Below are 450,347 nucleotides of genomic sequence, written 5' to 3'. Positions count from 1 at the left end.
GCGCCAGGGCCCCGTGCGCCCGAACAGCTGAGGAGCTCCCCGTGGCAGAACCCACCACCACCCTCGACAAGGTCATCACCCTCGCGCAGCACCGGGGGTTCGTCTTCCCCTCGGGAGAGATCTACGGCGGCACCCGCTCCGCCTGGGACTACGGGCCGCTCGGCGTCGAGCTCAAGGAGAACATCAAGCGCCAGTGGTGGAAGGCGTTCGTGCAGGGCCGCGGCGACGTGGTCGGCCTCGACTCCGCCGTGATCCTCCCGACCGCGATCTGGAGCGCCTCCGGCCACGTCGGCGTCTTCTCGGACCCGCTGACCGAGTCGCTGATCACGCACAAGCGCTACCGCGCCGACCACCTCTTCGAGAAGTACGAGGAGGACAACGGGCACCCGCCCGTGAACGGCCTCGCCGACATCCCCGACCCGGAGCACCCCGACAAGGTCGGCCAGTGGACCGAGATCAAGCAGTTCTCGGGGCTGATGAAGACCTACCTCGGCGTCGTCGACGACGAGTCGGGACTGCACTACCTGCGGCCCGAGACCGCGCAGGGCATCTTCACCAACTTCGCGAACGTGCTGCAGAGCGCCCGGAAGAAGCCGCCGTTCGGCATCGGCCAGATCGGCAAGGCGTTCCGCAACGAGATCACGCCCGGCAACTTCATCTTCCGCACCCGCGAGTTCGAGCAGATGGAGCTCGAGTTCTTCGTCGAGCCCGGCACGGACGAGGAGTGGCAGGAGACCTGGATGAAGCTCGCCTGGGACTGGTTCATCGACCTCGGGATCAAGGCGGACAACATCCGCCAGTTCGAGCACCCGAAGGACAAGCTCTCCCACTACTCCAAGCGCACCGTCGACATCGAGTACCGCTTCAGCTTCGCCTCGGGCGAGTGGGGCGAGCTGATGGGAGTCGCGAACCGCACCGACTTCGACCTCAAGACGCACATCGAGCACTCGGGCAAGGACCTGTCGTTCTTCGACCAGAACAAGAACGAGCGCTACGTGCCGTTCGTGATCGAGCCGTCCTTCGGCCTGACGCGCGCGCTGATGGCGTTCCTCGTCGACGCCTACGAGGAGCAGGAGCTGCCGCCGAACGCCAAGGGCAAGGTCGAGACGCGCACGGTGCTGCACCTCGACCCGCGGCTCGCGCCGGTGAAGGTCGCCGTGCTGCCGCTCTCGCGCAACGAGGCGCTGTCGCCGCTCGCCCGCGAGGTGGCCGACCGGCTCAGGAAGCTCTGGAACGTCGACTTCGACGACTCCGGCGCGATCGGCCGCCGCTACCGCCGCCAGGACGAGATCGGCACGCCTTTCTGCGTGACCGTCGACTTCGACTCCCTCGAGGACGACGCCGTCACGGTCCGCGACCGCGACACCATGAAGCAGGAGCGCATCCCGCTCGCCGACCTCGAGTCGCACCTCTTCACGGGCCTGCGCGGCGCGTAGCGCGCGGGCGCCTGCCGGCCGACTGCCGGCAGGGCCCCACCCGGGCTGGTCGAGCAGCTCCGGAGGGGCCCACCGTGCTGGTCGAGCAGCTCCGGAGGGGCCCCACCGTGCTGGTCGAGCAGCTCCGGAGGGGCCCCACCATGCTGGTCGAGTAGCCCCGCAGGGGCCCACCGTGCTGGTCGAGTAGCCCCGCAGGGGCGTATCGAGACCCATCAGCGTCAGCAGGTCAGGCCGATGATCCGGTCTTCTGACGCTGGTGGATCTCGATACGCCCGCTGCGCGGGCTACTCGATCAGCGAGGACCGGGCCACGGGATCTGCGAAGACCGGGCTGCGGGCTCGATCAGCGAGGAGGGTGCGCTCTGCGACTGCGCGAGGCAGCACGGCCTCCGGTCGGCACCAGCGCGTCATACCGCGCCGCGCTCGCGCTCCAGCAGGGCGTAGACGAGGGTCGAGGTCCACTCGCCCTTGCAGTGCTCGTCGTCGACGTGGTGCGCCTCGAGGCGCATACCGAGTCGCTCGCAGAGGCGGGCCGAGGCGGTGTTGCGCGCATCGAGCTGCGCCACGACGCGGTGCGCGTCGAGCCGGTCGAACGCCAGCGCGAGGAGCGCTCGGGCGCCCTCGGTCGCGTAGCCGATGCCCTGCGCCTCCGGGAGCAGCACCCAGCCGATCTCGACGGTCGCCTGCGGGGCGGAGGCGGCGATCAGCGTGAGGTCGCCGACGACGTGCCCCGCGAGCGGCCCGTCGGTCGGCACCATCGCCAGAACGACGACGTCGCCGTCGGCCGCGAGGCGGTCGGAGGGGAGTCGCACGCGCAGGTGCTCTCGCGACTCCTCCGGCGTCCTCACCGGCCAGCGGAGGTAGCGCACCGCCTCCGGATCGCCCTGGTAGCGCGCGTGGTCGTCGGCGTCGTCGAGACGGAGCGGACGCAGCAGCAGCCGTTCGGTGCGGATCGGCTCGGCCTCGTACGGGAGCCGGAGCGCCGGGCTCACGCGGTGGCGGCCGTGCCGTCGACGGGCCGCGCCGCGACGGGCTCGGCCGGCACCGCGATGCCGAAGAGCGCCTCGAGCCCGGTGAGGTACGCCTCCTGCTCGCCGTTGCGGGCGTAGTCGCGCGCCCGCACGCTCGGGGTGTGCAGCAGCACGCCGGCGAGGTGGCGGAGGGCCTGCTCGGTGCGTCCGTCGTCGTCGCCGCGGGAGCGGGCGCGCTCGATCTCGGCGTCGAGGGCGTCGAAGACGTGGGCTCGGAGGGCGACGACCGCGGGGGTCAGGCTCTTCTCGTCGGCGACGTCGGAGAACTTGCGGACGGCCTTGTCGACCAGCGCGCGCGCCTGGGTGGAGGCGTCGAGCACCTCGAGCGGCGCGTGCAGGCTGATCGTCTCGAGATCGAGCAGTTCGACCCCCGAGAGGCCGGTGACGTCGCCGGCGACGTTGCGGGGGAGCCCGAGGTCGATCACGAGCTGACGCTCGCGGAAGGCGGTGAGCCGGCGCCCCTCGGCGAGGAGCGCGGCGTCGAGCACCGGCTCCTGCGTGGTGGTGCAGGTGATCACGACGTCGGCGGCGACGGCCTCGGCGGCGAACGACGCCCCGTCGATCGCGCGGAGCGCACGGCGGGCGGCGAAGCCCTCGGCGCGGCCGGAGGGGGAGTGGACGGCGATCTCGACGACTCCGCGATCGCGCAGCGCGGCGACGGTCGCGCGGGCGTAGCTGCCGGTGCCCACCAGCAGCACGCGGGCGGCGCGCCAGTCGGTGATGCGGCTGGAGGCGAGGTCGAGGGCGAGGCGGACGATCGAGCGTCCGGCGCTGCCGAGCCCGGTGCGGTTCTTGATCCCGCGCGAGGTCTGCGACGCCCGCTGGAACAGGCGCTCGAGCTCGGACGACGTGGTGCCGAGGCGGCGCGCCTCCTCGAGCGAGCGGCGCACCTGGCCGGCGATCTCGCCCTCGCCGACGACGACCGACTCGAGCCCGCTCGACACGGCGAAGAGGTGCTCGGCGACCCGGTCGCCCGAGACGACGTCGACGCTCGTGCGGAGGTGCTCCTGGTCGACACCGGTCGCCGCGCTCACCGCTGCGGTGGCGGCCTCGACGGCCACGGCCTGCGCAGCGGTCAGCGGCTCGTCGATGTCGAGATAGGCCTCGAAGCGGTTGCAGGTCGCGACGACGACGGCTCCCGAGACGAAGTCGATGCCGTCCGCCAGAGCGGACGCCACGACGGAGGAGTCGACGGAGAGCTTCTCGAGGAGATCGAAGCTGGCGTTCTTGTGCGACGCCGTCAGACACAGAAGCACCCGAACAGTCTACGCGCGCTCTCCGAGGCCCCGCCCCGGAACGGGGGAACAATGCACGGATGCGCCTGGAATAATGCCGCGGTGACCTCCCCCACCACCGGCCTGCTCGATCCGTCGCACCCGCTCGCCTCCGGGCGCACCGCGGACTCCTCCCTCGTCAGGGCCTACCGCTCCGACCGGCCGGAGTCGACCCCCGTCTGGTTCATGCGCCAGGCCGGCCGGAGCCTGCCCGAGTACCGGGCGCTGCGCACGGACACGCAGATGCTCGACGCCTGCCTCGATCCCGCGCTCGCCAGCGAGATCACGCTGCAGCCGGTCCGCCGGCACGAGGTCGACGCCGCCATCTTCTTCAGCGACATCGTCATCCCGCTGCGACTCGCGGGCGTCGGTGTCGACATCGTGCCCGGCCGGGGCCCCGTGCTCGAGAAGCCGGTGCGCACCTCCGCCGACGTCGACGAGCTGTGCGCGATCGACCCCGCCGTGCTCGACGAGACCCTCGAGCCGATCCGGGAGGGTGTGCGCCGGACGGTCGCCGGACTCGGCGACACTCCGCTGATCGGCTTCGCCGGCGCCCCGTTCACCCTCGCGGCGTACCTCGTCGAGGGCGGACCGTCGAAGGACCACATCCGCGCCCGCACCCTGATGCACGCCGACCCCGAGGCGTGGTCGCGCCTGATGGAGTGGACCGCCGAGGTCACCGGCCGCTTCCTCCGCTCGCAGGTGCTCGCCGGCGCCAGCGCCGCCCAGCTCTTCGACTCGTGGGCGGGTGCGCTGTCGCTCGCCGACTACACGGCCCACGTGGCCCCCGCCTCCGCCCGGGCGCTGACGCACGTGCGCGACCTCGCCTTCGATCACGGCGGGGCGGGCGAGGAGGCGACGCGCCGCAATGTGCCGATCGTGCACTTCGGGGTCGGGACGGGCGAGCTCCTCGGCGCGATGCACGGCATCGGCGTCGACGTGGTGGGCGTCGACTACCGGATCCCGCTCGACGAGGCGAACCACCGGCTCGGCGGCTTCGTCCCGGTGCAGGGCAACGTCGATCCGGCCCTGCTCTCGGCCCCGTGGAAGGTGCTCGCGGCGCACGTCGACGACGTGCTCCGCCGCGGGCTCACCGCACCGGCCCACGTCCTCAACCTCGGCCACGGCGTGCCGCCCGAGACCGACCCCGACGTGCTGACGCGCCTCGTCGCGCACGTGCACGCCTGGCGGCCGTGACCGAGGAGCGGACGGGCGAGCCCACCGCCGCCTACGACGTCGCCGTCGTCGGCGGGGGAGTGGCGGGCCTCGCCGCCGCCGCGCACTGCCTCCGCATCGGCCTGCGCGTGGTCGTGCTGGAGGCGGGCGAGCGGGTCGGCGGCTCCCTCGCCCCGCTCGAGCTCTCGGGAGTCGTGCTCGACGCCGGCGCCGAGAGCTTCGCCACCCGGGGTGGCCACGTCGAGGCCGCACTCGCCTCGCTCGAGGTCGACGGCCGCCCGCTGTCGGAGTCGGTCGTCGAGCCGAGCACGGGCGGCTCCTGGCTGCACCTCTCGGGCGGCCGCACCGTCCCATCGCCGCGCGCCGGCCTGCTCGGGATCCCCGGAACGCCGCTCGCCTCGGACGTGGTCCGCGCGATCGGACGCCGCGGCGCTGCCCGGGCCTGGCTCGACACGCTGATGCCGGTGCTGCGCATCGGGCGCGCGCACTCCCTCGCCGAGCTCGTCCGCACCCGGATGGGCGTGCGCGTGCTCGAGGACCTGGTGGCCCCGGTCGTGTCGGGCGTCTACTCCTCCCGTCCCGAGGACATCGACGTCGACCTCGCCGCGCCCGGTCTGAACGGGGCGATCACGCGACGCGGGTCGCTGGCCGGCGCCGTCGCCTCCCTCCGTGCGAACCTCCCGGCCGGTGTCGCGGTCCGCGGGATCGACGGGGGGATGCACCGCCTCGTCGACGCGCTCGTCGAGCGGATCGACTATCTCTCGGGCGAGATCAGCACCGGAGTCGCCGTGTCGGCGCTCGAACGCGACGGCGACGCCTTCCGCCTGTCGCTCGGCGACGGGACCCTGTCGGCCCGTGCCGTGATCGTCTCGACGCCCGAGCGCGACGCCCGCGCCCTGCTCGCCGGGCTGGTGCTCGCTGTCGCCGATGCCGACGAGCGCACCGACGGCGACTCCGTCGAACTCGTGACCCTCGTCGTCGACGACGCGCGTCTGGACGCGGCCCCGCGCGGCTCCGGAGTGCTCGTCGCGCCGACCGCCGGCGACGTGACCGCCAAGGCCCTCACGCACGCGACCGCGAAGTGGGAGTGGCTCGCCCGCTCGCTGCCCGCCGGTCGGCACGTGCTCCGCCTCTCCTACGGCAGGCCGGGCGAGCGCCCGCCGCTCGAGGGGGCGAGCGATGCGGAGGCGGCGGCCGTCGCGCTCCGGGACGCGTCCGTCCTCCTCGGGATCGCGCTCGACCCGGCCTCGCTCGTCGACTCCGCGCGGGTGCGCTGGGCGAACGTCCGCCCGGCCGCCGCCCTGGGGCGCCGTGAGCACCTGGAGGCGTTCCGCGAGGCCCTCGCCCCGGTCGAGGGAGTCGTGGTCACCGGCACCTGGCTCGCCGGGACCGGGCTCGCCTCGGTGCTTCCGCACGCGACCGAGGCGGCCGCTCTTATCCGCCGCCGGTTGGCGCGTCAAGGCGTCGGCATTCCGCGCGAAGGATATGACGGCGACGACTACTCTGGGTCGCAGGCATCCGCGTGAGTGCGGTGTGCCCCGACACGAGTGGTCATCGACCGCGTAGGCGAGCCGCACGAGCGGCTCAGGACGAGGAGTAGGCGTGAAGGGCAAGATTCTTTTCGTGGCAGGAGCCGCAGCCGGGTACGTGCTGGGAGCACGGGCCGGTCGCAAGCGGTACGAGCAGATCGCCGCGGCGGCGAACCGGTTCTGGCAGACGCAGCCGGTCCAGGACGTGGCCGGCGCGGTCGGCGGAGCGGCGAAGACGCAGCTCAGCACCGTCTCGGACAAGGCCTACGAGGTCGTCCGCTCGGTGGTCGTCAAGGCCGTCTCCGGCGGCAAGAAGAGCCAGGGCGCGAGCGACGCCGAGGCGACCGCCGCCGCCCGCAAGGCCGCGGCCAAGGTCGACGAGGCCGCTGCCGCTGCAGGCACCTCGCCGTCGCCCTCCTCCAGCAAGGCCTAGTCCGCATCCCTTCGGCCCTGCTCGGCTCCGCGCCGGCACGTCCCACCCTCGAGGAGCTCCCGTGGTGAACGAACGCAATCCGAAGAACGCCCGGTCACTGGGCGAGCTGGTCGGCGACCTCCCCGGTCTCGTGATCGAGCTCGTCAAGGCCGAGGTCGCCTCGCTGAAGAACGAGCTGACGGGCAAGGCGAAGAGCGCCGGCGTCGCCGTCGCCCTCTTCGCCGTGGCGGCGTTCTTCCTGATCACCGCGTGGGCGACGCTCGTCGCCTTCGCGATCATCGGCATCGCCTCCTGGCTGCCCGCCTGGCTGTCGGCGCTGATCGTCACCGTGTTCTTCCTGCTGGTGGCCGTGGTCCTCCTCCTGATCGGCGTCAAGTCGATCAAGAAGGCCGTGCCGCCGGTGCCGCAGGAGTCGATCGAGAGCATCAAGAAGGACGTGCAGGCGTTCAAGGGAGTCGGGAACTATGACAACTGACCGCGCAGTCTCGACCACCACCCCCCGCTTCGTCGACCCCGCAGAGCTCAAGCCCGGCCAGCTGAAGGCCGACATCGAGCGCGCCCGCGCCGAGCTCGCTGCGACGCTCGACGCCATCGAGTACAAGGTCAACGTGCCGCGCAAGTTCCGCAACGCCCAGCGGACCATCGAGCGCAAGGTCCAGGTCGTGCGCCGGCAGAACCCCTCGGCGCTGATCGCCGGTGCCGTGGGCGCCGCGGCCGCCGTCGGCCTCGTCGCCTGGGGCGTCGTCCGCGCGATCACCGAGGACTGAGCGGTTCCTATCGCTAGCGCCCCGGGGCCCGTGGCGCCAGAGCCTCCGCCGCTTTTGTGCATCGGCACGGGCGGAGGGATGATGGAGCAATGACCGATCAGACCGCCGACTCGGCGGGTCCCGTTCAGTCCGCCCCCGACACGAGCGCCGCCGCTCCGGCGACGCAGCCCCCCGCCGATCAGGCTCCCGCCGATCAGGCCCTGGGATACACGCTCTGGGCGGTTCTCCGCAGGGATCCCGCACGTCCGTTCACCCTCTCCGACGAGGCCGTCGCGCCCGCCGTGGAGCAGTACGAGCACACCGTCGCCCGGCTCGCCGGTGAGGGCGTGACCGTCCGGGGCACGTACGACGTCTCCGCCCTGCGCGCCGACGCCGACCTCATGCTCTGGCTCACCGGATCCGAGCCCGAAGAGCTGCAGCGCGCCTACCGCGAGCTGCGCCGCACCGAGCTGCTCGTCGGCCTGCTGCCGACCTGGAACGCGATGGGCGTGCACCGCGACGCCGAGTTCAGCTCGAACCACCTGCCCGCCTACATGCGCGGCAAGGCGCCCGCCCGCTGGCTCACGGTCTACCCGTTCGTCCGCTCCTACGAGTGGTACATCCTCCCCGAGGAGGAGCGCCGCGCGATGCTCGCCCAGCACGGCCGTCAGGGCTCGCGCTTCCGCTCCGTGCTCACAAACACCGTCGCCTCGTTCTCGCTGGGCGACTACGAGTGGATCCTCGCTCTCGAGGACGAGGAGCTCGTCAACCTCGTCGACCTCATGCGCGACCTGCGTGCGACGGACGCGCGCATGCACGTGCGCGAAGAGGTCCCGTTCTACACGGGTCGGCGCATCGACGCCGACCAGATCGCAGAGGTGCTCCGATGAGCGACACGACCCCCGACTCCCCGCAGATCCTCGTCCGCGGGGCGACCCCCGGCGCCGCCTCGGGACCCGAGCACGTGACGGAGCCCTTCGCCTACGACGCGATCCTCCTGGCCGGCTTCGGCGGACCGGAGGGGCAGGACGACGTCATCCCCTTCCTCCGCAACGTCACCCGCGGCCGCGGGATCCCCGAGGAGCGCCTCGAGGAGGTCGCGCACCACTACCGCCACTTCGGCGGTGTGAGCCCGATCAACGCGCAGAACCGTGCGCTGAAGGCGGCCCTCGAGGCCGAACTCGCGAACCGCGGGATCGACCTGCCCGTGATCTGGGGCAACCGCAACTGGGAGCCCTACATGAAGGACGCGGTCGCCGAGGCGAAGGAGCGCGGCTTCTCGAACCTCATCGCGATCGCGACCAGCGCCTACTCCTCCTTCTCGTCCTGCCGCCAGTACCGCGAGGACTACGCCGCGGCGCTGGACGCCACCGGCCTGGAGGGCGAGCTGCGGATCGACAAGGTGCGCCAGTTCTTCGACCACCCGGGCTTCGTCATGCCGTTCGTGAAGGCGCTGCACGACGGTCTCGAGGAGCTGCAGGGGCGCCTCCCGGGTCTCGACCTCGCCACCGAGGTGGAGGTGCTGTTCTCGACGCACTCGATCCCGATGGCCGACGCCGAGCGCAGCGGACCGCACGAGCGTCACGAGGACGGGACCGTCGTCGACGTGCACGGCTTCGGCGCCGGCGGAGCCTACGAGGCCCAGCACCTCGCGGTCGCCGAGGTCGTCATGGCCGCGGCCACGACCGCCGACATCCCGTGGCAGCTGGTCTACCAGTCGCGCTCGGGGCCGCCCACGCAGCCCTGGCTCGAGCCCGACATCAACGACGCGATCGCCGAGCTGCCCGCTCGGGGCCGCAAGGCCGTCGTCATCGTGCCGCTCGGCTTCGTCTCGGACCACATGGAGGTCATGTGGGACCTCGACAACGAGGCCCTCGAGACGTCGGAGGAGAACGGGCTGGTCGCGATCCGCGTCGCGACTCCGGGAACCGACCCGGCCTACGTGGCCGGGCTCGTCGACCTCGTGATGGAGCGCGTCAACGGCACTCCGGTCGAGGACCGTCCGTCGTTGACCGCCCTCGGCCCCTGGTACGACGTCTGCCGACCGGGCTGCTGCGAGAACGTCCGGGCCGGGTTCAAGCCCGCCCTGGCCGGAGTCGCCCCGTGACCCGCGGCACCGCTTCGTGAGCATCCGCGTCGGCACCCGCGCGAGCGCTCTCGCAGTGGCGCAGACCCGGATGACGGCCGACCTGATGGCCGCCGCGGCGGGCGTCCCCGTCGAGCTGGTGCGCATCGAGTCGGACGGCGACCGCATGCGCGGCTCCCTCGCCTCCCTGGGCGGGACGGGCGTGTTCGTCAGCGCCCTGCGCGATGCGCTGCTCGCCGGCCGCTGCGACGCCATCGTGCACTCGCTGAAGGATCTGCCGACCGCTCCGGTCGAGGGGCTCCTGCTCGGCGCCGTTCCCGAGCGCGAGGATCCGCGCGACGCCCTGTGCGCGCGCGACGGCCGCACCCTCCTGACGCTGCCGGCCGGCGCCCGCGTGGGCACCGGCTCGCCCCGTCGCCGCGCCGCCCTGCTCGCCGCCCGACCCGACCTCGAGGTCGTCGACATCCGCGGCAACATCGACACGCGCCTGCGCCGGGTGACCGACGAGAGCGACGCTCCGCTGGACGCGATCGTCCTGGCGGTCTCGGGCCTTCGCCGACTCGGGCGCACCGAGGCGATCACCGAGCTGCTCGACTTCGACGTCTCGCCGCACGCACCCGGGCAGGGTGCGCTGGCGATCGAGGTGCGCGACGAGGAGCCGACGGACGAGCTGCGGGCCGCCCTCTCGGCGGTCGAGCACGTCGGGACGCGGGCGGCCATCACGGCCGAGCGCGCCCTGCTGTCCGTGCTCGAAGCGGGCTGCGCCGCGCCGGTCGGAGCGAGCGCGACCGTCCGCGACGACGAGGTGGCGCTGACGGCCGTCGTCTTCGCGACCGACGGATCCGCGTCCCTCGCACGGGAGGTCGCGGAGCCGATCGATAACGGTTCGGTCGGCAGAGGTCGACATCGTGCGGATTCGCAGTATGGTGGTCGCGAACTGCCCGTCGTCGAAGCCGCGTTCCGCTGCGGCTCAGTGCTCGCTGACGCGCTTCTCGGTGCCGGTGCCGCCGACCTCGCACCCCTGGGAGCCCCTTCGTGATCGTCCCCGCCGCCTACTCCCAGTGGGAGAAGCCGTTGCAGGGGTGGCGCGTCCTCGTCCCCCGTGGAGGCCCCTGGGGTGATGGAGTCGCCGCCGCGCTCCGCGCCAAGGGTGCGTCTCCGGTGGTCGCGCCGATGATCAACTTCGCGCCGACCGACGACTATCCGGCGCTCGAGCGAGCGCTGGCCGACCTCCAGGCGGGCGCCTTCGACTGGATGACCGTCACGAGCGCCACCACGGTCGACGTGCTCTCCCTCCTGCGCACGACCGTGCCTGCGACCACGAAGGTCGCCGCGGTCGGCGAGACGACCGCCGCCGCGCTCGTCGCCGCCGGCTACGCGGTCGACCTGGTCCCCTCCGAGGACAACTCCGCCCGCGGCCTGCTCGCCGAGTGGGCGGAGGCGACCGGCGGCCGCCACCCGCTGCGGATCCTCACGCTGCGCTCCGAGATCGCGAAGCCGCTCCTGACGGAGGGTCTCAAGCGCATCGGCCACGACGTGCGCTCGGTGGTCGCGTACCGCACCGTCGGCGTCCCGGTCGAGGACCGCGTCGTGGCCGACGTCGCGAGCGGTGCCGTGCACGCCATCCTCGTCACCTCGGGGAGCGTCGCCGAGCAGGTGCAGCGTCAGCTCGGCCCCGTCCCCGAGACGACGCTCGTCGCCGCCATCGGTCCGCAGACCGCGAAGGACGCGCGGGCCTCGGGCCTCCGCGTCGACGTCGTCGCCGACGAGCGCTCGGCGTCGTCTCTGATCGACGCGGTCGCCCGCGTCGCCTCGGAGCGCGCGAACCGCTGAGCCCGTCGGCTCGCTGAATCCGCTTCGGCTCGTGGAATCCGGTCCGGCTCGCTGGATCCGACGATTCCGGCGCGCCGAAACCGATTCTGCGAGCCGAAGATGCTGCCGAGGGGCCGTCCAGACGGCCCGGCCTAGGCTTGAGGGCATGACCGCCATTCGTCCTCGGCGACTCCGCACGACCCCGGCCCTGCGCCGGCTCGTGCAGGAGACGCGCATCCACCCGGCCCAGCTCGTCCTCCCGCTCTTCGTCGCCGAGGGGATCACCGAGCCCCGCGCGATCGGCTCGATGCCGGGGGTGCTGCACCACTCGCTCGACAGCGTGCGCGGCGCCGTGACGGAGGCGGCGGAGGCCGGCATCGGCGGTGTCATGCTCTTCGGCGTGCCGACGACCCGCGACGCGGTCGGCTCCGGTGCCACGGATCCCGACGGCGTGCTGAACGCGGCCACGCGCGCCGTGGTGGCCGAGGTCGGCGACGACCTGGTCGTGCAGACCGACCTGTGCCTCGACGAGTTCACCGATCACGGGCACTGCGGCGTGCTGGATGCGCGCGGGCGAGTCGACAACGACGCGACGCTCCTCCGCTACGAGGAGATGGCGCTGGCGCAGGCCGATGCGGGATCCCAGCTGCTCGGCCTCTCGGGGATGATGGACGGGCAGGTCGGCGCGATCCGCACCGCGCTCGACGCCGCCGGGCGCCTCGACACCGCGATCCTCGCCTACTCGGCGAAGTACGCCTCGAGCTTCTACGGGCCGTTCCGCGAGGCGGTCCAGTCGACGCTCGAGGGCGACCGGCGCACCTACCAGCAGGATCCGGCCAACCGCCGCGAGGGCCTGCGCGAGGCGACCCTCGACCTGGCCGAGGGTGCGGACATCGTGATGGTGAAGCCCGCGATGAGCTACCTCGACGTGCTGTCGGACGTCGCCGCCGTCTCGGACGTGCCGGTGTGGGCGTACCAGGTGTCGGGGGAGTACGCGATGATCGAGGCCGCCGCCGCGAACGGCTGGATCTCGCGCGAGCCCGCGATCCTCGAGTCGGTCACCGGCATCCTTCGTGCGGGCGCCGACGCCGTGCTCACCTACTGGGCGGTCGAGATCGCCAGGGACCTCCTGAAGTAGCCCGCCCGGGATCCGCTGAGGTACGCCCCGTATCGTGGAGTCGTGACTGCCTCCGCGAACGACACCCTGTACGAGCGTGCCCGCCACGCGATCCCCGGAGGCGTGAACTCGCCGGTCAGAGCGTTCCGCTCGGTCGGCGGCACCCCGCGCTTCATGGTGTCGGCGGCGGGACCGTACATCACCGACGCCGATGGTCGCGAGTACGTCGACCTGGTCTGCTCCTGGGGTCCGGCCGTGCTCGGCCACGCCCACCCCGAGGTCGTCGCGGCGGTGCAGGAGGCGGCCGCGCGCGGTCTCTCGTTCGGTGCGTCGACGCCCGCCGAGACCGATCTCGCCGAACTGGTGGAGGCGAGGATCACCGCCGGCGGTGTCTCGCCGATCGAGAAGCTCCGTCTCGTGTCCACGGGCACCGAGGCGACGATGACCGCGATCCGCCTCGCCCGCGGTGTGACCGGGCGCGACCTGCTGGTCAAGTTCTCCGGTCATTACCACGGCCACTCCGACGGCCTGCTGGCCGACGCCGGCTCGGGCCTCGCGACGCTCGCTCTGCCCGCCTCCGCCGGCGTGACCGCGGCCACGGCTGCGCAGACGATCGTCCTGCCCTACAACGACCTCGAGGCAGTGCGGGCGGTGCTGGCAGAGCGCGGCTCCGACATCGCCGCCGTCATCACCGAGTCGGCCGCCGCGAACATGGGCGTCGTCGCTCCGGAGCCCGGTTTCAACGCCGCCCTCGCCGACCTGGTCCACGCGAACGGCTCGCTGCTGATCATGGACGAGGTGCTGACCGGCTTCCGCGTGAGCGCCGGCGGCTGGTGGGGGCTCGAGAACCGCGACGCCGAGGAGCCCTACCGCGCCGACCTCTACACGTTCGGCAAGGTCATCGGAGGCGGCATGCCGGTCGCCGCGCTCGGCGGCCGCGCCGACGTGATGGACCACCTGGCCCCGCTCGGGCCGGTCTACCAGGCGGGCACGCTGTCGGGGAACCCGGTCGCTGTCGCGGCGGGGATCCGCACGCTGCAGCTGGCCGACGACGCGGTGTACGCGGCGCTCGACGCCACGGCGCTGACCCTGCAGCGCGAGGTGTCGGCCGCGCTCTCGAAGGAGGGCGTGGCGCACACGGTGCAGACCGCGGGCAACCTGTTCAGCTTCGTGTTCTCGGACCTCGGGCGTCCGATCCGCGACTACGCGGAGGTGCAGGCGCAGGAGGCGTTCCGCTACCCGGCGTTCTTCCACGCGATGCTCGACGCCGGCGTCTCGCTGCCGCCGTCGGTGTTCGAGGCGTGGTTCGTCTCGGCCGCGCACGACGACGCGGCGATCGCCCGGATCGTGGACGCGCTGCCCGCCGCCGCGAGGGCCGCGGCGGCAGCGACGGCGTAGCCCCGGCGCTCAGCCCCGGCGCGACACCGACTTCGGCAGCACGAACACGAGCGCGAAGGCCGCGACCGCCATCAGCGCGCTGACGAGCATCGCCGGCGCCGCGGCGTCGAGGAAGCCGGAGGCGACAGTGTCGGGCCCGGTGATCACGAGCCCGCCGAAGAGCACGCTGCCGATCACGGCGATGCCCACGGCCGAGCCGATCCGCTGGATCGCCGAGATCACTCCGCTCGCCGCTCCCGCGTCCTGCGGGTCGACGGTCGCGACGATGAACTGCACGTTCGGAGCGATGAAGAAGCCGTTGCCGAGCCCGGCGATCAGCAGCGGAGCGAGCAGCTGCCAGTTGGTGATCGAGTCGGGAGTCGCGTTCAGGAGCACCAGCCACACCCAGAGCAGGCCGATCGCGACCAGGGCGCTGCCGATCACGAGCACGTTGCGGCCCAGGCGTGCGGTGAGTCGGTTGCTCTGCGACGAGCTGATGATGCTGCCGATCGCGAACGGGATCGAGACGAGCCCCGACTCGAGGGCGGAGTACCCCAGCCCCGACTGCCAGAGCAGCGAGATGGTGAAGAAGATGCTCGTGAAGGCCGCGAAGTAGACCAGCGCGAGGATCACGCCTCCGGTGAACGCCGGGTGGCGGAACAGCGACGGCGGCACGAGCGGAGTGCGCCCGCGGCGCGTGTAGACGAGCTCCCAGGCGCCGAACGCCGCGAGGAGCACGACGCCGCCGATGATCGAGAGGATCGTCCAGAGCGGCCAGCCCTCGTCCTCGCCCTGGATGAGCGGCACGAGCAGCGCGACGAAGCCGGCCGAGAGCAGCACGAGACCCAGCCAGTCGACTCCGCCGCTCTTCGCGCGCTCGCCGGTGGCGAGCTCGCGGCGGGCGGGGAGCAGGATCGCCGCGGCGATCAGCGTGACGATCCCGATGGGCAGGTTCACCCAGAACACCAGGCGCCAGCCGTTCTCGTCGCCGAAGGCCTGGATGATGAGGCCGCCGATGATCGGACCGAGCGCCGACGAGACTCCGAGGACCGCGCCCATGACGGCGAAGGCCTTGCCGCGCGCGGGCCCGCGGAACAGGAGCTGGATGTACGCGTTGACCGCGGGCACGAACATGCCGCCGGCGAGGCCCTGCACGACGCGGGCGATCACGAGCTGCACGTCGTCGGCCGCGAGACCGCAGGCGAAGCTCGCGACGGTGAACAGCGCGACTCCGCTGACGAAGACCCACTTGTGGCCGAACCGGTCGCCGAGGCGGCCGGCCGGGATCAGGGCGAGCCCGAACGCGAGCGCGTAGCCCGAGATGATCCACGAGAGCGTCGACTCCGAGGCGTCGAGCGTGGTGCGGATGGTGGGCAGCGCGACGTTGACGATCGTCGTGTCGAGCAGGGCGATGAACATGCCCGCGAGGAGCACCACGAGGGATCGCCAGGCGCGGCGGTCGGGAGCGGGAGGGGCGCCGGCAGCGGCGTGCTCGGTCGACGTCTCGGTCATGCGGAGGGTGCCTTTCGAGCGGAGGGGGAGGTGCAGCGCTCAGCGCCCTCCGTTCGAGGGGCGGCAGCCGCATGTGAACTCTCGCAGGACTAGCCGCGATTCGCGCAGTCGCCACCTGTGCTCGTGCTCAGGCGGGCTCGGACAGGGCCTCCTCGAGGGTCGTCGTCGGGCGGCCGAGCAGCTCGCCGAGCGTCGGATCCACGATGCCCAGCCGGCGCTGCCGGGAGGCGCGGACGATGCCGAGCATCATGGCGGCACCGAACTCGGGGACCCCCGCGGCGACGAGCCCCGCGAGGTAGTCGTCATCGCTCACCTGCTCGTGGCGGATCGGTCGCCTGAGCACCGCGGAGGCGGTCGCGACGAGCTCGGCGAGGTCGGCCGAGCGGTCGGAGGTGAGCGTGACCACCGGCTCCGCGAGCGACTCGTCGAGCAGGAGGGAGGCGATCCCCGGCGCGAGGTCGCGGTGGAACGTCCATGACACGGGCGCGTCGACGGGGACGCTGAGCACGCCTGTCTCGGCGGCGGTGCGCAGCAGGCGGAGCGGAGTGTCGGCGTAGAAGCCGTTCCGCACCGCGGTGAACGCGAGCCCGCTGTCGCGCAGCATCGTCTCGGTCGTCGCGTGCGTGACGGCGGGCGGGAAGGGCGAGAGCGCGTCCGAGCCGACGTGGCTCGTGTAGAGCACGCGACCGACACCGGCGGCGCGGGCCGCCTCGATCGCGGTGCGGTGCGCGTCGAGCGCTGCCGTGCCGTGGCGCGGGGCCGAGACGACCAGCACCCGATCGGCGCCCTCGAAGGCCGAGGCGAGGGACGCCGGGTCGTCGTAGTCGCCGCGCCGCACGCGCACACCGCGCTCGGCGAGGGCGGACAGCTCGTCGGGCCGGGTGGTGCTGACCCCTATGGTGCTCGGGTCGGTGCGCTCGAGCAGTGCGTCGACGACGGCGCCGCCGAGACGGCCGCCGGCTCCTGTGACGATGATCATGAGGTCCTCCTGGTAACTGCGCTACCCAGGTGAGTGGTAGCGCTGTCATCACGACGCTACCACTCTGATCGGTAGCATGGGAACCATGACGTCGGACGCGCCCTCCGCCCACGAGCGGATCCTCCGCGCCGCCCTCGAGCTGCTCGACGAGGGCGGAGCGGAGGCGGTCTCGACCCGCGCGGTGACGGCCCGCGCCCAGGTGCAGGCCCCCGCCCTCTACCGGCTCTTCGGTGACAAGGAGGGGCTGCTCGACGCGGCCGTCGAGCGCGTCCACGCCGACTGGGTCGCCGCGAAGAGCACGCGGACCCTGCCCGAGGACCCGGTCGAGGCGATCCGCGTCGGCTTCGACGACGCGGTGCGGTTCGGTCTCGACCACCCCGCGGCGTACCGCCTCGCGCAGGCGCGGGCCGATCCCGGAGCGGCGATCGCCCTCGGCATCGCGATGCTGCAGGAGAAGGTGGCGACGGTCGCGCGAGCCGGGCGCCTCCGCGAGACCCCGGAGCGCGCGAGCGCTCTGCTGCACGCGGTCGGCCGCGGAGTGACGCTCTCGCTGCTCGACACGCCTCCCGAGCAGCGCGACCTGCGGGTGGCCGAGGTCGCCCGGGAGTCGGTGATCGCAGCCGTCACGACCGAGGCGCCCCCCGGCGACCGCGTCACGCTGACCTCGACCGCGGTCGCTCTGCGCGCCCTGCTGCCCGAGGCGGAGGCACTGCTGCCGGCCGAGCGTCAGCTGATGGAGCTCTGGTTGGAGCGCATCGCGAACGTCTGACGCCCCGGATCGCGCAGAACGCGCCGAGGGCGCTGTTTTCGATTATTTCGAATATTCTCGGAGAATGCTCGCCTCAGAGACCTCCCGTCGGACTCCCCGCACCTTCCTCCCGCCCGACGGGTCGCAGCGACGCGACGTCGTCGACTTCGCGCGCCGGCTCTCGATCAGCGGATCCGGGGGTCACGACACTGCCGTCCTCATCTCGCCCGACGGTGAGTCGGTGCGGATCCCCGGAGAGATCTTCGACGCGCTCGTCACGGTGGCCGCGGCGCTCGCCAACGGCGACGGAGTGACCGTGATGCCGTCGCGGGCGCGGCTGACGACGCAGGAGGCCGCTGACTTCCTCGGAGTGTCCCGGCCGACGTTCGTCAAGATCCTCGAGGCCGGCGGTCTCGAGTTCGAGCTCGTCGGCAGGCATCGGCGGGTCATGCTCAGTGCGCTGGTCGAGTACCAGGAGCGGATTCAACGCGACCGGCTGCGTGCTCTGGCCGACCTGACCGCATCGTCGCAGGAGCACGACCTCTACGGGGCCGACCTGCCCCCGTTCGAGCGGGCCTCGCCGAGCGAGGCGTAGTCGCCCGTGCGGTTCCCGGTCTTCTTCGACACGAACGTCCTCTACAGCGCAAGTCTCAACGACTTCCTCCTCCGGCTGGCAGCGCGCGGGGCCTTCCGGCCACTCTGGTCGGCAGACGTGCTGGACGAACTCGGACGGAACCTCCGGCGCAGTCTTCCTCCGCGGGCCGTCGACCGGCGGATCGACGCGATGCGGCAGCACTTCCCGGACGCGATGGTGTCGGGCTACGACTCCCTGATCGGGGTGATGAGGAACCATCCGAAGGACCGGCACGTGCTCGCCGCGGCGGTTCGAGCGGACGCCGCGGTCCTGGTCACGTTCGACCTCGCAGACTTCGGCCCTGCTTCGGTCGTCGGTTTCGACCTCGAAGTGAGGCATCCGGATGCGTTCCTCCTCGATCAGCTCGATCTTCTGCCCGAACTCGTGCTCGAGGCGCTCCACGAGTGGTCCGACGCCTGTTCGGCTCCTCCGCTCACTCCCCTTCAGCTCGTCTCGGCACTGGAGAGAGCGGGCGTCCCACGATTCGCGAGGATGCTGCGGCAGGCTCTCGAGGAGTGATCCTGAACGGCTGACCCCGGCTCACCGCCGCCGCGACTCCGCGAGGCGGGCGCAGTCGATGCAGAGCTCGGCGGTCGGGCGGGCCTCGAGGCGGGCGGCGCCGATGGGGCGGCCGCAGTGCGCGCAGACGCCGTAGTCGCCGGCGGCGAGACGCTCGCGGGCCGACGCGAGTTCGCGGCCGGTCAGGGCGAGGGCGTCGCGCACCCCGGCCATCCGCGACCATTCGGCCGAGAGCGGGGTCCCCTCCGGGTCGTGCTCGTCGTCGGCGGTGCCGTCGCCGCGGGCGAGCAGCAGGTCGGTGAGCGCCTCCTCCAGACGCTCGGCCTCGAGCCGGGTCTGCGCCTGCTTCTCGACGAGCATCGCGTCGAGGAGGCGCTGCTCCTCCTGATCCATCGGCATCCGACCATGCTCCCATCGCGGGGCGCGGAGGACGATCGGTCCGGGCAGACTAGGGGCATGCCCGTCGTGACCGTGCTCCCCGACCGCCTCGAACTCCGCCTCACCCCGGCCGAGCGGATCCTGGCCTTCCACCGCGGCGATGTCGTGGTCGACCGCTCGAGCATCCGCTCGGCGACCGTCACGGAGGATCCGTGGATCTGGGTCCGCGGCATCCGCGCCCCAGGGACGGCCGTCCCGCTGACGATCGCGGTGGGGACCTGGAAGTTCCACGGCGGCAAGGACTTCCTGCTGATCAAGCGCAGGCCGTCGGCCGTCGTGATCGATCTGGCCGACGAGGACTACTCGCGCCTGATCATCAGCACCCGCCACGCGCAGGAGCTGATCGCCGCGCTGCAGCTCGGCACGGGGACGGCGGCGATCCCGGTGATCGAGACGGACGACCTGGTGATCGTGCCCGAGGTCGCCGAGCAGGCCGCGGCCCGTGTCGCGGCGGCGAGCGCGAACGCGCAGGAACCGGCGGCGGAGCCGACCCCGGAGCCGACCCCGGAGCCGACCACGGAGCCGACCCCGGAACCGACTCCGGAACCCGCCCCCGCCCCGAAGGCGAAGAAGAAGCCCGCCACCCCGCGCACCCGCACTCCGCGTCCCGACTCCTCCGTCGGTCACGCCTCGGCCGAGCCCAGCGGAGCGACCGAGGCTGCGGAGTAGAGCCCTCAGGGCCTCAGCGCCTCACAGCTTCAGCCGCACCGCTGTCTCGAGCGCCGCCTCGATGCTGAGCCGCCAGCCCTGCGCCAGCCGGTCCTTCGTGCCGGAGTAGGGGCTCGCGCCGTCGACGAGGTTGCTCGAGCACGCGCAGACCATGCCGGCCCGGAGCCCGCGGAGCCGTGCCACGACGTAGAGCGCGCTCGACTCCATCTCGACGTTGAGGATCCCGTGCTTCTCGAGCGTCGCGATCCACTCCGGAGTCTCGGCGTAGAACGCGTCGTCGCTCGCGTTGATCCCGGAGTGCACGGGCACTCCCTCGCGCTGCGCGATCTCGCGGGTCGCGGCGAGCAGCGCCGAGGTCAGCTCGAGGTCGGGCACCGCCGGGAAGCCCGGGTGCGCGTAGGCGGCGCTCGTGCCGTCGTTGCGGAGCGTCCCCTCGCTCACGAGGAGCGCCCCCGGCTCGATCCCGGGCTGCGTCGCGGCCGAGCTGCCCACGCGGATGAACGAGGTGACGCCGACGCGCGCGAGCTCCTCGACGGCGATCGCGGTCGACGGGCAGCCCATGCCGGTGCTCGTCGCCGTGATCGGGTGGCCCTTGTAGGTGCCGATCATCGTCAGATGCTCGCGGTTGGGCGCGATCTCGCGGGCGTCGTCGAGGAACTCGGCGATCATGGGCACGCGGAAGGGGTCGCCCGGCAGCAGCGCCACCGTCGACACCTCGCCCGGTGCGATCCCGATGTGGTACCTGTGCTCGTCTTCTATTGGCGCTCGCCGATGCCGGCTGCGGTCTTGTCGACGGTTGTGCTCATCCCGCGACCCTACGCAGGCGCTGTTTCGCGCCCGTTTCGGCGAGACGCCCGTTTCGACCTGTGAATCAGGCGCGGACGTCGACCAGGGTGCGGCCGCGGACCCGCCCGCCGAGGACGTCCTCGGCGATCTGCAGTGCGCCTCCGAGCGACACGGTCGACGTCAGCGCGTCGAGCAGGTCGAGGTCGAGGTCGTGGGCGAGGCGGCGCCAGGCCTCCTCGCGGAGCTTGCGCGGAGCCTCCACCGAGTTGATGCCCGCGAGCGTGACGCCGCGCAGGATGAACGGCATCACCGTCGCGGGCAGGTCGGCGCCCTGCGCGAGACCGCAGGCGGCGACGGTGCCGCCCCAGCGGGTCTGCGCGAGCGCGTTGGCGAGGGTGTGCGAGCCGGCGGAGTCGACGACTCCCGCCCAGCGCTCGGACTGCAGCGGCTTGCCCGCCTCCTGCAGTGCGGCGCGGTCGACGACCTCGGCGGCGCCGAGACGACGGAGGAAGTCGCCGTGCTCGGCGGCGCGGCCGGAGGAGGCGACCACCTCGTGGCCGAGTCGCGCGAGAAGGGCGATCGCGACGGATCCGACCCCGCCGGCGGCTCCCGTGACGAGGACGGGCCCCTCGCCCGCCCGGACGCCGTGGCGCTCGAGTGCGAGGACGGCGAGCATCGCGGTGAACCCCGCCGTGCCGATCGCGCCGGCCCGCGCCGACGAGATCGCCCCGGGGACGCGCAGGAGCGACTCCGACTCGACACGGGCGCGCTCGGCGAACCCTCCGTCGTGGCGCTCGCCGAGACCCGCACCGTTCAGCACCACGCGGTCGCCGGAGTCGAAGCGCTCGGCCGCGGCGCCGTCGGCGTACTCGACGGTGCCGACGACGTCGATCCCGGCGATCAGCGGCGTGCGGCGGACCACTCCTGGGCGGCCGGCGAGCGCGAGCGCGTCCTTGAAGTTGACGCTCGAGTACTCGACGGCGATCGTCACGTCGCCGTGCGCCCGATCGGGTTCGTCGCGATCGACGAGTCGTGCGCGGTTCGGGGTCTCGGAGGAGTCGTGCCGTTCGACGACGATGGCTCGGAACATGAGCCCACGCTACGCCCGAAGGGCCCCGCGGATCAGGGTCAGTTCAGGTCCTCGTCAGTTCAGCGCCCGCGTCCCCTCGGGCAGCGCGCCGCCGGCGTAGAGAGCCTCCGCGGTCTGCTGCAGCGCCGTCAGGGCGACGCGCTGGGTCCACGGGCCGTAGGAGATCCGGGCGAGGCCCAGCTCCTCGAAGCGGGCGGGCGACTGCGAGCCGGGGACGCCGATCACGCTGACGCGCTGGCGGCCGAGCGCGGCGACGAGGGCCTCGAGCTCGGCGTCCTGCAGCAGACCGGGAACGAAGAAGCAGGTGGCTCCGGCGTCGAGGTAGGCGCGGCCGCGCTCGATCGCGTCGGCCAGCACCTCACCGCGGTCGCGGTCGCCCGCCTTCACGAAGGCGTCGGTGCGGGCGTTGAGCGCGAAGGGGACGGCCTCGGCCTCGGCGGCCGCGACGGCCTTCTCGACCGCGCGCAGCGCCTCCGGGAGCGGCTTCAACTGGTCCTCGAGGTTCGCGCCGACGACGCCCACCTCGATGGCGCGGCGGACGGTCTCGCCGGCGTCGCCGTAGCCCGCCTCGAGGTCGGCCGACACGGGCACCTCGACCGCGGCGACGATGCGCGCGATCATGCTCAGGTGCAGGTCGAGGGGGATCCGCTCGCCGTCCTCGTAGCCGAAGCTCGCGGCGATGGAGTGGCTGGCCGTGGCGAGCGCGCGGGTCTCGGGGAGGGCCGCGACGGTGGTCGCCGAGACGGCGTCCCAGACGTTCACCACGCTCAGCAGCTCGGGGGCGGTGTGGAGGTCGACGAGGGTGCGTCCGCGCGCTTCGATGCTCATGAGGCGAGCGTACGGCTCGCATGCACGGCACAGGCGACGGCGTCGCAGCCTTGACAGACCACGAGCTGGGTTCGGCACGACGGATCGACGCAGTTGCGCATCCGGCTCGTCGGCGCCTCGCAGGCGGTGCAGCGCCCGATCACCTCGGCATCGGGGGAGAAGGTGAGCGAGCCGCGGCCGTCGAAGACGTAGAGCGCACCCCGCCAGTGGCCGGCGTCGCGCCGGGCCTCGGCGTAGCGGACGATGCCGCCGTCGAGCTGGTACACCTCGCCGAAGCCGCGCGCGGTCATCAGGCTCGACAGCACCTCGCAGCGGATCCCTCCCGTGCAGTAGGTGACGACGGGGCGCCCCTTGAGGTGGTCGTAGGCGCCGGAGTCGAGCTGCTCGACGAACTCGCGTGTGCTCGAGACGCCGGGCACGACGGCTCCGTCGAACCGGCCGATCTCGGCCTCGAACGCGTTGCGGCCGTCGAAGAAGACGACGTCCTCGCGCTCGGCGACCAGCGCGTCGACCTCGTCGGGCTGGAGCCTCGTGCCGGTGCCGACCACTCCGTCCGCGTCGACGCGGAGCTCGCCGGGCGCACCGAACGACACGATCTCGTCGCGGACCTTCACCGAGAGCCCCGGGAAGTCGACGCTCCGGCCGTCCTCGTCGAGGCCCGAGCCCTCGCTCCACTTGACCTCGAGCCCGTGGAAGGCGGAGTGCTCGCGGGTGCGGCGGACGTAGCGCTTCAGCGCCGTCATCTCGCCGCCGAGGGTGCCGTTGATGCCGTCCTTCGAGAGCAGGAGGCGACCGCGCAGACCGAGGGACTCGCAGAGCTCGCGCTGCCACAGCCGCATCGTCTCCGGGTCGGCCAGCGGCACGAAGCGGTAGAACAGCAGGATCTTGGGCAGCACCGGCACAGCCTACGAGGGTGCCGACCCCGGGCGAAACGGCGGCGCAACATGCCTGTGCCAGCATCGTCGGATGTCCGACGCCACCAGCACCGTGCCGCACTCGCGCGTCGAGGACGTCTTCGGACTCGTCACCGGCGCCTTCGTCGTCTCGTTCGGCCTCTTCCTGCTGCGGGCGAGCGAGGCGGTGACGGGCGGGACGGCCGGACTCGCGCTCCTCCTCGGCTACCCGCTGCCGATCCCGTTCGGCGTGATCCTCGTCGTGGTCAACCTGCCGTTCCTCGCGCTGTCGCTGTGGAAGAAGGGCTGGCGGTTCACCCTGCGGACGATGTTCTCGATCGTGCTGGTCTCGGTGCTCGCGGGGCTGCACCCGCTCGCGTTCGGGTCGCTCCGCATCGACCCGGTCTACGGGGTGCTGACGGGCGACATCCTCGCCGGGATCGGCCTGCTGATCCTCTTCCGGCACGGCTCGAGCCTCGGCGGCTTCAGCATCGTCGCGCTGATCGCGCAGGAGCGCCTCGGCTGGCGGGCGGGCTACGTGATGATGGCGCTGGACGCCTGCGTGGTGGCGGCTGCCCTGCTGGTGGTGCCGCCGGTGAACGTGCTGATCTCGGCGGCGGGGGTCGTCGTGCTCAACCTCGTGCTCGCCTTCAACCACCGGCCTGGGCGCTACCTGGGGTCGTGATCGCAAGCCCTGGATCGGCGGCCGCCCCTTCGTAGGCTGGTCGAGGCTCGCGGATCGCGGGCCCCCCTCGAACGGAGAACCGGATGTCCGACTGGAACTACGACCCCTACGCCCGACTCGGCGAGGTGCCGACCTTCGCGCTCACCAGCGACGACATGGCCGACGGCGAGCCGCTGGCGGCGCGCCACTACGGCGAGGGCGCGGGCGGCGAGGACGTCTCGCCGCACCTGGCCTGGTCGGGAGCGCCGGAGGGCACGAAGAGCTTCGCCGTCACGGTCTTCGACCCCGACGCGCCGACCGGCTCGGGCTTCTGGCACTGGGCCGTCTACAACCTCCCGGCCGACACCGCCGAGCTGCCGACCGGCGCCGGGTCCGCCGGCTTCGAGCTGCTGCCGGCCGGCGCGCAGACGCTGCCGAACGAGATGCGGCTGCGCCAGTTCATCGGAGCGGCGCCGCCGGACCGCGAGCACCGCTACTTCTTCGCCGTGCACGCCCTCGACGTCGAGGCGCTCGAGCTCGACCCCGAGTCGACGCCCGCGATCCTCGGCTTCAACGTGCACTTCCACACGCTCGCGCGCGCCGTGATCGTGCCGACGGCGACGCCCGGCGGCGCCTCCTAGAGACGCCGATGCCGCGGAGGCGCGCTACCCGAAGAGGGTGCGCGCCTCCTCGTAGCGGTAGTCGGGCACCGTCTTCAGGGTGCCGAGCGCCTCGGCGAAGTCGACGTGGTAGATGTCGGTGCCGCGCAGCGCCACCATCCGGCCCCAGTGCTCGGCGACGACGGAGTCGATGGCGGCCATGCCGAGGCGGGTAGCGAGGACGCGGTCGAAGGCGGTGGGGGTTCCTCCGCGCTGGATGTGGCCGAGGGTGGTCGCGCGGGTCTCGATGCCCGTGCGCTCCTCGATCATCGGGGCGAGCATCTCGCCGATGCCGCCCAGGCGCGGGCGGCCGAAGGCGTCGAGGCCGCGCTCGGAGTGCGCGTCGTCCATGCTGTCGAGCGAGAAGCCCTCGGCGACGACGACGAGGGGAGCGCGACCGCGGTCCTGAGCGCTCTTCACCCACTCGACGATCTGCTCGATCGAGGTCTTCTTCTCGGGGATGAGGATCACGTGCGCGCCGGCGGCCATGCCCGAGTGGAGGGCGATCCAGCCGACGTGGCGTCCCATGACCTCGGCGACCATGCAGCGCCCGTGGGAGTCGCCGGTGGTGCGGAGGCGGTCCATCGCGTCGGTCGCGATGCCGACCGCGGTGTCGAACCCGAAGGTGTAGTCGGTCGCCCCGAGGTCGTTGTCGATCGTCTTGGGGACGCCGACGATCTTGAGCCCGGCGTCGGTGAGGCGCTTGGCCGCGGCGAGGGTGCCCTCGCCTCCGATCGCGATGATCGAGTCGATGCCGTTGCGCTCCATCATCCCGGCGATCTTCTCGGGGCCGCCGTTCTCGCCCTCGAAGGGGTTCGTGCGGCTCGTGCCGAGGATGGTGCCGCCCTGCTTGGCGATGCCCTGGATGTCCGCGCGGCCGAGGGGGAGCAGGTCGCCGTCGACCACGCCGCGCCAGCCGTTGCGGAAGCCGACGAACTCCTGGTCGTACACCTTCATGCCCTTGTAGACAGCGCCGCGGATGACGGCGTTCAGCCCGGGGCAGTCGCCCCCGGAGGTCAGGATCCCGATCTTCACCCGCTCAGAGTAGAGGACGCGGGGGCGCGCTCGGGGCAGGAACGACGACGGGCCCCTCCTCGCCGCCTCGAGGAAGGGCCCGTCGTCGTACCGGACTAGTTGGCCTGGCTCGTGTTGACCACGCCGTTGACGCCCTCGGGGAAGAATCCGCCCTTGGTGGTCGCCTTCGGGTTCAGGTACACGACGTTGAGGACCTGGCCGGGGTTGCGGCTGAAGGCGATGCCGTTGGCGTCGGTGGGCTGGATGTTGGCCTCACCGCCGACCTTGACACCCTGGTCGAGATCGGTGGCCCCGTCGAGGCTGTCGCGAGCGTCGGAGAGCTTGCCCGCCTGCACGTCGAGACCGGCGCTGTAGATCGCCGAGCGGATGGCACCGGCGTGGTACGCCTCGACCGCGAGGATGCCGGCGGCCGCCTCCAGGTAGACCTTCGACTCGATGAGGGGAGCAGCGCCCTTGTAGGCGGTGACTCCGACGTCCTCGAAGACGTAGGCGCCGAGCAGGAAGTTCTGCTCGTTCAGGAACGGGTCGAAGGACCCACCGGCGGGGATCAGGCCGGCCGCGGTCGCGGCGGCGTTGAAGCTCTCGGTGAGGTTGATCGACGGGCGTGCGACAGCGGCGCCGCCGAGCTGGGCCCGGAGGAACTTGACGTGCGCCTTCTCGTCGTTGGCGACCTCGCGGGCGAACGACTTCAGCCACGGGGTCTTGAACGGGACGGCGCGGCCGCCCTTGACTCCGCCGAGACGGCCGACGCCGCCGGTGTCGCTGCTGTTGAGGCCCGAGCCGGTGACGGCGCGGAGGTAGAACTCGGCCTCGAGGTACTCGAGGTTGAGCGCGAAGTTGAGGACGGCGGGGTCGCCGGGGCCGGCGGCCGCGACTTCCTCGGCCGAGGCGGAGGGGGCGGCGAGGGCGGCTGCTCCGATGCCGAGGCCGGCGATGCCGGTGGCCTCGAAGAAGCGACGACGATCGAGGGCCGTCTCGGAGCTCCTCACGATCGCGTTGCGGATGAAGGTCGTGTCGAACATGTGCGCATCTCCAGTGATAGGCGGATGCCGGACGACGTGGTTCGTCGCCGCGACAGCGCGAAGCTACGCCCGGGAACCGAGCACTGACCAGCGAATTCCCGACATCGGATCTGCGCATGTGGTCATCGCGGTTGGACCAATCCGATGCGGGCGCGGCTCCGAACACGTCGTGGATGGCGGTTCTGCGGAGAGGCTTCCGGAGCCGATGTCGGAGGGCGCTATTAGCATCGCTGCGTGTCGATCACCCACCCTGCTCCCGTGCCCGCCAGGGCAACGGTGTACGCGCCGGCCGTGCCGGTGAGCCTCGCGCTCACCGTGCGCACGCTGCTGCGGGGCTCGGGCGACCCGACGATGCTGATCGACGCCTCCGGCTACTGGCGCGCCTTCCGCACGCCGCTCGGGGCGGGCACTCTGCAGCTGCGGCAGGCCTCCGACGGCGCGGTGCACGCGCGGGCGTGGGGCGAGGGCGCCGAGTGGCTGATCGACAGGGTGCCCGAGCTGCTGGGGCACGGGGACGACTGGAGCGGGCTCGACCTCTCGTCGCACCGGCCGCTGGCCGAGGTGCTGCGGCGCTCCAGCGGGCTCCGGCTCACGCGGGCCAACCTCGTCTTCGAGATGCTCGCGCCGTCGATCCTCGAGCAGAAGGTCACGAGCACGGAGGCGTGGCGCGCCTATCGGGTGCTGGTGCGGCGCTACGGCGATCCGGCACCCGGCCCCGTGCCGCTCCACGTCGCGCCGACGGCCGAGCAGTGGCGCCGCATCCCCTCGTGGGAGTGGCACCGGGCCGGCGTCGACCCGCGGCGCTCGCGCACCCTCCTCACGGCGGCCCTCGTCGCCCCCGGTCTCGAGCGCACCCTCGCGCTCGGCCGCGGCGGCCCCGAGGTCGCGGCGCGACTGCAGTCGGTCCCCGGGATCGGCGCGTGGACGGCCGCGGAGGTGATGATGCGCGCGCACGGCGACCCGGATGCGGTGAGCGTCGGCGACTACCACCTGGCCGCCTCCATCGGCTTCGCTCTCACGGGGCGGCACGGGGTCGACGACGACGGCATGCTCGAGCTGCTCGAGCCGTGGCGCGGGCACCGCCAGCGCGTGATCCGCCTGATCGGCACGAGCGGGGCGCGCAAGCCCAGGCGGGGCCCGAGGATGACGATCGAGGACCACCGCCAGCACTGAGGCGCGGCATCTCGGACTTGTTCAGCTCGTGGGGACTGTCTGCTTGTTGATTTTTAGAGCGCGCAGTTTGCCAATAGCAAAATCACGAAGTTCCGCCGGCGCTAATATGGGGGAGTCTCGCTCCGAAATCTCATAGTTCAGCGTGTCGTCGCTGGCGGGAAGGGCCGCTTGGCAGCTTTCCGTGAATGCTCCGCCCGTCGCGAAGCGAAATTCATCCTCGTAAAACTTTAGCGAAAAATGAATCGATGCGCCAGACCATCGATTATAGCCGACAAATTTCTCTGCTATTGCAATCAGGTCATCGACGCTCGATACTCCTGGTTCGAGCAGGCCTGCTCCAATTTCTAAACCAAAGCGTCGACAAATCACAATCATTCGAACAAACTCTGGGCGAATTATAATGACCTCGACCTTTTCGCTCCGAACTTCTTCAATCCATTCTCGAACAATCCTTGTAAAGGCCAGAATAAGCCGCTTCTCTTCGTCGTCTTCGAGCCAACGATAATTCAGCGCAAATGTAGCTAGCTGGTCATACCCGAACATTTGCACTGCGTCGTAACCGCTTAGAACCTCGCCGTCAAGTGCGAGAATCACTTCGTGTTCAAGCCAGCTCTCAAGCGGAGGAAGTCTGAAGTCCTGTTGACTTTGCCGTCCCTCCAATTTTTCCCGGATAACCCGGAGAAAGTTGACAAGTTCCATACTAGGCTCTGTGTCGTGACGCGAACTTCTGGCTACGCGAACGGCCAAGGCGGCCAATTCTCCGTCTTCTCCGAGGAGAACTTCAGTGAAAGTAGCCGTCTGTGTGGTTATTCTATTTTCAATGATATGAGTGACAGCCAAGATTGTGCTGGCGTCGCTAATGTCGTCTTCCGCAAGGCTAAGTAAAAAGTAGCGGTCGTAGTAGCGATCTTCACGCATTCGACCACTCCGAACGCTTAGGTCGTTCGTCTGTCTCGGCTCTTCGAAGAGAAAGCGGACACCGGACCAAACGACTTTCGCCGCGCCCCGATCGACGCGCTCCTCAACTCCCTGTTCGCGGACGCCCTGTAGCTGCTCGACATCGTCTCTCGACCATCCTTGATAACTACTCGAACGAGTTCGAATATGGTTCCAGACTTTGTGATGCGCGATTCTCAACCATGAGATCACGACGAAGTCAAGACCATCCAGTTCCGCATTGACCGCAAGGCTTTTGAAACTCTTCACTTGCTCCTCGAGTCGCCTTGCGGCTCGAGGAGTTTCGATGCCGTCCGCGAGGATGCTGACAAGTTCATCCGTGGCTGATCGCATTGGGCCCGAGAGCTGATCGGCCTCCGGTACTACAATAGAGATGATCGATCGCGCCCAACGACGTCTCACAATTGCTGGGGCAGGGGGGACCTCGAAGGGGTGCTGAACAATCTTCTCCATGAAATCGGACCTGTGGCCAGCAATAGAGCTACCTGTAAGAAGTTGCTCTATCGTTTCTTGGTCGTACGCAAGAAGATAATGAACATTATCGAATCGGCCGAGTAGGCGGATGACTCGAAGGAGCGCCCGCAACTCTATTGCGTCGAGGCGATCAACGTCGTCGACGATTACGAGTACTCTTTCTCCCTGTGCGCCGATTTCCTTCGAAATCACCTCAAACTCTTCGTGCCACGCCGGTTGAATTGATAGCTGGTCAAGAAGGTTTCCCGAGACTTCGGCCGCCGCGTCACCCAAGTACGGGACTAGCTTGAGGGCGGGTAGGCCAAATCGCGCGTAATGGAGAAGTTTTCTCTTCAAGTCACCTTTTTCAGAGAATGCGGTCGCAAGAGTCACCACGAACTCGGTTGTGATGGCTGAGACGTCAGAGGCGGACCACGGACTAAACCAAACAGTCTTCCATCTTAGGCGTTCTTCGATGTCATTTAGAAGCGTGGTCTTTCCGCTGCCCCACGGCCCTATAAGACCGTAAACGGTCGAGCTCGTATCTTTTCCGGTTTGGTCCACTTTCGCGGCGACGGCCGCCGCAAATTCTGAGCGACCACCGATGTCGGTTTGTAATTTCGGATTGTCAGACCACTGGGAACGCTGCCGATTAGCCATAGCCATATCCAAGCACGAGTGTCGGTTGCAACAGTGGCGCGAGCATCTTCACGCCCCGAGCTCCTCCAGGACCGCCATCGCCGCGTTGTGCCCGCCGAGACCCGAGACGCCGCCCCCGCGCCGGGCGCCCGCACCGCAGAGCAGGATCCGCGGGTGAGCGGTCGCGACTCCCCAGCGCTGGGCGGGGGTGTCGAGCGGCTCGTCGTCCTCGGCGAACGGCCACGACAGCGGACCGTGGAAGATGTTCCCGCCGGGGAGCCCGAGGCTCGCCTCGAGGTCGCGCGTGGTCCGCGTCTCGATGCACGGCGCCCCGTCGGCGTCGCGCATCACCAGGTCGCGGATCGGCTCGGCGAGCACCGAGTCGAGGGAGTCGAGGATCTCGGCCTCGAGGCGCGCCCGCGTCTGCTCGTTGTTCTCGGCGGTCAGCCAGCGGTCGGGCGTGTGCAGGGCGAAGACCGTCAGGGTGTGCGCTCCCGAGGCGGCGAGCTCGGGCGAGAGGATCGTCGGGTCGGTCAGCGAGTGGCAGTAGATCTCGCACGGGATCGGGCCGGGAGCGATTCCGCGGGACGCCGCCCGGTAGGACTCCTCGAGGTGCCGGTAGCCCTCGTTGACGTGGAAGGTGCCGCCGAAGGCCGCCTCCGGGGTCACGCTGTCGTCGCGGAGGCGGGGGAGCCTGGTCAGCACCAGGTTCACCTTGACCTGTGCTCCCTCCGGTCGCTCGGCGCCGACTCCCGACCCGCCGCCCATCAGAGAGTCGAGGACGAACGGCGCCGCGTTCGAGAGCACGAAGCGGGCGCGGACCCGCCGCGTGCGGGGACCGCGGCGATAGGTCACCTCGCCGTCGGCGCTCACCGAGGTGGCCTCGGTGGCGGTGAGGATCCGCGCGCCGGCGTCGAGGGCGGCGCGCTCGAGAGCGCCCGACACGGCGCCCATGCCGCCCACGGGGACGTCCCAGTCACCGCTTCCGCCTCCGATCACGTGGTAGAGCAGGCAGCGGTTCTGCGCGAGGTCGGCGTCGAGAGCGCCGGCGAAGGTGCCGATCAGCGCGTCGGTGAGGAGGATGCCGCGGGCCGCATCGTTCGTGATGTTCCGCTCGATGACCTCGCCGATGGGCCGCTCGATCATCGCCCGCCAGACGTCGTCGTCGCCGACGAGACGCCGCGCCTCCCCTCGGCGCAGCAGCGGCTGGGTCAGCGTCGGCCAGAGAGCGCGCGCCATCCGCGCGGTGTGCCGCGAGAAGTCGGCGAACGGGTCTGCGTCGCCGGCGGCGCCGAGCCGGGCGAACGAGGCGGCGGTCGCCTCCGCATCGCCCGTGTCCACGAGGAGGCCGCGGGTCGGATCGACGGGGTCGGGCGTGTAGGAGGAGTAGCGGCGGCGCACGAGCGGGACGTCGACGCGCAGATCGGCGAGGATCGACGGTGGCAGCAGGCTCACGAGGTAGGAGTACCGGCTGAGGCGCGCCTCGACGCCGGGGAAGGGGTGCTCTGAGACCGCCGCTCCGCCGGCGTGGGCGCTCCGCTCGAGGACGAGCACGTCGAGTCCGGCCTGGGCGAGGTAGGCGGCGGCGACGAGTCCGTTGTGGCCGGCGCCCACGATCACGACGTCGACGGCGGGGTCCGAGGGTGCGGGGGCGCTCGATCGCCGCGGACCGGGCGCGGTGCCGCTGCGCTCGCTGACGTCCTTCGGGCGGTGCCGGTCGCGACGGGCGGTGCTTCTGGCCATGCGCTCCAGTGTGCTCGGCGTTCGCGCGGGGCGCGAGTCAGCCCCCGTCGCTGCGCAGCGCCTCCGTGACGAACTCGCGCAGCGAGAACAGGATCTCCTCCCGGGAGCGGCCGCTCGACTCGACCAGGCGCCCGGTCAGCCAGGTCAGGCAGATGACGGAGGCGCCGGCGACGTCGGACGCGGTCGGCACGACGATGCCGTCGTCGTCGAGCACCCCCTCCTCGATGGGGCTGAGGGCGCGCTCGAGGGTCAGGCGGTTCATCGGGCCGGTCGCCTCGCCGTCGAACGCCGCCGCGCTGTCGATGAGCGCCTGCGCGGCGATCATCGCGGCGTGCGGGATGGGCAGCTGGTCCATCGAGGACTCCGATCGGGGGAGGCGGGTCCGCTCATCGTGCACCCCGGGGCGGGGCTCGTCCACACCCCGCCCTCGGCGCGGAGTCTCCCCAGAGGCGTGCGACACGCCACGCTCGCATGCCGACTCGGGCATAGCCTCGACGCATGGAGCAGTCGACGTCCTCAGCAGCGCCCGGGAACGAGCCGGAGCGCGACGACGTGCAGCCCGAGGAGCAGGCCGCCGAGCAGCCGGGGGAGCAGCCCGAGGAGCAGACCGCCGATGACGCCCGGCACGACCGGGGCGCCCTGAGCGACACCGGGCAGTACCACACCGGGATGCCGCTGCGGCTGCCGCGGCTGAAGCCCGAGTTCGACACCGACCAGCCGATCCTCGACAGGGTCGAGACGCTGGTGCGCCGCTGGCTCGTCCGCAGCCGGGCGTTCCCCGCCGACCCGGCCGCCCAGCGCCTCGCCGGCGTGCTGCAGGACCCGAACGGCCTCGACTTCACCGTCGGCTTCGTCGACGGCGTCGCCCGGCCGGAGGACCTCTCGGTCGCGGCCGAGAACCTGTCCGCGCTGACGGCGAGGACCCCCGCGTTCCTCCCCTCCTATCTGCGCGCCGCCGTCGCCACCGGAGGAGCGGTCGGCCCGGTGCTCCCGTGGATCGTCGTGCCCGCCGCCCGTCGCGTGCTCCGCCAGATGGTCGGCCACCTGGTGGTCGACGCCTCCGACTCCCGCCTGGGCGGTGCGATCCGGAGCCTCCGCGCGGGCGGCGACCGGCTGAACCTGAACCTGCTGGGCGAGGCGGTGCTCGGCGAGCGCGAGGCGCGACGGCGCCTCGAGGGCACCCACCGGCTGCTCGAGCGCGACGACGTCGACTACGTGAGCATCAAGGTGTCGAGCATCGTCAGCCAGCTCTCGATGTGGGCCTTCGACGAGGCCGTCGACCGGGTCGTCGAGCGCCTGACGCCGCTCTACCAGCTCGCCGCGGCGAGCCCGATCCCCAAGTTCATCAACCTCGACATGGAGGAGTACCGCGACCTCGACCTCACGGTCGCCGTGTTCCGCCGGCTGCTCGAGCAGCCGGGCATGGAGGGGCTCGAGGCGGGGATCGTGCTGCAGGCCTACCTGCCCGACGCCCTCGGCGTGCTGCAGGGCCTCACCGCGTGGGCCGCCGAGCGCCGCCGCGCCGGTGGGGCCCCGATCAAGGTCCGCGTCGTCAAGGGCGCCAACCTCGCGATGGAGCGGGTGGACGCGGCGATCCACGACTGGCCGATCGCCACGGTCGGCAGCAAGGCCGAGGCCGACACCAACTACAAGCGCCTGCTCGACTGGGCGCTCCGGCCCGAGCGCACCGACGCGGTGCGGATCGGCGTCGCCGGGCACAACCTCTTCGACATCGCGTTCGCCTGGATCCTGGCGAACGAGCGCGGGGTCGCCGAGGCGGTCGACTTCGAGATGCTGCTCGGCATGGCGACGGGTCAGGCCCGCGCGGTCCGGGAGGACGTCGGCCGGCTCCTCCTCTACACGCCCGTCGTGCACCCGCACGAGTTCGACGTCGCGATCTCGTACCTGATCCGTCGGCTCGAGGAGAACTCGAGCCCCGAGAACTTCCTGTCGGCCGTCTTCGAGCTCGAGGACGAGAGCGTCCTCCAGCGCGAGCTCGAGCGCTTCAGGGTCTCGCTGGAGGCGCTCGACGAGACCGTGCCGACTCCGAACCGCAGCCAGGACCGCCTGCGCGAGTGGGCGTCCGGCTCGGGGCTCCGCCTCGTGCAGGAGCACGCCGGGGCGGGCGAGCACGCCCACGATCCCGCGGAGGAGGGGCTCACCCAGGCGGTCCTCGGCCTCAGTCGCGGCTCCGGTGCCGCGGCCGCGACCGCGGGCTTCCGCAACGAGCCCGACACCGACCCGTCCCTGCCGGGCAACAGGCGCTGGGCGCGCCTGATCACCGAGCGCATCGCCACCTCGCGCATCGGCACGTCGACCGCCGACAGGGCGCGCGTCTCGACCGCCGAGGAGCTGCAGGAGGTGCTGCGCGGCGTCGCCCGTCGCGCCGAGCGCTGGGGCGATCGCCTGGGCTACGACCGCGCCGCGATCCTCGACCGCGCGGGCCTCGCCCTCGCCGCCAACCGCGACCGCCTGATCGAGGTGATGGCCTCCGAGACGGGCAAGACTCTGGCCGAGGCCGATCCCGAGGTATCGGAGGCGATCGACTTCGCCCACTACTACGCCACCCGCGCGCGCGAGCTCGACGCGGTCGGCGGAGCGACCTTCGTCCCCGGGCGCGTGACCGTCGTCGCCCCGCCCTGGAACTTCCCGATCGCCATCCCGGCCGGCTCGGTGCTCGCGGCGCTCGCCGCGGGGTCGGGCGTCGTCCTGAAGCCGGCGCCGCAGGCCCGCCGCTCCGCCGCGGTCCTCGCCGAGGCGCTCTGGGATGCGGGCATACCGCAGGACCTCCTCGCGCTCGTCGACCTCGACGAGGAGGCGCTCGGACGGGCGCTGATCACCGATCCGCTGGTCGACCGCGTCGTGCTGACCGGCTCGTACGAGACCGCGAAGCTCTTCCGCTCCTGGCGAGTCGACCTGCCGCTCCTGGCCGAGACCAGCGGCAAGAACGCGATCATCGTCACGCCCCACGCCGACTACGACCTCGCCGTGGCCGACATCGTCAGGAGCGCCTTCGGACACGCCGGCCAGAAGTGCTCGGCGGCGTCGCTGGTCATCCTGGTCGGCTCCGTCGCGCGCTCGAAGCGGTTCCGCGCGCAGCTCGTCGACGCCGTCACCTCGCTCCGGGTCGGGCCGCCGAGCGACCCCGCCGCGGTGATGGGTCCGCTGATCGAGGCGCCGACGGGCAAGCTCGCCCACGCCCTGACCACGCTCGGCGCGGGGGAGTCCTGGCTCGTCGAGCCCCGCCGACTCGACGAGGGCGGCCGGCTCTGGTCGCCGGGCGTCCGCGAGGGCGTCGCCGAGGACAGCTACTTCCACCTCACCGAGTTCTTCGGGCCGGTGCTCGGCATCATGCACGCGGCGACGCTCGAGGACGCCATCCGGATGCAGAACGCGACCGACTACGGGCTCACCGCGGGTCTGCACTCACTGCACGCCGACGAGCTGGCGGTCTGGCTCGACTCGGTCGAGGCGGGCAACCTCTACGTCAACCGCGGCATCACCGGCGCGATCGTGCGGCGGCAGCCCTTCGGCGGCTGGAAGCGCTCCTCCGTCGGCGGCGGCGCGAAGGCGGGAGGGCCGAACCACCTCATCGGGCTCGGCTCGTGGAAGCCCTCGCCCGCCCGGCCGTCGAGCACCCTGCACCTGCGCGGACTCGACGACCGCGCCCGGCAGTTCATCGAGGCCGCTCAGTCGTCGCTGCAGTTCGAGCAGTTCGACCTGCTCCGCCGCTCCGCCCTCTCCGACCAGCTCGCCTGGGCGACCGAGTTCGGCGTCGTCACCGACATCTCCAAGATCGGCGTCGAGCGCAACCTGCTCCGCTACCTGCGGGTGCCGGTCGCGATCCGGCTCGCCGACGGCGGTGATCTCGGCGAGCTGCTCCGGGTGATCGCCGCGGGACTGCTCACCCGCTCGCGGATGGACGTCTCGAGCTCGATCCCGCTCCCACCCCGGGTGCAGGAGATGCTCTCGGGCGACGAGCTCCAGGAGATGGCCGGACTCGTGCCGAAGGTCGTCGTCGAGTCGGACGCGCAGTGGCTCGAGCGAGCGGCCGCCGGACGGATCACGGCCTCGCGCGTGCGCATCGTCGGCGACATCGTCTCGGACCGCGTCGACGCCTTCGGCGGCCCGCAGGGCGGCACGGCGCCGTCCCTCGGGCGCGACGCGGCAGGCGCGCCCGCGCCCGCGTCACCCCATGCGACCCGGTCCTTCACGGACGTCCTCAGCGGGATGACCCGCGGCAGCACGGGCAAGCCCGTCCCGCTCGTCCGCGCCGACGGCTCCCGCATCCCGCTCTCGACCGCTCTCGCCGAAGCGCTCGGCGGCTCACCCGACGTCGCGATCTACGCCGACCCGATCACGCCCGCCGGTCGCGTCGAACTGCTGCCGTTCCTCCGCGAGCAGGCGATCTCGATCACCAACCACCGCTTCGGCAACCCGATCGCGCTCAGCGACGAGGTGGTGTGAGCCGCCGTCAGGGCGCCAGGGACTCGAGCAGCTCGGCGGGCGGCGCGAAGAAGAGGGCGCCGGTGGTGGCGCGCGAGACGTCGAGCATCCGGTCGTAGGAGCCGGCCGGCTCGCCGACGAACATGCGGTGCAGCATCTGCTCGATGACGCCCGGGTCGCGGGAGTAGCCGAGGAAGTACGTGCCGAACTCGCCGTGACCCGGCCGGCCGAAGGGCATGTTGTCGCGCACGATGTCGTGCTCCACTCCGGAGTCGTCGACGATCGTCGCCAGGGCTCGGTGCGAGGGGCGCTCGCCGGCCGGCGGCTCGAGCTCGACGTCGTCGATCTTCGAGCGGCCGATGATGTGCTGCTGCACCTCGAGCGGGATGCTCTCCCACGCGACCAGATCGTGCAGGTAGCGCTGCCCGACGAGGTAGCTGCCTCCCGCATCCGGACCGTCGGCGACCACCGTCGACGCCAGCGCGTCGGTGCCCGTCGGGTTCTCGGTGCCGTCGACGAAGCCCAGCAGGTCGCGCGAGTCGAAGGAGCGGAAGCCCACCGTCTCGTCGACCACGTCGACGTGCCCGCCGAGCCGCTCCATCAGCAGCCGCTCGAGCTCGAAGCAGAGGTCGCCTCGATCGGCGCGGAGGTGGAACAGCAGGTCGCCAGGGGTCGCGGGCGCCGTGTGCACCGACCCGTGCACGGGCGCGAGCGGATGCAGCAGTGCGGGGTGGGGGAGCCCGGTCAGCCGGTCCCACACGTCGGAGCCGATGCCCACGACGCACGAGAGCCGCTCGTCGGGCTCGCGGAAGCCGACCGCGCGGACGAGTCCCGGCAGTGCGCCGAGAGCAGACCGCACCGCCTCCTCGGCCTCCCGGCCCTCGCGCACGGTGGCGGTCAGGAAGACCGCGGCTCGGGTCAGCGGCGCGTCGACCGCCTGCGGGGTGCTCATCGGGCCGTGCCCGCGGGTGTCGTCATGATCGGTCCTCCGCTCGATCGGCGCGGTCGGGGCCGAGGCGCGGATCGCCTCTCCCCGGAGACCGCCGCCGGGGCTAGATTCGACAATTGTCGGGCCGGCCGGCGACGACCGGAAGGCGCGGAGACGACGATCCGGCTCCACCTCCCGACACTCCTGCGATCCGACATTCCTCACCGCCCGACACCCCTCACCGCCCGACACTCCTCACGGCCCGGCACTCCTCACGATCGAGAACGGAGGCACGTCCCATGCCCCACTCCACCGTCACCGACGGATCCGAGATCCACCCCGAGGTGCCGCCGAGCGGCACCGGCTGCGTCGAGTGCGAGCAGGAGCAGCTCTGGTGGGTGCACCTGCGCCGGTGCGCGGCCTGCGGGCACATCGGCTGCTGCGACGACTCGCTCGCGAAGCACGCGACCTCGCACGCCCGCGCGACCGGGCACCCGATCATCCGCAGCTTCGAGCCGGGCGAGGACTGGTTCTGGGACTACCGGACCGAGGACTACACCGACGGCCCCGCGCTCGCCCCGCCCGAGAGCCACCCCGCCGGTCAGACCGTGCCGGGCCCGGCCGACCGCGTGCCGGCCGACTGGCAGGAGCGGCTCGAGCGCGACCGCGAGCGGGGCGACCGGCGGTGAGCGCCGCCTCCGCGCCCGTCGACCGCGTCGAGCTGCACGGCTCGACGCACAGCCGGCGGGCGTGGGAGGTGCGCGACTTCCTCGCGCGCAGCGTCGTCGACTTCCGCTGGCACGACGACCGCGACGCCTCCGAGCCGCTCGTCGTGGTGCTGCCCGACGGAGCTCGGCTCGAGGAGCCGTCGCTCGCCGAGATCGCGGGGCGGCTCGGCTGGGCGACGCGCCCCGCCCTCGCCGAGTACGACCTCTCGATCTACGGGGCGGGGCCCGCCGGACTCTCCGCGGCCGTCTACGCCGCGTCGGAGGGGCTGCGCGTCGTCCTGCTCGAGCGCGAGGCGGTCGGCGGCCAGGCCGGGTCGAGCAGCCTGATCGAGAACTACCTCGGCTTCCCGCACGGCGTCTCGGGAGCGACGCTGGCGGAGCGCGCCCGCCAGCAGGCCGTCGCCTTCGGCGCCGAGCTGGTGAGGATGCGCCGCGGGGTGCTGGGCGAGTTCCGCGACGGACGGATCCACGCCAGGCTCGACGACGGCACGACGGTCGTCGCCCGCGCCAACATCTGCGCGACCGGCGTCGACCGGCGACGGCTCGGCCTCGCGGGGGAGGACGAGCTGCTCGGCTGCGGCCTCTACTACGGCGCGGGGACGAGCGAGGCGATGCGCTGCGGAGGCGAGGACGTCTTCGTCGTCGGGGGAGGCAACTCCGCGGGGCAGGCCGTGATGAACCTCTCGGCCCACGCCCGCCACGTGACGATGCTGGTCCGCGGCCCCGATCTCTCGAGCACGCTCTCGGCCTACCTCGAGACCCGCGTCCGCGCGCAGCCGAACGTCGAGATCCGCACCGGCGCCCGGGTCGCCGCGCTGCACGGCGACGGCTACCTCACCGGCATCACGATCGAGGAGTCGGTCGGCGGAGCCCGAGAGGAGCGCGCGACCGAGAACCTGTTCGTCTGCATCGGCGGCGACCCCGACACCGCCTGGTCGGCGGAGACCGCGATCCAGCGCGACCCGCACGGCTACCTGCTCACCGGACCGGACCTCGACGCCGCGGCCCTCGCCTCCGCTTGGCCGCTCGATCGCCCGCCCTTCTACCTCGAGACGAGCGTGCCGGGGTCCTTCGCCGCCGGAGACGTGCGGCACGGCTCGGTCAAGCGAGTCGCCGCCGCGGTCGGCGAGGGCGCCATGGCGGTCACCTTCACGCACCGCCACCTCGCCGAGACGTTCGGCTGAGAGGATCCCCGCGCCTTACTTGTCGCGGCAACCACTCGGTAGACTCCGAGCATGACCTCCGCTCCCCGCTGGCTGACCCCCGATCAGCTCGACGCCTGGATGCGTTTCATCGCGGTGGTCGAGCTGCTGCCCGGCGCACTCGACACGCAGCTGCAGCGCGACGCCGGCCTCACCCACTTCGAGTACATGACGCTGGCGATGCTGTCGGAGGCGCCCGACCACGCCCTGCGGATGACGACCCTCGCCACGCGCACGAACTCCACGCTGCCCCGCCTGTCCCACGTCGTGACCCGCCTCGTCGCTCGCGGCTACCTCGAGCGCCGGCCCTGCCCGACCGACGGGCGGGCGACCAACGCCGTCCTCACCGACGCGGGCCGGCAGAAGATCGTCGAGACGGCTCCCGGCCACGTGTCGACGGTGCTCGCCGACGTGATCGACCCGCTCGCTCCCGAGCAGATCGGTCAGCTCGCCGACATCATGGCGCGGATGCTCACTCGGCTCGACCCGGAGGGGCGGATGACGGTCGACGCCGTCCGCTCGACGCTCGCCGAGAACCCGGGCCCGCGCGCCTGCTGACGCGAGCCCCGCTCACGCCGAGTCGCGCGCGCCGGGTGCCGGCACGCGCAGGCTCAGCACCGTCTGGTCGCGACCGGGTGTCAGCACCACCTCGCCTCCGAGCGTCGCGGTGGACTCCCGGAGACCGCTGAGTCCCCGTGTCGTCGACGCAGCGCCGGCCGTCGCCTCCCCTCCCGGTGAGGTGACCGCGGCGACGACCGAGCCGTCGTCGTCGACCCTGACGGCGACGACGAGCGGTCCGGCGGCGGCGTGCTTGAGCGCGTTGGTCAGGCCCTCTCGGCAGAAGCGCACGAGCGCCGCGGTCGCCGCGGTGTCGAGTGCGCCGGGGTCGCCGTCGATCCGCACATCGAGTTCGCGGCCGGTCGAGGTCACGTCCGAGAACAGCCGGTCGAGATCGGCCGCCGCCTCGGTCGAGCCCGCGACCGGAGCCGCCCGGAGGGTGGCCGTCAGCGAGTCGATCGCCGTGCGGGTCTGCCGGTCGATCGACTCGGTGAGGATCCTGACCTCCTCCGGCGACAGTCCGTCGAGGTCGCGCAGCGCCGCCGAGTGAAGGCTCAGCAGCGTCAGCGAGTGGCCGAGGGAGTCGTGGATCTCCTCGGCGATGCGCTCGCGCTCGGCGTCGAGCGACCGCGCCAACGCCGTCCTCTCCCGGTCGAGCGCGCTGATCAGCCGACGATCGGCCTCGCGCTCGCTGCGCCGCTTCGCGCCGGTCAGTATGCCGAGCACGCCGATCGTCACGGTGACGGCCACCGAGAACAGCCCGACGAGGATCGACGCGCCGAGGATCTCGGGGCGTGCCCACCGGACGATGAAGAGCCCGAGGAGGAACGCATCGGCGAGCGCACCCGCCGCGACGAAGCGCCATGCCGTCCGCGCCGGCAGGCGTCGCCCGATGAGCACGAGCGCGGTCCAGAGGGCGGGCGTCGCGATCGGGGTGAGCGCGGCGCCGAGGCAGGCGGCGACCCCGGCGGTCCGCGGGCGTCGTCGCTGCCAGCCGAGCGGGAGGATCGCGCCGAGCCCGATCGCGAGGGTCAGCAGCAGATTCCACAGCGGCAGTCGAGGGGCGACGAGCGCGAAGATCGCGAGTCCGACCGCGAGGTTCGCGGCCAGGAGGATCGGGCCGGCGGAGCGCCGGTCGAGCCACGGGGTGGTGTGCACGGGGGTGCGGGGACGGGACACGGCGTACTCCGGGGGCGGGCGCCGGGGGTCGGCGCTCCGCCACGATAATGGATCGCCGGCACCCCCTCTCCCGGTCCACCTCACCGCGCCGGGTGCACGCACGGCGGCGCGCGCACCCCTTGGAGGCCGACGGTGTCGATCCCGCCCGCGGAGGACTCCGCGTCGTCGTCCCCGACGCCGGTCAGAGTCCTGCTCGTCGACGACGATCCGCTCGTGCTGATCGCCCTCAGGAACGTGTTGCGGACCGACCCCGCCGTCGCGGTGGTCGACGCGATCGACGACGGCGCGCTGGTCCTGCCCGCGGTCCGGCGCACCCGCCCGGACGTCGTCCTCCTGGACGCGCGGATGCGGTCGGTGTCGGGGCCGGAGGTCATCGGACCCCTGCGGCGCGCGGCTCCCGAGGTGCGCATCATCGTGATGTCCTCGTTCATCGGGCCGGAGTCGGAGGCGGCGGTGCTGGTCGCGGGCGCCGACGCGTTCCTGCCGAAGGTGTCGTCGCCTGAGCGGTTCGCGGCCGAGGTCCGCCGGGTCGCGGGTCTCGCGCCCGCTCCGCGGGACGTCGCTCTGTCGGCCCGCGAGCGCGACGTCGCGCGCGCGCTCGCTCAGGGGATGACGAACACCGCCATCTCGCGCTCGCTCGGGCTGACCGACAGCACGACCCGGACCTACGTCTCGAGGCTGCTGGAGAAGACCGGAGCCGGCTCGCGGGTCGAGCTCGCCAACCTGGTCAATGCGGGCAGGCTCGACGCCTGACCCCCGTCCCGTCAACGGGGGGTCCGGGTCGACGTAGACGCTTGTTGACGGTCGGAGGCGGGCACCGACCGCCCCTCCGTAGCGTGCGGAGCGCTGCTCGGAGTGCGCCGGCACCCGAAGACGGCGCACTCCGAGAGCGCCTGCCCCCGGCCGCCGCCGAGAGGCCCCCTCCCGCAGAAAGAGCCCCATGACCTCGCTCGACCCGTCCCTCTCGCGCCGCTCCGTCGTCTCGGCCGGAGCCTGGACCGCTCCCGCGATCGCCGTCGCGATCGCCGCCCCGCAGGCCGCCGCCTCCGAGCCCGTCGCCGAGGCCGAGCGCTGGGAGAACAACCTCTTCCCGCAGTTCGCCCTCGGCGCGTCCGACCTCGTCTGGGCGCGCACCACGGCGAACGTCCTCGGCCAGGGCCCGAAGCAGGCCCGCCTGTTCAACTACTCCTCCGCCGAGGACGTCCCCGCCGGTGCGGCGACGATCACGATCGAGGTCGCGCAGACCTCGGGCCCGACCCTCCCCGCGAACTCGCTGGTCATCACCTCCCTGACCGGACCGACCGCCGTCACCGGCCTCGGGACGTCCTTCGTGTCGTTCCTGAACCCGGCGCTGATCGCCCGCGACAACGGCTCCGCCGTCTTCCCCATCGCCTTCCGGGTGAAGACCGGCACCGTCGGCGTGAACGCGGCGACCGGCTGGTCGATGACCATCACCTCCTCCGCCGGCGAAGGCACCTACAGCCAGGGCAAGCTCGGTGCCTGGTCGGGTGCGAGCACGCTCTGATGATCCGACCGCCACGGGCTCTCGCTTCGGAGCGGGGCCCGTGGCAGTCTCCTGCCATGCGCTTCACGACGACGCTCTTCCGGATCGGGAACAACACCGGCATCGAGGTGCCGCCCGAGGTGCTCGACGCGCTCGGGGGCGGTCGCCGACCGGCCGTGAGCGTGGTGGTGAACGGGTTCGTCTTCGCCGGCACCGTCGGGGCGATGGCAGGCCGCGCGCTGATCTCGTTCTCGGCCGACAAGCGCGCGGCGACCGGCCTGACGGGCGGCGAGACGATCGAGGTCGACCTCGAGCTCGACACGTCCCCCCGCGAGGTCGCCGTACCGGAGGATCTTGCGGCAGCGCTCGCTTCAGCAGGTCTGAGCGACGCGTTCGCGGCCCTCGCGCCGAGCGCGCGCAAGGCGCACGCGACGGCGGTCGGCGGCGCGAAGACGCCGGAGACCCGCACCCGGCGGATCGCGGCGATCGTGGGCAAGCTCGGCGGCTGAGCCCGCGCGCCTCCTCCCGTGTCATCACGAGCCGTCCCCCTCGAGAGCGACGCGGGGCGGCTCGACTGCTCGATAGGCTGCCGTTCGGTGCGCCAGGGGGCGAGGCCAGCAACGCGTGGCGCGGAGTCGGGGGACAGCATGGGCACGGTTCGACGATGGGTGTTCCCGATCGTGTGGATGATCATCCTCGGCGCGGCGAGCATCGCGCTGGTGAAGATCGCGTTCTTCCCCGACAGCAGCGCCGACGCCGATCCGACCGTCCCGACCGGTGAGCTGACCGAGCCGACCGTCGCCGTCGGGCGGGGCACGATCACGAACGACCTCACGCTGCAGGGCACGGTCGCGGCCGACCCGGCCGTGCCGATGAAGGCCACGGCGGCCGGCACCGTCGACGACGTCTACATCGCGCAGGGTGCCGTGGTGGCGACGGGCGATCTCGTCTACGACATCCGCGTCGAGACTCCGCGCGATCCGGTCGAGACCACGAATCCCGACAGCACGGTCACCGTCACCCAGCCCGAGCCGTCGGTGCGCTTCGAGCGCGTCTACGCGCCCACCTCGGGCACGCTCAGCGCGCTCGGCGTCATCCACGACCAGGCCGTGACGGTCGGAGAGGTCACCGGCCAGGTCGCGCCGCCCACCTTCGCGGTCACGGGCTCCATCGACGCGCAGCAGCTCTACCGGATCCAGGACCGGCCGACCGAGGCGCAGGTCGCGATCACCGGCGGGCCGGCCGGCTTCACGTGCACCGGGCTCACGATCACCACGCCGCTCGCCGGCGAGGGCGAGGCTCCGGCCGGGGACGGCGCGACCGGTGCGACGGGGAGCGGCACCAGCTTCCGCTGCCAGGTGCCTCCCGAGGTGACCGTGTTCCCGGGCCTCGCCGCCTCCGTCACCCTCGCGGGCGGCAAAGCCGAGAACGTGCTCGTGGTGCCGACGACAGCGGTCGAGGGCTCGGCGCAGTCGGGCGTGGTCTACCGCCAGGCCGACGACGGGACGACCGAGGAGGTGCCGGTCACGCTCGGGCTGACCGACGGCGTGAACGTCGAGATCACGGGAGGAATCGACGAGGGAGCGCTGCTCCTGCAGTTCGTCCCCGGAGCCGCGGCCGGCGAAGAGGTGCCGCTCGAGGGCGACTGCATCGCGAACCCCGACGGCTCGGTCATCTGCTCGTGACGATCCTCCGGCTCGAGGGCATCCGCAAGGTCGTCCCCCTGCCCGACGCCCCGCCGCTGACGATCCTCGACGGGGTCGATCTCGAGGTGGGCGAGGGCGATCACGTCTCGGTCGTCGGGCGCAGCGGCTCCGGCAAATCGACGCTCCTGAACATCCTCGGTCTCATCGACGAGCCGACCGACGGCCGGATGCTGCTCGAGGGCCGCCCGACCGAGACCCTGTCCTCCCGCGCCAGAGCGCGGATCCGCGGCGGGAGCATCGGCTTCATCTTCCAGCAGTTCAACCTGCTCGAGGGGCGGACGGCGCGCGAGAACGTGATGACCCCGCTGCTCTACGCCACCGGATCCGAGTTCTGGAAGCGCGCCTCGCTCGCGGCCGACATGCTCGAGCGCGTCGGCCTCGGCCACCGGGTCGACTCGATGCCGGGCCGCATGTCCGGAGGCGAGCAGCAGCGCATCGCCATCGCGCGCGCGCTCGTCCGCCGCCCCCGCCTGATCCTCGCCGACGAGCCCACCGGCGCCCTCGACACCGACACGGGAGAGAGCGTGATGAGCCTGCTCGACGAGATCGCCCGCGAATCGGGATCCGCGCTCGTCACCATCACCCACGACCCGGCGATCGCGGCCCGCGCCGAGCGGCACTACCGGCTCGACCGCGGCCGGCTGGGCGCGGCGTCCGGATCGACGTCGGAGCCCCGGGTCCCCGCCCACGCGGCCGTCGAGGAGGCGCTCTGATGGGCGGTCTCGTCGGCATCGCCGGTGCGATCGTCGAGGCGTGGACCGAGCTGCGGATCCACCGGGGCCGGGTCCTGCTGTCGCTCATCGGCGTGGCCGTGGCCGTCGCCGCGCTCACCGGAGTCGTCGCCGCGGGCGGCATCGCGCGCCAGGCGAGCATCGAGCAGGCCGAGCGCTCGAGCGGACGCCCGGCGAGCCTCTACCTGAGCGCCTACTCGACCGGCCCCGACGGGGTCGTCGACAACGCCGCCCTGCAGACCGCGTGGGAGACGGTGCTCGAGCGCTACGGCATCGACTACGCCAGCCGGACCACCTACGGGAGCGCGCGCGTGCAGTTCGCGGACGGAGCCGTCGACGTGCCGGTCACGGCCGTCGACCAGCCCTACGCGGTGATGCACCGGCTCGAGATGGAGCAGGGCAGCTGGTTCGCCGAGGGCGACGAGCGCCGCCTCGCCCCCGCTCTCGTCGTCAGCGAGCTCCTCTGGCAGCGTCTCGGCAGCCCGGATCTGCGCACCCACCCGGTCGTCACCCTCCTCGGCGGAGAGCACGACACGACGGCGGTGATCGTCGGCGTCACTCCCGTGTCGCAGTGGGAGACCGAGCCGACGATGATGATGCTCGCCGACGCCTATGCGGACCTGGAGGTACCGGTCGACCCGGCCCTCGGCGGATCGCAGACCCCGAACTACGAGATGTGGGTCCCGCTGGACATCGCCGAGCCGCTCGCCGCCGCCCTGACCCGTGACGTCACCGCCGCGCTCGGGCCGGGCATCGAGGCCAGCGTGAACCGTCAGGACTACCTGACCTACGACTCCGACCCCTTCGGCGTGCTCACCTGGGTCATCGGCGGGGTGGCGGGTCTCGTGCTCGCGCTCGGCGCTCTCGGGCTGCTCAACATCGCGCTCGTCACCGTGCGGCAGCGGATCCGCGAGATCGGCATCCGCCGCAGCTTCGGGGCGTCCTCGGGCCGGATCTTCTTCTCGATCATGATGGAGAGCGTCGTGGCGACCGTGGTCGCGGGAGTCGTCGGGGTCACCCTCGCGGTGATCCTGGTCACCAATCCGTGGACGGTCGACTGGATCCGCCAGAACGGGATCGACGACATCCCGCCGTTCCCGGTGGAGGCGGCGCTGCTCGGACTCGGCGCGGCGACGCTGGTCGGCGCTCTCGCGGGACTCGTGCCGGCGATCGTCGCCGTGCGCGTCAAGGTGATCGACGCGATCCGGTACTGACTGATCGGGTGCGGGGCGATCCGGTACTGAGTCCTCCGCGTCCCCGGTACTGAGTCCTCCGCGTCCCGGGCGCTCAGCCGAGCGCGATGACCAGGTCGTCGCCGTCGATCTCGACGCGGGCGTCGGAGTAGTGCGCGATGCGCGGGAGGCCGGCGGTCGTCGCGCTCTCGTGCGCGCCGACGACGACCACGCGCATCCCGGCGGCGAGACCCGCGCGGATGCCCGCCTCGGCGTCCTCGAAGACGATCGCGTCGGCCGGGGCCGCGCCGAGGCGCTCGGCGGCCAGCAGGTAGCCGTCGGGCGCGGGCTTGCCGTTCGCCACGTCGTCGGCGGTGACGACGGTGTCGGGGGAGGGGACGCCCGCCGCGGCGAGGCGGCCGGCCGCGAGTGCCGGGCTCGCCGAGGTGACGAGGGCGACGGAGGCGCGCGGCAGTGCCGCGAGGAAGGCGACGGCCCCCGGGATCTCGAGGGTGCCCTCGGTGTGCTCGAGCTCGTACGCGTTGAGCTCGGCGACGACGGCTGCGACGTCGGTGCCGGCCGGGGCGAAGCGGCGGACGCTGTCCTCGGCGCGGACGCCGTGCACGGCACCGAGGATCATCGCGCGGTCGAGCTCGAATCGGTCGGCGAAGTCGCGCCAGATCGTCTCGACGACCGCGGTCGAGTCGACGAGCGTCCCGTCCATGTCGAAGAGGACGGCGCGGGCGCGGAGGAGGTGGGGCATGCGTCCATCCTGACGGGTGGAGCGGGGTCGACGGAGCGCCCGGACGAGGCGGGTCGGAGTCCGAGGAGCGGGCGTGCAGCGCAGGGCGCGCTCAGCGGCCGGTGACGTGCTGCCGGATCGCTTCGGGGCTCGGTGGACGCTCGGTTCCTCCGACTCAGAACGGTGGTGGTGCGTCGGTGAAGCGGGGCCGGGGTGGTGGGGCGGGTGGGCTGCCGGGGAGGGCGGGTGGTCGGGTGGTGACGTGGCGTCCGGTCGGGGTTGTCCAGTCGGCGGTGCCGTCGGCGTGGAGGACGTAGGTCCAGCGGTCGCCGTGGCGGACGTGGTGGTGGGCAGTGCAGAGCGACGCGAGGTTCTCGAGGGAGGTCTCGCCTCCGTTGCGCCACTCGATCGTGTGGTCGGCTTCGGCGGTGGAGGCGGGGCGGGTGCAGCCGGGGAAGCGGCAGGTCTGGTCGCGCAGCTGGAGGTGCAGCCGCATCTGCGCCGGCGGGACGCGGTGGGTGCGCCCGACGGACGTGACGGTACGGGTGTGCGGGTCGGTGAGGACCCGGGTGAAGGATGCGCCGCGATCGACCAGGGCGCGGGCGACATCGGCGGGGATCGGGCCGTACCCGTCGAGGTCGGCGGCGGCGTCATCGAGGCCGGCGGCCGTCGTCGCGGGCAGCGTGAGTCGAACCTCCGCGCGCACCCCGGGAACGAAGGTCGGCGCGGGGGCCTGCTCGTCGGAGACGGGCGTGGTGCCGAGGATGTCCCCGTCGCAGAGCAGGTCTGCGAGGGCGTCGGCCCGAAGCTGCGCGAGGGTGCGCTCGTCCCCAGACCCGTCGTCCCCATCGCGGAGACTCCGGGCGATGCGGTCGAGGCGGTGGTAGGCGCCGAGAGCGGCCGGAGCGGGTAGGCAGGCGGTCAGCGTCGCCATCCCGTCGACCTCCGGCGTCAGCCACACGGCGCGGTCCTCGCGTGCGCGGGCGTGCCGCTGGGTGAGCGGCTGCTCGTGCAGCTGCTCCCGCCACCGCGCGAGCGCGCGTCGCAGCTGCGTCGGCGTCATCGTGAGGGCCGCATCGGCGGCACGCTCGTCGAGCGTGGCGCGCGATTCGGGCGGGAGGGTCGAGGCGGTCCGGCAGATCAGCTCGCCGGACTGCCACAGGATCCGCGCGCCCGCCAGAGCGGCGCGGGTGAGCGGGAGGTCCTCGACGAGCAGCTGCGCGTGCTCGAGCCGGCGCGACACGGCCCACTCCGACGTGCCCAGGGCGACGGCCAGCTCGGCCCGGATCGAGCGCTCGGCGAGGTCGTTCGCCTCGCTCCGCGAGAGGCGCAGCCCCCGCGCGAACGACTCCTGAGCCTCCAATGCTCTGCGGTGCCCCGCATACAGGCGCTCGGCCGTCGCGAGCAGCCGCGGCGCCATCGCGCGGTCCTCGCCCGCAACACCGTCACCGCACTCGCGCACCGCGGCGAGCACCGCCTCTGCAGGCACTGCCTCCGCGGGCGCCGCCTCCGCCGTTCCGATCATCTCCATACGAGGAGTGAATCAGCGACCACTGACATTCCCTCACGTCTGCACCTCACCCTGTATGACTTTCGGCGCGCGCACGGCGGGCTCATCGGCGGCTCTTCGCCGACGCTCAGGCGTCGCGCGAGGTCGCGGCGATACGCTTCACGGTGATCACGGGCAGAGCGCTCGGAGGGGAGCAGAGGACGCGATGACCGACGAGAACCAGACCGATCCGACCGGCAGCGGCGCGCCCTCGGGGCCGCGAGCGGGCTGGTACCCCGACCCGGCGGGCTCCCCGCGCCAGCGCTGGTGGGACGGCTCCGGGTGGACGGACTCGCTCCGCGATGCCCCCGCCGCGACCACGCCGGTCGCTCCCGTCACCCCCGCTGCGCCGGTCACCCCCACGCCTCCGGCCGTGGCCCCCACGCCGCCCGCCGCTCCCGCGCGCCCCGCCTACGGCGAGACCTCGAGCGGACAGGCGACCAGCTACGGCCAGTCGGCGTCCGGCCAGTCCGCTCCGGAGCAGCAGGCCCCACAGCAGCAGAACCCGTACGCGCCGCAGAACCCGTACGCGCCGCAGCCACAGCAGGGCCCCTACGGCCAGCAGACCAACGCGCAGAACCCCTACGGCCAGCAGGCCCAGAACCCCTACGGCCAGCAGCCCCAGCAGCCCTACGCCGCCCAGCCCGCCCCCGCCGCCGCCGCGCAGCAGCGCGACCCGAGCATCTCCAGCTCCACCCCGTGGATCTGGGTCGTCGTCCTCCTCCCGCTGCTCTCGGCGCTGTCGCTCTTCCTGCTCTCGCCGAGCGCGATCGTCGACTCCTCGATGGCCTCCACCTACGGACCGCAGGCGTCGATGGGCATGTCGACCGCCTACCTCCTCGGGCTCGGCGCCGTGCAGGTCCTCGGCTTCCTGATCTACGCGGGCGAGGTCGTCTTCGCGTTCCTCGACCACCGCCAGCTCAAGAAGGCCGGTGTGCAGAAGCCGTTCCACTGGGCCTGGGCCTTCCTCGCGGCGCCGTACGTCTACGTCATCGGCCGCAGCGTGGTCGTCAAGCGCGTGACCGGAGGCGGCCTGCTGCCGCTCTGGATCTTCATCGGCGTCGTCGTCGTCAGCTTCGTCATCGCGATCGCCTGGTCGGCCGCGGTGTTTTCGGAGATGATGCAGGCGTTCCCGACCGCGGGGCTCTGACTCCTGGAACCACCGCACCACCCGCACGACCCCGAGGGGCCCGTGGAGCCGACGCTCCCGGGCCCCTCCGTCGTCGGACCGGACTGCGCAGCGCCCCCGCCCCGTGGCATCCACGGACCCTTTGGGAACCGTAACGCGTTGTTTACAACGGTTTCCATCGCTCATCGCCCGATCTGCGCTTGAATGCGAAGCACAGTTCGACGTGCGATCGCGCGCGTCCGACCGATGGGAGCCCTCTCCGGTGCCAGCGACCCCGCTCATCACTCCGCCCACGACCGGCTCGGCGGCGCCCGCCGGCGCGGCCGGCTCGGTCGTCCTCGAGGGCGTCCGCAAGCTCTACGGCACCTCGGTCGCCGTCGACGGCGTCGACCTCCGCGTGGAGCCGGGCGAGTTCCTCTCGCTGCTCGGCCCCTCCGGCTGCGGCAAGACGACGACGCTGCGGATGATCGCCGGCTTCGAGCACCCCGACGCGGGCGACATCCGCATCTCGGGGCAGTCCGTGCTGCGCCGGGCCCCGCACCAGCGCGACGTCAACACCGTGTTCCAGGCCTACGCGCTGTTCCCGCACATGACGATCGCCGAGAACGTCGCCTACGGGCTGCGTCAGCGCCGCACTCCGAAGAGCGAGATCCGCGGACGCGTGAGCGACGCCCTCGACATGGTGCGGATGCGCGGCTTCGCCGACCGCAAGCCCACGCAGCTCTCGGGCGGGCAGCAGCAGCGGATCGCCCTCGCGCGCGCCCTGGTGAACCGCCCCTCCGTGCTGCTGCTCGACGAGCCGCTCGGCGCCCTCGACCGGCAGCTGCGCGAGGAGATGCAGATGGAGCTGAAGCTGCTGCAGACGCGGCTCGGCATCACCTTCGTCTTCGTCACGCACGACCAGGGCGAGGCCATGTCGATGAGCGACAGGATCGCGGTGATGCGCGACGGTCGCATCGAGCAGCTCGCCGACGCGAACACCGTCTACCACCGTCCCGCCTCGGCCTACGTGGCCGCGTTCGTCGGGCAGCAGAACTTCCTCGCGGGAGTCGTCGGCGACTCCGGTGCCCTGGTCACCCCCGTCGCGACGATCAGCGGGACGGAGGCGGCCGGGCGGCCCGGCGAGAAGCGGCAGGCGGCGATCCGGCCCGAGTCGATCCGGATCCACGCAGCGTCCGAGCGGGAGGCCGGCGGCGTCGACACCGCGAGCGGGCGCGTGCTCTCGATCGCGAACCTCGGCGAGACGGTGCAGTACCTCGTGCACCTGGACCCCGAGCACTCCGTCCTCGTGCGCAGGCCCGCCCCCGACGCCCCGGCGCTCTCCGTCGACTCCGCCGTCACGCTCAGCTGGACCAGCGCGAGCACCCTGTTCTTCCCCCTCGACGAGGCGGCCCGTGCGGCCGGCTACGTCGAGCCGCCGACCGTACCCTCGAGCAGCTCGGAGACATCATGACCGCGAAGCACCCCGTGAACATCCTCGCTCCCGCCCAGGCCGTGCCGATCATCCGGCGGGAGCTCTCGCGCCGTCGCCTCTTCGGCGTGGCCGGCGGCGTGGGGGCCACCGCGTTCCTCGCCGCGTGCTCCTCGCCCGGTGCGGGCTCCGCTCCCGAGGCGACGGGCGGCGCGCTCGAGGGCGACCTCTCGATCTACACCTGGGGCGACTACGACTCGCCCGACGTCATCGCCGCGTTCACGAGCGATCAGGGCCCGCAGATCACCCTCGACTCCTACAGCTCGAACGAGGAGCTGCTCTCGAAGCTCGGCGCCTCGAAGGGCACCAGCGGCTACGACATCGTGGTGCCGACCGGCATCTTCGTCCCCGGGATGATCGAGAACGGCCTGCTGACCAAGTTCTCGAAGGACCTGATCCCGAACCTCTCGAAGGTCGACCCGCAGTTCCTCGGGCAGGCCTGGGACCCCGACAACGAGTACACGGTCTGCAAGAACTGGGGCACCACCGGCTTCGCCTACGACACCACCGTGATCACCCGCGACCTCGTCACCTGGAGCGACTTCCTCGACGCGGTGCAGAACGAGGGCAGCGGCAAGACGTCGTTCCTCGACGACCCGATCGAGATCGTGGCGCCGTACTTCTGGGCGAACGGCATCGACTACACGACCGAGTCCGAGGACGACTACGCGGCGGCCGAGACCTTCCTGGTCGAGAAGATCGCTCCGCACATCGCGGCCTTCGAGTCGTACCCGGGCGGTTCGATCATCCCCCAGAACACCCAGGTGCTCGTGCAGTCGTGGAACGGCGACGCGCGCCTGGGCAAGCTCAACAGCGAGGACCCGGAGCGCTGGAAGTGGGTGCTCGGCTCGCCGACCACCGAGCTCTGGATGGACAACTGGGCCATCGCCGCCGGCGCCCCGCACCCGGAGGCGGCGCACGCGTTCATCGACTACGTGCTCGACCCCGCGAACGCGATCCAGGAGCTCGACTACATCGGGTACAACACGGGCACCCTCGACATCGAGACGCTCGCCCGCGACGCCCAGCTCGAGTTCCTCGACGGCTACATCTTCTATCCGGAGGAGACGGTCGCCACGATGCAGACCGGCACCGTCACCAATCAGATGACGCTCGACGTCTACAACAAGGTCAAGGCGGCCGCGGGGGCGTGAGCGCACTCAGCACGGCGACCCGCCCGATCGACTTCCCCGCCCGGCGGCGCGGGCCGCGGTCGCCCTTCGCCCTCGCGGTGCCGGCCTGGCTCTGGCTCGTGGTGTTCTTCGTGGCGCCCGTCCTGCAGGTCGTCTGGTTCAGCTTCGGCTACAAGCCGGGCGTCTTCGGGACGCACGCCAACGATGTGCTCTCGTTCGACCGCTACGTCGAGGCGTTCTCGCCGACCTTCTTCCAGACCTTCGCCAACACCCTCTGGGTGGGCGTCCTCGGCACGGTGCTCTGCCTCGTGATCGGGCTGCAGGTCGCCTACTGGATGGCGGTCAAGGCCGCTCCGAACCGCCGCGGTCTGCTGATCGCGCTGGTCATGGTGCCGTACTGGACGAACTTCCTCGTCCGCACGATCGGCTGGCAGGTGATCCTCGCTCCCGAGGGCGTGCTCTCGCAGGCGCTGCAGGCCATCGGCGTCATCCCCGGCCCGATCGACCTGCTCTACACGCGACCGGCGGTGCTGCTCGGCGTGGTCTACAACTACCTGCCGCTGATGATCCTGCCGCTCTACGTCGCCTTCGACCGGGTGGCGCCGGCGCTGCGCGAGGCGAGCGGGGATCTCGGGGCGTCGAGCTGGCGCACCTTCCGCGACATCACCCTGCCGCTGGCGCGTCCCGGCATCATCGTCGGCACGCTCCTCGTCTACATCCCGCTGATGGGCGACTACATCACGGCCACCGTGCTCGGCGGCGCGAAGGGCAACATGGTCGGCCAGATGGTGGCGAGCCAGTTCCAGGTCGGCCAGAACTGGGCGCTCGGCTCGGCGATGGCGGTGCTGCTGATCGTCGTGATCCTGGTGACGGCGGCCCTCGCGGGCGTGCTGGTGTGGGCCGTGACGCTGCCGCTGCGGCGCAGTGCGCGCCTCCGACTGGGGGACGGCGCATGAGCGACGTGAAGGTGCACCGGAGGCGCCGCTCTCCGATCGACGTCGGCCTCGCGGTCTGGAGCACCGCGGTCTTCGTCTTCCTCTTCCTCCCGATCATCGTGATCGTGATCTCGTCCTTCAACACCGGGCGGCTGCTCGTGGCGTGGGAGGGCTTCGGGTTCGACGCCTTCGCGACGATCCTGAACAAGCCGGCGGTGCAGAGCGCGGTGATCGTGTCGATCCGGACGGGGCTCATCGCGGCCCTGCTGGCCACGCTGCTCGGCACGCTCGCCGGCATCGCCCTCGCCCGACGGCCCGGCCGCTGGGCGGTCTGGTTCATCACCCTGCTGCTGCTGGTCTCGGTCACGCCCGAGATCGTCGACGCGGTGGCACTGCTGCCGTGGCTGGTGTTCCTCGGGCAGGATCTCGGGCTGTCGGTCTTCAACGACGGCACCGCGCGCCTGGTCGTCGGGCACTCGCTCTTCGCCGTGGCGGTCGTCTCGTACCTCGTTCGCGCCCGCCTGATCGGCCTCGACGAGAAGCTCGAGGAGGCGTCGGCCGACCTCTACGCGACGCCGATGCGCACCTTCTGGCGCGTCACCTTCCCGCTCGCCATGCCCGCCGTGCTCGCGGGCGGCCTGCTCGCCTTCACCTTCAGCCTCGACAACACCGTGATCGCGGCGTTCGTGCAGGTGTCGGGGTCGACCCCGTGGCCGGTCTACGTGCTGAGCGCCGTGCGCAGCGGGCTCAGGCCCGAGATCGCGGCGGTGTCGACCGTGATGCTGCTGCTGACCCTGATCGCCCTCGCCGCCGTCGCGCTCGTGCTGCGCCGCGCCGGCGACTCCGCCTCGCAGATCGCCAAGACGCTCGCGGGCGGCTGAACCCCTCTCTCGACAAGGAACCGCCATGCCCCACGCCGACCTCGTCCTCTCCGGAGGCCCCGTCTTCACCGCCGACGCGGTGCGCAGCCGCGCGAGCGCGGTCGCCGTCGTCGGGGGGAGGATCGCGGCCGTCGGACACGACGCCTCCGACTGGATCGGCCGGCGCACCGAGGTGGTCGACCTCGGCGGGCGGATGCTCGTCCCCGGCTTCCAGGACGCGCACGTGCACCCGGTCTGGGGCGGGTTCGACATGATGCGCTGCTGGGTCGGCGACGGAGCGACATCGGGCGACTACCTCGCGACGATCGCGGACTACTCGGCGCGGAACACCGACGAGGAGTGGATCCTCGGCGGCGGCTGGAGCATGTCGGCGTTCCCCGGCGGCACCCCGACCGCGGCGGCGCTCGACGCGGTCGTGGCCGACCGCCCCGCCTTCCTGACCAACGCCGACGGGCACGGCGCGTGGGTCAACTCCGCCGCCCTGCGACTCGCCGGTATCGACCGCGACACCCCCGATCCCGCCGACGGGCGCATCGAGCGGCTCCCCGACGGCACTCCGTCCGGCACCCTGCACGAGGGGGCGATGGAGGCGGTGCGGCGCCTCCTGCCCGCCTCGACCGACGAGCAGATGCGCCAGGCGCTGCTGCTCGGGCAGCGCTACCTGCACTCGCACGGGGTGACCGGCTGGCAGGACGCGATCATCGGCTCCTACGGCGACGTCGGCGACCCGGGCCCGGCGTACGTGCGGGCGGCGGAGGCGGGGGAGCTGACCGCGCGGGTCCGCGGCGCGATCTGGTGGGACCGTGCGCGCGGCGTCGAGCAGATCCCGGAGCTGATCGAGAAGCGCGAGCAGTGGACGGCGGGCCGCTTCGCCGCGACGAGCATCAAGATCATGCAGGACGGCGTCGCCGAGAACTTCACCGCGGCGATGCTCGACCCCTACCTGGACGGCCACGGGGCGCACACGCACAACGACGGGCTCTCGATGGTCGACCCGGCGGTGCTGAACGAGGCCGTGCCGCTGCTGGACGCGGCGGGCTTCCAGGTGCACTTCCACGCGATCGGCGACCGCGCGGTGCGCGAGTGCCTCGACGCTGTCGAGCACGCGATCGCCGCGAACGGCCCCAGCGGCAATCGCCACCACCTCGCGCACCTGCAGGTCGTGCACCCCGAGGACGTGCCGCGGTTCCGGCGGCTCGGCGTCGCGGCGAACCTGCAGATGCTGTGGGCGGCGCTCGAGCCGCAGATGGTCGAGCTGACCCTGCCTTTCCTCGGCGAGGAGCGCGCGGCGTGGCAGTACCCGTTCGGCGACCTGCAGCGCTCGGGCGCGGTGCTCGCGGCGGGCAGCGACTGGTCGGTGTCGACCCCGGACCCGCTCGCGGCGATGCACGTCGCCGTGAACCGGCTCTCGGCCCCCTCGGAGCGCGGGGCGGCCGGGAACTACGACGTGTTCCTCCCGGAGCAGCGGATCGACCTCGCGACGGCCCTCACCGCGTACACCGCCGGCTCGGCCTGGGTGAACGGCGCGGAGGCGGTGAGCGGCTCGATCGAGGTCGGCAAGGACGCGGACTTCGCGGTGCTCGACCGCGACCCCTTCGCGCACGACCCGCTCGAGATCGGCGAGACCCGCGTGCTCGAGACCTTCGTCGGCGGGACCCGTGTCTACAGCACCTCCGAGAGGACGACCTCATGACCTCCCTCCTGATCACCGGCGGGCACGTGCTCACCCCGGCCGGCGTCGTCGAGGAGCCGGTGCTGCTCGTCGACGGCCTGATCGCCGCGATCGGCGGCGAGGCTCCGGAGGGCGTCGAGACGCTCGACGCCGCGGGCGGGCTCGTGCTGCCCGGCTTCCAGGACAGCCACGTGCACCCGCACCACGCGGGCCTCGACATCCTCTCGTGCGACCTCACGCCCTACACGACGCGCGAGGAGTACCGCGGGGCGATCGCCGCGTACTCGGCGGCGAATCCCGACCTCGAGTGGATCGTCGGCGGTGGCTGGTCGATGGACTCGTTCCCCGGCGGACTGGCGACCGCGGCCGAGCTCGACGAGATCGTGCCCGATCGCCCGGCGTACTTCCCCAACCGCGACGGCCACGGCGCCTGGGTGAACTCGCGGGCGCTCGCGATCGGCGGGATCGACGACTCCACTCCCGACCCCTCCGACGGCCGCATCGAGCGCGACGGCGACGGGCACGCGCTCGGCACGCTGCAGGAGGGGGCGATGCAGATCGTCGCGCGGCACATCGAGCTCCCCACCGAGGACGACCTCGACGACGCCATGCTGGTCGCGCAGGAGCGCCTCTTCGCCTGGGGCGTCACCGGCTGGCAGGACGCGATCGTCGGAGCGACCAACGACGTGCCGGACACGCTCGACTCCTACCTGCGGCTCACCGCCTCCGGGGCGCTGAAGGCCCGCGTCGTCGGCGCGCTGTGGTGGGACCGCGGGCGCGGGATCGAGCAGATCGACGAGCTGGTCGCCAAGCGCGAGCGGGCGGCGGCCGCGGGGTTCCGCGCGACGAGCGTCAAGATCATGCAGGACGGCGTCGCCGAGAACTTCACGGCCGGGATGCTCGAGCCCTACCTCGACGAGTGCGGCTGCCCGACCCACAACGCGGGCAAGAGCTTCGTCGACCCGACGTCGCTGCAGGAGATCTCGATCCGGTTGGACGCGCTCGGCTTCCAGATCCACTACCACGCGCTCGGCGACCGGGCCGTGCGGGAGGCGCTCGACGCGATCGCCGCCGCGCGCGCCGCCAACGGAGACTCCGACCTGCGGCACACGCTCGCGCACATCCAGGTGATCCACCCCGACGACGTGCCGCGCTTCGCCGAGCTCGGCGTCGTGGCCAACATGCAGCCGCTGTGGGCGCGGCACGAGCGCCAGATGGACGAGCTGACGATCCCCTTCCTCGGGGCGCAGCGCGCGCGGCGGCAGTACCCGTTCGGGTCGCTGTCGCGCGCGGGTGCCGCCCTCGCCTCCGGGAGCGACTGGCCGGTCAGCACCGCCGACCCGCTCGAGATCGTGCACACGGCGGTCAACCGCGCCAACGTCTCCGCCGACGGGAGCTTCCGCCGTCCGTTCCTCGGCGAGCAGGCCCTCTCGCTCGCCGATGCGCTGGCCGCGCACACCGCCGGCACCGCGTACCTCAACCACGACGAGGACGCCTCCGGCACCCTCGCGCCCGGGCTCGCGGCCGATGTCGTCGTGCTCGACCGCGACCCGTTCGAGCGGCCGATGAGCGAGATCGGGCTGGCCCGGGTCAGCGCGACGATCGTCGGCGGCGAGATCGTGCACCGCGCCTGATTCCCGCACCTCCCCGCACCGCCTACCGAGAAGAGAAGCGATGTCCTCCTCACGACCCCTGCGCGCGCTCGTCCCCTCCGCCCTCGAGTCCCGTCTCGCGCGGCGCACCTTCCTCGGCGGCTCGGTCGCGGCCGCGACCCTCGGTCTCGCGGCGTGCGCGAGCCCGTCCGGTGGCGGTGGCGACTCCGGAGGCGGCAGCCTCAGCATCTACACCTGGGGCGAGTACGACGATCCGGCGACGCTGACCGACTTCACGGCCGCGCAGGGCCCGTCGGTGATCGTCGACTCGTACAGCTCCAACTCCGAGCTCGCCGCGAAGCTCGGCACGGCCCGCGGCACCAGCGGCTACGACATCTGCGTGCCGACGCACTCGTACGTGGCCGAGATGGGCTCGGCCGGGCTGATCAAGGAGCTCGACCTCTCGCGCATCCCGAACTTCGCCAACCTCAGTTCCGCGGTCGTCGACACCCCCTTCGACCCGGGCAATAAATACAGCGTCTGCAAGGACTGGGGCTCGACCGGCTACGTCTACGACACCAGCGTCATCACCCGCGAGCTGACCTCGTGGGCCGACTTCCTCGACGCCGCGCAGAACGAGGCCTCGGGCAGCTTCTCGCTGATGGAGGACCAGGGCGAGGTCTCGTACACCTACTTCTTCGCGAACGGGATCGATCCGAACACCACCGACCCCGACGACCTCGCCGCGTTCCGCAGCTACTACCTCGACAACATCGCCCAGCACGTGCAGGCCTTCGAGTCGTACTCGAGCCAGTCGGTCAGCGCGTCGGCGCGCACACTGATGCACGCCTGGAACGGCGATGCGCGCCTCGGCATCCTGAGCAACCCCGACCCCGAGCGCTACCGCTTCGTCTGGCCGTCGGAGGGCGCGAACCTCTGGCAGGACAACTGGGCCATCGTCGAGGGCGCCGAGAACGAGGACGCCTCCTACGCCTTCATCGACTACGTGCTCGAGCCCGACGCGTCGCTGAAGGAGCTGGCCTACATCGGCTACAACACCGGCGTCGAGGGCATCGAGGAGGCGGCGACCGCGGCGGGAGTGGAGCGTCCCGATCTGATCTTCATCGACGACGAGCGGATGTCGAAGCTCGTCTACAGCCAGATGACGAGCGCGACGCAGGACGTCATCGCGATCTTCGACGAGATCAAGGCGAAGGCGGGGCAGTGACGGAGCTCACGAACGGCGACGTCTCGTTCTGGTGGTCCTCCCTCGGGCGACCGGAGCCGCGTCCGTCGCTCCCCGAGTCGATCGACGTCGACGTCTGCATCGTCGGCGCCGGCTACACCGGCCTCTGGACGGCGTACTACCTGAAGAGGGCGGCGCCCGAGCTGCGCGTCGCGATCCTCGAGCAGCGCTTCGCGGGCTTCGGCGCCTCCGGCCGGAACGGCGGCTGGCTGACCAACGAGATCACCGGAGGCGTCTCCTCCTACGCTCGCAGCCACGGTCCCGAGACGGTCGACCGCTTCCAGCTCGCGGTGAACGAGACGGTCGACGAGGTGATCGCCGTGGCGCTCGCCGAGGGGATCGATGCCGACATCGTGAAGGGCGGCGAGTTCCAGGTCGCCCGCGGCGACGCGCAGAAGGCCCGCCTCGAGGCGACGGTGGCGGCGGCCCGCGCCCGGGCGCACACCGACGTCGAGCTGCTCGACGCGCGGGAGGCGTCGGCGCGGATCGCGGTGAGCGGCACCTCCGCCGGCATGTGGCACCCGCACTGCGCGCGCATCCACCCGGCGAAGCTCGCAGCAGGGCTCGCCCGCGCGGTCGAGGCGCTCGGGGTCGAGATCTACGAGGACACCCGGGTCGACGAGATCCGGGCCGGGGTGGCGGTCACCGCGCGGGGGAGCGTGCGCGCCCGGTTCGTGCTGCGCGCGACGGAGGGGTTCACCGCCCGGCTGGCCGGCCACGAGCGGGAGTGGCTGCCGATGAACTCGTCGCTGGTCGCGACGGAGCCCCTCGGCGCGGAGGTCTGGGGCGAGCTCGGCTGGGCGGGTCGCGAGACGCTCGGCGACTTCGCGCACGCCTACATGTACGCGCAGCGCACCGCCGACGACCGCATCGCCATCGGCGGGCGCGGAGTGCCCTACCGCTTCGGCTCGGGGATCGACGACGACGGTGCGACCGATCCGCGCACGGTCGGGATGCTGCGCGAGATCCTCGAGCGCTTCTTCCCGGTGCTGCGCGGAGTCGGCATCGAGCACGTCTGGTCGGGGGTGCTCGGCGTGCCGCGCGACTGGCACGCGACGGTCGGACTCGACCGCGCCACCGGCCTCGGCTGGGCGGGCGGGTTCGTCGGCACCGGTGTGACGGCGACCAACCTGGCGGGGCGGACCCTCCGGGACCTGGTTCTGCAGGAGCTCGGCCCGGGGGAGCGGACGCCGCTCACGGAGCTGCCCTGGGTCGACCACCGCGTCCGCCGGTGGGAGCCCGAGCCGCTGCGCTGGCTGGCCGTGAAGACGCTCTACACCGCGTACGGCCTCGCCGACCGGGCGGAGGAGCGGGGCCGGCCGACGACGTCACCGCTCGCGAGCCTCGCCGACGTGGTCGCGGGGCGCTCGCACTAGGGCGTCACGACTCCCCGCGTTGGACGAGCCGCGACAGCACGATCGCCGAGCGGGTGTGGTCGACGTTGGGGGCGATGCGCACCTTCTCGAGCGCGAGCTCGAGGCTCGGGATGTCGCGCGAGCGGATGTGCACGATCGCATCGGCCGAGCCGGTGACCGTTCCGGCGTAGACGACCTCTGGCACGGCCGAGAGGATGCGGCGCAGCTCGTCGGGCGCGACGGTGCCCCGGCAGAACAGCTCGACGTACGCCTCGGTGCTCATGCCGTCGACCGCCGGGTCGACCTTGATCGTGAAGCCGCGGATCACGCCGTCTGCCACGAGGCGGTCGACGCGGCGCTTCACGGCGGAGGCGGACAGACCGACCACCCCGCCGATGTCGCCGTAGCCCGCGCGGGCGTTCAGGCGCAGCAGATCGAGGATCTTCCGATCGATGTTGTCCATGGCTCGAGGATAGGCGGGGAGGGTCGGCGGACGCCTTGCTCGCTGATCGAGTAGGCCGCGGAGCGGCCGTATCGAGATCCACCTCCGTCAGAAGGCGAGGTGTGCAGACCGCTCGTCTGACGCTGGTGGGTCTCGATACGCCCCTGTGGGGCTACTCGACCAGCATGGGGAGGCTGGCGAGGTCTGTGCGGACTCCTCGCCTGACGCTGGTGGGTCGCCCAGGAGAAGCGACCTCCTGAGCGGGGTCCCTCCTCGCTGATCGAGTAGGCCGCGGAGCGGCCGTATCGAGATCCACCTCCGTCAGAAGCCGAGGTGTGCAGACCGCTCGTCTGACGCTGGTGGGTCTCGATACGCCCCTGCGGGGCTACTCGACCAGCGGGCTGACTGGCTGGCGAGGTCTGTGCGGACTGCCCGCCTGACGCTGGTGGGTCGCCCAGGAGAAGCGACCTCCTGAGCGGAATCCCCCTCCTCGCTGATCGAGTAGGCCGCGGAGCGGCCGTATCGAGATCCACCTCCGTCAGAAGGCGAGGTCTGCAGACCGCTCGTCTGACGCTGGTGGGTCTCGATACGCCCCTGCGGGGCTACTCGACCAGCATGCTGTGAGCGAGCGGGCGACGCTCGGAGGGAAGGGTAGCCTTGCCTCAGACAGCCGACCGAGCCGGAGGGAGCCGCGTGCCCGCGTTCCTCGACGAGCTGGGCTTCGTGGAGCTGCTGGCGGCGCTGTTCGTCATCGTCTTCCTCCGCGCGCAGGCGACGTACTGGGCGGCGCGCGCGATCGTGACCGGCGCCGCCTCCCGCCGCGGGGGCCGCTGGCTGGAGTCGCCGGCGATGCGGCGGGCCTCGGCGCTTCTCGCGCGCTACGGCGCCCCGGCCGTCACGCTCAGCTTCCTCACCGTGGGGTTCCAGACGGTGCTCAACGCCGCGGCGGGGGCCTCGCGGATGCGCTTCCTCGTCTACCTGCTCGCGATGCTGCCCGGCTGCGCGGCCTGGGCGCTGATCTACGCGACCGTCGGCTTCGCCGTGCTCTGGGCCGTCATCGGCGCCGCGGCCGGGTCTCCGCTCGGGATCGCCTCAGTCGTCGTGCTGCTGATCGCCGTCGTCGTGGCGGTCGTGCTGCTCCGCCGCCGCAGCACGACGCACTGACTTCGCGCACCCCTCGCCAAACAGGCGAGCCGGGCTATATAGTTGCTCTCGGTCAATAGTTGACGCAGGTCAACCAGTGCACGCCGGTCATCCAGAGCCGGCCGGTGCGGACCGCATCGTCACGAGGAGCAGAATGTCCCGCCCAGAACGCGCCGCCACTGTGGAGCGCACCCCCGCCGGCCCCGACGGGGCCATGTCGCACCGCCAGGTGCTCGAATCCCTCAGCGGACTGCTGCTGGGGATGTTCGTCTCGATCCTCGCGGGCACGGTCGTGTCGACCTCGCTGCCGCTGATCATCTCGGACCTCAAGGGCGACCAGAACGCCTACACCTGGGTCGTCACCGCGACGCTGCTCGCGACCACGGTCTCGACTCCGCTCTGGGGCAAGTTCGCCGACCTCTTCAATCGCAAGCTGCTCATCCAGCTCGCCCTCGCGATCTTCGTGATCGGATCCGCGGCCGCCGGCTTCTCGCAGGACACGAACATGCTCATCGTGTTCCGCGTCTTCCAGGGCCTCGGCGCCGGCGGACTCGCGGCGCTGAGCCAGATCATCATGGCCGACATCATCAGCCCCCGTGAGCGCGGCAAGTACGCCGGCCTCTTCGGCGGAGTGATGGCGATCGGCACGGTCGGCGGCCCGCTCCTCGGCGGCGTCGTCACCGACGCGTTCGGCTGGCGCTGGAACTTCTTCATCGCGCTCCCCGTCGCGATCGTGGCGATCATCCTGCTGCAGGTGACCCTCCGACTCCCCGCGCACCCCAAGCGCACGGTGAGGATCGACTACCTCGGCGCCGTGCTCATCGCCGGCGGCGTCTCGCTGCTGCTGATCTGGGTGTCGCTCGCCGGCAAGAACTTCGAGTGGGCCTCGTGGGAGACCGCGGTCATGGTCGGCGGATCCGTCGTCCTGCTCGTCGCGGCCGTCATCACCGAGCTCACCGTCGCCGAGCCGATCATCCCGATGGGCATGTTCAAGAACCGCACCTTCAGCCTCGCCGTCGTCGCGAGCATCTCGGTCGGCGTCTCGCTCTTCGGCACCGCCGTGTTCCTCGCGCAGTACATGCAGCTCTCGCGCGGTGCGACGCCCACCCAGTCGGGCCTGCTGACGATCCCGCTGATGGCGGGCCTGCTGATCGCCTCGACGATCTTCGGCGGCATCATCTCGCGCACCGGCAAGTGGAAGGCGATCATGATCACCGGCGCCTCCTTCTCGATCATCGGCACGGCCCTCCTGAGCCAGCTGCGCTACGACACGAGCTTCGTGTACGTCGGCATCTCGATGGCGGTCCTCGGCGCCGGCCTGGGCATGCTCATGCAGAACCTGGTGCTCGTGGTGCAGAACTCGATCGAGGTCAAGAACCTCGGAGTCGCGACCAGCGCGGTCACCTTCTTCCGCAGCCTGGGCGGAACCATCGGCGTCTCGGTCCTCGGCTCGATCCTCGGCACCGTCATCGCCGATCGCACCGCCAGCGGTATCGCGGGACTCGCCCCGGCCGACCAGGCCGCGGCCGCGCAGGCGCTCGGCAGCGGCACCATCCCGCAGGTCTCGACCCTGCCCGACGCCGTGCGCGTCGTGGTCGAGGGCGCCTACGGGATCGGCGTCGGCGACGTCTTCCTGTTCAGCATCCCGCTGGCGATCGTCACCCTGATTGCGGTGGCCCTGCTGCCGAATGTCGACCTCGGCACGAAGAACGCCGTGCAGTTGAAGGCGACTCCTGTCGAGGCCGCCGAGGACGCGCTGATCGGCGCCTCCGATGGACAGGCGGGACTGCGTCCCGTCGGCCAGTCGCAGGCCACCGACCAGGCGACGCACTCGGAGGCGCGCCACGTGGCGCACGCCCGTCACGCGGCGTCCGCGGCTCAGCCCAGGCCGACCGGCTCGATCGACGTGGTCGAGCGACGCTGATGACGCCGACCGCGCCCGCTCCGACCAGCGCCCTGCTCGAGGTCGAGGAGCAGATCACGGCGCTCGCCGTCCAGGTGCGGGCAGCGGTCCGCGACGCGGCGGCGGCGATCGATCCGTCCCTGCCGCCGTTCGGGCTCCGGCTCCTCCGGATGCTCGAGCGCTGCGGACCGGTCCACTCCAGCGCCGCGGCCGACCAGCTGGGGGTGGACCGCAGCGCGATCAGTCGCCAGGCCCGCCAGCTCTGCCGGCTGGGCCTGGTCGAGATGACCGCCGACCCGGCCGACGGGCGGGCGCGCTTCCTCGCGCTCACTGCGGAGGGTCGAGCGCGGATGGCCGACCTCGGCGGCCTCCAGCGCCGCCGGATGCAGGAGGCGCTCAGCTCCTGGCCCGAACCGGACCTCCGCGCCTTCGCCGGCTACCTGGAGCGGCTGACCTCCGCGAGCTGAACACAGCGGAGTGCCCAGTAGCGTCACCGGGTGCACGACGGGGGTGAACTGTATAGGCTCCTTCAGGGAATCGTGATGGAGAGTTCAAAACGATCCTTGAGGATCAGTACGTCAAGCACTCTAAATCGACTGGGGAGATATGTTCGCCGCATTGCTTCCTGGGATCAGAGAACTGCGGGTTCCGCTGGCTGTCGGATTTCTCTGGATGGCTGTTCTTTGGACCGCGACGTCGGCATTCCTCCGAAGTCCGCCCGAAGAGTCGTTTCTCAGCGACTTAGCATCGCTAGCGGAATGGATATCGGCGCCAGTTTTTCTCGTCGCACTTTCCTTCGTAGCCTACCTAGTCGGAATCGGTCTGCGACCTCTTGTGCTCACTCCGCTCGTGCGGAAAGTGTATTCGGGCGATGACTCGGCGGCGATGACTGACCTGACGCGATTTGTCACATTAGAGCTCACAAAGGCTCAGAACCGTGGAGTAAAGGCCAGGGAGGTGTTGAAGAGCTTTCCCGTGCTTGAGGAGCAGGAGCGAAGCCGGTTCTCGGATGAGGCGCGCGAAGAACTAGTGTTGGAGAGGGCTGCCGAGATCAGCACCCAAAACTACCGCCCTGCGCTCGATGACGTCGATAACGCTGAGCGGTGGGAATGGCTTCTAACTAAATCGTCTGAGTTGGCAAACGATGCTGTTGAAACGAGCGCGCGCTTCGCAGACTACTTGTTGATGAATCACCGAGATGCATTCGATAAACTGGATCGAAGCCTTGCAGAGGCGGAATTTAGGGAGAGTATTGCCGTACCGCTCGTGTTCGCGGTTTCGGCGATTGCTACGCGTGTCTCGTTCGAGACAGGGGTTGATTGGGCTCTCTTTGCGATCCCGGCAGTGATAATACTATCGCTTGGATTGTCTTATTCAGCGCTGCTGATAAAAGATGAAGCCGATCAGACTATGTCGCGTTACATTGTCTCTAAAAACTTCAGTTCTCCGGTAATTGATATTATCTCGAATAGCCAGCCGAAGGATTTGTGATCGCTGCGAGAGATCGCCTCTCATCAACGCAACTACCTGCGCCTGGAATTTTTCGTCACCCTCGCATCGCGGGCGGCTTGCCAACCACTCCCGCGACGTGCACCACGAAGGCGCGCCGCCGGTCGCGGGTGCCCTCGCCGCCGCGCTCGGCGAACGGCGTCAGGTGCCAGATCTCGCACAGGCCGAGCAGCGCGATGAACAGGTCGTCGGGCGCCCAGCTCGCGTCCACGACTCCGGAGCGCTGCCACTCGAGAACCCGCGCCTCGGGGGCGGGGATGCCGCCCAGGCGCTCGCCCGCCTCCTCCCAGAAGCCGGAGCCCTCGAGGCGCGCCCAGGTGAGCAGGCGGAGGAACTCCGGGTGCTCCCAGACGTGGTCGAACATCCGCCCGGCGAGGTCGGGCAGATCGGCCGCCTCGGCGAGCAGGGTGTCGTCCAGCGCCTTCAGGGCCTCGACCACTGTCGAGACGAACAATCCCCGCTTGCCGCCGTAGTAGGCGTAGAGCCGCTCCTTGTTGAGGCCGGCGGAGGCGGCGACCCGGTCGACCCTCGCCCCCGCGAACCCGTGCGCCGCGAACTCGGCGGTCGCGGCGTGCAGGATCCGCTCGCGCGCGGATGTCTTCTCGATGTTCGTCTGATCCACGCTTACACCTCCGGGCGCTCGAACAGTACACTCGTCAACGCCCAACCAACCAGTTGGGGTGGTTCAGTCTCAACGATGCGGCTCGGATCCGGACCCGCCGGTCCCGCTCCCTCCGCTTCGAAAGGCTCTGCAATGCCCGCGCCCTCCTCCTCCCGCCGCTGGTGGGTCCTCGTGATCCTCGCGATGACCCAGCTCGTCGTCGTCCTCGACGGCACCATCGTCACGATCGCCCTGCCCGCCGCGCAGGCCGACCTCGGTCTCACCGACGTCGAGCGCCAGTGGGTCGTCACGGCGTACGCGCTCGCCTTCGGCGCCCTCCTGCTCATCGGCGGCCGCATCGCCGACTACACCGGGCGCAAGCGCACCTACCTCATCGGCATGATCGGCTTCGGCGCCGCGAGCGCCTGGGGCGGCGTCGCCTCCTCCGGCACCGAGCTCATCGCCGCGCGCGGCCTCCAGGGCGCGTTCGCCGCGCTCCTCGCCCCCGCCGCCCTGGCCCTCCTGACCGTGTCCTTCCCCGGCGGACGCGAGCGCAACACCGCGTTCGCCGTGTTCGGCTCGGTCGCCGGAGCCGGCGCCGCGGTCGGCCTCGTCCTCGGCGGCCTGCTCACCGAGTTCGCCGACTGGCGCTGGTGCCTCCTGGTCAACGTCCCCGTCGTGATCGTCGGCGTCGTCGCCGGTGCGCTGCTCGTGACCGAGAGCCGCGCCGAGGGCCGCAACCGCTTCGACATCGCCGGCACGATCACCGTCGCGCTCGGTCTCGCCAGCGTCGTCTACGGCTTCACCCTCGCCGAGCAGGGCTGGCTGCGCATCGACACCCTCGGCTTCCTCGTCGCCGGCGTCGTGCTGCTCGCGGTCTTCGTCCGCATCCAGGCGCGCTCCGACCACCCCCTGCTGCCGCTGCGCATCGTCGCCGACCGGGTCCGCGGAGGCGCGTTCCTCATCCAGGCGATCGTCGGCAGCGTCATGATCGGCTCGACCCTCTACCTCACGCTGCACCTGCAGCTGGTGCTGGGTCTCGCACCGCTCGAGGCCGGCCTCGCCAACCTCTCGATGACCGTCACGATCATGATCGTCGCCGGGATCGCCACGAAGCTGCTCCCGAGCGTCGGCCCCCGCGTCCTGATGATCGTCGGCCCGCTGATCGCCGCCGCCGGCCTCGTCTACCTCAGCCGCATCACCCCCGACGGCTCCTACCTCGTCCAGGTCCTCCCCGCGCTGATCCTGCTCGGCGTCGGCATGGCCATGATCTTCGTGCCCGTGCAGAACGTGGCACTGACCGGAGTCGCCGCGCACGACGCCGGCGCCGCCGGAGCGACCGCGAACGCCGCGATGCAGATCGGCGGCTCGATCGGCCTCTCGATCTTCACCACGATCTACGCCGGAGTCGCGGGGGAGCAGGGCTCGCCCGTCGAGTTCGTCGACGGCTACTCCGCGGTGTTCGTCGCGGCCGCGGTCGGCCTGGTGCTGGCCTCCGTCATCGCGTTCTCGATGATCCGCATCAAGAAGGAGGAGTTCCTCGCGCAGGCTCCCCAGGAGGCCGTCGCCCACCTGGGCTGAACGCGTACTCTGGAGGAATGAGCATCCAGGAGGTCGTCGGCGGTCGCACCGCCGTCGTCAGGTAGCAGCCGCTCCCGGTCCGTCCTCGGACGACCGGGCAGCGGCGCCTTCGGAACCCGGCCCCCGGGGTCGGTCTCTTCCGTCGTGCCTTCACACTTCCGGATCCGCCCGCGTCGTCGGGCCCCATCGAACGGTGCTCCCATGCTCCCCCTGACCGACCAGACCATCCGCGACTCCTTCGTGAACGCCTCCCGCAAGGAGGTCTCGGACCTCTCGCTGCCCACCGGCTTCGACACTCTCGACTGGGAGGCGATCGACCACCTCGGCTGGCGCGACCGAAAGATCGGCCGCCGTGCCTACGTCGTCGTTCCGCTCGAGGAGCGGCTCGTCGGCGTCGTCCTCCGGCAGGCCGACGCGAACCCGCGCTCGAGGGCGCAGTGCTCGTGGTGCCGCGACATCCGCCTGCCCAACGACGTCGTGTTCTTCGGTGCGAAGAAGGCCGGACCGGCCGGCCGGGCCGGCGACACCCTCGGCACGCTGATCTGCGCGAACTTCGAGTGCTCGGTCAACGTCCGCACCCGCCCGTCGGTCGCCTACGTCGGGTTCGACGTCGAGGCGGCGAAGGCCGAGCGGATCGCGACGCTGCGCGCGAAGACCACCGGCTTCGTCCGCGAGGTGCTCGGCGAGGCCTGAGGAAGGGCGGGCGGAGGCGCTCAGCGCGCGGTCGACGCGCGCACGTGCATCCGCTCGCCCTGGCGGCCGAACAGGCTGAGGAACTCGACGGCCCTCTCGTCGGCCCGCCCGAACCAGTGCGGCACCCGGGTGTCGAACTCGGCGGCCTCGCCCGGCGGCAGCACCAGGTCGTGCTCGCCGAGCCTCAGACGCAGCCGCCCGCTGATCACGTAGAGCCACTCGAAGCCCTCGTGGGTCCGCTGCTGCTCGGGCGCGGGCACCGGACCCGCGGGGATCGTGGTCTTGAAGGCCTGCAGCGCGCCCGCGTCCCTGCTGAGCGGCTGGATCACCATCCCGTGCCGGGTGAAGGGCCGGCCGTGCACCCGCGGATCCTCGGGAGCCGCCCCGACCAGTTCGTCGAGCGGTGCGCCGAGGGCCCGCGCGATCGGCAGGAGCAGCTCGAGCGTCGCGCGTCGCCCGCCGCTCTCGAGGCGCGAGAGCGTGCTCGCCGAGATCCCCGTCTCGGCGGCGAGCGACGCCAGGGTGCGGTCGCGCCGGGTGCGGAGGCGCCGCAGCCGCGCACCGACGGCCGCCACGATCTCGTCGTCGGAGGGGGAGTGCGCGGGATCCATGCTGCGAGCCTCCCACGCTCGGGGCGTGGTCATGCCATTACGGCACGGATCCTCGCCCTCGGATGCCGTCTCGCGCACTCTCGAGTCATGACCGACACCAGCACCCCCTCCGACGTCCTCATCATCGGCGCCTCGTTCGCCGGCCTCGCCGCCGCCACCGCGCTCGGCCGGAGCCTGCGCGACGTGGTCGTCGTCGACGGCGGCGCGCCCCGCAACGCGCCCTCTCCCGGCGCCCACAACGTGCTGACCCGCGACGGCACCCCGCCCGTCGAGCTGGCCCGCCTCGGCCGGCTCGAGGCCGAGGGCTACGGCGCCCGGGTCGTGACCGGCCGCGTGATCAGCGCCTCCGCCTCCGGCGCCGGCGTCTCCGCCACCCTCGAGGACGGCACCGTGCTGCGCGCCCGCCGCCTCCTGCTCGCGACCGGCGTCCGCGACCACCTGCCCGCGATCCCCGGCCTCGCCGAGCGCTGGGGACGCGACGCGCTGCACTGCCCCTACTGCCACGGCTTCGAGGTCCGCGGGCAGCGGATCGGCGTGCTCGGCAGCTCCTTCTCGGGCCACCAGGCGCAGATGTTCCGGCAGCTGAGCGACCGCACCTCGATCCTGTCGAACGGCGTGTGCGTGCCCTCGGCGGAGGAGGCCGCGGCCCTCGCCGCGCGGGGCATCGAGCTGATCCCCGGCGTCGTCGAGCAGGTCGTGGTCGAGGACGACCGCGTCGTCGGCGTCCGGATCGACGGACGCCTGCACCCCCTCGACGCGCTCGTGGTCGGCCCGCGCGTCGAGGCCGTCCTGCCCGAGGGCCTCGGTCTCGAGCTCGTCGACCACCCGTCCGGAGCCGCCCGCCACCTCGCCGCCGACCCGATGGGCCGCACCGGAGTGCCCCGCGTCTTCGCCGCCGGCTCCGTCGTCGAGCCGATGGCGCAGGTGATGGCCTCGGCCGCCGACGGCCTGCGCGTCGCCGCCGCGATCAATTACGACCTGATCGAGGAGGAGATCGCCGCGGCGCTCGGCGCAGCCGCGGCCTGAGCTAGCGCCGCCGGTACTCCAGCTCCGGGCGCCCGGGGGAGCCGTAGCGCGGGGCGCGCTCGGCGACTCCGGTGTCGGCGAGGTGCTCGAGGTAGCGCCGGGCCGTCACCCGCGAGACGTCGAGGCGGGTCGCGAGCTCGCCCGCCGAGAGGCCGACGGGCCCGAGCAGTCCGGTGACCGCCTCGAGGGTCTCGGCCGAGAGCCCCTTCGCCAGGCCCGGCGCGTTCGAGGTCCGCAGCGCCGCGAACGCACCGTCGACCTCGAGCTGGCTCGCGACGTCCGCGCCGTGCATGCGTTCCCGATAGGAGCGGTAGCTCGCGAGCTTCGCCGCGAAGACGCTGAAGACGAACGGCTTGATCAGGTACTGCACGATCCCGGCCGAGACGGAGGCGCGCACCACGGCCGCGTCGCGCACGGCCGTGATCGCGATCACGTCGACGTCGAGCCCCGCCGTGCGGACCGCCCGGCAGAGGTCGAGCCCGCCCATGTCGGGCAGGTTCATGTCGAGGAGGATCAGCGCGATCGCCGGGTCCGCCCGCAGCGCGCGGATCGCCTCCGCCCCGCTGCCGGCCACCGCGGCGACCTCGAACCCGTCGACCCGGCGCACGTAGTCGGCGTGCGCGCTCGCGGTCAGCGGCTCGTCCTCCACCACCAGCACGCGGATGCTCATCGCGTCGCTCCCTCGCGCAGCGGCAGCTGCACCGTGAACACCGCACCGACGTGCCGCGACACCTCGATGCTCCCGCCGAGCCGCTCGACCACCTGCTGCACGAGGGCCAGGCCGATCCCGCGGCCGAACGCGTCCGACTCCTTCGTCGAGTAGCCGCGGGCGAACACGTCGGCGGCCTCCTCGACTCCGGGGCCGCTGTCCGAGACCTGCAGCACCAGGTCCCCGCCGTCGCCGAGACCCAGGTAGACCTCGACCCACGGTTCGCGGTCGAGCGCGGAGGAGGCGGCCGCGTCGAGCGCGTTGTCGATCAGATTGCCGAGCACGGTCACCAGGTCGCCCGGCTCGAAGCCCTGGGTGCCGGGCTCGAGGTGCGTCTCGAGGTGCAGCTCGACGCCGCGCTCGCGGGCCTGCGCCGCCTTGCCGAGCAGCAGCGCGGCGATCACCGGCTCCTGCACCGAGCTCAGCACCCGGTCGGCGAGCCGCTGACTCAGGTTGAGCTCGCCGGCCGCGAAGGCGAGCGCCTCCTGGGGGCGGCCGAGCTCGATCAGCGACGCGATCGTGTGCAGGCGGTTCGAGAACTCGTGGGTCTGCGAGCGCAGCGCATCCGAGAGGGTGCGCATCGACTCCAGCTCGCCGCTGACCCGCTGCAGCTCCGTGCGGTCGCGGAGGGTCGTGACCGTGCCGAGCGGACGGGCGCCCGGCGAGGCGGCCGGCCGCTCGTTGACGACGAGGATGCGCTCGTGCGCGACGACCAGGCGGTCGGCGATCGGCTCGTCGGCCTGCAGCAGCTCGCGCAGCGCCTCGGGGATGTCGAGATCGGCGACCGGGATCGGCGTCTGGACGCCCTCGAGCCCGAGCAGCTCGAGCGCGTGGTCGTTGGCGAGCACGAGCCGCCCGCGATCGTCGACCAGCAGCAGCCCCTCGCGGACCGAGTGCAGCACCGACTCGTAGTACGCGAAGACCTGGCTCATCTGCTCCGGCCCGCGCCCGCCCGTGACCCGGCGGAGGTACCGGGCGAGCAGCCACGAGCCGACGCCGCCGAGCGCGACCGCGCCGAGCACGCCCCAGGCCACGACCTGCACGCGCGAGACGAAGGAGGCGTCGACCGCCGAGAGCGTCACGCCCGCCGAGACCAGCGCCACGACGGTCCCGTCGGCATCGAGGATCGGCGCGACCGCGCGCACCGACGGGCCGAGCGTTCCCGTGTAGGTCTCGGTGAACGTGCGCCCCTCGAGCGCGGGCGCGATCGTGCCGAGGAAGGGGAGGCCGATCTGGTCGCGGTCGCGATGCGTGAGGCGGGTGCGGTCGGGATCCATGATCGTGAGGAAGTCGACGCCGGTGTCGGCCATGATCTCCTCGGCGTACGGCTGGAGCGATGCCGACGGATCCGCCTCCTCGGTCGCCTCGAGCACGAACGGGTTGTCGGCGACGGTGCGGGCCACCACCAGACTCCGCTGGGCCGCCTCCTCGCCCGAGCGGCCGCGGGCGTCGATCGCGAGCACGACCACGGCGGCCGCGCCGACCAGCAGGATGCAGAGGAGCTGGATCACGAACAGCCGCGCGGCGATGCTCCCGCGGGGACCGCGCGCGGCGACCGGCCTGACCATCGCGAACCTCCTCGTCCGTGAACAGTATGAACGCAACCTCCGACCCCGACCGCGGCGGGTTCAGCATCGTCCTGTGCCGGAGCCCCCGCTCCGCCGACTCGACGAAGAGACAGGACACGCTCATGGCGAAGACGCCCGGCAGCCCCAGGCCCCGCACCGATCGGCTCAGTCCCGCGGCCACCCCCGCGAAGACCCGCAGGCGGATCGACCGCAATCACTGGCTCTACATCGCGGTGATCATCGCCGTGGTCGCGGGCGTCGTCGTCGGACTCGTCGCCCCCGCCTTCGCCGCGACGCTCGAGCCCGTCGGCAAGGCCTTCGTCGGCCTGATCAAGATGATGATCGCGCCGATCATCTTCTGCACGATCGTGATCGGCATCGGATCGATCGCGAAGGCCGCCACGGTCGGCAAGGTCGGCGGGCTCGCGCTCGGCTACTTCATCGTGATGTCGACCTTCGCGCTCGCGATCGGCCTCGTCGTCGGCAACCTGCTGCACCCGGGCGAGGGCCTCGACATCTCGAGCGCCACCTACGACACGAGCGATCTGAAGGCCGAGACGACGTCGGAGTTCATCCTCGGCATCATCCCCGTCTCGCTCTTCTCCTCGCTGGTCGACGGCAGCATCCTGCAGACCCTCTTCGTCGCCCTCCTGGTCGGCTTCGCCCTGCAGAAGATGGGCCCCAAGGGCCAGCCGATCCTCGGAGCGATCAAGCAGCTGCAGGTGCTCGTCTTCCGCATCCTCTCGATGGTGCTCTGGGTCGCCCCGATCGGCGCCTTCGGTGCGATCGCGGCGGTCGTCGGCAAGACCGGCTGGGGCGCGGTCGTCGCCCTCGCCACGCTGATGATCGGCTTCTACCTCACCTGCGCGATCTTCGTGGTCGTCATCCTCGGCCTGCTGCTGCGCCTGGTCACCGGCGTCAGCATCTTCTCGCTGATGAAGTACCTGGCCCGCGAGTACCTCCTGATCGTCGGCACCTCCTCCTCCGAGGCGGCTCTGCCCCGCCTGATCGCCAAGATGGAGCACCTCGGCGTCTCCAAGCCCGTCGTCGGCATCACCGTCCCGACCGGCTACTCGTTCAACCTCGACGGCACCGCGATCTACCTGACGATGGCCTCGCTCTTCATCGCCTCCGCCACCGGTGCGCCGATGTCGATCCCGGAGCAGATCGGCCTCCTCCTCTTCATGATGATCGCGTCGAAGGGCGCCGCCGGCGTCACCGGAGCCGGCCTCGCCACCCTCGCGGGCGGCCTGCAGTCCTTCCGCCCCGACCTCGTCAACGGAGTCGGCGTCATCGTCGGCATCGACCGGTTCATGTCGGAGGCGCGCGCCGTCACCAACTTCACCGGCAACGCGGTCGCCACCCTGCTGGTCGGCACCTGGACCAAGCAGATCGACATGGTGCAGGTCCGCGAGGTGCTCGGCGGCCGCCTGCCGTTCGACGAGGCCACCCTCGGCGCCGACGACCACGGCTCCGACGGGCACGGTGCGCCCGCCTCCGGCACCTCGATCACCGAGGGCATCGCCTCGATCCAGGACTCGGACGAGGCCGGCCGCACCCGCGCCGAGCTGGCGGCCAAGCGCTAGCCGACACGCACGACGAAGGCCCCGCCGGAACTCCCCGGCGGGGCCTTCGTGCGTGTGGGCGTCAGCGGGAGGAGCCGGCTGCGCCCGCGTCCCCCCCCCATGCTGGTCGAGTAGCCGCCGCAGGCGGCGTATCGAGACCCACCAGCGTCAGCAGATCAGGCCTGAGCCCTGCGCTTCTGACGGACGTGGATCTCGATACGCCCGCTGCGCGGGCTACTCGATCAGCAGCGGGGGGACGCGGGCTTGCAGGCTCGGTCGATCGGCGGTCTGGTCGGGGCGTCCGCGGTCACTCAGTGCCGCCGCACCCCGAACAGCGGCAGGGTGACCGAGCAGAGCGGGCCGATCAGGGCCGCGAAGAGCAGCGTGCCGAGGCCGACGTCGCCGCCGAGTGCCCAGCCGGTGAGCAGCACGGTGACCTCGACGCCCGAGCGCGCGATCCAGATCGGCAGCCCGGTGCGCGCGTGCAGCCCGGTCATCAGACCGTCGCGCGGGCCGGGCCCGAGGCGCGCGCCGATGTAGATGCCGCTGGCGATCGCGAGCAGCAGCAGTCCGCCGGCGAACATCAGCGCGCGGCCCCACCACAGCTCCGGCGCGGGGAGCACGGCGATCCCGACGTCGATCATCGTCCCGACGACCAGCACGTTGAGCACCGTGCCGAGCCCCGGCCGCTGCCGGAGAGGGATCCACAGCAGCAGCACGAGCAGGCCGATCACGTTGGTGAGCAGTCCGATCCCCAGTCCGGTCTGGCGTGAGAGGCCCTGCGAGAAGACGGTCCACGGGTCCACTCCGATTCCGGCGCGGATCATCATCGCGTCGGCGAACCCGTAGAGCATCAGCCCGATCAGCAGCCGCGGGACGGGTCGCCAGCGCCACTGGCTCAGGGGAGGGGCGGCGACGAGCGTCGGGGCGGTGCTGGCGGTCATGGCCCCATCCCACCCCACGATTGGCCTTCCCGGCGCGGTCCAATCCGGCTACCTTGGACGCATGGCTGATGTCCACTTCGGCGTGCGCGCCCTGCGGACCCTCCTCGGCGACTGGCGCGAGCAGCGCGGCACGCGACCCGCGTACCTCGCGCTCGCCGACCGCATCCGCCTCCTGAGCATCGACGGGCGGATCCCGACCGACAGCCGGCTGCCCGCCGAGCGCGAGCTGTCGACCCGGCTCGGCGTCAGCCGCACCACGGTGGCGGCCGCCTACCGGGAGCTCCGCGAGAGCGGCTACCTGGTCAGCGTCCGCGGCTCCGGCAGTGTGACCCGCCTCCCGGGGGCGGCCGTCCACGCGGTGCCCTCGCTCGCGCCCGACTTCCTCGACTTCACCAAGGCGGCGCTCCCCGCCGTTCCCGAGCTCGCCGAGGCCTACGGCCGCGCGGCCGATCGGATGGCGGAGCACTTCGACGCCGGCTCCTACGACACCGTCGGCCTGCCGATCCTCCGTCGCGCGATCGCCGACCGCTACACGCAGCGGGGGCTCCGCACCGAGCCCGGCCAGATCATGGTGACGATCGGCGCCCAGCACGCCATCGCCCTCGTCGCCCGGACCCTGCTCGCCCGCGGCGACCGCGCCCTGATCGAGGCGCCAACCTACCCGCACGCCTACGAGGCGCTGCGTCTCGCGGGTGCCCGGCTCGTGCCGGTCAACGTCGACGGCGCCGACGGCTGGGACGGCGAGGGCCTGCTCGCCGCGCTCCGCGGCACCAGCCCCTCGCTCGCCTACCTGATGCCCGACTTCCACAACCCGACGGGCCGCTCGATGGCTCCGGAGCTGCGCGAGCGCGCGATCGCCGCGGCGGCGCGCCAGGGCACGCTGATCATCGCCGACGAGACGACGGCCGAGCTCGACATCGACCGGCGGATGACTCCGCTGCCCTTCGCGGCCTACGGGCCGGAGGGCACAGTCCTCTCGATCGGCTCGGTGGGCAAGACCCTCTGGGGCGGCATCCGCATCGGCTGGATCCGCGCCGATCGCAGCGTCATCCGCAAGCTCGTCGCTGCGCGCAGTGCGGGGGATCTCGGCAGCCCCGTCCTCGAGCAGCTGCTGGTCGCCGACATGCTCGGGCGGATGGACGGCGTGCTCGAGCTGCGCCGCGCCCAGCTCCGCGCCGGCCGCGACCACCTCGAGGAGGCGCTCTCGCGCGCGATCCCGGAGTGGAGCGTCCCGCGGGTCTCGGGCGGCCTCTCGACCTGGGTCGGCCTCGGCCGCCCCGCCAGCTCGCAGCTGGCGCTCGCCGCCCGCACCTCTGGCCTGCTGATCACCGCCGGTCCGCGGTTCGGGATCGACGGAGCCTTCGAGCGCTTCCTCCGCATCCCGATCGGCTACTCGCCCGAGACGACCGACCGCGCGGTCGAGGCGCTCGCCGCCGCGTGGGCGCAGGTCGCCCGGCACCCGGCGGCCGAAGTGGGGTACCTGGCGGACGTCGTCTAGTCGGCGATCATCCCCCGGGGCGACGAATACTCAGCTGGCTGATGGAAGACTCTTAGCGTGCATCTCCTCGCCGTTCTGAGCATGAAGAACCGGGCCCTCATCGCCCTCGTCACCGTCGTCATCGCCGTGTTCGGCGGTGTCGCTCTCACCGGTCTGAAGCAGGAGCTCGCTCCGTCGATCTCGTTCCCGCAGCTCGCGGTGATCTCGAGCTACCCGGGTGCCGCGCCGGAGGTGGTCAACGACGACGTCTCGACGCCGATCGAGACCGCGATCCAGGGCGTGCCGGGGCTCGAGACGACGAGCGCGACCTCGTCGACGAACTCGTCGCTGATCTCGGCGTCCTTCGTCTACGGCACCGACCTCGCGACCGCCGAGCAGAAGATCCTGCAGGCGATCAACCGCATCAAGAGCACGCTGCCCGAGGGCGTCGACCCCCAGGTCGTCACCGGCTCGTTCGACGACCTGCCCGTGCTGCAGCTCGCGGTCTCGAGCGACGGAGACGCGAAGGCACTCGCGAGCACCCTGCGCACCTCCGTCATCCCCGATCTCGAGAAGGTCGACGGAGTGCGCGAGGTCGCGCTGGTCGGCGAGAGCGCCCAGCGCGTCACCATCACTCCCGACGATGCGCAGCTGGCCGCAGCCGGACTCACGGTGAACGACATCCGCACCGCCCTGCAGCAGAACGGCGTGCTCGTCGCCGGCGGCGAGATCACCCAGGACGGCTCGACCTTCTCGGTGCAGTCGGGCGTCAAGCTCGGCTCGACGGACGACATCGCCTCCCTCCCGCTGCTGCCCTCGCTCACGGGAGCCTCCGCGCTGCAGGCCGCGCCCACCGTCACGACCGTCGGCGCCGTCGCCGCGGTCGCCCTGACGGACGCCCCGATCACCTCGATCTCGCGGGTCAACGGCCAGCCCGCGCTCACGCTCTCGATCACGAAGCTGCCCGCCGCGAACACCGTCGACGTGTCGACCGGCGTCACCGCGCTGCTGCCCGACCTCGAGGCCTCCCTCGGCGACGGAGCGACATTCACCTCGGTCTTCGACCAGGCCCCCTACATCCAGGACTCGATCGAGTCGCTCGCGCAGGAGGGGGCGCTCGGCCTCGTCTTCGCCGTGCTGGTGATCCTCGTGTTCCTGCTGTCGGTGCGCTCGACGCTCGTCACCGCGATCTCGATCCCGACCTCGGTGCTGATCACCTTCATCGGCTTGCAGACCGCGGGCTACACGCTGAACATCCTCACGCTCGGCGCCCTGACGATCGCGATCGGCCGCGTGGTCGACGACTCCATCGTGGTCATCGAGAACATCAAGCGGCACCTCGACGCGGGGGAGGAGCGCGCGGCCACGATCGCCGTCGCCGTGCGCGAGGTCGCCGGAGCGATCACCGCCTCCACCATCACGACCGTCGCCGTGTTCCTGCCGATCTCGTTCGTCGGCGGCACCACGGGCGAGCTGTTCCGGCCCTTCGCCCTGACCGTCACGATCGCGCTGCTCGCCTCCCTGGTCGTCGCGCTGACGATCGTGCCGGTGCTGGCCTACTGGTTCCTCCGCCCCTCCAAGCGCGCCGGAGTGCGCGAGGCGGCCCAGGCGGCGCTCGCCGAGGAGCGCAGCGCGGCGGGCGAGCAGACCGCGCACGAGGAGGCACCGCCGCGCCACGGTGCCCACGCCGCCCCCCGCCGCGGCTCCGCGCTGCAGCGCGTCTACGGACCGGTCATCGGCTGGACGCTGCGCCACTCCGTCACGACGGTGCTGCTCGCCCTGCTCGTGCTCGTGGGCACCGGCGCGCTCTACCCGCTGATGAAGACGAACTTCCTCGGCTCCAGCGGCCAGAACACCTTCACCGTCACCCAGACCGTCCCGGTCGGGCAGAGCCTCGACGCGCAGGATGTGACCGCCCAGCAGGCGAGCGCCGCGATCCTCGACGTCGGCGGGGTCGAGACCGTGCAGCTCTCGATCGGCTCGTCCGGCGGCGGCCTGCAGAGCGCCTTCGGCGGCGGCGGAGGCGGCTCCTCCATCCGCTACTCGGTCACCACCGACGAGTCGGCCGATCAGGAGGTCGTGCAGTCCGACGTCCGCGACGCGCTCGGCGCGATCGCCTCGCCCGACGACATCAGCGTCGCCGCCTCGTCCGGCTTCGGCGCCTCCTCGGACATCGAGGTCGACCTCTCGAGCGCGTCGCAGAGCGATCTGCAGGGCGCGAACGACACCCTGCTCGAGGCGCTGCGCGGCACCGACGGCATCAGCCAGGCCGAGAGCAACCTCTCCTCCTCGCTGCCCTACATCGCGGTCCGCGTCGACCGGGCGGCGGCGGCGGAGGCGGGACTCAGCGAGGTCGCGGTCGGCACGCTCGTCAGTCAGGCCCTGCAGCCCACCCAGGTCGGCAGTGTCGTGATCGACGACCGGACGCTCTCGGTCTACCTGGCCGACGCGCAGCCTCCGGCGACCCTCGACGCACTGTCGGCCCTGCCGATCCCGACCCGCGCCGGCGAGGTGGCGCTCTCGACGCTCGCCACGGTCGAGCAGACGAACGGCCCCGCGAGCATCACCACCGAGCGCGGGCAGCGCACGGCGACGATCACCGTGACCCCCGAGGGCGACGACCTCGCCTCCGCGAACGTCGCCGTGCAGTCGGCGATCGACGACACCGACCTGCCGGCCGGCGTCTCGGCCTCGCTCGGCGGCGTCACCGCCGACCAGAGCGACGCGTTCTCGCAGCTCGGGATCGCGCTGCTGGTGGCGATCCTGATCGTCTACGTGGTGATGGTCGCGACCTTCCGCTCGCTGCTGCAGCCGCTGCTCCTGCTGGTGTCGGTGCCGTTCGCGGCGACCGGGGCTATCGCCCTGCAGGTCATCACGGGCGTGCCGCTCGGCGTGCCGTCGCTGATCGGCGTGCTGATGCTGATCGGCATCGTGGTGACCAACGCGATCGTGCTCGTCGACCTGGTGAACCAGTACCGCGAGCGCGGGATGCCGGTGCGGGAGGCGCTGCTGCACGGCACCGAGCGGCGGCTCCGCCCCATCCTGATGACCGCCCTCGCGACGATCTTCGCCCTGCTGCCGATGGCGCTCGGGATCACCGGTCACGGCGGCTTCATCTCGCAACCGCTGGCGATCGTCGTGATCGGCGGACTCGTGTCCTCGACCGTGCTGACCCTCGTCGTGCTGCCCGTCGTCTACAACCTGGTCGAGGGGTATCGTGAGCGGCGGCGTGCCGCTCGCGCCGAGGGGGCATCGGCATGAGTCGCATGAGCACGGCCGACACGACCACGATCGGCTCCCGCTGGAAGAGCGGTCCCGAGCGGGCCGCTGCGGTCCTGGCCGAGGTGGGCCCCGAGCGCTTCGTCGATCCCGACTTCCGCCCCGGCACCCTCCGGCACATCGTGCTCTTCCGCTTCCGGCCGACGGCGCTCGTCTCCGAGGTCGACGCGGTGACGGAGCGCTTCGTGGCGCTCGCCGATGAGTGCGTCCGCGACGGGAAGCCGTACATCGTCTCGCTCGAGACCGGTCCGCAGCTCAGCTCCGAGGGCGCGGGCGAGGGCTTCGACCGCGCGTTCCTGCTGACCTTCGCGTCGGAGGGCGACCTCAACTACTACCTCGGCCGCCCGGCGGTCGACGGCCCCGGCCTGTTCGATCCGGCGCACGACGCCTTCAAGGCGTTCGTCGGGCCGTTCCTCGACACGGCGGGCGTCGTGGCGTTCGACTTCCGGCCCGAGTCGCGCCTGGACTGACTCGGATGGCGACCCCCGAGTTCATCCTGCGGCTGCGCGAGCGGATCGGCACCGAGCTGCTCTGGCTGACGGGCGTCACCGCGGTGATCCTCCGCGAGGATCACGTGCTGCTCGTCCGCCGCTCCGACACCGGCGCGTGGACCCCGGTGACCGGCGTCATCGACCCGGGTGAGACCGTCGCCGCGACCGCCGTGCGCGAGGCGCTGGAGGAGACGGGCGTCGTCATCGAGGTCGAGCGCCTCGTCTGGGTGCACACCCTCGCGCCGATGCAGTACCCCAACGGCGACCGCGCGCAGTACCTCGACCACACCGTCCGCGCCCGCTACGTCTCGGGCGAGGCGCACGTCGCCGACGAGGAGTCGAGCGAGGTCGGCTGGTTCGCGCTCGACGCGCTGCCGCCGATGTCGGCGGACCACCGCGAGCGGATCGCGCGGGCGCTGTCGGACTCGGGGGAGTGCGCGCTCGACTGAGGCGCGAGGCGGCTCGAGCCGACAGGGCTCGAGCCTTCGTCGTGCGGCTCGACCGCGTCAGACGTGCTCCGACACGAGCACCGCGGTCGTGCCCGGCTCGAGGGCGTCGAACACGTGCTGCTCGTCGCCCGGGTACGAGAGGTAGTCGCCCGGCCCGAGCTCGACCGGCTCGTCGGCCGGGCCGACGCGGGCGCGGCCGGTCGAGAGCACGACGTGCTCGACGGTGCCGCGGGCGTGCGGGGCGGAGTCGCGCGCGGTGCCGGGCCCGCCCGCGACGAGGTAGACGTCGCGGCGCGCTCCGGGCGGGCAGGCGCTGAGCAGGGTCGCGACGTAGTCGGCCGTCGCGGAGGCGATGCGCGGCCCGTCGCCCGCGCGGATCAGCTGGACGGTGCGCCGCGGCGGCTCGACGAGGTGCGAGAACGGGACTCCGAGGGCGCCGCCGAGCGCCCAGAGCGTCTCGAGGTTCGGGTTTCCCTCGCCCGCCTCCAGCTGCGAGAGGGTCGACTTCGCGATGCCGGCGCGGCGCGCGATCTCGGAGATGCTCAGGCCGAGGCGGCCGCGCTCGCGGCGGAGGGCGGCGGCCACCAGGTCGCGGGGGGATTCGGTCACTTCGTTCGGCTTCCTGATCGAGCGTTCGACTTGACGAACGCAAGGGGCGACGGCACGATGGCCGCATGTCCATCATATGCGCCGCGCGTTCGCTCCTCCGAACACTCACAGTCGCCGATCGGCGCGCCATCGCCCTCGTCGGTGCCTCCGTCGCGGTGGTCGGCGTCTCGTACGGGCTCGGCGCGGCCGGCGCGGGCTTCCCGCTCTGGCAGATCCTGCTGCTCGCCGTGGCGGTCTTCGGCGCATCCGCCGAGATCCTGTTCGTCGGAGTGATCGCCGCCGGAGGCGCACCGCTCGCCGCCGCGCTCGCCGCGCTGCTCGTCAACGCGCGCGCCCTGCCCTACGGGATGACAGTGGGCGCCTTCCTGCCGAGCGGTCCCCTCCGCCTCGTCGGCGCGCACCTGGCGAACGACGAGACCGTCGCGCTGGCGATGTCGGGCGGGACGCGCGAGCGCCGCCGCGCGCTGTTCTGGACGTCGGGCGCGGTCGTCGCGCTCGCCTGGCCGCTCGGCGCTCTCGTCGGAGCCCTGCTCGGCGCCGTGGTCGCCGACCCGGCAGTGCTCGGGCTCGACGCCGTGTTCCCCGCCGTCCTGCTCGCCCTCGCGCTTCCGTCCCTGCGGCGGGCGCGGACCGCTGCCGCAGCGACGGCCGGGGGAGTGGTCGCGCTCGCGGTCCTGCCGATCGCTCCGCTCGGCCTCGCGCCCGTGCTGGCCCTCACCGGCCTCGTCGTCGCGGGGAGGCGCGCGTGAGCACCGCGGCGGTCACCCTCGGCATCGCGGTCCTCGCCGTCGGCAGCTTCGCCCTCCGCGCGGGCGGCGCCGCGTTCGGCGACCGGGTCGACCTCGGTGAGGCGACCGGGCGCCTCCTCGACCGCGGCACGGTGGTGCTGCTCGTCGCCGTCGCCCTCGTCTCGACCCTTGCCGACGGCACCGAGCCGGCCCCCGCCTCCCGGGCGGTCGGCGTCGCGGCAGGAGTGGCGGCCGCGCTGCTGCGCGCGCCGCTCGTCGTCGTCGTGCTGACGGCGGCACTGGTGACCGCGCTGCTGCGGTGGTGATTGCGCGTCACCCCGGTGCTGCCGGTCAGATCGCCTTCGCGAAGCAGACGCCCGAGACATCGCCGACGTGGGCCCCGAATCCGTCGATCTCGATGAAGCCCAGTGCGGAGGCGGTGGCGATCGCCTCGGTCGCCCCGACGGGGACGCGGAACCGCATCGTGCGGATCCGCTGGACCCTCGCCCAGGCCTCGGCCGCGGTGACCAGTCGCCGGGCGACTCCCGCGCGTCGCGCCGCGGGCAGCACCGTCGCCGCGAGCAGCTCGGCGAAGTCGTCGGGCCCCGGCGCGAGCGCGAGCGCACCGAGCAGCTGCCCGCCGGAGTCGCGCGCCGCGAAGGCGCGGGCGTGCCGCGGGGGAGGCGGCGTCAGCAGCGCCGCGAGATCGGCCGCGTCCCCGCGCTCGAGTCGGACGACGATGCCGGCCGTCACGACTCGGGGTCCGTCACTCCGGCGTCGAGTGACAGGGTCTGCTCGGCCGGGGCGTCGAGCTGCGCGTGCAGGAACTCGACGATCGTGCCGCGCAGGGACTCGTCGAGCATGGCGATCGAGTGCGCCGCTCCGGGGACGACCACGAAGTCGACGCTCGCGCCCGCCGCGTCGAGAGCGTCGGCGAACGCGCTCGACTGCGAGAGCGCGATCCGCTCCTCGGCCGAGTGCGCGATCAGGAAGGCGGGCTCCGTGCCGTCGACATGGGCGAGCGGCGACGCCTCCGCCGCCGCGGGGCACGCGGCGAGGTCGGCGCAGTCGAGATACGTGCGCACAGCACCGGCGACCCCCACGACCGGGTCGTCGTCGGCGAGGCCGGCCGCGGTCAGATCGGAGGGGCCGCTGAGGTCGACCACCGCGGCCAGGCGGGACGAGGTCGACTCCCGAGTGCCGAGGAGCGAGACGAGATTGCCGCCGGCCGAGCCGCCGAACGCCGCCACCCGATCGGGGTCGATGCCGAAGCGCTCGGTCTGCGCAGGATCGAGGATCCAGTCGAGCGCGGCCGACACGTCGTCGATCTGCGCGGGGAACACGGCGTCGGGAGCGAGGCGGTAGTTCACCGAGACCGCGACGAAGCCCTCCGAGGCGAGCCACTGGCAGAGCGGCCGCCAGTTGACGTCGGCCTTGTCGCCGCGCGCCCAGCTCCCGCCGTGCACCACGAGCACCGCGGGGAGGGGCGAGGCACCGGCGTCGACCGGCGAGCAGACGTCGAGCGCCTGGCCCGTCGCCTCGTCGTAGACCAGGTCGGCCTCGACCGGGACATCCGGGTACGCGGCGACCGGAGCCGCCCCGGGGGCCTGCGCGATCGGCTCCGACACGGGAGCACTCGAGCATCCGGCGAGCAGCCCCGCGGTGAGCGCCAGGATCGCCGCAGACAGGGCGAAGGATCGCGTGGGTCGGAGAGGCTCGCGCATGGGTGAGACGAGCGTATGCGCCGACAACCCCCCGCGCCTAGAGCAACCCCCTGCTCAGGGGGTGTACAACGGCGCGACCGGCTCGCGCTCCTCGGCCGGAGCCGCGCTCGGCGCCTCCGACTGCAGCCGCACCAGCACCACGCCGACGAGGATCAGCGCCCCGCCCGCGAACTGGATCGGCGCGGGGAGCTCCCCCAGCAGCGCCCAGGCCGCGACGATCGAGAACAGCACCTCGGTGAGCCCGACGAACGAGGCGATCCGCGTGCCGAGCCGCGATCCGCCGGCGATGCCGAGCAGGTACGCGGTGACCGTCGACATGCCCAGGATCACCGCGGCGGGCACCAGCCACGACACCTCCGAGCCGACGAACAGCACGTCGCCGAAGCTCGCTCGCAGCGGCACGATCCCGATGGCTCCGAGGGCCAGGAGGAGCACCGCGCCCACCGTCATCGCGCCGGCCGTGAGGGCGATCGGCGGCAGCTCCGCATCGATCCGCCCGGCGATCACGTAGTAGACGCAGAGGCCGAGGGAGGCGGTGAGCGCCCACGCGACGCCGACCAGCTCGGGAGTGGCCTGGCCCGACAGGTCGAGCACGAGCACCAGCCCCAGCAGGGCGAGCGCGGAGCCCGCGAGGGTGAACCGTCCAGGGTGCCGGCGCGTCCGCGCCCAGGCGAAGAGCACGAGGAACACCGGAGCGAGGTACTCGATCAGCAGGGCGACTCCGACCGACATGTGCTCGATCGCGCTGTAGAAGCAGAGCTGCGCGGCGATGACGGCGAACACTCCGTAGAGCCCGATCGTGCCGACGTTGCGGCGCAGCACGTGCCAGCGGCCCCGGAGGGAGAGGACCGCGGGGACCGCGAGGATCAGCGCCGCGCCTCCCGCTCGCCAGAGCACGGCGGCCGCCGGGGTCCAGCCCGCCTCGAGCAGCGGCTTCACGAAGGGGCCGCCGAGCCCGAAAGCGGCGGCGGCCGCCAGTGCGAGCACGAGGCCCGAACCGAGGCGGCGTGGCTGCGCGGTGGTGGACATGGCTGGCCCTTCATGAGTCAAAGCCGGTTTGCCGGTGACAAGCGGTATGCTCGTGACACTAACCGCCCGCGCTGTCAGGAGTCAACATGGTCTTCGCTCATGACGTCGAAGCGGCCCTCACCGCGACCGCCGTCCTCGTCAACACGCTCCCCGAGCTCTCGCCGTCGGGTGAGGACGAACTGGTCACCCTCGAGCAGCTCGAGGACTTCGTGCTCGACAACCGCTACACGGGCAGTCGCGAGCACTCGCCCGACGAGCTCGAGGCGGTCCGCGGAATCCGTGCGCCGCTCCGGGCGCTCTGGCTGAGCCTGGCCGAGGAGGACCTCGTCGCCCTCGTCAACGCGATGCTCGAGGACGCGCCGGCCCTTCCGCAGCTCGTCCGCCACGGCATCTACGGCTGGCACCTGCACGCCACCCGCGACGAGAGCCCGCTCGCCACCCGCATCGTCGTCGAGGCGGCCATGGCGTTCGTCGACGTCGTCCGCGGTGACGAGCGCGACCGCATCCGCCTCTGCGCCGCCGACGACTGCGAAGCCGTGCTCGTCGACCTCTCGCGCAACCGCTCCAAGCGCTACTGCGACACCGGCAACTGCGGCAACCGCGCGAACGTCGCGGCGTACCGGGCGCGGCGGGCCTCGGAGTAGCGGGACCTAGCCAGCGGCAGCCTGCGCCTGTAGACTCCTGCGGTCGGCTCTTGACTCCGTGCGCTGACGCGCGGATGGGTTTGTCAGTCAAGCGGGCCGGATCCACGACAGTCGTCGTCGGATAAATCACATGTGTGAATCGGCCCCGATCAGCGATCGCCCGCTCGGCACTCTCGTCCACGAGAGCAGGAGCGGCCTGTCGCCCGGGTTCTCGCAGGCCTGCGCTCGAACGCCCCCACGAGGGTGCTGATCGCCGCAGTCTGCTCGCGCACGACCTGAACCCAGGAAGCAGCAGTCATGCCCAAGAACAAGAAGCCCGCCGGCGGGCGCCCCGCCAAGAACTTCGAGCCCAACCGCTTCGGCGCGTCCAGCGGCAAGTCGCAGCTCGGAGGCCGCTCTCGCTTCCCCGCCGCGAAGCCCGGTGCGCGCAGCGAGGGCCACCGCGGCTACCGCCCCGTCGACGAGAACGCGCCCAAGAAGGCGCGCTGGAACGCCGACGAGCGCGCCGAGCGCGCGTCCGAGCGGAGCGAGCGCCCCGAGGAGCGCCGCAGCTACGACCGCAGCGAGCGCCCGGCGCGCTCGTTCGACCGCGACGCCCGGCCCGCGCGCTCGTTCGACCGCAGCGAGCGTCCTGGGCGCTCGTTCGACCGCGACGAGCGCCCCGCGCGAAGCTCCGACCGCACCGAGCGTCCGGCGCGCGGCTACGACCGTGACGCCCGTCCGGCGCGTTCGAACTACCGTGATGAGCGCCCGGCCCGCTCGTACGATCGCGATGCCCGCCCGGCGCGCTCCAACGACCGTGATGAGCGGCCCGCCCGCTCCTACGACCGCGACTCCCGCCCGGCGCGTTCGCACGACCGCGCCGAGCGCCCGGTTCGCAGCTACGACCGCACCGAGCGTCCGACGCGTGGCTACGACCGCGACGCCCGCCCGGCGCGTTCGCACGATCGCGATGAGCGTCCGGCGCGCAGCTACGGCCGCGACGAGCGCCCCGCGCGTTCGAACGACCGCGATGAGCGACCCGCTCGCAGCTACGACCGCGATGCCCGCCCCGCCCGCTCGTTCGACCGCGACACCCGTCCCGCCCGCTCGCACGATCGCGGCGACCGCCCGACGCGGAGCTTCGACCGTCACGACAAGCCCTCGCGCCGCGACTCCGGTTCGGACTTCTACCCGAGCCGCACCTCGCGCTCGGGCCACCAGGCCGACGACGTCGTGCTCGAGCGCCTCGAGGCGACCTCGACCCTCGCGGTCGACGTCGAGGGCGTCACCTTCGGCGACCTCGGCCTGGGTGCCAACATCGTTCGTCAGCTGACCGAGATGGGGGCGGCCGCGCCGTTCCCGATCCAGGCCGCGACCATCCCCGAGGTGCTCGCCGGCAAGGACGTCCTCGGCCGCGGAAAGACCGGCTCGGGCAAGACGATCGCGTTCGGCGCCCCCGTCGTCGAGCGCCTCATGGAGAACAACGGAGCCAAGGGTCGCAAGCCCGGCCGCGCACCCCGCGCGCTGATCCTCGCGCCCACCCGTGAACTGGCCATGCAGATCGACCGCACGATCCAGCCGATCGCGCGCTCCGTCGGCCTCTTCACGGCGACCATCTACGGCGGCGTCCCTCAGTACAAGCAGGTCGGCGCCCTCCAGCGCGGGGTCGACATCATCATCGCGACGCCGGGTCGCCTCGAGGACCTCATCGAGCAGGGTCGCCTCGACCTCTCGAGCATCACGATCACGGTGCTCGACGAGGCCGACCACATGTGCGACCTCGGCTTCCTCGAGCCGGTGCAGCGCATCCTCCGCGGCACGGCGACCGGCGGCCAGCGCCTGCTGTTCTCGGCGACCCTCGACAAGGGCGTCGCGACGCTCGTCGAGGAGTTCCTCGTGACGCCGAGCGTGCACGAGGTCGCGGGCGAGGACCAGGCGTCCTCGACCATCGACCACCGCGTCCTGCTGATCGAGCACCGAGACAAGGGCCGGATCATCGAGGAGCTCGCCGCTCGCGCAGGCAAGACGCTGATCTTCGCCCGCACGCGCGCGTTCGCGGAGCAGCTCGCTGAGCAGCTCGAGCACGCCGACATCCCCGCGACGAGCCTGCACGGCGACCTCAACCAGTCGCGTCGCACGCGCAACCTCGCATTGCTCACGAGCGGTCGCGTCGACGTCCTCGTGGCGACCGACGTCGCGGCTCGCGGCATCCACGTCGACGACATCGACTTGGTCATCCAGGCCGACGCGCCGGACGAGTACAAGACCTACCTGCACCGCTCCGGCCGCACCGGCCGCGCGGGCAAGAAGGGCACGGTCGTGACGCTCATCACCCGCAACCGCCGCCACCGCATGGAGGAGCTGCTCGAGCGCGCCGAGATCGAGGCCGACATGGTCGCCGCGTTCCCGGGCGATCGCGTGCTGGCCGAGATCAGCGCGCCCGCCGAGTAAGGGCGACAGGCACGGTGAACGGCGCGGATCCTGCGGGGTCCGCGCCGTTCGTCGTCTCGCCGACGCTGGGACCCGGTCTCAGACCGCCGGCGGTGTCTCGTCGAAGCTCGGTCGCGGCGGTGGCCCCGGCGCCTTCCCGAGAAGCACGGTCGGCCGGGTCGTCACGCGTCTCCCGGTCGGTGTCGTCCAGTCCGCGACGCCGTCGGGATGGAGGACGTACGTCCAGCGATCGCCGTGGCGGACGTGGTGATGTCCGGTGCAGAGCGAGGCCAGGTTCTGCAGGGCGGTCTCGCCTCCGTTGCGCCATTCGATCGTGTGATCGGCCTCCGCGGTGGAGGCGGGTCGGGTGCAGCCGGGGAAGCGGCAGGTCTGATCGCGGAGCTGCAGGTGCAGTCGCATGCGCGGCGGAGGGACCCGGTGGGTCCGGCCGACGGAGGTGACGGTCCCGGTGTCCGGGTCGGTCAGGATGCGGGTGAAGGAGGCACCGACTCCGACGAGGTCGCGGGCGACGTCGGCGGGGATCAGTCCGTAGCCGTCGAGGTCGGCCGGCGCGTCGTCGGCAGTGGTGGCGGTGCTCGCGGCGAGCGTCAGCCGCACCTCGGCGCGCACTCCGGACACGAACGTTGCAGCGGCGGTCTCGGGCCCGCTCACGGGGGTCGTGCCGGCGATGTCGCCGTCGGTCAGCAGATCGGCGAGCGCGTCGGCGCGCAGGTGTGCAAGTGTCCGCTCTTCGCTGTCGGTGTGGTCGCGGAGGGTTCTGGCGATGCGGTCGATGCGGTCGAAGGCGCCCATCGTGACCGTGGCCGGCAGCACGGCGCAGAGTGTCGCCATCCCGTCGATCCTCGGGCTCACCCACACGCTCCGATCGGCGCGGGCGCGCACGTGCCGGGCGGCGAGCGGTTCGTCGTGCAGCTCGTCCCGCATCCGCATGACAGCCCTCTGCAGCTGCGAGGGAGTCGCGGTCAGCGCCACCTCGGCCGCGCGCTCGTCGAACTCGATCAGCGACGCCTGCGGGAGGGTGAGTGCGGTGTCGCAGATCACCTCGCTCGCCTCCCACAGGATCGCGCCGGCCGCGAGAGCGGCGCGGGTGCGCGGGAGCTCCTCGGTCAGCAGCTGCGCATGAGCGAGAGTGCGCGTGATGAGCCGTTCGGTGGTCCGCATCGCGACCGCCAGATCCGCCCTGATCGACCTCTCGAACAGATCATCGGATCCCCTGCGGGGCAGGCGGGTACCGAGCGCGAACGCCTCCGGGATCAACCGCGCCGCCCGGTACGCCGCGTACAGCCCTGTGGCGCGGGTGAGGGATGCGAGAGACGACATGACGCCCGCGGCGACGGCGACGTCGGTGAGCGCTCTGACCGTGTCGGGCGTCACCTCCGGCGCTGCTTCCTTGCCTGTTCTCTCCATGTGGACATCGAATCAGAGAGGTCCGCCACCGGACCGGCCGCCGGCTCCGAACGGGACGACTCGCCCTCGCATCGTGCCTGTGGAGGAGTCCGGGCGCCCTAGCCGCGCTCGACCTGCGACAGCTCTCCCGAGACGTCCTCGCCCGGCACCCGCGCCGTCCGCCAGGTGTCGATCGCGATGACCGATCCGAGCATCACGAGCGACAGCGAGAACGACGCGAGGGTGTCGGTCAGCCAGTGGTAGCCCAGGTAGAGGCGGCTGACGATCTGGCAGACGATCATCCCGAGGGCGAGCGCGTACGCTCCGATCGCCCAGAGGGGCGACGAGCGTCGCGAGGCGAGCAGGAACGTCGTGATCAGGAAGAAGTCGCAGACGCCCATCACGTGTCCCGACGGGTACGAGAAGGTCAGGTCGGGCCCGAGCAGCATGGTCGCGATCGGCGGGCGGGAGCGCTCGACGAGGAACGCGGCGAGCTGCACGCTGATCACGCCGACGAGCATGAAGACGGCGAGGAGCACCGGTCGCCAGAGGTGGCGCGCGAGGGCGATCCACAGCACGAGCACGACGGCGATGATCCCCGGCAGGTAGACCGGCCCGAAGACCGTGGCGAGCACGTCCATCACGACGGTGCCCTCGGCGAACCGCCGCTCGCGGAACCACTCGGCGATCGAGACATCGAGGGCGGCCAGCCCGGAGCGGGTCATCACCTGGGCGGTGAGGGCCGCGAAGGCGAGCAGCCCGACGGCGATCAGCGATCCGGCGGACCTGTTCAGCCGCCTCCGCGCCGGGGCGGGCATGTACCGCTCCTCGACGATGAAGCGCTGGTGGAACCGGGCGCGGCGCGAGAGGGCGGAGTCGGGGGACTGCATCCGCACACCGTAGGGCGGTGCGGCCCCGGGCACACGGAAGGGGCGGACGCTTGCGCGCCCGCCCCTGTCGGTGTTACTGCCGTGGTGACTAGCTGGCCGGGGGGGTCAGCACCGTGTCGATGAGGTACACGGTCGCGTTGGCGGTCTGGACGCCTCCGCAGATGACCGAGGCGTCGTTGACCTTGATGTCGTCGCCGGAACCGGTGACGGTGACGTCGCCGCCCTGGACGGTGGTGTGCGTGCCGTCGATGTCGTCAGGGGCGATCTGGCCGGGGACGACGTGGTAGGTGAGGATCGACGAGAGCGTCGCAGCGCCCTCGGGGGTCTTAAGCGTCTCGAGGGTCGCGGCGTCGAGCTTGGCGAACGCGTCGTCGACGGGGGCGAAGACGGTGAACTCGCTGCCGTTCAGCGTGTCGACGAGGTTGACGTCGGGGTTGAGCGCACCCGAGACCGCAGCGGTCAGCGTGGTGAGCAGCGGGTTGTTCGACGCGGCGGTGGCCACCGGGTCGAGGGCCATGCCGGCGACCGAGCCGGAGCCGTCCGGGACCTGCTCGGCATAGGCGGCGCAGCCGGAGCCGACGAGGTTGGCGGCCGGGTCCATCGTGGCCGACGAGGTCGCCATGGGGGTCGACATCTCGGTAGCGGCGTCGGAGGACTCGGTGGTGCTTCCGCTGCCGCTCGAGCAGGCGGTGAGGCCGAGGGTGGCGGTGCCCAGCAGGGCGAATGCGGCGAACATGGTGCGCTTGGTGGATCGCATGGGGTTTCTCCTTCGTGAGACGGTCTCCACGGGGGAGCGGAGGACCTGAACTGTGTGGACCGTTTCGCGGCCGTTGTCATGTCTTCGGAGCCCTCCGTGAGGGGGTTTGGAATTCGCTCGTTCATCTAGGTAACGGCTTCGTAACGCGGCCGGATCCCCGGAAAGACGCGGGTCCGGGTCTGCCCCGGCGTCGATTACCCTGGGAGAAGGCCTGCGCACGGTGCGCTCATCGGCCGTCGGACGCAGGAGGCGGGCAGGTGCAGACGCGAGGAGCACGAGTGGCACGCGGCTCCGTCGCGGCCCTCACGGCGACCGCTACGGCCGCCGCCTCGCACACGCTCGCCGGGGCCGAGGCTCCCTCTCTCGCGATCCTCGCCCTCGCGATCGCCTTCTCGGCCGTCGTCTGCGTGCTCCTCTCGGGTCGGCGCCTCTCGCTGACCCGCCTGGCCGTCTCGGTGCTGCTCAGCCAGCTCGCCTATCACGGCCTCTTCCTGATGACGGGCGGCAGCGGAGACGTCAGCGTCGCGGGCTCCACGTCGACGGGCGCGCACTTCCACGACGGCGGCACCGTCGAGCTGATCGCGGCGGGCGGCGGCCACGCGGCGCACTCGCCCGGCATGCTGGGCGCGCACCTGATCGCGGCCGTGCTCACCATCGCCGCCCTCCGGCGCGGCGAGCGCCTCTTCTGGACGCTCGGCGCGGGCCTCCTCCGCGCCGTGGTGCGGATCGTCGCGCGCGCCTCGGCCCTCCTCGCTCCTGCCTCCCCGTCGATCGCCCTCGTCGGCACGCCAGAGCCGCGCGCTCCCCGCGCCCTCGACGCGGTCCTGTCTCTGCTGCGGCACCGCGGCCCGCCCGCGCGCGCACTGCTCGCCGCCTGACGTCGCTCCCGCGCGGGACGACTCCGGTCGGCGTTCCCGCGCGCACCGCGATCCCGCGCTGCGTCCTCCTCTCCGGCGACCCGCCGGTCTCTCTTCAAGGACTCCGCACTCATGACCACGTCTTCCTCCTCCTTCTCCCGTCTGTGCCTCGTCGGTGGCGGCTCGCTCGCCGCAGCCGGTGCACTCGCCGTCGCGCTCTCGGCCCCCGCCGCCGCGAACGCCCACGTCACCGCCGCGGCGAGCAGCACGGCCGCGGGGTCGTACACCGTCGTCACCTTCTCGCTCGCGCACGGCTGCGACGGCTCGCCCACCACCGGGCTGACGATCACGATGCCCGACGGCGTCGACTCGGTCAGCCCGACCGTCAACCCCAACTGGGACGTCGTCAAGAACGAGGTCGCGATCGCCGACCCGGTGACCGACTCGCACGGCAACACCGCGACCGAGCGCGTCTCGGACGTCGTCTACACGGCCAGGACCCCGCTCGCCGACGGCTACCGCGACACGGTCTCGCTGCAGCTGCAGATCCCCGAGGACGCCGCCGGGCAGACCCTCGAGTTCCCCGTGCTGCAGACCTGCGAGACCGGCTCGACCGCTTGGGACCAGCCGACCGTCGAGGGTGAGGACGAGCCCGAGCTGCCCGCGCCGGCCGTCGTCGTGACTGCCGCGGAGGAGGGTGCCGGCCACCACGACGACGACGGCGACGGGGACGACGCGGTGGCGACCGCCGCCTCCGCCACGACCGCCGTGTCCTCCGGTGACGACGTCGTCGCGCGCGTCCTCGGCGTCGGCGGTCTGGTGGTCGGAGCCGTGGGCGTCGCCGTGGCGCTCGCCTCGCGTCGCCGGGGCCCGAAGGCGTCCGCGTGACGCGCAGTCCCCGGAGGCGCAGTCCCCGGAGGCGCAGTCCCCGGACGCGCGGCCGCCTGCTCCTCGCCGCCACCGCGATCGGCCTGCTCGGCTCGGTCGCGGTGGCGACGCCGGCGAGCGCGCACAACTACCTCGTCTCGAGCACCCCGGCGGCGGACTCCACCGTCACGGAGCAGCCCGAGACGCTGTCCCTCACGACGAACGACGACCTGCTCGTGCTCGGCACCGACGGCTCGGCGGCGGCGCTGCGCGTGGTCGGACCCGACGGTCTGTTCTACGGCGACGGCTGCGTCACCGTGCGCGGGCCGGAGGCGTCCATGCCGCTCGAGCTCGGCGCCGCCGGCTCGTACGAGGTGACCTGGCAGGTCGTCTCGACCGACGGCCACCCCGTCTCGGGGGAGTACTCGTTCGACTGGCAGCCCGGTGCCGGCGTCGCATTCGCGGAGGGATCGGAGTCGGTCCCCGACTGCAACGGCACGGTCGACGTGTCGAACCAGTCGGCCGAGGGCTCCGACGACTCCGCGAGCGCCTCGGCGGCGGACCCGGCACTGCTGGGCGACGTGCTCTGGATCGGCGGCGCGCTGGTCGCGGTCGTCGCGGCCGTGGGAGTCACGCTTCTGGTGCTCCGCCGCCGACCGCAGGGCTGAGGCGCCGCGGGCCTCCTGAGCGCGTCAGCTCAGGAGGCTCGCGAGCGGCCCGGAGTCGAGGTCGGCGAGGACCGCTGCGGCGTCCTCGTAGACCGCGACGGCGCCCGCCTCGCGCAACTCGTGCTCCCCGGTCCCGCCGGACATCACGGCCACCGTGGCGAGCCCGGCCCGCTCGGCGGCGATGACGTCCCATGTCGCGTCGCCGACCATGATCGCGTGGTCGGTCGTGACTCCGGCTCGCTCGAGAGCGATGTTGAGGAGGTCGGGGCTCGGCTTGGCCGTCTCGACGTCCTCGCCACTGGTGATCGCGTGCACCGAGTCGCCGAGGTCGAGGACGCGCAGCAGCACGTCGAGCTCCGCTTGCGGCGCCGAGGTCGCGAGCACCACACGGGCGCCGCGGTCGGCGATCGCCGCGATCAGTGCGCGGCCTCCGGGCAGCGGTTCGATGCGCGCCGACAGCTCGGCGTAGTTCTTGGTGTGCAGGGCCTTCAGCTGGGCGCGCGTCGTCTCGTCCACGTCGTCCTCGACGAGCATCCCGAGGAGTTCGCCCGCGTCGGCGCCGATCGCGCGCTGGATCCGCCACGACGCGACCTCGAGGTCGCACTGCCAGAACGCCCGCGCCCACGCCTCGATGTGCAGGAAGTTCGAGTCGGCGAGAGTCCCGTCGATGTCGAAGAGCACGGCGGTGGCCGTCGCGACGCCGGTCGAGTCTGCTGTCATGAGTGTTCCTCTCTTCGTCGGTGCCCGCAGTCACCAGGCCGAAGGTGGGAACGCTACGCCGTCGCCCCAACGCCAAAGGACCCCCTTGACGGCGTTCGATGGGATGACGCCCGTCGACGGGCGGAGTCGCGTCGCCCGTCTCCGGAGGAGCACCTCGCGCGAGCCCGCGGACGAGCGCCGCCACCCGCAGGGTACCGGTGGGGTCCGCGGGCAGGATCCCCCTCGCGTACTCGAGGTTCACGAAGATCTGCTCGGGTCCCGCGGCCCAGTGCACGGCTCCGGCTCCGGTCACCACAGGGAGGAGACTCGCCTTCCTGCCGCCTTCCACCGGTCGGATGCGCACACGGTCGCCGTACTCGGAGTGGAGCGCACCCAGCAGCGCATGCAGACCGGCGACCACCTCCCCGGGCGCCGGCGGGGGCACCTGCCCAATCGCCGGTGTGCGCGGCTCCCGAGGCGGGGGCAGCTCCTCGTCCGCGCCGATCTCGAGGGCGGCGCGCAGGGTCCAGCTGCCGCGCGATCCGTCGAACCCGTCGAACCGCCTCAGGATCCGCTCCGACCGGTCGGACGTCTGCTAGCCTTCGCCGATCGCGAGCCGCCTGCCGGTGACCAGCAGCCCTACGAGCGACCTCACGACCCCTGTCACCTCGAGGACGGGAAGCGAGGATCCGTGCCGTTCCTCGAGGTATCGGATCGGGCCGGCCGTGCGCTGCGGGAGGGTCGCCAGTATCCAGGTGACCTCGTCGCCGACCTGGAACGGCTGCCCGCAGCAGTCCAGCGACCAGCCCTCGAGCTCGACCTCGATCAGTCGCGTGGTCTCGATCGTCACCGTCCTCCCCCCTTGGCCGGCTCCGGACTCCGTTCCCCGGACTCCGTTCTCGCTTCGATCCTTCCATCGGCCCTTGCGGAAGCACCGCTGTGCGACTCCCTCTCCGGCAGAACCTTCTCCGGCAGAACCTTCTCCGGCAGAACCTTCTCCGTCAGAACGGCGGCGGCCCCTCCGCTCCGGGCCGGTCTCGCTCCATTTCCCTTCCTCCTTTCGGTTCTCGTCCTCCTTCCGGTTCTCCTTCTCGCGCGAACGGCTGCTCCGGCTCGACCGGGCGGGTGAGGTGCCTCCGGCCGGTGGGGCTGGTCCACTCCAGGACCCCTCCGGGCCGATGCCGAAGCGTCCAGGTGGTCGTGTGACGGAGGCGGTGGTGGTGCCGGCAGAGGTGGGCGAGGTTCTCGACGTCGGTCCCGCCGCCGTTCTGCCACTCGATGCCGTGGTCGACGTCGCTGTCCGCCGCCGAGCGGACGCAGCCCGGGAAGCGGCAGGTCCCGTCGCGGTGCTGCAGGTGCCGCCGGAGATCCGCGGGGACGCGGTAGGAGTCGCGCCCCACGGAGAGCACCGCCCCGGACTCGGGGTGCGTGAGGATCCGGGTGAACGAGGGAGCGTCCGCTGCGAGCCGGCGTGCGGTCCCGGGGTCGATCGGCCCGTACCCGTCAAGGGTGCCCGGCTCCTCCGAGCGCCCGAGGAGAGTCAGCACGGGAACCGTGACCGACACGCGAGGTCGGATCCCCGCCGGCACGGACGTGATGGTGGTGCGGTGCTCGTCGTCGGACGAGGTCTCGCCGTCCAGCAGGAGCGAAGCCGCGATGTCTGCCCGCAACTGTCCGACCGTCCGCGCCTCCGCCGGCGCCGCTGCGAGCGCACGTGCTGCCCGATCGACGCGGTCGAACGCGCCGTGCGCCTCCGGGGCCGGCAGGTGGAGGTGGAGGGTCGCCATCCCGTCGGCCTCCCCACCGAGCCACACTCCTCGGCGTTCCGCGCACCGCCGGTGCCGCGCCGTCGCCGACTCCGGATGCAGCCGCTCCCGGACCGTGCGGAGCCGGCGCCGCACCTGCCCGGCGGTGAACGCCACCGCCAGCACCGCCGCCTCCTCATCGAGGCGCTCGCGGACCTCCGCGGGGACGTCCCACGCGGCCTTCACGATCACCCGGACGTGCTGCGGGGTGCAGCGCCCCTCCCGCAGCGCGGTCAAGGTGTCGGGCAGCTCGTTCACGAGCAGCGCGCTCTCCTCGATGAGTGCGGCGGCGTCGGCCTCCGTCATCCGCATGCCCGTCGCGATCTCCGCGACCAGCGCACGCTGCGCCGCCTCCATCACCTCGACATGCCTCTGCACGCTCGGATCGACGAGCGCCTCGGGCAGCGCGACCGCCGCCAGCCGCGCGAGCTCGACCAGCTCGTAGCGCTGCGCCTGGGCCTGCGACAGGAACGCGTCCACCGCGCAGGCCGCACCCACCGCCGACACGAGCGCGTCGTCGAAGCGCTCGCGCACCGACACCCCGCCCGGCGGTCTCGCATCCACATCCAGAAGAACCATACGAGGATGACACCACGGACCACTGACACTGGACCGACCGCACAGATCGACCGGTGCATGATTCCGATGAGTCGAGTCTGTGGAGGACGACCGCCCGCTCGCGCTCGTCAGCGCACCGAGAAGTCCCCCGTCGGGCTCGCGCAACTCGCCGAGTCGGGGCAGTGCGAGAAGTCCCACCCGTCGATCCCGCCGAACGCCTCTCCGGCGGGGAAGCCGGGCGGCAGCGGGATGGCGACAGAGAAGCCCTCGTCCAGGTCCGCCGCGACGGTGCTCCGGATCGCGGACTCGAACCGCCCCACCGGTGCGACCATCACCTCCCACCCACCCTCCGGCGCCTCGAGATCGCAGTCATCGTCGACGATCACCGTCACCGTGTCGCCCGGAGAGGCGACCCGCGGCTCGATCCGCACGAGCGGCACGCACGCCGCCGCCCCGGCGTCATCGACCGGTGGCGAGGACGTCGCGCACCCTCCGAGCATCAGCGTGCAGGCGAGCAGGCCCAGCACCCGGACATCCGCGCGACTCCGCATCGTCCCAGGCTACGAGGCCACTCGCCGCGGCACCGTGAAGACCGTCTCGACGCCCGCGGAGTACAGCACCGAGTCGGGCGCGCGCCCAGCGAGCCCGGGGAACCCGGCCGCGTCGAGCAGGCCGTCGTCGAGCGCCAGGAGGGACGCGCGCTGCAGCGGCCACGGGCGGTGCAGGTTGCGGCCGTACCAGGTCGAGCCCAGGTGGGTCTCGTGGTAGGCCCATCGCGAGGTCAGGAACGAGGCGAGCGGATCCTCCGACGCGTCGCTGCCCGGGGTGGGGCGCACCACGATGCGCGAGCGGGCGGCCGGGTCGCCGATGCGCTCGGTGGAGTAGACGACGGCGCCGTGGCGGTGCTCGATGCCCATCCGCGCCCAGCGGTAGGGCAGCCCGAAGACGGCCTGCGCGGTGAGCACGGGCAGCAGGTGCGAGGCGTCGAGCGAGACGAACACCACTCCGCGGCGCCCCTGCTCGTCGACGGAGTAGAGCCGCACGTTGACCTCGGGGAAGGTGCCGAGCCACGGCACCCGGGGGCCGCCGAGGAAGGCCGTGCGTGAGAGCCGGAAGGGGATCAGGCCGACCCAGGACGAGCCGTCGTGCTCGTCGGGTCGCACGCCGCGGGGGAGGTGCGGCGCGACCAGCGACGGGTCCACGCGCCAGTGCAGGAAGGACGCCTCGGTCCAGCGCTGACGGAGGATGCGCGGCCCGCCGAGCGCGGGCGCGGTGCGGGTCAGCGGCTCGACAGGGGTCAGCGGCTCGACAGGGGTCAGCGGCTCGACAGGGGGCACCGGATCGACGGAGGTCACCGGCTCATCGTGCTCCGCGCTGCTGCGAGGACACCTGGGCGGGCGCGGAACGCGGGGCCGCGGGCACGAGACGATAGGGACGTGACCAGCACCACGACCCGCTCCAGCTCCTCCCTGCACGGCGCCACGCTCCTCTGGCTCGCGATCGCGACCACCGTGATCCTCTGGGCGTCGGCGTTCGTCGGCATCCGGATCGCGGGCGAGCACTTCGGCGCCGGCGCCCTCACGCTCGGCCGGATCGCGATCGGCTCGGTGGCGCTCACGATCGTGCACCTCGTGCTCACGGCGCGCAGGTCGGCGGAGGAGCGCCGACCCCTCCCGCGCGGGCGCCTCCTCGCCCTCGTGGTCGTCTGGGGAGTCGCCTGGTTCGGGCTCTACAACCTCGCCCTCAACGCCGCGGAGCAGCACGTCGACGCGGGCACCGCCGCGCTGATCGTCAACATCGCCCCGATGATCACCGCGGTCCTCGCCGGCCTCCTCCTCGGCGAGGGCTTCCCCCGGCGACTGCTCGGCGGGATGCTCGTGGCGCTCGTCGGCGTCGCCGTCATCGCGATCTCGACCTCCACCGGGCAGTTCGACGCGATCGGGGTCGTCCTGGCGCTCGCGGCGGCCGTGCTCTACGGCGGCGCCGCGACCCTCCAGAAGCGGCTGCTCGGGCGGATCGACGCGCCGACCATGACCTGGATCGGCTGCCTCGCCGCCACGGTCGCGTGCCTGCCGTTCGCGCCGGAGCTCGTCCAGTCGCTCGCGGACGCCCCGGTCGCCTCGATCCTCGCCGTCGTCTACCTCGGCGTCTTCCCGACCGCGATCGCCTTCACGACATGGGGCTACGTCCTCGCCCGCACCAGCGCGGGACGCACCGCGGCGACGACCTACGCCGTGCCCGCGGTGGTCGTGCTGCTGTCGTGGCTCGTGCTCGCCGAGACTCCACCGCTCGCCGCTCTGATCGGAGGCGTGATCGCGCTCGGAGGCGTCGCCGTCGCGACCCTGCGTCGTCGCTGACCGGGGCCCGCTCGCACCGCCTCGGGATACACTGTCCCGACGTTCATCCGCAGTCGGCGCCGAGCGCCACAGAACGGTGAGGATCCCGATGACCGAGGCCCTGCAGCCGCCCCAGAACGCCCTCTCGCTCACGCCGCCGGCCCCGGTCGACGCCGTGTCGAGGACGTCGGCACCGTCGATCGCGCCGAAGGTGCCCGAGCAGGCTCTGCCCGGCCTCGAGGCCAAGGTCGAGGGCTACCTCGACTCGCTGATGGCGACCGAGGCGCGCAGCCCCGAGTTCGCGGCGAAGGCCAACGACATCCGCACGATGGGCGACGCCGACATCCGCTCGGCCGCCGACTCGTCGAACCGGCTGCTCAAAACTCCGGTGCGCGCCCTGCAGGAGGGCGGCCTGAGCGAGGGCTCGAACATCGGGAAGACGCTGCTGGAGCTCCGCCGCACGGTCGAGGACCTCGACCCCTCCGAGGACAACATCCAGAAGAAGATCCTCGGATTCATCCCCTTCGGCAACAAGATCACCGACTACTTCCGCCGGTACGAGAGCGCGCAGTCGCACCTCAACGCGATCATCCAGGCGCTGTACGACGGGCAGGACGAGCTCCGCAAGGACAACGCGGCGCTGAACCTCGAGAAGCAGAACCTGTGGGACACGATGACGCGTCTCAACGAGTACATCTACGTCGCCGAGCGGCTCGACGTGAAGCTCTCGGCCAAGATCGCCGAGCTCGACGCGACCGACCCCGACCGCGCCCGTGCGCTGCGCGAGGACGTCCTCTTCTACGCCCGCCAGAAGCACCAGGATCTGCTGACGCAGCTCGCGGTGTCGATCCAGGGCTACCTCGCGATCGACGTGGTGATCAAGAACAACGTCGAGCTGATCAAGGGCGTCGACCGCGCCACCACGACCACGGTCTCGGCGCTGCGCACGGCGGTCATCGTCGCGCAGGCGCTCGCCAACCAGCGCCTGGTGCTCGATCAGATCACGGCGCTCAACACGACCACCTCGAACATGATCGAGGCGACCTCGCGGATGCTCGCCGAGCAGTCCGCGAGCATCCAGTCGCAGGCGGCGTCGGCCACGGTCGGACTGCCCCAGCTGCAGGCGGCGTTCGCGAACATCTACCAGACGATGGACTCGATCTCGGACTTCAAGATCAAGGCGCTCGACAGCATGGCCCAGACGGTCGGCGTCCTGCAGACCGAGACGGCGAAGGCCGGCGAGTACGTCGAGCGGGCTCGCCGCAGCAACTCCGACATCGACGCGACCTCCGCGCTCGATCTCGGCCGCTAGCCGATGGGCTGGCTCTCCCGACTGTTCGGCGGCGACGAGCCGGCCGCTCCGGTGGAGACCGCGCCGGCCCTCCCGCGCGTGCCGTCGAGCGACGACATCCTCGCCGCCCTCGACCGGGTCGCGGCGACGACGGCCGGCCGCGTGCCGCCGCTCGTCTCGGCGCGCATCCGCCGGGTCGACGAGACCGTGCGCGAGATGATCCCGCGTCTGGACCGCCTCGTTGGGATGAGCCAGCAGGGGCACACCGTCGTCGCGACGGCCACCAGCTACCTGCCCGAGGCGGTCGAGGGGTACCTCCGCCTGCCGCGCGACTTCGCCGATCGCCGCGCCGTCTACAAGGGGAAGACCTCGCTGATGATCCTCTGCGACCAGCTCGACCTGCTCGGGGCGACGCTCGACCGCATCTCCGACGCCGTCTCGCGCCAGGACGCCTCGGCGCTGATCGCGCACGGGCAGTTCCTCGCCGAGAAGTTCACGGAGTCGTCGCTCTCGCCGAGCGGGCTGGACGCGTCGGGCACCCCCGGCGCGCCGAGCACCCCCGGCTCCCTCCAGCCGCCGAGCGCCTCGTGACCGCGCTGTCCGCGGCGCTCGACGCGCTCGTGCTCACCGGATCCGCGGCCGGCCTCGACGCCGCCGCCGTGCGCGAGGAGGGCGGCCGGCTCGCAGCCGCGGTCGCCGAGTCGATCACCGGCGCGGGCCAGGACTGGCTGGCGCAGACCGGCGCGTCCGGCGGTCTCGAGGCCTTCTTCACGGCGGCCTCCCGCGGGCGACGCTGGCGCAGCTCGCCCACCGATCTGCTCGCCTCGCTCGTCGCGGCGCGCTCGGAGCACGCGGCCGCCTACGCCCGGGCGCTCACCGAGGTCGTCTCGGCGGCGAGCGCGCTGGGCGAACCCGGCATCGGAGGCATCGCCTCCGCCTCCGCGACCGCCGCGGCCCAGCTCGGGGCGCTGCCGTCGACGAGCACGCCGCCGCCGCGGACACCGTCGCCGACCTTCCCGACGCCGTCGCTCCCGACCGATCTGCCCGCGGGGGTGCCGGGCGTCGACGAGATCCTGGCGCGCCTGCGCCGCACCGAGCACGACGGACCGCAGGACGAGCCCGACCCGGCGGGTCCCGCGGCCGCGTCTCCCGTCGCACCCGCCACGGAGGAGGAGCCCGAGCCTCTCCCGCCGCCCGAGGCGATCGAGGACCTCCTCGCCGAGCTCGACGCGCTGATCGGGCTCGACCGGGTGAAGAGCGAGATCAAGCGGCAGACCCAGCTGCTCCGCATCGACACGCTGCGCCAGGCCGCCGGCCTCACGACGCCCACGCTCACCCGCCACCTCGTCTTCACCGGCAACCCGGGCACCGGCAAGACCACGGTCGCGCGGCTCGTCTCGCGGATCTACCGCTCGCTCGGCATCCTCTCGAAGGGCGTGCTCGTCGAGGTCGACCGCTCGGAGCTGGTCGCCGGCTACCTCGGCCAGACCTCGATGAAGACCGCGGAGGTCATCGCGAGGGCGCGCGGCGGCGTCCTCTTCATCGACGAGGCCTACGCCCTGGCACTCGACCAGTACGGCGCGGAGGCGGTGACCACGCTCGTCAAGGACATGGAGGACCACCGAGGCGATCTCGTCGTCATCGTCGCCGGCTACTCCGGCCCGATGCAGGGCTTCCTCGACACGAACCCGGGTCTCGCGAGCCGCTTCTCGACGACGATCGACTTCGCCGACTACTCCGACGACGAGCTGTCGGCGATCTTCGGGCGCCTCGCCGCCTCCGCCGATTTCGAGCCGACCGAGGAGGCGCTCGCCGCCTTCGCCGAGCTCGCCGCGGCCCAGCAGCGCACCGAGGCGTTCGGCAACGGCCGCTGGGTGCGCAACGTGCTCGACGCCTCCATCGCCCGCCACGCGTGGCGCCTGCGCGACACGGAGGAGCCGACGCTCGACGAGCTGCGCATCCTCGAGCCGGAGGACGTGGTCGAGGCCGAGCCGGACGAGCCCGAGTCCGCGCCCGAGATCGCCCCCACGGAGGAGACCGCATGAGCACCGCTCCCGTCGCGACGGCGACCGCCGCGCCGCCCGCGTCCGCCGCCGCGCAGCAGTCCGCCGCGCAGCCCCCGGCCCGGGCCGGGAAGCCGACCCTGCTCGCCCGCGCGACGTCGACCACGCCGCGCACCCTCCGCCTCCTGCTCGTGCTGACGGCCGTCGCCGCGGTGCTCTTCGGCCTGTTCGCCCAGCAGGCGGGCGCGCTGCAGGCCCGAGCCGCCGCCGAGGCGCGCGAGCAGTCGGCGCAGATCGTCGGCGTGCAGGAGGTGCGGAACCTCCTGGTCGACGCGAACGCGATCGCGGCCAACACCTTCCTCGTCGGCGGGCTCGAGCCGGCCGATCAGCGGGAGGAGTTCACGAGCTCCGTCCAGGCCGCGGCCGCGCAGCTGGCGACGCTCTCGTCGTCGGAGCCCCGCGACGCCGAGGCCCTCGCCGCCGTCGCGCGCGACCTGACCACCTACAGCGGCCTGATCGAGCAGGCCCGGGCGAACAACCGCCAGGGCTTCCCGGTCGGCTCCGCGTACCTCGACCAGGCGTCGGCCGTGCTCACGGCCGAAGACGGTGTGCTCGCCGACCTCAACGAGCTCGTCGAGACGGGCGCCGACCGCGTGGCGAGCGCCTACGACACCGTGCGCTGGAGCGTGCTGCTGCTCGTCGGCTCGCTCGCGATGCTGCTGCTGATGGTCGGCGCTCAGATCTGGCTGGCCCGGCGCACGCACCGCTACCTCAACCGCCCGCTCGCGACGGCCACCGTCCTGCTGCTCGTGCTCGGCATCGCCGGCGGAGTCGCCTTCGGCACGACCTCCTCGAACGCCGCGGCCGTGCGCGGCGACTCCTACCGCGCGACCCTCGCGGTCTCGCAGGCGCTCACCGCGGCGAGCGAGGCGAAGTCGCTCGAGAGCTTCACCCTGATCAAGCGCGGTTCGGGGGCGGCCCTCGAGGCGCAGTTCCAGGCGTCGGCGACGGAGGCGACGACGAAGCTCCAGGACGGCGTCGATGAGGGCATCGTCGACACCGCGCTGGTCACCGAGCTCGAGGCGTGGCTCGAGCTGCACAGGGCGATCCGGGAAGCGGACGACGGGGGGACCTGGGAGAGGGCCGTGCAGCTCGCCGTGTCCACCGAACCCGACTCGGCGAACGTCGCCTTCGCGGCCTTCCAGGAGGACGCGAAGAAGGCCGTCGAGGACGGCGCCACCACCACCCGCGCCACGCTCGGCACGTGGGGGGCGATCTCGTCGATCGCCTCGTGGATCCTGCTGGCCGCCGGCCTCGTGGGCGCCGGCCTCGCCTGGCGCGGGGTCTCGCAGCGACTGGAGGAGTACCGATGAACCGCCCGAGCCTCACGCGACTGCGCACCGCCACCCTGGCCCTCGTGCTCGGCGCGACCCTCGCCGTCTCGGGCTGCACGACCGGCGCCGACGACCTCGGCGCGGTCGCGGTCGGCACCGCGACTCCGACCGCGGCACCCACCGCGACCGCGAGCGCCGCGCCCGCAGCCACCGAGTGCTCGCCGTCGGCGGTCACCTCCTACGCGCCCACCGGCGTCACCGACAGCACGCGGCTCGCCGAGATCCGCGCCAACGGCGCCCTCCGGGTCGGAGTCTCGGCCGACACGCTGCTGATGAGCGCGCGCAATCCGCTCACCGGCACGATCGAGGGCTTCGACATCGACATCGCCCGCGAGATGGCCCGCGCGATCCTCGGGAACCCCGACGCGATCACCTTCGTCGTGATCACCTCGGCCCAGCGCCTGCCCGCGCTGACCGGCGGCGAGGGAGCACCGCAGGTCGACATGGTCGCGCGCACCCTCACGATGACCTGCGACCGCTGGAGCAGCATCGCCTTCTCCTCCGAGTACTACGACGCGGGGCTGAAGGTCCTGGTGTCAGAGGACAGCGACGCCACGAGCATCGACGGGCTCGCCGATCAGAAGGTCTGCGCCCCGCGCAGCACCACGACGCTCAGCCGCCTCGAGAACGACTACCCCGATGTCGAGGCCGTCGCCGCCGACACCCACACCCAGTGCCTCGCGCAGTTCCAGGAGGGATCGGTCGACGCCATCGCCGGCGACGACACGATCCTGGCGGGCTTCGTCGCGCAGGATCCGTACGCGAAGGTCATCGGCGAGCCCCTCAGCTCCGAGCCGTACGGCCTCGGCATGCCGGCCGACGACCCCGACTACGTGCGGTTCGTGAACGCCGCGCTCGAGAGCCTCCGCGCCGACGGGCGCTGGCAGAGCATCTACGACCGCTGGCTGGGCGAGCTCGGGGCGGCGTCCCCTCCCGCGGCGACCTACGGGCGATGAGCGTCACCGGAACCGCCGAGGGGAGCCCGGTCGCGCCGGGGCGTCTCGGTGAGGCGGTCCCGCAGCGCGAGCTGTTCGAGTACCTCGCCGCGCTCGGGCGCTGGCTCGACCGCACCACCCGTGAGCTCTCGCGCCTGGATGCGGCCGCGCTCGCGTCCCCGCAGGCCGACAGCTACACCTCCGACGTCGTGCTCGCGCAGTCGCTGCGCGAGGCCGTGACGCGACGCCTCGCCGAGCTCGAGGTCGTCTGGGACTCGGGGCGGGTCGACGTCGTCGCCCGCGAGCGGATGTCGCAGCTGATCTGGGGCCGGCTCGACTCGTCCGGCTCGGGCGCGAGCGCCGCGGTCTCGCTCGTCGAGGCGGTGCGGCTCTGCGACGCCGTCGTCGGGCAGCTGAAGTCGCGCCTCGAGCTCGATCCCAGCGGCACCGATGTGGCGGGGCGGATCGTCGGGGTGCGCGCCGAGATCGAGCGCTGCCGCGACCTCACCCGCGACAACCGGGGGACCGTCGACCAGGACGCCGCGAAGCGCGTCGCCGTGCTGCGCTCGCGCCTCGACGCCCTGGCCGAGAAGGCCGGCAGGGGAGCGGATGTGTCCGGCCCGCTCGGGCAGCTCGAGAGCGACTCCGCCCGCCTCGAGCGCGACCTGATCATCGCCGCCTCCGAGCGGCGCGGCCTCGATCGCGACCGCCGGCGCGCGATCGAGCTGGCCGAGGCGGCCGAGAGGCGCGAGGCCCCGCTGCGCGAGCTCGTCGCGCGCTGCCGGCGCGAGATCGCCGACCCCCCGCGGCTCGCGGTGCCCGATGTCTCGAGACTCGGCGAGCCGCCCTCGAACCGGCAGGCGCTCGACGCGCACCTCGCTCGGCTCACCGCGGTGGGGCGCGCCTTCGACGCCGTCGAGGCCGCGTACACCTCGCCGCTGCGCGAGCGGGCGGCCCTCGGGTTCCGCCTCCGCGCCCTCCGCGAGCGGGCCGCCGCGAACGGCCGCGCCGCCTCTGCGGTGGGAGTCGCCGCCGACGAGGAGGTGCGCGCCGCCCTCGACGCCGTGCCCTGCTCGGTGCCGCTCGCCCGCCATCTCGTCGAGCAGTACGACGTCGTCACCCGCGATCTGCCGAGCCCCACTCCCACCCGGAAGGCCACCCCATGAACGGCGCACCCTGCACCTCGACCCCGGGCTGCACCGGAGTCATCGAGGACGGCTACTGCAACGTCTGCGGGCTGCCGCCCGAGACGGGCACGGCACCCGCCGCCTCGGCTCCGACCGCCCGCCGCTCCGCTCCGGCTCCCGCGACCGCCTCCGCCGCGTTCGGCACCGGCTTCGTCGAGGGCACGCCCGACGCCTCGGCCGCACCGGACGCCGAGGAGGCGGCGACCGCCCGGAGCGGACGCACCTCCTCCGCCCGCCTCGCGACCGCCGCGCTCGGCTCGGCCCGCACCGCCCAGACCGGCTCGAAGGTGACCCGACGGGTCGGCACGACGTCGACGCGCCTGCGCGGACCGCGCCTGGGCGCCGGACTCACCACCGTCCCCTCGCGCCCCGCCGCCGACCCGATGGCGGCGCTGATGAGCGAGGCGGTGCTCCCCGAGCGCAAGCGCTTCTGCTCGAACTGCGGCACCGCCGTCGGCCGCGGCCGCGACGGCAAGCCGGGGCGCACCGAGGGCTTCTGCCCCAACTGCCGCACGCCGTTCTCGTTCACCCCGCAGCTGAAGCGGGGCGACGTGGTCGGCGGTCAGTACGAGGTCGCCGGCTGCCTCGCCTACGGCGGACTCGGCTGGATCTACCTCGCCCGCGACCAGAACGTCTCGGGCCGCTTCGTCGTGCTCAAGGGCCTGCTCAACTCCGGCGACCCCGACGCGTACGCGGCCGCGATCACCGAGCGGCAGTTCCTCGCCGAGGTCGAGCATCCGCTGATCGTCGAGATCTACAACTTCGTGATGCACGACGGCGCCGGCTACATCGTGATGGAGTACGTCGGCGGCCCGAGCCTCAAGCAGATCCTGAAGGAGCGGCTCGACGCCAACGGGGGAGCGGCCGACCCGCTGCCCGTCGACCAGGCGCTCGCGTTCGTGCTCGAGGTGATGCCCGCGTTCGCCTACCTGCACGACCACGGGATGCTCTACTGCGACTTCAAGCCCGACAACATGATCCAGGTCGGCGACCAGGTGAAGCTGATCGACCTCGGTGGAGTGCGGCGGAGCGACGACGAGGAGTCGGCCATCTACGGCACCATCGGCTACCAGGCGCCGGAGGTGCCGGAGGTCGGGCCGTCGATCGCCTCGGACGTCTACACGATCGGGCGCACCATCGCCTCGCTCGTGCTCGACTTCCGCGGCAACCAGACCACCTACGTCGCCTCGCTGCCGCCCGTGTCCGAGACGCCGCTGTTCCAGCGGTACGACTCCTTCTACCGCCTGGTCGCCAAGGCGTGCGCGCCCGATCCGCAGGACCGCTTCGCCACCGTCGACGAGATGCGCGGGCAGCTGCTCGGCGTGCTGCGCGAGGTCGTCGCGACCGACCGCGGGCCGGGGCACCCCGCACTGCACTCGACCGAGTCGGCGCTCTTCGAGGCGCCGGTGGCCGACGTCGTCGACCGGCCGCTGCCGTGGGACGCGCTGCCGCTGCTCAAGATCGACGAGTCGGACGCGGCGAAGGCCTGGCTGGCCGGCGTGAACGTCGCCGACCCGATCGTCCGCCTCCGTGCGCTCGCGCTGGCACCGACGGTCACCGTCGAGGTGCGCCTCTCGCGCGCCCGCGCGGCGATCGAGGCCGAGCGCTGGGACGACGTCGCGCGGGCGACCGGCGAGATCCTCACCGAGGACCCGTGGGAGTGGCGCGCCGTGTGGATGAGCGGGCTCGCCCAGCTGGCGCGGGGCGACTCCGTCGGTGCCCGGGCCTCGTTCAACACCGTGTACGGCCAAGTGCCCGGCGAGCTCGCGCCCAAGCTCGCGCTCGCCGCGGCGTGCGAGTCGAGCGGTGAGCCCGAGGTCGCGGAGTCGCTCTACGTGATCTGCGCGCGAGCGGATGCGAACTACACGGCCCCGGCCGCCTTCGGCCTCGCCCGCGTGCGCCAGCACCGCGCCGATCTCGACGGGGCGCTCGATGCCCTCGACATCGTCACGCCCACGCGCTCCTCCTACGTCGACGCGCGCCGCCGCCGGGCGGAGCTGCTCGCGGGCTCGGGACGCGGTCTCCCGTCGCTCTCGGCGGCCCTGTCGAGCATCGACTCCGTCGCGATCGACCAGCGCACCCGGCTCGAGCTGACGACGGGCGTTCTCGAGTCCGCCCTCGAGCTCGTCCGCCGCGACGGACCCGCCGAGGGCGCGTCGATCGGCGGAGTCGAGGCGAACGAGGCCGCGATCCGCGACGGCCTCGAGGCGTCGTACCGCGCCCTCGCGAGCTCGACGCGCGAGAAGGACGAGCGGCTCCGACTCGTCGACCGCGCCAACGACGTCCGCCGCTGGACACTGACGTGAGCGCCGAGCTCGCGACCGCCTGCCCGGTCTGCGGCGAGCCGGTGACCACCGGCGACGCCTTCTGCGAGGCCTGCGGGAGCGCGCTGATCGTGCGCGCGCCCGAGCCGCCGGCGCCCGCCGCCGCGGCGGCCCCGTGCGTCTACTGCGGGGGAGCGGTGGCCGACGACGGCTACTGCGAGCAGTGCGGGCAGCGGGCGCCGACCGAGCGCGAGCACTGGGCCGAGGCGCCGCACCCGCTGGTCGGCGGAGTCTGCGACCGCGGGATCCGCCACGCGGCGAACGAGGACGCGATGGCACTCGGCGCGGTCGACGCGGAGGGTGCCCTGCGTACCGCTCTGCTGGTCGTCTGCGACGGCGTCTCGTCGACTCCCGACTCCGATCGCGCCTCGCTCGCCGCGGCACGCGCCGCGCTCAGCGCTCTGCAGGCCGAGGTCGCCGAGGAGGCCCGCGGGGCCGAGCGCTGGGGCGCGCTGCTGCAGATGGCGGTCGCCCGCGCGGCCGGAGCGATCGACGCCGCCGTGCCGGAGAAGCGCGAGAACCCTCCGTCGTGCACCTTCACGGCCGCGATCCTCGACGGAGCTCTGCTCGTCACCGGCAATGTCGGCGACAGCCGCAGCTACTGGATCCCCGACGCCGGGGAGCCCCGGCAGCTGACCGTCGACGACTCGTGGGCGCAGGAGCAGATCGCCTCGGGCACGAGCCGGGAGGAGGCGGAGTCGGCTCCCGACGCGCACGCCATCACCAAGTGGCTGGGCGCCGACGCGCACGACGAGTCGCCGACCATCGCCTCCACCGTGCTCGACGAGCCCGGCTGGGTGCTCGCGTGCTCGGACGGGCTCTGGAACTACGCCTCGCCCGCCGACGACCTCGCCCGCGTGCTGCACGAGGCCGAGGCCCGGGTCGGCAGCGATCCGGTGACGCTGGCGGAGGCGCTGGTCGCCTGGGCGAACGAGCGCGGCGGCCACGACAACATCACGGCGGCGCTGGCGCGCTTCGCGCCGGACACGAGCTCGCTGATCGAGTAGCGCGCGCAGCGCGTGTATCGAGATCCGTCCCCAGCGCGGATCCGTCCACCGGACCCCAGCCGCACTGTACGAATCCGCCGCACTGCCCTGGGGCACCCCCGCCTACAGTCGACCCCATGAGCATCGCCGAGCCCCGCACCACTCCGTCCACCGACGGCCTGTCCGTCGTCGGCCACTGGATCGACGGGGCGCCGTCGGCGTCGTCGTCGGGCCGCACCTCCCCGGTCTACGACCCCGCGCTGGGAGTCGTGACCAAGGAGGTCGCACTCGCCGACGCCGCCGAGATCGACGCGGCCGTCGCCTCCGCCAAGGCCGCGTTCCCCGCCTGGCGCGACACGTCGCTGGCGAAGCGCCAGCAGATCGTCTTCAAGTTCCGCGAGCTGCTCGAGGCCAAGAAGCAGGAGCTCGCCGAGATCATCACCTCCGAGCACGGGAAGGTCGTCTCGGACGCGCTGGGCGAGATCACCCGCGGCCAGGAGGTCGTGGAGTTCGCGACGGGCCTCGCGCACCACCTCAAGGGCGAGTACTCCGAGCAGGTGTCCACCGGCGTCGACGTGTACTCGACGAAGCAGCCGCTCGGCGTCGTCGGCATCATCTCGCCGTTCAACTTCCCGGCGATGGTGCCGATGTGGTTCTTCCCCATCGCCATCGCCGCCGGCAACACGGTGATCCTCAAGCCCAGCGAGAAGGACCCGTCCGCCGCGATCTGGATGGGCGAGCTGTGGAAGGAGGCCGGCCTCCCCGACGGCGTCTTCACCGTCCTCAACGGCGACAAGGAGGCCGTCGACGGCCTGCTCACGCACCCCGACGTCCGCTCGATCTCGTTCGTCGGCTCGACTCCGATCGCGCAGTACGTCTACGAGACGGGCACGAAGCACGGCAAGCGCGTGCAGGCTCTCGGCGGGGCGAAGAACCACATGCTCGTGCTCCCGGACGCCGATCTCGACCTCGTCGCGGACTCGGCGATCAACGCGGGCTTCGGCTCGGCGGGAGAGCGGTGCATGGCGATCTCGGTCGTCGTCGCGGTCGAGCCCGTCGCCGACGAGCTCATTACGAAGATCCAGGAGCGCGCGTCGAAGCTGCGCATCGGCGACGGCCGTCGCGGCTGCGACATGGGTCCGCTGGTGACGCAGGTCCACCGCGACAAGGTCGCCTCCTACATCGCGATCGCGGAGGAGGACGGCGCGAAGGTCGTCATCGACGGGCGCGGCATCGAGGTCGACGGCGATCCGAACGGCTTCTGGCTGGGCCCGACGCTGATCGACGACGTGCCGATCACGTCGAAGGTGTACACCGAGGAGATCTTCGGCCCGGTGCTCTCGATCGTGCGCGTGCAGTCGTACGAGGAGGGTGTGGCGCTGATCAACAACGGCGCGTTCGGCAACGGCACGGCGATCTTCACGAACGACGGAGGCGCGGCACGGCGCTTCCAGAACGAGGTCGAGGTCGGCATGATCGGCATCAACGTCCCGATCCCGGTGCCGGTCGCGACGTTCTCGTTCGGCGGCTGGAAGTCGTCGCTGTTCGGCGACACCAAGGCCCACGGCGCGGAGGGCGTCCGCTTCTTCACCCAGCAGAAGGCGATCACGAGCCGCTGGCTCGACCCGTCCCACGGCGGCATCAACCTCGGATTCCCCCAGAACTGACCGCTCGCCATCTGACGCTGGTGGATCTCGATACGCCCGCTCCGCGGGCTGCGGGCTAGATCAGCATGCAAAGGCGCCCGGCAACGGGCGCCGCAGCCCGCGGCCCCGCCGCCCAGCATCCTGGTCGAGTAGCCGCCGCAGGCGGCGTATCGAGACCCACGTCGTACGGACGCCGGGAGGCAGGGCCCCGCGCCCGCGTCCCGACGACGAGGGAACCCCGGACCGTCGAGGGGGCCCGCCCTTCCAGGCGGCCTCGACGGTCCGGGGCTCCCTCGCCCAGGAGGTACCGCCGTCAGCTGCGGATGAAGGCGAGCAGGTCGGGGTTGATGGTGGCGGCGTGCGTGGTCAGCATGCCGTGCGGGTAGCCCTCGTAGATCTTGAGGGTGGCGTTCTGCAGCAGCTCGGCCTGCTTGAGGGCGGCGTCCTCGTACGGCACGACCTGGTCGTCGTCGCCCTGGGTGACGAGGACCGGGACGGTGATGTCCTCGAGGTCCTGGGTCTGATCGGTCTCCGAGAACGCCTTGATGCCCTCGTAGTGCGCCAGCGCGCTGCCCATCATCCCCTGACGCCACCAGTTGTCGATCACGGGCTGCGACACGGTCGCTCCGTCGCGGTTGAAGCCGTAGAACGGGCCGGCGGCGACGTCGCGGAAGAACTCGGCCCGGTTGGCGGCCAGCGCCTCGCGGAACCCGTCGAACACCGAGATCGGCGTGCCGTCGGGGTTCGCGTCGGTCTGCACCATCAGCGGAGGCACGGCCGAGACGAGGATCGCCTTCGCGACCCGGTCCTGCGGCTGTCCGTACCGGGCGACGTACCGGGCGACCTGTCCGCCTCCGGTGGAGTGGCCGATGTGGACCGCGTTGCGAAGGTCGAGGTGCTCGACGACGGCGGAGACGTCGCTGGCGTAGTGGTCCATGTCGTGGCCGGTCCCGATCTGGGAGGAGCGGCCGTGCCCGCGGCGGTCGCTGGCGACGACGCGGTAGCCCTCGGCCAGGAAGAACAGCATCTGCGCGTCCCAGTCGTCCGACGACAGCGGCCAGCCGTGGTGGAACACGATGGGCTGCGCGTCGTGGCTTCCCCAGTCCTTGTAGTAGATCTCCGCACCATCGTCCGTGGTCAGAAACGCCATGATCAACCTCCACGCTCGCGTCGCGACGAGCCGTCGCGACGATCTCTGCTCGACTCACGATCCCGTGAGACGTGGCCGCGCGCCACGACGGTGGAGCGCTTTCACGACCTCCACCAGCGTGTCCTCGTCCGCTGCGGCGGCCCGCGGAATGCGCGTGACGTCACGCCTCCGTTCGCGCAGGGTCACGAGGTCGAGCGGTCTCGGACCGCGGCGGAGGAGCCCGCATCGTCCCGCCAGGAGCGCGGCGAGCGGCCCGAGTGCTGGGCGAACGCCCGGCTGAACGCCGACGCCGACCGGAAGCCGCTGCGCTCGGCGACCGCGCGGATGCTGACCGCCTCGGGAGCCGAGCGCTCCAGCAGGGCGCGGGCGCGGGCGAGGCGGGCCGACAGGATCTCGGCGGCGACGGTGGATCCTTCGCGCTCGAACAGCTTCTGCAGCGTCCGCACCGACACCGCCATCTGCTCGGCGACGACGGAGGGCGTCGTGGACGGGCTGGCGGCGTGGCGGACGATGTAGTCCCGCGCCCGCCCGAGCAGCAGCCGGCGCTCGATCGACGGCTCCGTGCGCTGGTCGAGGACGTCGTCGACGAAGGCGCGGGTCAGGTCGATCACCGATTGCGCGAAGGCCGCCTCCGATGCCGGGCCCAGCGGCGTCCGGAGGGACATCACGTACGACGCCATCGACCCCAGCAGCCGGGGCGCGCCCTCCTCGACGAGGAACGTCGTCGTCGACATCGCCTCGACCTCCGTGGGGGACAGCGGCAGGGCCGTGCTGGCGATCCGGATCGACAGGCTCCGGAAGTCCGGGGTGAGCTCGAACCCCGACACCTGCGGCATGTGACTCACCGCGAGCTGTCCCGCCTCGCACGGGATCTCGAGCGACCCGCGGTGGCTGATGATCGCGCCCGAGGTGACGAACGCCCACACGAACGCGTCCTTCGGATCGCTGTACCCCGACCCGGCGTCGTCCCGGCCCTTCGGCGCCGTCACCTGCGCGAGCTGGACGGGCCCCAGGGTCTTCGACGCCTTCATCCGCGCCGCCGCCGGCGAGAAGCCCTGCGACGAGCGCTGGGCCTGCTGGAGGAAGACCACCGCCATCTCCTCTCTCCGGAGCCGCTCGCCCCGACGGACGAGGGTCACCCCGCCGGGCCACCAAGAGAAATGTGCCACGTCCGCCGGGGCGCCTCCACTCCGCGGATCGGGGCCCGCGCCGTCAGAGGAAGCGCATGGCGGTCCAGAGCTCGCTGCGGGCGCCGAAGTCGTCGAAGTCGATGCCGAGGGCCCGCTCCACCGCGGTGATGCGGTTGCGGAGCGTGTGCCGGTGCACGCCGAGCTCGCGGGCGGCCGGGTCCCAGGCGCCGTTGCGCCGGAGCCAGACGCGTGCCGACTCGAGCAGCACGGTGCCCTCGGGCGTCAGCAGCGGCTCGAGCATCCGCCGGGCGAGCGGCTCTGCACCGGAGGCGGCGAGCAGGCCGAGCATGCCCTGCTCGGCCACGTCCTCGAAGCGCAGCAGCGGGCGGTCGGGGGTGGCGCGCTCGGCCGCGCGCCGCGCCTCCGCCAGCCCTCGATCGAGGTCGGCCCAGACGATCGGGGCGGATGCGCCGGCGGTCGCGCCGTGGCGCTCCAGCACTCCCGCGATCAGGTCCAGATCGTCGGCGCCGGTGACGACCACGAGGGCGGAGTCGCGCTCGGCGAAGAAGAGGCGCGCACCGTCGTCCTCGGCGAAGACCTCCAGCTCGTCGAGCAGCGAGTCGCCGAGGACCGGCTCGCTCAGCACGCTGATCCGCACCGGCTCGGCGGGGAGCGTGCCCCAGAGCTGTCGCGCGGTGCGGGCGGCGACGTCGAACGCCCCCGCGGCGAGCAGCTCGAGCAGACCCGAGCGCAGCTGTCGGCGGGAGGTGTCGAGCGCCCGCCGCTGCTCGAGAGCGATGCTCGCGAGTCCGATCACACTCGCGACCAGGTCGTTGCCCGCCGGGTCGAGCGGAGTCCCGGTGCCCACCGCGAGAACGCCGCGCAGGTGGTCGCGCTGCCCCAGGGTCTGCAGGGTGACCCCTCCGCCGTCGTCGAGGCGCAGGCCCGCGCGGCTGCCGCGGGAGAGGGCGTGCCGCACCGCCGCGGCGACCGACGCCTCCGCCGCCTCCGGCACGTCGAGTCGCGTCGGCAGGTGCACGCGCTGCCCGACCGCGTCGTAGAGCGCGACCCAGCAGTCGAGCTGGCGCTCGAGCTCCGAGAGGATCGCCGCGAGCCCGTCGGGGCGCAGCGCCGCCCGCGCGACGCGCCGCTGCGCCTCGAGCGACCACTCGAGCCGTTCGCGCTGCTCGCGCGAGATGACGTCGGCCACGAAGCGGATGATGCCCATGAACGGGGTCCGCTCGGCGACCTCGAGCAGCGGCAGGCCCTGCCGCTCGCACGCCGCCACGAGGCGGGCCGGCACCTCGTCGTGCACGATCTCGGTCGCGAAGCCGAGCGCACGGATGCCGCGGCCGCGCAGGCGGGCGACGTAGCCCTCCGAGAACTCGGCCGGGTGCTCGCCCGTGAAGTGCACGCCGTCGGTGAGCAGCAGCTGTCCCGACTCGAGCCACGGAGTCGGGTCGACGAGGTCGGACGAGTGCGCCCAGACCAGCGGGGCGTCGAGCGCCGCCTCGTCGTGCACGCCGGCGAGGATCCGGAGCCGGAAGGCCGGCTCGGCGAGCAGATCGCGGACGGTCGCGGGCATGGGCGGCTCCAGTCGTGACGGTGTGTCCATCGTAGAGCTGCAGGTTGGACGGATCCGGCAGTCGCTGCGTGGCCCCGAGGCGGCACGATGGAGTCATGACCCTCTCGACGACTCCGAACGACGTCCACGACGGCTCCGTCCGCGACAACGCCTCCGTCAGCGCCGCCGACCGCTCGCGCGTGTTCCACTCGTGGTCGGCCCAGGGCTCGCTGAACCCGCTGCCGATCGCCGGCGGACTCGGCTGCGAGGTCTGGGACGTCGACGGCACGCGCTACCTCGACTTCTCGAGCCAGCTGGTCAACGTCAACATCGGCTACCAGCACCCGAAGGTCGTCGCGGCGATCCAGGAGCAGGCGGCGATCCTCACCACGGTCGGCCCCGCGGCCGCCAACGAGACCCGTGCCGAGGCCGCGCGCCTCATCACCGAGCGGGCCCCCGAGGGCTTCGAGAAGGTCTTCTTCACCAACGGAGGCGCGGACGCCAACGAGAACGCGATCCGCATGGCGCGCCTGTACACCGGCCGCGACAAGGTCGTCTCGCTCTACCGCTCGTACCACGGCAACACCGGAGCGGCCATCGTCTCGACCGGTGACTGGCGCCGCATCCCCAACGAGTACGCCCGCGGACACGTGCACGCCTTCGGCCCGTACCTCTACCGCAGCGAGTTCTGGGCCGAGACCCCCGAGCAGGAGTGCGAGCGCGCGCTGCACCACCTCGAGCGCGTCGTGCAGGCCGAGGGTCCGGAGTCGATCGCCGCGTTCCTGATCGAGACGATCCCCGGCACCGCCGGCATCCTGACCCCGCCGCCCGGCTACCTCCCCGGCGTCCGCGCGATCGCCGATCGCTACGGCATCCAGCTCATCCTCGACGAGGTGATGGCCGGCTTCGGCCGCACCGGCGAGTGGTTCGCCTTCGACGCGTTCGACGTGCGCCCCGACCTCATCACCTTCGCGAAGGGCGTCAACTCGGGCTACGTGCCGATCGGAGGCGTCGTCATCTCGGACCCGATCGCGCACCACTTCGACGAGCGCGTCTTCCCGGGCGGGCTCACCTACTCCGGGCACCCGCTCGCTGCGGCGAGCGTCGTCGCGACGCTCGAGGCGATGGCCGAGGAGGGCATCGTCGACAACGCGAAGACCATCGGATCGGAGCACCTCGCTCCCGGCCTCGCGGCCCTCGAGGCGAAGCACGACGTCATCGGCGAGGTCCGCGGCTCGGGCGTCTTCTGGGCGCTGGAGCTGGTGACCGACCGCGCGACCCGCGAGCCGCTGCCCGCCGCCGCCGTCGGCCGCCTCAAGGCCGACCTGCTCTCGCGGGGCCTCCTGCCCTTCACCGCCGACAACCGCATCCACGTGGTGCCGCCGGCCGTCGTCACCCCGGAGGAGGTCGCCCGCGGGCTCTCGATCCTCGACGACGCGCTGACCGCCTTCAGCGGCTGAAGGGCGCGCTCCGAGGCGCACCTCCGGCTCGCCGAATCTCGTTCGGCTCGTCGATCCGGCCGATTCCAGCGAGCCGAACCGGATCTCACGAGCCGGAGCTCCCTCCCCTGCCAGCAGTGCGCTTCCCGGCTCAGCTCCTCGACGAGCGGGCAAGCCGTCCAGACTGCGGGGGAGCGCACACCATCAGCTGAGAGGGGGCGGCCTCCGCTGTGGGGCGACGCGCTCGGCTGATGGCGTGCGCCGCTGCCTGCTGATCGAGTAGCCCGCGGAGCGGGCGTATCGAGATCCCCGTCGTCAGTGGGCGAGGTCTGCATACCCGCTCTGCTGACGGTGACGGGTCTCGATACGCCCCTGCGGGGCTACTCGACCAGCGAGCTACCCGAGGCGCCGTACCCAGCAGACCTCCCTTGCAGACCAGCCCTCACCCACGAGGCGCATCCGGAGATCCGCGTCTCAGCGGATTTCCGTCGCCGCAAGCGGGACGCTCTGCGGGAAACGGCCACCTGCTCCGCCGACCGCGGAACGCCGTTTCGCGGCGTTCAGATCGAATGCAGCGTGAACGCGGTGACGAATCCGAGCACGGAGTACAGCCCGGTCAAGACGTCGTCGCGGTCGAACGCTTCCGGGATCATCGTGTTCGAGATCATCGCGAGGATCGCGCCGGCGGCGACCGTCGTCACGAACGCGACCACCGCTCCCGGCGCCGTCGCGAAGACGAGGAAGCCGACGAGCGCGGCGATCGCGGACAGCCCCGCGATGCCTCCCCAGACCGTGAAGACGTAGCGGGCCGAGCGCCCGTCGGTCTTCATGCCGACGGTGGAGGAGAGGCCCTCGGGCAGGTTCGAGATGGCGACGGCGGCGACGATCGGCACGCTGATCGCGGCTCCGGCACCGCCCTGCGCGACGGAGAGGCCGAGCACGATCGACTCGGGGATCCCGTCGATCAGCGCGCCCGCCGCGATCGCCGCGCCGCCGCCTCCGCCCGTGCCCTTCGAGCTCTTGCGGTCGCCGGCTCCCGCGCGGGTGAGCAGGGCGTCGGCTCCGACGAAGACGAGGGCGCCGACGAGGGTGCCGAGCACGGTCGGCAGCAGCCCACCGTCGTCGGCCGCCTCTTCGACGAGTTCGTAGGCGAGCGCCGAGATCAGCACGCCCGCTCCGAACGCCGAGATCGCGGCGGTGAGCTTCGGAGGCACGCGGACGAACCATGCGAGTGCGGCGCCGATCAGGAGGGTGGCGCCGCCGATGGCGCCGCTGAGCAGGGCGAGGGACCAGGGAGGCACGGCCGACAGCCTGTCAGGCCGCGGCGGCCCGCGGTCCGGGCTTGACGGAGGAGTCATCTCACGTCGGCGTGTACAAGGAACAGGCGTATCCGGGAATCCGCGTTCGAGCGGATTCACGTCGCCGGACGCAGGACGCTCTACGGAACGCGGCCATCCCGGGAAGCCGACTGCGGGGCGCCGCTCTGCGGCGACCGAATCGGCACAGCGAAGGCGACCAGCGCGAAGGCGACGAGCAGCGGCATTCGGTGCGTCCCGCGGTGCACGCGGTAGACCATCGTCGTCCGGAACCACAGCAGGGCCACGAAGACGAGGATCAGCCAGCGCGCGTCGGGCAGGAAGTGGTGGTTGAAGAAGTTGACGTAGATCAGCACGGCGGCCGTCGCCGTCAGCCAGCCGGAGGGCCAGCGGTCGAAGCGCAAGTCGAAGAGACGGTGGATCCGCACCATGTACGAGCCCACGGAGGCGTAGAGGAACCCGCTGAACAAGGGGACCGCGCCGATCCGCAGCACCCCGTCGGCCGCGTAGCTCCACGAGCCGACGTCGGTCTCGAAGAGCTCCATCCCCGTGCCGACGAGGTGGAAGATCACGATCACCCACAGCTCGCGTCCGGTCTCGAGGCGGGTCGCGATCATCACGATCTGCAGTGCGACCGCAGCCAGAGTCAGCGCGTCGTTGCGGGCGAGGGCCGCGTCATCCGGGTACCAGAGCCGCGCGGCGACGATCACGACCAGCAGCGCCGCACCGAACACGCAGGCCCAGGCCTGCTTCGCGCCGAACACCAGGAACTCGATCACTCCTGCGCGCAGCCCGGAGGCGGGCCCGCGGGCGAGCAGGCGCCGCGCGACGTCGTCGATCCGCTGCTCGAGTGGCGTGTACTGCCGCATGCGACCCCCTGTCGGAGCCGCCGATGCTACCGGTCGCGGTCCGCCGGGCCCTGGTCAGGCGACGACGCCCGGGATCGAGCTCGCCAGCGCGCGCACCTCGTCGGCCGTCAGGTCGTCGGCGTAGTAGCGGTAGATGGTGCGGCGCGAGATGTCGGCCGCCTCGCGCGGTGAGCGCCTCCGCAGTGCGTCGACGAGGGTCTCGCCGTCGGCGGCGCTCTGCCGCATCCGGGCGAGCCGGTCGGTCTCGGTGACGAGCCGCCCGTCGGCGAGGTGCGCCATCACTCCGCCGACGACGTTGCCGCAGACCTCGATCAGCTGGTTGCCGGAGGCGTGCCGGATCGCCGCGTGGAAGCGGTTCACCCGCTCGCCGAAGCCGTCGGCCTCGCCGCGGGCGACCTCGTGCAGGGCGGCCAGGTGCTCCTCGATGAGCGCGAGATCCTCCGCGGTGCGGTTCTCGGCCGCGAGCAGGCACGACTGCCCCTCGAGCAGGAGGCGGAACTGGAGCAGCTCGACCCGGCTGATGCTCTCGAGGTGGGCGAGGCGCGCCATCGACTTCTCGAGCATCCGGGGGGAGTAGGCGGTGATCATCGGACCGCGGGGGTCGCCGGGTCGCGACTCGAGGATCCCGGTCGCCTGGAGGACGCGGAGCGCCTCGCGGACGGTGGCGCGGCTGACCGAGAAGTCGGCCATCAGCTGGCGCTCGCCGGGCAGGCGATCACCCGGCTTCAGGTCGCCGGCTTCGACCGCCCGCTCGATCTGCTCGACGATCGACTCGTAGGCGCTGACCTTCTGCACGGCGATGAACGTCATGGGTCTCCCTCTCATCGACGGGGTCGGGCACGTTACATCTTTGTTTCCTCGCTTGACCCGCGTCGCAGCGCCATCCTACCGTTCCTTCTACTGGTCAGACCAGTACCGCGCCACCCTGACGACCCCCTCACCTCCCTGCACCGCCCGACCCCTCGGAGCCGCTCCCGTGACCACGACACCCCGCCGCCTCGCGCTCGCCGCGACCGCCCTCCTCTCGGCCCTGGCGCTCTCCGCCTGCAGTGCCGGCGCCGGCAACTCCTCCTCCTCCGGAGCCGGCACCGAGGCGCACGACCCGACCGCGATCGTCGGCCTCACCGGCGAGCCGGCGAACTTCGACTTCACCACCACGGCGGGCGCCGCCATCCCGCAGGCGCTGATGAACAACGTCTACGAGGGTCTCGTCGCCGTCGACCAGGACGGCGAGCTGCAGCCGAAGCTCGCGACGTCGTGGACGGTCAGCGACGACGGGCTCGAGTACGACTTCGTGCTCGAGGAGGGAGTCACCTTCTCGAACGGCGCCGAGTTCACCGCCGACGACGTCAAGTTCTCGCTCGAGCGCGTGAAGACCGACTGGAAGATCAACCAGGCCAAGATGGCGGTCCTCGACCGCGTCGACGTCGTCTCGCCCACCGAGGCGAAGGTCGTGCTCACCCGGCCCAGCAACTCCTGGCTCTTCGACATGGGCGGCAGCGTCGGCCTGATGTTCGACGAGAGCGGTGTTGCCGACCTCGCCAACACGCCCGTCGGCACCGGCCCGTACACCGTCACCGAGCGCGTGACCGGCGACCACATCTCGCTGGCCGCCCGCGACGGCTACTGGGGCGAGGCCCCCGCGGTGACCGACGTCACCCTCCGCTACTTCGCCGACGCGGTCGCCTCGACCAACGCGCTGCGCGCCGGCGACGTCGACATGCTCTACAACATGCAGGCGCCCGACCTCGTCGCGCAGTTCGAGACGAACGACGAGTACCAGGTCATCCAGGGCACCTCGAACGGCGAGATCATGCTCTCGATGAACAACGCCGAGGCGCCGTTCGACGACCTGCGGATCCGCCAGGCCATCGCCTACGCCCTCGACCGCCAGGCGATCATCGACACCGCGTGGGCCGGCTACGGCGAGCTCATCGGCGCGATGGTCCCCCCGACCGACCCGTACTACGAGGACCTGACCGAGGAGTACGCCTACGACCCCGAGAAGGCCCGCGAGCTGCTCGCCGAGGCCGGCGCCGAGGACCTCTCGATCACCTTCGACGTGCCGACCCGCCCCTACGCCACCGCCGTCTCCGAGGTCGTCGTCTCGCAGCTGGCCGAGGTCGGCATCGACGCGACGATCGCGTCGGACGAGTTCCCCGCCGTCTGGCTCGACAAGGTGTTCACCCGCCACGACTACGAGATGTCGGTCATCCTCGCCGTCGAGCCGCGCGACTTCCTCGCCAACTTCGGCGACCCGGAGTACTACCTCGGCTACGACGACCCCGACGTGGTGACGAAGGCCACCGCGGCCGACGCCGCCTCGCAGGAGGAGTGGGTCGCCGGCATGAAGGACGTGGTCGCCGAGGTCGCCGCCGACGTGCCCGCCGTGCCGCTGTTCCTCTTCCCCAACATCGTGATCGCCGACTCCGGTCTCACCGGCATCGCCGGCAACTCGGTGACGGAGTCGCTCGACCTCACCGGTCTCGCCTGGTCCTGACCACCCGGCGGCGGTGCCGAGAGGCGCCGCCGCCCCACCCGTCCCGACCCCACTGAAAGGAGGCGACCATGGCGCTGCGGATGCTCGCACTCGTCGGCAACTTCCTCGCGACCGTGCTCATCTCGACGATCGTCGTGTTCCTCCTCCTGCGCGTGATGCCGGGCGACGCCGCGACGGTGGCCCTCGGGATCGAGGCCACTCCAGAGCAGCTCGACGCCTGGCGGGCCGCGAACGGCACGGACGCCCCGCTGGTCGTGCAGTACCTCGACTGGCTGGCGGGGCTCCTCCGCGGTGACCTCGGCACCTCCGCCGTCACGGGCCAGGCGATCTCGCCGATCGTGTCCGACCGCTTCCAGGTGACGCTGATCCTGGTGGTCGTCGCGATGCTGATCGCGCTGGTCGTCGCGATCCCGCTCGGCACTCTCGCGGCCATGCGGCAGCGGCACGCGTCGGGAGTCGTCATCTCTGGTGTCTCGCAGATCGGCGTCGCCGTCCCCAACTTCCTCGTCGGGGTGCTGCTGATCGCGTTCTTCGCGATCGGGCTCGGCTGGTTCCCCTCCGGCGGGTGGGTGCCGCCGTCCGACCCGGCGTTCCTCTCGCACATCGCCCTGCCCGCGATCGCGCTCGGCTCGGTGCAGGCGTCGATCCTGACGCGGTACGTCCGCTCGGCCGTCCTCGAGATCATGCGCGAGGACTTCCTCCGCACCGCCCGCTCGAAGGGGCTCACCGCCGGTGGCGCGCTCGTCCGTCACGGGCTGCGCAACGCCGGGATCCCGGTGCTGACGATCGTCGGCGTGCAGCTCGCCGGCCTCTTCATCGGCGCCGTCGTGATCGAGCGCGTGTTCAGCATCCCCGGGCTCGGCAGCTACCTCGTCGACTCGGTCGGCAACCGCGATCTGCTCGCCGTGCAGGCGGTCGTCGCCGTGCTCGTGGTCGCGATCGTCGCGATCAACTTCCTGGTCGACCTCGCCTTCACGCTCCTCGATCCCCGACTCCGGAGGGCCTCATGACCGCCACGCTCCCGCCGGGCACCGAGCCCGGCCGTCCGGTGCCCCCGCGCACCCGGCTGATCACGCAGGTCCCCGGCCGGTTCCGCCGGTTCCGGCCCGGAGCCGACGCCCAGCTCTGGATCGGCGCCGCGCTGATCCTCCTGGTGCTCGTCACCGCCCTGGTCTCGCTCGTCTGGACGCCGTACGACCCCGAGCGCTCGGTCGCCGCCGACCGCCTGCTGTTCCCGAGCGCCGCGCATCCGTTCGGCACCGACCGCTACGGGCGCGACGTGCTCTCGCAGATCATGGTCGGCGCGCAGATCACTCTGCTGGTGGGCACCGTGGCGGTCGCCATCGCCGCGGTCATCGGAGTCCCGCTCGGGATCCTCGCGGGCATGCGCCCCAAGAAGACCGGCGCAGTGATCATGGGCGGCAGCGACGTCGTGATGGCGTTCCCCGGCCTCCTGCTCGCGATCGTCTTCGGCGCGGTCTTCGGCGCCGACACCACCACCGCGATGGTCGCGCTCGGCATCGGAGCGGCTCCGGCCTTCGCCCGGGTCGCCCGCGCCGGCACCCTGCAGGTGATGAGCACCGACTACGTGTTCGCCGCCAGGGCCGCCAACCGCTCCGGCTTCGCGATCGCGATCCGGCACGTGCTGCCCAACATCGCCGGCATCCTCGTCGTGCAGTGCTCGGTCAACTTCGGCATCGCGGTGCTGGCGGAGGCGGGGCTGTCGTTCCTGGGGCTCGGCACCAAGCCGCCCACCCCCTCGTGGGGTCGCATGCTGCAGGACTCGCAGCAGTTCCTCGGCGCCTACGACTACCTGGCCGTCGTGCCCGGCCTGGCGATCGCGCTGGCGGTGCTCGGCTTCAACCTGCTCGGCGACGGTCTGCGCGACCGCTTCGACCCGAAGATGAGGAACCGCTGATGCCCGCTGTGCCCACCGATCCCCGTCCCTTCGCCCTCGACGTCGCCGGCCTCTCGGTGCACGCCGGCGAGCGCCTCCTCGTCGACGACCTGACCTTCCGCATCGGAGCCGGCGAGCGCGTCGGCCTGATCGGCGAGTCGGGCTCGGGCAAGTCGCTCACCTCGCTCGCCGTGATGGGCCTGCTGCCCGACACGGTGACCGCGACCGGCCGCGTGCGGGTCGGCGGCGCCGAGACCGACATCGTGGGCCTGGGTGAGCGGGCCGCCGCGCGCCTGCGCGGCTCGTCGATGGCGATGGTGTTCCAGGAGCCGATGACCGCGCTCAACCCGCTGATGCGGGTCGGCCGTCAGATCGCCGAGGTGATGGAGATCCACCGCACCCAGCCCGATCGCCGCGCGGCCCGCCGCCGGGCGGTCGAGCTGCTCGCCGACGTCGGCCTGCCGTCTCCCGAGGAGGCGGCGCGCGCCTACCCGCACCAGCTCTCGGGCGGTCAGCGGCAGCGCGTCGTGCTCGCCATCGCGCTGGCGAACGATCCCGCGCTGCTCGTCGCCGACGAGCCGACGACCGCGCTCGACGTCACCGTGCAGAAGCAGGTCCTCGACCTGGTGCTGCGCACGGTGTCCGAGCGCGGCACCGGGCTCCTCTTCATCACCCACGATCTCGCCGTCGTCGGCGAGACCTGCGACCGCGTGCTCGTGATGAACGCCGGCGTCGTCGTCGAGGAGGGTCCGATCGACCGGGTCTTCACCCGGCCGGAGCACCCCTACACGCGCGGTCTGCTGGCCGCCTCCGACCTCGACGCCACCGACTCCGCCGGCCGCCTCTTCACCGTCGCGACCTCGGAGGGGTACACCCCCGGGATCTCGGTCGACCGGATGGACGCGGGCCGAGCCGAGCGCGAGGCCGCCCCCGCCGCACCCGCCGTGGTGCGCGCCTCCGGACTCACCAAGACCTACGACCGCGGCCGCTCCTCCCTGTTCGCCGCGTCGCAGAAGGTGCACGCCCTCCGCGGCCTCGACTTCGAGATCCGCGCCGGCGACCGCTTCGGCATCGTGGGGGAGTCGGGATCGGGCAAGTCGACGCTCCTCCGCCTGCTCTCGGGGCTCGACACCCCGACCGCCGGGGCGCTCGAAGTCGTCGGCCGCGACCTGAGCACCCACCGGAAGGCCGACCTCGCCGAGGTGCGCCGGAGTCTCCAGATCGTGTTCCAGGACCCGATGGCCTCGCTCGACCCGCGGATGCGCGTCGGCGACATCATCGCCGAGCCGCTGCTGAACGCCGCGAACACGGGGGAGGCGGTCGGCAGGGCCGAGCGCGCCTCCCGCGTCGCCGAGATGATCGCCGCGGTCGGGCTGCCCGCCGACTCGGTCGACCGCTACCCCCACCAGTTCTCGGGCGGGCAGCGCCAGCGGATCTCGATCGCACGCGCCCTGGTCTGCCGCCCGAAGATCCTCGTCGCCGACGAGCCCGTCAGTGCGCTCGACGTCTCGGTGCGCGCGCAGGTGCTCAACCTGCTCGCCGACCTCGTCGAGGAGTACCGGCTCACCCTGATCTTCGTCTCGCACGACCTCGGCGTCGTCCGCTACCTCTGCGATCGCGTCGCCGTCATGCGCCAGGGCGAGATCGTCGAGCAGGGCGCCACCCGCGCCATCTACGAGAACCCGGCCGACGACTACACCCGCGCCCTGATCGCCGCGACCCCCTCGATCCGCCACCGCCAGGAGATCCGATGACCCCCGCCACCCGCACTGCTCCGTCCCGTTTCGACGGCGCCCGTCTCGCTGCCGGCTACGAGTCCGGCGAGCTCTCGCCGGTCGAGGTGACGGAGGAGATCCTCGCCGACATCGCGGTGCGGAACCCCGCGATCAACGCGTTCAGCGACCTCGACCCCGCGCTCGCGCTCGCCGCGGCCCGGGCGAGCGAGCAGCGCTGGCGCTCCGGCGAGCAGCGCGGACCGGTCGACGGCGTGCCCGTGACCGTCAAGGAGAACCTCTACCGCGCCGGCCTCCCCGCGCGCGCCGGGACCGCCGCCGCCGCGGCGACCGTGCCGACCCACGACTCTCCCGCCGTCGCCCGCCTGAACGAGGCCGGGGCCGTCATCCTCGGCTCGACCACGATGCCCGACTGGGGGATGCTCTCCTCCGGTGTCTCGAGCGCGCACGGCATCACCCGCAGCCCGATCGACCCCGCCCTCACCGTCGGCGGCTCGTCGTCGGGAGCGGGCGCCGCCGCGGCCGCCGGCTTCGGCACCTTCCACGTCGGCACCGACATCGGCGGCTCCGTCCGCCTGCCCGCCGCCTGGCTCGGCCTCGCCACGCTCAAGCCGAGCGACGGGCGCATCCCGCTCGACAACCCCTACCAGGGCCGCGCCGCCGGACCCCTCGCGCAGTCGGTCGCGGACGTCGCCCTCGGCATGTCGGTGCTCTCGCGCCCCGACGCCCGCGACTACACCTCGCTGCCGCCCGAGACCATCGACTGGAACGACCTCGACCTCGACATGCGCGGCCGCCGTGTCGCCGTGCACGTGGACCCCGGAGCCGGCATGCCGGTCGACCCCGAGATCCGCGCCGCCGTCCTCGCCGCGGCCGACGCCTGGTCGGACGCGGGCGCCGAGGTCGTCGAGCTGCCCGCCTTCATCGACGACGGCGTGCTCGAGCAGGTCGACCTCTTCTGGCGCGTGCGCTTCTGGCGCACCTACTACGAGCTGCCGACCGAGGCGAAGGCGCGCGCCCTGCCCTTCATCACCACCTGGGTGCACGGCGGAGCCGACGTCTCGGGACGCCGCGTGCTCGAGGCCACGGAGGCGATCAGCGAGCTGCGCCGCCGCACCGTCGAGGCGACCCTGCCCTTCGACGCCGTGCTCTCGCCTGTCGCCCCGGTCGCGGCGTTCCCAGCGGAGTGGCCGATGCCGTGGGGTCACGAGGACCGCGGCATGGCGCACATCGCCTTCACCCTGCCCTACAACATGTCGGGCCAGCCGGCCGCGAGCATCAACGCGGGCACCACCTCCGACGGCCGCGCCATCGCGCTGCAGATCTCGGGCCGCCGCTTCGCCGACCTCGAGGTCCTGCGCCAGGCGGCGTGGTGGGAGGCGGCGCGCCCGGCGTCGGCGGTGCAGGCCTTCCCGGCGGGCTGAGCGGTCAGCAGCCCTCCGAGGCGAAGCCGGGGTCGCCGGGGGTGAGCAGGTCGCGGTCGCGCTGCAGCACGCCGATCCGGTCGCCGCGGAGCGAGCAGGCGCGGTCGAACACCGCCTCCGCGCCGGGCTCGTCGGTGTACTCGACCTCGTAGACGCGCTCGCCGTAGACGTCGGTGTACGCGTCGCACTCCTCGAACACCTCGCACTCCTCGGTGATCGCGAAGTCGAAGCCGAGCCCGCGCATCTCCTCCACCCGCTCCGAGGCGTTCTTCTGGCCGATCGCGAGACCGGCGTCGTGCGCCGCCTCGACGAGCGCCTCGGCGAAGGCGCCGGTTTGCTCGTCGCTCAGCAGGCCGTCGGAGCGGGTCGCGGAGTCGAGGTTGTCGGCCTCGACCGCGTCGAAGCCGCTCGCGGCGCAGCCCTCGATCCAGCCGCCCACGATCGCGAGCAGGGCGTCGCGCTTCGCCGCGGTCGACACGTCGAGGAGGGTCTCGTCGGGCCAGTCCGGATCGACGACCGGCGCGCCCGCCCCGTCGCGCAGCAGCAGCTCGGCCCGCTCGCCCGTCCACTGCGCCTCCTCGCCGGGCTGCGTCTGGAACGCGTTGACGTAGCAGACCGAATACGCGCCCGGTGCGGGCTCGTCGGAGCGATCGCGCACCACGAGATCGACGCCCTCGGTCGGCGGGTAGCCGCCGCCCAGCTGGTAGTCGAAGCGAGCGCCCGCGGGAGGCGGTGCCGGGCTTGCTGCGCATCCGGCGAGGAGGGCCACGACGGTCAGCCCGCACAATAGGCTGAGCGAATGGCGGAGTTCAGCGCGAGTGTCTTTCAGAACGAGTTCCTCTCGGACGGCGCCACGGATGTGCACGCGATCGTGACGGTGACCGCGTCGGGCACCGGCGTGGCCGGCAGCGACGGTGCGGCGGCCGAGATCATCATCGTCGACTGCTCCGGGTCGATGACCGGCGAGAACATGACCGCCGCGAAGCGCGCGGCCGCCGTCGCGGTCGATCAGATCCTCGACGGCACGTTCTTCGCGGTCGTCGCGGGCTCCGAACGCGCCGACCGCGCGTTCCCGTACCCCAACGCCTCCGTGCCGATGGTGCGGATGGAGCCGGGCGCGCGCGCCGCGGCGAAGGAGGCGATCGGCTACCTCCAGGCCGATGGCGGCACCGCGATGGGCACGTGGCTCACGCTCGCCCGCCAGCTCTTCTCGAGCGTCCCGGAGGCGTCGCAGCGCCACGCGATCCTGCTCACCGACGGCAAGAACGAGCACGAGTCGCGGATGCAGCTCGACGCCGCGATCCGCGCGGCGGGCGGTGTCTTCCAGTGCGACGTCCGCGGAGTCGGCTCGCGCTGGGTCGTCGAGGAGGCGCGCACCATCGCGAGCGCGCTGCTGGGCACCGTCGGTCTCATCGCGAACCCCGCCGACATGGCCGCCGACTTCGAGCAGCTGATGCAGGCGTCGATGGGCCGCGGAGTCGCGAACGGCGAGCTGCGCGTCTGGACGCCGCAGGGCGCCCAGCTCCTCTTCGTCCGCCAGGTCGCGCCCACCCTCGAGGACCTGAGCTCCCGCCGCACGTCCGTCAATCCGCTGACCGGCTCTTACCCCACCGGCGCCTGGGGAGACGAGTCGCGGGAGTACCACGTGGCCGTCCGCGTCGCCTCGAAGCCCGTCGGCGCCGAGCAGCTCGCCGCGCGCGTGCAGCTCAGCGTGCGCGACGAGGTCGTCGCCTCCGCCCTGGTCAAGGCCCGCTGGACCGACGACTCCGCGCTCACCGCCCGCATCGACCCTGCCGTCGCGCACTACACCGGCCAGACCGAGCTCGCCTCGGCGATCCAGGACGGCCTCGCGGCGAAGGCCGCGGGCGACGACGCCACCGCGACCGTCAAGCTGGGTCGCGCCGTGCAGCTCGCCGCCGTCACCGGCAACGACGAGGCGACCGCCAAGCTCCGCAAGGTCGTCGAGATCGACAACCCCAACGAGGGCACCGTGCGTCTCAAGCGCGGCGTCGCCAAGCTCGACGAGATGGCGCTCGACACCGCGTCGACCAAGACCACGCGGGTCCGCAAGTGAGCTTCCGCTGCCCCGAGGGGCACACGTCGAGCTCCGGCGACTACTGCGACGTCTGCGGTACTCCGATCGCCGCCGCGCAGGCTCCCGCGCCGGCCGCCTCGAGCCCCGCCGCCCCGACCACGGCGATCCCCACCGGGGCCGCGGTCTGCCCGAACTGCTCGTACCCGAACGAGGCGGGCGCGCTGTTCTGCGAGAACTGCGGCTACGACTTCACCACCGGCTCCCTCCCCGAGGCCGACCCGTTCACCTCGTCGGGCGCGGTGCGCTCGCCGGCCGAGGTCGGCGGCTCCGCCTCGCCCGCCGGCGACCCCGGGGCCCACCTCGGCGAGGTCCCCGCGGCGGCGGCTCCGGAGTCGGCGGCTCCTCCGACCGAGCTGGTGCCGGAGGAGGAGGCCGGGTTCGACGTTCCCGTCGCCACCGCGCCGCCCGCTCCGGCGACCGAGGTCCTCGCGGAGGCGGTGCCCGTCGAGGCTGCTGATCCGTCGAGCGCTGATCCCTGGATCGCCGAGCTCTGGATCGACCCCGACTGGTACGCCGAGCAGCGCGCGGAGGATCCGATGCCCTCTCCCGGCCCGCCGACGACCGTCGTGCTGCGCGAGCGCTCCCTGCTCGTGGGCCGCCCCTCCGTCTCGCGCGGCATCTCGCCGCAGATCGACTGCGGCACCGACTCCGGAGTCTCGCGCCGGCAGTGCCAGCTCACGACCGACGGACTGCGCTGGTGGGTCGAGGACCTCCAGTCGGCGAACGGCACCTACCTCGCCGAGGCCGGCACCGGCCTCCCGCAGACGCCGATCCCGGCCGGCCAGCGGCGCGAGGTCGACGAGGGCGACCGCCTCTACGTCGGCGCTTGGACGCGCATCGTCCTCCGCCGCGCCCTCCCCGGCGAGGTCTGAGGGAGAAGTCGGCGCTCGCGCCCTCCAGCATGCTGGTCGAGTAGCCCCGCAGGGGCGTATCGAGACCCACCAGCGTCAGCAGATCCGTCTTCTGTCCTCGCCTTCTGAAGGACGTGGATCTCGATACGCCCGCTGCGCGGGCTACTCGATCAGCGAGGGAGGGGCCACAAGCAGATGCACCCGCCGCGCAAGCTACGTGCTCGATCAGTGAGGCTTGTCACTCCGCAGAGCGCTCAGCGCTCAGCGCCCGGCGAGCACTCCGAGCATCCACGACAGCGCGGCCACGGCGCCGACGCCGACCACGCTCGAGCCGATGATCACCGTACGGCGCACGCGCGACGACGGCGTCAGCGACACCGGCGCCAGCGCCATCGGCGCCGTCGTCCCCGAGGCCAGACCGCCCCGCAGACGCTGCGCGACCTGCTCGGCCGTCGGGCGCTGCGCGGGGTCGCGCTGCGTCATCGCCGTCAGCAGCTCGCGCCACGCCGTCGGCAGCGAGTCGGGCACGGAGGGGCTGCGGTGCAGCCGCGCGATCGCCGCCTCGAGGACCGTGCCCTCGTACTCCCGGTGGCCGGTGAGCGCCTCCAGCAGCACCAGCCCGAGCGAGAACACGTCGCTCGCGCCGCTGATCGGCTCGCCCGCGACCTGCTCGGGGCTGACGAAGCTGGCCGTCCCGATCACGATGCCGTCGCTGGTCAGTCGCGAGCCGTCCATGAAGTGGGCGACGCCGAAGTCGGTGAGCTTGGCCGTGTGTTCGTAGCCGCTGGATCCGACGTCGCTGACGAGGATGTTCGCGGGCTTCACATCGCGGTGCACGACGCCGCGCGCGTGCAGGTAGGCGAGCGCCTCCGCGAGCTGCGCACCGATCGCACCGACCTCGTCGGCGGCCATCGGACCCGCCTCGAGCCGGCGCTCCATGGTCGGATCGGCGACCAGCTCCATGACGACGTAGCGGCGCACCTCGCCGCCGAAGTTGTGCAGGCCCGCGTCGAAGAGGTTGACGATCCCGGGGTGCGCGAACGACGACAGCATCCGCACCTCGCGCTCCTGGCGCGCGACGTCCTCGGGGCTCGAGGCCTCGGCGCGGAACACCTTCACGGCGACGTCGCGCTGCACGGTCTCATCGCGTGCGCGGTAGACGGAGCCCATCCCACCGGAGCCGATCCGCTCGATGAGGTAGTAGCGGCCCGCGACCTTCTGCTGGGCTGCGTTGGCGGCGATCACACTCACGACGACCTCGCCTCTCGCTGGACAACCCGTCACGGGACGCCCCGACAGGGGCGCCTGTGGTAGACGGTACCGCGCGCACCCTTTCCTGTGGAGTCACAGGTCGGGTCTTGACAAGAGTGGCCAGCCGGGGTGCTCTCAGCGCAGTCCGCTGCGCGCGAACCCCTGCACGAAGTAGCGCTGGAAGACCAGGAAGAGGATGACCATCGGCGCCACGTTCACGAGTGCGAACGCCATCGTCGCCCCGTAGTCGCTGCCGAACTGGCCCTGGAGGAACAGCAGCCCGATCGGGAGGGTGAACAGCACGTTCTCCTTCAGCGCGATCAGCGGCCAGGCGAAGTCGTTCCACGAGCCGAGCAGCGTCATGAAGAACAGCACGGCGATCAGCGGCTTCGAGAGCGGCAGCACGATGCGGGTGAAGACGCGGAAGTGCCCCGCGCCGTCGATCCGTGCCGCCTCGATCAGATCGCGGGGGATCGCGAGGATGAACTGCCGCGCCAGGAACAGCCCGAACGCCGACGCCGCCGTCGGCAGGATCACCGCCCAGTAGCTCCCGTAGAGCCCGAGGTCGGTCACGAGCCGGAACAGCGCGACCATGATCACCTGCACCGGCAGGGTCAGCGTCGACAGCGCGAGCAGGAAGAGCGCCCCGGAGCCGCGGAACCGCAGCTGCGCGAAGGCGTAGCCGCCGAGCAGGTTGATCGCGACGGTGATCAGCGCCGTCACGAGGCTGATCGCGAGGGAGTTGCCGAACCAGGTCGCCACCGGGAACGACGAGAAGACGCGGTCGAAGTTGACGAGCGTCAGCTCCCGCGGCCAGAGGCGCAGGGTCCCGCCGAGCAGCTCGGCCCGCGACGAGAACGCGACGACGACCATCCAGTAGAGCGGGAAGAGGATGACCAGCGACACCACGATCGCGAGGACCAGCCGGAGGAAGCGCGTGCTGCGCGAGGCGGTGCTCATTCGACGAGGTCCCTGCTGCGGTTGGTGCGCCACTGCACGGCGGTGAAGATCATCGTGACCACGAGCAGCACGATGCCGATCGCCGCCGCGTAGCCCTGGTCGCGCGTGACGAATCCGGTGTCGTAGGCGTAGGTCACCAGCACCGAGGTGGCGTTCTGCGGCCCGCCGCCGGTCAGCACGAAGACGATGTCGAACACCTGGAACGAGTAGATGACGTTGAGGATCAGCAGGAAGAACGTCGAGGGGCCGACCATCGGCACCGTGATGTGCCGGAACTGCTGCCAGCCGTTCGCCCCGTCGAGGCGGGCGGCCTCGTACAGCGCCGGGTTCACGCCCTGCAGCCCCGCCAGGTAGATCAGCATGTTGAAGCCCATGCGCCACCACAGGGTGACCAGGACGACCGAGGCGAACGCCGCGGCGCCGCCCGACTGCCACGCGATCCGCGGCAGGCCGACGGTCTGCAGCAGCCCGTCGAGGACTCCGCTGTTCTCGTCGAAGATCAGCACGCCCATCAGCGCCGTCGCGACGCCCGACACCGCCATCGGCAGGATCAGGATCGACCGGAACACCGCTCGCGCCGGCAGCACCGAGTTCAGCAGTACCGCCGCGCCCAGCCCGAGCGCCATCGACAGCGGAGTCACGATCAGCGTGAACAGCGCCGTGTTGAGCGTCGAGCGCCAGAACAGCGGATCCGAGAGCAGCCGTGCGTAGTTGTCGAGCCCGATGAAGACGCCGTCGCCGAATCCGTTCGTGCTCTGGAAGCTGATCAGGAACGCGCCGCCCAGCGGCACGAACACGAACAGCCCCAGCATCAGGAGGTTCGGCGCGAGGAACGCGTAGGCGGCGGCGGTCTCGCGCGCCGCCGGTGCTCCCGAGCGGCGCCGGGGCGGAGCGGAGACCGGCGCCGGTGGGGCGATGCTCACTGGGTGGCGGCCGCGATGCCGGCCGTGAGCTTCGCGATGGTGTCCTCCGTGCTCTGCCCGCCGACGAAGGCGGCCTCGAGCTGCTCCTTGAGCACCGCGATGATCGCCGCCATGTCGGGCGAGGCGACCTGGGCCGAGTCGGAGGCCTGGACGGTGCCCGCCTGACCGAGGAACACCTCTGCCAGCTCGGGGCGCACCTCGAACTCGATGCCCGACTCGGTGAGGTCGCGGCGGGTGGGCAGCAGCGAGGCGCCGGCGCAGAAGTCGCTCATCGCCTCCTCCTCGGTCACGAACGCCAGGAACGCGGCGGCCAGCTCGGGCTGCGCCGTCGCCTTGGTGGCGACGAGGGCGTTGCCGCCGAAGTCGCCGCCGCCGCGCACGTTGCGCGGCGAGTACGTCGCGCCCCACTCGAAGTCGAGAGTCGCGTCGGCGTCGGGGACGAGGAAGGCGCCCGCGAAGGTCATCGCGGTCGTCTGCGAGTACCAGAGGTCGCTCGCGTAGGTCGTCGCCTGGATCGAGCTGCTCGGCGGGACCAGCCCGTCGGTGAAGAAGCTGCGGCTGAAGTCGATGGCCGCGCGTCCCGCCGCGCTGTCGATGGCGGGCCCCGAGAGGTCCTCGGTCAGGAACCGGCCGTCGGCCTGGAACAGCAGGCTCAGCCAGCGGGTGACCCCGTTGCCCTGCCAGTTGTAGGCGAACGGATAGCGCTCGGCGGGCAGCGAGGCGCGGAGCTTCGCGCCGACCTCGGAGAACTCCTCCCAGGTCCACGCCTCCTCCGGCGAGGACGGGAAGTCGGTGATGCCCGCGGTGGCCAGCGCCTCGGTGTTGTAGAGGATGAGCGACGTGTCGGTGTGGTGCGGCACCCCGAACGGGCTGCCGTTGCTCTGCACCGCGGCCCAGGCCGCGTCGGTGAAGCGGTCGGCGACGTCGGCCTCGAGGTGCGGGGTGAGATCGAGCAGCTGGTCGCGCCCGGCGTAGCTGCCGAAGGTGTAGTACGGCACGCGGAAGACGTCGGGCGGGTTGCCGGCCTGCAGCTGCGCATCGATGTTCGTGAACATCTGCTCGTAGGGCACGGCGTTCAGCGTGACCGTGGCGCCGGAGTTGGCCTCCTGGAAGCGGTCGATCGCGCGCTGGAACCCGGCGAGCTCGGCGTCCGTGCCCCAGGTGGTGAAGGTGAGGGTGCCGCTGTCGGCGCTGGCCTGCGGGCCGGCCGGCGCGAAGCCGCAGGAGGCGAGCACGGGCACGGAGGCGGCGACGCCCAGGGCGCCGAGGAACCGGCGCCGATCGAGAACGGCCCGCTCGAAGACGGATCTGTCGGCACCGGTGCTGTTGCGGACCACGAAGGCCTCCCCTCCGGGGGCCACGGCGGGCTCCCCGGGAGGGAGGCTAGCCCGGGCGAGCGCCCGGGCACCGGTACTGGACGAATGCCGGTTCCTGTGAGAGAAGCGGCCGGTCAGCCGCGCTTGCCCAGCAGCCCCTCGAAGTCGCCGTCGAGCGCCCACGGGTCGCGCACCGCGCCCGAGCGGGTCGAGCGGGCGGCCTCGTCGGCCAGCTCGCGGCCGGCGCGCTCGATGCGGGAGGGGAGCGCCCTGCCGTCCTCGGTCGCGCCGCCCCAGTCGTCGGTGGCCGCGAAGACGGAGGTCGACAGGGGAGCGGCGTGCAGGTAGCTGAACAGCGGTCGCATCGCGTAGTCGATCGCGAGCGAGTGACGGGGCGACCCGCCGGTCGCCGCGAGGAGCACGGGGAGCGAGCGGAGCGCCTCCGTGTCGAGCACGTCGACGAACGACTTGAAGAGGCCGCTGTAGCTGGTGGTGAAGATCGGCGTCACGGCGATGAGGCCGTCGGCGCCGGCGACCGCGTCGAGCGCGGTCTGCAGGGCGGGGCTCGCGAAGCCGGTCAGGAGGTTGTTCGTGACGTCGTGCGCGAGGTCGCGCAGCTCGATCACGCTCCGCTCGACGGCGAAGCCCTGCTCGGCGAGCGCGGCCTCGGTCGCGTCGCCGAGGCGGTCGGCGAGCAGGCGGGTGGAGGACGGCTGGCTGAGGCCGGCCGAGAGGACGGTGAGGCGGCGGGTGTCCATGGGGCGTCTCCTAGGCGTTGACGGCGACGGGCTGCTGGTCGCGGGCGGCGACGAGCGAGGTGTGGGTGGGGGCGTCCGGCACGTGCGCAGGGCGTCCCTCGGCGAAGCCCGCGCGCAGCGCCGGCAGGATCTCGCCGAGCATGTCCATCTGCTCGAGCACCGTCTTCAGCGGCAGGCCCGCGTGGTCGATGAGGAACAGCTGGCGCTGGTAGTCGCCGACGTACTCGCGGAAGCCGAGGGTGCGGTCGATGATCTGCTGCGGCGAGCCGACGGTCAGCGGGGTCTGCTCGGTGAAGTCCTCGAGCGAGGGTCCGTGGCCGTAGACCGGGGCGTTGTCGAAGTACGGGCGGAACTGCTTCACGGCATCCTGCGAGTTCTTCGCCATGAAGATCTGCCCGCCGAGGCCGACGATCGCCTGGTCGGCGCTGCCGTGGCCGTAGTGCTCGAAGCGCTCGCGGTAGAGCTGCACCATCTTCTGGGTGTGCGAGGCGGGCCAGAAGATGTGGTTCGCGAAGAAGCCGTCACCGTAGTACGCGGCCTGCTCGGCGATCTGGGGCGAGCGGATCGAGCCGTGCCAGACGAACGGGGCGATGCCGTCGAGCGGGCGCGGGGTCGACTGGAAGCCCTGCAGCGGAGTGCGGAACTGGCCCTCCCAGTCGACGAACTCCTCGGTCCAGAGGCGGTGCAGCAGGTCGTAGTTCTCGATCGTCAGCTCGATCCCGCGGCGGATGTCCTTGCCGAACCACGGGTAGACGGGGCCGGTGTTGCCGCGGCCGAGCATGAGGTCGACGCGACCGCCCGAGAGGTGCTGGAGCATCGCGTAGTCCTCGGCGAGCTTCACCGGGTCGTTGGTGGTGATGAGGGCCATCGCGGTGGTGAGGAGGAGGCGCTCCGTGCGCGCGGCGATGTAGGCGAGGGTGGTCGTCGGTGAGGACGACCAGAACGGCGGGTTGTGGTGCTCGCCGAGGGCGAAGACGTCGAGGCCGATCTCCTCGGCCTTGTCGGCGATCGCGAGGGTGGCCGCGATCTTCTCCGACTCGGTCGGGGTCTGCCCGTTCGTGGGGTCGGTGGTGATGTCGCTGACCGTGAAGATGCCGAACTGCATCAGGCGCTCCTTCTCTCCTGGCCCCGTCCTGGCGAGACCTTTTCCATGCGTTTGCATGTACATCACCATTCAACCATCCCGCGTCCGATCTATTCCCACGGGCGCACCGGTCTGGTGGTCCTGCTCCCGATCCCCGAAACATCCCCGCAATACGGCCCGCACTAGAGTCGTGCCATGGGTGACCTCTTCGACGGATACGGGTCCCAGAAGGTCGAGCGGCGCCGCGCAGGCGCGCCACCCTGGGACGAGATGTTCGCCGATGTCGCGGCGGCCGGCGGCCCCGACGGCGTCCGCGACGCCTACCGCGACATCTACTCCTCACTGGCCCGCATGACCCAGGAGGAGCTGCGCGGACGCACCGACGCACTCGCCTCCTCCTATCTCGCGCAGGGCGTGACCTTCGACTTCGCGGGGGAGGAGCGGCCCTTCCCGCTCGACGCCGTGCCGCGCGTCATCGAGAGCGCCGAGTGGAACGAGGTGCAGAGCGGAATCAAGCAGCGCGTCCGCGCGCTCGAGGCGTTCCTCGCCGACGTCTACGGCCCGCAGAACGCGGTGAAGGACGGAGTGATCCCCGCCGGCCTCATCTCGAGCTCGAGCCACTTCCACCGCCAGGCCGCGGGCATCGTCTCGGCCAACGGCGTGCGGATCCAGGTGTCGGGCATCGACCTCATCCGCGACGAGGTCGGCGGCTGGCGCGTGCTCGAGGACAACGTACGGGTCCCCTCCGGCGTCTCGTACGTGATCTCGAACCGCCGGGTGATGGCGCAGACGCTCCCCGAGCTGTTCGTCTCGATGCGGGTGCGCCCGGTCGGCGACTACCCCAACCGGCTCCTCCAGGCCCTGCGCGCCTCCGCGCCCGAGGGCGTCGACGACCCGACAGTGGTCGTGCTCACTCCCGGCGTCTACAACTCGGCCTACTTCGAGCACACTCTGCTCGCCCGCCTGATGGGCGTCGAGCTCGTCGAGGGCCGCGACCTGTTCTGCACCGGCGGCAAGGTGTTCATGCGGACGACCTCCGGCCCGACCCGCGTCGACGTGATCTACCGCCGGGTCGACGACGAGTTCCTCGACCCGCTGCAGTTCCGCGCCGACTCGATGCTCGGCTCGCCGGGGCTCATGCTCGCCTCGCGGCTGGGCAACGTCACGATCGCCAACGCGGTCGGCAACGGCGTCGCCGACGACAAGCTCGTCTACACCTACATGCCCGATCTCATCCGCTACTACCTCTCCGAGGATCCGGTGATCAAGAACGTCGACACCTGGCGCCTGGAGGATCCGGGAGCGCTCGAGGAGGTGCTCGACCGCCTCGACGAGCTGGTCGTGAAGCCGGTCGACGGCTCGGGCGGCAAGGGCCTCGTCGTCGGCCCCGATGCGTCGGCGAAGGAGCTCGCCGAGCTGCGCTCGCGCCTCCAGGCCGATCCGCGCGGCTGGATCGCGCAGCCGGTCGTGCAGCTCTCGACCATCCCCACCCTCGTCGACGACGGGATGCGCCCGCGGCACGCCGACCTGCGGCCCTTCGCCGTCAACGACGGCACCGACATCTGGGTGCTGCCGGGCGGGCTGACCCGGGTCGCGCTGCCGGAGGGGCAGCTCGTCGTCAACTCGTCGCAGGGCGGCGGATCGAAGGACACCTGGGTCGTCGGCCTCGAGTCGCAGACCCCCGACCGCGACGCCCACGACATCCAGGGCCTCGTCGCCGAGCAGGCCGCGGTGACGAGCTCGATCCCGATCGTCTACCCGCTCAACCACACCCCCGACCACTCGCCGCAGGACGCCGGCAACAGCGACCAGGAGCAGCAGCAGCAGCAGGGTCGCTCGGCGGAGGAGGACGCCTGATGCTCTCCCGGATCGCCGAGTCGCTGTTCTGGATCGGCCGCTACATCGAGCGCTCGGACGGCACCGCGCGCATCCTCGACGTCCATCTCCAGCTCCTGCTCGAGGACCCGTGGATCGACGAGGACACCGCCTGCCGCTCGCTCCTGTCGGTGATGGGGTCGACCCCTCCCGACGACATGAGCGAGATCACCCGCGCCGATGTGCTCACGATCCTCGCGATCGACCGCACGAACCCCGCCTCCATCGCCTACTCGCTCGGCGCCGCCCGCGAGAACGCCCGCCGCGCTCGCGAGATCGTGTCGACCGAGCTGTGGGAGTGCCTGAACACGACCCGCACCCGGATGCCGCGCCGCGTCACGGGCGACCGGGTGTCGGAGTTCTTCAGCTGGGTGCGCGAGCGCTCGGCGCTCGCCGTCGGCATCATCGAGTCGGCGACCTCGCGCGACGAGGCGTGGCAGTTCTTCACTCTCGGGCGCTCGATCGAGCGCGCCGACATGACGGCCAGGCTCCTCGCGACCCGGTCGCTGACCGAGGCGAGCGGACCGTCGTGGACGACGATCCTCCGCTCGTGCGGCGCCTACGAGGCCTACCTGCGCACCTACCGCGGCGTGCCGAGCGCGCGCAACGCCGCGGAGTTCCTCCTCCTCGACCGCCTCTTCCCGCGGTCGATCCTCTTCTCGGTCTCGCGGGCCGAGATGTGCATGCGCGACATCGAGCCGCGCACCGGGCGCGTCGGCCACACCGGCGACGCCCAGCGGGTGCTCGGCCAGATCCGGAGCGAGCTCGAGTACCGGCCGATCGCCGACATCCTCGATGACCTCCCGCGGCACATGGACAGCGTGCAGGAGGCGACCTCGGCCGCGTCCGAGGCCATCCGCCAGCGCTACTTCCCCACCAACGTCATGCCGAGCTGGATCGGGGAGGCGCTGTGAGCAGGCTGCGCATCACGCACACCACGGGATTCACCTACCGGGGCGACGTCGTCGCGTCCTACAACGAAGCGCGGATGCTGCCGGCCTCCTCCGACGGGCAGCTCGTGCTGTCGTCGCACCTCGACATCCGCCCGCTCACCTCGGTGCACACCTACACCGACTACTGGGGCACCAGGGTCGCCTCGTTCGACGTGATGAACGCGCACCAGGAGCTCTCGCTCACCGCGACCTCGCTCGTCGAGGTGCGGCCGAAGGCGCACCCGGACCACCCCTCCGGCTGGGAGCAGCTCGCCGAGCAGGTCGAGACTCTCACCGAGTACGTCGAGCAGTCGAAGCAGACCACCCGCACCGCGCCTCCGGAGGATCTCGTCGAGCTGGCGCACGCGCTGGCCGATGAGGCGGCGGGCCCCTGCGAGGCGGCGCTGAGCATCGCCGAGCGGATCGGCCGCGAGATGACGTACCGCCAGGGCGTCACGGGCGTGCACTCGACGGCGACGGAGTCGTGGACCGCGCGCGAGGGCGTCTGCCAGGACATCACGCACATCGTCCTCGGGGCGCTGCGCTCGGTCGGCATCCCGGCGCGCTACGTGTCGGGCTACCTGCACCCCAAGCCGAACGCGCCGATCGGCGAGACGGTGACGGGGGAGTCGCACGCCTGGGTCGAGTGGTTCTGCGGAGGGACGTGGCGCGGCTACGACCCGACCAACCTGATCGACATCGGCGACCGCCACGTGATCGTCGGGCGCGGGCGCGACTACAACGACATCGCGCCGCTGCGCGGGGTGTACGCGGGGCCGACCTCGTCGAAGCTGTTCGTGAAGGTCGAGATCACGCGCGAGGCGTGAGCACCTGCTGATCGAGCTCCGGCTCGTCGGATCCGGTTCGGCTCGCCGGATCCGCCGGTTCGGACGAGCCGAACCCGATTCCGCGAGCCGGACGTGCCCCGGCGGCGCTGCGGCGCGTGCGCAGATACCAGCCGAGGCCGATCGCGGCGGCGACGGCTCCGGAGGAGGCGCCGACCAGCATCGCCCAGCGCGGCCCCGCGGCGTTGGCGACCCAGCCGATGAGCGGCGCGCCGATCGGGGTGCCGCCCATGAAGATCGCCATGTAGAGCGCCATCACGCGGCCGCGCATCTCGGGCGCCGTCGAGAGCTGCACGTACCCGTTGGCCGAGGTCATCAGCGTCTGCGCGGCGATGCCGACGAACGGCAGGAGGATCGCGAAGGCCCAGACGGTCGGCATCACGCCGGCGAGCGCGAGGGCGACGCCGAACGCGGCCGCGGCTCCGACGATCAGGCGCAGGCGCGGGCGGTCGCGGCGGGCCGAGAGCAGCGCGCCCACCACCGAGCCGACGGCGATCGCGGAGGACAGCAGGCCGAACTCGCTCGCCCCCATGTCGAACTCGACGGTCGCCATCGTCGAGGCGAAGATCGGGAAGTTGAGCCCGAAGGTGCCGATCAGGAAGACGATCGACAGGACGACGAGGATGTCGGGCCGCTTCGAGACGTAGCGGAAGCCCTCGAGGAGCGCGCCGGGCCCCCGGGTCGCCCGCGGTGCCGAGCGCAGCTGGTCGCGGTGCAGGAAGCGCAGCGAGAGCAGCACCGCCAGGAAGCTGACGGCGTTGAGCAGGAAGACCCAGCCCGAGCCGATCGCGGCGATGAGCACACCCGCGAGGGCCGGCCCGATCATCCGCGCGGAGTTGAACGAGGCGGAGTTCAGCGACACCGCGTTCGAGAGGTGGCTCTCGTCGACCAGCGCCGAGACGAAGGTCTGGCGGACGGGCGCGTCGATCGCCGCGGCGAAGCCGAGCAGCAGGGCGAAGACGTAGACCATCCAGAGCTGGACGACGCCGGTGACGACGATGAGGCCGAGCGCGAGGCCGAGGACGCCCATCGCCGCCTGCGTCGCCATCAGGAGCTTCCGGCGGTCGAAGCGGTCGGCGATGAAGCCCGAGAAGGGGACCATCAGCAGCTGCGGTCCGAACTGCAGTGCCATGGTCACGCCGAGCGCGGTGGCGTCGTGGTCGGTCAGGTCGTTGATGACGATCCAGTCCTGGGCGGTGCGCTGCATCCAGGTGCCGATGTTCGAGACCATCGCCCCCGCGAACCAGATGCGGTAGTTGGGCACCGCGAGCGAGCGGAACATCGCGCTCAACGATCGGCCACCTCTCGGAGCAGCGCCGCGGCGTCGTGCAGCAGGGCGCGCTGGTCGGGGGAGAGCTCGCGGAGGCGGGCCACCAGCCACGCGTCGCGGCTGCGGCGGACGTCGAGGACGAGCTCGGTGCCCGCAGAGGTCGGGCGGATGCGCGTGACGCGGCCGTCGGCGGGGTCGGCGAGGCGCTCGGCCAGGCCGTCGTCGACGAGGCAGGCGACGGTGCGGGTCATCGACGGCGGGCGGACCCGCTCGGCCTCGGCCAGCTCGCCGAGGGTCTTCGGGCCGTCGCGGTGCAGCAGGGCGAGGACGCCGAACTGCGCGTCGCTGAGCTCGTGCTGCGCCTTCTCCTGGCGGAGCCGCCGCGCGAGTCGTCCCACGGCGACGCGCGTCTCACCCGCGAGCGCGGTCAACGCCGTCTCGCCCGCTCTGCCCTCATCCACATAGTTAGCCTAACAAAAGAACCGGCCTGCGGGTGGGGCGGCGGCGTACTGCCTCGCCGCTCGCCGCTCGCCGCTCGCTGCTCGCTGATCGAGTAGCCCGCTTGCGGGCGTATCGAGATCCACGTCCGTCAGAAGGCCGGGGCAGAAGCCGCGTCTGCTGACGCGGGCGGGTCTCGATACGCCCCTGCGGGGCTGCGGGCTCGACCAGCATGCTGGCGCCCAGCGCCGACTTCTCCCTCACCACTGAGACGCGAAGCCCCCTTCTCGGTGATCGAGCAGCCCGCGGAGCGGGCGTATCGAGATCCACGTCCGTCAGAAGGCGAGGTCGGCAGACCGCTCTTCTGACGCTCGTGAGTCTCGATACGCCCCTCCGGGGCTGCTCGACCAGCAGGGGGAGGGGCGGACACGGTGACGCGGCGGCGTCACGGCCGCGCCGTGCGGACGGCGCCGACGCTCGCGGCGACGACCAGGGCGATGCCGATCGCCTCCACGACGCTGAGGCGTTGCCCGAGCACGAGGAAGCCCGAGAGGGCCGCGGCGCCCGGCGACAGCGCCATCAGGATCGAGAACGTCGACGAGCGCAGGCGCCGCAGCGCGAGCAGCTCGAGCGCGTAGGGGATGGCGGAGGAGAGCACGGCGACCGCGAGCCCGAGCAGGAGCACGGGCGGCAGGACGAGGGCCGGGCCCGCGGAGGCCATCCCGAACGGCAGCGAGACGATCGCGCCGGCGGTGAGCGCGAGCGCGAGTCCGTCCAGGCGCGGGAAGCGCCCGCCCGTGCGCCCCGCGAAGACGATGTAGGTCGCCCAGAGCGCCGCGGCGCCGAGCGCGAAGGCGACCCCGACGGGATCGAGCGACGAGAATCCACCCTGCGAGAGCGTGACCACGCCGGCCAGGGCGAGGAGCGCCCAGAGGAGGCTGAGCACGCTCCGCCCGGCGATCACCGAGAGGGCGAGCGGACCGAGCACCTCGAGCGTCACCGCCGCTCCCTGCGGGATGCGGGCGATGGCCTCGTAGTAGCACGCGTTCATCCCGCCGAGCGCGAGGCCGTAGACAGCGACGGTGCCCCAGTCGGCCCGTGTGTAGCCCCCGATCCGCGGTCGGCAGACGATCAGCAGGACGGCGGCCGAGAAGACGAGCCGGAGCGTCACGGTGCCGATCGGCCCGGCCGCCGGGAAGAGCAGCACCGCGAACGACGCCCCGAGCTGCACGCTCGCGACCGAGCCGAGCACCAGGGCGATGGAGCCCGCGCCCTGCGGCGCGCGCCGGCCGGCGTTCAGCTCGAGCGCCGCTGCTTCTGCACGGGCGGGACGTTGTAGCCGAGGAGGCCGATGCCCGTCTCGTCCCAGCGCAGCGTGGTCAGCGAGACGTTGTCGACGACCGGGAAGATGTGCCGGTACGACTCGGGGTTGATGCCGAGGTAGGCGCAGAGCAGCAGCCGGATCAGCGTGCCGTGGGCGACGATGAGCACCCGGCCGTCGGGGTGCTCGCGGTGGATCCGGGCGAGCGAGGTGTTGGCCCGCGCCACCGCGTCCAGACCCGACTCGCCTCCGGGCATCGGCTGGATGGCGGGGGCCGCGACCCAGGCCCGGTAGGCATCCGGGAAGCGCTTCTCCATCTCGGCGGTGGTGAGGCCCTCGCCCTGGCCGAAGTCGACCTCGACCAGCGCGGGGTCGGGCTGCACCTCGAGGTGCGCCGCGCGCGCGGCGGGGACGGCGGTCCTGACCGCCCGGACCAGGGTGGAGGAGTACACCGCCTCGAGGTCCGCGTCGACGGCCCAGGCTGCGAGCGTGGCCGCCTGGTCCTGGCCCCGGGGGGTCAGCGCGATGTCGGAGGAGCCCGCGAAGCGGTTCTCGGAGTGCCAGACAGTCTCTCCGTGCCTGGCGAGGATCAGCGTCGTCACCCCCCGAGCCTACCGACCGGCGGCCGAGTGCCGGACGGGGTTGCCGCTCAGGCGGCCGGGATCTCGTAGTGCGCGTCGACGAGCACGGGGAGGTGATCGGAGAGGCCCTGCGGCAGGGTCGAGACGCGCTGGATGCGGACGGAGTCGCTGATGGCGAAGTCGAAGTGCCCGCTGAAGTAGCGGTAGCGGGCGTAGGTGGGGGAGTCGCTCCGCGACACCAGGTAGCCGTTCCGCGTCATCTTGCGGTCGAGTCCGCGGAAGAACCAGGGGTAGTTGTAGTCGCCGACCATGAGCGACGGAGTGTCGGGGGCGTACTCGCGGAGGCGGTTCAGCGCCTCGTCGATCTGCTTGCGGCGGAGCGCGTTGCCGGCGGACAGCGGAGCCGCGTGGAACGACGAGACGGCGATCGAGCCTCCGGTGACGTCGTTGAGGCGGACGGCCAGCAGCCGCTCGTGAGCGGGGGACATCACCCGGTCGTGCATCGACTTGCTGAGCTCGAAGGCGGCGCTGCCGGCGAGCTCGAAGCGCTCGTGGGAGTAGTAGATCGCGAGGCCGAGGCGGTTGCGCGCGGTCACGGTGGCGAGGCGCAGGTCACCCAGCTCCTCGGGGAGCCTGGTGGTGTCGCACTCCTGCAGGCAGAGGACGTCGACGTCGTGACGGGCGGCGAGAGGGGCGATCTCGACGTGCGCACGGTGCTCGCGGAGGTTGTACGAGATCACCCGGAGTGCGCGTTCATTCGGCTGCATTGCGCCAGTGTAGGGCCGCCGCGGCGGCGCTCCGGCGTCGTTCCGGCGAACACGGAGGGACCTCTCCGAGTCGAGTCCGGCGTACTCGCCGAGCGGCTGGAGAGGTCCTTCCGAGGTGCGCGGTCAGGGCGTGGCGGTGCCCGAGGCGTCGGTCTCGGCGTCGGTGCCGTGGACTCCGTCGGTGGGTCCCCAGTCGGGAAGCGGCGGGTTCACCTCGTCGCCGTTCGCGTCCACGCCGGCGGCGCCGTCGGGGGAGGAGCCGCCGACCTCGTCGAGACCCGCGGGGGTCTCGGGGGAGGTCGCCGGGTCGGCCTGGCGGGTGGTCTCGTCGGTCTCGATCAGGGTCGGTTCGATGTCGTTGTCGGAGCTGCTCATGAGGGCCACGCTAGGACGCTCGGATCGCGGACGACACCCCCTTGCGCCGCCCCCTGGCCCACGTGCGGGGGACAAGCGGATCGGCCTTCCCTCCTGCGATCCGGATCGGCAGCATCGGCCCAGCACCACCTTCCGAGCACCGCCGCCGGCACCACCCTCCAGGAGGGCCGTCCTCGCCGGGCGGCACCTCCGGGGAGGCGCGGTGCTTCCGACCGAAAGGCACCTCCGTGTCCCACGACTCCACTCCCGCGCCCCTCGACGCCGAGCGCGTCGTCTCCCGCCGCTCCGTCGCCGCCGCCGCCTGGACCGTGCCGGTCGTCGCCGTGGCGATGACGGCGCCGTCCGCCTCCGCCTCGGGCGACGTCGATCTCGGCGCCTACACGCTCACGGGTGACTGCGGCATCCTCAGCGTCATCGGTCCCGGCTTCCTGCTGAAGGCCGGGCCCACGACTCCGCTGCCCGTCGGCACCACGGTCACCATCGTGGGCAGCGGTGTCGGCAACATCGGCGTGTTCAGCGCGTCACCGCTGATCGCGAGCGTCGCGTTCCTGGGCCCGAGCTCCCGCCAGGTGACGCTGACGCAGGCGCTGGCCGCGGGCGCGACTCTCCAGATTCGCACCACACTCTCGATCTCAGTGGCCTTCACCCTGAACGGTGTCACGACGCTGCCGATCGGCTACACGGCGACCGGCGCGAAGCCTGCGGGAAACGTGAACTCGACGCTGATCCTCTGCAGCGAGAACTGATCACGAGCCTCACGGGAGAAGGCCCTCGTTCCCTCCGGGAGCGGGGGCCTTCTCCGTCGTGAAGGCGAGGCCACATCGGGGGGTGCGGATCGACGGCCGGCCGTCCGCCGCGCTGGAACGATCGGAACGACGGCTCCTCCGCCGGATCGCCCCCTCGATCGAGCGGTCTCCGGAGCCGCGTTCTCTCCAGAAAGGCATCCCCGTGTCGCACCACTCCGCTCCCCCTGCCGCTCCCGCCCGCGTCGTCTCACGCCGCTCGGTCGCTGCCGCTGCCGCCTGGGTGGTGCCGGTGGTCGCGGTCGCCGTGGCCACCCCCTCCGCCGCGGCGTCACTCACGGATCTGCGCGCGTTCCAGCTCACCGGGACGTGCGGGACCCTCGGCGTGGTCGGCCCCGGTTTCCGCTTGACCGCCGCGACCGTGCCACTCCCTGTCGGTACGACGGTCATCATCACGGGGTCGGGAGTCCGCAACATCGGTGTCTTCAGCTCGACGGGCGACGCGACGGCGACCGTCATGTACCTCGGCCCGACGAGCCGCCAAGCCGTGCTCACCTCCGAACTTCCCGCTGGCGGCACGATGTTCCTCCGCACCACGCTGTCGATCTCGGTCCCGTTCGTGCTGAACGCGGTCGCGTCACCGCCGGACGACGCTCCGGCAACCGGAGCGAAGACGACCGCCGTCGTCACCTCGACCTTGATCGACTGCACGGGAGCCTGAGCTCTTCACGCTCCTGCATCGCGCCGGTCCGTCTGTACTCCCTCACGCGACGAAGGCCCTCCCTCTCCTGTGCGGAGGGGGAGGGCCTTCGAGGTGAAGGGAGCCGGGACTCAGCGGCCGTAGGCCGAGGCCGCGGGGCAGTCGAACGGGTCGCCGCCGGCCGAGAGGCCGACGTTGTTGAGGTAGCGGATCACGATCGCGTAAGACTCCCGGAGCGAGGTCTCGGTGTACGGGATGTTGTGGGTCGTGCAGTACTCCTTGGCGATGACCTGCGCGTGGCGCAGCGCCGGGCGGGGCATGTTCGGGAAGAGGTGGTGCTCGACCTGGTAGTTGAGACCGCCCATGTAGAGGTCGGTGACCCAGTTGCTCTTGATGTTGCGCGAGGTGAGGACCTGGCGGCGGAGGAAGTCGACGCGCGCCTCCTTGGGCAGCAGAGGCATGCCCTTGTGGTTCGGCGCGAACGAGGCGCCCATGTAGAGGCCGAAGACGCCCATCTGCACGCCGAGGAAGGCGAAGGCCATCCCGAGCGGCAGGGCCCAGAAGATGACGGCGAGGTAGAGGCCGACGCGGGTGACCAGCATGGCGATCTCGACCCAGCGCTTGTCGACCTTGCCCTTGCCGAAGACGGTGCGGAAGCCGTGCAGGTGCAGGTTGACGCCCTCGAGCAGGAGGAGTGGGAAGAAGGCGTAGCCCTGACGGCGGGTGAGCCAGGCGTAGGCGCCGCGCGAGCGGGCCGCGTCCTCGGGGGTGAAGGAGACGACGTCGCGCTCGATGTCGGGGTCCTTGCCGAGGACGTTCGGGTTGGCGTGGTGGCGGCTGTGCTTGGTCATCCACCACGAGTAGCTGATGCCGACGAACAGGTTCGCTAGCGTGCGGCCGGCGATGTCGTTGGCCTTGCCCGACTCGAACACCTGGCGGTGCGAGGCCTCGTGGGCGAGGAAGGCGAACTGCGTGAGCACGATGCCCAGTGCGGCGGCGAGCAGGAGCTGGAACCAGGAGTCGCCGAGCAGGACGAACCCGGTGACGATGCCGCCGGTGGCGAGCACCAGGGCCGAGAACATCAGGTAGTAGAAGCCTCTGCGGCGGCGCAGCAGGCCCGCGTCGCGCACGGTGCTGAGCAGGCCGGAGTACTCGGTGGTCGGATTCACGCGGCCATCGGTACGAGGGCGGGTGCGGACGACGCGGGGCTTCGCAGCGCTCGACGTGTCGGTCAGGGTGGTGGGGGTGCTCATCGGCGCCTCGCTCTTCTGGGTGGCCATCGGAGATCGACGGCCGCTCGGTGAGCGGTCCCCGGCTGGGCCCGGTCCGCTCCTGGTTCGCCGCGTCCATATGCCGGACGAGGCATGAATCGACCGGTGTCAGGGGCCTTCTGGAAGAGTAGGGGGTCGGCGGTCCCCGGCGCATCAAGACGATTGCCAGTCTTCGCGGCGTGCCGTGTTCAGGGGGCATTCCGGCGCCCTGCGACGGCGATCCGGCTCCGTGCGACAGACGAGCGCCTCCGGCGGGGGTTGACTTCGCACCCCGCCGGAGGCGCTCGTAGAAGCGGTCAGGAGCCGACCGAGTCCTGAGCGCGCGGTGACTTCAGCGCGGCGAGGCGCGCCTCGACCTCGGTCATCTCGCCGAGGTCCTCGAGCGACTCGAACTGCGCGTCGAGGCTCGAGGACGCGAGCTCCTCGGCGCCGCGGACGCGGGCCTCCTCGCGGCGGATCTTCTGCTCGAAGCGGCTCACCTCGCTGGTCGGATCCATGATGTCGATGCTCTTGATCGCGTCCTGGACCTGGCTCTGCGCCTCGACGGTCTTCGAGCGGGCGATCAGCTCGTCGCGCTTGGACGAGAGCTGCTGCAGCTTCTCCCGCATCTGGTTGAGACCGGTCTTGAGCTTGTCGACGACCTCGGTCTGGGAGGCGATCGTCGGCTCGGCGTCCTTCGCCTCGCGCTCCGACTGGATCTGGCGCTGCAGGGCGACCTTCGCGAGGGCGTCGAACTTGTCGGCGTCGGCCGTCGTGCCCGAGGCGCGCAGCTCGTCGGCCTTGCGGCTCGCCGCGAGCGCCTTGCCGCCCCACTCGTCGGCGTTGCGGACGTCCTCGCGGTAGTCGTCCTCGAGCAGCCGCAGGTTGCCGATGGTCTGCGCGATGGCGGCCTCGGCGTCGCGGATGCTGTCGGTGTAGTCGCGCACCATCTGGTCGAGCATCTTCTGCGGGTCCTCGGCCTGGTCGAGGAGCGCGTTGATGTTGGCCTTGGCGAGCTGCGCGATGCGGCCGAAGATCGACTGTTTCTGAGCCATGCTGTCTCTCCTTGCGTGGTGGGTGAGGGGGATTCGAAGATCTCGCGGGTCAGAAGCGTCCGCCGCCGCCGCGACGTCCGCCGCCGCCGCCGCTGCGGCCACCGCCGAAGCCTCCGCCGCCGCCGGACCGGCGGGACGAGCCGCCTCCACCGAAGCCGCCCGAGAAGCCGCCGCCGCCGAAGCCGCCGGAGCGGTAGCCCGAGCGGCGTCCGCCGCCGCCGAGCAGCGAGTCGACGAGGATCCCGCCGAGGAAGGCCCCCGTGGTGTTCCCGCCGAAGGGGCTGCCGACGGCGTTCGGGGCACTGTAGGCGCTCGCCTCCGAGCGCGCCCGGTCGAGGGCCTGCTGAGCGAGGGAGGAGGCGCGCTGCGCGGACGCGAGCGCCTCGCGCGGGTCGGTCGCGGCGATCTGGGCCGCGTACTCGGCGGCGCGGGCGGCCTCCGCGACCCGGGTGCGGGCCTCCGAGCCGACGGCGCCGCGGCGGGAGGCGATGAAGTCCTCGGCGGCCGAGACCCGGCTGCGAGCGGCGGTGAGCTCGGCCGTCAGCGCCGCGCGCTCCCGCTGCTGCTGGGCCTGCGCGTCGCGGTAGCCGCCCACGGCGGTGTCGATGGTCGCATCGGCCGCGGTGAGCCGCTCGAGCAGGCCGAGCGGGTCGCGGGGAGTGGCGGAGGCGTCGCGCTCGATCCCGTCGAGAGCGGCCGTGGTCTCGGCGACCGCGGCTCCGACGTTCTGCGCGAGTGCCGCCGACTCCGGGTCGGTCGACGCCGCGGCGAGCGCGCGGCCCTGGGCGACGTCGGCGCGGATCTCGGCGAGACGGGCGGCGAGCGACCCCTCGGCCTCGCGCAGATCCGTCGCTCGGGTGGCGACCGCGTCGAGCAGGCCGGACGCCTGCTCCGCCGCCTGCTGCCCCGCGCGCAGGAGCACGGCGGCGCGTCCCGTGTCGCCGGACGAGATCGCCTCGAGCGCCGAGCCGGCGCCGTCCCGCGCGAAGCGGAGGCGGTCCTCGGCCTCGTCGGCGTCGTCGCTCACATCGTCGATGGCGGAGGGGGCGTAGCGGGCGGCGAGGTCGGCGAGGATCGAGCGGGTGGGCGAGAGGCGCTCCGAGACGGTCGCGACGCGCGCGGAGAGCTGGGCGGCCACCTCCGGAGCGTTCTTCTCGAGGGCCCGGAGCTGCTCGAACGCCTCGGCCTTCTCGTCCAGCACCCGGTCGATCCCGGCGCAGAGCTCGAGGATCCGCGCGTAGCCGTCGCGGCGCTCCTGGTCGGTCTCGGGCTCGGAGTCGTCGAGGCGCTGCTGCAGGCTGAAGGCCTCGCCGAGCACGCCCTTGGCAGTGACGAGCGCCTCGCGGAACGGGCCGGTGGCGTCGCTGCCGAACTGCGCCTCCGCGAAGCCGACCTCCTGCTCGCTGGTGCGGACGGCGTCGTCGGCGTGGACGAGCGCCGAGCCCGCCTGCGTCGCGAGCTCGTCGAGAGAGGCCTCGACCGCCTCCGCGGCCCTCCTGCGCCGGGAGCGGCCGACCAGCAGCCAGACGACGACGCCCAGCACGACGAGCGCGGCCAGGATCCCGAGGGTGATCAGGAGGCCGGAGCCGAGGGTCTCGCCCGCGGTCGGGGCGTCGAGGCGCGTGCCGATGCCCTCGGCCGCGGCGACCGCGGCTCCGGCCCAGTCGCTCTCGACGAGTCGCGGCTCGATGTCGTCGGTCTGCAGGGAGGAGACCTGGGCGTCGTCGAGCGCGAAGCCCTGGGCGACCGAGACCTGGTACTGCCGCTGCTCGACGGCGACGGCCAGCAGGACGTCGTCGGTGCCGAGCCCGTTGAGGGTCGCCGTCTCGTCGGCCCACGCGGCGCGGTCCGACGGGTCGGAGAAGTCGTCGACGAACGCGACGAAGAGCTGCACGCGGTGCTCGTCGTAGAGCGTGGACGCCGCCTGCTCGACCGAGGCGACGTCGGCGGGGCTGAGCGCACCGGCCGCATCGAGCACAGGGGAGGAGGCGAACGAGACCGGCGACTCGGCGGAGGCCGTCATCGCCGGGGCAATCACGAGGGCGACGGCTGCGGCGAGCGCGAGGAGCGCCTCCGGGAGCCGGCGGCGGTGCTTCGCGGGGTGCCCGCGGAGGGGGGACTCGTCGATCGGTCTCGCCGGCATCGCGCACACTCCTTCGTCGTTCGCCTCCCGAGTGTAGACAGCCCGCGCGTCGCGGAACCGGTCGCGGGCCCGGTGGATGGGAGAACGCCGGGAATCGGAATGCCCCGGCGCCGGGTGCCGTTGCCGGACCGGGGTGGGAGTGCTGCTCGCCGCCCCCCTGTCCTCCGACGAAAGGCGATCCGTGGATCCGTTCTCCCCCCTCACCGCAGGTGACCTCGAGCTGCCCAACCGCATCGTGATGGCGCCCATGACGCGCCTGCGCGCCGACGAGATGGGCATCCCCGGTGCCCTCATCGCCGAGCACTACGCGCAGCGCGCCAGCATCGGCCTCATCATCAGCGAGGGAGTGTTCCCGAGCGCGGAGTCGAAGGGCTACGCGGGCCAGCCCGGGATCGCCACCCCCGCACAGGCCGAGGGCTGGCGCGCCGTCGCCGAGTCCGTGCACGCCGCCGGCGGACGCATCGTGATGCAGCTGATGAACGCCGGGCGCGTCTCGCACACCGACATCACCGGGACCGACCGGATCGTCGCGCCGAGCGCGATCGCGATCGCCGACGAGGTCCGCGTGCCCGACGGCGACAAGAAGCCGTTCCCTGTTCCGCACGCGCTGACCACCGAGGAGCTCGCCGACGTCCGCGACGAGTTCGTCGCCGCCGCGCGCCGCGCGATCGACGCGGGCTTCGACGGGGTCGAGGTGCACTCGGCGAACGGCTACCTGCTGCACGAGTTCCTCTCCCCGGCGTCGAACGTCCGCACCGACGCCTACGGCGGAAGCCCCGAGGCGCGGGTCGCGTTCCCGCTCGAGGTCACGCGCGCCATCGCCGACGAGGTCGGAGCCGGCCGTGTCGGCATCCGCATCTCGCCGAGCCACAACATCCAGGACGTCCTCGAGACCGACGCCGACGACGTGCGCGCCACCTACGAGGCGCTCGTCGACGGCCTCGCGCCGCTCGGACTCGCGTACCTCAGCGTCCTGCACGCCGAGCCCGCCGGAGAGTTCGTGCAGGATCTCCGCACGCGCTTCGGCGGCGTCCTCGTCGCGAACAGCGGCTTCGGCAACCCGACCAGCCGCGAGGAGGCGACCGCTCTCATCTCGGACGGTCACGCCGACGCCGTCGCCGTGGGCCGCCCCGTGATGGCCAACCCCGACCTCGTCGAGCGCTGGCAGGGCGGGCACGCCGAGAACGAGCTCGACCAGGCCACGGTGTACGCCAACGGACCCGAGGGCTACATCGACTACGAGAAGCTCTCGGCGTAGTCCGAGCATTCGGAAGGCCCGCTCCCTCGAGGGGGAGCGGGCCTTCCGTGCGTCAGGAGGGTCAGTCCTGACCCTTGAGCTTCTTCTCGATCGCGGCGTCCTCTTCGGGCGTCAGCTTCTGCTCGACGTCCTCGGGGCCGGCCGTCTCGCCGACGCGGCCCTCGCCGAGGTTGAGGATCGAATCGATCTCGTCGCCCAGGGCCGGGTCACCGGAGCCGCTCACGACTCGTCGCCGAACTCGCCGGCCGAGACCGCCTCGGCGTACTTGCGGAGGTCCGGGCCGGGCTCGAAGTCGATGAAGCGGTCCTTGAGGCGCGCGTTCAGCTCGGCGAAGACGTCCTCCCAGGGCTCGCCCTTCTTGGTCTTCGCCAGATCGAGGACGGCTTCGCGGAGCACCGCGTCGGAGTCGTCGAGGATCTTGGCCCGTGCTTCGTCGTTCCAGCGGATGTCCTGTGCGTCCATGCTCCGACCGTAGGCGGGGCGGCCTCGGCCACGCAGGGACTTGCGCCGCCGCGACGCGAGGCGTAGGCGGGGGATGCCACCTCGCGCGTGCTCCGCCCGCCGCCCCGTCGCGCGAGCCCGCAGCCCACGGCGCCAGTGAGTCTCCCAGGGGCGGCGACTCGCGGATGTGCGGCATCCCTCGCTGATCGAGTAGCCCGCGCAGCGGGCGTGTCGAGATCCATGTCCGTCAGAAGGGCAGGGCTCGAGCCTGATCTGCTGAAGCGGGTGGGTCTCGACACGCCCCTGCGGGGCTACTCGACCAGCATGGAGGGGCAGCGGCTCCGCTGCGAATGCGACCTGGCCCCGTCCTCGCTGATCGAGTAGCCCGCGCAGCGGGCGTATCGAGATCCACGTCCGTCAGAACGGCAGGGCTGAAGCCTGCTCTGCGGGTGGGTCAGCGGGCGCCCCGTCAGGACAGCTTCGACTGAACTTCGCGCTCGAACAGCTCGATGCCCGAGCGGTCGTAGGCGGCGTCCGGGAAGTAGAAGATCCCGTAGTCCATCCCGCGCGACTCCATGTCGCCGAGGCGGTCGAGGATCTGCGCGGGCGTGCCGACCGCGAGCGCGTCGGGGCTGCGGTACTCGCCGACGAAGGCCGCGGCGCCCTCGGCTCCGAGGTACGGTGCCACGCGCTCCTCGAGGCGCTGGAGCCCCTGCTCGACCTCGGCCTCGGTCTCGCCGATCATCACGTTGTAGTTGGCGCTGCGGGTGATCGCCGAGTAGTCGGTGCCCAGGCGCTCGCAGTGACCGCGCAGCACTGCGCTCTTCTGGTCGAACGCCTCCGGAGCCCCGGCGAAGTTGGTGTACTGCGCGTACTGCGCGGCGATGCGCAGCGTGACCTTCTCGCCTCCGCCGGCCACCCACAGCGGGATGCCGTCGCTCTGGAGGGGGAGCGGCCGGTTCTGCGCGCCGTCGACCTGGTAGTGCTCGCCGTCGAGGGTCGAGCTGCCCGTGGTCCACGCCTGACGCATGATCTGCACGCCCTCGTCGAGGCGGCCGAGGCGCTCGCCGATCGACGGGAAGCCGTAGCCGTAAGCACGCCACTCGTGCTCGTACCAGCCGCCGCCGATGCCCATCTCGACGCGGCCGCCCGAGATGATGTCGACCGTCGTCGCCACCTTCGCGAGGTAGGCCGGGTTGCGGTAGCTCATGCAGGTGCACATCTGGCCGAGGCGGACGCGCGAGGTGGTGGCGCCGAACGCGCTCATCAGCGACCAGGCCTCGTGCGTCGCCTCCTCGGTCACCTTCGGGACGGTGTGGAAGTGGTCGTACACCCAGATCGACTCCCAGGCGCCGGCGTCGGCGTGCTGAGCGAGGTCGTTCATGGTGCGCCACTGCTGGGCGGGGTCGATGCCGACGAGGTCGTGGCGCCAGCCCTGGGGGATGAAGAGTCCGAATCGCATGCCGCCGACCCTAGGGCGGCACCGTCGCCGAGTCGAGGGGGTCGACGCCCTCGCGTACGCTCGCAGAAGTGCTCGACTTCACCTCCGACCCGGGTCTCCCGATCATCGCGCTCATGATCCTCGCCGCGTTCGCCGCGGGCTGGATCGACGCCGTGGTGGGCGGCGGCGGCCTGCTGCAGCTGCCCGCGCTGCTCCTCGTCCCGGGGATCTCGCCGGTCCAGGCGCTCGCGACCAACAAACTCGCGTCGATCTTCGGGACGACGACGAGCGCGATCACCTTCTACCGGCGCGCGAAGCCCGATCTGCGCACGGCGCTGCCGATGGCGGCCGTGGCCCTCGCGGGCAGCTACGGAGGCGCGACGCTCGCGGGGCTGCTCCCCTCCTCCGTCTTCAAGCCGATCATCGTCGTGGCGCTGATCGTCGTGGCCGTGGTCACGATCGCCCGGCCGACGATGGGAGCGGCGACGGCGCTGAAGCACGCGGGCCGCCGGCACCTCGTGACCGCGGCGGTGCTCGGGCTGGTGATCGGCTTCTACGACGGGCTGATCGGGCCCGGCACGGGGACGTTCCTGATCATCGCGCTGATCACGGCCCTCGGGTACGACTTCCTGCTGGCGAGCGCCAAGGCGAAGATCGTCAACGTGGCGACGAACCTCGGCGCGCTGCTCTACTTCATCCCCGGCGGCCACGTGATCTGGGTGCTGGGCCTGTTCATGGGCCTCGCCAACGTGGCGGGCGCCTACCTCGGCTCGCGGATGGCGGTGGCCAAGGGGAGCCGGTTCATCCGGATCGCGTTCCTCGCAGTCGTCGGCGCGCTCATCCTGAAGCTCGGGTTCGACGTGTGGAACGAGAACATCGCGCCGCTGCTGGGCTGACGTCACGAGGTCGAAACGCCCGTGACGCGAGGGTGCAACACGCGTCGGACTCAATGGAGGCTCCGCTCACCGGCTCGGGATCGCGTCGGTCCGCCCTCGTCCGACGGAGACTCCGTGAAGCTCGGCATCCTCAAGCACCCCGCCTCCCAGATCGGCATCGCCGCCGTCGCCGGCGTCGTCTTCGGCCTGATCGCCGGCGAGTGGGCCGGGAACCTCGAGTTCCTCGGCCAGATCTTCATCCGTCTCATCCAGATGGCGATCGTGCCGCTGGTGATGGCGTCGGTCATCGTCGCCACAGGATCCATGGGCGGAGTCGGGACGGGGCGCCTGGCGGCCCGCACCTTCGCGTGGATGATCGGCTTCTCGATCGTCGCCGCGTCGCTGGCCGTCGCGCTCAGCGTGCTCCTGCAGCCGGGAGCGGGTGCCACCTTCGAGGGCGAGCTCGACCCCGCGCTCGAGCAGTCGGCGACGGAGGCGGTGGGCTGGCAGGACACCGTGCTCGGCTTCTTCTCGACGAACATCGTCGCGTCGATGTCGACCGCCACGATGGTCCCCATCATCGTGTTCTCGCTCCTGTTCGGCGTGGCGCTGAACAGCTACGTCGCGTCGACGGGCAGCCGGCTCGTGCTCCAGGGCCTCGAGCAGCTCCAGCAGATCCTGCTCGTGCTGATCCGGCTCGTGATGCGCATCGCTCCGATCGGCGTCTTCGCGCTCCTCGCGTCGCTCACCGGCGAGGTCGGCCTCGCGGTCGTCACCACGGCGCTCGCCTACCTCGGCACGACTGCGCTCGGAGTCCTGATCCTGACCGTGGTCTTCGTCGCGGTGGTGGCTCTGCGCACGCGCCTGGATCCTCGTCGCCTGCCGCGCAAGCTCGCCGAGCAGACGGTCATCGCCGTCACCACCACGAGCTCGGCGGTGACGTACCCGACGGTGCTCAGGAACACGGTCGAGAGGATCGGGGTGAGCGAGCGCGTCGCGAACTTCACGCTCTCGATCGGGCTGACGATGGGGTCCTACGGCGCGGTGCTCAACTACACGATCGTCGTGTTCTTCCTCGCCCAAGCGGGGAACGTGACGCTGTCGCCCGCGCAGGTCCTGCTCGGGATGGGACTCGCCATCCTCCTGAACATGGGCACGATCACCGTGCCGGGCGGGTTCCCCGTGGTCGCGCTGTTCCTCGCGAGCACGCTCGGACTGCCGGTCCAGGCCGTCGGGCTGCTCATCGCGGTCGACTGGTTCACCGGGATCTTCCGCACCTTCCTCAACGTGAACGGAGACACGTTCGTGGCGATGCTGGTCGCGAACGCGGACGACGAGATCGACCGGGACGCCTACAACGGCACCCGCGCTCCGGTCGAGGCCGCGCACAACGTCGGCTGAGACCGCTCGTCGCGCACGACGGTGCGCGAGAGGCGGTCCCAGCCGACGATGTGCTGAGGCCGGTCAGCCGAAGGGGATCGCGCCGACCACCACGCCGACCGCGAGCATCACCAGCGAGACGACCACCGCGCGCCAGAGCACCTTGCGGTGGTGGTCGCCCAGGTTGACGGCGGCGAGGGACACCAGCAGCAGGATCGCCGGCACGAGCGGGCTCTGCAGGTGCACGGGCTGCCCGGTGATCGAGGCGCGGGCCATCTCGACCGGGTCGATGCCGTAGTTCGCGGCGCTCTCGGAGAGCACCGGGAGGATGCCGTAGTAGAAGGCGTCGTTCGACATGAAGAAGGTCATCGGGATGCTGAGGATGCCGGTGATGACGGCGAGGAACGGTCCGAGCGCCGGCGGGATGACGTCGACGACCCACTCCGCCATCGCGTCGACCATGCCGGTGCCGTTGAGCACGCCGATCAGGACGCCCGCCGCGAGCACCATCGAGACGACGCCGACGATGCTCGGGGCGTGCTTGACGATCTCGGACGCCTGGTCCTTCATCTTCGGGAAGTTGATGAGCAGCGCGACCGCCGCGCCGACCATGAAGACGTAGGCGAGGGGCAGCACATCGGCCACCAGCAGGGTCATCACGGCGAGGGTCAGCACGAGGTTGACCCAGATGAGCTTGGGGCGGAGGGTCTCGCGCTCGGGGTCGAGCATGGTGTCGGCCATCGCGGTGTCGGCGTCGTCGGCCTGCACGCGGGCGGCGACGGCGACCTGGGCGCCGCGGAGCGACTCCGGGCCCCGGAGGAACGAGAAGCGCTCGCGGGCGACGGTGCGGATGCCGCCGGTGAAGGCGGCGATGCCTCCGCGGGCCTTGTTCGAGGCGCCGACGAGCTCGCGCTCGAGCATCGGCTCGGCGAGGGCGAGCGAGCCGAGGCGGCGGCGCTCGCCGAGTCCGAGGAACCAGGCGAAGACGAGGGTGACGACCAGGCCCACCGCGAGGGAGGGGAGCATCGGCACGAAGATCTCGCTCGGCGAGACCTGCAGGGCGGCGGCGGCGCGCACCGTCGGTCCGCCCCAGGGGACGATGTTGAGGGTGCCGTTCGCGAGACCGGCGACGCAGGTGAGCACGACGGGGTTCATCCCGAGGCGGAGGTAGATCGGCAGCATGGCCGCGGTCGTCACGATGAAGGTGGTCGAGCCGTCGCCGTCGAGCGAGACCGCTCCGGCCAGCAGCGCCGTGCCGAGGACGACCTTGGCCGGGTCGTCGCCGAGCGCGCGGACGATGAAGCGGATCAGGGGGTCGAAGAGTCCGACGTCGATCATGATCCCGAAGTACATGATCGCGAACATCAGCAGCGCGGCGGTCGGGGCGAGGCTGCCGATCGCCTCGAGCACCATGTCTCCGATGCCCAGACCGGCGCCGGCGAAGAGGCCGAAGATCGTCGGCACGACGATCAGGGCGACCATGGGCGTCAGCCGCTTGGTCATGATCAGGGCCATGAAGGCCAGGATCATCGTGAATCCGAGTACTACCAACACTGCTGACTCCTTCGTCGTCGTGCGTCCGGCCGCCGGGGGAGCGTCGGCTCTCCGGGTCGTGGACACACTAGGGAGGCGCGGCCGGGCCGCCGGGGTATCGCTCGTTTGCGCGCGATCTGCGCATAGTGTGGGTTCTGCGCATTCTGCGCAGTGACGACCGGCGAGGAGGCCCGATGCGCTTCGCGACCCACGTGCTCGTGCTGCAGCTCGCGACCGTCTCGGCGGCGGTGCTCGTCTGCGCCGGACTCGTCACGGCGCTCAGCGTGCAGCAGCTCCGCGGCGAGGCGGAGGAGACGGCGCTCGCCATCGCCCGCACCGTCGCCGAGGACTCGGACGTGCGCGACGCCGTCACCGCCTACTCCGCCGACCCGGGGACGCCCTCGCGCGAGCAGCTTCAGGACGGCGTGCTCGAGGACGTCGCCGAAGCGGTCGAGCGGCGCACCGGTGCCCTCTTCGTCGTCATCACCGACGACGAGGGCATCCGGCTGGCCCACCCCGACCCGGCGCGCCTCGGCGAGGTCGTCTCCACGAGTCCGGAGGAGGCGCTCGCCGGCCGCGAGACGGTGTCGTGGGGCACGGGGACGCTGGGGGAGTCGGCGCGCGCGAAGGTGCCGGTCTTCGCGCCGGAGGCCCCGGACGGGGTCGTGGTGGGCGAGGTCAGCATCGGCTTCGCGCGCTCGAGCGTCTTCACCGATCTGCCGACCGCGCTGCTCGGGGTGCTGGCCGCGGCGCTCGCCGGGCTGGCGCTCGCCGTCGTCGCCTCCGTCTTCATCCGTCGCCGCCTGCTGCGGCTCACCCTCGGGCTCGCCCCCGAGGAGCTCACCTCGCTCGTGCAGGACCAGGCCGCCGTGCTCGACGGGGTCGACGAGGGCGTGCTCGCGTTCGACCGCGACGGGCGGATCGGCGTCTGCAACGCCCGCGCCGCCGCGATCCTCGGCTCGGAGGACCCGACCGGGCGCGCCCTGCACGGGCGTCCGCTGGCCGAGCTCGGGCTGCCCACCCCGCTCGCCGACGTGATCGAGGCGTCGCTGCGCTCGCCCGAGCCGCCGGCGGCCGCCGAGGGCTTCGTGGTGCGCTCCCGCATCGTCTACGTCGACATCCGGAGGGTCACCCGCGGCGACCGCGATCTCGGCATCGTGGTCGTGCTGCGCGATCGCACCGATCTGGCGGCCCTCAGCCGCCGCCTCGACGCGGTCGGCGCCATGACCAACGCACTGCGCGTGCAGCGGCACGAGTTCGCCAACCGCCTGCACGTGGTCGCGGGGCTGCTGGACGCCGGCCGCACCGAGTCGGCGCGCGACTACCTCGGCGAGGTGCTGACGCGCGGACCGCTGAAGTACCCCGTGCAGCACGCCGACCGGCTCCAGGAGCCGTACCTCCAGGCGCTGGTCGGCGCGAAGGGGATCGAGGCCGCCGAGCGGGGCGTTTTGCTGACGCTCGGCGAGGAGACGCTCGTGCGCGGAGTCGTCGTCGAGCCGGAGGACGTCGCGACGGTGGTCGGCAACCTCGTCGACAACGCGGTGCGGGCGGCCGTCGAGGGGCGCCGCGACGTGCGCTTCGTCGAGGTCGAGCTGCTCGACGACGGCGAGACCCTGTTCGTGACGGTCGCCGACTCCGGCGACGGGGTGGCCGATCCGGAGTCGCTCTTCTCCCGCGGGGCGACGAGCGGCATCGACGACGACAGGGTGCACGGCCGCGGCTTCGGGCTCCCGCTCTGCCGCGAGGTCGCGGCGCGGCGGGGCGGCGAGGTCTGGCTTGCCGACGCGGGCGGCGACTCCGGGGGAGCGGTGCTCTGCGCCCGCCTGCCCGGGGCCGTCCGGCCGCCCATCGAGGAGGACGACGCATGACGACCGAGGAGCGCACGGTGCTGGTGGTCGACGACGACTTCCGCGTCGCGCAGCTGCACGCCGATCTCGTGGACGCCCGGCAGGGCCTCCGCGCGCTGCCGCCCGTGCACACCGCGAGGGCGGCCAGGGCGGCGGTGCACGAGAGCGCCCCGGATCTGCTGCTGCTCGACGTGCACCTGCCGGACCAGAGCGGGATCGCGCTGCTCCGGGAGCTCGACACCGACGCGTTCGTGGTGAGCGCAGCCTCCGACGGAGCGACCGTCCGTCGCGCGCTGCACGCGGGGGCGCTCGGCTACCTGATCAAGCCGTTCGACGCGCGGCTGCTGGGCGAGCGGCTCGACGCCTACGTCCGCTTCCGCAACGTGCTGCGCGAGGACCGCGTGGCCGATCAGGAGGCGGTCGAGCGCGCGCTGCGCATCCTGCACTCGGGCGACGCGACGGCGGCGCAGCCCTCGCGCTCGGCGACCGAGCAGCTCGTGCTCGCCCGGCTCTCCGACTCCGGCGGCGAGCTCTCGGCCCTCGAGGTCGCCGAGCGCGCGGGCATCTCGCGCGCGACGGCGCAGCGCTACCTCTCGGGGCTCGCGGGGCGCGGTCTGGTCGAGATGACCCTCAGCTACGGCTCGACCGGTCGGCCCGAGCACCGGTATCGCGCGAAGTAGCCGCACAACGAAGGCTGGGACGCGCGATCCGGTCGATCTCTCGACGAATCGGCGTCCCAGCCTCAGTTGTGCGGAGGGATCAGTGCTTGGCGTCCGCGTCGGCACCGGCCGCTGCGGCGACGCGCTGGCGCTCCGCGGCCTCCGCCGCCATCTTCCGGCCCTTCGGGCTGAGGAGCGACGCGATCACGGTGACGGCGAGGACGCCGATGATCACCGTCAGCGAGAGGCCGGTGCTGATCTCGAAGACCTCGACGTGCTCGCCGCCGTTGATGAACGGCAGGGTGTTCTCGTGCAGCGCGTGCAGGATCAGCTTCACGCCGATGAAGGCGAGGATCGCCGCGAGTCCGATGCTGAGGTAGACCAGGCGGTCGAGGAGCCCGTCGATCAGGAAGTAGAGCTGGCGGAGTCCGAGCAGCGAGAACGCGGTCGCCGTGAAGACGAGGTAGACGTCGTTGGTCAGACCGAAGATCGCGGGCACGCTGTCGAGCGCGAACAGGATGTCCGTTCCGCCGATGGCCGCCATGACCAGGATCATCGGCGTGAGGACCTTCTTGCCGTCGATGTGCGTGTAGAACTTGTCGCCGTCGTACTTGTCGCTCGTCTTGAAGAGGCGCTTGGCGAGGCGGACCATCACGTTGTCGCCCGCGTGCTCGTCGCCGGGCTTGACCAGGTTGAAGGCGGTGAGGAGCAGGATCAGGCCGAAGAGATAGAAGACCCAGGCGAACGAGTTGATCAGTGCGGCGCCGAGGAAGATGAAGCCGGTGCGGGCGATCAGCGCGAAGACGATGCCGAAGAGCAGCACCTTCTGCTGGTCGGCGCGGGGCACCTTGAAGCTCGCCATGATGATCAGGAAGACGAACAGGTTGTCGACCGAGAGCGCCTTCTCGGTGATGTACCCGGCGAAGTACTCGGAGCCGGGGGTCGCTCCGCCGAACACGAGCACGCCGATGCCGAAGGCGACGGCGATGCCGACGTAGAGGGCCGACCACTTCGCCGACTCCTTGAGAGTCGGCTCGTGGGCCTTGCGGACGTGGAAGAAGAAGTCGAAGAGCAGGAGCAGGACGATGAAGACGATCGTCAGTGTCCAGATCAGGGGCGACACGGTCATGGGGGGCTGGCCTCGCTCGAGATGGGGTCGGGGACGGTCGCAGGGGTCGATACGTCGCTAGAACGCTAACGATCCCGCTGTTCGGGCACGGTGTCACCGGCTCGATCGTGAGTATCTTCTCAGGTCTCGGTCGCTTAGCGGCGCTGAACGGCCGCGCGGGACGTCCGCCGGGGTGCGCCACACTGGTCGCATGCCCGACACCGCGGTCGACAGGACCTACCAGGACGCCCACGGCGTGACGATCCACTACCGGCACTGGCCGCTCCCGCGGCCCCGGGCGATCGTGCAGCTCGCGCACGGAGTCGGCGAGCACTCCGGCCGGTACCTCGAGGTCGCCGAGACGCTGGTCGCCGCCGGCTACGCGGTCGCCGCCGACGACCACCGCGGGCACGGCCGCACCGGCTTCGAGCAGCACGGCGGGGACGCGTCGCAGCTCGGCCGCCTCGGTCCCGGCGGTCTCCGCGCGACCGAGGACGCGATCACGCTCCTCACCCGCCTGCTCGCCGCGGAGTCGCCCGGCGTGCCGATCGTGCTGCTCGGCCACTCCTGGGGCTCGCTGATGGCGCAGCGGATCGTCGACCGCGACGGCTCCGACTACGCGGCGTTCGTTCTCAGCGGCACGGCGTACCGCCTCCCGGGCTACATGAACGGAGGCGACCTGACCCGCCGCCACCGCGTGCCCGGTGGCCTGAGGCTCGAGTGGCTCTCGCGCGACCCCGAGGTGTGGCAGCGCTTCCAGGACGACCCGCTCACCTTCACCGATCCGCTCGCCAAGCGGGTCGGGGTGCGCGAGACGCTGCGACTGGTGGGGCGGCCTTCGCGGCACCTCGAGCCCGACCTGCCGCTGCTCATCATCGGCGGCTCCGAGGACACCCTCGGCGGCGAGCGCTCGATGCGCGCGCTCGCCCAGGCGTACCGGCGCCGCTCCGGGCTCACCGACGTGAGCGTCCGCGTGTACCCGGAGGCGCGGCACGAGCTGTTCCAGGAGACGAACCGCGCCGAGGTGCTCGCCGACGTGGTCGCCTGGCTCGACGAGCGCTTCCCTGAGGCCCCCGTCGGTCCTCCGGCCTAGGCTGGCGTCATGCATGGCGAGTACAAGGTCCCCGGTGGAAAGCTCGTGGTCGTCGACCTCGACGTGGTCGACGGGAGGTTCGCCGGCTTCCGCCTCGCGGGCGACTTCTTCCTCGAGCCCGACACGGCGCTCGACGACATCGACCGCGCGGTCGTCGGCCTGCCCGCGACGTCCGACGCGAAGACGATCGCCGCGGCCATCCGCCAGGCGCTGCCCGCCGACGCGGTGCTGCTCGGCTTCACTCCCGAGGCCGTGGCCGTCGCCATCCGCCGCTCGCTGCAGCAGGCGACGAGCTGGCGCGACTACGACTGGCGGATCGTGCACGCGAAGGCCGTCTCCCCGGCGATGCACCTCGCTCTCGACGAGGTGCTCACCGCCGCGGTCGGCGAGGGGCGCCGCGAGCCGACCCTCCGCATCTGGGAGTGGGACCAGCCCGCCGTCGTGATCGGCAGCTTCCAGTCGCTCCGCAACGAGGTCGACCTCGAGAACGCGGCGAAGCACGGCGTCGAGGTCGTCCGCCGCATCTCGGGCGGTGGCGCGATGTTCATGGAGGCGGGCAGCGTCGTCACGTACTCGCTCTACGTCCCCGGCGATCTCGTGCAGGGGCTGACCTTCGCCGACTCCTACGCGTTCCTCGACGAGTGGACGATCAGCGCGCTCCAGTCGCTCGGCATCGACGCCGTCTACCAGCCGCTCAACGACATCACCTCGCCGTCGGGCAAGATCGGCGGAGCCGCGCAGAAGCGCCTGGGCTCGGGCGCCGTCCTGCACCACGTGACCATGAGCTACGACATCGACGCCGAGAAGATGGTGCAGGTGCTGCGGATCGGCCGCGAGAAGCTGTCGGACAAGGGCATCGCCTCGGCCGTCAAGCGCGTCGACCCGCTGCGCAGCCAGACCGGGCTCAGCCGCTCCGAGATCATCGACCGGATGAAGGCGACGTTCGTGCAGCTGCACGGGGGCACGGCGGGCGATCTGACCGCCGAGGAGTACGCCGAGGCCGAGGAGCTCGTCCGCACCAAGTACTCGACCGAGGAGTGGCTGCGCCGGGTGCCGTGAGGCGGCGGGCTCAGCTCGCCAGCAGCTCCTGGTAGTCGGGGTGCTCGGCGATGAACTCCGCGACGAAGGGGCAGGCGGGGACGACGTGCCCGCCGAAGCGCTCGTGCGCATCGTCGAGGGCGGCCTCGACGAGCCTGTCGCCGAGGCCCTCGTGCCGGTGCTCGGGGGCGATCTCGGTGTGCAGGAAGACGACGTCGGAGCCGCGGACCGCGTAGTCCGCGAGGCCGACGTTCTCGCCGTCGACCCACAGGGTGTAGCGGGACCGGTCTTCGTCGTGCAGCACCTCTGAGATCATCGCGTCACTCTACGCCGGAGGCTCCGCGAGCCCCGTCAGGGCCCTCCCGGGTTCGGCGGCGTGTCGGGCGACTGGCACACTGGCACGATGCCCAGGACGATCCAGATCGCGGACGGCGTCCCGGAGTCGCGGAGCGCGGTGATCCACGCCGACAACCTCGAGGTCCTGCCGCAGCTGGCGGACGGGGCCTTCACGGTCGTCTACCTCGATCCTCCGTTCAACACGGGGCGGGCGCAGGTGCGCACCTCGACCACCTCCGTGCGCTCCGCCACCGGCACGATCGCGGGGTTCAAGGGGCGCAGCTACGAGCGGATCCGCGGCGATCTCCTCCGCTACGACGACCACTTCGACGACTACTGGTCGTTCCTCGAGCCGCGGCTCGCCGAGGCCTGGCGGCTGCTCGCCGACGACGGCACGCTCTACCTGCACCTCGACTACCGCGAGGCGCACTACGCGAAGGTGCTGCTCGACGCGCTGTTCGGGCGCGAGTGCTTCCTCAACGAGATCATCTGGGCCTACGACTACGGGGCGAAGGCCACCCGGCGCTGGCCGACGAAGCACGACACGATCCTCGTGTACGTGAAGGATCCGCGCGGCTACCACTTCGACTCCGTCGCGGTCGACCGCGAGCCGTACATGGCGCCCGGCCTCGTCACGCCCGAGAAGGCCGAGCGCGGCAAGCGGCCGACCGACGTGTGGTGGCACACGATCGTCTCGCCGACCGGCCGTGAGAAGACCGGCTACCCGACGCAGAAGCCCGAGGGGATCCTGCGCCGCATCGTCCAGGCGTCGAGCCGCGAGGGCGACGCGGTGCTCGACTTCTTCGCAGGCTCCGGGACGACGGGCGCGGTCGCGCACGCCCTCGGCCGCCGCTTCGTCCTCGTCGACGAGCACGCCGACGCCATCGCCGTCATGCGCCGCCGCTTCGCGGCCCTCGACCCGGCCCCCCTCTTCCTCTGACCCTGCGCAGCCCGCGCCGGTCTCGCCGCGAATCCGCGACCCGCCCCATTCCTCAGAAGTTGCGGTAGTCGCGCGCCGCTACCGCAACTTTCGGAGGGTCGGTCGGGCGCGCGACGGGCGACGGCTCCTCCACAGGGGCGTGTCGAGTACGGAGACTGGGGAGAACGGTTCCTGGGGGTCGCGGCGCGGCATCCTCTCGGGATGGATGACGCAACGAACCCGCTCGGCGCCTTCACTCGCGGCGCCGCCATCGCCGCCGGCTGGACGGAGGACCGGGTCCGGAGTCGCATCCTCTCCCGCCCGTTCCACGGAATCCGCACCGTCGTGGAACCGCGCACCCATCTCGATCGGGCGCGGGCCTACCTGCCGCGGCTTCGTGCGGGTCAGTACTTCTCGCACCTGACCGCGGCGATCGTCTTCGAGATCCCGCTCGCGGCGCGACGCGCGGAGGAGGACCCGATCCACGTCTCCGTCCTCGATCCCGCTCGGCCCCCGCGCTGTCGTGGTGTGATCGGGCACGTCATCTCGTCGACGTCCCTCCACTTCGGGGAGCGTCTGGGCCTTCCCGTCACCGATGCCGAATCGACCTGGCTCCTGCTGGGGGCCGAACTGCCGCTGAAGGAGCTCGTCGCCGCGACCGACCACCTCCTGTTCACCCCGCGCTTCGGGCGGGGAGACCGACCGTTCGCGACCAGGGAATCCCTCACCGCTGCGCTGGAGGCGTACCGCGGCCGAGGAAGCAGGGCGCTCCGCTCAGCGCTCGCCGACGCCTCGGAGTCGGCGGCCTCCCGTCCTGAGACCGACCTGCGTCTCGTCATGGTGGACGCCGGCCTGCCGGAGCCGGTCGCGAACGCACCCATCTACGCGGATGGCAGGTTGATCGCGATCGGCGATCTCGTGATCGAGAAGTGGAAGGTGCTGGTCGAGTACGACGGAGAGCACCACCGGACCGGCGACGCGCAGTTCGCGAGAGATCGCCGGCGCCTCCTCGAGCTCCAGCTCGCGGGCTGGATCATCGTCCCGGTGCGTAAGGAGGGGCTCGGCAAGGGGCGCGCGCGCACCATCGCCGAGATCCGCGCGGCGCTCCATGCGCACGGATGGCGCGGTTGACCCGCCATTCCTCGAAAGTTGCGGTAGTCGAGCGCGACTACCGCAACTTTCGAGTAATCGACGGGTCGCGCGGGACGGGTCAGGAGCTCGCGCGGACGACCAGCTCGGTGGGCATCAGCGTCCGGTGCTCGACCGGGGTGCCCTCGATGCGCGCCGTCAGCAGTTCGGCCATGCGCGCGCCGAGCTCGACGGGGATCTGGCGGACCGTGCTCAGGGCGGGCACGGCCGTGCGGGCGAACATGTCGTCGTCGAAGCCGACGACCGAGACGTCCTCGGGGATGCGGCGTCCCGCCTCCCGCAGTGCGGCGTACGCGCCGACGGCCATCTGGTCGTTCGCCGCGAACACGCCGTCGATCGAGGGGTCGCGCTCGAGGAGGCGGCGCATCGCCTCGGCTCCGCTGTCGGGCGAGAAGTCGCCCCACTCGACGAGGCCGTCGTCGAGGCCCGCGTCGGTCAGGGCGCTGCGCCAGCCGATGAGCCGGTCGACGCCCGGCGGCATGTCGGCGGGCCCCGCGATCGTCGCGAGACGACGGCGGCCGCGGCCGATGAGGTGGGCCGTGGCCACTGCGGCTCCGTCGGCGTTGTCGACGTCGACGTAGTACGAGCCGCGCTCCTCCGGAGACAGCGGCCGCCCGCCGAAGACGATCGGGAGGGAGTTCGAGAGCGCCGCGTACGAGTGGTCGCCCGAGTGGTGCGAGACCACGAGGGCCCCGTCGACGTTGCCGCCGAGGAGGTAGCGCCGGGTCTTCTCGCCGTCGGTCTCCGACGCGATCAGCATCGAGAGCGTGTAGTCGGTGTCGGCGAGGCGCATCGCCGCGCCCTGCACGATCGAGGCGAAGAACGGGTCGGCGAAGACGCGGGCCGTCGACTCCGGCACGATCAGGGCGATCGACTGCGTCCGGCGGGAGGCGAGCATCCGCGCGGCGCGGTTGGGCACGTAGTCGAGCTCGCCGATCGCCTTCTGCACCGCGGCGACGATCTCGGCAGCGACCTGCGGGGCGCCGTTGACGACCCTCGAGACGGTCGCCCGCGACACTCCGGCGCGTGCCGCGACCATCTCGAGAGTCGGCGAGCGGCCAGCCCCGCGCAGTGCCTCGCTCATCGTCTAGTCCAGCGCTGCGGCGGCGCTGCCGCCGATCAGGCGCGAGTAGACCAGGCCCGAGTCCTTCGGGATGCGCTCCTGCGAGTCGTAGTCGACGCGCACGATGCCGAAGCGCTTCTCGTAGCCCCACGCCCACTCGTAGTTGTCGAGCAGCGACCAGACGAAGTAGCCGCGGACATCGGCACCCTGGTCGATGGCGTCGGCCACCTTCTCGACGTGGTCGAGCACGTACTGGGTGCGGTCGACGTCGTGGACGCGGCCGTCCTCGACGACGTCGTCGTAGGCGGCGCCGTTCTCGGTGACGAACAGCGGAGGCAGGTTCTCGTACTCGAGGCCGAGTCGCGTGAGCAGGTAGCGCAGCCCGTCGGGGTGCACCTCCCAGTCCATCGCGGTGCGGGGGAGTCCGCGCGAGGGGAAGGTGATGAACTCCGACCCTACCCACGGCGAACCGACCTCGCGGTCGGTGGCCTGCGCGAAGTCCTCCGCCCCCGCGGGGAGCGGACGGGCCGAGACGTTGTCGTCGTGGTAGTGGTTCACGCCGAGGAAGTCGAGCGGCTGCGCGATCACGGCGAGGTCGCCGTCGGCGATCAGCTCGTCGAGCCCGAGGCCGGCGACGTCCTCGAGCAGGTCCTCGGGGTACTCGCCGAGCAGCAGCGGATCGAGGAAGATGCGGTTCTGCAGCGCGTCGAAGCGGCGGGCGGCGTCGAGGTCGGCCTCGTCGTCGGGGTCGTCGGGCACGGCGTTGGAGAGATTGAGCGTGATGCCGAGGTTCTGCGCGCCGAGATCGCGCAGGGCCGAGACCGCGAGGCCGTGCGCGAGGTGGGTGTGGTGCACCGCCGCGAGCGCCGCCTGCTGCGAGATCACTCCGGGAGCGTGCACGCCCGCTCCGTACGAGAGCAGGGTCGAGCAGAAGGGCTCGTTGAACGTCGTCCAGTGCTGCACGCGGTCGCCGAGGCTCGCGTGCACCGTCTCGGCGTAGTCACGGAAGCGCTCGGCGGTGTCGCGGTTCGCCCAGCCGCCCTTCTCCTCCAGCGCCTGCGGCAGATCCCAGTGGTAGAGCGTGAGCCAGGGCAGGATGCCGGCGCCCAGCAGCTCGTCGACGAGGCGGGAGTAGAAGTCGAGGCCCTCGGCGTTCACGGCCCGGTCGCCCGGCTTGACCCGCGCCCAGCTGACCGAGAAGCGGTAGGAGCCCAGGCCGAGCTCCTTCATCAGCTGCACGTCGGCGGGCATCCGGTGGTAGTGGTCGACGGCCACCTCGGGGGTGTCGCCGTTCGCGACGGCTCCCGGAACGCGCGAGAACGCGTCCCAGATGCTGTCCTCCTTGCCGCCCTCGTGACCGGCGCCCTCGATCTGCGCGGCGGCGGTCGCGGACCCCCACAGGAACCCGACGGGCCAGTCGCGGACGGCGAGGCGCTCCGCACGGGCGGTCTGCTCCGAGAGGTCAGGAGTGGTGGTGCGGGCATCGCTCATTGGGCGGACTCCTTCGGCAGCGGTCACCCCACATCCTAGGGCGTTCGTAGAGCGCTCTCTCAGTGCGGGGGCCGGGGAGGCGCTCGGCGGAGGACCGCCGGGCGCCCGGGAGTCAGCGCGAGTGCCGGTCGCCCGCGTCGTCACCCGCCGTGCGCACGGAGTCGGTCCGCAGGTCGGGCTCGATGCTGCCGGCCGCGAGGTCGGCGCCGGCGCGTGCCGCGAGCTGCGGATCGGTGCGGCGCAGCTCCTCGGCGGCGTCCTCGGTGGCGAGGTCGTGCGCCTCCTGCATGGCCGACTTCGCGCGCAGCGGCGGTGTCTTGAGGAACCACGAGAGCACGAAGGCGAGCAGGACTACGGCCAGCGCCACCCAGAACACGGTGACGGTGGCGTCGTTGAAGCCGGTGAGGAACGGCGCCGAGAGCGCCTTGTCGGCGGTGTTCAGGAACGAGGTGTCGCCGTCGAGAGCCGAGCCGATCGCCGAGGAGTCCTGCGACTGCAGCAGCTTCAGGATCCCGGCGTTCGCCGGGTCCGCGGCGACGGTCGGGTCGGAGGCGGCGGCCTGGAGGTTCGCGGCGATCGTCGGGTTCTTGAAGGCGGCGGCGATCGTCTCGGGGATGCGGCTGAACAGCACCGAGAAGATGACCGCGGTGCCCAGCGTCCCGCCGATCTGCCGGAAGAACGTCGAGGCGCTCGTCGCGACGCCCATGTTGGCGACGTCGACCGAGTTCTGCGACGCGAGCGTGAGCGTCTGCATCATCTGGCCGAGACCGAGGCCGAGCATCAGCATGCCGCCCATCATGAAGATCACCGGCTTGTCGATCGTCACGAAGGTGAAGTAGAAGAACGCGGCCGACATCAGGAAGGTGCCGACGATCGGGAAGGCGCGATAGCGGCCGGTGCGCGAGATGATCTGGCCCGAGACGATCGAGGAGATCATCAGGCCGAGGATCATCGGCAGCATCAGGAAGCCGGACTCGGTCGGCGTGGCTCCGTTGACGAGCTGCAGGTAGAGCGGGATCGACATCATGCCGCCGAACATGCCGAAACCGACGAGCACACCCAGGACGGTCGCCATCGAGAAGGTCGGCGAGCGGAACAGCTTGAGCGGGATCAGCGCGTCGTCGCCCATCATGCGCTCGGCGAGGATGAAGCCGAGGATGCCCAGCGCGCCCACGACGTAGCAGACCCACGCGACGGGGGAGCCCCAGCCCCACTCGCGGCCCTGCTCGGCGATCAGCAGGAGCGGACCGGCGGCGATGATGACGAGGGCGGCGCCCCACCAGTCGATCCGCACCGAGCGCTGTCCGGCCGGCTTCGGGAGGTGCAGGAAGCGGACGACGATGAACAGCGCGATCGCGCCGATCGGCAGGTTGATCAGGAACACCCAGCGCCAGCCGGTGATGAAGAGGATCTCGGGGGTGCCGGCGAGGAGGCCGCCGATCAGCGGGCCGACGACGCTCGAGACGCCGAACACGGCGAGGAAGTAGCCCTGGTACTTGGCGCGCTCGCGCGGAGGCAGGATGTCGCCCATCACGGTGAGGGCGAGCGACATGAGTCCTCCGGCGCCGAGGCCCTGCACGGCGCGGAAGCCGGCGAGTCCGAGCATCGAGGTCGAGAAGCCGGCGAGCGTCGAGCCGATCAGGAAGAGGACGATCGCGATCAGGTAGAGCGGTCGCCTCCCGAAGATGTCGGAGAGCTTGCCGTAGATGGGCGTCGCGATCGTCGAGACGATCAGGTACGCCGTGGTGACCCAGGCCTGCTGCGAGAGACCGTCGAGGTCGTCGGCGATCGTGCGCATCGAGGTGCCGACGATCGTCTGGTCGAGGGAGGAGAGGAACATGCCCGCCATCAGGCCGAAGATCACGAAGAGGATCTGCCGGTGGGTCATGATCGCGCGCGAGGGCGTCGGCTCGGCGGCGGCCGAGGCCCCCCGCGAGGTCGAGCGAGGTGCGGTGTCTGCCATTGGTGTCCCCTTGTCTGGCGGGACGCGTTCCAGGCACGGCGAGCCGCCGCAAACGTTGCGTGCTGCGCAAAGTTACACCTCGTGCGACGGCCCGCCCAGGGGCACCGGCGAGCCTGAACGGGATCTCAGGCGCTGCCGAGCGGCGTCAGACCGGGGACGGGACCGCCTCGTCGGCCCAGCCCGCCTCGCGCAGCGCGGCGCGCGCCTCCGCCCGGGCCGAGTAGGGAGTGCGCACCCCCTGGATGTCGCGGTAGTTCTGGTGCCCCGGGCCCGCCCAGAGGATGGAGTCCCCCTCCTCGGCGAGCGACACGGCGACCCGGATCGCGCGCTTGGGGTCGTCCACCTCGTGGATCTCGCCGTCGGGTCGAGCGGCCCGCGCCGCCTCCACGAGGGTGCGCCGGATGGAGGCGGGCTCCTCGAAGCGCGGGTGGTGATCGGTGATCACCAGGATGTCGCTCCCGGAGACCGCCGCCTCGGCCATCGCGGGCCGCTTCAGGGCGTCTCGGTCGCCGTCGGCGCCGAAGACCATGATCACGCGACCCGGCGTGACCTCGCGGACCGCCTCGAGGGTGCGCTGGAAGGCGTCGGCGCTGTGGCCGAAGTCGACGTAGACGGTGGGCCCTCGGTCGCCCGAGACGCGCTCGGTGCGGCCGGGGAGCGACACGTCGATCCCGCCGTCGCGGTGCAGCGCCGCGCGGATCTCGCCGATGGGCCGGCCCGCCTCGATCAGCATGACGACGGCGAGCGCGGCGTTCGCGGCCATGTGCGCGCCGATGATCGGCACGGAGGTGGTGATCGCCCGCGACTCGCGGTTCTGCAGGCGGAAGTGGGTCCGCCCGAACTCCTGCTCGAGGATCGTCACCGTCCAGTCGGCGTCGACGCCCTCCCGAGAGGTGATGGTCACGAGCGGGATCCCCGCGGCCTCGACGAGGCGGGCGCCCGACGGCGAGTCGAGCGAGACGACGGCCCGGCGCGCGCGGTCGGGCTGGAACAGCTGCGCCTTCTCGGCGAAGTAGGTGTCCATGTCGCCGTAGTCGTCGAGGTGGTCGTGGCTGAGGTTCGTGAAGCCGGCGACGTCGAAGACCACTCCGTCGACCCGGTGGCGGGTGAGCGCCTGGGCGCTGACCTCGATGGCGGCGGCCCCGACTCCCTCCTCGTGCATGCGCGCGATCAGGGCGTGCAGCTCGCTCGCCTCGGGAGTGGTGAGTCCGCTCGTGACGGAGGTGTCGCCGATGTGGCGCTCGGCCGTGGAGCTGAGGCCGGGGACCACGCCGAGCTGGCGGAGGATCCCCTCGATCATGTGCACGGTCGAGGTCTTGCCGTTGGTGCCCGTGACCCCGAAGAGCAGGGGAGCGCGCTCGGCGGTGCCGTAGACGGCGGCGGCGACCGCGCCGAGGCGGGCGCGGGGCTCATCGACGACGAGGACGGGGAGCCCGGTCGCGCGGGCGGCCGCCTCGCCGGCGCCGTCGGTCAGCACGGCGGCGGCCCCGCGCTCGCGGGCCTCGTCGACGAAGTCGGCTCCGTGGCGGTGCACGCCGGCCAGGGCGACGAAGAGGTCGCCCGGCTCGACGTCCGAGGCGGTGAGGGTGACCCCGCTGATCGCCGCGGCGGCGGGGGAGGCGCCGGGGAGGTCGAGGAGGCTCGTCAGGTCGGCGAGGGGGAGCGCCGGCGCGTGTCGAGGTCGGAGCATGGGGTCCTTTCGTTCGGGACCGAGGGTTCGCGGATCCGAAGGGGGGCGGAGCCGCGTGGTCGCCGAGGCTGACACACAAGCTAGGGGAGTCGCTTATGTGAATCCTTAGAGGATATTGGAGAGCCCCGCGAAGGGGCGCGCCCGGACACGGCGTGGGAGGAGAGCGGCGGAGGGCCGCGCGTAGGCTCGGAGGATGACCTCGAGCGAGAACCAGCCGCCCCGCTCCCGCCCCGTCCGTCGCCGGGTGCTCGTCGTCGGAGGCGTCGCCGCGGCCGCCGGCGTCGCCGCGTTCGGCGTGGGCGCGGCGATCGGGGGCGGGCGCGACGCGACGCCGACCGCGACGCCGACGGCCGCCGGGAGCGCGACGCCGACCCCGACGCCCACCGCGACTCCCACACCCACCGCGGCGCCGACGCCCACGGCGACGCCGACCCCCACTCCGGGGATCGACCTCACCGCCTACTCCGTCGACGACCCCGCCAGCCCCTGGGTGGTCGTCAACAAGCTGCGGACCCTCACGCCCGTCGACTACGTGCCGGCCGATCTGGTCTATCCCGACGTGTCCTACGTCAACCGCCAGCCGATGCGCCAGGCGACGGCCGATGCGCTCGTCGCCCTGTTCGCCGCGGCGTCGTCGGAGGCGGGGCTCTCGCTCGCCGTGCAGAGCGCCTACCGCTCCTACGACACCCAGGTCAGCGTCTACGCCGGGTGGGTGTCGACGCGCGGCCAGGCGGGGGCGGATGCGACCAGCGCGCGCCCGGGGCACAGCGAGCACCAGACCGGGTGGGCCGTCGACGTCGTCGGCTCCTCGGGAGCCTGCGCGCTCGAGATCTGCTGGGGCGACACTCCGGAAGGGCAGTGGGTCGGCGCGAACGCCCACCGCTTCGGTTTCCTGGTCAGGTACAAGCCCGACGCGACGCCGATCACCGGCTACGAGTCGGAGCCCTACCACCTCCGTCACGTCGGGGTCGAGCTGTCGCAGCATCTGTACGATACGGGCATCGAGACGCTCGAGCGTCTGTTCGGACTTCCGGATGCGCCCGATTACGCGCCCGGCACCACCGGCTGAGCCCCGAGCGATCAGATCCGGACGCTCTCGGGGGTGACACCCGCCGGTTGTTACCGTACTGTTACTCGGAGTGTTTTCGGAGGGCCGTCGAACGGTCCTCCCACTCCCGCCTGGTGACATGGCCGCTTCCCCCGCTCAACAGCGCGCGATCCCCGCCGCGCGCCCCTCGATCCGTGAGATACCCCTGTGCCCCAAAGCTCCACCCGCTCCACCCCTGATGCACCCTCCGAGCAGACTCCGCTCGATGCGACCACCGCTCCGATGACCCGCCGCGAGGCCCGCGAGCGCGAGGGCCGTCGGCGATCCGCCGATGTCCGAGTCGTTCCGGAGGCCGCGCCCACCGCGCCCGCCGCCTCCCGGCCGCCGCACGCCGTGGGCGAGCAGGTCTTCGCGTCGCGCCGCGACCGGCGCGCCGCCGAGGGCCACCAGGCGAAGGTCGACCCGGCTCCCCGGGGCTCCTCGTTCTTCCGACCGTCGCGCAAGCACCTCGTGCTGGCGATGTCGGGCGGCCTCGTCGTCGTCGCGGTCGCCACCGGGGCGAGCCTCACCGTCGGAGCGACCGGATCGGCGGAGTCCGCGTCGGCCACCGGGACCCCGTCGTCGAGCCCGACCACCGTCGCCGTGCTGCCCGCGACCACCGCCTCCGCCCGCGTCGTGCTCAGCGCCGTCTCGACCACCTCCGGCACCGTCGCCGGAGGCACGAGCGTCACGCTCTCGGGATCCAACCTCGACGCCGTCGCCACGGTCCGCTTCGGCGACGCCGAAGGGGCGGTCGCCGTCGAGAACGCCGACCAGATCACCGTGACCGCGCCCCCCGCCTCGGGCGAGGCCGAGGGAGTCGTGCCGGTCGCCTTCTTCGACGCCGACGGGCAGCCGATCACCTTCGACGCCGTGACGGACGAGGCCGCCGCCGTGACCGTCGACGGCACGCCGGCCGAGACCGCGCAGCCGGCCGTCGACACCGCGCCGACCGAGGCACCCGCGACCACCGGCACCGCGACCACCGAGCCCGCGGCGACCGAGACCGCCGACGCCGACACCGCGGCGACCGGAACCGCCACCGCGGAGCCCGCGAGCGACCTCGAGGCCCCCACCGCCACGGCGTCGCCGAGCCCCACCGCGACCGGCGTCCTCGCCACGACGAAGGTCGTCGCCTCCGCGATCACCTTCGCCTACACGCCCGACCCGGCGATCGAGGCCGCCAAGGCCGCGGCCGCGCTCGACGCCAGCCGCCTCGCCTCGCAGCTCGACTACCTCGAGACCTACTGGTCCGACTACAACTCCGCGCAGTACGGCGTGATCTCGGGCAACGACTGCGTCAACTTCGCCTCGCAGTCGCTCATCGCCCGCGGCTGGGCCATGGACGAGGAGTGGAACTACTCCTCGACGGGCGGCTACAGCTCGGCCTGGGCCTCGTCGACGGCGTTCAACTCGTACCTCGCCGCGCACCCGGAGCGGGCGACCCCGCTCTCGAACACGCAGCGCGACCAGGTGGAGGTCGGCGACGTCGTGCAGTTCGACTGGGACGGCTCGGGCGACTGGGATCACACCGGCATCGTCACGAGCGTCGACGGCGACACGATCCTGTACTCCTCGCACACGGTCGACAACTTCGACCAGAGCATCGACTCGGCGTCGGCCGCTCGCATCATGTTCTGGAGCGTCTGACCACGACGAGAAGAGGCCGCCACCGCTTCGCGATGACGGCCTCCGCCGGTAATGGGTCGGTCAGTTCTTGAAGACGTCCTTGACGTCCTCGCCGACCTTCTTGGCCGATGCCTTGGTCTGGTCGGCCTGGCCCTCGGCCTCGAGGCGCTCGTTGTCGGTCAGCTTGCCGACCGTCTCCTTCGCCTTTCCGACCAGGTTCTCTGCGGCGTTGCGGATCTTGTCGTCTGCACCCATGAGGGGCTCCTTCCGTTCGGTGTGGTGGTCCTCCGGCGGGGACGCCGGGGGAGTCGTGGGCGGGCGCCGTGCGGCGTCCGCGGTCCTACGCGACGCGGTCCTCTTTCGAGAAGCCGGCGCGGGCGCTCGAGGCGACCTCGAGCACGACGGGCAGTCGGGCACCCAGCAGGCGGTCGAGCTCGACGACCTCCTGGTGCACGGCGTCCACGACGGTGCGCGGCGAGACGCCGGCCCGGGGGAGCACGCGGACCTTCAGCGCCGAGGCGGAGCCGTGCCGGTAGGCCGACACCGTCACGTCGAGCAGGTCGGTGCGACCGGCGAGCGCGTTCTCGAGGACGTCCTCGGCGAAGCCGGTCGCGATCTCGATCTCGCCGGCCGGGCCGTCGCCCTGCGCGACATCGGTGAGGACGGTGCCGGTACGGCCGCGACCGTGCGCCACCGCGAGGGCGATGCAGATCACGATCGCCAGGAGGCAGACGCCCACGATCGCGTAGAGCGGCCACAGGACGGCCGCGTCGCTCCAGGGCGTTCCGTCCTCGGGGGAGAGGCGCGAGACGAGGGCGGCGCCCTCGTCGGAGCCGAAGCCCGACACGGCGTCCCTGGCGGGCTGGGAGACGGCGACCAGCACGAGGCCTGCGGCGACCGCGGCGAGCACGAGGCCGAGCAGGAACAGGACGAGGCGGTTGACGAAGCGGTTGCTCGTGGTCATCAGATCCTCCCGGACGAGGCGACGCGGACGGACGCCCGAGTGGCGGGCTGGGGGGCGATGCGGGTGATCTCGTCGTCGACGGCCGACTGGACGGCCGCCTGGTCGACGGCGATCCCGGACGCCGGGGTGATCTCGATCACCGCGGTGCGGCGGCCGAGCGAGGCGCTGGTGTCCTCGCGGCGCGAGCGGGCGACGGTGCGGGCCGAGCGGGCGAGCGCCGAGGCGATCACTCCGTCGTCCACGACGACCGCGAGACGGTCGTCCTCGATGGTGTGCCGCGCCCGGTGACCCGGGCCGAGGGCGAGGACGAGGAGGATCAGCGCGAGGACGGCCACTCCGGCCGCGATGCCGAGGAGGGCGACCTGGGCGAGGTCGCCTACTCCGACGATCGCTGCGAGCAGCGCCGAGGGGGCGATCAGGAGGGGAGCCGCGCCGAAGACGGCGAGCACCGCCTCGGTCCCGACGTAGGCGGCGACCAGTGCGACGAGCAGCAGGACGACGATCTGCGCGGCCGAGCGCGAGCTGTGGGTCTCCCGGCGCAGGAAGCGGCGGTAGCGCGCGTCCGGTGCCGAGTCGCGCGGTGACGGTGCGGGGCTCATGCGACTCTCCTCGTGCTGCGGGTGCGGGTGCCGGTGACCCGGATGTCGACCCGGGTGACGGTACGGCCGGTGAGCGCCTCTATGCGGGCGGCGATGCGGGCCCGGTCGCGGTGGAGGCGGTCCAGGACCGTGCCCGTGGAGGCCCCCGGCGCGTCGGCGAGGGCCGGCTCGAGGACCACCGGAGTGGAGACCGCGAGGGCGAGACCGCCTCCGTCGTCCGACAGGCGGATGCGGATCGCGGAGACCTCGACGTCCAGCTCCTCGTGGACGATCGCCAGCGCGGTCCGCTCGATCGAGCGGACGTTGATGGTGACGGTGCCCGCCACGGGCGATGTCGCCGCGCGGTCGGCGACGGGGCGAGGATCGAGAGCGGTGGTCATGCAGGACTCCTAGCGGGAGGTCGTGCGCCCGCGGAACACGTCCACGAGGCTGCGCACGTCGAGCGAGCCGTCGAGCATGCGGGCGATCACGACGCCGAGGGCCATGAACACGGCGGTGAGGACGAAGCCCCAGAAGCCGAAGAGCAGGGCCGCGAAGGCGAGGATGGCGCCGACCGCGACACCGAGCACGGTGCTGCGGTTCGCCGGCGCGGGGGTCGGGATGCGGGGGTCGGTCATCGGACGCGGCTCTCGGCATCGGTGTCGCTCGAGTCGTCACCGGGGATGTGCACGTCGACGATCGCGACGTTGATCTCGGCCACGCTCATGCCGACGAGGTCGGTGATGGCGTCGGAGACGGACTCGCGGACGGCGTCGGCGACCGACTGCATGGGGACGGGGTACTCGACGACGAGGGTGACGTCGACCGCGACCTGGGTCTCGCCGACCTCGACGCGGACGCCCTGCGACAGGTCGTTGCCGCCGACGGCCGAGCGGATCGCGCCGAAAGCGCGGGCGGCGTTGTTGCCGAGGGCGAAGACTCCGGGGACCTCGCGGGCCGCGATGCCGGCGACCTTCGCGATGACCGCGTCGTCGATGACGGTCTTGCCCTGGGCGACGCCCGAGGCGGTGCTGCTGCCCAGGCTGGTCACGGTCTCGACGGACGACTTGTCGACGCGGGGCGTGGTGGCGGGGGTGCGGGTGGTGTCGCTCATGGTGACTCCTGTACGTCAGTGCCGGCCGCCTGTCGTGCAGCGTGCCGGATGCGGAAGCCCGGCGGATCGACCGGCGGGCTGTGCTTTCATGAGTGAGACGGAACCCGGAGGGTGATCGTCACGGTGCGGATCGGGAATTATCCTGAGCGTTGCCTGATAGTGCTGGATGCTCGAGTGGAGAGGTGCGCCGTGCGCGGTCTGGAGTCGGCGAGCGATGCGCTCCTCGCCGAGCGCTCGGCCGAGGGCGATGTGCGCGCCTTCGAGGTGCTCGTCAAGCGGCACCAGTCGATCCTGCGCGCCTACGCCTGGCGATTGACCGGCTCGCAGGCCGACGCCTCGGACGCGGTGCAGAACGCGCTGATCACGGTCTGGGCTCAGCTCCCGCAGCTCAAGGAGCCCGCGAGCGTGCGGAGCTGGATGATGCGGATCGTCAGCCGGGCGAGCGTCGACCTGCTGCGGCAGCGCCGCCCCACCGACGACGTCGACGCGGTCGAGCATCCGCCCGCCCGCGAGCCGGGCCCGTTCGAGTCGGCGGAGCAGAGCGACGCGATGAAGGCGCTCGCGCACGCGCTCGCAGAACTGCCCGAGTCTCAGCGGCAGTGCTGGCTGCTCCGCGAGGTCGGCGGCGAGTCGTACGGTGAGATCGCCGAGCACCTGGGGATCACGGCGACCGCGGTGCGCGGGAAGCTCGCCCGGGCGAGGGAGTCGCTGGTCGTTGCGATGGAGGACTGGCGATGAAGGAGCAGGCGCGATGAACGCGGACGAGACGCCGGACGTCCCGGGGGCCGACGTGGCCGGCGCCGGTGCGCCCGCCACCGAGGAGCGCGGGATGGCCGAGCTCAGCGACTACCTCGACCGCGGCCGGATCCCCTACGACCCCGTGATCGAGGAGTCGCCCGAGTACCGGCGCACGCTGCGAGCGCTCGAGCGCGTCCGCGCCCTCTCCGGAGCGCTGATCGACGACGACGCCGAGCGCCTGCCCGCACCCGACGAGAGCTGGTTCGGCTCGATCCTGACCCAGGCCCGCCGCGAGGCCAGGGCCGGGCGCGACATCCCGCTCGCCAGTGTCGAGCCCGAGGTCGCCCTGACCATCACCGAGGGCGCCGTCCGCGGCCTCGTGCGCGAGGCGGGCGACAGCGTTCCCGGCGTCCTGGTCGGGCGGTGCCGCCTGATCGGCGACATCGACGAGCCGGGGGCCGACGTCGTGGTCGACGTGACGATCTCGGTCTTCTGGGGCGTCCCGATCGCGGACGCGGCCCAGCAGGTGCGCGAGCGCATCCACTCCCGGCTCCTCACCCAGACCGAGCTGCGGGTCGTGACCATCGACGTGCGCGTCGAGGACGTCTACCTGCCCGGGACGGAGGAGTCGTGAGCGAGCTGACCCCGCGCGAGCCCAGCGCCTCCGCGACCGTGGCGGCCCTGCTGCGCTCCGTCGACGGAGTGGTGATGCTGGTCCCCGCGCGACCCGAGGTGCGCGACGTGATCGCGCACGCCGCGACCGCGCTCGCTCCGTCATCGGTGCCGCTGGCCTCGGGCCCGCTCGGCGCGGCCACGGGCGGCACCTTCGCCGAGCCGGTCCTGATCCGGATCAGCGGCGACGAGGTGTCGGTGGCGGTCGACGTCTGCGCGAGCGCTGAGGCGTCGGCGCCGGACGTCGCCCGGTCGGTCGGAGCTGTCGTCCGCGAGTGGTGCTCGCTCGAGCACCCGCAGCGTCGCGCCCGCGTCACGGTGCGGATCGCGGCGGTCGACTAGAGCGGACCCGCCGGCCGGTCAGCGCTCGGCGAGGAACGCCTCCGTCTCGACCGCGGTCGGCGCCGACACGGCTGCCCCCGCCCGGGTGACCGAGATCGCTGCGGCGGCGGTCGCCCAGCGCACCAGCGGCACGAGCGCCGACGGGTCGTCGAGGTCGGCGCCGGTGGCGGCGAGGCGGGCCGCGAAGGCGCCGCAGAACGTGTCGCCCGCACCCGTCGTGTCGACGACCTCGACCCGGAACGCCGGCGCGACGACGGGCTCGCGGTCGCGCACGGCGATGACGACGCCGTCGGAGCCGAGCGTGACCAGCACGAGCGGCACCAGTGCGGTGAGCGCCGCCGCGAGAGCCGCGTCGTCGGCGACGTCGATGGCGCGGTCGGCGGCGAGCTCGCGAGCCTCGTGCTCGTTGACGATCAGCACGTCGAGTGCGGCGAGGAGCCCCTCGGGGAGCGGGCCGATCGGGGCGGCGTTGAGGATCGTGCGGGTCGACGCCGCGCGGGCGGCGACGGCCGCCTCCTGCACGGTCGTCACGGGGATCTCGAGCTGGAGGAGCAGGGCGGACGCACCGGAGATCAGCGTCCGCTCGCCCTCGGTGAGTCCGACGAGGGCCGCGTTCGCCCCGGAGTCGACCACGATCGCGTTCTCGCCGCGGTCGTCCACGGTGATCTGCGCGGTCCCGGTGCGCTCGTCGATCCGCCGGGCGTGCAGCGCGAGCGGCTCGCCGGCGAGAACGGTCGCCAGCTCGTCGCCCCCGGCGTCGCGGCCGAGGCTCGTCACGAAGGCGGTGCCGGGGGCGGTGCGGGCCGCGGCGACGGCCTGGTTCAGCCCCTTGCCGCCCGGGTACGTGCGGTAGTCGAGGGCGAGCACCGTCTCACCCGGGGCGGGGATGCGTGCGACGCGGTGCACGTGGTCGAGGTTGGCGCTTCCGAGGACGACGAGGCTCATGACCTCGACGTTAGGCCACGCGCAAGGGGGCTCCGCGCTCCGGTGCGCGCACCTACGGTGGAGGCATGGACACTCGAACCCTCGGACGCACTGGTGCGCCCGTCTCCGTCGTCGGCCTCGGAACCTGGCAGCTCGGTGCCGACTGGGGGGACGTCGCCGAGAGCGACGCCCTCGCCATCCTCGACGCCGCGGTGGAGTCGGGGGTCACGCTCTTCGACACCGCCGACGTCTACGGCGACGGCCGCAGTGAGCGCACGATCGGCGCGTACCGTGCCGCGCACCCCGACGCGGAGGTGTTCGTCGCGACCAAGATGGGCCGTCGCGTCGACCAGATCCCCTCGAACTACGTGCTCGAGAACTTCCGCGCCTGGACGGACCGCTCGCGGAAGAACCTCGGCGTCGACACCCTCGATCTGGTGCAGCTGCACTGCCCGCCCACGTCCGTCTACTCCGACGACGCCGTCTTCGACGCGCTCGACACTCTCGTCTCCGACGGAGCGATCGCGCACTACGGCGTCTCGGTCGAGCGCACGGACGAGGCGCTCACCGCGATCGCCCGGCCGAATGTCGCGAGCGTGCAGATCATCCTCAACGCGTTCCGCCTGAAGCCGCTCGACGAGGTGCTGCCGGCCGCTCGCGAGGCGGGCGTCGGCATCCTCGCGCGCGTCCCGCTCGCCTCGGGTCTGCTCAGCGGGCGCTACACGACCGAGACGACGTTCGCGGCGGACGACCACCGCAGCTACAACCGCGACGGCTCCGCGTTCGACGTGGGCGAGACGTTCTCGGGCGTCGACTTCGCGACCGGAGTCGCGGCCGCGCAGGAGTTCTCGGCTCTCGCCGACAGCCAGGGCCTCGCGCCGGCCGCCGCCGCCCTCGCCTGGATCATCCAGCAGGAGGGCGTCACCGCCGTGATCCCCGGCGCCCGCTCCGTCGAGCAGGCCCGCGCCAACGCGGCCGCCGCCTCCGCCGCCCCCCTCGGCCCGCGCTTCATGGAGTCGGTGAACGCCCTCTACGACACCCACTTCCGCCCCACCGTGCACCCCCGCTGGTAGCAGCCCCAGGAGGCGACACGACCTGCGGGGTCGGCGGGCTGTCGGAGTCCTTTCTCGGCGGCATGACGCGCGCGGACCCGAGACGGGGAGGGAGAAGTCGGCGCCTGTCGCCGTCCATGCTGGTCGAGTAGCCCCGCAGGGGCGTATCGAGACTCACCAGCTCCAGCCGAACGGTTCTCTGCCCCGGCCTTCTGACGCCGGTGGATCTCGATACGCCCGCTGCGCGGGCTACTCGATCAGCGAGGACGGGGCTCAGGCGTGAGGTGCTGTCTCCTGAAAGGACTCGCCACTCCAGCGGATCGGGACGTCGCCCCGGCCCTCTGACGTCGGTGGATCTCGATACGCCCGCTGCGCGGGCTACTCGATCCGCGAGGGACGGCCACCCGCAGGAAGGCGCGTCTCGCAGGAGGCGCGCCCTCCCTCCGCTGATCGAGTCTCCTCGCCGGCTCAGGGCCGAGCTACGAGCCCAGGGCGCCGTCGACGATGGTGCGGGCTTCGGCCTGCACCTCGTGCAGGTGGTCGAGGCCGCGGAAGCTCTCGGCGTAGATCTTGTAGACGTCCTCGGTGCCAGAGGGGCGCGCGGCGAACCACGCGTTCTCGGTGACGACCTTGACGCCTCCGACGCCGGCGTCGTTGCCCGGCGCCTTCGAGAGCTTCGCGACGATCTCCTCGCCGGCGAGGGTGGTCGCCGTGATCGCGTCGCCGTCGAGCTTGCCGAGGGCCGCCTTCTGCGCCTTGGTGGCGACGGCGTCGACGCGCTCGTAGACCGGGTCGCCGAACTGCTCGGTGAGCTCGCGGTAGAGCGCCGACGGGCTCTTGCCCGTGACGGCGACGATCTCGGAGGCGAGCAGCGCCAGCAGGATGCCGTCCTTGTCGGTGGTCCACACGGTGCCGTCGAAGCGCAGGAACGACGCGCCCGCCGACTCCTCGCCGCCGAAGCCGACCGAGCCGTCGACCAGGCCGGGCACGAACCACTTGAAGCCGACCGGCACCTCCCAGAGGCGGCGCCCGAGCGACTCCGCGACCTTGTCGATGATCGACGACGACACGAGCGTCTTGCCGATCGCGGCGTCCTCGCGCCAGCCGGAGCGGTGGCGGTAGAGGTAGTCGATCGCGACGGCGAGGTAGTGGTTGGGGTTCATCAGTCCGCCGTCGGGCGTGACGATGCCGTGACGGTCGGCGTCGGCGTCGTTGCCGGTCAGGATGTCGTACTCGCCCGCGCGCGCGACGACCGAGGCCATCGCACTCGGCGAGGACGGGTCCATCCGGATCTTGCCGTCCCAGTCGAGGGTCATGAAGCCCCAGGCGGGGTCGACCTCGCCGTTGACGACGGTCAGGTCGAGCTCGTACATCTCGGCGATCAGCTGCCAGTAGTGCACGGAGGCGCCGCCCAGCGGGTCCGCGCCGATGCGCACTCCCGCCTTCTTGATCGCGTCGATGTCGATGATGTTCTTCAGGTCCGCGACGTAGTGGGTGCGGTAGTCGTAGGTCTCGACGGCGCTCGGCTCGGCCGACTTGACGTCGCGGTTGCCGTCGGCGATCAGCTCGTTGGCGCGGTTCGCGATCCAGGTCGTGGCGTCGGAGTCCGCGGGTCCGCCGTGCGGCGGGTTGTACTTGAAGCCGCCGTCGCGGGGCGGGTTGTGCGAGGGCGTGACGACGATGCCGTCGGCCCGGTCGGTGTGCGCGGGGTCGTTGTTGTAGCGGAGGATCGCGTGGCTGAGCGCCGGGGTCGGCACGAAGTCGTCGAACTCGTCGACGAGCACGCGCACCTGGTTGGCGACGAGCACCTCGAGCGCGGTCGTCAGCGCCGGGCGCGAGAGGCCGTGGGTGTCGGCTCCGATGAAGAGCGGGCCGGTGATGCCCTCGTTCGTGCGGTACTCCACGATCGCCTGCGTCACCGCCGCGATGTGGTCCTCGTTGAAGGCCGTGTCGAACGAGGATCCGCGGTGCCCGGAGGTCCCGAAGACCACCTTCTGCAGCGGGTCGGACACGTCCGGCTTGTTGTCGTAGTAGGCCCTCACGAGGGCTTCGACGTCGATGAGATCGGAGGCCTGTGCCGGCTTCCCTGCGCGATCGGTCATGGGGTCCATAGTGTCAGCCCGGCGGCCGCGCGGGTACCGCCCTGGCTAGGCTGTCCGCCATGCCCGACAGCTCTTCGCATCCCCGCACCTACAGCTATCTCGGGCCCTCCGGCACCTTCACGGAGGCGGCGCTCGCGCAGGTCCCCGAGGCGCGCGGCCACGAGTGGCGCAGCGTCTCGAACGTGGGGGAGGCGCTGGGCGACCTGGTCTCGGGCCGCAGCGTCGGAGCGGTCATCGCGATCGAGAACTCGGTCGAGGGAGGCGTGACCGCCGCGCAGGACGCGCTCGCGAAGATCCCGGGGCTGCGCATCGTCGGCGAGTACCTCGTCCCGGTGTCGTTCATCCTCGTCGGGCGCCCCGGCACCCGGCTCGAGGACGTGCGGGTGGTCGCCGCGCACCCGGTCGCCTACGGGCAGTGCCGGCTCTGGCTCGACCGCGAGATCCCGAGCCACGAGTACCTGCCGGCCTCGAGCAACGTGCAGGCCACGATCGACCTGCTCGACGGGGCGCCCGCGCAGGCCGCGATCGCGCCTCCGGGGATCGTCGCCCACCACGACGTCGAGGTGCTCGCCGAGAGCATCGGCGACAACCCGAACGCGGTCACGCGCTTCGTGCACGTCTCGCGCTCGACCGCGCTCCCCGAGCCCACGGGCGCCGACAAGACGAGCCTCATCGTCGAGCTGCCCTCCGACGAGCCGGGCTCGCTGCTCGACATGCTCGAGCAGTTCGCGACCCGCGGAGTGAATCTGGGCATGATCCAGTCCCGCCCCATCGGGGACGCCCTCGGCCGCTACCGCTTCGTGATCGATCTCGACGGACACGCGCACGACGAGCGGGTCGCCGACGCGCTGCTGGGCCTCCGCCGCTTCAGTCCGCGGGTGATCTTCCTCGGCTCGTATCCCCGTGCGGATCGCCGTCAGGTCTCGTACGTGCGACGCTACGACGACGAGGTGTTCATCGAGGCCCGCGACTGGCTGCGCGGGATCCTGAGCAACGAGCCGGAGGTCGATGATGACGGAGCGCGACGGTAGCGATCGGAAGACGGTGGATCCGCGGTACGACGCGGCGTTCCAGCGCGGCTTCGCGGGCGGCGTCGACCGCGTGCGCGGCGACGAGCGGGCGTTCGCCCGGCCGGGGACGGGGCCGACCCGGCCGGCGCAGCCCATCGCGGGGCTGCCTCCGATCGGTGCCGCGGCCCGGACTCGTCGGGAGCTCCGGGCGACGCCGCCCGCTCCGAGCCGGGCGCCGCTGAGGCTGCCCCCGGCCGATGAGCAGCCCGCACTCCCGACCACGCCCGAGGCGCCGTGGGAGTCGTCGGCCGAGGACGAGACCCGACCGGGTCCGCCCGAGGCGCCGCGCCGGACCTCGTTCCTCCGCAACCCCTGGCTCCTGGCGCTGCTGCTCGCGGGGCTCGCCGGCAGCGCACTCGGGCTCTTCGTGCTCTACACGGGCTACTCGTCGCCGCCCGCGTCGTACTACGGCGACTCCGACACCCCGTCGCCGGCGTGGATCCAGCGGCAGATCCTCTACTACGCCTCGATCCCGCTGCTCGGCTGCCTGCCGTTCTCGCTGCTGCTCGCGATCGCGGTCGGAGCCGTCCAGTGGAAGGGCAGGGCGGTGCGGACTCCGGACGCTCAGACCCCGGAAGCGCCGAACAGCAGCCCGAGCAGGTAGGTCACCAGCGCCGCTCCGTAGCCGATCCCGAGCTGGCGCAGCGCACGGGCGAGGGGAGGCGCGCCCGAGAGCAGCCCGACGATCGCGCCCGTCGCCAGCAGGGCGAGGCCGACCAGCACCGAGGCGAGGATCACGGCCGCCAGCCCCGACATCCCCAGCAGGTACGGCAGCACGGGGATGATCGCGCCGGACGCGAAGAAGCAGAAGCTCGAGAGCGCGGCGCCCATGCCGGTGCCGATCGACTCGTGCTCGTCGATCGACGGGTCGGCCCTCGGGCCGCCGATCGTGATCGGGGAGGTGGGTGCAGCCCCTCCGCGCAGGCCCGAGAAGACGGTGGAGGCGCGCGCGTCGGCCTCCTCCTGCGTCATCCCGCGGGCGCGGTAGACCAGGGCGAGCTCGTTGGCGTCCACGTCGAGATCGGGGACGACGCGGTTGGTGTCGAGATCGGGGTGGGACGCCGAGAGCAGCTCGCGCTGCGATCGCACCGAGACGAACTCTCCCGCGCCCATCGAGAGCGCGCCCGCGAGCAGGCCGGCGATGCCGGTGAAGAGCACGACGCTCGTGGCCACGCCGCTCGCTCCGACTCCGAGCACGAGGGCGAGGTTCGAGACGAGCCCGTCGTTCGCGCCGAAGACCGCGGCGCGGAACGTGCCCGAGAGCCGGCTGCGTCCGCGCTCGGCGAGCCCGCGGACCACCTCGCCGTGGATCCGCTCGTCGGCCGCCATCGCCTCGGTCGCGTCGTCGTCGTCGGCGTAGGGCGAACGGGCCTCTGCGCGCTGGATCAGCGCCAGCACGAACACCGAGCCGAAGCGCCGGGTGAGGAACCCGAGCAGGCGCGTGCGCACGTCCGGCCGGGGCGAGGGCTCCGCCGCCGGGCCGAGCAGCTCGCGCCAGTGCTCCTCGTGCCGTCCCTCGGCCGCGGCGAGGGCGAGCAGGATCTCGCGCTCCTCGCCGGTGCGGCGCTGCGCGAGGTCGCGGTAGGTCGCGGCCTCCGCGAGCTCGTCGGCGAGGTAGCGCCGCCAGCGCCGGATCTGCGTGGGGGTGGGGTCCTGTGCGGTGCTCGCCATGGGATCTCCTGGGATCGGGCCCGCCGACCCGCGCGAGAGGACCGGTCAGGACGTGCGTCGACTGACCGAAGGTCTCGTTCGCCCGGACCGATCAGGATCCGGGTGGCGCGCCGGGCCCGGTTCGTTCCGGGCCAGCATGTCGACACGCACTCGTCGTCCGCACTGCGGACGGTGGGAACTACTCCCCTTCGCGGCCCCTACGGTAGCCGAGTTCGACGACAGACCCTAGGGCGTGTCGAACAAGATCTCGCGTGCTCCGCTCGGCCTGATCGCACGATCTGCGGCGTCGGAGACCTCGGTCGATGCCCGCATCGACCTTCGGCTTCCTCCTTGCAGCTCGCACGATCAGGCCGTGCTCGCGACGGCGATCTCTTGTTCGACACGCCCTAGTGTCGAGGTGCGATGGCGTCCCGTCGCGAGAGGGAGGCCGCTGATGACCACCGGGAGCGCGGAGTCGCGTCGACGCATCGGCGAGCTCGAGGAGCGCGCCAGGGAGGCGCTCCCGTGGTTCGTCGCCGACTACTACGGCGCCGTGGCGGGGGACCACCGCGAGCGCGACGCCGACCTCGCCGCGTGGGACGCCGTCCGCTTCCGCCCCGCCGCGCTCAGGGGCGCCCTCGACGCGTCGACGGCGACCACGGTCCTCGGCACGAGCGTCGCGACTCCGCTGCTCGTCGCGCCGATGGCGCAGCAGGTGGCGGCCGACCCCCGCGGCGAGATCGCGATGGCGGAGGCGGCGGCCCGCGCCGGCACGCTCCTCGGCGTCTCGACGAACACGGCTCTGCCCTTCGACCGGATCGCGGCCGAGGGCGCGCCCTGGTGGTTCCAGGTGTACCTGCTGTCGGACGCCGACGTGACGCACGCGCTCGTCGAGCGCGCCGCTTCCGCCGGTGCCCGCGCCCTGATGCTGACGGTCGAGATGCCGGTGCTGCGCGGCGATCGCCCCGGGATCGAGCCGCTCGGCTGGCCCGACATCCCCGGCCGCGCGCGGCTCGGCAATCTGACCGAGGCGGAGCGGGAGCGCGTGCTCGCGCAGCCCATTCCCAACCCCGGTCTCGATGACATCGGGAGGCTCGCCACCGTCTCGGGCCTGCCCGTGCTGGTCAAGGGCGTGCTGCGCGGCGAGGACGCCCGGCGCGCGGTCGACGCGGGCGCCTCCGGAGTGGTCGTGTCGACGCACGGCGGGCGGCGGATGGACGGCTCGGTGACCGCGGTCGGCGCGCTCGCCGAGGTGGTGGCCGCGGTCGGCAGCGACGCCGAGGTGTACGTCGACAGCGGCGTCCGCTCGGGTCGGCACGTGCTCGCGGCCCTCGCGCTGGGCGCTCGCGCCGCCTTCGTCGGCCGCCCGCTGCTGTGGGCGCTCGCCGCGGGGGGCGCCGACGAGGTCGCCGCGCTGCTGGCGCTGCTCGGCGACGAGTTCCGGGTGATGCTGAAGCAGTCGGGGGTCGCGTCGCTCGACGATCTCGCGGGTCTGGCCGTCGCGCCCTGACCCGGGCCTCAGGCGCTCTCGGCGACCCGCACGAGCAGCGACGCGGGATCGACCCGGATCCGCACCGCGGAGGCGAGGCCGAACTCGTCGCCGTCGAGCTGGATCTCCTGCGGCTCGTCCACGCGGATCCGGATGTCCTCGCCGCGGAGGTAGGTGACCTGGCGCGCGTCCCGGCCCAGGTCGATGAGCTTCCGCCCCGCGGCGGAGCGGCGCAGGACGCCGTTCTCCCAGGTCAGGGTGTTCCAGACCTTCAGCCAGCCGAACGGCCCCCGAGGACGCAGCGCGACGATGTCGAGCACTCCGTCGTCGGGGGCGGCGTCGGGGATGAGCAGGATCCCGCCGGGCAGCACTCCGCAGTTGCCGACCATGACGGAGTGCACCGAGACCGAGCGCGACGCCGATCCGTCGAGCGAGTAGCGCAGCTTCACCGGTCCGAGCTCGGCCAGGGCCCGCATCCCGCCGTCGACGTAGGCGAGCCAGCCGACGGCCTTCTTCAGCTTCGTGCTCGTCTTCGCGATCATCTTCGCGTCGATGCCGAGCCCCGCCATCACGACGAAGGCGTGCTCCTGCCGGGTCCCGTCGGGCCGGTCGACGTCGACGACTCCGGTGTCGATGCGGCGCTCGCCGCCGCCGAAGGCGATGCGCACCGACTCCTCGACGCCCAGCGGCAGCCCGAGGTTGCGCACGAGCAGATTGCCGGTGCCGAACGGGACGACCGCGAGGGCCGTCCCCGACCCTCGGAGCCCCTCGACCACCGCGCGGACCGTGCCGTCTCCGCCGACCGCGAGCACCACGTCGACGCCGGACGCGGCGGCCGCCCTCGCCTGGGTGCTGCCCGGCTCCGACGGCGTGGTCTCGAACCAGACCGTCGGCTCCCAGCCGTGCGCCTGCTCGGCGGCGGTCACGAGCTGGCGGAGCCGGGCCTGGTCGCCCTTCGTGGGATTGGCGACGACGGCCGCTCGTCGTGCTGCGGTCGGGATCATGCCGGTCACGCTAGCGGGCGGCACCTGACGCTAGACCGAGGCGGCGACCCTCCGGGGCCGCGACGCGCGTCGGCGCTGGCGCTCGTGCTCGGCGTCGAGCAGCGCGCGCGTGGCGGGCACGGCCAGCAGCTCGATCAGGGTGTCGGTCTCCTCGGCGGCCCGCTCGGTGCGGTGGGCGGCGTCGGTCCGGAGCAGGCGCTTGGCCGCCGCGGCCACGTGCGCCGGGCGCGCGGCGAGGGCGGTGACCCGCTCGCGCATCCGGTCGGCGAGCTCGGCCCGGGGGACCACCTCGGTGACCAGCTGCCACTCCAGGGCCTCGCTCGCGCGGACGGGACGGCCCGAGAGCACGAAGTCGAGCGCCCGTCGCCGCCCGATCGCGCGGGGCAGGGAGTCGGTCACCCCGCAGTCCGGGACCAGGCCGACGTCGCCGTAGGCGCTGACGAACACGGCGGCCGGAGTCGCGACGACGATGTCGGCCGCGAGAGCGAAGGCGATGCCCGCCCCCGCGGTCATGCCGTCGATGGCGCAGACGACGACGGCCCCGGTCGTCTCGAGGAGGTGGAACGCCTCCGCCGCCGTCGTGGCGAGGTCGCGCAGGTAGTGGTCGGGGCGCGCGGCGCTCATGATCGCCGAGACGTCGCCGCCGGTGCAGAACGCGCGCCCGGTCGACTCCACGACGATCACCGAGCACGCCGGGTCGGCGTCGAGCTCGAGCACGGCGCGCAGCAGGAGCCGGGCGGTGCCGAGGTCGATCGCGTTCAGCGCGTCGGGCCGGTCGAGCAGGATCCGGCCCACGGAGCCGTCGCGCTCGACGCGGAGGGGGAGGGCCTGGTCGGCCGAGGTGCTCGGGTCAGTCATGGTTCGGGTGCGCCTTCGTCGGGTGGGGCAGGGGGTCGAGAGGTGTTCGCGGCCGTCGCCGCGAACGGATCGGGCGGCACGGCCGATCATCAGGTGCCGCGGGCCGGGCGATGCGCCCGTCTACACTGCTGGGGTGATTGATCCCGTACTTCTGCGCGAGAACCCGGACGTCCTGAAGCGCTCGCAGGAGGCGCGCGGCGACTCCGTCGAGCTGGTCGACGAGGCGCTCGAGGCCGATCGCGTGCGCCGCTCGGCGATCACCGAGGCGGAGCGGCTGCGCGCCGAGCAGAACGCCTTCGGCAAGACCGTGGCGAAGGCTCCGAAGGACGAGAAGGCCGCGCTCGTCGCCGAGGCCCAGCGCCTCGCCGCGGGCGCGAAGGCGGCGCAGACGGAGGCGGCCGAGGCCGACGAGCGCTTCACCTCGCTCGTCAAGCGCCTCGCGAACCCGATCATCGACGGCGTCCCCGCCGGCGGCGAGGAGTCGTTCGACGTGCTCCGGACCGTCGGCGAGCGCCCCGTCTTCGACTTCGCCCCGCGCGACCACCTCGAGATCGGCGAGCTGCTCGACGGCATCGACATGCAGCGCGGCGCCAAGGTCAGCGGCGCGCGCTTCTACTTCCTCAAGGGCCTCGTCGCCCGTCTCGAGATCGCGCTGATGAACCTCGGCCTCGAGCGCGCGCTCGAGGCGGGCTTCACGCCGATGATCACGCCGACGCTGGTGCGCCCCGAGATCATGGACGGCACCGGGTTCCTCGGCGAGCACGACGACGAGGTGTACCGCCTCCGCGACGACGACCTGTACCTCACCGGCACCAGCGAGGTGGCGCTCGCCGGCTACCACAGCGACGAGATCCTCGACCTCTCCGGCGGCGCCAAGCGCTACGCCGGCTGGAGCACCTGCTACCGCCGCGAGGCGGGCTCGGGCGGTCGGGACACCCGCGGCATCATCCGGGTGCACCAGTTCTCGAAGCTCGAGATGTTCGTCTACGCGCTCCCCGAGGACGCGGAGGCCGAGCACGAGCGCCTCGTCGCGCACCAGGAGGCGATGCTGCAGAGCCTCGGCCTGCACTACCGCGTCATCGACGTGGCCGCCGGCGACCTCGGCCAGAGCGCCGCGCGCAAGTTCGACGTCGAGGCCTGGGTGCCCACGCAGGACGCCTACCGCGAGCTCACCTCGACCTCGAACTGCACCACCTTCCAGGCCCGCCGCCTCGACACCCGCTACCGCACGGAGTCGGGGAAGACGGCGCCCGTCGCCACGCTGAACGGCACGCTCGCGACCACCCGCTGGATCGTCGCCCTACTCGAGACGCACCAGCGCGCCGACGGCTCGGTGCTGGTGCCCGAGGCTCTCCGCCCGCACCTCGGCGGCCTCGAGGTCCTCGAGCCGGTCCGCCCCGCATGAGCGCCTCCTCCGGCCGCCGCCTGATCGCCCTCGACATCGACGGCACCGTCATGCACGAGGACGGCACCATCACCGACGCCGTGAGCGGTGCCATCGCCGACGCGGTCGCCCGGGGCGACGAGGTCATGCTCGCGACGGGGCGCTCGCCCGCGTCGACCCTGCCGGTCGTCGCGCGGCTCGGCATCGCGCCCGAGTACGTCGTCTGCTGCAACGGCGCGGTCACGCTCCGGCGCGACGCGTCGGGCGAGTACCGGCCCGACGTGGTCGAGACCTTCGATCCCACCGGCGTGCTCGAGAACATCCGCCGCTTCCTGCCCGACGCGCACTACGCCGTCGAGGACGCCGAGGGTGCCTTCTTCTACACCGAGGCCTTCCCCGGAGGAGCGGTGATGGGCGTCGAGACGACGCACGTGCCGTTCGAGGAGCTGCTCGGCCGGCTCTGCACCCGCGTGGTCGTCATCTCTCCAGGCACCGACATCGACGAGTTCTCGGATCTCGTCGAGCAGATGGGCCTGCACCAGGTCAGCTACGCGATCGGCTGGACTGCGTGGCTCGACATCGCTCCGCACGGAGTGAACAAGTCGACCGCGCTCGAGCTGGTGCGCCAGGAGCTCGGCATCGACCGCGCCGACGTGGTCGCTCTCGGCGACGGCCGCAACGACATCGAGATGCTGACCTGGGCCGCAGAGGAGGGGTCGGGCCTCGCGATGGGCCAGGCTCCGGACGAGGTCCGCGCCGTCGCCTCCGCCGTCGTGCCGACCGTGCACGAGGACGGCGTCGCGGCGGCGCTGGGCGCGCTGCGCTGAGGAATCTCTCCTGGAGCTGACCGGGGGACCGGCGTATCCTGTATTACGTCCACCACGTATTACGGAGGCGCGCGTGAAGCTCAACAGCAAGGGGCAGGTCACCATCCCGGCGGATCTGCGCCACGCCTACGGATTCGTCGAGGGCGACGAGGTGGACGTCGTCGCCGACGGGGCGACGCTGCGGATCGTGCACAGCACCGAGGGCGGACGCGGAGCCCGTGTCGTCGAGCGTCTGCGCGGGCGAGCAGGCACTGCGCGATCCACCGATGAGCTGATGGCACTTCTGCGCGGTGAATGACGCGACCCTCGTCGACTCGAACGTGCTCCTCGACGTTCTGACCGACGATCCCACCTGGTCCGACTGGTCGGCCGCCGCTCTCGAGGAGGCTCTCGACCGCGGACCCGTCGTGATCAACCCGATCGTCTACTCCGAGGTGTCGGTCGGCTTCGATCGGATCGAGGAGCTGGAGGAGGCTCTGCCGCCGACGCACTTCCTCCGCGAGGCCCTGCCGTGGGCGGCGGGCTTCGTCGCAGGCAAGGCCTTTCTCTCCTACCGTCGGCGCGGCGGCACGAAGACCGCCCCGCTGCCCGACTTCTTCATCGGCGCACACGCGGCAGTGTCGGGTCACCGACTCCTGACCCGCGACCGCGGACGGTACGGCACATACTTCCCCGGAGTGACGGTGGTGTCGCCAGACGCCCGCTGACCGGCTGTTCTTCGCCAGGGGATCGGCCGTCCGTTACCATCGACTGTCGCTGCCCTCGGGGAGCGGCGAGGAGGGCTGTCCGAGCGGCCGATGGAGCCAGTCTTGAAAACTGGTGGGCAGAGATGTCTCTAGGGTTCGAATCCCTAGCCCTCCGCCAGGCAGTCCGCAGTCCGCCGCGATTACCGCCGTCGGCGGTCAGGTCTCCACTACCGGTTTAGTCGTCCGATGACCTCCTCCAGCGCGACCTGCTTGCGCGATTTCACGTTGGCCGCCTCCAGCCCGCGTCGAAGCGCAGTTACTGCCTCGCGGAGTTTTATCACGCTGAGGGCGAGCATGACTCCTGCGGCAACCACACCAAAGAGAAGTGCCAACTGCCAGGTCGTGTTGAAAATGTTTGTCGCCAGGAGCCCGATAGTGATCCCGAAGGGGATGGCGATCCCGAAGCGGAACTGTGCTTCGGCGGTCCCGCGATCGTAAATGTCCCAGAGTTCGTGATTCTCGGCCTGCAGGACGACCGCTGCGTCTTTGAAGTTCTCAGCGAGAGAATTGGAGATTCGCCGACGGACGGTTTTCTCGGGCGTAGGGTCACCCCGGTCGAGAGGAGCGGATGAGACCTGCTTCAGGAGTTCGGTCAGTGCCGCGTATGCATCTTTGCCTCCCTCGTCTTCCATCACAGGGCGAGTCTGATTGAGAAGATTCGTCGTGGTCTGGTCGGCGTAGGTTCGCAATCCGAGCTTCGGGAGGGTGCCGATCTTGTCGAACAGCCATTGAACGGGAGCCATCCATATCATTCCGGCGGTGTAAGAGCCGAACGTAAGGACTGCAAGCAACGTATAGCTGCCGAGTGTCTCGAAGAGAATGTAGATCGATTCGGGCACCCCTGCTGCGGTTCCACGCGGCGGGACCGACTCGCCCCACGTCAACCACGCAGCCGCTGCCAAGAGGAACCCGGCAGCGAGGGGGGTCCGCAGATCTCTGAAGCCCGGAAGTAGTGATTGGAAGATGATCCGGTCCGTTCGCGAGTCAGCATCGTTAATCAAGATCGTAACTGACTTTTTCACGAAGTCTGGGAGAGAAGCTCCGTTGTTCGAATCCAGGACTCGCGACCCTTCTGCGAACTGCTCTTCCAGTGTGGGTGTGCCAGTCGGCAGCGGACATGAAGGTGACCGTCCGCTGTCACCGTGAGGACGACGGAGCCTGCGATGGCTGCTTGACTCCGCTTGCCTTGGTCTCCTCCGCAGAGGACCTCGCCAACCGAAGGGTCACGTCCCGCGACTCCGTGAGCCGCGCAGCCGCCCGTTGTGAGAACAACAAGTCCTGATCACTCGGCGAGACGGCTGTGAGCGTCCCCGCGCCACGGTTGCGTAGAGAGGCGCGCAGCAGACTGAAGTTGTCCGCTAGCTGGTCTGCCGAAAAGCGACTTGACCGATGAAGCGTAGGACAGCCACATGGACCTGATTTGGCAGTCGATCGTTGCGGTCGGTGCCGTGCTCGCGCTCATCGGTTCGGGAGCGGCGGGCGGAGTATGTTCGGGACGCCGCAGGCAGTGCCCTGAGCGCGTCCTCGACGCCGGTGACGTGCGACGGGTCGGCGTTCGCGGCCCGGAGCGCTGTCTACCTGGGGCTCGTCTGCTACGCGCTATTCCGACGATCATTGCATTTCGCGCTGACATGGGTGTTGATCCTGAGTACTACCAGTTTTTGGCCCAGGTCTCCGCCAGGCTTATCGTTGGTCTTCTCTTCGGGCAGGGCAGGCCAGTCGTGGCGGCACTACTGCGCTTTCTGTGCTACCACTCTCTTCGCCATGATTGACGGACCTATCGATGGGTTCTTCCACTGGTTGCACGCATCGGGGCGCCGTCGTTTTCTTCTGGTTCGTCCGCGCCATCGGCTACCTACAAGAGAAGGAGTCAGTTGACGACGCCTGACCTCATCGAGCGCGCTATGAGGTGAGTTACTGTCGCAGCTCTCGTGTCATTCATTTGGCACTAGTGACGGGTACAGCCCGAGATTGGCGTAGACGAAATGAGGCGAGCCCCGGGCCATCGTCCGGGCCCCGCCGTCATTCGGGTCCGACCGGAGCCCGCGAACCTGACTTGAACTGGTGGGCAGAGATGTCTCTAGGGTTCGAATCCCTAGCCCTCCGCCATACACCTCCGAGCGCCTCTCCGGCTGAGGAGAGGCGCTCCGAGTTCCGCTGCGGTCAGGCCCCGCAACCGCCGAGCGTGTACACCGGGGAGGTGCTCAGGGAGATCGCCTGCACGGTGTCGGTGGCCGTCGCGATCCGGAACCAGAGTCGGCGCTCGTCGGGTCCCGCCAACGAGTAGAGCGCGTCTCCGGCGACGTCCGGCTCCTCGACCAGATTGGGGTACGTCGCGATCAGTTCGGCGCGAGTGGACCCCGTGCTGATGCCGGACACCGTCCGCGGGAGGGCGCCGTCGAGCTGGTTCCCCTCGTCGGTGACGTAGTTCGCGACCTCGATGTGATCCACGGCGCCGGCGTCGTCCGGGTCCACTCCGACGAAAGTGCGTCCGTTGTCGGGGAGCTGACGGTAGTCGGAGGGGCACTCCTCGAAGCCGAAGGAGAAGGGTACGAGGTCGGTCGTGTCCAGAGCTGCAGAAGCGTCGGTGATCGGCCCGCCGAAGACGATCGGGCCCACTCCGTCGAAGCTGATGACCCAGGAGCTCGGGTCGGCAGGCGTCGGCGTCGGCGTCGGGGTCGGCTCCGGTGCCGGCGGCGGAGCGGGAGCGGTCGTCGGCGTCGGCGTGATGGTCGGTGTCGGCGTCGCGGTCGGCGTCTCGACCGGAGCAGGCGCCGCGATCGGGATCTGGATGATCCCGGTCAGCGCCATCGCGACTCCGCCCCCCGAGACGAGGAGCGCGGCGACCACGAGGCCGATGAGCAGGGAGGCGCGGGTGCGCAGTGACGGGCGCGCCTTCTCGGCGCGGGCGGTCTCGACGATCATGGCGCGGATGGCGCGATCGCGGTCGGGGTCGAAGACGGGCTTGTCGTTCATCGTGCACCTCCATCGGTGGCTGCGTCGGCGGTGAGGTCGGTGATCAGTGCGGCGAGCTTCACCTTGGCTCGCGAGAGTCGGGACTTGACGGTGCCGACCGGGACGCCGAGCACGCGGGCGGCCTCGCTGACCGGCATCTCGGCGATCACGCAGAGCGACAGGACGTCCTGGTCGCGGGCGGCGAGGCCGGCGAACGCGCTGCGGATCGACTCCCGGCGCGGGGCGGTGTCGATGCGCTCGCCCGCCTCGTCCGAGAAGTCCTCCTGGTGCCGCGGCTCGGGCAGCCGGTTGAGCGCCAGCTGATGCCGTCGGCGGGAGCGGTCGACGTTGCGCGCGATGTTGTTGGTCGTCGCGAGCAGCCACGGGAGCGGTGATCCGTCGACGAGACGGATCGAGGTGCGCCTGCGCCACGCTTCGAGGAAGACGAGGGCGGCGATGTCCTCCGCGTCGTGGAGCGCCCGCGTGTGCCGGAGCGCGTGCCAGAAGACGCGGAGCCTGTACGTGTCGTAGAGCCTGCCGAAGCCGTCCGGGTCGCCCGTGAGCACGTTCGCCCACGAGGACTCGGCGGTGTCCCGCGGCGGAGAGGAAGTGGTCATGACGGGATATGTCCGATCGCTCGAATCGGTTCCATCGGGCAGTGGGGCGCGCACTCGGGAACGCTGCCGATCCGCCTCCGGAGCGACTCTGGGTAGTATGGCCCGACGCGGACACGGCATTCCCCTCCGCGAGTCCCTGCTCCACCTCCGGCCGGATGCGCCCACGCTCCGCCGACACCGCCAGCACTCGAGACGAACGGGAGACGGATGCGCAGGACGCCCTTCTCGACGGAGCCCTCCGCCGCGGACGAGTCGACGCGCTCGCCGCGCCCCTTCGTGCGGCACGGTCGTCAGAAGCGGCACAGCCTCGCGCGGACTCTGGTGAAGGCCGCCGCGGCGGTCTCCGGAGTCGGCGTCGTCGCCTCCGTCTCGGTCGTCGCCATCGCCGCCACGCTGCTTGTGCAGTCCGCGCAGCCGTCGGTCGACCTGCATCCGGTCGCGGCCGGCTCGAGCGTCGAGGCGGCGGCCGAGGTGCCCGCGATCGGCGCGCTCGAGGGCGGCTTCAACGTCCTCGTCGTCGGCAGCGACTCGCGGCAGGGTCAGGGCGACGCCTACGGCGACCCCGACGAGGAGACCAGCGTCCTCAACGACGTCAACATGCTGATGCACGTGTCGGCCGACCACAGCAACGCCACCGTGGTGAGCTTCCCGCGCGACATGTACGTCGACATCCCCTCCTGCGTGAACGCGGCGACCGGGGAGACGATCCCCGCCCGCTACGACACGAAGATCAACGAGGCGATGGGCAAGGACGTGAGCCTCGGCTGCGTCGCGGGAGTCGCCGAGGAGCTCCTCGGCGTCACCGTCGACTACGGGGCGGTCGTCCAGTTCAACGGCGTCATCGAGATGTCGACCGCCGTCGGCGGGGTCGACGTCTGCGTCGCCACCGAGATCGCCGACCCCTACACCAACACCTACCTCGAGCCGGGCACGCACTCGCTCGAGGGGATGGCCGCCCTGCAGTTCCTCCGCAGCCGCCACGGCATCGGCGACGGCAGCGACCTCACCCGCATCAGCAACCAGCAGGTCTTCCTCTCGGCGCTGGTCCGCCAGATCAAGAGCACCGAGACCCTGCTCAACCCGGTCGCCCTCTACGGACTCGCCAAGGCGGCGCTGGGCAACATGACCCTGTCGACCGGACTCGACAACGTCAACACGATGGTCCAGATGGGGCTCGCGCTCAGCGACGTCGATCTGGCGAACGTGGTCTTCGCGCAGTACCCGACGGTCGAGGCCTCGGGCGGAGTGGTCCCCGACCGCACCTCGGGCGACGTCCTCGCCGCGGCGCTGCAGACCGACCAGCCGATCGCCCTCACCGGAGGCACCGGCGGCGGCGCGATAGTCGAGGGCGAGGCCGCCGCTCCGACGACGACGGAGCCTCCGAGCGGGCCCGCGACGACGGACCCGCTCGCCACGGCGGAGGCGACTCCCGGCACTCCGGTCGATCCCGCCGCTCCCGCGGGCGACTCCAAGGTTGCGGTGCCAGAGTCGGTCACCGGCCAGAGCGCCGACCAGCAGACCTGCTCGGTCGGGTTCTTCGGCTGACTCGAGGGCACCGAGCGCGCAGCGCTGGGCGTTCGGCTCGAAGCGTCCTGCTCCGAGCCCCCGGCGGGCCCCGCCGGGTACGCTCCTCCTCGAACGCCGATCCACCGGTGCGGCAGCACGCCGCCCGGCGCCCGAGAGAGAGTACGTCCTGATGAGCGAACCCGCCCCGACCCGGAGGACCGCCGCTCGGCACGGTCGCCTCCGGCCGCAGAGCGGGTTCCGCTTCGCAGCGCGCATCCTCGCCGCGTGCGTCGGAGTCGGCGTCCTCAGCACGGTCTGCATCGTCGCGATCGCCGTCTCGATGATCGCCGGCAGCGCGCGCCCCTCGGTCGACCTCGACATCGGCTCCACCGACGGAGGCACCGCCATCCCCGAGATCGGCGCGATCGAGGGCGGGGTCAACATCCTGCTCGCCGGCAGCGACAGCGCGGAGGGATCCGCGGAGGGCGCCTACGGCGACCGCTCAGAGAATCTCAACGACGTGACGATGCTGATGCACATCTCCGAGGACCACTCCACGGTCGAGGTCATCAGCTTCCCCCGCGACATGTACGTGCCGATCCCCTCCTGCACCGACCCGACGACGGGCGCGGTGTCCGAGCCGCTCCGGTCGGCCAAGATCAACACCTCGCTCGGCTACGGCGGGCTCGCCTGCACGGTCCAGACGGTCGAGCAGCTCACAGGTCTCGAGATCCCGTACGCGGCGCTGATCCAGTTCGACGGCGTGATCGAGATGTCCAACGCGGTAGGCGGAGTCGACGTCTGCGTCGCCAGCCCCATCGAGGACGAGTACACCGGCCTGAACCTGTCCGCCGGCACGCACACGCTGGTGGGAGCCGAGGCCCTCGCGTTCCTCCGCACCCGCCACGGCGTCGGCGACGGCAGCGACCTCACCCGCATCTCGAGCCAGCAGGTCTACCTCTCGTCGCTCGTGCGCAAGGTGAAGAGCGCCTCGACCCTGTCGAACCCCGTCGCGCTCTACGGCCTCGCCAAGGCGTCCGTCTCGAACATGCAGCTCTCGACCTCGCTCGAGAACGTCAACACCCTCGTCTCGATCGGCCTCGCTGTGAAGGACGTCGACCTCGCGAGCGTCGTGTTCGTGCAGTACCCCACCTACATCGACGGCAACGGCGTCTACCCGAGCGAGGAGGCGGCCGGCGCGCTCACCGCGGCACTGCTCGCCGACCAGCCGATCGCGCTGACCGGCACGACCGGCGGCGGCTCGGAGTCGACGGACGCCGCGACTCCGGATCCCGCTGCGACCACGGACCCGGCTGCCACTCCCGACCCGGCGGCGACCGCCGACCCGGCGACCCCGGCTCCCGAGGCGACGGTGGCGCTCCCGAGCGACGTGTCGGGCCAGACCGCCGACCAGGAGACCTGCACCGTCGGCCGCACGCTCGACGAGCAGTAGCCGCGACCCCGCCGAGGGAACCCGTTCCCGTCGAGACGGCCCGTCATCCAGGGCTCCCTCGACGACACCGGGCTCCCTCGAGGGGCCCGCGGCGTCGGCGGAGGCGCATGTCACGCCCGCCTCGCGGGTGCGGTTATGATGGTCGACGTGCGTTCGCCCCGCGGGCGCTCAGGAGACGTCGCATAGTCCGGTCGAGTGCACCACCCTGCTAAGGTGGAGAACCCTTTATTGGGTTCCGTGGGTTCAAATCCCACCGTCTCCGCACTCCTTCGAAGGCCCTGCAGCTGCGGGGCCTTCCGTGTTCGCGAGGCCTTCGCGAGCGCTCGCGGGCCCGTTCCGGCGCGTGCCGTCCGCGGCGGCTACCCTGATCGGATGCGCAGCCCGATCCTCGACGCCCTGTCCGCCCCGCCCGCCCGACGCGAGATGCAGTCGATCCGCGGGGCGCTGGCCGAGATCGTCGTCGGCGACACGGCGCGCGTCCTCGTCCGCTCGCCCCGTTACGGCCTGTACGGCATCGAGGGAGTCGTGCGCCGCGCGGTGGGAGGCGAGCTGGTCGTCGCCGACGTCTTCCTCAGCACTGCGACCGAGATCCAGAGCATCGCGCTCGCGGGCGACTCGTCGGACGAGGCCGGCGAGACCGATCGCTCGGCCGACGGGCTGTCGCACGGCGACCCGGTGCGGGTGACCTTCTCGACCCCGACGATCGGCTCCTTCACCGTCACCGGCCCGCTGACCGCTGGCGGTCGCGACGGCTTCCTCCTGGTCGGCAGCTGGATCGTCACCGACGGCGCCGAGGTCGGGCGCCACGTCGACCGCATCGAGCGGCTCACCGACCTCGACCTGCACGTCAAGCACGTCCCCGGGCACCGCTCGGCGGTCGAGGAGTAGCCCGACCTCAGGTCTGGCAGTGCGGGCACCAGTAGGTGACTCGCAGCTGCAGTTCGTCGTCGCCGAGCTCGCCGCGGAGGATCGGGGTGCGGCAGCGGCGGCACGGCTTGCGGTCGCGGCCGTAGACCCACAGCTGCTGGCCCGGGCGCAGGTTGCCGGTGGTGGTGCGCTCGATGCGCTCGCGGTTGGCCGTGATGAGCTGCCGCGCGAGGGCGATGGTGCGCGCGAGGTCGCCGCTCTCGCCGACCGGGCGGGTGGGCAGCACCCCGCGGAGGAAGCAGAGCTCGGCGCGGTAGACGTTGCCGAGGCCGGCCATGATCCGCTGGTCGAGCAGGGCGAGGCCGATCGGGCGCTCGGGGTCGGCCGAGAGGCGGCGCAGTGCCTCGTCCGCGTCCCAGTCGGGGCCGAGGAGGTCGGGGCCGAGATAGCCGACGACGTCCTCCTCCGCGGCACGCGGCACGATCTCGAGCAGCCCGAGCTCGAAGCCGACGGCCTGCCACTCGGCGGTCTCGAGCACGATGCGCGCCTGGAAGGCGGGACGGTGCCATCTCGGCCGCTCGCCGGCACCGATCGCGTAGAGGTGCCAGCTGCCCTCCATCTTGAGGTGGGAGTGGATGACGGCGTCGCCGACGCGCATCAGGAGGTGCTTGCCGCGCGGCACGACCGAGTCGATCGTCTCGCCGGTGAGGTCGACGGTCGCGAACTTCGGGACGCGCACGTCGCAGCGGGTCAGGACCTGGCCGTCGAGCGCCTCGGCGAGGTTGTGGGCCGACCGGTAGACGGTGTCACCCTCGGGCACGGAGGCTCCCCCCGCGGCTCATGCGCGCATCCTGAGCCCGCGCGGGTTGGCGACGAAACCGGCGGCGGTGAGGGCGTCGCCGAGCGGCGTGCCGAGCGCGAAGACTCCGTCGATCTTCTCGACCGTGAGCTTCTCGACGCCACGCGAGCGGACCAGCTGGCTGAGCGCGCCGGCCGCGTCGGCGAGTGCCGACTCGTCATCGGTGAAGGTGAGGGCGGTCTTGCCGCCGCGCTCGAGGTAGACGGCGAGCGCGCCGTCGACGATGGCGACGAGGGCGCCGGCCTTGCGGCCCGGTCGGTGGCCCTCGCCCTGCGGCCACGGGAGCGCCGCGCCGAAGGGGTTCGCGGGGTCGGTCGCCGCGAGGGCCAGGACGGGACGCGGGCGCTCGCGCACCTCGTCCTGCGGCACGAAGGTGCGCAGCCGGTCGACGCTGCCGGCGGTGCCGAACTGGGCGGCGCCGAGCTTCTCGATGAAGTAGCCGCGACGCGCGCGCCCCTGCTGCTCGAAGCCGCTGAGGACCTTGTAGGCGAGCGCGAAGCCTCCGAGCACCCCCTCGGCCTGCACCGAGCCGCGGGTCACGATGCCGTAGCGCTCGAGGAGCGTCTCGCCGAGGGCGTGCCCGCGGATCGTCGGGTCGGACTCGGCCAGCGGCACGATCGACCAGCGGCCGCCGGCGGTGGGCGGTCCGACGCGGGTGGCCATGGTCGGGCGCGCGGTCATGCGTCCGCGGGGCGCGCGGGCCCTCGCCGGCGCGCGGGGCTGGCGGTGCGCGCCCCCGGTCGAGCCGACCAGGGTGCGCAGCGGAGCGAGGGTGTCGTTGGTCAGCAGGCCCGCCCAGACCAGCTCCCACAGCGCCTCGACGAGGCGCGCGTCGTCGGTCGAGCCGACCGCGTCGGAGAGCTGGCGGAAGAAGTAGCCTCCGCCCGAGCCGAGCACGCCCACGATCTCCTGCTGAAGCTCACCGAGCGGGACCGCCTCGACGGCGGGCACCGGGAGAGTGAGACCGGCGGTGTCGGCGAGGTGCAGGCTGACCCAGCCGTCGTTGCCGGGCAGGGTGCCGGCGCCGGCCCAGAGGACCTCGCCGGTCGCCGTCAGCTCGTCGAGCATGGCGGGGGAGTAGTCGCGCACGCGCGCGGGCAGGATCAGCGACTCCCATGCCGACGCCGGGATCGGCGCCCCGGCGAGCTGGTCGATGACGGAGGCGACGCCGTCGATGCCGCGGAGCGAGCCTCCGACGTGCTGCCACGCGGGCAGGAAGCGGCCGTAGGTGGCGGCGTCGACCGGCTCGACCTCCTTGCGGAGCGCGGCCAGGGAGCGGCTGCGGAGGCGGCGGAGGACCTCGGCGTCGCACCACTCGGTGCCGGTGCCGTCGGGGCGGAACTCGCCCTCGGTGACCCGGCGCTCGCCCGAGAGCCGGCGCAGCGTGTCGGTGACGACGGCGACTCCGAGCCCGAGCCGGGTCGCGACGGCGGGGGCGGCGAACGGGCCGTGCGTGCGGGCGTAGCGCGCCACGAGATCGCCGAGCGGGTCGCGCACGGGATCGATGAAGGCGACCGGCACGCCGATCGGGAGGGGCACGCCCAGCGCGTCGCGGAGCCGGGAGGCGTCCTCCATCGCCGCGTAGCGCTGCTCGCCGCCGATGCCGACGGGGAGGACGCGCTTGGCGCGGACGAGGTCGGCGAGGTGCGACTCGAGCGCCTCGCGAGCGAGCGGCGGCGCGGCGGCGACATCGGCCGAGGCGACCGACTCGTCCACGAGCCGTTCGCCGAGCTCGTCGAGGGTCAGCGGACCCAGCAGGCGGAGGAGGTCGGCGGCACCCTCGAGCCCGCGCAGGCGCCGCTCGGGCTCCACCCGCTGCAGCTCGCGCTCGATCTGCGCGAGCACCGCGGGGTCGAGCAGCTCGCGCAGCTCGGCGCGTCCGAGGAGCTCGCCCAGCAGGGCCGCGTCGACCGAGAGCGCGGCCGCGCGGCGCTCGGCGAGCGGGCTGTCGCCCTCGTACATGAAGGCTGCGACGTAGCCGAACAGCATCGAGCGGGCGAACGGGCTCGCGGTCGGCGTCTCGACCTCGAGGATCCGCAGCTCGCGACCGTCGAGCCGGGCGGCGAGGCGGAGGAGGGCGGGCAGGTCGTAGACGTCCTGGAGGCACTCGCGCACGGTCTCGAGGATGATCGGGAACGTCGGGTAGGTGCGCGCGACATCGAGGAGCTGGGCCGCTCGCTGGCGCTGCTGCCAGAGCGGCGACCGCTTGCCCGGGTTGTAGCGGGGCAGGAGGAGCGCCCGCGCCGCGCACTCGCGGAAGCGCGCCGCGAAGAGCGCGGAGCCGCCGACCTCGCTGGTGACGAGCTGCTCGAGCTCCTCGCGCTCGAAGAGGAAGAGCTCGGCCCCCGGAGGCTCCGACTCGGTGTCGGGGATGCGGACCACGATGCCGTCGTCGCCCGCCATCGCCGCGCCGTCGACTCCGTGCCGCTCGCGCACCCGCGCGCCGATGGCGAGCGCCCACGGCGAGTGGACCTGCATGCCGTAGGGGGAGTGCAGGACGAGCCGCCAGTCGCCGAGCTCGTCGCGGAAGCGCTCGAGCACGAGGGTGCGGTCGTCGGGGATCTGCCCGGTGGCGATCCGCTGCTCGTCGAGGAAGGACAGCAGGTTGTTCGTCGCGAAGGTGTCGAGCCCGGCGGCCGCGCAGCGCTCGCGCGCCGGATCGGGGAGCGCGCCGCCGATCTCGCGGGTGAAGGCTCCGATCGCCTCGCCGAGCTCGGCGGGGCGGCCCTGCGAGTCGCCCTTCCAGAACGGGAGGCGCCCGGGCTCGCCGAACGCCGGAGTGACGATCACACGGTCGTAGGTGATCTCCTGGATCCGCCAGCTCGTCGCTCCGAGCGCGAACACGTCGCCGACGCGGGACTCGTAGACCATCTCCTCGTCGAGCTCGCCCACGCGGTTGCCGGTCGATCCGGGCTCGCCGACCATGAAGACGCCGAAGAGGCCGCGGTCGGGGATGGTGCCGCCGCTCGTCACGGCGAGTCGCTGAGCACCGGGGCGTCCGGTCAGCGTGTTGGCGTCGCGGTCCCACACCAGGCGCGGCCTGAGCTCGGCGAACTGGTCGGAGGGGTAGCGCCCCGAGAGCAGGTCGAGCGTCGCCTCGTAGGCCGAGCGGGGCAGTGAGACGAACGGGGCGCTGCGGCGGACCGTGTCGAACCACTCGTCGACGTCGAGCGCGTCGAGCGCGGTGGCCGCGACGGTCTGCTGGGCGAGGATGTCGAGCGGGTTGGCCGGCACCGAGATCGCCTCGATGAGGCCGGTGCGCATCCGCTCGGTGGTGACGGCGGAGTGCAGCAGATCGGCTCGGTGCTTGGGGTAGAACGAGCCCCGCGAGATCTCGCCGACCTGGTGGCCGGCGCGGCCGACCCGCTGCAGGGCGCTCGCGACGGAGGGTGGAGTCTCGACCTGGACGACCAGGTCGACGGCGCCCATGTCGATGCCGAGCTCGAGGCTCGAGGTGGCGACGACGCAGCGGAGTCTCCCCGACTTGAGGTCGTCCTCGATGATCGCGCGCTGCTCCTTGCTCACCGAGCCGTGGTGCGCACGGGCGAGCAGCGGCTCGTCGTCGGGAGCCGACTGCCCGGAGCCGCTGGTCGCGCCCGACGCGCCCATCGCCTCCGCGGGCGGGCGGCGCGGCCCCGACCCCACCGCCTCCTCGAGGAGCGCGCCGACGGCGACGGGCTCGCCCGCCTCGCGGCGCTGCTCGGCGGCGGTCTCGCGGCGCTCGGCGTAGATCTCGTTGAGCCGCGCGGTGAGCCGCTCGGCGAGGCGCCGCGAGTTGGCGAAGACGATGGAGGAGGTGTGCGCGAGGACGCGATCGACGATCGACTCCTCGATGTGGGGCCAGATCGATCCGCTCTGCGGACCGGTGGCGCCCATCGTCGACCCCTCCTGCTGGGTGGTCGCGCCGAGCTCGGACATGTCCTCGACGGGGACGATCACGCTGAGGTCCCAGCGCTTCTCGGAGGCGGGAGCGACGATCTGCACGGGCGAGCGGCCCGCGAGGAAGCGCGCCACCTCCTCGCGCGGACGCACCGTCGCCGACAGGCCGATGCGCTGCACGGGCTTCGGCAGGAGGGCGTCGAGCCGCTCGAGCGACACGGCGAGGTGGGCGCCGCGCTTGGTCGACGCGACGGCGTGCACCTCGTCGACGATCACGGTCTCGACCCCGCGCAGCGACTCGCGCGCGGCGGAGGTCAGCATCAGGTAGAGCGACTCGGGAGTGGTGATCAGGATGTCCGGCGGGGTCTTCTGCAGCACGCGCCGCTCGGCCGCCGGGGTGTCGCCGGAGCGGACGCCCACGGTGACCGTGGAGGGCGCTGAGCCGATCCCCTCTGCGCTCAGGCGGAGCGCGGTCTGCGTGACGCCGACGAGCGGCGACCGGAGGTTCCGCTCGACATCGACGCCGAGGGCCTTGAGCGGCGACACGTAGAGCACGCGCGTGCGGTGCTGCGGATCCTCCGGAGGAGGACCCTGGACGAGCCTGTCGATCGCCCAGAGGAACGCCGACAGCGTCTTGCCCGACCCGGTCGGAGCGACCACGAGAGCGTGCGAGCCGCTCGAGATCGCCGTCCAGGCGCCCTCCTGGGCGGCGGTGGGGGCCGGGAACGCGCCCTCGAACCACGCGCGCGTGGCGGGGGAGAAGCGATCGAGGACGTCTGGCATGCGTTCATCCTCCCTGCCACCACCGACACTGCCGCGGGCGTCCGCCGAGGGCAAACCCTTGACGCCGCGCCCGAGGCCCCGGGATCAGGCGAATCGCGTGCGGATGAACGCCGCCACATCGGTCAGCTCGTCCTGCCCGACTCCGTGCGCCACCCCCTCGTAGACCCGCGCGTCGAGCGACGTGTGCTCGGGGAACCACGCCGCGGCGTCCGACACGAGCTCCTGCGGGATGACCGTGTCGAGCGTCCCGCGACCCCAGAACACGTCCGGGCGCTCGCGCGCCAGCCGGGCGTCGCCCTCGTCCCCCGGCCCGACCGGCACGACGAAGCCCGACAGCGCGACGGCGAACGCGAACCTCTCGGGCGCGCGGCGCAGCAGCTGCACGGCGAGCGCGGCGCCCTGCGAGAACCCGAGCAGACCGACGGGACCCGCGTGGTCGACGGAGTCGAGCCATTCCAGGACCCCCTGCGTCGCCGCGTCGACGGCCGCGGGATCCGCGCGCGGCTCGCCGGGGACGAGCGGCACCCGGAGCGGCCACCACGCGTTCGCGCCGCCGCCGAGTGCGAGCGGCGCACGGAGCGACGCCAGCACCGGCTGCAGCGGCAGGTAGACCCCGAGCGAGAACAGGTCGCCCTCGTGCGAGCCGTAGCCGTGCAGCAGCACGAGGAGCGGACGCCCGGCCCGGTCCTTCTCGGAGGAGGACCACAGCACCGCGTTCGGATCGATTCCCATCCGACCATCATCGTCCAGGGCACCGCCGAGTCCGCCCGCGAAACCGGACGGACATCAACGTCGGGTAAGAATGAGCGTATGAGCGTGCGCACCCCTGACCCGAACTCCGGGTGGCTGTCCGATGACGAACTCGCCGACATCCGCCGTCGACTGCCGCTCCTGTACGTCGAGGCGGTGCCCGTGCGGGTCGACGGCCTCGGCCAGGTGACCGAGGTGGGAGTGCTCCTCCGAGCGACGCCCTCCGGTCAGATCACCCGCACCATCGTGTCGGGCCGCGTGATGTACGGGGAGACGCTGCGCGACGCGCTGTTCCGCCACCTCGAGAAGGACCTCGGGCCGATGGCGTTCCCCCTCCTGCCCGCGAGCCCGTTGCCCTTCCACGTCGCCGAGTACTTCCCCATGCCCGGCATGGGCCCCTTCACCGACGAGCGCCAGCACGCCGTCTCGCTCGCCTACGTGGTCCCCGTCACCGGCACCTGCGACCCGCGCCAGGACGCCCTCGAGCTGACCTGGATGACCCCCGACGAGGCCTCCTCCGACGCCGTCTCCGCCGAGATGGAGGGGGGCCGCGGCATGCTCGTGCGCGCCGCTCTCGCCTCGGTGGGGCGCCTCCGCTGAAGGGGCGCGCGCACTCGCGTGCCAATTGGTGAGCCGCGAGGCGGCTCACCGCGGTCGGCTTCGCGGAGTGGTCGGGTTCCGCAGAGCGTCCCGCGTTCCGCCTAGCGCGATTCGCTCGCACGCGAATCACGCGTTCGCGGTGCCTTCTTGTGAGCCGCGCGGCGGCTCACCGCGGTCGGCTTCGCGAGGTGGTGGGTTCCGCAGAGCGTCCTGCGTTCCGCCTAGCGCGATTCGCTGACACGCGAATCACGCGTTGGGCTTCGCCGTGCGTGCAGGGTGCTCGCCGGGTCGAGGTGGTGGCTTCCGCGGCTCATTTGGTGTGCGCAACCGAGGGTGAGACGCAGCGTCGGCCCGTGGGCGGGCCGCCTGGCGCGCTGAACCTCGGTTGTGCACGCGAGACGGTCCCTACGGGACGCAGAAAAGGCCGGGCGGACCCGAACGACTGGTGTCGTCCGAGTCCGCCCGGCCTTCCTGAGTTCTCTGCGCCGCGCTTCGATCCCGCAGTGTCATCTGCAGACCAGCCGAGCACCCGCGAGGCGAACCGGCGATTCGCGTGCGAGCGAATCGGCGTAGCCGGTCGCAACCCGCTCTGCGGGTCGCGACCACGCGGTCTGCCGACCGCGGCGCGCCGCTGCGCGGCGCGCGAACAGGTTCAGCCCTGCGCGCGGCGGCCGCCGCGGCGCTCGCCGCCGCCGGAGGGGGCAGCGGAGGAGGCGCCGCCGGTGGCGGTGCTGTAGAAGGAGCGCGAGCCGCCGCCGGTGGAGGCGGGGGTGCGGCCGCGTCCGCCGCGGGCGCCGCCCTCGGAGGAGGTGCGGTCGCGACGGGGGCGGTCGGAGGCGGGAGCCGCCGAGCGGTCGCCGCGTCCACCGCGGGGAGCTGCGCCGCCCTCGGTGCGTGCGACGCGCTTGCGCTGGGCGTTCGCGCCCTGCGAGCGGCCACCCTGCGACTGGCCGCGGACCGGCTCGACGACGGCGGTCGGCGTCACGTAGGGCGCGACGTCGCCGACGAGCTTCGAGACGACGGCCGAGTCGGCCGAGACGTGCTGGGGCGTGACCTGGATGGCGGCCTTGCGCAGCAGCGTCTTCACGTCGCCGCGCTGCGTGGGCAGCACGACCGTGACGACGTCGCCCTCGCTGCCGGCGCGGGCGGTGCGGCCCGAGCGGTGCAGGTACGCCTTGTGCTCCATGGGCGGGTCGACGTGGATGACGAGCTCGACGTCGTCCACGTGCACGCCGCGGGCGGCGACGTCGGTGGCGACGAGCACCTTCACGGTGCCGGCGCCGAACGCGGCGAGGTTGCGGTCGCGGGCGACCTGCGAGAGGTTGCCGTGCAGGTCGACCGCGGGGATCCCCTGCGCGGTGAGCTGCTTGGCGAGCTTCTTCGCAGTGTGCTTGGTGCGCATGAAGAGGATGCGGCGTCCGGCGCCCGAGGCGAGGGTCTTCACGAGCGCGTTCTTGGAGTCGAGACCGTCGACCTCGAAGACGTGGTGGGTCATCAGCGCGACGGGGGAGTTGGCCTCGTCGACCGAGTGCAGCACCTCGTTCTGGAGGTACTTCTTGACCAGCTTGTCCACGCCGTTGTCGAGCGTGGCCGAGAACAGCAGGCGCTGTCCGCCGCGGGGGGTCTTGTCGAGGATGCGCGTGACGACGGGCAGGAAGCCGAGGTCGGCCATGTGGTCGGCCTCGTCGAGCACGGTGATCTCGACGGCGTCGAGGTTCACGAAGCCCTGCTTCATGAGGTCCTCGAGGCGGCCGGGGCAGGCCACGACGATGTCGACGCCCTGCTTGAGGGCCGCGACCTGACGCTGCTGCGAGACGCCGCCGAAGATCGTGGTGGTGACGATGCCGTAGGCATCGGCCAGCGGCTGCATGGCAGCGGTGATCTGCGTGGCGAGCTCGCGGGTCGGGGCGAGGATCAGTCCGAGCGGGCGACCCGGGCGGCGGCGGCCGCCGGCGAGCGAGCCGCCGAGGCGGGCGATCATCGGGATGGCGAAGGCGAGGGTCTTGCCCGAGCCGGTCTTGCCGCGTCCGAGGACGTCGCGGCCGTTCAGGGTGTCGGGGAGCGTGTCCACCTGGATGGGGAACGGCTCCGTGATGCCGTTCGCGGTGAGCGCGGCGACGAGGGGGGCGGGAACGCCGAGGGCGCTGAAGGAGGGGATGGTCGACATGCGGTGGTGCCTTTCGGGCATCAATGTCGATCGCGGCTCGCGTCGGCGGGTGGCCGGGCGCGGGTGATCGACGTTCGGGCGAAGGTGACGGTGGTCACATCCGTTCGCCGTACGAAGGGGTGCGCGCGGCCAGGGGCCTCATGCACGTGCGCCAGGTGATCGGGACGGGAGTCCTCGATTCGTCAGAGTCCTCGGATCTCGATGATCGTCAGGGGACAAGGGGCGTTCTACGACGCGGGGGAGCGCAGTCTTCGCGCTCGCACCCCTCCACCCTAGTGGGTGCCGATCCATCCGCGCATGGCGGACTGCACGCGGGACCCGTCGACGTCGGCCAGCTTCATCCCCGCGAACTCCCTCGCCCAGTCCGAGGTCTGCACACGGAACGGCGCCTCGGCCGCCCTCAGGACCTGCAGGACCACGACGGCGACATCGGCGGGATCCTGGGCGTGCGTCGACGAGAACGCGGAGGCGGTGCGGTCGAGGTACGAGCCCAGCGAGTAGGCGTAGGGGCCGGCCTTCGCGACCATCGCGTGCACGTCGATCCCGACGTTCTCGACGAAGCTGCTGCGCACGGCTCCCGGCTCGATCAGCGAGACCTGCACACCGACGGCTCCGGCGACGGGTGCGAGCGCCTCGAAGAAGCCCTCGACCGCGAACTTGGCCGCGCAGTAGTCCTCGTTGAACGGCTGGCCCACGACGCCTCCGACGCTCGAGATCGTGACGACCCGGCCGCGGGAGGAGCGCAGCATCGGCATCGCGGCGCGGGTGACGGCGACCGTGCCGAAGAAGTTGACCTCCATCACCCGGCGGAGCTCCGCCGGTTCCTCGAGCTCGAGCGTGCCGATGTGCCCGGCGCCGGCGTTGTTCACGAGGGCGTCGAGCCCGCCGTGAGCACTCTCGACGTGCGCGAGGCAGGCGTCCACCGACGCGGAGTCGGTGACGTCCAGCGCGACGACGTCGAGGTCGACGCGGGCCTCCTCCGCGGCGGCGCGGAGGTCGGTGGCGCGCTCGGGGTCGCGGACGGTCGCGACCACCGTCCAGCCGGAGCGCGCGGCCTCGATCGCCGTCGCCCGGCCGATCCCGGTCGAGGTCCCGGTGACGAGGAGGACGGGTCGGGGCATGGTGTTCCTGCTCTCCGGCGCGGACGGCGCGCCGCTCGGAGGCTATCCATCCAGCCTCCGAGCGCGCCCAGGCGCAGCTGCTCAGCCCTTGTAGCGCTCCCCGACCGGCACCTCGACCGCGAGCGTGTTGCCCTGCTGCGCGAGCGGGCAGGCCCAGGCCGGGTCGTAGGCGCACGACGGGTTGTAGGCGAAGTTGAAGTCCAGCACGAGCGTCGACGGCGTCGATCCCGGACCGAGGTCGGCTCCCTTGACCGTGTCGAGGAGGTAGCGACCGCCCCCGTAGGTGCCGCCCGGCGTCCCCGCCAGCGCGTCCTTCACCGGCAGGAACAGCCCGCCGCCGTACGAGGCGAGCCGCCACACGTCGAGCGTGCCCGCCTGCGGCACGTCCACGGTGCCGACGAGCTCGAACGGGACGGTGCCGTCGGTGCCGGTGTCGACGTCCATCCGCACCGCCTCCTCGACGGGCGCGACCTCGAGCTCGAAGCGCCAGCCCGCGTCGTACGGTGCGACCGGCAGCGAGCGGAAGTGCGCGCGATCGCCCGGGAGCAGGGGAGTGGAGGGGTGGCGGGCGAACAGCGCATTGCGGCCGCGGATCCAGGAGGCGTGCGCGGCGAGCAGATCGACGTTCGAGAGTCGCCGCACCTCGGCGTAGATCGCCTGCACGTGGCGGCGCCAGTCGGAGACCTCGACGGCGGAGGCGAGGCGCCGGCGCGGCGACACGACGTCGTCCTCCGCCTCCTCCTCGCCCGAGGGCCAGCGGAAGCGCAGCAGCTCGCTGCGCGAGAGCTCGATCGCCTCTTCGGCGGTGCCGTCGGGGCTCATTCCGCCGCCTCCCCGCGCGGCCGGGCGTCCGCCCCGAGGTCGAGACGCCAGCTCGGTGCGAGGGCACGGATGCGGGTGCCGCGCCACTGCCAGAACGCCCACATCGACGGCCAGACCGCGAGCGAGGCGATCCCCGCGTCGAACTCGAGCCGGTCGCGGAAGAGCGTGCGACCGTCGGGCAGCGGCGCGACGGCCATCCGGTGGTCCCAGGCCGTGATCAGCCGGAGCGCCCCCGAGAGCGGCGCCCCGTTGTCGCGGAGGATCCGCACGTCGGGCATCGACGGCACGCGGCGGTAGGAGAGGTCGATCTCCTGCGCGCCCATCGGCACGATGCCGAGCGCGTCCATCGCCACGTCGTGCGGGCCGAGCCCCCACGTGGGGCGGAACCCGCCCTCGTCGAGCGAGGCCGCGGTCAGGAGGGGGGACATCACCTCGCGGAAGACCGCGGGACTCTGCAGCGCCCGCCAGGCGAAGTCGGGATCGGTGTCGAGCACGTGCTTCAGCATCACCTTCACAACCCCATCCTCCTCCGCCGATCGCCGGGCGGGAACCGGGTGCGCCGGACGGCGGTGACGTGTAGGAGCCCGCCCGATCGGTAGCGTGGCGGGGTGACCGACGCGCCCTCCGCCTTCGACCAGGCGACCTACCAGATCCGCTTCGACTGGGGAGCCCGCGCCCTGCGCACCCTCGCGCCCGCGCCCGTCACGGTGCTGGTCGACGCCCTGCCCGGAGCAGAGCTCGACCTCGATGCGGTCGAGGGGCACGTGGTCCGCGCAGGACTCGTCGACCGCTCGGCCGTCGCCCGCTGGGTGCTGGAGCGCCAGCACGAGAACGGCGGCCGCACGAGCGTGAACGTCGTCGCCGTCGGCGAGCTCGGCGAGGCGGGGGAGCCGCGCTTCGCGATGGAGGACCAGCTGGCCGCCGGCGCGCTGATCGACGCCCTGATCGCTCTGGGGATCGACCATGTCTCGCCGGAGGCGGCCGTCGCCTCCGCGTCCTTCGAGGGACTGCGCCGCGCGTGCGGTCACCTGCTCTCGGCGTCCGCCTCGGGCCGCGTGCTCATCGCCGCCGGGAAGGCCGACATCGTGCGGGAGGCGGCTCGCGTCGACTCGGCCGACCGCGTCACCGTCCTGCGGTCTCCGCGCTGACGGCCCCGGTTCGCACATCCTCCGGCAGATCGCACGCCCTCCTGCAGATCGCACGCCGGCGGCCCACCGGGCGTAGCGTCTCCCAGGGGCAGAGCCTCCGCCCGATCCGACCACGCGACCGAAAGCAGATCCGCATGAAAGCCGTTCTCAACGACGTCGTCCTCGCCGACGCGCCCGACTCCGACCTGATCTCGATCGAGGGCAACTGGTACTTCCCGCCCTCGAGCGTCGTGACCGACCTGCTCGAGCCGAGCGACACCCCGTACACCTGCCCCTGGAAGGGCGAGTGCCAGTACTTCTCGGTGCAGTCCGACGGCGGCCTGCTGAAGGACCGCGCCTGGTCGTACCCGCACCCCTACCCCACCGCGTTCGACCGCGTCGGCAAGGACTTCTCGGGCTACGTCGCGTTTTGGAAAGAGGTCAAGGTCGTCGACTGACGGCCTGGGCCTCGGCGGCGCGCCTGCGGTGCGCCCGCACCTTCGCCCGGTTCCCGCAGCGCTGCATCGAGCACCAGCGGCGGGAACCGGCGCGGGAGGTGTCGAGGTAGAGCATCCGGCAGTCCTCGGCGTCGCAGCGGCGCAGCCGGCCGGTGCTCGCGCCGCCCAGCAGCGCGACCGCTTGACGGGCGATGCTCGAGAGCGCCTGGCGCCCGTTCGCGCTCGAGCGACCGGCCTGCCGCGAGCCTCCCGGCAGTGACGGCGGGATGTCCGGCATCGCCGCGAACAGGTTCACGACGTCCACGTCCGCCGGCTCAGCGGGCTCGGACGCCTCGGCGGCGACGGCCAGCCGCGCCACGGCCTCTCGCAGCATCAGCGCGTCGGCGAGCCCGGCGCCGTCCCCCACTCCCTCGAACCGCTCCCGGAGCCACGCGGCCAGCGCGTCGCCGGAGCCCAGGCGCTCACCGGGTGCGCCGCGCATCGCGCCGGTGTAGGCGAAGTCGAGGGCTGTGCTCCCGGAGTCGAACCACCAGCGACGACCGTCGGCCTCCTCCAGCCACTGCCCGGCCGGGAGGGTCATCCGCGTTCCGCCGCGGGGACGACCCGCCGCCGCCACTGGATCTCGTTCGCCGCGTCGAAGCGGCGCGCGCACCTGCCGCAGGCGAGCGGCCGACTCGGGCGGCGATGGCGGTAGAAGAGGTGCCCGCTCGGGCAGCTGCCGACCCACGGCGCCAGCTCGTCGGCCGTCGGACTGCTGTGCGTGCGTGTCCCGGTGTAGCCGAGCCGGGAGGCGGTGCGGCGCCACTCCGCACCGTGTCCGGCCTTCGGGCCCGCGAGCGCGTGCGCGATCTCGTGCAGCAGGGTCTGCCGCACCTCCTCGTCGCTCCAGCGGGCGGCGAGGTGCCGCGACACCGTGATGCGACGGTCGCCCCAGTGGCAGGCGCCGGCGCGGGTGCGCGCGCGGTCGAAGGCGAAGCTCCACGACCCGTCGAGGTGCGCCGCGAGGAGCTCGTCGGCCCACGCGGCGACCTGCTCGAGCTCAGCCACGCGTCGCGTCCGGGCTCAGGACTCGTCGCCGTCGGCGCGCCGACGTCCGCGCAGGACGCCGTCGGCGCGGGGGGCCCTGGCCGACCCGTCCTGGAACTCGGTCGCGGCCGCGAAGCCGAGGCGCGCCACCTCGAGCTCCTCCTCGGGCACGCCGACCCGCTCGCCGAGCGCCGTCGCGGCGTCGAAGTCGCGAGCGGCGCGGCCGTACTCTCCGAGCTCGAAGAGGGTCAGCCCCCGGTGCTTCAGGGCGAGCGAGTGCTCGAGGTGCCACTCGTGGGTGCGCGCCTCCTCGACGCAGAGCGCGAGCTCGGAGAGCGCCTCGTCGGTGCGGCCGCGCAGCTGCATCAGACGCGCACGACGCACGCGCGCCGAGAGCAGCTCCGCGCGGTCGCCCGAGAACCGGGTGCGCCGGACCGCTTCGGTCGCGACCTCCCAGGCCTCGTCGACGCGGTCGAGCAGGCGCAGCAGCTCGGCCTTCTCGGTCAGCGCGGCGAGGCTGCGCAGCGCGCCGATCTCCTCGAGGCGCTGCTGGGCGGCGTCGACGTCGACCTCCTCGCGGAGCGTCGCAGGGTCATGGCGGATGATGATGCTCAGAGCAGTGCTTCCTCGAGGGGTGCGGATCCGGTCGCGAGCGACGGGGACGGGAGGGGCGCTGACCCCCTGGCCAGTTTACGGGCACGCTCGGCGGCGAGCGCCTGCCGGGCCGGTTCAGCCCCGGCGCACCTGGAAGATGCTGCGCGCGGGCAGCGGCGACGGCGTGGCGGTGTCGTCGGTGACGGGGACCGCGCCGGCCGTGAAGTTGTCGAGCTCGCGCCCCTGCACGAGCTTCGAGGGCGCGGGGTCGGAGGCGAGGCGCCGCGGCAGTGCGTCCACCGGCAGCGCAGAGGGGGAGGCGAGCATCACGACGTTGCCGAAGCGCTTCGCCTTCAGCATCTGCGTGTCGGTCATGATCGCGACGTGCGCGAAGACCGACGACAGGGTCGCCGCCTGCGCGCGGGCGAAGGCGAGCGCACCGCCGTCCGCGACGTTCACCGCGACCACGCCGCCGGGGGCGAGCAGCGGAGCGATCTCGCGGTAGAACTCCGCGCTCGTCACGTGCGCGGGAGTGCGCGCGCCCGAGAAGATGTCGACCACCACCACGTCGACGCTGCCGCGGAGCCCGGGTGGGAGCTTGCCCAGCACCTCGCGGGCATCGCCCTGACGGATGCGGATCTGCGCGCCGCGGGGCAGCGGCACCGCCTCCCGGACCAGGTCGACCAGAGCGCCCTCGATCTCGACGACCTGCTGCCGCGAGCCCGGCCGGGTCGCGGCGACGTACCGGGGGAGGGTGAGCGCCCCTGCGCCGAGGTGGAGCGCGGTGAGGGGCTCGCCCTCGGGGGCGAGCAGGTCGATGGCGTGGCCGATGCGCCGCACGTACTCGAAGGAGAGGTGCGTCGGATCGGCGAGGTCGACGTGCGACTGCGGGGTGCCGTCGACCACGAGGGTCACGGCGTCGGTCGAGTGCCGGTCGGGCTCGATCTGCGCGAGGAAGCCGCTGTCGAGGACGGCGCGCGGGTGCTCGGAGTCGTCGCCTCGTCGTCGTCCGCTGCGCTCCTGCATCCGGACAGTCTGCCTGCTGCTCGGGCTCCCGGGGCTCACTCCCCCCGGGCCGGTGCGGGGCCGTATACCCGACCGGCGCGCACCGCGCAAGGATCAGCACTTGCGTTGCGCCACCGCTTGCACCTATATTTGTACTTTGCGCTCCCGAGTACCCATGCCGTCATATTGCGGTCGGCAGGTCACCGGAACCCGACATCAGATGGTGGATGTCGTTGCCACACTCTAGCCCCCTCCCCGAGACCGCGTGAAAGCGGTCGCTGCGGCGCTGGGAGGAGTGTCGGCCCGCCCGGCGGGAGCCCACTCCACACATCCCACAGATTGAGACCCGCGAGGGTCTACGGAGGTTCCTTCCTTGGCTGCTGCGCCCCACGCAACCACCACCTCACCCAAGAACGGACGCGGAGCCTCGCGTCTCTCGTTCGCCAAGATCAGCGACACCCTGACGGTTCCGGATCTGCTCGCACTGCAGACCGAGAGCTTCGACTGGCTCGTCGGCTCGGAGGCGTGGAAGACCCGCGTCACCGAGGCGAAGGCCGCCGGCCGGGAGGACCTCCCCGCCAACTCCGGTCTGGACGAGATCTTCGAGGAGATCTCGCCGATCGAGGACCTCAGCGAGACGATGCAGCTGAGCTTCACGAACCCGTACCTCGAGCCCGAGAAGTACACGATCGAGGAGTGCAAGGAGCGCGGCAAGACCTACGCGGCTCCCCTCTACGTCGAGGCCGAGTTCATGAACCACCTCACGGGTGAGATCAAGACCCAGACGGTCTTCATGGGCGACTTCCCGCTGATGACCGAGAAGGGCACGTTCATCATCAACGGCACCGAGCGTGTCGTCGTGTCCCAGCTCGTCCGCAGCCCGGGCGTCTACTTCGAGCGCCAGCAGGAGAAGACGTCCGACAAGGACATCTACTCGGCTCGCGTCATCCCGAGCCGCGGTGCCTGGCTCGAGTTCGAGATCGACAAGCGCGACCAGGTCGGCGTGCGCATCGACCGCAAGCGCAAGCAGTCGGTCACCGTCTTCCTCAAGGCCCTCGGCCTCACCAGCGAGGAGATCCTCGAGCAGTTCGCCGGCTACGAGTCGATCGAGCTCACGCTCGAGAAGGACAACATCCTCACCAAGGAGGACGCTCTCCGCGACATCTACCGCAAGCTCCGTCCGGGCGAGCAGGTCGCCGCCGAGGCCGCCCGCGCGCTGCTGGACAACTTCTACTTCAACTCCAAGCGCTACGACCTCGCGAAGGTCGGCCGCTACAAGATCAACCGCAAGCTCGGCATCGACAAGGCGCTCTCCGACTCCGTGCTGACGGTCGAGGACATCATCGCGACCATCAAGTACCTGGTCGCGCTGCACGACGGCCGCACCACCCTGCCGGGTGTGCGCGACTCCGCGCCGGTCGAGCTCCGCCTCGACGTCGACGACATCGACCACTTCGGCAACCGCCGCATCCGCGCGGTCGGCGAGCTGATCCAGAACCAGGTCCGCACCGGACTGTCCCGCATGGAGCGCGTCGTCCGCGAGCGCATGACCACGCAGGACATCGAGGCGATCACGCCGCAGACCCTGATCAACGTCCGCCCCGTCGTGGCCGCGATCAAGGAGTTCTTCGGGACGTCGCAGCTGTCGCAGTTCATGGACCAGAACAACCCGCTCGCGGGTCTGACCCACAAGCGCCGCCTCTCGGCGCTCGGCCCCGGTGGTCTCTCCCGTGAGCGCGCCGGCGTCGAGGTCCGCGACGTCCACCCGTCGCACTACGGACGCATGTGCCCGATCGAGACCCCCGAGGGCCCGAACATCGGCCTGATCGGCTCGCTCGCGTCCTTCGCGCGCATCAACTCGTTCGGCTTCATCGAGACCCCGTACCGCAAGGTCGTCGACGGTCTCGTCACGTCGCAGATCGACTACCTCACCGCCTCGGAGGAGGACGAGTACCTGGTCGCGCAGGCGAACGCCCCGCTGACCAAGGACTTCCACTTCGCCGAGCCCAAGGTGCTCGTCCGCCCCAAGGGCGGAGAGGTCGAGCTCGTCGACGCCGGCCGCGTCGACTACATGGACGTCTCCCCGCGCCAGATGGTGTCGGTCGCGACGTCGCTGATCCCGTTCCTCGAGCACGACGACGCGAACCGCGCCCTCATGGGAGCGAACATGCAGCGTCAGGCCGTCCCGCTGCTGCGCAGCGAGTCGCCCGTGGTCGGCACCGGCATGGAGGGCTTCGCAGCCATCGACGCCGGCGACGTCATCACGGCCGACAAGGCCGGCGTGGTCCAGGAGGTCTCCGCCGACACCGTCACCGTCCAGCTGGACGAGGGCGGCACGCAGGTCTACTACCTGCGCAAGTTCGACCGCTCCAACCAGGGCACCTCGTACAACAACCGCGTGGTCGTCTCGGCCGGCGAGCGTCTCGAGGTCGGCGAGATCGTCGCCGACGGCCCCGCGACCGAGAACGGCGAGCTCGCGCTCGGCAAGAACCTGCTCGTCGCGTTCATGCCGTGGGAGGGTCACAACTTCGAGGACGCGATCATCCTCAGCCAGAACCTGGTGAAGGACGACGTCCTCTCCTCGATCCACATCGAGGAGTACGAGGTCGACGCCCGCGACACCAAGCTCGGCAAGGAGGAGATCACCCGCGATCTCCCCAACGTCAGCCCGGAGCTCCTGGCCGACCTCGACGAGCGCGGCATCATCCGCATCGGCGCCGAGGTCCGCCCCGGCGACATCCTCGTCGGCAAGGTCACGCCCAAGGGCGAGACCGAGCTCTCGGCCGAGGAGCGCCTGCTCCGCGCGATCTTCAACGAGAAGAGCCGCGAGGTCCGCGACACGTCGCTCAAGGTGCCCCACGGCGAGCGCGGCACGATCATCGGCGTCAAGGTGTTCGACGCGCAGGACGGCGACGACGAGCTCGGCTCGGGCGTCAACCAGCGCGTGGTCGTCTACATCGCCCAGAAGCGCAAGATCACCGAGGGCGACAAGCTCGCCGGCCGCCACGGCAACAAGGGCGTCATCTCGAAGATCCTGCCGGTCGAGGACATGCCCTTCCTGGTCGACGGCACCCCGGTCGACATCGTGCTCAACCCGCTCGGCGTCCCCGGTCGCATGAACTTCGGCCAGGTCCTCGAGATCCACCTCGGCTGGATCGCGAAGCAGGGCTGGAAGGTCGAGGGTCAGCCCGAGTGGGCCGCGCGTCTCCCCGAGCACGCCCGTGAGGCGGCGCCCGGCACCAAGGTCGCGACCCCCGTGTTCGACGGTGCGGCGGAGGAGGAGCTCGCAGGGCTCCTCGACTCCACCACCCCGACCCGCGACGGTGAGCGCCTGATCGGCTCGTCCGGCAAGACGCAGCTGTTCGACGGCCGCTCGGGAGAGCCCTTCCCGGACCCGGTCTCGGTCGGCTACATGTACATCCTGAAGCTGCACCACCTCGTCGACGACAAGATCCACGCGCGCTCGACGGGCCCGTACTCGATGATCACCCAGCAGCCGCTCGGTGGTAAGGCGCAGTTCGGTGGGCAGCGCTTCGGCGAGATGGAGGTGTGGGCCCTCGAGGCCTACGGCGCCGCCTACGCCCTGCAGGAGCTCCTCACCATCAAGTCCGACGACATCCTCGGCCGCGTGAAGGTGTACGAGGCCATCGTCAAGGGTGAGAACATCCAGGAGCCGGGCATCCCGGAGTCCTTCAAGGTGCTCATCAAGGAGATGCAGTCCCTGTGCCTGAACGTCGAGGTCCTCTCGGCGGACGGCACCGCGGTCAGCCTGCGCGACACCGATGACGAGGTCTACCGCGCTGCGGAAGAGCTCGGCATCAACATCTCCTCCCGGTTCGAGTCGTCCTCGGTCGACGACATCTGATCCGCGCCAGCATCTGACGACCTCCCGTCTCTGACGAGACACCCTGTTTTCCGACAAGGAGAAAACATTGCTCGACGTAACAACTTTTGACGAGCTGCGCATCGGCCTCGCGACGGCCGATGACATCCGTCGCTGGTCGCACGGTGAAGTGAAGAAGCCCGAGACCATCAACTACCGCACCCTGAAGCCCGAGAAGGACGGTCTGTTCGGCGAGCAGATCTTCGGACCCTCGCGCGACTGGGAGTGCTCCTGCGGCAAGTACAAGCGAGTCCGCTTCAAGGGCATCGTCTGCGAGCGCTGCGGCGTCGAGGTCACCAAGTCCTCGGTCCGCCGCGAGCGGATGGGCCACATCGAGCTCGCCGCCCCCGTCACCCACATCTGGTACTTCAAGGGCGTCCCCTCGCGCCTCGGATACCTGCTGGACATGGCGCCGAAGGACCTCGAGAAGGTCATCTACTTCGCGGCGTACATGATCATCGACGTGGACGACGACGGCCGTCACGCCGACATGCCCGGCCTCGAGAACGAGCTCCGGCTCGAGATCAAGACCCTCTCGGACCAGCGCGACTCCCGCATCGCGGACCGGCTGGCACGCCTCGAGACCGACCTCGCCGCCCTCGAGGCGGAAGGCGCGAAGAGCGACCAGAAGCGCCGCACCAAGGACGGCGCCGAGAAGGAGATGGGCCAGATCCGCAAGTCCTTCGACGAGGACATCGCGCGGCTCGAGAGCGTGTGGGAGCAGTTCCGCACCCTCAAGGTCGGCGACCTCAAGCCCGAGGACGCGGTCTTCAACGAGCTCGTCGACCGGTACGGCGTCTACTTCGAGGCCTACATGGGCGCCGAGGCGATCAAGAAGCGCCTCGAGCAGTTCGACCTCCAGGCCGAGGCCGAGACGCTGCACCTGCAGATCGCCGAGGGCAAGGGTCAGAAGAAGATCCGCGCCATCAAGCGCCTGCGCGTCGTCAACTCGTTCCTCGCGACCGGCAACTCGCCGGCGGCGATGGTCCTCGACGTGGTCCCGGTCATCCCGCCGGAGCTGCGCCCGATGGTCCAGCTCGACGGTGGCCGCTTCGCCACCTCCGACCTGAACGACCTCTACCGTCGCGTGATCAACCGCAACAACCGCCTCCGCCGCCTGCTCGACCTCGGTGCTCCCGAGATCATCGTGAACAACGAGAAGCGCATGCTCCAGGAGGCGGTGGACGCCCTCTTCGACAACGGCCGTCGCGGTCGTCCCGTCACCGGTACCGGCAACCGCGCCCTGAAGTCCCTGAGCGACATGCTCAAGGGAAAGCAGGGTCGCTTCCGCCAGAACCTGCTCGGCAAGCGTGTCGACTACTCGGGCCGCTCGGTCATCATCGTCGGCCCGCAGCTCAAGCTGCACCAGTGCGGTCTGCCCAAGCAGATGGCTCTGGAGCTGTTCAAGCCGTTCGTCATCAAGCGCCTGATCGATCTGTCGCACGCGCAGAACATCAAGGCCGCCAAGCGCATGGTGGAGCGCTCGCGCCCGCAGGTCTGGGACGTGCTCGAGGAGATCATCCGCGAGCGCCCCGTCCTGCTCAACCGCGCGCCCACGCTGCACCGACTCGGCATCCAGGCCTTCGAGCCCCAGCTGGTCGAGGGCAAGGCGATCCAGCTGCACCCGCTCGTCTGCGCCGCGTTCAACGCGGACTTCGACGGCGACCAGATGGCCGTCCACCTGCCGCTGTCCGTCGAGGCCCAGGCCGAGGCGCGCATCCTGATGCTCGCGTCGAACAACATCCTCAAGCCCTCCGACGGCCGCCCGGTCACCCTGCCCACGCAGGACATGATCATCGGCCTCCACCACCTGACGACCATCCGCGAGGGTGGCGCCGGTGAGGGACGTGCGTTCTCCTCGGTCTCCGAGGCGATCCTCGCGAAGGACCAGGGCTCGCTGCACCTGAACTCGAAGGTGAAGATCCGCATGTCGGAGGTCTTCTTCGCCCAGGGTCAGGCCCCCGAGGGCGTCGAGATCGACGAGACCGGCAAGGTCACCGTGCCGGTCCTGCTCGACACGACGCTCGGCCGCGCCCTCTTCAACGAGGCGCTGCCGGTCGACTACCCCTACTTCGAGCAGGTCGCCGACAAGACGACCATCTCCGGGATCGTCAACGACCTCGCGGAGCGCTACCCGAAGGTGGAGGTCGCCGCCTCGCTCGACCGGATCAAGGACGCCGGCTTCTACTGGGCCACGCGCTCCGGAGTCACCGTCGCGCTGTCCGACATCCTGACCCCGCCGTCGAAGCCGCAGATCATCGCGGGCTACGAGAAGCGCGCGGCCAAGGTCGAGTCGGAGTTCGAGAAGGGTCTCATCACCCAGCCCGAGCGTCGCCAGGAGCTCGTGAAGGTCTGGACCGAGGCGACCGACGAGGTCGCCAAGGCCATGCGCGCGAACTTCCCCGTCGACAACACCATCAACCGCATGGTCACCTCCGGTGCCCGTGGTAACTGGCTGCAGGTGCGCAACATCGCCGGTATGCGCGGCCTGGTGAACAACCCGAAGGGCGAGATCATCGCCCGACCGATCATCTCCTCGTACCGCGAGGGCCTGTCGGTCGCCGAGTACTTCATCGCCACGCACGGTGCCCGCAAGGGTCTGGCCGACACCGCGCTCCGCACGGCCGACTCCGGCTACCTGACGCGTCGACTCGTCGACGTCTCGCAGGACGTCATCATCCGCGAGGACGACTGCGGCACCACGAAGGGCCTCGAACTGCCGATCATGCTCCAGGACGCCACCGGCGCCTGGTCGCAGGACTCGAACGTCGAGAACTCGGTCTACGCCCGTTCGCTCGCCACCCCGGCGACGAACGAGGCCGGCGAGGTCATCGCCGAGGCCGGCGAGGACGTGGGCGACGTGCTCATCGAGAAGCTGGTCGGAGCCGGGGTGCGCCACATCAAGGTGCGCTCGGTCCTGACCTGCGAGTCCGCCGTCGGCGTCTGCGCGGCCTGCTACGGCCGCTCGCTCGCCACCGGCAAGCTCGTCGACATCGGAGAGGCCGTCGGCATCATCGCGGCCCAGTCGATCGGCGAGCCCGGCACTCAGCTCACGATGCGCACCTTCCACACCGGTGGATCGGCCTCGGCCGACGACATCACGCAGGGTCTTCCCCGCGTGCAGGAGCTCTTCGAGGCCCGCACCCCCAAGGGCGCGTCGCCGATCGCGGAGGCCGCCGGTCGCATCACGATCGAGGACACCGACCGTGCCCGCCGCGTCATCCTCCAGCCCGACAACGGCGACGAGGCGGTCATCTACCCGGTGCTCAAGCGCTCGCAGCTGCTCGTCGAGGACGGCCAGTCGGTCACCCTCGGACAGCAGCTGCACGTCGGAACGGTCGACCCCAAGGAGGTCCTGCGCGTGCTGGGCGTCCGCGAGGTCCAGAAGCACCTGGTCGGAGGCGTCCAGGGCGTCTACCGCTCGCAGGGTGTGCCGATCCACGACAAGCACATCGAGGTCATCGTCCGTCAGATGCTCCGCAAGGTCACCGTCGTCGACCACGGCGACACCGACCTGCTCCCGGGCGAGCTCGTCGACCGCTCGCGCTACAGCGACGTCAACCGCGCCGCTCTGACCGAGGGCAAGCGCACCGCCTCGGCACGTCAGGAGGTCATGGGCATCACCAAGGCGTCGCTGGCCACCGAGTCGTGGCTGTCGGCCGCGTCCTTCCAGGAGACCACCCGCGTCCTGACGCAGGCGGCCATGGAGGGCAAGCGCGACCCGCTGCTGGGCCTGAAGGAGAACGTGATCATCGGAAAGCTGATCCCGGCCGGTACCGGTCTCCCGAAGTACCGCAACGTGTCGGTCGAGGCGACGGAGGAGGCGAAGGCCGAGCGGTACCCCAACCGCATCTTCGCCGACGATGCGGCGTTCAGCGACGCTGACCTGTCGTTCGTCGACTTCGACTCGTTCTCGAGCGACGGCTACGAGCCCGGCAACTACAGCTGAGCTCGCTGACCTGAGACGAAGGCCCCGCCGGGAGACCGGCGGGGCCTTCGTCGTCCCCGGGCGCTCGGCCGTCGACCGTTCGGATTGGGGTCGCCCTTACTGGGGGTGATCGAATCGTGATGTACTCTCCTGCGGTCGTCCCCGGGGTGCTTGACTCTTCTGGCGCTCGCCGGGCCGGTACCCGTCCGTCCTGCCGGAGACGCAGCGGTGAGGAAACGCGCGGATGAGATTCGTGGTCGTCGTGCTGGCCGCCCTTCTCGCGGTGGTCGGTGCCGTCGTGGTGCCCGGAAGCCCCGCAGCCGCCGCGATCACGGAGCCGCCCGCATCCTGCGGAGTGGCCCAGCTGGCGCCCGTGCTCGCCGGCGACGACGTCGACTCCGCTGCCCGGGCCTCCGTCGTGCCGATCCTCCTCCTGCACGGCTGGCTGGGCACCGCGACCCACGACGAGGGCCGCACCGGCGCCTTCTCGCACCTGGTCGACCTGATCGCGCCGAACGGAGTCGACGAGCCCGTCACCACCTCGCAGCGCTCGATGGTCGGGATGCTGCAGGAGATCGACGGCTCGGCCGTCTACACCTTCGACTACCGCGACCTCGCGGCCCGCTGGGTCACCGACCCCGGGATCGCCGACGCCCTCGCCTCCTCGCTCGACTGCCTCACGCGGGCGACCGGCAACCGGGCGATCGTCGTCGCCCACTCGATGGGCGGGCTCGCGGCCCGGCAGGCGCTGAGCCAGAGCGTCGACGGCGTGCCGGTCGAGTCGATGGTGTCCGACGTCATCACCTTCGGCACGCCGAACACGGGATCGGACCTCGCCAAGCGGCTCGGCGAGATCATCGACTCGACCGGCACGGTCAGTCCGGCCGTCGTCGCGGGGCTCGAGCCGCAGAGCCGTCTCGGGATCTCCGCCCTCCTCGCCTCGTGCGGCGAGGCCGCCTCCGAGGACGCCTCGCGGGCGGGGAAGTGCACCGGCATGCCGATGATCGACGCGCTCTCGTCGCAGGCCGGGATCGCGATGCGCACGGGCTCGATCGAGCTCGGCGAGCTCCCGCCGTGGCCCCCCGGCATCCACGTCGTCGCTCTCGCGGGCGACATCAAGGTGACGGTGGCGGCGATGCTCGGCACGCGCGTCGGCGTCGTCGATCTGGGCGACATCATCGTCGGCAACCCGTCGGCCGAGGCGGGAGTCGACGAGTACTTCGTCTCGACCTGCCGGTACACGCTGCTGTCGATGCCCGACGTGCCGGCCGTGATCGCCGAGCTGAACCCGCTCGCGCGGCTCGGAGACGCGCTGCGCTTCTCGGCGATGGTCGTCGCGATCGACGCGAGCCCCTGCCACCACGCGAAGCTGATGCGCAACGTCGAGCTCGCAGGTCATGCGGGGGCGGAGGCGACCTCGGCGGTCGCGGCCACTCTCGCCCTCCCGCGCCCCGGCGCGGCCGAGACTCCGTCGCTCCGCCGCGCTCCGCTGTCGGACGACGTGCGCCGTCGGCCGGTGCGCTGACCGGGCGCGACGCGACATGATGTCTCCAACTTTGACCTGCTGAGAGAAGGCGCCTACGTTCGAAGAGGCCGATGGGGCGGCCGCCTGGGGGACAGGCAGCGCGGCCCGCGCGGCTCTCGAGCCGATCGCGGGCCGCGCCCGTCACGCTGCCGACGCCGGCGAGCCTCCGCTCCCGCTACGCTCCAGGGAGCGAGGCCGCGACGATCCGGCCTCCGCGCACCCTTCCGCCGGAGACCGCATGAGCCGCAGCACCGACCCGACCGATCCTCCGCGCCGCACGTCGCGTCTCAGCCGGGAGCAGGTCAGGGCCCGGCTCCTGGACACGGCGCTCGGCGTGGTCCGCACCGAGGGGCTGCGCGTGGGGGTGTCCCACCTCGCGCTCGAGGACGTCATCAAGGCTGCGGACGTCCCGCGCAGCACGGTCTACCGGATCTGGCCGACGCGCCAGGCCTTCTACGACGAGCTCGTCGCGGTGATCCCCGAGCGGATCCTCTCGACCCGCCTCGACCAGCCCGCGCTCACGGTCGGCGACTCCTACCTCCACCGGCACGTCGGCGAGTCGGTCTCGCCCGAGCGGCAGCGCGAGATCCTGGTCGAGTCGGTCGCCGTGGCGATCGGCGTCAACTACGAGAACACCTTCTCGTCGCAGCACTGGCGCAACTTCGTGGCTCTCGCCGGATCGGTCGACGCCTACGACGAGCCGGCCCGCACGGCCATCACGGAGGCGCTGCGCAAGCGCCAGGTCCACTTCATCGACAACATGGCCAAGTACTACGAGCACACCTTCTCGGAGCTCGGGCTGCGGGTGCGCCCCGGGCTGGGCGGCTACGCCGTGCTCGCCTCCGCGATCTGCTCGTACATCGAGGGGCTCTGCGTCGCGCGGATCGCGGCGCCCGAGCTCGTCACCGGACCCCTCGACGGAGACGGATCGCCCTCGCTGGTCGTCACCGGCGTCCTGATGCTGATCGACGGGTTCACCGAGCCGATCCCGGCGGGAGCCGATGCGCCCTAGTCGGCGACCGGCTCGAGCATCCCCTCGACGATCGAGCGGATCGTGTAGGCGGCGAGGTGCCACGGCACCGGCTCCCCGTCGAGGCCGGGGGCGAGCACGACCGAGTCGAGGTCGTCGCCGATCAGCCGGCCGCGGTGGGCGAGTCCGTCGACGACGATCGAGGTCAGGTGGGCGAGCTGGAGCGTCGAGAAGCCGGGCCGGAGGGTGCCGCTGAACATCTCGAGCATCTCCTGGTAGAAGCCCTCCATCCGGTGGGTCAGCATGGACTCGATCCGGCGGGCGGTGGCCTGCACGGCCTCGCGGGCCGGGCCCTCCTCCATCGAGAAGGTGCAGGCGAGCAGAGCATTGTACGAGGCCCAGTCGACGGAGCTGCGCAGGGTCTCGATGTTCGAGTTGGCGCCGATCCGGATCATCTCCCAGGCGACCGCGCGCCGGCCCGCCGCCGTGGCGAGGTGGTGGGAGGAGTTCTCGTACACCTCGCGCATCACCGCCATCGCGTCCGGGTCCGCCCCGTCGGCGAAGCGGTCGCGCACGAACACCTCGCCGATGAGATCGGCGACGAACTCCTCGCGCGTGCTCCAGATCCGGTAGACGGAGCTGCGCGGCACGCCGGCGAGGCGGATGTACTCCTCCATCGGCAGGTGCGCGAATCCGACGGTCAGCCCTCTGACCGCGATGACCTCGCGAGCAGCGCCGATCATGCGGGTGCGCACCTGGTCCGCGGGGATCCGCTTGGCGCGCGGGAGTCGGGCGTCGTCGTCGTCCATCGTGAGAAGGAGACTAACTCCCTCTCAGCGGCCGCGCACGGTCCTGCGAGGGCGATCGCGCTCCCGGAACATCGGCCGCGTCGAGACTCGATGTCCTCTCCTGTACCACGGAGCCGCACGCTTCGGTACGGTCCAATCGGATGCGGACCCGAACCCCGTCCACGAGGGGTGTTCCGTGCCTGATCGCGAGCAGTTCGCTCTGACCGTCGTCGACGGTCTCCCCATCGAGCGCGCGGCTGTGCTCGCTCTGCTCTCCCACTCCCTCCCGCAGTTCCCGGCGGTCGACGAGCGCGTCGGAGCGCCGCCTCCGCCCGCCGACACCGTCGTGATCCTCGACCTCGATCGTGTCGCTCCCGGCGAGCTGACCGCGACGCTCGCCGAGCTCGCGGACCGCTACCGGGGCGTCGTCGCGCTCTCGGCCTCCAACGCCCTCGACGAGATCCGCGCGGTGCTGCGGTCCGAGCGCGCGGCCTTCGTCTGGAAGGGCGACGACCCGGGCGAGCTGGTCGCGGCGATCGTCTCGGTGGGCTCCGGCCGGTCCTGGATCTCGGAGGGGGCGCGCCGCCGCTTCCTGTCCGCGGGGGCGGACCGCAGGCCCGTCCTCAGCCCGCAGGAGAGCCGGGTCATGCGGGCCTACGGCGGAGGTGCGGCCGTCAAGACCGTCGCGCTCGAGATGCGGATCGCGGAGCACACAGTCCGCACCTACATCAAGCGGATCAAGACGAAGTACCTCGAGGCCGGGGTCGCGCTGGAGTCACGGGTCGACTTCTACCGCAACCTCGACGGCCACGACGTCGCGCGCAGGAACGGCGGCGACCGGGTGCGGCCCCGTCTCCAGGAGACGGTCGGCCACCCGAGCGGCGAGCGGACCGCGTGAGGCGAGCAGGATCGCGTTCCCCGCGCTCCGGTGCTCGGCGAACGACAGCGAGCCGATCGCGGTGACGCAGGCCAGCAGCTCCGCCAGCACGGCGCGGAGCCGCTCGAGCCGCCGGTGGTCCCAGTCGTCGGCCACGTTGACGGCGAGCAGGCCCTCCTCGTCGACGCGCTCGGCGAGGCGAGCGAGGACGTCCGGTCGGTAGAACGCCTCCGGGATCTCGTCGCCGTCGTAGACGTCGAGCACGACGAGGTCGGCGAGCAGCGGAGGAGGCGCCGCGGCGTCGCCGGTGACGACGCGGAGCCGAGCCCCGGCGGGGAGGGGCGCGTGGGCGAGGACGAAGTCGACGAGCCCCACGGCGTTCTCGACGACCGTCTGCTCGGAGCCGGGCCGCGACCACTCCGAGTACCGCGCGAGCGAGAGCGCCCCCGCGCCGAGGTGCAGGATGCGCACGGTGTCGCCGGGCGGGGCCACCGCGTCGACGACGGCGCCGAGCCGGGCCATGTACTCGAGGTCGAGTGCCGCCGGCGAGCGCGGATCGATCAGCGACTGCTCGGAGCCGTCGATCTCGAGCACCAGCGAGCCGAGCCTGATCGGGTCGGCCTCGAGCGAGACGACCCGTCCGTCGGGCAGGCGGGCGGAGGGGGGCATCCCACCACGCTAGATCCTGACGACCGCGATCCCGGACGCTCTCGTGGTCGCCCGGGGCCCCGCTCGCGCCGCCCCGGGGCCCCGGCTACGGTTGCAGGCATGGCCGCCCTCATCCTCCTCGACGTCGACGGAGTCCTGAATCCGACCGTCACGAGCGACCGCTCCGTCGGCGGTCACCGCCTCGGGCTCGACCCCGAGCGCGAGGCCCTCGTCCTGCGGCTCGCCGCCGCCGGGACCATCGTGTGGGCGACGACCTGGCCCCCCAAGCTCACCTCCGTCCTCGCGCGCGATCTCGGTCTGCCGGCGCACACGGAGGCGATCGTGTTCGGCGGGGGACTGCCGCGCGACCCGCGGTTCCCCGGCCAGACGGGCAAGCTGCAGCCGGTCGCGGCCTGGCTCGAGGCGGCGCGCGCGCGGACGGCGATCGACGCGGTCGTCTGGATCGACGACAACCTGCGCGAGGACGCGTACCTCTGGGCGCGGGAGCAGGACACCCCGTTCCACCTCATCCGGCCCGACGCCGCCGCGGGGCTGACGTCCGACGAGGTGGGCACGGCCGAGGAGTTCCTCCTGGCCGTCTCGGCGTCACGCGGCGACATCCGGGAATAGCCGCGCCCCCCGTCCTGGTTATTGTCACTCCGGGCAACTACCGCGGCACCGCCGCTCGAGCCCGGACGACCTGCGGCGCCGGCACCCGGCGCACGCCCCCCTGGCACCGTGATGCACCGAAGGAAACACCGTGACGATCCTCTCCGCCCGCTCCTCCCTGCGCCTCCTGCTGGGCACGACCGCGGCCGCTGCCGCGCTCGTGCTGGCCGGCTGCGCGCCCGCCTCCACCGATGACGTCGTCTCGGGCTCGAGCGACGCGGGGACGACCTCCGCGAACTCGGGCCTCACGCTCGCCGAGGTGAAGGAGGCGGGGACCCTCACGATCGGCACCGAGGGCACCTACCAGCCGTTCTCGTACCACGCCGACGGCGGGACGGGTGAGCTGACCGGCTACGACGTCGATGTGATCACCGCGGTCGCCGAGAAGCTCGGCGTCGAGCCGGAGTTCGAGGAGACGCAGTGGGACGCGATGTTCGCGGGCCTGGACGGCGACCGCTTCGACGTGATCGCCAACCAGGTCTCGATCAACGACGAGCGCAGCGCCAAGTACGACTTCTCCGAGCCCTACTCGGTGAGCCCCGGGGTCGTGGTGGTCCCCGCCGACGACACCTCGATCACCTCGCTCGACTCGCTCTCGGGCAAGACCACCGCGCAGTCGCTCTCGAGCAACTGGTACACGCTCGCGCAGGACAGCGGCGCCCAGGTCGAGGGAGTCGAGGGCTGGGCCCAGGCCGTCGCGCTCGTCGAGCAGGGTCGGGTCGACGCGACCATCAACGACCGCCTCACCTGGCTCGACTGGTCGACCAACTACCCCGACCAGGCGGCCGCCCTCAAGGTCGCGGTGACGACGGACGACACCTCCGAGAGCGCCTTCACCTTCCCGAAGGGCTCCGACGACCTCGTGGCCGCGGTCGACGACGCCCTCGACGAGCTCCGCGCCGACGGCACCCTCGCCTCCATTTCCGAGCGCTACTTCGGCGCCGACGTCTCCCAGTAGCCCTCCCGAGGAGACCACTCACCGCCGAGACGCCGCCCTCTGAGCGACACCTCGCGGAGAACTGGTCTCCTCGGGACACGTCCGATAGTCCGGAACAGGTCCACCGCAAGGTCCGAGCGATTCCCCGAAATGCGTGCCAGCATCTCGGGGGAAGCGGACGCAAGACGCTCTGCTCGACGTGACCACCTACCCAAGCCGACCGCGGTCTTCTCCCGCCCCGGCGGGAGAAGACATGGATTTACTGCTCCGGTCCTTCTGGCCGATCCTCTCCGGGGGGATCGTCGGCACGATCCCGCTCGCGCTCTCGAGCTTCGTCCTCGGTCTCGCGCTGGCGCTCGCGGTCGCCCTGATGCGCCTGTCGCGCGTCCGCGTCCTCGCCTGGATTGCCCGGGCCTACATCTCGGTGATCCGCGGCACGCCGCTGCTCGTGCAGCTCTTCGTGATCTTCTACGGCCTGCCGAGCCTCGGGATCAAGATCGATCCGTGGCCGAGCGCGATCATCGCCTTCGCCCTCAACGTCGGCGGCTACGCGGCCGAGGTGATCCGCGCGGCGATCCTGAGCGTGCCGAAGGGGCAGTGGGAGGCGGCGCACACGATCGGCATGAGCCGCTCGCTCGCCCTGCGCCGCATCATCCTGCCGCAGGCCGCCCGTGTCTCGGTCCCTCCGCTGTCGAACACCTTCATCTCGCTGGTCAAGGACACCTCGCTCGCGTCGCTGATCCTGGTGACCGAGCTGTTCCGGCAGGCGCAGCAGATCGCGACGGCCTCGAGCGAGTTCATGCTGCTCTACCTCGAGGCGGCTCTGATCTACTGGCTGATCTGCCTGGTCCTCTCCAGCGGGCAGGGCCTCCTCGAGAAGCGATTGGACCGCTATGTCGCCCACTGACTCCGCCGTCGAGCGTCCCGTCCTCTCGGCGACAGGGCTGCGCAAGTCCTTCTCGGGAATCGAGGTGCTCCGCGGCATCGACCTCGAGATCCGTCGCGGCGAGGTCATCGCGCTGGTCGGTCCGTCCGGCTCGGGCAAGACCACCGTCCTGCGCTCGCTCAACAGCCTCGAGATCCCCGACGGCGGAGTCGTCGCGCTCGCCGACGGGACGACGCTCGACTTCTCGGCCGGCGTCGGCAAGCGCGCCCTGACCACGCTGCGCGACCGCTCCGCGATGGTGTTCCAGCACTTCAACCTCTTCCCGCACCTCACCGTTCTCGAGAACGTCACCGAGGGGCCGCTGCGCGTGCAGCACCGCAAGGCCGCCGAGGTGGTCCCCGAGGCGGAGGCGCTGCTCGCGCGGGTCGGTCTCGGCGGCCGCGGGTCCGCCTACCCGTTCGAGCTGTCGGGCGGTCAGCAGCAGCGCGTCGGCATCGTCCGCGCCCTGGCCCTCCGGCCCGATCTGCTGCTCTTCGACGAGCCCACGTCGGCCCTCGACCCGGAGCTCGTCGGCGACGTGCTGTCGCTGATGCGGGAGCTGGCGGGGGAGGGCTGGACGATGCTCGTCGTCACGCACGAGCTCGAGTTCGCGCGGCAGGTCGCCTCCGAGGTGGTCTTCATGGCCGAGGGCGTGGTCGTCGAGCGCGGCGCTCCGGCGCAGATCCTGCGCGAGCCGCGCGAGGCGCGCACGCAGCAGTTCCTCCGACGCCTGCTGCACCCGCTGGAGTGACGTCCGCCGGGTCGCCTGAGCTGACCCCCTTCTGCGGGAGCCGCGCGGCGCACGCCGGCTGCTGCCGAGGCGTGCCTATGCTGACCGCGTGACCTGGAACAGCGAAGCCGAGACCACGCGGATGCCCGCCGCCACCGAGCCGACCGGCGGCACGGGCCCGCAGCCGACCCGCGAGTACGTGTGGCCCGAGCCGCAGCCCGGCAGCACCGGGCCCGTCTCGAGGAGCGAGGCCGCGCCCGCGGCGACTCCCGCGACGATCGGCTCGATCGAGCCGGAGCCCGCGCCCGTCCGCCGCAAGGGCAACCGCCTCGCAGGACTCGCGATCGCGCTCCTCGCCACCGCCGTCTTCGCCGCGCTGCTGCTGGTCGCGCTGACCGCCGTCCGCATCCTCGTCGACCAGCTCGCAGGCGATCCCCTGGCGATCGCTCTCGACGAGGCGCCCACCGCGCTGTTCCTCGCGCCGGTCGCCGTCTTCTTCGTCGGCCTCGCCCTCATCGTGCTCGCGGTCAACCGCGCGGGCTGGTGGGCCTACGTGCTCGGCGGCTTCTTCGTCGCCCTCCTCGCCGGCGCCGCCGCGCTCGTGGGGGCCTGGATCCCCGTCGGAGGCGCGGCGGTGCCGTCCGACCGCGTCCAGCTCGTCGAGTTCCTGCGCGACCCGGCCGTCCTCCTCGCGGTCCTCGCCGCCGCCGTGCTCGCCCGAGAGGTGAGCGTCTGGGGCGGAGCCCTGATCGCGGGGCGCGCTCGCGGCGTCAAGCGTCGCAACGCCGAGCGCGAGGCGGCCGCGCAGTCGTGACCGTCGCGGGCGGCCCGGGGGAGCAGGGACGCTCCTCGGGTCTCGGCTACGGGATCGCCCTCGCGGCGTTCGCCGCGTTCCTCTACCTCGCGCTGGTGGTCTGCGCCTTCGGGGTCCTGAGCCTGCTGCTCGATCAGGACGTGGTCCCGGAACGCGATGCCGGCCCGCTGCTCGGGCCCGTCTCGGTCGCCGTCTGCGTGCTGGCGGTCCTCCTCGCGATGATCACGCTCGCCGCCCGGCCGGGGGTCACGCGGGTGCTCGGCCCCTCGCTGGCCGGCGGAGCCGTCGTCTACCTCCTCTTCCTGCTCACCGGCGGGGCTCTCTACGGGCTCGGTGCCGGCGACCCCGCCGCGATCCTCGGCTACGTGCTCGATCACGCGGGTACGGTGTTCGCCCTCGCGGCGGGCGTGCTGGCCGCCGCGGTCGTGGCCGTGTTCCTCGTCCTCCTCGCGCGGCGCGATGCCGGCGGGACCCAGCCGCACTGGGGCTGGGAGGGCGACGAGCGGGAGTGACGGCGGGAGCGGCGCTCGCTGTGAGCGGAGTCGTCTCGGTTGACCGACCTCGTCACTCCCCGTAATATTCTTCGGGTGTGCGCTTTGCCGTGCGCTTGTGTCGTGCCTCCGGGTGGATGCGAACGCCGCACTGTGCTCTACCGGATCCGCGAGGATCCGCGGGTTCGTCCGTTCGGGCGGCCCCCACGGCATACCCGTCCTCCTCCCCAGCTCACCGCTCGTCGGTGTGCGGGGTGCGTCGGGTCCAGATGAACTCGGCCGCGTCCGGCGACGGACAGGCCGAATGTCGACCATCGATCCGCTGTCACCGTGCAGCATTCAAGGAGCAGATCAGTGCCAACGATTCAGCAGTTGGTCCGAAAGGGACGCAGCCCCAAGGTCACCAAGACCAAGGCGCCCGCCCTGAAGGCCAACCCCCAGCAGCGCGGCGTGTGCACCCGCGTGTACACGACCACGCCCAAGAAGCCCAACTCGGCCCTCCGCAAGGTGGCCCGCGTGAAGCTCTCCAACGGCACCGAGGTCACCGCCTACATCCCCGGCGAGGGCCACAACCTGCAGGAGCACTCGATGGTGCTCGTGCGCGGCGGTCGCGTGAAGGACCTCCCCGGTGTCCGCTACAAGATCGTTCGGGGCGCCCTGGACACCCAGGCCGTCAAGAACCGCAAGCAGGCTCGCAGCCGGTACGGCGCGAAGATGGAGAAGAAGTAATGCCTCGTAAGGGCCCAGCTCCCAAGCGCCCCGTCGTCGCAGACCCCGTCTACGGCGCCCCGGTCGTCAGCCAGCTCGTCAACAAGATCCTCCTGGACGGCAAGAAGGGTCTCGCCGAGCGCATCGTCTACGGTGCCCTCGAAGGCGTGTCCACGAAGAACGGCCAGGACGCGGTCGTCACCCTCAAGAAGGCGCTCGACAACGTGCGCCCGACCCTCGAGGTCCGCAGCCGCCGTGTCGGCGGCTCGACCTACCAGGTCCCGGTCGAGGTCAAGCCCCACCGCGCCAACACCCTCGCGCTCCGCTGGCTCACCAGCTACGCGAAGGCCCGTCGCGAGAAGACGATGACCGAGCGTCTCATGAACGAGATCCTCGACGCGTCGAACGGACTCGGCGCCGCTGTGAAGCGTCGCGAGGACACCCACAAGATGGCCGAGTCGAACAAGGCCTTCGCGCACTACCGCTGGTAGCGCACCCCGCGGCCGCTCCCGAGCGACCGCGAACCCCCGGCCCGCGGCCTTCGTCGCCGCGGGCCGGGGCCCGGCGGCGGATCGCCCGATCCACGCGGTCGGGCGACCGCCACCACCAGACCCAGCCGATCGGCCATGAACCCGTTGCGCTGGCTCCATCACCTATCGGAGGAACTCCGTGGCACAAGATGTGCTCACCGACCTGAACAAGGTCCGCAACATCGGCATCATGGCCCACATCGATGCCGGCAAGACCACCACCACCGAGCGCATCCTGTTCTACACGGGTATCACGCACAAGATCGGTGAGGTCCACGACGGCGCTGCCACGATGGACTGGATGGCGCAGGAGCAGGAGCGCGGCATCACGATCACGTCGGCCGCGACGACCTGCTTCTGGAACAAGAACCAGATCAACATCATCGACACCCCGGGTCACGTCGACTTCACGGTCGAGGTCGAGCGCTCGCTGCGCGTCCTCGACGGCGCGGTCGCGGTCTTCGACGGCAAGGAGGGCGTGGAGCCCCAGTCCGAGACCGTCTGGCGTCAGGCCGACAAGTACGACGTCCCGCGCATCTGCTTCGTCAACAAGATGGACAAGCTCGGCGCCGACTTCTACTACACCGTCGACACGATCATCAAGCGCCTCGGCGCGAAGCCGCTGGTCATCCAGCTGCCGATCGGTGCCGAGTCGAGCTTCGAGGGCGTCGTCGACCTGGTCGAGATGCGCGCGCTCACGTGGCGCGGCGACTCCAAGGGTGACGTCGCGCTGGGCGCGAAGTACGAGATCGAGGAGATCCCCGCCGACCTCGCGGAGAAGGCGGCCGAGTACCGTCACAAGCTCCTCGAGACCGTCGCCGAGACGTCCGACGAGCTGCTCGAGAAGTACTTCGGGGGCGAGGAGCTGACCGTCGCCGAGATCAAGGCCGCGATCCGCAAGCTCACCGTCAACTCCGACATCTACCCCGTGCTCTGCGGCTCCGCGTTCAAGAACCGCGGCGTCCAGCCGATGCTCGACGCGGTCGTCGACTACCTCCCGTCCCCGCTCGACGTCCCGGCCATCGAGGCCCACGACGTCCGCGACGAGGAGAAGGTCATCATGCGTCACGCCGACTCGACCGAGCCCTTCTCGGCGCTCGCGTTCAAGGTCGCGGTGCACCCCTTCTTCGGTCGCCTGACCTACGTCCGCGTCTACTCGGGCAAGCTCGACTCCGGCGCCCAGGTCATCAACTCGACCAAGGGCAAGAAGGAGCGCATCGGCAAGATCTTCCAGATGCACTCCAACAAGGAGAACCCGGTCGACTCGGTCACCGCCGGTCACATCTACGCGGTCATCGGCCTCAAGGACACCACCACCGGTGACACCCTGAGCGACCCCAACGCCCAGGTGGTGCTCGAGTCCATGACGTTCCCCGAGCCCGTCATCGAGGTCGCCATCGAGCCGAAGACCAAGGCCGACCAGGAGAAGCTCGGCACCGCGATCCAGAAGCTCGCGGAGGAGGACCCCACCTTCCGCACCGAGCAGAACCAGGAGACCGGTCAGACGGTCATCAAGGGAATGGGCGAGCTGCACCTCGACATCCTGGTGGACCGCATGAAGCGCGAGTTCAACGTCGAGGCCAACGTCGGCAAGCCGCAGGTCGCGTACCGCGAGACGATCCGCCGCGCGGTCGAGAAGTACGACTACACCCACAAGAAGCAGACGGGTGGCTCCGGTCAGTTCGCGAAGGTCCAGATCACCATCGAGCCGATGGAGGTCGAGGCCGACAAGACCTACGAGTTCGTCAACGGCGTCTCGGGTGGACGCGTCCCCCGCGAGTACATCCCCTCGGTCGACGCGGGCATTCGCGACGCCATGCAGGTGGGCACGCTCGCCGGCTACCCGATGGTGGGCGTCAAGGCGACCCTGACCGACGGTGCCGCGCACGACGTCGACTCCTCCGAGATGGCGTTCAAGATCGCCGGCTCGATCGCGTTCAAGGAGGCGTCGCGCAAGGCGCAGCCCGTCCTCCTCGAGCCGCTCATGGCCGTCGAGGTCCGCACTCCCGAGGAGTACATGGGCGACGTCATCGGCGACATCAACTCGCGTCGCGGGATGATCCAGTCGATGGAGGACGCCACCGGCATCAAGGTCATCCGCGCCAACGTGCCGCTGTCCGAGATGTTCGGCTACATCGGCGACCTGCGCTCGAAGACCTCGGGCCGTGCCGTCTACTCGATGACCTTCGAGAGCTACTCCGAGGTCCCCAAGGCCGTGGCCGAGGAGATCATCCAGAAGAACAAGGGCGAGTAACCGAGCCCTCCCACCCCCGCCGTCCGCGTGGACGGCGGGGGACTGGTAGTGTCGTGCGGGTTTGCTGCGGTACTCGCGTCGAAACCCTCACGACCACTGCCGGTAACATAAGTACACAAAACCCCCGCAAGCCCTCTGTCCTCGTGCCGCCCCGTGCGGCGTCGGATGCGGATGCTTGCACCTAAGTCCTGAGGAGGACCCACAGTGGCTAAGGCCAAGTTCGAGCGGACCAAGCCGCACGTCAACATCGGAACCATCGGTCACGTCGACCACGGAAAGACCACGCTGACCGCGGCGATCTCCAAGGTTCTCGCTGACAAGTTCCCGTCCGCGACCAACGTTCAGCGCGACTTCGCGTCGATCGACTCCGCTCCCGAGGAGCGCCAGCGCGGCATCACGATCAACATCTCGCACGTCGAGTACGAGACGCCGAAGCGCCACTACGCGCACGTCGACGCCCCGGGTCACGCCGACTACATCAAGAACATGATCACCGGCGCGGCCCAGATGGACGGCGCGATCCTCGTGGTCGCCGCCACCGACGGCCCGATGGCTCAGACCCGTGAGCACGTCCTCCTCGCCAAGCAGGTCGGCGTCCCCTACCTGCTCGTCGCCCTGAACAAGGCCGACATGGTCGACGACGAGGAGATCCTGGAGCTCGTCGAGCTCGAGGTCCGCGAGCTCCTCGCTTCGCAGGGCTTCGACGGCGACAACGCTCCCGTCGTGCGCGTCTCGGGCCTCAAGGCCCTCGAGGGCGACGAGGCGTGGACCCAGTCCATCCTCGACCTCATGGACGCCGTCGACGAGTCCATCCCGGACCCGATCCGCGACAAGGACAAGCCGTTCCTCATGCCGATCGAGGACGTCTTCACGATCACCGGTCGTGGAACCGTCGTCACCGGCCGTGCGGAGCGCGGAACCCTCGCTCTGAACTCCGAGGTCGAGATCGTCGGCATCCGCCCGACGCAGAAGACCACGGTCACCGGAATCGAGATGTTCCACAAGCAGCTCGACGAGGCCTGGGCCGGCGAGAACTGCGGTCTGCTCCTCCGCGGCACCAAGCGCGAGGACGTCGAGCGCGGCCAGGTCGTCGTCAAGCCGGGTTCGGTCACGCCGCACACCGACTTCGAGGGCACCGCGTACATCCTGTCCAAGGATGAGGGTGGGCGTCACAACCCGTTCTACGCGAACTACCGCCCGCAGTTCTACTTCCGCACCACGGACGTCACCGGCGTCATCACGCTGCCCGAGGGCACCGAGATGGTCATGCCCGGCGACACCACCGACATGACGGTCGCGCTGATCCAGCCGATCGCCATGGAGGAGGGCCTCGGCTTCGCCATCCGTGAGGGTGGCCGCACCGTCGGCGCCGGAACGGTCACCAAGATCGTCAAGTAGGTCCGCCTGCTGATCTCTCGAGAGGGGTCGTCCGCTTCGTGCGGACGGCCCCTCTCGTCGTTCTGCGCCGGGGTGTTCTGCGCCGGACCGTTCTGCGCCGCGACCGTTCTGCGCCGTACCGTTCTGCGTATGAGCTTCACGAAGAGCGATCCCTCGGCGCAGCCCCGCTTCTTCGAGTGGGAGGCGGCCGGCCTCGAGTGGCTGCGCGACGCCGGGGGAGTCCGGGTCGTCGAGGTCGTCGAGGTCGAGGCGGGCCGGATCGTGCTCGAGGAGGTGCCGTCGGCGTGCCCCTCGGTCGAGGCCGCTCGTGACTTCGGCCGGGCGCTCGCCCGCACCCACTCGGCCGGCGCGCCCGCCTTCGGCTCCCCGCCCGACGGCTGGGACGGCCCCGCCTACATCGGCCGGCGCCCGATGCCGTGCCGGCTCGACGACTCCTGGGGCCGTTTCTACGCCGAGCAGCGCGTGCGGCCGTTCCTCCGCACGGCGATCAACGCGGGCAACCTGCGTTCCGACGACGCCCGTCTCGTCGAGCGCGCTCTGGAGCCGATCGCCGCGGGCGCGCTCGATGACGAAGAGCCGCCCGCGCGCCTCCACGGCGATCTCTGGACGGGCAACGTGCTCTGGTCGCCCGACGGCGCCGTGCTGATCGATCCCGCCGCGCACGGCGGGCACCGTGAGACCGACCTGGCGATGCTGGCGCTCTTCGGGGCTCCCCGTCTCGACGAGATCCTCCGCGGCTACGGCGAGGTGCGTCCCCTCCGCGACGGAGCGGAGGAGCGCGTGGCGCTGCACCAGCTCCATCCGCTCGCGGTGCACGCGGCCGGGCACGGTCCGTCCTACGGTCGCGCGCTGGCCGAGGCGGCGGAGCGGGTCCTCGAGCTGGTCGCCTGAGCCCGCGCACCGTTCACCCAGCCGGGGCCGCCACACTGGGGCGCGCTCGGTGCGAGCGCGAGGATCGAGGAGGAGTCATGGTGGATCTCGGGAAGCTGGGTCGTCAGGCCGGCGAGCTGCTCAACAGCCAGAAGGCGAAGGACGTGCTTCGCAGCGAGAAGGCCGAGGGCGTCTCGGACCAGGTGCTCGAGAAGTCGGGTGACATCGCCAGCCGCCTGACCGGCGGCAAGTACGACGAGCGGATCGAGGAGCTCAAGCGCCAGGCCGACAAGCGCCTCGGCAACGAGTAGCGACCGACGCGGGGCGGTTCGTCAAGCCCGTGCCGGGCGCGTCGGCCCCGCCCTAGCGTCGGAACGATGGCTGATGCACGCGAACGACGACTCCGCAGGACCGATTCGAGCGGCCGAGGCTACACGCGGGTCCGTGCCGGCTCCGGCTTCAGCTACCGCGATACGCGGGGAGCGACGGTCACCGACCAGGAGCTGCGGGCCCGGTTAGACGCGCTGGGCATCCCGCCCGCGTGGAAGGACGTCTGGATCGCCCCGTACCCCAACGGGCACATCCAGGCGATGGGCGTGGACGCCGCCGGTCGACGGCAGTACATCTACCACCCGACCTGGCGCGAGCAGAAGGACCGGATCAAGTTCGACCGGGCGCTGCGCCTCGCGGAGTCGCTGCCCGCGGCCCGCCGCGGCGTGACGATGGACCTCCGCGGCGAGGGCCACACCCGCGAGCGCGCGCTCGCGACCGCGTTCCGGATGCTCGACACCGGGTCGCTCCGGGTCGGCAGCGAGCGCTACGCGAAGGAGCACGGCAGCATCGGGCTCTCCACGCTGCTCTGCGCCCACGCGACCACGCATGGCGACCGGGTCGCGCTGGCCTTCCCCGGCAAGAGCCACCAGGCATGGACGAGCGAGATCCTCGACAAGGACCTCGCGCGGGTGATCCGCCTGCTGAAGCGCCGGGGCCCGAACGCGCGCCTGCTCGCGTGGAAGGACGGCCGCCAGTGGCGGCCGGTCTCGGCCCCCGAGATCAACGACTACGTGCGCGAGCGAGCCGGAGACGACTTCACCGCGAAGGACTTCCGCACCCTGCACGGCACCGTCGCCGCGGCTCTCAGCCTCGCGAAGGCGGGCCCGCAGCCCACGCAGCGCGCCCGCACCGCGGCCATCGCGCAGGCGATGCGCGACGCCTCCGACGTGCTCGGCAACACGCCGACCGTCGCGCGTGCCAGCTACGTCGACCCGCGCGTGCTCGATCACTTCCGTGCCGGCGAGACCATCGATCCGAGCCGACCGAACTCCGCCGAGACCACCCTCCGCGCCCTGCTCTTCGAGTAGGAGCGAGGTCCCGGATCCCCCGGAATGCCGGGGCGGGGGAGGAGCCCCGAGCGCGACACGCCCGGGTTGCACGGGGCCACTATCTGTGGGAGACTCTCCTAGTTCAAAATTTCCGTCCCGGCAGCGTGCTGCAGGGGCCGGAACACTGCCAGGCAGTGCCGAGACGGCGCCGCAGCGGCTCGACCCGAGAGGGCGGCCCTACGGGTGCGACGTCGAGGCGGCGGGTAGCAGAACGAAACAACCGACAACTCAACGGGCTCTCCGTGCGTCGTGCGTTCTGCACGTCGCTGGAGTGCCTCGAGCGCGGTGCTTTTGACAGAAGAACACTGGTGCACTTCCCCGGTTCGCCGGAGTTCCTTCGCGAGCGCGTCCAATGCGAGGCGAGGCCGACAGGCCCGTCGCGTACGACGCAATAACAAGAGAGTGAGAGATCACACATGGCGGGACAGAAGATCCGCATCCGACTGAAGTCGTACGACCACGAGGTCATCGACACGTCGGCGCGCAAGATCGTCGACACGGTCACCCGTGCCGGAGCAACGGTCGTCGGCCCCGTGCCGCTTCCGACCGAGAAGAACGTGGTCTGCGTGATCCGTTCGCCTCACAAGTACAAGGACAGCCGGGAGCACTTCGAGATGCGCACCCACAAGCGCCTCATCGACATCATCGACCCGACGCCCAAGGCCGTCGACTCGCTCATGCGACTCGACCTGCCGGCCGACGTCAACATCGAGATCAAGCTCTAAGGAGGAGTGCCACCATGTCTGTCACTGTTTCCCCCACGCTGAAGACCAGCAAGGGCCTCCTGGGCACCAAGCTCGGCATGACCCAGGTCTGGGACGAGAACAACAAGCTCGTCCCCGTCACGGTCATCGAGATCAGCCCCAACGTCGTGACCCAGGTCCGCACGGAGGAGAAGGACGGCTACACCGCCGTCCAGATCGCCGCCGGCGCCATCGACCCGCGCAAGGTGAACAAGCCCTCCGCCGGACACTTCGACGCCGCGGGTGTCACCCCCCGCCGCCACCTCACCGAGGTCCGCACCTCCGACGCCGCCGACTACTCGGCCGGCCAGGAGCTCACCGTGGACGCCGTCTTCGAGGCCGGCACCAAGGTCGACGTCGTCGGCACCAGCAAGGGCAAGGGCTTCGCCGGTGTGATGAAGCGTCACAACTTCAAGGGCGTCTCGTCCTCGCACGGTTCCCACCGCAACCACCGCAAGCCCGGTTCGATCGGTGCCTCCTCGACCCCCAGCCGTGTCTTCAAGGGCATGCGCATGGCGGGCCGCATGGGTGGCGAGCGCGTCACCGTGCTCAACCTCAAGGTGCACTCCGTCGACGCCGAGAAGGGTCTGCTGCTCGTCAAGGGCGCCGTCCCCGGAGCTCGCGGTCGCCTCGTGTTCGTTCGCAACGCCGTGAAGGGAGCGTAGTTCCATGGCTACCTCTATCGACATCATCGACGTCAAGGGCCAGAAGTCGGGCTCGTTCGAGCTCCCCGCCGAGCTCTTCGACGTCGAGACCAACGTCCCCCTGATCCACCAGGTCGTCGTCGCGCAGCTCGCCGCCGCGCGTCAGGGCACCCACTCCACGAAGAACCGTGGCGAGGTCTCCGGAGCCGGTCGCAAGCCGTTCAAGCAGAAGGGAACCGGTCGCGCTCGTCAGGGCTCGATCCGCGCCCCGCACATGACCGGTGGTGGAATCGTCCACGGACCGAACCCGCGCAACTACGCGCAGCGCACCCCCAAGAAGATGATCGCCGCGGCTCTGCTCGGCGCTCTCTCGGACCGCGCTCGCGGCGCCCGCCTCCACGCGGTCGAGTCCCTCGCCCTCGGCGACACCCCGAAGACCAAGGACGTCCTCGTCCTGCTCGACGCCCTCTCGGTGTCGCGCAACGTCCTCGTGGTCCTCGAGCGCGACGACTTCATCGCCGAGCTGTCGCTGCGCAACGTGCCGTTCGTGCACATCCTGCCGGTCGACCAGCTCAACGCCTACGACGTGCTCGTCTCGGACGACATCGTCTTCTCGAAGGCCGCGCTCGAGGCGTTCGTCGCCGCCAAGTCCAAGAAGGAAGAGGTGAACGCATGAGCCAGTCCGCCGCGTTCAACAAGGACCCCCGCGACGTCATCATCTCGCCCGTGGTCTCGGAGAAGTCCTACGGCCTGATCGACGAGGGCAAGTACACCTTCGTCGTCGACCCGCGCTCGAACAAGACCGAGATCAAGCTCGCCATCGAGAAGATCTTCGGAGTCGAGGTCGCGTCGATCAACACGCTGAACCGTCAGGGCAAGACCCGCCGCACGAAGTTCGGCACCGGCAAGCGCAAGGACACCAAGCGCGCGATCGTCACGCTGAAGTCCGGCTCCATCGACATCTTCACGAACGTCGGCTGAGCCGAAGAAGCGTAGAGGAAAACAGACAATGGCTATTCGCAAGTACAAGCCCACGACCCCTGGTCGCCGCGGCTCCAGCGTCGCCGACTTCGCCGAGATCACCCGATCGACGCCCGAGAAGTCGCTCCTTCGCCCGCTGTCCAAGACCGGTGGCCGCAACAACTCCGGCCGCATCACGACGCGTCACATCGGTGGTGGCCACAAGCGCCAGTACCGCCTGATCGACTTCCGTCGCAACGACAAGGACGGCGTCAACGCCAAGGTCGCTCACATCGAGTACGACCCCAACCGCACGGCGCGCATCGCGCTGCTCCACTTCGTGGACGGCACCAAGCGCTACATCCTGGCTCCGAACAAGCTCTCGCAGGGCGACATCGTGGAGTCCGGCGCCGGCGCCGACATCAAGCCCGGCAACAACCTGCCGCTGCGCAACATCCCGACCGGTACGGTCATCCACGCCATCGAGATCAAGCCCGGCGGCGGCGCGAAGCTCGCCCGCTCGGCCGGCACCTCGGTCCGCCTCGTCGCCAAGGACGGCCCCTACGCGCAGCTCCGTCTGCCGTCGGGCGAGATCCGCAACGTCGACGCGCGCTGCCGCGCCACGATCGGCGAGGTCGGCAACGCCGAGCAGTCGAACATCAACTGGGGCAAGGCCGGCCGCATGCGCTGGAAGGGCGTCCGCCCGACCGTCCGCGGTGTCGCGATGAACCCGGTCGACCACCCCCACGGTGGTGGAGAGGGCAAGACCTCCGGTGGTCGCCACCCGGTCAGCCCCTGGGGCCAGTCCGAGGGACGCACCCGTCGCCCCAACAAGGAGAGCGACAAGCTCATCGTTCGCCGCCGCACCGCCGGTAAGAAGCGCAAGTAGGAGTTGTAGAAGATGCCTCGCAGTCTCAAGAAGGGCCCCTTCGTCGATGACCACCTGCTCCGCAAGGTGTTCACCGCTAACGAAGCCGGCAACAAGAACGTCATCAAGACCTGGTCGCGCCGCTCGATGATCATCCCGGCGATGCTGGGTCACACCATCGCGGTCCACGACGGACGCAAGCACATCCCCGTGTTCGTGACCGAGACCATGGTCGGCCACAAGCTCGGCGAGTTCGCCCCCACTCGGACCTTCCGCGGTCACGAGAAGGACGACAAGAAGGGCCGTCGCCGCTGACGCGGCGACGAGAAGGAGGAGAGAAATGGTGGAGTCGATCGCACGCGTGCGACACATCCGCGTCACCCCCCAGAAGGCTCGCCGCGTCGTGAACCTGATCCGCGGCAAGCAGGCTCAGGAGGCCCTGGCCATCCTGAAGTTCGCTGAGCAGGGAGCTTCCGAGCCCGTCTACAAGCTCGTCGCCTCGGCGATGGCCAACGCTCGCGTCAAGGCCGATGCCTCGAACGAGTACCTCGACGACCAGGACCTGTTCGTGTCCCGCGCCTTCGTCGATGAGGGAACCACCCTCAAGCGATTCCAGCCCCGTGCCCAGGGTCGTGCCTTCCGCATCAACAAGCGCACCAGCCACATCACCGTCGTGCTGGCCACTCCTGAGGAGGGGACCAAGTAATGGGACAGAAAGTAAACCCCTACGGTTTCCGTCTGGGAATCACCACCGACCACGTGTCGCGCTGGTTCTCCGACAGCACCAAGAAGGGCCAGCGGTACAGCGACTTCCTCGCAGAGGACGTCAAGATCCGCCGTCTCCTCGCCACGCAGCTCGACCGTGCGGGCGTCGCCCGCATCGAGATCGAGCGCACCCGTGACCGCGTCCGCGTCGACATCCACACCGCCCGTCCGGGCATCGTGATCGGTCGTCGCGGCGCCGAGGCCGAGCGCATCCGCGCCGACCTCGAGAAGCTCACGGCCAAGCAGATCCAGCTGAACATCCTCGAGGTCAAGAACCCCGAGGCCGAGGCTCAGCTGGTCGCCCAGGGCATCGCCGAGCAGCTCTCCGCCCGCGTGGCCTTCCGCCGCGCGATGCGCAAGGGTCTGCAGGGTGCTCAGCGCGCCGGCGCCAAGGGCGTCCGCATCCAGGTCTCCGGCCGCCTCGGCGGCGCCGAGATGAGCCGCTCGGAGTTCTACCGCGAGGGACGCGTGCCGCTGCACACCCTCCGCGCGAACATCGACTACGGGTTCTACGAGGCCAAGACCACCTTCGGCCGCATCGGCGTGAAGGTCTGGATCTACAAGGGCGACATCACCAACAAGGAGCTCGCTCGCGAGCAGGCGAACAGCAAGTCGTCGCGCCCCGAGCGCAGCGACCGACCGCGTCGCGCCCCTCGCCAGCAGAGCGAGGCGCCCGTCGCCGCAGGAGTTGAGGCATAACCATGTTGATTCCCCGTCGAGTCAAGCACCGCAAGCAGCACCACCCGGGCCGCTCCGGCCAGGCCACCGGTGGCACCAAGGTGTCGTTCGGTGAGTACGGCATCCAGGCTCTCACCCCCGCCTACGTGACCAACCGTCAGATCGAGTCCGCTCGTATCGCCATGACGCGTCACATCAAGCGCGGTGGGAAGGTGTGGATCAACATCTACCCCGACCGCCCGCTGACCAAGAAGCCCGCCGAGACCCGCATGGGTTCCGGTAAGGGCTCGCCCGAGTGGTGGGTCGCGAACGTCAAGCCGGGCCGCGTCCTCTTCGAGGTCGCCGGCGTCGAGGAGAAGCTCGCTCGCGAAGCCATGACTCGTGCCATTCACAAGCTGCCCCTGAAGGCACGCATCATCAAGCGCGAGGAGGGAGACGCGTAATGGCGATCGGATCCAAGGAGCTCGTCCCCACCGAGCTCGACACCTTCGAGGACGAGCGTCTCGTCACGGAGCTGAAGAAGGCCAAGGAGGAGCTGTTCAACCTCCGCTTCCAGTCGGCCACCGGCCAGCTGGACACCAACGGCCGCCTGCGTGCCGTCAAGCGCGACATCGCCCGCATCTACACGGTCATCCGTGAGCGCGAGCTGGGCATCCGTGCCACCCCCGCACCCGTCGAGGCCCCGGCCAAGGCGGAGAAGAAGCCCAAGACCAAGAAGGCCGCCAAGGCCGAGGTCGAGGCGCCCGAGTCGAACGAGGAGGCCAAGTAATGGCAACCGTCAATGACACCGCCGGCCACGAGTCGGCCGCCCACGACGTCAAGCAGGAGGGCGCTCGCGGCTACCGCAAGACCCGCCGCGGCTACGTGACCAGCGACAAGATGGACAAGACCATCGTCGTCGAGGTCGAGGACCGCGTGAAGCACCCCCTGTACGGCAAGGTCATCCGCCGCACGTCCAAGGTCAAGGCTCACGACGAGTCGAACACCGCGGGCATCGGCGACCTCGTCGTCATCAGCGAGACCCGTCCCCTCAGCGCCACGAAGCGCTGGCGCCTGGTCGAGATCCTCGAGAAGGCCAAGTAGGCCGCGGCCTACTTGAGTTAGCAGGAGAGACACATGCTTCAGCAAGAATCCCGAGTGAAGGTCGCCGACAACACCGGCGCCAAGGAACTCCTCACCATCCGCGTCCTCGGAGGCTCCGGCCGCCGCTACGCGGGCCTCGGTGACATTATCGTCGCCACCGTCAAGGACGCGATCCCCGGTGGCAACGTCAAGAAGGGCGACGTCGTCAAGGCGGTCATCGTCCGGACCATCAAGCAGACCCGTCGTCCCGACGGCTCGTACATCAAGTTCGACGAGAACGCCGCCGTGATCCTGAAGAACGACGGGGACCCCCGCGGCACCCGCATCTTCGGACCGGTCGGTCGCGAGCTCCGTGACAAGAAGTTCATGAAGATCGTCTCGCTGGCACCGGAGGTTATCTAGTCATGGCCAAGATCAAGAAGGGTGACCTCGTCCAGGTCATCTCGGGCGCTACCCAGGCCCGCGGCGGAGACCGTGGCAAGCAGGGCAAGGTCCTCGAGGTCCTGGTCGAGCGCAACCGCGTCGTCGTCGAGGGAGTGAACTTCGTCAAGAAGCACACCCGCGTCGGCCAGTCGCAGCGCGGATCGAAGGAGGGCGGCATCGAGACCGTCGAGGCTCCGATCCACATCTCCAACGTCGCGGTCGTCGACCCGAAGACCAAGAAGCCGACCCGTGTCGGCCACCGCAACGTGGCCGTCACGAAGGACGGCGTGACCAAGACCGTTCGCGTGCGCTACGCGAAGGGGTCGGGTGAGGAACTGTAATGACTGACACCACCGCAGTGGCTGCGAAGGTTCAGCCGCGGCTGAAGGCCAAGTACCAGGCCGAGATCATCAGCACGCTCAAGGAGCAGTTCGGCTTCACGAACGTCCACCAGGTCCCCGGCCTGGTCAAGGTCGTCGTGAACACCGGCGTCGGTGAGGCTGCCCGCGACGGCAAGATCATCGACGGCGCCATCAAGGACCTCACCGCGATCACCGGCCAGAAGCCGCAGGTCACCAAGGCCCGCAAGTCCATCGCTCAGTTCAAGCTGCGCGAGGGCCAGGCCATCGGCGCGCACGTCACCCTCCGCGGTGACCGCGCGTGGGAGTTCCTGGACCGCCTGCTCTCGGTGGCGCTGCCCCGCATCCGCGACTTCCGCGGACTGTCGGACCGCCAGTTCGACGGCAACGGCAACTACACCTTCGGCATCACGGAGCAGTCGATCTTCCACGAGATCGACCAGGACCGCATCGACCGCGTCCGCGGCTTCGATGTGACCGTCGTGACCACCGCGAAGACCGACGACGAGGGTCGCGCGCTGCTCAAGCAGCTCGGCTTCCCGTTCAAGTCGGCGGACAACGCGTAGCAAGGAACCCGGGCCGGGGGGTGGTGCGAACCGCTCCCCGGCTCTGTCGTACCCCTCTCGTGTCGTCCGCGACGGAGGAGGGCTGCTCTCTCCGGAATATCGGCCTCGACCGTCGGCCTTCAGCCATGTACCATGGTTCGTTGGCCTGCGCACGCGCGGCCGCATGGGCGTCGACGTCGTCGGCGCCGTCCCACACCACAGGTCGTCACTCTTGTAAAGGGTGCCGAAACCAGGCGAGAAAGGCACCATCAGCCATGACCATGACTGATCCGGTCGCAGATCTGCTGACCAGAATCCGTAACGCGAACTCCGCGCACCACGACTCCATCGCCCTCCCCGGCTCGAAGCTCAAGGCGCACATCGCCGAGATCCTCAAGCGCGAGGGCTACATCGCCGACTGGAAGGTCGAGGAGGCGCGCGTCGGCACGACGCTCTCCATCTCCCTCAAGTACGGCCCGAACCGCGAGCGCTCGATCGCCGGCATCAAGCGGGTCTCGAAGCCGGGTCTCCGCGTCTACGCGAAGTCCACCGAGATCCCCACCGTGCTCGGCGGCCTCGGCGTCGCGATCCTGTCCACGTCGAGCGGTCTGCTGACCGACCGCCAGGCCGAGAAGAAGGGCGTGGGTGGGGAAGTCCTCGCCTACGTGTGGTAATCCCTCATGTCGCGTATTGGAAGACTCCCCATCGAGATCCCGGCGGGCGTCGACGTCTCCGTCGCCGGATCCGTCGTGACCGTCAAGGGCCCCAAGGGTGAGCTGACCGTCCCGGTCGCCAGCCCCATCCAGGTCTCCGTCGAGGGCACCCAGGTGCTCGTCTCGCGTCCCGACGACGAGCGCGAGTCGCGCTCGCTCCACGGCCTCACCCGCACGCTCATCGCGAACGACATCATCGGCGTCACGCAGGGCTACTCCAAGGGCCTCGAGGTCGTCGGCACCGGCTACCGCGTGCTGGCCAAGGGCTCGGACATCGAGTTCGCGCTCGGCTTCTCGCACCCGGTCGTCGTCACCCCGCCCGCGGGCATCTCGTTCACGGTCGAGGGCAACAACAAGCTCACCGTGCACGGCATCTCGAAGCAGGCCGTCGGTGAAGTGGCCGCCAACATTCGTAAGATCCGCAAGCCCGAGCCCTACAAGGGCAAGGGCGTGCGCTACGCCGGCGAGGTCGTTCGCCGCAAGGCCGGAAAGAGCGGTAAGTGATCATGGGACTCGGAACCAGAGGAAAGAGCAAGTCCGCCGCGCGCGGTCGTCGTCACGACCGTCTGCGCAAGAAGGTCGTCGGATCGGCGGAGCGTCCCCGCCTCGTCGTCAACCGCTCGGCCCGCCACGTCTTCGTGCAGGTCGTCGACGACGCCCAGGGTCGTACCCTCGCGTCCGCGTCGACCCTCGAGGCCGACCTCCGCGTGTTCGACGGTGACAAGACCGCCAAGGCCCGCAAGGTCGGCGAGCTCGTCGCCGAGCGCGCCAAGAACGCCGGTGTCGAGGCGGTCGTCTTCGACCGCGGAGGCAACAAGTACGCCGGTCGCGTCGCCGCGATCGCCGATGGAGCACGAGAGGCAGGGCTCAACCTGTGAGCGCGGCAGAGAACAAGGAACCCGAGGTCGCCGCTGTGTCGGAGGCCCCCGTCGAGACCGCTGCGTCCACGCAGCCGCAGCAGGAGGCTCGCGAGCCTCGCCGCGGCGGCCGTGACCGCAACCAGGGCGGCCGTGACCGTGGAGGGCGTGACTCCGACAAGAGCCAGTTCCTCGAGCGCGTCGTGACCATCAACCGCGTGTCGAAGGTCGTCAAGGGCGGTCGTCGCTTCAGCTTCACCGCTCTCGTCGTCGTCGGCGACGGCAACGGACTGGTGGGCGTCGGCTACGGCAAGGCCCGCGAGGTCCCGACCGCCATCTCCAAGGGCGTCGAGGAGGCGAAGAAGAACTTCTTCCGCGTCCCGCGCGTCGGCTCGACCATCCCGCACCCCGTGCAGGGTGAGGCCGCTGCCGGTGTCGTGCTCCTGCGTCCCGCGTCCTCGGGTACCGGTGTCATCGCCGGCGGTCCCGTCCGCGCCGTGCTCGAGTGCGCCGGCATCCACGACGTCCTGAGCAAGTCGCTCGGCTCGTCGAACACCATCAACATCGTCCACGCGACCGTGACTGCTCTGCAGCAGCTCGAGGAGCCGCGCGCCGTCGCCGCTCGTCGTGGTCTCGACTTCGACCAGGTCGCCCCGCCGCGCCTGGTCCGTGCCGAGGCCGATGCACTCGCCGCCGCGTCCAGCGCGAAGGCAGGTTCCTGATGGCCCAGCTGAAGGTGACCCAGATCAAGTCGAAGGTCAGCGAGAAGCAGTACCAGCGCGACACGCTGCGCTCGCTCGGCCTCAGGAAGATCGGTCAGAGCGTCGTCCGCGAGGACAACTCTCAGAACCGCGGATACGTGAAGACCGTCGCCCACCTGGTGAAGGTCGAGGAGATTGACTAATGGCTGAGAAGAACCAGGCCGTCGCGGAGTCCACGACTCCGACGCAGGCCGCCACCAAGAAGGGCGCCGCCGAGGCGCCCGCCACCCGCGAGCAGGTGCTCAAGGTCCACCACCTCCGTCCCGCCATCGGCGCGAAGAAGGCGAAGACCCGCGTCGGCCGCGGTGAGGGCTCCAAGGGCAAGACCGCCGGTCGCGGCACCAAGGGCACCAAGGCCCGCTACCAGGTGCGCGTCGGCTTCGAGGGTGGGCAGATGCCGCTGCACATGCGCACCCCGAAGCTGCGCGGGTTCAAGAACCCGTTCCGCGTCGAGTACCAGGTCGTGAACCTCTCCGCTCTCGCCGAGCTGTACCCCCAGGGCGGTGACGTCACCATCGGCGACCTCGTCGCCAAGGGTGCCGTTCGCAAGAACGAAAAGGTGAAGGTCCTCGGCGACGGCGACATTGCGGTTAAGCTGAACGTCGCGGTCGACAAGGTCTCCAGCTCCGCGGAGCAGAAGATCGTCGCTGCGGGCGGATCCATCAAGTAGCACCAGCAGCTTGTCGGTCGAGCTTGTCACGCCGACTCCCCACGGGTCACAGACCCGTGGAGAGCGGGTGGCAAGCTCGACCTGTATCCCGCACCAAGAACTGAGCAGGAGACCTTAGGTAGTGTTTGGCGCCGTTGCGCGGATCTTCCGCACCCCCGACCTCCGCCGCAAGATCGGCTTCACTCTCGCGATCGTGGCGATCTTCCGGCTGGGATCCTTCATCCCTGCTCCGTTCGTCGACTTCAGCGCCGTGCAGGCCTGTCTCGCCGGCAACCAGGGCACCTCGGGTCTCTACGAGCTCGTGAACCTCTTCAGCGGTGGAGCCCTGCTCCAGCTGTCGATCTTCGCGCTCGGGATCATGCCGTACATCACGGCGTCGATCATCGTGCAGCTGCTGCGCGTGGTCATCCCGCACTTCGAGACCCTCTACAAGGAGGGGCAGTCCGGTCAGGCGAAGCTGACGCAGTACACCCGCTATCTCACGATCGCGCTCGGCGTCCTGCAGTCGACCACCCTCATCACGGTCGCCCGCTCCGGTGCCCTCTTCGGCAACTCGGGCGTCCCCGAGTGCTCGGCGCTCATCATCACCGACGAGTGGTACTCGATCCTCCTCATGGTCATCACCATGACGGCGGGCACCGGCATCATCATGTGGATGGGCGAGCTCATCACCGAGCGCGGCATCGGCAACGGCATGTCGCTGCTGATCTTCACCTCGATCGCGGCCCAGTTCCCCACCTCGCTCTGGTCGATCGCGCAGTCGCGCGGCTTCGAGACCTTCCTGCTGGTCCTCGGCATCGGCCTCGTGCTGGTGGTGGCGGTCGTCTTCGTCGAGCAGTCGCAGCGGCGCATCCCGGTCCAGTACGCCAAGCGGATGGTCGGACGCCGCACGTACGGCGGCAACAACACCTACATCCCGATCAAGGTGAACATGGCCGGCGTCGTGCCCGTCATCTTCGCGTCCTCGCTGCTCTACCTCCCCGCGCTGATCGCCCAGTTCAACCAGCCGGCGGCCGGCCAGGAGGCACCCGGCTGGGTGACCTGGATCACCAACTACCTGACGCAGGGCGACCACCCGCTCTACATGGCGCTCTACTTCCTCCTGATCGTCGGGTTCACCTACTTCTACGTCGCGATCACGTTCAACCCCGACGAGGTCGCCGACAACATGAAGCGCTACGGCGGCTTCATCCCCGGCATCCGCGCCGGTCGGCCGACCGCGGAGTACCTGAACTACGTGCTGACCCGGGTGACGCTGCCCGGCTCGGTCTACCTCGGCCTGATCGCCCTGGTGCCGCTCATCGCCCTGGCGCTCGTCGGTGCGAACCAGAACTTCCCCTTCGGCGGCACGTCGATCCTGATCATCGTCGGAGTCGGACTCGAGACGGTGAAGCAGATCGACTCGCAGCTGCAGCAGCGCCACTACGAAGGGCTCCTCCGATGATCTCGACCCCGGTCGGCTTCCGTCTCCTGCTGATCGGCCCTCCCGGCGCCGGCAAGGGCACTCAGGCCGCTCGACTCTGCGAGGTCCTCGACGTCCCGGCCATCTCGACCGGCGACATCTTCCGGATGAACGTCGCGAACGAGACCGAGCTCGGCCTGCAGGCGAAGGCCTACCTCGATGCGGGCAAGTACGTGCCCGACGAGCTGACGAACGCGATCGTGCACGACCGGCTCCAGGAGGCGGACGCGTCGACCGGGTTCCTGCTCGACGGGTACCCGCGGACGACCGAGCAGGTCGACGAGCTCGACCGCATCCTGGCCGCCGACGGCAACCGGCTCGACGCCGTCGTGCAGCTGACGGCCGACCCCGACGAGGTCGTCGGACGGCTGCTCAAGCGCTCGACCGAGCAGGGTCGCAGCGACGACACGGAGGACGTCATCCGTCGTCGCCTGGCCCTCTACGAGGAGCAGACCGCGCCGCTCATCGACGTGTACGCCGCCCGCGGGCTGGTCGTGGTCGTCGACGGTCTCGGACCTGTCGACGAGGTCACCGACCGGATCGTGACGGCCCTCGAGGGCCACCGGGTCGGCGGACTGGTCGACGACCCGTCGGCCGCCTGAGCCGTGGCGCTGCGCTCCTCGCTCTACAAGACCCCCGACCAGCTGCGGTCGATGCTCGCGCCGGGGCTGGCGACGGCCGCGTCGCTGGACGCGGTGCGGGCCGTCATCCGCCCGGGTGTGACGACCCTCGAGCTCGATGCCGTCGCGGAAGCGGCCATCGTCGAGCTCGGCGGGCACTCGAACTTCAAGCTGGTCCCCGGATACCGCCACACGATCTGCGCGTCGGTCGACGACGAGGTCGTGCACGGGATCCCCGGCGCGCGGGTGCTGCGGCCCGGCGATATCGTCTCGATCGACAGCGGCGCCGAGATCGACGGCTGGAACGGCGACTCGGCGATGACGATCGTGCTGCCCGATCCCGAGCGGCCCGACGAGATCGCCGCGGGCACCGAGCTCTCGCGGGTGACCGAGGGGGCGCTCTGGCGCGGCATCGCGGCTCTCGCCTCCGCCCGCCACCTCAACGAGGTCGGCGCGGCGATCGAGGAGTACGTGGAGGACGAGGCCGAGAAGCGCGGCCAGGCCTTCGGCATCCTCACGGACTACATCGGCCACGGCATCGGCCGCTCGATGCACGAGGCGCCGCCGGTCTTCAACTACCGGGTGCGCCAGCGCGGACCCGAGGTGAAGCCCGGGCTGGTCGTCGCGATCGAGCCGATGGTCACGGCGGGCAGCGCCGAGACCCTCGTGCACGACGACGACTGGACGGTGGCGACCGTCGACGGCAGCATGGCGGCGCACTGGGAGCACTCGGTCGCGGTGCACCGCGACGGCATCTGGGTCACCACCCTCGCCGACGGGGGAGCGGCGGGGCTCGCTCAGTACGGGATCACTCCCACACCCTTCGCCTAGGAGGCGCGGTCCTGGCGTCCGGCCACCTCGCGCTGCAGCGGTGCCGGACGGCGACCGGATCGGGCGGGGTGCCTCGTCGCGGCTCCCTCCCGAGCGCCTGCGGCGCTCCCGCCAGACCCGAGCCAGGAGCCGCGACGAGGCACCCCACCCGCTCCTCGGGTTCAGGAAGGGTGGGGCTCCTCTGAACCGACGCGGAGGGAGGGTGCTGTCGTCCTCTCGCGCCCGGCTCGGGTCTGGCGGGCGCCCGTAGGGCGCGGGATGGCGCGAGAGGACGACAGTGCCCTCCCGATCCCCGCCAGAGATATCGATGGAGCGACCCTGTGAGGGTCGCCGTTGCGCACCACGAGCTTCCGTGGTGAGGTCGGTCTACTGGACCGCCTCACCTGCCGCCTGGGAAGAGCTGGTTCGCGCGTTCGACAGCTAGCTGTCGAACACCCTGACCAGCTCTTCGATGAAGGAGCCGAAGTCGGTGGAGCGGCGGATCAGGCGCTGCACCTCGGCGCGCTCGGCGAAGACCTCGACGAACTGGTCGAAGACCGACTGGAACGTGCTGCGGCCGGCGGAGGCGAACGCGATCATGGCGATCACGTTCACCCGCTGCTCGCCCCACTCCATCGGCGCGTCGTTGACGACGATCGCGATGGAGGTGCGCCGGGCGCTCATCGCCATCGCGTGCGGGACGGCGAGGTTGTCGGTGAACGCCGTGGAGCTCATCCGCTCGCGCTCGATGGCGCCGTCGACGTAGTCCTCGTCGATGATGCCCTCGGCGATCATCCGCTCACCGAGGAGGCGGATCATCGCGGACTCGTCGCGCGCGTGCAGGTTGCGGAAGAACAGCGCCCCGTCGAAGAACTGCAGCAGCTCGTCCTTGATCTGCGCACGCCGGCGATGACGGCGGACGCGCGCGATGGCGCGGCGCACCGCCTCCACGTCGTGGTCGGTGAGGAAGGGCTGCACGACGACGACCTCGTCGGAGTACGGCCGCTCGTCGATCGTCGTGATGACGATGTCGGCGGTGAGGCGGTCCCAGTCGACGTCGCTCCTGGTGATCAGGGAGCGCACCTCGACCTCGGTGCCGAGCGAGCGCTCGACCCGCAGCCGCAGCATGTGCGCGAGGTCGTAGTAGTTCGGGCACACGATCACGCACGAGAGCCGCTCCTCGCGTCGCGAGACCCGCTCGAGGAACGAGCCGACGTGCAGGGCGATGTACGCGATCTCGTCCTCGTTGACGACGATCCCGCGGCGGCGCTGCAGTCCGCTCGCGAGGAACACCGCGATCTCGTACGTCATCGGGAAGCTGGTCTTGATCGAGCGCGTCAGCGGGTTGCGGGAGTAGCCGCCCTCGGAGGCGCGCGCGATCAGATTGCGCACGTGCAGGGCGAGGCGGACGATGAAGCCCTCGTCGTCGAGGTCGACCAGGTACTCCCGGTTCACCTCCGCCACGAGCTCGCGCACCACCGCGAGGTCGTCCGGGTCGACGTAGTTCTCGACGACGACGGACACGGGCTCGTTCTGGCCGGGCGTCGCGACGCGGGTGGTCATCAGGATCGCGAGCTGCGCGAGCTCGGCGTCGGTGAGCCGGGTGGTGAAGTGGCGCTCGACCAGCTCGGCGAGCACCGCGGCGAGCTCGCCGTGCAGCGCGGGGGAGGGGCGGGCCCCCGCCGGGTCGCCGATGCCCCGCGAGACGCGGTCGACGGCGATGGCGATGTGCAGGAGGACGCTGTTCACGCCGTAGTCGTTGATGTAGTAGCCGCGCGACTCGAGCTCCGCGAGCAGCTCGGTCTTGAAGGCGCCGAGTCCGGGGGAGGCGAACTCGCGCTGCACGTCGTCGAGGGTGAAGACGCCCTGAGCGCTCTCATCGCGGAACATCCGCGAGATCAGGCGCCGCCGCGCCTCCTCGCTGCCCTCGAGCCGCACAGAGGAGGCGCGACGGGCGAGGGCGAGCCCGGCCTCGTCGGCCAGGGTCTTCACCCGGCGCAGATCCGCCTCGACCGTCGACTCGCTGACCGCGAGTGCCTCGGCGAGGGACACCACGTCGAGCCCGTCGTCGGAGTCGACGAGACGCCGGACGAGGCTGTAGAGCCGGTCGCGGGGAGTGTCGGGTTCGACGTCGCGCAGGCGCTGGGCCTCGACGAAGGCCGCATAGGCGTCACGCGCGAGCCGGTAGCCGTTGGCCGAGGACTCGACCGGCTCGAGGGGAGCGGCCTGCGCCTTCACGGCCGTGACGTAGCTGCGGACGCTGCGGGTGGTGACCCCGAGCCGATCGGCCAGCTCGTGCGCCGTCACCCAGCCGTCCGCCCGGGAGAGGTACTCCAGCAGGCGTTCGCGGTTGTCAGGCATCCAGGGCTCCAGGCGTGCGGACCGGTTCGTCGCGAGGAGCGCCACCGCGGGGCGGCGGATCCGCTCGTCGCGGGGTCCGCGAGTCGTCGTCCCCGCAGTCAATCATCTCGGCGCCGCGCCCGGGACCCCCGCGCCGACGGCCGGGAATCCGCGCTTCCTGCCCCGCGGAAGATTCTCTGCGGGGCGGGTGATCGCCTCCTTCGTGATGCTTCAATGAAGACGTTGTGCAGTGAGGCAGGCCCGGGCGCGAGGAGGCGGACGTGGTGCAGAAGATCCTGATCGTCTGCGGTGCAGGCGCGTCGAGCACGTTCCTGGCTCACCGGCTGCGAGCGGGCGCGAAGGAGCGGGGCATCACCGCCTCGTTCCGGTCGGAGAGCCTCCAGGGGCTCGAGGACTCCCTCCCCGGGGCGGATGTCCTCCTCGTGGGGCCGCATCTCGAGTCGCAGTTCGACGGGCTCCGCCGGCAGGCGGCGCGTGTCGGAGTCGCGGCGGCCCTCCTCCCGCACGACGTCTTCGGAGGGCACGGTGCCGATGCCGTGCTCGACACCCTCCCGATCCTCCTCGCCGCTCGCGCGGTGGTGGCGGACCCGGGTGGGGACACCTCCGTCCAGACGGCACTCCCGAGTGCCGAGCCCGACTCCGGGCACCACTGACGCAGTCGCGGCGACTGCAGATTCAAGGAGACACGTTCATGGTCGAGCGCACGGTTCAGGTCGCATCCTCGAAGGGCCTCCACGCCCGCCCCGCCTCGCTGTTCAGCCAGGCCGCGGCGAAGTCGGGCCAGAAGGTCCTCGTCAAGAAGGGCGAGTCGACCGCGGTCAACGCCGCGTCGATCCTCGGCATCATCTCGCTCGGCATCGAGCACGGTGACGAGCTCACCCTCTCCGTCGAGGGCGACAACGAGCAGGCCGTGCTCGACGAGCTGGCCGAATTCCTCACGACTGACCACGACGCTTGAGTCCGGGCGCTGAGTCTCTCAGCGCCACTCCCAGGTCGCCTGCGACCACCTTCACTCGACACCCCCGCTCCCCGTCTCACCGACGAGACCGAACGACAGGAACGAGCACTCATGACGCTGTCCACTCCTCAGACCGCCTACGCCTCCGCGAAGCTCCAGGGCACCGGAGTGGGTCGCGGCCTCGCCCTCGGGCCGATCCTGCGCATGCCGGATCCGCTGCCCGAACCCGAGGACACCGCCAGCACGCGGACCGTCGCGCAGGAGGAGGAGCGGGCCGTCGTCTCGCTCTCGGCCACGGCCGCGACCATCCGCCACCGCGGTGAGCGCGCCGGCGGATCGGCCAAGGACGTGCTCGACGCCCAGGCCCTGATGGCCGAGGACCCCTCGCTCGCGGATGACGTCAAGGCGCGGATCTCGGGCGGCAAGACCGCCGAGCGCGCGGTGCACGAGGCGTTCGCGGGGTTCCGCGACCTGCTGGTGGCGATGGGCGGCTACATGGCCGAGCGCGCGACCGATCTCGACGACGTCTCGCAGCGGGTCGTCGCGCACCTCCGTGGCGTCGCCGCCCCCGGGGTCCCGGAGTCGGACGAGCCGTTCGTGCTCGTCGCCCGCGACCTCGCCCCGGCCGACACCGCCCTGCTCGACCTCGACAAGGTCCTCGGACTCGTCACGAGCGACGGCGGACCGACGTCCCACACCGCGATCCTCGCCCGCGAGAAGTCGATCACCGCGATCGTCGGCACCGCCGGCGCGCTCGACCTGCGCGACGGCCAGCTCGTGATCCTCGACGCCTCCTCCGGCGTCGTGACGGTGAACCCCTCCGACTCCGAGATCGGCGAGGCCAAGACCGCGATCGCCCAGCGGGCCGAGATGCTCGCCGCGCCGGTCGTCCCGGGAGCCCTCGCCGACGGGCACGCCGTGCCGCTGCTCGCGAACCTCGGCTCGGCCGACGGCGCCGAGCAGGCCGTCGAGCTGGGAGCTGAGGGCGTCGGACTCTTCCGCACCGAGTTCCTGTTCCTCGATGCGAAGGAGGCGCCCACGGTCGCCGAGCAGGCGGAGCAGTACACGCGCCTGCTGGCCGCGTTCCCCGGCCGGAAGGTCGTCGTCCGCGCGCTCGACGCCGGCGCCGACAAGCCGCTCGCGTTCCTCAACGACAACCACGAGGAGAACCCGGCTCTCGGTCTGCGCGGACTCCGCGCGCTCCGGGCCAGCGAGCAGATCCTCCGCGACCAGCTGACCGCGCTCGCGCAGGCCGACGCTGCGACCGACGCCGACCTCTGGGTGATGGCGCCGATGGTCGCGACGGTCGACGAGACCCGCTACTTCACCGCGATGGCGAAGGAGCTCGGCATCCGCACGGCCGGCGTCATGGTCGAGGTCCCCTCCTCGGCCCTGCTCGCCGACCGGATCCTCGGCGTCGCCGACTTCGCGTCGATCGGCACGAACGACCTGACCCAGTACACCCTCGCCGCCGACCGGATGCTCGGCACCGTGTCGGCCTACCAGGACCCGTGGCACCCCGCCGTCCTCCGCCTCGTCGGCGAGGTCGGCCGCGCCGGTGCCGCGCTGGGCAAGCCCGTCGGCATCTGCGGTGAGGCCGCCGCGGACCCGCTGCTCGCCGTCGTCCTCGTGGGCCTCGGCGCGACGAGCCTCTCGATGTCGCCGTCGGCCCTCGCCGACGTCCGCGCCGAGCTGGCCGAGCACACCCTCGACGAGGCCAGGCGGTTCGCCGAGCTCGCCCTCGCGGCCGACAGCGCCGCCGACGCGCGATCGGCCGTCACCGAGGCGATCGCCTCCTCCTGATCCCCGGTCCCCCAGGACCGTCCCCCGAAGACAGCACCACCCCGTACAGCACAGCACCACCCCGTACAGCACCACCCCCACCCGTCACGTCCCGCAGGACCCGGCAGCCTCAGGAGCAGCCGGAGCTCCCACCCCTAGAAATCGGAGAACACACCACATGACAACGACGTCAGCGACGGCGACGCGCGGTGGAGCGCGCGTCCACGTCCAGCGCTTCGGCACCTTCCTCTCGGGGATGGTCATGCCGAACATCGCGGCCTTCATCGCGTGGGGCCTCATCACCTCGCTCTTCATCGCGGCCGGCTGGCTGCCCAACGGCATCCTCGGCGGCTTCGGCGACGCGGCCCAGATCGGCTGGGAGGGTGCCCGCACCACCCTCGCCGAGGGTGAGGACGGCGCCACCTTCCAGCAGTACATCGGCCTCGTCGGCCCGATGATCACCTACCTGCTGCCCCTGCTCATCGCGAACACCGGTGGCCGCATGGTCTACGGCGCGCGCGGTGGAGTGGTCGCCTCGATCGCCACCATGGGCGTCATCGTCGGCGCCACGATCCCGATGTTCCTCGGCGCCATGATCGTCGGCCCGCTGGCCGCCTGGCTCATGAAGAAGGTCGACTCGATCTGGGACGGCAAGATCAAGCCCGGCTTCGAGATGCTGGTCAACAACTTCTCGGCCGGAATCCTCGGCATGCTGCTCTCGCTCGGAGCGTTCTTCGGCATCGCGCCGATCATCTCGTTCCTGACCGCGGTCCTCGGCAACGGCGTCGACTTCCTCGTCAACGCGGGTCTCCTGCCGCTGACCTCGATCTTCATCGAGCCGGCCAAGATCCTGTTCCTCAACAACGCCATCAACCAGGGTGTCCTCACCCCGCTCGGCACCGTCATGGCGCAGGAGCAGGGCAAGTCGTACCTCTTCCTCCTCGAGGCGAACCCCGGCCCCGGCATGGGCGTCCTGCTGGCCTTCGCGATCTTCGGAGTCGGCATCGCCCGCGGTTCCGCTCCCGGCGCCGCGCTGATCCACTTCGTCGGCGGCATCCACGAGATCTACTTCCCCTACGTGCTGATGAAGCCCGCGCTGGTCGCGGCCGTCATCCTCGGCGGCATGACCGGAGTCGCGACCAACGTCGCGTTCGACTCGGGTCTCGTCGCTCCCGCCTCGCCCGGCTCGATCATCGCGGTGCTCCTGCAGACGTCGCGCGACAGCTACCTCGGAGTCATCCTCTCGGTGCTGCTCTCGATGGCTGTGTCGTTCGCGGTCGCCTCGTTCATCATCCGGGGCAGCCGCAAGCGCGACCTCGAGGCGATGGAGGCCGGCGACGACAAGCTCGCCGCCGCCGTGGCCGCGAACTCGTCCAACAAGGGCAAGGACAGCGCCGTCGCGGGCCTGCTCGGCCAGAGCGGCGCCCCGGCGCAGGACGGCGCTTCGGCGACGACCACCGCGACTCAGGTGCGCAACATCGTGTTCGCCTGCGACGCCGGCATGGGCTCCTCCGCGATGGGTGCCTCGGTGCTCCGCAACAAGATGAAGAAGGCGGGCTTCGAGGACGTCTCGGTCACCAACAAGGCGATCGCGGCCCTCGAGGACGACGTCGACCTGGTCATCACCCAGGCCGAGCTCACCGAGCGCGCCCGCCAGCGCACTCCGGGCGCGATCCACGTCTCCGTCGACAACTTCATGAACTCGCCGAAGTACGACGAGGTCGTCTCGCTGGTCGCGGAGCAGCACGGCAAGTAGGACAGCAGTCCTTGCGAGGGAACCCGTAGGGTGCGACTGGGCTTCCAGCTCGGGCCTGCGGGTTCCCTCGCCGTTTTCCACCCCTCGGAAGGACAGAAGACATGAGCGACGTGCTCACCATCGGACAGATCAACGCCTCCGGCACCGCGACCAGCAAGGAGGCGGCCATCAAGGAGGCGGCCGACATGCTCGTCGGCGTCGGAGCGGTCACTCCCGCCTACCACGAGGCGATGCTCGCCCGTGAGGCGACCGTCTCGACCTACATGGGCAACCTGCTCGCCATCCCGCACGGCACGAACGACGCGAAAGACGAGATCCGCTCGTCTGCGCTGTCCTTCGTCCGCTACGCGCAGCCGATCGACTGGGACGGCAACGAGGTGCGCTTCGTCGTCGGCATCGCCGGCGTCAACAACGAGCACCTCGAGATCCTCTCGAAGATCGCAATCATCTTCTCGGAGGAGGACGAGGTGCAGAAGCTCCTCGACGCCCCCGACTCGCAGGCGCTCTACAGCCTGCTGGGCGAGGTCAACTCCTGATGCCCACCGCCGTCCACTTCGGTGCGGGCAACATCGGGCGCGGCTTCGTCGGTCTGATCCTGCACGGCGCAGGCTACGAGCTCGTCTTCGCCGACGTGAACGCGGGGCTCATCGACCAGCTCGCGGCGGCCGACAGCTACGAGGTCCACGAGGTGGGGGAGGAGGCGACGACCCACGTGGTCGACCGCTTCCGTGCCGTCAACTCGGCCACCGACGAAGAGGCGCTCGTGCGCGAGATCGCGGAGGCCGACATCGTGACCACCGCGGTCGGGCCGAACATCCTCCGCTTCGTGGCACCCGTCATCGCGAAGGGCCTCGCCGCCCGCGCCGAGTCGGCGCCGCGCCTCGCGGTGATGGCGTGCGAGAACGCGATCAACGCGACCCGGCTGCTGCAGACCGAGGTCGCGGCGAACCTGGGCGCCGACGAGTGGGAGCGCCTGCGGTCGCGAGCCGTCTTCGCCGACACCGCCGTCGACCGCATCGTCCCCAACCAGGAGGCGGGCCAGGGCCTCGACGTCACGGTCGAGAGCTTCTTCGAGTGGGTCATCGACCGCACGCCCTTCGAGGGCGGCGAGCCGACCCTGCCCGGAGCGACCTGGGTCGACGACCTCGAGCCGTTCATCGAGCGCAAGCTCTTCACGGTGAACACGGGGCACGCGACGGCGGCCTACGTCGGGTTCGCGGCGGGCGCGCACAAGCTGTCCGACGCCCTGGCACTCCCGGAGGTGCACGACGCCGTCGCGGCGGCCCTCGAGGACACCAAGGCGCTGATCGTCGAGAAGCACGGCTTCAGCGACGCGGAGCAGCAGGCCTACCTCGAGAAGACCCTGAAGCGCTTCGCCAACCCGTACCTGACCGACACGGTCGACCGGGTCGGCCGCCAGCCGCTGCGCAAGCTCTCGCGGCACGAGCGCTTCATCGGCCCCGCCGCCGAGCTGGCGGAGCGCGGGCACACGCCCACGGGCCTCCTCGCCGCGATCGGAGCCGCGCTGCGCTTCGACGTTCCGGAGGACCCGCAGAGCGTCGAGCTCACGGAGAAGCTGGCGACCCTCTCACCCGAGGAGTTCGTCACCGAGGTGACCGGCCTCGCCGCCGACCACCCGCTGTACCCGCAGGTCGTGGCGGTCGTCCGCGGCTGACTCATCGCACCCGGACGACGACGGACGGGATCGACCACCTCGGTGGCGATCCCGTCCGTCGACTCGGTTGCAGGAGGCGCCCGTCAGAACAGGCGCCAGCGGGTCAGCGGCCAGGCGACGGCGAACACCCGGCCGACGACACGCTCGACCGGCACCGTCTTGACGCAGGAGTCGATCGGGCCGGGAGCGCCGCGGCAGTTGCCCATCGAGTCGTTCGAGTTCGAGCGGTGGTCGCCCAGCACGAAGAGCGAGTCCTCCGGCACCGTGTACTCCTGGAAGCACCGGGTCGAGGCGGGCGAGGTCGTGCAGTCGAGCGAGCCGGGGACGAAGGGGAAGTCCTCGAAGACGTACGAGCCGTCGACGGGCTGCCCGTCGACGAGGACGCGCCCCTCGGTGTCGCAGCACGACACGGTCTGACCTCCGACGGCGATCACCCGCTTGACGAGGAACTCCTCGTGCGACGGTCCGATGCTGGTGACGTCGCCGAAGTACTTGACCGCCTCGGACAGCGGGTTGCCGGCTGAATCGCCGGCGCCCCACTGCGCGTTCCGCGAGAAGACGACGATCTGCCCCGACTCCGGCTCGCCCTCGAGCGCGGCGGTGCGGTCGACGAGGATCCGGTCGCCGAAGAAGCCCCCGCCCTGGAGGGTGTTCTCCATCGAGCCGGTGGGCACGGTGTACACCTTCACGAAGAAGGTCTGCACGAGGGCGATCACGACGATCGCGACGACCACCGTGACCAGCGGATGCGAGTACCAGCGGCGCTCGCTCGGTGCCGTCTTCTTCGTGCGGGCCATGCGCACTCCCTCCGTGTGACGGGGAAAGCCTAGGCGGCCGGGCGGCGGAGGCCGGCGGCGGCGCGGACCGGCGGTGCGGGCGGCCGCGACACGCCCGAGCTGGCGGAGAAGCGGGGATTCGCGTAGTATCGACCCTTGGTGTTTTGCGCGTGCTCCGGCACGCCCGCGCACCGCATCCTGGGCGCTCGCCCGGGGGAGGATCGTCGCGGAAACATTCGCACGACCAGTACACACACTACTTCCGAACGACAGTGAGGCTATGGCCAAAAAAGACGGTGTCATCGAAATCGAAGGTGCGGTTGTCGAGGCGCTCCCCAACGCGATGTTCCGCGTGGAGCTGACCAACGGACACAAAGTTCTCGCCCATATCTCGGGCAAGATGCGTCAGCACTACATCCGGATCCTCCCCGAGGACCGGGTGATCGTGGAGCTGAGCCCCTACGACCTGACCCGCGGCCGGATCGTCTACCGCTACAAGTAGACGTTCGCTCCGCTGAGGTTCGCGACGTGCGTGTCCTGTAAGGAACGGCCCCGGCATCCGCCGGGAGCACGACGCCAGCGAAATCAAGGACAAGAACAATGAAGGTCAACCCCAGCGTCAAGCGCATCTGCGACCACTGCAAGATCATCCGCCGCCACGGCAACGTGATGGTCATCTGCAGCAGCAACCCCCGCCACAAGCAGCGCCAGGGCTAGTCCTCCGGGACGAACCCGCTGCTCCGACGGGAGCGCAGGGGCGGTCAGCCGCCCCGACGAAGACAGAAGAACACTCCGCAACGTCAGAAATCGCGCAGCATCCCGGTGAACGGGATGAACGGCGAGGACACCTTCGGCTGGAGGCCGAGGCACCGACGTTGCATCACACCTCCACTCACTCACAGGAGAAGCCACAATGGCACGTCTGGCAGGAGTAGACATCCCGCGCGAGAAGCGCGTGGAGGTCGCACTGACCTACATCTACGGTGTCGGCCGCACTCGGGCGCTCAAGGTTCTGAGCGACACCGAGATCGACGGCAACATCCGCGTCAAGGATCTCAGCGACGACCAGCTCGTCGCCCTCCGCGACTACATCGAGGGCAACTACAAGGTGGAGGGAGACCTCCGCCGCGAGGTCGCCGCCGACATCCGCCGCAAGGTCGAGATCGGCTCGTACGAGGGCATCCGCCACCGTCGCGGCCTCCCGGTCCGTGGACAGCGCACCAAGACGAACGCGCGCACCCGCAAGGGACCCAAGCGCACCGTCGCCGGCAAGAAGAAGGCCGGCCGCAAGTAACGCGGGCGACACGGACCTAGAGGAGATAAAGAAGTGGCTACCCCCAAGTCGGCCGCGCGCAAGCCGCGCCGCAAGGAGAAGAAGAACATCGCTGTGGGCCAGGCCCACATCAAGTCGACGTTCAACAACACCATCGTCTCGATCACCGACCCCGCAGGGGCCGTCATCAGCTGGGCCTCGTCCGGTGGAGTCGGCTTCAAGGGCTCGCGCAAGTCGACGCCCTTCGCCGCCCAGCTCGCCGCCGAGTCGGCTGCGCGTCAGGCGCAGGAGCACGGCATGAAGAAGGTCGACGTCTTCGTGAAGGGCCCGGGCTCCGGTCGCGAGACCGCGATCCGCTCGCTCCAGGCCGCTGGCCTCGAGGTCGGCTCGATCAACGACGTCACCCCGCAGGCGCACAACGGCTGCCGCCCGCCCAAGCGTCGTCGCGTCTAGCACCAGCACTCGCAGCCGTCGGTCGGCCGCACGAACCGCCTCCGGGCGGGGAGTGGGGCCGACCGGCGGATCGCGCATTTCTTTCACAACTTCATACCTCGCACACGCACGTGTCATATAGCGGACACGTGACGGAAAGGAATCATCAGTGCTTATCGCACAGCGCCCGACGCTCACCGAGGAGAACATCTCGGAGTTCCGTTCCCGCTTCGTCATCGAGCCCCTCGAGCCCGGCTTCGGCTACACGCTCGGCAACTCGCTGCGTCGCACCCTGCTGTCCTCCATCCCCGGCGCCGCTGTCACCAGCATCCGGATCGACGGAGTGCTGCACGAGTTCACGACGGTCCCGGGTGTCCGCGAGGACGTCACCGAGATCATCCTGAACATCAAGGGTCTCGTCGTCTCGTCCGAGCACGACGAGCCGATCACCGCCTACCTGCGCAAGCAGGGCGCCGGCCAGGTCACCGCCGCCGACATCTCGGCTCCGGCCGGTGTCGAGATCCACAACCCGGAGCTCGTCATCGCCACGCTGAACGACAAGGCGAAGTTCGAGCTCGAGCTCACCATCGAGCGCGGCCGCGGCTACGTCTCGGCGACCCAGAACCGCAGCGAGTTCTCCGAGGCCGGCCAGATCCCGGTCGACTCGATCTACTCGCCCGTGCTCAAGGTCACCTACCGCGTCGAGGCGACTCGTGCCGGTGAGCGCACCGACTTCGACCGCCTGGTCGTCGACGTGGAGTCGAAGCCGGCCATCACGCCGCGCGACGCCATCGCCTCGGCCGGTCGCACGCTGACCGAGCTGTTCGGTCTCGCCCGCGAGCTGAACAACGCGGCCGAGGGCATCGAGATCGGCCCCGCGCCGGTCGACGCCGTCCTCTCGACCGAGCTGTCGATGCCCATCGAGGACCTCGACCTCTCGGTGCGCAGCTACAACTGCCTCAAGCGCGAGGGCATCAACAACGTCAATGAGCTCGTCGCCCTGTCGGAGACGCAGCTCATGAACATCCGCAACTTCGGACAGAAGTCGGTGGATGAGGTCAAGGAGAAGCTGACCGAGCTGGGCCTGTCGCTGAAGGACTCGGTTCCCGGGTTCGACGGCGCCCACTTCTACAGCTACGACGACGAGAGCATCTAGGTCTCCGCCACCGGAGCCTGAGGCTCTTCGCGATCGACCTGCTGACACCCCTTTAGTACTGGAGTAAACCCATGCCCAAGCCCACGAAGGGTCCCCGCCTCGGAGGCGGTCCCGCACACGAGCGTCTGCTGCTCGCGAACCTGGCCGCCGCCCTGTTCACGCACAAGAGCATCAAGACGACCGAGACCAAGGCCAAGCGCCTGCGTCCCCTCGCCGAGCGTCTCGTGACGTTCGCCAAGCGCGGCGACCTGCACGCCCGCCGTCGCGTCCTCGCGACGATCGGCGACAAGTCCGTCGTGCACGAGCTCTTCACCGAGATCGCGCCGCTGGTCGCCGAGCGTGAGGGCGGCTACACCCGCATCACGAAGATCGGCCCGCGCAAGGGAGACAACGCGCCCATGGCCGTCATCGAGCTCGTCCTCGAGCCCGTGACCCCGAAGGCGAAGAAGTCGCGCACCACCACGACGACGGCTCCCGTCGCCGCTCCGGTGGACGAGGCGCCCGTCGAGGACGCCGCGGCCGACGAGACCGTCGCCACCGACGAGACGGCCGTCCAGGACGCGCCCGTCGAGGACGCGCCCGTGCAGGACGCTCCCGTCGAGGAGACCGGAACCGCGACCAAGTAGTCCCGGTCCCACCTCGAGAGCCCTCCGTCCCCACCGGGACGGGGGGCTCTCGTCGTCTGCGCCGTGGCGCGGAACGTCGCATACGATGGCGTGATCCGCCTTCCGACGCGGTGTCAGCGTCACGACCGGCGCGATCGGAGCCGCCGCTCCGTCGATCCTCCGAAGGGGTTCTGTGCGCCTGCGTCTCCCGGTTCTCGTGCTCGCGACCGCGCTGCTGCTGAGCGGATGCGCCTCCGGGACCGTGATCGACGTGCCGGAGTCCGCGGGATCCGCCGCCGCCGCCCCGACCGGCACCGCGGCGCCCTCGGCCGAGCCGGCGCCCTCGGTCGCCGTCGCGCTCGACTGCAGCACGGCCCTCCCCGCGAGTGCACTGGAGGACCGGGTCGGGCTGCCGCGAGGCACCGCGACGGCCTCGGTCGTCGACGGCGACTGCACCTACGCCATCGCGGGCAACCCCTCCGCCGTCGTCGTGTCGGTCGCACCCGGGCGGCTGGTCGAGACGTTCACCGGCGAAGGCGACTCCCGCGGAGCCGTCCCGGTCCCGCTGGGCATGGCGGCCTACTGGGTGCCGGGCGACGCCTCCTCGAGCCCGTCAGAGCTCGCCGTCCTCGCCGGCGGCCGGGAGCTGCACATCGTCTCGTTCGTGGGCGATCAGCCCGCGCTGCTCGACTGGGCGGTCGCGGTGCTGGGCTCGCTCGGAGTGGATCTCGCCGTCGCCTGAGCGGCCCGAGCCGACGACCTAGACTCGACGGATGCCGCACCGCGTCCGCCTCGACCTGGCCTACGACGGCACGCACTTCGCGGGCTGGGCCAAGCAGCCGGGCCTCCGGACCGTGCAGGGAGTCCTGGAGGACGCCCTCGCGGTGCTCCTGCGGTCGGAGGAGCGCCCGGTCGTCACGGTCGCCGGCCGCACCGACGCCGGCGTGCACGCGAGCGCCCAGGTGGCGCACCTCGACCTGACGGACGAGCAGTGGCGCCGGCTGAGCGGGCCCCGGCGCGCCACGGACGAGACGCTCCTGCCGGCCGCGGCCCTCGAGCGCCGTCTGCGCGGTTACCTCGGTCAGTACTCCGACGTCTCGGTGCACCGGATCTCGGCGGCGCCCGAGGGCTTCGACGCCCGCTTCTCGGCGCGGTGGCGGCGCTACGAGTACCGCCTGGCCGACGCCTCGTCGATGCGGCACCCGCTCGAGCGCACGTTCACCACCTGGATCACCGAGTCCCTCGACGAGAGCGAGATGGCCCGCGCCGCGCAGTCGCTGCTCGGGCTGCACGACTACGCCTCGTTCTGCCGCGCCCGGGTCGGAGCGACGACCATCCGCAGCCTCCTCGACTTCGAGTGGGAGCGCGACGCCGACGGAGTGCTGCACGCGCACCTGCGTGCCGACGCGTTCTGCCACAGCATGGTGCGCGCCCTCGTCGGCGCGTGCGTGGCGGTCGGGATGGGCAAGCTCGCCGCCGAGGAGGTCACCGGGCTGCGGGACGCCGCCGCCCGGACGAACGCCTTCGGGGTGATGCCCGCCCGGGGGCTGATCCTCCGTGAGATCGACTACCCCGACGACGCCTTCCTCGCAGAGCGCGCCGTGATCACCCGCACCAAGCGGACAGTGGCTACGGTCGACTCCGATGGGAAGGACCCCGCATGATCCGCCTCCTCCGCGCCGCCGTCCCGATCGCGGTGCTCGCCGTCGCCCTCGCCGCGTGCTCGTCACCGGCCATCGACATCCCCGAGGGGGCGCAGGTCACCGTCGCGCCCGCGACGACCGCGCCCGCGGTCGAGACCGGTCCGGTCGAGCCGACGCCCGAGCAGGCCGCGACGACTCCCACCGCACCCCCGCTGCAGGCGCTCGACTGCGCCGCGATCCTCCCGGTCGAGACCATCGAGGAGGCGCTCGGGCTCCCGTCGGGGTTCGTCACCGCTTCGGGGGAGACCGACGGCTGCTCCTGGGCGATGGCCGGCAACCCGTCGGCACTGGCGCTGCAGGCGGCGACCGGAGCGACGGAGGACACCGTCGACGAGCAGGAGGCGACGGGGGCGACCGAGTCGAGCGAGCTCGGCGACCGCGCGTTCTTCCGGGCCGGCGACCCCGCCGGAGACGCCGCATCGACCCTCGTCGTGCTCGTCGGCGATCAGCTCGTGACGGTCCGGTCGTTCGTCGGCGACCAGGAGGCGATCGAGACCCTCGCGACGGATGCGCTCGGCGTGCTGGGGCTGGACCCGTCCTGACTGCCGGCGCCGTGCCGCTGCAGTGCCGCGCTTCCGCTGATGAGCTCTTTGCTGTAACGTCGACCCTTGGTGTTTTCGGCCGTGTGCCGAGCGCCCGAAGTTGAGCCCTCCACCGGTCCAGTTCGCCCGCCTCGCGGATCGAACGGCCACGGAGCGGGATTCACGAACACCTCACTCCGACCAGAAAGCAGCACTCACAGTGACTCGCACTTTTTCTCCGAAGCCGGCTGACGTCCAGCACGACTGGATCGTCATCGACGCGTCCGACGTCGTCCTCGGTCGTCTGGCCACCCACGCCGCGGCGCTCCTGCGCGGCAAGCACAAGGCGACCTTCGCGCCGCACATGGACATGGGCGACTTCGTCATCATCGTCAACGCCGAGAAGGTGGCCCTCACCGGTCAGAAGCTCCTCCAGAAGAAGGCGTACCGCCACTCCGGCTACCCGGGCGGCCTCTCGGCCACCACGTACGCCGAGCTCCTCGAGAAGAACCCGATCCGCGCCGTCGAGAAGGCCATCCGCGGCATGCTCCCCAAGAACTCCCTCGGTCGGGCGCAGCTGCGCAAGCTGAAGGTCTACACGGGCTCCGAGCACCCTCACGCGGCGCAGCAGCCCCAGGCGTACGTGTTCAACCAGGTCGCCCAGTAGGCTCCGGCCCTCCCCGACACCTCAGACTTCGAAGACAAAGGATCACCTACACCGTGGCGAAGATCGCAGACCAGCTCGACGTGGCTCCCGAGAGCTACTCCACCGAAAGCGCGGCACCCGAGGCGTCCTCGACGCCCCGCGCCGTCCTCAACGTCTCCGGCGCAGCCGTGGGCCGACGCAAGCAGGCCATCGCCCGCGTGCGCCTGGTCCCGGGCTCCGGCAGCCTGACCGTGAACGCTCGCGAGTTCGCGGAGTACTTCCCGAACAAGCTGCACCAGCAGCTCATCACCGACCCCTTCAAGGTCCTCGACCTCGTCGGCTCGTACGACGTGGTCGCGAAGATCACCGGCGGTGGCCCCTCCGGCCAGGCCGGTGCGCTCCGCCTCGCTATCGCGCGTGCGCTGAACGAGATCGACCGCGAGAACAACCGCGCCATCCTCAAGAAGGCCGGCTTCCTCACCCGCGACGCTCGCGTCATCGAGCGCAAGAAGGCCGGTCTCAAGAAGGCCCGCAAGGCGTCCCAGTTCTCGAAGCGCTAGTCGCCGCGGCCTCCGTGCCGCTCGACCAGTAGCTCGAGAAGTGGACAGCGCTATGCCGCGCCTTTTCGGAACCGACGGCGTCCGTGGCCTCGCTAATCGCGATGTCACGGCCGACCTGGCTCTCGGCCTCGCCCAGGCGGCCGCCCGTGTACTCGGAGCGGCCGCCCGGGCGGAGGGCCGGCGGCCCGTCGCCGTCCTCGCCCGCGACCCCCGCATCTCCGGTCAGTTCATCGGAGCGGCCGTCGCCGCGGGACTCGCCAGCGCGGGAGTCGACGTCCTCGACGCCGGCGTCATCCCGACGCCCGCCACCGCGTACCTGATCGCCGACGAGCGCGCCGACTTCGGCGTGATGATCTCGGCCTCGCACAACCCCGCCGCCGACAACGGCATCAAGTTCTTCGCCGCGGGCGGGCGCAAGCTGCCCGACGAGCTCGAGAACCGCATCGAGGCGGCCCTCGGGGTCCCGCCGCTCACGCCGACCGGCGCCGACGTCGGACGCATCCGCCGGTTCTCCGACGCGGAGGACCGCTACGTGGTCCACCTGCTCGGCTCGCTCGGCAGCACCCGGCTCGACGGCCTGCACGTCGTCATCGACTGCGCCCACGGCGCGGCCGCCGGCATCTCGCCCGACGTCTTCACCGATGCCGGTGCGACCGTCACGGTGATCGGCAACGATCCCGACGGTCTCAACATCAACGACGGAGTGGGCTCGACCCACCTCGACAACGTCGCGGAGGCGGTCCGAGCGGCCGGTGCCGACCTCGGCATCGCCCACGACGGCGACGCCGACCGCTGCCTCGCCGTCGACGCCGACGGCCGCATCGTCGACGGCGACCAGATCATGGCGATCCTCGCGACCTCGATGGCGCGGCGCGGCGTGCTCCGCGACAACGTGCTCGTCGCGACGGTCATGAGCAACCTCGGGCTGAAGCTCGCGATGGCCGACGCGGGCATCCGGGTCATCCAGACCGGGGTCGGCGACCGCTACGTGCTCGAGGCGATGAACGAGGGCGACTACTCCCTCGGCGGCGAGCAGTCGGGCCACGTCATCCTGAGCCGCTACGCGACCACCGGCGACGGCGTCCTCACCGGGCTGCAGCTGGCCGCCGAGATGGCGCGCACCGGCAAGACGCTCGCCGAACTCGCCTCGGTGATGCGCGTCTTCCCGCAGACCCTCGTCAACGTCCGCGGTGTCGACCGCGAGGGCGTGCACGACGACGACGTGATCGCCGCCGCCGTCGCCGCCGCCTCGACCGAGCTCGGGACCGACGGCCGGGTGCTCCTGCGCCCCTCCGGAACCGAGCCGATGGTCCGCGTGATGGTCGAGGCGAAGACCCAGGAGACGGCCGACCGGCTCGCGGAGTCGCTGGCGGCTGTCGTGCTCGCGCAGCTGCGCTCCGCCGTTTAGAACGCCGGTCCCTGCCCGGCGTTCCGCGGTCGGGCTGGGTTCTTTGGGGACGCCGGTCCTTGCCCGGAGTCCCGCGGTCGGGTTCGCGGAGTGGTTGGGCGGGTGGAGCGTGGTGCGTTCGGCGCGTCCGAATCGCTTGGCACGCGATTCGGACGACGCCTGTGTTCATGGGGACGCCGGTCCTTGCCCGGAGTTCTGCGGTCGGGTTCGCGGAGTGGTTGGGCGGGTGGAGCGTGGTGCGTTCGGCGCGTCCGAATCGCTTGGCACGCGATTCGGACGACGCCTGTGTTCATGGGGACGCCGGTCCTTGCCCGGAGTTCTGCGGTCGGGTTCGCGGAGTGGTTGGGCGGGTGGAGCGTGGTGCGTTCGGCGCGTCCGAATCGCTTGGCACGCGATTTGGACGACGCCTGTGTTCATGGGGACGCCGGTCCTTGCCCGGAGTCCCGCGGTCGGCTTCTCGGAGTGGTTGCGCGGGTGGAGCGTGGTGCGTTCGGCGCGTCCGAATCGCTTGGCACGCGATTCGGACGATGCCCGTGTTCATGGGGACACCGGTCCTTGCCCGGAGTCCCGCGGTCGGCTTCTCGGAGTGGTTGGGCGGGTGGAGCGTGGTGCGTTCGGCGCGTCCGAATCGCTTGGCACGCGATTCGGACGACGCCTTGAAGGCGTTCGCCGATCCGGTGCGCTCAACTCGGACGGACTCGCCGGCCGGCTGGCCGGCCCGCCCCCGAGCCGGCGCGCACGCGGCCGTCCATGCTGGTCGAGTAGCCCCGCAGGGGCGTATCGAGACCCACCAGCGTCAGCAGATCGGGCTTCGGCCCCGGCCTTCTGAAGGATGTGGATCTCGATACGCCGCGTTCCGCGGCTACTCGATCAGCGAGCACGGGGGAATCACGCTCGGGGAGTAATTCTCTCTGGAAGCCCACCGGCTGACCGACCGGCGCGCTGCCCAGGTCAGATCTTGCGGAGGAGGACCGAGGAGACCGAGTGGTCGGGCTGCTTGCGCAGGACGAGGCTCGCGCGGGAGCGGGTCGGGCGCACGTTCTGGACGAGGTTCGGCTCGTTGATGGCCGACCAGATGTCGCGGGCGCGCGTGCGCGCCTCGTCGGGGGTCAGCGCGGCGTAGCGGTGGAAGTACGAGTTCGGGTTCGCGAACGCGCCCTGCTGCAGGGCGAGGAAGCGCTCCTCGTACCAGCGGGCGATGTCGCTCGTGCGCGCATCGACGTAGACGGTGAAGTCGAAGAGGTCGCTCACCGCGAGCCCGTGCCCGGGGACCGGCGGCTGGAGCACGTTCAGGCCCTCGACGATCAGCACGTCGGGCCGTCGGACGACGATCTCGGCGTCGGGCACGATGTCGTACGAGAGGTGCGAGTAGAAGGGTGCGCGCACCTCCGCCGCCCCGCCCTTCACCTCCGACACGAAGCGCAGCAGCGCCCGCCGGTCGTACGACTCCGGGAATCCCTTGCGGCTCATCAGCCCACGGCGCTCGAGCTCGCGGTTGGGCAGCAGGAAGCCGTCGGTGGTGACCAGCTCGACCCGCGGAGTGTCGTCCCAGCGGGCGAGCAGCTCGCGCAGCAGCCGCGCGATGGTCGACTTTCCCACCGCGACCGAGCCGGCGACTCCAATCACGAAGGGCGTCGCCTGTGCCCGCTCACCCAGGAACAGGCTCGTCGCCCGATGCAGGTGGCGCGCGCCGCCCGCGTACAGCGTCAGCAGCCGCGAGAGGGGGACGTACACCTCGGCGACCTCGGTGAGACTCAGCCGGTCGCCCAGCCCGCGCAGCTGCACGACCTCGGTCTCGGTCAGCGGCAGCTCCGTCGTGCGGGCCAGCTCGGCCCAGTCGGCTCGGGAGATCTCGACGAAGGGGGAGGGGTGCGCCTCGCGCCCGGGATCACGAGCTGACGACGGCATGACCACCGATCCTACTGGCCGCCTTCTCCTGGTCGTCTCCTACTGGCCGCCTCCTACTGGCCGCCGCATCCCGGCCCGGCGGGATCGAGCCCCTGCCGCCCGAGTGATCGGCCGCCGTTTAGGATCGAGCACATGTGTGGAATCGTGGGATACGTCGGTGAGCGCGACAGCCTGGCTGTGCTGCTCGGAGGCCTGAAGCGTCTGGAGTACCGCGGCTACGACTCCGCGGGCGTCGCCGTGATCGACGCCGACGGGCAGCTCGACAGCCGCAAGCGCTCGGGCAAGCTCAGCGTCCTGGTCGAGGATCTGGAGGCGCGTCCGCTCGCCGAGGGCACGACCGGCATCGGTCACACGCGCTGGGCGACGCACGGCGGGCCGACCGACCGCAACGCCCACCCGCACCTGGCCGACGACGGGAAGCTCGCGGTCATCCACAACGGCATCATCGAGAACTTCCAGCCGCTCAAGGAGGAGCTCGAGGCCGAGGGCGCCGTCTTCGAGAGCGAGACCGACACCGAGGTCGCGGCGCACCTGATCGCCCGCGAGTACCGCCGCACCGGCGACCTGGTCCTCGCCTTCCAGGCGATCGTCGCCCGGCTCGAGGGGGCCTTCACCCTCCTCGCCCTGCACCAGGACCAGCCGGGCGTCGTCGTCGGCGCCCGCCGCAACTCCCCGCTCGTGATCGGCCTCGGCGACGGCGAGAACTTCCTCGGCTCCGACGTCGCCGCGTTCGTCGAGTTCACGCGCCGCGCCGTCGCGATCGGTCAGGACCAGATCGTCACGATCACGCCCGAGCTCGTCACCGTCACCGACTTCTTCGGCAACGCCGTCGAGACCGAGCCGTTCGAGATCGCGTGGGACGCCTCCGCCTCCGAGAAGGGCGGCTGGTCGAGCTTCATGGCGAAGGAGATCACCGAGGGTCCGGAGGCGGTGGCCAACACGCTGCGCGGCCGGATCCACGACGGCGCGATCACGCTGCCCGAGCTCGAGAGCCTCGACGGGGTCCTCGCCGAGATCGACCGGATCACGGTGATCGCCTGCGGGACCGCCGCGTACTCGGGCATGGTCGCGAAGTACGCGATCGAGAAGTGGGCTCGCGTGCCCGTCGAGGTCGAGCTGAGCCACGAGTTCCGCTACCGCGACCCGGTGCTGACGCCGCGCACGCTCGTCGTCTCGATCAGCCAGTCCGGCGAGACGATGGACACGCTCATGGCGGTCAAGTACGCCCGCGAGAAGGGCGCCAAGACGCTGTCCGTCTGCAACACGCAGGGTGCGACCATCCCGCGCGAGTCCGACGCCGTCCTCTACACGCACGCGGGTCCGGAGGTGGCGGTCGCCTCGACGAAGGCGTTCGTCGCCCAGATCGCGGCCCTCTACCTCTTCGGCCTGCACCTGGCGACGGTGCGCGGCGCCGCCTCCGCCGAGCTGGTGGCCTCGCAGGCCGCTCAGCTGGCCGCGATCCCCGAGAAGCTCTCGCGAGTGCTCGACGCCTCCGAGGACATCGCCCAGCTCGCGGGCTGGATGGCGGACACGCGCGCGGTGCTCTTCCTCGGTCGCCACGTCGGCTACCCGGTCGCCCTCGAGGGCGCGCTCAAGCTCAAGGAGCTGGCGTACATCCACGCCGAGGGCTTCGCCGCGGGCGAGCTCAAGCACGGGCCGATCGCGCTGATCGAGCCGGGCCAGGTCGTCTTCGTGATCGTGCCGAGCCCGAGCGAGTCGTACGAGCTGCAGCGCAAGGTGATCTCGAACATCCAGGAGATCAAGGCGCGCGGCGCGCGGGTCATCGCGATCGCGGAGCAGGGCGACACGGCGGCGATCCAGATCGCCGACGAGGTCATCCCGATCCCGCTGGCCGACCCGCTCTTCGAGCCGCTGCTGGCCGTCACTCCGCTGCAGATGTTCGCGATGGAGCTGGCGTCGGCCAAGGGTCTCGACGTCGACCAGCCGCGCAACCTCGCGAAGTCCGTCACGGTCGAGTGACCGCGTCGTGATCGTGGGGATCGGCGTGGACGTGGTCGACCTCGCCCGCTTCGAGCGGGCGATCGCCCGCACTCCGCGGTTGCGCGACCGCCTGTTCGCCGAGAGCGAACGCGCCCTGCCCGTCGCCTCCCTCGCGGGTCGCTTCGCGGCGAAGGAGGCGCTGATCAAGGCGCTCGGCGACTCCGCCGGCGCGCGCTGGCACGACATGGTCGTGGTGCGCGACGAGCACGGCAACCCGTCGTTCGCGCTGCACGGGCCGGCTCGCGCCGCCGCCGAGGCGCGGGGCATCGCCCGGCTGCACCTCTCGATGACGCACGACGCCGGCGTCGCCTGCGCCTTCGTGGTGGCCGAGTCGTGATCGCGCCGCTCTCGTTCCGCGAGGCCCTGATCGACACCGATGCGATCGCGGCGAACGTCGCGCGCCTGCGCGAGCTGACCGGTGCCCGACGACTGATGGCCGTCGTCAAGGCCAACGCCTACGGGCACGGCGCGCTCCTCACGGCGCAGGCTGCGCTCGCCGGCGGGGCCGATGCGCTCGGCACGGCCGACCTGACCGAGGCCGTCGCGCTGCGCGAGGCCGGCGTGCTGGCGCCGATCCTCTGCTGGCTGCACGATCCGGGGGAGGACTTCGATCGCGCGGTCGAGCACGGCATCGACGTCGCCGTCTCGTCGAGGGCCCAGCTCGACGCGCTCGCCCAGGCGGCCGAGGATCGCGGGGTCCGCGCCGCAGTGCAGCTCAAGGTCGACACGGGCCTCAGCCGCAACGGCGCCCCCGAGGCGGAGTGGGAGTCGATCGCCCAGGCGCTCGGCCGGCACGCGGCGAGGGGGGCGCTGCACCTGACCGGGCTGTTCTCGCACCTCTCGAACACCTCGCGCGAGGACGACCTCGCGCAGCTGGCGCTCCTCGGGCGGGCCGCGGCGCTCCTCGAGCGGAACGGCCTCACGGCACCCCTCGTGCACCTGGCCGCCACGGCGGGCGCCCTGCGGCTGCCCGAGGCGGGGCTCGACCTCGTCCGCACCGGCATCGGCGTCTACGGGCTGTCCCCGTTCGACGACGAGAGCCCGCTCGACCTCGGCCTGACGCCCGCGATGACGCTGCACGGCCGGGTGGCGGGCGTGCGCCGCGTCGAGCCCGGCACCGGGGTCAGCTACGACTACACCTACCGCTCCGGCGCCGACACCACGCTCGCGCTCGTCCCGTTCGGCTACGCCGACGGCATCCCGCGCAACGCCTCCGGAGTCGCCGAGGTCGCGATCGCCGGGCGCCGCCACCGCATCGCCGGTCGCGTCGCGATGGACCAGTTCGTGGTCGACGTGGGCGACGCCCCCGTCGCGGTGGGCGATCCGGTCGTCCTCTGGGGCGACCCGACGGCGGGCGGCGTCCCGTCGGTCGACGAGTGGGCGCGCTGGTGCGGCACCATCAACTACGAGCTCGTGACCCGGATCGGACCGCGGGTGCAGCGCCGGGCGGTCGGCGGAGCGAGCGGCGCCCGTGCCTGACCGAGCGTGGTTCGCCGACCGCGCCGTCGACGTGGCGGACCCCGAGGCGATGGAGGAGCTCGGCCGCTCACTCGGCCGCGTGCTGCGCGCGGGCGATCTGCTCGTGCTCACGGGCCCGCTCGGAGCCGGCAAGACGACGTTCACCCGCGGTCTCGGCGAGGGCCTGGACGTGCGGGGACCGGTGACGAGCCCGACCTTCGTGATCGCGCGGACGCATCCGCCCCTGCACGACGGCCCCCCGCTCGTGCACGTCGACGCCTACCGCGTGGGCTCGCCGGTCGAGCTCGACGATCTCGATCTCGATCTCGAGCACTCGGTCGTGGTCGTGGAGTGGGGCGCGGGGATGCTCGACGGCGTCGCGGAGTCGTGGCTCGACATCGTCATCGAGCGCCCGACCGCGGGGTCGGACGCCGAGGAGGGCGAGGAGCCGGTCGAGCCGCGCTCCGTCCGCTTCCGCGGCACCGGCTGGGCCTGAGCGCGCCCGGGCACCGGGCATCCGCGGAGCCGCGAGTACCCTGTCAGGGTGCTGCTCGCGATCGACACCTCCTCCGGAACCTCCGTCGCCGTCGTCGACGAGCACGGCGCAGTCAGGTCGGAGCGGACCGAGACCGACACGATGCGCCACGCAGAGGTCGTCGGCCGGCTGATCCTCGAGGCGCTCGAGGCCGCCGGCGTCGTCCCCTCGGGCATCGACGGTGTCGCGATCGGGATGGGCCCCGGCCCCTTCACCGGGCTCCGGGTCGGCATCGCCGCGGCGCGCGCCTTCGCCTTCGGCCGGGGGATCCCGACCGTCCCCGTCGTCTCGCACGACGCGATCGCCCTCGAGGCCTTCCGGCACGGCCGCTCCGGCGGCGTCCTCGTCGTCACCGACGCGCGGCGCCGCGAGCTCTACTGGAGCGCCTACTCCGGACTCGACGCCGCCGGGATCCCCGAGCGCCTCGCCGGCCCGGGTCTCGACAAGCCGCCCGCGCTGCCCTTCCGCGACCTGCCCCGGCTCGAGGCGGCGACGGTGTCGGCCGCCGAGCTCGGAGTGGTCGCGGTGCGCACCCGCGCCGCCGGCCGCCCGCCCGCCGCCGACGAGCCGCTCTACCTCCGCTCGCCCGATGTCACCCTCTCGGCCGGCCCGAAGCGCGTGACCGGATGACCGGGGCCGTGCTCCGCGACGCCGACGGCTCCGATCTCGACGCGATCATGGCGATCGAGGAGTCGGAGTTCACCAGCGACGCCTGGTCGCGGTCGATGATGGCCGCCGAGATCCGGAGCCGGCACACCCGCTACCTCGTCGCCGAGCTGGGGGAGGCGGTGGTCGGCTACGCCGGGCTGCTCTGCCCCGCGGGGGCGCACGAGGGCGACGTGCAGACGATCGCGGTCGTCCCCTCCGCCCGTGGCACCGGGCTGGGGCGCCGACTGCTGCGCAGCCTTCTCGAGACGGCGACCGAGCGCGGAGCCCGCGAGGTGTTCCTCGAGGTGCGCGCCGACAATCCTGTCGCGCAGGCGCTCTACCGCTCGGAGGGCTTCGAGGAGATCGCCGTCCGCCCCGCCTACTACCAGCCCGACGGAGTGGACGCGATCGTGATGCGCCTCCCCCTCGCTTCCCAGGAGACGCCATGACCACCGGCCCGCTCGTGCTCGGCATCGAGACCAGCTGCGACGAGACGGGGATCGGCATCGTCCGCGGCACGACCCTGCTCGCGAACACGATCGCCTCCTCGATGGACGAGCACGCGCGCTACGGCGGCGTCGTGCCGGAGGTCGCGGCCCGAGCCCACCTCGAGGCCCTCGAGCCGACGCTGCGCACGGCGCTGGCGGAGGCGGGGGTGGCCCTCGACGAGCTCGACGCCATCGCGGTCACCAGCGGGCCCGGGCTCTCGGGCGCCCTGATGGTCGGCGTCGGGGCGGCGAAGGCGCTCGCCGTCTCGCTCCAGAAGCCCCTCTACGCCGTCAACCACCTCGTCGGGCACGTCGGAGCCGACGTCCTGCGGGCCGACGGCAGCCCGGGGAGCCCTGTCGAGGTGCCGACCATCGCGCTGCTGGTCTCGGGCGGGCACACCTCGCTCCTGCACGTGCGCGACCTCGTCTCGGACGTGGAGCTGCTCGGCGAGACCATCGACGACGCCGCGGGGGAGGCGTTCGACAAGGTCGCGCGCGTGCTCGGGCTGCCCTACCCCGGCGGTCCGCAGATCGATCGCGTCGCGGCGACCGGCGACCCGCGCGCGATCCGCTTCCCGCGCGGGCTGACCCTGCCGAAGGACAGGGAGAGGCACCGCTACGACTTCTCCTTCTCGGGCCTCAAGACCGCCGTGGCCCGCTGGGTCGAGAAGCGTCAGGACGCGGGCGAGGAGGTGCCCGTCGCCGATGTCGCCGCGAGCTTCCGCGAGGCGGTCGCCGACGTGCTGCTGACCAAGGCCGTGGCGGCCTGCATCGACCGCGGGGTGCCGCGGCTGCTGCTCGGCGGCGGAGTGGTGGCGAACGCGCGGGTGCGGGCGCTCGCCGAGGAGCGTTGCGCCGCGGCCGGCATCGCCCTGCGCATCCCGCCGCTCTCGCTCTGCACCGACAACGGAGCGATGATCGCGGCGCTCGGCGCTCAGCTCATCGAGGCGGGGCACGCGCCCTCGAGCCTCTCGTTCGGCGCCGACTCGACGCTCCCCGTCACCGAGATCCAGGTGCGCTGAGCCACTAGCGCTGCACGAGACCGCGGCACAAGTGGCATCCAGCATTTTGACAGTCGGTCGAGAGCCCTGCCACGCTGGACGCATCCGCTCGTTCCTGATCAAGGGGGATCCCATGACCACTCCGTACACGCCCGCCTCCGACCGCTACAACATCCTGGCGATCATCGGCTTCATCGCCTCGTTCTTCGTCTCGGTCGTCGGCATCGTGCTGGGCTTCATCGCCCTGTCGCAGATCAAGCGCACCGGAGAGAAGGGCCGCGGACTCGCCATCGCCGCCATCGTCATCGGCTTCGCCGCCGTCATCGTCTCGATCATCGCGTTCGTCGGGCTCTTCGCGCTCGCCGCGACCGCTCCCACCACCGGGTACTGACACCCGACGCGCCCCCTCCGATCCCGGAGGGGGCGCTCCGTCCGATGAGGGGAGACGCCGTGGACGACGAGCGCAGCAGCGAGCCGGTCGCGACCTACGCCGCCCCCTCCGGAGCGCCGTCGGCGGAGTACCCGCCGCCGTCCGAGCCCGTCGAGCCGCCGGTCGCCCCCGTCGTCCGTCCGCCGCTCAACGGGCTCGCCGTCGCCGCGCTGATCTGCGGTCTGCTCGGACTCGCCCCCGCCGCGATCGTGCTCGGCCACGTCGGCTTCGCGCAGGCCGGGCGCTCCGGCCAGCGCGGTCGCGGGATCGCCGTCGCCGGCTTCGTCCTCGGCTACCTGGTCGTCGTCCTCGCGGTCGCGGGCTGGTTCGCCTACACCGCCTTCGTGGGCGGACTGAGGTCCGACGGGTACCTCTCCGCCTGAGCGTCGCCGGCGCGCAGGCCCTAGGCTCGGCGGCATGAGCGACAGCACTCGGCCCGGCTCCGACGACGACCACCAGGGCTTCGTCCCCGTCCCTCCTGCGCCCCCGGCCCCTCCCATCCCGCCCGCTCCTCCGGCGCCCCCGGCCGCGACTGCGGCGCCCGCCGACCGTGCGGCGCCCCAGGCCCCCTCCGTGCCCCAGGCGCCGCCGTCGGAGGGCGAGTACGCGAGACCCGCGCAGCCGCCCGCGTACGGTGCGTCGGCGTACGGCGCTCCCGCCTACGGCACCCCCGCCGGCCCGCCCGCTCCCGGGTACGCCTACCCTCCTACGCCCGCCGCGCCGCCGCGCACGCTCAGTCTGGTCGGCATGATCCTCGGGATCGTGGGCCTCGTGATCACGATCTTCGCCTGGGGCTTCGGCTTCATCCTCTCGGCACCCGCGGTCGTGCTCGGCTTCCTCGGCCGACGCCGAGAGCCCGCCGCGCGCGGTTTCGCGCTCACCGCGATCATCACCGGGTTCGCCGGGATCACCGTGTCGCTGATCTACCTCGCGATCACCATCGTGCTCTTCGCCATCGCCCTGGGCGCAGCGGGCTCCTCGAGCGGATACTGAGCGCGGTCAGCCCGCCCGCTCGGCCAGCAGGGCACGGTGCCGGCCCTGCACCCGGGTCAGGATGAGGACCGCGCTGCCGGCGCCCTTGAGGCCGAGCTTCTTGCGGAACAGCGCCGGATCGAGGTCGACGCCGCGCTTCTTGATCTCGAGCACCCCGATCCCGCGCCCCTTCAGCTCCCTGGCCAGCGTCCGCTCGTCGAGCGGCAGCTCGGCCAGCACGCGGAAGCTGCGGAGGAACGGCGTCGTCGACGGAGCGTCCCCGGTGAGGTAGGCGATCCCGGGCGAGAGCATGCGCGAGCCGCTCGAGCGCGCGAGCTCGCCGAGCAGTCGAGCCCGGATCGCGGAGCCGTCGGGTTCGTGCACGAAGGCGCCGAGCTCGCCGACCTCCTCGTCCACGCTGTCGGAGGCGGCGGTGAGCTCCGACGCCCCGCCGGAGCCGAGCAGGAGGGCCGACCGGCGGATGCCCGGACGCGCCAGAGCGCCGAACCACAGACCTGTCTCGACCAGCTCGCCGTCGACCGAGACCCACTGCGCCTCGGCCTCGGCCGGGATGCGCCCGCGGTCGAAGCCGGGGCCGAGCTTGATGCCCGTCGGCCGGCGCTCGGCGAGACCGAAGGCGAACTCGAGCGAGGGGGAGTAGTCGTCGGGATCCTCGAGCCGCCGGGTCTCGCGGTGCCCGGCAGTGCGTCGCGCGGGGTCGAGGTAGACCGCATCGAAGCCGTCGAGGTCGAACGACTCGGCGTCGGCGTGCACGGCTCGGGCGGAGGGGAACGGAGCGAGGTTGAAGCTCGCGAGAGTCGCGGTGATCTCGTCGGCGTCCACGGCCGTCACCTCGAGGTCGATCGCCGCGAGCGCGAGGGCGTCGCCACCGATGCCGCTGCCGAGGTCGGCGACGCGCGTGGCTTTCGCCGCCGCGAACCGCCCGGCGTGCAGCGCGGCGACCCGGAGGCGCGTGGCCTGCTCGAGCCCCGCGTCGGTGAAGAGCATCGAGCGCGCGAACTCGCCGAACTTCGACTCGGCCCGCGCCCGGAGGCGCGCCTGGGTGAGGACGGCGGCGACCAGCCCCGGGGAGTGCCCCGCCGCTCGCAGCGTCGCGACCGCGCGCACGAGGTCGTCGGAGCGGTAGCCGTCGAGGCTGTCGAGGAGCCGGAGCCCCTCGGGGGAGAGGAGCTCGACCAGCTCGTCGCGTCGCATCCGGCCATGCTAGGCCACCGGCTGCTCACCCCGAGCCGACCGTCTTGGCACTCTGATTGCACGAGTGCCAGCCTTGCCTCTACAGTGGATCTAGCACTCTCGGAGCGTGTCTGCCAATGACTGCGCTCCGTCCCAACGTCGTCAAGAAAGAGGTCAACCGTGTCGGTGTCCATCAAGCCGCTCGAAGATCGCATCGTCATCAAGCAGGTCGAAGCGGAGCAGGTGACCGCTTCCGGTCTCGTCATCCCCGACACTGCCAAGGAGAAGCCGCAGGAGGGCGAAGTCGTCGCCGTGGGCCCCGGCCGCATCGACGACAACGGCAACCGCGTCCCCCTCGACGTCGCCGTGGGTGACAAGGTCATCTACTCCAAGTACGGCGGAACCGAGGTCAAGTTCGGTGGCGACGACCTCCTGGTCCTCTCCGCGCGCGACGTCCTCGCGGTCGTCGTCCGCTAGGACGCCCTCCGCTCCGGCGGTTCCGCGAAGGGCCCGGCGACTTCGGTCGCCGGGCCCTTCGTCGTCCCCGGCCGGTCCTCCTCGCGACAGGTGGCCTGATCCGACCGGCGCGTGACCGTCGAGAGCCGTACGGCGCTCGAACGGCTGCGTAGCATCGGGGGAGTGTCCGCCTCCCGTACTCCTTCAGACTCCTTCGGGCCCCCGACCGCCGACATCCCCGTCGGAGAGGGTGTGGAGGGGCCCGCCGCGGCGCGCGACTCCGGTGCGATGTCGTCGACGGGGCTGTGGTTCGGCTTCGGCGCGTACCTGCTCTGGGGCGCGATGCCGCTCTACTTCATCGCGATGGCGCCGGCCTCTCCGTTCGAGATCGTCGCGCTCCGGGTGCTCTTCTCGCTCGTCTTCTGCGCCGTGCTCCTCACGGTCACCCGCAGCTGGCCGGGCTTCCTCGGCCTCTTCCGCGAGCCGCGTCTCCTGGGGGTCATGGCGCTCGCCGGAGTGCTCATCTACGTCAACTGGCAGGTCTACGTCATCGCGACGACGACGGGCCACGTCATCGAGGCGGCCCTGGGCTACTTCATCAACCCGCTGGTCACGGTGCTGCTGGGCGTCATCGTGCTGCGCGAGCGCCTGCGCCGGGCGCAGTGGATCGCGATGGCGATCAGCGCGGTCGCCGTGCTGGTCATCGCGGTCGGGTACGGATCCTTCCCCTGGGTGTCGCTGGCGCTCGCCTTCTCGTTCGGTCTCTACGGCCTGGTCAAGAGCCGGGTCGGCGGGCGGATCGACGCGGTCGGCGGACTCACGCTCGAGACGCTGTGGCTGACTCCGCTCGCCCTCGTCCAGCTCGCCGTCGTCGGCTCGATGGTCGGCCTGACGATCGGCACGGAGGGGCCGGGTCACGCGCTCATCCTCGCCTCGGCGGGCATCGTGACGGCGGTGCCGCTCCTGCTGTTCGCGGGTGCCGCGCGCCGGCTGCCGCTGTCGATCGTCGGGTTCATCCAGTACCTGACGCCGATCCTGCAGTTCCTCGTCGGGGCCTTCGTGCTCCACGAGGCGATGCCGCCGGAGCGCTGGATCGGCTTCGCTCTCGTCTGGGCGGCCCTGGTGATCTTCTCAGTCGACCTGGTCGCCGCCGAGCGTCGGAGGCGCCGAACGGTGGCGTGAAGTGCGGATCGCGTTGCAGAGAGCGGTTGCTGCGGTCGAAAGTAACGATCGGGTCGCGAAACCCGTTCGTAACACGTCCGTATTGTTCACGGCTGCTCCGAAGGTTACGTTTGCCCAGCGGTTGCCTCCGGCACCGCTCTGACGACAACCACATCTCAAGGAGCAACATGGGCGTATACGCGAAGGCCGGTTCGGCCTCACGCGCGCGGACCCTCCGGGCAACCCTCGGCGGCGTCGCCATTCTGGGCGCCAGCGCTCTCGTTCTCGCTGGCTGCGCCAGTGGCGGCGACAGCGGCGACTCGGGCAGCGAAGGCGGAGCCTCCGGCGACCTGTCCCTGAAGATCGGCACGATCCTCCCGCAGACGGGCACCCTGGCCGTCCTCGGCCCGCCCGAGATCGCGGGCGTCGACCTCGCGGTCGCCGACATCAACGAGGCCGCTGCCGGCCTCTCGATCGAGGTCGAGCAGAAGGACTCGGGCGACACCACGACCGACATCGCGACGCAGTCCGCGACCTCCCTCATCGCCGACGGCGTGTCGGCGATCATCGGCGCGGCGTCGTCGGGTGTCTCGAAGACCTTCATCGACCAGGTGACCCAGGCGGGCGTCGTGCAGATCTCGCCGGCGAACACCTCGCCCGACTTCACCACCTACGAGGACGACGGCTACTACTGGCGCACCGCTCCCTCGGACGTGCTGCAGGGCCGCATCCTCGGCAACAAGATCCTGGGCGACGGCAAGACCAACGTCTCGATCCTGTACATGAACGACGCGTACGGCACCGGCCTCGAGTCGAACATCAAGGAGACCCTCGAGGCGGGCGGCGCGACCGTCGCGGCCGAGGAGATCTTCGAGCCGGCCTCGACCGACTTCAACTCGGCGCTCACCACCGTGCTCGCCCCGAACCCCGACGCGCTCGTCGTCATCTCGTTCGACGAGATCACGACCATCGCCGAGCAGCTCGCGGCGAAGGGCTTCGACTTCGCGAACCTCTACGGCACGGACGGCAACTACGGCGTCATCAGCGAGGCCGACACCAACGTCGACATCGCGGGCGCCCAGTTCACCAACCCGGGTGTGCAGGCGTCGGACGACTTCCAGTCCAACCTCCAGGCTCTCGTCGAGGAGCAGGGGAACGACCCGCTGACGGTGTTCAGCTACGCCCCCGAGTCCTACGACGCCACCGTCCTGCTCGCCCTCGCGGCGCTGCAGGGTGGAGCGACGGACGGCGCGACCATCCGCGACAACCTCGAGACCGTCTCGAAGGACGGCACCGAGTGCACGACCTTCGCCGACTGCGCGGCGCTGCTCGCGGACGACGAGGACATCGACTACAACGGTCTCTCCGGCCCGATCTCGTTCGACGAGAACGGCGACCCGAGCGAGGCCTCGGTGTCGATCTACAAGTACTCGGCCGGCAACGTCACCTCGTTCGAGGAGACCGTCGACGGCTCGCTCGAGTAGCGATCGGGTGACACGACTCCGGTCGTGACACTCAGGGGCTCGGTCTTCGGACCGGGCCCCTTCGTCGTGCGCGGGGTGTCGCGTGCGGGGCGGAGGTGCGGTCTGCAGGAGCTCGCCCCGCACCGGAGCGGTTCCTGCGGTGATCCGGCCGTCTCGGCGCGCATCGCCTGCAGATCGCACCGGCTCCTGCAGATCGCACGGGCACCGTCAGACCGCACCAGCACCTGCAGAGCGTGCACCGGGAACGCCGACGGCCCGCCTGACCGGAGGGTCGGGCGGGCCGTCGGGAGGCGCGAGACGTCAGCGCGGGCGGCGCAGCACCCGCACGAGGCCGGCGGGGACGACGAGCGAGCCCGCCGCATCCGCGCCGGTGAGCAGCTCGACACCGGTCGCCGCGACGGTGACGTCGGCTTCGGAGTGGTTGAGGTGGAAGACGAAGTCGGCCTCGTCGCCCGAGCGGACGACCGTCTCGAGGCCGGGCTCGCCGAGCACCGCCTCGATGCCGGCGTCGCGCAGCGCGTCCTCGACCACGGCGCCGAGGTCGTCCCCTGCGAGGCGCGTCGAGACGTACCAGGAGACTCCGGCTCCGTACAGGTTCCGGGTCACCGCGGGCGACCCGGCGGCGGGGCCGTCGGTGTAGTCGGAGACGGAGTCGGCGCCCTCGAGCACGACCTCCTCGGCCCAGCCCGACGCCGAGGCGCCGGAGCCCAGGGTGACGACCTGGTCCTCGTACAGCGGCAGGAACTCCGGCACCGCGACTCCGAGCACCTCGCGCAGGGCGCCCGGTGCGCCGCCCGCGTGCACGGCGTCGTTCTCGTCGACGACCCCGGAGAAGTAGGAGGCGAGGAAGGTGCCGCCCGAGCGCACGTAGTCCTCGAGGTTCGCGCGCGATGCGTCGTCGATGAGGTACAGCGCCGGCGCGAGGACGATGTCGTAGCCGGACAGGTCGGCACCGGGGTGGGCGAAGTCGACCGTGACGCCGCGCCGCCAGAGCTCGGTGTAGTACGCGATGACCCGCTCGCGGTGCTCGAGCTCGACCGAGGGCCGCCACTCGAGGTCCTGAGCCCAGAACGACTCCCAGTCCCACAGGATCGCGGCACGGGCGCTCACTCGCGAGCCGAGCACCTCCGACAGTCCGGCGAGCTCGTCGCCGAGGGCGACGACCTCCTTCCAGACGCGGCTGCCGACACCCGCGTGCGGCAGCATCGCGGAGTGGAACTTCTCGGCTCCGTAGCGCGAGGCGCGGAACTGGAAGTAGAGGATCGCGTCGGCCCCGCGGGCCAGGTGGCTCATGCTGTTGCGCGCGAGCTCGCCGGGGCGCTTGGCGATGTTGCGCGGCTGCCAGTTCACGGCGGAGGTCGAGTGCTCCATCAGGATCCACGGCGCACCGCCGGCGAGGGAGCGGGTGAGATCGGCGTCCATCGCGAGCAGCACGTGGTTGTCGCGCCGCTCGGCGACCAGGTAGTGGTCGTTGGCGACGAGGTCGACCTCCGAGCGCCACTTCCAGAGGTCCACGGAGGGGCAGTTCGTCGCCATGAAGTTGGTGGTGACGGGAGTGCTCGGGGCGAAGCGCTTGATGGCGTCGCGCTCGGCCGTGAAGCACTCGAGCAGGGCGTCAGAGGTGAAGCGCGCGAAGTCGAGGCGCTGGGTCTGGTTGACGACGCTGGCCGAGAGGCGGGGGGCGTCGATCTCCTCCCACTCGCCGTAGACCTGACCCCAGAACAGCGTGCCCCAGGCGGCGTTGAGCGCCTCGAGGGAGCCGTAGCGCCGCAGCAGCCAGCGACGGAAGGCCAGGACGCTGACCTCGGAGTAGTCCTCGCTGATGGGTGCGCCGTACTCGTTGTGCACGTGCCAGAGCACGACAGCCGGATGCGCCGCGTAGCGCTCGGCGAGCCGCTCCGTCAGCGCGACGCACGCCGCGCGGTACTCGGGTGAGCTCGGGCTCACCATGCCGCGGGAGCCCCAGCCGAGGGTGACGCCCTCGCGGGTGACGGGGCGCGCTGCGGGGTGCTTCGCCCAGAACCAGGCCGGGGGAGCGGCGGTCGGGGTCGCCAGGTCGACGTCGATGCCGGCGTCGTGCAGCAGCTCGATCAGCTCGTCGAGGAAGGAGAAGTCGTACTCGCCCTCGCGCGGCTCCAGGAGGGCCCACGAGAAGATCCCGATGCTGACGAGGTTCACGCCGGCGCTGCGCATCAGCGCGATGTCCTCGTGCCACACCTCGCGGGGCCACTGCTCGGGGTTGTAGTCGCCGCCGTAGCGGATCTCGGCGCGACCGCCGAGCAGCGCCCGTCCTGGTCGGCCGAGGGCGGCGGTGCGGGGGCTCTCACGGGCCGCCGACGCGACGGGGGTGCTGAGGTCGCTGGTCATGCGTCGATCTCCTTTGACTGTGTGCGCTCCCAGTTCTAGCACGGATCAGATCCGCACAGAACGGCGCAGTAGCCCTCGAACCCGCGGATCGCCTGAGTTGACAATCCCGGTCAGGGCGTGTGTAACTGTAACCGCTCACAGGCACACCGTCGTCCTCACCCCCGTCGGAGCCCTGTGCACCACATCCACAGCACTTTCGACAAGGAGGACGAATGCGCACATCACTCCGCAGGGCAGCCATCACCACCGCGGCGGTCGCCGCCCTGGCTCTCACCGGCTGCACCGCCTCGGGCGACGGCGGCGGTTCCGGTCCGGTAGAACTGAACTACTGGGCCTGGGCTCCGAACCTCGAGCAGGTCGTCGACATCTGGAACTCCGAGAACCCGGACATCCAGGTCACGGTCAACAAGCAGGACGGCGGCGACCCCGCCATCACCAAGCTGCTCACCGCCATCAAGGCGGGCAGCGGCGCCCCCGACCTGATCCAGGCCGAGTACCAGAAGATCCCGACGCTGGTCGCCTCCGACGCGCTCGCCGACCTCTCGGGCGAGATCCCGGACGACCTCGCGGGCGAGTACTCCGACGGCGTCTGGTCGTCGGTCACCCTGGGCGGAGACGCGGTCTACGCGATCCCGCAGGACTCCGGCCCGATGATGGCCTACTACCGCACCGACATCCTCGACAGCCTCGGCCTCGCGATCCCCACCACCTGGGACGAGTACGCCGAGGTGGCGCGCGCCGTGCACCAGTCCGACCCGTCGAAGTACCTCGGCACGTTCTCGGCCAACGACGCGGGCTGGTTCGCCGGTCTCACGCAGCAGGCGGGCGCCTCCTGGTGGTCCATCGACGACCAGAGCTGGGGCGTCGACATCGACGCCGGCCCCACCGAGAAGGTCGCCGACTACTGGGGCGGCCTGGTCGAGGAGGGTGCCATCGACAACAAGCCGATGTACACCCCCGAGTGGAACGCCGGCCTGAACGACGGCTCGCAGGTCGGCTGGATCAGCTCGGTCTGGGCTCCCGGAGTCCTCGGCGGCAACGCCCCCGACACCGCGGGTCTCTGGACCGCTGCCCCGCTGCCGCAGTGGGACGCCTCCGCACCCTCGAACGGCAACTGGGGCGGCTCGAGCACGGCGATCACGACGCAGTCGGACAAGGTCGACGCCGCGGTCGAGTTCGCCACCTGGCTGAACAGCGACCCCGAAGCGGTCGCCGCTCTCGCCGACATCTCCGGCGTGTACCCGGCCGCGACCGAGGCCGCCTCGGACGCTCTGACGACCTCGCCCGAGTTCTTCAGCACCCAGGCCGACTTCTACGACGTCGCGGCCGAGGCCGCCGACACCGTGTCGTCGTTCACCTACGGGCCCAACGTCAACGTGGCCTTCAGCGCCTACAACGACGAGTTCGCCAAGGCCGCCGACGCCAAGACGAAGCAGGCCTTCGTCGACGCCGTCGCCTCGATGCAGTCCATCACCGAGGACGACCTGGTCTCCAGCGGCTTCTCCGTGAAGTAGCGGTGACGGAGGCGGGGGCCACGCGTCCCCGCCTCCTCACCGCCCCCCTCCCGTGCGGCCGCGGCCGCACTCGAACCACTCAGCAAGCAGGACGAGGACCAGCGATGACCGCTCCCACGATCAGCCGACCCGCCGACGGCACCGCGCCGCCGAGCGGCCGGGGCCGACCCGCCTCCCGAGGCCGCGCCGGCTGGCGCTCCCGCGTCGGCGTGCCGTACGCGATGCTCGCGCCGGGCATCGTGCTCTTCGTCGCCTTCATGGCCGCGCCCATCCTCTACACCCTGTTCCTCAGCTTCCAGAAGAAGCAGGTCAGCGGGCTGGGTCTGGGCTCGGGCGCGCAGAAGCAGGTGTTCGCCGGCATCGAGAACTACGTCTCGGCGCTGTCCGACCCCGAGTTCGCCGCCAGCGTCGGCCGGGTGCTGCTCTACGGCCTCATCCTCATCCCGTGCATGCTCGGCCTCGCGCTGCTCTTCGCGCTCCTCCTCGACTCCAAGCGCACCCGCGCCGTCGGTTTCTCGCGGATCTCGATCTTCCTGCCCTATGCGGTGCCCGCCGTGATCAGCTCGCTGCTCTGGGGCTTCCTCTACCTCCCCGCGGTGAGCCCCTTCTACTACGTCTTCGAACGCCTCGGCTGGGATGCGCCGAGCCTGCTCTCCTCCGGAGCGGTGATCTTCGGCATCGCCAACATCGCGCTGTGGGGCGGAGTCGGCTTCAACATGATCGTCATCTACACCTCGCTGAAGGCGGTCTCGAGCGACATCTACGAGGCCGCCCGGATCGACGGGGCGAGCGAGGTCCAGATCGCCCTGCGGATCAAGATCCCGATCCTCGCGCCGGCCCTGGTGATGACGGCGCTGTTCTCGATGGTCGCGACCCTGCAGGTCTTCGCCGAGCCGACCACGCTGCGCCCGCTCACCAACAGCCTCTCGACCAGCTGGTCGCCGCTCATGCTCGTCTACCGCGACGCGTTCACCCGCGACGACATCTACTCCGCCGCGGCGACCTCCGTCGTGATCGCCCTGGCCACCTTCATCATCTCCTTCCTCTTCCTCCGGGTCGTGCAGAAGCGAGCCTTCGGACAGGAGGACTGATCCATGACCGCCACCACCGCCCCGCGCTCCCGCACTGCAGCACCGTCCCCGCGCGCCTCGCGCTCGCCCCTCGCCCGCAGGGAGCGGCCGAGCGCGATCTCGACCGGCATCCTCCTGGTCGGCGCGATCTACTGCCTCTTCCCCGTGTTCTGGGTGCTGATGGCCTCCACGAAGGACGGCGGCGAGCTCTTCTCGACGTTCACCCTCGCGCCGAGCTCGCACCTGATCGACAACATCGTCGCGCTGACCTCGTACCGCGACGGACTCTTCTGGCGCTGGATGCTGAACACCGCGCTCTACGCCGGCATCGGCGCGATCGCCTCCACCTGGATCTCGGCGCTGTCGGGCTACGTGCTCGCGAAGTTCGAGTTCCCGGGCAAGAAGGTCGTCTTCAACGTCCTGCTGATGGGCGTGCTGGTACCCGGCGTGATCCTCGCCATCCCGCAGTACTTCCTGCTCGCGAACGTCGGGCTGACCAACACCTTCTGGGGAGTGCTGCTGCCGCAGATCATCAGCCCGTACGGCATCTACCTCGCGCGGATCTACGCCGCCGCCGCCGTCCCCACCGACGTCATCGAGGCGGCTCGCACCGAGGGCGCCGGGGAGATGTACATCTTCACCAGGATCGCGACCCCGATGCTCCTGCCCGGACTCGTCACGATCTTCCTCTTCCAGTTCGTCGCGATCTGGAACAACTTCATGCTGCCGTACATCATGCTCGGCAACGACGAGCTGTTCCCGCTCACCGTCGGCCTGAACGGGCTGCTCAACCAGGGTGCGTCCGCTCCGTCGCTGTACACGCTCGTCATCACCGGAGCGCTGCTCTCGGTGATCCCGCTGATCGCGATCTTCCTGGTCCTGCAGCGGTTCTGGAAGGTCGACCTGGCCGCGGGCGCGGTGAAGGCGTGACCTCGGTCGCGGGCGCCGGGCACCCTAAGCTGACCGGGTGACCACCGCCTCCGGCCGACAGCGTCCGACGATCGAGCACGTCGCCCTCGAGGCGGGAGTGTCGCGCGGCACCGTGTCGCGGGTCCTCAACGGAGGCAAGTGGGTCAGCCCCGACGCGAAGCTCGCCGTCGAGGCCGCGATCAAGAAGACCGGCTACCGCGTGAATCCGCACGCGCGGAGCCTCGCGACGAACCGCACCGACTCGGTCGCGTTCCTCCTCACCGAGGAGCACCAGCTGCTGTTCGAGGACCCGAACTTCTCGACCCTGCTGACCGGAGCCGCGGCGGCCCTGGCCGAGCGCGCCGTCTCGCTCGTGCTGATCATGGCGGGCAGCACCGCCGAGCAGAAGCGCGCGCTCGCCTACCTCGGTGCCGGTCACGTCGACGGCGTGCTCCTGGTCTCGGCGCACGGCGGCCAGGGCCTCCTGCGCGAGATCCAGGACCTCGCTGTGCCCGCCATCGCCTGCGGCATCCCGCTGGGCTACGAGAAGCGGATGGGCTACGTCGCCGCCGACGACGAGGAGGGCGCCCGCGAGATGGTGGCGTTCCTGCGCTCGAAGGGCCGCCGTCGGGTCGCGACCATCGCCGGACCGCCGGACCTGCCCGGCGGTCTCACCCGCCTCGCCGGCTACCGGCGCGAGCTGGGCGACGCCTACGACGAGGCCCTCGTCCGCTACGGCGACTACGGCCGGGCCAGCGGCGATCGGGCGATGACCGAGCTGCTCGAGACGCACCCCGATCTCGACGCGGTGTTCGCGGCGAACGACCGCATGGCGGCCGGCGCGATCGACGCGCTGCGCCGTGCGGGCCGGCGCGTTCCGGAGGACGTCTCGGTCGGCGGCTTCGACGACTCGATCGTCGCCCTGTCGACCGACCCGGCGCTCACGACGATGCGGCAGCCGTTCCAGCGGATCAGCTACGAGATGGTGCGGCTGCTGCTGCAGAGCATCGCGGGGGAGAGGCCGGCGGCCATCATCCTCCCGACGGAACTGATCCAGCGCGCGTCCGCCTGACGGGGACGCGCGCTCGATCGTGTCGTGTCTGCGCGGGCTAGGAGGCGCGGGCTAGGAGGCGCGGAGCAGCTCCGCCTCCTGCGCGAGGCGGTACGTGACGAAGGAGCGGCTGTAGTTGCGGCGCTTGCCTCCGGTGGTCTCGGCGATGACGACCTGCGCGTACACCCCGACGACCGACCAGCGGTCGTAGTCGCCGATCGCACCGGTCCCGAAGGTCGCTCCGAGGGCGACGGGTGCAGGGGTGTAGCTCTTCATGGCGGCTCCTTCGAAGGCGGTCGGCGCAGGACATCCGTCGCGCGCCCGTCTGGCGGATCCGTCGGCCTGCCGCGTGAGAGAATCCGTCTCCGATCAGGGAGGAAGGGTCCGTCCGTCCTGGCGGGAGCGACGTCTCGTGTCCCCAAAATTACGGCACGACCCCCCTTTACCCGTCCCTCCCACGGGGGGCGCTGCATCGGAGAGATCCTCGTGTGCGTCGTCCCTCACCACCGGCAGTAGTCCTCGGCGATGTAGTCGTAGAGCGCCCCGCGGACGGCGTCGCCGACGCCGATGGAGACGACTCCGGAGGCCCCGCCCTCGATCGCGACGGAGACGGGCAGGAACGTCCCGCGCTTGTCCTCCGAGACCGTGTGGGTGTTGCAGTTGCTGGGCACGATCGCGAGATCGAGCACGATCGGCGCCGAACCGGAGTCGAGCCGCGCGCTCGCGGGCCAGGAGTCGGCGCCCGAGGCGGGGCGCAGCAGGATCGTGCGCGCGACGCCCTCGACGGTCACGGCCCCGGTGCCGCCCGTCGGGGTGAGCGTGAGCGTCAGATGCGCGACGGGCTCCCCGCCCTCCTCCGAGACGACGACGGTGTCGCCGGGCACGATCGAGACGACGTCGGCGAGGCGCTCGGCGAGGCAGTCCTCGTCGTGGATCCGGGTGATGCTGTCGAACGGGTCCTCCGGCGCGAGCGTCACCGTCCCCGACACGTCGCCCTGCGTGAAGGCCAGGCGCACGGTCGCCCCCACCTCGCCCGCCGAGCAGTCGGGCGCCGGCAGCGCCAGCCGGAGCGCCGTCGTCGTGCCGGCGCGGATGGTCGTGGGCTCGACGGTCGCGACGGCCTCGGCGAAGGCGGAGGAGTCGAGCCGTGCCTCCCAGACGTCGAGCGGAGCGCCGGTGCCGTTCTCGATCAGCACCTCGATGCGCCGCGGACCGTAGTCGTCGCGGTTCTGCCGGATGCCGACGCTCACTCCCTCGGGCAGCTCCGTCGCGAGGTCCGGCGCGCAGCCCGAGAGCAGCGCCGCCACGGCGGCGAGGACGGCCGCTCCCGCGATGCGTCGCATGCGATCCTTCCGGAGGACGACGAGGGCCCGCCGTCGCCTCTCGGCGGACGACGGGCCCTCGGTGGTGCGGCGGTCTCAGCCGCCGACGGTCGGCGTGCTCGTGGTGACCTCGTTGGTCGTCGCGAGCGTGCCCAGGTAGAGCTCGATCACCTTGGGGTCGTTCATGAGCTCGCGCCCGGCGCCCTCGTAGGCGTCGCGGCCCTGGTCGAGCACGTAGCCGCGATCGCAGATCTGCAGAGCGCGGCGGGCGTTCTGCTCGACGATCATGATCGAGACCCCGGCCCGGTTGATCCGCTGGACGTTCACGAACGTCTCGTCCTGGCGCATCGGGGAGAGGCCGGCGCTCGGCTCGTCCAGCAGCAGCATCGACGGGTCCATCATCAGGGCCCGCGACATCGCCACCATCTGGCGCTCGCCGCCCGAGAGCGAGCCCGAGCGCTGCTTGAGGCGCTTGGCCAGCTCGGGGAAGAGCTCCGTCACGAACTCGAGTCGCTCGCGGTACGTCTTCGGCTTCTGGTACACGCCCATCTCGAGGTTCTCCTCGATGGTGAGCGACGGGAAGACGTTGTTGTTCTGCGGCACGAACCCGACGCCCTTGGAGACCAGCTTGTCGGCCTTCTGCCCGGTGATGTCCTCGCCGTTCAGGATGACGGTGCCCTGGCGGATGTTCACCAGCCCGAACATCGCCTTGAGGAGGGTCGACTTGCCGGCGCCGTTGGGGCCGATGATGCCGACGAGCTCACCCCGCTTCACGTAGACGTTCGAGCCGTTCAGGATGTTGACCCCCGGCACGTACCCCGCGTGGAGGTCGTGGGTCTCGAGGGTGTTCGGCGTCTCGACGCTCATTTCGAATCCTTTCCGAAGTCGACCGCCGGCGAGGCGGGCGCGGCGGAGGGGGGCACGATGCCGGCCTCCTGCGCCTGCCGTTCGACGTCCTCGCGCACGAGGTCCGACTCCATCTCCTCGGCGATCTCGAGCTGGCCCTCGACGGTGCCCAGATCGGTGTCGTGGTGCGCGCCCAGGTAGGCGTCGATGACGGCCTGGTCGTTCATGACGGTGGAGGGCGGGCCCTCCGCGACGACCTTGCCCTCGGCCATCACGATCACCCAGTCGGCGATCGTGTTGACCATGTGCATGTCGTGCTCGACGAAGAGGACGGTCATGCCCTCGTCCTTCAGGTTCACGATGTGACCCAGGAGCGACTGCGTCAGTGCCGGGTTCACGCCGGCCATCGGCTCGTCGAGCATGACCAGCTCGGGCTCCGACATCAGCGCGCGCGCCATCTCGAGCAGCTTCTTCTGGCCGCCCGACAGGCTCGACGCGTAGTCGTCCTTCTTGGTGTCGAGCTTGAACTTCTCGAGCAGGCGGATCGCGCGCGCCTCGATCGTGTCCTCCTCCTTCGACCACAGGGGCTTGATCAGCGAGGTGAGGATGTTCTCGCCCTTCTGCCCCTTGGCGCCGAGCAGCATGTTCTCGAGGACCGTCATGCCGCCGAGCGCCTTGGTCAGCTGGAAGGTGCGCACCATCCCCATCCGCGACACCCGGTAGGCGGGCACGTTCGCGAGGTTCTTGCCCTTGAAGTTCCACTTGCCCGTGTTGGGCTTGTCGAACCCGGTGAGCAGGTTGAAGAACGTGGTCTTCCCGGCACCGTTGGGGCCGATGAGGGCGGTGATCGATCCGCGCGGGATCTCGAGGTGGGCGACGTCGACCGCCGTGAGGCCGCCGAATCGGCGGCTCACGTTGTCGGCGACGACGATGGGGTCCTTCTTCTTGACCCCGGGGACGATGACTTCCTCGGTGATGTCCGAGACCGGCGTTTTAGGCAAAGTGGAGATCCTTCTTCTTGCCGAAGATCCCCTGGGGTCTGAAGATCACCAGGAGCATGAGCGCGACCCCCACCACGATGAACCGGATCGGGCCGGTCTGCACGGTGGTGAGGCGGATGAGGTCGTTGTCGAGGACCCCGGTGTCGATCCCGAGTGTGAGGAGACCGTCGGTCAGGCCCAGCACGACCCAGAAGATGATCGAGCCGACGACCGGTCCGAAGACCGTCGCGGCACCGCCCAGCAGCATGATCGTGTAGAGGAAGAACGTGAGCTGCGTGCCGTAGTTGTCGGGCTGCAGCGAGCGGGGCAGGATGAACAGCGCTCCGGCCAGGCCGCCCAGCACGCCGCCGAGGATCAGCGCCTGGATCTTGTACGAGAAGACGTTCTTGCCGAGCGAGCGCACGGCGTCCTCGTCCTCGCGGATCCCCTTGATGACGCGGCCCCAGGGGCTGCGCATCAGGAGGAAGACCAGGAGGCAGGCGAGCAGGACGAGCGTCCAGCCCACGATGCGCACCCACCACTGGTCCTGGCTGTAGGTCAGGATGCCGATGCCCCAGCGCCCCTCGGGGAGCGGGTTGAGGTCGTTGAAGGCGCGCGCGGCGCCGTTGATGCCCTCCGAGCCTCCGGTGACCGCCGAGAACTCGGGCGTCTTGACGGAGAGCCGGATGATCTCGGCGGCCGCGATCGTCACGATCGACAGGTAGTCGGCGCGCAGCCGGAGCGTCGGGATGCCCAGGATGAGCGCGAACACCGTCGCGGCGACGATCGTCGCGAGGAGCGAGCCCCAGACGGGCCACTCGAACTTGACCGAGGTGATGGCGAAGGCGTAGCCGCCGACCGCCATGAATCCGGCCTGTCCGAAGTTGAGGAGACCGGTGAAGCCGAAGTGGATGACCAGGCCGATGGTCGCCAGGGCGTAGGCGGCGACGGTGGGGTCGACGATCTGCCCGATCGCCAGCCAGATGAAGTTGAGGTTCATGGTGTCAGCCGATCCGTTCCTTGCGACCGAGGATTCCCTGCGGCCTGACCAGCAGGATGATGATCATCAGGACGAGCGGAGCCACGTACTTGAGGTTCTCCGGGATCCAGATGGTCGAGATGTTCATCATCAGCCCGATGATGAGCGAGCCGACCAGTGCTCCGTAGGCGGAGCCCAGGCCGCCGAGCGTGATCGCCGCGAAGATCAGCAGCAGGATCGACGCTCCGGTGTCCCAGCGCAGCGACTGGTAGTAGCCGATGTAGACGCCCGCCAGTGCGGCCAGAGCGCCCGACATCACCCAGACGACCCGGATGACCCGCTCGACGTTGATGCCCGAGGCCGAGGCGAGGGCCCGGTTGTCGGACACCGCGCGCATCGCCTTGCCGATCTTCGTACTCGTCAGCACGAAGGCGACGCCGACGATGCAGATGACGCCGATGACGGCTCCGACGAGGTCGGTGAACTTCAGGCTGATCCCGAGCGCCGGCACCGTGAAGAACGGAGCGGTGCTGTTGGGGAGCGAGAGGCGGTCGGCGCCGAAGAAGAACACGAAGGTGTAGCGCAGCGCCAGCGAGAGACCGATGGTGACGATCATCAGCGGGATGAGTTGGATGCCCTTCTTGCGCAGCGGCTTCCAGAGCAGGCCGTCCTGCGCGAAGCCGAAGGCGCCTCCGAGGATCACCGCTATCGGGATCGCGAGCAGCGCGGGCAGCCCGAACACCCCGGAGAAGAGGTAGGCCATCAGGGCGCCGAAGGTGACGAGCTCGCCGTGCGCGAAGTTGTTCAGCCCGGTCACGCCGTAGATCAGCGAGGCGCCGATCGCCGCGAGGGCGATCAGGAGGCCGAAGATCAGACCGGTGATGACCTTGGGCCAGAAGATGATCCAGAAGGTGTCGGCCGAGACGGGCGGAGTGATCGCGTTCGAGGTGCCGTCGGGGTTCGTCGCGCCGTTGCCGGTGGTGCCCTCGGTGGCGGAGGCCGACGGGGTGTCGGACGGGTCCGGGGCCGTGGCTCCCGCGCCCTTGGGGTTCGCGGTCGAGACGATGAAGTTCACGATCTGGTTCTGCGAGGCGACGATCTTCACCTCCTTCGGGTTCTGACCGGCGGCCGGGTAGCCCTTGTCGGCGGGGAGCGTCTCCTCGTCGACGGTCACGGTGTAGGTGCCCGCCGCGTCGAGCGGGAAGGTCGCCCGCCCGTCGTCGCCGGTGGTCACGCTCGCGGTGGCGTCGCCCTCGATCTCGACGGTCACTCCCGCGAGGTTCTCGTTCGTGCCCTGGACGCGGACCCACGCGATGATCGACTGGTCGGCGCTCGTCTCGGCGAGTGCGGCGGGCGCGGCCGCGGCGATCCCGGTGAGGGTCGCGGCGAGCAGGCCGAGCGCGAGGAGCCGGTCGCGGAGCGCGGAGAGTCTCGGAGGCCTCCTATCCACGGGGCACCTCCCGGTCCGTCGGATGCGGGGTCGTCGAGCGCTTGTGGCGCGTCGAACGGCTGGCTGTGAGCAAGACGTCTACCTCTCGTCAGGGTGCACAGACGGATGGGGTCTCCAGGCGCGCCCTGGTGGGCAGGCCGGATCGCCGTCGTCAAACAACGTTGGTTGACCATACGTTCCGCATGTGTCGGCGGTGTTTCCCCGTCGGCACGTGTGCGTGACGACATTATGCGGGGAGGAGAGCGCTCCCGCGCGCCGGAACCGCAGTGCTTGCGCTCCGGACCCTCCGTCCGTGCGGAATAGACGACCCCTCCCGACGCTTAAGATTGAGCATCCGGGGCACTCGGGCCGGACGCTCCTCCCTCCTCTCCCGTGCGCCCAAAGTCGACCTGTTAAGGGGCCTTGATGGACCAGCCGGATCCCTTCGGATTCCTCGGACTCACCTACGACGACGTCATGCTCCTCCCCGGGCACACCGACGTCATCCCGAGCGAGGCCGACACGACCTCCCGGCTGACCAAGCGCATCACCGTCGCGACTCCGCTGCTCTCGGCGGCGATGGACACGGTGACCGAGGCGCGGATGGCGATCGCGATGGCCCGCCAGGGCGGCATCGGCATCCTGCACCGCAACCTCTCGATCGCCGACCAGGCCGACCAGGTCGACCGCGTCAAGCGCAGCGAGTCCGGGATGGTCTCGAACCCCGTCACCACGACTCCCGACGCGACCGTCGCCCAGGTCGACGACCTCTGCGGGCAGTACCGCATCAGCGGACTCCCCGTCGTCGACTCGACCGGCGTCCTCGTCGGCATCATCACCAACCGCGACATGCGCTTCGTCTCGCCGTTCGAGAAGGCGTCGACCCTCGTCCGCGACGTGATGACCAGCTCCGGGCTCATCACCGGCCGCGTCGGGATCCCCGACAGCGAGGTCATCGCGCTGTTCGCGCAGCACAAGATCGAGAAGCTCCCGCTCGTCGACGAGCAGGGCAAGCTCGCCGGGCTCATCACGGTCAAGGACTTCGACAAGTCGGAGCAGTACCCCAACGCCACCAAGGACGCCTCGGGTCGACTCCGCGTCGGCGCGGCCATCGGCTTCTTCGGCGACGCCTGGCAGCGCGCCACGGCGCTCCTCGAGGCCGGAGTCGACGTCATCGTCGTCGACACCGCCAACGGCGACTCCGCGGGCGTCCTCGACATCATCCGGCGCCTCAAGTCAGACCCGGCCTTCGCCGGAGTCGACGTCATCGGCGGGAACGTCGCCACCCGCTCCGGCGCCCAGGCGCTCGTCGACGCGGGCGCCGACGCCATCAAGGTCGGAGTCGGCCCCGGCTCGATCTGCACCACCCGCGTCGTCGCCGGCGTCGGCGTGCCCCAGGTCACCGCCGTCTACGAGGCCTCCCTCGCCGCCCGCGAGTCCGGCGTCCCGGTCATCGCCGACGGCGGCCTCCAGTACTCCGGAGACATCGCGAAGGCCCTCGTCGCCGGCGCCGACACCGTCATGCTCGGCTCGCTCCTCGCGGGCTGCGAGGAGAGCCCCGGCGACCTCGTCTTCCAGAACGGCAAGCAGTACAAGAACTACCGCGGCATGGGATCGCTCGGCGCGCTGCAGACGCGCGGGGAGCGCACGTCGTACTCCAAGGACCGCTACTTCCAGTCGGACGTGCCGAGCGACGACAAGCTGATCGCCGAGGGGATCGAGGGGCAGGTGCCTTACCGCGGGCCGCTGGCCAATGTGGCCTATCAGCTCGCGGGCGGGCTGCGGCAGTCGATGTTCTACGTGGGGGCGCGGACGATCGCGGAGCTGAAGGAGCGCGGGAGGTTCGTGCGGATCACGGCGGCGGGGCTCAAGGAGTCGCATCCGCATGATGTGCAGATGGTGGTGGAGGCGCCGAACTACCGGCGCTGAGTTCTGCTTCTGGGGAGGGGCCGGCGTCGGATCGCGACGGCGGCCCCTCTGCCCGATGGGCCTTCGGCCCATACGCCCACCACACCGGAGGGGCCGCCGTCGCGATCCGCCACCTCTCTAGGCAGCACAGCAGTCTTCTGGTGACCGAGCGACGCAGCGCGAGTGGGCTTCGCCCACCGCGACTGCGCCATTGCGTGCTCGCGGACTCAGGCGCGGGTGGCTTCGACGGTGCCACTTCGTGAGGTGGGAGCGGTGACCGGCGATCCGCGTCTCAGCGGATCGGCGTGGCGCGGACGGAGGACGCTCTGTGGGACGCGACCGTTCGTGGGGGCCGACTGCGGCCGTGCAACGAGCGTCGCGAGGCGCACGGCGCATGAGCACCGGTAAACTCCTCCGGTGACTGAGATCGAGATCGGGCGCGCCAAGCGCGCCCGCCGGGCCTATGCCTTCGACGACATCGCCGTCGTTCCGAGCCGCCGCACGCGCGACCCGGAAGTGGTGTCGGTCAAGTGGGCCATTGATGCCTATCAATTCACGACGCCGATCCTGGCGGCGCCGATGGACTCGGTGGTGTCGCCGAAGACGGCGATCACGCTGGGGAGGCTCGGGGCGCTGGGCGTGCTCGACCTCGAGGGGCTGTGGACGCGGTACGAGGATCCGGAGCCGCTGCTGGCCGAGATCCGCGAGCTGCCGGCCGAGCGGGCGACGCAGCGGATGCAGGAGATCTACGCCGAGGCGATCAAGCCGGAGCTGGTGACGGCGCGGCTCAACGAGATCCGGGCCGCGGGCGTCACGGTCGCCGGGGCGCTGTCGCCGCAGCGCACGGCCGAGCTGTACCAGACGGTCGTCGATGCGGGAGTCGACGTGTTCGTCATCCGCGGCACCACCGTCTCGGCGGAGCACGTGTCGCGCGACACCGAGCCGCTCAACCTCAAGAAGTTCATCTACGAGCTCGACGTGCCCGTCATCGTCGGCGGGGCCGCGACGTACACCGCAGCACTGCACCTCATGCGCACGGGCGCCGCGGGAGTGCTCGTCGGCTTCGGAGGCGGCGCCGCCTCGACCACGCGGGCCACCCTCGGGATCCAGGCGCCGATGGCCACCGCTGTCGCCGATGTCGCCGGCGCTCGCCGCGACTACCTCGACGAGTCGGGCGGACGCTACGTGCACGTCATCGCCGATGGCGGCCTCGGCACCTCGGGCGACATCGTGAAGGCCGTCGCGGTCGGCGCCGACGCGGTCATGCTCGGCACCGCGCTCGCCCGCGCCACCGACGCTCCCGGCGGCGGCTGGCACTGGGGCCAGGAGGCGCACCACCAGCAGCTGCCCCGCGGCCGCCGCGTGCAGGTCGGCACGGTCGGCACCCTCGAGCAGGTCCTCTACGGACCCGCGACGGACTCGAACGGCACCGCCAACCTGATCGGCGCGCTCCGCCGCTCGATGGCGACCACCGGCTACTCCGACCTCAAGGAGTTCCAGCGCGTCGAGGTCGTCGTCGCGCCCTACCAGCCCAGCTGACGATGCCGGCGGGACCCGACCGGACTCCGGCAGGGGTCCGGACGCCGGTGAACGCCCGGATCAGGTCCACTCGCGGGGTGCGACCCGCAGGAGTGGACAGATACCGGGCGCTCCGCTCGGAGAAGTCCCGATTCGCGTCCTCTCGCGTCCTGCCGTCGTGCGGAGGGTGCGCGGCGGCGGCGCTTCGTCAGCCGCTGGCGAACGAGAGACCCGGGCGGCGCGGCGCGCCTAAGCTGGACGGGTCCCCGGAGATACAGGCGCCGTCCGGCGCGGATGGAGCACGCATGGTCGAGGTCCGCAGGGTCAAGCTGCCCGGAGTCGGTGTTCTGCACACGTTCCTGACGGCCGACGGCGGCAAGGTCGGCGTCATCGCGCACCGCTCGGGGCACAGCGACCTCATCACCTTCGCCGAGGGCGACCAGGACGGCGCCAAGGTCTCGCTCCGTCTCAACGACGATGAGGCGCACACGCTTGCAGAGCTGCTCGGCGGCACGCAGATCACCGAGTCGCTCACCGCGCTCGACCAGATCCCCGGCCTCTCGATCGACTGGTTCACCGTCGACTACGACGACCACATCGCGGGGCAGCAGCTCGGCAAGCCCGCCGATCGCGGCATCGTCGGGCTGACGGTCGTCGCCGTCGTCCGCGGCGACGCGGCCAACCCGGCGCCCGCGCCCGACTTCCGCGTGTTCCCCGGCGACACCCTCGTCGTCGCGGGCAGCCCGGAGAAGGTCGCGAAGGCGTTCGCCTTCTTCCGCTCCGGCGTGTTCGCCAAGGCCCCCGAGACGCCGCCCGGAGTCTGAGGATGCACCACGGCGAAGACCTCATCGTCCTGGGCATCCTGTTCGTCGTCGCGTACGTCCTCGGCCGCCTGGGGCGGACGATCGGACTTCCGGCGATCCCGATCTACATGGTCGTCGGCCTGCTCGCGAGCCCGAACTTCGACTGGTTCCCGCTCGACTTCGACTCCACCTACATCGAGCTGACGGCCGTCTTCGGTCTGATCCTGCTGCTCTTCAACCTCGGTCTCGAATTCGACCAGGACGAGTTCTTCGGCAACGCCGGCCGGCTGATCCTGTCGGGCGGCACCTACATCGGCGTCAACATGGCGGCGGGGCTCGGCTTCGGGTTCCTGCTCGGCTGGGGCAGCCAGGAGGCGCTCGTCGTGGCCGGCATCACCGCGACCAGCTCGAGCGCGATCGTCACCAAGCTGCTGATCGAGCTCAAGCGGCTCGCGAACCCCGAGACTCCGATGATCCTGGGCGTGACCGTCGTCGAGGACATCTTCATCGCCGTCTACCTGGCGATCGTCTCGGTCGTCCTCTCGGGCGAGACCGAGCCGTGGCCGGTGATCCTGAAGCTGCTGATCGCGTTCGCGTTCCTGGTCGTGATGTTCTCGGTCGCGCGCTGGGGCGGGCGGGTCGTCTCCCGGCTGTTCCGGACCCGTGACGACGAGCTCTTCACGATCCTCTTCTTCGGCCTCGCCCTCCTCTTCGGCGGCATCGGCGAGGTCCTCGGCGTCACCGATGCGATCGGCGCGTTCCTGATCGGACTCGTGATCGGCGCCACGCGGTTCCGCTCGCGCGTCGAGCACATCGCCATCCCGCTCCGCGACGTCTTCGGCGCGTTCTTCTTCGTGAACTTCGGGCTGAATCTCGACCCGAGCGCCTTCCCGGCCGTCGTCGTGCCGGTGATCGCCGCCTCCGCGATGACGATCGTGCTGAACCTCGGCGCCGGCCAGTTCGTCGCCTGGCTCAACAAGCTCGGCCCCAGGGCGGGCCTGAACGCGGCGTTCATCCTGCACAACCGGGGCGAGTTCGCGCTGATCCTCGCCACGCTGTCGCTCTCGGCCGGACTCGACGAGCGGATCCAGCCGTTCGCCGGCCTGTACGTCCTGGTCATGGCGATCATCGGGCCGATCCTCGCCTCGCGCTCGGAGAGCATCGGCCTGTTCCTGTCGCGGCGCCGCCGGCGGCCGGCCCCCGCGGGACGGCCCGCCATGGCGGACGAGGACTTCGCTCTCGTCGAGGCGGCCATGGCCGCGCCCGCCCTGCAGGAGGACACCGACACCTCCGGCGTCGCGATCGCCCCCGTGCCCGCGCGGCCGATCGAGCGGGACGAGCTCGACGACGAGTTCCCCGATCCGATGCGCCAGGCCCTCATCGACCAGGCCATGCAGCAGTCCGACGGAGCCGACTCCGGGCGTCCGCGCCGCCCCGTCGAGCCCGACTACTGATCCCCGGGAGCTCTCATTCTCACGGGCTAGGCTCGTCGGGTCCGCGCTCGCCGGCGGATCCGGCACGAACGAGGGACGCATGACGCAGAGCACGGTCTGGCAGGTCGCGCGGCGTCCCCGCTGGATCGGCGCGCTGCTCCTCGCCCTCGTCATCGCCGGCCTCTTCGCCGCGCTCGGCCAGTGGCAGATCGGGCGCGCTGTCGACGCGGCCGCTCCCGACAGCGGGATCTCCGAGACGGTGCTGCCGCTCGACGAGGTCGCCGCACCCTCGAAGCCGATCACGGCCACCGCCGACGGCCAGCGCGTGGAGGCGTCGTCGGTCCTCGTGCCCGGCGGAGCCGAGGTGCTCGGCGGACGCCTGAACGGCGGAGACGAGGGCTGGTGGGTGATCGCGCGCACGCGCACCGACTCCGCCGATCTCGTCGTCGCCTACGGCTGGACGCGGGACGAGGGGACCGCGCGCGAGGTCGCCGAGCGGCTGAACGCGGGGAGCGAGGCGCCGCCGACGACCGTCGAGGGCCGGCTCGTCGCGAACGAGGCCGCCGAGGCGCCCGCAGAGGGCGTCGATCCGATGACCCTGACGGCGCTGTCGATCCCGGCGCTGATCAACCGCTGGCCCGATCCTCCGCAGGACGTCTACCAGGGCTACGTCGTCGTCGACGAGCCCGTCGCGGGCCTCGGCGCCATCGACTCTCCGGCGCGGCAGAGCGACGTCTCGCTCAACTGGCTCAACGTCTTCTACGCGATCGAGTGGGTGGTCTTCGCCGGCTTCGCCCTCTACCTCTGGTACCGGCTGGTGCGCGACGCGTGGGAGCGCGAGATCGAGGAGGCCCTCGACGCCGAGGAGCTCGCCCGGGCCGCCGCCCCCTCCGCCGCGTCGTAAACTGGACCCCATGCCCCTCGAGCCCAAGCCCGCGCAGTTCCCTGCGATCCGGAGCGCGCTGCGCTTCTACCGGGTGACCTCGATCATCACCGGCGTGATGCTGCTGCTGCTGTGTGCCGAGATGCTGCTGAAGTACGTGTTCCACCTCGAGCTGTTCGCCTTCGGCCAGCAGGGCGTGCTGCACTTCGCCCCGATGTACGAGGTGCCCGGAGGCGAGTTCCGCTCGAGCGGGACCGGCGCGAACGTCTCGACCGGCATCCTCATCGCGCACGGCTGGTTCTACGTCGTGTACCTCTTCTCCGACTTCCGGCTGTGGAGCCTGATGCGCTGGCCGTTCAGCCGCTTCATCCTGATCGCGCTCGGCGGAGTGATCCCGACGCTCTCCTTCTTCGTCGAGGGCCGCATCGCCCGCGAGGTCGAGCAGTACCTCGCCCGCCGCGGTGCCGACCCCCGGACTCCCCAGTCCCCTCAGACCCCGACCGACTCCGTGGAGGCCCCCCATCAGTGACCAGCAGCCCGGCCCCGAGGCGGCGCAGCCGCACCTCGCCGCCCAGCCCGTCCTCGTCGTCGACTTCGGCGCCCAGTACGCACAGCTGATCGCGCGTCGCGTCCGCGAGGCGAACGTCTACTCCGAGATCGTGCCCTCGAACACGACCGCCGCCGAGATCGCGGCCAAGTCTCCGGTCGGCATCATCCTCTCCGGAGGCCCGTCCAGCGTGTACGAGGAGGGGGCGCCGCAGCTCGACCCCGCCATCTTCGATCTCGGCATCCCCGTCCTGGGCATCTGCTACGGCTTCCAGGTCATGGCGAAGACGCTCGGCGGAGAGGTCGCGAACACGGGTCTCCGCGAGTACGGCGCCACGGACGCCGCGGTGTCGATCGACGGCGGCGTGCTGCTCGGCGACCAGCCGGCCGACCAGACCGTCTGGATGAGCCACGGCGACTCGGTCGCGAAGGCTCCCGAGGGCTTCGACGTCCTCGCCTCGACCACGTCGACCCCCGTCGCGGCGTTCGGCAGCGATGAGCGCCGCCTCTACGGAGTGCAGTGGCACCCCGAGGTGAAGCACTCGGCCTACGGACAGGCCGTCATCGAGAACTTCCTGCACCGCGCCGCGGGCATCCCGGCCGACTGGAACTCGTCGAACGTGATCGAGGACCAGGTCGCGCTGATCCGAGAGCAGGTCGGCTCCGGTCGCGTCATCTGCGGCCTCTCCGGAGGCGTCGACTCGGCCGTCGCCGCCGCCATCGTGCACCGCGCCGTCGGCGACCAGCTGACCTGCGTGTTCGTCGACCACGGCCTGCTCCGCAAGGGCGAGCGCCGGCAGGTCGAGGAGGACTACGTCGCGGCGACCGGCGTCCGCCTGGTCACGGTCGACGCGCGCGAGCAGTTCCTCGATGCGCTCGCCGGCGTCAGCGACCCGGAGCAGAAGCGCAAGATCATCGGCCGCGAGTTCATCCGCAGCTTCGAGGGCGCCGCCGAGGCGCTCGTGCTCGAGGCCCAGGGCGAGGGTGCCTCGATCGACTTCCTCGTGCAGGGCACCCTCTACCCCGACGTCGTCGAGTCGGGCGGCGGCACCGGCACTGCGAACATCAAGTCGCACCACAACGTCGGCGGCCTCCCCGAAGACCTCCAGTTCGCGCTCGTCGAGCCGCTGCGCACCCTCTTCAAGGACGAGGTGCGCGCGATCGGCCGCGAGCTCGGGCTGCCCGAGACGATCGTCGGCCGCCAGCCGTTCCCCGGCCCGGGCCTCGGCATCCGCATCGTCGGCGAGGTGACCCAGGAGCGGCTCGACCTGCTCCAGGAGGCCGACGCGATCGTCCGCGCCGAGCTGACGGCGGCAGGTCTCGACACCGAGATCTGGCAGTGCCCCGTCGTGCTCCTGGCCGACGTGCGCTCCGTCGGCGTCCAGGGCGACGGCCGCACCTACGGCCACCCGATCGTGCTGCGCCCCGTCTCGTCCGAGGACGCGATGACGGCCGACTGGACCCGCCTGCCCTACGACCTGCTCGCCAGGATCTCGAATCGCATCACGAACGAGGTGAGCGGGGTGAACCGGGTCGTGCTCGACGTCACGTCGAAGCCACCCGGCACCATCGAGTGGGAGTAGCAGCGGCGACGCTGCAGTGAAGAACGGGCCTCCTCGGGGGCCCGTTCTGAGTTGTGGCGCGGCCCGGGTGCGATCTGCAGGAGGTCACGGCGGGAAGGCGCTCTCCGCCGTGTGTTCTCGCCTGAAGGAGCGGCTCCTCCTGCAGACCGCACGAACGCCTGCAGACCGCACGGTCGCCTGCAGACGGCACCGGGGCCGAGCCGGGGCGAGCGGCTACGCGGGGGAGTCGAGGACGCCGACGAAGCGGGTGCCGATGCCGTCGTACTCGTCGCGGCGGTGACCCTCGGGGTGGTGCGGCCACTCGCTGGGAGCGTGGTCCTCGCAGACGAGGAAGGTGAAGTCGGGCCACCACTTCTTGGGGCGCGCGGCCTCCGAGCGGCCGCAGATCGCGCAGTCGAGCGTCACCCAGACCGGGCGCGCACCGGTGCGGTTCTGGCGGGACTGCACCAGCCAGGGCGGCGGCTCCTGCTCGAGCGCGGCGAACTCCTCGTCGGAGAGGCGAGTGGGCAGTCCGTGCCGCGTCGCCATCTCGACGGGGATGTCGAGGCGCTGTGCGGCCTCGCGTCGCGTGATCATCGGGCCACTTTAGCCCAGCGATGCTGCGACGACGGGGCGCCGGGGGCGGAGGGACGCGCGCGAGAGCAGCCACTCGAGGGGTCCCTGCCCGACGAACCGGCGCCAGAGCAGGGCGAACCCGATCGAGCAGAGGACGAACGCGACGAGCAGGCCCCAGCTGCGCCAGGCGTCGAAGTCGAACGGCTCGTAGGGCACCAGGTAGACCGCCAGGGCGACGAGCTGCACCGAGTAGATGGTGAGCGGCATGGCGCCGACGGCGGCGATCGGAGCGGTCACCGTGCGGAGCAGGCGGACGCGATCCGTGAGCGCCGTCAGGGCGCCGATCGCGATCGCGGCGACTCCGCCCGCTCCGAGGATCTCGGCGGTGCTGCTCGAGTGCGCCTCGACGCTCTCGGGGCCGCCGAGCACGAGGCCGCCTCCGTAGCCGATCACGGCGGCCGCGAATCCGCCGACGACCAGCCAGCGCTGCGTCGTGGGCGATCGCACGTCGCACCGGGCGACGAGCAGCCCCAGCACGATGTAGGCGAGCCAGGAGGGCACCGGGTAGTACTGGGTCAGCCAGGTCGCGGGCATGCTCACCAGCAGCGACTGCTCGGGCGAGAGCGTGGCGCCCCAGGCGCCGATCGACACCGTGAGCTCGTCGACGACGACCGGACCGATCACGGCGAAGAGGACTACCAGGGCGGCGAGAGCGGCCCTGGGGAGGAACAGCAGCAGAGCCGCGACGGCGAACATCACCCCGTAGTGCGGGAGGATCACCGCGATCGGCGTGCCGAGGAAGGTGAGCAGCACCCCGATCACGAGGAGGTAGAGCCCGCGCAGCAGGATCGATCCGGTGTCGCGGAGGCGGTGCGTCGAGCGCCCGGCGCCACCGGTCATCAGGCCGATCGAGACCCCGGCGAGGACGGCGAACAGCACGGAGCTGCGCCCGTCCCAGACCATCTCGCGCTCGGACGGCGCGAGGTGCGCGGCGAACATCCCCAGGACGGCCAGCCCGCGTGCGACGTCGAGGCCGACGATGCGGGAGGAGGCGGAGGCGATCACGCCTCCATCGTGACAGGCGCTCCTGACACCCGGCCCCGGCGGCGCGAACGACGACGGGCGCGCGACCCTGAGGTCGAGCGCCCGTCGTCGTTCGCGGCGGAGAGTGCTACTCGCGGAAGATCGCGACGAGTCGCAGGATCTCGAGGTACATCCACACGACGGTGACCAGGATGCCGTAGGCGCCGGTCCAGCCGTAGATGCGCGGGGCGCGGTTGCGCACGCCCTGCTGGATGAACTCGAAGTCCATCACGAGCGAGTAGGTGGCGAGCGCGATGGCGATGAGGCCGATCACGATGCCGATGAAGCCGGTGCGCAGACCGAAGCCTCCGCCGACGCCGAAGAGGCCGAGGCCCAGGTTCACGAGCGAGAAGACCGCGTAGCTGATCATGCCGATGAAGAAGATCTTGTTCAGCTTCGGCGAGGTGCGGATCTTGCCGTTCATGAACAGCGCCAGGGTGACGCCGATCACGATGACTGTCGCGAGGAGGGCCTGGACGACCGCGCCCTCGTAGACGTTCTCGAAGATGCCCGAGATCGCTCCGACCGCGATGCCCTGGGTCGCGGCGTAGCCGAGGATCAGGGCGGGCGACGGGACCTTCTTGAAGGCGTTGACGATGCCGAGCACGAGCGCGACCAGGACGGCCGGGAGCATGAGAGCCGGGACGAACCAGCCCACCGCGGCACCCGCGAGGAGCACGACGAAGGCGAGTGCCGTCTTCGCGAGGGTGTCCTCGACGGTCATCCGGTCGGTCTCGACCGAGCTGGCGGCCGGACGGTTGTACATCTGGTCGAGAGCGTCGGGCGAGACGTCCGGGACGTCCTGCACGCGGCCGGCGTAGCCGCGGTTGCTGAACTCCGGGCGTCCGAACGCCGGGTTGCTGCTTGCCATGGTTCCTCTTCTCTCAGGTGCGCTTGTGGTGACGGCCTGGTGTGGTGGTGCTGGCCCGACGGAACTCGCGGTTCTGAGTCGCTGTGTGTACGGGATCCGCCGGTGCCCTCTCGGGACCTCCGACGGTGGGTCAACAGTATCTGAGAACCTCTCTCAGAGTCTGGCTATTCCCCAAGAGCGAACCTCGCTTCCGCCCCGAGGACGGAGAGGACTCGCGGGCCGCCCCGCGCCCGTAGGATCGCCGCATGCCCGCGCGCCCCACTCCGCTCGTCATCGGCCACCGCGGAGCGAGCGGCTACCGGCCCGAGCACACCCGCTCCGCCTACGACCTCGCTCTCGCCCTGGGCGCCGACGCCGTCGAGCCCGACCTGGTCGCGACTCGGGACGGCGTGCTGGTGCTCCGGCACGAGAACGAGATCTCGGGGACCACCGACATCGAGCGTCGACCGGAGTTCGCGGACCGGCGCACGACGAAGCGCATCGAGGGCAGCGACGTCACCGGCTGGTTCACCGAGGACTTCACCTGGGCCGAGCTGTCGCAGCTGCGTGCCCGGGAGCGGCTCGCAGCGGTGCGACCGGCGAGCGCCACCTTCGACGGGCAGTTCCCGATGCTGCGCTTCAGCGACCTGCTGGCGCTGCTCGACCGGGCCGCCGAGGACGCGGACGACGCCCCTCCGGGTCTTGTCGCCGAGATCAAGCACGCCGACTACTTCGACTCGATCGGCCTCCCGCTCGACGTGCTGGTGCAGGAGGAGCTCGCGGCGGCCGGCTGGGGTGGGCGCGACCCTCGGCTCACGATCGAGAGCTTCGAGAAGACCGTGCTCGAGCGCCTGGCGGTGCGGGAGGTCGGCGCGCGGCGGGTCTTCCTGATCGAGTCGCGGGGGACGCCGCCCGATCTGGTCGCGGCGCACGGCTCCCGGGCGACGCCCTACGCCGACTTCGTGACTCCGTCGGGGCTGCGCGGCCTGGCCGGGACCGTGGACGGCGTCAGCGTCGACAAGAGCATGCTGTTCTCCCGCGACGGCGCCGGTCGCGCGACCGGGACGAACTCGCTGGTCGCGGACGCCCACGCCGTCGGACTCGAGGTCTACTGCTGGACGCTGCGCGCCGAGAACCGCTTCCTCGAGCGGGTGAACCGCCGGGGCAAGGACCCGGCGGCCCTCGGTGCCTGGCAGGAGGAGTTCCGCGCGATCCTCCGGACGGGCATCGACGGCGTCTTCGCCGACCAGCCGGATCTCGCGCTCGAGATCCGCGCGGCCGAGCTCGACACCTGGCTCTGATCGGCTGCTGCCCGGCGCGTGCGGAGGCAACCGGGAGGCTCCGCTGGCATCATCGGCCCGACTGCGGAGTCGTCGTACCGACAGCACCCGACCGAGCGAGAGGAGCCCGCCCGTGAAGACCCGAGCGCGCATCACCCGCCGGTGGATCACCTTCGCCGTCCTCGCCGCTATTGGCGTGGCCGCCGTCTACTGGCTCGCGGTGCTCACCCCGCAGGGTCAGGCGGCCGAGAACTCGGGCCTGCGCGGCGCCGACCTCGTCTTCGGCCGCGCGACGGGCACCGCCGCGGGCGCGCTGGCCGACGTCACCCCGGTCTCGATGATCGGCGGGGCCGTGCTGGTCGCCGCGATCGCGCTGATCCGGAGGCGCCCGGCGCTCGCCCTCGCCTCCGTCGGCTCGATCGTGCTCACCGCGGGCCTGACACAGCTGCTCAAGAACGTCGTGCTCGAGCGGCCGATCCTGGTCGAGACCGACGCCTGGTACACCGGCGGCAGTTTCCCGAGCGGGCACACCGCCGCGGCCGTCTCGGTCGTGTTCGCGCTGGCCATGGTGCTGCCCGCCCGCGCCAGGGCCGTGGTCCTCGTGCTCGGGGGAGCAGTCGTGGTGCTCGTCGGCAACCTGACGATGGCCGCGTCCTGGCACCGCGCGAGCGATGTGCTGGGCGCCGACCTCGTGGCGCTCGCCTCCGCCTCCCTCGCCTGCGCCTGGCTCTCGGGGCGCGCGCAGGTGGGCCGGGCGCCGAAGCGCTCGACCAGGCGGGGAGTGGACCGCCTGCTCGTCGTCTGCTCCGTCGTCGTCGTGCTCGTGCTCGGCGCGCTCGCCGTGCAGGGGATCCAGTACTACCCCGACGACACCAAGGATCTGACCGCGTTCGCACTGCTCCAGCTGCTCGCGGTGTCGACCTCGACCGTCGCCGTCCTCGGCTTCTCGGTGGCCTGGCGAGGGCTCGACGTGGGCGGCTCGGTGACCGCGCCGATGGCGCGCCCGCGGTCGGCCTGACGCCGCCTCCGGTGTCGGAGGTGCGATCTACACTCGGAGGGACATGAGCCTCCTCTTCGATCCGAGCGATCCCCGCGCCACTCCCGTCGTCGTCGGCACCCCGGCCCGTCGCGAGGGCGACGCTCCGCGCACCGACCCCGCTCACGAGAAGCTCGTCGCCGGGCTGAACCCCCAGCAGCGCGAGGCGGTCGAGTACCGCGGCGACGCGCTGCTCATCGTCGCCGGCGCCGGGTCGGGCAAGACCAGCGTGCTCACGCGCCGCATCGCGAGCCTCCTCGGCAACGCCGAGGCGTGGCCGAGCCAGATCCTCGCCATCACCTTCACCAACAAGGCGGCCGCCGAGATGCGCGAGCGCGTCGAGAAGCTCGTCGGCGCGAGCGCCGAGGGCATGTGGATCTCGACCTTCCACTCCGCGTGCGTGCGCATCCTCCGCCGCGAGGCCGAGAACTTCGGCATGACCTCCTCGTTCACCATCTACGACTCCGGCGATCAGCGCGCGCTGCTCAAGCGGATCGTGAAGGACCTCGAGGCCGACTCGCTCGGGATCACGGTCGCGAGCGCCTCCGCCAAGATCTCGAAGCTCAAGAACGAGCTGGCCGACGTCGACTCGTACGCGCGCACCGCCAACATGAGCGACCCCAACGAGGAGATGTTCCTCCAGGTCTTCCGTGCTTACTCTCGGGCGCTCGAGAGCGCGAACGCGTTCGACTTCGACGATCTGATCGCGCAGACGGTCTACCTGTTCCGCGCGTTCCCGCACGTCGCGGCCAAGTACCAGCGGCGCTTCCGCCACGTCCTGGTCGACGAGTACCAGGACACGAACCACGCGCAGTACTCGCTGATCCACGAGCTCACGCGGCCCGTCCCGCGGGCGACGATGGACGCCGCGCAGTTCGACCGCCCCTACCGGGGTCCGGTCACGGCCGACGGCTCGATCCCCGGCGCCTCGCTCACCGTGGTGGGCGACTCCGACCAGTCGATCTACGCGTTCCGCGGCGCCGACATCCGCAACATCGTCGAGTTCGAGCGCGACTTCCCCGGCTGCCGCGTGATCCTCCTCGAGCAGAACTACCGCTCGACCCAGAACATCCTCTCGGCGGCCAACGCGGTCATCTCGAACAACTTCGATCGTCGGGCCAAGAACCTCTGGTCCTCGAGCGGCGACGGCGAGAAGATCATCGGCTACACGGGCTACTCCGGCCACGACGAGGCCCAGTTCGTCGTCGACGAGATCGCCCGGCTGCACGCGGCCGGCACGGGCTACGACGAGATCGCGGTCTTCTACCGCACCAACGCGCAGACCCGGGCGCTCGAGGAGATCTTCATCCGCTCGGCCCTGCCCTACCGGATCCTCGGCGGCACCAAGTTCTACGAGCGCGCCGAGATCAAGGACGCGCTCGCCTACCTGATCACGGTCGCCAATCCCGCCGATGTGCTGGCGCTCCGCCGCATCATGAACACCCCCAAGCGCGGCATCGGTCCGGCGACCGAGGCGCAGCTGCAGTCGTTCGCCGACACCAACGGAGTCACGCTGCGCGAGGCGATGCGCAACGCCGGCTCCCTCGGCATGGGCCCGAAGGTGACGAAGGCGATCGTCGACCTGGCGACGCTGCTCGACGAGTGCGCGCTGATGCTCGACCCGGCGCGGCCAGAGGGCGAGGCGAAGGTGCACGAGGTGCTCTCGTCGCTGCTCAGCCGCAGCGGCTACATCGACATGCTGCGCGCCAGCCGCGACCCGCAGGACGAGGCCCGCGCCGAGAACGTCGACGAGCTCATCGCCGTCACCAAGGAGTTCGCGCGCAACAACCCCGACGGCGGGCTGGTCGACTTCCTCACCGAGGTCTCGCTCGTCGCGGCGGCCGACGATCTCGACGACGACTCCGGCACGGTCTCGCTCATGACCCTGCACACCGCCAAGGGCCTCGAGTACGACGCCGTGTTCCTCACCGGCATCGAGGAGGACCTGCTGCCGCACCGCATCTCGGCGAACGAGCCGGGCGGCCCGGCCGAGGAGCGGCGGCTGTTCTACGTGGGCATCACCCGCGCGCGCAAGCGGCTCTACCTGTCCCTCGCGATGACCCGAGCCCAGTACGGCGAGACGTCGGTCGCGATGCCGAGCCGCTTCCTCCAGGAGATCCCCGCCGAGCTGATCCAGTGGCGCCAGTCGCCCGGGGCGGCGACCTCCCGGGGCGGCACCCAGCCGCGAGCGCTCAACGCGCAGCGGCCGGGCTTCGGCAAGTCGCGCTCCAATGCCGAGTTCCGCGAGGCGCTCGCCGCCGCGCCCAAGGCGAAGGGCGAGTTCCCGAACCGGATCACGGGGATGGTCCGCGACAACGGCGATCTCGAGCTGATCGCGGGCGACCGCATCCGCCACACCGACTTCGGCGAGGGCCGCGTGAACGCGGTGACCGGCGAGGGCAGCAAGCGGGTCGCGCACGTGCTCTTCGACCAGGTCGGGGCGAAGAAGCTGCTGATCAAGGTCGCGCCGATCGAGAAGCTCTGAGCTTGTCGAGACCCCGCTCGTCGAACTCCCGCCCGACGGACCGGGGCGTGCCGGGCGTCGCGAGCGGCGAGGCTCGCGGGCCGTTCGCGGCGCGACTCGCGACCGAGGCGTTCGCGCCGCCGGTGCTCGCCGTGCTCGTGCCGATGATCGTCGGCGCCCGGGTGGCCGATCCGCCGCTGCTCGGGATCGCGTGGGGGGCGCTCGCCGCGCTGTTCGTGGGCGTGCTGCCCTACCTGGTGATCCGCCTGCTGATGCGCGCGGGCCGGATCCGCGGCGACCATCACGTCCCCGATCGCCGCGAGCGGGCGCTGCCGATCGGGCTCGCGCTGGTCTCGATCGTCGTCGGCCTGGTCCTGCTCGCCGTGCTCGGCGCGCCCGCCGCGGTCACGACGTTCGGTGTCGTGACCGTGGCGGTGCTCGTCGTCATCGGAGTCGTCACCTCGCCTGGAAGCTCTCGGGCCACGCCGCCGTCGTCGCGACCTGCGCGGTCGTGGTGCTGATCGCCTACGGTCCGTGGTCGCTGCTCGTCACCGTGCCGATCGCCCTCTGGACCGGCTGGTCCCGCGTCCGGCTCGGTGCGCACACCCCTGCGCAGGTCATCGCGGGCGGTCTCGTCGGCGCGGTGCTCGCCTCCGCCGTCTGGTCGCTGCTCGCCTGAAGGCGGGTGCGCGTCAGGAGTCGCAGGCGATGTTGTCGTCGTCGCGGTTCAGGTCGTAGATGTCGGAGCCGATGACGGTGACCGGGCCGCGGACGTACGCCGGGCCGTTGCCGGAGCCGCCTTCGCAGTCGACGTCGGACGCGATGGGGACGCAGGCGCCGGAGTAGTTCGGATCGCAGCCCGCATCGGTCGGAGGCTCAGGCGCGGGTGCGGGTGCCGGGACCCTGGTTCCCACGCGCGTGACGTCGTCGATCGCTGCGGTGGTGACCGCCTCCGACGTCTGCGAGCGGGAGACCTCGGTGCCGTCGTGCTTGACGACCTCGAAGGTGCGGGTGAGCACCCCGTCGACGCCGGCGGCGAAGGTGCTGGTGCCCTGATCGGCGTTCGGATCGTCCTCCGTCCGGGTCGCGCGGGGGATGACGGCCGTCTCGGTGACCGTCTCCGTGGTGACGACCACGGTGGGCGTGGGAGTCGGCGTGGGCGTCGCGGTGCGCGCTGCTGTCGGCTGGGCGGCGAGGGCGGCAGGCGCCTCCGCGGCCTGTGTGCTCGCGGCGACGACCTCCGTCTGCGCGACGGGCGTCGGGGCGGTGGCACCGTAGGCGGCCGATCCGACGACGAGAGCGGCGAGGGCTGCGGCGACGGCGATGCCCGATGCTCCCCGCCTCCTCGGCAGTCCGAGCCACGTCGGTCGACGGAGCAGGACTCCGTAGACGGCGGTGATCAGGACGATCAGCGCGGTCATGACGACGGCCGACCAGATCCCACCCGAGAGCAGGCCGACGAGCGCGAGGAACGCGGTCGCTCCGCCGCCGATCCACTGAAGGGGCGTGAGCCGCAGGCGCGTCAGCCGGTGGGAGCCGAGCCGCAGCGGGGTGCGACGATCCTGGGTCCGGCGGGAGGACGGCAGAGGGGGAGGGGGCTGGCGGATCACAGGCGGGTTCTTCCTCGAGCGGGCTGAGAGCGTGCTCAGCATGGCTCACGCGCGTCCGATCCCCTGGCACCCTTTCGGGGCTCGAGACATTCCGTCCCAAGCGGCCGCCCTCAGCCGGCACCAGGTTCGCCGTTAGACGCGTACCGCATGGCCTCGCGCGCGGCGGGTCAGGAGTAGCGCGCGACGAGCTCGCGCTTCAGGACCTTCCCGCTGGGGCCGAGCGGGAGCGCGTCGACGAACTCGATCCGGCGGGGGTACTTGAAGGCGGCGAGGTGCTCGTTCGCGTACGCGATGAGCTCCTCGGCGCTCGCGGAGGCGGTGGAGAGCAGCACCACGGCCGCCACGATCTCCTGGCCGTGCGTGTCGTGCGGGGTCCCGAAGACCGCGGCGTTCGCGACGGCCGGGTGCCCGATCAGCACCTCCTCGACCTCGCGCGGGTACACGTTGTAGCCGTTGCGGATGATCATGTCCTTCGTGCGGTCGAGGATGCGGATGTAGTCCTCCTCGTCCTTCGTGCCGAGGTCGCCGGTGCGGAACCAGCCGTCGACGACCGCCTCCGCCGTCGCCGCCGGGTTGCCGAGGTAGCCCTTCATCAGGTTGTGGCCGCGGATCACGATCTCACCGAGCTCGCCGCGGGGGAGCAGCTCGACCCGGTCGGTCACCTCCGTTCGCGCGACCTCGACGTCGACGCCCCAGATCGGGGTGCCGACGGTGCCGGGGCGGGGCGGGACGCCGAGGTGGTTGAACGTGGCGACCGGGGAGGTCTCGGTGAGTCCGTAGCCCTCGTAGATCTCGACGCCGAAGACCTCGCGGAACCGGTCGATGACCGCGAGGGGGAGCGCGGCGCCTCCGGAGACCCCGTAGCGCAGCGGCGGCCGGTCCTCCCGCCTGGTCGCGGCGTCGAGCAGGGCCACGTACATCGTGGGCACGCCCTCGAACACGGTGCAGCCGTGGGCGATCATCGCCTCGAGTGCCGCGTCCCCGTCGAACTTCGGCACCAGGACCATCGTGGCCGCCGTGCGGAACGAGGTGTTCATCGCGCAGACCTGCCCGAAGGTGTGGAAGAGCGGCAGCGCGCCGAGCACCACGTCGCCCCGGTGGAGGTCGAACGTGTTCATGAGCAGGACGTCGGACTGCGAGATGATCGCGAAGTGCGTGCCCTCCGCTCCCTTGGGGCGCCCGGTGGTGCCGCTCGTGTAGAGGATCGTGGCGGTGTCGTAGGGCGAGCGCGGCACGTAGGTGTCGAGGGCGACGGCCTCGGCGGCGAGGTCCTCGAGGCGGGCGAACGGGGTCTCGGCCGAGTCCGGGACCAGGACGGTCAGGACGGAGACTCCGGCCAGTGCCGCTCCCGCCGCGCCCTCGGCCAGCAGGGGTGCCGCGCAGACGAGCGTCGTCGCTCCGGAGTCGCGCAGGACGTAGGCGATCTCGTCGCGCTTGAGCAGTGCGTGCACCGGGACGACGACGGCGCCGAGCGCGAGAACGGCGAAGTAGCACCGGGGGAAGTCGGGGACGTTCGGGATGAGCAGCGCGACACGGTCTCCGGGGCCGACGCCCTGCTCCCTCAGCGCGCCCGCGTACGCACGGGTCTCGTTCCACAGCGTCGCGTAGTCGATCGCGAGGGGACCGACGCGCAGCGCGACCGTGGTCGGGGTGCGCCGCGCCGCCTCCGCGAGGATGGCGGCGACCGACGCGGTGCCGGATCCGGCCGGGCCGGGGGCGTCGTGGCCTGCGTCGGCGGCTCGGTTCTCGGTGCTGATCATCGGGGCTCCAGTCGTCATCGACCGCCGCGGCCGACGGCCGGGATTCTCACGCTAGATCCGCCCGCCGCCGGGTTCAAGCGCTCCGCACCGGATCCTCAGCGTGCGAGCGAGCGGTGCCGGAGGATCACGAGGGGCCCGGGGACCGTCAGTGCGAGGCTGTGGCTCACCGAGCCGAGCAGCAGCCGGAGGAACGCGCCGCGCCCGTGGCTGCCCAGGACCAGCAGCCGGCTCGACGCCGCGAGGGCGGTCAGCCGCTCGACCGGGTTGCCGCGCACCAGCATCGGCCGCACCTCGAGATCGGGGCGCGTGTCGCGGAGGCCGACCAGCGACTCGGCGAGCACCAGGTTCTCGTCCTCCTCGATCGCATCGATGACGATCCGCTCGACGGGGACGGAGTCGGCCCACGCGCCGGGCAGCTGCCAGGCGTGCAGCGCGACGAGCGGCTCACCGAGGCGGTCGGCCTCGATCGCCGCGAGCCGGATCGCCTCGAGCGAGACCTCCGAGCCGTCGACCCCGACCGCGATTCCGACCCGCGCTCCCGCCGTCGGCTGCGGGATGAGTGCGACGGCCGAGCGCGACGCCGCGGCCACGCGGACGGCGATCGGGGCGGTCACCGCGCCGCCGCGCCGGGGCAGCGGCTGGGCGCCGAGCGCCAGCAGCGCACCGGCGGGAGCGGCGTCGGCGAGGACGTGCACGGGCTCGCCCTCGAGCAGTCGCGGGCGCACGCGCACCTCGGGGAACTCGGCGGCGGCGAGGGCGCGGGCCTCCTCGAGGACCTCGCCCGCGAGTCTCCGGTGCTCGGCATCGGCCCGGGACAGGCGGGCGCGCACCGGCTCGATCACCGTCACCAGATCGGCGGGCAGTCGATGCCCGCGCGCCACGTCGAGCGCCCAGCGCAGCGCGTCGACACTCCGATCCGAACCGCTGACTCCGACCACGATCGCGTCCATGGTGCGCCTCCTCATCGAGTGCCCTGCACCTCCCATCCTCCTCCTCCCTGCGGCTCTGCGGGAGTCTCGTCGCACAGCCGGAATCTCGTCGTACAGTCGGAGGATGGGCGACGACGGACTGCGCTGGGGCGAGGCGGCGCTCTACACGGACGCGATCGTGACGGCTCCGTTCGCACTCGCGGTGATCGCCGAGGCGACCGGCTCGCGGGTCGTGGGCGGCCGCACCGCCGACGCGCACGTTCCCCTCTACAGCGGACCGACGAGCGCGCGGGTCTCGGTGGCCGGGTTCGGCGACAGCGTGCCGGTCACGGTCGACGTGCGCGACGAGCGCGGGCAGAAGGAGGCGCGCGCGGCGGCACAGGCGCTCGGACTCGAGCTGGCGGCCTACGCGGGCTGGAGCATCACGCCCGGCTTCTGACCGACTCCCGGTGCGCGAGGCTCTCGGCCCGGACCCGGGCCAGGTAGAAGCGGCTCGGCGCCGTGCGGACGGCAGTCGGCAGCAGCCGGTAGACGGCGAAGGTGCGCGCGAGCGCGCGGTCGAACCGCGCCTGCTGCCGCGGGCTCCAGCGGAAGCCGAAGCCGGCGCGGACGTGCGGCGGCAGAAGCCCCGCGGTCATCAGCCGGAGGTAGGGGCCGAGCGGGCGCAGCCACCAGGCCGCGATGCCGCCGCCGAGCAGATCGTGCGCGACACGGCGAGCCGCGGGAGTGACCTCGAGGCGCGCGAGCTCCGCCTCCCAGTAGGCGTCGAAGTCGGCGCGGGAGGCGGGCCAGAGCTCCTCGGGCATCTGCAGAGCCGTGCCGACCACGCGCGAGCGGTGCACGATCTCGTCGGCCTCCTCGGCGCCGAGTGCGCCGAACGCACCCTCGTGGAGCTGCAGCATCGACTGCGTGATCGTCGCGGCGACCCAGCGCTGCAGCTCGGGGTCGAAGGCGGTGTACCCGGCGCCGCGGACGGGTCCGTGCGCCCGGTTCACCCGGCGCCGGACGGTCCGGACGTCCTCCTCGGATCCGTACTGCAGGGCGTAGAGGTAGGTGAGGGTGCCGTGCAGGCGTCCGAGGGCGCGGTGCACGAAGTCGGAGTGCTCGGCGACGCCCGCTCCGACCGAGGGATGCGCGACCTGCAGCAGGATCGCGCGCGCCCCCGCGACGAGGAACACGCCCTCGCGGAAGACGTCGCGCTGCGCGGGAGGACAGGCGGTGAACGGCACGGTTCCACGCTACGCCGCGCCGGAAGCGCTCCGAGTGTGCGGAGTAGACTCGGCGCGGCCCGAAGCAGTATCACCTCGTGAACAGTGCCGTCACGTGCGGCGCTGCGGGCCACCTCCGGACTCGAAACGCAAGCGCGCTCGGCGCGGAATGGGAATGCAGCGTGGATCTCTTCGAATACCAGGCCCGTGATCTGTTCGAGAAGTACGGCGTCCCCGTGCTCCCGGGCATCGTCGCCGACACGCCCGAGGAGGTGCGCGCCGCGGCCGAGAAGCTGGGCGGCGTCACCGTCGTCAAGGCGCAGGTGAAGATCGGCGGCCGCGGCAAGGCGGGCGGCGTCAAGGTCGCGAAGACCGCCGACGACGCCTTCGAGGCCGCGAAGTCCATCCTCGGCCTCGACATCAAGGGCCACGTCGTCAAGCGCGTCATGGTCGCGGGAGGCGCGCGGATCGACCGCGAGTTCTACTTCTCGGTCCTGCTCGACCGGGCCAACCGCTCCTACCTCTCGCTCACCTCGTACGAGGGCGGCATGGAGATCGAGCAGCTCGCCGTCGAGCGCCCCGACGCCCTCGCGCGCGTCGAGGTCGTCCCCGGCCAGGGCATCGACCTCGCCAAGGCCGAGGAGATCGCCCGCGCGGCGAAGTTCCCGGAGGAGCTGATCGCCAAGGTCGCCCCGGTGCTCGTGAAGCTCTACGACGTCTACACCGGCGAGGACGCGACGCTCGTCGAGGTCAACCCGCTCGTCCTCACCGAGGAGGGCGACATCGTCGCTCTCGACGGCAAGGTCTCGCTCGACGAGAACGCCGGCTTCCGCCACCCCGAGCACGCTGCTCTCGAGGACAAGGACGCCGCCGATCCGCTCGAGGCGAAGGCCAAGGAGAACGACCTCAACTACGTGAAGCTCGACGGCGAGGTCGGCATCATCGGCAACGGCGCGGGGCTCGTCATGTCGACGCTCGACGTCGTCGCCTACGCGGGCGAGCGCCACGGCGGCGTGAAGCCGGCCAACTTCCTCGACATCGGCGGCGGAGCCTCCGCGCAGGTGATGGCGAACGGCCTCGACGTGATCCTCGGCGACGAGCAGGTCAAGAGCGTCTTCGTCAACGTCTTCGGAGGCATCACCGCCTGCGACGCGGTCGCCAACGGCATCCTCCAGGCCCTCGAGATCCTCGGCGACGCGGCGACCAAGCCGCTCGTCGTGCGCCTCGACGGCAACAAGGTCGAGGAGGGCCGCGCGATCCTCGTGGCCGCCGCGAACCCGCTCATCACCCTGGCCGCGACGATGGACGAGGGCGCCGACAAGGCCGCCGCTCTCGCCGCCGCGTAACGACCCTTTCGACTCAAGGAATCAGAGAACAAGCATGTCGATCTTCCTCAACAAGGACTCCAAGGTCATCGTCCAGGGCATCACCGGCGGCGAGGGCACCAAGCACACCGCGCTGATGCTCAAGGCCGGCACGAACGTCGTCGGCGGCGTCAACGCCCGCAAGGCCGGCACGACCGTCACCCACGGCGACGTCGAGCTGCCCGTCTTCGGCACCGTCAAGGAGGCCATCGAGGCCACCGGCGCCGACGTCTCGATCGCGTTCGTCCCGCCCGCCTTCTCGAAGGACGCCGTCATCGAGGCGATCGACGCCGAGATCGGCCTCCTCGTCGTGATCACCGAGGGCATCCCGGTGCAGGACTCGGCCGAGTTCTGGGCCTACGCGCAGGAGAAGGGCAACAAGACCCGCATCATCGGCCCGAACTGCCCCGGCATCATCACGCCGGGGGAGTCGCTCGTCGGCATCACCCCTGCGACCATCACCGGCAAGGGACCGATCGGCCTCGTGTCGAAGTCGGGCACCCTGACCTACCAGATGATGTACGAGCTGCGCGATCTGGGCTTCTCGACCGCCATCGGCATCGGCGGCGACCCGATCATCGGCACGACGCACATCGATGCGCTCGCCGCGTTCGAGGCCGACCCCGAGACCCGTGCGATCGTGATGATCGGCGAGATCGGCGGAGACGCCGAGGAGCGCGCCGCCGACTTCATCAAGGCGAACGTCACCAAGCCGGTCGTCGGCTACGTCGCGGGCTTCACGGCTCCCGAGGGCAAGACGATGGGCCACGCCGGCGCGATCGTCTCCGGCTCGGCCGGAACGGCGCAGGCCAAGAAGGAGGCCCTCGAGGCCGCGGGCGTCAAGGTCGGCAAGACGCCGTCCGAGACGGCCGACCTGCTGCGCGAGGTCTTCGCGACGCTGTAAGCGTCCGTCCGCTCGAATCGGTCGAGGTCTTCTGCTCCGGCAGACGGACCTCGGCCGATTCGCGGTTTCCGGGAGGCGCGATAGCGTCGTCGGGTGACCCTCGGACTCGACTTCCTCACCTTCGTGCCCTACCCGGAAGGTCCCGAGCGGCCCGGAGACGCCGCGCGCAGCCTCGAGGACGGCCTGGCGCTGTTCGAGCTCGCCGAGGAGCTCGGCTACGACACCGGCTGGGTGCGGGTGCGCCACTTCGAGCGCTTCCTGGCCTCGCCGATGACCTTCTTCGCGGCCGCCTCGCAGCGCACGCGCCGCCTCCGCCTGGGCACCGCCGTGATCGGCGCCCGCTACGAGTCGCCGGTGCGGCTCGCCGAGGACGCGGCCACCGTCGACCTGCTCTCGGGCGGCCGGCTCGACCTCGGCGTCAGCGGCGGCTTCGCCCACCTCTCCTCGGTCTTCGACGGCGTGTTCGGCCAGGCCGACCGCGAGTTCCGCGCCGAGGCGCAGGAGCGGATCGAGCGCCTCCGCGAGGCGCTGCGCGGCACGACCCTCGGCATCGCGGAGTCGGCGCTGATGTCGGTCCCCGTCGGCGATCCGCTGATCCAGCAGCCGCACGCCCCCGGGCTCGCCGACCGCCTCTGGTACGGCGCGGGCACCACCGCCTCGGCGGTCCGCGCCGGCGAGCAGGGCATGCACCTCCAGGTGTCGACCCTCAACACGGAGGAGACGGGCCTGCCCTTCGCCGAGCAGCAGGCCGCGCAGATCCGCGCCTACCGCGAGGCCTTCGCCGCGGCGCATCCCGACCGCACCTCGCGGGTGACCGCCGGGCGCATCGTGCTGCCGCTGCTCGACGCCGCCGACGAGGAGGCGCACCGGCCCTTCATCGACGGCTACCTCGCCCGGATGGACGAGGACGGCCGCCCCCGCACCGCCGACCGGTCGATCATCGCGGCGCCGATGCGCTTCAGCCCGCTCCATCTCGGCGGCGTCGACGAGATCGTCGCGTCGCTGAGCGCCGATCCCGCGCTGGCGGAGGCGGACGCGCTGACGATCACGCTGCCCGCCGTCGGCGGCGTCGAGTCGCACCGGAGGATCCTCCGCACCGTCGCGGAGAGCATCGCGCCGCGCCTGCGCTAGCGCTCGCCGCGACGCGCTGTCAGGAGCCAGATCGGACGCTGCAGGAGGAGCAGGAACAGCCACCACAGCCCGACGGCCGGGAGGAGCAGGGCGAGCACGAGCGCCAGCGAGAGCAGACCGAAGGGGACGAGCGCCCGCGTCAGCCGCACCCGGCCGACGCCCTCGCGCAGCAGCCCCGGCCGCCGCAGCAGGTGCCGCTCGATCAGCACCAGCGCACCGCTCATCACCACCATCGTGCCGATGTAGAGCCCGATGGTCGCCCGCGAGTCGGGCAGCTGCGCGAGCGCACTCGTCGCGAACGGGAAGAACGCGATCGAGGCGAGCCAGAGCAGGTCGAGCCACACGAGCCCCGCGTCGTAGTCGCCGGCGAGCTCGAAGATCCGGTGGTGGGGCACCCAGAACACGGCGATCAGCGCGAACGACAGCGCGAAGGCGAGCAGCGAGTCGAGGGGAACGTCGAGGACGGCGCCGACGCCTCCGCCCTCGCGCGCGATCTCAGGGGCCAGCTGGACGAGCGGCAGCACCAGGATCGTGATCGCGATGGCGACCGTCGCGTCCGAGAAGTTGACCAGGCGGTCGAGCCCGCGCTCCGTGCGGATCTGGCGGCCGCGCGCCGAGGGCCGGCCGCGGTGCGCGAGCCGATCGATCGGCCCCGAGAGCAGGAGGAGGAAGAGCGCGAACATGTTCACGGCGGGCACCGTCACCGCGAGCACCAGAGCGGCGGCGAGCAGCGCGAGGACGATCACGGAGTGCGAGGCGGAGCGGAGCGGCTCCACTCCCGGAGCGAGGAGATCGGGATCGCGGCGGAGGATCAGCTGCATCGCGAGGGTCGCGGCGCTCGCGACGATCATCGTCCCGATTTAGAGCGCGAAGACCGACGGATCGGTGTCGAAGACGTTCGAGAGCAGGTTCGCGGCGAAGGGCAGCAGCACGATCGACGCCATCCAGACGAAGTTCGCGGTCACGAGCGCGGAGGAGTAGCGCGCGACGCCCTCGAACACGGCGTGATGCACCAGCCACAGCCGGCCGATCACCGCGAACGTGATGAAGAACGCCGAGAGTGTGCCGTAGTTCTGCGAGAGCAGCGTCCCGAGGTCGGGGGAGCCGCCCTCCTCGACCACGTCGACGAGCGGGAGGACGAGGAACGTGATCGCGATGGCGACCGTCGCGTCGGTGAAGTTCACGAGCCGGTCGAGGCCGCGCTCCGATCGCACGTCGCCCGATGCCCTCGTCACGCAACGACCCTAGGGGACGCGGGCGCGCCCGGAGCCGCTGAGCCCGAGCCCGCCGCTAGGCTCGTCGAGCCCATGAACCGGATCACCGTCGCCCTCCTCGCCGCCTTCGACGCCGCGCTCTCGGCACTGATCGGGATCGCGATCCCGCTCGTCCCGCTGACCGTCCTCTGGGCGGTGCAGTACGACACCGCCATCGACTGGGGCGTCTTCTGGCGGATCGCCGCGGACGCCTGGCTGCTGGGCCACGGGGCCGATCTGCTGGCGAGCCTCGGCTCCGACTCCCCGCTCGCCCTCGGCCTCCCCGGCGGCACGGAGCCGTTCGTGGTCACGATCGCGCCCCTCGCCTTCGCGCTGCTCACGATCCTCCTGGGTGCCCGCACGGGTCGGCGGGCGCAGGAGTCGCCGTTCCGCTTCATCGGCTTCGTCGTCGCGATCGGCACCTACCTCCTCCTCGCCTTCCTGGTGACCGTCGGGTCCGCGACCGGCGTCGCCTCCGTCGACGCCGTGCAGGGTACGGTCCTTCCCGCGCTGGTGTTCGCCCTCGGAGTCGCGATCGGCGCCGTGACCCACTCGTCCCGGAGCGGCGAGCCCGACCGGCTCGGCGAGCTCGCCCGCGAGACGCTCGAGCGCCTGCCCGCTCCCGGCCCCTCGCTGGTGCTGCTGTCGCTGCGGGGCGGCACCCTCGCCGCGTCCGCCGTGATCGGGGTCGCCGGAGTGATCGTGGCGATCCTCCTCGTCGTGAACTACACCTCGATCGTCGCCCTCTACGAGGGGCTGGGCGGCGAGGGCCTCGGCGGTCTCGCCCTGACGCTGGGGCAGCTGGCGTTCCTCCCGAACCTCGTGATCTGGGCGGCGAGCTGGCTCGTCGGTCCCGGCTTCGCGATCGGCGCCGGATCCTCGGTGGGTCCTGCGGGCACGCTCCTCGGCCCCGTGCCCTCGATCCCGGTGCTCGCCGCGGTGCCGCAGGGCGATCTCGCCTTCGGCTTCCTCGGTGTCCTGGTGCCGTTGCTGGCGGGATTCGTCGCCGGCTGGCGGCTGCGCCGCGTCGTGATCGACGGCCTCGAGGGGCGCTCGCTCCTGCGCTGGGGTGCGGCAGCGGCCGGCGGCATCGGAGTGGTCGGCGGGCTGCTGCTCGGCCTGCTCGCCTGGTTCTCGGCGGGCGCGGCCGGCCCGGGCCGCCTGGTGCAGGTCGGACCCGATCCGCTCCTCGTCGGGGCGATCGCAGCGCTCGAGCTGGCCGTGGCCGCGGGGCTCGGACTCGCCTCCGGGCGACCGTCGCGCGACTGACCCCCGGCGCGCGGGCCTCCCCTAGACTTGCGCAGTGCTGAAGCTGGTCGTACTCATCTCCGGCGGCGGCTCCAACCTCCGCGCACTGCTGGAGGCGGCGAGCGACGGCCGCTTCCCCGCCCGCGTCGTCGCCGTCGGCAGCGACACCGAGGCCGAGGGGCTGCGTCACGCCGAGGCGTTCGACATCCCGTCCTTCACCGTCTCGCCGCACGCGTTCCCGAGCCGGGCCGCCTGGGGCGAGGAGCTGCTCGCGTGCATCCGCGAATGGGAGCCCGATCTCGTCGTCTGCGCCGGCTTCATGCGCATCCTGCCGCCCGGGGTGGTCGACGCCCTCAGCCCGCGGATGATCAACACGCACCCCGCGCTGCTGCCGCTCTTCCCGGGAGCGCACGCCGTCCGCGACGCCCTGGCCGCCGGAGCCGTGGAGACCGGAGTGACGGTCCACGTCATCGACACCGGAGTCGACACCGGCCCGATCATCGCGCAGGAGAGCCTCGCCGTGCTCCCCGGCGAGACCGAGCACGCGCTGCACGAGCGCATCAAGACCATCGAGCGTCGCCTGCTGGTGCAGACGGTGCTCGACATCGCCCACGGAACCGTCGATCTCGAGGACCTCTCCCGCGCATGAGCATCACCGCACACGACCCCAGCAGCTACGACGACCGCGACGTCGTCCCCGTCCGCCGCGCCCTGATCTCGGTCAGCGACAAGACCGGGCTCCTCGAGCTGGCGGCGGCGCTCGCCGGCTCCGGCGTCGAGCTGGTCTCGACCGGGTCGACCGCCGCGACCATCCGCGAGGCGGGCTTCGACGTCACCGACGTCGCCGCCGTCACCGGGTTCCCGGAGTCGCTCGACGGCCGCGTCAAGACGCTGCACCCGGCGGTGCACGCGGGGATCCTCGCCGACCTGCGCCTCGCGTCGCACCGCGAGCAGCTCGAGCAGCTCGACATCGCGGCGTTCGAGCTCGTCGTCGTCAACCTGTACCCGTTCCGCGAGACGGTCGCGGGCGGCGCCGACGCGGCCACGGTCGTCGAGAACATCGACATCGGCGGGCCCGCCCTCGTCCGCGCGTCGGCCAAGAACCACGCCAACGTGGCGATCGTCGTCGACCCTGCCGACTACTCCGGTGTCATCGCCGCACTCGGCGAGGGAGGCACCACCCTCGCGGCCCGGCGCACCCTCGCCGCGCGCGCCTTCGCGCACACCGCGTCCTACGACTCCGCCGTCGCCGCCTGGTTCGCCGGCCAGGAGGTGGACGCCGGGTTCCCGGGCGCCGTCGAGATCCGCGGCACCCTCCAGCAGGTCCTGCGCTACGGCGAGAACTCGCACCAGAAGGCGGCCCTCTACGTCTCGCCCGACGGGACGGGAATCGCCCAGGCCACGCAGCTGCACGGCAAGGAGATGTCGTACAACAACTACGTCGACGCCGACGCCGCCGTGCGTGCGGCCTACGACTTCGTGCTGCCCGCCGTCGCGATCATCAAGCACGCCAATCCGTGCGGCATCGCGATCGCCGGCGCCAAGGCGATCGACCCCATCGCCTCCGCCCACCGTCGCGCGCACGAGTGCGACCCGGTGTCGGCATTCGGAGGCGTCATCGCCGCCAACCGGCCCGTTACGCTCGCGATGGCCGAGACGGTCAAGGAGATCTTCACCGAGGTGCTGGTCGCCCCCTCGTTCGAGCCGGAGGCGCTCGAGGTGCTCAAGACGAAGAAGAACCTGCGCCTGCTGCAGCTGCCCGACTACTACGCGCCGGTCGAGACGGAGTTCAAGCAGATCTCGGGAGGCGTGCTGCTGCAGGAGCCCGACCGCTTCACCGGCGGCCCCGGCGAGGTCAGCTCCGGCTGGACGCTCGTCGCCGGCGAGGCCGCGGACGCCGACACGCTCCTCGACCTCGAGTTCGCCTGGAAGGCGTGCCGCGCCGTGAAGTCGAACGCGATCCTCCTGGCCAAGGGCGGCGCCTCCGTCGGCGTCGGCATGGGACAGGTCAACCGCGTCGACTCCTGCCACCTCGCCGTCACCCGCGCCGGCGACCGCGCCCCCGGATCGGTCGCCGCCTCCGACGCGTTCTTCCCGTTCGCCGACGGCCTCGAGGTGCTCCTCGCCGCAGGCGTGAAGGCCGTCGTCCAGCCCGGCGGCTCGGTGCGCGACGCCGAGGTCATCGAGGCCGCCAAGCGCGCCGGCGTCACGATGTACACGACGGGGGAGCGGCACTTCTTCCACTGAGCGCGCAGCGCTCAGTGGAAGAAGGTGTTCGTCTTCCACGCCGCTCCTCGCGCGGCGTGGCGCGGTCGGCTTGTTGGGGTGGGTGCGTTCCGCAGAGCGTCCTGCGTCGGCCGCCGCGGGAATCGCTTGGCACGCGATCCCCGCTGAGCGGCCTCGGGTGGTGTTCGTCTTCCAGGCCGCTCCCTGCGCGGCGTGGCGCGGTCGGCCTCCAGGGGTGGATGCGTTCCGCAGAGCGTGTCGCGTCGGCCGCCGCGGGAATCGCTGGCACGCGATTCCCGCTGAGCGGCCTCGGGTGGTGTTCGTCTTCCACGCCGCTCCCTGCGCGGCGTGGCGCGGTCGGCCGCCAGAGGTGGTTGCGTCCTGCAGAGCGTCCTGCGTCGGCCGCCGCGGGAATCGCTTGGCACGCGGTTCCCGCTGAGCGGCCTCTCTCTTCGGGAGTCGAGTAGGCGTTGAGGCTGACGTTCGGGCGGATCTTGGCGGGAGATGCGCTCGAGCGGACCAATGCTGGTCGAGTAGCCCCGCAGGGGCGTATCGAGACCCACCAGCGTCAGCACATGAGGCTCCTGCCCTGCCCTTCTGACGCTGGGGGATCTCGAGACGTCGGCTGCGCGGGCTACTCGATCAGCGAGGGGCGGGCTGCTCGATCAGCGAGGGCGGGCCGCTCGGACAGGACACCCACCGCCGCGAGGAAGCCGGCGCGTCAGAAGGGGGAGGGCGCTCTGCTTTCTCGCGCCGGCGAGGAGTGGGAGCTTCGAGAGTCCAGGAGTTGTCGTAGTCGAGGATCGAGTTCGACAACTACTGCGGTGTCGGGTGGCGGAGGCCTCGAGACTCCAGACGTTGCGGTAGTCGGGTGCGACTACCGCAACTTCTGCGGAGTGGGAGGGGCGGCTCTCAGGGGGCCGCAAGGTTCCCGAAAGGGGGTGCCCTGGTCGGAGCGCGTAAGGTCGCGGCGTGCCCTCCGACTCGACGCTCGCCTCCGCGCCCGCCCCCAGCCTCGCCCGCCGCCTCCTCGGCGCCCTCGCCGCCGCCGCGGCGACAGCCCTCGCGTCCCACCTCGCCAACCTGCTCGCCTTCTTCATCGGCAACCAGCTGGCCGCCTCCTCGCTGCCTCAGGTCAACGCCTACTTCCTCCTGTCGAGCGCTCTCGCGTTCGTGGTGGTCTTCGCGCTCGCTGTCGCGGGGCTGCTGAACCGCGCGTGGACCGCGGCGATCGCCGGCCTCGTCGCCGGGCTGATCGGCGCCACCTTCGGCACTCTCGTGCAGGCCAGCGCGAGCGGCACCCCGATCACGGGCGAAGTCTGGACGTCCATCGTCGAGACGTTCGGCGGCCTCAATCTCGTCTTCCTCCTCGCGTTCACCCTCACGGCCGCGACCCTCGGCCATCGCATCGCGGTCGCCTCCGCGCCGAAGGCCCCGACGAGCGCGACGAGCTCGACGGCATCGACCCGCGGTCGCCGCATCGCGCTCGTGCGCGCCCCGGCCCTCAACCTCGACGCCGGGGAGCTCACCCACCTCGAGCGCGTCCCGGTCGACCAGGAGAAGGCGCAGAAGCAGTGGGAGGCCTACGTCGACGCGCTCGACGAGGCCGGCTGGGAGACCGTCGAGGTCGCTCCCGCTCCCGCGATGGCCGACTCCGTCTTCCTCGAGGACGCCGTCGTCGTCGTCGGAGACCACGCCGTGCTCACCCGCCCGGGCGCCGAGTCCCGCCGGGGCGAGGTCGCCGCGGCGGAGGAGGCGGCCTCGGCCCTCGATCTCACGCTGCACCGCATCGAGGCGCCGGGCACCCTCGAGGGCGGCGACGTCCTCAAGGTCGGCTCGACCGTCTACGTCGGTCGCGGCGGCCGCACCAACGCCGAGGGGATCGCCCAGCTGCGCGCCCTCCTCGGCCCGCTCGGGTTCAACGTCGTCGCCGTGCCGCTCACCCGTGTCCTGCACCTGAAGAGCGCCGTCACGGCCCTGCCCGACGGCACCGTGATCGGCTGGGAGCCCGTGGTCGACGAGCCGCGCCTCTTCCCGTCCTTCCTGCCGATGCCCGAGGAGCCCGGCGCGCACGTCGTCGTCCTCGACCCGAGCACCCTGCTGATGGCGGCGTCGGCACCGAGGAGCGCCGCGCTGCTGCGCGATCTCGGCTACACCGTCGTGACCGTCGACATCTCGGAGTTCGAGAAGCTCGAGGGCTGCGTCACCTGCCTCTCGGTGCGCGTGCGCTGACGAGCCCTCGGCGAGGAGGGGCGCGACACGCCCCGCGGTGGACGCGACGCATAGCCGGGGTATAGCCTGCAAGGCTGCGCAGCGCCCGGGACGGGCCCGCGGCGACCCCACCCACCCTCCTCGTCGCGAAAGCCCTTCACCGTGTCCGCACCCACCACTCCGATCGACGACCGCCGGGTCGAGTCGAAGCGACCGAGCACCCTGCGCACCCTGCTGCGGCTGCTCCCCTTCGTCGGCGACTCGCTGCCCCGGCTGAGCCTCGGGATCGTGGTCGCCCTCGTGGCGAGCCTCGTCTCGCTGGCGATCCCGATCGTGCTGCAGCAGCTCGTCGACGGTCCGCTGGGCGACGGAGCCGGCGCCGCCGGGTCGGGCGACCTCGGCCCGCTGATCGGGCCCGTCGGGGTCGTGCTCGCCCTCGGCGTCCTCGAGGCCGTCGCCATCGCGCTGCGCCGCCGGATGGTCCTCACTCCGAGCACGCGGATCGAGGCGAGGATGCGCAGCGCGCTCTACCGGCAGCTGCAGGACCTCCCGGTGTCCTTCCACGACCGCTGGCAGAGCGGGCAGCTGCTGTCGCGCGCGATGAGCGATCTCAGCCTCATCCGCCGCTGGATCGCTTTCGGATTCGTGCTGCTCGTCGTCAACGCCCTCACGATCGTCGTGGGCTTCGGCGTGCTCGTCTACTGGAACCCGATCCTCGGCGTCCTGTTCATCGTCTGCTCCGTCCCGGTCTGGATCTACGGCTTCGCCTTCGAGAAGCGCTACTCGAGCATCGCCCGCCGGAGCCAGGACCAGGCGGGAGACCTCGCCACGACGGTCGAGCAGTCGGTGCACGGCATCCGCGTGCTCAAGGCGTTCGGCCGGCACAAGCACGCCCTGGCGGGCTTCGCCGACCAGGCCGAGCTGCTGCGCGGCACCGAGATCGCCAAGGCCAAGGCGATCGCCGGGATCTGGCTCGTCCTCCTCCTCGTCCCCGACATCGCCTTCGCGCTCTGCCTCCTGGGCGGCGTCTGGCTCGCCGCCGACGGCCAGCTGAGCGTCGGCGAGCTGTTCGCCTTCTTCGCCACGGCGACCGTCCTGCGCTGGCCCGTCGAGTCGATCGGCTTCCTGCTCTCGATGACCTTCGACACCCGCACGGCGGTCGACCGCTACTTCGAGGTGATGGACAGCGCCAACACGATCACCGATCCCCAGGCGCCCGAGACGATCGAGCGACCCCTCGGTCGTGTGCGGTTCCGCGACGTGCACTTCCGCTACCAGGACGCGCCCGAGCGCTTCCCCGATCTGCTCGACGGCGTCGACCTCGAGGTCGAGCCCGGCGAGACGATGGCGCTGGTCGGGGTGACCGGCTCGGGCAAGACGACCCTGACCGCGCTGCTGCCGCGGCTCTACGACGTCACCGCGGGGGCGATCGAGATCGACGGTGTCGACGTGCGGCGGATGCGGCGCGACGAGCTGCGCTCTCACGTCGGAATGGCCTTCGAGGACGCCACGCTGTTCTCGACCTCGGTGCGCGAGAACGTCCTGCTCGGTCGCCCCGACGCGAGCGAGGAGCAGCTTCTCGAGGCCCTCGAGATCGCACAGGCCGGCTTCGTGCACGCCCTTCCGAACGGGCTCGACACCACGGTCGGCGAGGAGGGGATGAGCCTCTCGGGCGGACAGCGCCAGCGGCTCGCGCTCGCCCGCGTGATCGCGGCGCGCCCCTCCGTGCTGGTCCTCGACGACCCGCTGTCGGCACTCGACGTCGACACGGAGGCGCGCGTCGAGGCGGGCCTGCGCCGGGTCCTCGGCGACACGACCGCGCTGATCGTCGCTCACCGGCCCTCGACCGTCGCCCTGGCCGACCGGGTCGCGCTCCTCGAGGAGGGGCGCGTCACCGCCGTCGGCACCCACAGCGAGCTGCTCGCGTCGAGCCCGCACTACCGCTTCGTCATCTCGAGCCTCGAGGAGGACGAGCTCACCCGCCCGCCGGGGACCGAGCGCGTCGGCTCCCGTCCGAGCGGCGACGCCGACACCATCGACCAGGAGACCCGCTCATGAGCACGCTCGGTTCGACCGAGGAGCGCGACGATCTGTCGCGCGCCGAGTCCGCCCAGATGCGCCGTCGCTCGCTGCGGCTGCTGGGCTCGCTGCTCCGACCCCTCCGCCTGCGCCTCGTGCTCACGGCGATCGTCGTCGTGGTCTCGACCGCGGCGCAGGTGGCCGGGCCCGCCCTGATCGCCGCGGGCATCGACAACGGCCTGCCGGCGGTGCTCGACGGCGACGCGACCCCGCTCGCCCTGGCCGTCGGCGCCTACGTGCTGACCGGCGTGATCGGCGCCGTTCTGGTCGCCTGGTACACCGTGCTCTCGGCCCGGGTGAGCCAGGCGATCCTGATCGACCTGCGCAAGCGCGTCTTCCTGCACACGCAGAAGCTCAGCCTCGAGTTCCACGAGAACTACACCTCGGGCCGCATCATCTCGCGGCAGACGAGCGACCTCGACTCCATCCGCGAGCTGCTCGACTCCGGGATCAACCAGCTCGTGCAGGGCGCGCTCTACATGGGCTTCGTCGCGATCGCTCTGGTGACGCTCGACGGAGTGAGCGGGATCGTGCTCGCGTGCGCGCTCGTGCCGCTCGCGATCCTGACGCGGTGGTTCCAGAAGAGGTCGCAGGCGCTGTTCCGCGGCACCCGCGTCGCCTCCTCGCGGCTGATCGTGCAGTTCGTCGAGACGATGACGGGCATCCGCGCGGTGCAGACCTTCCGCGCCGAGAAGCGCAACGAGGAGGTCTTCAGCGGGGTCGTCGAGAAGTACCGGCTGGCCTACAAGAAGGTCTTCGGCGTCTTCGGCACCTTCGATCCCGGCCTCGTGCTGATCGGCAACGTGACCGTCGCGGTCGTGCTCTTCATCGGAGGCGTCCGCGTGCTCGACGGCGGGCTCGAGATCGGCGCGCTGCTCGCGGTCCTGCTCTACACCCGGCGGTTCTTCGACCCGGTGCAGGAGATGGCGATGTTCTACAACTCCTACCAGTCGGCCGCCGCGGCGCTCGAGAAGATCTCGGGCGTCCTCGCGGAGGAGCCGGGCGTGCCGGATCCCACCCGTCCGATCGACCTGCGGCAGGCCCGCGGCCGTCTCGGCTTCGACGGTGTGCGCTTCGAGTACACCAGCGACCGCGAGATCCTGCCGCGCTTCGACCTCGACATCCCTGCCGGTCAGACGATCGCCCTCGTCGGGTCGACCGGCGCCGGCAAGACGACCCTCGCCAAGCTCATCTCGCGGTTCTACGACCCGAGCGACGGCGTCGTGACCCTCGACGGCGTCGATCTGCGGCAGCTGCACCCGAAGGACCTGCGGCGCGCGATCGTCATGGTGACCCAGGAGGCGTACCTCTTCTCGGGCTCGGTCGCGGACAACATCGCGATAGGGCGGCCGTCGGCGTCGTACGACGAGATCGTCGCCGCCTCGAAGGCCGTCGGCGCGCACGAGTTCATCCAGGCGCTCCCCGACGGCTACGACACCGATGTCAACAAGCGCGGCGGCCGCGTCTCGGCCGGGCAGCGGCAGCTGATCTCGTTCGCGCGCGCCTTCCTCGCCGACCCGGCGGTGCTGATCCTCGACGAGGCGACGTCGTCCCTCGACATCCCGAGCGAGCGCCTGGTGCAGCAGGGTCTGCAGACCCTGCTCGCCGACCGCACGGCGGTGATCATCGCGCACCGCCTCTCGACGGTGGCGATCGCCGATCGTGTTCTGGTGATGGAGCACGGGCGCATCGTCGAGGACGGCACTCCGGAGGCGCTGATCGCCGGCGCGGGGCGGTTCGCGACGCTGCACGCGGCGTGGCGCGAGTCGCTGGTGTGAGGCCGCGCGGCGTATGAGCGCGGCTCAGAGCCGCCAGCGCGCCGCGAGCACGTCGACGCGGTAGCCGCTCGGAGTCGTCACCAGTGGCGTCCCCTCGCGCTCGTACTCGACGCGCGCCCGCTCCTCGTGCCCGATCGGCGGAGCGCCGCCCGAGCGGACGACGCGCCACCACGCGACGTCCGAGCCGTAGCGGGCCATGATTGTCCCGACCGCTCGAGCGGCGCGCGTGCCGAGGACCGCGGCGATCTCTCCGTAGGCCATCACGCGACCCGGCGGGATGGAGTCGACGACCGCCAGCACGGCGGAGACGAAGTCGGGGGAGTCGGGGGCCGTCCCGTCGGGCGGCGGACCCGGCTGCCCGGCGGCTGCGATCAGAGCTTCAGCGCCCCGATGTTCTCGCCGTACTGCGTCTCGCCGACGACCTCGAAGCCGATCCAGCGGAAGAACTGCTCGGGGCCGTCCTCGCCGGACTCCCAGATGACCGTGAGGGTGTCGAAGCCGCGGGTGCGCGCCTCGTCGGCGGCCGCGCGGACGGCGAAGGTACCGACTCCACGACCCTGCTTCGAGGCGTCGATGTTGATGCGCCAGATGCAGCTGCGGAACTCCTCCGCGGCCTCCGGGTCGAAGTGGGCGTGGATGAAGCCGACGAGCTCGTCGTCGTCGAGGATCGCGCGCTGCCAGGCGGCGCCGGGATCGATCACTGCGGCGGCCGCCGAGTACGACACCGGCGCGATGAACTGCTCCTGCCCGGGTTTGAGGCTCAGCCCGTTCACGGCGGAGATGTTCGAGGCCGACAGCTCTTCCAGGCGGAGTGCACTCATGCGGTCAATCTAGCGGCCCGATCCGGGGCAGTCATCCTCCGCCAGGACGACGGCGCACGGACCGTCATCGGGGGAGCGCCCCGAATCGGCGAACTCTCTCGACATCGAGACACTTCCGCCCTCGGGTAGGCTGGCGGAGGCCATCCGGAGCGGCCGCGCAGCCGCCCGTCCCGCGCAGGAGCGGGGTTGCATCGAGACCATGGGAGAGCAATGTCCAAGATCAAGGTTGAGGGAACCGTCGTCGAGCTCGACGGCGATGAGATGACGCGGATCATCTGGCAGAAGATCAAGGACACGCTCATCCACCCGTACCTCGACGTGAACCTCGAGTACTACGACCTCGGCATGGAGTACCGCGACCAGACCGACGACCAGGTCACGATCGACGCGGCGCACGCCATCCAGAAGCACGGCGTCGGCGTCAAGTGCGCGACCATCACGCCCGACGAGGCGCGCGTCGAGGAGTTCGGCCTGAAGAAGATGTGGAAGTCGCCCAACGGCACGATCCGCAACATCCTCGGCGGCGTCATCTTCCGCGAGCCGATCATCATCTCGAACATCCCGCGCCTGGTGCCCGGCTGGAACAAGCCGATCATCATCGGCCGCCACGCCTTCGGCGACCAGTACCGCGCCACCGACTTCGTCTTCAAGGGCAAGGGCACGCTGACCGTCGAGTTCACGCCCGAGGACGGCTCCGAGCCGATGAAGTTCGAGGTCTACAAGGCTCCCGACGACGGCATCGCGCAGGTCCAGTACAACCAGGACGCCTCGATCCGCGACTTCGCCCGCTCGTCGCTCAACTACGGCCTGACCCGCAACTACCCGGTCTACCTCTCGACGAAGAACACGATCCTCAAGGCCTACGACGGCCGGTTCAAGGACATCTTCGAGGAGATCTTCGAGACCGAGTTCAAGGAGCGCTTCGACGCCGCGGGCCTCACCTACGAGCACCGCCTGATCGACGACATGGTCGCCTCCGCGATGAAGTGGGAGGGCGGCTACGTCTGGGCCTGCAAGAACTACGACGGCGACGTCCAGTCCGACACGGTCGCGCAGGGCTTCGGCTCTCTCGGTCTGATGACCTCCGTGCTCTCCACGCCCGACGGCAGCGTCGTCGAGGCGGAGGCGGCGCACGGCACGGTCACGCGCCACTACCGCCAGCACCAGGCGGGCAAGCCCACCTCGACGAATCCGATCGCCTCGATCTACGCGTGGACCCGCGGACTGGCCCACCGCGGCAAGCTCGACGGCAACCAGGAGCTTATCGACTTCTCGCTCACCCTCGAGGACGTCGTCATCAAGACGGTCGAGTCCGGCAGCATGACGAAGGACCTCGCGCTCCTCGTCGGACCGGACCAGGCCTGGCAGACGACCGAGGAGTTCCTCGCGACCCTCGACGAGAACCTCAAGGCGCGCATGTCGGCCTGACCTCCGGCTCGTCAGAACGGCTCCGGCTCGCGGGAATCCTCCGATTCCGCGAGCCGGAGCCGTTTCTGCGAGCCCGACCCGGGTCAGAGCGCCCGGGCGAGCGCCTCCATCGCGGCGCCGGCGTCGGCGCCCGTCGGCATCAGCACGACGCTCGACGCGCCGGCCGCGTGCAGTTCGCCGATCCTGGCCCGGGCGGCGTCGGGGGTGCCGACGACCGACAGCTGGTCGACCCACTCGTCCGGCAGGTCGCGCACGAAGGAGGCTCGGTCGGCGCTCCGCTCGCGCAGGCGCGCGAACTCGTCGGCGAAGGGCAGCGGGGCGAGATGCGGCGCCCAGTCCGGCTCGCCGATCCACTCGAGACCGGGGCGCACCTGCGCCCGCGCGGCTGCAGAGTCGTCGTCGACGGCGGCGACGTTGTAGGCGACCACTCGTCCGGGCGTCGCCATCCGCTCGAGGGCGGCGGTGATGTACTCCGGAGTGACCGGCTCGGCCAGCACGACGCCGTCGGCGATCCTGCCCGCGAGCTCCAGGGACTTGGGTCCCCGCACTCCCGCCAGCAGCGGGGGAGCGACGGCGGGTGGCGACTCGAGGCGGAGCCCGTCGAGCGTCACGTACCGGCCTGCGCGGGTCGTCTCCTCGCCGGCGAGCAGCGAGCGGATCGCGTCGAACTGCTCCTCGAGGAGCGTCAGCGGGCTCTGCGGCCACACGCCGAGGCCGCGCATCCAGTGCGGCATGCCGTGGCCGATGCCGGCGTGGAGGCGACCGGGGAACATCTCGGCGAGGGTGCCGAGCTCCATCGCGGTGAAGGCGGCCGTGCGCGCGGCGGCGGGGAGGATGCCGATGCCGACCACGATCCGCTCGGTCGCCGCGAGCACGGCGGCGGCCTGCGCGATCCCGCCGCGGAAGCCGAGGTCCTCGACCACCCACAGCTCGTCGAAGCCGAGCGCCTCGGCGCGTCGGGCGTAGGACAGGACCTGGGCGGCCGGGAGGTCGCGGGGGAGCAGGATTCCGACGGCGGCGTCGGGCGTGGGAGCGGACATCCTCCCAACATAGGGCTGCGGCCGCTCGCACCCCGGGCCGGAACGACCGAGGGCCCGCCGCTCGGAAGCGGACGGGCCCTCGATCGCGGAGCGGATCACTCGGAGCGCGACTCGCTGAGCCGGACCTGCTCGGGCCTCGCGCTCGAGACCACCTCGATCCTCCGCGACCTGGCCTTCTCGCTCACGGGGATGGTCACCGAGAGGACGCCGTTGTCGTACGACGCCGAGATGCGCTCGGTGTCGACGCCCTGGCCGAGGCTCAGCTGGCGGACGAAGGTCGCGGACTGGCGCTCCCGGGTGATCCAGGTGACGTCCTCGCCGCTCGCCACCGTGCGCTGGGCGCGGATCGTGAGCAGCTGGCCGTCGACGTCGACGTCCACCGACCCGGGGTCGATACCGGGCAGGTCGGCCGTGAGGACGTAGTGGTCGCCGTCGCGGTAGAGGTCGATCGGCATGCGGCGGGGGCCCTGGCCGGGCGAGAAGAGGGCGGAGGCGAAGCGGTCGAGCTCGCGGATCGGGTCGTAGGTGACGGCCATCGAAATCACTCCATTCAGTCGTGCAACGGATCAATTCCCAGAGTTGAGTCGAAGTGACTCAATGCCAGGAATTTAGCACTCGACCCGGGAGAGTGCCAACTGTCCTCGTCCCCAATCCGGTGACTTCGTTACCTGTTCGTAACAGAGCCGAGCGATCCAGTTCGTAGGGTCGATTCAGTGCGGGAGCCGATCCGGCTCCCAGCGATTGTGAGTAAGGACATCGATTGCCGATCCACCCCTCCCACCGTCCACCCGTTCGTCGAACCGAGAGGCGGATCCTGGCAGGGCTCGCTGTGCTCGGTGTCGCCGCCTCGGCCGCGTTCGCCTCCACCGCGGCGTCCGCGGCTCCCGTCGTCGGGAGCGCGTCGCTCGTCGGCGGCCTGTCGTCGCTGCAGAGCTTCGACGACGGCGACTACGTCGTCACTCTGGTCGAGCCCGCCGCGGCCACCTACGAGGGCACCGACGCCCGCTTCGCCCGCACGGCTCCCGACGCCGGATCGCAGCTGCAGGCGCGGTCCGCCCCCGTCGAGGACTACTCGGCGCACCTCGAGCGGCGACAGGACGACGTCGCCGCCGCCGTCGATGCCGAGATCGGCTACCACTACACGGTCACGCTCAACGGCTTCTCGGCCGAGCTGACCGGCGCGCAGGCGAGCCGCCTCGCGAACCGCAAGGACGTCGCCCAGGTGCGCGAGATCGAGGACCTCACCCTCGACCGCGCGGTCCAGCCGACGACGCTTCAGGCCCCGACCGCCTCCGGGATCCCCGTCCCCGACACCGGCCAGGAGCCCTCGACGAGCTTCCTCGGCCTCGACGGCCCCGACGGCGTCTGGAACGAGCTCGGCGGCATCGACGAGGCCGGCGCGGGCGTCGTGGTCGGCGTCATCGACTCCGGCATCGCACCCGAGAACCCGTCGTTCGCCGGCGCTCCGCTCGCGACGACTCCGGGAGCCGCGCCCTTCACGAACGGCACCACCGTCACCTACCCGAAGTCCGACGGCAGCGACTTCGTCGGCGCCTGCGTGAGCGGCGCCGACGCGTCGCAGCAGTGGACCGGCGAGGAGTGCAACCAGAAGCTGATCGGTGCGCGCTGGTTCCTCGGCGACTCCGAGCCCGCCGGCTCGCCCGACAATCCCGAGTACCTCTCGCCGCGCGACGCGGACGGCCACGGCTCGCACACCGCCTCGACGGCCGCCGGCAACGCGGGCGTCGACGCGAGTGTCGACGGTTACGACTACGGCTCGATCTCGGGCGTCGCTCCCGCGGCGAAGGTCGCCGCGTACAAGGTCTGCTGGAACGGCGACGTCGACGGCACGGACGACGACGACTTCTGCTCGGGCCCCGGCATCCTCGCGGCGATCGACGCCGCGACCAGCGACGGCGTCGACGTGATCAACTTCTCGATCGGCGGCGGCTCGGCCACCTCCACGCTCACGCTCATCGACGAGGCGTTCCTCAACGCCGCCGCCGCGGGTGTCTTCGTGGCGGCCTCGGCCGGCAACTCCGGTCCGGGCGACTCGACCCTCGACCACGCCTCGCCGTGGTACACGACGGTCGCCGCCTCCTCGATCCCGACCTACACGGCCACCGCCACCCTCGGTGACGGCCAGGCGTTCCCCGGCGGATCGATCACCGTCCACGAGGACGTCACCGGCCCTCTCGTGAACAGCGCGGACGTCGTCCTCGCCGGGGCCGAGACTCCGGAGATCTGCGAGACCGGCACCCTCGACCCCGCGAAGGTCTCTGGCAAGGTCGTCGCCTGCACCGCGGGCGTCACGGCCCGCGTGTCCAAGTCGGCCGAGGTCGAGCGGGCGGGCGGCATCGGCATGCTGCTGCTCAACCCGTTCCCCAATGCGCTGCACGTCGACGACCACTCGGTCCCGAGCATCCAGATCGACTCGGAGGCGTACGACGCCATCACCGCCTACGCGTCCACCCCGGGCGCGACCGTGACGCTCAGCGAGGGCAACACCTCCGGGATCGCGATCGCGGTGCCCCAGGTCGCCGGATTCTCGTCGCGCGGACCGGCCGAGGCCGACGGAAGCGATGTGCTGAAGCCCGACCTCACGGCGCCCGGCGTCGCGATCCTGGCCGACAGCTTCAACGCCGAGGGCGACGATCCCGCCTTCGCGTTCGAGTCCGGCACCTCGATGTCGTCGCCGCACATCGCGGGGCTCGCCGCGCTGATCCTCGGCGCGAGCCCGAACGCGTCGCCGTCGGCCGTCAAGTCGGCCATGATGACGACCTCCTACGACAGCGTCGACCAGTCGGGGAACGCCTCCGAGGACGTCTTCGCCCAGGGCGCCGGTCACGTCGATCCGACCGCCTTCCTCGACCCCGGACTGATCTACGACAGCGGTCCGAGCGACTGGATCGCGTTCCTCAAGGGCGCGGGCTACGTGTTCGACCCCGATCCCGCGATCGACCCGATCGAGGCGATCGACCCGTCCGACCTCAACCAGGCCTCGATCGCCATCGGCGCACTGGCCGGAACGCAGACCGTCACCCGCACGGTGACCTCGACCGCTCCCGGCACGTACACCGCGTCGCTCGACATCCCCGGTGTCGACACCGGGGTGTCGCCGTCCACCCTCTCCTTCACCGGAGCGGGCCAGACGGCCGAGTACACGGTCACCTTCACCACGGAGGACGCCGAGCTCTCGGAGTTCGCGACCGGCTACCTGACGTGGTCGAGCGCGGAGCACGAGGTCCGCAGCCCGGTCGCCGTGCGGCCGGTCCTGCTCGACGCGCCGTACGAGGTCTCGGGCTCCGGCTCGACCGGCTCGACCACGGCGACCATCACGCCCGGCATCGACGGCGCTCTGCCGCTGTCGACGACCGGACTCGCGCAGGGGGTCCTCGCCGAGGACGCCACGGCGGCCGACGGCCACTCCGGCACCCTGCCGGCGGGCACGACGCTGATCACCGACGTCGTCGTACCGGAGGGCGCGGACTTCGCGCGCTTCGATCTCGACTCGATCGACGACACGGCCGACCTCGACCTCTACGTCGAGCTGCTCGACGCGGCGGGCGAGCCGGTCTCGCAGGCCGTCTCGGCGACCGCCTCCGCCGACGAGCGCGTCGACCTCGCGGAGCCCGAGGCGGGCACCTACCGGGTCACCGCCGACATCTACGCGGTCGGCGCTGAGCCCACGGTCACGTTCGACCTGCGCAGCTTCGTCGTCACCCCCGAGGGAGGCGTCGGCGCGCTGACGACCGAGCCCGCGGTGATCGATGCGGTGCAGGGCGAGCCCACGAGCTACGCGATCTCGTGGAGCGACCTGGCCGGCCCCGCGCAGTACCTCGGGCGGGTCGCCTACTCCGACTCGGGTCTCGCGACTCTGGTGAGCGTCGACGTGACGGAGTCGGCGACGCCGGCTCCCACGCCGACCGCGACTCCGGAGCCGACGGGCACGCCCGAGCCGACGGCGACCCCGGAGCCGACGGGCACCCCGGAGCCCACCGCGACGCCCACCGCCGGACCCACCGCGGGTCCTGCGCCGACGTCCACGCCGACCACCGGACCGGGTGCACCCGGCCACGGCGGCGGCTCGGGAGGGCTGCCCTCCACCGGATTCGAGGGCGGTCTGCTCGGGGCCGCGGCTCTGGCGCTGATCGGCGCGGGACTGCTGATCTCCGGCGTCCGTCGCCGGGCCCTCGCGCTGCGTGAGGGAGCCGCCGCGGAGTAGCCTCCGCCCGCGCACGACGGCCGCCCCGCGCGCTCCCACCGGAGCCGCGGGGCGGCCGTTCGCGTGCGGGAGCGGCGCCGAAGCACCTCCGGCTCGCAGGATCGCGTTCGGCTCGTCAGAAGTGCGCGATTCCGCGAGCCGAACCGGATTCGACGAGCCGGAGGTCGCCGGAAGGTCGGTTGTCCGGAGGTCCGGCTCGCTGGATCGCGTTCGGCTCGTCAGAAGTGCTGGATTCCGCGAGCCGAAGCCGATTCGACGAGCCCGAGATCGCGGCCGGAGACGGTACGCGTCAGGCGACCGCGCGACGCCCGGCGACGACTCCGGACACGACCGCGACGACGCCGAAGACGATCGCGACGATCGGCTGGCCCATGTCGAGCCACGCGACGGCCGCGGCGCCCATGACCAGCAGCTCGATCAGCGAGCGGCCGTAGACGTCGATCGCGAGCACGGCCTTCGGCGAGAGGAACAGCGCCCAGACCAGCGCCGCGAGCACGGGTGCGCCGATCCCGAAGACGATGTTCAGCGGCAGGGCCCACTCGGTGAAGCCCCAGATCCCGAACGTCGCGAGCGCGAAGAGCTCGAGGACGAACCGCAGGACGTCGTTCGGCCCGATCCTGACGTCGGCGCCCGCTCCTGCTCGATTCACGCCGACCATCGTATCCGCCTCCTCTGACGGCGGAGTACGGGCCTCGAACACATCAGTTGCCGAAGTGGAAAGCGATGCATAGACTTTCCATCATGGAAAGCAACGATATCCTCTCAGAACTCGATGCCGACCGCTCCGCCCTCGCCGACAGGGTACGCACGCCGTGGTGGCTCGCCGCCGGATTCGGTCTGATCGCGGCGTGCTTCGTCGTCCGACCCGCCTCAGGAGGCCAGTTGAACGCCGTCTTCATCGCCTGCCTGGTCTTCGCGCTCTCGCTGCTCGCCTGCTATCGAGCGGCGACCGGAGTCAAGCTCGCACGACTCGGGGCGGCGCCCTGGCTCCTGGCACTGGCCGGCCTCGCCGTCGTGCTAGCGCTCTACAGCGTGGCGCTCGGCCTCGCCTCCTTCGATCTCCACGGGTGGATCGCCGCGCCGACAGCTCTGGCGTTCGCCTCCGGCGCGGCCCTCACCTACGCCTTCACCGGAGCCGCGCGCGAGCGCATGCGCCGTGTCCGCTGAGGCCCGGTTCGACGAGCTGATCCACGCGCCGCTCCGGCTCCGCATCTGCGGTCTGCTGCGTGCGGGCGACGGGATCGACTTCGGCGTGCTGCGCGACACGCTCGGCATCGCCGACGCCTCGCTGTCGAAGAACCTGAAGCTGCTGGCCGACGCGGGCCTCGTCGCGATGTCGAAGTCGTCCTCCGCCGCCCGGAGCGACTCCCGGCGGGTCACGTGGGTCGCGCTGACGCCGGCCGGGTCGTCGGCCTTCGACGCCCACGTCGCGGCCCTGCGGGCGATCGCTCGCGGGGAGTGATGCGCTCTAGCGGAAGATGATCGTGCGGGCGCCGTCGAGCAGCACCCGGTCCTCCGCGAACCACTTCACCGCCTGGGTGAGGGTGCGGCTCTCCTCGTCCTGACCGATGGCGACCAGCTGCGCGGCCGAGCGGGAGTGCTCGACGCGGACGACGTTCTGCTCGATGATCGGCCCCTCGTCGAGATCGCTCGTGACGAAGTGGGCCGTCGCTCCGATCAGCTTCACGCCGCGGGCGTGCGCCTGCTTGTAGGGGTTGGCCCCCTTGAAGCCGGGCAGGAAGGAGTGGTGGATGTTGATCGCGCGACCGGCCAGGCGCGCGCAGAGCTCGGGGGACAGGATCTGCATGTAGCGGGCGAGGACGACGAGCTCGATGTCGTGCTGCTCGACGACCTCGACGATCCGCTCCTCGAAGGCCCGCTTCGTCTCGGGCGACACGACGGGTCGCGACTCGAACGGCACTCCGTAGAACTCGGCGAGATCGCGGAGGGTGTCGTGGTTCGAGAGGATCAGCGGCACGTCGACCGCCAGCTGGCCCGCGCGCTGACGGAAGAGCAGGTCGTTCACGCAGTGCGCCGCCGTCGAGGCGAGGACGAGGGTGCGCAGCGGCCGGCCCACGACGTCGAGGTGCCAGGTCATCCCGTAGTGCTCGGTGACGGGCAGCAGGGCGCGCTCGAACTCGTCCCGGGTGACCCTCGACTCGACCTGCAGCCGCATGAAGAAGCGGCCGGTGTCGGCGCTCGAGAACTGCTGGCTCTCGGTGATGTTCCCCTGCGCCTGCACCACGGCTCCGGAGACGGCGTGCACGATCCCGGGCAGATCGGGGCAGGCGAAGGTCAGGGTCCAGTGGTTCCCGGGACCCCGGCCGCCGCCGTCTTCGGTGCCGGTGGGCACGGGCCGGTCGGAGGAGGGCGCGGCGGGGTCGGACTGCATCCGCTCAGGATATCGGCCGTCGGTGAGGCGCTCAGCGCACCACGACGGTCGTCGATCCCGTCGCTCCGACGCGACCGTCGGCGGAGGCGTAGCGCGCGCCGATCTCGTGCTCTCCCGCCCCGAGGTCGAGCACGGTCGCCAGACCGAGTCCGACGACGGTCTGCTCGAGGACGACATCGCCGTCCACGAGGAGCTGCACGGGGCCGGGATCGGCGAGGACGACCACGGGGACTCCGTCGGCGGCGCTCGCCGTGGCCGGAGCGAGGACGCTCGGCGCGAGCAGTCGCACCGTCTCGGCCGCGCCCACCGTCTCGGTGCCGTCGGGAGCGGTGGTGCGCACGATCACGGAGGTCTCGCCCGCGGGCAGGGGGAGGCCCGGCAGCGACCACTGTCCGTCGAGTCCGGCGACGGTGTCGGCGTAGACCTCGCCCGACTCCGCGTCCTCGACGGTCACCGTCGAGCCGGGAGCGGCGGTGCCGGCGGCGTCGGGGAGCAGGTGCTCATCGGGATCGGTGGTGAGCGTCGCCGTGGTCGGGACCGGCGGGGCGGTCGTCGCGCTCGGCGTGGGGGTGGGTGTCGGCGTCGCCGGGGGAGTCGGGGACGGAGTGGAGGTCACGCGGGGAGTCGGGGTCGGCGCCGTCGCGATCGGCTCCGGCGAGGGCGGCGGGACGACCGTGACCGGCGTCACCGGCGCAGGGGCGGGCGACGCCTGCGCCGCCGACAAATCGGGGGCGGAGGCGGCGGGAGGCTGCGGCTCGACAGTCGGCGTCGGCGCGACGGCCGGGACCGCCGCGATCGTGGCCTCCGGCTCCGGGGTCGATGCCACCTGCTCCGGAGGCGCGCCCTGCGGCTCCGAGACCACCGACGGCTGGGGGCCCGCCGAGGTCAGCAGTGCTGCGACGGCGACGCCCGCGACGAGCACGAGTCCGGCGGCGACAGCCACCACTGCCGCGGAGACGCCTCCGACCGCGGTACCGGCGCTCGCCGCGACGCCCCCCGCCGCGACGCCCGCACCGCCGGACACACCGGCGGCGGCGCCGCCGGTGGCGTAGGCCGTCGCCCCTCCGATGCCCGCCGCCAGCGGCAGAAGGACGGTCGCGAGCCGGGCGCCGGTCCGCTGGGCGTCGGTGAGCGCCGCTCGGCACTCCGCGCACTCCGCGAGGTGCGAGCGCATCCGGAGTCGGTCGCGCGCCGGCAGTCGTCCCCGCACGTGCGACCCGGCCCGCTCGAGCACCCATCGGCACTCGCCCTCGGCCGAGACGTCGGCGACGTGCTCCTGGATCCACGCGCTGCGCAGGCCCTCGCGCGCCCGGTGGCTCAGCGCGGCGACCGAGTTGGGCCGCAGCCCCAGCAGCGGAGCGACCTCGACCGGGCTGAGCCCCTCCACCTCCGTGTACCAGAGCACCTCCTGCCAGCGCGCGGGCAGGGAGCGGAAGGCGCGCAGGCCGAGATCCCGGTCGAGCGCGGCGAGGGCGGCCTCCTCCGGACCGGCTTCCGACGCGACCACGTCCTCGTCGGACTCGAGCGGGCGCTCGCGATCCTGACGGCGCCCCCAGGAGGCGGCGACGTTGCGCACGGCCGTGAAGAGGTAGGGGCGGAAGGCGCCGTCGGGGCCGCCGCCCCGCTCGATCGTCGACAGGACGCGCACGAACGCCTCCGAGACGAGGTCGTCGGGATCGAGCGAGCCCGACCAGGCCCGGGCGACGCTGCGAGCCGCAGCCGCGTGCCTCCGCCAGAGCTCGGCCGTGGCCGCTCCCTCGCCGGCGCGGACGAGCACGATCAGCTCGGAGTCGCCGAGCGAGCCGACGGCCGTCCTCCCGCCGAGCGTGATCGCCCTGAGTCCCACGTGATCCCCTCCGCGCCCGGCTCCCGGCACGCCTCCGAGGAATCCTCGCACAGACCTGAGGGACCGTCAGCCCTAGCGCATTGCTACACTGGCGACGTCGCGACTGGCGTTCGGATGGGTGACCATCAGGGAGCGACACCTCCTCCGGTGCACTCTCGCCGGACACTTTTCCTGCCGCACGCCTGGGCCGGAACGGATACCGTAGTCCCGGTCGCCCGGACGAGACTCGTCGCCTCGCGCGACGGCTCGGGGCGCCGTCCGTTTCGCCGTCAAGGAGCGTCCGTGTCCCCCTCTTCCGATCCGACCACCGCATCCGCCGCGAGCACCAGCCTCGCCGCCACGTTCGACCAGCCCGTCTCGGTCGTCGATCCCGAGATCGCCGCCGTCCTCCAGCAGGAGCTCGACCGCCAGCGCGGCTACCTCGAGATGATCGCGAGCGAGAACTTCGTCCCGCGCGCGATCCTCGAGTCGCAGGGCTCGGTCCTCACCAACAAGTACGCCGAGGGCTACCCCGGCCGCCGCTACTACGGCGGCTGCGAGTTCGTCGACATCGCCGAGCAGCTGGCGATCGACCGGGCCAAGGCCCTGTTCGGCGCCGAGTTCGCGAACGTCCAGCCGCACTCCGGAGCCACCGCCAATGCGGCGGCGCTCGCCGCGCTCATCCAGCCGGGCGACACCATCCTCGGCCTCGAGCTCGCTCACGGCGGCCACCTCACGCACGGCATGAAGCTCAACTTCTCGGGCAAGCTCTACAACGCCACCGCCTACGGGGTCGACCCGCAGACCTTCCGCATCGACATGGACGTCGTCCGCGAGAAGGCCCTCGAGGTGCGCCCCCAGGTGCTCATCGCGGGCTGGTCGGCCTACCCGCGCCACCTCGACTTCGAGGCCTTCCGCGCGATCGCCGACGAGGTCGGCGCGAAGCTCTGGGTCGACATGGCGCACTTCGCGGGTCTCGTGGCCGCGGGCCTCCACCCGTCGCCGGTGCCCCACGCCGACGTCGTCACCTCGACCGTGCACAAGACGCTCGCCGGCCCCCGGTCCGGTCTCATCCTCGCCAAGCAGGAGTACGCCAAGAAGCTCAACTCGGCGGTCTTCCCCGGTCAGCAGGGCGGCCCGCTGATGCACGTCATCGCCGCGAAGGCCACTGCCTTCAAGCTGGCGGGCGAGGCCGAGTTCGCCGACCGGCAGGAGCGCACCATCCGCGGCGCGCAGATCCTCGCCGAGCGCCTCGTCGCCGCCGACACGAAGGCCGAGGGCATCGACGTGCTCACCGGAGGCACCGACGTGCACCTCGTGCTCGCCGACCTCCGCAACTCGCCGCTCGACGGCCAGCAGGCCGAGGACCGCCTGCACGAGGTCGGGATCACCGTGAACCGCAACGCCGTGCCGTTCGACCCGCGCCCGCCGATGGTCACCTCGGGTCTGCGCATCGGCACGCCCGCGCTCGCGACCCGCGGGTTCGGCGACACCGAGTTCGCCGAGGTGGCCGACGTGATCGCCGAGGCGCTCAAGCCCTCGGCCGATCTCGAGTCGCTCCGTGCCCGCGTGGGCCGGCTCACCGACGACTTCCCGCTCTACCCGGGGCTCTAGGCGCCACCATTCGAGCTCTCCGGAGGGGCCGCGGTCCGCACTGCGGCCCCTCCTGAGCGCCCCAGCACGAGGAGTTCGACATGACGGCACAGATTCTCGACGGAGTCGCGACGGCGACAGCGGTCAAGGCCGAGATCACCGAGCGGGTCGCCGCTCTGCGCGAGAGGGGCGTCGTCCCGGGCCTCGGCACGCTGCTGGTCGGCGACGACCCCGCCTCCCGCTCCTACGTCGCCGGCAAGCACCGCGACTGCGCCGAGGTCGGGATCGAGTCGATCCGCGTCGACCTGCCCGCGACGGCCTCCGCGGCCGACATCCGGGCGGCCATCCGTGATCTCAACGAGTCGGAGGCGGTGACCGGCTACATCATCCAGCTGCCGCTGCCGAAGGGCATCGACGAGAACGCGATGCTCGAACTGATGGACCCCGACAAGGACGCCGACGGACTGCACCCCACCAACCTCGGGCGCCTGGTGCTCGGCGTCGAGGGTGAGCTCGACAGCCCGCTGCCCTGCACGCCGAACGGCATCGTCGAGATGCTCAAGCGCCACGACATCCCGCTGCAGGGACGCCACGTGGTGGTCGTCGGTCGCGGGCTGACGGTCGGGCGCCCTCTCGGACTCCTCCTGACTCGCAAGGGACTGGATGCGACGGTGACGCTCACGCACTCGCGCACGACCGATCTCGCGGGCGAGGTGCGCCGCGCCGACATCGTGGTCGCGGCGGTCGGCGTGCCCGGGCTGATCGCGGCCGACTGGGTGAAGCCCGGAGCGGCCGTCCTCGATGTCGGGATCACGCGCGTCGAGAACCCCGACACGGGCAAGGCGAAGCTCACCGGCGACGTCGCTCCCGGAGTCGCCGAGGTCGCGGGCTGGCTGTCGCCCGTCCCGGGCGGCGTCGGCCCGATGACGCGGGCGATGCTCATCCACAACGTGGTGTCGGCGGCGGAGCGCGCCCTGCGCTAGCCGCCCGATCGCCTGCTCATCCCCGCCGGCGAGCCGCCCGGAGCAGCACCGAGCTCCCCGGCGTCAGCTGCGCCAGCAGATCCAGCGACGCGGAGTCGACCACCGCGACGACGGGATACCCGCCCGTCACGGGGTGATCGGGCCCGAACACCACCGGCCGGCCCGACGGCGGCAGCTGCACCGAGCCGTGCACGAGCCCCTCGCTGGCCAGCTCGCCCGCGTCGCCGGTCGGCAGCGGCGCACCCAGGAGGCGGATGCCGACCCGGTCCGCGTCGCCGCTCACTCGCCACGGTCCCGCGAGCAGACGCTGCCACGTCCCCTCCGGCAGCCGGTCGAGCCGTGGCCCGGGATGCACATCGAGCCGGACGTCCGGCCCCGGGGCGTCGAGCGGCCACCAGTCGACGCTTCGCACGGGATGCGGAGCCGCCCCGATCGGCAGCTCGTCCCCTGCGCGGAGCGGCTCCGGCCCGAGTGCGGACAGCGTGTCGCGCGAGCGGGATCCGAGCACCGCCGGCACCGCGACACCGCCACGGATCGCGAGGAGGCGCCGGAGTCCCGCGCGCAGCGGGCCGAGTCTCAGGACGGACCCCGCTGGCGCGAGCGCTGGGAGCAGGCGGTCGACCGCTCGCCCGTCCAGCGTCGCGATCCCGGCACCGCCCGCGAGGCTGAACCACGCGTCCGAGTCGAAGCGCGCCGTGAAGCCTGCGCCGAGCAGCTCGATCCCCGCGGCGTCCGGGGCGTTCCCGAGCAGCCGGTTCGCGGTCCGGAGCGCCCCGCGGTCCATCGCACCGGAGCGACCGACGCCGAGGGCGGCGTAGCCGGGCCGCCCCTCGTCCTCGATCAGCGCGAGCAGCCCCGGATCGAGCACGCGGAGGCTCACGGCAGCGCCCGGAAGCGGATCTCGTCGCCGGGGGCGAGGAGCGCGGGAGGGGTGCGGTCCGCGTCCCAGAGCACCGCCTCCGTCGACCCGATCAGCTGCCAGCCGCCGGGGGAGGAGCGCGGGTAGACGGCCGACCACTCGCCGGCGAGCGCGACGGAGCCCGCCGGGACGCGCGTCCGCGGCTCGGTGCGCCGGGCGATCTCGGGCCACGGCGTGCGGGCGGCGAGGTACGCGAAGCCGGGTGCGAAGCCTCCGAACGCCGCACGCCACGGCGTCGCGGTGTGGCGCTCGACGAGCTCTTGGACACTCCACCCGAGCGCGTCGGCGACCGCGACGAGATCCGCGCCGTCGTAGCGGACCGCGATGTCGTGCCTCCGCCCGGCGAGATCGGCCCCGCTCGGTGCAGCCGTGCCGGCGACGTCGCGGATCCACCGGCGGGCCTGAGCCAGCGGGAGCTCGCCGGGCTCGATCACCACCAGCACCGTCCGCGCGGCCGGCACCAGATCGAGCACGCCGACGGGTCGCCCGCGCTCGAGGGCGGCGGTCAGCGCCAGGGCGGCCTCGAGGTCGGCGACCTCGACGAGCACGGCGCGGTCGCCGGAGGGGAGGAGTCGCGCGGCGATCACGGGGCGGCGGGAGCGAGCTCGACGCCTGCCCGCGCCAGAGCGGCGCGCACCGCCTCCGCCATTGCGAGGGCACCCGGAGAGTCGCCGTGCACGCACAGCGAGTCGACCCGCACGGCGAGGTGCTCGCCGGTGCTCGCCTGCACGGCGCCGTCGACGATCATCCGGACGGCGCGGGAGGCGACCAGCGCCGGATCCGACAGCACGGCGCCGGGCTCGCCGCGCGGCACCAGCGAGCCGTCGGCGCGGTAGCCGCGGTCGACGAACGCCTCCCGCAGGAAGGGCAGGCCGGCCGACGCAGCCGCGCGCTCGACGGCCGAGGAGGCGAGACCGAGCAGCGGGAGGCCGGGCGCGACGTCGCGGACCGCGGCGGCGACCGCCTCCGCCTGGACCTCGTCGTGCACGATGCGGTTGTAGAGGGCGCCGTGCGGCTTCACGTAGCGCACCCGGGTGCCGGCCGCCCGCGCGGCCGCCTCCAGTGCGCCGATCTGGTAGACGACGTCGGCGTGCAGCTCGTCGCGGCCCACCGGGATCTCGCGTCGACCGAAGCCGGCGAGATCGCGGTACGAGACGTGCGCGCCGATCGCGACTCCGCGCGAGTCCGCGATGCGGCAGCGGGCGAGCATGATCGACGGGTCGCCGGCGTGGAACCCGCAGGCGATGCTGGCGCTCGAGACGACGCCGAGGATCGCCTCGTCGTCGCCGAGCTCCCACACGCCGAAGCCCTCGCCCAGATCGGCGTTCAGATCGACCGTGGTCCGCATCCCCCGAGCCTACGGGGAGCGTCCAGACCGGATCGATAGCCTGGGGATGCGCACTCGCGACCCCCACCCCCGCACGATCCGTCTTCCGCGTGCGCCCGCCCCCGAGGAGAACACATGCTCACTGTCAACGCCTACGCCGCTCCCTCCGCCACCGAGCCGCTGGTCCCCACCACCATCGAGCGCCGCGATGTCGGCGCCCACGACGTGCTCATCGAGATCGCCTACTCCGGCATCTGCCACTCCGACATCCACACCGTCCGCGGAGAGTGGGGACCGGTGCAGTACCCGCTGACCGTCGGCCACGAGATCGTCGGCGTCGTCGCCGAGGTCGGCTCCGAGGTCAGCAAGCACAAGGTCGGCGACCGCGTCGGCGTCGGCTGCATGGTCAACTCCTGCCGCGAGTGCGAGAACTGCCTCGCCGGCGAGGAGCAGTACTGCCTCAAGGGCAACACCGGCACCTACGCCTCCGTGGACCGCGACGGCACCATCACCCAGGGCGGCTACTCGACTCACGTCGTGGTCGTCGAGGACTTCGTCCTCCGCGTCCCGGAGTCGATCCCCTACGAGGCCGCCGCGCCGCTGCTGTGCGCCGGCATCACCACCTACTCGCCGCTCTCGCACTGGGAGGCGGGCCCGGGCAAGCGCGTCGCCGTCGTCGGACTCGGCGGGCTCGGCCACATGGCCGTCAAGTTCGCGCACGCCATGGGCGCCGAGGTCACCGTGCTCTCGCAGTCGCTGAGCAAGCAGGAGGACGGCCTCCGCCTCGGAGCCGACCACTACTACGCGACGAAGGACGAGGAGACGTTCACGACGCTCGCCAACACCTTCGACATCATCATCAACACGGTGAGCGCGGTGCTCGATCTCGACGCGTACCTCGGCCTGCTGCGTCGCAACGGCACGATGGTCAACGTCGGTGCCCCCGCCGAGGCCCTGCCGCTGCACGTGTTCACGCTGTTCGGCGCCCGCCGCTCCTTCGCGGGATCGGGCATCGGAGGCATCAAGGAGACCCAGGAGATGCTCGACTTCTGCGCCGAGAAGGGCATCGCGAGCGAGGTCGAGGTCGTCTCGGCGTCGCAGATCAACGAGGCCTACGAGCGCGTGCTCGCCTCGGACGTGCGCTACCGCTTCGTCATCGACGTCGCGACCCTCAAGGGCTGAGCCCCGCGCTAGCCTCGGCGGCATGAGCGAACGAAGCCACCCCGCCGTCGACCGCGTCCTCGCCGATCTCGCGGAGTCGGGCGTCCACCCGCCCGTCCGCTGGCTCGACGAGGCCGCGTCGACGGCGGCGCTCGCCGCGGCGGCGCTCGGGATCGAGGTCGGCCAGATCGCGAACTCGCTGGTGTTCCTGCTCGACGGTGAGCCGCTGCTCGTCCTCACGAGCGGCGGCCACCGCGTCGACACGGCCTGGCTCGGTCAGGAGCTGGGCGGCGTGATCACCCGCGCGTCCGCCTCCCTCGTCAAGGAGGCGACGGGGCAGACCATCGGAGGCGTCGCGCCGGTCGGTCACCCGCAGCGTCTGCGCACGCTGGTCGACGACGAGCTCGCGCAGTACGAGACCGTCTGGGCGGCCGCTGGCCACGCGCGTACCGTCTACCCGACGACCTTCGCCGAGCTCGTCCGCGTCACCGGAGGCGCCCCCCGCGCGGTCGTGCCGCCCGCGGCCGGTCTGCCGGTCGAGTAGCCCGGCAGGCGAAGGCGCTCCGCGTCGCTGCGGCGGGGGGAGAGGTCGGCGCCGCCGCCCTCCCCATGCTGGTCGAGTAGCCCCGCAGGGGCGTATCGAGACCCACCAACGTCAGCGGATCCCGGTGCAGACCCCGCCTTCTGACGGACGTGGATCTCGATACGCCCGCTGCGCGGGTTACTCGATCAGCGAGCTGGCGCCGGACCGCGGTGCGGACTGCTCGATGGGCGAGCCGGCGCCGGATCGCCGCAAGGGCTACTCGATCAGCGGGCTGGCGCCGGACCGTAGTGCGGGTGCTCGATCAACGGGCTGGCCCCGGACCGCACTGCGGCTGCCCGATCAGCGAGCTACCGCCCGCCCCCGGCCCTTCAGCGCGCGCGTCCCGCGCCATCCGCCGCGGTGACGAGGAAGAGTGCGGGCTCGCGGAAGCCCTTCTCGGCGAAGGCGGCGAGGACGGCCTCGCGGACCTCCGCCTCCTTCTCGATCGGCGTGAGCGCGATCGCCGAGCCGCCGAAGCCGCCGCCGGTCATGCGCGCGCCGATCGCTCCCGCGCCGCGGGAGGACTCGACGGCCGTGTCGAGCTCGGGGATCGAGATCTCGAAGTCGTCGCGGAGCGACAGGTGGCCCTCGTCGAGCAGCCCGCCGATCGCTCGCGGGCCCTCCTCGCGGAGGGTGCGCACCGTCGAGAGGACGCGGGCGTTCTCGGTGATGATGTGCCGCACGCGGCGGAACGTGACGTCGTCGAGCAGCTCCTCGGCCTGCGGCAGGTCGTCGACCGACAGCTCGCGCAGCGACTCCACTCCCATGACCGAGGCGCCGAGCTCGCAGGAGGCGCGACGCTCGGCGTAGCCGCCGGTGGCGTGCGCGTGCTCGACGCGGGTGTCGATCACGAGCAGGACGAGTCCCGCCTCCTCGAAGCCGAGCGGGATGACCTCGGTGTCGAGGCTCCGGCAGTCGAGGAACACGGCGGAGTCGCGCTTCCCGAAGAGCGACGCCGACTCGTCCATGATCCCGGTCGGCGCACCGACCGCGACGTTCTCGGCCCTGCGGCCGATCCGGGCGAGAGTCGCGCGGTCGAGGCCCAGCCCCCAGAGCTCGTCGAGGGCCACGGCCATCGCGCACATCAGGGCGGCGGAGCTCGAGAGCCCGGCGCCGACCGGCACGTCGGAGTCGACGAAGGCGTCGAAGCCCGAGCGGCCGTCGAGGTCGACTCCGTACTCCGAGAGCGCCCAGACGACGCCGAGCGGATACGCCGACCAGCCCACGAGCGCGCCGGGGCCGAGGTCGTCGATCGTGGTCTCGACGACCTCGGGGGAGAAGGCGCTCGCGATGCGGATGACGCGGTCCTCCCGGGGAGCGACCGCCATCGCCGTGGCGCGATCGATGGCGAAGGGGAAGACGAAGCCCTCGTTGTAGTCGGTGTGCTCGCCGATCAGGTTCACCCGGCCGGGACCGGCCCACACGCCGGCGGGCTCGCGGTCGTAGGCGCGCTCGAAGTCTCGGACGGCACGCTCGGCGACGGAGTCGAGGGAGGCGCTGGTGTCGGTCATCGGTTCTCCTCGATGCTGCTGGAGTCGGAGACCGTGGCCTCGGGGTTGTCGGCGGCCTCGGCGGCCAGGGTCGCGGCGTCGGCGCGCTCGATGGCGGAGCGCAGAGCGGCGGCGCTCGTCTCGGGGGCGATGTCGCCGATCCAGGCTCCCATCGCGGCCTCGCTGCCCGCGAGGTACTTGAGCTTGCTCTCGGCGCGGCGTGGTGAGGTGATCTGGAGCATCAGCCGCACCTCGTCGCGGCGCTCGTGCACGGGCGCCTGGTGCCAGGCCGAGATGTAGGGGGTCGGCGAGTCGTAGAGCGCGTCGATGCCGCGGAGCAGGCGCTGGTAGACCGTCGCGAGCTCGTCGCGCTCCTCCGGGGTCGTCTCGCTGATGTCGGCGATGTGGCGGTGGGGCAGCAGGTGCACCTCGATGGGCCAGCGCGCCGCGAAGGGAACGAAGGCGGTGAAGTGCTCGCCGCGGATCAGCACGCGCTCGCCGGCCTGCTCGAACGCCAGGATGTCGGCGAAGAGCGTCGGACCGTAGGAGTCGAGCGAGGCGAGGAGGCGGGTCGTCCGGGGGGTCACGTAGGGGTACGAGTAGATCTGCCCGTGCGGGTGGTGCAGGGTGACGCCGATGGCCTCTCCGCGGTTCTCGAACGGGAAGACCTGCTGCACGCCGGGGAGCGCCGAGAGAGCGGCGACGCGGTCGGCCCAGGCCTCGACCACGGTGCGGGCGCGGGAGGCGCTGAGCGTCGCGAACGACCCCTCGTGCTCAGGGCTGAAGCAGACCACCTCGCAGCGGCCGACGCTGGTGAGGGTGCGGCCGAGGCCGAGGGTCCGGAGGTCGTCGAGGGAGGCGGGCGCGTCGGCGTCCTCGAGCAGCGGCCCGAACGACGGCGAGCGGTTCTCGAAGACGGCGACGTCGTAGCGGCTCGGCACCTCCGACGGATTGGTCGGTGAGGCCGGCGCGAGCGGGTCGAGCTCGGCCGGGGGCAGGAACACGCGGTTCTGCCGAGAGGCGGCGATCGACACCCACTCCCCGGTGAGCGGGTCCTGCCGCATGCGCGCGGTGGCGGGGCGCGGATCGAGGACGCGAGCGTCGGCGGCGCGCTCGGGCGGCAGCGTCGTGTCGGCATCGTCGAAGTAGAGGAGCTCGCGGCCGTCGGCGAGGGTGTGCGGGCGCTTGACGACGCCGCCGGTGAGTGTGATCGCTTCGTTCATGACACCGCACACGATAACTCCGGACCTTCGAAAAGGAAAGGCCGTTTTCTCTTTGACAACCGTTCCTGCGGGGGCGACGATGGGCGGATGGCAGAGCCCGAGGCCCAGTCCGCTCTCGAGCGGCGCGTGCGCATGCGCCTGCTCGCCGAGCAGCTCGGGTTCGTCTCGGTCGCCGACCTGTCCGACCGGCTCGGCGTCTCGGTCGTGACCGTGCGCTCCGATCTCGACCAGCTCGCCGGCGAGGGCTCGGTGCAGAGGGTCCGCGGCGGCGCCATCCCCGTCGCCGAGCGCGTCGGCGAGCGCTCGCTCGAGGAGGGCCTGGCCGCCGCCTCCGACGAGAAGGCCGCGATCGGGCGGGAGGCCGCCTCCTCCGTCTCCTCGGGTCAGAGCGTCATCCTCGACGTCGGCACCACCCCGCTCGCCATCGCCCGCGCCCTTGTCGCGCGCGATGATCTGCGAGACGTGACAGTCATCACCAACGGCCTGTCCACCGCTCTCGCCCTCGAGCCCGCGATCCCGCGCTTCACCGTCGTCGTCACCGGGGGCACCCTCCGCCCCCTGCAGCACTCGCTGGTCGAGCCGCTCGCCTCCGAGGTGCTCGAGCGACTGCGCGCCGACGTCGTCTTCATCGGCTGCACCGGCGTGCATCCCGACGCCGGCATCACCAACGTCAACCTCCCGGAGGCGACCCTCAAGCGGCGCATGCTGCACGCGGCGTCGCGCCGCGTCGTCGTCGCCGACTCCCGCAAGCTCGGCGTGGTCGACCTCGGCCGGGTGGCCGCCACCACCGAGTTCGACCGCCTGCTGACCGGGCAGGCGGCGCCCGACGAGATCGTGCGGAGCCTCGAGGGGGCCGGGCTCGCCGTCACCCGCTGCGGAGGGCCGCCTCCGAGGAGCAGTCCGTAGGATTCAGCCATGGCCGACTTCACCCCCGCCCCCGCAACCGGGCGCCAGTTCGCACTCGACCTCACCGCCGAGGGACGCACTCTGCACGCCGTCGTCACGGAGGTCGCCGCAGCGCTGCGCCACCTCTCCGTCGACGGAGTCGAGATCACCGCCTCCTACCCGGACAGCGTCGTTCCGCCGTTCGGCTCGGGAACCGTCCTGATGCCCTGGCCGAACCGCGTCAAGGACGGCAAGTGGCACCACGGCGGCCGCACCCTCCAGCTCGACATCACCGAGCCGAAGTACCACAACGCCCTGCACGGGCTGCTGACCAACACGTCGTACCGGCTCGTCGAGCAGGGCCCGTCCTTCGTCGAGCTGGCCGCCCCCGTCGTCCCGCAGCGCGGCTGGCCGTTCCACCTCGAGACGAGCGTCCGCTACGAGCTCCAGGCCGACGGCCTCAGGGTGGTGCACCGCGTCGTGAACGTCGGGGCCGAGGAGGCGCCGGTCGCGGTCGGCACGCACCCCTTCCTCGCCATCGGCGACGTCCCGACCGACGAGCTCGAGCTCACCGTCGACGCCGCCGTGCACATCGACGTCGACGAGCGGCTCAACCCCACCGGGCAGAGCCCTGTCGACGGCACCGACTGGGATCTCCGCGGCGGACGGCGCATCGGCGACCTCGAGCTCGACGACGCCTGGGCCGATGTCACCGTCGTCGACGGAGAGAGCGTGCACGGCGTGAGCGCGTCCGACGGCCGCCGCGTCCTGATGTGGGCCGACGCCTCGCACAACTACATCCAGGTCTTCATCACCCGCATCTTCCCCGAGGGCGACGACGTCAAGACCGCGATCGCCGTCGAACCGATGACCGCGCCGGCCGACGCCCTCAACTCCGGTCAGGGACTGCGCTGGCTCGAGCCGGGCGAGGAGTGGACCGTCACCTGGGGGATCCGGCACGAGGGGTTCCCCGTCTCGTCATGACGCCGGCGACCACCTCCGCCGGCCGGGACGACGAGGCGAAGCGGGCCGCGCTCGTCCGGATGAAGCGTCTCGCCACCGGCCTGCTCGTGCTGATGGCGATCGTCTTCACCGTCTCCTTCGCCCTGCAGGACCGCAACCCGTGGCTGCAGTGGGTCCGCGCCGCCAGCGAGGGCGGCATGGTCGGTGCGCTCGCCGACTGGTTCGCGGTGACGGCCCTGTTCCGCCGGCCGCTCGGCCTGCCCATCCCGCACACGGCGATCATCCCGACCAAGAAGGACGAGATCGGCGCGAGCCTCGCGCAGTTCGTCGAGGAGAACTTCCTCCGCGGCGCGATCGTGCGCGAGAAGCTCGACTCGTTCGGCATCGCGCGCCGGGCCGGCCAGTGGCTCGCGGAGCCGGTCAACGCCCAGCGGGTCGGCGGCGAGAGCGCAGCGGCCGTCCGGGCCGCGATCGCGCTGCTCGACGACTCCGACGTCCAGCGGGTCATCGAGGCGCTCGCGCGGCGCCATCTGCTCGATCCGCAGTGGGGGCCGCCGCTCGGCTCCCTCGTGGGCGGCATCGTCGAGTCGGGGCACCACCGGCGACTGGTCGACACGCTCGTCGAGCAGGCGGAGCAGTGGCTCGCCGCGAATCCGCAGAGCTTCACCCGCATGGTCAGCGGCCGCCTCCCCAGCTGGCTGCCCTCCGCGGTCAGCAGGGCGGTCGACGAGCGCCTCTACCACGAGGCCCTCGTCTTCGTGGGCGCTGTCCGCGACGACCAGGGCCACCCCCTCCGGATCGCGATCGACGGCTACCTCGCGACCCTCGCGCAGGATCTGGGGACCGACCCCGACCTCATCGCCCGCGTCGAGGAGATCAAGAACCGCGCCTTCGACAGCCCCCGGGTGCGCGATCTCGCCGGCGACGTGTGGGAGACCACGAAGGCGTCGCTGCTCGGGGCGATGGACGACCCCGAGAGCCCCCTCCGCGGCAGCATCGAGTCGATCGTCGTCGACCTCGGCCGCCGGCTCTCGTCCGACGACGCGCTCGCCTCGACCGTCGACACCTGGATCGGGACGGTCGCGGCCAATCTCGTGGACCGCTACCGCACCGACATCGCCAGCATCATCGGCGAGACGATCCAGCGCTGGGACCCTCGCGAGACCTCCGAGAAGCTCGAGCTCCAGGTCGGGAAGGACCTGCAGTTCATCCGGATCAACGGCACCGTCGTCGGGTCGCTCGCCGGCCTGGTCATCTTCACGGTGGCGCACGCCCTGCTCGGGTCGTGACCCGGAGAACGGCGCTGCAGGAGGCTCTCCGCAAGCCCTCGTCGGTGTCGGTGGTCGCGCGTAGCGTCGAGTGCATGAGCGATGACAACACCACCGATCCCGACGTCAAGACCGAGGGCGACGTCCTCGGCGCCCGAGCCGACGACAGCAGCGACACCAGCGCCAGCAAGGACCCGTCCGACTGGGTCACCGGCGACGAGCCGATGACCGGCCCGCAGCGCAGCTACCTCGACACCCTCGCCCGCGAGGCGGGCGAGACCCTGCCCGCCGACCTCACCAAGGCCCAGGCCTCCGAGCACATCGACCGCCTGCAGTCGGCCACAGGCCGCGGCGACGGCAGCTCGAGCTGACCCACCCCCGACCAGGGCGCGCGACGGCCGAGCAATGGTTCCGTCGCGCGGCCCCGGGCCGGGGTGAGGCACGGCTCCGGCGGTGTCCCTAGGGTTCGGGGATGGCGATCTCTCGCACCACGCGGACGGCACTCGACCTGATGGCCGCGGTGCGGGTGCCGGGAGACATCGATCGCCGTCTGGCCCGGCAGGTGACCGCCTCACTCCGCCTCCTGATCGAGGCCGGATCGTTCGGACCGAGCGATCGCGTCCTGCGCCGACGCTCCCGGAGGATGAGGGCGGGGATCTCCTCGCACGGCGCCGACCGTCGCCGCACCTTCGGGACCTCGCAGGGGGCAGACACCCGGCGCTCGGCGGTCTAGAGTTCGGGTCATCCGGTCCGCCGGACGCCTGCGGAGCATCCGATCGGGAGACAGTGCTGTCGCCCGTGATCGCGGATGCCCCGTCGTCGCTCGATCGTGGAGCGCCCCGTCACTGCCGACGCACTGCGCCGACGCCGTCTCGATGAGGAGACCGTCCATGCCGTCCTTCCGTTCCTCCTTCCTCGCTCTCGCCGCCGCCGTCGCCCTCGTGGGCGCCGCCGCGACTCCCGCCCTCGCCGATCACAACGCCGGCGCCAACCTCGACGGCTACGCCTCCACGGACATCTCCTCGAGCGGCTCCTGCTACTACGGCGGCCTCCTGATCGGTGCGCCGGACACGGGTCTGCTCACCACCGACTACCGCTTCGTCCGCAGTGGCGCGTCGCTGACGCTGGTCTGCCTGTACACGAAGATCCCCTCGTTCATCGCCGGCACCGACCAGGGCCTCGGCGACTGGTACGCCCCCACGAGGCCCACCCGCTACGTCGCGGAGGACAAGTGCCTCCCACCCGGCGTCGACTCGGCGGGCGAGCTCTACCCGGACGACCCGGACCGCCCGGTCGACATGGTCGATGCCAAGACCGTCTTCTACCGCTCCACGATGACGATGGTCTGCTTCTGGCCCGACGACCCGACCCGGTGACGCTCGCGGGACGGTCGGCGACCCCTTTCCGCGGGCCGTCCCGCCCCGCCGCGATCCCGGTCGAAGCGGCCAGCCCCGTCACGATCCCGGTCGAAGCGGCCAGCCTCAGCCCACGAAGACACGCCGCCCTTCGCATGCTGGTCGAGTAGCTGCCGCAGGCGGCGTATCGAGACCCACCAGCGTCAGACCCTCACCCCCGAGCCGCCGGCTCTCTCGACCGACCTGCACTTCACCCCTCGCCACTCCGGAAAGGACGACGATGTCCCCTCGCGTCGGCACCCGCAGCGCCGTGACCGTCCGCCTCGTCCACTGGTACCGCACGGACGACGGCTGGGCCTCCGAGATCGTCCAGGGCCGCCTCCTCGAGCACCACGACGGCGTCTGGCGCCTCCTCGTCGGCACGGCCACCCTCGACTACCCCGACAGCGACTGGTCCCTCTGTCACGAGTGACCGCCGCCCGCACTGTCGGACCTCGGGCGTACCGTCGCCGCATGTTCCTTCCTGCCCCTCGTGGCCTTGCCGATCCGGCCGTGGTCGCCGACCGCAAGGCGCTCCTCGCCTCCTCTCCGACCGTTCAGCCCCTGGTCGACTGGAGCCGCGAGCTGGTCGATCGCCGAAGCGCCCTCTCACCCGAGCGAGGAGAGAACGATGTGCGGACGGTCGTGCCCCACTTCGATCCCGCTGAAGCCGGGATCGAGGCGCGGGTGCTGATCCTGATGGAGGCTCCCGGTCCCATGACGAACTCCTCGAACCGTCGGCCGGGCTCCGGCTTCATCTCCGCCGATAACGACGATCAGACCGCCGCCAACTGCTGGAACCTCCGCGACGAGGTCGGGCTGACCGATCACACCCTGCACTGGAACATCGTGCCGTGGTACCTGGGAGTGGCGAGCCGGAAACCCACGTCGCGCGAACTCGAGGACGGCGCCACCGAACTCCGTGGACTTCTACGCCTCCTGACCGAGGTGCGTGTCGTGGTCGCGGCCGGTCTTTACGCGCAGAAGGGCTGGAAGCGTCTTCCCCATGGCGCGGTCTCCTCCGACATGCGTGTGATCGACACGTGGCACCCCTCACCGCTCGCACTCAAGCAGCCCGGCAAGAGGGACGAGCTCCGGCGTGCATTCGCGGAGGCGGCGGACATCGCCGCGGAATGAGCGTGACGCCGCTGCAGCCGGCCCGGGGGAGTGCCTCGCGAGGGTGGGCCCCGTCGGGCTCGAACCGACGACCCGCGGATTAAAAGTCCGCTGCTCTGCCAACTGAGCTAGAGGCCCGCGGCATCCAGGGTAGCGCCCGGCGTGGTCGTCGAAGGCGCGGGGCATACCCCGGGCCGCCCGCGCGTTACCCTCCTCGGACCGATGAAAGCGATCGGCGACGCACCCCCACCGCGGAAGGCGGCTCCATGACAGACGGCTTCCACAAGCCGACCAAGTTCCCCTCCCACGTCTTCGAGGCGTTCCAGGGAGGAGAGGACCCGGCGCAGATCAGCCGCGTCGCGCACGAGACGGCCATCGCGCTGCTCAGCCGCGTGCGGAACGACCCCGACCCGGTGATCATCGATCGCCTCGTCGAGTACACCGACCACAACGGCATCGACGCGCTCGCCGAGCTGTGGGCACGCTCCAGCGCGGCCAGCCTGCCGGGCGCGCTCTGGCGCATCTACCTGCTCCGCCTCGTGATCCGCCAGGATCCCGAGAGCACGAGCTTCCTCTACCAGCGGGGCGTCGAGCTGTCGGCGACGATCGACCCGGTCGTGGCCGGAGCGGTCACTCCGACGGGGCCCGCCGAGATCACCGAGCTCGCCGACCGGATCCTCCGCGGCGTGTTCGACGGCGACTTCGCGGTGGCGCTCGACAGGGCGGCCGCGTTCTGCCGGGTGAGCGCCTCCGGTGCCGCCTCCGTCGCCGACGACGTCGAGTTCACCGACGAGGCGCGCGCCAGCGAGCTGACCACGCGTGCTCTCCGCCTCTCGACGACCGCCGCCGAGCTCGTCAGCTGCGCGCGGCTGTGGCGCAGCGACTCCCTCGAGTAGAGCCCTCCGCAACCCCGCCGCGCCTCCGCAACCCCGCCGCGCCTCCGCAACCCCGCCGCGCCCCGCGTTCTCCGACTGCGAACGCCCCTCGCGGGTACCCGGGGGGCAGCCGGTACACTGGCGGTGGCCGGATCGCAGTAACCCCGGGCTCCACTTATAGCCGCTTCGAGCGGCCTCGCGCCGAGAGGCGTTTCTGCGGTCCGGCCCCCTCATCTCCGCGTCGGAGCGGCCGGGCGAGGGCCCGCGGCGAGCGATCGTCCCGATCCCCGACAGGCAGGCGTGATCCGGAATGAAGAGTCCCAAGGCGCTCCGGATCGCTGCGCGGCTGGTGGCCGGCCTCGGCCTGGTCCTCGCCGCCGTCCTCTACTTCCTCGCCGCCCCCGGTGTCGACTCCGCGGACGGGGCGCTGCTCGGCGGCGGAGTGGTCGTGTCGCAGGGCGCGATCATGCGCACGCTCGCGATCCTCGACCTCGCCGCCGGCGTCTGGGTCCTCGTGCGCCCCCGCAGTTCTCCGGGGCTGACCGCCGCTCTCGTCGCGATCGTCTCGCTGTGGCTGTCCCCCCGACTGTCCGCTCCGGCTCTCGTCGATGCCGGCGCCCTGTCGCTCGATGTCCGTTTCGTGACTCACCCGCTCGAAGTGTCGGTCGTGATCGCGGGCCTGGCCGTGGCAGCCTTCTGGATGACCCGGAACCTCAAGAACCGGGCACGAGCGGGGCAGCACGGATGAGCGACGACACGACGGCGGATGCCGGAGCGCTCCTCGAGCGCATCACGAACGGCGATCAGCGGGCCTTCTCCGAGCTGTACGACCTCTTCGCGTCCCGGGTGCTGGGGCTCGTCATCCGCGTCCTCGTCGATCGTGCGCAGTCCGAGGAGGTCACCCAGGAGGTGTTCCTCGAGATCTGGCAAACCGCTGGACGATTCGCTCCGAATAAAGGGAGCGCGACGACCTGGATCCTCACGATGGCACACCGCAGGGCCATCGATCGAGTACGCGCGGCTCAAGCGGGCCGCGATAGGGACGTCCGCATCGGTATCCGAGATCTCGGTCGTGAGTACGACCAGGTCGCGGAGCAGGCGGAGGTGTCCCTCGAGCATGAGAAGGTCGCAGCCGCACTCGGCAGGCTCACCGAGCTCCAGCGCCAGGCGCTGCAGCTCGCGTACTACGGCGGATACTCGCACAGTGAGATCGCGGGGATCCTGAAGTGCCCCATAGGCACCGTCAAGACACGACTCCGCGACGGAATGATCAGACTTCGAGAAGAGATGGGGGTGGCCCTGTGAACGACACGCACGATTCCGATGGCCCCGCCGATCCGCGAGAGCTCGCTGCCGGCCATGCGCTCGGCATCCTGACGCCGGCGGAGGAGGCCCGGTTCACCCGGTACCTCCTCGAGCACCCGGAGGCGCGGGACGAGGTCGACGACTTCTCGGCCGTCGCCGAGGCTCTCGCCGCCAGTGCGCCCCCGGTCGCGCCGTCACCGGCGCTGAAGGCCGACCTGATGGCTCTCATCGCCACGACACCGCAGCTGCCCTCGTCGCCCGAGGACGACTCCCAGCAGGACGACGCCCGGCAGGACGGGTCCCCGCGTCTGCACGCCGTCGACCCGCTCGACGAGGCGCCCGCCCCCGCGCGTCACAGCGCGGAGGCTAGGAGCCGCAGCCGCTGGTTCGCGCGCCCTGCCGTCTACCTCTCGGCCGCCGCCGCAGCTGCGGTCATCATCGTCGGGGGAGTGACCCTCCCGCCGCTGCTGTCTCCTGACGCCGGTCAGACGCAGCAGCAGACCGCGCTCGAGCAGATCCGCAGCGCCCCCGACGTGCAGGAGACCGTGAGCGCGCTCGCCACCGGCGAGTCGGCGACGCTGGTCTGGTCGAGCTCGCTCGGCCGCTCGGCGCTCGTCGTCGACGACCTCGCGCCGCTGCCCGAGGACAAGACCTACGAGCTCTGGTACATCGGCACCTCGGGCGCCGTCCCCGCCGGCACCTTCGACGGAGGAGACGGCCGCACGGTCGCGCCTCTCGAGGGCACGCTCGCCGAAGGCGCCGTGGTCGCCGTCACGGTCGAGGACGCGGGCGGATCCGACGTCCCGACCACGGATCCGATCCTGGCGATCTCGACCGCCTGAGTCCTCGGCAGCAACGCAGAAGAGCCGCACTCCCGGAGGAGTGCGGCTCTTCTGCGTTCGCGACGGGAACGGATCAGCCGAAGCGGCCCGACACGTAGTCCTCGGTCGCCTGGACCGACGGGCGCGAGAAGATCGTCGCGGTGTCGTCGTACTCGATGAGCTTGCCCGGCTTGCCGGTACCCGCGATGTTGAAGAACGCGGTGCGGTCCGAGACGCGCGAGGCCTGCTGCATGTTGTGGGTCACGATCACGATCGTGTACTCGTTCTTGAGCTCCTCGATGAGGTCCTCGATGGCGAGAGTCGAGATCGGGTCGAGCGCCGAGCAGGGCTCGTCCATCAGCAGGACGTCGGGCGAGACCGCGATCGCGCGGGCGATGCACAGACGCTGCTGCTGTCCACCCGAGAGCCCGGATCCCGGCTTCTCGAGGCGGTCCTTGACCTCGTTCCAGAGGTTCGCACCCTGGAGCGACTTCTCGACGAGCGCGTCGGCGTCGGACTTCGAGATGCGGCGGTTGTTCAGCTTGACGCCCGCGAGGACGTTGTCGCGGATCGACATCGTGGGGAACGGGTTCGGACGCTGGAAGACCATGCCCACCTGACGGCGCACGAGCACCGGGTCGACGCCCTGGCCGTAGAGGTTGTTCCCGTCGATCAGCACCTCGCCGTCGACGTAGGCACCGGGGATGACCTCGTGCATGCGGTTGAGCGTGCGGAGGAAGGTGGACTTGCCGCAGCCCGACGGGCCGATGAAGGCGGTGACGGTGCGGGGCTCGATGGTGAGACCGACTCCCTCGACCGCGAGGAACTTGCTGTAGTAGACGTTGAGGTCGTTGACTTCGATGCGCTTGGACAACGGAGATCCTTAGGGTTAGCGGCCGAGCTTGGGGGCGAAGATGCGCGCGACCATGCGTGCGAGGAGATTGAGGATCATGACGATCAGGATGAGGACCAGCGCGCCGGTCCAGGCCCGATCGAGGTAGGCGCTCGCGTCGGAGCCCTGATCGGCGTACTGGCGGAAGACGAACACCGGGAGGGTCATCATCCGGTCGTCGAACGGGTTGTAGTTCATCGACTGCGTGAAGCCGGCGACGATCAGGAGCGGTGCGGTCTCGCCGATGACACGGGCGATCGAGAGCATGACTCCCGTGACGATGCCGGCGATCGAGGTCGGGAGGACGATCTTGACGACGGTGAGCCATTTGGGCACGCCGAGGGCGAAGGACGCCTCGCGCAGCTCGTTCGGGACCAGCCGCAGCATCTCCTCCGTCGAGCGGACCACGACGGGGATCATCAGCACCGACAGCGCCAGTGCGCCGCCGAAGCCCATGCGGACGCCGTCGTCGAAGAAGAGGACGAGGAGGGCGTAGGCGAAGAGGCCGGCCACGATCGACGGGATGCCGGTCATGACGTCCACGAAGAAGGTGATCCCGCGAGCCAGCGATCCCCGGCCGTACTCGACCAGGTAGATGGCCGTCATCAGGCCGATCGGGATCGAGATCAGCGCGGCGATCGCGGTGATGATGACCGTTCCCATGATGGCGTGCAGCGCTCCGCCGCCCTCTCCGACGACGTTGCGCATCGAGGAGGTGAAGAAGAGCAGGTCGAACCGCGCGGCACCGGCGGTGATCGCGGTGTACATCAGTGAGATCAGCGGGATCAGCGCGATGACGAACGCAGCGGTCACGAGGGTCGTGACGACGCGGTCGGTCGCTCGGCGCGCGCCCTCGACGAGCCGCGCGATGACGAAGACGGCGATCGTGTAGAGCACCGCCGCGAAGAACACGGTGCCGACGATGTCGAAGCCATCGGTCGTGCCCGAGACGGCGAGGAGTCCGTAGACGAGCGCCATGATGGCGAGGCTGCCGCCCAGGAGGGCTGCCGGGGCCCACTTCGGGAGCTGGCCGTTCGTGAGCGTGTTGACCGGAGCGAGCGGCGCGTCCTCGACGCGGCGCTGCCTGGGCGGAGTGATCGTGACCATCAGTTCGCTCCCGAGAAGGCCTTGCGGCGGTTGATGATGTAGCGGGCGAGCATGTTGACCAGCAGCGTGATGACGAACAGCATCAGGCCCGAGGCGACCAGCTCGTTGACCTTCAGGCCGTAGGCCTCGGGGAAGCTCAGCGCGATGTTCGCCGCGACGGTGTTCGAGTTCGTGGACTGCAGCAGCGCGAAGTTCACGACGAACGAGGGCGACAGGACGATCGCGACCGCCATCGTCTCGCCGAGTGCACGGCCGAGGCCGAGCATCGAGGCCGAGATGATGCCGGGGCGGCCGAAGGGCAGGACCGCGGTGCGGACCATCTCCCAGCGGGTCGCGCCGAGGGCGAGTGCCGCCTCCTCGTGCAGTGTCGGCGTCTGGAGGAACACCTCGCGGGAGATGGCGGTGATGATCGGCAGGATCATGACGGCCAGCACCAGTGCGACGGTGAGGATCGTGCGACCGGTGCCCGAGACGGGGCCGGCGAAGAGCGGGAACCAGCCGAACGCATCCGTGAGGAACGTGTAGAACGGCTGGACGAACGGCGCCAGGACGGTGATGCCCCAGAGGCCGAAGACCACCGACGGCACGGCTGCCAGGAGGTCGATGATGTAGCCGAGCCCCTGTGCCAGGCGGCGGGGCGCGTAGTGCGAGATGAAGAGCGCGATGCCGATCGAGATCGGCACGGCCACGACCAGCGCGAGGGCCGCCGCGTAGACGGTGCCGAAGACCAGCGGACCGACGTACGCCCAGAAGCCTGCGCCACCCGAGATGTTGTCGGCGGGTGCGGTGAGAGCGGGGATCGACTGGACGACGAGGAAGAGGGCGACGGCCGCCAGGATGATGAGGATCAGTGTGCCCGAGGCGACTGCCGATCCGGCGAAGATCCGGTCGGCCGGTCGCTGCTTCGCCTTGATGGCGCCGACTGGCCGCTCAACGGTGCTCATGGTGATTCCCTGCGTTCGATGGAGAGAGGGGGTGCGAGCCGAGAGGCGGCCCCGAACCGAGTATGGTCGGGGCCGCCTCTCGAGGGGGGATTACTTGATCGACTCGATCGAGGTCGCGACCTGGGCCGAGAGCTCGGACGAGAGCGGCGCGGCGCCGGCGGAGGAGGCGGCCTCGGCCTGGCCCTCTTCGCTGGTCACGTAGCCGAGGTACGCCTTGACGAGCTCAGCCGTCGCGGGGTCCTGGTACTCCTGGCACGCGATGAGGTAGCTCACCAGGACGATCGGGTAGACACCCGACTCCTCGGTGGCGTAGTCGATCTCGTACGCGATGTCGTTCTCGGGACGGTCGGTCGCCTCGGGCGACGCGTCGACGATCGCGGCAGCGGCCTCGGGGGAGTACTCGACGAACTCCTCGCCGACCTGGATCTTCGCGGTGCCGAGCTCACCGGCGCGCGAGGCGTCGGCGTAGCCGATGGTGTTCTGGCCGTTGGTCACGGTGTCGATGACGCCCGAGGTGCCCTGGGCGGCCTCGCCGCCCTCGTAGGGCCAGACTCCGTCCGGCTCGGCGTCCCAGACGTCGGGCGCGGTGGTGTTGAGGTACGCGGCGAAGTTCTCGGTGGTTCCCGAGTCGTCCGAGCGGTGGACCGCGGTGATGTTGGCGTCCGGGAGGGTCGCGTCGGGGTTCAGCGCAGCGATCTCGGGAGCGTTCCACTTGGTGATGGTGCCCTTGAAGATGCCCGCGGTCGTGGCGGCGTCGAGGTTCAGCTCGTCGAGGCCCTCCACGTTGAAGACGATCGCGATGGGCGAGATGTACGCGGGGACGTCGATGGCCGAGGTGCCCTCGGCGCACTTGCCGAAGGTGCCCTCGAGCTCCTCGAGCTTCAGCGCACGGTCGGAACCGGCGAAGTCGGCGCCGCCGGCGATGAACGCCTCGCGGCCCGCGCCGGAGCCGTCGGGGGAGTAGTTGACGGTGACGCCGGGGTTCGCACCCTGGAAGGCGGCGACCCAGGTCTCCTGAGCGGAGCCCTGCGACGACGCGCCGATTCCGTTGAGGGTTCCTTCGAGGCTGCTGGAGGACTCGGAGGATCCGCCGGTGGCGGTGTCACCTTCGTTGGCGGCGCAGGAGGTGAGAGCGAGGGCTGCGACGGCAGCGATGACGGCCGTCTGGCCGAGGCGCGAGAAACGCACGGATATCCCTTTCGGGTAGGAAAGCATGGAGACAGAACAGGGCTTGGTGCGGCCCGCAGGCGACAGTACGGAGCAGTCGTGTCCTGACCGCGACCGCTCGGTGAACGCGGGGTGAACGGCGGGGTGGCCCATTGCCCGATCCCGGTGCGCGGAGCAGGGTTCGCACTCGCCCCGGGAGCGTCAGGCCAGCGGCGTGTGCGTCTCGACCGCGACGATGCCCGAGCCGGGGTGCTCAGTCGAGAGGTGGACCACGGTGAAGCCGCCGGTGGGCAGGTCGGACGCCTCGTCGAGGTAGGCGCCGAGCGGAGTCGCCGTCGCCAGCGCGATCTCGCGCAGGATCTCGGGGATGACCGGGCCGTGGCTGCACAGTACGGCCGACTTGCGCGCTCGCACACGCTTGCCGACGACGGAGCGCACATCGGCGGACCCGCGCTCGAACGCCTCCTGGCTGATGTCCTCCGAGAGCCGGACGGGACGCTTCACCAGTGCGGAGAGGGGGGAGATCGTTGCGCGGCAGCGCTTCGCCGTGCTCGAGATCAGGCGGCGCGGGCGCCAGGCGGCGACGGCGCGGGCGGCCGCCGCAGCCTCCTCGGTGCCCCTGCGGTTGAGGCGGCGGGTCGAGTCGCGGCCGTCCCAGGAGGAGGGGGGCACTGCCTTCGCGTGCCGGAGCACCACGATCGCGAAGGTGTCGAGCGTGCCGCGGGCGACGATGCGGGCGAACTCGTCCACGATCGCCACGTCGTGCGGGTAGGTCAGGTAGCTGCGGGCCTTCTTGACGCTCACCCACTCGAGCGCCTCCACCTCGTCGTTGGGGACGAAATCGGAGGCGAGGACGGCCTTCTCGGTGACCTGCGCCGCCCAGTAGTAGACCGCCTTCGCCCGACCGTTCGGGAGGGAGTACTCGGTCGAGCCGAGCGGGACGCCGAGCGCCACGGCGAGCCCCGTCTCCTCGCGGATCTCGCGGACCGCCGTCTCGGCCAGCGACTCGCCGGGGTCGACCTTGCCCTTGGGCAGGCTGACGTCCCTCCGGTGCGGTCGGTGGATCACCAGGAGGTGCGGTCGGCCCTCGATGAGCCGCCAGCACACGGCTCCTGCGGCGAAGACGGTGCCCGTCACGGCGTCAGCGGTTCGACACGCGCGAGGCGGACCGGGACGCCGCGCGCTTGCGGTGCGAGATGTGCTGCATCAGCCGGTTCTGGAGGTCGGACAGCGGGGCGCCGTCCTCGTCGAGGTGGTGCCGTGTCCAGGTGCCGTCCGAGCCGAGCCACCACGAGGCGGTCCTCTCGTCCATCGCCCGCACGAACATGTCCTCGATCTCGGCGAGGTGCGCGGGTTCGACGATCCGCACCAGTGCTTCGACGCGACGATCGAGGTTGCGGTGCATCATGTCGGCGCTGCCGATGAACACGTCGGGCTCTCCGCCGTTGACGAAGCTGAAGATGCGCGAGTGCTCGAGGTAGCGGCCGAGGATCGAGCGGACGCGGATGTTCTCGGAGAGGCCCTCCTGCCCGGGCTTGAGGCCGCAGATGCCGCGGACCCAGACGTCGACCGGGACGCCGGCCTGGCTGGCGCGGTAGAGGGCGTCGATCACGGCCTCGTCGACGATCGAGTTGACCTTGATCCGGATGCCGGAGGGCAGCCCGTTGCGGGCGTTCTCGGTCTCGGCCTCGATGCGCTTGAGCAGGCCCTTGCGCAGGTGGCGCGGTGCGACGAGCAGGCGCTTGAACTTCTTCTCGATCGCGTAGCCCGACAGCTCGTTGAAGAGGCGCGTCAGGTCCTTGCCCACCTCGGCGTCGGCCGTCAGCAGCCCCAGATCCTCGTAGATGCGCGAGGTCTTCGGGTTGTAGTTGCCGGTGCCGATGTGGGAGTAGTGCCGGAGGACCCCGCCCTTCTCCTGGCGGATCACGAGCGCGAGCTTGCAGTGGGTCTTGAGCCCGACGAGTCCGTAGACCACGTGCACGCCGGCCTTCTCGAGCTTGCGCGCCCACGAGATGTTGGCCTGCTCGTCGAAGCGCGCCTTGATCTCGACCAGCGCCAGCACCTGCTTGCCCGATTCGGCCGCGTCGATCAGGGCCTCGACGATGGGGGAGTCGCCCGACGTGCGGTAGAGCGTCTGCTTGATCGCGAGCACGTCGGGGTCGGCCGCCGCCTGCTCGAGGAACGCCTGGACGCTCGTCGCGAAGGACTCGTAGGGGTGGTGCAGGAGCACGTCGCCGCGCGAGACCGCCTTGAAGATGTCCTGACGCTGGTTCGAGTCGCTCGGCGAGAGCTGGACGGCCGTCGTCGGCACGTGGTTCGGGTACTTCAGATCGGGCCGGTCGATCTTCTGCAGGCTGAAGAGCCCGCTGAGATCCAGCGGAGCCGGGAGCTTGTAGACCTCCTGCGTCGTGATGTCGAGCTCGCGGACGAGCAGCCCGAGGGTCTCGTCGTCCATGTCGTCGGTGACCTCGAGCCGGATGGGCGGGCCGAACCGGCGACGGAGCAGTTCTTTCTCGAGCGCCTTGATGAGGTTCTCTGTCTCGTCCTCGTCGACCTCGACGTCCTCGTTGCGGGTGATCCGGAAGACGTGGTGGTCGAGGATCTCCATGCCCGGGAAGAGGTCGTCGAGCTGGTTCGCGATGAGGTCTTCGAGCGAGATGAAGCGCATCGGCTCGCCGGGAGCGGCGACACCGGCGATGCGGACGAAGCGCGGCAGCATCTGCGGCACCTTGAGGCGCGCGAACTCGGTCTTCTGCGTCTTCGGGTTGCGCACGCGCACCGAGAGGTTGAGCGAGAGCCCCGAGATGTAGGGGAACGGGTGGGCCGGGTCGACCGCGAGCGGCATGAGCACCGGGAAGATCTGGGCCGAGAAGTAGTCGTCGAGCACCTCACGCTCGGCGTCGCTGAGCTCGCTCCACCGCACGATGTCGATGCCGGAGTCGCGCAGGGCCGGCTCGACCAGCTCCTTGAACGCCCGCGAGTGGCGCTGCTGCAGCAGGTGCGCCTTCTCGGAGATGTCGGTCAGCACGTCGACCGGGACGCGGCCGATGTTGGTCGGCAGCGCGAGACCCGTGAGGATGCGCCGCTTCAGGCCCGCCACCCGGACCATGAAGAACTCGTCGAGGTTCGACGAGAAGATCGCCAGGAAGTTCGCCCGCTCGAGCGCGGGCACCAGCGGATCCTCGGCGAGCTCGAGCACGCGCTGGTTGAACGCCAGCCAGCTCAGCTCGCGATCGAGGTAGCGGTTGTCGGGGAGCAGGGGGTCGGAGTGCTCCTCCTCGTCGTCGAAGTCGTCGTCGAGCTCGTCGCTCAGGCCGTCCTCGAGAATCAGGTTGTCGCCGTCCATGCGTCCATCCTGGCACCGCGTCCGTGTGCGTCGCGCCGCCGGTGGTGAATGCGGGGTGAACGCGGCCTGGGGAGGAGGCTCGAGGTCAGCGGACCGCGGGAGCCCGCTGCAGGTACTGCACGTCGACGGAGGCGTCGACGAATCCCAGCGAGCGGTAGAGCGCGACGGCCGAGCGGTTCTCGGCCTCGACGTAGAGATCGGCGGCGGTGCAGCCCCGCTCGACCATCCGCGCGAGGCCCGCTCCGAGCAGCGCCCGGCCGAGGCCGTGGCCCGCCGCCTCGGGGGCGATGCCGAGCACGTAGATCTCACCGGTCGTCGATCCGGGCTCGATCTTGAGCCAGTCGTAGCCCACGAGCGCGCCGCTCGCGTCGCGGAGCAGGAGGAAGTCGCCCTCGTCGAACCACGGCTCGGCGCGTCGGGCGGCGAGGTCGTCCTCGGTCAGCCGACCCTGCTCGGGGTGCGCGGCGAAGACGCGGGCGTTGAGGGCGACCCACTCCGCGGGGTCGAGATCGCGGGCGTCCGAGAGGGCGAAGCCGTCGGGGACGACGACCTCGGGTGCGCTGAGCGGATCGAGCGCCAGGTGCAGCAGCGTCCTGACGGGCGAGAAGCCGTGCGACGCCGCGAGGGCCCGCGCCGCGGGGTGATCGCCGTGCGCCCAGGCCAGCAGCCCCGTCCGGCCGCTCGCGAGGACCTGCTCGAGGGCCGCGCGACCGAAGCCGACGCCTCGCCACTCCGGATCGACCACGAACTCGAGCTCGCCCTGGCCGAGGACCGCCGCGGCGACGACGACATCGGCGCGGAGGCCGATCAGGAGCGTCCGCGAGCCGGCCCTCGCATCGACCAGCGTCTGATCGCTGAACGGGGGCTGCTCGTCGAACCAGGTGGCGCGACCGATGAGGTGCTCGAGCCCCGCGGACACCGCGGGGTCGGACAGGTTCTCAACCGAGAGATTGAGCGACTCGCTCATTGTCCTCTTCATAGACGTTGAAGCGGTATCCGACGTTGCGGACCGTGCCGATGAGCGACTCGAGGTCGCCGAGCTTCGCGCGCAGGCGCCGGACGTGCACGTCGACGGTGCGCGTGCCTCCGAAGTAGTCGTAGCCCCACACCTCGCTGAGCAGCTGCTCGCGGGTGAAGACCCGCGAGGGGTGCGTGGCGAAGAAGCGCAGGAGCTCGAACTCCTTGAAGGTGAGGTCGAGCGGGCGCCCGTGCACCTTGGCCGAGTAGCTCGCCTCGTCGATGACGACACCGGACGCCTGGATCCGCGACGCCGACTGCTCCTGTGCGAGGCGGCCGATGACGAGGCGGATGCGCGCGTCGACCTCGGCGGGGCCGGCGGAGTCGAGGATCACGTCGTTCACGCCCCAGTCGGCGCTCACCGCGGTGAGGCCCCCCTCGGTGAGGATGAGGATGAGGGGGACGTTGATCCCGGTGGTGGTGAGGATCTTGCAGAGCGACTTCGCGCTGGCGAGGTCCTGCCGGGCGTCGACGAAGATGAGGTCGCAGCTCGGTGCGTTCACGAGATGCGCGGGTTCGGCCGGGATCTGCCGGGTCTTGTGGCTGAGCAGCCCCAGAGCGGGCAGTACCTCGGTGCCCCCCGCAGAGGTCAGTATCAACAACTGCGCCACGGATCCTCCAGAACTGTCTGCGGCAATACTAGCGGCGGGCCGGGAGGGCCGATCGCCTGGGGCACAATTGACGGATGAGCGGGGACCGAGTGGGCGTGGGGATCGTCTGGGCGCTGGCTCTCGTCGGCTCGGTGGTCACTCTGGTCGTCGCTCCGGCCGGATCCGCGCAGCTCTGGCTCGCGCTGACCTTCGGCGGATGCGTGCTCGCCACCTTCGCGGTGCAGCTCGCCGTCGCCCGCGCCTCCGGCTACCTGCTCCGCACGATGACGAGCATGGTCGGGGCGATGGTCATCGTCGGCCTCGCCAGCGGCGTCGCCGCTCTCGCCTCCCGCTGAATCCCCTCCGGCCCGCGCCCGTGTCGGCGTCGCCGCCTAGGATGGGGACCATGCTTCTCGCCCTCGAACTCTTCTATCTCGGACTGCTCGGGCTCGCCTCGCTCGCCATCGCGTGGGTCTCGGGCATCGTCGTCTTCAAGCTCTACCGCGGCCAGCGCTAGCCGCCGGGTCAGAGCCGGTTTGGTCTCGCTGCCGTCGGGCCTCCCGCCCGAGCTCGTCCCCCTGTCCTGGCTGCTCGGCGTCTGGGAGGGCTCGGGCGTCGTCGACTACGTCGTCGGCGACGACTCCGTCCAGGCCGAGTTCGGCCACCGCATCAGCTTCAGCTACGACGGGCTGCCGTACCTCAACTACAGCTCCTACACCTGGCTGATCGAGGACGAGAACGACGAGGTCGGCCACCGCCCGCTCGTCAGCGAGACGGGGTACTGGCGCCTCAGCCGTCCGCTCACCGATGCGGACGCCGGCCCGGCGATGCTGCCCGGTCGCGGCGCTCCCGCGTTCCCCGACGCCGAGTCGGTCGAGACCCTCCGCAACGCCGCTGGCGGCTTCGAGCTCGAGGTCTCCCTCGTGCACCCCGACGGCGTCAGCGAGCTCTACCTCGGTCAGGTCAAGGGTCCGCGCATCGACCTCGCGACCGACGCCGTCATGCGCACCGCTGCGGCGAAGGACTACGCGGCGGCCACGCGCCTCTACGGCCTCGTCGACGACCACCTGCTCTGGGCGTGGGACATCGCCGCGCTCGGCCAGGGCCTCCGCACCCACGCCTCAGGGAGGCTCGCCCGTGTCGACTGACCCGATCTCACCGCTCCTCTCGGTCGCCGGAGCCGTCGCGACGGCGAGCATCGCCGAGCCGGGTGTCGCCGCGCACTACGGCGAGCCGTTCCGCGAGCAGCGCGCACTCGCCGCGGGCACGGCGCTCGTCGACCTCTCGGGTCGCGGAGTCGTCACCGTCACCGGCCCCGACCGGCTCACCTGGCTCGACTCCCTCACCAGCCAGTCCCTCGCACGGCTCGCACCGGGTGCCTCCGCCGAGACCCTGCTGCTCGACCCGTCCGGTCGCATCGAGCACGTCATCCGCGTGGTCGACGACGGAGAGACCGCGTGGCTGCTCCTCGACCGCGACGAGACCGCGGGACTCGCGGCCTGGCTCGACCGGATGCGGTTCATGCTCCGGGTCGAGATCGCCGATCGCACCGACGAGTTCGCGACTCTCGCGACGCTGGGCGACTCCTCCGCCACCACCCTCGCGCTCTCGCTGGGCGGCGTCAGCTGGCTCGACCCGTGGTCGCAGGTGCAGCCCGGCGGCTGGCAGTACGCGGCCGTCGAGGAGCACCCTGCGGCGTCCTGGCTCTACCGCGAGACCCTCGTGCCGCGTGCCGTGCTCGTCGAGCTGGCCGCGAGGGCCGCGAGCGCCGGAGTCGCGCTGGCCGGCTCCGACGCACTCGAGGCCCTCCGCATCGCAGCGTGGCGCCCGCGTCACGCCACCGAGGTCGACGACCGCTCGATCCCGCACGAGCTCGACCTGCTCCGCTCCTCCGTGCACCTGGCCAAGGGGTGCTACCGGGGCCAGGAGACCGTCGCCAAGGTGCACAACCTCGGGCACCCACCGCGGCGCCTCGTGCTCCTGCAGCTCGACGGCTCCGACTCCGCCCTTCCCGGGCACGGTGACCCGGTCACCGCGCTGAAGGGCGGCGAACCGGTCGAGGTCGGCGCCGTCACCTCGAGCGCCTGGCACTACGAGGACGGACCGATCGCCCTCGCCGTCGTCAAGCGCTCCGTGCCCGTCGAGAACGAGCTCACCGTCCTCGCCGGCGACGTCCGCGTCGCCGCCTCGCAGGAGGTCGTCGTCCCGCCCGGAGCCGGTGCGGAGGCGGGGGTGCCCCGCCTGCCCCGACTCGGGGCGAAGACCAGGTAGGCCACGCCGTGGTGGCCGCAGGATCCGCGAGGCCGGATCGGGCGGCCGAGGGGCTCCGGCGGCTCGTCCGCGTCGACGCCATCCGCCCGGGCCGCGGTCTCGGGCGGGCGGTCGCGTCGCTCCCCGCCGTGCTGCAGATCGTCCTCGCGGCGATCCTCGCGTACTCGGTGTCGCGGTTCGTCTTCGGGCACCCGGCCCCGGTGCTCTCCCTCACGGCGACGATCTCGAGCCTCGGCATCGCGCGCGACACCCGGCCGAAGCAGGTCGCCGAGACGGCGGTCGGCATGCTGATCGGGATCACGGCGAGCGAGGTCCTGCTGCTCTGGTGGGGTACGGGCGTCTGGCAGCTGGCCGTCGTGCTCGCGATCGTCTTCACCGTCGGGCGGGCGCTCTCGCCCTCGCCCGGCTTCGCGGTCGCCGCCGGCACGCAGGCGATGCTCGTCATGGTCCTGCCCGCCCCCGACGGAGGCGTGTTCACCCGGAGTCTCGACGGTCTCGTCGGCGGACTGGCGGCGCTGCTGTGCACCGCCATCGTGCCGCGCAGTCCGCTCCGGACCGCTCGCGCGGAGGCCCGGCGCCTCGTCTCCGCGCTGTCGGCCACGATCGAGGGGCTGTCCGAAGCGCTCCGCGACGGAGACGGCGACGCCTCCCGAGCAGCTCTGGAGCGTGTCCGCGGGACGCAGCCGACCATCGACGGCTGGTCTGCGGCCCTCGAGTCGGCGCTCGGGGTCGCCCGGATCTCGCCGTTCGTCCGCCGGCACCGAGGTGAGCTCGAGAGGCAGCACGCGATGCTGGCCGCCCTCGATCTCGCGACCCGCAACCTCCGCATCGTCGCTCGGCGCACCGACTTCCTCGTCGGCGACGGCGCCCGGCGCCCCGCCCTCGCCGCCGTCGTGGCGTCCTTCGGCTCGGGCGTCTCGCTGCTCGGGCGCGCCGTCGCGGATCCCTCCGTGCTCCCGCTCGCCCGTCAGGACCTTGTCCTGCTGGCGACGACGCTCGACCCGCAGGGTCTGATCCCCGAGGCGCGCCTCGCCGAGAAGACCCTCCTGGTCATCCTGCGACCGCTCGTCGTCGATCTGCTGACGGCCGCCGGCACCGATCCCGTCGAGGCGAGGGAGGCGCTGCCCGAGCTGCGCTGACGCGTCGGGCTGTCAGCGGAGTGACGGGGCCGGATCCGCGGGCGCGACGGCGTCCCACGCGACGGTCACCTCCCCGAGCCGCCACCGCCGCGGCCCGTCGAGGATCGGCCACTCGGCGCGGAGCGCACGGACGGACGCCTGCCAGCGCTGGGCCGGCCCGTACACCGCGAGGGGAGCGTTGAGGGTCCAGGCCCGCTCGAGCGCCTGGAGGAAGGCGTGCACGCGCTCGCCGGGCACATTGCGGTGGATCAGCGCCTTCGGGAGCCGCTCGGCCGCGATCATCGGCGAGGGCACGGCGCCCAGGCGCAGCGACAGAGTGAGCGACCGGGGGCCGTCCCCGTCGATGGCGATCCAGGTGCAGATCCGCCCGATCTCGTCGCAGGTGCCCTCGACCAGCACACCGCCGGGAGCGAGCCGCTCGGTCATCACCTGCCAGGCACTGGCGACGGCCGACTCGTCGTACTGGCGGAGCACGTTGAACGCGCGGAGGACGCTCGCGCTCCGACCGGGCGGGAGCGGGATCTCGAAGCCGCCGCGCTCGAAGCGGACGCGTGCGTCGCGGGGGAAAGGGGTGCCTCCGCGCCGGACACGGGCGAGCTGCTCGCGCGCCGTGCTCACCCGCGCGGGCTCGATCTCGAGGCCGACGACCTCGACTCCCGGGGCGACGCGGGCGAGGCGGCGGTGCAGCTCGAGGGTGGTGACCGCGCTCGCGCCGAAGCCGAGGTCGACCACGAGGGGGTCCGCGGTGTCCCGGAGGACGGGCAGCTCGGCGATCCAGCGATCGACCCGACGGAGCCGGTTGGTGCCCGTCGTTCCGCGGGTCACGGCTCCGATCGGCATGCCGCCCAGCGTATCCGCGCCCGAAAGGGGCCACCTCTACACTGGGCGCATGTCCGAGACCTACACCCTCATCCTCGTGCGCCACGGCAACAGCGAGTGGAACCAGAAGAACCTGTTCACCGGCTGGGTCGACGTGCGGCTCACCGAGCAGGGCGTCGCCGAGGCGACCCGTGCCGGCGAGCTGCTGAGCGAGGCGGGGCTTCACCCCGACGTCGTCTACACCTCCCGCCAGACCCGCGCGATCCAGACCGCGAACATCGCCCTCGAGACCGCCGACCGCCTCTGGATCGACGTCAAGCGCTCCTGGCGCCTGAACGAGCGCCACTACGGTGCGCTGCAGGGCAAGGACAAGGCGCAGACGCTCGCCGAGTACGGCCCCGAGCAGTTCCAGACCTGGCGCCGCTCGTTCGACGTGCCGCCGCCCCCGCTCGACGACGACGACCAGTACTCGCAGGCCCACGACGAGCGCTACGCCGACCTCGGCGACGCCCTCCCGCGCACGGAGTCGCTCAAGCTGGTCATCGAGCGGATGCTCCCGTACTGGGAGTCCGACATCAAGCCGGACCTCGCCTCGGGCAAGACCGTGATGATCACCGCGCACGGCAACTCGCTGCGTGCGCTGGTGAAGACGCTCGACGGCATCTCCGACTCCGACATCGCCGAGCTGAACATCCCGACCGGCATCCCGCTCGTCTACACGCTCGACGAGAACTTCGAGCCGACCGAGCCGGCCCGCTACCTCGACCCGGAGGCCGCCGCCGCCGGCGCCGCCGCCGTGGCCGCCCAGGGCGCCAAGAAGTAGCCCTCGCCCCCGTCGGACGGCCCGCAGAACCCCGGTTCTCGCGGGCCGTCCGCGTCTGCGCGCACCCCTGAAGCACCTTCGGCTCGCAGAAACACCTCCGGCTCGCCGGATCACGTTCGGCGCGCCGAAACCCGCGATTCCCGCGAGCCGAATGACATTCTGCGAGCCGGACGTCCCGCGCGCCTGATCTCCGGCTCGCAGAAACACCTTCGGCTCGCAGGATCGGACGATTCCTGCGAGCCGAAGCACGTTTCACGAGCCGAAGCTCATCCGGTCGAGCACCTCACGCGAAGCGACCGCGTTGCCGGTACTCCCTGCAGAGGCGAATCTGCAGACCAGCCGCCCCTCCACGAGGCGAACGGGTGAATCGCGTCCCAGCGATTCGCTCTAGCCGAACGCACCACGCACCCACGCTGGACAGCCGACCGCGGTCTTCATCGCGCGAGCGCGATGAAGACGAGTCAACTCAGGCGTAATCGCCTGAGATCAGGTACTGCACCTTCTTGGCGATCGACACGGCGTGGTCGGCGAAGCGCTCGTGGTAGCGGCTGGCGAGCGTGGCGTCGACGGTGTCGGCGGCCTGGCCCTTCCACGCCTCGCTGAGGACCTTGTCGAACACGCTGACGTGCAGCTCGTCGATCTTGTCGTCCTCGTCGCGGATCTCCTCGGCGATGCGTCCGTCCTGCGAGCGGAGGAGCTCGGTGAGCTTGTGCGCGACGACGACGTCGAGGCGTCCCATCTCGACGAAGGTGGGGCGGAGGCTCTTCGGCACGACCTTGTCGGGGAAGCGGTAGCGCGAGAGCTGCGCGATGTGCTCGGCGATGTCGCCCATCCGCTCGAGGGACGCGCTGATGCGGAGGGCCGAGACGACGGTGCGCAGGTCGCGGGCGACCGGGCCCTGGCGGGCGAGGATGTCGATCGCCAGCTCGTCCAGGCTGATCGCGAGCTGATCGATGCGGTCGTCGTTCGCGATCACCTCTTCGGCGAGGGAGACGTCGGAGTGGTTGAACGCCTGGGTCGCCTTCTCGATCGCGATCTCGACGAGGCCGGAGATCTCGACGAGGCGATCCTGGACTTCGGCCAGCTCCTGCTGGAAAACTTCGCGCATCTTCTGATCGACCCTCTCTACGGCAGACACGGAGGCCGGTGCCGGGTTTGCATCGCGCACCACGCACGACACTGCGCCTGCACCGAGTCGGCGCAAGCGCAGCAATGATGACCACGGCAGGTTAACGGACGGTGCCGGGGGTTTGAACAGTACTCGACCCGCAGCCGGTGGACCGGCGTCCGGTAGGGAGACGGCCGGTGGATGGTTAGCCTGGGGTCCGTGGATACGGGCTTGTTCGTTGTTCTGGCGCTCGTCATCGGGCTGGCCATCGGCGCCGCCATGACCGTCGTCGTCACCGTCGCCGCTCAGCAGGGTCGGATCGCCGCCGATGTCGCCGACGTCGGGCTCCCCGAGGGGATCGGCGCCATCATCGACGCCATCGACGCTCCTGCCTTCGTGACCGACCCCTCCAACAACGTCCTGAAGGCGTCGACGCGGGCGGTCTCCCTGGGGCTCGTCTCGCAGGACACGCTGCTCCACCCCGACCTCGTCGCCATCGTCGACCGGGTGCGGCGCTTCGGCGACGACATCGAGCAGGACCTCGAGCTCTCGACGAGTCCGCTCTCGGAGGTGGCGGTCACCCTCGTGGTGCACGCCACGCGCCTCGGCTCCCGCTTCGTCCTCGTGCTCGCCGAGGACCACACCGAGGCGCGGCGGCTCGAGGCGGTCCGCCGCGACTTCGTCGCCAACATCTCCCACGAGCTGAAGACTCCGATCGGCGCGGTCGGCCTGCTCGCCGAGGCCCTCGACTCGGCCGCGGACGACCCGGCGCAGGTCCGCCGGTTCGCGCACCGCCTCACGCAGGAGTCGCACCGGCTCGCCAAGATCACCCGCGAGATCATCGAGCTCTCGCGCCTCCAGTCGACCGACGTCGCCGGAACCGCAGAGGTGGTCCGGGTCGACGACATCGTCGTCGCCGCACTCGAGACGACCCACGTGATGGCGGAGTCGCACGACGTCACCCTGGTCAAGGGCGGCATGAAGAAGGCGTACGTCGCCGGCCAGGAGAAGATGCTCGTCTCGGCGCTGCACAACCTGCTGTCCAACGCGATCCAGTACTCGCCCCCGGGCTCCCGCGTCGGAGTCGGCGTGCGCTCGACCGGGGGAGTGGTCGAGATCGCCGTCACCGACCAGGGCATCGGGATCCCCGAAGAGGACCTCGACCGGGTCTTCGAGCGGTTCTACCGCGTCGACCAGGCGCGATCGCGCCACACCGGCGGCACCGGACTCGGCCTCAGCATCGTCAAGCACGCGGTGCAGAACCACGGCGGCGACGTGCGCGTCTGGTCCAAGCCCGGACGCGGCTCCACCTTCACCATCCGACTTCCCGAAGTAGACCCGGCCCGGACGCCCTTCGCGTCGACGGCACCGATAGGAGACACCCCGTGACCAGCATCCTGCTCGTCGAGGACGAGAGCGCACTCAGCGAGCCCCTCAGCTACCTGCTCGAACGGGAGGGCTACGACGTCACCGTCGCCGAGGACGGCACCCGCGCCGTCGCCGCCTTCGACGAGGGCGACTACGATCTGATCCTCCTCGACCTGATGCTGCCCGGCATGCCCGGCACGGAGGTGTGCCGCGAGATCCGCACGCGCTCCTCCATCCCGATCATCATGGTCACCGCGAAGGACTCCGAGGTCGACATCGTCGTCGGACTCGAGCTCGGCGCCGACGACTACGTCACCAAGCCCTACTCGACCCGCGAGCTCCTCGCCCGCATCCGCGCCGTCCTCCGCCGCCGCACCGAGGACCCGGGCGAGGAGCGCATCGTCGTCGCCGGCCCCGTCAAGATGGACATCGAACGCCACACGGTCGAGGTCGACGGCATCGAGACGCCCATGCCCCTCAAGGAGTTCGAACTCCTCGAGATGCTCCTGCGCAACGCCGGCCGCGTCCTCACCCGCGGCCAGCTCATCGACCGCGTCTGGGGCAGCGACTACTTCGGCGACACCAAGACCCTCGACGTCCACGTCAAGCGCATCCGCTCCAAGATCGAGAAGACCCCGAAGGAGCCGACGCTCCTGGTTACTGTCCGCGGCCTCGGCTACCGCTTCGACGCGTGATCGCGGGCCCTGGTGGGGGCATCTGCGGCGTTGTCGTCGGTTGCGATACTTCCAGTATCGCGCCCTCCTCCGCCTTGCACCTGCCCCACCAGGACCCGCGATCCCCTCCTGCAGACCGGCGGAGTGAGCCACCCTCCTGCGGAACGTCTGCCTTGAGGAGGGGCCGTCGCTGCGCGACGAGCTGCTTGGGGGTGGGGCCGTCGCTGCGCGACGAGCTGCTTGGGGGTGGGGCCGTCGCTGCGCGGCGAGCTGCTTGGGGGAGTCGGGCCGTCGCTGCGCGGCGAGCTGCTTGGGGGTGGGGCCGTCGCTGCGCGACGAGCTGCTTGGGGGAGTCGGGCCGTCACTGCGCGGCGAACCGGGTGTGAGAGGGCCGTGGCTGCGCCGCGGGCTGCTTCTGAGGGGTCGCCGCTCTGCGGCGGGCGCTGCGGGAGGGCCGTCGCTGAGCGACGAGCGGGAAGGCGCGGGCGTTCAGGTCGCGCTTTCGCACAGGGGACTGCCACCCCCCCCTCGCTGGTCGAGTAGCCCCGCAGGGGCGTATCGAGACCCACCAGCGTCTGCCGGGCGGGTCTGCAGGCCTCCTTCTCTGACCGGGTGCATCGGGTCGCCGCCCGTTCGCCCGGCTCACGAGACGCGCCTCACGCCCCGTGCAACGACGGAGGGCCGCTCGCAGAAGCGAGCGGCCCTCCGGGAGGAGTGCGGGGAGGGCTACTCGTTCGAGGGCTCGATGGAGTTGCCGGGCTCGGTGGTGGGGGTCGGCAGGGCGGTGTTCGCCGGGTCGGGCGTGGCCGTCTGGGTCGGGGTGGCCGACGGGGCGGGGGTGAGGGTCGCGTAGGACTCGAGAGCCGACGTCAGGACAGGCACGAGCACCTCCTTGCCCTCCTCGGAGCCGTACTGGAAGTAGACGGGGAGGAGGCTGCCCGGCACGGTGTCGAGATCGGACATCGTGACCGTGGCGTCCTTCTGAGGGCCGACCTCGGTGTTGCCGGGGACGGCGGACACCTCGGCGTCGACGCGGCCGGTCGAGGCCTCGTACTGCACCTCGAGGGTCTGCGTCTGGTCACCGGAGTTGACGACCGTCGTGACGAGCGTGCCCAGCTCGCCGTCGTCCGAGACGATGAACGCGTTGCGGACGGCGAGATCGCCGATCGTGGCTCCGACGCCGTCGCTCGGGTCGTAGAGGTTGCGGGTCGCCTGGGGGGCGACGAGATTGCAGCCGGCTGTTGCGAGGGCGACGCCGACCGCGAGAACGACGGATGCAGCGATTCGCGCCTTCACAGATACCTCCAGATCGTCGGCCCTGCTCGCCCCGGACAGGGCGGATCCACGGAGCTGGAGCCGGACACCAGATTAGCGTAGCGAGGCCGAGGCGGACGCCCGGCCGAGGGTGCCCCGGCGAGGAGCCCCGTGCTACTCTGACCGCCGCTGAGAGGACGTCACGCATGCAGGTCGAGCCCGGCGGGACGCCCCTGGCGCCGACCGCCGCCGTCGTCATCGTCGCCGCGGGCAGCGGCACCCGCCTCGGCCGCGAGCGACCGAAGGCCTACGTCGAGTGCGCCGGCGTCACCATCCTCGAGCGCAGCCTCCGCACGGTGCTGACCCTGCCGGAGCCCGTGCAGATCGTCGTCGTCGCTCCGGCGGAGCTCGTCGACGAGACCGCTCGGCTCTGCGCGGCTGCGGCCGGGCTCGCCTCCGACGCGGTCGCGGTCACAGCCGGAGGCGCGACCCGGCAGGAGTCGGTCGCCCGCGGCCTCGCGCTCCTCGCGCCCTCGATCGAGACCGTCCTCGTCCATGACGCAGCCCGGGCGCTGACGCCCGTCGACCAGTTCGAGCGCGTGATCACGGCGGTCCGGGCCACCGGCGGCGGGGTCATCCCCGGGCTCCCCGTCACCGACACCATCAAGCGGGTCGAGCCGGCAGGCACGATCCTCGACACCGTCGATCGGTCGGAGCTCGCCGCCGTGCAGACCCCTCAGGGCTTCCCGCGCAGCCTGCTCGACGACGCCTACGCGGCGGCCGAGCGCGAGTTCACCGACGACGCGGCGCTGCTCGCCGCCCACGGGCACCCGTCCGTCGTCGTCCCGGGCGACGCCCTCGCGTTCAAGATCACCACCCCGTGGGATCTCGCCCGCGCCGAGCAGCTGCTCGCGCCTCCTGCGGCGACGGCTGCGCCCCGGGTGGGCGTCGGGATCGACGTGCACGCCTTCGACGACTCGTCCCCGCTCTGGCTCGCCGGACTGCACTGGCCCGGCGAGCGCGGGCTCTCGGGTCACAGCGACGGCGACCCGGTCGCGCACGCGGTCTGCGACGCCCTTCTCTCGGCGGCGGGCCTCGGCGACATCGGCTCCCGCTTCGGCACCGCGGACCCGCGCTTCCAGGACGCCCACGGCGAGGTGTTCCTCCGCGCGACCCGCGATCTCGTCGAGGCCGCCGGATTCACGATCGGCAACGTGTCGGTCCAGCTGATCGGCAACCGGCCGAGGTTCTCGCCGCGGCGGGAGGAGGCGGAGTCGCTCCTCTCCGCTCTGCTCGCCGCGCCCGTCAGCGTCGCCGCGACGACGTCCGACGCACTGGGCTTCACGGGCAGGGGAGAGGGCGTCACCGCAGTGGCGACGGCACTCGTCCTCCCCAGCTCCTCGACCCGCGCCTGATCCCCAGGGCGGGCCTGCCCGCCGGGCCGCGAGCCGAGCGCCCGGTAAACTCCCCCCGTGACTCTGCGACTGCATGACTCGAAGGCCCAGGCCCTCGTCGATTTCGTCCCCCTCCGCGCGAACGAGGTCGGGATGTACGTCTGCGGACCCACCGTGCAGTCCTCGCCCCACATCGGGCACCTCCGCTCGGCGCTCGTCTACGACCAGCTGCGCCGCTGGCTGCACTACCGCGGCTTCCGGGTCACCCTGGTCCGCAACGTCACCGACATCGACGACAAGATCCTCGCGATCGCCGAGGAGGCGCGCCGGGCCGCACCCGCCGGCGCCGCGTCCGAGCAGTGGTGGGCGCTGGCGTATCGGGTCGAGCTCGAGTTCACGGCCGCGTACGCCGCGCTCGGCATCCTCGCCCCGACGTACGAACCGCGGGCGACGGCGAGCATCACCGAGATGATCGACCTGGTGCAGCGCCTCGTCGAGCTCGGCCACGCGTACCCCGCGCCCGACGATTCCGGCGACGTCTACTTCGACACCCGGTCGTGGCCCGACTACGGCTCGCTCACCCATCAGCGCCTCGAGAGCATGGAGGCGGCGACCGACGCCGACCCGCGCGGCAAGCGCGACCCGCACGATTTCGCCCTCTGGAAGGGGTTCAAGCCCGACGAGCCCGAGTCGGCCTCCTGGGCGTCCCCCTGGGGCCGCGGGCGCCCGGGCTGGCACATCGAGTGCTCGGCGATGTCGACCAAGTACCTCGGCACGCAGTTCGACATCCACGGAGGCGGCCTCGACCTGCGCTTCCCGCACCACGAGAACGAGCTGGCCCAGTCGAGTGCGGCCGGTCACGCCTTCGCGAGCTACTGGCTGCACAACGGCCTCGTCTCGGTGACGGGTCAGAAGATGAGCAAGTCGCTCGGCAACTCCGTGTTCGCCTCCGAGCTCCTCGACTCCGCACGCCCGCTCGTCGTGCGCTACTACCTCGGCTCCGCGCACTACCGCTCGACCCTCGAGTTCCACGACGGGGCGCTCGAGGAGGCGGAGGCGGCGCTCGAGCGCATCGAGGGCTTCCTCGACCGCTCGCGCCGCCGCCTCGACGGCACCCGATTCGCCACTCTCGGCGACCCGGTCGTCCCGGAGGCGTTCGCCGAGGCGATGGATGACGACCTCTCCGTCCCGCAGGCCGTCGGCGTCCTGCACGAGACGGTCAGGGCCGGCAACGCGGCCCTCGACGCCGAAGACCTCGGGACGGTGTCGTCGCTGCGCACGCAGGTGCTCGCGATGGCGTCCGTCCTCGGCATCGATCCGGAGGCGCCCGAGTGGGCGCGCTCCGACGACGAGCCGACCTACCGGGCGTTGAGCGTCCTGGTCGACCGGCTGGTCGCCGACCGTCAGACCGCGCGGGAGCAGCGCGACTGGGCGGCCGCCGACCGCATCCGAACCGATCTCGCCGCGGCGGGAATCACGATCGAAGACACCCAGACGGGTGCACATTGGAGTCTCGATGGCGAATAAGGACAACCGCCCCGGCGCGGTCAGGAAGAAGAGCAGAGGCAAGGCGGTCGGATCCGGTGGCCAGGGCCGCCAGGCGCTCGAGGGCAAGAAGCCGACCCCGAAGGCCGAGGACCGTCCGTACCACCCCGCCGGCAAGGCCAAGGCGGCGCGCGAGCGCTTCGTCGCGGCCGGTGGCAAGGGTCGCCCGGGCAGTGCTCTGTCGGCCGCGGCACGCGGTCAGGGCCGCGCACCCGGTCCTCGCAAGCCCAAGAGCGGCGACGAGTCCGAGATGGTGACGGGCCGCAACTCCGTCCTCGAGGCGCTGCGGGCGAAGATCCCCGCGACGACGCTCTACCTCGCCACCCGCATCGAGATGGACGACCGGGTCAAGGAGGCGATGAAGCTCGCCACCGCGCGCGGCCTCCCGGTGCTCGAGGTGATGCGCCCCGAGCTCGATCGTCTCGCCGGCCCCGACTCCGTCCACCAGGGTCTCGTGCTCAAGGTGCCGCCGTACGAGTACGCCCACCCGTCCGATCTGCTCGAGCGCAGTGTCTCCCGGGGGGATGTGCCGCTGTTCGTCGCACTCGACGGCATCACCGACCCCCGCAATCTCGGCGCGATCATCCGCTCGGTCGCCGCGTTCGGCGGCCAGGGCGTCATCGTGCCCCAGCGCCGCTCGGTCGGGCTCAACTCGGCCGCCTGGAAGACGTCGGCCGGCGCCGCGGCACGCGTCCCCGTGGCGATGGCCGCGAACCTCACCCAGATGATCAAGGACTACAAGCGCGAGGGCGTCTTCGTGATCGGCCTCGACGGCGGCGGCGACGTGATGCTGCCGGGGCTCGAGCTCGCCGACCGTCCGCTCCTCGTGGTCGTCGGCAGCGAGGGCAAGGGCCTCTCCCGTCTCGTCACCGAGCAGTGCGACGCGATCGTCTCCATCCCGATCAGCTCGGCAGCGGAGTCGCTGAACGCCGGCATCGCCGCGTCGGTCGCGCTCTACGAGATCTCCAAGCTCCGCTCCACCTCGGAGTAGCGAGGGGTCCGGCACGGCGATCCGCGGCGTTGTCGTCGATCGCGATACCTCCGGTACCGCTTCCTCCTCCGCCTTGCAGCTCACCGCGAGGCGCCCGGTACGGCGGTCTGCGGCGTTGTCGTCGGGCACGATACCTCCGGTATCGCTTCCTCCTCCGCCTTGCAGCTCACCGCACCGGACGCCTCGCGGAACGGGCAGGCTCGAGAAGAAGAAAGGGCTCGTACGGATCTCGGATCCGCACGAGCCCTTCGGCGTTGTGAGGGTCAGACGTTCTTCGTCCAGTCGACGTCGGCGTCCTCGGCGGTGAGCTCGGCGTCGCCCGCCTCGTCGATGACGAGGTTCGGCAGCGTGAGCGACTCGGTCGGAGGCGCGATGATCGTGGCCTCGTCGCGGCGGTGACGGAGGATGTCGTTCACATAGGCGGTGACCGCCTCCGCCAGCGGCACGTCGCGCGCCTGCTGCTGCGACATGAACCAGCGGTGCTCGAGCAGCTGGTGGAACATCTCCGCCGGCTCCAGGCGCCCCTTCAGGTCTCGCGGGATCGAGCGGATGACCGGCTCGAAGACCTGCGCGAGCCACTCGTGCGCCACCATCTCCTCGTCGAGACCCTGCTTGTCGTAGGTCGCCGTGTACGAGTCGAGGTCGTTGAGGAGCCGGCGCGCCTGGTTCTCCTGCGCGTCCAGCCCGGTCAGGCGGAGCAGACGGCGCTGGTGGTGACCGGCGTCGACGACCTTCGGCTGGATCCGCACCGTGGAGCCCGCCTCGTCGGTCTTGATCGCCAGCTCCTCGATGTCGAAGCCGAGGTCGTTGAGCCGGTTCACCCGGTCGTTGATGCGCCAGCGCTCCGAGGTCGCGAACGACTCGACTCCGGTCAGCTCCTTCCAGAGGCTGCGATACGCGGCGACGATGCCGTCCGACACGGTGATCGGATCGAGATCGTCGTCGACACGGCCGCCGGCCTCGAGGTCGAGCAGCTCGCCGGCGATGTTGACGCGGGCGATCTCGAGGTCGTTCTCGCGCTGGCCGTTCGAGAGGCCGCCCGTGTAGAGCTGACCCGTCTCGGCATCGACCAGGTAGGCCGCGAAGGCGCCGGCGTCGCGCCGGAACAGTGTGTTCGAGAGCGAGACGTCGCCCCAGAAGAAGCCGATGACGTGCAGTCGCACGAGCAGCAGCGCCAGTGCGTCGACCAGGCGGGTCGCGGTGTCGGGCCGCAGGGTCTGCGAGAACAGGGCGCGGTAGGGGAGCGAGAACTTGAGGTGCCGGGTGACGAGGACGGCGGGCAGCTCGCCTCCCTCGTCGTCGCTGCGGTTGGTGATGACCGCGCCGGGCACGACGCACGGGACATCGAGGCGCTGGAGGGTCTTGAGCATCTCGTACTCGCGCCGCGCCATCTCGGCGGTGGTCTCCTTCACCGCGACGACGTGTCCGGAGAGGTGGGCGAAGCGGACGGTGTGCCGCGAGATGCCCTTGGGCAGTGCGGCGATGTACTCGTCGGGCCAGTCGTTCAGGCGGAGGGCCCAGGGCAGATCGAGGAGGGCCGGGTCGACGGTGGCCGAGGTGATGTTCAGAGAGCCGGACATGCTGCGCCGTTCGTGTGGTGGTGCGGACGGTGGGGTGACCCAACGAACGCTGCCGCCGTCCCGGAGGAGACAGCGGCAGCGTTCGTGGAGCGACGCGAGGTCAGGAGAGGCGCAGGCCCGACTCGCCGTCGAAGATGTGCACGCGGTGGTTCGCGGTCACGTAGACGCGGTCGCCCGCGGTCGGGTGCACGCGGCCGTCGACGCGCGCGACGATGTCGGTGCGGCGACCCTCGACCTCGGTGTGGCCGTAGAGGTAGCCGTCCGAGCCGAGCTCCTCGATGAGGTCGACCTCGATCGGCAGGCCGCCGGGCTGGGTCGAGACGGTGACGTCCTCGGGGCGCACGCCGAGCGTGACGACCTTCTGGGTGGTCTTCGCGAGCGCCTCGCGGGCGATCGGGAGGACGGTGTCGCCGAACTTCACTCCGCCGTCGGTGACGTCGGCGTGGAACAGGTTCATCGCGGGCGAGCCGATGAAGCCGGCCACGAAGACGTTGTTCGGGTTCTCGTAGAGGTCGCGCGGGGTGCCGACCTGCTGGAGCAGTCCGTCCTTGAGGACCGCGATGCGGTCGCCCATGGTGAGCGCCTCGGTCTGGTCGTGGGTGACGTAGACCGTGGTGATGCCCAGACGACGCTGGAGGGTGCCGATCTGGGTGCGCGTCGAGACGCGGAGCTTGGCGTCGAGGTTCGACAGCGGCTCGTCCATGAGGAAGACCTGGGGCTTGCGGACGATGGCGCGGCCCATCGCGACGCGCTGACGCTGACCACCCGAGAGGGCCTTGGGCTTGCGGTTCAGGTAGGGCTCGAGGTCGAGCATCTTCGCGGCCTCGAGGACGCGGGAGGCGCGCTCGTCCTTGTTGACGCCGGCGATCTTGAGCGCGAAGCCCATGTTCTCGGCGACCGACATGTGCGGGTAGAGCGCGTAGTTCTGGAACACCATCGCGATGTCGCGGTCCTTCGGCGGAACGTCCGTGACGTTGCGGTCGCCGATGAGGATGCGGCCCTCGTTGACCTCTTCGAGGCCGGCGAGCATGCGCAGGGAGGTGGACTTGCCGCAGCCGGAGGGGCCGACGAGGACGAGGAACTCGCCGTCACCGACCTCGAGGTTGAGCTTGTCGACGGAGGCACGCGTGGCCCCGGGGTAGACGCGGGACGCGTGGTCGAAAGTTACGGACGCCATTGTTCTTGCTCCTTCACCGGCAGGTACGTGCCGGACGATCCGAGTGAATGGAAGATGGCCATCGCCGCCTGGACGACAGTGACCAACCGCCACACTATGCCATGGACCGGGGTCACGGCACCGCCGGGTCGAACCCGCCACCGCCTCGCCGGTCGGCCGGCATCGGCCGTATCCGTCGTTTGGAGGATTCCCAGGGCTCGCGCGTAGGATTCCGGCGTGTCGCTGCCCGAGCGACCGTCTTCCCCTCTCACTCGGAGTGTCCTTGTCATGACCAACGGCGGAGCGAACGACCGTCTCTCGAAGAACCAGCGTCGAGAGGCCGCCAGGGAGAAGGCCCGGCGACTCCGCGAGCAGCAGAAGCGCCGCGACCGCGTGAGCCGCGTCGCCCTGCAGGGCGGCCTGGCCGTCGTGGTCATCGCGATCGTCGCCGTGGTGGTCTTCGCGGTCACCTCGAGCATCCGCCCCGCCGGCCCCGGCCCCGCCAACATGGCCAGTGACGGCATCGTGATCGGCGAGGGCATGACGGCGCAGACCACCGCCGCGATCCCCGCGGACGGCACCCCGAGCCCGAGCGCGCTCGACACGTCGAGCGGCACCGTCGACATCCGCGTCTACCTCGACTACCTCTGCCCCTACTGCGGCCAGTTCGAGACCACGAACGGCGAGCAGATCGAGGAGTGGGTCGAGAGCGGCGCCGCGACCGTCGAGATCCACCCGATCGCCATCCTGACCACCCGCTCCAACGGCACCAAGTACTCGGAGCGCTCCGCGAACGCCGCGGCCTGCGTCGCCGACACCGCGCCCGACTCGTTCTTCGACTTCAACGCCCTGCTCTTCGCCAACCAGCCCGAGGAGGGGACCGACGGCCTCTCGGACGACCAGCTCAAGGAGTACGTCGCCGAGGCGGGCGTCGAGGACACCGCCGCGATCGACAGCTGCATCGACGACCAGTCGTTCGTGAGCTGGGTGCGCGCCGCCACCGAGCGTGCGACCGCCGGACCGCTGCCCGGCACCGAGGTCGAGGCCGTCTCGGGCACGCCGACCGTGCTCGTGAACGGCGAGGCCTACTCCGGCTCGCTGACCGACCCCGACGCTTTCAGCTCGTTCGTCCTCTCGGCCGCCGCCGACTCGTACTCGTCGGCCACGCCGACCCCCACCCCCAGCAGCTGACCGCCGCCAGGTGAAACGCGAACGGCCCGCTCGTGGTGAGCGGGCCGTTCGCGTGTGGGCGTATTGAGACCCACCGGCGTCAGTAGATGGGGCTTCTGCCCTGTCCTTCTGACGGAGGTGGATCTCGATACGCCCGCTGCGCGGGCTACTCGATCAGCGAGGGAGGGGCCGAACCGTCTCCTGGGAGAAACGCTGACTCAGGAGGGATCGCGCAAGCCCGCCGGTCGAGTAGCCGCCGACGGCGGCGTATCGAGACCCGTCGCCCTGCGAGGACCGATCCCTTCCTCACCCTGCGCTGGCGTCGAAGGCGCCCGTGCGGCGCTGGAGCCGACGACGGGACTTGAACCCGTAACCGCCCGATTACAAGTCGGGTGCGCTACCAATTGCGCCACGTCGGCAGGTGCGTCGCCGCGCCTCGGATCACCTTATCGCGGGCGTCGGAGCCCGATCGGCTCCGGCCCGCGGGGCGGGTCAGGGCTCGAGGATGCTGAGGTGCCGCGACGCCGGAGAGGGCCGCTTGGGCCCGCCGATCTTGCCGTCGGGCCGCCCCACGTAGAGCCAGCCGAGCAGCTCCTCGCCCTTCTCGAGCCGGTGCGCCTTGCGGACCTGCTTGGCGCGCGTGTACGACCCGGTGCGCCAGAAGACGCCCCAGCCCGCCTCGTCGAGCAGCAGGCTCAGGATGTGCGCGACACCGGAGGCGACCGCCTCCTGCTCCCATGCGGGCACCGACGACTTCTTGACGCTGACCACGACGGCGAGCAGGAGGGAGGCGCGGTGCGTCTTCTCGATGTACTTGCGCGGGTCCTTCTTCGACCCGGAGGCGGCCGCGAAGCTGCGGCCGATCCGATCGCGTGCGGCACCGCGGATCTCGATGACGCGCCACGGGCGGAGCGAGCTGTGATCGGCCAGGCGGGAGGCCGCCGAGACGAACGCGGCGATCTCCTCGTGCCCCGGCGCCTCGGCCGTGACCTTCGAGCGCGAGCGGCGCGCGAGGACGGCCTCGAGAACGGGTGCCGACGCCATCGTCACTCGCTCTCGGCCTGGAAGTCCAGCGCGAGCGAGTTCATGCAGTAGCGGTCACCGGTCGGGGTGCCGAAGCCGTCGGGGAAGACGTGCCCCAGGTGCGATCCGCAGCTGGCGCAGCGGACCTCGGTGCGGACCATGCCGAGAGTGCTGTCCTCGATGAGCTGGACCGCCTCGGGGTTCACGGACTCGTAGAAGCTCGGCCAGCCGCAGCCGGAGTCGAACTTGGTGCCGCTCTTGAACAGCTCGGCGTGACAGGCGGCACAGGTGTAGAGGCCGGAGCGGTGCTCGTCGAGCAGCTCGCCGGTCCACGGACGCTCGGTGGCGGCTTCGCGCAGGACGGCGTACTTCTCGCGGTCGAGCTCCTCGCGCCACTCGGCATCGGTCTTGTTCACGGAATACGACATGGGTCTCCCTAGGATTCCTCGTCAGTTTACGGGGGGAGGGTGCTCCCCTTCCTCTCTCGTAAACTCCGACCCGTGCAGGCGAATTCCGTGATCTCGAAGGCGTGGAGCGAACTCTCGACCGAGGAGGTCTACGCCGTGGCGCGCCTGCGGACGGACGTCTTCCTCCGGGAGCAGCGGGTCGACGACGACGAGCTCGACGGGCGCGATCTCGAGCCGACCGCACGGCACTGGTGGATCGCCGACCGGCTCGGCACCGCCGCCTACCTGCGGACGCTCCACGACGAGGAGGCGGAGCACGCCGACGCCCACCGGGTCATCGGGCGGGTGGTCACCCGCGCCGACCGACGGGGGGAGGGACTGGCGCACAGCCTGGTGCAGGCGGCTGTCGCCCGGTACGGCGGCGAGGCGATGCTGCTGCACGCGCAGGTCCAGGTCAGAGGGCTGTACGAGCGCTCCGGGTTCGTCGCCTTCGGGCCCGAGTACGACGAGGCGGGCATCGCCCACGTCAGCATGTACCGGAGCGCCTCCCGGCCTCCCCGCTGAGGTCTGCCTACCCTGGACCGGTGAGCGGGACGACGGGTACGGACAGCAGGCAGGGCGCGGCCCTGCCGGACCGCGATCGTCGCGTGCTCGAGTTCGAGCGCGAGTGGACCGCCCGCACGGGCGGCAAGGACGACGCGATCCGCTCGCAGTTCGGTCTTTCGGTCGCCCGCTACTATCAGGTGCTCGGCGCGGTCCTCGCCTCTCCGGCGGCCCTCGCCCACGACCCGATGCTCGTCACGCGGCTGCAGCGCATCCGCGAGGGACGCGCCGGTGCCCGCGCGGCGCGACGACTCGGGAGAACCGAGTAGACCCGCTGCTCGCGACCACTGCAACGGAAGGCCGGCCGTCACACCGATGTCGAACACGCACCAGAAGGACCGCTTCGACGAGATCCCGGCCACCGAGGGTCGCGTGGGCGCGCACCGCCGCCCGCCTGCGCCGCACGCCAGGGCGATCGCCGTGGCCTGGGCGGCTCTGGCCACCGGAGTCATCGTGCTGCTGGGCTTCATCGGACTCCTCGTCATCGACAACCGCGTCGAGTTCGACGACGTGTTCACGGCGCCCACCGGGATCGCCGAGTCGACCGCGACCCCGACCGTCGAGCCGACGGTCGATCCCGCTCTGACCGTCGCCGTGCTGAACGGCACTCCGACCGCCGGCCTCGCCGCGAGCGCGGGCCAGGTGCTGACCGCCGCGGGCTGGAACGTCCCGACGGTCACCAACGCGAGCACCGAGGACGAGGCCGCGACGACCATCTACTACGCGGATCCGGCCCAGGAGGGTGCGGCGCTCGGCCTCGCGGCCTCCCTCGGCTCCGGGACGATCGTCCAGACGCAGGACTTCGTCGAGACGGCGAACCTGGTCGTCGTGCTCGGGGCCGACTACATCGCCGAGTGACACGGCCGCCGGGGCCCGGAGGCACCGTTCCCGCGCGCCGGAATCGGTCTTCTGTTTCCGTCACGTTTAATCCATGTTGAATCCCGGACAACTCTTTCCGAGACGCCCGTATCGCCCCTTTCGGGCCTGAATCGCTCCATTAGTATTCCCAACCAGGCACCTGCGCATCGCACGTGTCGCGGGCAGCACAGCACTGGGGAGTGGAAATGGCGAACGGAACCGTCAAGTGGTTCAACGCTGAGAAGGGCTACGGCTTCATCACGGTCGACGGCGGCGGGCAGGACGTCTTCGTCCACTACTCCGCGATCGACATGTCCGGGTACAAGGTCCTCGAAGAGGGTCAGCACGTGGCGTTCGAGGTCGGCAGCGGATCCAAGGGTCCGCAGGCGGAATCGGTGCGCGTGGTCTGAGCCGCTCGTCGTTCAAGCAGCCGTCGTCCGCTCTGCGGACGACGGCTGCTGTCGTTGCGACCGGTGTCGGGAGCCGTCGTCCGCCTCGCGCGGACGGCGGCTCCTGTCGTTGCGCCGGGCGTCGGGGTCACTTGCACTCGTCACCCGCGAGTGCCAGAATCGCTCTTGGCACTCGCTCCGGTTGAGTGCCAATCACGAATTTTCCTGACGTCCGGGAGGGACGAGAAACACACATGGCCAAGATCATTGCTTTTGACGAAGAAGCCCGCCGCGGCCTCGAGCGTGGACTCAACACTCTGGCCGACGCGGTCAAGGTGACCCTCGGCCCGCGTGGCCGCAACGTCGTGCTCGAGAAGAAGTGGGGCGCCCCCACCATCACGAACGACGGCGTCTCGATCGCCAAGGAGATCGAGCTCGACGAGCCGTACGAGAAGATCGGCGCCGAGCTCGTCAAGGAGGTCGCCAAGAAGACCGACGACGTCGCCGGCGACGGAACCACCACCGCCACCGTCCTCGCTCAGGCGCTCGTCCGCGAGGGCCTGCGCAACGTCGCGGCCGGTGCCGACCCGATCAGCCTCAAGAAGGGCATCGAGAAGGCCGTCAAGGCCGTCACCGCCGAGCTCGTCGCGGGCGCCAAGGCGATCGAGACCAAGGAGGAGATCGCGGCCACGGCCTCCATCTCCGCCGCGGACCCCGAGATCGGCGCGATCATCGCCGAGGCCATCGACAAGGTCGGCAAGGAGGGTGTAGTCACCGTCGAGGAGTCGAACACCTTCGGCACCGAGCTCGAGCTCACCGAGGGCATGCGCTTCGACAAGGGCTACCTGTCGCAGTACTTCGTGACCGACCCCGACCGCCAGGAGGCGGTGTTCGAGGACCCCTACATCCTCATCGTCAACTCCAAGGTCTCGAACATCAAGGACCTCCTCCCCGTCGTCGACAAGGTGATCCAGGCGGGCAAGCAGCTGCTGATCATCGCCGAGGACGTCGACGGCGAGGCGCTGGCGACCCTGGTCGTCAACAAGATCCGCGGCATCTTCAAGTCGGTCGCCGTCAAGGCCCCGGGCTTCGGCGACCGTCGCAAGGCCCAGCTCCAGGACATCGCGATCCTGACCGGCGGCCAGGTCATCTCCGAGGAGGTCGGCCTCAAGCTCGAGAACGTCACCCTCGACCTGCTCGGCTCGGCCCGCAAGGTCGTCATCACCAAGGACGAGACCACGATCGTCGAGGGTGCCGGCGACGCCGAGGCCATCGCCGGTCGCGTCGCGCAGATCCGCGGCGAGATCGAGAACACCGACAGCGACTACGACCGCGAGAAGCTCCAGGAGCGCCTCGCGAAGCTCGCCGGTGGTGTCGCGGTCATCAAGGCCGGAGCCGCGACCGAGGTCGAGCTCAAGGAGCGCAAGCACCGCATCGAGGACGCCGTTCGCAACGCGAAGGCCGCCGTCGAGGAGGGCATCGTCGCCGGTGGTGGCGTCGCCCTCATCCAGGCCGGCAAGATCGCCTTCGAGAAGCTCGAGCTGGTCGGAGACGAGGCGACCGGAGCGAACATCGTCAAGGTCGCCATCGACGCCCCGCTCAAGCAGATCGCTCTGAACGCGGGCCTCGAGCCGGGCGTCGTCGCCGCCAAGGTCCGCGAGCTGCCCACCGGACACGGCCTCAACGCCGCGACCGGCGAGTACGTCGACCTCATCGCCGCCGGCATCATCGACCCGGTCAAGGTCACGCGCTCCGCTCTGCAGAACGCCGCCTCGATCGCCGGTCTGTTCCTCACCACCGAGGCCGTCGTCGCCGACAAGCCGGAGAAGAACCAGCCCGTCGGTGGCGGAGACCCCACGGGTGGCATGGACTTCTAGTCCGACCCGTTCCACGCAGAAGGCGGTTCCCCTCCGGGGGAGCCGCCTTCGGCGTTTCCAAGGGCTGTGCCTCCGGAGCCCGGCACCCCGACGAGCGCGGCTCCCGATTCGAGTTCCCGCGCCTTTCCCGAGGGTCGCAGGAGGAGGCGCCGGCGAGCGGCGCTCCTCCTGCGAGGGCTGATCAGTAGGCGAAGAGGCGTGCGTTCGCCTGCTCGGTGTCGGCGTACTGCTGCCCGGCCGTGCCGAGCGCCACGGTGATCGAGGCGAGCCCCTCGTTCACCTGGCTCTGCGTGGTCCGCCAGATGCCGACGATCCCCTGGAACGCTGTCGCGGCCTGGCCGGTCCACGACGACTCGAGGCTCATCAGGTGACCGAGGAGGCCGTCGACCTCGGCCTGGATGCGCTCGCTGTAGCCGTGGGCGGTGCCGGTCATGGACGTGATCGCGTCGGCGTCGGCCTGGTAGTGGGTCATCGGAGGGTCCTCTCGCTGTGCTCTGCTGCGCGCCGGTCGGCGCGTGCGAGAAACCTAGAGCGGACGGTGCCTGCTCTGCGGCCGCTCAGACCGAAGCTGGGGAGGACTCGCCGTTCGGGCCGATGGTGAGGAGAGGCAGCGCGACACGGAAGGTGGCTCCGCCGCCGGGCGTCTCGACGACATCGACGCGGCCCTTGTGGGCGCTGACGATCGAGGCGACGATCGCGAGGCCCAGGCCGCTGCCTCCGGTCTCGCGGGTGCGCGAGGTGTCGGCGCGCCAGAAGCGCTGGAAGATCTTCTCGCGGATCTGCGGGGGGATGCCCTCGCCGTGGTCGATGACCTCGAGCAGGGCCAACCGGCGCGAGCGGTCGACCGCGACGCCGATCTCGATCGGGGTGTCCTCGGGGGTGTAGCGGACCGCGTTCCCGATGAGGTTGGTGAGGACCTGGCGGATCTTGTTCTCCTCGGCCATGACCATCGCGGGCACGCCCGGCTCCTCAGGAGCGGCGGCGGCGGCGCCCGCGGCGATGTCCTCTGCTGCGAGGCGGCGCGGACGTCGGCGGAAGCGGGCCAGCCGGGCGCCGGCCGCGGCGATCGGGCCGGTCAGGCCGGGGGAGGCGATCTCCATCGTCTGCGTCGAGGAGGCGTCGATCTCCTCCGTCTCGAGAGCGGGGGTCTCGAGCGGCGTGTCGTCGCGGGTCTCGACGCCGAAGTCGCGGTCGGGCCAGGAGGCCATCGCGTCCATCGCGGCGTCGCGTGCCAGCGGCATCAGGTCGACCGGAGCGAGGGCCAGCGGCTTGGTCTCGTCGAGCCGCGCCAGCTCGAGGAGGTCCTCGACCAGGCCGCCCATGCGGATGGCCTCCTTCTCGATCCGCTCCATGGCCTGGCCGACGGCCTCGGGCGTCTGGAGTGCGCCCATCCGGTACAGCTCGGCGTAGCCGCGGACAGAGACCAGGGGAGTGCGCAGCTCGTGGCTGGCGTCGCCGACGAAGCGGCGCATCTGGTCGATGGTGCGCGCCCGGTCGCGGAAAGCGGTGTCGATGCGGGTGAGCATCGCGTTGAGGGAGCGGTTCAGCCGGCCGACCTCGGTGTTGGGCGTTGTGCTGTCGAGTCGCTGGCTGAAGTCGCCGTCGGCGATGGCGGCGGCGGTCCGCTCGACCTCGCGCAACGGAGCGAAGGTGGTCGTGACGAGCAGACGGGTGAGCATCGCGCCGATGACGACGATCGCGACTCCGAAGCCGAGGAAGATCGTCAGGTACAGCGTCATGATGACGTCGACGCTACGGGTCGAGGTGGCCAGGAGCAGGGTCGCGACCTGGTTCCCCTTCGAGAACGTCGTGGCGACGACGAGGTACTCGGCGCGCCCGTTCACGCTCTCGAGCGGATGCGCGTCCTCCTTCTCGGCCCACGCGAGCGCCTGCTCGATGGTGAACGTCTGGGGGAAGTCGGGGGAGCTCGTGGAGCCGGCGGTCGTGTTGCTGAGCCGGCCGGACGCGTCGTACACCGCTCCCTCGTACGCGGCGTCCGAGTCGTTGATCTGGGCCTCCCCGTCGGTGCTCAGGGTCGTCGCGATCTCCTGGGCCTTCTGCTCGAGGGAGTCGTTGAGCTGAGCGATCAGCTGGGGCTTGAGCATCGTCATCGTGCCGATGCCGGAGACGAGCAGGCCCAGCGTCAGCAGCAGGACCGTGACGGCGGTGATCTTCGTGCGCAACGAGATGGAGTTCCACCGCTCGGCCAGACCCTGGTGCATGGCGGTGGAACTCCCTCGAGATCAAGCGGGCGGCGGCTCCTCCGCGGAGGGCGCCACCGCGCCGGAGGTCAGACCTTCGCGACCTTCAGCATGTATCCGAATCCTCGCTTGGTCTGGATGAGCGATTCCTCCGAATGCGTGTCGAGCTTACGTCGGAGGTAGGAGATGTAGGACTCGACGATGCCCGCATCGCCGTTGAAGTCGTACTCCCAGACGTGGTCGAGGATCTGCGCCTTGCTGAGCACCCGGTTGGGGTTGAGCATCAGGTAGCGCAGCAGCTTGAACTCGGTCGGGCTGAGCTCGACCGGGTCGTCACCGACGAGGACCTCGTGGGTGTCCTGGTCCATGGTGAGCTCGCCCGCGCGGATGACCGCGTCCTCCTCGGCGTGCATCGTGCGGCGGAGGATCGCCTTGATGCGCGCGACGATCTCGTCGAGGCTGAAGGGCTTGGTGACGTAGTCGTCGCCGCCCACGGTGAGACCGGTGATCTTGTCCTCGGTGTCGTCCTTCGCCGTGAGGAAGAGGATCGGAGAGGTGTAGCCCGCGGAGCGCAGGCGCTTCGTGACGCCGAAGCCGTTCATGTCGGGCAGCATCACGTCGAGGATGATGAGGTCCGGCTCCTCCTCGAGGACTGCGGAGATCGCCTGAGCACCGTTGCCGACCGCTCGCACGGCGAAGCCGGCGAAGCGGAGGCTCGTGGTGAGCAGGTCGCGGATGTTGGGCTCGTCGTCGACGATGAGAATGCGGGGTCCGTCCATGGACGACAGTATCTGCGCGTCAGCTGTACGGAGTCTGGGAGTCTTTCGTCCGGCGTCTCGGTGCCGGCCCTGACCCTCCCGTGAGGCGGCGGGTCAGGAGGCGCGCCGCCGACGGACGCCGGCGATCAGCATCCCGATCATCATCAGGAAGGCGATCGGGAGGCCGACCAGAGGCAGGGCGAAGACGAACTGCCAGAGCGGACCGCTGTACTCGCGGACGCCGAGAACCGGCGCGATCAGGATGGCGAGGAACGCGAGGACGGTCACGACGATGATCGCGATGAACATGTAGGCGAGGGTGCGTTCGACGCGTCCGATGCCCGCGGGCTCCTGTGGCTTCACCCGTCAAGGATAGGGCGGCGCGCAGTCGTCTAAACTGATGGCTGCTTCATTTCAGGAGGGGTTCTGCATGCCTACCGGCAAGGTCAAGTTCTACGACGAGGAGAAGGGCTTCGGCTTCATCAGCACTGATGACGGCCAGGAGGTCTTCCTGCACGCTTCCGCGCTGCCCTCGGGGACCGCGGTCAAGGCCGGCACCCGCCTCGAGTTCGGCATCGCCGACGGCAAGCGCGGCGCGCAGGCGCTCTCGGCGCGCGTCCTCGACGCGCCGCCCAGCATGGTCAAGCTCAATCGCAAGTCGGCCGACGACATGTCGGTGATCGTCGAGGACACGGTCAAGCTCCTCGACGGGATCGGCACGGGCCTCAAGCGTGGCCGGTACCCCGACAAGGCGCACGGCAAGACGATCGCGGCGCTGCTGCGCCGAGTGGCGGACGAGCTGGATGCCTGACGCCGACGAGACGACCGACGAGTCCGTCGCGTGGTCGGACGACCAGACGCTGACGTTCTCGGGCGACGGGCAGGGCGCCGTGCGCGGCTCCGCCCCGGCCGAGACGCCGGACGCCTCGACCGCCCCCGACGCGGAGCCCGCTCTCGCTGATGACGCGGCCGAGCAGGTCGCGTCCGCGCCCGCGGAGCCCGAGCGGGTCTACGAGGCCGACCCGGTGCTCGCGGCCTCGGAGGAGCGTGCCAGGGCCGCTCTCGCCGAGATCACGCCGCCCGAGACGATCGGCGCGCTCGTCGCGACGCTCGCGCAGGGCGAGCACGTCGTCTCCCTCCAGTTCGCGAACCTCATGCGCGGGTACCCGGGCTGGCTGTGGACCGCGACGCTCTCGCGGATCGACGAGAGCGAGGACGTGAACGTCCTCGAGGTCGAGCTGCTCCCGGGGGAGGGCGCGGTGCTCGCTCCCGACTGGGTGCCGTGGTCGGTCCGCCTGGCCGACTACCACGCCGCTCAGGACTCGGTGGAGGGCGACGACGCCTTCGACGGGTCGGACGACGACGACGAGACGGACGACGAGGAGTCGGACGAGTCCGACGACGGCGACGAGCTCGTCGATGACGAGTTCGACGAGACCGCCGTGCTCGATGCAGACGCGGAGCAGGACGACTCCGACGACGACGACGACTCCGACGACGATGACGACGAGGACGACGACGACGACGACGAGGACGACCTCGACCGTCTCTGACGGTCCGTCGCGACGTCCGGGAGCCTCTCGATGATCGACTCCGACACCCTCGTCACCTACCCCGACCGGGCGACGAGCGGGACGAGTGCGGTCGTGCACGTCGAGGAGCTGGGCGACGGGCGCTGGGGCGTCGTCCTCGCCGAGACCCCTGCGCATCCCGTCGACCCCACCTGGCCCGATCAGGGTCCCGATCGCGGGGTGCTCGTGGTCGACGGAGTCCGGCACGAGATCCTCGACTGCCGCATCGGCGCGTGGCAGGACGGGACGCTCCACGCGGGTGATCGCCTGCCGGCGCGCCTCGGCACCCCGGGCTGGAGCTTCGTCGTCGTCCACGTGCTCCGCGATCCGGTGGCGGTCGGTGCCCGGGTCGCCGTCGAGGTCGACGTCGTGCACCGCGAGGAGCTCTCGCGGGGTCACACCGCCTGCCACCTCGCCTCGCTCGCGCTGAACGCGGCCGTGGCCGGCCTGTGGAGCAAGGACACCCGACCCGACTCCCTCGGGAACCCCGACTTCGATCAGGCGGCGATCCAGAGCTCGGTCATCCGCTCCTCCGGGTCGACCGACGTCTACCGGCTCGGCAGATCTCTCCGGCGCAGCGGCTTCGACGCCGCGCGCCTGCGCGACGAGCTCCCCGCCGTCACCGAGCGGATCGACGCGCAGCTCGGTGAGTGGATCCGCGCCGATGCCGAGGTGCGCATCGATCGCGACGACTCCCGGCTGAGCACGCGCCGGAGCTGGCGCTGCCACCTGACGCCCGACGGGGACGCCGCCGTCTCCTGCGGCGGCACGCACGTGTCCCGGCTCCGGGACCTCGGGCGGGTGAGCGTCGCCCTCACGCTCGAGGACGACGGGACCGCCCTGCGGATGGAGACCGACGTCTCCCTCTGATCAGCGGCGGTTGCGGCTGTAGAACAGGCCGATCGTGCCGAGCACGAATCCGATCACGGTCGTCGAGAGCACGATCGGCGGCACGGCGGTGCCGACCGCGACCGCGATCAGCACGCCGACGAGTGCGAGCACCCACGCGATGCAGCCGACCAGCAGCGCCGTCGCGTCGTCGCTCGGGTAGGGCGGCGGGCTCGGACGGCGCTCCTCCGGTCGCAGCCACAGGCGCATGCGCTCGACGCCTCAGTCGGCCAGGCGCTCGACGACGTAGTCGATGCAGGCGAGGAGCGAGCGGACGTCGTCGGGCTCGATCGCGACGAAGGTCGCCACCCGGAGCTGGTTGCGGCCGAGCTTGCGGTACGGCTCGGTGTCGACGATGCCGTTGGCCCGCAGGATCTTCGCGATCAGCGCCGCGTCGATGGAGGCGTCGAAGTCGACGGTCGCCACGACCTGCGAGCGGTGCTCGGCGACCTCGACGAACGGAGTCGCGATCGACGAGGCCTCGGCCCAGTCGTAGATCGCGCCGGAGGACTCCGCCGTGCGCGCCGACGCCCACGGCAGCCCGCCGTTCGCGTTCATCCACTCGAGCTGCGACTCCATCAGGAGGAGAGTGGAGAGGGCGGGAGTGTTCAGCGTCTGGTTAAGGCGCGAGTTGTCGACGGCGTTCTTGAGGCTCAGGAACTCGGGGATGTAGCGGCCGCTCGCCGCGATCCGCTCCACGCGCTCGATGGCGGCCGGAGAGAAGAGGCCGAACCAGAGCCCGCCGTCCGAGGCGAAGTTCTTCTGCGGCGCGAAGTAGTAGACATCGGTCTCGGCGGCGTCGAAGGCGATTCCGCCGGCGGCGCTGGTCGCGTCGATCACGGTGAGCGCTCCGTCGTCACCGTGGACGCGGCGGACCGGGGCCATGACGCCGGTGGACGTCTCGTTGTGCGGCCAGGCGTAGACGTCGACTCCCTCGACGATCTCGATCTCGCTGCGCGAGCCTCCAGCGGCTGAGACGACGTGCGGCGGCTCGAGGAAGGGGGCGGCGGCGGCCTTGGCGAACTTCTGGCCGAACTCGCCGAACGTGAGGTTCTCGGCGCGGCGCTCGATGAGCGAGAAGGCGGCGGCATCCCAGAACGCCGTCGACCCTCCGTTGCCGAGGAGCACCTCGTAGCCGTCGGGCAGGCTGAACAGCGCCGCCAGGTTCTCGCGGACACGGCCCACGAGGTCCTTCACCGGGGCCTGCCGGTGAGAGGTCCCGAGCAGGTGCGCGCCCTGGGTCGCGAGGTGCGCGAGCTGGTCGTGCCGCACCTTGGACGGGCCGCAGCCGAATCGTCCGTCGTGGGGGAGGAGCTCGCGAGGAATGGTGACGTCCGGCATGCGTTAATACTAGGGTTCCCGGCTCGCCCCGCCTTCGAGTCACGAAGGCCGGAGCGCTGTGCCCCCTCGCGGATGAGGTGTCACGGCGCCCACTAAGGTTGAGCGCGCCGAGACGGGAAGGCTGTCATGACGGATCTGATCGACACGACCGAGATGTACCTCCGCACCATCCTCGAGCTGGAGGAGGAGAACATCATCCCCCTCCGCGCGAGGATCTCCGAGCGCCTCAGCCACTCCGGCCCCACCGTCTCGCAGACCGTCGGCCGCATGGAGCGCGACGGCCTCGTCGTCGTCTCGGGCGACCGCCACCTCGAGCTCACGACCGACGGACGCCGCAAGGCGATCCACGTGATGCGCAAGCACCGCCTGGCCGAGCGGCTCCTCCACGACGTGATCAAGCTCGACTGGGAGTTCGTCCACGAGGAGGCATGCCGCTGGGAGCATGTGATGAGCGAGCAGGTCGAGCGCCGCCTCCTCGAGATGCTCGACCACCCGACGGAGTCGCCCTACGGCAACCCGATCCCCGGGCTCGACGAGCTCGGCGACTCGCCCGCGTCGCGCTTCGCCGACGGCGTCATCAGCCTGCCGCGCTTCGTCGCGGGATCGGCCGAGCCGAAGCGGGGCATCGTGCGCCGACTCGGCGAGCCGGCCCAGGTCGACCCGGAGCTGCTCCTGCAGCTCAAGCAGGCGGGCGTCGTGCCCGGCGCGGAGGGCGAGTTCTCGGCGCTGAGCGGCTACGTGCTGGTGCGCATCGACGACGCGGAGGCGGGCATCGAGCTGCCGAACGAGGTCGCGGCGCACATCTTCGTCGTGGTCTGAGCGAAGGGTTGGCCGCTCCTGGCCCGCTGGTCGAGCAGGTCGCGTAGCGGCCGTATCGAGATCCGACAGCGTCAGAGGGCGCGGTCTGAAGACCAGTCTCTTGAAGCTGGTGGGTCTCGATACGCCCCTGCGGGGCTCCTCGACCAGCATGAGAGTGCACCGGGCGTGACCCAGCAGCAGGGGATGGCACCGGGCGCGGTTCGCGAAGCTGCCGGCTCGACCGGCAGGGGATGGTGTCGGGCACGATTCCCAGGGCCGAGGGCGCGACCAGCAGGGGATGCGCGGGACGCGCATACGGTGCTGGGTGAACACCGCTGCTACCGCACGGGCGGGGTGGCGCGCATCATCCGGACGGAGATCGTCGGTGTCGAATGGTGACAAATCGGTAACGGTCGCTTACGCTCTGGGGAGCCCACCGGCCGGACCTCGGTCGACGGGCGCGATGTCCGGCGCCCCCTCGCCCGTCTCGGACCTCGTGAACTTCGATGCTTCGCGCATAAGACGGGACAGCTGCCTGGGCTGACGGGACGTCGGAGGTCCTTCCCCTTGCCCCAGAACACCTCACCCGGTTCGCCCGACCGGTTCCGCTCCACCCACCCGAACCGCAACGCCGCCTCGTTCGAGAACCAGCCGCCCGTCGTCCGGGCCCGGATCCACGAGGAGGCGCCCGTCGCCCGGCGTGCGGTCCCCGCGGCCCCCTCCCGCCAGGCCGACGTCACCGACTTCGTCCCCTCTCCGCTCGGCACCCCGCGCAAGCGTCGCGGCCGGAAGCTCGGCAAGATCGCGATCGTCGGCTTCGCCGGCGCGCTCGTGGCGACGATGGCGCTGCCCGCGTACGCCTTCTCGCCCGGAACCGAGGACGACGGGCTGTTCGCCGCCTCGAAGGCCGACCTTCTGCGACAGGGTGACGCCCAGAGCGTCGACGTCGCCGGCAGCGTCGTGCTGGCCGCGATCGCGCGCGACGGCTTCTCGGCCGAGGCCGCGCCTCCGCCCCCCGAGCCGGAGCCCGTGGTCGAGCCGGTCGCCGACACGACCGACGTCGCCGAGGCCCGCGCCGAGACGGCCGAGGAGTTCAACTCGTACGACGGCGACTCCGCCGCCGAGATCGCGGAGTCGGCGCCGACCACCGGCTACAGCCTCTCGGCGGTCTTCAACACCGCCCTGCAGTACCAGGGCGTCCCGTACGTCTTCGGCGGAGCCGACCCGAGCGGTTTCGACTGCTCGGGGTTCGTGATGTACGTCTTCGCGCAGTACGGCATCTCGATGCCGCACTCGTCGACCGCCCAGGGCGCCATGGGCACCCCGGTCTCGCTCGCCGACGCGCAGCCCGGCGACCTCGTCATCATGGACGGTCACGACGGCTTCTACGCGGGCAACGGCAACATCCTGCACGCGCCCTACGAGGGGGCGAGCGTGCGGGTGCAGCCCATCTGGACGTCGGACTACAGCATCGTCCGCATCCCCGGCTGATCCTCCGCCGCCGCTCCTCGAGCCCGTCCCGCACGCCGGGGCGGGCTCGACGCGTCTCCGGGGCCGCCTCCCGGTGTGAACTGCGGGTAACGAATCCTCGGAAACCTCTGGCGTTCGCGGCGTGAAGGGTTAATGTGAACCACAGTCCGCTCGTGGTGAGCGGACCGGTTCGTCGAGGGACGGAGTGCCGGATGGCCGAGCGGAGCGAGCACCACTGCGTGGGGCTGCACAGCGTGGATTCGCGTGGGCGCGTGCGGCGGACCGACTCGATCCGGGCGGGGATCCTCTCCGCCGCGGTCCACTCGGCCGACACGCGGATACGACACCACGACGTCACGCGCCTGCGCGCTGTGGACTCGAAGGGCGCTGTCATGACGACGGCGCCCTTTTTCGCGTCCGCGGCGGGGGAGCGCGGCCGAGTGCGACAGCCCGGAGGTCAGTGATGCGCACTTTGGTTCTCAACGCCGGATACGAGCCGCTCGCGGTCGTGTCGTTCAAGCGGGCGCTCGTCCTGCTGATGACCGAGAAGGCGACGATCATCGCGGCCGACGACGAGAATCCGGTGCACGGGGCGACCGGCGACTACGTGCGACCCTCCGTGATCCTGCTGACGCGCTACGTGCGGATCCCGAACTCGCGGACGGTGCCGGTCTCGCGGCGCGGGGTGCTGCGCCGCGACAACCACCGCTGCGGGTACTGCGGATCGCACGCGAACACGATCGACCACATCCAGCCGAAGTCGCGCGGCGGCCGGGACACCTGGGAGAACCTGGTCGCCTGCTGCCACCGCTGCAACAACGTCAAGAGCAACCGCACCCCGCTCGAGATGGGCTGGCGTCTGCGCACGGTGCCGCGGGTGCCGCGCGCCGGCTCCTGGCTCGTGCGCGGCGCGGAGCGCACGCAGCCCGAGTGGGACGACTACCTCGTGGCGTCCGCAGCCTGATCCGCCCTCGATGAGGTGACGCGGTGCGGGGGGCGTCAGCGGCAAGGCGGAGGAGGAAGCGATACCGGCGGTATCGCGCCCGACGACAACGCAGCCGCTGGCGTTCCCCGCGCCGCGTCACTCGTTGTCGCCGCCGGTGGCGTCGCTCGCGTTGCCGGAGCGCTCGCCCGCCCAGGTCCAGTCGGCGACCTCGGGGAGGTCCTCGCCGTGCTCGCGGGTGTAGGCGCGGGCTCGGATGCGGGAGTCCTGCATCTCCTGGCGGAGGCCGGCGGCACGCGCTCCGAGGCCCGGGGTGCGATCGATGACGTCGATGACCAGCGAGTAGCGGTCGAGGTCGTTGAGCATCACCATGTCGAACGGAGTCGTGGTGGTCCCGTTCTCCTTGTAGCCGCGGACGTGCAGGTTCTGGTGGCCGGTCCGCTTGTAGGTCAGGCGGTGGATCAGCCACGGGTACCCGTGGTACGCGAAGACCACGGGGCGGTCGGGGGTGAAGATCGCGTCGAACTCCCGGTCGGAGAGTCCGTGCGGGTGCTCGGACTCGGACATCAGTCGCATCAGGTCGACGACGTTGACCGTGCGGACGGCGAGGTCGGGCAGGTGCTCGCGCAGGATGCTCACGGCGGCGAGGGTCTCGAGGGTCGGGACGTCGCCCGCGCAGGCGAGCACCACATCCGGTGACTCGCCCCGGCGCTCGTTGCTGGCCCACTCGAGGATGCCGAGGCCGCGCGTGCAGTGCGCGACCGCCTCCGCCATGGTGAGCCATGCGGGAGCCGGCTGCTTGCCGGCGACGACGACGTTGACGTAGTCGACGCTGCGGAGGCAGTGGTCGTAGACCGAGAGCAGGGTGTTGGCGTCGAACGGCAGGTAGACGCGCACCACCTCCGGCTTCTTGTTGACGACGTGGTCGATGAAGCCCGGGTCCTGGTGGCTGAAGCCGTTGTGGTCCTGGCGCCAGACGTGGCTCGAGAGCAGGTAGTTGAGGCTCGCGATCGGGCGGCGCCACTCGATGTCGCGAGTGCCGTCGAGCCACTTCGCGTGCTGGTTGAACATCGAGTCGATGATGTGGATGAACGCCTCGTAGCAGGTGAACAGGCCGTGGCGGCCGGTGAGGAGGTAGCCCTCGAGCCAGCCCTGGCACTGGTGCTCCGAGAGGACCTCCATCACGCGGCCGGCGCGGGCGAGGTGGTCGTCGAGCGGGCTGAGCTCGGCGTCCCACTGCTTGTCGGTGGCGGCGTAGACGCTCTGCAGGCGGTTGCTCGCGACCTCGTCGGGGCCGAAGATGCGGAAGTTGGTCGGGTTGGCGCGGATGACGTCCGCGAGCCACTCGCCGAGGACCTTCGTCGCCTCGGCGATGGTGCCGCCCGGCTGCTCGACGATCACCTCGTACTTCCGGAAGTCGGGGAGGCGGAGGGTCTGGCGCAGCAGGCCGCCGTTGGCGTGCGGCGTCGCGCTCATGCGCAGCTCGCCGTCGGGTGCGAGCGAGCGGACCTGCTCGGCGATGCCTCCCTCGGCGGTGAAGAGCTCGTCGGGGCGGTACGAGCGCAGCCAGTCCTCGAGGAGGCGGGTGTGCGCCTCGGTGTCGCGCGCGTTGGCGAGCGGGACCTGGTGGGCGCGGTAGGTGCCCTCGACCTGGACGCCGTCGATCTCGGCGGGGCAGGTCCAGCCCTTGGGGGTCTTCAGGATGATCATCGGCCAGGCCGGGCGGGTGAGATCGCCCTCGGCGGCGCGCTTCTTGATCGCGGCGATGCGGTCGAGGACCGTGTCGAGGACCGCGGCGAAGCGCTCGTGCACGCGCATCGGGTCCTCGCCGTCGAAGCCGCCCTCGACGAGGAACGGCTCGTGGCCGTAGCCGCGCATCAGGCTCTCGAGCTCCTCGTGCGGGATGCGGGCGAGGATCGTCGGGTTCGCGATCTTCCAGCCGTTGAGGTGCAGGATCGGCAGCACGACGCCGTCGGTCGCGGGGTTCACGAACTTGTTCGAGTGCCAGCTCGTGGCGAGCGGCCCGGTCTCGGCCTCGCCGTCGCCGACGACCGCGGCGACGAGCAGGTCGGGGTTGTCGAAGGCGGCTCCGTAGGCGTGGCTCAGCGCGTAGCCGAGCTCGCCGCCCTCGTGGATGCTGCCCGGGGTCTCGGGAGCGGCGTGGCTGGGGATGCCGCCGGGGAAGCTGAACTGGCGGAAGAGGCGGCGCAGGCCGTCCTCGGTCTCGTCGATGTGCGAGTAGATCTCGCTGTAGGTGCCGTCGAGGTAGGCGTTGGCGACCATGCCGGGCCCGCCGTGGCCGGGGCCGGTGATGTAGAGGGTCGGCTGGCTGCGCTCGCGGATCGCGCGGTTGAGGTGCGCGTAGATGAGGTTGAGTCCGGGGGTCGTGCCCCAGTGACCGAGGAGGCGGGGCTTGATGTGCTCCTTCGCCAGCGGCTCGCGGAGCAGCGGATTCGCGAGCAGGTAGATCTGCCCGACCGCCAGGTAGTTCGCGGCACGCCACCAGGCGTCGATCGTCTCGAGGGTGTCGGGGTCGAGGGGAGTGTCGTCGCGGGAGGCCCAGACGTGCTGAGCGGCGGTGGTGAGCGTGGATGCGGCCATGCGGCAACGCTGGCAGCCGGAGGCGTGGGGCGGAAGGGTCTTGCGGGGTCCACGCGGAGAATTCCGCTGCGCACCATCAGCTGAAAAGGGGTGCCCTCCCTCCTCGGGCGAGCGACCCCGCTCTCAGCCGATGTCGCGCCGGGTCAGCCCCGCGGAGTCGCGCGGCGGAGGAGGAGGTACCCGGCCACCGCTGCCAGGGCCGTCGGAATCAGCAGGAGGGCGACCGCCCCGGTCGGACCGATCCTCGTCGCGATGTCGCTGATCGCGCCCCAGCCGTCCGTCAGGGTGACGAGCGCGAACAGGGCGAGGAGGAGCGCGCCGAGGGCGATGAAGAAGATCGTCATCCCCCGGGACTGCCAGCGGACGTAGACGGAGGCGGTGGCGGAGCCGACGAAGAAGAAGAAGAGGAACAGGACGAAGGTGGCGAAGGCCTGCTCCGCCCACGAAGTCCCGGCGAAGTCGTCCGATCGGAACATGCTGCCACCGAGTCCCCAGCCGCCGGTCGCCGCTTCGAGAGCCGCGAGGAGGGAGTAGAGCACCGTCCATCCCGCGGAGAGGAGGACGAAGGTCAGCGCGCTGCCGAGGAAGTAGTCGCGCCTCGTCGAGCCGTAGCCCAGGGCGAGGGCGAACGTGACGTTCGTGGCCTGGATCGCCACGATCAGCATGTAGACGAAGATGAAGAAGGTGCCGCCGGTGATCCTGACTCCGGAGTCGCCGCCGGCCGTCTCGACCCCGATCAGGCGGAGGACGAGCAGCCAGATGACGAGGCTCCCGGCGACGATGGCCGCGAGGATCAGCAGGGGCGAGTAGAGCAGCGTCGCCGGGTTGGCGAAGTGGAGGCGGATGACGGCGAGCAGTCGGTTCGCCTGGGTGGGGCGCCGCCCGGTGGCGGTGGTCGTCGTGGTCATGGTGCTGGTCCTTCCCTTGCAGTGGGCGACGCGCAGGGCGCCGGGATGTCGGTGCCGGTCCTCAGCCGCGCGGAGTCGCGCGCCGGAGGATCAGGTGACCGGCGAGGGCGGCGAGCGCGGTCGGGATCAGCGAGAGCGCGTATCCGCCGACGAAGCCGACGCGGGCGAAGAACGCTCCGAACTCCCCCCAGCTCTCGGTGAGGGTGAGCAGCGTGACCGCGCCGAGCACGAGAGCCCCGAGGGCGGTGAAGAAGACGAGCATGCCCCGCTGACGCCAGCGGACGTAGGCGGAGGCGGTGGCCGCGCCGACGAAGAAGAAGAACAGGAATGCGCAGAGCACCGCGAAGACGCGCTCGAGCAGCGAGCCGTCGCCGAAGTAGATGGAGCGGAAGAAGTTGCCGCCGAAGCCCCAGCCGCCGGTCGACTCCTCGAGGCCGCCGAGGACGGCGAAGAGCGCGGTCCAGGCGAATGCGAGGCCGATGAAGGTGACGGCACTGCCGAGGGAGAACTCGCGTCGGGTGGAGCCGTAGCCGAGGGCCAGCCCGAAGCTGATGTTCACGGCCTGGACGGCCACCACCATCATGTAGACGAAGATGAAGAACGTCGCGCCCGAGTACTGCATGCCGAGGGTCGTCTCGTCGATCTCGGCCTGGGTGTCGAGGTTCTGCAGGATCAGCCACCACACCGCGAGGTTGCCGAGGAAGATCACCATCAGGATGACGAACGGCGTGTAGAGGATCGTCGCCGGGTTCGCGAAGTGGAGCCGGACGACGGCGAGGAGTCGGCTGCCGGTGCGGGGCCGAGCGTCGGTGAGGGCGGTCATCTCTCGTCCCTCCCCGTGGTGAGCTGCACGACGAGCTGCTGGAGCGAGACCGGCTCGAGCTCGAGTCCGAAGGCGCGGGCGCTCTCGCGCCCCGCCTGGTCGAGCCGGGGGAGCGTGGCCGTGGCGAGGCCCCCCATCGCGGTGCGGCCGATGACTTCACGGCTGCTGGTGAACGAGTCGACCGCACCGCGGGGCCCGGTGACCGTCGCGGCCGAGCCGCGCAGCTCCTCCGTGTCGCTGTCGATGAGCAGGCGGCCGTCGTCGATGACGAGGACGTGCTCGAGGAGGTTGCTCACCTCGTCGATCAGGTGGGTCGAGAGGATCACCGTGCGCGGGTGCTCGGCGAAGTCGGCGAGCAGGCGGTCGTAGAAGAGCTGCCGTGCGACGGCGTCGAGGCCGAGGTAGGGCTCGTCGAAGAAGGTCAGCGGGGCGCGGGAGGCGAGACCGACGATCACGCCGATCGCCGAGAGCTGGCCGCGGCTCACCTTCTTGACCTTGCGGTCGAGGGGGAGTCGGAACTCCTCGACGAGCTGCTGGGCGAAATCCTCGTCCCAGCCCTCGAAGAACCAGCGGGCGCTCCCCAGGACGTGCTTGACCCGGAAGTCGTCGGGGTACTTCTGGCTCTCCTTGATGAAGCAGGTGCGGGAGAGGACGGCGGCGTTCTCGACGGGCGAGGCGCCGAAGACGCGGATGTCGCCGCTGCTCGCGAACTCCTGGCCCGTGAGCAGGGACATGAGCGTGGTCTTGCCGGCGCCGTTGCGGCCGAGGAGGCCGTGGATCCGGTTCTCGTCGAGCGCGAAGCTGACGTCGGTGACCGCGTGCATGCTGCCGTAGTGCTTGCTGAGGCCGGCGACCTCGATGACCGCGCTCATCGCGATCCCCCTTCGTTGATCATGGCGGCGAGCTGCTCGGTGGTGAGGCCGAGCTTGGCGGCCTCGGCGAGCAGGGGTGCGACGAACTGGTCGCGGAACTGCGTGCGGCGCTTCTCGACCAGCCGGTCGCGGGCGCCCTCGGCGACGAACATGCCGATCCCCCGTCTCTTGTAGAGGACCCCGTCGTCGACGAGCAGGTTCACGCCCTTGCCGGCGGTGGCCGGGTTGATGCGGTGGAACGCTGCGAACTCGTTGGTGGAGGGGACCTGGGTCTCTTCGGGGAGCGCCCCGGCGATGATGTCGTTCTCGATCTGCTCCGCGATCTGCAGGAAGATCGGGCGGGAGTCGTCCATGGGGGCCTCCTTCCCTACGGTGGTGTGTTGGTTGGTTGGTGCAGTAACTAACCAAGCAGGCGGGGCCCCCGGTGTCAAGAGCGCGCGGGCGTGGCGGGCCGCGCGGCCGTCGGTACACTGGATCCGGCCAGCCTCTGTAGCTCAATGGAAGAGCGACTCCGTCCTAAGGAGCAGGTTGGGGGTTCGAGTCCCTCCAGGGGCACCAGGGTGTGGTGACGAGGACCGTCGCCGAAGTGGGCGTGTCGGCTTCTGGGTCGGCCAGCGGAGAGCCGGCGGAGATGTCCCCCGCAGTCACGCCTCTCCGCGCAGCCCGAGTGTCGTGAGCGCTGTCACGGCTTCGTCGACGCGCTCCGAGGCGTCGACCGCAGGTCCGTGCTGGGCGGTGACTGCCCCGGTGAGGGTGTCGCCGTGAAGGTGCGGGTGGTGCCAGATGGTCGCGGCGATGCCGTCGAGCACGTGCACGGTGCCTGCGGCGAGCACGATCACCCTCTGCCCGTCGGTGACCGCGTTGCGGCCCTGGATCTCCCACCAGCTCTCGTCCGATGCGGGCGGCGCCGCGAGCAGGCCGGCAGTGATCGCGACGAGCTGCTCGGCGTCGCGGTAGCGGACGCGGTGCACGCCGCCGATCCCGGCTGCGAGGCGGGTGAGGATCGGGATGCCGTTCTCGAGGGCGGGCAGGGCGCTGGTCTCGGGGACCAGGAGGGGGATCGCGTCGGCCAGGTCGAGGAGCTCGAGCTGCGCGGGTCCGACCATGTACGGGTCGCGGTCGAGGATCACGAGAGCGGCGAGCCGCGGGTTCGCGGGCGCCGGCAGGAGGCCGAGCTCGTCGGGCGAGAACGGCCGCTTCGGCATGCCCTCGGCGGTGCGGATCAAGAGCGGCTTCTCGTAGGGGAGGATCCGCCCGTCCGGAGCGATGCCCGTGGTCTCGTCGGTGAGGTACCCGTAGGAGCGGCCCAGGGTCGCCGCGGCCGTCGTCTTCCCGCGGCCGGACGGTCCGACGAAGACCGCGGAGGCGCCGGTGGGATCCGCGAGCGCGCAGGCGTGCAGCATCAGGAGCGTGCCCTGCGCGGCCTCGATCGCCCGCAGGGTCACCTCCGCGATCGCAGCAGAGGCCCGATGGTCGAATGACTCCGTCGAGCTGGGGAGGGTGAAAGAACTGTCGCCCACCGAATCCGGAGGAGTGACCGACGCGCGATCCCAGAGCGCTCTCGTGGCGGCACGGTCCGCAGTGGAGAGACGATGCACATCCATCACGATGGTCCGGTTCAACGCCTGGATCAGCACTGCAGTGTCCTCGCTGCCTCACGCCGGCGCGTGAGCCGTGGAGTCACGGTCAGAACGGCCATCCAGGCATGTGGACGGTCGCGAACGACGTCGGAACCGCGTTTCCCGTCGCGTACACGATCAGATCGGATCCGCGTTCGGTCGTGCGGTTCGTGAAGCAATCGAACGAGACGCTCTGCCCGGGCTGATACACGTCGGAGCCGGTATAGAGTTCGGCGGCGTTGTCGACCTCTCCGCCACGGTTGTAGATCGCGTAGCTGTAGGCGTAGCCGGGACCACCGGCGATCACGGAGCGAAAGATGTTGGTGCTGGAGTACTCGAACACCAGCGTGAGGAGCTGCTGGGGCGTCTTCGACGTGTTCGTGACGGTGAAGACAGCGTGCACGATGCCCGTCCCGAGTACCTCCGGTACGCTCCACGTCCCTGTCAATCCATCGAACGGCTCCGGAGTCACGCTCGCCTGAGCAGCCGGCGCGCCGACCGCTGCGAGGACGAGGGGCGCGGACCAGCCGGCGGCCTGGGCGAGGTGGCGACGGGAGAGGCCGGTCGACTCGGTGGGGGTGTCTTCGAGGTCGGTCATGAGTGTGCTCCAGGGCGTTCGGGTCGGCGAGGGATCGGAGGTGCGACGGCCGCCGTCGGGCGAGGCGGGCCGGCATCCGAGCCGCGCACCACAGGCACGACTCGGTCGACCGGCGTGAGGTGCGCAACGCTCGACGCGCTCAGTGTGACCTACTCGACCCTGATCGGCCGCGGATGGGGATACCCCCCTTTAAGCGCGCACCCAGGTCTGCTCCGGTTCTCGGGCCGCGCCTGAAGTCTCGCTTTCATCGTCTTCGGATCGACGCCGTGCTGCGCGCCTAGCTGATTCAGTCACCAGCCTTGGGTCTTCAGCTCCGCTGCGTGCGCCGGCTGTCGAGCTGTCGGCGCTTGGCCTTCTGCTCGTCGGACAGCCGCACCTGGCGCTGACGGATGGTCTGCACACCGACTGAGGGAGCGGCCGGTTCCGCCTCCTCACCCCTGGTGATTCCTGTCCTGACCGCCACCAGTGCCGATCCCATTGACCTGATGAGAGTTCGCGCGTCCCCCTGGGGTGGTGCACTGCATCGCTCGGGGAGCGAAGAGCGCTGCGCGCTGTCGACCGCGGCGTCTTGCGGCTGCGTCCTCACGGCGCTTCATGTCGTGGTTCGAGGTTCTTGGCCTCGGCGAGGTGGCTGTAGGTTCCGTTCATGAGACTGACGGCACTGCCTGCTGGGGCGAGCTGGGATCACAGGGGAGTACGGGCCGGTTTCGAGATCGCCTTCTTCGAGGTGGTGAGTGCCGGACATCGTGTGATCGGTCACACGACCGCGCGCGAGTCCTCTGCACTGTGGTCGGTCGGCTACGACGTGACGGTGGATCCTTCGTGGAGGACTGTCGCGGTGCAGGTGGTCAACCTGTCGGTCCACGGGAGGGGCGAACTGATTCTGACGCGCGACTCCACGGGTCGGTGGGCCGCGAACGGTGAGGCGCGACCCGACCTCGATGGATGCCTGGATGTCGATCTCGAGTCGTCCGCGGTGACGAACACGCTTCCCCTCCATCGTCTCGATCTCGTCGAGGGAGTCGGTGTGGACGTGCCGGCGGCGTTCGTCCGAGCTGACGACCTCCGTGTCGAACGTCTCGAACAGCGTTACACCTTGATCGAGGCCGGCTCGGGGCACTTGCTGTTCCACTACGAATCGTCGACGTTCGACTTCGCGTGCGACCTGAGGTACGACGGCTCGGGGCTCGTCATCGAGTATCCCGGGATCGCGAACAGAGCGACCTAGGCACGAGGCTCTGGAGGGAGCGGTCGTCCACGAGACGTCCGTGCCGCCGGCTCGCGCCGCGACTGGTCGTGCCCGTCGAGCGCGGGCTCAGGTCCACTCCGATCCTCGAGTCCGCGGTGGGAGCCTCCCAAAATGTAGCAAGTGATCTATTTCTGCGTTAGCGTCGTCTCGTCTCGAAGACACGACGCGTGCGAAGGAGCATCACGATGACATCGGCCACCCGGACGACGGACCACTCGACGACGACCGCAGGGCGGTCCGGACTCGGCAGGCTCGGTCCGCTCCTCTTCCTCGCCCACGCCGGGTGGATGCTCCCCTTCAGTGCGGTGAACGCGCTGATCCCGGCGCTGATGACGGAGATCGACCCCGATCGCAAGATCGCCCTCTTCGCGACGCTCGCCGCGGCCGGCTCGGTCGCGAGCATGCTGGCGACCGTCGTCTTCGGCACCCTCTCGGACCGCACCCGGTCGCGCTTCGGCCGACGGAACCCCTGGATCGTCAGCGGCGGCGTCCTCCTCGGAGCGGCCTCGACGGCGATGTCGTTCACCAGCGACTTCGGACTGCTCGTGGTGCTGTGGGTGGTGATCCAGATCGGTCTCGCGGTCGTGCTCGCTCCGCTCTTCGCCGTTCTCCCGGAGCGGGTCGGTGTGCAGGATCTCGGCAAGGCGTCGACGCTGATCGGCCTCGGGCAGCTGCTGGCTCAGAGCCTGGGCGCGATCGTCGGCGGCGCCTACATCACGATGCCGCGCGACGGCCTGCGGTGGCTGCCCTGGCTCATCGCCGTGGCCATGGTCGTCTTCGTCGCCTTCTCGAGAGAGCCCGACAACCGGAGCGAGCCGCGCGAGGCGTTCTCGGTCGGACTGCTCCTGCGCAGCTTCGTTCCGCCGAAGGACCGCGACTTCCTCCTCGCCCTCGTCGGGCGCTTCCTCCTGCTGCTCTCGTTCATGATGGTGCTGCTCTACCAGCTGTTCGTCCTCACCGACTACATCGGGATCGACCTCGCCGCGGCCGGAGGGGTCATCGCGATCGGCGGCATCGTGATGGCCGTCTCGTCCGGGATCGCGACGCTCGTGTCGGGGCCGCTCTCGGACCGGATCAAGCGCCGCAAGCCCATCGTGATCGCGGCCTCCCTCGTGTTCGCCGTCGCCGAGCTGCCGCTCGTCTTCGTCGCCGACGTCTGGGCGTTCTACGCGTTCCTCGCCGTGGGCGGGTTCGCCTACGGGATGTACATCGCCGTCGACCAGGCCCTGCTCGCCGAGGTGCTGCCCAGCGCCGAGAACCGCGGCAAGGACATGGGCATCCTGAACATCGCCAACACGGGACCGCAGATCATCGCTCCGATCGTCGCGGGCGTGATCGTGTCCAGTGCCGGATTCCAGCCGGTCTTCATCATCGCCGTGATCCTCGCGGTGCTCGCCGGGCTCGCGCTGATCCCCATCCGCCGGGTGCGGTGACGCCCTCGACGGGCACGGTCGCGGCGGCTGCGCCTGCTCCGCGGGACGGCGGCAGGGGTCCCTATGCGAAGAGCGAGCGGCGGCGTCGGCAGATCCTCGAAGCGGCGATCGTCGAGTTCGGGGACCACGGGTACGCCGGCGGTTCCGTCGCGCGGATCGCGAGCGCACTCTCGCTCAGCGTCGCGGGAGTCATGCATCATTTCGGCGGCAAGGAGAGCCTGCTGCACGCGGTTCTCGCGCACGTCGAGAGCGAGGTTCCCGACCGGTTCGAGCACGACCTCGAGGCCCACGGCTTCGCCGTGGCGGTGCTCCGTCTCGCCGAGTGCGCGGCCGGCCGGCGCGAGGTGCTGAAGCTGATCGCAGTACTCGGCGTCGAGGCGGCCGTTCCCGTGCACGCGGCCCATCAGTGGCTCAGCGTCCGGGAAGCGGCGACCCGGCAGCGTCTGGCGGCGGGCATCCGTCGGGATCAGGAGCGCGGCCGGATCGACCCCTCCTGCCCTGCGGATCTCGCTGCGGCGAGTGTCCTCGCTGCCTGGGGCGGGGTGCGCCTGCTGTGCCTTCTCGACCCCCAGGCCGATGCTCTCGCCGTCTTCGGCCACTGCGTGACAGCTCTCGTGCCCTCGGCCTGACCGTCTGCACCGGGGCTGCGGCGAGGGGACGACCGAGACCGAACCGAAATGTATCAGGTGTTCGCTTTTTGGCTCCGGGTGCATTAGTGTCCTGATCACCGCCGCGCCACCGCCACCGCGAGGGCGACGGCTATACCGAGAATGACCCGATGACGTCGTGATTCCTCTGACGTCGACGGCGCTCTCCCTCCGTTCGACGAGAAGGCATCCCTCCATGACGTTCACTCCGCTCCCGACTCGCCGGCGCTCCGACTCGGACGACGCCGCGATCCCGGCCGGCCTGCCCCATCTCGAGCGGGTCGGCGAGGCCGTGCGCCTGGTCGTCGACGGCGCCCCGTACCTGGCCATCGGCGGCGAGCTGCACAACTCGACCGCGTCCGACCCGGTGTACCTCGACCGGGCCTGCCGACGCCTGCGGGAGTCCGGAGTGACCACGATCGTCGCGACGGCGACCTGGGAGGAGGTCGAGCCGCGCGAGGGCGAGTTCGACTTCTCCTCGGTGTCGGCGACGCTCGCTGTCGCTCGGGAGCACGGGCTGAGGATCGTCCTGATCTGGTTCGGCGCGTTCAAGAACGCGCGGTCGACCTACGCGCCGACCTGGGTGCGGGCCGACGTCGAGCGCTTCCCCCGGGCCCGCACGGCGCCCTCGGAGATGGCCGTTCCCTTCGGCTACGCCGGCTCGATGCCCAAGCCCGAGCTGTCGGTCTTCTCGCCGGAGCTGTGCAGCGCCGACGCCGCCGCCTACGCCGCGCTGATGGAGCACCTGCGCCTGAACGACTCGGATCACACGGTGGTCATGGTGCAGGTCGAGAACGAGGTCGGGCTCCTCGGCGGCGGCCGGGACCGCAGCGCGATCGCCCGAGCGGCCTGGGAGGCGGACGTGCCGGCTGCGGTCGTCGACACCCTGCTCGCCCACCCCGAGTTCGCAGGCAGCCGGCTCGCCGCGCGGGTCGCGCAGCGCACCGGTTCATGGGCGGAGGTGTTCGGCGAGGACAACTCCTCGGACGAGCTCTTCATGAGCTGGGGCTTCTCGACCTACATCGAGGAGCTCGCCGCTGCCGGCAAGGCGATCCTGCCGCTCCCGACGCTCGTGAACGCCTGGCTCGGCCCGCAGCCCGGCCAGTCGCTCGCGGGGCAGTACCCCAGTGGGGGGCCGACCTCCGTGATGATCCCCGTCTGGGAGGCTCTCGCTCCGTCGATCGACATCGTCTCGCCGGACATCTACGTGCAGGACTCGGAGCCGGTGATGCGGGAGTACTCCCGCGACGGGCGTGCGCTGTTCATCCCGGAGGCGCGTTTCCGGGCCGCAGATCTCTTCCTGACCCTCGCCCGCTACAACGGGCTCGGCTACTGCGCGTTCGGCGTCGAGGACGGCCGCCCGCGCAACCAGTACTTCACGGCATCGACGCTCCTCGTCAGCCAGACCGACCCCATCGTCGAGGCGCAGGCGACCGGCCGCATCCGCGCGGTCCTCATCGAGGGCGCGGAAGCGCAGGTGCTGAGCTTCGGCGACTACACCGTCACGGTGCACGACACCGGTGAGCTCTTCTCCCGGGTGCTGCTGGACGCGGGAGTCGCCCGACCGGCGATCCGGCCCGAGCTCGAGCTCGAGAGCACCAGCGGACCCTTCGGCCCCGACCCCGCCGACGACCGCGCGTTCGGAGCGATCCTGCAGATCGCCGACGACGAGTTCCTCCTCCTCGGGACCGGCTTCACCGTCGACTTCGCCCATGCCGTGGACGTCGTCGAGATCGACCGCGTGCGCGAACTCCGCCAGGAGGACGGCGAGTGGGTCGACGGGCGCATCCTCAACGGTGACGAGCACATGCGCCTCGTGCCGATGGGCGCCCTCGGCGGCTCCCGCGTCCGTCTCCTCCGCCACCGGGCCGTGTAGCCCCGCTCCCGACAGCGTCCGTCCCTCGACCGGGACGACGATCCACCCCGTCCACCGAGGTCCGGTCACCCCCTCCGGACTCCGAGCGACGTTCGCCGTGCCCGCACGAGGGCTGGAGACGGTCCCACCGACGCCCCTCACCCCCACCTCGCACAAGGAGTACATCAATGACGATCCGTACACGCTCGATCCGACTCGGAGTGATCGCCGCCGTCGCCGCGCTCGCCCTCACCGGATGCGCGCCCGGCGGAGGCGGCGGCAGCGCCGCCTCCGCCGACCTCACCCTCGCCACCTCCTTCGACTTCCAGTCGTTCGACCCGGGCGAGCTGACCACCGGCGGCGAGGCTCCGCAGTACTGGATGCCCGTCTACGACACGCTCCTGACCTCGGAGCCGGACGGCACGCTGAGCCCCGGGCTCGCGACCAGCTGGACCTACGACGAGACCAACACCGAGCTGACGCTCGAGCTGCGCGACGACGTCACCTTCACCGACGGATCGGCGTTCGACGCCGAGGCGGTCAAGGCCAACATCGAGCACGCCGCCGCAGGATCCGGCGCCGACAAGTGGCGATCCGCGTCCATCTCCGAGGTCGAGGTGGTCAGCCCCACCGAGGTCGTGTTCACGCTCGCCCAGCCGGACCCCTTCCTCCTGACGAACCTCGCCTTCAGCGCCGGAGCGATCGGTGCACCCGACGCGCTCGAGAACGCCGACATCGCACTGAATCCCGTCGGCTCCGGCCCCTACACGCTCGACACCGCAGCCACCACGGTGGGCTCCAGCTTCGTCTACGCGAAGAACCCCGACTACTGGGACGCCGAGGCCTGGCCCTACGAGAAGATCACCCTCACCGTCATCGCCGACGTGACTGCCCGCGTGAACGCGGTGAAGTCCGGCCAGGCGGACGGCGCCTGGATCGACCAGGCCACCTCCACCGGCTTCGACGACGCGCGGTTCGCCCTCTACTCGGATCCGGTCGACTGGGTCGGCATCAACATCGCCGACCGCGACGGCACCACCCAGCCGGCCCTCGCCGACGTCCGGGTCCGCCAGGCGATCGCGATGGCGTTCGACCGCCAGGCGATCCTCGACAGCATCGACGGGGGAGCGGGCACCGTCACCGAGCAGATGTGGTCGGAGGGCACCGCCGCGTACGACCCGGCGATCGAGGGGACCTACCCCTACGATCCCGATCGCGCGAAGGAGCTGCTCGCGGAGGCCGGCTACCCCGACGGCTTCGCGGTCGAGATGGCGGACTTCAGCTTCCGCGCGAAGTACCAGCCGATCGTGCAGAAGTACCTCGCGGCCATCGGGATCACCGTGACCTACGTGCCGATCAACCCGGCGAACCTCTTCCAGGAGTTCGCGAACCCGCGGTTCACCCTCCAGATCGCGAGCGTCGGCGGAGGAGCCGACTCGTGGGACAACCTCACCACGGTCCTGCCCGACGGCTTCTTCAACCCGTTCCACACGACCACTCCGGAGCTCGAGAGCATCGTCGAGCAGATCCGCAGCACGAGCGACGCGGAGCAGGTCAGCGCCTACCAGGCGGCCAACCGCTACGTCACCGACAACGCCTGGGTCGCCCCCTGGTACAAGGTCGACAGCTTCTACGTCACCTCGAAGGACACCACCACCGAGCGCCTGTTCGGCTCGGTCGCGCCGCTGATCGGCAGCTTCGCCCCCGCATCCTGACCGCTCGTCGCCCGGGGCCGGTTCGCCGGCCCCGGGCGCGCGAACCGAATCGAGTCACACCATGGTCGCTTTCCTCGCGCGCCGGCTGATCGCAGGGATCCTCCTCATCCTGTCGGTCTCCGTCGTGACCTTCTTCCTCGTCTACTCCAGCGGAGCGGACATCGCCCGCAACATCCTCGGCCAGACCGCCACCGAGGAGTCCGTCCGCCAGCGCGCCGAGGAGCTCGGGCTGAACCTGCCCCTCTGGCAGCAGTACGCCGACTGGCTCGGCGGCGCCCTCACGGGCGACCTCGGGAGCTCCTTCTACAACAACCAGCCGGTCACCGACGCCCTCGCCAACCGCGTCCCCGTCACCCTGTCGGTCGTGATCGGAGCGGTCCTCGTCGTCGCCCTCTTCTCTGCACTGCTCGGAGTGCTCGCGGCCGTCCGCCGCGGCTGGATCGACCGCGCCGTCCAGGTCTTCAACGTGATCGCCAACGCCATCCCGAACTTCTGGCTCGCCCTCGTCCTCGTGATCGCCTTCGCGATCACCGTCCCCCTCTTCCCCGCCACCGGTTACACCCGCTTCGAGGACGACCCGGGCCTGTGGCTGCTCGGGCTCATCCTCCCGATCGTCTCGCTCGCCTTCGGTGGACTCTCGGTCGCCTCGATCGTCCGCAGCTCGATGATCGACGTCCTGCGGCAGGACTACATCCGCACCCTGCAGTCCCGCGGTCTGTCGCGTCGCGAGATCCTCTACGTCCACGCGCTGCGGAACGCGGCCGCCCCCTGGCTGACGCTGCTCGGGCTGCAGTTCATCGGCCTCATCGGCGGAGCGGTCGTGATCGAGAAGGTCTTCGCCCTCCCCGGGCTCGGGAGCCTGACGGTCTCGGCCGCCCTCCAGGGAGACGTCCCGATCATCATGGGCGTCGTCCTCGTCGTGGTGGTCCTCGTCGTCCTGATCTACCTGCTCATCGACCTGGCCAACGCCTGGCTCAACCCGAAGGTGCGTGCACGATGACCACCGTGATCGACCCGCAAACCGCCCTCGACGGCAGGCCCCCCGCGCGGCGGGGTGCCCTGCTCCGCTTCGTCCGGAATCCGCTGGGTGTGATCTCCGCCGTCATCCTCCTGGTGATCGTGCTCGGCGCCCTTCTCGCCCCGTGGATCACCCCGAACGATCCTGCCTTCGCCGACCTCGACCAGGTGAACTCCGCACCGAACGCCGGCTACCTCCTCGGTGGCGACGGCTCCGGCCGCGACATCCTGAGCCGACTGCTCGCCGGCGCGAGGCTCACGCTGCTCGCAGGCCTGATCGTGGCCGTCGTCGCCCTCGTCCTCGGCCTGTCGGGCGGACTGCTCGCGGGCTACGTCGGACGCTGGGTCGACTCGTCGCTTAACTTCGTCACCGACGTGATCATGGCTCTCCCCGCGATGATCCTGCTCGTCGCCCTCTTCGCGGTCTTCGGGCCCAACGTGAGCATCGCCATGGCGGCGTTCGGCATCCTCGTGTCCCCCTTCATCTACCGGCTCGTGCGCACCGTCGTCCGGGGGGTGCGCAACGAGCTGTACGTCGACGCCGCCCGCGTCTCGGGGCTCAGCGACACCCGGATCGTGACCCGGCACGTGCTCGCCGCTGTCCGCGCCCCGCTGATCATCGTCGGAGCCAGCACCGTCGGAGCGGGCATCGCCATCCAGGCGGGCCTGGAGTTCCTCGGCCTCGGAGACCCGTCGTCGCCGACCTGGGGCGGGATGCTCAACGACGCGTTCCTCAACATCTACAGCGCGCCGCTCAACGTCGTCTGGCCGGGCCTCGCGATCGGCCTGACCATCGGCTCGCTCAGCCTCCTGGCCAACGCCCTCCGCGACGCCCTCGAGGACACCGCCCCCGTCAGGACGAGGACCGAGGAGAAGCGCCTCGCCACCCAGGCGATCCGCACCTCCCGCGTGCCCGACTCCTCCGCGCCGACCGTGCCCGATCGGGACCTCCTCGTCTCGGTCAGCGGTCTGCGGATCGGCTATCCCGACGGACGCGGTGGGGAGAAGATCGTCGTCAGCGACGTCGACCTGAGCATCGCGCGCGGCGAGATCGTCGGCCTCGTCGGCGAGTCGGGATCGGGCAAGTCGCAGACCGCCTTCGCGATCCTCGGCCTCCTGCCGCCCACGGCCCGCATCCTCGACGGCTCCGTCCAGGTCGCAGGACGCGAGATGACGACGATCGCCGATCGCGACCTGCTCGCCCTGCGCGGAACGACGATCGCGTACGTTCCGCAGGAGCCGATGTCGAACCTCGACCCCTCCTTCACCGTCGGCCACCAGCTCGTCACCCCGATGCGCCGCCGACTCGGACTGAGCCGCGCCGACGCCACCTCCCGCGCGCTCGACCTGCTCGACCGCGTCGGCATCGCCGATCCGAAGCGCACCTTCGGCTCCTACGCGCACCAGATCTCCGGAGGCATGGCGCAGCGCGTCCTGATCGCCGGAGCGATCTCGTGCGATCCCGAGCTCATCGTCGCCGATGAGCCGACCACCGCACTCGACGTCACCGTCCAGGCGGAGGTCCTCGACCTCCTCCGCGACCTCCAGAAGGAGAGAGGAATGGGCATGCTCCTCGTCACCCACAACTTCGGCGTCGTCGCCGACATCTGCGACCGCGTCTCCGTGATGCAGCAGGGTCAGATCGTCGAGACCGGTCAGGTGGACGAGCTGTTCGCCCGGCCGCGGCACCCGTACAGCCGAACCCTCCTCGGCTCGACCCTCGAGAGCCGTCCGCCCCGCGTCGAGCGGGACGGCGGGGTGGCCCGATGACCGCCGTGATCTCGACCGACAGGCTGTCGGTCAGCTACCCCGGTCGGACGGCGCTCGCGAAGCCCGTGCCGGTGCTCACCGACATCTCGATCGACATCCAGCCCGGGCAGACCCTCGGTCTGGTCGGGGAGTCGGGGTCGGGGAAGACGACGCTCGGTCGGGCGATCCTCGGCCTCGCGCCGGTCACGAGCGGCAGCATCGCGTTCGAGGGGCGGGACATCTCGCACCTCGGACGGCGCGAGCGTCGAGCGCTGGCGGCCGACATCCAGGTCGTGTTCCAGGATCCGTACACGTCCCTCAACCCGAGCATGACGATCGAGCAGATCCTCGCCGAGCCGCTCTGGGCGTCGGGGACGGGCAAGGCCGAGGCGCGGCGGAAGGTCCGCTCGCTGCTCTCCGACGTCGGACTGCCCGCCGACTCCGCCGATCGGCTGCCTCGCGAGTTCAGCGGAGGACAGCGGCAGCGCATCGCCATCGCCCGGGCGCTCGCGCTGCAGCCCAGGCTGATCGTCTGCGACGAGCCCGTCTCGGCGCTCGACCTCACCACGCAGGCGCGCGTGCTCGACCTGTTCATCGAGATCCAGGAGCGCACCGGTGTCTCCTACCTGTTCGTGACCCACGACCTCGCCGTCGTGCGCTACGTCGCGCACCGCGTCGCCGTGATGTTCCGCGGCGAGATCGTCGAGCAGGGCGACGCCGCCGCCGTCACAGAGTCGCCGCAGCATCCCTACACGCAGCAGCTCCTCCTCGCCGCGCCGATCCCGGATCCGTCGGCGCAGCGGGAGAGGCGGGCGGAGCGGCACAGGGTCGCGGCAACGCCGTCGTGACGGGAGGAGGGGCGCGCGCCGTGCTGAACGCTCGCACGAGCGCGCCCCGCTCCGGCGTCCGGCGGGATCGGCCGGCCCCGGGCCTCCCGGACGGATAGGTTGGCGTGATGGAGCAGACCGAGCCCGCCCGCACGCGCGGCCCGTACGCGAAGACCGCTCAGCGCCGACGGGAGATCATCGACGCGGCGACCACCGTCTTCGCCGCTCGCGGCTACCACGGCGGCTCGCTCCGCGACATCGCCCGCCAGCTCGACCTGAGCCTCACGAGCGTCGTCCACCACTTCGGATCGAAGTACATCCTCCTCGAGGCCGTCCTCGAGCGGGCGAACGAGACGGGTCTCGCCTCGTTCGAGAGCGACTGCCGCGAGCACGGGCTCGTGATCGCCTCGATGCGACTCGTGCGCTTCAATCTGCAGCGCCCCGAACTACTGCGGATCCTCGCGATGCTCGCCGCCGAGGCGTCCTCGGCCGACCATCCCGCGCACCAGTGGTTCGTCGACCGCTACAGCGCGACGATCGCCGCCTGGGTGGAGGCGCTGCGCTTCGATCAGGAGCAGGGGCGCGTCGATCCTTCTCGCGATGTCGAGGTGCTGGCCGAGATCCTCGTGGGGATGTGGGACGGGCTGCAGCTCCAGTGGCTCATCGACCCCTCGCGGGACATGGAGCGTGCGATGGCGAGCTTCTTCGCCGCGATGCTCCCGGAGGCGCCGTCGGAGGATCCCGCCTGAGCACCCGGCCGAGGGTCGCCGAACCGAGCGACCCGGCGGACGGGGCTCCCGGTGTGCTGCCGTTCACGACCCTCCTGTCGGTGACGGGGGCACCGCTTCGAGCGGCATGATCTCCTGACTCCGAGGGCTGCTCTCGGCGCAGAGTTAAGCTAACTTAACTTCATGAGCGACGTGCGTGCGGATCCGGCATCCGAGCCCGTGGGTGCTGGGCCGGCGCCCGGTGCCCGCCGACCCGAGAGGCGGCTGCTGTTCCTGTTCGGACCCGCGTTCGTCGCAGCCATCGCCTACGTCGATCCGGGGAACGTCGCTGCGAACCTGACCGCCGGAGCGGAGTACGGCTACCTGCTCGTCTGGGTCCTCGTCGTCGCGAACGTGATGGCGGTCCTGATCCAGTACCTCTCCGCCAAGCTGGGGCTCGTCACCGGGAGGAGCCTCCCGGAGCTGCTCGGCGACCGGCTGCCGCGGACGCGCCGACGACTGTTCTGGGTGCAGGCGGAGCTGGTCGCGGCGGCGACCGATCTCGCGGAGGTGATCGGTGGCGCCATCGCCCTGCAGATCCTGTTCGACGTCCCGCTCCTGCTCGGCGGGCTCATCGTCGGCGCGATCTCGACCGCGATGCTCACCGTGCAGTCCCGGCGGGGGCAGCGGCCCTTCGAGTTCGTGATCATCGGACTCCTCGCCGTGATCGCCGTCGGATTCGTCGCCGGCCTCCTGGTCAGCCCCGTGTCGGCGAGCGACGTGGTCGCCGGCCTCGTGCCACGGTTCCAGGGAGCCGAGACGGTCCTGCTGGCCGCGAGCATGCTCGGCGCCACGGTGATGCCCCACGCGATCTACCTCCACTCCGGCCTCGCCAGGGACCGCCACGGAGCGAGCACGCACCCCGCCAGGATCGCCCGGCTGCTCAGGGCGACGCGCTGGGACGTCGGCATCGCGCTCGTGATCGCCGGGACGGTGAACATCGCCATGCTCCTCCTCGCCGCAGCGAGCCTGCGCGGGGTCGAGGGGACCGACACCATCCAGGGCGCCCACAGCGCCATCGTCGCGGCGCTCGGACCGATCGTCGGCATCCTCTTCGCGATCGGCCTGCTCGCGTCCGGCCTGGCCTCGACCGCGGTCGGCTGCTACGCCGGCTCGGCCATCATGGGCGGCCTCCTCCACCTGCGGATCCCCCTGCTGGTACGCCGGGTCGTCACCCTGATCCCGGCGCTGATCGTGCTCGGGGTCGGGTTCGACCCCACTCGAGCGCTGGTTCTGAGCCAGGTCGTCCTGAGCTTCGGGATCCCGTTCGCTCTGATCCCGCTGGTCGCCTACACGCAGGACAGGGCGCTGATGGGGAGCTTCGCCAATCGTCCCGCCGTCCGGGTCTCGGCGTGGGCGGTCACCGGTCTGATCGTGCTGCTGAACATCGCACTGATCGTCCTCACCGTGACCGGCTGACTCCGCCGCCGACTCGAAGCGACGTCGACTCGCGAAGTAACGTCGACTCCGTGGACATCGACTCGATCAGCCCTGTCGCCCAGGACTACGTCAAGGCGATCTGGTCGGCCACCGAGTGGGGCGACCCGCCGATCACGACGAAGGCCCTCGCCGCGCGCTTCGGAACCAGTCCCGCCAATGTCTCGGACACCCTGCACCGCCTCGCCGCCCAGGACCTCGTCGAGTACCGGCCGTACAAGCCGGTCCGGCTGACGGAGACCGGAGCGGCCCTCGCGCTGGTGATGGTGCGCCGCCACCGGATCCTGGAGTCGTTCCTCGTCACGACCCTCGGCTACCCGTGGGACGAGGTCCACGACGAGGCGGAGCGACTGGAGCACGCCGCGAGCGACGGACTCATCGACCGGCTGGACGCCCTCCTCGGACACCCGGCCGCGGACCCCCACGGCGACCCGATCCCCACCTCCGAGGGGCGCACGCGCACCGTCGACGGCGCGGTCCGCCTCAGCGAGGCCGGGCCGGGGCGTCACCTGGTCCATCGCATCTCGGATGCGGAGCCCCTCGCCCTGACCGATGCGGCCGCCCTCGGCATCGCCCCCGGTGCGACCATCGACACGCGCGCCGAGGCGGAGTCCCTCGTGCTCGTGACCTCAGAAGGCCCGCAGGTCATTCCGCGCCTGCTCGCGACGGCGACCTGGACGACTCCGGCACGCTAGGGCGCGTCGACGCCGAGACCGTGGGACGTCGCCCGGAGATCGCCGCCGGGGACCGTGATGCGCGCCCGCCTCGTCGGCCCGGGCTGCTGGGGTGCCCTCGGACGGGGTGTCCCTCGCGAGCGCGCCTCGCGGAATGGAGGGGGAGCGGCGCACGTTGCCTCGAGCATGACGATCGAACCCGCGGTGCTCGACGATGTCCTGGCCACGCTGGACGTGACGCTCGGGGCGACCCGGCGCGCGACTCTCGCCTCCGGAGAGCGGATGGCGCTGCCGGCCGGCATCGTCGTGCTCGTCTACGTCGTCGAGGGCGAGATCACGGCGCTCGCCCCGGAGGGGACCGCCTGCGCGCTAGAGCTCTGCGCGGGCGACGCAGTGGCCGCCTCCGTGCCCCGGACCCTGCTGGCCGGGGACGCGCTGCTGACGTTCGGGCGGCAGGAGGCGACGCTCGCGTCGGTCTCGGGGGCGCGGCTGACGATCGTCGAGGTCGAGCTCGAGGCGTGCCCGCGGTCGCTGCCGGGGCTGGTGTTCGCGAGCGGATTCGCCCGGCTCGAGCCGGCGGCGGCCGCACTGGCGGCGCAGCTCGGGCCGGCGTACGACGGGTCGGAGCGCTCGGGCGATCCGGTGATCTGCCGGCTGATGGTGCGCACCGTCGTGCTGTCGGTCGTGCGGGCGTGGGCGTTCGGCGACACCGGCACGCTGCCTCCGGTGACCGGCGACGTCCACCTCGACCGGGTGGCCGCAGCGGTGAGCAGCGAGCCGGGCCGGGAGTGGAGCGTGGATCTGCTCGCGAGCGTCGGTGCGATGTCGCGCACCGTCCTGACGGAGCGGTTCCGGGCGGCCTTCGGGCGCACTCCCGCGGGGTTCGTCACCGAGGTGCGGATGCGCCGGGCGAAGGAGCTGCTCGAGGCGGGACGGACCGTGTCGGAGGCGTCTCGGGCGCTCGGCTACTCCTCCGACGACGGGTTCAGCCGCGCCTTCCGCCGGAACGTCGGCGTCGTGCCGTCGCAGTGGCGAGCGGCACGACGCGCGGCGTGAGGCGTCAGGCCGTGCGCCTGCGGTTCGACGCGCCGAAGAGGGCCGCGCCGACGAGGAGCAGGCCCGCGCCGATCGCGTAGTCGGCCTCGACTCCGACCGCGTCGACCAGGACTCCGCCGACACCGGCGGCGATCACGATCGCGGCCTGGAAGCCGACGACGACCAGGCTGCCGCCGGCCTCGAGGCGGTCGGTCATCCGGTGACCGACCCACGCGTTGACGATGATCAGCCAGGAGGCGAAGAAGAAGCCCCAGACGACCACCGCCACCGCGATGGCCGGGACGGAGCCGGGGAGCAGCAGGACCGCTCCGACGGCGATCGCGATCGCGACCGGTGCGACGACGCCGAAGAAGGCGAAGGAGCGGTCGATCACCGAGCCGATCACGATGTTGCCGGCGAGGCCGCCCACGCCGAAGAGCGCCAGCAGAGCGACGATGGTCGCGGCATCGGTGCCCTCGGTGCGCTCGAGCGCCAGGCGGATGTAGGTGTACGCGAGGAAGTGGCCGAGGACGACGAGGATGTGGCCCGCGAAGCCCTGGCGCACTCCGCGGCGGCGCACGGTGTCGAGGAGCACGCCGAGCCCGGCGGCCGGGGCGGCGGGGACGCTGGGCAGCAGGAGGCGGAGCGGGACGGCGAGCAGCGCCGTGAGGACGCCGATCAGGACGAAGGCGGCACGCCAGTCGATGAGCTCGCTGAGGATCACGCCGAGCGGCACCCCGGCGACCGTCGCGAGCGAGAGGCCGGCGCTGGTGAACATCGTGGCGCGACCGACGCGGTCGGGGCCGGCGACGCGGGCGGCGACGGTGAGGGACATCGACCAGAAGGCGCTGATCGCGGCTCCTAGCAGGAGGCGCGAGAGCAGGACCAGGGCGAGGTTCGGGGCGAGGCCGGCGAAGACGCTGGAGGCGCCGGCGGCGACGGCCGTCCAGACGAAGAGCGTGCGGCGATCGAGCCGGGGGAACATCAGGCCGACCGTCGGGGCGACGAGGAGGCCGACGAGCGCGGTCACGGTGACGGTCTGGCCCGCCTGTCCGGAGGTGACGTCGAGACCGGCGGCCATCTCGGTCAGGACGCCGTTCGGCAGGAACTCGGCTGTCACGAGCAGGAAGCTCAGGAGCATCAGGGTGATGAGGGGGATGTAGGGGAGGCGCCCCGTCGTCGGCTCGGGGCGGACGACGGGGACGGACGCGGTCGAGGGCATGGGTCCAGCCTGGCGGAGGGGCGCGGCGGGCGCCCGACCGGACGGCCGCGGGATCCGACCGATCGGCCGGGGTGTGCGGAGCATCTCGGGCTCGCAGGATCGCGCTCGGCCCGCCGAATCCGAGCAGTACTGCGAGCCGAACGTCTTCCTGCGAGCCGAGGATCACCCGGAGTCGCGCGATGACGCTCTCGACGCCGAGCGGGCCCGTGCAAGGCGACCCTCACCAGTGATCGTGATACCTCTATGATCGACTCCAATGCAGGCATATGGACAACCGCTCGTCACCTCGGTGACGGACGACGGGGTGCGGCACTCGCTGACGCGCGAGCCGTGGCTCCTCACGACGCAGGCGCTGACCAGCAGAACGCACGAGGCGTGGACCGACGGCGTCCACGACGAGCACGAGCTCATCTACTCCGAGAGCGGAGTCCTCACCGTCGAGGTCGAGGGTCGGCTGTGGGCCACGCCGCACGGGCTCGGGATCTGGATTCCGGCCGGCACGACCCACCATGTGACGGCGGAGCCGGGCACCTCCTTCTCGGTCACCTACCTCTCCGCCGACCGCGTCGTCGTGCCCTGGAGCGGGACGACGGGGATCGGCATCAGCGCGGTCGTGCGCGAGATGCTCCTCGCGAACAAGACCACGATCCTCGACGACGGCGTCCGGCTGCGGCTCCAGCGACTGATCGTCGACCTGCTGAACCCGGTGCGCTCGGCCGCGCTGGACGTGCGCATGCCCACGCATCCGGCGCTGCGGGCGGTGGCCGAGCAGATCGTCGCGAATCCGGCCGACAGCGGGACGACCGCCGACTGGGGGCGTGTGATCGGGGTCAGCGGGCGCACCGTCAATCGCGGCTTCGAACGCGAGACGGGCGCGAGCCTGACGCAGTGGCGCATCCTGGTGCGGATGCGGCGCGCCCTCGTCGACATCGCGGCCGGTCGCTCGGTGATCTCGGTCGCGCGCGACGTCGGCTACACGAACTCGAGCACGTTCATCCAGCTGTTCCGCCAGGCGACCGGGCTCACGCCCGCGGCCTACTTCCGATCCTTCGGCGTCTCGGGGTTCGACCTCGACGCGCCGCCGCTCGACCGAGAGGACTGACGCATGTCGTTCTGCGAACCCGCGGAGGTCGTCCGCACCACGCGGTTGACGCCGTCGATGATCCGGGTGCGCCTGCGCACCGTCGGCGGCTGGCGCTGGTACGACGACGGCGGCGGCGACGAGCGCGTCGACCTCGCCTTCCCGCGCCCGGGGGAGGAGCACGCGGACGTGGCGTTCTTCAACGACCGCGAGTACGGGCACTCGCGCCAGGGGGAGGAGCCGCCCTGGCGGCACTACACCGTGCGCGCCGTCCACGGCGGCGGGGCCGAGCTCGACATCGACTTCGTCCTGCACGACGGCGGACTCGCCTCGGGATGGGCGGCGACGGTGCAGCCGGGCGCCCGCATCGGCGTCTTCCACGGCGGCGCCTCGCGCTCGTACTACGCGCCTCCGGCCGATGCCGCCTGGCAGCTGCTCGTGGCGGACGCGACCGGGCTGCCGGGGCTCGCTCGCATCGTCGAGGAGCTCCCGGCCGGAGCGGTGGCGCACGCCGTCGTCGAGGTGCCGGAGGAGTCGGATCGGCAGGAGATCGCGACCCGCGGCAGCGTCTCGTGGACGTGGATCACCGGGTCGGGCGGGCTGAGGAGTGCGCTTCCGGAGGCGGTGGCGCGGCTCGAACTGCCCGCCGGCGCCGGTTACGGCTGGGTGGCCTGCGAGGCGGCGGCGGCCCGGCGGCTGCGGAGGCACCTCCGCGAGGTGCGCGGGCTCGCCCGCGACCGCCACCGCGCGGTCGGCTACTGGACGGCGGGGACGGCGGGTCACGTGGAGCAGGATCGCGACTGACGCTTCGAGCGTGTCCAGAAAGCGGTACGAACTGTCCATCTGTCGAGATGCCACCGCGGCTACGATCGACGGGCAAGGTAAGCCTCACCTAACCTGACCGCTCGAGAAAGACTCGCCATGTCCTCTGCTCCCCGCTCCCGCCTCGTCGCTCCGTTCGCAGCGGCACTCGTGCTCGCGAGTCTCACCGCCTGCTCCGGCAGCGCCACCGCCGAGACCGAGTCGACCGACGCCACCCGCGCCGTGCAGACCGCGTACGGCGAGGTGGAGGTGCCCGCCGAGCCGCAGCGGGTCGTCGCCGTGTCGTACGACACTCCGTGGCAGCTGGCGGCCGTCGGCGTGACTCCGGTCGCGATGCAGGACTACTCGGCCTACGCCGACTCGTTCACGGCCGACCAGCAGGAGCTCATCTCGAGCGTCGACACCGTGGGCGCCTTCTTCGATCTGAACATCGAGGCGGTCCTCGCGGCCGAGCCCGACCTGATCGTCGGAGACGTGCTCGAGATCGACGAGGCGACCTTCGAGGAGCTGTCGAAGATCGCGCCGACCGCGATCTTCGAGGGCGAGTACCGCGGCGACTGGCGGGCGATCGGCGGGAGCGTCGCCGACGCCGTGAACGAGGGCGACGCGTTCGAGAGCGCCGAGGAGGCGTACGACGAGGATCTCGCCCGGGTGAAGGAGGAGTACGCCGACGTGCTGGCCCGCCCGTGGGCCGCGATCGGCGACGGCGACGTCGAGGGCGGCTTCTCGGTGCTGTACCCGGGCGGCTCCGTCGGCGCGCTGTTCTTCGACGATCTCGGGGCCGCTCTCGCACCGAGCATCCCCGCCGAGGACGGCGACAAGGGCTGGTCGTACGTGTCGCCCGAGCTGACGACGTCGGTGCTCGGCGGCGCGGAGATCATCGTGACCGGCGCCGACCCGCAGGGCGAGCTGTCGGAGTCGCTGGCCGGGACCGTCGAGACTCCGCTCTTCACCGACCTTCCCGCCGCCCGCTCGGGCAGCGTCTACGGCATCTGGTCGAGCGTCACCGACTACGGCACGGCGCTGGCGTGGCTCGACTCGGTCGAGGAGACGGTCCTCGTCCCGGAGTCGGCGAGCTGATCGTCCGGCCCGAGAGGGCACCGGGTCTCGGCCGGCGGATGAGCCTCCTGATCGTCGCGGGGGTGCTGCTCGCCGTGACGGTCGTCGGCAGCCTCGCGATCGGTGCGCGCTACGTCCCGCCGGCCGAGGTCCTCCGGACCCTGCTCGACGCTCTGGAGGGACGCGGCGCCGGCGAGGTCCACGAGATCGTCGTCGGCATGAGGCTCCCCCGAGCTCTCGTGGGAGTCGCCGTCGGGGCGGCGCTCGGAGTCGCGGGGGCGCTCATCCAGGCGCTGACCCGCAATCCGCTGGCCGATCCGGGCATCCTCGGCGTCAACGCCGGTGCCGGCTTCGCCGTCACGATAGGGATCGGCTGGTTCGGGGTCGGCGACATCGACGGCTACGTGTGGTTCTCGTTCGCGGGCGCCGCGGTCGCGACCGTGCTCGTGTTCGCGATCGGTGCCGGCGGACCGGCGGGTGCCACTCCGCTGCGCCTCACCCTGGTGGGAGTCGCGCTCGGCGCCCTGCTCGGCGGAGTGGCGAGCATGATCTCGCTGCTGGACCCGTCGGTCTTCGACGGCATGCGGTTCTGGGGCGCCGGGAGCCTCACCTCGCGCGACGAGTACGTGCTCGCCGCAGTGCTGCCGTTCGTCCTCGCCGGGCTCGCGCTGGCCGCGGTGGTCGCGACGCCGCTGAACGCCCTCGCGCTGGGCGAGGATCTCGCGCACTCCCTGGGCGTCGGAGTGGTCCGCACCCGCGTTCTCGTCGTCCTCGCGGTGACTCTGCTGGCCGGTGCCGCCACGGCCGCGGCCGGACCGATCGGCTTCCTCGGGCTGATGGTGCCGCACGCGGTGCGCTGGTTCGTCGGTCCCGACCAGCGCTGGATCCTGGCCGGCACGGTGGTCTGCGCCCCGCTCCTGCTGCTCGTCGCCGATGTCGTCGGGCGCGTCGTCGCGCCGCCGCAGGAGCTGCAGGTCGGGATCATCACCGCGTTCATCGGGGCGCCCGTGCTCGTGCTGCTCGCCCGGCGTCGACGGATCACGGCGCTGTGACGCGCACCGGCTCGCGGAGGATCGCGGTCGCCTCCGCCCTGCTCGCCGTCGCGATCGCGGCGGTGCTGCTCGTCGCGCTCGCCGTCGGCGACTACGTCCTCACTCCGAGCGAGGTGCTCGCGGCGCTCGCCGGGGGCGGGACTCCTCGCGCGCAGCTGGTGGTCGGGGAGTGGCGCCTGCCCCGGGCGCTGCTCGGCATCGCGCTCGGCGCCGCGCTCGGACTGAGCGGTGCCGTCTTCCAGTCGCTCACGCGCAATCCTCTCGGCAGCCCCGACATCGTGGGCTTCTCGACGGGGGCGCACACCGGCGGTCTGATCGTCATCCTGCTCGTCGGAGGGTCGTACCTGCAGATCGCGGCAGGTGCTGTGGCCGGGGGTCTCGTCACAGCACTGATCGTGTACGCGCTCGCGTACCGCGGTGGCGTCCAGGGGTTCCGGTTGATCATCATCGGCATCGGGATCTCGGCGACGCTCGCCTCGCTCAACAGCTGGCTCTCGACGCGCGCCGATCTCGACGACGCGATGCAGGCCGCGGTGTGGGGGAGCGGCTCCCTGAACGGGCTGGGCTACGACCAGCTGTGGCCGGTGCTCGCGCTGCTCGCGGTGGTCGTGCCGATCCTCCTCGCCCACGCGCCGGCGCTGCGACAGCTCGAGCTCGGGGACGACACGGCGCAGGCGCTCGGCGTGCGGGTCGAGGCGGTGCGTCTCAGCGCCCTGCTCTGGGGGATCGTGCTCGTGGCGCTCGCCACGGCGGCGGCGGGGCCGATCGCCTTCATCGCGCTCGTCGCTCCGCAGATCGCCCGCCGCCTCACGGGCGCGGCCACGCTCTCGCTGGTCCCGGCGGGGCTGGTCGGCGGACTCCTCCTGCTCGCCTCCGATCTCGCCGCGCAGCGCGCCTTCGCACCGACTCCGCTGCCGGTCGGCGTGATGACCGTGGTCGTCGGCGGGGGCTACTTCGTCGCCCTGCTGATCCGCGAGGGGCGGCGGCGATGAGGCCCGCGGCTCTGTTCCGCTCCGCCGCCGCAGGTGGTGGGAGGGGGTGGCGACTCCTCGGGGGAGCATCGGGGTTCGCCGGGCACCAGCTGGCCGAGGTGCTGGTCCCGGTGGCCGTGGGCGTCGTGATCGAGCAGGCGGTCGGCCCCGGCGACGGCGGCGCCCTCCTGGGCACCCTCGGCGTGCTCGTCGCGGTCTTCGCGCTGCTCATCACCTCGTGGCAGGTCGGCGACCGCCTGCTCACGCGGGTGCACGCCGAGGGGGAGCACGCTCTGCGGCAGCGCATCGTGGGTGCGGTGCTGCGCGGGTCCGGCGTGCGCCGCGCACCCGGTGAGGTGCTGACGATCGCCTCCGCCGACGCGGCGCAGGTCGCCGGAGTGTCGTGGGTCGTCGCGGAGCTGGCCGGCGCGATCGCCGCGCTGGTCGCCTCCGCGATGGTGCTGGCCTCGATCTCGTGGCAGCTCGTCGCGGGAGTCGTCGTCTGCACGCTGGGTCAGCTGGCGCTCGTGCACGTGATGAGTGCGCGGCTCCGCTCGCGCAGCTACGAGGCGCAGCGGCGCGCGGCACGGATCGACGCGCTGGGGACCGACTTCGCGCTCGGGCTCCGGGCGCTCCAGGCTCTCGGTGCGACCCGCGCCGCGGGTGCGCGCTACCGCGCCGAGAGCGCTGAGGCCGCGCGCGCGATGTACCGGGCCGACCGGGCCGAGGCGGCGCTCTCGCTGGTCGGCACGCTCGCCACGGGGATCGCGTTCGCGAGCGTCGTGGCGCTCGCGGGCGCGCTCCTCGCCGCGGGGTCGATCGGAGTCGGGGAGTTCGTCATCGGTGTCGGCCTGGCGCAGGCCGTCCGCCGCCCGCTGCAGACCATCGGCTACCTGCCCGGCGCCGTCGCGGCGAAGCACGGCTCGGCCAGGCGGATCGGCGAGCTGCTCGAGCAGACGCCGCCGCTGCACGGAGGCGCGGAGTCGGGGCCGACCGAGACCTGCGCGGTCGAGTTCACGGTGGGCCCTCGCCGAGTGGAGGTCGCGCCGGGAGCGGTGCTGGGGGTCCGCGCCGACGAGGCCACGGCGCTGGCGCTCGCCGATCTGCTCGGCGCACGGCGTGCTCCGCGGGCGGGAGAGCTCGTCGTGGACGGGAGGGACGCGTCGGAGCTCGGAGCCGCCGATCTGAGGCGCCTCGTGTTCGCCCCACCGCACGACGCCGTGCTGTTCAGCGGCTCCCTGCGCGAGAACGTGCGTCCCGAGGGCGCGCTCGACGACGCGGTGATCGCCGCCTCCGGGCTGGACGAGGTCGTGACCCGCCTGCCGCGCGGAGTGGAGGAGACCGTCGGCGATCGAGGGGGCCTGCTCTCGGGCGGGCAGCGTCAGCGGGTGCTCCTGGCCCGCGCGCTGAGCACCGACCAGCCCGTGGTGGTGCTGCACGACCCCACCACGGCGATCGACCCGGTCACCGAGTCGCGGATCGCGCGCTTGGTGATCGCGCGCCTGCGCGCGCAGCACCGCTCGGTCGTGCTGATCACGACGAGTGCCGCGCTGCTGGGAGTCTGCGACATCGTGGTCACGGAGCGCGGAGCATGACGGGGCCCGACCCGCTCCCGGTGGCGAGCGCGAGCCGGACGTTCCGCGTGACGGTCTCGGCGGTGACGGCCCGACCGGCCGTGGCCGTGGCGACGCTCGTCGTCCTCGCGACCGGAGTGGCCGCCTCCGCCGCACCGCCGTGGCTGATAGGGCGGCTGATCGACGACGTCGACCGTGGCGGAGGGAGTATCGCGGTGCTGCTGATCGCGCTGGTCGCGGCGCTCCTCGTCGGCGCGGTCGTGACCTGGATCGGGCGGGTGCTGCTCGCGGGGATCGTGCAGCGGGCGATCGGCGAGCTCCGCGAGGGTGCTTTCGAGGCGGCGCTCGCGCAGCCGACCGGGCGTCTCGAGGCGGCGGGGACCGGAGACCTCGTCTCCCGCCTCTCCGGCGACGTCCGGGCGGTCGGCGACGTCGTGTCGAGCGCCCTCCCGGCCTTCGTCACGGCCCTGCTGACGACCGTCGTCACGACGGCGGGGCTGGGCCTGATCGACGGGCGCCTCGCCCTCGCGGCTCTCGTCGCGTCGCCGCTCCAGCTCTGGGCGCTCCGGAGCTTCCTCCGCCGATCGGGCCCGGTCTATCGAGCGCATCGTGCAGCGCAGGGGGTGCGCGCGCAGCGCCTGATCGAGACGACGCGCGGAGCCGACACGGTGCGGGCCCTGCGAGCCGAGCGCCTCCGCCTCGACGACCTCGATGCCGTCTCGCGGGCGGTGATCGGACTGGAGCTGCGCGCTGCTCGCGTTCGGGCCGCCTTCTACGGCCGGCTGAACGCGGGCGAGCTCGTCGGAGTGTCCGCCGTGCTCGTCACCGGCTTCCTGCTCGTCGCCCACGACGGACTGTCGGTCGGTGCGGCGACCGCGGCCGCGCTCTACTTCCTCGGGCTGTTCGACCCGATCGGCACCCTGCTCGGCACGGTGGACGAGCTGCAGGACGCGGGCGCGAGTCTCGCGCGGCTGGTCGGAGTGCTCGACCTCCCGACGCCGGCCGACGCCGTGGGGTCGAGGGAGCGCGCGGAGGGGCGCCTCGAGCTGCGCGGCGTCTCGCACCGCTACCGGCCGGGCCGACCCGACCTCGACGACATCACCCTCACGATCGAGCCCCGAGAGCGAGTCGCGATCGTCGGAGCGTCGGGGGCGGGGAAGAGCACCCTCGCCAAGGTCGTCGCGGGCCTGCTGGCTCCGGATTCGGGCACCGTGCTGCTCGACGACCGCCCTATCGACGGCCGGCACCCCGACGAGCTGCGCGCGAGCATCGCGATGATCAGCCAGGAGCTGCACGTGTTCTCGGGCACGATCCGCGACGATCTGCGGCTCTTCGATCCCGAGGCGACCGACGCGCGACTGTCGGCCGTGCTCGGCGACAAGTGGATCAGGTCGCTCCCCGACGGACTCGACACCGTCGTCGGGGCGGGCGGCGCGGAGCTCTCGCCCGCCCGGACGCAGTACCTCGCTCTCGCTCGCCTGGCGCTCGCCGACACTCCCGTCGTGATCCTCGACGAGGCCACGGCGGAGGCAGGGAGCGAGGACGGTGATCTGCTCGACCGCGCCGTCGAGCGGATCGTGCGAGGGCGCACCGGCATTGTCGTCGCCCATCGGCTCGCGCAGGCCGAGCGCGCCGATCGGGTGCTCGTGATGGCGGACGGGAGGATCGTGCAGGACGGGACTCACGTGCAGCTCCTCGCGGTCGACGGGCCGTACGCGGAGCTGTGGCGCAGCGCCGGCGGTGTTTCACGGCGTCCGGAGGGCCTTCGGACGGGTTCTGCTCAGGCTCCGTCGGGATGATCGAGGCTGATACCCGACGGAAGGTTCTCTGTGAGCATGTTCAAGCGCGTCCTCGGCATGGCGTCGAAGGCCCTCGACTCGAAGGGGTCGCCCAGCACGGGCGGCACCACCGGCGGCACCCCGGACTGGCGTGCCATGGTGCGCACCGCGGCCGACAAGGTGACCGGCGACGCCCGGCCGTCGCACTCGCCCGCCTCCGCGGCTCCGCGCGCTCCGATCCGACCGCAGGACGCGCGACCGGGGCAGCCCGCCGTGACCCAGGAGGACCGTGCCGCGATCGCGCGGTACGACTACCTCCTCCGCACGGCCGACCCCGAGCAGCTCGAGCAGGTGCACCGCGACGCGTTCGCGAAGCTGACGCCGGCGCAGCGCTCGCAGGTCGAGGCGCGGCTGCGCGAGGAGCTGCCCGCGAACGAGCAGCCGCGCTCGTCGAACCCCGACGATCTGGCGCGGGCCGCGACGCGCGGCGAGGCCCAGAACCCGGGGTTCCTGAAGAAGATGTTCTCGAAGCCGGGGACGCGCGGGGCCCTCGCGGGTGCCGGCGTCGGCGCGGTGGCGGGCGTCGGTCTGGGCGCGGCGGGCGGACTGCTCGCGGCGGTCGCGGGTGGCGCGGTGCTCAGCAGCGTCGCCGGTCCGCTCCTGCAGGGTGTCGACCTGGAGGGTCTGACGGGGAGCTTCGGCGACCTGGGCGAGTTCGGCGACATCACCGGCGGGGCGGGCGACTTCGTGTCCGGGGCCGGCGAGCACGTGTCGGGGCTCGGCGAGCAGGTGTCGGACTTCGGCTCGAACTTCGAGATGCCGGGCCTCGGCGATATCGGGAACCTCTTCGACCGCTGAGTCGCCGAGGGGGGGTCGTGCGGTCTGCAGGTGATCGTCGCCGGATGGGCTGTTCTGCCGCGCGGATCGTGTCCTGCCGAAGTGATCGCCTGCAGATCGCACGCTGATCTCCTGCAGATCGCACCTCGGCCGCTCCGGGACACCGTGAATCGGACGGCGGCCGGGTCGACGCCGCGAGTCAGTGCTTCGCGCGACGCAGGAGCACTGCCGAGAGCAGCGTGACCAGGCCGATGAGCAGGATCCCCGCTCCGGTGATCGCGACCGCGGTCGTCGACCAGTCGGGCCGCTCGAGGAGCGTCGACCCGTCGAGCGCCTGCCACTCGCAGGTGACGCCGAGCGGCCACCACGACCAGGAGCCGCCCACGAGAGTGCCCTCGCCGGGCGGGACGCCGCCGACGCTCGCGGAGCACACGGAGTCGAAGCCCTGCTGGGCGAGGCTCCCGTACTGCAGTGCGACCAGGCCGACGAGGGCCAGGCCGACGAGCAGCAGGACGGCGCCGGCGATCAGCGCGATGCGGCGCGGAGTGAGGCGTCTGCGCTTCGTGATGTCGCGAGGTTCACGGAGGCCGCGCGCAGGGGTCTCGGTCATCGTCCGATCGTGTCACGAACCGCTCCTGCGCTTGCCCGGACGAGCAAGGTCACAGCCGCCCGCCATTCACCCGAAGGGCCACCGCGAGCATCACGGACGCGGCGGACAGGAGGACCGCGATCAGGAAGATCTGCGGATCGTACCCGGACACCGCGAGCGGCAGGAGCGCGCCCAGCACCGTCCCGACCTGCGTGACCGCGGTGTAGGCGCTGGCCCCCGCGCCCGGACCGCCGTTGCTCGTCCTCTCGAGCAGGAGGATTCCGATGCTCTGGAAACCGGCGCCCACGACCGCGTAGACGGCTTGCGACAGCACCAGTGCCCCGTAGGACTGGTCGCCGACGAGGATCGCGAAGGTGACGATCGCGGCCAGTGAGACGATCCCGAGAGTGAACGCGCTGCCGCGAGCAGTGCTGAGTCGCGTGAGCGCGGGCAGCGCAGCGAGCTCGAGCACCGCCGAGGCCAGGAACACCGGTGACACCAGCGCGGGAGGAACACCGGAGGAGACCGCGAACAGCGGCAGGTAGATCGCGCGCAGCGTGTCCACCGACTTGAGGAGAGCGACCAGGGCCAGCGCGAGAACGAAGAGCAGACGCCGGGGAGGCGGATCGCCCCCGGCAGCGGCATCGGGACGGCGATCCGGCACGGGAAGTCGACGAGCGAACGAGCGCCCGGCCGTGCAGACGATCGTCAGTCCTGCCGCACCTGCCGCCACCACGAGCGGATCGACGCCCAGTTGCGCGAGCATCGAGTAGAGGACCAGCCCGAGGATGTATCCGGAGATGAGAACCGTCCGCAATCGGGCGACCATCCACTCCTGCGCGTGGCCGGCGTTCTGCGAGGCGACGCGACCGAAGAGCTGGGGGACGACGGTGCTGACGAACAGCATCAGCGCCCCTCCGAGGTAGAGCATCCCGACGCTGCCAGAGCTGAACCGCACGAAAAGGACCCCGACCGGCACCGCGGTCGTCGTCACGAGAAGCGCGAGTCTCGGATACCCGGCCACCCGGATGCGAGGAACGAGGACGGTGTTGTAGGCGACTGCAAGACCGGCGTTGACCACGAAGAACACGGCGATCTGGGCCTTCGAGAGTCCGGCAGCGTCGAGAGCGACGGGCAGACCGACAGCGGTGATCCCACCGAAGACCGCGTTGCTCGCGAGCGCGCCGGTGACCGAGCGAGGCAGGCGCCGTCCAGCGCTCGACCGGCTCCTCAGACGACACCCGATTCGCTCAGAGCGGCGGAGAAGGCACGCCCGAGCTGAACGCCGCGTCCGCATCGGCGTGCCGTCCGGAGGAGGTGCTCGCCCCACGTGGCTGCCAACGGGGCCATCGCGTCGCTGATGTAGACCGTGTCGAACGACCGGTCGGCGAACCCTGCGCGGATCCCGATCGCGTTGACATCGACCGGTTCCTGCGTCGATCGTTCCAGGCAGTCCGCCCAGCTCAGAGTCCCGATCGGGAACCCGGGCCCGAGGGTGACGACCGATCGGGAGTGCGGCGCGCCCACCATCGACCCGACGAAGAGCATCGAGTCGCTCGTCCGTGAGGCGCGGACGAGGACGTCGAGATCGTCGCGACTGTTCGTCGCCGATGCCGACCAGCGCTCGATTCGCTCCCACTCGGGCTGTTCGAGCTGCGGCAGCGGACGGTTGCACACGAAGAACTCGATCTGCAGGTCGGTGCAGCGATCCGCCCATCGAGCGAGATTCGCGCGGTTCTGCTCGGCCTGCGCCGCTGCGTCCTCCGAGATGCTCGGCAGCTCCACCGCCCATGCGTCCTCGGACCAGCCGAGCTCCACTCCTCGGCGCTGCAGGCGGTACCCGAACTCGACGTCCTCGACCCCGTAGCTGGCGAAGCGCTCGTCGAACCCACCGGCTGCGTCGTAGTCGGAGCGGGCCACTCCGATGTTCCGACCCCAGAAGAACCTCCAGGGAAGCGCCAGGGGGACTCGGCGCTCGAAGACATCGAGCCACTTCTCCGATCGGTAGTCGCGGTGGAGCGGGTGATCGGACATCTGCTCGTGCCGCTCCTGCCAGCCCGAGCCCCTGACGATCTCCCGGAAGCGAACGGCGTCCGCACCCGACAGATCCCAGCCGAAGGTGGGGCCGGTCGTGGCACGTCGCCCGGCCTCGACTCGTCTCCCGTGCGACTCCACGAGGGACGGTCCCGCGAGCGTCCCGCAGTCGAGGAAGATCAGTGTCCGTCCGCGAGAGGCGCGTGCGCCCAGGTTCCTCGCTGCGCTGAGCCGGAAACCGGTGTCCTTCTGCCTCGTGTAGACGAGGTCGAGTCTCGACTCGAAACCTCGGACCACTGCCACGGTGTCACCTGCGGACCCGTCATCCGCGACGACGATCTCGAACCTCATCGATGTCGTCTGCTCGGTGAGGCTGGCGAGGGTCTGCTCGAGCTCGTCCTCCCGCTCGAACGTCGGGATGATCACGGAGACGTCCGGAGGCGCGTCGGTGACCGTCGATCGTGCGTCCGTCATCGATCTCGGCCGCTCCGATCGGGGACGAGGGGCGTTGCGCTGCCGACCATCTGCTCTCCTTCGAACGAGGGGGGGGATCCCCTGGGCGAGTCCCGAGGGATGCACGACGACGGGTCGTGATCGATCGCCGCGCGGGGATTCGCCCGCTCGCGAGACACGGACCCGCCGGCTCGGGAGTAGACGTTAGCGGCCACCGCACTCGCGCCCGGCCTGGGCTGCCCGGCGGCAGCGGTCCGACCCAGCTGCACAGGTGCTCGGCTTCGGCGGGGCGCTCCCGCCGGCCGCAGAACGGCGCGGACCGCCCGCAGCCCCCGCACCGATCAGGAGTCGAAGGCGCGATTCGCGCCAGGACGACACCGTGTCGTCCGGCGCCCTCTGGGCGATGCTGCATCTCGCGCCTGCGCCGGTCGGCCGCCTTCGTCGGCGTAGGTTCTCGCAGGAAAGCGCACCGGAGAACCTGGACATGAAGGAGTGTCGACCATGATCTACCTCGACTCGGCGGCCACGTCCTATCCGAAGAGCCCGAGCATCGCTGAGGCGATGGAGCGCTTCCTCGAGAGCGGCACGAGTCCCGGGAGGGCAGGGCATCGCCTCGCGTCGTGGGCCGAGGAGCAGGTCTGGGCGACCCGCACCTCTCTCGCGAACCTCGTCGGCTGTCGTCAGCCGGACCGAGTGACGTTCTCCTTGAACGCGACGATGTCCCTCAATTCCGTCGCGAACCATCTCGGGCTCATCGGCGGCAGGGTCCTCACCTCGGCGTTCGAGCACAACTCCGTGACTCGTCCCCTGGCTGCGCTGGAAGCGGCCGGGAGGATCACGCACGAGGTGATTCCCTCCTCATCTGACGGTCCGGTCGATCTCGACCTCTTCGAACGGGCGCTCCGGCGAGGAGACACGGCCGGCGTCCTCATGACCTGGGTATCGAACGTGTCGGGAGAGGTCCTCCCTGTGACCGAGATCTCTGCGCTGTGTCGGGAGTACGGGGTCTTCCTCGCGCTGGATGCGGCCCAGGCCTTCGGCCATCTGCCCATCGATGCTGCCGTCGCCGATGTCGTGGTCTTCGCCGGCCATAAGGGCCTAGGCGGCCCGCAGGGTGTCGGCGGCGCCGTCATCGGCGAGGGTGTCTCGTTGCCGCCCCTCGTGAGAGGCGGCTCGGGCGGGCGTTCCGAGAATCCCGAGCATCCGAGCTGGCTGCCCTGGTCGCAGGAAGCGGGGACCCTGAACGGTGTAGGGATCGCCGGTCTCGGTGCAGCGCTGGCTGAGCTCGACCAGGCCGAGATCGAACATCGGTCCGTCCACCACGGTGCGCTGCGGGAGTACTTCGCTCAGAAGCTGCGGGATTCGGAAGGAGTGCGACCGGTCGAAGTCGGACGGCGTTCGCCGACGGTGGGAGTCGTGTCCTTCACCATCGACGGGATGAAGCCCAGCAGTGCAGCGGCAGTCCTCGAGGAACGCTTCGACATCCTCGTTCGCTCAGGGTTGCACTGCGCCCCTCTTGCTCACCGGACGATCGGGTCGAGCGCCGGGGGAACGGTCCGGGTCGGTCTCGGCTCACGAACCACACGATCCGAGCTGGACGCGACGATCGCGGCGATCCGCGAGCTGAGTGCCAGCGTTGCAGGAAGGATGTCGTGACAGTGTCGGTGCTCGCAGACCCGGAGTGCGTCTTCTGCCGAAGCAATCCTCGAAAGGTGTGGGAGAGCCGGGGGCTCGCCGTCTGCTCCGATCCGGCTCCGCTGAGCCCCGGACATCTGCTCGTCTACACCACCGAGCACCACCCATCGGCTGCTGACATCGGGGTCGAATCGGCCGCGACACTCGATCTGCTCGTAGAGGCTCTGAGCACGAGGATCCGGAGCGCCTTCGGAGACGTCGTGCTCTTCGAGCACGGTCGGACGGGGCACTGCCTCCGCAGCCGACCCGGCGAGAGGATGTGCCACCACATGCACGTGCACCTCATTCCCGGTGCGCTCGATCTCCGGACGCTGGCCGCACTCGGGCAGTCGGTCGTCCTCTCGTCTTGGACGGACGTCATCGACCTCGGGTCCCAGACCGATGGATACGCCGTGGTGGGTGGCGGCTCCGCCCCTCTCGTCTTCTACCCGGTGAGTCATTCCCTTCCGCCTCACTATCTCCGGACGGTGATCGCCGAGGCGAGGTCGACTCCCGAACTCGCGGACTGGGAGACCGTTCTCTCGAACTCAGATGCGGCAGAAGCCGCCCCCCGATCCCATGAGATCGTCCTCGAACTCGTGGACGGTCTGACGATCGCGACGTCGTGCTGAGGCAGTCCAGACTGCTGCTCGTGTCCTGGGGCCGCGGCAACGGCCACATCACGAGGCTGCTGGCGATCGGGAGGGCCTTCCGGGATGCGGGCTGGCACTGCACTCTCCTCGGGCATGACGTGCTGCTCCACTCCCGGCTCGCAGCGGACGCCGGCCTCGATGCGGAGATCAGGTACCCCCCTGCCGCGGATGCGTCCGATCCGTGGACGAACTGGGCCGATCCGTCCTTCCTCTCCAGTGCGCTCGAGTTCGATCGGTCCGTCCTGGAGGAGGTGGGTCCCGATCGAGTCGTCAACGACAATCGACTGTCCATGCTCATCAGCTGCAGTGAGCTCCGGATCCCGATCGTCACGCTCTGTCAGGACAATCAACTGCCCGACTACCGATTCCCCGACACTCCTCTCGCCGACATCTGGACGACTCCGGCTCTCAGCGTGAACGACGAGCTGCGCCGGCGCGGACTTCCCCTCGTCGGCGAGGACGTGCGCGAGCTGTTCGGTCTCGGCCGTATCGCCGTCCCCAGCTCACCGGAGTGGGATCCCCTCCCGGAGCGGACCGACGGCCTCGATATCGTGTACACCGGAGCGCTCACGAGCGTCTGCTCCTCGTCGGGAGGCGACGACCTCCTCTTCTATCGGACGGTGGGGCGGATCGACGGGGACTTCGTCGCTGCTTTCGGCAACTGGCCGGGCACGATCTACATCGCCACCGGCGACCCAGCGCTGGTGTCGGAGATCGGCGACCCGCCGATCGGTGTCCGGGTGGCCTCGTTCTGGGATCTCGAGGGGCTGGGCCCCTCACTCCGCGCCGTCGTGCATCACGGCGGCCACGGGATCACGACGACCTGCCTGGCCTCGACCCTCCCCGCAGTCGTTCTCCCGGGACTCAACCCGGAGAGGCTCTCCAACGGTGAGCGGGCCCGGAGCCTCGGGTGGGGTGCAGTGCTGCACTCCCCGACGCGGAAGGGCTCGGAGTGGGGTCCCTCCGTCGACCGGACGGGGCAGAGGCCCTCCTGGGGCGACGTCCGCGAGGCCGTCGACGGCCTGCGCAGCGCTGGTACCGCCTCCGCGGACGGCGTGGCGAGTCCGGTCGATCTCGTCGCGGCGCTCTCGTGACTCGCGAGAAGCTCGTGCGGGACCGCATCCCGGAGGTCCTCGACAGGCTCGGAGTCACGGCGGGCTTCCGCCGTGTCCCGGCCGCGGAGCGCCTCCCGTGGTTGCTCGCGAAGCTCGAGGAGGAATGCGCCGAGGTGGTCGCCGGACCGTCTCAGGAGGAGATCGCCGATGTGCTCGAGGTGCTTCACGCGCTGGCCGCTCAGCTCGAGGTCCGGTGGGAAGCGGTCGAGGACGCACGGAGGAGGAAGGCGCTCGAGCGGGGCGCTTTCTCGGACGGAGTCGTGATGCGGGTCGACCGCTCGACGCGTCCGGGGCACGAGTCGGCCCTGTGAGGTCGCTCAGCGCCGTACCCTCGAACGCATGGGTTTCCTGTTCTCGCTGCTGACCGTCGTGCTGATGGTGCTGGCGCTGGTGGATGTCGTGCGTCAGCCGGACAACGTGGTCCGGAACCTGCCCAAGATCGTCTGGATCCTGCTGATCGTGTTCATCCCGCTGATCGGCGTGACGCTGTGGTTCGTGCTCGGCCACGACTGGAAGAAGGGCGACGGCGCCTCCTTCGTGCCCGGCGGGCGGACGACGCGGGTGCGGCGATCGAAGACGCCGCCGCCGACGATCGTGATGCGGCCGGCTCCGAAGAGCACCGAGGAGCAGCTCGCCGACCTCGAGCGCGAGGAGGCGCACTACGCGCGGCTCGCCGAGGAGCAGCGGCGCCGCCGGGAGGGCGAGCGTCCTCAGGACGCCTGACCAGAGGACGCCTGACCAGAGGACGCTTGACCCGAGGACGCCGACCCGCCGGCGGTCCGTCGCTCAGCCGGTCGTACCGAAGTTCGACGCGCTCCACTGCACCGAGGCGATCTTGGCCTGCCCGGCGATGCTGGGGTGGAAGTAGTCGACGGTGCCGATCAGGGCCTTCGTGACGGGAGTCGCGGTGAGCGCGCCTCCGTCGTAGTCGCAGAGCGTGCCGGCGCTGGCGCAGGCCTTCTGCAGCGCGCTGTTGTACTGCGTGGTGCGGGTCTTCGCGGCGGTGGCCGAGGCGGCGGCCGCGGCGGTGCTGAGGCGGCCGCCGGTGGCGCTCACTCCGCGGGTCGTGCGGCAGAGGTTGCCCGAGGCCCAGACCACGGATCCGATGCCGCCCTTGACGACGGCCCACTCCGCGGCGACGTTCGGCATCGACGAGAGCACGATCTTGGCGTTCGGCCAGGTGCTGCGGATCTTGGTGATCGCGGCGGTCGCACCGGTGCCGAAGGTGGCGGCGGGGGTCATCGTGTAGCCGTCGGCGGCGACGGGGTTGTCGGCGGCGCAGAGGTCGTTGCCTCCGATCAGGAGGGTGACGACGTCGGGGCGGACTCCTGCGGCGACGGCGGCGTCGATGCGGGCCGGCACCCCGGCGACCAGGCTGCCGGTCTGCGCGAAGTTGGCCGTGGTGACCGTGGTGCCGGGGTTCGCGGTGCGCAGGCGCGATGCGAAGGAGTTCACGGTCGCGTTGGTGCCGGTCGACCAGTTGTTGCGCGGGCAGTCGGCGAAGCGGCCGCAGGTGCCGTACGCCTGGGTGATGGAGTCGCCGAGGCTCAGCAGCGAGAGGGTCGGGGTCGCGGCGGACGCGGCACCGGTGGGGACCAGTGCCGCGGCGAGGGCGATGGCGGCGCCGGTCGCGAGGGCGCGCAGGCGGCGACTCCCGGAGCGGCGCGGTGAGGGGGACAGGGGGAGACGCATGGGGGAACCGCTCTCGGTCGGGGATCGGCGGTGAGGGCCGCCGCTGCCGACGCTAGGGGAGCCCGTTCCCGAGCGGACCTGCACGTGTGACCCCAGAACGGGGCCCCAGAAGTGGCCTCAGAACGGGGCCCCGTCAGATCCGGAGCAGCCGCACCCGGCTGAGCGCCCAGACCAGCGCGCCCGCGAGGAGGAAGACGACCGCGATCACGACGACGTACACCGCGACGGTGCCGTACCCGGTCGCGGGATCGAGGAACGGGTACGGCACCCAGCCGTCCGTCGCCCCGCGAACCAGCACCACGGCGAGCCAGACGATCGGGTACACGATCACGAGCCGGAGCCGGCGCCAGGGCAGCGGCGGGCGATCGGCGAACAGGATCCAGTCGAGCAGTCCGTAGATCGGGAAGAGCAGGTGCATGACCGTGTTCGCCCAGGGGAGTGCGACTCCGCCGGCGAGGCCCACGAGCAGCGTGTTGTAGACGAGGCCGACGACGACGATGTAGCTCGTGGCCGCACCGCGGGCGAGGGCGAGGCTCCGGCCGGTCAGGGCGGTCGTCAGCAGGATCACCGCCAGCAGGATGTTGCCCTGGATGGTGAAGAAGCCGAAGAAGTTGAACGGGAGCAACGGAGTGCGCGACGCCGTGTCGACGGCCGTTGCGGCGACGGCGGTGAGCACGGTCAGGGCGACGACGATCCGGAGGGCGGCGATGCCCCCGCGTGATCCCGTGGCGGGGGATGGCGTCATCGCTCGAGCGTAGCGGCGGGCTAGCCTGATCCGATGCTGACGATCGGTGTCGACCTCGCTGCCGAGCCGGTCCGGACGGCGCTGGCCGCCGTCGACTGGTCGGGCGGACGCGCGCGCATCGCCTCCCTCTCCCTCGGCGCGGGGGACGAGGAGATCGTGGCACTCTCGCGCACGGCGACGACGATCGGCATCGACTGCGCGTTCGGCTGGCCGCTGGAGTTCGCGGCGTTCGTCTCGGCCCACACCCGCCGCGAGGTCGCTCCCCGCACCCTCGCCGGGCGCGACTGGCGGCGCCGCCTCGCCTATCGGGAGACCGATCGGGCCGCGCGGGAGGTGACCGGTCGCTGGCCGCTCAGCGTCTCGACCGACCGGCTCGGGATGACCGCGATGCGGTGCGCCGAGCTGCTCGAGGCGTTCGCCGCCGCGGGCGAGGACGTCGACCGCTCGGGCGGTGGGCGGCTCGTCGAGGCCTATCCGGCGGCGGCGCTGCGCCACTGGCGCATCGACACGACCGGCTACAAGACGCGCCCGGAGGCGGTGGCGCTCGCCCTGGAGGCGCTCCGGCGCGCCGCTCCGTGGCTCGACGCCTCCGCCGGGACGCTCGCCCTGATGGCGCGCTCGAACGACGCCTTCGATGCGGTGATCGCTGCGCTCAACGCCCGAGCGCACGCGCTGGGCGACACGCTGCCCGTCCCCGGGCATCTGCGGGAGGCGGCCGAGGCCGAGGGCTGGATCGCGCTCCCGACCGGGCCGCTCGACGCGCTGGTCAGGAGCTGACGGGGAGGCGCCGCACCAGTCGGGAGGCGGCCGCCTCGGCAGCGCGCTCGGCGTCCTCGACGGTGCTGAACAGGTCGCCCGGGACGAGGCGCGGGTCGACGGCGAGGCAGGGGTCGATCTCGAGTCGGAACCGGGGCAGCTCTGCTCCGGGGACGACGACGATCCTGACCCCGTTCCGGCTCCACCGTGCGGGCTGGATGATGGGGATCTGTGGCATGTGGCGCTCTTTCGCGTGCATAGTGCACGGGGGGCTTCCGCCTCGACCGTGCTCGCTCACGCTATGTCGCGGGACCGGGCGGGCGAACGGGGTTGACCTCCCAGGTACGCGGGCGTACGAGTGGAGGCCCGCGCGTCAGTCGAGGTGATCGAGCGTGTCGCTGATGGTGCGCAGGCACTCGATGAGCACCGACATCTGCCGTGCATCGAGGTTCGCGAGCACCTCGCCCTCGGCGGCGACGAGGTGGCGCATCGCCTCGTCGACGCGCTTGGAGCCGCGCGGGGTGAGCGAGACGATCTTGCTCCGCGAGTCGGCCGCGTTCTGCTCGCGCACCACGAGGCCGCGGGCGCCCAGCCGGTCGACCCGGCTCGCGAGATTGCCGCTCGAGATGCCGAGGCGGAGGGAGAGGACCGACGGGGTCATCCCGCTCGCGCCGGCCTGCCGCAGGATCGAGAGCAGCTCGAACTCCCACGGCGCGAGGTCGCTGGCCGCGAAGGACTGGCGGCGGATCTCCTGCACGCGCGGGCTGAGGCGCCGCAGCCGCGAGACGACGTCGAGCGGCGCGAAGTCGAGATCGGGCAGGGCGTCGGCCCACGCGTCGATCACCAGATCGACATCGTCGTCTTCTCGCATGCCTTCGATTATCCCCGGCCGGCCGATGCCCCGGCGACCGCTGGTGGCGCCGGCACCGAGGGGACCCCGGACCGTCGAGGGAGCCCGCGCTCCCGGGCGGCCTCGACGCTCCGGGGTTCCCTCACCACCCCGTCGTCAGCACCTCGTCGAGCTGGTCGGCGAAGAAGTCGGCGCTCTCGCGCGAGAAGCACAGCGGCGGCTTGATCTTGAGCACGCACTGCCGGTCGGAGGTGGGCTGCACGATCACGCCGCGCTCGCGGAGGCGCTCGCAGATCGCGCGCGTCTCCTCCGTCGCCGGCTCGAGCGTCTCGCGGTCGCGCACCAGCTCGAGGCCGAGGTAGAGGCCGTGGCCGTGCACCGCGCCGATCAGCGGGTGCCGGCCGGCGAGCTCCTCGAGCCGCGCGCGCAGGTGCGCGCCCGCGACGAGAGCGTTCTGCTGCAGCTGCTCGCCCTCGATGACGTCGAGCACGGTGAGGCCGACCACTGAGCTGACCGGGCTGCCTCCCGCGGAGGAGAAGAAGTAGCCCTGCGAGCGGTAGTGCTCGGCGATCTCGCGGGTGGTGATCACGGCGCCGAGCGGATGCCCGTTCCCCATCGCCTTGGCGACGGCCACCACATCGGGGACCACGCCCTGCTGCTCGAACCCCCAGAACCACTCGCCGAGCCGCCCGTAGCCGACCTGCACCTCATCGGCGATGCAGAGCCCGCCGTGCTCGCGGACCGCCGGGTACACCGCCGCCAGGTAGCCGTCGGGCAGCGGGATGCCGCCCGCGTTGCCGTAGTAGGCCTCGGCGATCAGCGCCCCCGCGGGAGTGCCCGCCGCGGCCAGCGCGTGGATGCGCTCGACCGCCTCCGCCGCGTAGCGATGCGCGTCGGCACCGCGGTGGGCGCCCCGGTAGCTGTTGGGCGCGTCGAGGGTGTGCACCCACGGCGGCCGCGTCGCGAGCGCGTCGGGGTTGTCGGCGACGGAGGTGGAGACGGCGTCGGAGAGGCCGGACCAGCCGTGGTACGCCTCCCGGACCGCGAGGACGTCGTCGCGACCCGACCAGGCGCGGGCGAGGCGCAGGGCGAGGTCGGCCGCCTCCGTCCCGCTGTTGACCAGGAGGACGGAGTCGAGCCCCTCGGGCAGCAGCGCCGCGAGCCGCTCGCAGAACTCGCCGATCGCCGGGTACGAGAAGCGCGAGTTGGTGTTGAGCAGCCGCCACTGCCGCTCGACCCGCTCGGCGAGCAGCGGGTGCCCGTGCCCGATCGACGAGACGTTGTTGAGCACGTCGAGGTGCACGCGACCGGAGTCGTCGACCAGGTGCTCGCGCCAGCCGCGGAGCATCGTGGGCGGTGAGTCGAAGTAGTGCTCCTGCACGTCGGCGAGGTGCGCGACGCGGCGCTCGAGGACGGTGCGGTCGGGCTGCGGGGCGGGGACGGCGCGGCCCAGGAGGAGAGGCGTGGGGTCGATCAGGGCGTCGAGCCACGCGTCGGCCCACGCGGGTTCGGCGAACCACGGTGCATCGTCGAGCGAGCGGGGCAGGGCCTGAGCGCGGAGGATCCCGGAGGCGGTGCCGATCGTCTCTCCGGCCGCGACGGTGCCGACGGCCGTCGCGTCGACTCCCTCGAGCACCAGCCGGACGTCGGCGGTGAGCAGGGTGAGCGTGCCGGGACCGCCCGCCACGAGCTCGCCGTCGACCGGGGCGACGAGCGTCGACGGCTCCGCGAGGTGCAGCTCGACGCCCAGCGCCGTGGTCGCGGGCTCGTGCGCCGCGTGCGGGCGGGCGCGGGTCAGGCGGCGCTCGCCGTACCGGAGGAGGGCGGCTCCGGGCACCGCGCGGGCGAGCGCGCGCTCGCCGTCGTCGTCGAGCCAGCGCCCGTCGTCGAGAGCGGCGCTCTCGGGGGAGAGGTCGACGACGGTCGGATCGACGTCGAGCATGCGAGCGGAGCCGGCGAGGAGCGGCGCCGGAGCCTCGCGGCCGAGAGCCCGGCGGACGAGGGCCTGCAGCACCGGCAGCGGCGCGGCGGTCGCGCGCTCGAGGATCAGGTTCTCGTGCTCGAGGTTCTCGCGGGCGTAGTCGTTGCCCGGATCCTGCGCGAGGACGTCGTGCGCACTGACGACGAGCACCGCGGCACGGAGGATCACGAGCGGCCAGAGCGCGTCGACCTCGGCGCCCGAGAGCTCTCGCTCGGCGTCGTAGGCGGCCGCCGCGCGGAGCACCGTGGGCGCCGACGCGTCGGCGTGGTGCAGCAGCGACGACAGCGTGACCGCGAGCTCGCCGACCGCCCAGCCCGCGCCGAGATCACCGAAGTCGATCACTCCGTCGGGGAGGGGACCCGCCCCGACCACCACGTTGTCGTCGGTCAGATCGCCGTGGATCAGCTGCACCGGCAGCGCGTCGGCGAGCGGATCGACGACCGCGCGAGCGCCCGCCACCGCCTCGCGGATCACCCGCGCCACCCGCCGAGGCACCCGCGGGAGGAGCGCCTCGACGACGTCCGCGGCGTTCCGCAAGTCCCACTGCCCCGTGTCCTCCAGGTCCGTCAGCGGCTGGTCGGCGAGGGCGATGTCGATCCGCGCGGCGAGCGAGCCCATCGCGCGCACGACGGCGGGGGAGAGGTAGCCCGAGCCGGAGAGCGTGCGGCCGGGGACGAAGTCGAGGACCCGGGCGATCGCGGGCGTCCCGTCGAGCTCGATCGCACGGCGCGTGCGCCCCTTGCGGTCGGCGAGGACCCGCGGGATCCGGACGCCGTCGAGGCGCTCGGCCAGGTGCGCCATCGCCTCCGTCTGCGCCGCGACGACGCCGGCCGGCGTGGCCGGGTTCGCGACCTTCAGGAGGAAGTGCTCCTCGCCCGCCTCGACGAGCATGTTGCGGTCCTGGTTGCTGCCGAGATCGCTCAGGCGGCCCTTCAGCCCGTAGCGCTTGCGCAGGAACGCGGCGGCGACGTCGTGGTCGAGGGCGGGCGGGGGCGGCGGCGCGGAGAAGTCGGACGGCATGCGGAGTCCTGTCGTGCGGGGATCGGGTGGGTCCATGATCGCGCCTCGCTGTGCCGTCCGCACGTCGCGATCGATCCGTCGGAGAATCACCGTGCAGCCGACTCGGACGGGTCGTTCGTGACGGATCGATCGGGCCCGCCAGAGGCGCGGGAGCCGGCAGCGACCAGGGGCACCCGGCTAGGCCGGCGCGTACGCCGCCGGGTCGAAGCGGCCGAGCTCCTCGCGGAACGCGAACGCGAAGTCGGGCCACAGCAGCGTCAGCCGGCGGCTCTCGGCGTCGACGTACCAGCTCTCGCAGCCGCCGTTGGTCCAGACCGTGTCGGCGCTCAGAGCGTCGACCCGCGCGACGGAGGCGGCCTCGGCCTCGGCGGTCACCTCGAGCACGTCGATCCCGGCCGCATCGCGGTGGTCGAGGGCGGCGAGCACGTAGTCGACCTGCGTCTCGATCATGTGGATCGCGGAGTTGTGGCCGAGGCTCGCATTCGGCCCGTTGATCACGAAGAGGTTCGGGAAGCCGTGGACGGCGGTCGAGTCGTAGGCCGACATGCCCTCGGCCCAGCGGTCGGCGAGGAGCAGGCCGCCGCGGCCGCGGATCCGTCGAGCGAAGGGCGGCCGCGTCGAGTGGAAGCCGGTCGCGAAGACCAGCACGTCGACCTCGTGCGCGACGCCGTCGTCGCCGATCGCCGACGAGCCCTCGACGCGGCGGAGAGGGCTCAGGACCACCTGCACGTGCGGCTGCGTCAGCGCGGGGTAGTAGTCGTCCGAGAGCAGCACGCGCTTGCAGCCGATCTCGTAGTCGGGGGTGAGCGCGGCGCGGAGTCCGGGATCGGCGACCTGCGCGGCGAGGTGGCCGAGCGCCTCCGCCCGCAGCCGGTCGATCGCGGTGGGCACGCCGACGCGGCCGGCGAAGCCGAGCTCGGCCCGCCAGAACAGCTCTTCGCGGAGCCGCGAGAGCGCGCCGGGCACGCGGGCGAGCGTGCGGCGCTCCTCCAGGGGGTATTCGCGGTTGCGGCGCGGGACGACGTAGGGGGCCGAGCGCTGGAAGAGCACCACGGAGGCGGCACGCTCGGCCAGGTGCGGCACGATCTGCACCGCGGAGGCGCCCGAGCCGACGATGCCGACCCGTGCTCCGTCGAGGTCGACGTCGTGCCGCCAGCGAGCGGAGTGGAAGGCGGGGCCTGAGAAGGCGTCGAGACCGGGGACCGGAGGCAGTCGCGGCTCCGACAGCCGCCCGGCGCAGACGACGAGCACCGCCGCCCGGTAGCGGCCCCGCGACGTCTCCACGCGCCAGCGCTGCGCCGACTCGTCGAAGGCCATCTCGAGCACGTCGGTGCCGAGCCTCAGGTGCGGGGTGAGCCGCTCCCGCTCGACGACGCGCTCGAGGTAGGCCTGGATCTCGGCGCCGGGCGCGTAGAACGCCGACCAGTCCGGCTCCGGGGCGAACGAGTACGAGTAGAGGTGCGAGGGGATGTCGCACGAGACGTTCGGGTAGTCGTTGTCGCGCCAGGTCCCGCCGATGCGCTCGGCGCGCTCGAGCACCGCGAAGGAGGCGCCGCCCCGGCGCGCGAGGCGGGTCGCCGCACCGATCCCCGCGAAGCCGGCGCCGACGATCAGGACGTCGACGTCCATCAGACCGTCATCCGGGGGAGTACCGAGCCGGCGGGGTCGCCGTGCGGGTCGGCGAGGAAGTGCTCGAGCAGGGCGAGCAGCTCGGCGGGGCGCTCGGCGAGCACCGCGTGGCCCGAGTCGACCACGGCGTAGCGGGCGTCGTCGATCGCGCCGAGCAGCGCCTCCGCGCCCTCGATGCCGACGACGGAGTCGGCACTGCAGCCGACCACGAGCACGGGGAGGCGCAGGCGCCCGGCGGCGGCGCTCGCGTCGGCACGGGCCGCCGCGCCGAGCAGGTCGGAGTCGACGGCCAGCGGCGCCGGGCGGCCCGGGCCGAGCTCGGGGAGCGAGCGGACGCCGACGAGGCGCGCGAGGTCGGCGCGGGGCTCCGCGGGCAGCGCCTGCCAGAGCCGGGCGAGGGTCGCCAGGCGCTCGGTCGGCCGCAGCCAGCCGGCGACGAGCACCAGGGCGCGGATGCGCGCCTGGGCGTCGGCCGCCGTGATCGCGACCGCGGCGCCGAGGGAGTGGCCGACGACGATCGCGTCATCGGCGCCGAGACGATCGAGCGCGGCGCCGACCGCCTCTGCGGCCTCGGCCATCGGGTCGCGGAGGCCGGCGAGATCGAGCGCGGCGACCCTCCGCCGCCGCGCGAGCATCGGCAGCAGCAGCGCGGAGTCGGCCAGCACGCCCCGACCGGGCCCGGTGATCAGCAGCACGACCTCGCCGGAGGGCTCCCCGGCGGTCAGCAGACGCACGGGGCGCCCGCCGACCTCGATCGACTCGTCGCCGACGATCGCGGCCTGGCGCTCGAGGAACTCGGCGCGTCGCGTCATGACACCCGGCGGATCCGGGACTCGCGCACGGGGAGCAGCGGACGCGTCGCCGTGACCGGTCGCAGGGCGCGCTCGGCCGGGACGGTCCCGTAGTCGGTGGTCCGCTGACGCCACGGCCGGCCGATCTCGCGGGCGAGGCGGGCGACGGTGGCCGTGTCGAGGGAGCGGTGCGCCTCGGCGCCCAGCTCGGGGGTCGACCCGTCGAGCAGGAGCCCGCCGAGGTCGTCGGCCCCGCCGCGCAGCAGCACCTGCGACGCGTGCTGCCCGAGCTTGGTCCAGGCGGTCTGCACGTGCGCGATGCGGCCGTGCAGGAGGAGTCGCGCCACCGCGTGCACCGCCCGCGTCTCGCGCAGGGTCGGCCCGCCGCGGGTGAGGGCGACGACCGCGGCCGGCGCCTCGGCCGGCACGAACGGCATCGCGATGAACTCGGTGAAGCCGCCCGTCTCGTCCTGGATCGCGGCGAGGGTGCGCAGGTGCGCGACCTGCTGCTCGGGAGTCTCGACGTGGCCGTAGACCATCGTCGCGGTCGAGCGCAGGCCGGCGCGGTGGGCGGTGGTGACGGACTCGCGCCAGGCGGCGACGCTCGGGTCGGCGCCCTCGCTGAGGATCCGGCGCACGTCGTCGTCGAGGATCCGCGCGGCCGTGCCGGGGACGGAGTCGACGCCGGCCTCGCGCAGGGCCTCGAGCATCGCGGGCAGGCTGCGACCGGTCCGCGCGGCGGCGTCGAGGATCTCGGCGGGGCGGAACGCGTGCAGGTGGAGCGAGGGCTGCCGCGCCTTCAGCGTGCGGGCGATCACGAGCAGGTCGTCGCCCGAGTTCTCGGGCGGCAGTGCGCCCTGGAGGCAGAGCTCGGTCGCACCGAGCGAGACGGCCTCGTCGGCGAGGGCCTCCAGCCGCTCGATGCTCAGAGCCGAGCCCCAGAGCGAGGTGTCGACGTTCCGGTTGGCGACCACGCTGATCGCCTCCCCGACCGCCTCGCGGCGCACGTCGTCCGCGAGCGCCGTGAGCGCCTCCAGATCATCGCCGTCGGCGGCCAGCAGCGCCAGGTAGTCGGAGTCGTCGAGCCCGGCCGGGTCGGCGGCGGCGCGCGCGAGGACCGCCGCGAGCGTCGGAGCCGTCGGGCGTGCGGGAGCGTCGAGCGTCTCGTGATAGATCCGCGGCAGCACCGCGGCCGACTCGTCGGCGAGCCACGACTCACGATCGGCGAGCGCGAGCACGTAGGGCTCGACGCGCGGATCGATCCAGGTCTGCGCCTCGCGGAGGTACTGCGGGTGCGCGGTGAGGCGCTCGTGCAGCGTGTAGCCGGCGACCGCGGTCAGACGGGCGAGGTCGTCGATGTTCGGCCACGGGCGCTCGGGGTTCACGTGGTCGGCGGTCAGCGGGCTGACTCCGCCCCAGTCGTCGATCCCGGCGCGGAGGAGGAGCCCCAGCTCCTGCTCGTCGGTCAGGTTCGGCGGCGCCTGGATGGTCACGTCGGCACCGAGCACCAGGCGGGCGACCGCGACGTTGGCGACGTACTCCTGCAGCTCGAGGTCGACCTCGTTCTGCATCGCCGTGCGCGGCTTCGCGCGGAAGTTCTGCACGATGCACTCCTGCACGTGGCCCCAGCGCTCGTGCGACTCGCGGATCGCGAACAGTGCGTCCGCGCGCTCGGCGTCGTTCTCGCCGATGCCCAGTAGCACCCCGGTGGTGAAGGGGATGCGGCTGCGGCCGGCGTCCTCGAGCACCCGGAGGCGGAGGGCGGGATCCTTGTCGGGCGATCCGTAGTGCACGCCGCCCTTCTCCGACCACAGCCGCTCGGCGGTCGTCTCGAGCATCATGCCCATCGAGGGCGCGACCGGGCGGAGGCGCTGCAGCTCGGCCCACGACATCACGCCGGGGTTCAGGTGCGTGACCATCCCCGTCTCGGTCATCACCAGCACGGCCATGGCGCGCACGTACTCGAGAGTGGACGAGTAGCCGTGCTCGGCGAGCCAGGCGCGGGCGATCGGCCAGCGGTCCTCCGGGCGGTCGCCGAGGGTGAACAGCGCCTCCTTGCAGCCGAGGGCCGCTCCCGCGCGGGCGACCTCGAGGATCTCCTCCGGCTCCATGAACGTCGACTCGCGCTTGGCCGCGAGGCCACCGGGGGTCTCGACGAAGACGCAGTAGTGGCAGCGGTCGCGGCAGAGCTTGGTCAGCGGGACGAAGACCTTGCGCGAGTACGTGACCACTCCCGGTCGGCCGCGGCGGGCGAGGCCCTCGTCACGGAGGCGACCCGCGACCTCGAGGAGCGCGTCGAGATCGGCGCCGCGCGCGCCGATGAGGATCTCGGCGGTGGCGCGCGTGATCGGCTCGCCCTCGTCGAGGCGGGCGAGGACGGCGGGAGCGGTCATGCGGGTGCGGCTCTTCCGAAGAGGGTCGGCCGACGCGGAGTCGGCGGGCGAGGAGGTCGGGCGGGTCAGAGCGCGCGCAGCCGCGGGGCCAGGTCGCGCTCGAACGCGTCGAAGAAGCGCTGCTGGTCGTCTCCCGGCGCGTGGAACACCAGGTGCGTGAAGCC

The 450,347-nt window shown here is 71.4% G+C and carries 442 protein-coding genes, 5 tRNA genes and 1 riboswitch (1 of these 448 cut by a window edge); of the genes, 278 read left to right on the top strand and 169 right to left on the bottom strand.

The annotated features are described in order from the left end of the window. The first annotated feature begins 41 nt into the window (after positions 1-41). The gene (locus GRS96_RS17825) at positions 42-1,436 is read left to right on the top strand and encodes a glycine--tRNA ligase (protein WP_159852826.1); all 1,395 of its coding nucleotides are present in this window, start codon (positions 42-44) and stop codon (positions 1,434-1,436) included. Positions 1,437-1,842: 406 nt separating this feature from the next. Here GRS96_RS17825 and GRS96_RS17820 read toward each other — a convergent pair whose 3' ends face one another. Further along, entirely contained in the window at positions 1,843-2,427 is a 585-nt protein-coding gene (locus tag GRS96_RS17820) for a GNAT family N-acetyltransferase (protein ID WP_236553658.1), read from the bottom strand. Continuing rightward, complete coding sequence (locus tag GRS96_RS17815) at positions 2,424-3,722, bottom strand: glutamyl-tRNA reductase (RefSeq protein ID WP_159989105.1); 1,299 nt, start codon at positions 3,720-3,722, stop codon at positions 2,424-2,426. The genes GRS96_RS17820 and GRS96_RS17815 overlap by 4 nt, the downstream gene beginning before the upstream one ends. Positions 3,723-3,773: 51 nt before the next feature. Here GRS96_RS17815 and hemE point away from each other — a divergent pair, with 51 nt between their 5' ends. The 11 genes from hemE to hemL all read left to right on the top strand — a co-directional run bounded on the left by hemE (position 3,774) and on the right by hemL (position 14,037). Then, complete coding sequence (hemE, locus tag GRS96_RS17810; RefSeq protein ID WP_159852822.1) at positions 3,774-4,937, top strand: uroporphyrinogen decarboxylase; 1,164 nt, start codon at positions 3,774-3,776, stop codon at positions 4,935-4,937. Beyond that, positions 4,934-6,442: a protoporphyrinogen/coproporphyrinogen oxidase gene (locus tag GRS96_RS17805; RefSeq protein WP_268893230.1), complete on the top strand. Its 1,509-nt coding sequence runs from the start codon at positions 4,934-4,936 to the stop codon at positions 6,440-6,442. Before hemE ends, GRS96_RS17805 begins: the two co-directional genes overlap by 4 nt. 76 nt (positions 6,443-6,518) lie before the next feature. Next, the gene (locus GRS96_RS17800) at positions 6,519-6,878 is read left to right on the top strand and encodes a hypothetical protein (protein WP_159989104.1); all 360 of its coding nucleotides are present in this window, start codon (positions 6,519-6,521) and stop codon (positions 6,876-6,878) included. A 64-nt stretch (positions 6,879-6,942) separates the two neighbouring features. Continuing rightward, positions 6,943-7,353 (top strand): phage holin family protein, encoded by a 411-nt coding sequence (locus tag GRS96_RS17795; RefSeq protein WP_236553657.1) that lies wholly within the window; start codon positions 6,943-6,945, stop codon positions 7,351-7,353. Then, the gene (locus GRS96_RS17790) at positions 7,343-7,645 is read left to right on the top strand and encodes a DUF3618 domain-containing protein (RefSeq protein ID WP_159852816.1); all 303 of its coding nucleotides are present in this window, start codon (positions 7,343-7,345) and stop codon (positions 7,643-7,645) included. The genes GRS96_RS17795 and GRS96_RS17790 overlap by 11 nt, the downstream gene beginning before the upstream one ends. Positions 7,646-7,734: 89 nt before the next feature. Then, entirely contained in the window at positions 7,735-8,514 is a 780-nt protein-coding gene (hemQ, locus tag GRS96_RS17785) for a hydrogen peroxide-dependent heme synthase (RefSeq protein ID WP_159852814.1), read from the top strand. Continuing rightward, on the top strand, positions 8,511-9,731 hold the full coding sequence (locus GRS96_RS17780) for a ferrochelatase (protein WP_159852812.1): 1,221 nt from the start codon (positions 8,511-8,513) through the stop codon (positions 9,729-9,731). Before hemQ ends, GRS96_RS17780 begins: the two co-directional genes overlap by 4 nt. Before the next feature lie 16 nt (positions 9,732-9,747). Next, positions 9,748-10,749 carry a hydroxymethylbilane synthase gene (gene hemC, locus GRS96_RS17775; protein ID WP_159989103.1) on the top strand — a complete coding sequence of 334 codons (1,002 nt, stop codon included), beginning with the start codon at positions 9,748-9,750 and terminating at the stop codon, positions 10,747-10,749. Next, positions 10,749-11,543, top strand: coding sequence for a uroporphyrinogen-III synthase (locus tag GRS96_RS17770; protein ID WP_159989381.1), 795 nt, complete (start codon positions 10,749-10,751; stop codon positions 11,541-11,543). Before hemC ends, GRS96_RS17770 begins: the two co-directional genes overlap by 1 nt. A gap of 145 nt (positions 11,544-11,688) precedes the next feature. Next, positions 11,689-12,660 (top strand): porphobilinogen synthase, encoded by a 972-nt coding sequence (gene hemB, locus GRS96_RS17765; RefSeq protein ID WP_159989102.1) that lies wholly within the window; start codon positions 11,689-11,691, stop codon positions 12,658-12,660. Positions 12,661-12,702: 42 nt separating this feature from the next. Then, positions 12,703-14,037, top strand: coding sequence for a glutamate-1-semialdehyde 2,1-aminomutase (gene hemL, locus GRS96_RS17760; protein WP_159989101.1), 1,335 nt, complete (start codon positions 12,703-12,705; stop codon positions 14,035-14,037). A 9-nt stretch (positions 14,038-14,046) separates the two neighbouring features. Here hemL and GRS96_RS17755 read toward each other — a convergent pair whose 3' ends face one another. Together GRS96_RS17755 and GRS96_RS17750 are read right to left on the bottom strand one after the other, a co-directional pair. Continuing rightward, positions 14,047-15,528, bottom strand: coding sequence for an MFS transporter (locus tag GRS96_RS17755; protein ID WP_159989100.1), 1,482 nt, complete (start codon positions 15,526-15,528; stop codon positions 14,047-14,049). Between the two features lie 127 nt (positions 15,529-15,655). After that, positions 15,656-16,507 carry an NAD(P)H-binding protein gene (locus tag GRS96_RS17750; RefSeq protein ID WP_159989099.1) on the bottom strand — a complete coding sequence of 284 codons (852 nt, stop codon included), beginning with the start codon at positions 16,505-16,507 and terminating at the stop codon, positions 15,656-15,658. Positions 16,508-16,592: 85 nt separating this feature from the next. Here GRS96_RS17750 and GRS96_RS17745 point away from each other — a divergent pair, with 85 nt between their 5' ends. The 3 genes from GRS96_RS17745 (at position 16,593) to GRS96_RS17735 (ending at position 18,408) form a co-directional block, all read left to right on the top strand. Beyond that, a complete protein-coding gene (locus tag GRS96_RS17745) occupies positions 16,593-17,276 on the top strand; it encodes a TetR/AcrR family transcriptional regulator (RefSeq protein ID WP_159989098.1) in 684 nt (227 codons plus the stop codon). A gap of 64 nt (positions 17,277-17,340) precedes the next feature. Further along, positions 17,341-17,850 (top strand): excisionase family DNA-binding protein, encoded by a 510-nt coding sequence (locus tag GRS96_RS17740; RefSeq protein ID WP_159852798.1) that lies wholly within the window; start codon positions 17,341-17,343, stop codon positions 17,848-17,850. A 6-nt stretch (positions 17,851-17,856) separates the two neighbouring features. Beyond that, positions 17,857-18,408: a PIN domain-containing protein gene (locus tag GRS96_RS17735; RefSeq protein ID WP_159989097.1), complete on the top strand. Its 552-nt coding sequence runs from the start codon at positions 17,857-17,859 to the stop codon at positions 18,406-18,408. Between the two features lie 21 nt (positions 18,409-18,429). Here the strand turns inward: GRS96_RS17735 and GRS96_RS17730 are convergent, their stop codons facing one another. After that, on the bottom strand, positions 18,430-18,807 hold the full coding sequence (locus GRS96_RS17730; protein ID WP_235021770.1) for a TraR/DksA family transcriptional regulator: 378 nt from the start codon (positions 18,805-18,807) through the stop codon (positions 18,430-18,432). A 57-nt stretch (positions 18,808-18,864) separates the two neighbouring features. Here GRS96_RS17730 and GRS96_RS20515 point away from each other — a divergent pair, with 57 nt between their 5' ends. Continuing rightward, the gene (locus GRS96_RS20515; RefSeq protein ID WP_204162106.1) at positions 18,865-19,515 is read left to right on the top strand and encodes a hypothetical protein; all 651 of its coding nucleotides are present in this window, start codon (positions 18,865-18,867) and stop codon (positions 19,513-19,515) included. A gap of 21 nt (positions 19,516-19,536) precedes the next feature. Here the strand turns inward: GRS96_RS20515 and GRS96_RS17715 are convergent, their stop codons facing one another. From GRS96_RS17715 to trhO, 4 genes are all read right to left on the bottom strand, one after another. After that, complete coding sequence (locus GRS96_RS17715; RefSeq protein WP_159989096.1) at positions 19,537-20,220, bottom strand: nucleoside phosphorylase; 684 nt, start codon at positions 20,218-20,220, stop codon at positions 19,537-19,539. A gap of 166 nt (positions 20,221-20,386) precedes the next feature. Next, positions 20,387-21,391 (bottom strand): MDR family oxidoreductase, encoded by a 1,005-nt coding sequence (locus GRS96_RS17710; RefSeq protein ID WP_159852792.1) that lies wholly within the window; start codon positions 21,389-21,391, stop codon positions 20,387-20,389. 54 nt (positions 21,392-21,445) lie between these two features. Continuing rightward, positions 21,446-22,219, bottom strand: coding sequence for an isocitrate lyase/PEP mutase family protein (locus GRS96_RS17705; RefSeq protein WP_159852790.1), 774 nt, complete (start codon positions 22,217-22,219; stop codon positions 21,446-21,448). Further along, on the bottom strand, positions 22,216-23,112 hold the full coding sequence (gene trhO, locus GRS96_RS17700; RefSeq protein WP_268817133.1) for an oxygen-dependent tRNA uridine(34) hydroxylase TrhO: 897 nt from the start codon (positions 23,110-23,112) through the stop codon (positions 22,216-22,218). The genes GRS96_RS17705 and trhO overlap by 4 nt, the downstream gene beginning before the upstream one ends. Positions 23,113-23,185: 73 nt before the next feature. On the opposite strand from trhO, the gene GRS96_RS17695 reads away from it, so the two are divergent. Next, positions 23,186-23,797, top strand: a complete 612-nt coding sequence (locus GRS96_RS17695; RefSeq protein ID WP_159852788.1) for a YitT family protein — start codon at positions 23,186-23,188, stop codon at positions 23,795-23,797. Between the two features lie 83 nt (positions 23,798-23,880). Continuing rightward, positions 23,881-24,417, top strand: coding sequence for a YbhB/YbcL family Raf kinase inhibitor-like protein (locus GRS96_RS17690; protein WP_159852786.1), 537 nt, complete (start codon positions 23,881-23,883; stop codon positions 24,415-24,417). Between the two features lie 24 nt (positions 24,418-24,441). Here GRS96_RS17690 and GRS96_RS17685 read toward each other — a convergent pair whose 3' ends face one another. Both GRS96_RS17685 and GRS96_RS17680 read right to left on the bottom strand, forming a co-directional pair. After that, positions 24,442-25,470: a 6-phosphofructokinase gene (locus GRS96_RS17685; RefSeq protein ID WP_159852784.1), complete on the bottom strand. Its 1,029-nt coding sequence runs from the start codon at positions 25,468-25,470 to the stop codon at positions 24,442-24,444. A gap of 95 nt (positions 25,471-25,565) precedes the next feature. Further along, entirely contained in the window at positions 25,566-26,492 is a 927-nt protein-coding gene (locus GRS96_RS17680) for a ferritin-like domain-containing protein (protein WP_159852782.1), read from the bottom strand. A 234-nt stretch (positions 26,493-26,726) separates the two neighbouring features. On the opposite strand from GRS96_RS17680, the gene GRS96_RS17675 reads away from it, so the two are divergent. Then, complete coding sequence (locus GRS96_RS17675) at positions 26,727-27,665, top strand: DNA-3-methyladenine glycosylase family protein (protein ID WP_236553656.1); 939 nt, start codon at positions 26,727-26,729, stop codon at positions 27,663-27,665. Positions 27,666-27,686: 21 nt separating this feature from the next. Here GRS96_RS17675 and GRS96_RS17670 read toward each other — a convergent pair whose 3' ends face one another. Genes GRS96_RS17670 through GRS96_RS17660 form a run of 3 tightly spaced genes read right to left on the bottom strand, consistent with a single transcriptional unit; the run spans position 27,687 to position 31,812 of the window. Next, entirely contained in the window at positions 27,687-29,735 is a 2,049-nt protein-coding gene (locus GRS96_RS17670) for a KAP family P-loop NTPase fold protein (RefSeq protein ID WP_159989095.1), read from the bottom strand. Between the two features lie 48 nt (positions 29,736-29,783). After that, positions 29,784-31,457: a phytoene desaturase family protein gene (locus GRS96_RS17665; RefSeq protein WP_159989094.1), complete on the bottom strand. Its 1,674-nt coding sequence runs from the start codon at positions 31,455-31,457 to the stop codon at positions 29,784-29,786. Between the two features lie 37 nt (positions 31,458-31,494). After that, entirely contained in the window at positions 31,495-31,812 is a 318-nt protein-coding gene (locus GRS96_RS17660; protein ID WP_159989093.1) for a hypothetical protein, read from the bottom strand. 314 nt (positions 31,813-32,126) lie between these two features. Here GRS96_RS17660 and GRS96_RS17655 point away from each other — a divergent pair, with 314 nt between their 5' ends. Beyond that, entirely contained in the window at positions 32,127-35,924 is a 3,798-nt protein-coding gene (locus GRS96_RS17655) for a bifunctional proline dehydrogenase/L-glutamate gamma-semialdehyde dehydrogenase (protein ID WP_159989377.1), read from the top strand. Positions 35,925-35,931: 7 nt separating this feature from the next. Here the strand turns inward: GRS96_RS17655 and GRS96_RS17650 are convergent, their stop codons facing one another. Continuing rightward, complete coding sequence (locus tag GRS96_RS17650; RefSeq protein WP_159989092.1) at positions 35,932-36,855, bottom strand: Dyp-type peroxidase; 924 nt, start codon at positions 36,853-36,855, stop codon at positions 35,932-35,934. 275 nt (positions 36,856-37,130) lie between these two features. Here GRS96_RS17650 and GRS96_RS17645 point away from each other — a divergent pair, with 275 nt between their 5' ends. The 3 genes from GRS96_RS17645 to GRS96_RS17635 are packed head-to-tail and all read left to right on the top strand — an operon-like array spanning position 37,131 to position 39,319. Beyond that, a complete protein-coding gene (locus tag GRS96_RS17645; RefSeq protein WP_159989091.1) occupies positions 37,131-37,520 on the top strand; it encodes a UBP-type zinc finger domain-containing protein in 390 nt (129 codons plus the stop codon). After that, positions 37,517-38,743 carry an NAD(P)/FAD-dependent oxidoreductase gene (locus tag GRS96_RS17640; RefSeq protein ID WP_159989090.1) on the top strand — a complete coding sequence of 409 codons (1,227 nt, stop codon included), beginning with the start codon at positions 37,517-37,519 and terminating at the stop codon, positions 38,741-38,743. Before GRS96_RS17645 ends, GRS96_RS17640 begins: the two co-directional genes overlap by 4 nt. Before the next feature lie 51 nt (positions 38,744-38,794). Further along, a complete protein-coding gene (locus tag GRS96_RS17635; RefSeq protein ID WP_159852770.1) occupies positions 38,795-39,319 on the top strand; it encodes a MarR family winged helix-turn-helix transcriptional regulator in 525 nt (174 codons plus the stop codon). Between the two features lie 12 nt (positions 39,320-39,331). Here the strand turns inward: GRS96_RS17635 and GRS96_RS17630 are convergent, their stop codons facing one another. Further along, positions 39,332-40,498, bottom strand: coding sequence for a sensor histidine kinase (locus GRS96_RS17630; protein ID WP_159989089.1), 1,167 nt, complete (start codon positions 40,496-40,498; stop codon positions 39,332-39,334). 132 nt (positions 40,499-40,630) lie between these two features. On the opposite strand from GRS96_RS17630, the gene GRS96_RS17625 reads away from it, so the two are divergent. The 6 genes from GRS96_RS17625 (at position 40,631) to GRS96_RS17600 (ending at position 45,653) form a co-directional block, all read left to right on the top strand. Then, complete coding sequence (locus tag GRS96_RS17625) at positions 40,631-41,251, top strand: response regulator (protein WP_159852766.1); 621 nt, start codon at positions 40,631-40,633, stop codon at positions 41,249-41,251. Positions 41,252-41,438: 187 nt separating this feature from the next. Continuing rightward, the gene (locus GRS96_RS17620) at positions 41,439-42,023 is read left to right on the top strand and encodes a hypothetical protein (protein WP_159852764.1); all 585 of its coding nucleotides are present in this window, start codon (positions 41,439-41,441) and stop codon (positions 42,021-42,023) included. A 56-nt stretch (positions 42,024-42,079) separates the two neighbouring features. Continuing rightward, the gene (locus tag GRS96_RS17615; RefSeq protein WP_159852762.1) at positions 42,080-42,511 is read left to right on the top strand and encodes a YdeI/OmpD-associated family protein; all 432 of its coding nucleotides are present in this window, start codon (positions 42,080-42,082) and stop codon (positions 42,509-42,511) included. 138 nt (positions 42,512-42,649) lie between these two features. After that, the gene (locus GRS96_RS17610) at positions 42,650-43,687 is read left to right on the top strand and encodes an efflux RND transporter periplasmic adaptor subunit (protein ID WP_159989088.1); all 1,038 of its coding nucleotides are present in this window, start codon (positions 42,650-42,652) and stop codon (positions 43,685-43,687) included. Beyond that, positions 43,684-44,421, top strand: coding sequence for an ABC transporter ATP-binding protein (locus GRS96_RS17605; RefSeq protein WP_159852758.1), 738 nt, complete (start codon positions 43,684-43,686; stop codon positions 44,419-44,421). The genes GRS96_RS17610 and GRS96_RS17605 overlap by 4 nt, the downstream gene beginning before the upstream one ends. After that, the gene (locus GRS96_RS17600; RefSeq protein ID WP_159989087.1) at positions 44,421-45,653 is read left to right on the top strand and encodes an ABC transporter permease; all 1,233 of its coding nucleotides are present in this window, start codon (positions 44,421-44,423) and stop codon (positions 45,651-45,653) included. Before GRS96_RS17605 ends, GRS96_RS17600 begins: the two co-directional genes overlap by 1 nt. Before the next feature lie 73 nt (positions 45,654-45,726). Here the strand turns inward: GRS96_RS17600 and GRS96_RS17595 are convergent, their stop codons facing one another. Both GRS96_RS17595 and GRS96_RS17590 read right to left on the bottom strand, forming a co-directional pair. Then, a complete protein-coding gene (locus GRS96_RS17595; RefSeq protein ID WP_159989086.1) occupies positions 45,727-46,374 on the bottom strand; it encodes an HAD-IA family hydrolase in 648 nt (215 codons plus the stop codon). Between the two features lie 154 nt (positions 46,375-46,528). After that, complete coding sequence (locus GRS96_RS17590; protein ID WP_159989085.1) at positions 46,529-47,884, bottom strand: HNH endonuclease signature motif containing protein; 1,356 nt, start codon at positions 47,882-47,884, stop codon at positions 46,529-46,531. Positions 47,885-48,068: 184 nt separating this feature from the next. Here GRS96_RS17590 and GRS96_RS17585 point away from each other — a divergent pair, with 184 nt between their 5' ends. The 9 genes from GRS96_RS17585 (at position 48,069) to GRS96_RS17545 (ending at position 59,337) form a co-directional block, all read left to right on the top strand. After that, the gene (locus GRS96_RS17585; protein WP_159989084.1) at positions 48,069-49,052 is read left to right on the top strand and encodes a DUF2510 domain-containing protein; all 984 of its coding nucleotides are present in this window, start codon (positions 48,069-48,071) and stop codon (positions 49,050-49,052) included. A gap of 241 nt (positions 49,053-49,293) precedes the next feature. Continuing rightward, on the top strand, positions 49,294-50,484 hold the full coding sequence (locus GRS96_RS17580; RefSeq protein ID WP_159989083.1) for an ABC transporter ATP-binding protein: 1,191 nt from the start codon (positions 49,294-49,296) through the stop codon (positions 50,482-50,484). Then, positions 50,481-51,656: a polyamine ABC transporter substrate-binding protein gene (locus GRS96_RS17575; protein ID WP_159989082.1), complete on the top strand. Its 1,176-nt coding sequence runs from the start codon at positions 50,481-50,483 to the stop codon at positions 51,654-51,656. Before GRS96_RS17580 ends, GRS96_RS17575 begins: the two co-directional genes overlap by 4 nt. Continuing rightward, a complete protein-coding gene (locus tag GRS96_RS17570) occupies positions 51,653-52,591 on the top strand; it encodes an ABC transporter permease (protein WP_236553654.1) in 939 nt (312 codons plus the stop codon). The genes GRS96_RS17575 and GRS96_RS17570 overlap by 4 nt, the downstream gene beginning before the upstream one ends. Next, positions 52,588-53,451, top strand: a complete 864-nt coding sequence (locus GRS96_RS17565) for an ABC transporter permease (RefSeq protein ID WP_159852718.1) — start codon at positions 52,588-52,590, stop codon at positions 53,449-53,451. The genes GRS96_RS17570 and GRS96_RS17565 overlap by 4 nt, the downstream gene beginning before the upstream one ends. A 25-nt stretch (positions 53,452-53,476) precedes the next feature. Continuing rightward, complete coding sequence (locus GRS96_RS17560) at positions 53,477-55,144, top strand: amidohydrolase (protein ID WP_159989081.1); 1,668 nt, start codon at positions 53,477-53,479, stop codon at positions 55,142-55,144. Then, a complete protein-coding gene (locus GRS96_RS17555; protein WP_159989080.1) occupies positions 55,141-56,757 on the top strand; it encodes an amidohydrolase in 1,617 nt (538 codons plus the stop codon). Before GRS96_RS17560 ends, GRS96_RS17555 begins: the two co-directional genes overlap by 4 nt. Before the next feature lie 40 nt (positions 56,758-56,797). Beyond that, positions 56,798-57,943: an ABC transporter substrate-binding protein gene (locus GRS96_RS17550; RefSeq protein ID WP_159989079.1), complete on the top strand. Its 1,146-nt coding sequence runs from the start codon at positions 56,798-56,800 to the stop codon at positions 57,941-57,943. Continuing rightward, on the top strand, positions 57,940-59,337 hold the full coding sequence (locus GRS96_RS17545) for an NAD(P)/FAD-dependent oxidoreductase (RefSeq protein ID WP_159989078.1): 1,398 nt from the start codon (positions 57,940-57,942) through the stop codon (positions 59,335-59,337). The genes GRS96_RS17550 and GRS96_RS17545 overlap by 4 nt, the downstream gene beginning before the upstream one ends. 4 nt (positions 59,338-59,341) lie before the next feature. Here the strand turns inward: GRS96_RS17545 and GRS96_RS17540 are convergent, their stop codons facing one another. Beyond that, positions 59,342-59,779, bottom strand: coding sequence for an Lrp/AsnC family transcriptional regulator (locus tag GRS96_RS17540; RefSeq protein WP_056037720.1), 438 nt, complete (start codon positions 59,777-59,779; stop codon positions 59,342-59,344). A gap of 672 nt (positions 59,780-60,451) precedes the next feature. On the opposite strand from GRS96_RS17540, the gene GRS96_RS17535 reads away from it, so the two are divergent. The 4 genes from GRS96_RS17535 to GRS96_RS17520 all read left to right on the top strand — a co-directional run bounded on the left by GRS96_RS17535 (position 60,452) and on the right by GRS96_RS17520 (position 64,295). Further along, on the top strand, positions 60,452-60,922 hold the full coding sequence (locus GRS96_RS17535) for a DedA family protein (RefSeq protein ID WP_159852708.1): 471 nt from the start codon (positions 60,452-60,454) through the stop codon (positions 60,920-60,922). A gap of 133 nt (positions 60,923-61,055) precedes the next feature. Then, positions 61,056-62,825, top strand: coding sequence for an MDR family MFS transporter (locus GRS96_RS17530; RefSeq protein WP_442966626.1), 1,770 nt, complete (start codon positions 61,056-61,058; stop codon positions 62,823-62,825). Beyond that, positions 62,825-63,271, top strand: a complete 447-nt coding sequence (locus tag GRS96_RS17525) for a MarR family winged helix-turn-helix transcriptional regulator (RefSeq protein WP_159989077.1) — start codon at positions 62,825-62,827, stop codon at positions 63,269-63,271. Before GRS96_RS17530 ends, GRS96_RS17525 begins: the two co-directional genes overlap by 1 nt. A 418-nt stretch (positions 63,272-63,689) precedes the next feature. Continuing rightward, positions 63,690-64,295: a hypothetical protein gene (locus GRS96_RS17520; RefSeq protein WP_159989076.1), complete on the top strand. Its 606-nt coding sequence runs from the start codon at positions 63,690-63,692 to the stop codon at positions 64,293-64,295. A 55-nt stretch (positions 64,296-64,350) separates the two neighbouring features. Here the strand turns inward: GRS96_RS17520 and GRS96_RS17515 are convergent, their stop codons facing one another. Beyond that, positions 64,351-64,935 carry a TetR family transcriptional regulator gene (locus GRS96_RS17515; protein ID WP_159989075.1) on the bottom strand — a complete coding sequence of 195 codons (585 nt, stop codon included), beginning with the start codon at positions 64,933-64,935 and terminating at the stop codon, positions 64,351-64,353. Between the two features lie 132 nt (positions 64,936-65,067). Here GRS96_RS17515 and GRS96_RS17510 point away from each other — a divergent pair, with 132 nt between their 5' ends. Further along, positions 65,068-66,495 (top strand): MFS transporter, encoded by a 1,428-nt coding sequence (locus GRS96_RS17510; RefSeq protein ID WP_159989074.1) that lies wholly within the window; start codon positions 65,068-65,070, stop codon positions 66,493-66,495. Positions 66,496-66,696: 201 nt separating this feature from the next. Continuing rightward, positions 66,697-67,188, top strand: coding sequence for an FBP domain-containing protein (locus GRS96_RS17505; RefSeq protein ID WP_159852700.1), 492 nt, complete (start codon positions 66,697-66,699; stop codon positions 67,186-67,188). Positions 67,189-67,208: 20 nt separating this feature from the next. Here GRS96_RS17505 and GRS96_RS17500 read toward each other — a convergent pair whose 3' ends face one another. Beyond that, a complete protein-coding gene (locus GRS96_RS17500; RefSeq protein ID WP_235021761.1) occupies positions 67,209-67,832 on the bottom strand; it encodes a helix-turn-helix domain-containing protein in 624 nt (207 codons plus the stop codon). 54 nt (positions 67,833-67,886) lie between these two features. Between GRS96_RS17500 and GRS96_RS17495 the strand changes: the two genes are divergently transcribed. Continuing rightward, positions 67,887-68,825 (top strand): NAD(P)/FAD-dependent oxidoreductase, encoded by a 939-nt coding sequence (locus GRS96_RS17495; RefSeq protein ID WP_159989073.1) that lies wholly within the window; start codon positions 67,887-67,889, stop codon positions 68,823-68,825. Position 68,826: 1 nt separating this feature from the next. Here the strand turns inward: GRS96_RS17495 and GRS96_RS17490 are convergent, their stop codons facing one another. Together GRS96_RS17490 and GRS96_RS17485 are read right to left on the bottom strand one after the other, a co-directional pair. Continuing rightward, positions 68,827-69,495, bottom strand: coding sequence for a response regulator (locus tag GRS96_RS17490; protein ID WP_159989072.1), 669 nt, complete (start codon positions 69,493-69,495; stop codon positions 68,827-68,829). Further along, a complete protein-coding gene (locus GRS96_RS17485) occupies positions 69,492-71,102 on the bottom strand; it encodes a sensor histidine kinase (RefSeq protein WP_159852694.1) in 1,611 nt (536 codons plus the stop codon). The genes GRS96_RS17490 and GRS96_RS17485 overlap by 4 nt, the downstream gene beginning before the upstream one ends. Positions 71,103-71,224: 122 nt before the next feature. Between GRS96_RS17485 and GRS96_RS17480 the strand changes: the two genes are divergently transcribed. Next, positions 71,225-72,688, top strand: coding sequence for a cation:dicarboxylate symporter family transporter (locus tag GRS96_RS17480; RefSeq protein ID WP_159989071.1), 1,464 nt, complete (start codon positions 71,225-71,227; stop codon positions 72,686-72,688). Positions 72,689-72,978: 290 nt separating this feature from the next. Here GRS96_RS17480 and yczE read toward each other — a convergent pair whose 3' ends face one another. Further along, positions 72,979-73,521, bottom strand: a complete 543-nt coding sequence (gene yczE / locus GRS96_RS17475) for a membrane protein YczE (protein ID WP_159853258.1) — start codon at positions 73,519-73,521, stop codon at positions 72,979-72,981. Between the two features lie 151 nt (positions 73,522-73,672). On the opposite strand from yczE, the gene yczR reads away from it, so the two are divergent. The 4 genes from yczR to GRS96_RS17455 are packed head-to-tail and all read left to right on the top strand — an operon-like array spanning position 73,673 to position 79,307. Further along, complete coding sequence (yczR, locus tag GRS96_RS17470; protein WP_159989070.1) at positions 73,673-75,109, top strand: MocR-like transcription factor YczR; 1,437 nt, start codon at positions 73,673-73,675, stop codon at positions 75,107-75,109. Between the two features lie 57 nt (positions 75,110-75,166). Then, positions 75,167-78,349 (top strand): efflux RND transporter permease subunit, encoded by a 3,183-nt coding sequence (locus GRS96_RS17465; protein ID WP_159989069.1) that lies wholly within the window; start codon positions 75,167-75,169, stop codon positions 78,347-78,349. Positions 78,350-78,354: 5 nt separating this feature from the next. Then, positions 78,355-78,837, top strand: coding sequence for a Dabb family protein (locus tag GRS96_RS17460; RefSeq protein WP_159852686.1), 483 nt, complete (start codon positions 78,355-78,357; stop codon positions 78,835-78,837). A gap of 5 nt (positions 78,838-78,842) precedes the next feature. Then, positions 78,843-79,307, top strand: coding sequence for an NUDIX hydrolase (locus tag GRS96_RS17455; RefSeq protein ID WP_159852684.1), 465 nt, complete (start codon positions 78,843-78,845; stop codon positions 79,305-79,307). A gap of 57 nt (positions 79,308-79,364) precedes the next feature. On the opposite strand, the gene GRS96_RS17450 is transcribed toward GRS96_RS17455, so the two are convergent. Next, on the bottom strand, positions 79,365-79,916 hold the full coding sequence (locus GRS96_RS17450) for a helix-turn-helix domain-containing protein (RefSeq protein WP_204162105.1): 552 nt from the start codon (positions 79,914-79,916) through the stop codon (positions 79,365-79,367). Positions 79,917-79,981: 65 nt separating this feature from the next. Here GRS96_RS17450 and GRS96_RS17445 point away from each other — a divergent pair, with 65 nt between their 5' ends. Together GRS96_RS17445 and GRS96_RS17440 are read left to right on the top strand one after the other, a co-directional pair. Beyond that, a complete protein-coding gene (locus GRS96_RS17445) occupies positions 79,982-80,665 on the top strand; it encodes an AzlC family ABC transporter permease (protein ID WP_159989068.1) in 684 nt (227 codons plus the stop codon). Then, a complete protein-coding gene (locus tag GRS96_RS17440) occupies positions 80,662-80,970 on the top strand; it encodes an AzlD domain-containing protein (protein WP_159989067.1) in 309 nt (102 codons plus the stop codon). Before GRS96_RS17445 ends, GRS96_RS17440 begins: the two co-directional genes overlap by 4 nt. 25 nt (positions 80,971-80,995) lie before the next feature. Here the strand turns inward: GRS96_RS17440 and GRS96_RS17435 are convergent, their stop codons facing one another. The 3 genes from GRS96_RS17435 to GRS96_RS17425 are packed head-to-tail and all read right to left on the bottom strand — an operon-like array spanning position 80,996 to position 83,397. Beyond that, positions 80,996-81,397 (bottom strand): GNAT family N-acetyltransferase, encoded by a 402-nt coding sequence (locus GRS96_RS17435; protein WP_159852678.1) that lies wholly within the window; start codon positions 81,395-81,397, stop codon positions 80,996-80,998. Further along, complete coding sequence (locus GRS96_RS17430) at positions 81,394-82,368, bottom strand: alpha/beta hydrolase (protein ID WP_159989066.1); 975 nt, start codon at positions 82,366-82,368, stop codon at positions 81,394-81,396. Before GRS96_RS17430 ends, GRS96_RS17435 begins: the two co-directional genes overlap by 4 nt. A 54-nt stretch (positions 82,369-82,422) precedes the next feature. After that, positions 82,423-83,397 (bottom strand): EamA family transporter, encoded by a 975-nt coding sequence (locus tag GRS96_RS17425; RefSeq protein ID WP_159989065.1) that lies wholly within the window; start codon positions 83,395-83,397, stop codon positions 82,423-82,425. 86 nt (positions 83,398-83,483) lie between these two features. Here GRS96_RS17425 and GRS96_RS17420 point away from each other — a divergent pair, with 86 nt between their 5' ends. Both GRS96_RS17420 and GRS96_RS17415 read left to right on the top strand, forming a co-directional pair. Beyond that, on the top strand, positions 83,484-84,041 hold the full coding sequence (locus GRS96_RS17420) for a CGNR zinc finger domain-containing protein (RefSeq protein ID WP_159989064.1): 558 nt from the start codon (positions 83,484-83,486) through the stop codon (positions 84,039-84,041). A 297-nt stretch (positions 84,042-84,338) separates the two neighbouring features. Continuing rightward, positions 84,339-86,474, top strand: a complete 2,136-nt coding sequence (locus tag GRS96_RS17415) for a DEAD/DEAH box helicase (protein WP_159989063.1) — start codon at positions 84,339-84,341, stop codon at positions 86,472-86,474. A 78-nt stretch (positions 86,475-86,552) separates the two neighbouring features. Here GRS96_RS17415 and GRS96_RS17410 read toward each other — a convergent pair whose 3' ends face one another. The 3 genes from GRS96_RS17410 to GRS96_RS17400 all read right to left on the bottom strand — a co-directional run bounded on the left by GRS96_RS17410 (position 86,553) and on the right by GRS96_RS17400 (position 89,507). Further along, positions 86,553-87,881 carry an HNH endonuclease signature motif containing protein gene (locus tag GRS96_RS17410; protein ID WP_159989062.1) on the bottom strand — a complete coding sequence of 443 codons (1,329 nt, stop codon included), beginning with the start codon at positions 87,879-87,881 and terminating at the stop codon, positions 86,553-86,555. Positions 87,882-87,979: 98 nt separating this feature from the next. Then, a complete protein-coding gene (locus GRS96_RS17405; protein ID WP_159989061.1) occupies positions 87,980-88,750 on the bottom strand; it encodes a phosphatase PAP2 family protein in 771 nt (256 codons plus the stop codon). An 88-nt stretch (positions 88,751-88,838) separates the two neighbouring features. Beyond that, positions 88,839-89,507: a fasciclin domain-containing protein gene (locus GRS96_RS17400; RefSeq protein ID WP_159989060.1), complete on the bottom strand. Its 669-nt coding sequence runs from the start codon at positions 89,505-89,507 to the stop codon at positions 88,839-88,841. A 278-nt stretch (positions 89,508-89,785) separates the two neighbouring features. Here GRS96_RS17400 and GRS96_RS17395 point away from each other — a divergent pair, with 278 nt between their 5' ends. From GRS96_RS17395 to GRS96_RS17385, 3 genes are all read left to right on the top strand, one after another. Next, a complete protein-coding gene (locus GRS96_RS17395) occupies positions 89,786-90,385 on the top strand; it encodes a hypothetical protein (RefSeq protein ID WP_159852662.1) in 600 nt (199 codons plus the stop codon). A gap of 111 nt (positions 90,386-90,496) precedes the next feature. Beyond that, a complete protein-coding gene (locus tag GRS96_RS17390; protein WP_159989059.1) occupies positions 90,497-91,252 on the top strand; it encodes a YcnI family copper-binding membrane protein in 756 nt (251 codons plus the stop codon). Next, complete coding sequence (locus tag GRS96_RS17385) at positions 91,249-91,899, top strand: copper resistance CopC family protein (RefSeq protein WP_159989058.1); 651 nt, start codon at positions 91,249-91,251, stop codon at positions 91,897-91,899. Before GRS96_RS17390 ends, GRS96_RS17385 begins: the two co-directional genes overlap by 4 nt. Positions 91,900-91,923: 24 nt before the next feature. On the opposite strand, the gene GRS96_RS17380 is transcribed toward GRS96_RS17385, so the two are convergent. The 5 genes from GRS96_RS17380 to GRS96_RS17360 form a co-directional block, all read right to left on the bottom strand. After that, positions 91,924-92,619, bottom strand: a complete 696-nt coding sequence (locus GRS96_RS17380) for an HAD family hydrolase (protein ID WP_159852656.1) — start codon at positions 92,617-92,619, stop codon at positions 91,924-91,926. A gap of 574 nt (positions 92,620-93,193) precedes the next feature. After that, a complete protein-coding gene (locus tag GRS96_RS17375) occupies positions 93,194-93,448 on the bottom strand; it encodes a DUF6578 domain-containing protein (RefSeq protein WP_159989057.1) in 255 nt (84 codons plus the stop codon). Positions 93,449-93,599: 151 nt separating this feature from the next. Then, positions 93,600-94,967, bottom strand: a complete 1,368-nt coding sequence (locus GRS96_RS17370; protein WP_159852654.1) for an HNH endonuclease signature motif containing protein — start codon at positions 94,965-94,967, stop codon at positions 93,600-93,602. A 122-nt stretch (positions 94,968-95,089) separates the two neighbouring features. Continuing rightward, positions 95,090-95,512, bottom strand: coding sequence for a hypothetical protein (locus tag GRS96_RS17365; protein ID WP_159852652.1), 423 nt, complete (start codon positions 95,510-95,512; stop codon positions 95,090-95,092). A 9-nt stretch (positions 95,513-95,521) separates the two neighbouring features. Next, positions 95,522-96,316, bottom strand: coding sequence for a YqjF family protein (locus GRS96_RS17360; RefSeq protein WP_235021759.1), 795 nt, complete (start codon positions 96,314-96,316; stop codon positions 95,522-95,524). Between the two features lie 81 nt (positions 96,317-96,397). Here GRS96_RS17360 and GRS96_RS17355 point away from each other — a divergent pair, with 81 nt between their 5' ends. The 10 genes from GRS96_RS17355 (at position 96,398) to GRS96_RS17310 (ending at position 109,084) form a co-directional block, all read left to right on the top strand. Next, positions 96,398-97,318, top strand: coding sequence for a DMT family transporter (locus GRS96_RS17355; protein ID WP_159989056.1), 921 nt, complete (start codon positions 96,398-96,400; stop codon positions 97,316-97,318). 88 nt (positions 97,319-97,406) lie between these two features. Next, entirely contained in the window at positions 97,407-98,609 is a 1,203-nt protein-coding gene (locus GRS96_RS17350) for a toxic anion resistance protein (RefSeq protein ID WP_159852648.1), read from the top strand. Between the two features lie 3 nt (positions 98,610-98,612). Beyond that, positions 98,613-99,179, top strand: coding sequence for a hypothetical protein (locus GRS96_RS17345; RefSeq protein WP_159989055.1), 567 nt, complete (start codon positions 98,613-98,615; stop codon positions 99,177-99,179). Then, positions 99,176-100,633, top strand: a complete 1,458-nt coding sequence (locus tag GRS96_RS17340) for an AAA family ATPase (protein ID WP_159989054.1) — start codon at positions 99,176-99,178, stop codon at positions 100,631-100,633. Before GRS96_RS17345 ends, GRS96_RS17340 begins: the two co-directional genes overlap by 4 nt. Continuing rightward, the gene (locus tag GRS96_RS17335) at positions 100,630-101,964 is read left to right on the top strand and encodes a hypothetical protein (protein WP_159989053.1); all 1,335 of its coding nucleotides are present in this window, start codon (positions 100,630-100,632) and stop codon (positions 101,962-101,964) included. Before GRS96_RS17340 ends, GRS96_RS17335 begins: the two co-directional genes overlap by 4 nt. Next, entirely contained in the window at positions 101,961-102,941 is a 981-nt protein-coding gene (locus GRS96_RS17330) for a glutamate ABC transporter substrate-binding protein (RefSeq protein WP_159852640.1), read from the top strand. The genes GRS96_RS17335 and GRS96_RS17330 overlap by 4 nt, the downstream gene beginning before the upstream one ends. Next, positions 102,938-104,086 carry a hypothetical protein gene (locus GRS96_RS17325; RefSeq protein ID WP_159852638.1) on the top strand — a complete coding sequence of 383 codons (1,149 nt, stop codon included), beginning with the start codon at positions 102,938-102,940 and terminating at the stop codon, positions 104,084-104,086. Before GRS96_RS17330 ends, GRS96_RS17325 begins: the two co-directional genes overlap by 4 nt. Continuing rightward, complete coding sequence (locus GRS96_RS17320) at positions 104,083-106,413, top strand: serine/threonine-protein kinase (RefSeq protein WP_159989052.1); 2,331 nt, start codon at positions 104,083-104,085, stop codon at positions 106,411-106,413. The genes GRS96_RS17325 and GRS96_RS17320 overlap by 4 nt, the downstream gene beginning before the upstream one ends. Then, positions 106,410-107,438, top strand: a complete 1,029-nt coding sequence (locus tag GRS96_RS17315; protein ID WP_204162104.1) for a PP2C family serine/threonine-protein phosphatase — start codon at positions 106,410-106,412, stop codon at positions 107,436-107,438. The genes GRS96_RS17320 and GRS96_RS17315 overlap by 4 nt, the downstream gene beginning before the upstream one ends. A gap of 116 nt (positions 107,439-107,554) precedes the next feature. After that, positions 107,555-109,084, top strand: a complete 1,530-nt coding sequence (locus GRS96_RS17310) for a CoA-acylating methylmalonate-semialdehyde dehydrogenase (RefSeq protein ID WP_159989051.1) — start codon at positions 107,555-107,557, stop codon at positions 109,082-109,084. Between the two features lie 292 nt (positions 109,085-109,376). Here GRS96_RS17310 and GRS96_RS17305 read toward each other — a convergent pair whose 3' ends face one another. From GRS96_RS17305 to GRS96_RS17295, 3 genes are all read right to left on the bottom strand, one after another. Next, the gene (locus GRS96_RS17305; protein WP_159852632.1) at positions 109,377-110,213 is read right to left on the bottom strand and encodes an alpha/beta fold hydrolase; all 837 of its coding nucleotides are present in this window, start codon (positions 110,211-110,213) and stop codon (positions 109,377-109,379) included. 182 nt (positions 110,214-110,395) lie between these two features. Then, positions 110,396-111,304 (bottom strand): helix-turn-helix domain-containing protein, encoded by a 909-nt coding sequence (locus GRS96_RS17300; protein ID WP_159989050.1) that lies wholly within the window; start codon positions 111,302-111,304, stop codon positions 110,396-110,398. A gap of 121 nt (positions 111,305-111,425) precedes the next feature. Beyond that, the gene (locus tag GRS96_RS17295; RefSeq protein WP_159852628.1) at positions 111,426-112,928 is read right to left on the bottom strand and encodes a PucR family transcriptional regulator; all 1,503 of its coding nucleotides are present in this window, start codon (positions 112,926-112,928) and stop codon (positions 111,426-111,428) included. A gap of 95 nt (positions 112,929-113,023) precedes the next feature. Between GRS96_RS17295 and GRS96_RS17290 the strand changes: the two genes are divergently transcribed. Next, a complete protein-coding gene (locus GRS96_RS17290; RefSeq protein WP_159989049.1) occupies positions 113,024-114,367 on the top strand; it encodes an aspartate aminotransferase family protein in 1,344 nt (447 codons plus the stop codon). A 539-nt stretch (positions 114,368-114,906) separates the two neighbouring features. On the opposite strand, the gene GRS96_RS17285 is transcribed toward GRS96_RS17290, so the two are convergent. The 3 genes from GRS96_RS17285 to GRS96_RS17275 form a co-directional block, all read right to left on the bottom strand. Next, on the bottom strand, positions 114,907-115,647 hold the full coding sequence (locus GRS96_RS17285) for a ZIP family metal transporter (protein WP_159989048.1): 741 nt from the start codon (positions 115,645-115,647) through the stop codon (positions 114,907-114,909). 137 nt (positions 115,648-115,784) lie between these two features. Continuing rightward, positions 115,785-116,531: a DUF817 domain-containing protein gene (locus tag GRS96_RS17280; RefSeq protein WP_159989047.1), complete on the bottom strand. Its 747-nt coding sequence runs from the start codon at positions 116,529-116,531 to the stop codon at positions 115,785-115,787. 54 nt (positions 116,532-116,585) lie between these two features. Continuing rightward, a complete protein-coding gene (locus GRS96_RS17275) occupies positions 116,586-117,341 on the bottom strand; it encodes a FadR/GntR family transcriptional regulator (RefSeq protein ID WP_159852620.1) in 756 nt (251 codons plus the stop codon). Positions 117,342-117,507: 166 nt separating this feature from the next. Between GRS96_RS17275 and GRS96_RS17270 the strand changes: the two genes are divergently transcribed. The 5 genes from GRS96_RS17270 to GRS96_RS17250 all read left to right on the top strand — a co-directional run bounded on the left by GRS96_RS17270 (position 117,508) and on the right by GRS96_RS17250 (position 124,085). Continuing rightward, on the top strand, positions 117,508-119,031 hold the full coding sequence (locus GRS96_RS17270) for an ABC transporter substrate-binding protein (RefSeq protein WP_236553653.1): 1,524 nt from the start codon (positions 117,508-117,510) through the stop codon (positions 119,029-119,031). Positions 119,032-119,099: 68 nt separating this feature from the next. After that, positions 119,100-120,041: an ABC transporter permease gene (locus tag GRS96_RS17265; protein WP_159852616.1), complete on the top strand. Its 942-nt coding sequence runs from the start codon at positions 119,100-119,102 to the stop codon at positions 120,039-120,041. Beyond that, a complete protein-coding gene (locus GRS96_RS17260) occupies positions 120,038-120,949 on the top strand; it encodes an ABC transporter permease (RefSeq protein ID WP_159989045.1) in 912 nt (303 codons plus the stop codon). The genes GRS96_RS17265 and GRS96_RS17260 overlap by 4 nt, the downstream gene beginning before the upstream one ends. After that, positions 120,949-122,682: a dipeptide ABC transporter ATP-binding protein gene (locus GRS96_RS17255; protein WP_159989044.1), complete on the top strand. Its 1,734-nt coding sequence runs from the start codon at positions 120,949-120,951 to the stop codon at positions 122,680-122,682. The genes GRS96_RS17260 and GRS96_RS17255 overlap by 1 nt, the downstream gene beginning before the upstream one ends. Continuing rightward, positions 122,679-124,085 (top strand): amidase, encoded by a 1,407-nt coding sequence (locus GRS96_RS17250; protein WP_159989043.1) that lies wholly within the window; start codon positions 122,679-122,681, stop codon positions 124,083-124,085. Before GRS96_RS17255 ends, GRS96_RS17250 begins: the two co-directional genes overlap by 4 nt. Positions 124,086-124,089: 4 nt before the next feature. On the opposite strand, the gene GRS96_RS17245 is transcribed toward GRS96_RS17250, so the two are convergent. Further along, positions 124,090-124,854 (bottom strand): endo alpha-1,4 polygalactosaminidase, encoded by a 765-nt coding sequence (locus GRS96_RS17245; protein ID WP_235021757.1) that lies wholly within the window; start codon positions 124,852-124,854, stop codon positions 124,090-124,092. 30 nt (positions 124,855-124,884) lie between these two features. Here GRS96_RS17245 and GRS96_RS17240 point away from each other — a divergent pair, with 30 nt between their 5' ends. Continuing rightward, complete coding sequence (locus tag GRS96_RS17240; RefSeq protein ID WP_159852608.1) at positions 124,885-126,159, top strand: VWA domain-containing protein; 1,275 nt, start codon at positions 124,885-124,887, stop codon at positions 126,157-126,159. Then, complete coding sequence (locus GRS96_RS17235; protein ID WP_159989042.1) at positions 126,156-127,052, top strand: FHA domain-containing protein; 897 nt, start codon at positions 126,156-126,158, stop codon at positions 127,050-127,052. Before GRS96_RS17240 ends, GRS96_RS17235 begins: the two co-directional genes overlap by 4 nt. A gap of 240 nt (positions 127,053-127,292) precedes the next feature. Here the strand turns inward: GRS96_RS17235 and GRS96_RS17230 are convergent, their stop codons facing one another. The 6 genes from GRS96_RS17230 to GRS96_RS17205 all read right to left on the bottom strand — a co-directional run bounded on the left by GRS96_RS17230 (position 127,293) and on the right by GRS96_RS17205 (position 133,344). Further along, entirely contained in the window at positions 127,293-128,282 is a 990-nt protein-coding gene (locus GRS96_RS17230) for a serine/threonine-protein kinase (RefSeq protein ID WP_159852604.1), read from the bottom strand. A 135-nt stretch (positions 128,283-128,417) separates the two neighbouring features. Next, a complete protein-coding gene (locus tag GRS96_RS17225) occupies positions 128,418-129,242 on the bottom strand; it encodes a carbohydrate ABC transporter permease (RefSeq protein ID WP_159852602.1) in 825 nt (274 codons plus the stop codon). Then, positions 129,239-130,165 (bottom strand): carbohydrate ABC transporter permease, encoded by a 927-nt coding sequence (locus GRS96_RS17220; protein ID WP_235021756.1) that lies wholly within the window; start codon positions 130,163-130,165, stop codon positions 129,239-129,241. The genes GRS96_RS17225 and GRS96_RS17220 overlap by 4 nt, the downstream gene beginning before the upstream one ends. Then, positions 130,162-131,526, bottom strand: coding sequence for an ABC transporter substrate-binding protein (locus GRS96_RS17215; protein WP_235021755.1), 1,365 nt, complete (start codon positions 131,524-131,526; stop codon positions 130,162-130,164). The genes GRS96_RS17220 and GRS96_RS17215 overlap by 4 nt, the downstream gene beginning before the upstream one ends. Positions 131,527-131,615: 89 nt before the next feature. Then, entirely contained in the window at positions 131,616-132,239 is a 624-nt protein-coding gene (locus GRS96_RS17210) for an FMN reductase (RefSeq protein WP_159852600.1), read from the bottom strand. A gap of 10 nt (positions 132,240-132,249) precedes the next feature. Next, complete coding sequence (locus tag GRS96_RS17205; protein WP_159989041.1) at positions 132,250-133,344, bottom strand: LLM class flavin-dependent oxidoreductase; 1,095 nt, start codon at positions 133,342-133,344, stop codon at positions 132,250-132,252. Positions 133,345-133,518: 174 nt separating this feature from the next. Here GRS96_RS17205 and GRS96_RS17200 point away from each other — a divergent pair, with 174 nt between their 5' ends. From GRS96_RS17200 to GRS96_RS17190, 3 genes are read left to right on the top strand one after another with little or no spacing between them, the layout of a single operon-like run. Then, a complete protein-coding gene (locus GRS96_RS17200) occupies positions 133,519-135,180 on the top strand; it encodes a circularly permuted type 2 ATP-grasp protein (protein ID WP_159852596.1) in 1,662 nt (553 codons plus the stop codon). Beyond that, positions 135,180-136,112: an alpha-E domain-containing protein gene (locus GRS96_RS17195; RefSeq protein WP_159852594.1), complete on the top strand. Its 933-nt coding sequence runs from the start codon at positions 135,180-135,182 to the stop codon at positions 136,110-136,112. Before GRS96_RS17200 ends, GRS96_RS17195 begins: the two co-directional genes overlap by 1 nt. Next, positions 136,109-136,957, top strand: coding sequence for a transglutaminase family protein (locus GRS96_RS17190; RefSeq protein ID WP_159989040.1), 849 nt, complete (start codon positions 136,109-136,111; stop codon positions 136,955-136,957). The genes GRS96_RS17195 and GRS96_RS17190 overlap by 4 nt, the downstream gene beginning before the upstream one ends. On the opposite strand, the gene GRS96_RS17185 is transcribed toward GRS96_RS17190, so the two are convergent. From GRS96_RS17185 to GRS96_RS17160, 6 genes are all read right to left on the bottom strand, one after another. Next, a complete protein-coding gene (locus GRS96_RS17185; protein ID WP_159989039.1) occupies positions 136,941-138,266 on the bottom strand; it encodes an MFS transporter in 1,326 nt (441 codons plus the stop codon). The genes GRS96_RS17190 and GRS96_RS17185 overlap by 17 nt on opposite strands. After that, on the bottom strand, positions 138,263-138,706 hold the full coding sequence (locus GRS96_RS17180) for a MarR family winged helix-turn-helix transcriptional regulator (RefSeq protein ID WP_236553652.1): 444 nt from the start codon (positions 138,704-138,706) through the stop codon (positions 138,263-138,265). Before GRS96_RS17180 ends, GRS96_RS17185 begins: the two co-directional genes overlap by 4 nt. Positions 138,707-139,128: 422 nt before the next feature. Next, the gene (locus GRS96_RS17175) at positions 139,129-139,935 is read right to left on the bottom strand and encodes an EamA family transporter (protein ID WP_236553651.1); all 807 of its coding nucleotides are present in this window, start codon (positions 139,933-139,935) and stop codon (positions 139,129-139,131) included. A gap of 44 nt (positions 139,936-139,979) precedes the next feature. Next, a complete protein-coding gene (locus GRS96_RS17170) occupies positions 139,980-140,606 on the bottom strand; it encodes a histidine phosphatase family protein (RefSeq protein ID WP_056037552.1) in 627 nt (208 codons plus the stop codon). Positions 140,607-140,653: 47 nt separating this feature from the next. Then, the gene (locus GRS96_RS17165) at positions 140,654-141,352 is read right to left on the bottom strand and encodes an endonuclease/exonuclease/phosphatase family protein (RefSeq protein ID WP_159852588.1); all 699 of its coding nucleotides are present in this window, start codon (positions 141,350-141,352) and stop codon (positions 140,654-140,656) included. Positions 141,353-141,475: 123 nt separating this feature from the next. After that, complete coding sequence (locus GRS96_RS17160) at positions 141,476-141,727, bottom strand: hypothetical protein (protein WP_159852586.1); 252 nt, start codon at positions 141,725-141,727, stop codon at positions 141,476-141,478. A 227-nt stretch (positions 141,728-141,954) separates the two neighbouring features. Here GRS96_RS17160 and GRS96_RS17155 point away from each other — a divergent pair, with 227 nt between their 5' ends. Continuing rightward, positions 141,955-142,473, top strand: a complete 519-nt coding sequence (locus tag GRS96_RS17155) for a hypothetical protein (RefSeq protein ID WP_159989038.1) — start codon at positions 141,955-141,957, stop codon at positions 142,471-142,473. Positions 142,474-142,675: 202 nt separating this feature from the next. Further along, a complete protein-coding gene (locus tag GRS96_RS17150) occupies positions 142,676-143,191 on the top strand; it encodes a hypothetical protein (protein ID WP_159989037.1) in 516 nt (171 codons plus the stop codon). A 110-nt stretch (positions 143,192-143,301) separates the two neighbouring features. On the opposite strand, the gene GRS96_RS17145 is transcribed toward GRS96_RS17150, so the two are convergent. The 3 genes from GRS96_RS17145 to GRS96_RS20510 all read right to left on the bottom strand — a co-directional run bounded on the left by GRS96_RS17145 (position 143,302) and on the right by GRS96_RS20510 (position 147,618). Next, entirely contained in the window at positions 143,302-144,450 is a 1,149-nt protein-coding gene (locus GRS96_RS17145) for a fatty acid desaturase family protein (RefSeq protein WP_235021749.1), read from the bottom strand. Between the two features lie 287 nt (positions 144,451-144,737). Then, positions 144,738-145,475, bottom strand: coding sequence for a PspA/IM30 family protein (locus GRS96_RS17140; RefSeq protein WP_159989368.1), 738 nt, complete (start codon positions 145,473-145,475; stop codon positions 144,738-144,740). Positions 145,476-145,524: 49 nt separating this feature from the next. Beyond that, complete coding sequence (locus tag GRS96_RS20510) at positions 145,525-147,618, bottom strand: TPM domain-containing protein (protein ID WP_204162103.1); 2,094 nt, start codon at positions 147,616-147,618, stop codon at positions 145,525-145,527. A gap of 181 nt (positions 147,619-147,799) precedes the next feature. On the opposite strand from GRS96_RS20510, the gene GRS96_RS17125 reads away from it, so the two are divergent. Beyond that, a complete protein-coding gene (locus GRS96_RS17125) occupies positions 147,800-148,876 on the top strand; it encodes an alkene reductase (protein ID WP_159989036.1) in 1,077 nt (358 codons plus the stop codon). A gap of 61 nt (positions 148,877-148,937) precedes the next feature. Here the strand turns inward: GRS96_RS17125 and GRS96_RS17120 are convergent, their stop codons facing one another. From GRS96_RS17120 to GRS96_RS17110, 3 genes are all read right to left on the bottom strand, one after another. Continuing rightward, positions 148,938-149,099 carry a hypothetical protein gene (locus GRS96_RS17120; RefSeq protein WP_159852578.1) on the bottom strand — a complete coding sequence of 54 codons (162 nt, stop codon included), beginning with the start codon at positions 149,097-149,099 and terminating at the stop codon, positions 148,938-148,940. After that, positions 149,096-149,338: a hypothetical protein gene (locus tag GRS96_RS17115; RefSeq protein WP_159852576.1), complete on the bottom strand. Its 243-nt coding sequence runs from the start codon at positions 149,336-149,338 to the stop codon at positions 149,096-149,098. The genes GRS96_RS17120 and GRS96_RS17115 overlap by 4 nt, the downstream gene beginning before the upstream one ends. A 448-nt stretch (positions 149,339-149,786) precedes the next feature. Then, complete coding sequence (locus GRS96_RS17110; RefSeq protein ID WP_159852574.1) at positions 149,787-150,779, bottom strand: LLM class F420-dependent oxidoreductase; 993 nt, start codon at positions 150,777-150,779, stop codon at positions 149,787-149,789. 113 nt (positions 150,780-150,892) lie between these two features. Between GRS96_RS17110 and GRS96_RS17105 the strand changes: the two genes are divergently transcribed. After that, positions 150,893-151,654: a sulfite exporter TauE/SafE family protein gene (locus GRS96_RS17105; protein WP_159853237.1), complete on the top strand. Its 762-nt coding sequence runs from the start codon at positions 150,893-150,895 to the stop codon at positions 151,652-151,654. Between the two features lie 114 nt (positions 151,655-151,768). Next, on the top strand, positions 151,769-153,034 hold the full coding sequence (locus GRS96_RS17100; protein ID WP_159989035.1) for a dicarboxylate/amino acid:cation symporter: 1,266 nt from the start codon (positions 151,769-151,771) through the stop codon (positions 153,032-153,034). A 63-nt stretch (positions 153,035-153,097) separates the two neighbouring features. On the opposite strand, the gene GRS96_RS17095 is transcribed toward GRS96_RS17100, so the two are convergent. Next, positions 153,098-154,567: a CitMHS family transporter gene (locus GRS96_RS17095; RefSeq protein WP_442966625.1), complete on the bottom strand. Its 1,470-nt coding sequence runs from the start codon at positions 154,565-154,567 to the stop codon at positions 153,098-153,100. Between the two features lie 173 nt (positions 154,568-154,740). Here GRS96_RS17095 and GRS96_RS17090 point away from each other — a divergent pair, with 173 nt between their 5' ends. Then, positions 154,741-156,414: a sensor histidine kinase gene (locus GRS96_RS17090; RefSeq protein WP_159852572.1), complete on the top strand. Its 1,674-nt coding sequence runs from the start codon at positions 154,741-154,743 to the stop codon at positions 156,412-156,414. Beyond that, entirely contained in the window at positions 156,411-157,073 is a 663-nt protein-coding gene (locus GRS96_RS17085; RefSeq protein WP_159852570.1) for a response regulator, read from the top strand. Before GRS96_RS17090 ends, GRS96_RS17085 begins: the two co-directional genes overlap by 4 nt. A gap of 79 nt (positions 157,074-157,152) precedes the next feature. On the opposite strand, the gene GRS96_RS17080 is transcribed toward GRS96_RS17085, so the two are convergent. Then, positions 157,153-158,181: a TerC family protein gene (locus GRS96_RS17080; RefSeq protein ID WP_159852568.1), complete on the bottom strand. Its 1,029-nt coding sequence runs from the start codon at positions 158,179-158,181 to the stop codon at positions 157,153-157,155. A gap of 190 nt (positions 158,182-158,371) precedes the next feature. Between GRS96_RS17080 and GRS96_RS17075 the strand changes: the two genes are divergently transcribed. Further along, the gene (locus tag GRS96_RS17075; RefSeq protein WP_159852566.1) at positions 158,372-159,253 is read left to right on the top strand and encodes an alpha/beta fold hydrolase; all 882 of its coding nucleotides are present in this window, start codon (positions 158,372-158,374) and stop codon (positions 159,251-159,253) included. A gap of 9 nt (positions 159,254-159,262) precedes the next feature. Continuing rightward, entirely contained in the window at positions 159,263-160,312 is a 1,050-nt protein-coding gene (locus GRS96_RS17070) for a lipoate--protein ligase family protein (RefSeq protein ID WP_159989034.1), read from the top strand. Positions 160,313-160,322: 10 nt separating this feature from the next. Here the strand turns inward: GRS96_RS17070 and GRS96_RS17065 are convergent, their stop codons facing one another. Continuing rightward, the gene (locus GRS96_RS17065; protein WP_056037503.1) at positions 160,323-160,607 is read right to left on the bottom strand and encodes a GNAT family N-acetyltransferase; all 285 of its coding nucleotides are present in this window, start codon (positions 160,605-160,607) and stop codon (positions 160,323-160,325) included. Between the two features lie 87 nt (positions 160,608-160,694). On the opposite strand from GRS96_RS17065, the gene GRS96_RS17060 reads away from it, so the two are divergent. Continuing rightward, entirely contained in the window at positions 160,695-161,567 is an 873-nt protein-coding gene (locus tag GRS96_RS17060; RefSeq protein ID WP_159989033.1) for a DNA-methyltransferase, read from the top strand. 201 nt (positions 161,568-161,768) lie between these two features. Next, complete coding sequence (locus GRS96_RS17055; protein WP_159852560.1) at positions 161,769-162,677, top strand: hypothetical protein; 909 nt, start codon at positions 161,769-161,771, stop codon at positions 162,675-162,677. A gap of 79 nt (positions 162,678-162,756) precedes the next feature. Here GRS96_RS17055 and GRS96_RS17050 read toward each other — a convergent pair whose 3' ends face one another. The 4 genes from GRS96_RS17050 to GRS96_RS17035 all read right to left on the bottom strand — a co-directional run bounded on the left by GRS96_RS17050 (position 162,757) and on the right by GRS96_RS17035 (position 168,902). Then, complete coding sequence (locus GRS96_RS17050; protein WP_159852558.1) at positions 162,757-163,779, bottom strand: LacI family DNA-binding transcriptional regulator; 1,023 nt, start codon at positions 163,777-163,779, stop codon at positions 162,757-162,759. 3 nt (positions 163,780-163,782) lie between these two features. After that, positions 163,783-165,249: a GH1 family beta-glucosidase gene (locus GRS96_RS17045; protein ID WP_159989032.1), complete on the bottom strand. Its 1,467-nt coding sequence runs from the start codon at positions 165,247-165,249 to the stop codon at positions 163,783-163,785. A 112-nt stretch (positions 165,250-165,361) separates the two neighbouring features. After that, complete coding sequence (locus tag GRS96_RS17040) at positions 165,362-167,137, bottom strand: MDR family MFS transporter (protein ID WP_159853231.1); 1,776 nt, start codon at positions 167,135-167,137, stop codon at positions 165,362-165,364. A gap of 220 nt (positions 167,138-167,357) precedes the next feature. After that, positions 167,358-168,902, bottom strand: a complete 1,545-nt coding sequence (locus tag GRS96_RS17035; RefSeq protein ID WP_159989031.1) for a Mur ligase family protein — start codon at positions 168,900-168,902, stop codon at positions 167,358-167,360. A gap of 193 nt (positions 168,903-169,095) precedes the next feature. Here GRS96_RS17035 and GRS96_RS17030 point away from each other — a divergent pair, with 193 nt between their 5' ends. Further along, positions 169,096-169,971 carry a M15 family metallopeptidase gene (locus GRS96_RS17030; protein ID WP_159989030.1) on the top strand — a complete coding sequence of 292 codons (876 nt, stop codon included), beginning with the start codon at positions 169,096-169,098 and terminating at the stop codon, positions 169,969-169,971. Positions 169,972-170,157: 186 nt separating this feature from the next. Continuing rightward, entirely contained in the window at positions 170,158-171,639 is a 1,482-nt protein-coding gene (locus GRS96_RS17025; protein ID WP_159989029.1) for an amidase domain-containing protein, read from the top strand. A gap of 60 nt (positions 171,640-171,699) precedes the next feature. Here GRS96_RS17025 and GRS96_RS17020 read toward each other — a convergent pair whose 3' ends face one another. From GRS96_RS17020 to GRS96_RS16995, 6 genes are all read right to left on the bottom strand, one after another. After that, positions 171,700-171,873 (bottom strand): CsbD family protein, encoded by a 174-nt coding sequence (locus tag GRS96_RS17020; RefSeq protein ID WP_159852548.1) that lies wholly within the window; start codon positions 171,871-171,873, stop codon positions 171,700-171,702. Positions 171,874-171,958: 85 nt separating this feature from the next. Beyond that, positions 171,959-172,582, bottom strand: coding sequence for a hypothetical protein (locus GRS96_RS17015; protein ID WP_159852546.1), 624 nt, complete (start codon positions 172,580-172,582; stop codon positions 171,959-171,961). Beyond that, complete coding sequence (locus tag GRS96_RS17010; RefSeq protein WP_159989028.1) at positions 172,582-173,181, bottom strand: DUF6286 domain-containing protein; 600 nt, start codon at positions 173,179-173,181, stop codon at positions 172,582-172,584. The genes GRS96_RS17015 and GRS96_RS17010 overlap by 1 nt, the downstream gene beginning before the upstream one ends. Then, complete coding sequence (locus tag GRS96_RS17005) at positions 173,178-173,561, bottom strand: hypothetical protein (RefSeq protein WP_159989027.1); 384 nt, start codon at positions 173,559-173,561, stop codon at positions 173,178-173,180. Before GRS96_RS17005 ends, GRS96_RS17010 begins: the two co-directional genes overlap by 4 nt. A gap of 9 nt (positions 173,562-173,570) precedes the next feature. Continuing rightward, on the bottom strand, positions 173,571-173,798 hold the full coding sequence (locus GRS96_RS17000) for a DUF2273 domain-containing protein (RefSeq protein WP_159852540.1): 228 nt from the start codon (positions 173,796-173,798) through the stop codon (positions 173,571-173,573). Next, the gene (locus GRS96_RS16995; protein ID WP_159852539.1) at positions 173,795-174,274 is read right to left on the bottom strand and encodes an Asp23/Gls24 family envelope stress response protein; all 480 of its coding nucleotides are present in this window, start codon (positions 174,272-174,274) and stop codon (positions 173,795-173,797) included. Before GRS96_RS16995 ends, GRS96_RS17000 begins: the two co-directional genes overlap by 4 nt. Before the next feature lie 189 nt (positions 174,275-174,463). On the opposite strand from GRS96_RS16995, the gene GRS96_RS16990 reads away from it, so the two are divergent. The 3 genes from GRS96_RS16990 to GRS96_RS16980 are packed head-to-tail and all read left to right on the top strand — an operon-like array spanning position 174,464 to position 176,026. After that, positions 174,464-175,012, top strand: coding sequence for an RNA polymerase sigma factor (locus tag GRS96_RS16990; protein WP_159852538.1), 549 nt, complete (start codon positions 174,464-174,466; stop codon positions 175,010-175,012). A gap of 13 nt (positions 175,013-175,025) precedes the next feature. Further along, positions 175,026-175,646, top strand: a complete 621-nt coding sequence (locus GRS96_RS16985) for an Asp23/Gls24 family envelope stress response protein (RefSeq protein WP_235021747.1) — start codon at positions 175,026-175,028, stop codon at positions 175,644-175,646. Beyond that, entirely contained in the window at positions 175,643-176,026 is a 384-nt protein-coding gene (locus GRS96_RS16980) for a hypothetical protein (protein WP_159989026.1), read from the top strand. The genes GRS96_RS16985 and GRS96_RS16980 overlap by 4 nt, the downstream gene beginning before the upstream one ends. Before the next feature lie 18 nt (positions 176,027-176,044). Here the strand turns inward: GRS96_RS16980 and GRS96_RS16975 are convergent, their stop codons facing one another. Next, entirely contained in the window at positions 176,045-176,971 is a 927-nt protein-coding gene (locus tag GRS96_RS16975) for a ribokinase (RefSeq protein ID WP_159989025.1), read from the bottom strand. Between the two features lie 65 nt (positions 176,972-177,036). Between GRS96_RS16975 and GRS96_RS16970 the strand changes: the two genes are divergently transcribed. Then, positions 177,037-178,023 (top strand): aldo/keto reductase, encoded by a 987-nt coding sequence (locus tag GRS96_RS16970; RefSeq protein ID WP_159989024.1) that lies wholly within the window; start codon positions 177,037-177,039, stop codon positions 178,021-178,023. 458 nt (positions 178,024-178,481) lie between these two features. Here the strand turns inward: GRS96_RS16970 and pgm are convergent, their stop codons facing one another. Next, entirely contained in the window at positions 178,482-180,104 is a 1,623-nt protein-coding gene (gene pgm / locus GRS96_RS16965; RefSeq protein WP_159989023.1) for a phosphoglucomutase (alpha-D-glucose-1,6-bisphosphate-dependent), read from the bottom strand. A 59-nt stretch (positions 180,105-180,163) separates the two neighbouring features. Between pgm and pheA the strand changes: the two genes are divergently transcribed. Next, on the top strand, positions 180,164-181,135 hold the full coding sequence (pheA, locus tag GRS96_RS16960) for a prephenate dehydratase (RefSeq protein ID WP_159989022.1): 972 nt from the start codon (positions 180,164-180,166) through the stop codon (positions 181,133-181,135). Positions 181,136-181,148: 13 nt separating this feature from the next. Continuing rightward, positions 181,149-181,778: a hypothetical protein gene (locus GRS96_RS16955; RefSeq protein WP_159989021.1), complete on the top strand. Its 630-nt coding sequence runs from the start codon at positions 181,149-181,151 to the stop codon at positions 181,776-181,778. Here the strand turns inward: GRS96_RS16955 and GRS96_RS16950 are convergent. Further along, on the bottom strand, positions 181,739-182,845 hold the full coding sequence (locus GRS96_RS16950; protein ID WP_159852532.1) for a VIT1/CCC1 transporter family protein: 1,107 nt from the start codon (positions 182,843-182,845) through the stop codon (positions 181,739-181,741). The two genes, GRS96_RS16955 and GRS96_RS16950, sit on opposite strands and share 40 nt — an antisense overlap. A 433-nt stretch (positions 182,846-183,278) precedes the next feature. Here GRS96_RS16950 and GRS96_RS16945 point away from each other — a divergent pair, with 433 nt between their 5' ends. Then, positions 183,279-184,334 (top strand): alpha-hydroxy-acid oxidizing protein, encoded by a 1,056-nt coding sequence (locus GRS96_RS16945; RefSeq protein WP_159852530.1) that lies wholly within the window; start codon positions 183,279-183,281, stop codon positions 184,332-184,334. 8 nt (positions 184,335-184,342) lie between these two features. On the opposite strand, the gene GRS96_RS16940 is transcribed toward GRS96_RS16945, so the two are convergent. Together GRS96_RS16940 and GRS96_RS16935 are read right to left on the bottom strand one after the other, a co-directional pair. After that, positions 184,343-185,317 carry a diacylglycerol/lipid kinase family protein gene (locus tag GRS96_RS16940; RefSeq protein WP_159852528.1) on the bottom strand — a complete coding sequence of 325 codons (975 nt, stop codon included), beginning with the start codon at positions 185,315-185,317 and terminating at the stop codon, positions 184,343-184,345. Between the two features lie 30 nt (positions 185,318-185,347). Further along, complete coding sequence (locus tag GRS96_RS16935; RefSeq protein ID WP_159989020.1) at positions 185,348-186,175, bottom strand: enoyl-CoA hydratase/isomerase family protein; 828 nt, start codon at positions 186,173-186,175, stop codon at positions 185,348-185,350. 133 nt (positions 186,176-186,308) lie between these two features. Here GRS96_RS16935 and serS point away from each other — a divergent pair, with 133 nt between their 5' ends. From serS to GRS96_RS16910, 5 genes are all read left to right on the top strand, one after another. Continuing rightward, positions 186,309-187,580 carry a serine--tRNA ligase gene (gene serS, locus GRS96_RS16930; protein WP_159989019.1) on the top strand — a complete coding sequence of 424 codons (1,272 nt, stop codon included), beginning with the start codon at positions 186,309-186,311 and terminating at the stop codon, positions 187,578-187,580. Next, positions 187,577-188,386: an HAD family hydrolase gene (locus GRS96_RS16925; protein WP_159989018.1), complete on the top strand. Its 810-nt coding sequence runs from the start codon at positions 187,577-187,579 to the stop codon at positions 188,384-188,386. The genes serS and GRS96_RS16925 overlap by 4 nt, the downstream gene beginning before the upstream one ends. Positions 188,387-188,459: 73 nt before the next feature. Beyond that, positions 188,460-188,684, top strand: coding sequence for an AbrB/MazE/SpoVT family DNA-binding domain-containing protein (locus tag GRS96_RS16920; RefSeq protein WP_159852520.1), 225 nt, complete (start codon positions 188,460-188,462; stop codon positions 188,682-188,684). Next, positions 188,677-189,093 carry a type II toxin-antitoxin system VapC family toxin gene (locus GRS96_RS16915; RefSeq protein ID WP_159852518.1) on the top strand — a complete coding sequence of 139 codons (417 nt, stop codon included), beginning with the start codon at positions 188,677-188,679 and terminating at the stop codon, positions 189,091-189,093. Before GRS96_RS16920 ends, GRS96_RS16915 begins: the two co-directional genes overlap by 8 nt. 69 nt (positions 189,094-189,162) lie before the next feature. Then, positions 189,163-189,250 (top strand) — tRNA-Ser (locus GRS96_RS16910). Positions 189,251-189,299: 49 nt separating this feature from the next. On the opposite strand, the gene GRS96_RS16905 is transcribed toward GRS96_RS16910, so the two are convergent. Continuing rightward, the gene (locus GRS96_RS16905) at positions 189,300-189,971 is read right to left on the bottom strand and encodes a hypothetical protein (RefSeq protein WP_159989017.1); all 672 of its coding nucleotides are present in this window, start codon (positions 189,969-189,971) and stop codon (positions 189,300-189,302) included. 570 nt (positions 189,972-190,541) lie between these two features. Here GRS96_RS16905 and GRS96_RS16900 point away from each other — a divergent pair. After that, positions 190,542-190,904: a hypothetical protein gene (locus tag GRS96_RS16900; RefSeq protein WP_159989016.1), complete on the top strand. Its 363-nt coding sequence runs from the start codon at positions 190,542-190,544 to the stop codon at positions 190,902-190,904. A gap of 391 nt (positions 190,905-191,295) precedes the next feature. Here the strand turns inward: GRS96_RS16900 and GRS96_RS16895 are convergent, their stop codons facing one another. Both GRS96_RS16895 and GRS96_RS16890 read right to left on the bottom strand, forming a co-directional pair. Further along, positions 191,296-192,108, bottom strand: a complete 813-nt coding sequence (locus GRS96_RS16895; protein ID WP_159989015.1) for a hypothetical protein — start codon at positions 192,106-192,108, stop codon at positions 191,296-191,298. Further along, positions 192,105-192,704, bottom strand: a complete 600-nt coding sequence (locus GRS96_RS16890) for an RNA polymerase sigma factor (protein ID WP_159989014.1) — start codon at positions 192,702-192,704, stop codon at positions 192,105-192,107. Before GRS96_RS16890 ends, GRS96_RS16895 begins: the two co-directional genes overlap by 4 nt. Positions 192,705-192,911: 207 nt before the next feature. Here GRS96_RS16890 and GRS96_RS16885 point away from each other — a divergent pair, with 207 nt between their 5' ends. The 4 genes from GRS96_RS16885 (at position 192,912) to GRS96_RS16870 (ending at position 196,551) form a co-directional block, all read left to right on the top strand. After that, on the top strand, positions 192,912-194,249 hold the full coding sequence (locus GRS96_RS16885; RefSeq protein ID WP_159852484.1) for an LCP family protein: 1,338 nt from the start codon (positions 192,912-192,914) through the stop codon (positions 194,247-194,249). 151 nt (positions 194,250-194,400) lie between these two features. Then, the gene (locus GRS96_RS16880) at positions 194,401-195,663 is read left to right on the top strand and encodes an LCP family protein (protein WP_159852482.1); all 1,263 of its coding nucleotides are present in this window, start codon (positions 194,401-194,403) and stop codon (positions 195,661-195,663) included. A gap of 171 nt (positions 195,664-195,834) precedes the next feature. Continuing rightward, a tRNA-Ser gene (locus GRS96_RS16875) sits at positions 195,835-195,925 on the top strand. Between the two features lie 110 nt (positions 195,926-196,035). Beyond that, positions 196,036-196,551, top strand: a complete 516-nt coding sequence (locus GRS96_RS16870) for a hypothetical protein (protein WP_159989013.1) — start codon at positions 196,036-196,038, stop codon at positions 196,549-196,551. A gap of 7 nt (positions 196,552-196,558) precedes the next feature. Here GRS96_RS16870 and GRS96_RS16865 read toward each other — a convergent pair whose 3' ends face one another. The 3 genes from GRS96_RS16865 to GRS96_RS16855 all read right to left on the bottom strand — a co-directional run bounded on the left by GRS96_RS16865 (position 196,559) and on the right by GRS96_RS16855 (position 202,783). Then, a complete protein-coding gene (locus GRS96_RS16865) occupies positions 196,559-197,350 on the bottom strand; it encodes a DNA-formamidopyrimidine glycosylase family protein (protein WP_159852474.1) in 792 nt (263 codons plus the stop codon). A gap of 18 nt (positions 197,351-197,368) precedes the next feature. Continuing rightward, positions 197,369-202,051: an ATP-dependent helicase gene (locus GRS96_RS16860; protein ID WP_159852472.1), complete on the bottom strand. Its 4,683-nt coding sequence runs from the start codon at positions 202,049-202,051 to the stop codon at positions 197,369-197,371. A gap of 84 nt (positions 202,052-202,135) precedes the next feature. Continuing rightward, entirely contained in the window at positions 202,136-202,783 is a 648-nt protein-coding gene (locus GRS96_RS16855; RefSeq protein ID WP_159852470.1) for an alpha/beta hydrolase, read from the bottom strand. Between the two features lie 78 nt (positions 202,784-202,861). Here GRS96_RS16855 and GRS96_RS16850 point away from each other — a divergent pair, with 78 nt between their 5' ends. After that, on the top strand, positions 202,862-203,401 hold the full coding sequence (locus tag GRS96_RS16850) for an NUDIX hydrolase family protein (RefSeq protein ID WP_159852468.1): 540 nt from the start codon (positions 202,862-202,864) through the stop codon (positions 203,399-203,401). A 652-nt stretch (positions 203,402-204,053) separates the two neighbouring features. Here GRS96_RS16850 and GRS96_RS16845 read toward each other — a convergent pair. The 4 genes from GRS96_RS16845 to GRS96_RS16830 form a co-directional block, all read right to left on the bottom strand. Then, positions 204,054-205,568 carry a DEAD/DEAH box helicase gene (locus GRS96_RS16845; protein WP_159989012.1) on the bottom strand — a complete coding sequence of 505 codons (1,515 nt, stop codon included), beginning with the start codon at positions 205,566-205,568 and terminating at the stop codon, positions 204,054-204,056. Positions 205,569-205,840: 272 nt separating this feature from the next. Then, a complete protein-coding gene (locus GRS96_RS16840; protein ID WP_159989011.1) occupies positions 205,841-206,689 on the bottom strand; it encodes an SDR family oxidoreductase in 849 nt (282 codons plus the stop codon). Positions 206,690-206,770: 81 nt separating this feature from the next. Further along, positions 206,771-207,511 carry a DUF1684 domain-containing protein gene (locus tag GRS96_RS16835; RefSeq protein WP_159989010.1) on the bottom strand — a complete coding sequence of 247 codons (741 nt, stop codon included), beginning with the start codon at positions 207,509-207,511 and terminating at the stop codon, positions 206,771-206,773. Beyond that, on the bottom strand, positions 207,508-208,026 hold the full coding sequence (locus tag GRS96_RS16830; protein WP_159989009.1) for a hypothetical protein: 519 nt from the start codon (positions 208,024-208,026) through the stop codon (positions 207,508-207,510). Before GRS96_RS16830 ends, GRS96_RS16835 begins: the two co-directional genes overlap by 4 nt. 93 nt (positions 208,027-208,119) lie before the next feature. On the opposite strand from GRS96_RS16830, the gene GRS96_RS16825 reads away from it, so the two are divergent. Together GRS96_RS16825 and GRS96_RS16820 are read left to right on the top strand one after the other, a co-directional pair. Continuing rightward, positions 208,120-208,659, top strand: coding sequence for a 2-phosphosulfolactate phosphatase (locus GRS96_RS16825; RefSeq protein ID WP_159852460.1), 540 nt, complete (start codon positions 208,120-208,122; stop codon positions 208,657-208,659). Between the two features lie 134 nt (positions 208,660-208,793). Beyond that, positions 208,794-209,096, top strand: coding sequence for a DUF427 domain-containing protein (locus tag GRS96_RS16820; protein ID WP_159852458.1), 303 nt, complete (start codon positions 208,794-208,796; stop codon positions 209,094-209,096). On the opposite strand, the gene GRS96_RS16815 is transcribed toward GRS96_RS16820, so the two are convergent. From GRS96_RS16815 to GRS96_RS16800, 4 genes are all read right to left on the bottom strand, one after another. Further along, positions 209,080-209,676, bottom strand: a complete 597-nt coding sequence (locus tag GRS96_RS16815) for a CGNR zinc finger domain-containing protein (protein ID WP_236553650.1) — start codon at positions 209,674-209,676, stop codon at positions 209,080-209,082. The two genes, GRS96_RS16820 and GRS96_RS16815, sit on opposite strands and share 17 nt — an antisense overlap. Beyond that, on the bottom strand, positions 209,673-210,143 hold the full coding sequence (locus GRS96_RS16810; RefSeq protein ID WP_159989008.1) for a SprT-like domain-containing protein: 471 nt from the start codon (positions 210,141-210,143) through the stop codon (positions 209,673-209,675). Before GRS96_RS16810 ends, GRS96_RS16815 begins: the two co-directional genes overlap by 4 nt. Before the next feature lie 15 nt (positions 210,144-210,158). Beyond that, positions 210,159-210,506: a hypothetical protein gene (locus tag GRS96_RS20505; RefSeq protein ID WP_204162102.1), complete on the bottom strand. Its 348-nt coding sequence runs from the start codon at positions 210,504-210,506 to the stop codon at positions 210,159-210,161. 345 nt (positions 210,507-210,851) lie between these two features. After that, positions 210,852-211,742 (bottom strand): spermidine synthase, encoded by an 891-nt coding sequence (locus tag GRS96_RS16800; protein ID WP_159989007.1) that lies wholly within the window; start codon positions 211,740-211,742, stop codon positions 210,852-210,854. Between the two features lie 352 nt (positions 211,743-212,094). On the opposite strand from GRS96_RS16800, the gene rpoB reads away from it, so the two are divergent. The 4 genes from rpoB (at position 212,095) to GRS96_RS16780 (ending at position 222,069) form a co-directional block, all read left to right on the top strand. After that, positions 212,095-215,586: a DNA-directed RNA polymerase subunit beta gene (gene rpoB, locus GRS96_RS16795; protein WP_159852452.1), complete on the top strand. Its 3,492-nt coding sequence runs from the start codon at positions 212,095-212,097 to the stop codon at positions 215,584-215,586. A gap of 67 nt (positions 215,587-215,653) precedes the next feature. Next, positions 215,654-219,553, top strand: coding sequence for a DNA-directed RNA polymerase subunit beta' (locus GRS96_RS16790; RefSeq protein ID WP_159989006.1), 3,900 nt, complete (start codon positions 215,654-215,656; stop codon positions 219,551-219,553). Positions 219,554-219,776: 223 nt separating this feature from the next. Next, complete coding sequence (locus GRS96_RS16785; protein ID WP_159989005.1) at positions 219,777-221,057, top strand: esterase/lipase family protein; 1,281 nt, start codon at positions 219,777-219,779, stop codon at positions 221,055-221,057. Between the two features lie 238 nt (positions 221,058-221,295). Continuing rightward, positions 221,296-222,069 (top strand): TetR/AcrR family transcriptional regulator, encoded by a 774-nt coding sequence (locus GRS96_RS16780; RefSeq protein WP_159852446.1) that lies wholly within the window; start codon positions 221,296-221,298, stop codon positions 222,067-222,069. Here GRS96_RS16780 and GRS96_RS16775 read toward each other — a convergent pair. Further along, the gene (locus tag GRS96_RS16775) at positions 222,066-222,836 is read right to left on the bottom strand and encodes a hypothetical protein (protein WP_159852444.1); all 771 of its coding nucleotides are present in this window, start codon (positions 222,834-222,836) and stop codon (positions 222,066-222,068) included. The genes GRS96_RS16780 and GRS96_RS16775 overlap by 4 nt on opposite strands. Positions 222,837-223,011: 175 nt before the next feature. Between GRS96_RS16775 and GRS96_RS16770 the strand changes: the two genes are divergently transcribed. From GRS96_RS16770 to map, 37 genes are all read left to right on the top strand, one after another. Further along, the gene (locus tag GRS96_RS16770) at positions 223,012-223,713 is read left to right on the top strand and encodes a LuxR C-terminal-related transcriptional regulator (protein ID WP_159989004.1); all 702 of its coding nucleotides are present in this window, start codon (positions 223,012-223,014) and stop codon (positions 223,711-223,713) included. Between the two features lie 747 nt (positions 223,714-224,460). Next, positions 224,461-224,970 (top strand): HAD domain-containing protein, encoded by a 510-nt coding sequence (locus tag GRS96_RS16765; protein ID WP_159989003.1) that lies wholly within the window; start codon positions 224,461-224,463, stop codon positions 224,968-224,970. Between the two features lie 130 nt (positions 224,971-225,100). Continuing rightward, positions 225,101-225,967, top strand: coding sequence for an amino acid ABC transporter substrate-binding protein (locus GRS96_RS16760; RefSeq protein WP_236553649.1), 867 nt, complete (start codon positions 225,101-225,103; stop codon positions 225,965-225,967). Positions 225,968-226,199: 232 nt separating this feature from the next. Continuing rightward, positions 226,200-226,853, top strand: coding sequence for an amino acid ABC transporter permease (locus GRS96_RS16755; protein ID WP_159852438.1), 654 nt, complete (start codon positions 226,200-226,202; stop codon positions 226,851-226,853). Continuing rightward, entirely contained in the window at positions 226,840-227,622 is a 783-nt protein-coding gene (locus tag GRS96_RS16750; protein WP_159852436.1) for an amino acid ABC transporter ATP-binding protein, read from the top strand. Before GRS96_RS16755 ends, GRS96_RS16750 begins: the two co-directional genes overlap by 14 nt. Positions 227,623-227,710: 88 nt before the next feature. Continuing rightward, positions 227,711-228,415 (top strand): hypothetical protein, encoded by a 705-nt coding sequence (locus tag GRS96_RS16745; protein ID WP_159989002.1) that lies wholly within the window; start codon positions 227,711-227,713, stop codon positions 228,413-228,415. Continuing rightward, a complete protein-coding gene (locus tag GRS96_RS16740) occupies positions 228,412-228,927 on the top strand; it encodes a DUF6121 family protein (RefSeq protein WP_159852434.1) in 516 nt (171 codons plus the stop codon). Before GRS96_RS16745 ends, GRS96_RS16740 begins: the two co-directional genes overlap by 4 nt. Before the next feature lie 333 nt (positions 228,928-229,260). Next, the gene (rpsL, locus tag GRS96_RS16735) at positions 229,261-229,635 is read left to right on the top strand and encodes a 30S ribosomal protein S12 (RefSeq protein ID WP_055787040.1); all 375 of its coding nucleotides are present in this window, start codon (positions 229,261-229,263) and stop codon (positions 229,633-229,635) included. Then, positions 229,635-230,105, top strand: coding sequence for a 30S ribosomal protein S7 (rpsG, locus tag GRS96_RS16730; RefSeq protein WP_056037355.1), 471 nt, complete (start codon positions 229,635-229,637; stop codon positions 230,103-230,105). The genes rpsL and rpsG overlap by 1 nt, the downstream gene beginning before the upstream one ends. A gap of 178 nt (positions 230,106-230,283) precedes the next feature. Beyond that, positions 230,284-232,398 (top strand): elongation factor G, encoded by a 2,115-nt coding sequence (fusA, locus tag GRS96_RS16725; RefSeq protein ID WP_159852433.1) that lies wholly within the window; start codon positions 230,284-230,286, stop codon positions 232,396-232,398. Positions 232,399-232,602: 204 nt separating this feature from the next. Continuing rightward, positions 232,603-233,796, top strand: a complete 1,194-nt coding sequence (tuf, locus tag GRS96_RS16720; protein ID WP_056037348.1) for an elongation factor Tu — start codon at positions 232,603-232,605, stop codon at positions 233,794-233,796. Positions 233,797-233,925: 129 nt separating this feature from the next. Beyond that, on the top strand, positions 233,926-234,687 hold the full coding sequence (locus tag GRS96_RS16715; RefSeq protein ID WP_159989001.1) for a fructosamine kinase family protein: 762 nt from the start codon (positions 233,926-233,928) through the stop codon (positions 234,685-234,687). Between the two features lie 77 nt (positions 234,688-234,764). Next, on the top strand, positions 234,765-234,977 hold the full coding sequence (locus tag GRS96_RS16710; protein WP_159852431.1) for an antitoxin: 213 nt from the start codon (positions 234,765-234,767) through the stop codon (positions 234,975-234,977). A gap of 66 nt (positions 234,978-235,043) precedes the next feature. Further along, positions 235,044-236,027: a DNA topoisomerase IB gene (locus tag GRS96_RS16705; protein WP_159989000.1), complete on the top strand. Its 984-nt coding sequence runs from the start codon at positions 235,044-235,046 to the stop codon at positions 236,025-236,027. Positions 236,028-236,464: 437 nt separating this feature from the next. Further along, positions 236,465-236,773 (top strand): 30S ribosomal protein S10, encoded by a 309-nt coding sequence (gene rpsJ, locus GRS96_RS16700; RefSeq protein WP_005050520.1) that lies wholly within the window; start codon positions 236,465-236,467, stop codon positions 236,771-236,773. A 14-nt stretch (positions 236,774-236,787) separates the two neighbouring features. After that, on the top strand, positions 236,788-237,456 hold the full coding sequence (gene rplC / locus GRS96_RS16695; RefSeq protein ID WP_056037339.1) for a 50S ribosomal protein L3: 669 nt from the start codon (positions 236,788-236,790) through the stop codon (positions 237,454-237,456). 4 nt (positions 237,457-237,460) lie between these two features. Further along, complete coding sequence (gene rplD / locus GRS96_RS16690; protein WP_159852429.1) at positions 237,461-238,111, top strand: 50S ribosomal protein L4; 651 nt, start codon at positions 237,461-237,463, stop codon at positions 238,109-238,111. Next, positions 238,108-238,416, top strand: coding sequence for a 50S ribosomal protein L23 (gene rplW, locus GRS96_RS16685; RefSeq protein ID WP_085475020.1), 309 nt, complete (start codon positions 238,108-238,110; stop codon positions 238,414-238,416). Before rplD ends, rplW begins: the two co-directional genes overlap by 4 nt. Positions 238,417-238,444: 28 nt before the next feature. Continuing rightward, a complete protein-coding gene (gene rplB / locus GRS96_RS16680) occupies positions 238,445-239,284 on the top strand; it encodes a 50S ribosomal protein L2 (RefSeq protein WP_055787074.1) in 840 nt (279 codons plus the stop codon). A 12-nt stretch (positions 239,285-239,296) separates the two neighbouring features. Then, a complete protein-coding gene (rpsS, locus tag GRS96_RS16675; protein ID WP_055787078.1) occupies positions 239,297-239,578 on the top strand; it encodes a 30S ribosomal protein S19 in 282 nt (93 codons plus the stop codon). Between the two features lie 25 nt (positions 239,579-239,603). Beyond that, positions 239,604-239,969: a 50S ribosomal protein L22 gene (gene rplV, locus GRS96_RS16670; RefSeq protein WP_082498847.1), complete on the top strand. Its 366-nt coding sequence runs from the start codon at positions 239,604-239,606 to the stop codon at positions 239,967-239,969. Then, positions 239,969-240,727 (top strand): 30S ribosomal protein S3, encoded by a 759-nt coding sequence (rpsC, locus tag GRS96_RS16665; protein WP_056037327.1) that lies wholly within the window; start codon positions 239,969-239,971, stop codon positions 240,725-240,727. The genes rplV and rpsC overlap by 1 nt, the downstream gene beginning before the upstream one ends. Before the next feature lie 2 nt (positions 240,728-240,729). Next, on the top strand, positions 240,730-241,149 hold the full coding sequence (gene rplP, locus GRS96_RS16660; RefSeq protein WP_085475023.1) for a 50S ribosomal protein L16: 420 nt from the start codon (positions 240,730-240,732) through the stop codon (positions 241,147-241,149). Beyond that, positions 241,149-241,475, top strand: coding sequence for a 50S ribosomal protein L29 (rpmC, locus tag GRS96_RS16655; protein WP_159852428.1), 327 nt, complete (start codon positions 241,149-241,151; stop codon positions 241,473-241,475). The genes rplP and rpmC overlap by 1 nt, the downstream gene beginning before the upstream one ends. Further along, positions 241,475-241,789 carry a 30S ribosomal protein S17 gene (gene rpsQ / locus GRS96_RS16650; RefSeq protein WP_159852426.1) on the top strand — a complete coding sequence of 105 codons (315 nt, stop codon included), beginning with the start codon at positions 241,475-241,477 and terminating at the stop codon, positions 241,787-241,789. The genes rpmC and rpsQ overlap by 1 nt, the downstream gene beginning before the upstream one ends. 33 nt (positions 241,790-241,822) lie before the next feature. Continuing rightward, a complete protein-coding gene (rplN, locus tag GRS96_RS16645; RefSeq protein ID WP_159852424.1) occupies positions 241,823-242,191 on the top strand; it encodes a 50S ribosomal protein L14 in 369 nt (122 codons plus the stop codon). A 2-nt stretch (positions 242,192-242,193) separates the two neighbouring features. Continuing rightward, the gene (rplX, locus tag GRS96_RS16640) at positions 242,194-242,553 is read left to right on the top strand and encodes a 50S ribosomal protein L24 (protein WP_159852422.1); all 360 of its coding nucleotides are present in this window, start codon (positions 242,194-242,196) and stop codon (positions 242,551-242,553) included. Next, a complete protein-coding gene (rplE, locus tag GRS96_RS16635; protein ID WP_056037308.1) occupies positions 242,553-243,137 on the top strand; it encodes a 50S ribosomal protein L5 in 585 nt (194 codons plus the stop codon). Before rplX ends, rplE begins: the two co-directional genes overlap by 1 nt. A 254-nt stretch (positions 243,138-243,391) precedes the next feature. After that, on the top strand, positions 243,392-243,790 hold the full coding sequence (rpsH, locus tag GRS96_RS16630) for a 30S ribosomal protein S8 (RefSeq protein ID WP_159852420.1): 399 nt from the start codon (positions 243,392-243,394) through the stop codon (positions 243,788-243,790). A gap of 6 nt (positions 243,791-243,796) precedes the next feature. Beyond that, positions 243,797-244,333 carry a 50S ribosomal protein L6 gene (gene rplF / locus GRS96_RS16625; protein ID WP_159852418.1) on the top strand — a complete coding sequence of 179 codons (537 nt, stop codon included), beginning with the start codon at positions 243,797-243,799 and terminating at the stop codon, positions 244,331-244,333. Positions 244,334-244,335: 2 nt separating this feature from the next. Further along, a complete protein-coding gene (rplR, locus tag GRS96_RS16620; protein WP_056037296.1) occupies positions 244,336-244,707 on the top strand; it encodes a 50S ribosomal protein L18 in 372 nt (123 codons plus the stop codon). Then, a complete protein-coding gene (gene rpsE, locus GRS96_RS16615) occupies positions 244,704-245,408 on the top strand; it encodes a 30S ribosomal protein S5 (RefSeq protein WP_159852416.1) in 705 nt (234 codons plus the stop codon). The genes rplR and rpsE overlap by 4 nt, the downstream gene beginning before the upstream one ends. Then, complete coding sequence (gene rpmD / locus GRS96_RS16610) at positions 245,408-245,590, top strand: 50S ribosomal protein L30 (RefSeq protein ID WP_173232138.1); 183 nt, start codon at positions 245,408-245,410, stop codon at positions 245,588-245,590. Before rpsE ends, rpmD begins: the two co-directional genes overlap by 1 nt. After that, positions 245,590-246,117: a 50S ribosomal protein L15 gene (gene rplO / locus GRS96_RS16605; protein ID WP_159852414.1), complete on the top strand. Its 528-nt coding sequence runs from the start codon at positions 245,590-245,592 to the stop codon at positions 246,115-246,117. The genes rpmD and rplO overlap by 1 nt, the downstream gene beginning before the upstream one ends. 121 nt (positions 246,118-246,238) lie before the next feature. Next, entirely contained in the window at positions 246,239-247,561 is a 1,323-nt protein-coding gene (gene secY / locus GRS96_RS16600; protein ID WP_159852412.1) for a preprotein translocase subunit SecY, read from the top strand. After that, on the top strand, positions 247,558-248,181 hold the full coding sequence (locus GRS96_RS16595; protein ID WP_159852410.1) for an adenylate kinase: 624 nt from the start codon (positions 247,558-247,560) through the stop codon (positions 248,179-248,181). Before secY ends, GRS96_RS16595 begins: the two co-directional genes overlap by 4 nt. Positions 248,182-248,184: 3 nt before the next feature. Further along, the gene (gene map / locus GRS96_RS16590; RefSeq protein ID WP_159988999.1) at positions 248,185-249,030 is read left to right on the top strand and encodes a type I methionyl aminopeptidase; all 846 of its coding nucleotides are present in this window, start codon (positions 248,185-248,187) and stop codon (positions 249,028-249,030) included. 420 nt (positions 249,031-249,450) lie between these two features. Here map and GRS96_RS16585 read toward each other — a convergent pair whose 3' ends face one another. Beyond that, the gene (locus GRS96_RS16585) at positions 249,451-251,370 is read right to left on the bottom strand and encodes a BglG family transcription antiterminator (RefSeq protein WP_159988998.1); all 1,920 of its coding nucleotides are present in this window, start codon (positions 251,368-251,370) and stop codon (positions 249,451-249,453) included. Positions 251,371-251,630: 260 nt separating this feature from the next. On the opposite strand from GRS96_RS16585, the gene GRS96_RS16580 reads away from it, so the two are divergent. From GRS96_RS16580 to GRS96_RS16555, 6 genes are all read left to right on the top strand, one after another. Beyond that, positions 251,631-252,023 carry a PTS sugar transporter subunit IIB gene (locus GRS96_RS16580; protein WP_236553648.1) on the top strand — a complete coding sequence of 131 codons (393 nt, stop codon included), beginning with the start codon at positions 251,631-251,633 and terminating at the stop codon, positions 252,021-252,023. A 38-nt stretch (positions 252,024-252,061) separates the two neighbouring features. Then, complete coding sequence (locus GRS96_RS16575) at positions 252,062-252,328, top strand: HPr family phosphocarrier protein (RefSeq protein ID WP_159852402.1); 267 nt, start codon at positions 252,062-252,064, stop codon at positions 252,326-252,328. Positions 252,329-252,439: 111 nt separating this feature from the next. Beyond that, complete coding sequence (ptsP, locus tag GRS96_RS16570) at positions 252,440-254,131, top strand: phosphoenolpyruvate--protein phosphotransferase (RefSeq protein ID WP_159852400.1); 1,692 nt, start codon at positions 252,440-252,442, stop codon at positions 254,129-254,131. A 157-nt stretch (positions 254,132-254,288) separates the two neighbouring features. Beyond that, positions 254,289-255,866, top strand: a complete 1,578-nt coding sequence (locus GRS96_RS16565) for a PTS mannitol transporter subunit IICB (protein ID WP_159852398.1) — start codon at positions 254,289-254,291, stop codon at positions 255,864-255,866. A 101-nt stretch (positions 255,867-255,967) separates the two neighbouring features. Next, positions 255,968-256,402 carry a PTS sugar transporter subunit IIA gene (locus GRS96_RS16560; RefSeq protein WP_159852396.1) on the top strand — a complete coding sequence of 145 codons (435 nt, stop codon included), beginning with the start codon at positions 255,968-255,970 and terminating at the stop codon, positions 256,400-256,402. Next, positions 256,402-257,541, top strand: coding sequence for a mannitol-1-phosphate 5-dehydrogenase (locus tag GRS96_RS16555; RefSeq protein WP_159852394.1), 1,140 nt, complete (start codon positions 256,402-256,404; stop codon positions 257,539-257,541). The genes GRS96_RS16560 and GRS96_RS16555 overlap by 1 nt, the downstream gene beginning before the upstream one ends. A gap of 83 nt (positions 257,542-257,624) precedes the next feature. On the opposite strand, the gene lepB is transcribed toward GRS96_RS16555, so the two are convergent. Next, positions 257,625-258,338: a signal peptidase I gene (gene lepB / locus GRS96_RS16550; RefSeq protein ID WP_159852392.1), complete on the bottom strand. Its 714-nt coding sequence runs from the start codon at positions 258,336-258,338 to the stop codon at positions 257,625-257,627. 259 nt (positions 258,339-258,597) lie between these two features. Between lepB and infA the strand changes: the two genes are divergently transcribed. The 12 genes from infA to glmM all read left to right on the top strand — a co-directional run bounded on the left by infA (position 258,598) and on the right by glmM (position 266,621). After that, positions 258,598-258,819 (top strand): translation initiation factor IF-1, encoded by a 222-nt coding sequence (gene infA, locus GRS96_RS16545; RefSeq protein WP_022883252.1) that lies wholly within the window; start codon positions 258,598-258,600, stop codon positions 258,817-258,819. A gap of 98 nt (positions 258,820-258,917) precedes the next feature. Beyond that, positions 258,918-259,034 (top strand): 50S ribosomal protein L36, encoded by a 117-nt coding sequence (gene rpmJ / locus GRS96_RS16540; RefSeq protein WP_055787164.1) that lies wholly within the window; start codon positions 258,918-258,920, stop codon positions 259,032-259,034. Between the two features lie 196 nt (positions 259,035-259,230). Next, positions 259,231-259,611 (top strand): 30S ribosomal protein S13, encoded by a 381-nt coding sequence (gene rpsM / locus GRS96_RS16535; RefSeq protein ID WP_159852390.1) that lies wholly within the window; start codon positions 259,231-259,233, stop codon positions 259,609-259,611. Positions 259,612-259,644: 33 nt separating this feature from the next. Further along, positions 259,645-260,043 carry a 30S ribosomal protein S11 gene (gene rpsK, locus GRS96_RS16530; RefSeq protein ID WP_056037257.1) on the top strand — a complete coding sequence of 133 codons (399 nt, stop codon included), beginning with the start codon at positions 259,645-259,647 and terminating at the stop codon, positions 260,041-260,043. 148 nt (positions 260,044-260,191) lie between these two features. Further along, on the top strand, positions 260,192-261,178 hold the full coding sequence (locus GRS96_RS16525; RefSeq protein ID WP_055787173.1) for a DNA-directed RNA polymerase subunit alpha: 987 nt from the start codon (positions 260,192-260,194) through the stop codon (positions 261,176-261,178). A 71-nt stretch (positions 261,179-261,249) separates the two neighbouring features. Continuing rightward, positions 261,250-261,804 (top strand): 50S ribosomal protein L17, encoded by a 555-nt coding sequence (gene rplQ / locus GRS96_RS16520; protein ID WP_159852388.1) that lies wholly within the window; start codon positions 261,250-261,252, stop codon positions 261,802-261,804. Positions 261,805-261,976: 172 nt separating this feature from the next. Beyond that, positions 261,977-262,525, top strand: a complete 549-nt coding sequence (locus tag GRS96_RS16515) for a hypothetical protein (protein WP_159852386.1) — start codon at positions 261,977-261,979, stop codon at positions 262,523-262,525. Between the two features lie 31 nt (positions 262,526-262,556). After that, positions 262,557-263,447 (top strand): tRNA pseudouridine(38-40) synthase TruA, encoded by an 891-nt coding sequence (gene truA / locus GRS96_RS16510; RefSeq protein ID WP_159852384.1) that lies wholly within the window; start codon positions 262,557-262,559, stop codon positions 263,445-263,447. Then, positions 263,444-264,028, top strand: a complete 585-nt coding sequence (locus tag GRS96_RS16505) for a hypothetical protein (RefSeq protein WP_159988997.1) — start codon at positions 263,444-263,446, stop codon at positions 264,026-264,028. The genes truA and GRS96_RS16505 overlap by 4 nt, the downstream gene beginning before the upstream one ends. A 199-nt stretch (positions 264,029-264,227) precedes the next feature. Continuing rightward, the gene (gene rplM / locus GRS96_RS16500; RefSeq protein WP_159852380.1) at positions 264,228-264,674 is read left to right on the top strand and encodes a 50S ribosomal protein L13; all 447 of its coding nucleotides are present in this window, start codon (positions 264,228-264,230) and stop codon (positions 264,672-264,674) included. Between the two features lie 53 nt (positions 264,675-264,727). Further along, on the top strand, positions 264,728-265,213 hold the full coding sequence (gene rpsI, locus GRS96_RS16495; protein ID WP_159852378.1) for a 30S ribosomal protein S9: 486 nt from the start codon (positions 264,728-264,730) through the stop codon (positions 265,211-265,213). Between the two features lie 52 nt (positions 265,214-265,265). Continuing rightward, on the top strand, positions 265,266-266,621 hold the full coding sequence (gene glmM, locus GRS96_RS16490; protein WP_159988996.1) for a phosphoglucosamine mutase: 1,356 nt from the start codon (positions 265,266-265,268) through the stop codon (positions 266,619-266,621). A 951-nt stretch (positions 266,622-267,572) separates the two neighbouring features. Here the strand turns inward: glmM and coaA are convergent. After that, a complete protein-coding gene (gene coaA / locus GRS96_RS16485) occupies positions 267,573-268,529 on the bottom strand; it encodes a type I pantothenate kinase (protein ID WP_159852374.1) in 957 nt (318 codons plus the stop codon). 132 nt (positions 268,530-268,661) lie between these two features. Between coaA and glmS the strand changes: the two genes are divergently transcribed. The 10 genes from glmS to GRS96_RS16435 all read left to right on the top strand — a co-directional run bounded on the left by glmS (position 268,662) and on the right by GRS96_RS16435 (position 276,083). Beyond that, complete coding sequence (gene glmS, locus GRS96_RS16480; RefSeq protein ID WP_159852372.1) at positions 268,662-270,509, top strand: glutamine--fructose-6-phosphate transaminase (isomerizing); 1,848 nt, start codon at positions 268,662-268,664, stop codon at positions 270,507-270,509. 7 nt (positions 270,510-270,516) lie between these two features. Continuing rightward, positions 270,517-270,867, top strand: coding sequence for a holo-ACP synthase (locus GRS96_RS16475; RefSeq protein WP_159852370.1), 351 nt, complete (start codon positions 270,517-270,519; stop codon positions 270,865-270,867). Beyond that, positions 270,864-272,009, top strand: a complete 1,146-nt coding sequence (gene alr / locus GRS96_RS16470) for an alanine racemase (protein WP_159988995.1) — start codon at positions 270,864-270,866, stop codon at positions 272,007-272,009. The genes GRS96_RS16475 and alr overlap by 4 nt, the downstream gene beginning before the upstream one ends. A 49-nt stretch (positions 272,010-272,058) precedes the next feature. Continuing rightward, positions 272,059-272,484: a tRNA (adenosine(37)-N6)-threonylcarbamoyltransferase complex ATPase subunit type 1 TsaE gene (gene tsaE / locus GRS96_RS16465; protein WP_159989363.1), complete on the top strand. Its 426-nt coding sequence runs from the start codon at positions 272,059-272,061 to the stop codon at positions 272,482-272,484. A gap of 48 nt (positions 272,485-272,532) precedes the next feature. Next, positions 272,533-273,153: a tRNA (adenosine(37)-N6)-threonylcarbamoyltransferase complex dimerization subunit type 1 TsaB gene (gene tsaB / locus GRS96_RS16460; protein WP_159988994.1), complete on the top strand. Its 621-nt coding sequence runs from the start codon at positions 272,533-272,535 to the stop codon at positions 273,151-273,153. Beyond that, positions 273,150-273,620 carry a ribosomal protein S18-alanine N-acetyltransferase gene (gene rimI / locus GRS96_RS16455; protein ID WP_159988993.1) on the top strand — a complete coding sequence of 157 codons (471 nt, stop codon included), beginning with the start codon at positions 273,150-273,152 and terminating at the stop codon, positions 273,618-273,620. Before tsaB ends, rimI begins: the two co-directional genes overlap by 4 nt. Beyond that, positions 273,617-274,681, top strand: a complete 1,065-nt coding sequence (gene tsaD / locus GRS96_RS16450; RefSeq protein ID WP_159852362.1) for a tRNA (adenosine(37)-N6)-threonylcarbamoyltransferase complex transferase subunit TsaD — start codon at positions 273,617-273,619, stop codon at positions 274,679-274,681. Before rimI ends, tsaD begins: the two co-directional genes overlap by 4 nt. A gap of 112 nt (positions 274,682-274,793) precedes the next feature. Beyond that, a complete protein-coding gene (locus tag GRS96_RS16445) occupies positions 274,794-275,051 on the top strand; it encodes a DUF4190 domain-containing protein (RefSeq protein WP_159852360.1) in 258 nt (85 codons plus the stop codon). 59 nt (positions 275,052-275,110) lie between these two features. After that, a complete protein-coding gene (locus GRS96_RS16440) occupies positions 275,111-275,473 on the top strand; it encodes a DUF4190 domain-containing protein (protein ID WP_236553647.1) in 363 nt (120 codons plus the stop codon). A 34-nt stretch (positions 275,474-275,507) separates the two neighbouring features. Beyond that, positions 275,508-276,083: a DUF4190 domain-containing protein gene (locus tag GRS96_RS16435; RefSeq protein ID WP_159988991.1), complete on the top strand. Its 576-nt coding sequence runs from the start codon at positions 275,508-275,510 to the stop codon at positions 276,081-276,083. Positions 276,084-276,089: 6 nt separating this feature from the next. Here the strand turns inward: GRS96_RS16435 and GRS96_RS16430 are convergent, their stop codons facing one another. Next, a complete protein-coding gene (locus GRS96_RS16430) occupies positions 276,090-277,277 on the bottom strand; it encodes a class I SAM-dependent methyltransferase (RefSeq protein WP_159852354.1) in 1,188 nt (395 codons plus the stop codon). A 159-nt stretch (positions 277,278-277,436) separates the two neighbouring features. Here GRS96_RS16430 and groES point away from each other — a divergent pair, with 159 nt between their 5' ends. The 3 genes from groES to GRS96_RS16415 all read left to right on the top strand — a co-directional run bounded on the left by groES (position 277,437) and on the right by GRS96_RS16415 (position 280,357). Beyond that, positions 277,437-277,733: a co-chaperone GroES gene (groES, locus tag GRS96_RS16425; RefSeq protein ID WP_068251574.1), complete on the top strand. Its 297-nt coding sequence runs from the start codon at positions 277,437-277,439 to the stop codon at positions 277,731-277,733. A 267-nt stretch (positions 277,734-278,000) separates the two neighbouring features. Beyond that, positions 278,001-278,894: an EamA family transporter RarD gene (gene rarD / locus GRS96_RS16420; protein WP_159853221.1), complete on the top strand. Its 894-nt coding sequence runs from the start codon at positions 278,001-278,003 to the stop codon at positions 278,892-278,894. 167 nt (positions 278,895-279,061) lie between these two features. Then, on the top strand, positions 279,062-280,357 hold the full coding sequence (locus tag GRS96_RS16415; protein WP_159852352.1) for an ABC transporter substrate-binding protein: 1,296 nt from the start codon (positions 279,062-279,064) through the stop codon (positions 280,355-280,357). Positions 280,358-280,657: 300 nt separating this feature from the next. Here the strand turns inward: GRS96_RS16415 and GRS96_RS16410 are convergent, their stop codons facing one another. Then, positions 280,658-282,724 carry a beta-galactosidase gene (locus GRS96_RS16410; protein ID WP_159852349.1) on the bottom strand — a complete coding sequence of 689 codons (2,067 nt, stop codon included), beginning with the start codon at positions 282,722-282,724 and terminating at the stop codon, positions 280,658-280,660. A 212-nt stretch (positions 282,725-282,936) separates the two neighbouring features. Here GRS96_RS16410 and GRS96_RS16405 point away from each other — a divergent pair, with 212 nt between their 5' ends. The 4 genes from GRS96_RS16405 to GRS96_RS16390 all read left to right on the top strand — a co-directional run bounded on the left by GRS96_RS16405 (position 282,937) and on the right by GRS96_RS16390 (position 287,289). Further along, positions 282,937-284,238: an ABC transporter substrate-binding protein gene (locus tag GRS96_RS16405; RefSeq protein ID WP_159852347.1), complete on the top strand. Its 1,302-nt coding sequence runs from the start codon at positions 282,937-282,939 to the stop codon at positions 284,236-284,238. Between the two features lie 104 nt (positions 284,239-284,342). Continuing rightward, on the top strand, positions 284,343-285,329 hold the full coding sequence (locus GRS96_RS16400; protein WP_159852345.1) for a carbohydrate ABC transporter permease: 987 nt from the start codon (positions 284,343-284,345) through the stop codon (positions 285,327-285,329). Between the two features lie 3 nt (positions 285,330-285,332). Next, positions 285,333-286,238: a carbohydrate ABC transporter permease gene (locus tag GRS96_RS16395; protein ID WP_159852343.1), complete on the top strand. Its 906-nt coding sequence runs from the start codon at positions 285,333-285,335 to the stop codon at positions 286,236-286,238. A 37-nt stretch (positions 286,239-286,275) separates the two neighbouring features. Further along, positions 286,276-287,289 carry a LacI family DNA-binding transcriptional regulator gene (locus GRS96_RS16390; RefSeq protein WP_159852341.1) on the top strand — a complete coding sequence of 338 codons (1,014 nt, stop codon included), beginning with the start codon at positions 286,276-286,278 and terminating at the stop codon, positions 287,287-287,289. Between the two features lie 51 nt (positions 287,290-287,340). Here the strand turns inward: GRS96_RS16390 and GRS96_RS16385 are convergent, their stop codons facing one another. From GRS96_RS16385 to GRS96_RS16360, 6 genes are all read right to left on the bottom strand, one after another. Beyond that, a complete protein-coding gene (locus GRS96_RS16385) occupies positions 287,341-287,544 on the bottom strand; it encodes a hypothetical protein (RefSeq protein WP_159852339.1) in 204 nt (67 codons plus the stop codon). A 224-nt stretch (positions 287,545-287,768) separates the two neighbouring features. Next, positions 287,769-288,611 carry a hypothetical protein gene (locus GRS96_RS16380; protein ID WP_159988990.1) on the bottom strand — a complete coding sequence of 281 codons (843 nt, stop codon included), beginning with the start codon at positions 288,609-288,611 and terminating at the stop codon, positions 287,769-287,771. A gap of 75 nt (positions 288,612-288,686) precedes the next feature. Next, the gene (locus tag GRS96_RS16375) at positions 288,687-289,457 is read right to left on the bottom strand and encodes an ABC transporter ATP-binding protein (RefSeq protein ID WP_159852335.1); all 771 of its coding nucleotides are present in this window, start codon (positions 289,455-289,457) and stop codon (positions 288,687-288,689) included. After that, entirely contained in the window at positions 289,454-290,437 is a 984-nt protein-coding gene (locus GRS96_RS16370) for an ABC transporter ATP-binding protein (RefSeq protein WP_159988989.1), read from the bottom strand. The genes GRS96_RS16375 and GRS96_RS16370 overlap by 4 nt, the downstream gene beginning before the upstream one ends. Continuing rightward, on the bottom strand, positions 290,430-291,416 hold the full coding sequence (locus tag GRS96_RS16365) for a branched-chain amino acid ABC transporter permease (protein WP_159852331.1): 987 nt from the start codon (positions 291,414-291,416) through the stop codon (positions 290,430-290,432). The genes GRS96_RS16370 and GRS96_RS16365 overlap by 8 nt, the downstream gene beginning before the upstream one ends. A 4-nt stretch (positions 291,417-291,420) precedes the next feature. Further along, positions 291,421-292,845, bottom strand: a complete 1,425-nt coding sequence (locus tag GRS96_RS16360; protein WP_236553646.1) for an ABC transporter permease subunit — start codon at positions 292,843-292,845, stop codon at positions 291,421-291,423. A 405-nt stretch (positions 292,846-293,250) separates the two neighbouring features. On the opposite strand from GRS96_RS16360, the gene guaB reads away from it, so the two are divergent. The 7 genes from guaB to guaA all read left to right on the top strand — a co-directional run bounded on the left by guaB (position 293,251) and on the right by guaA (position 301,498). Continuing rightward, positions 293,251-294,753: an IMP dehydrogenase gene (guaB, locus tag GRS96_RS16355; RefSeq protein WP_159852329.1), complete on the top strand. Its 1,503-nt coding sequence runs from the start codon at positions 293,251-293,253 to the stop codon at positions 294,751-294,753. A gap of 396 nt (positions 294,754-295,149) precedes the next feature. After that, the gene (locus tag GRS96_RS16350; RefSeq protein WP_159852327.1) at positions 295,150-296,271 is read left to right on the top strand and encodes a GuaB3 family IMP dehydrogenase-related protein; all 1,122 of its coding nucleotides are present in this window, start codon (positions 295,150-295,152) and stop codon (positions 296,269-296,271) included. 284 nt (positions 296,272-296,555) lie between these two features. Beyond that, a complete protein-coding gene (locus GRS96_RS16345; protein ID WP_159852325.1) occupies positions 296,556-297,074 on the top strand; it encodes a cation:proton antiporter regulatory subunit in 519 nt (172 codons plus the stop codon). Positions 297,075-297,076: 2 nt separating this feature from the next. Continuing rightward, positions 297,077-298,507: a cation:proton antiporter gene (locus GRS96_RS16340; RefSeq protein ID WP_159988988.1), complete on the top strand. Its 1,431-nt coding sequence runs from the start codon at positions 297,077-297,079 to the stop codon at positions 298,505-298,507. Between the two features lie 79 nt (positions 298,508-298,586). Then, the gene (locus GRS96_RS16335) at positions 298,587-299,390 is read left to right on the top strand and encodes an SURF1 family protein (RefSeq protein WP_159852321.1); all 804 of its coding nucleotides are present in this window, start codon (positions 298,587-298,589) and stop codon (positions 299,388-299,390) included. A gap of 10 nt (positions 299,391-299,400) precedes the next feature. Next, on the top strand, positions 299,401-299,898 hold the full coding sequence (locus tag GRS96_RS16330; protein WP_159988987.1) for a DUF3817 domain-containing protein: 498 nt from the start codon (positions 299,401-299,403) through the stop codon (positions 299,896-299,898). Further along, positions 299,891-301,498 (top strand): glutamine-hydrolyzing GMP synthase, encoded by a 1,608-nt coding sequence (gene guaA, locus GRS96_RS16325; RefSeq protein WP_159989359.1) that lies wholly within the window; start codon positions 299,891-299,893, stop codon positions 301,496-301,498. Before GRS96_RS16330 ends, guaA begins: the two co-directional genes overlap by 8 nt. 213 nt (positions 301,499-301,711) lie before the next feature. Here the strand turns inward: guaA and GRS96_RS16320 are convergent, their stop codons facing one another. From GRS96_RS16320 to GRS96_RS16310, 3 genes are all read right to left on the bottom strand, one after another. Next, positions 301,712-302,074: a hypothetical protein gene (locus GRS96_RS16320; RefSeq protein WP_159852317.1), complete on the bottom strand. Its 363-nt coding sequence runs from the start codon at positions 302,072-302,074 to the stop codon at positions 301,712-301,714. 9 nt (positions 302,075-302,083) lie between these two features. Then, positions 302,084-303,118: a DUF418 domain-containing protein gene (locus GRS96_RS16315; protein WP_159988986.1), complete on the bottom strand. Its 1,035-nt coding sequence runs from the start codon at positions 303,116-303,118 to the stop codon at positions 302,084-302,086. Between the two features lie 106 nt (positions 303,119-303,224). Continuing rightward, a complete protein-coding gene (locus GRS96_RS16310; protein WP_159988985.1) occupies positions 303,225-304,007 on the bottom strand; it encodes a Bax inhibitor-1/YccA family protein in 783 nt (260 codons plus the stop codon). A gap of 245 nt (positions 304,008-304,252) precedes the next feature. Here GRS96_RS16310 and GRS96_RS16305 point away from each other — a divergent pair, with 245 nt between their 5' ends. The 5 genes from GRS96_RS16305 (at position 304,253) to GRS96_RS20680 (ending at position 309,445) form a co-directional block, all read left to right on the top strand. Beyond that, positions 304,253-305,287, top strand: a complete 1,035-nt coding sequence (locus tag GRS96_RS16305) for a glycerophosphodiester phosphodiesterase family protein (protein ID WP_159988984.1) — start codon at positions 304,253-304,255, stop codon at positions 305,285-305,287. Between the two features lie 112 nt (positions 305,288-305,399). Next, positions 305,400-306,284, top strand: coding sequence for a phosphatase PAP2 family protein (locus GRS96_RS16300; protein WP_159852309.1), 885 nt, complete (start codon positions 305,400-305,402; stop codon positions 306,282-306,284). A 43-nt stretch (positions 306,285-306,327) separates the two neighbouring features. After that, on the top strand, positions 306,328-308,787 hold the full coding sequence (locus GRS96_RS16295; protein WP_159988983.1) for an ATP-dependent helicase: 2,460 nt from the start codon (positions 306,328-306,330) through the stop codon (positions 308,785-308,787). 2 nt (positions 308,788-308,789) lie between these two features. Beyond that, on the top strand, positions 308,790-309,287 hold the full coding sequence (locus GRS96_RS20685) for a hypothetical protein (RefSeq protein ID WP_236553645.1): 498 nt from the start codon (positions 308,790-308,792) through the stop codon (positions 309,285-309,287). Continuing rightward, a complete protein-coding gene (locus tag GRS96_RS20680) occupies positions 309,278-309,445 on the top strand; it encodes a phosphatase PAP2 family protein (protein ID WP_236553644.1) in 168 nt (55 codons plus the stop codon). Before GRS96_RS20685 ends, GRS96_RS20680 begins: the two co-directional genes overlap by 10 nt. Before the next feature lie 13 nt (positions 309,446-309,458). On the opposite strand, the gene GRS96_RS16285 is transcribed toward GRS96_RS20680, so the two are convergent. The 3 genes from GRS96_RS16285 to GRS96_RS16275 all read right to left on the bottom strand — a co-directional run bounded on the left by GRS96_RS16285 (position 309,459) and on the right by GRS96_RS16275 (position 313,086). Continuing rightward, positions 309,459-310,376, bottom strand: a complete 918-nt coding sequence (locus tag GRS96_RS16285) for a G5 domain-containing protein (RefSeq protein WP_159988981.1) — start codon at positions 310,374-310,376, stop codon at positions 309,459-309,461. Between the two features lie 167 nt (positions 310,377-310,543). Continuing rightward, positions 310,544-312,136 carry a long-chain-fatty-acid--CoA ligase gene (locus GRS96_RS16280; RefSeq protein ID WP_159852301.1) on the bottom strand — a complete coding sequence of 531 codons (1,593 nt, stop codon included), beginning with the start codon at positions 312,134-312,136 and terminating at the stop codon, positions 310,544-310,546. 95 nt (positions 312,137-312,231) lie between these two features. After that, on the bottom strand, positions 312,232-313,086 hold the full coding sequence (locus GRS96_RS16275; RefSeq protein ID WP_159988980.1) for a universal stress protein: 855 nt from the start codon (positions 313,084-313,086) through the stop codon (positions 312,232-312,234). 103 nt (positions 313,087-313,189) lie between these two features. On the opposite strand from GRS96_RS16275, the gene GRS96_RS16270 reads away from it, so the two are divergent. Further along, entirely contained in the window at positions 313,190-313,504 is a 315-nt protein-coding gene (locus tag GRS96_RS16270) for a hypothetical protein (RefSeq protein WP_159852297.1), read from the top strand. On the opposite strand, the gene GRS96_RS16265 is transcribed toward GRS96_RS16270, so the two are convergent. After that, positions 313,488-314,294, bottom strand: a complete 807-nt coding sequence (locus GRS96_RS16265; protein WP_159988979.1) for an oxygenase MpaB family protein — start codon at positions 314,292-314,294, stop codon at positions 313,488-313,490. The genes GRS96_RS16270 and GRS96_RS16265 overlap by 17 nt on opposite strands. 161 nt (positions 314,295-314,455) lie before the next feature. Between GRS96_RS16265 and sucC the strand changes: the two genes are divergently transcribed. The 3 genes from sucC to GRS96_RS16250 all read left to right on the top strand — a co-directional run bounded on the left by sucC (position 314,456) and on the right by GRS96_RS16250 (position 317,672). Continuing rightward, the gene (gene sucC / locus GRS96_RS16260) at positions 314,456-315,619 is read left to right on the top strand and encodes an ADP-forming succinate--CoA ligase subunit beta (RefSeq protein WP_159852293.1); all 1,164 of its coding nucleotides are present in this window, start codon (positions 314,456-314,458) and stop codon (positions 315,617-315,619) included. A gap of 34 nt (positions 315,620-315,653) precedes the next feature. Continuing rightward, positions 315,654-316,541 carry a succinate--CoA ligase subunit alpha gene (gene sucD, locus GRS96_RS16255; protein ID WP_159852291.1) on the top strand — a complete coding sequence of 296 codons (888 nt, stop codon included), beginning with the start codon at positions 315,654-315,656 and terminating at the stop codon, positions 316,539-316,541. A gap of 93 nt (positions 316,542-316,634) precedes the next feature. Beyond that, complete coding sequence (locus GRS96_RS16250) at positions 316,635-317,672, top strand: LLM class flavin-dependent oxidoreductase (protein ID WP_159852289.1); 1,038 nt, start codon at positions 316,635-316,637, stop codon at positions 317,670-317,672. Here the strand turns inward: GRS96_RS16250 and GRS96_RS16245 are convergent. Then, a complete protein-coding gene (locus GRS96_RS16245) occupies positions 317,669-318,523 on the bottom strand; it encodes a TMEM175 family protein (RefSeq protein WP_159988978.1) in 855 nt (284 codons plus the stop codon). The two genes, GRS96_RS16250 and GRS96_RS16245, sit on opposite strands and share 4 nt — an antisense overlap. A gap of 9 nt (positions 318,524-318,532) precedes the next feature. Next, positions 318,533-318,907, bottom strand: a complete 375-nt coding sequence (locus tag GRS96_RS16240; protein ID WP_159988977.1) for a TMEM175 family protein — start codon at positions 318,905-318,907, stop codon at positions 318,533-318,535. 72 nt (positions 318,908-318,979) lie between these two features. Here GRS96_RS16240 and GRS96_RS16235 point away from each other — a divergent pair, with 72 nt between their 5' ends. The 6 genes from GRS96_RS16235 (at position 318,980) to GRS96_RS16210 (ending at position 328,467) form a co-directional block, all read left to right on the top strand. Continuing rightward, positions 318,980-320,194 carry a cell division protein PerM gene (locus tag GRS96_RS16235; protein ID WP_159988976.1) on the top strand — a complete coding sequence of 405 codons (1,215 nt, stop codon included), beginning with the start codon at positions 318,980-318,982 and terminating at the stop codon, positions 320,192-320,194. 34 nt (positions 320,195-320,228) lie between these two features. Beyond that, the gene (gene purN, locus GRS96_RS16230; protein ID WP_159988975.1) at positions 320,229-320,822 is read left to right on the top strand and encodes a phosphoribosylglycinamide formyltransferase; all 594 of its coding nucleotides are present in this window, start codon (positions 320,229-320,231) and stop codon (positions 320,820-320,822) included. Beyond that, on the top strand, positions 320,819-322,420 hold the full coding sequence (purH, locus tag GRS96_RS16225; protein ID WP_159988974.1) for a bifunctional phosphoribosylaminoimidazolecarboxamide formyltransferase/IMP cyclohydrolase: 1,602 nt from the start codon (positions 320,819-320,821) through the stop codon (positions 322,418-322,420). The genes purN and purH overlap by 4 nt, the downstream gene beginning before the upstream one ends. Positions 322,421-323,371: 951 nt before the next feature. After that, positions 323,372-324,631 (top strand): dimethylargininase, encoded by a 1,260-nt coding sequence (gene ddaH / locus GRS96_RS20845; protein ID WP_159988973.1) that lies wholly within the window; start codon positions 323,372-323,374, stop codon positions 324,629-324,631. A 141-nt stretch (positions 324,632-324,772) separates the two neighbouring features. Then, positions 324,773-326,668: an ABC transporter ATP-binding protein gene (locus tag GRS96_RS16215; RefSeq protein ID WP_159988972.1), complete on the top strand. Its 1,896-nt coding sequence runs from the start codon at positions 324,773-324,775 to the stop codon at positions 326,666-326,668. Further along, positions 326,665-328,467, top strand: coding sequence for an ABC transporter ATP-binding protein (locus tag GRS96_RS16210; protein ID WP_159988971.1), 1,803 nt, complete (start codon positions 326,665-326,667; stop codon positions 328,465-328,467). Before GRS96_RS16215 ends, GRS96_RS16210 begins: the two co-directional genes overlap by 4 nt. Positions 328,468-328,491: 24 nt before the next feature. Here the strand turns inward: GRS96_RS16210 and GRS96_RS16205 are convergent, their stop codons facing one another. Together GRS96_RS16205 and GRS96_RS16200 are read right to left on the bottom strand one after the other, a co-directional pair. Then, a complete protein-coding gene (locus GRS96_RS16205; RefSeq protein ID WP_236553643.1) occupies positions 328,492-328,767 on the bottom strand; it encodes an MGMT family protein in 276 nt (91 codons plus the stop codon). 71 nt (positions 328,768-328,838) lie between these two features. Then, a complete protein-coding gene (locus tag GRS96_RS16200; protein WP_159852273.1) occupies positions 328,839-329,288 on the bottom strand; it encodes a GNAT family N-acetyltransferase in 450 nt (149 codons plus the stop codon). A 210-nt stretch (positions 329,289-329,498) separates the two neighbouring features. Between GRS96_RS16200 and GRS96_RS16195 the strand changes: the two genes are divergently transcribed. Continuing rightward, positions 329,499-330,716, top strand: coding sequence for an NADP-dependent isocitrate dehydrogenase (locus GRS96_RS16195; protein WP_159852271.1), 1,218 nt, complete (start codon positions 329,499-329,501; stop codon positions 330,714-330,716). An 83-nt stretch (positions 330,717-330,799) separates the two neighbouring features. Here the strand turns inward: GRS96_RS16195 and GRS96_RS16190 are convergent, their stop codons facing one another. Continuing rightward, a complete protein-coding gene (locus GRS96_RS16190; protein WP_159988970.1) occupies positions 330,800-331,756 on the bottom strand; it encodes an LLM class flavin-dependent oxidoreductase in 957 nt (318 codons plus the stop codon). A 95-nt stretch (positions 331,757-331,851) separates the two neighbouring features. Continuing rightward, entirely contained in the window at positions 331,852-332,292 is a 441-nt protein-coding gene (locus GRS96_RS16185; RefSeq protein WP_159852267.1) for an Hsp20/alpha crystallin family protein, read from the bottom strand. A gap of 293 nt (positions 332,293-332,585) precedes the next feature. On the opposite strand from GRS96_RS16185, the gene GRS96_RS16180 reads away from it, so the two are divergent. After that, on the top strand, positions 332,586-335,981 hold the full coding sequence (locus GRS96_RS16180; RefSeq protein WP_159988969.1) for a S8 family serine peptidase: 3,396 nt from the start codon (positions 332,586-332,588) through the stop codon (positions 335,979-335,981). Positions 335,982-336,270: 289 nt separating this feature from the next. Here the strand turns inward: GRS96_RS16180 and GRS96_RS16175 are convergent, their stop codons facing one another. Continuing rightward, positions 336,271-336,630, bottom strand: coding sequence for a YrdB family protein (locus GRS96_RS16175; protein WP_235021731.1), 360 nt, complete (start codon positions 336,628-336,630; stop codon positions 336,271-336,273). Positions 336,631-336,722: 92 nt separating this feature from the next. Between GRS96_RS16175 and GRS96_RS16170 the strand changes: the two genes are divergently transcribed. Together GRS96_RS16170 and GRS96_RS16165 are read left to right on the top strand one after the other, a co-directional pair. Then, a complete protein-coding gene (locus tag GRS96_RS16170; RefSeq protein ID WP_159988968.1) occupies positions 336,723-337,148 on the top strand; it encodes a hypothetical protein in 426 nt (141 codons plus the stop codon). Further along, a complete protein-coding gene (locus GRS96_RS16165) occupies positions 337,138-337,443 on the top strand; it encodes a transcriptional regulator (RefSeq protein ID WP_159852259.1) in 306 nt (101 codons plus the stop codon). Before GRS96_RS16170 ends, GRS96_RS16165 begins: the two co-directional genes overlap by 11 nt. A gap of 6 nt (positions 337,444-337,449) precedes the next feature. Here the strand turns inward: GRS96_RS16165 and purU are convergent, their stop codons facing one another. Both purU and GRS96_RS16155 read right to left on the bottom strand, forming a co-directional pair. Continuing rightward, positions 337,450-338,373 (bottom strand): formyltetrahydrofolate deformylase, encoded by a 924-nt coding sequence (gene purU / locus GRS96_RS16160; RefSeq protein WP_159852257.1) that lies wholly within the window; start codon positions 338,371-338,373, stop codon positions 337,450-337,452. A gap of 31 nt (positions 338,374-338,404) precedes the next feature. Then, positions 338,405-340,219, bottom strand: coding sequence for a sigma-70 family RNA polymerase sigma factor (locus tag GRS96_RS16155; protein ID WP_159988967.1), 1,815 nt, complete (start codon positions 340,217-340,219; stop codon positions 338,405-338,407). Positions 340,220-340,308: 89 nt separating this feature from the next. After that, positions 340,309-340,414, top strand: a riboswitch (ZMP/ZTP riboswitch). An 87-nt stretch (positions 340,415-340,501) separates the two neighbouring features. Here GRS96_RS16155 and glyA point away from each other — a divergent pair. Beyond that, a complete protein-coding gene (glyA, locus tag GRS96_RS16150; protein WP_159988966.1) occupies positions 340,502-341,812 on the top strand; it encodes a serine hydroxymethyltransferase in 1,311 nt (436 codons plus the stop codon). A gap of 80 nt (positions 341,813-341,892) precedes the next feature. After that, positions 341,893-342,774: a bifunctional methylenetetrahydrofolate dehydrogenase/methenyltetrahydrofolate cyclohydrolase gene (locus GRS96_RS16145; protein WP_159852251.1), complete on the top strand. Its 882-nt coding sequence runs from the start codon at positions 341,893-341,895 to the stop codon at positions 342,772-342,774. Positions 342,775-342,790: 16 nt separating this feature from the next. Here the strand turns inward: GRS96_RS16145 and GRS96_RS16140 are convergent, their stop codons facing one another. The 3 genes from GRS96_RS16140 to GRS96_RS16130 are packed head-to-tail and all read right to left on the bottom strand — an operon-like array spanning position 342,791 to position 345,041. Next, on the bottom strand, positions 342,791-343,654 hold the full coding sequence (locus tag GRS96_RS16140) for a biotin-dependent carboxyltransferase family protein (protein WP_159988965.1): 864 nt from the start codon (positions 343,652-343,654) through the stop codon (positions 342,791-342,793). Continuing rightward, positions 343,651-344,280: a 5-oxoprolinase subunit B family protein gene (locus tag GRS96_RS16135; RefSeq protein ID WP_327437416.1), complete on the bottom strand. Its 630-nt coding sequence runs from the start codon at positions 344,278-344,280 to the stop codon at positions 343,651-343,653. The genes GRS96_RS16140 and GRS96_RS16135 overlap by 4 nt, the downstream gene beginning before the upstream one ends. After that, the gene (locus tag GRS96_RS16130; protein ID WP_159988964.1) at positions 344,277-345,041 is read right to left on the bottom strand and encodes a LamB/YcsF family protein; all 765 of its coding nucleotides are present in this window, start codon (positions 345,039-345,041) and stop codon (positions 344,277-344,279) included. Before GRS96_RS16130 ends, GRS96_RS16135 begins: the two co-directional genes overlap by 4 nt. A 114-nt stretch (positions 345,042-345,155) precedes the next feature. On the opposite strand from GRS96_RS16130, the gene GRS96_RS16125 reads away from it, so the two are divergent. Then, positions 345,156-346,202 carry an NAD(P)-dependent alcohol dehydrogenase gene (locus GRS96_RS16125; RefSeq protein ID WP_159852245.1) on the top strand — a complete coding sequence of 349 codons (1,047 nt, stop codon included), beginning with the start codon at positions 345,156-345,158 and terminating at the stop codon, positions 346,200-346,202. A gap of 22 nt (positions 346,203-346,224) precedes the next feature. Then, positions 346,225-346,725: a YbaK/EbsC family protein gene (locus GRS96_RS16120; RefSeq protein WP_159988963.1), complete on the top strand. Its 501-nt coding sequence runs from the start codon at positions 346,225-346,227 to the stop codon at positions 346,723-346,725. A gap of 368 nt (positions 346,726-347,093) precedes the next feature. Here GRS96_RS16120 and galK read toward each other — a convergent pair whose 3' ends face one another. Together galK and galT are read right to left on the bottom strand one after the other, a co-directional pair. After that, on the bottom strand, positions 347,094-348,275 hold the full coding sequence (gene galK, locus GRS96_RS16115) for a galactokinase (RefSeq protein ID WP_159988962.1): 1,182 nt from the start codon (positions 348,273-348,275) through the stop codon (positions 347,094-347,096). After that, on the bottom strand, positions 348,272-349,477 hold the full coding sequence (gene galT, locus GRS96_RS16110) for a galactose-1-phosphate uridylyltransferase (RefSeq protein ID WP_159988961.1): 1,206 nt from the start codon (positions 349,475-349,477) through the stop codon (positions 348,272-348,274). The genes galK and galT overlap by 4 nt, the downstream gene beginning before the upstream one ends. A gap of 87 nt (positions 349,478-349,564) precedes the next feature. On the opposite strand from galT, the gene GRS96_RS16105 reads away from it, so the two are divergent. The 8 genes from GRS96_RS16105 to GRS96_RS16070 all read left to right on the top strand — a co-directional run bounded on the left by GRS96_RS16105 (position 349,565) and on the right by GRS96_RS16070 (position 355,124). Beyond that, complete coding sequence (locus GRS96_RS16105) at positions 349,565-350,383, top strand: DeoR/GlpR family DNA-binding transcription regulator (RefSeq protein ID WP_159852237.1); 819 nt, start codon at positions 349,565-349,567, stop codon at positions 350,381-350,383. A 9-nt stretch (positions 350,384-350,392) separates the two neighbouring features. Next, entirely contained in the window at positions 350,393-351,346 is a 954-nt protein-coding gene (locus GRS96_RS16100) for an aldose 1-epimerase family protein (protein ID WP_159988960.1), read from the top strand. Beyond that, positions 351,343-352,614, top strand: a complete 1,272-nt coding sequence (locus GRS96_RS16095) for a DUF445 domain-containing protein (RefSeq protein WP_159988959.1) — start codon at positions 351,343-351,345, stop codon at positions 352,612-352,614. Before GRS96_RS16100 ends, GRS96_RS16095 begins: the two co-directional genes overlap by 4 nt. Positions 352,615-352,688: 74 nt before the next feature. Continuing rightward, positions 352,689-352,964, top strand: a complete 276-nt coding sequence (locus tag GRS96_RS16090; protein WP_159852232.1) for a DUF3072 domain-containing protein — start codon at positions 352,689-352,691, stop codon at positions 352,962-352,964. Between the two features lie 101 nt (positions 352,965-353,065). Further along, complete coding sequence (locus GRS96_RS16085) at positions 353,066-353,326, top strand: hypothetical protein (RefSeq protein WP_159988958.1); 261 nt, start codon at positions 353,066-353,068, stop codon at positions 353,324-353,326. A gap of 157 nt (positions 353,327-353,483) precedes the next feature. Beyond that, a complete protein-coding gene (locus tag GRS96_RS16080) occupies positions 353,484-353,969 on the top strand; it encodes a hypothetical protein (RefSeq protein ID WP_159988957.1) in 486 nt (161 codons plus the stop codon). A 259-nt stretch (positions 353,970-354,228) separates the two neighbouring features. Continuing rightward, positions 354,229-354,420 carry a hypothetical protein gene (locus GRS96_RS16075; protein WP_159852230.1) on the top strand — a complete coding sequence of 64 codons (192 nt, stop codon included), beginning with the start codon at positions 354,229-354,231 and terminating at the stop codon, positions 354,418-354,420. Beyond that, a complete protein-coding gene (locus GRS96_RS16070; protein WP_236553642.1) occupies positions 354,417-355,124 on the top strand; it encodes a uracil-DNA glycosylase in 708 nt (235 codons plus the stop codon). The genes GRS96_RS16075 and GRS96_RS16070 overlap by 4 nt, the downstream gene beginning before the upstream one ends. A gap of 44 nt (positions 355,125-355,168) precedes the next feature. On the opposite strand, the gene GRS96_RS16065 is transcribed toward GRS96_RS16070, so the two are convergent. After that, a tRNA-Lys gene (locus GRS96_RS16065) sits at positions 355,169-355,241 on the bottom strand. A gap of 128 nt (positions 355,242-355,369) precedes the next feature. On the opposite strand from GRS96_RS16065, the gene GRS96_RS16060 reads away from it, so the two are divergent. The 4 genes from GRS96_RS16060 to GRS96_RS16045 all read left to right on the top strand — a co-directional run bounded on the left by GRS96_RS16060 (position 355,370) and on the right by GRS96_RS16045 (position 358,125). Then, positions 355,370-355,999, top strand: a complete 630-nt coding sequence (locus GRS96_RS16060; RefSeq protein WP_159852229.1) for a DNA-directed RNA polymerase subunit beta — start codon at positions 355,370-355,372, stop codon at positions 355,997-355,999. 289 nt (positions 356,000-356,288) lie between these two features. Next, positions 356,289-356,726 carry a hypothetical protein gene (locus GRS96_RS16055; protein ID WP_159852228.1) on the top strand — a complete coding sequence of 146 codons (438 nt, stop codon included), beginning with the start codon at positions 356,289-356,291 and terminating at the stop codon, positions 356,724-356,726. After that, positions 356,723-357,283: an ECF RNA polymerase sigma factor SigK gene (gene sigK, locus GRS96_RS16050; RefSeq protein WP_159852227.1), complete on the top strand. Its 561-nt coding sequence runs from the start codon at positions 356,723-356,725 to the stop codon at positions 357,281-357,283. The genes GRS96_RS16055 and sigK overlap by 4 nt, the downstream gene beginning before the upstream one ends. After that, positions 357,280-358,125, top strand: a complete 846-nt coding sequence (locus tag GRS96_RS16045) for an anti-sigma factor (protein ID WP_159988956.1) — start codon at positions 357,280-357,282, stop codon at positions 358,123-358,125. Before sigK ends, GRS96_RS16045 begins: the two co-directional genes overlap by 4 nt. A gap of 73 nt (positions 358,126-358,198) precedes the next feature. Here GRS96_RS16045 and pstB read toward each other — a convergent pair whose 3' ends face one another. The 8 genes from pstB to GRS96_RS16005 all read right to left on the bottom strand — a co-directional run bounded on the left by pstB (position 358,199) and on the right by GRS96_RS16005 (position 367,188). Further along, positions 358,199-358,978: a phosphate ABC transporter ATP-binding protein PstB gene (gene pstB, locus GRS96_RS16040; protein WP_159852225.1), complete on the bottom strand. Its 780-nt coding sequence runs from the start codon at positions 358,976-358,978 to the stop codon at positions 358,199-358,201. 15 nt (positions 358,979-358,993) lie between these two features. Continuing rightward, entirely contained in the window at positions 358,994-360,103 is a 1,110-nt protein-coding gene (pstA, locus tag GRS96_RS16035) for a phosphate ABC transporter permease PstA (RefSeq protein WP_159988955.1), read from the bottom strand. Further along, a complete protein-coding gene (pstC, locus tag GRS96_RS16030) occupies positions 360,103-361,047 on the bottom strand; it encodes a phosphate ABC transporter permease subunit PstC (RefSeq protein WP_159852221.1) in 945 nt (314 codons plus the stop codon). The genes pstA and pstC overlap by 1 nt, the downstream gene beginning before the upstream one ends. Before the next feature lie 90 nt (positions 361,048-361,137). After that, on the bottom strand, positions 361,138-362,235 hold the full coding sequence (locus GRS96_RS16025; protein ID WP_159852219.1) for a phosphate ABC transporter substrate-binding protein PstS: 1,098 nt from the start codon (positions 362,233-362,235) through the stop codon (positions 361,138-361,140). A gap of 180 nt (positions 362,236-362,415) precedes the next feature. Next, positions 362,416-363,351 carry an NUDIX hydrolase gene (locus GRS96_RS16020; RefSeq protein ID WP_159988954.1) on the bottom strand — a complete coding sequence of 312 codons (936 nt, stop codon included), beginning with the start codon at positions 363,349-363,351 and terminating at the stop codon, positions 362,416-362,418. A gap of 4 nt (positions 363,352-363,355) precedes the next feature. Further along, positions 363,356-365,560, bottom strand: coding sequence for an RNA degradosome polyphosphate kinase (locus GRS96_RS16015; RefSeq protein ID WP_159852215.1), 2,205 nt, complete (start codon positions 365,558-365,560; stop codon positions 363,356-363,358). An 85-nt stretch (positions 365,561-365,645) separates the two neighbouring features. Beyond that, complete coding sequence (gene mshD / locus GRS96_RS16010; protein ID WP_159988953.1) at positions 365,646-366,527, bottom strand: mycothiol synthase; 882 nt, start codon at positions 366,525-366,527, stop codon at positions 365,646-365,648. Beyond that, complete coding sequence (locus tag GRS96_RS16005; RefSeq protein ID WP_056037016.1) at positions 366,499-367,188, bottom strand: winged helix-turn-helix domain-containing protein; 690 nt, start codon at positions 367,186-367,188, stop codon at positions 366,499-366,501. Before GRS96_RS16005 ends, mshD begins: the two co-directional genes overlap by 29 nt. Before the next feature lie 74 nt (positions 367,189-367,262). Between GRS96_RS16005 and GRS96_RS16000 the strand changes: the two genes are divergently transcribed. The 4 genes from GRS96_RS16000 to GRS96_RS15985 all read left to right on the top strand — a co-directional run bounded on the left by GRS96_RS16000 (position 367,263) and on the right by GRS96_RS15985 (position 370,577). Beyond that, complete coding sequence (locus GRS96_RS16000; RefSeq protein WP_159852211.1) at positions 367,263-367,523, top strand: hypothetical protein; 261 nt, start codon at positions 367,263-367,265, stop codon at positions 367,521-367,523. A 180-nt stretch (positions 367,524-367,703) separates the two neighbouring features. Next, a complete protein-coding gene (locus GRS96_RS15995) occupies positions 367,704-368,315 on the top strand; it encodes an FABP family protein (protein WP_159988952.1) in 612 nt (203 codons plus the stop codon). After that, positions 368,305-369,438: a CAF17-like 4Fe-4S cluster assembly/insertion protein YgfZ gene (ygfZ, locus tag GRS96_RS15990; protein ID WP_159988951.1), complete on the top strand. Its 1,134-nt coding sequence runs from the start codon at positions 368,305-368,307 to the stop codon at positions 369,436-369,438. The genes GRS96_RS15995 and ygfZ overlap by 11 nt, the downstream gene beginning before the upstream one ends. A gap of 8 nt (positions 369,439-369,446) precedes the next feature. Next, positions 369,447-370,577 (top strand): FUSC family protein, encoded by a 1,131-nt coding sequence (locus GRS96_RS15985; protein ID WP_159988950.1) that lies wholly within the window; start codon positions 369,447-369,449, stop codon positions 370,575-370,577. Between the two features lie 12 nt (positions 370,578-370,589). Here GRS96_RS15985 and GRS96_RS15980 read toward each other — a convergent pair whose 3' ends face one another. Then, a complete protein-coding gene (locus GRS96_RS15980) occupies positions 370,590-371,417 on the bottom strand; it encodes a class I SAM-dependent methyltransferase (protein ID WP_159852203.1) in 828 nt (275 codons plus the stop codon). A gap of 49 nt (positions 371,418-371,466) precedes the next feature. On the opposite strand from GRS96_RS15980, the gene GRS96_RS15975 reads away from it, so the two are divergent. Next, the gene (locus GRS96_RS15975; protein WP_159852201.1) at positions 371,467-372,219 is read left to right on the top strand and encodes a phosphoglyceromutase; all 753 of its coding nucleotides are present in this window, start codon (positions 371,467-371,469) and stop codon (positions 372,217-372,219) included. Positions 372,220-372,685: 466 nt separating this feature from the next. Here GRS96_RS15975 and phoU read toward each other — a convergent pair whose 3' ends face one another. Further along, positions 372,686-373,327 carry a phosphate signaling complex protein PhoU gene (gene phoU, locus GRS96_RS15970; protein ID WP_159852199.1) on the bottom strand — a complete coding sequence of 214 codons (642 nt, stop codon included), beginning with the start codon at positions 373,325-373,327 and terminating at the stop codon, positions 372,686-372,688. 231 nt (positions 373,328-373,558) lie between these two features. On the opposite strand from phoU, the gene GRS96_RS15965 reads away from it, so the two are divergent. Both GRS96_RS15965 and GRS96_RS15960 read left to right on the top strand, forming a co-directional pair. After that, complete coding sequence (locus GRS96_RS15965) at positions 373,559-374,716, top strand: sensor histidine kinase (protein WP_327437415.1); 1,158 nt, start codon at positions 373,559-373,561, stop codon at positions 374,714-374,716. Beyond that, positions 374,713-375,390, top strand: coding sequence for a response regulator transcription factor (locus tag GRS96_RS15960; RefSeq protein WP_159852195.1), 678 nt, complete (start codon positions 374,713-374,715; stop codon positions 375,388-375,390). Before GRS96_RS15965 ends, GRS96_RS15960 begins: the two co-directional genes overlap by 4 nt. 705 nt (positions 375,391-376,095) lie before the next feature. Here the strand turns inward: GRS96_RS15960 and GRS96_RS15955 are convergent. After that, positions 376,096-376,665 (bottom strand): hypothetical protein, encoded by a 570-nt coding sequence (locus GRS96_RS15955; RefSeq protein WP_159852193.1) that lies wholly within the window; start codon positions 376,663-376,665, stop codon positions 376,096-376,098. Positions 376,666-376,829: 164 nt separating this feature from the next. Here GRS96_RS15955 and ispD point away from each other — a divergent pair, with 164 nt between their 5' ends. The 3 genes from ispD to rlmB are packed head-to-tail and all read left to right on the top strand — an operon-like array spanning position 376,830 to position 380,553. Beyond that, entirely contained in the window at positions 376,830-378,038 is a 1,209-nt protein-coding gene (ispD, locus tag GRS96_RS15950; protein WP_159852191.1) for a 2-C-methyl-D-erythritol 4-phosphate cytidylyltransferase, read from the top strand. A 57-nt stretch (positions 378,039-378,095) separates the two neighbouring features. Continuing rightward, entirely contained in the window at positions 378,096-379,544 is a 1,449-nt protein-coding gene (cysS, locus tag GRS96_RS15945) for a cysteine--tRNA ligase (protein ID WP_159852189.1), read from the top strand. Next, positions 379,534-380,553: a 23S rRNA (guanosine(2251)-2'-O)-methyltransferase RlmB gene (gene rlmB, locus GRS96_RS15940; RefSeq protein ID WP_159852187.1), complete on the top strand. Its 1,020-nt coding sequence runs from the start codon at positions 379,534-379,536 to the stop codon at positions 380,551-380,553. Before cysS ends, rlmB begins: the two co-directional genes overlap by 11 nt. Before the next feature lie 263 nt (positions 380,554-380,816). On the opposite strand, the gene GRS96_RS15935 is transcribed toward rlmB, so the two are convergent. Then, positions 380,817-382,133, bottom strand: coding sequence for a DUF4032 domain-containing protein (locus GRS96_RS15935; protein WP_159852185.1), 1,317 nt, complete (start codon positions 382,131-382,133; stop codon positions 380,817-380,819). 100 nt (positions 382,134-382,233) lie between these two features. Further along, positions 382,234-383,310 (bottom strand): ABC transporter ATP-binding protein, encoded by a 1,077-nt coding sequence (locus tag GRS96_RS15930; protein ID WP_159852183.1) that lies wholly within the window; start codon positions 383,308-383,310, stop codon positions 382,234-382,236. A 267-nt stretch (positions 383,311-383,577) separates the two neighbouring features. On the opposite strand from GRS96_RS15930, the gene GRS96_RS15925 reads away from it, so the two are divergent. After that, positions 383,578-384,480, top strand: a complete 903-nt coding sequence (locus GRS96_RS15925; RefSeq protein ID WP_159988949.1) for a DsbA family protein — start codon at positions 383,578-383,580, stop codon at positions 384,478-384,480. 322 nt (positions 384,481-384,802) lie between these two features. Here GRS96_RS15925 and GRS96_RS15920 read toward each other — a convergent pair. From GRS96_RS15920 to msrB, 3 genes are all read right to left on the bottom strand, one after another. Further along, a tRNA-Thr gene (locus GRS96_RS15920) sits at positions 384,803-384,878 on the bottom strand. A 73-nt stretch (positions 384,879-384,951) separates the two neighbouring features. Beyond that, positions 384,952-385,503: a nitroreductase family protein gene (locus GRS96_RS15915; RefSeq protein WP_159852179.1), complete on the bottom strand. Its 552-nt coding sequence runs from the start codon at positions 385,501-385,503 to the stop codon at positions 384,952-384,954. Positions 385,504-385,505: 2 nt separating this feature from the next. Continuing rightward, positions 385,506-385,910: a peptide-methionine (R)-S-oxide reductase MsrB gene (gene msrB / locus GRS96_RS15910; protein WP_056036949.1), complete on the bottom strand. Its 405-nt coding sequence runs from the start codon at positions 385,908-385,910 to the stop codon at positions 385,506-385,508. A 72-nt stretch (positions 385,911-385,982) separates the two neighbouring features. Here msrB and GRS96_RS15905 point away from each other — a divergent pair, with 72 nt between their 5' ends. From GRS96_RS15905 to groL, 5 genes are all read left to right on the top strand, one after another. Next, positions 385,983-386,453 carry a GNAT family N-acetyltransferase gene (locus GRS96_RS15905; protein WP_235021727.1) on the top strand — a complete coding sequence of 157 codons (471 nt, stop codon included), beginning with the start codon at positions 385,983-385,985 and terminating at the stop codon, positions 386,451-386,453. 20 nt (positions 386,454-386,473) lie between these two features. After that, positions 386,474-386,761, top strand: coding sequence for a DUF3263 domain-containing protein (locus tag GRS96_RS15900; protein ID WP_235021726.1), 288 nt, complete (start codon positions 386,474-386,476; stop codon positions 386,759-386,761). Positions 386,762-386,807: 46 nt separating this feature from the next. Beyond that, a complete protein-coding gene (locus GRS96_RS15895) occupies positions 386,808-387,350 on the top strand; it encodes a LytR C-terminal domain-containing protein (protein WP_159988948.1) in 543 nt (180 codons plus the stop codon). Positions 387,351-387,556: 206 nt separating this feature from the next. Next, the gene (locus GRS96_RS15890) at positions 387,557-387,760 is read left to right on the top strand and encodes a cold-shock protein (protein ID WP_056036943.1); all 204 of its coding nucleotides are present in this window, start codon (positions 387,557-387,559) and stop codon (positions 387,758-387,760) included. 233 nt (positions 387,761-387,993) lie between these two features. Continuing rightward, positions 387,994-389,616, top strand: coding sequence for a chaperonin GroEL (groL, locus tag GRS96_RS15885; RefSeq protein ID WP_159852175.1), 1,623 nt, complete (start codon positions 387,994-387,996; stop codon positions 389,614-389,616). 181 nt (positions 389,617-389,797) lie between these two features. Here the strand turns inward: groL and GRS96_RS15880 are convergent, their stop codons facing one another. From GRS96_RS15880 to GRS96_RS15865, 4 genes are all read right to left on the bottom strand, one after another. Next, positions 389,798-390,088: a WXG100 family type VII secretion target gene (locus GRS96_RS15880; protein ID WP_159852174.1), complete on the bottom strand. Its 291-nt coding sequence runs from the start codon at positions 390,086-390,088 to the stop codon at positions 389,798-389,800. A gap of 85 nt (positions 390,089-390,173) precedes the next feature. Further along, complete coding sequence (locus GRS96_RS15875) at positions 390,174-391,838, bottom strand: sensor histidine kinase (RefSeq protein ID WP_159988947.1); 1,665 nt, start codon at positions 391,836-391,838, stop codon at positions 390,174-390,176. Positions 391,839-391,906: 68 nt separating this feature from the next. After that, positions 391,907-392,596 carry a response regulator transcription factor gene (locus tag GRS96_RS15870; protein ID WP_056036932.1) on the bottom strand — a complete coding sequence of 230 codons (690 nt, stop codon included), beginning with the start codon at positions 392,594-392,596 and terminating at the stop codon, positions 391,907-391,909. Positions 392,597-392,689: 93 nt separating this feature from the next. Further along, entirely contained in the window at positions 392,690-392,938 is a 249-nt protein-coding gene (locus tag GRS96_RS15865) for a hypothetical protein (RefSeq protein WP_235021725.1), read from the bottom strand. 67 nt (positions 392,939-393,005) lie between these two features. Here GRS96_RS15865 and GRS96_RS15860 point away from each other — a divergent pair, with 67 nt between their 5' ends. The 3 genes from GRS96_RS15860 to GRS96_RS15850 are packed head-to-tail and all read left to right on the top strand — an operon-like array spanning position 393,006 to position 395,016. After that, a complete protein-coding gene (locus GRS96_RS15860; RefSeq protein WP_056036929.1) occupies positions 393,006-393,386 on the top strand; it encodes a cold-shock protein in 381 nt (126 codons plus the stop codon). Next, positions 393,379-394,128, top strand: coding sequence for a DUF3027 domain-containing protein (locus tag GRS96_RS15855; protein WP_159988946.1), 750 nt, complete (start codon positions 393,379-393,381; stop codon positions 394,126-394,128). The genes GRS96_RS15860 and GRS96_RS15855 overlap by 8 nt, the downstream gene beginning before the upstream one ends. Positions 394,129-394,158: 30 nt before the next feature. Next, on the top strand, positions 394,159-395,016 hold the full coding sequence (locus GRS96_RS15850; protein WP_159852171.1) for a metal-dependent hydrolase: 858 nt from the start codon (positions 394,159-394,161) through the stop codon (positions 395,014-395,016). On the opposite strand, the gene GRS96_RS15845 is transcribed toward GRS96_RS15850, so the two are convergent. Next, entirely contained in the window at positions 395,017-395,244 is a 228-nt protein-coding gene (locus GRS96_RS15845; protein ID WP_159852170.1) for a DUF2530 domain-containing protein, read from the bottom strand. A 12-nt stretch (positions 395,245-395,256) separates the two neighbouring features. Continuing rightward, positions 395,257-396,375 (bottom strand): phosphoserine transaminase, encoded by a 1,119-nt coding sequence (gene serC / locus GRS96_RS15840; RefSeq protein WP_159852169.1) that lies wholly within the window; start codon positions 396,373-396,375, stop codon positions 395,257-395,259. A gap of 126 nt (positions 396,376-396,501) precedes the next feature. Between serC and GRS96_RS15835 the strand changes: the two genes are divergently transcribed. The 3 genes from GRS96_RS15835 (at position 396,502) to GRS96_RS15825 (ending at position 399,607) form a co-directional block, all read left to right on the top strand. After that, entirely contained in the window at positions 396,502-397,194 is a 693-nt protein-coding gene (locus tag GRS96_RS15835; RefSeq protein ID WP_159852168.1) for a metal-dependent transcriptional regulator, read from the top strand. 546 nt (positions 397,195-397,740) lie between these two features. Next, a complete protein-coding gene (locus tag GRS96_RS15830; RefSeq protein WP_235021724.1) occupies positions 397,741-398,664 on the top strand; it encodes a C40 family peptidase in 924 nt (307 codons plus the stop codon). Positions 398,665-399,106: 442 nt separating this feature from the next. Next, positions 399,107-399,607, top strand: a complete 501-nt coding sequence (locus GRS96_RS15825) for an HNH endonuclease (RefSeq protein ID WP_159988945.1) — start codon at positions 399,107-399,109, stop codon at positions 399,605-399,607. A 117-nt stretch (positions 399,608-399,724) separates the two neighbouring features. Here the strand turns inward: GRS96_RS15825 and GRS96_RS15820 are convergent, their stop codons facing one another. The 5 genes from GRS96_RS15820 to GRS96_RS15800 all read right to left on the bottom strand — a co-directional run bounded on the left by GRS96_RS15820 (position 399,725) and on the right by GRS96_RS15800 (position 405,143). After that, positions 399,725-402,187, bottom strand: coding sequence for a phosphoketolase family protein (locus GRS96_RS15820; RefSeq protein WP_159988944.1), 2,463 nt, complete (start codon positions 402,185-402,187; stop codon positions 399,725-399,727). 143 nt (positions 402,188-402,330) lie between these two features. Continuing rightward, positions 402,331-403,095 (bottom strand): ABC transporter permease, encoded by a 765-nt coding sequence (locus GRS96_RS15815; protein WP_159988943.1) that lies wholly within the window; start codon positions 403,093-403,095, stop codon positions 402,331-402,333. 61 nt (positions 403,096-403,156) lie between these two features. Then, complete coding sequence (locus tag GRS96_RS15810; protein ID WP_159988942.1) at positions 403,157-403,918, bottom strand: ABC transporter permease; 762 nt, start codon at positions 403,916-403,918, stop codon at positions 403,157-403,159. Next, complete coding sequence (locus GRS96_RS15805; RefSeq protein WP_159859626.1) at positions 403,915-404,790, bottom strand: ABC transporter ATP-binding protein; 876 nt, start codon at positions 404,788-404,790, stop codon at positions 403,915-403,917. Before GRS96_RS15805 ends, GRS96_RS15810 begins: the two co-directional genes overlap by 4 nt. Next, on the bottom strand, positions 404,787-405,143 hold the full coding sequence (locus GRS96_RS15800; RefSeq protein WP_056036893.1) for a GntR family transcriptional regulator: 357 nt from the start codon (positions 405,141-405,143) through the stop codon (positions 404,787-404,789). The genes GRS96_RS15805 and GRS96_RS15800 overlap by 4 nt, the downstream gene beginning before the upstream one ends. A 130-nt stretch (positions 405,144-405,273) precedes the next feature. Between GRS96_RS15800 and GRS96_RS15795 the strand changes: the two genes are divergently transcribed. Continuing rightward, positions 405,274-405,348, top strand: a tRNA-Arg gene (locus GRS96_RS15795). Between the two features lie 86 nt (positions 405,349-405,434). Here GRS96_RS15795 and GRS96_RS15790 read toward each other — a convergent pair. Continuing rightward, positions 405,435-406,235 carry a hypothetical protein gene (locus GRS96_RS15790; protein ID WP_159859623.1) on the bottom strand — a complete coding sequence of 267 codons (801 nt, stop codon included), beginning with the start codon at positions 406,233-406,235 and terminating at the stop codon, positions 405,435-405,437. 241 nt (positions 406,236-406,476) lie between these two features. After that, on the bottom strand, positions 406,477-407,007 hold the full coding sequence (locus GRS96_RS15785; RefSeq protein WP_159859620.1) for a hypothetical protein: 531 nt from the start codon (positions 407,005-407,007) through the stop codon (positions 406,477-406,479). A gap of 646 nt (positions 407,008-407,653) precedes the next feature. On the opposite strand from GRS96_RS15785, the gene GRS96_RS15780 reads away from it, so the two are divergent. From GRS96_RS15780 to GRS96_RS15725, 12 genes are all read left to right on the top strand, one after another. After that, complete coding sequence (locus tag GRS96_RS15780; protein WP_159988941.1) at positions 407,654-408,235, top strand: putative glycolipid-binding domain-containing protein; 582 nt, start codon at positions 407,654-407,656, stop codon at positions 408,233-408,235. A 206-nt stretch (positions 408,236-408,441) separates the two neighbouring features. Next, positions 408,442-409,689, top strand: a complete 1,248-nt coding sequence (locus GRS96_RS15775; protein ID WP_159859614.1) for an MFS transporter — start codon at positions 408,442-408,444, stop codon at positions 409,687-409,689. Next, complete coding sequence (locus GRS96_RS15770) at positions 409,686-410,318, top strand: TetR/AcrR family transcriptional regulator (protein WP_159859611.1); 633 nt, start codon at positions 409,686-409,688, stop codon at positions 410,316-410,318. The genes GRS96_RS15775 and GRS96_RS15770 overlap by 4 nt, the downstream gene beginning before the upstream one ends. A gap of 214 nt (positions 410,319-410,532) precedes the next feature. Then, positions 410,533-412,212, top strand: a complete 1,680-nt coding sequence (locus GRS96_RS15765) for a DUF5597 domain-containing protein (protein WP_159988940.1) — start codon at positions 410,533-410,535, stop codon at positions 412,210-412,212. A 167-nt stretch (positions 412,213-412,379) separates the two neighbouring features. Then, positions 412,380-413,906, top strand: a complete 1,527-nt coding sequence (locus GRS96_RS15760) for an ABC transporter substrate-binding protein (RefSeq protein WP_159988939.1) — start codon at positions 412,380-412,382, stop codon at positions 413,904-413,906. A 61-nt stretch (positions 413,907-413,967) separates the two neighbouring features. Beyond that, positions 413,968-414,906 (top strand): ABC transporter permease, encoded by a 939-nt coding sequence (locus GRS96_RS15755; RefSeq protein WP_159988938.1) that lies wholly within the window; start codon positions 413,968-413,970, stop codon positions 414,904-414,906. Then, the gene (locus GRS96_RS15750; protein ID WP_159988937.1) at positions 414,903-416,693 is read left to right on the top strand and encodes a dipeptide/oligopeptide/nickel ABC transporter permease/ATP-binding protein; all 1,791 of its coding nucleotides are present in this window, start codon (positions 414,903-414,905) and stop codon (positions 416,691-416,693) included. Before GRS96_RS15755 ends, GRS96_RS15750 begins: the two co-directional genes overlap by 4 nt. Then, complete coding sequence (locus tag GRS96_RS15745) at positions 416,690-417,520, top strand: ATP-binding cassette domain-containing protein (RefSeq protein WP_159988936.1); 831 nt, start codon at positions 416,690-416,692, stop codon at positions 417,518-417,520. The genes GRS96_RS15750 and GRS96_RS15745 overlap by 4 nt, the downstream gene beginning before the upstream one ends. Positions 417,521-417,627: 107 nt before the next feature. Continuing rightward, positions 417,628-418,248 (top strand): TetR/AcrR family transcriptional regulator, encoded by a 621-nt coding sequence (locus GRS96_RS15740; protein ID WP_159859592.1) that lies wholly within the window; start codon positions 417,628-417,630, stop codon positions 418,246-418,248. 162 nt (positions 418,249-418,410) lie between these two features. Then, entirely contained in the window at positions 418,411-419,685 is a 1,275-nt protein-coding gene (locus tag GRS96_RS15735) for an Nramp family divalent metal transporter (RefSeq protein ID WP_159988935.1), read from the top strand. A gap of 50 nt (positions 419,686-419,735) precedes the next feature. Next, complete coding sequence (locus tag GRS96_RS15730; protein WP_159988934.1) at positions 419,736-420,398, top strand: metal-dependent transcriptional regulator; 663 nt, start codon at positions 419,736-419,738, stop codon at positions 420,396-420,398. Positions 420,399-420,563: 165 nt separating this feature from the next. After that, the gene (locus GRS96_RS15725; RefSeq protein WP_159988933.1) at positions 420,564-421,433 is read left to right on the top strand and encodes a helix-turn-helix transcriptional regulator; all 870 of its coding nucleotides are present in this window, start codon (positions 420,564-420,566) and stop codon (positions 421,431-421,433) included. Between the two features lie 4 nt (positions 421,434-421,437). Here GRS96_RS15725 and GRS96_RS15720 read toward each other — a convergent pair whose 3' ends face one another. Continuing rightward, positions 421,438-422,634, bottom strand: a complete 1,197-nt coding sequence (locus tag GRS96_RS15720) for an MFS transporter (protein ID WP_159988932.1) — start codon at positions 422,632-422,634, stop codon at positions 421,438-421,440. 256 nt (positions 422,635-422,890) lie between these two features. Here GRS96_RS15720 and GRS96_RS15715 point away from each other — a divergent pair, with 256 nt between their 5' ends. The 8 genes from GRS96_RS15715 to GRS96_RS15680 all read left to right on the top strand — a co-directional run bounded on the left by GRS96_RS15715 (position 422,891) and on the right by GRS96_RS15680 (position 431,829). After that, on the top strand, positions 422,891-423,736 hold the full coding sequence (locus GRS96_RS15715) for a helix-turn-helix transcriptional regulator (RefSeq protein WP_159988931.1): 846 nt from the start codon (positions 422,891-422,893) through the stop codon (positions 423,734-423,736). A 3-nt stretch (positions 423,737-423,739) separates the two neighbouring features. Next, complete coding sequence (locus tag GRS96_RS15710; RefSeq protein ID WP_159988930.1) at positions 423,740-424,519, top strand: siderophore-interacting protein; 780 nt, start codon at positions 423,740-423,742, stop codon at positions 424,517-424,519. 117 nt (positions 424,520-424,636) lie between these two features. Continuing rightward, the gene (locus GRS96_RS15705; RefSeq protein WP_159988929.1) at positions 424,637-425,617 is read left to right on the top strand and encodes an ABC transporter substrate-binding protein; all 981 of its coding nucleotides are present in this window, start codon (positions 424,637-424,639) and stop codon (positions 425,615-425,617) included. A gap of 38 nt (positions 425,618-425,655) precedes the next feature. Further along, a complete protein-coding gene (locus GRS96_RS15700) occupies positions 425,656-426,648 on the top strand; it encodes an iron chelate uptake ABC transporter family permease subunit (RefSeq protein WP_159988928.1) in 993 nt (330 codons plus the stop codon). Further along, on the top strand, positions 426,645-427,640 hold the full coding sequence (locus GRS96_RS15695) for a FecCD family ABC transporter permease (RefSeq protein WP_159988927.1): 996 nt from the start codon (positions 426,645-426,647) through the stop codon (positions 427,638-427,640). Before GRS96_RS15700 ends, GRS96_RS15695 begins: the two co-directional genes overlap by 4 nt. After that, on the top strand, positions 427,637-429,214 hold the full coding sequence (locus GRS96_RS15690; RefSeq protein ID WP_159988926.1) for an ABC transporter transmembrane domain-containing protein: 1,578 nt from the start codon (positions 427,637-427,639) through the stop codon (positions 429,212-429,214). Before GRS96_RS15695 ends, GRS96_RS15690 begins: the two co-directional genes overlap by 4 nt. Further along, complete coding sequence (locus GRS96_RS15685) at positions 429,211-430,992, top strand: ABC transporter ATP-binding protein (RefSeq protein ID WP_159988925.1); 1,782 nt, start codon at positions 429,211-429,213, stop codon at positions 430,990-430,992. Before GRS96_RS15690 ends, GRS96_RS15685 begins: the two co-directional genes overlap by 4 nt. A 36-nt stretch (positions 430,993-431,028) precedes the next feature. Continuing rightward, positions 431,029-431,829, top strand: coding sequence for a hypothetical protein (locus tag GRS96_RS15680; RefSeq protein WP_236553700.1), 801 nt, complete (start codon positions 431,029-431,031; stop codon positions 431,827-431,829). A gap of 178 nt (positions 431,830-432,007) precedes the next feature. On the opposite strand, the gene GRS96_RS15675 is transcribed toward GRS96_RS15680, so the two are convergent. From GRS96_RS15675 to GRS96_RS15665, 3 genes are all read right to left on the bottom strand, one after another. Continuing rightward, positions 432,008-432,418 carry a hypothetical protein gene (locus GRS96_RS15675; RefSeq protein ID WP_159859574.1) on the bottom strand — a complete coding sequence of 137 codons (411 nt, stop codon included), beginning with the start codon at positions 432,416-432,418 and terminating at the stop codon, positions 432,008-432,010. A 49-nt stretch (positions 432,419-432,467) separates the two neighbouring features. Next, complete coding sequence (locus GRS96_RS15670) at positions 432,468-433,487, bottom strand: hypothetical protein (RefSeq protein ID WP_159988923.1); 1,020 nt, start codon at positions 433,485-433,487, stop codon at positions 432,468-432,470. Positions 433,488-433,627: 140 nt separating this feature from the next. Further along, positions 433,628-434,905: a glycosyltransferase gene (locus GRS96_RS15665; protein ID WP_159988922.1), complete on the bottom strand. Its 1,278-nt coding sequence runs from the start codon at positions 434,903-434,905 to the stop codon at positions 433,628-433,630. A 480-nt stretch (positions 434,906-435,385) separates the two neighbouring features. Here GRS96_RS15665 and GRS96_RS15660 point away from each other — a divergent pair, with 480 nt between their 5' ends. From GRS96_RS15660 to GRS96_RS15640, 5 genes are read left to right on the top strand one after another with little or no spacing between them, the layout of a single operon-like run. Beyond that, positions 435,386-436,540, top strand: a complete 1,155-nt coding sequence (locus GRS96_RS15660) for an aminotransferase class V-fold PLP-dependent enzyme (protein ID WP_159988921.1) — start codon at positions 435,386-435,388, stop codon at positions 436,538-436,540. Beyond that, entirely contained in the window at positions 436,537-437,190 is a 654-nt protein-coding gene (locus tag GRS96_RS15655; RefSeq protein WP_159988920.1) for an HIT family protein, read from the top strand. Before GRS96_RS15660 ends, GRS96_RS15655 begins: the two co-directional genes overlap by 4 nt. Before the next feature lie 20 nt (positions 437,191-437,210). Further along, complete coding sequence (locus GRS96_RS15650) at positions 437,211-438,305, top strand: glycosyltransferase (RefSeq protein WP_159859559.1); 1,095 nt, start codon at positions 437,211-437,213, stop codon at positions 438,303-438,305. Beyond that, positions 438,302-438,637 (top strand): nucleoside triphosphate pyrophosphohydrolase, encoded by a 336-nt coding sequence (locus GRS96_RS15645; protein WP_159859556.1) that lies wholly within the window; start codon positions 438,302-438,304, stop codon positions 438,635-438,637. The genes GRS96_RS15650 and GRS96_RS15645 overlap by 4 nt, the downstream gene beginning before the upstream one ends. 28 nt (positions 438,638-438,665) lie before the next feature. After that, entirely contained in the window at positions 438,666-439,049 is a 384-nt protein-coding gene (locus GRS96_RS15640; protein ID WP_159859553.1) for a PLD nuclease N-terminal domain-containing protein, read from the top strand. 63 nt (positions 439,050-439,112) lie between these two features. On the opposite strand, the gene GRS96_RS15635 is transcribed toward GRS96_RS15640, so the two are convergent. Together GRS96_RS15635 and GRS96_RS15630 are read right to left on the bottom strand one after the other, a co-directional pair. Beyond that, positions 439,113-440,018 (bottom strand): SGNH/GDSL hydrolase family protein, encoded by a 906-nt coding sequence (locus tag GRS96_RS15635; protein WP_159988919.1) that lies wholly within the window; start codon positions 440,016-440,018, stop codon positions 439,113-439,115. A gap of 133 nt (positions 440,019-440,151) precedes the next feature. Further along, positions 440,152-440,763 (bottom strand): Pr6Pr family membrane protein, encoded by a 612-nt coding sequence (locus GRS96_RS15630; RefSeq protein WP_159988918.1) that lies wholly within the window; start codon positions 440,761-440,763, stop codon positions 440,152-440,154. A gap of 33 nt (positions 440,764-440,796) precedes the next feature. Between GRS96_RS15630 and GRS96_RS15625 the strand changes: the two genes are divergently transcribed. Next, complete coding sequence (locus GRS96_RS15625; RefSeq protein ID WP_159859544.1) at positions 440,797-441,540, top strand: DUF429 domain-containing protein; 744 nt, start codon at positions 440,797-440,799, stop codon at positions 441,538-441,540. On the opposite strand, the gene GRS96_RS15620 is transcribed toward GRS96_RS15625, so the two are convergent. The 7 genes from GRS96_RS15620 to fgd form a co-directional block, all read right to left on the bottom strand. After that, positions 441,530-441,757 (bottom strand): hypothetical protein, encoded by a 228-nt coding sequence (locus GRS96_RS15620; RefSeq protein ID WP_159988917.1) that lies wholly within the window; start codon positions 441,755-441,757, stop codon positions 441,530-441,532. The two genes, GRS96_RS15625 and GRS96_RS15620, sit on opposite strands and share 11 nt — an antisense overlap. 135 nt (positions 441,758-441,892) lie before the next feature. After that, positions 441,893-442,390 carry a MarR family winged helix-turn-helix transcriptional regulator gene (locus tag GRS96_RS15615; RefSeq protein ID WP_159859538.1) on the bottom strand — a complete coding sequence of 166 codons (498 nt, stop codon included), beginning with the start codon at positions 442,388-442,390 and terminating at the stop codon, positions 441,893-441,895. Between the two features lie 121 nt (positions 442,391-442,511). Beyond that, positions 442,512-445,370 (bottom strand): aminotransferase, encoded by a 2,859-nt coding sequence (locus GRS96_RS15610; protein ID WP_159988916.1) that lies wholly within the window; start codon positions 445,368-445,370, stop codon positions 442,512-442,514. 177 nt (positions 445,371-445,547) lie between these two features. Next, the gene (locus GRS96_RS15605; protein ID WP_159988915.1) at positions 445,548-446,999 is read right to left on the bottom strand and encodes a flavin-containing monooxygenase; all 1,452 of its coding nucleotides are present in this window, start codon (positions 446,997-446,999) and stop codon (positions 445,548-445,550) included. Beyond that, positions 446,999-447,811 (bottom strand): alpha/beta fold hydrolase, encoded by an 813-nt coding sequence (locus GRS96_RS15600; RefSeq protein ID WP_159988914.1) that lies wholly within the window; start codon positions 447,809-447,811, stop codon positions 446,999-447,001. Before GRS96_RS15600 ends, GRS96_RS15605 begins: the two co-directional genes overlap by 1 nt. Continuing rightward, positions 447,808-450,183: a 7,8-didemethyl-8-hydroxy-5-deazariboflavin synthase CofG gene (gene cofG / locus GRS96_RS15595; RefSeq protein WP_159988913.1), complete on the bottom strand. Its 2,376-nt coding sequence runs from the start codon at positions 450,181-450,183 to the stop codon at positions 447,808-447,810. Before cofG ends, GRS96_RS15600 begins: the two co-directional genes overlap by 4 nt. A gap of 65 nt (positions 450,184-450,248) precedes the next feature. Beyond that, positions 450,249-450,347, bottom strand: the final stretch of a protein-coding gene (fgd, locus tag GRS96_RS15590) for a glucose-6-phosphate dehydrogenase (coenzyme-F420) (RefSeq protein WP_204162101.1). It continues 918 nt past the right edge of the window; the window shows 99 of its 1,017 coding nt (coding positions 919-1,017); its start codon lies beyond the right edge, outside the window; it ends in the stop codon at positions 450,249-450,251.

This window comes from Rathayibacter sp. VKM Ac-2803 (assembly GCF_009807175.1).
Lineage (GTDB): Bacteria > Actinomycetota > Actinomycetes > Actinomycetales > Microbacteriaceae > Rathayibacter.
The sequence above is the reverse complement of the archived record's forward strand: the minus strand, read 5'-3'. Positions and strand labels throughout refer to the sequence as shown.

Excerpts from the sequence above, each read along its gene's own strand:
- hemE (WP_159852822.1), top strand. The coding sequence starts at position 3,774 with ATGCACGGATGCGCCTGGAATAATGCCGCGGTGACCTCCCCCACCACC.
- GRS96_RS17790 (WP_159852816.1), top strand. The coding sequence starts at position 7,343 with ATGACAACTGACCGCGCAGTCTCGACCACCACCCCCCGCTTCGTCGAC.
- hemQ (WP_159852814.1), top strand. The coding sequence starts at position 7,735 with ATGACCGATCAGACCGCCGACTCGGCGGGTCCCGTTCAGTCCGCCCCC.
- GRS96_RS17780 (WP_159852812.1), top strand. The coding sequence starts at position 8,511 with ATGAGCGACACGACCCCCGACTCCCCGCAGATCCTCGTCCGCGGGGCG.
- hemB (WP_159989102.1), top strand. The coding sequence starts at position 11,689 with ATGACCGCCATTCGTCCTCGGCGACTCCGCACGACCCCGGCCCTGCGC.
- GRS96_RS17755 (WP_159989100.1), bottom strand. The coding sequence starts at position 15,528 with ATGACCGAGACGTCGACCGAGCACGCCGCTGCCGGCGCCCCTCCCGCT.
- GRS96_RS17750 (WP_159989099.1), bottom strand. The coding sequence starts at position 16,507 with ATGATCATCGTCACAGGAGCCGGCGGCCGTCTCGGCGGCGCCGTCGTC.
- GRS96_RS17745 (WP_159989098.1), top strand. The coding sequence starts at position 16,593 with ATGACGTCGGACGCGCCCTCCGCCCACGAGCGGATCCTCCGCGCCGCC.
- GRS96_RS17740 (WP_159852798.1), top strand. The coding sequence starts at position 17,341 with ATGCTCGCCTCAGAGACCTCCCGTCGGACTCCCCGCACCTTCCTCCCG.
- GRS96_RS17730 (WP_235021770.1), bottom strand. The coding sequence starts at position 18,807 with ATGCCGATGGATCAGGAGGAGCAGCGCCTCCTCGACGCGATGCTCGTC.
- GRS96_RS20515 (WP_204162106.1), top strand. The coding sequence starts at position 18,865 with ATGCCCGTCGTGACCGTGCTCCCCGACCGCCTCGAACTCCGCCTCACC.
- GRS96_RS17710 (WP_159852792.1), bottom strand. The coding sequence starts at position 21,391 with ATGTTCCGAGCCATCGTCGTCGAACGGCACGACTCCTCCGAGACCCCG.
- GRS96_RS17705 (WP_159852790.1), bottom strand. The coding sequence starts at position 22,219 with ATGAGCATCGAAGCGCGCGGACGCACCCTCGTCGACCTCCACACCGCC.
- GRS96_RS17695 (WP_159852788.1), top strand. The coding sequence starts at position 23,186 with ATGTCCGACGCCACCAGCACCGTGCCGCACTCGCGCGTCGAGGACGTC.
- GRS96_RS17690 (WP_159852786.1), top strand. The coding sequence starts at position 23,881 with ATGTCCGACTGGAACTACGACCCCTACGCCCGACTCGGCGAGGTGCCG.
- GRS96_RS17680 (WP_159852782.1), bottom strand. The coding sequence starts at position 26,492 with ATGTTCGACACGACCTTCATCCGCAACGCGATCGTGAGGAGCTCCGAG.
- GRS96_RS17670 (WP_159989095.1), bottom strand. The coding sequence starts at position 29,735 with ATGGCTAATCGGCAGCGTTCCCAGTGGTCTGACAATCCGAAATTACAA.
- GRS96_RS17665 (WP_159989094.1), bottom strand. The coding sequence starts at position 31,457 with ATGGCCAGAAGCACCGCCCGTCGCGACCGGCACCGCCCGAAGGACGTC.
- GRS96_RS17660 (WP_159989093.1), bottom strand. The coding sequence starts at position 31,812 with ATGGACCAGCTGCCCATCCCGCACGCCGCGATGATCGCCGCGCAGGCG.
- GRS96_RS17655 (WP_159989377.1), top strand. The coding sequence starts at position 32,127 with ATGCCGCTGCGGCTGCCGCGGCTGAAGCCCGAGTTCGACACCGACCAG.
- GRS96_RS17650 (WP_159989092.1), bottom strand. The coding sequence starts at position 36,855 with ATGAGCACCCCGCAGGCGGTCGACGCGCCGCTGACCCGAGCCGCGGTC.
- GRS96_RS17645 (WP_159989091.1), top strand. The coding sequence starts at position 37,131 with ATGCCCCACTCCACCGTCACCGACGGATCCGAGATCCACCCCGAGGTG.
- GRS96_RS17635 (WP_159852770.1), top strand. The coding sequence starts at position 38,795 with ATGACCTCCGCTCCCCGCTGGCTGACCCCCGATCAGCTCGACGCCTGG.
- GRS96_RS17620 (WP_159852764.1), top strand. The coding sequence starts at position 41,439 with ATGACCTCGCTCGACCCGTCCCTCTCGCGCCGCTCCGTCGTCTCGGCC.
- GRS96_RS17615 (WP_159852762.1), top strand. The coding sequence starts at position 42,080 with ATGCGCTTCACGACGACGCTCTTCCGGATCGGGAACAACACCGGCATC.
- GRS96_RS17610 (WP_159989088.1), top strand. The coding sequence starts at position 42,650 with ATGGGCACGGTTCGACGATGGGTGTTCCCGATCGTGTGGATGATCATC.
- GRS96_RS17600 (WP_159989087.1), top strand. The coding sequence starts at position 44,421 with ATGGGCGGTCTCGTCGGCATCGCCGGTGCGATCGTCGAGGCGTGGACC.
- GRS96_RS17595 (WP_159989086.1), bottom strand. The coding sequence starts at position 46,374 with ATGCCCCACCTCCTCCGCGCCCGCGCCGTCCTCTTCGACATGGACGGG.
- GRS96_RS17590 (WP_159989085.1), bottom strand. The coding sequence starts at position 47,884 with ATGGAGATGATCGGAACGGCGGAGGCGGCGCCCGCGGAGGCAGTGCCT.
- GRS96_RS17585 (WP_159989084.1), top strand. The coding sequence starts at position 48,069 with ATGACCGACGAGAACCAGACCGATCCGACCGGCAGCGGCGCGCCCTCG.
- GRS96_RS17575 (WP_159989082.1), top strand. The coding sequence starts at position 50,481 with ATGACCGCGAAGCACCCCGTGAACATCCTCGCTCCCGCCCAGGCCGTG.
- GRS96_RS17565 (WP_159852718.1), top strand. The coding sequence starts at position 52,588 with ATGAGCGACGTGAAGGTGCACCGGAGGCGCCGCTCTCCGATCGACGTC.
- GRS96_RS17560 (WP_159989081.1), top strand. The coding sequence starts at position 53,477 with ATGCCCCACGCCGACCTCGTCCTCTCCGGAGGCCCCGTCTTCACCGCC.
- GRS96_RS17555 (WP_159989080.1), top strand. The coding sequence starts at position 55,141 with ATGACCTCCCTCCTGATCACCGGCGGGCACGTGCTCACCCCGGCCGGC.
- GRS96_RS17550 (WP_159989079.1), top strand. The coding sequence starts at position 56,798 with ATGTCCTCCTCACGACCCCTGCGCGCGCTCGTCCCCTCCGCCCTCGAG.
- GRS96_RS17540 (WP_056037720.1), bottom strand. The coding sequence starts at position 59,779 with ATGGACAACATCGATCGGAAGATCCTCGATCTGCTGCGCCTGAACGCC.
- GRS96_RS17530 (WP_442966626.1), top strand. The coding sequence starts at position 61,056 with ATGTCCCGCCCAGAACGCGCCGCCACTGTGGAGCGCACCCCCGCCGGC.
- GRS96_RS17525 (WP_159989077.1), top strand. The coding sequence starts at position 62,825 with ATGACGCCGACCGCGCCCGCTCCGACCAGCGCCCTGCTCGAGGTCGAG.
- GRS96_RS17520 (WP_159989076.1), top strand. The coding sequence starts at position 63,690 with ATGACTGACCTGACGCGATTTGTCACATTAGAGCTCACAAAGGCTCAG.
- GRS96_RS17510 (WP_159989074.1), top strand. The coding sequence starts at position 65,068 with ATGCCCGCGCCCTCCTCCTCCCGCCGCTGGTGGGTCCTCGTGATCCTC.
- GRS96_RS17505 (WP_159852700.1), top strand. The coding sequence starts at position 66,697 with ATGCTCCCCCTGACCGACCAGACCATCCGCGACTCCTTCGTGAACGCC.
- GRS96_RS17500 (WP_235021761.1), bottom strand. The coding sequence starts at position 67,832 with ATGACCACGCCCCGAGCGTGGGAGGCTCGCAGCATGGATCCCGCGCAC.
- GRS96_RS17495 (WP_159989073.1), top strand. The coding sequence starts at position 67,887 with ATGACCGACACCAGCACCCCCTCCGACGTCCTCATCATCGGCGCCTCG.
- GRS96_RS17490 (WP_159989072.1), bottom strand. The coding sequence starts at position 69,495 with ATGAGCATCCGCGTGCTGGTGGTGGAGGACGAGCCGCTGACCGCGAGC.
- GRS96_RS17485 (WP_159852694.1), bottom strand. The coding sequence starts at position 71,102 with ATGGTCAGGCCGGTCGCCGCGCGCGGTCCCCGCGGGAGCATCGCCGCG.
- GRS96_RS17480 (WP_159989071.1), top strand. The coding sequence starts at position 71,225 with ATGGCGAAGACGCCCGGCAGCCCCAGGCCCCGCACCGATCGGCTCAGT.
- yczE (WP_159853258.1), bottom strand. The coding sequence starts at position 73,521 with ATGCTCTACGGGTTCGCCGACGCGATGATGATCCGCGCCGGAATCGGA.
- yczR (WP_159989070.1), top strand. The coding sequence starts at position 73,673 with ATGGCTGATGTCCACTTCGGCGTGCGCGCCCTGCGGACCCTCCTCGGC.
- GRS96_RS17460 (WP_159852686.1), top strand. The coding sequence starts at position 78,355 with ATGAGCACGGCCGACACGACCACGATCGGCTCCCGCTGGAAGAGCGGT.
- GRS96_RS17455 (WP_159852684.1), top strand. The coding sequence starts at position 78,843 with ATGGCGACCCCCGAGTTCATCCTGCGGCTGCGCGAGCGGATCGGCACC.
- GRS96_RS17445 (WP_159989068.1), top strand. The coding sequence starts at position 79,982 with ATGTCCATCATATGCGCCGCGCGTTCGCTCCTCCGAACACTCACAGTC.
- GRS96_RS17430 (WP_159989066.1), bottom strand. The coding sequence starts at position 82,368 with ATGCGCGAGCCTCTCCGACCCACGCGATCCTTCGCCCTGTCTGCGGCG.
- GRS96_RS17425 (WP_159989065.1), bottom strand. The coding sequence starts at position 83,397 with ATGTCCACCACCGCGCAGCCACGCCGCCTCGGTTCGGGCCTCGTGCTC.
- GRS96_RS17420 (WP_159989064.1), top strand. The coding sequence starts at position 83,484 with ATGGTCTTCGCTCATGACGTCGAAGCGGCCCTCACCGCGACCGCCGTC.
- GRS96_RS17415 (WP_159989063.1), top strand. The coding sequence starts at position 84,339 with ATGCCCAAGAACAAGAAGCCCGCCGGCGGGCGCCCCGCCAAGAACTTC.
- GRS96_RS17410 (WP_159989062.1), bottom strand. The coding sequence starts at position 87,881 with ATGGAGAGAACAGGCAAGGAAGCAGCGCCGGAGGTGACGCCCGACACG.
- GRS96_RS17405 (WP_159989061.1), bottom strand. The coding sequence starts at position 88,750 with ATGCAGTCCCCCGACTCCGCCCTCTCGCGCCGCGCCCGGTTCCACCAG.
- GRS96_RS17400 (WP_159989060.1), bottom strand. The coding sequence starts at position 89,507 with ATGCGATCCACCAAGCGCACCATGTTCGCCGCATTCGCCCTGCTGGGC.
- GRS96_RS17390 (WP_159989059.1), top strand. The coding sequence starts at position 90,497 with ATGACCACGTCTTCCTCCTCCTTCTCCCGTCTGTGCCTCGTCGGTGGC.
- GRS96_RS17380 (WP_159852656.1), bottom strand. The coding sequence starts at position 92,619 with ATGACAGCAGACTCGACCGGCGTCGCGACGGCCACCGCCGTGCTCTTC.
- GRS96_RS17365 (WP_159852652.1), bottom strand. The coding sequence starts at position 95,512 with ATGCGGAGTCGCGCGGATGTCCGGGTGCTGGGCCTGCTCGCCTGCACG.
- GRS96_RS17350 (WP_159852648.1), top strand. The coding sequence starts at position 97,407 with ATGACCGAGGCCCTGCAGCCGCCCCAGAACGCCCTCTCGCTCACGCCG.
- GRS96_RS17345 (WP_159989055.1), top strand. The coding sequence starts at position 98,613 with ATGGGCTGGCTCTCCCGACTGTTCGGCGGCGACGAGCCGGCCGCTCCG.
- GRS96_RS17335 (WP_159989053.1), top strand. The coding sequence starts at position 100,630 with ATGAGCACCGCTCCCGTCGCGACGGCGACCGCCGCGCCGCCCGCGTCC.
- GRS96_RS17330 (WP_159852640.1), top strand. The coding sequence starts at position 101,961 with ATGAACCGCCCGAGCCTCACGCGACTGCGCACCGCCACCCTGGCCCTC.
- GRS96_RS17325 (WP_159852638.1), top strand. The coding sequence starts at position 102,938 with ATGAGCGTCACCGGAACCGCCGAGGGGAGCCCGGTCGCGCCGGGGCGT.
- GRS96_RS17320 (WP_159989052.1), top strand. The coding sequence starts at position 104,083 with ATGAACGGCGCACCCTGCACCTCGACCCCGGGCTGCACCGGAGTCATC.
- GRS96_RS17310 (WP_159989051.1), top strand. The coding sequence starts at position 107,555 with ATGAGCATCGCCGAGCCCCGCACCACTCCGTCCACCGACGGCCTGTCC.
- GRS96_RS17305 (WP_159852632.1), bottom strand. The coding sequence starts at position 110,213 with ATGGCGTTTCTGACCACGGACGATGGTGCGGAGATCTACTACAAGGAC.
- GRS96_RS17295 (WP_159852628.1), bottom strand. The coding sequence starts at position 112,928 with ATGCCCGCGACCGTCCGCGATCTGCTCGCCGAGCCGGCCTTCCGGCTC.
- GRS96_RS17290 (WP_159989049.1), top strand. The coding sequence starts at position 113,024 with ATGACCCTCTCGACGACTCCGAACGACGTCCACGACGGCTCCGTCCGC.
- GRS96_RS17280 (WP_159989047.1), bottom strand. The coding sequence starts at position 116,531 with ATGCGGCAGTACACGCCACTCGAGCAGCGGATCGACGACGTCGCGCGG.
- GRS96_RS17275 (WP_159852620.1), bottom strand. The coding sequence starts at position 117,341 with ATGACGTTCATCGCCGTGCAGAAGGTCAGCGCCTACGAGTCGATCGTC.
- GRS96_RS17265 (WP_159852616.1), top strand. The coding sequence starts at position 119,100 with ATGGCGCTGCGGATGCTCGCACTCGTCGGCAACTTCCTCGCGACCGTG.
- GRS96_RS17260 (WP_159989045.1), top strand. The coding sequence starts at position 120,038 with ATGACCGCCACGCTCCCGCCGGGCACCGAGCCCGGCCGTCCGGTGCCC.
- GRS96_RS17255 (WP_159989044.1), top strand. The coding sequence starts at position 120,949 with ATGCCCGCTGTGCCCACCGATCCCCGTCCCTTCGCCCTCGACGTCGCC.
- GRS96_RS17250 (WP_159989043.1), top strand. The coding sequence starts at position 122,679 with ATGACCCCCGCCACCCGCACTGCTCCGTCCCGTTTCGACGGCGCCCGT.
- GRS96_RS17240 (WP_159852608.1), top strand. The coding sequence starts at position 124,885 with ATGGCGGAGTTCAGCGCGAGTGTCTTTCAGAACGAGTTCCTCTCGGAC.
- GRS96_RS17225 (WP_159852602.1), bottom strand. The coding sequence starts at position 129,242 with ATGAGCACCGCCTCGCGCAGCACGCGCTTCCTCCGGCTGGTCCTCGCG.
- GRS96_RS17210 (WP_159852600.1), bottom strand. The coding sequence starts at position 132,239 with ATGGACACCCGCCGCCTCACCGTCCTCTCGGCCGGCCTCAGCCAGCCG.
- GRS96_RS17205 (WP_159989041.1), bottom strand. The coding sequence starts at position 133,344 with ATGCAGTTCGGCATCTTCACGGTCAGCGACATCACCACCGACCCCACG.
- GRS96_RS17200 (WP_159852596.1), top strand. The coding sequence starts at position 133,519 with ATGGGTGACCTCTTCGACGGATACGGGTCCCAGAAGGTCGAGCGGCGC.
- GRS96_RS17195 (WP_159852594.1), top strand. The coding sequence starts at position 135,180 with ATGCTCTCCCGGATCGCCGAGTCGCTGTTCTGGATCGGCCGCTACATC.
- GRS96_RS17165 (WP_159852588.1), bottom strand. The coding sequence starts at position 141,352 with ATGCAGCCGAATGAACGCGCACTCCGGGTGATCTCGTACAACCTCCGC.
- GRS96_RS17160 (WP_159852586.1), bottom strand. The coding sequence starts at position 141,727 with ATGAGCAGCTCCGACAACGACATCGAACCGACCCTGATCGAGACCGAC.
- GRS96_RS17145 (WP_235021749.1), bottom strand. The coding sequence starts at position 144,450 with ATGGCCACCCAGAAGAGCGAGGCGCCGATGAGCACCCCCACCACCCTG.
- GRS96_RS17140 (WP_159989368.1), bottom strand. The coding sequence starts at position 145,475 with ATGGCTCAGAAACAGTCGATCTTCGGCCGCATCGCGCAGCTCGCCAAG.
- GRS96_RS20510 (WP_204162103.1), bottom strand. The coding sequence starts at position 147,618 with ATGCCGGCGAGACCGATCGACGAGTCCCCCCTCCGCGGGCACCCCGCG.
- GRS96_RS17115 (WP_159852576.1), bottom strand. The coding sequence starts at position 149,338 with ATGGACGCACAGGACATCCGCTGGAACGACGAAGCACGGGCCAAGATC.
- GRS96_RS17110 (WP_159852574.1), bottom strand. The coding sequence starts at position 150,779 with ATGCGATTCGGACTCTTCATCCCCCAGGGCTGGCGCCACGACCTCGTC.
- GRS96_RS17105 (WP_159853237.1), top strand. The coding sequence starts at position 150,893 with ATGATCCTCGCCGCGTTCGCCGCGGGCTGGATCGACGCCGTGGTGGGC.
- GRS96_RS17090 (WP_159852572.1), top strand. The coding sequence starts at position 154,741 with ATGCGCTTCGCGACCCACGTGCTCGTGCTGCAGCTCGCGACCGTCTCG.
- GRS96_RS17085 (WP_159852570.1), top strand. The coding sequence starts at position 156,411 with ATGACGACCGAGGAGCGCACGGTGCTGGTGGTCGACGACGACTTCCGC.
- GRS96_RS17080 (WP_159852568.1), bottom strand. The coding sequence starts at position 158,181 with ATGACCGTGTCGCCCCTGATCTGGACACTGACGATCGTCTTCATCGTC.
- GRS96_RS17075 (WP_159852566.1), top strand. The coding sequence starts at position 158,372 with ATGCCCGACACCGCGGTCGACAGGACCTACCAGGACGCCCACGGCGTG.
- GRS96_RS17070 (WP_159989034.1), top strand. The coding sequence starts at position 159,263 with ATGCATGGCGAGTACAAGGTCCCCGGTGGAAAGCTCGTGGTCGTCGAC.
- GRS96_RS17065 (WP_056037503.1), bottom strand. The coding sequence starts at position 160,607 with ATGATCTCAGAGGTGCTGCACGACGAAGACCGGTCCCGCTACACCCTG.
- GRS96_RS17060 (WP_159989033.1), top strand. The coding sequence starts at position 160,695 with ATGCCCAGGACGATCCAGATCGCGGACGGCGTCCCGGAGTCGCGGAGC.
- GRS96_RS17055 (WP_159852560.1), top strand. The coding sequence starts at position 161,769 with ATGGATGACGCAACGAACCCGCTCGGCGCCTTCACTCGCGGCGCCGCC.
- GRS96_RS17050 (WP_159852558.1), bottom strand. The coding sequence starts at position 163,779 with ATGAGCGAGGCACTGCGCGGGGCTGGCCGCTCGCCGACTCTCGAGATG.
- GRS96_RS17045 (WP_159989032.1), bottom strand. The coding sequence starts at position 165,249 with ATGAGCGATGCCCGCACCACCACTCCTGACCTCTCGGAGCAGACCGCC.
- GRS96_RS17040 (WP_159853231.1), bottom strand. The coding sequence starts at position 167,137 with ATGACCCACCGGCAGATCCTCTTCGTGATCTTCGGCCTGATGGCGGGC.
- GRS96_RS17035 (WP_159989031.1), bottom strand. The coding sequence starts at position 168,902 with ATGCTCCGACCTCGACACGCGCCGGCGCTCCCCCTCGCCGACCTGACG.
- GRS96_RS17030 (WP_159989030.1), top strand. The coding sequence starts at position 169,096 with ATGACCTCGAGCGAGAACCAGCCGCCCCGCTCCCGCCCCGTCCGTCGC.
- GRS96_RS17020 (WP_159852548.1), bottom strand. The coding sequence starts at position 171,873 with ATGGGTGCAGACGACAAGATCCGCAACGCCGCAGAGAACCTGGTCGGA.
- GRS96_RS17015 (WP_159852546.1), bottom strand. The coding sequence starts at position 172,582 with ATGACCACGAGCAACCGCTTCGTCAACCGCCTCGTCCTGTTCCTGCTC.
- GRS96_RS17010 (WP_159989028.1), bottom strand. The coding sequence starts at position 173,181 with ATGAGCCCCGCACCGTCACCGCGCGACTCGGCACCGGACGCGCGCTAC.
- GRS96_RS17005 (WP_159989027.1), bottom strand. The coding sequence starts at position 173,561 with ATGACCACCGCTCTCGATCCTCGCCCCGTCGCCGACCGCGCGGCGACA.
- GRS96_RS17000 (WP_159852540.1), bottom strand. The coding sequence starts at position 173,798 with ATGACCGACCCCCGCATCCCGACCCCCGCGCCGGCGAACCGCAGCACC.
- GRS96_RS16995 (WP_159852539.1), bottom strand. The coding sequence starts at position 174,274 with ATGAGCGACACCACCCGCACCCCCGCCACCACGCCCCGCGTCGACAAG.
- GRS96_RS16985 (WP_235021747.1), top strand. The coding sequence starts at position 175,026 with ATGAACGCGGACGAGACGCCGGACGTCCCGGGGGCCGACGTGGCCGGC.
- GRS96_RS16975 (WP_159989025.1), bottom strand. The coding sequence starts at position 176,971 with ATGAGCCTCGTCGTCCTCGGAAGCGCCAACCTCGACCACGTGCACCGC.
- GRS96_RS16970 (WP_159989024.1), top strand. The coding sequence starts at position 177,037 with ATGGACACTCGAACCCTCGGACGCACTGGTGCGCCCGTCTCCGTCGTC.
- pgm (WP_159989023.1), bottom strand. The coding sequence starts at position 180,104 with ATGACCGATCGCGCAGGGAAGCCGGCACAGGCCTCCGATCTCATCGAC.
- pheA (WP_159989022.1), top strand. The coding sequence starts at position 180,164 with ATGCCCGACAGCTCTTCGCATCCCCGCACCTACAGCTATCTCGGGCCC.
- GRS96_RS16950 (WP_159852532.1), bottom strand. The coding sequence starts at position 182,845 with ATGGCGAGCACCGCACAGGACCCCACCCCCACGCAGATCCGGCGCTGG.
- GRS96_RS16945 (WP_159852530.1), top strand. The coding sequence starts at position 183,279 with ATGACCACCGGGAGCGCGGAGTCGCGTCGACGCATCGGCGAGCTCGAG.
- GRS96_RS16940 (WP_159852528.1), bottom strand. The coding sequence starts at position 185,317 with ATGATCCCGACCGCAGCACGACGAGCGGCCGTCGTCGCCAATCCCACG.
- GRS96_RS16935 (WP_159989020.1), bottom strand. The coding sequence starts at position 186,175 with ATGACTGACCCGAGCACCTCGGCCGACCAGGCCCTCCCCCTCCGCGTC.
- GRS96_RS16925 (WP_159989018.1), top strand. The coding sequence starts at position 187,577 with ATGAGCGCCTCCTCCGGCCGCCGCCTGATCGCCCTCGACATCGACGGC.
- GRS96_RS16900 (WP_159989016.1), top strand. The coding sequence starts at position 190,542 with ATGGACCTGATTTGGCAGTCGATCGTTGCGGTCGGTGCCGTGCTCGCG.
- GRS96_RS16895 (WP_159989015.1), bottom strand. The coding sequence starts at position 192,108 with ATGAACGACAAGCCCGTCTTCGACCCCGACCGCGATCGCGCCATCCGC.
- GRS96_RS16890 (WP_159989014.1), bottom strand. The coding sequence starts at position 192,704 with ATGACCACTTCCTCTCCGCCGCGGGACACCGCCGAGTCCTCGTGGGCG.
- GRS96_RS16885 (WP_159852484.1), top strand. The coding sequence starts at position 192,912 with ATGCGCAGGACGCCCTTCTCGACGGAGCCCTCCGCCGCGGACGAGTCG.
- GRS96_RS16880 (WP_159852482.1), top strand. The coding sequence starts at position 194,401 with ATGAGCGAACCCGCCCCGACCCGGAGGACCGCCGCTCGGCACGGTCGC.
- GRS96_RS16870 (WP_159989013.1), top strand. The coding sequence starts at position 196,036 with ATGCGCAGCCCGATCCTCGACGCCCTGTCCGCCCCGCCCGCCCGACGC.
- GRS96_RS16860 (WP_159852472.1), bottom strand. The coding sequence starts at position 202,051 with ATGCCAGACGTCCTCGATCGCTTCTCCCCCGCCACGCGCGCGTGGTTC.
- GRS96_RS16855 (WP_159852470.1), bottom strand. The coding sequence starts at position 202,783 with ATGGGAATCGATCCGAACGCGGTGCTGTGGTCCTCCTCCGAGAAGGAC.
- GRS96_RS16850 (WP_159852468.1), top strand. The coding sequence starts at position 202,862 with ATGAGCGTGCGCACCCCTGACCCGAACTCCGGGTGGCTGTCCGATGAC.
- GRS96_RS16845 (WP_159989012.1), bottom strand. The coding sequence starts at position 205,568 with ATGTCGACCATCCCCTCCTTCAGCGCCCTCGGCGTTCCCGCCCCCCTC.
- GRS96_RS16840 (WP_159989011.1), bottom strand. The coding sequence starts at position 206,689 with ATGCCCCGACCCGTCCTCCTCGTCACCGGGACCTCGACCGGGATCGGC.
- GRS96_RS16835 (WP_159989010.1), bottom strand. The coding sequence starts at position 207,511 with ATGAGCCCCGACGGCACCGCCGAAGAGGCGATCGAGCTCTCGCGCAGC.
- GRS96_RS16820 (WP_159852458.1), top strand. The coding sequence starts at position 208,794 with ATGAAAGCCGTTCTCAACGACGTCGTCCTCGCCGACGCGCCCGACTCC.
- GRS96_RS16815 (WP_236553650.1), bottom strand. The coding sequence starts at position 209,676 with ATGACCCTCCCGGCCGGGCAGTGGCTGGAGGAGGCCGACGGTCGTCGC.
- GRS96_RS16800 (WP_159989007.1), bottom strand. The coding sequence starts at position 211,742 with ATGCAGGAGCGCAGCGGACGACGACGAGGCGACGACTCCGAGCACCCG.
- GRS96_RS16785 (WP_159989005.1), top strand. The coding sequence starts at position 219,777 with ATGAGATTCGTGGTCGTCGTGCTGGCCGCCCTTCTCGCGGTGGTCGGT.
- GRS96_RS16780 (WP_159852446.1), top strand. The coding sequence starts at position 221,296 with ATGAGCCGCAGCACCGACCCGACCGATCCTCCGCGCCGCACGTCGCGT.
- GRS96_RS16775 (WP_159852444.1), bottom strand. The coding sequence starts at position 222,836 with ATGGACGACGACGACGCCCGACTCCCGCGCGCCAAGCGGATCCCCGCG.
- GRS96_RS16765 (WP_159989003.1), top strand. The coding sequence starts at position 224,461 with ATGGCCGCCCTCATCCTCCTCGACGTCGACGGAGTCCTGAATCCGACC.
- GRS96_RS16755 (WP_159852438.1), top strand. The coding sequence starts at position 226,200 with ATGGATTTACTGCTCCGGTCCTTCTGGCCGATCCTCTCCGGGGGGATC.
- GRS96_RS16750 (WP_159852436.1), top strand. The coding sequence starts at position 226,840 with ATGTCGCCCACTGACTCCGCCGTCGAGCGTCCCGTCCTCTCGGCGACA.
- rpsG (WP_056037355.1), top strand. The coding sequence starts at position 229,635 with ATGCCTCGTAAGGGCCCAGCTCCCAAGCGCCCCGTCGTCGCAGACCCC.
- GRS96_RS16715 (WP_159989001.1), top strand. The coding sequence starts at position 233,926 with ATGAGCTTCACGAAGAGCGATCCCTCGGCGCAGCCCCGCTTCTTCGAG.
- GRS96_RS16710 (WP_159852431.1), top strand. The coding sequence starts at position 234,765 with ATGGTGGATCTCGGGAAGCTGGGTCGTCAGGCCGGCGAGCTGCTCAAC.
- GRS96_RS16705 (WP_159989000.1), top strand. The coding sequence starts at position 235,044 with ATGGCTGATGCACGCGAACGACGACTCCGCAGGACCGATTCGAGCGGC.
- rpsJ (WP_005050520.1), top strand. The coding sequence starts at position 236,465 with ATGGCGGGACAGAAGATCCGCATCCGACTGAAGTCGTACGACCACGAG.
- rplC (WP_056037339.1), top strand. The coding sequence starts at position 236,788 with ATGTCTGTCACTGTTTCCCCCACGCTGAAGACCAGCAAGGGCCTCCTG.
- rplD (WP_159852429.1), top strand. The coding sequence starts at position 237,461 with ATGGCTACCTCTATCGACATCATCGACGTCAAGGGCCAGAAGTCGGGC.
- rplW (WP_085475020.1), top strand. The coding sequence starts at position 238,108 with ATGAGCCAGTCCGCCGCGTTCAACAAGGACCCCCGCGACGTCATCATC.
- rplB (WP_055787074.1), top strand. The coding sequence starts at position 238,445 with ATGGCTATTCGCAAGTACAAGCCCACGACCCCTGGTCGCCGCGGCTCC.
- rpsS (WP_055787078.1), top strand. The coding sequence starts at position 239,297 with ATGCCTCGCAGTCTCAAGAAGGGCCCCTTCGTCGATGACCACCTGCTC.
- rplV (WP_082498847.1), top strand. The coding sequence starts at position 239,604 with ATGGTGGAGTCGATCGCACGCGTGCGACACATCCGCGTCACCCCCCAG.
- rpsC (WP_056037327.1), top strand. The coding sequence starts at position 239,969 with ATGGGACAGAAAGTAAACCCCTACGGTTTCCGTCTGGGAATCACCACC.
- rplP (WP_085475023.1), top strand. The coding sequence starts at position 240,730 with ATGTTGATTCCCCGTCGAGTCAAGCACCGCAAGCAGCACCACCCGGGC.
- rpmC (WP_159852428.1), top strand. The coding sequence starts at position 241,149 with ATGGCGATCGGATCCAAGGAGCTCGTCCCCACCGAGCTCGACACCTTC.
- rpsQ (WP_159852426.1), top strand. The coding sequence starts at position 241,475 with ATGGCAACCGTCAATGACACCGCCGGCCACGAGTCGGCCGCCCACGAC.
- rplN (WP_159852424.1), top strand. The coding sequence starts at position 241,823 with ATGCTTCAGCAAGAATCCCGAGTGAAGGTCGCCGACAACACCGGCGCC.
- rplX (WP_159852422.1), top strand. The coding sequence starts at position 242,194 with ATGGCCAAGATCAAGAAGGGTGACCTCGTCCAGGTCATCTCGGGCGCT.
- rplE (WP_056037308.1), top strand. The coding sequence starts at position 242,553 with ATGACTGACACCACCGCAGTGGCTGCGAAGGTTCAGCCGCGGCTGAAG.
- rpsH (WP_159852420.1), top strand. The coding sequence starts at position 243,392 with ATGACCATGACTGATCCGGTCGCAGATCTGCTGACCAGAATCCGTAAC.
- rplF (WP_159852418.1), top strand. The coding sequence starts at position 243,797 with ATGTCGCGTATTGGAAGACTCCCCATCGAGATCCCGGCGGGCGTCGAC.
- rplR (WP_056037296.1), top strand. The coding sequence starts at position 244,336 with ATGGGACTCGGAACCAGAGGAAAGAGCAAGTCCGCCGCGCGCGGTCGT.
- rpmD (WP_173232138.1), top strand. The coding sequence starts at position 245,408 with ATGGCCCAGCTGAAGGTGACCCAGATCAAGTCGAAGGTCAGCGAGAAG.
- rplO (WP_159852414.1), top strand. The coding sequence starts at position 245,590 with ATGGCTGAGAAGAACCAGGCCGTCGCGGAGTCCACGACTCCGACGCAG.
- GRS96_RS16595 (WP_159852410.1), top strand. The coding sequence starts at position 247,558 with ATGATCTCGACCCCGGTCGGCTTCCGTCTCCTGCTGATCGGCCCTCCC.
- GRS96_RS16585 (WP_159988998.1), bottom strand. The coding sequence starts at position 251,370 with ATGCCTGACAACCGCGAACGCCTGCTGGAGTACCTCTCCCGGGCGGAC.
- GRS96_RS16575 (WP_159852402.1), top strand. The coding sequence starts at position 252,062 with ATGGTCGAGCGCACGGTTCAGGTCGCATCCTCGAAGGGCCTCCACGCC.
- ptsP (WP_159852400.1), top strand. The coding sequence starts at position 252,440 with ATGACGCTGTCCACTCCTCAGACCGCCTACGCCTCCGCGAAGCTCCAG.
- GRS96_RS16565 (WP_159852398.1), top strand. The coding sequence starts at position 254,289 with ATGACAACGACGTCAGCGACGGCGACGCGCGGTGGAGCGCGCGTCCAC.
- GRS96_RS16560 (WP_159852396.1), top strand. The coding sequence starts at position 255,968 with ATGAGCGACGTGCTCACCATCGGACAGATCAACGCCTCCGGCACCGCG.
- GRS96_RS16555 (WP_159852394.1), top strand. The coding sequence starts at position 256,402 with ATGCCCACCGCCGTCCACTTCGGTGCGGGCAACATCGGGCGCGGCTTC.
- lepB (WP_159852392.1), bottom strand. The coding sequence starts at position 258,338 with ATGGCCCGCACGAAGAAGACGGCACCGAGCGAGCGCCGCTGGTACTCG.
- infA (WP_022883252.1), top strand. The coding sequence starts at position 258,598 with ATGGCCAAAAAAGACGGTGTCATCGAAATCGAAGGTGCGGTTGTCGAG.
- rpmJ (WP_055787164.1), top strand. The coding sequence starts at position 258,918 with ATGAAGGTCAACCCCAGCGTCAAGCGCATCTGCGACCACTGCAAGATC.
- rpsM (WP_159852390.1), top strand. The coding sequence starts at position 259,231 with ATGGCACGTCTGGCAGGAGTAGACATCCCGCGCGAGAAGCGCGTGGAG.
- rplQ (WP_159852388.1), top strand. The coding sequence starts at position 261,250 with ATGCCCAAGCCCACGAAGGGTCCCCGCCTCGGAGGCGGTCCCGCACAC.
- truA (WP_159852384.1), top strand. The coding sequence starts at position 262,557 with ATGCCGCACCGCGTCCGCCTCGACCTGGCCTACGACGGCACGCACTTC.
- GRS96_RS16505 (WP_159988997.1), top strand. The coding sequence starts at position 263,444 with ATGATCCGCCTCCTCCGCGCCGCCGTCCCGATCGCGGTGCTCGCCGTC.
- glmM (WP_159988996.1), top strand. The coding sequence starts at position 265,266 with ATGCCGCGCCTTTTCGGAACCGACGGCGTCCGTGGCCTCGCTAATCGC.
- coaA (WP_159852374.1), bottom strand. The coding sequence starts at position 268,529 with ATGCCGTCGTCAGCTCGTGATCCCGGGCGCGAGGCGCACCCCTCCCCC.
- glmS (WP_159852372.1), top strand. The coding sequence starts at position 268,662 with ATGTGTGGAATCGTGGGATACGTCGGTGAGCGCGACAGCCTGGCTGTG.
- tsaE (WP_159989363.1), top strand. The coding sequence starts at position 272,059 with ATGGAGGAGCTCGGCCGCTCACTCGGCCGCGTGCTGCGCGCGGGCGAT.
- rimI (WP_159988993.1), top strand. The coding sequence starts at position 273,150 with ATGACCGGGGCCGTGCTCCGCGACGCCGACGGCTCCGATCTCGACGCG.
- tsaD (WP_159852362.1), top strand. The coding sequence starts at position 273,617 with ATGACCACCGGCCCGCTCGTGCTCGGCATCGAGACCAGCTGCGACGAG.
- GRS96_RS16445 (WP_159852360.1), top strand. The coding sequence starts at position 274,794 with ATGACCACTCCGTACACGCCCGCCTCCGACCGCTACAACATCCTGGCG.
- GRS96_RS16435 (WP_159988991.1), top strand. The coding sequence starts at position 275,508 with ATGAGCGACAGCACTCGGCCCGGCTCCGACGACGACCACCAGGGCTTC.
- GRS96_RS16430 (WP_159852354.1), bottom strand. The coding sequence starts at position 277,277 with ATGCGACGCGACGAGCTGGTCGAGCTCCTCTCCCCCGAGGGGCTCCGG.
- rarD (WP_159853221.1), top strand. The coding sequence starts at position 278,001 with ATGTCGTCGACGGGGCTGTGGTTCGGCTTCGGCGCGTACCTGCTCTGG.
- GRS96_RS16415 (WP_159852352.1), top strand. The coding sequence starts at position 279,062 with ATGGGCGTATACGCGAAGGCCGGTTCGGCCTCACGCGCGCGGACCCTC.
- GRS96_RS16410 (WP_159852349.1), bottom strand. The coding sequence starts at position 282,724 with ATGACCAGCGACCTCAGCACCCCCGTCGCGTCGGCGGCCCGTGAGAGC.
- GRS96_RS16405 (WP_159852347.1), top strand. The coding sequence starts at position 282,937 with ATGCGCACATCACTCCGCAGGGCAGCCATCACCACCGCGGCGGTCGCC.
- GRS96_RS16400 (WP_159852345.1), top strand. The coding sequence starts at position 284,343 with ATGACCGCTCCCACGATCAGCCGACCCGCCGACGGCACCGCGCCGCCG.
- GRS96_RS16395 (WP_159852343.1), top strand. The coding sequence starts at position 285,333 with ATGACCGCCACCACCGCCCCGCGCTCCCGCACTGCAGCACCGTCCCCG.
- GRS96_RS16385 (WP_159852339.1), bottom strand. The coding sequence starts at position 287,544 with ATGAAGAGCTACACCCCTGCACCCGTCGCCCTCGGAGCGACCTTCGGG.
- GRS96_RS16380 (WP_159988990.1), bottom strand. The coding sequence starts at position 288,611 with ATGCGACGCATCGCGGGAGCGGCCGTCCTCGCCGCCGTGGCGGCGCTG.
- GRS96_RS16375 (WP_159852335.1), bottom strand. The coding sequence starts at position 289,457 with ATGAGCGTCGAGACGCCGAACACCCTCGAGACCCACGACCTCCACGCG.
- GRS96_RS16365 (WP_159852331.1), bottom strand. The coding sequence starts at position 291,416 with ATGAACCTCAACTTCATCTGGCTGGCGATCGGGCAGATCGTCGACCCC.
- guaB (WP_159852329.1), top strand. The coding sequence starts at position 293,251 with ATGGACCAGCCGGATCCCTTCGGATTCCTCGGACTCACCTACGACGAC.
- GRS96_RS16345 (WP_159852325.1), top strand. The coding sequence starts at position 296,556 with ATGGTCGAGGTCCGCAGGGTCAAGCTGCCCGGAGTCGGTGTTCTGCAC.
- GRS96_RS16340 (WP_159988988.1), top strand. The coding sequence starts at position 297,077 with ATGCACCACGGCGAAGACCTCATCGTCCTGGGCATCCTGTTCGTCGTC.
- GRS96_RS16335 (WP_159852321.1), top strand. The coding sequence starts at position 298,587 with ATGACGCAGAGCACGGTCTGGCAGGTCGCGCGGCGTCCCCGCTGGATC.
- GRS96_RS16330 (WP_159988987.1), top strand. The coding sequence starts at position 299,401 with ATGCCCCTCGAGCCCAAGCCCGCGCAGTTCCCTGCGATCCGGAGCGCG.
- GRS96_RS16320 (WP_159852317.1), bottom strand. The coding sequence starts at position 302,074 with ATGATCACGCGACGCGAGGCCGCACAGCGCCTCGACATCCCCGTCGAG.
- GRS96_RS16310 (WP_159988985.1), bottom strand. The coding sequence starts at position 304,007 with ATGGCAAGCAGCAACCCGGCGTTCGGACGCCCGGAGTTCAGCAACCGC.
- GRS96_RS16305 (WP_159988984.1), top strand. The coding sequence starts at position 304,253 with ATGCCCGCGCGCCCCACTCCGCTCGTCATCGGCCACCGCGGAGCGAGC.
- GRS96_RS16295 (WP_159988983.1), top strand. The coding sequence starts at position 306,328 with ATGAGCCTCCTCTTCGATCCGAGCGATCCCCGCGCCACTCCCGTCGTC.
- GRS96_RS16280 (WP_159852301.1), bottom strand. The coding sequence starts at position 312,136 with ATGATCAGCACCGAGAACCGAGCCGCCGACGCAGGCCACGACGCCCCC.
- GRS96_RS16275 (WP_159988980.1), bottom strand. The coding sequence starts at position 313,086 with ATGGACGCGATCGTGGTCGGAGTCAGCGGTTCGGATCGGAGTGTCGAC.
- GRS96_RS16270 (WP_159852297.1), top strand. The coding sequence starts at position 313,190 with ATGGGCGACGACGGACTGCGCTGGGGCGAGGCGGCGCTCTACACGGAC.
- sucD (WP_159852291.1), top strand. The coding sequence starts at position 315,654 with ATGTCGATCTTCCTCAACAAGGACTCCAAGGTCATCGTCCAGGGCATC.
- GRS96_RS16245 (WP_159988978.1), bottom strand. The coding sequence starts at position 318,523 with ATGATCGTCGCGAGCGCCGCGACCCTCGCGATGCAGCTGATCCTCCGC.
- GRS96_RS16235 (WP_159988976.1), top strand. The coding sequence starts at position 318,980 with ATGAACCGGATCACCGTCGCCCTCCTCGCCGCCTTCGACGCCGCGCTC.
- purH (WP_159988974.1), top strand. The coding sequence starts at position 320,819 with ATGAGCATCACCGCACACGACCCCAGCAGCTACGACGACCGCGACGTC.
- GRS96_RS16210 (WP_159988971.1), top strand. The coding sequence starts at position 326,665 with ATGAGCACGCTCGGTTCGACCGAGGAGCGCGACGATCTGTCGCGCGCC.
- GRS96_RS16200 (WP_159852273.1), bottom strand. The coding sequence starts at position 329,288 with ATGAGTGCACTCCGCCTGGAAGAGCTGTCGGCCTCGAACATCTCCGCC.
- GRS96_RS16195 (WP_159852271.1), top strand. The coding sequence starts at position 329,499 with ATGTCCAAGATCAAGGTTGAGGGAACCGTCGTCGAGCTCGACGGCGAT.
- GRS96_RS16190 (WP_159988970.1), bottom strand. The coding sequence starts at position 331,756 with ATGTCCGCTCCCACGCCCGACGCCGCCGTCGGAATCCTGCTCCCCCGC.
- GRS96_RS16185 (WP_159852267.1), bottom strand. The coding sequence starts at position 332,292 with ATGGCCGTCACCTACGACCCGATCCGCGAGCTCGACCGCTTCGCCTCC.
- GRS96_RS16170 (WP_159988968.1), top strand. The coding sequence starts at position 336,723 with ATGGAAAGCAACGATATCCTCTCAGAACTCGATGCCGACCGCTCCGCC.
- purU (WP_159852257.1), bottom strand. The coding sequence starts at position 338,373 with ATGCAGTCCGACCCCGCCGCGCCCTCCTCCGACCGGCCCGTGCCCACC.
- GRS96_RS16145 (WP_159852251.1), top strand. The coding sequence starts at position 341,893 with ATGACGGCACAGATTCTCGACGGAGTCGCGACGGCGACAGCGGTCAAG.
- GRS96_RS16130 (WP_159988964.1), bottom strand. The coding sequence starts at position 345,041 with ATGCGGACCACGGTCGATCTGAACGCCGATCTGGGCGAGGGCTTCGGC.
- GRS96_RS16125 (WP_159852245.1), top strand. The coding sequence starts at position 345,156 with ATGCTCACTGTCAACGCCTACGCCGCTCCCTCCGCCACCGAGCCGCTG.
- GRS96_RS16120 (WP_159988963.1), top strand. The coding sequence starts at position 346,225 with ATGAGCGAACGAAGCCACCCCGCCGTCGACCGCGTCCTCGCCGATCTC.
- galK (WP_159988962.1), bottom strand. The coding sequence starts at position 348,275 with ATGACCGACACCAGCGCCTCCCTCGACTCCGTCGCCGAGCGTGCCGTC.
- galT (WP_159988961.1), bottom strand. The coding sequence starts at position 349,477 with ATGAACGAAGCGATCACACTCACCGGCGGCGTCGTCAAGCGCCCGCAC.
- GRS96_RS16105 (WP_159852237.1), top strand. The coding sequence starts at position 349,565 with ATGGCAGAGCCCGAGGCCCAGTCCGCTCTCGAGCGGCGCGTGCGCATG.
- GRS96_RS16100 (WP_159988960.1), top strand. The coding sequence starts at position 350,393 with ATGGCCGACTTCACCCCCGCCCCCGCAACCGGGCGCCAGTTCGCACTC.
- GRS96_RS16095 (WP_159988959.1), top strand. The coding sequence starts at position 351,343 with ATGACGCCGGCGACCACCTCCGCCGGCCGGGACGACGAGGCGAAGCGG.
- GRS96_RS16090 (WP_159852232.1), top strand. The coding sequence starts at position 352,689 with ATGAGCGATGACAACACCACCGATCCCGACGTCAAGACCGAGGGCGAC.
- GRS96_RS16085 (WP_159988958.1), top strand. The coding sequence starts at position 353,066 with ATGGCGATCTCTCGCACCACGCGGACGGCACTCGACCTGATGGCCGCG.
- GRS96_RS16080 (WP_159988957.1), top strand. The coding sequence starts at position 353,484 with ATGCCGTCCTTCCGTTCCTCCTTCCTCGCTCTCGCCGCCGCCGTCGCC.
- GRS96_RS16075 (WP_159852230.1), top strand. The coding sequence starts at position 354,229 with ATGTCCCCTCGCGTCGGCACCCGCAGCGCCGTGACCGTCCGCCTCGTC.
- GRS96_RS16060 (WP_159852229.1), top strand. The coding sequence starts at position 355,370 with ATGACAGACGGCTTCCACAAGCCGACCAAGTTCCCCTCCCACGTCTTC.
- GRS96_RS16055 (WP_159852228.1), top strand. The coding sequence starts at position 356,289 with ATGAAGAGTCCCAAGGCGCTCCGGATCGCTGCGCGGCTGGTGGCCGGC.
- sigK (WP_159852227.1), top strand. The coding sequence starts at position 356,723 with ATGAGCGACGACACGACGGCGGATGCCGGAGCGCTCCTCGAGCGCATC.
- pstA (WP_159988955.1), bottom strand. The coding sequence starts at position 360,103 with ATGGTCACGATCACTCCGCCCAGGCAGCGCCGCGTCGAGGACGCGCCG.
- pstC (WP_159852221.1), bottom strand. The coding sequence starts at position 361,047 with ATGAGCACCGTTGAGCGGCCAGTCGGCGCCATCAAGGCGAAGCAGCGA.
- GRS96_RS16015 (WP_159852215.1), bottom strand. The coding sequence starts at position 365,560 with ATGGACGGCGACAACCTGATTCTCGAGGACGGCCTGAGCGACGAGCTC.
- mshD (WP_159988953.1), bottom strand. The coding sequence starts at position 366,527 with ATGAGCGAGTCGCTCAATCTCTCGGTTGAGAACCTGTCCGACCCCGCG.
- GRS96_RS16000 (WP_159852211.1), top strand. The coding sequence starts at position 367,263 with ATGAGCGGGGACCGAGTGGGCGTGGGGATCGTCTGGGCGCTGGCTCTC.
- GRS96_RS15980 (WP_159852203.1), bottom strand. The coding sequence starts at position 371,417 with ATGCCGATCGGAGCCGTGACCCGCGGAACGACGGGCACCAACCGGCTC.
- GRS96_RS15975 (WP_159852201.1), top strand. The coding sequence starts at position 371,467 with ATGTCCGAGACCTACACCCTCATCCTCGTGCGCCACGGCAACAGCGAG.
- phoU (WP_159852199.1), bottom strand. The coding sequence starts at position 373,327 with ATGCGCGAAGTTTTCCAGCAGGAGCTGGCCGAAGTCCAGGATCGCCTC.
- ispD (WP_159852191.1), top strand. The coding sequence starts at position 376,830 with ATGCAGGTCGAGCCCGGCGGGACGCCCCTGGCGCCGACCGCCGCCGTC.
- rlmB (WP_159852187.1), top strand. The coding sequence starts at position 379,534 with ATGGCGAATAAGGACAACCGCCCCGGCGCGGTCAGGAAGAAGAGCAGA.
- GRS96_RS15935 (WP_159852185.1), bottom strand. The coding sequence starts at position 382,133 with ATGTCCGGCTCTCTGAACATCACCTCGGCCACCGTCGACCCGGCCCTC.
- GRS96_RS15930 (WP_159852183.1), bottom strand. The coding sequence starts at position 383,310 with ATGGCGTCCGTAACTTTCGACCACGCGTCCCGCGTCTACCCCGGGGCC.
- GRS96_RS15925 (WP_159988949.1), top strand. The coding sequence starts at position 383,578 with ATGACCAACGGCGGAGCGAACGACCGTCTCTCGAAGAACCAGCGTCGA.
- GRS96_RS15915 (WP_159852179.1), bottom strand. The coding sequence starts at position 385,503 with ATGGCGTCGGCACCCGTTCTCGAGGCCGTCCTCGCGCGCCGCTCGCGC.
- msrB (WP_056036949.1), bottom strand. The coding sequence starts at position 385,910 with ATGTCGTATTCCGTGAACAAGACCGATGCCGAGTGGCGCGAGGAGCTC.
- GRS96_RS15895 (WP_159988948.1), top strand. The coding sequence starts at position 386,808 with ATGTCGAACACGCACCAGAAGGACCGCTTCGACGAGATCCCGGCCACC.
- GRS96_RS15890 (WP_056036943.1), top strand. The coding sequence starts at position 387,557 with ATGGCGAACGGAACCGTCAAGTGGTTCAACGCTGAGAAGGGCTACGGC.
- groL (WP_159852175.1), top strand. The coding sequence starts at position 387,994 with ATGGCCAAGATCATTGCTTTTGACGAAGAAGCCCGCCGCGGCCTCGAG.
- GRS96_RS15880 (WP_159852174.1), bottom strand. The coding sequence starts at position 390,088 with ATGACCCACTACCAGGCCGACGCCGACGCGATCACGTCCATGACCGGC.
- GRS96_RS15875 (WP_159988947.1), bottom strand. The coding sequence starts at position 391,838 with ATGCACCAGGGTCTGGCCGAGCGGTGGAACTCCATCTCGTTGCGCACG.
- GRS96_RS15870 (WP_056036932.1), bottom strand. The coding sequence starts at position 392,596 with ATGGACGGACCCCGCATTCTCATCGTCGACGACGAGCCCAACATCCGC.
- GRS96_RS15860 (WP_056036929.1), top strand. The coding sequence starts at position 393,006 with ATGCCTACCGGCAAGGTCAAGTTCTACGACGAGGAGAAGGGCTTCGGC.
- GRS96_RS15855 (WP_159988946.1), top strand. The coding sequence starts at position 393,379 with ATGCCTGACGCCGACGAGACGACCGACGAGTCCGTCGCGTGGTCGGAC.
- GRS96_RS15850 (WP_159852171.1), top strand. The coding sequence starts at position 394,159 with ATGATCGACTCCGACACCCTCGTCACCTACCCCGACCGGGCGACGAGC.
- GRS96_RS15845 (WP_159852170.1), bottom strand. The coding sequence starts at position 395,244 with ATGCGCCTGTGGCTGCGACCGGAGGAGCGCCGTCCGAGCCCGCCGCCC.
- serC (WP_159852169.1), bottom strand. The coding sequence starts at position 396,375 with ATGCCGGACGTCACCATTCCTCGCGAGCTCCTCCCCCACGACGGACGA.
- GRS96_RS15835 (WP_159852168.1), top strand. The coding sequence starts at position 396,502 with ATGACGGATCTGATCGACACGACCGAGATGTACCTCCGCACCATCCTC.
- GRS96_RS15825 (WP_159988945.1), top strand. The coding sequence starts at position 399,107 with ATGCGCACTTTGGTTCTCAACGCCGGATACGAGCCGCTCGCGGTCGTG.
- GRS96_RS15820 (WP_159988944.1), bottom strand. The coding sequence starts at position 402,187 with ATGGCCGCATCCACGCTCACCACCGCCGCTCAGCACGTCTGGGCCTCC.
- GRS96_RS15815 (WP_159988943.1), bottom strand. The coding sequence starts at position 403,095 with ATGACCACGACGACCACCGCCACCGGGCGGCGCCCCACCCAGGCGAAC.
- GRS96_RS15810 (WP_159988942.1), bottom strand. The coding sequence starts at position 403,918 with ATGACCGCCCTCACCGACGCTCGGCCCCGCACCGGCAGCCGACTCCTC.
- GRS96_RS15805 (WP_159859626.1), bottom strand. The coding sequence starts at position 404,790 with ATGAGCGCGGTCATCGAGGTCGCCGGCCTCAGCAAGCACTACGGCAGC.
- GRS96_RS15800 (WP_056036893.1), bottom strand. The coding sequence starts at position 405,143 with ATGGACGACTCCCGCCCGATCTTCCTGCAGATCGCGGAGCAGATCGAG.
- GRS96_RS15785 (WP_159859620.1), bottom strand. The coding sequence starts at position 407,007 with ATGACCGACCTCGAAGACACCCCCACCGAGTCGACCGGCCTCTCCCGT.
- GRS96_RS15780 (WP_159988941.1), top strand. The coding sequence starts at position 407,654 with ATGAGACTGACGGCACTGCCTGCTGGGGCGAGCTGGGATCACAGGGGA.
- GRS96_RS15775 (WP_159859614.1), top strand. The coding sequence starts at position 408,442 with ATGACATCGGCCACCCGGACGACGGACCACTCGACGACGACCGCAGGG.
- GRS96_RS15765 (WP_159988940.1), top strand. The coding sequence starts at position 410,533 with ATGACGTTCACTCCGCTCCCGACTCGCCGGCGCTCCGACTCGGACGAC.
- GRS96_RS15760 (WP_159988939.1), top strand. The coding sequence starts at position 412,380 with ATGACGATCCGTACACGCTCGATCCGACTCGGAGTGATCGCCGCCGTC.
- GRS96_RS15755 (WP_159988938.1), top strand. The coding sequence starts at position 413,968 with ATGGTCGCTTTCCTCGCGCGCCGGCTGATCGCAGGGATCCTCCTCATC.
- GRS96_RS15750 (WP_159988937.1), top strand. The coding sequence starts at position 414,903 with ATGACCACCGTGATCGACCCGCAAACCGCCCTCGACGGCAGGCCCCCC.
- GRS96_RS15745 (WP_159988936.1), top strand. The coding sequence starts at position 416,690 with ATGACCGCCGTGATCTCGACCGACAGGCTGTCGGTCAGCTACCCCGGT.
- GRS96_RS15740 (WP_159859592.1), top strand. The coding sequence starts at position 417,628 with ATGGAGCAGACCGAGCCCGCCCGCACGCGCGGCCCGTACGCGAAGACC.
- GRS96_RS15735 (WP_159988935.1), top strand. The coding sequence starts at position 418,411 with ATGAGCGACGTGCGTGCGGATCCGGCATCCGAGCCCGTGGGTGCTGGG.
- GRS96_RS15725 (WP_159988933.1), top strand. The coding sequence starts at position 420,564 with ATGACGATCGAACCCGCGGTGCTCGACGATGTCCTGGCCACGCTGGAC.
- GRS96_RS15720 (WP_159988932.1), bottom strand. The coding sequence starts at position 422,634 with ATGCCCTCGACCGCGTCCGTCCCCGTCGTCCGCCCCGAGCCGACGACG.
- GRS96_RS15715 (WP_159988931.1), top strand. The coding sequence starts at position 422,891 with ATGCAGGCATATGGACAACCGCTCGTCACCTCGGTGACGGACGACGGG.
- GRS96_RS15710 (WP_159988930.1), top strand. The coding sequence starts at position 423,740 with ATGTCGTTCTGCGAACCCGCGGAGGTCGTCCGCACCACGCGGTTGACG.
- GRS96_RS15705 (WP_159988929.1), top strand. The coding sequence starts at position 424,637 with ATGTCCTCTGCTCCCCGCTCCCGCCTCGTCGCTCCGTTCGCAGCGGCA.
- GRS96_RS15700 (WP_159988928.1), top strand. The coding sequence starts at position 425,656 with ATGAGCCTCCTGATCGTCGCGGGGGTGCTGCTCGCCGTGACGGTCGTC.
- GRS96_RS15690 (WP_159988926.1), top strand. The coding sequence starts at position 427,637 with ATGAGGCCCGCGGCTCTGTTCCGCTCCGCCGCCGCAGGTGGTGGGAGG.
- GRS96_RS15685 (WP_159988925.1), top strand. The coding sequence starts at position 429,211 with ATGACGGGGCCCGACCCGCTCCCGGTGGCGAGCGCGAGCCGGACGTTC.
- GRS96_RS15680 (WP_236553700.1), top strand. The coding sequence starts at position 431,029 with ATGTTCAAGCGCGTCCTCGGCATGGCGTCGAAGGCCCTCGACTCGAAG.
- GRS96_RS15675 (WP_159859574.1), bottom strand. The coding sequence starts at position 432,418 with ATGACCGAGACCCCTGCGCGCGGCCTCCGTGAACCTCGCGACATCACG.
- GRS96_RS15665 (WP_159988922.1), bottom strand. The coding sequence starts at position 434,905 with ATGACGGACGCACGATCGACGGTCACCGACGCGCCTCCGGACGTCTCC.
- GRS96_RS15660 (WP_159988921.1), top strand. The coding sequence starts at position 435,386 with ATGATCTACCTCGACTCGGCGGCCACGTCCTATCCGAAGAGCCCGAGC.
- GRS96_RS15640 (WP_159859553.1), top strand. The coding sequence starts at position 438,666 with ATGGGTTTCCTGTTCTCGCTGCTGACCGTCGTGCTGATGGTGCTGGCG.
- GRS96_RS15635 (WP_159988919.1), bottom strand. The coding sequence starts at position 440,018 with ATGCGTCTCCCCCTGTCCCCCTCACCGCGCCGCTCCGGGAGTCGCCGC.
- GRS96_RS15630 (WP_159988918.1), bottom strand. The coding sequence starts at position 440,763 with ATGACGCCATCCCCCGCCACGGGATCACGCGGGGGCATCGCCGCCCTC.
- GRS96_RS15625 (WP_159859544.1), top strand. The coding sequence starts at position 440,797 with ATGCTGACGATCGGTGTCGACCTCGCTGCCGAGCCGGTCCGGACGGCG.
- GRS96_RS15620 (WP_159988917.1), bottom strand. The coding sequence starts at position 441,757 with ATGCCACAGATCCCCATCATCCAGCCCGCACGGTGGAGCCGGAACGGG.
- GRS96_RS15615 (WP_159859538.1), bottom strand. The coding sequence starts at position 442,390 with ATGCGAGAAGACGACGATGTCGATCTGGTGATCGACGCGTGGGCCGAC.
- GRS96_RS15610 (WP_159988916.1), bottom strand. The coding sequence starts at position 445,370 with ATGCCGTCCGACTTCTCCGCGCCGCCGCCCCCGCCCGCCCTCGACCAC.
- GRS96_RS15605 (WP_159988915.1), bottom strand. The coding sequence starts at position 446,999 with ATGGACGTCGACGTCCTGATCGTCGGCGCCGGCTTCGCGGGGATCGGT.
- GRS96_RS15600 (WP_159988914.1), bottom strand. The coding sequence starts at position 447,811 with ATGACGCGACGCGCCGAGTTCCTCGAGCGCCAGGCCGCGATCGTCGGC.
- cofG (WP_159988913.1), bottom strand. The coding sequence starts at position 450,183 with ATGACCGCTCCCGCCGTCCTCGCCCGCCTCGACGAGGGCGAGCCGATC.